Genomic DNA, 461,373 nt, shown 5'->3' on the forward strand with positions numbered 1-461,373 from the left:
ACACAGAGTGACACTGCCATGCTGGAGCTGCGACCCAACTGTGAATGCTGCGACCGCGACCTGCCCAACGGTGACCCGGCTGCGCGTATCTGCACCTTCGAATGCACCTTTTGCGCCGACTGCGCCCAGGGCCCGCTGGGCGGCGCCTGCCCCAATTGTGGAGGCGACCTGGTGCTGCGGCCGACGCGCCCTGCGGCCAAGCTCGAGCGCTTTCCGGCGGGCACCGAGCGTACGCTCAAGCAGCACGGCGCTTGCAACCCGGTGCCGGCCGTCTAACTCGAGACTGCAGCCGCCCACAGCATTGCCGCCAAACCCTTCATCCACGCCTCGCGCTCCTGGTCGGCCATCGGTGCGCTGGAGGCCCGCTTGCCTACCGCACTCATGGTGGTCGCTATCAACCCCGCCCGCGCGCTGCGCTCACAGGCGTCGGCGGCAGGTGCCACTTCAGCGATGAAGGCGGCCAGCGCCTGCTCCGCGCCGTCGCGGGCGGCCTTGGCTTCGGGTGCATGGCGGTAGAGGGGCGCGGCATCGTCCAGTGCGCCACGCATCTGCGCCTCTTCACATTCGGACTGCACGAAGGCTCGCACCATCGCCTCGACCCGTTGCCTGGGTGCCATGCGCCTGTCTTCGAGGATTGCGCAGAGCATGTCGCAGGTCTGGCGCCACTCATCGCTTTGCAGCCTGAACAGGATCGCCGCCTTGTTGGGGAAATACTGATACACCGACCCGACGCTAACGCCCGCCCTCTCAGCCACCCGCGCCACGGTGAAACGGGTGGCGCCTTCGCTGGCCAGAACCTGAATAGCGGCCTGCAGAACAGCCTTGACCAGCTCGGCCGAGCGGGCTTGCTGAGGCTGTTTGCGCGAGGCGATAGGCGGGGCAGGGAGGTCTGGCATGGCGGCGGCACCGGGGGCTGGGGAATGCGAATAGAAAATGCGATGGATTGTTCATATTCTTGAACGCGATGAAACGTTCGCATTCTAGGCAGCGCTTCGCATCCCGATCAATCGCCACGAGGCCGTGCCCATGAACACCCTGACTGCTCTGAACCCGCTGTTGACCCGCCTGTTCGCTGAGAGCGAACACTGGATGCGCAGCAATGCCGCCTGGCTCGACCTGCCCCCGGACGAGCTCAACCGCCGCATGCAGAGCAAGACCGACTACCTGAGTTTCTACCATCAGCTCAAGGACGCCGCGCTGGCCGTCTCTCCGGAAACCGGGCGCCTGCTTTACCTGCTGGCCCGTGGTGCCCAGGCTCACTGCATCGTCGAATTCGGCACCTCCTTCGGCATCTCGGCCCTGCACCTGGCCGCCGCGCTGCGAGACAACGGCGGCGGCCGGTTGATCACCTGCGAGTTCGAACCCTCCAAAGTGCAACGCGCCCGCCAGCACCTGGACGAGGCCGGGCTTGCGGACCTGGTGGACATCCGAGAAGGCGATGCTCTGTTGACCTTGCAAGCCGACCAGCCGGCCAGCGTCGACCTGCTGCTGCTCGACGGCGCCAAGGGCCTGTACCTGGAAGTGTTTGGCACCCTGGAGGACCGCCTGCGCCCTGGGGCTTTCATCGTCGCCGACAACGCCGAATACAGCCCCGATTACCTGGCGTATGTAAGGGACCCGGCCAATGGCTACGTGTCGGTGCCGTTTGCCGAAGATGTCGAATTGTCGGTGCGGGTGTTCTGATTCCATCGAAGTGCAAGCGTGTGCGCGGGGCTTGCACTGCCTGGTCGCGCGGCGAGCCGCCCTCCCACCGTGGGAGGCCGGCGCGCATATCACCCGTGGGAGGCCGGCTCGCCGGGCGACGTGTAATGGACGCCGTGTAACGGACGCCGTGTAACGGGCGACGCTCTACCCCTACCGCCGCGTCGACGCCTTCGGAATCGTCTTGAGCAGATCCTCCGGCGAAATGAACCCCACCACCTGCTTGACCGCATCGCTGCCCGGCGTCGGCAGGCCGAGGATGTGCGGTTTCATCTTGCCCATCACGTGCATCTCGCAGGGTTTGCAGTCGAACTTGAGCGTCAGCACCTCATCGCCATGCACCAGCTGCATCGGCGCCACCTTGGTGCGCACACCGGTCACGCCCTTGGCCTGCTTGGGGCAGAGGTTGAAGGAGAAGCGCAGGCAGTGTTTGGTGATCATCACCGGCACTTCGCCGGTTTCCTCGTGGGCTTCGAAAGCGGCGTCGATCAGCTTTACACCGTGGCGATGATAGAAGCTGCGCGCCTTGTCGTTGTAGACGTTGGCCAGGAACGACAGATGCGCCTCGGGGTAAACCGGCGGCGGGCTGGTTTCAGCCTTGCGCGCGCCACGCGGGTGGGCGTTCACGCGGGCTTCGGTGAGGGCGTCGATCGCTTCGCGGCGCAGGGCCTTGAGCTGCGAATTGGGCACGAACCAGGCCTGTTCGGCGGCCAGCTCCACGCAGGTTGCGCTGGTACTCGGTGGTGCCCAGTTGGCCGAGCACATCGCGCAACTGCTCCATGGCCTGCTCGGGTTTGTTGGCAAGGCCCAGCGGGCCTTCCAGCGCTACGGTGACGCTCACGCCTTCTTCGCTGGTGGCGGTGAGGGTCAGGCCGCTTTCCAGCAGCACCGCATGCCAGGCCAGGCCGATGCGGCGCTCGGCGCTGGTTTTCTGCAAGGCCTGTTGCCAGTTGTGATCGAGGTTGCGGCTCAGTGGGTGCTGCGGGCGCAGGCGGTGCAGGCCGGCCGGCATCTCGTTGGGCTCGACGCGATAGCGGTAGCGCTTCTCGCCATCCTGCTCGAACTCGCCGCGCGGCTCGGCGATGTTGGCGCGAAAACCCAGCACTTCACGCTTGACCAGCACATTCAGGCCATCCCCGTTGGACAACGGCTCGTGGGTGACCACCAGCAGGTCGTGCTTGTTGACCTTTTCCACCACGCCTACCGGCAGGCCGGTGAAGGTGGGCGAATCGAACGCGCCGATGTCGATCTTGCGCTCGCTGACGAAGTAGTCGGTGCTGCCGCGGTGGAAGGTCTTGTCCGGGTCCGGCACGAAGAAGTGCGCAGTACGGCCACTGGAGGCGCGGGCGAGCTCCGGGCGGCCTTCGAGGATCGCGTCCAGCTGCTGGCGGTAGTAGGCCGTGATGTTCTTCACGTAGCCCGTGTCCTTGTAGCGGCCCTCGATCTTGAACGAGCGCACGCCGGCATCGACCAGGTCGCTCAGGTTGGCGCTCTGGTTGTTGTCCTTCATCGACAGCAGGTGCTTTTCATAGGCCACGACCCGGCCCTGGTCATCCTTGAGGGTGTAGGGCAGGCGGCAGGCCTGTGAGCAGTCGCCACGGTTGGCGCTGCGGCCGGTTTGCGCGTGGGAGATGTTGCACTGGCCGGAGAACGCCACGCACAGCGCGCCATGGATGAAGAACTCGATGGCAGCGTCGGTTTCATCGGCGATGGCACGGATTTCCTGCAGGTTCAGCTCGCGGGCGAGCACCAGTTGCGAGAAACCGGCCTGGTCGAGGAATTTGGCCCGGCTCAGCGTGCGGATGTCGGTCTGGGTACTGGCGTGCAGCTCGATCGGCGGGATGTCCAGCTCCATGACGCCCAGGTCCTGGATGATCAGCGCGTCAACGCCTGCATCGTACAACTGGTGGATGAGGGCGCGGGCTGGTTCCAGCTCGTTGTCGTGCAGGATGGTGTTGATGGTGGTGAACACCCGCGCGTGGTAGCGGCGGGCGAACTCGACCAGGCCTGCGATATCGCTCACCTCGTTGCAGGCATTGTGGCGCGCGCCGAAGCTGGGGCCGCCGATGTACACGGCGTCGGCGCCATGCAGGATCGCTTCGCGGGCGATGGCCACGTCGCGGGCAGGGCTGAGCAGTTCGAGGTGGTGCTTGGGCAAGGGCATGGGCGTTTTATGTTCTGGCTGAGTCACGGTTGGCGCGCATTCTAGCGGCGAATCGCGCACAGAGCACGGCCGGGCTGATCAGGGACAGGTTTGATCGTCTGTTTTGCAATAAGCTTGCGCATTCACCCACTCCCGCCCAGAGCCTTCGACATGCGTTGCCTGATCCCCGCACTGCTGCTGTGCCTAGCGACCACCGCCCAGGCCGACCCCTTGCTGGCCAAGGCAGCCGAGCTTGAAACCCGCCTGCACGCCCGCATCGGCCTTGCCATCGACGACACCGGCAGCCAGCGCCAGTGGCGTTATCACGCCGATGAGCGCTTCGCCCTGGTCAGCACCTTCAAGCTGTTCGCCTGCGCCACGCTGCTGGCCCAGGCCGGTGAGGGCCGTGTCGATCCCGAGCGGCAAGTCACGGTGCGCGCGCAGGACCTGCTGGCCTATGCGCCGGAGATGGCGAGCAAGGTCAACCAGCCCATCAGCCTGAACGCACTCTGCGCCGCCACCCTGCGTAGCAGCGACAACACCGCCGCCAACCTGCTGCTGGCGCAGCTCGGTGGCCCGCCGGCAGTCACGGCCATGCTCCGCGCCCTGGGCGATTCGGTCACGCGCCTGGATCGCATCGAGCCGGACCTCAACAGCGCCACCCCCGGCGACCTTCGTCGATACCACCACCCCCGCCGCAAGCCTTGCCAGCCTGCGGGCAGTCACCCTGGGCAACGGCTTGCCGCCTGCTGCTCGCGACCAACTGATCGCCTGGCTGCGCGACAGCCGTGTGGCCGGCTCACTGCTGCGCGCCGGGTTGCCCAAGGACTGGGTCGTGGCCGACCGCACCGGGGCAGGGGGCCACGGTGCGCGCGGGATTCTGGCGGTAGCGTGGCCGCCGGGGCAGGCGCCCTGGGTGGTGTCGATCTACATTGCCGATACCGAGGCGACGCTGGCGGCGCGGGATGCGGCGATTGCGGAGTTGGGGAGGGTGATAGCGGAGCTCGTTGCCAAACCGCAGGCCGCCAGCAAGCCGGCTTCATAGGCGCTATTGTCGACAATCTGTTGACGGGTTCGGCGCTTGAAGCTAGCTTTGCTGGCATAAACTCGAAAGATTGTCGACACATGAGCGATCTGGCCCTAAGCCCTACCACCGACAGCGAAACTCTCGCCGAGCAACTGTTCCGCCGCCTGCAAGCCGCCATCGTGCGCGGCGATATCGCCCCCGGCAGCAAGATTTCCGAACCCGAGCTGGCGCGCGCCTGGAGCGTAAGCCGTGGCCCGCTGCGCGAGGCCATCCACCGCCTGGAAGGCCAGCGCCTGGTGCTGCGGGTGCCGCATGTGGGCGCGCGGGTAGTGTCGCTGAGCCATACCGAGCTGATCGAGCTGTACCAGATTCGCGAATCCCTTGAAGGCATGGCCTGCCGGCTGGCTGCCGAGCGCATGAGCACGACGCAGATCGACGAGCTGCGCCAGTTGCTCGATACCCACGAGCGCGACGCTGCCTTCCAGGCGGGCATCGGTTATTACCAGCAGGAAGGCGACCACGACTTTCATTACCGGATCATCCAGGGCAGCGGTAACCAGACGCTGGTGCACCTGCTGTGCGATGAGCTCTACCAGCGTGTGCGTATGTACCGCATCCAGTTTTCCGCCACCCCGAACCGGCCTCGCCAGGCCTTCGCCGAGCACCACCGCATCCTCGACGCGCTCGCCGAACGCGATGGCGAGCTGGCCGAGTTGCTGATGCGCCGGCACATCGCCGCCTCGCGGCGCAACATCGAACGCCAGTTGCCCGGTGCCCACCCCGAACCAGGAGACTTTCAATGAGCCAGGCCCAGCGCCCCGGCGAGCGCTTTCGCGCCGCCGTCGCCACCGAACACCCGCTGCAGATCGTCGGCACCATCAACGCCAACCATGCGCTGCTGGCACAACGTGCCGGGTTCAAGGCCATCTACCTCTCCGGCGGCGGCGTCGCCGCCGGCTCGCTGGGCCTGCCGGACCTGGGCATCAGCAACCTCGACGATGTGCTCACCGACGTGCGCCGCATCACCGATGTCTGCGACCTGCCATTGCTGGTGGATGTCGATACCGGCTTCGGCGCCTCGGCCTTCAACGTGGCGCGCACCGTGCGCGCGATGAGCAAGTTCGGCGCAGCGGCGATTCATATCGAGGATCAGGTTGGCGCCAAGCGCTGCGGGCACCGGCCCGGCAAGGAGATCGTCACCCAGCAGGAGATGGTCGACCGTATCAAGGCTGCCGCCGATGCGCGCCTGGACGATAGCTTCGTGATCATGGCGCGCACCGACGCGCTGGCGGTGGAGGGCCTCGAATCGGCACTGGACCGCGCAGCTGCCTGCATCGAAGCCGGCGCCGACATGATTTTCCCGAAGCCATCACTGAGCTTGGCATGTACCGCCAGTTCGCCGAGCGGGCAGGGGTGCCGATCCTGGCCAACATCACCGAATTCGGCGCCACGCCCCTGTTCACCACTGATGAGCTGGCCAAAGCCCAGGTGGCCATGGTGCTGTATCCGCTCTCGGCGTTTCGGGCGATGAACAAGGCTGCAGAGAACGTCTACACCGCCATCCGCCGCGACGGCACGCAGCAGCAGGTGGTCGACACGATGCAAACCCGCATGGAGCTTTACGAGGCCATCGGTTACCACGTCTTCGAGCAGAAGCTGGACGCGCTGTTCGCGCGTGACAAAGGCTGAAGGCGGTTCCCCTTACAAATCCAAGAACGGGAGAAGTCTCATGGCAGATGCCAAAACATTGAGCGGCGCGGGCCTGCGTGGCCAGGTCGCCGGGCAGACGGCGCTTTCCACCGTGGGCCTGGCCGGCGCCGGGCTGACCTACCGCGGCTACGATGTGCGCGCACTCGCTGCTGAAGCGGTGTTCGAAGAAGTCGCGTACCTACTGCTGTACGGCGAATTGCCCAGCGCCGCGCAGCTGGCCGAATACCGAAGCAAGCTCAAAACGCTGCGCAGCCTCCCGCAGCCACTGAAGGAGGTGCTCGAACGCATCCCGGCCAATGCCCACCCGATGGACGTGATGCGCACCGGCGCCTCGTTTCTCGGTGTGCTGGAGCCCGAAGGCAGCTTCGACCGCCAGCAGGATGTCACCGACCGGCTGCTGGCGCTGTTCCCGGCATCCTCTGTTACTGGTACCGCTTCGCCCACCACGGCGTGCGCATCGAGACCAAGAGCGACGAGCCAGGCGTGGCCGGGCACTTCCTGCATCTGCTGCACGGCAAGGCGCCGAGCGAGCTGCACCGCAAGGTGATGGACGTGTCGCTGATCCTTTACGCCGAGCACGAGTTCAACGCCTCGACCTTCACCGCCCGGGTATGTGCCTCGACCTTGTCTGATTTGTATTCCTGCATCACCGGTGCCATCGGCTCGCTGCGTGGGCCGCTGCACGGTGGCGCCAACGAGGCGGCGATGGCGATGATCGAGCGTTTCGCCACGGCCGAAGAGGCCACCCGCGGCACGCTGGGGATGCTCGAGCGCAAGGAGAAGATCATGGGCTTCGGCCACGCCATCTACCGCGATTCGGACCCGCGCAACGAAGTGATCAAGGGCTGGGCGAAAACGCTCTCGGACGATGTGGGCGACACCCGGCTCTACGCAGTGTCGCAAGCCATCGACGCGGTGATGTGGGAGCAGAAGAAGCTGTTCCCCAACGCGGACTTTTACCACGCCTCGGCTTACCACTTCATGGGCATCCCGACCGAGCTGTTCACGCCGATCTTTGTGTGCTCACGGCTCACCGGCTGGGCGGCGCACGTGTTCGAGCAGCGGGCGAACAACCGGATCATCCGGCCCAGCGCCGAGTACGTAGGGGTGGCCGAACGGGCGTTTGTGCCGATCGAGCAGCGTTGACTGTTGCGTCGCCCGTTGCACGTTGCACGTCGCCCGGCAAGCCGGCCTCCCACCGGGTTCGACTCAGGTCACCTCCGTGGGAGGCCGGCTTGCCGGGCGACGTGCGACGCTAAAACGAACACCATGAGCCTCAGCCGATGAACACCGACCACCGCAAACCCCTGCCAGGCACCCACCTGGACTACTTCGATGCCCGCAGCGCGGTCGAGGCCATCGCGCCCGGCGCGTGGGCCGGCCTGCCCTATACCTCGCGCGTGCTGGCCGAAAACCTCACCCGCCGCTGCGAGCCCGAACACCTCGACGCCTCGCTGTCGCAACTGATCGAGCGCAAGCGCGACCTCGATTTCCCGTGGTACCCGGCGCGGGTGGTGTGCCACGACATCCTCGGCCAGACCGCCCTGGTCGACCTCGCCGGCCTGCGCGACGCCATCGCCGAGCGTGGCGGCGACCCGACCAAGGTCAACCCGGTGGTGCCGGTGCAACTGATCGTCGACCATTCGCTGGCGGTGGAGTGCGGCGGCTACGACCCGGATGCCTTCGCCAAGAACCGCGCCATCGAAGATCGCCGCAATGAAGACCGTTTCCACTTCATCGACTGGACCAAGCTTGCCTTCGAGAACGTCGAAGTGATCCCGCCGGGCAACGGCATCATGCACCAGATCAACCTGGAGAAAATGTCGCCGGTGGTGCAGGTGCAGCAGGGAGTGGCGTTCCCCGACACGCTGGTAGGCACCGACAGCCATACCCCCCACGTCGACGCCCTGGGCGTGATCGCCATCGGCGTCGGCGGCCTGGAAGCGGAGAACGTAATGCTTGGCCGCGCGTCGTGGATGCGCCTGCCGGACATCGTCGGTGTTGCCTTGAGCGGCCGCCGCCAGCCGGGCATTACCGCCACCGATATCGTGCTCGCCCTCACCGAATTCCTGCGCCAGCAGAAGGTGGTGGGCGCGTACCTGGAGTTCTACGGCGAAGGCGCGCGCAGCCTCACCCTGGGCGACCGCGCGACCATTTCCAACATGGCCCCCGAATACGGCGCCACCGCCGCCATGTTCGCCATCGACGAGCAGACCCTGGCCTATCTGCGCCTCACCGGCCGCGAGGAACAGCAGGTGCAATTGGTGGAAACCTACGCGCGCCAGGCGGGCCTGTGGGCCGACGGCCTCGCCCAGGTGCAGTACGAGCGGGTGCTGGCCTTCGACCTGTCGAGTGTGGAACGCAACATGGCCGGGCCCTCCAACCCCCATGCCCGGCTCGCCACCCGCGAGCTGGCCGCCCGTGGCATCGCTGCGCCCTGGGAACAGGTGCCGGGGCAATTGCCCGACGGTGCCGTGATCATCGCCGCCATCACCAGCTGCACCAACACCAGCAACCCGCGCAACGTCATTGCCGCCGGCCTGCTGGCACGCAATGCCAACCGCCTAGGGCTGGCGCGCAAACCCTGGGTCAAGAGCTCACTGGCACCGGGGTCCAAAACCGTGGCGCTTTATCTGGACGAAGCCGGCCTGACGGCGGAACTGGAACAGCTCGGCTTCGGCGTAGTGGCCTTTGCCTGCACCACCTGCAACGGCATGTCGGGGGCGCTGGAGCCTGCCATCGAGCGCGAGATCATCGAGCGCGACCTCTACGCCACGGCGGTGCTCTCCGGCAACCGCAACTTCGACGGGCGCATTCATCCGTATGCGCGCCAGGCGTTTCTGGCTTCCCCACCGTTGGTGGTGGCCTACGCCATCGCTGGCACCATCCGTTTCGACATCGAGAACGATGTGCTGGGCGTGGTCGATGGCCGCGAGATTCGCCTGCGCGACCTGTGGCCCAGCGACGAGGAAATCGACGCAGTGGTGCAGGCGGCAGTGCGCCCGAACAGTTTCGGCAGGTCTACATTCCGATGTTCGCGGTGGACGAGCACCGCGGCCCAGCGGTGGCGCCCCTGTACCAATGGCGCCCGCAGAGCACCTACATCCGCCGCCCGCCCTATTGGGAAGGGGCGTTGGCCGGCGAGCGCACACTGACCGGCATGCGCCCGCTGGCAGTGTTGCCCGACAACATCACCACCGATCACCTGTCGCCGTCCAACGCCATTCTGGCCAGCAGCGCTGCGGGCGAATACCTGACGAAAATGGGCCTGCCCGAGGAAGACTTCAACTCCTACGCCACCCACCGCGGCGACCACCTCACCGCCCAGCGCGCCACCTTCGCCAACCCCAAGCTGGTCAACGAAATGGCGGTGGTCGATGGCAAGGTCAAGCAGGGTTCGCTGGCGCGGGTCGAGCCTGAGGGCCAGGTGATGCGCATGTGGGAAGCGATCGAAACCTACATGCAGCGCCAGCAGCCACTGATCATCATCGCCGGCGCCGACTACGGCCAAGGCTCGTCTCGCGACTGGGCGGCCAAGGGCGTACGGCTGGCCGGCGTGCAGGCCATCGCCGCCGAGGGCTTCGAACGCATCCACCGCACCAACCTGATCGGCATGGGCGTGCTGCCGCTGGAGTTCCAGCCAGGCACCGACCGCCATACGCTGGGCATCGATGGCACCGAGCTGTACGACGTGATCGGCCAGCGCACGCCGCGCGCCACGCTGACGCTAGTGATCCACCGGCGCAGCGGCGAGCGGCTCGACGTGCCGGTCACCTGCCGGCTCGACACCGCCGAGGAGGTGTCGATCTACGAAGCGGGCGGGGTCCTGCAGCGCTTCGCCCAGGACTTTCTCGAAGCCACCCCGGCCTGAGCCACAGGACTATCGCCATGGCATTCGCAGCACAGATCAGGATCCCCGCCACCTACATGCGTGGCGGTACCAGCAAGGGCGTGTTCTTCGTCAACGAGCAACTGCCGGCAGCCGCGCAAGTGCCGGGCCCGGCCCGGGACGCGCTACTGCTTCGGGTGATCGGCAGCCCCGACCCCTACGGCAAGCACACCGACGGCATGGGCGGGGCTACCTCCAGCACCAGCAAGGTGGTGATCATCAGCCCCAGCCGACGCGAAGGGCACGACGTCGACTACCTGTTCGGCCAGGTCTCCATCGACAGCGCTTTCGTCGACTGGTCGGGCAACTGCGGCAACCTGTCCGCTGCGGTCGGGCCGTTCGCCATCGCGCAGGGGCTGCTGAACAACGTGCCCGCTGACGGTTCGGCCACGGTGCGCATCTGGCAAGCCAATATCGGCAAGACCATCCTCGCGCAGGTGCCGATGCACGCCGGGCAGGTTCAGGAAACCGGGGATTTCGAGCTCGACGGCGTAACCTTCCCCGCAGCCGAGGTGCCGCTTACCTTCGTCGACCCGGCCGCCGAAGAGGAGGGCGGTGCGGGCGCGATGTTCCCCACCGGCCAGCTCATCGACGACCTCGACGTGCCGGGCCTGGGCACGCTGCGCGCCACGCTGATCAACGCGGGTATCCCGACCATCTTCGTCCAGGCCCAGGCATTGGGTTACCAGGGCACCGAGTTGCAAGGGGCGATCAACGACAACCCTGACGCGCTGGCGATGTTCGAGCGCATCCGCGCCCACGGTGCGCTGCGCATGGGCCTGATCGAGCGCCTGGAAGACGCCGCCAGGCGCCAGCACACGCCCAAGGTGGCGTTCGTCGCGCCGCCTGCGGCCTACACCGCCAGCAGCGGCAAAGCCGTGCAGGTTGAGTCGATCGACCTGCTGGTGCGGGCGATGTCCATGGGCAAGCTGCACCACGCGATGATGGGCACCGCAGCGGTCGCCATCGGCACGGCGGCGGCGATCCCCGGCACATTGGTGAACCTGGCGGCCGGCGGCGGCGAGCGTTCCAGCGTGTGTTTCGGCCACCCTTCGGGCACCTTGCGCGTGGGCGCGCGGGCGCGTTGCGAAGGGGGCAATGGCAGGTGCTGGAAGCCAGCATGAGCCGCAGCGCACGGGTGCTGATGGAGGGTTGGGTCAGGGTGCCACCAGTATTCGACTAAGGTCGTCTGTCGCTTCGCCGTACTGCGCCTAAAGTGGAGCAAGGTCCAATCAAACCGTGCTGCGGAGACAAAAACAATGAACGACAGCATCTACCTGGCCATCCAGGATAACCCTCGCTTCAAGGAACTGGTGGCCAAGCGCGAGCGCTTTGCCTGGGTTCTGTCGCTGGTCATGCTCGGGCTGTATTCAGCCTTCATCCTGTTGATCGCCTATGGGCCGCAAGTGCTGGGCGCCAAGCTCAGCCCTGGCTCGTCGATCACCTGGGGGATTCCGTTGGGCGTGGGGCTGATCATCTCGGCCTTCGTGCTCACCGCCATCTACGTGCGCCGCGCCAATGGCGAGTTCGACGCCCTGAACCAGGCCATCCTCAAGGAGGTGCAAGCATGATGCGCCGCCTTCTCGCCGCCACCGCGCTGGTGGCCGCTTCACCCCTGGCGATGGCCGCCGATGCGTTGACCGGCAACGTGCAGAAGCAGCCTCTGAACGTTGCGGCCATCGGGATGTTCGTGGCCTTCGTGCTGTTTACCCTGGGCATCACCTACTGGGCTTCCAAACGCAACCGCTCGGCCTCGGACTACTACGCCGCCGGTGGGCGCATCACGGGCTTTCAGAACGGCCTGGCGATCGCCGGCGACTACATGTCGGCGGCCTCGTTCCTGGGCATCTCCGCGCTGGTGTACGCCTCCGGCTATGACGGCCTGATCTACTCGATCGGCTTCCTGGTGGGCTGGCCGATCATCCTGTTCCTGATCGCCGAACGCCTGCGCAACCTGGGCAAATACACCTTCGCGGATGTGGCCTCCTATCGGCTCAAACAGAAGGAAATCCGCACGCTGTCGGCCTGCGGCTCGCTGGTGGTGGTGGCCTTCTACCTGATCGCGCAGATGGTCGGCGCCGGCAAGCTGATCCAGCTACTGTTCGGCCTGGACTACACCGTCGCGGTGGTACTGGTGGGCATCCTGATGTGCCTGTACGTGCTGTTCGGGGGCATGCTCGCCACCACCTGGGTGCAGATCATCAAGGCGGTGTTGCTGCTCTCGGGCGCCTCGTTCATGGCGCTGATGGTGATGAAATCGGTGAATTTCGATTTCAACCAGCTGTTCGCCGAAGCGATCAAGGTTCACCCCAAAGGTGAGGCGATCATGAGCCCGGGCGGGCTGGTGAAAGACCCGATCTCGGCCTTCTCCCTGGGCCTGGCGCTGATGTTCGGCACCGCTGGCCTGCCGCACATCCTGATGCGCTTCTTCACCGTGAGCGACGCCAAGGAAGCGCGCAAGAGCGTGCTCTACGCAACCGGCTTCATCGGCTACTTCGACATCCTGACCTTCATCATCGGCTTTGGCGCAATCCTGCTGGTCAGCACCAATCCGGCGTTCAAGGACGCAGCAGGCGCTCTGCTCGGTGGCAACAATATGGCGGCCATTCACCTGGCCAACGCGGTCGGCGGCAGCGTGTTCCTTGGCTTCATCTCGGCGGTGGCGTTCGCCACCATCCTGGCGGTGGTTGCAGGCCTGACCCTGGCCGGCGCCTCGGCGGTGTCCCATGACCTGTATGCCAGCGTGATCAAGAAGGGCAAGGCCAACGAGAAGGACGAGATCCGCGTTTCGAAGATGACCACTGTGGCTCTGGGCGTCGTTGCCATCGTGCTCGGCATCCTGTTCGAGAAACAGAACATCGCCTTCATGGTGGGCCTGGCGTTCTCCATCGCGGCCAGCTGCAACTTCCCGGTGCTGCTGCTCTCGATGTACTGGAAGCGCCTGACCACTCGCGGTGCGATGATCGGCGGCTGGCTGGGCCTGATCACGGCGGTGGTGCTGATGATCCTGGGCCCGACCATCTGGGTACAGATCATGGGCCACGAGAAGCCGATCTACCCGTACGAGTACCCTGCACTGTTCTCGATGCTGGCGGCGTTCGTGGGCATCTGGTTCTTCTCGATCACCGACAAATCTGCAGCGGCCGATGAAGAGCGTGCGCGCTTCGCGGCTCAGTTCGTGCGCTCGCAGACGGGCCTGGGTGCCAGCGGGGCGGTGTCGCACTGACAATCTCTGGGCAATAAAAACGCCGGGCAATTGCCCGGCGTTTTTCGTTGTTTCGGGCTTAGATCCTGCCCAGCAACAGCAACACCAGCAGTACGACGAGAATCACGCCGACGATACCGGACGGGCCATAACCCCAGCTGCGGGAGTGCGGGAACACCGGCAGGCCGCCGACCAGCATGAGAATCAAGATGATGACCAGGATTGTGACCATGGTTGCTTTCCTTGTAGGGCTGTATTTTTGGCACGTTATGCAACCGCGCCTATCAACTCCGACTCAAGGCGCGCTGAAAAAGTTTGAAAAACTTATTAGTGCGCATGCTGTTTTTTCAGCGCGCTGTTTATGCTTGGCGTTTTTTACAGAGAAGGCGTGCCCGGATGTTGAATTACTTGTGGTTTCTACTTGCGGCGGTATTCGAAATCGCCGGATGTTACGGCTTCTACATGTGGCTGCGGCTGGGCAAGAGTGCGCTGTGGGCGGCACTGGGCATGCTCAGCCTCGCCTGCTTTGCTTTGTTGCTGACGCGCGTAGAGGCGGCTTATGCGGGGCGTGCCTATGCGGCGTATGGCGGCATCTACATCGCCACGTCGATCGCCTGGCTGGCGCTGATCGAGCGGGCCAGGCCGTTGGCGACCGACTGGTTCGGCGCAGCTTTGTGCATCGTGGGTGCAGGCGTTGTGCTCTGGGGGCCGCGTTTGAATGGCAGCTGAGGCAGGGTTACCACTTTTGTGTAGGAAAATTCCGCTTTATTGCACGTCGGTTGAATCAGCGTTCTGATTTGCCTGACCCTTGGCCTCCGCGCTGTGCGGCAATCAAGGGGGAGCGCAGAATGTTGATACTGACACGGGAAATCGGAGAGCAGCTGGTGATTGGAGACGGGGAGGTCACCGTCACTGTCATGGAGATCACCGGCAATCAGATACGGCTCGGCATCGTGGCGCCCAGGGATGTGGCGGTGAACCGGCAGGAAATTCACGACCGGATGAAAGCGTCGGGCGAGCCTGCCAGGCCCGCCCGGCGGTTGCGCTGATCAGGCGTTTTCCAGCGCCTTGGCAATGGCCTCGTTGAAGGCCGGGATGTCATCGGGGGTGCGCGAGGTGATCAGCGTCCAGCCATTGGCACCACATTCCTTCACCTCTTGATCGACCCAGCCGGCCGCGCCTGCGTTTTTCAGGTCGGTACTGACGCTTGGGTAGGAGGTCAGGGTTTTGCCCTTGACCACACCGGCATCGATCAGCAGCCATGGCCCGTGGCAGATGGCGGCGACGGTTTTGCCGGCGTCGGCGAATTCCTTGACCAGCCGCTGGGCGTCCTTGTCCTGGCGCAAGGTATCGGCGTTTACCGTGCCGCCCGGAATCACCAGCAGGTGGAAGTCGCTGGCTTTGGCGTCGGCAAGTTTCTGGTTGGAACGCACGGTGGTGTCTTTCTCGGTATCGCCCACGAAGGTCTGTGTGGTGCCGCCTTCGACCGAAGCATGCACCACCTCGGCGCCCAGCCCCTGCAATGCCTGCACCGGCTTGACCAGTTCGTCGCGCTCGATACCGGTGTTGGCGGTAATGACCAGCACACGTTTGCCCTGCAATTGGTTGCTCATCTCGGCTTTGCTCCATCAGATTGGGTTAGCTGTGGAGGGGCCGTGGCTGGTTAGGGTTCAATCGGTGTGCTGATCCGTTTCTCCAACGGTTGCGCCTTAACTCAGCCGCTGTACCAGTGCAAAGCCTGCGATGGTCATCACCACCGAGCCGACCACGTGCACCAGCGCCGTGGCCAGAGCCCAGCCGTAGCGGCCTTGCTGCAGCATGGCTACCACCTCGGCGGAAAAGGTGGAGAAGGTGGTGAGGCCGCCGCAGAAGCCAGTGGTGATGAGTAGGCGCCAGGCCGGGTCGAGGTTGGGGTAGCGGGTAAAGAACGCCATGGCCCCGCCGATGATGAAACCGCCGATGAGGTTGACGAACAACGTACCCATCGGCAGGTAGGGGAACAACCCGTTGAAACGCAGCCCCATGACCCAGCGCAGTACACAACCGGCCGAGCCGCCGATGATGACGGCCAATAACGAGCTGTACATGGTGCAGGCACTCCGAAATCAAACAGCCATGCTACCGCCGGCGCCGGGCAGCCTTCAATCGAAGCTTCGCGCCGGGTGCCGGAACCGTTGGCACCGGTCATACTCCAACACTGCGCCCGGGGAGATCGCCATGCTTGTGCTGTTCAATACATTGATCGTGCTGTTGACTGTTGCCGCCATGGAGGCCGTTGCGGTGCTTGCGCACAAGTACCTGATGCACGGCCCGGGCTGGGGTTGGCACCGCTCGCACCACGAGCCGCGCAACGGCTGGTTCGAAAAGAACGACCTGTACGCCGTGGTGTTCGCGGGCCTGGCCATCGTGCTGATCGCCTGGGGCACTTCCGGCGCCTGGCCGCTGCAATGGATCGGTGCGGGAATGACCGCTTACGGCGCACTCTATTTCATCGCCCACGACGGGCTGGTACACCAGCGCTGGCCGTTTCGCCATGTGCCTCGCAGCGGTTATCTCAAGCGCCTCTACCAGGCCCATCGCCTGCACCATGCGGTGAAAGGGCGGGAGAATTGCGTGTCCTTCGGCTTTCTCTACGCGCCACCGTTGGCAAACCTGCGCGCCCAGTTGCGGGCGCTGCATGGCGGGCCGCTCAACGCGGACGTTGCCAAAGCCCGGCAGGGCGAGGCGCCGCCGGCCGCGCCAGGCGAGCGCTGAGCGCCTGGCCAAGGCCTTGGGCCAACAACCCCAGCTTTTCAAGCTTCGACGTGCCCTGGCGATGGTCCCAGGCCTTCGGCCCGGCGCGTTGCACCTTCACCCCGATTTCCCGGTATACCCCTCGCGCGGTGGCGATGGCCCAGGCTGAACGCCAAGGCAGCGCCGGCAAGCCCGCCTGGGCGGATTCGTAATAGGGCTCGGCCGTGTCGACCAGGCGCTCGGCGAGCCGCGCCAGGGCCAGGCGGTTGGCTGGGTCGGTGATGTGCTCGGGGTCGATGCCCGCTTCGCGCAGCCACTGCGCCGGCAGGTAGCAGCGGCCCAGTGCTGCGTCCTCGACGATGTCCCGTGCGATGTTGGTCAGCTGAAAGGCCAGCCCCAGGTCGCAGGCCCGATCCAGCACGGCTTCGTCCTGCACCCCCATCACCCGCGCCATCATCAGCCCGACCACGCCCGCGACGTGATAGCAGTACTGCAAGGTGTCATCGAGCTGCTCGTAGTGATGCTCTTCCACGTCCATGGCGAAGCCGTCCAGGTGCGCCAGCGCCTGTTCCAGCGGAATGTGCCGGGCCAGCGCCACGGCCTGGAAGGCTGCGAAGGCCGGGTCTTGCATGGGCGCGCCAGCCAGGGCCTGGCGAGTCTGCTCGCGCAGCTGCGCCAGGCGCAGCTGCGGGCTGTCGCTGGCCGATGACGGCGCGGCGAACCCCAATACCTGGCCGTCGACCACGTCGTCGCAGTGGCGGCACCAGGTGTAGAGCATCACGGCGTCGCGGCGGGTGGCAGGGTCGAACAGCCGCGCGGCGGTGGCGAAGCTCCTGGAGCCGGCAGCGATGGTCTGTTCGGCATGCTCGAGCAGCGGGCGGGAGGCGGCCTGGCTCATCGGGCAAGGTCCTCCAGCATGAGCCCGGCGGTGGCCTTGGCCGAGCCGATCACCCCTGGCACACCCGCACCAGGGTGAGTGCCGGCGCCTACCAGGTACAGGTTGCCGATCTGGCTGTCGCGGTTGTGCGGGCGGAACCACGCGCTTTGGGTGAGGATCGGCTCCAGCGAGAACGCCGAGCCCAGGTGTGCGCCGAGCTCGTCGCGAAAATCCGCGGGCGTGAACATCCGGTGCGTCACCAGTTGCTCGCGCAGGCCCGGCATGTAGCGCTGCTCCAGGTAGTCGAAGATGCGCTCGCGCAGGCGCGGGCCTTCCACCGACCAGTCCACCGGCGCCTGGCCCAGGTGGGGCACAGGCGCCAGCACGTAGTGGGTGCCACAGCCGGGCGGGGCCAGCGACGGGTCGGTCACGCACGGCGCATGCAGGTAGAGCGAAAAGTCGTCGGTCAGCGCATGGCCGTTGAAGATGTCGTCGATCAACTCGCGGTAGCGCGGGCCGAAGCACGCGGTGTGGTGCGCCAGTTGGGGCTGGACTTTGTTCAAACCGAAGTGCAGCACGAACAGCGAATTGCTCGAGCGCTTGCTCTTGAGCGACTTGGCCCGTGCCTGGCCTTGCGGGGAATGGCCCAGCAGTTTCTCGTAGGTGTGCACCACATCGGCATTGGAGGCCACCGCCGGGGTGTCGAAACGGCGGCCATCGGCCAGTTGCACGGCGCCGATCCGGTTGCCGTCAAGCTCAAGGCGTTCGACCTTTGCGTTCAACTCCAGCTGGCCGCCCAGGTCCTGGAACAGCTTTACCAAGGCCTGTACCAGCGCCCCGGTGCCGCCCTTGGCAAACCACACGCCCCACTGCCGCTCCAGCGCGTGGATCAACGTGTAGATCGACGAGGTGGCGAACGGGTTGCCGCCCACCAGCAGCGAGTGGAAGGAAAACGCCTGGCGCAGGTGGTCGCTCTCGACGAACCGCGCCACCGTGCCATACACCGTGCGCCAGGCCTTGAGCCGCGCCAGTTGCGGGCCGGCGCGCAGCATGTCGCGAAAGCTCAGGAACGGCACGCTGCCAAGCTTGAGGTAGCCCTCTTCGAACACCGCCTGGGAATAGGCCAGAAAGCGCCGATAACCTTCGACATCAGCCGGGTTGAAGGCATGGATCTGCCGCTCGAGTGCCTCCTGGTCGTTGTCGTAGTCCAGCACCCGGCCGTCTTCCCAGCACAGGCGGTAGAACGGCTTGACCGGCAGCAGCTCCAGGTAATCGGCCATGCGTTTGCCGGCCAGAGTGAACAGCGCCTCGATGGCGGTAGGGTCAGTGATCACCGTGGGCCCGGCGTCGAAGGTGAAACCCTCGTCGTGGTACACGTAGGCGCGCCCGCCCGGTTTGTCGCGCGCTTCCAGCAACAGCACAGGCACGCCGGAGGCCTGCAGGCGGATGGCCAGGGCCAGGCCGCCCAGGCCGGCGCCGATGACGACGGTTCGATTCATGGCAACTCTCGGGAAGGGAAATCAGGAAAAGCCATTGCGCGCAGCGCAGCGCCTACCGGTACCGGTGGCTTGCCGCTGAGCAGGCGGGCCTTGTCGGCCAGGGTGATGCGGCCGGCATAGAAACGCTCGATCAGGCCATCGCCCAGGCCATAGAAGCGTTGCATCACGCGCCAGCGGTCACTGGGGTTACCGGCCATGAACAACATGCGGTTAAGCAGGCGGAAGAACCGCTGCTGCCGCCATTGCACTCGCGCACTCTCGCGCAGGCTGTTGAACAGGTGCGCGTGGTCAAGGCAGGGCGCAGCGGCGATCAGCTCGGCCGTGCGCACGGCGCAAGGCAGTGAATAACCGGTGGTGGGGTGAAACAGCCCGGCGCGCAGGCCGCTGCAGGGCATGCCCTTGGCCTGGCCCCAGAAGGCTTCGAAGTCGCCGTCCAGGATGATCGGCAGGCTGCCGCTTTCTTCGCGCAGCAGTTCGCCGCCGCTCCAACCCTGTTCGGCCGCGTATTGGCCGATGGCCTGGCGCAAGTGGGCCGGGTCCAAGTGTTGATGGTCGATGTAATGGGTGTCTTCGATGAGCAGCCGGTCCGGGCTCAGCGGCAGGGTGTAGACGAAGCGGTAGCCATCGCCCTGCGCCACGGTGGCGTCCATCAGCACCGGCTGGAGCAGGCCGTGTGGTTCGGGCAGCTTCAGTTCCTGGCCGATGAAGGCCTGGTAGCCCAGTTGCAGGTGTGGGCTGGGCTGGGCACCGCGGCCATCGATGACGGCCTGGGCGTGCAAGGTTTGCCCATCGGGCAACTGCACGGTGTCGGGGGTGATGCGCGACACCGCCGTGCCGGTGAGTACCCGTTCACCCATGGCGCGAGCCAGGTGCACGGCGAAGCTTGCCGAGGTGATGGTGCAGTATTCGCCGGGCAGTTGCCGGGTGAAGGCGGGGAAGCGCACCTGGTAGCCGGGCCAGCGATGGTCGATCAGCGGTGCCAGCCAGCGCAGCTGCTGCGCGTTCAGGTCGCTGGCATGGAACGACCAGGTGTGATTGCCGCCGCAGTGGCGGTCGCGGTCGATCAGCAGCACCGCCAGCTCCGGCCGGGTGTGGCGCAGGTGCCAGGCAATAAGCCCATTGGCCAGGCCCGCACCGACCAGAATCAGATCCCAGTCGCGCCTCATGCTGCCAGCACCGGGCGTTTGGCCTCGATGGCCTGCTCGATGATCTGCACCGCGCGCGGGGTGCCGCCGGCCTCCAGCAATGCAGGGGCCAGCGCGCGCTGGCGCTGGGCATAGGCGGGGGCGTCGAGCAATGCTCGCAAATGCTCAGCGAACACCACACTGCGGCTGTGCCGGGAAGCGCGGCGGCCGACACCCGCCCAGGCCACCCGCGCCGCGACGCCGGGTTGGTCGAACGCGATCGGCACCGCGAGGATCGGCGTGGCGGCGACGATGGCGTCCATCACCGTGTTCAGCCCGCCGTGGGTGATGACCGCCTGAGCCTGGGCAAGCACCTGCGGCTGATCGGCAAAGTCGGTGACCCAGGTCGCGCCCTGGCGTTGCAGCGCTTCGGATTGCGCAGCATCCAGGCCGCCGCAGTGAGCCACCAGCAATTGGGCATCGAGCTGCCTGCACGCCCGCGCCAGGGTGCGGAACAACCCATAGCGCTGGCCCTGCAAGGTGCCCAACGAGGCGAACACGAACGGCCGCGCCGGGTCGATGGGCCAGGCCGCGCTGCTCGGCCGCGCCAGCGCAGGCGGGCGCAGCGGGCCAACCGCGTGGAACCAGGCGGGCAGGGCAGTGCGCGGGAAATCCAGTGCTGGCAGCGTCTGGCTGATCTGCGCCAGGGGCGACAGGCATTGGTGCAGGCTGTCACGCGGCGGCAAACCGAAGGCCAGGGCGTGCCGGGCGATCACTCGGCCGTGGCTGCGCATCAGCCAGTCGTAGACGCGCTCGCTGGTGGCGTACATGTGCCGGGCCCGTTCGCTTTGCTCATAGGCAAAGGGCATCACCGCAAGCGGCAGGCCAGGCTCACGGTTCACCGGCAAAGCGCAGGCCACCGACACGAACGGCAGTCCCAGTGCCTCGGCTACAAGGCCGCCGGCCGCCTCCATCTGGTCGCAGATCAGCGCGTCCGCCTGAAGGCCGTTCAAGGCATCGGGCAGCTCGCGGCAGAGCATGTCGGTGGTGCGGGCAAGGTCCGCGATCACCCGGCGGATCGCCAGCCCCGAGGGGTTGGCAGCGTGGCGCACGGTGCGCGCCAGGCTGCCGGCCGGGTGGGTCGCGATACCGACCGGGCAGAAACCGACGCGTGTGTCGTTGAGCAGGCTGGCCGCCTCGAACTGATGCACGAAGGTCACCCGGTGGCCACGGTCGATCAACCCACCGGCCAAGGCTTGCAGGGCGCGGAAGTGGCTGAACAGCGGCGGGGCGATGACCACGAAATGGCTCATGCCGGTTGCTCGGTGCAATGAATGGCCGCGCGCTTGAGTGCTGCAAGATCAGCGCTGCCGGTGCAGAAGCAGGCCACCTTCAGTTGCGCGATCACGTCCTCGAAATGCTCCACCACCGCATCGCTCGATTGCGTGGCGCTGGCCAGCACTGCCGCGGCCTGGCCGACCAGGTCGGCGCCCAGGCGCAAAGCCTTGGCCACGTCCAGGCCATCACGGATGCCGCCAGAGGCTATCAACGGCATACCAGGCAAGGCCTGGCGTACCTGTACCAATGCGTCGGCAGTGGGGATGCCCCAGCCGGCGAAGGCCTCAGCCAGGGCGCGAGCCCGGCGCTGGGTGGCGCGCGCGCCTTCGACCGCAGCCCAGGAGGTGCCACCGGCGCCGGCTACATCGATCATCTGCACGCCCACGGCTGCCAGGCGTTGGGCTACGGGCGCGCTGATTCCGGCGCCGACTTCCTTGATTACCACCGGCACCGACAGCGCCTTGACCAGTTGCTCGATGCCGTTGAGTACCCCGCGCCAGTCGCGGTCACCGCCATTTTGTACAGCTTCCTGCAAGGGGTTCAGGTGCACGATCAACGCATCGGCAGCGATCATGTCCACTGCCCGCCGCGCGTAATCCACGCCCTGTGCGCCACGCACTTGCGCACCTCCCAGGTTGGCCAGCAGCGGGATGCCTGGTGCCAGTTGGCGCAGCTCGCGGGTCAGCCCCCAGTCCATGTCGGCCTCCAGCGCGACGCGCTGCGAGCCCACGCCCATCGCCAGCCCCAGGTGCTCGGCGGCTTCGGCCAGGTGGCGGTTTATATCGCGGGCGCGGCTGGCGCCTCCGGTCATCGAACTGATCAGCAGTGGCGCCCGCAGGCGATAACCCAGCCATGGGGTGCTCAGGTCGATGGCATCCAGGTCCAGCTCCGGCAGTGCGCAATGCTCGAAGCGCCAGCGGGTGAAACCGTTGCCGAGCGGTGCGTTGGCGCGGGTCGGGTCCAGCACGATATCCAGGTGATCATTCTTGCGGTGAACCAGGTCGACATCCTTCATCGAGGCTCCGGGGAGTATTCCGTGCTTGGCGGTGGTCAGTTGTACAAGATAAGGCTTTAATTAAAGCTTCGTACAATACGCATGAGGCTATGGCAACCGCGCGAGGCCGGTGTTCCGCCGCTTTGCGTGTTTTTCACGCGTGCATTGACCGCCATCACCGAGCAAGGACCCATCGATGACTGCAATAGGCCAGGCCAGCGAGCTGCTGGCAATACGCGAGGCGGTGCAGATGCGCCTGGACCAACTGCTTCCGGTGGTCAGCGAGCGTGACCTGGTCACCGCCGCCAGCCGCGAAAGCGCGCTGGCACCGGGCGAACGCATTCGCCCAGTGTTGCTGATGCTGATCGCCCGCGACCTGGGCTGTGAAAAGCCTGCCGTGCTGGACCTGGCCTGCGCGGTGGAGATGGTGCACGCCGCCTCGCTGGTTCTGGATGATCTGCCGTGCATGGACGACGCGAGCCTGCGCCGTGGCCGCCCGACCCTGCACCGGCAATTCGGCGAAGATGTTGCCATTCTGGCTGCCATCGGGCTGCTCAGCCGCGCCTTTGGCGTGATCGCGGCGGCGCCGGGTTTGAGTGACAGCGCGCGGGTCGAGGCGGTGGCACAACTGTCGGCGACGGTGGGTTTGCAGGGCCTGGTGCAGGGCCAGTTCCAGGACTTGCGCGGCGGCGCTGCCGCGCGCGGCGAGGACGCCATCGCGCGCACCGACGAACTGAAAACCGGCGTGTTGTTCAGTGCGACCTTGCAACTGGCAGCCATTGCCGCAGAGGCCTGCGCCGCCACACGCGAATCGCTGGCAGGGTTCGCCAGGGAACTGGGCCAGGCCTTTCAGCTGCTCGATGACCTGGCCGACGGCAGCAGCGAGCGCAGCAGCGAGCATGGCAAGGACGCTCATCAGGACGTGGGCAAATCCACGCTGGTGGCGCTGCTTGGCGTAGAAGGGGTACGCCAGCGCCTGCAAGCGCACCTTCGCAGCGCCGACGATCACCTGGCCTGTGCCTGCGGCCAGGGCGTGGCCACGCGGCGCTTCATGCGCGCGTGGTTCGATCAGCAGATGGGCGTGGCGAGCTGATCACATCCGGCTCCGATGAGGCCACTTTCAACCCGATGCGGGTATGCAGTGCCCTGCGCCCTTGCGGGGTCAGGGCCAATGCCCGGCTGTCCAGGTCTTGTACCAACCATCCTTGCCTGAGCGCGGTGTGAAGCAGCGCTGCCCCCAACGCACCGGCCAGGTGCGGGCGGCGCATGCTCCAGTCAAGGCAGGGGCAGGCGAAACGTCGCCGCTGGGCCTTTGCCTGGGCGACGTCGATACCAAGCTGGGCGAAGGCTGCTTCGCCGCACAGTGCCAGCTGATACTCACCGTCCTGCTCGGCCGGCACCCCCAGCCAGCCCGCCTCGACGAAATGATCGTGCAATTGCACCGCAAGCGTGCCGGCCATGTGGTCGTAACAGGTGCGGGCAAAGCGTAGCCGTGCAGGGGTATTGGGCACGAACGGAACCTGGGTGCCCTGGCTGATGACCATCAACGCTTCGAGTGCCTGCGCCACCTGCACATCCACCAGGCTGAAATACCGATGCCTGCCCTGCGTATGGCATCGGATCAGGCGGCCTTCCTGCAATCGGCCCAGGTGCGCGCTGGCCGTGGAGGCGCTCACCTCGGCAATGGCCGCAAGCTCGGTGCTGGTTCGCGCCCGCCCATCCATCAATGAGCAGAGCATCCGGGTGCGGGCCGGCTCGGCGATGGCGCCGGCAACCCGTGAGATCGCAGTTTCCTGGCTGAGCGCATCCATAGTTCGTTCCAGAGCGAATCGTGTGTGTGGAGGATGTTGGATAGTAGCTGCTCTCGACCGCCAGGGCTTTGCCGATGACGCCTATTCAAGCTGCCACTCACACTGATCCGTACCCTTGTTATGAGCGCCTGAGGCGCCACGCCGGCCTGAGTTTCGACGCCGAGCTCGGGCTACGGATCGCCAGCGATGCCCAATCGGTGCAGGCGATTCTCGAACATCCCGATTGCCTTGTGCGCCCCTTGGATGAACCAGTGCCTGGGTATCTGGGGCAGGGCGCTGCGGGTGACATCTTCAGCCGGCTGATGCGCATGAACGAGGGGGCGGCGCATCTGGGGCCGAAAAGAGTCATGGCGCTGGCGTTGGCGGCTCTGCCGGCTCACGCGATTGCAGAGGCGGTAGAGGAGGCGGCCAGGCAGTTGGATGGCCCCGCCGGGCACCTGGACGCATGGATGTTCACCTTGCCGCTGTGCACCGTCGCGGCCCTGATCGGTTTTGCTGGCGACCAGCGGCAGGCAGTTGCCCAGCGTGTGCGCGAGTACGTGACCTGCCTGTCGCCGTTGAGCGATGAGGTTGCCTTGCGCCGGGCAGACCAGGCCGCCGATCAGCTGCGCCAAGCGTTCGACGCAGTGCTGAGCCAGGATGATCCGCGCAATGGCTTTCTTGGCCAGGTTCGCGCTGGTTGCGAGGCTGCTGGCTGGCACGACCGCGACGCACTGATCGCCAACCTCATCGGGCTGATGTCGCAGGCCTGTGACGCCACGGCTGGCTTGATCGGCAACGCGCTCATAGCGTTGCGTTGCAGCCCTGAGATGATCGGCTCACTGCGCGGCACGCCCGGCCTGCTCGGCGAATGGGTTGCCGAGGTCGCCCGCCATGACTCACCGGTGCAGAACACCCGCCGGTTCCTGGCCAGGCCCTGCAAGGTGCTGGGCTACGCACTCGAAGCGGGCGACACAGTCCTGGTGCTGCTGGGCTCGGCCAACCGCGATGCGCGCGCGAACGCCGCCCCGGACAGCTTTGTACTCGAACGGCCTCACCGGCGCACGTTCAGCTTTGGCGGCGGCAGGCACGAATGCCCCGGCCAGCGTTTGGCTCTGGGTATCGCCACCTACGCCGTCGAGCGCTGGCTGCAACAACCTGCCCCCTCCGCTGCTGCGTTGCGTTGGCATTACCAGCCGTCGCTCAATGGGCGCATCCCCAGGTTCTGCGTTGATGAGGAGGCTCAGCGATGATCGCGGTGATTTTTCAGGCCTGGCCGGCCGCAGGGCAATACGACCGCTACCTTGACCTTGCCGCCGAGCTCAAACCCTTGCTGGCGGGCATCGAAGGGGTTCATCTCCATCGAGCGGTTCCAGAGCCTTGCCGACCCTGCCAAGGTGCTGTCGTTGTCATTCTGGCGGGATGAGCAGGCCATCGCCCAGTGGCGCACCCTTGAGGCGCACCGCGCGGCTCAGTCGGCGGGGCGCGAGCGCGTACTGGGCGACTACCGCCTGCGCATTGCCCACGTCATTCGCGACTATGGCTTTGCCGACCGCGAGCAGGCCCCCGTCGACAGCCAGCAAGCGCACGGGTGAGCAGCCTGGTGATAGAGGAACTTTGCGGCCGCTTCGGCGGTCGCAAGGCCCGCTCACTCCAACGCTCAGGGAGACCCCATGCGCTTTACCGCTTTCCATCGCCTGGCTGCACTGGCCGGCGCCTTCTCCGCACTGGCTGGCTGCAGCGACAAGCCATCCGACAGCGACATCCAGGCCGCCCTGGCCGGCCAGCTCGACGGCCAGGCCTGCCTCACGGCGCCGATGTTCAGGAATTTCCCCGTGACCCTCAGCGACAGCTTCTCCGGCCCCGGCCCTGCCAGCGGCAACGCGCCTGCGTTCGACGCGCTGGTGTCGGCAGGCCTGCTGACCAAAAACGGCGCCAGCTATGACCTGACCGATGCCGGGCGTGCTGCGCATCAGGTCGGCAGCCAGGGCTTCTGCTACGCAGACGGTTTCGAGATCGCCGAGGTGAAGGACGTCTCCGAGGCCAAGGGCCAGCAGGGGCCTGCGGTGGACCAGGCCTGGGACGTGACCCTCGACATCCGCCAGAAGCCGGTCGCCGACTGGGCCAAGAGCCCGGCGGTCAAGCAGCTCAGCCGCGACCCCGACGTCTTCACGCAGAAGGTGCACACCTACCACGTGACCGTCGCGACCGTGAAAGGCGAAAAGGGCCTGCGCCTGATCGACCCGCGCTTCTCACTGAACCATGGCGTGAGCGTGAGTCAGGGGTTCTGATCGGCGCCCAGGTATTCGATGCGCAGGTGCCCGGTGGCGGCCGAGGTTTCGACATGCGCCTGCACGCCGTAGACCTGGCGCAGGCGCGCCGGGGTCAACACCTCGGCGGCGCTGCCCTGGGCAACCAGTTGCCCCTGATGCAGCAGCGCCAGCCGATCGCAAAAGCGTGCTGCCAGGTTAAGGTCGTGAAGCGCGACGACGCAGGTCAACGGTAGCTGGCGCACCAGCGTCAGCAGCTCGAGCTGGTGCTGGATGTCCAGGTGGTTGGTGGGCTCGTCCAGCAGCAATTCGCCGGGCTGCTGCGCCAGGGCGCGGGCGATCTGCACCCGCTGGCGCTCGCCACCGGACAGGCTGTGCCAGGCCTGCTGGCGCCGGCCGGCCATGCCCACCCGCTCCAGCGCCGCCGCCACGGCTTGGTCGTCCTCGGCCGACCAGCCAGCCAGCAACGCCCGGTGCGGCGTACGGCCCAGGCGCGACCACATCCTCCACGCGAATGTCGGCCTCGGTGCTGGCGTGTTGCTCGACCAGTGCGATGCGCCTTGCCAGCGGGCGGCGGCGCCACTGGCCGAGGCAGCGTTCGTCCAGCCACACCTGCCCGGCATCCGGCTTCGCCAGGCCTGCCAGAAGGCGCAGCAGGGAAGATTTGCCCGAGCCGTTGGGGCCGATCAGGCCCAGCACACCGCCCACCGGCACCTGCAGGCTGACGCCGGCCAGCAAGGCATGGCCGCCCAAGCGCCAGTGCAGCGCTTCGGCGCGCAAGCTCATCGCGTGCGCCCTTCGCGTTGCAGCAGCCAGGCAAATGCCGGTGCGCCCACCAACGCCGTGACCACACCGATGGGCAACACCTGTTGCGGGATCAGCACCCGCGAAACGATGTCGGCCAGCACCACGAAGTGCGCGCCGATCAACGCCGCTGCCGGTACCAGCCGTGCATGCCCTGGCCCCACCAGCAACCGTGCGGCATGGGGAATCACCAGCCCGACGAAGCCCACCGCGCCGACGATGCTCACCAGCGCGGCGGTGATCAGTGCGGTGCAGGCCAGCAGCACCAGGCGCACGGCGGGTACCGGCACGCCGAGGCTGGCGGCGGCGGTTTCGCCAAAGGTAAAGGCGTCGAGCGCGCGCGCGGCCAGCAGGCTGACCACCAGGCCCACGGCCACCACGGCAAGCGCCAGCCCGGCATCGCCCCAGCGCACCCCGCTGAGGCTGCCGAGCAGCCAGAACATCACGCTGCGCGCCTGTTCGGCGTTGGCCGAGGTCGAAACGATGTAAGCGGTCAGTGCGTTGAACAGCTGCGCCCCGGCAACGCCGGAGAGATCATGCGTGTCGGCCCGCTGCCTTGCCGTGCGGCCAGGGCCAGCACCAGCACAAAGGCCAGGGTCGCGCCGAGAAACGCCCCCAGCGGCAGCCCCAGGGCGCCGCCGCCAAAGCCCAGCAACATCACCATCACCGCACCGGTGGAGGCGCCGGCGCTGATGCCCAGCACGTAAGGCTCGGCCAGTGCGTTGCGCAGCAGGGCCTGCAACAGCGTGCCGCACAGTGCAAGGCCTGCGCCGCAGCAGGCGGCGACCACCGCGCGGCTGGCGCGGTAATCCCAGACGATGCCCTGCTGGATGGGCGTGACCGGGTAATGGCCCAGCCCCAGGCCGTTGAGCACAGCCTGAGCGGTGGTCAGCAGCGGTACCGGCAATTCGCCGATGGACGCCGCCAGCAGCATGCTCAGCGGCAGCGCCGCCAGGCCCAGCAGCAGCGTGGCGATGCCGGGTGCCCTCATGGGGTGCCAAGGCCCTGGGCGACGGCTTCGAGCGCGTCGGTGACCCGCAGCGAAGGGTTCAGCGACTGCGCATCGACCACGATCACATGCCCGTTGCGCACAGCCTTGAGCTGCGAGGCGACCGGGTCGCTGTGCAGGAAGGCGAGTTTTTCTCGATGTCGTCGGCCGGGTAGCGGCGGCGGTCCATGCGGGTGATGACCAGATAATCCGGGTCCTGCTTGGCCAGCTGCTCCCAGCTGACGTTGGGCCATTCATCGGCGCTGTCGATCACATTGCGCAGGCCCAGGGTACGGGCGATGTAGCCTGGCACGCCACTGTTGCCGGCTACCCACGCGTCGCCTTCCAGGCGCGCGCTGGAAAACCAGAACGCTACCGAGGCCTTGTGGGTGTTGGCCTGGGCGCGGGCGACAGCCTTCGCCAGGCGCTGGTGCTGGGCCTCGAGCACGGCCTGGCCCCGGGCCGGCACATTGAAGATGCGCGCCAGTTCAGTGACTTCACGGTCGATCAGGGCCATGTCGAACGGCACCAGGCGGGCACCGTCGCCGTTGGAAGTGCTGGTCACCGCCTTGCCGTCGCAATCGCTGGGGGACACATAAGCCGGGATGCCCAGGCCCTGGAACTGCTCGAAGGTCGCGACATCGCCGCCCTGGCCGATGTTGTAGGTGTATTGGGCGGTGACCAGCTCCGGTGCCTTGCCCACCACCGATTCGAAGCTGGGGGCGTTGTCGGCCAGCCGCGGAATGCCCTTGGCTGCGGTTTCAAGCGACGGCGGCAACGGCCCGAACCACAGCGCGGTGCCGACCACCTTGGGAGCAAGCCCCAGGCTCAGGAGCACTTCGGTGCTGGCCTGGCCGATGCTCACCACCCGGGCGGGCGCAGCATTGAAGGTGAGGTTGTGGCCGCAGTTGCTCAGTGTGACCGGATAGGGCTGGGCAGCGAGCGCCGGGCCGCAGAGGGCCAGGGTGCAGGCCAGGGCCGGCAGGAAGGTACGCATGGTCGTTAGCTCCGCTGGGGGTTTACGCGCCCCGTTGCTCGAAAAAGTGATGGGCCTGTGCGGGGTCTGGCTTTCGGCAAGGCCGAATACAGTGGCGCGACCGCGCCGGATTCGAACCGGCTTCCCGAGGCAGGCGCCGGGAGGTTAGGGCACTGCCGCTTGCCACGCAAGCTTGCAATTGGCGCCGCCAGCGGCCAGTGTTGGGGCTTTTGCACACCCGCAACGGATTCTCCATGACTGCCCAACCTGCCATCGCTTCGCTCGCCGCCGGCCCGGGCGAGCGCTTTTCCACGCGCGTCGCCTTCTTCATCGCCGGCCTTTGCATGTCGGCCTGGGCGCCGCTGGTGCCACTGGCCAAGGCCCGCGCCCAGCTCGATGACGGCACGTTGGGGCTGATGCTGCTGGGCCTGGGCGCAGGGTCCATCCTCACCATGCCCTTGGCCGGCCACCTGTGCAGCCTGCGCGGCTGCCGCTTCGCCATTGTGCTCGGCACGTTGCTGGTGTGCCTGACGCTGCCGGCACTGGCCACGTTCAGCCAGCCCTGGTTGCTGGCGGTGGCCATCGTGGCGTTCGGCGCAGCCATGGGGCTGCTCGACTGCGCCATGAACGTGCAGGCGGTGATCGTCGACAAGGCAAGCGACAGGCCGTTGATGTCGGGCTTTCACGGGCTGTTCAGCGTCGGCGGCATCGCCGGTGCGGCCGGCATGACCGCCTTGCTCAGCCTGGGCCTTGCTGCGCTGCCGGCCGTGCTGTGCCTGGTGGGCCTGACGTTGCTGCTGCTCTGGCGATCAGCGCCACACCTGCTGCCCTACGGCAGCGAGCGGGAAGGCCCGCCCTTTGCAGTGCCGCGGGGCGTGGTGCTGTTCCTTGGGCTTTTGTGCTTCATTGTCTTTCTGACCGAAGGCGCGATGCTGGACTGGAGCGGGTTGTTCCTGATCGGCGAACGCGGCATGGAGCCGTCCTGGGCGGGGTTGGGTTATGCGGCGTTCGCCGCGACCATGACCCTCGGCCGCCTGACTGGCGATGCCATCGTTGCGCGCCTGGGCGGGGTGCGTGTGGTGGTGCTGGGCGGGTTGCTGGCAGCTGCAGGCCTTGCGCTCTCGTTGCTGCTGCCGGGCTGGCCGGCGGCGCTGGCAGGTTATGCGCTGGTGGGGGCGGGCTGCGCCAATATCGTGCCGGTGCTGTTCACTGCCGTGGGGCGGCAGACCAGCATGCCGCAGCGCACCGCAGTTCCGGCACTGATTTCCCTGGGTTACGCCGGCATCCTGTTGGGGCCTGCCCTGATCGGTTTTGCCGCGCATCTGGTGGGGCTTGCGTGGGCGCTGGCGGTACTAGTGCTTTTGATGGGGCTGGTGGCTGCCAGCGGCCGCTTTCTCAAGGGCTAGTGCTGCGGTAGGTTTTTTATCGCCCCGGGGGAAACAGAACGGTCATGTAGTGGTCCATGCATCACCGCTACCTCCCCATGGAGCTTGACCATGCACCTCGAAGGATCCTGCCATTGCCGCGCTGTGCGCTTTTGCCTCGAAAGCCCGCACCCCTATCCTTACCAGCGCTGCTATTGCTCGATCTGCCGCAAGACCCAAGGGGCAGGGGGCTATGCCATCAACCTGAGCGGAGATGCCAAGAGCCTCAAGGTCCATGGCACCCGGCATGTGCGCATCTATCACGCGCGCATGGAGGACGGCAGCAAGAGCAGCGCCGAGCGCCATTTCTGTGGTGTGTGCGGCAGCGGCCTATGGCTCTTCAGCCCTGAGTGGCCCGAGTTGATCCACCCATTCGCCAGTGCCATCGACACCGAGCTGCCGGTGCCGCCGGAGCATACGCACCTGCTGCTGGGCTCCAGGGCGGCCTGGGTCGAAGTGCAGGGCAACCCGCAAGATCAGCACTTCGACGGCTACCCCGAAGAATCCATCGCGCAATGGCACCAGCGGCTGGCGCTGGAGGCCTGACGCTCAGAGCCGCTTGAGCCGCTGCCCGGCAGGCACCGGCTTGCCGAACAGGTAGCCCTGGAAGTGCGAGCAACCTTCCTCCCGCAGCCGCTCGTACTGCTCGCGGGTTTCTACGCCCTCGGCGGTAATCTGGATCTCGAGGCTGCGGCTCATGCCGGTGATCGCACGGATGATCGCCATCGACTGGCGGCTTTGCTCCACGTCCTGCACGAACGATTTGTCGATCTTGATCTTGTCGAACGGGAACGAGCGCAGGTAGCTCAGCGATGAGTAACCGGTCCCGAAGTCGTCCAGCGCGATGCGCACACCCAGGGCCTTGAGTGCCTTGAGCGTTTCGATGTTGCGGTCGCTGTTATCCAGCAACACCGATTCGGTGACCTCAAGCTCAAGTCGGCCAGGCGCCAGGCCCGACTCGGCCAGCGCCGAGGCCACCACTGCCTTGAGCCGGTCGCTCTTGAATTGCACCGGTGAGAGATTTACCGCAACGCTCTGCTCGGTTCCCCAACTGGCGGCCTCGCGGCAGGCTTGATGCAGGGCGAGGGCGCCCACCTCATGGATCAGGCCGGTTTCTTCCGCCACGGGGATGAACGCCTGGGGCATCACCAGGCCCCGCTGGGGGTGCTGCCAGCGGATCAACGCTTCATAGCCGGTCACATCGCTGTAAAGGGTGTCGATGATGGGCTGGTAGTACAGCTCCAACTGTTGCCCGGTGACGGCTTCGCGCAGGTCCATCTCGGTGGAGCGCCGGCGGCGGGCGGTTTCGTCCATCTCCAGGCGGAAGTATTCGAAACGGTTTCGCCCGTTGCGCTTGGCCTCGTACAGGGCCATGTCGGCGCAGCGCAGCAGTTGTTCACCGCTGTCGTGATCACCGGGCGCCAGGGCAATGCCGATCGACAGGCCGACGCTGACGGTGTGGCCGTCGATCAGAAACGGTGCGCGCACCGCATCGATCAGCCGCTGCGCACTGACGCCAGCGCCGTCCACCGACGCAAGCCCCGGCAACACCACTGCAAATTCGTCGCCGCCCAGGCGCGCCAGCAGGTCGTGCTCGCGCAGCTCCTGGCGCAGGCGGCTGGCCAGCGCGCGCAGCAGTGCGTCGCCGACCGGGTGGCCGAGGGCATCGTTGATGACCTTGAAGTTGTCCATGTCCAGGCACAGCACAGCCGTCACCGGCCTGCGTGGCGCAGGCGCGGCCAGGACGGCATCGAGTTGCTCGCGAAACAGCACGCGGTTGGGCAGGCCAGTGAGGGTGTCGTGGTGCGCCATGTGATGGATCTGCGCGCTGGCGGCGCGCTCGTCGGTGAGGTCGTCGTTGATCAGCAGCACATAGCGGCTGCGTGGGTCGGCGCCGGGGATGATCTGCCCGGTGGTGCGCAGGCTACGCGGCCCGTGCGCGGTGGGCAGTACCTGTTCGTCGCGAAACGGCCCGCTGCTGCGCATCGCTTCGTCGACCACCCGGTCCAGGTAAGCAGCCAGGGGGCGGGCAGGTGCTGGTGCAATTTCTGGCCCTGCCACTGTTGGCGGGTGACGCCGAACAGGTGCTCTGCCCGGCGATTGACCAGCAGCACCGAGCGGCTGACGGCGTCCTGAACGATCACGCTGGAGGGGATGTTGGCGATGATCACCTCAAGGAACGAGGAGAGTTTTGCCAGCTCATCCTTTGTCGCTCCACCAGCTCCTGCGCCCTTCGCCGCTCGGTGATGTCGCGGGTGATCTTGGCAAAGCCCAGCAGCGTGCCGTCATCGTCGTACAGCGCATCGATGACCGCCATCGACCAGAATGCCGAACCATCCTTTCGATAGCGCCAGCCTTCAGCCTGAAAGTGGCCCGCGCTTCGCGCGATCTGCAGCCCTTGATCGGGTAGGCCCGCCGCGCGATCAGCGGCGCTGTAGAACACCGAAAAGTGCTGGCCGACGATCTCCTCTGCGGTATAGCCCTTGGCGCGCTGGGCACCGGCGTTCCAGTTGGCAACGATGCCATCGGGGGTGAGCAGGTAAATGGCGTAGTCCACTACGCCTTGCACCAGAATCTTGTACATCAGGTCGGTGGGCTGTGAAGTCATCGGGCCTCTCGAACTGGGGATTTCACTATCCGCCACAAGTTAATGTCATAGAGCCAGTATCTCTTAAAAAACCGCCGTTTAGAAACCTCCCCTGCCAAAGTCGAGGAGGGCAGGCACAGATTTCCGATGGAGGGCGCGCGATGCCGATGCGCGATGGATTAGGCTGTGACGCGGACCCCGCCCACCGGTTGGAGGCTAGTACATGCTCGAAGCGCGCACCCACAGCACCCTCAATGCACTGGCTCATTACCTGGCGCGCGGGCGCTACATGGTGTTGACCGGCGCCGGCATCAGCACCGCCTCGGGCATCCCGGATTACCGGGACAGCGACGGCGTGCGCCGTGGCAACGCACCGATGATGCATCAGGAATTCGTAGGCTCGGCTCAGGCGCGCAAGCGTTACTGGGCGCGCGCCATGTTCGGCTGGCAAGGGGTAGGGCAGGCCCGGCCGAATGCGGCGCACCTGGCATTGGCGCAACTGCAGGCCAGTGGTTGGCTGGGTGAGCTCGTCACGCAGAACGTCGATGGCCTGCACCAGGCCGCCGGCAGCGAAGCGGTGATCGAGCTGCACGGCAATCTGCACCGGGTACGTTGCCTGAGCTGCGGGCAGGTCCATTCGCGGCTGGCGGTGCAGGCCGAGCTCGAAGCGCTCAATCCGGGCCTGCAGGACGTGCACGCGGTGCTCGCGCCCGACGGCGATGCGCATCTGGCCAACCACTTTCTGGAGCGCTTCCAGATGCCGCTGTGCGCAGCCTGCGGCAGCGATACCCTCAAGCCTGACGTGGTGTTTTTCGGCGATGGCGTGGCAGAGGCCACCGCGCGGGCGGCCTGGGCGGCGGTGGAGCAGGCGGACGGTTTGCTGGTAGTGGGCTCCTCGCTGATGGCCTACTCCAGCTATCGCCTGTGCCAGGAAATGTCCCGCCAGGGCAAGCCACTGCTGGCCATCAATCTTGGCCGCACGCGCGCGGACCAGCTCTGGGCGGTCAAGGCTGCCGAGGCCTGTGAAGAGGCCTTGCCATGGTTGGCACAGCAACTGGCTGGGTGAATTTCATCTTTCACCTGCCAGACGTCAGTTCCCAAGTGGGCCACTGAATCTGCTACATTTTGTGTCAACAACCCGTCAAGCGCTCGGAAAATCCTGCCTACGGTTTGCAAGTTGCTGATCTACAACGGTTTTTCGTTTTAACGACGTTTGGCCTGGTAGGCCCAATGGATGGGTGATCGAATGAAACTCTCACGACGCGCGTTAATGGCGGGCGCGGTGGTGGCCGGTGCACTGGCGCCGGTTGCCTACAAGGGCGCTTTCGCCGCCAAGAAATGGTGGGCCGAGGGCGGCACGCCCAATGAAGCCAGCCAGCAGATTGCGGACGTGCCGATGCAACGGCTCGGCAACCTGCTGCGCGGCGTCTGGACGGTCGAGCTGGTGACGCCTACCGGACTGAACAGCCCGTTGCAAGGCGCGACCTTGCTGCTGGACGTAGGCGAGCGCGGCCGTGGCCTGCGCGGCTATGTGGACGATTACGCCAAGCTGGTGGACAGCCAGGCCACCCCTCATTACCAGGTGTTGGGCGATCTGGTGGGCGCCAGTGAAGGCGAGGTGCGTTGGCGCCTGCTCGACCTGAGCCGCCCACGCCGGATGGCCACCTATGAATTCGTTGCAAAGCTGAGCGATGACTGGGCGCGTTTTGGCGTCGACAAACAGGACACTCTGACCGGCACCTTGCGCCGGCTGGATCTGGCCGACTCCTCGGAGCCGCTCGAGCTGCCGTTCACGGCGCGCAAGCAGGACTTCGTCGAAGCGCGCGATCGCACGCCGCTGGACCCGGCCCTGGCAGCCTGGGTCATCGCCCCGCAGCACCGCGTTGCGCATCAGCTCTGGCACACCGTGCGCGACAAGTGGCACCTGCTCGGTGAAGACCGCCGCGTGGCGCTGCGCACCCTGGGCTGGCAGCCCGGCCCCAAGGAAAGCGAGCGTGGCGCACGCGGCAAGTACAAGGACCAGAACGGTTCGGGCATCGATTTTCTCTACATGCACCGGCACATGCTCGGCATAGCCCGCACCAAGAACGCGCCGCCGCCGTGGCAACACTTTCCGCTGCCGGTGCCGATGGCCGAGACCGACCGTGTAGGGTTCATCCGCTACTTCGAAAACGCCCACGGCAGCAGCGCGCCGCCCACCTGGCTGGCGCCGGAAGACGAGGCCTACAGCATCGGTGTCGCGCGGATCAAAAGCCGCGATACTTTCTTCGGCAACTTCCAGGTGTGGGAGTCGCGTTTCGCGACCCACAGTACCTGGCCAGCATGACCCTGGGCCAGTTCGGCTCGGAAATCGAAATGACCTTGCACGATTGGCTGCACATCTGCTGGGCGGGCGTGCCGCGTGATCCGGCCAACGGCATGCCGCAGCCTTGGGCGCGGCCGCCGTCGGATTTCTCCGAGCGCTGGTTCGTGCAGGCCAACGATTTTCTCGGCGATCCGTTCTCTTCCCACGTGAACCCGGTGTTCTGGGGCTTCCACGGCTGGATCGACGAGCGCATCGACGACTGGTACGACGCCCACCAGATGGCCCACCCCGGTGAGGTGCAACGCGCCGAGCTCAATGGCGTGCACTGGTTCGCCAAGGGCAAGTGGGTGGAGATCGACGATCCCTGGCTGGGGCCGGTGAGCCACGACTGCGCCGAAGGGCCGGGCATGTGGATCGACAAGTCGGTGGAAAAAGACCTGGACGTGATGAAGCTGGCGCTGCGGGTGACAGTGCTGGAGCGCGGCGAGCTGGGCGACAACCTCAACCAGGCCAAACTGCGGCCCTGGTATGCGCGTAATCTGCCGGGCATGCAGCAAGCCTGACCCGCCCAGCGCGCCAGCTTGCCCTCGGCTGGCGCAGCGCGTAGCCTTGCGCGTTCGAGGTGCCTGCAACGCGTTGCAGGCCAACAGGGAACGCGGTGCGATGCCGCGGCTGCCCCCGCAACTGTAAGTGGCCCATGGGGCCGGCAAGGCCACTGGGCGGCGTACTGCGCGGCCCGGGAAGGCGCCGGCATCGGCGCAAGCCAGGCCGCGAGCCAGGAGACCTGCCTCGCAAGCAATTCTTATTTCAACCGGGCGGGGTGATCCGGTGGCGAATGCCTGCGTTGGGGTCTGCCCCGGCGTACGCCATGGCGCCGCGCCCGCCGCAGCCATAGGGCACCTGCATGAAGACGCTGGCCAAAACCCCTGTCACCATCGTTACCGGCTTTCTCGGCTCGGGCAAAACCACCTTGTTGCGGCACCTGCTCGACAACGCCCAGGGGCGGCGCATCGCGGTGATCGTCAATGAATTCGGCGAGCTGGGCATCGACGGCGACCTGCTCAAGCAGTGCAGCATCGGTTGCACCGAGGAAGAGGCCAATGGCCGGGTGTACGAGCTGGCCAACGGCTGCCTGTGCTGCACCGTGCAGGAAGAGTTCTTCCCGGTGATGCGCGAGCTGGTGCAGCGTCGCGGCGATCTGGACCACATCCTGATCGAAACCAGCGGCCTGGCCCTGCCCAAGCCACTGGTGCAGGCCTTCCAGTGGCCGGAGATCCGCAGCGCCTGCACCGTGGACGCCGTGGTCACCGTGGTCGACACCCCGGCGGTGGCCGCCGGCACCTTCGCCGCCTACCCCGAGCAGGTCGACGCCCAGCGCAAGCTCGACCCCAACCTTGACCATGAATCCCCGCTGCACGAACTGTTCGAAGACCAGTTGGCCAGCGCCGACCTGGTGGTGCTGAACAAGGCCGACCTGATCAGTGCGGAGGGCCTGAAGGCTGTGCGCGCGCAGGTCAGCGAAGAGCTGCCGGCCGCGGTGAAGGTGATCGAGGCGAGCAGCGGCCAGCTGCCGCTGGAGGTGCTGCTGGGGCTGGGCAGCGAATCAGAAGCCCACATCGACGCCCGCCCCAGCCATCACGACAGCCACCACGGTGACGGCGAAGACGACCACGATCATGACGCTTTCGATTCCATCTCGCTCGACCTGCCTGAAGCCGACGAAGAGAAGCTGCTGGCTGCACTCACCTCGCTGGTGATGCGCCACGGCATCTTGCGGGTCAAGGGCTTCGCCGCTGTGCCGGGCAAGCCGCTGCGCCTGCTGGTGCAGGGCGTGGGTTGCCGCTTCGACAAGCACTTCGATCGCCCGTGGAAGGCGGGCGAGGCGCGCATTACCCGCATGGTGCTGATCGGCCAGGAACTGGACGCCGCAGCGCTCCAGGCCGAGCTGCTGGCCGCGCTGCAAGGCTGACCCATGCACCTGTTGCGCACCCAGCCAGGTGGCTTCGTGCCGGACGACAGCATTGCCGACTTGGGCCAGACCCCGGCGGAGCTGGTGATCCTGTGCAGCGGCGATTCGCACCTCGCGCTGCTGGCCGAGGCCGCGCGCCAGTTGCCGGAGGATTACCCCAGCCTGCGCTTGGCCAACCCCATGCAGGTACAGAACCACGCCTCGGTCGACCTCTATGTCGACCAGGTGCTGCGCCATGCACGGGTGATCCTGCTGTCGCTGCACGGTGGGGTCGGCTACTGGCGCTACGGCGTGGAACAGCTTCGTGCGCTGTCGGGTGTGCAGTTGCTGATGGTGCCCGGCGATGACCGGCCCGACCCGCAGTTGGCCGAGCTGTGCACGGTGCCGGCCGCAGAGGCCGAGCAGGCCTGGCACTACCTGCGTCAGGGCGGGTTGGGCAACGCCCGGGCGCTGTATGGTTTCCTGGCCGATCGCTACCTGGGCCGGCCCATGCCCTGGGTGCCGCCGCAGGCGCTGCCGCGTTGCGCGATCTACCATCCGCATATCGCCAGCCCCGCACTCGCCGACTGGCAGCGTGAGTGGCAGGCCGGCGCTCCGGTGGCGCCGATCCTGTTCTACCGCTCGCACCTGCAGGCAGCCAATACCGGCTTTCTCGACACTTTCTGCCAGGTCCTGGCCGAGCAGGGCCTGAACCCCCTACCAATCGCGGTGGCCAGCCTCAAGGAGCCGGCGTGCCTGGCCCAGGCCGAGGCCTGGATGGACGAGGCTGGCGCTGCCGTGGTGCTCAACACCACAGGCTTTGCCCTGTCCAATCCCGAATCGCCCAACCTGCGCCCGCTGCGCCGCGACATCCCGGTGATCCAGGCGATCTGCGCGCAGGACAACCAGCCCGGCTCGGAGGCCAATACCCAGGGCCTGGGCCCGCGCGACCTGGCCATGCACATTGCCCTGCCGGAGCTGGACGGCCGTATCATCGCCCGGCCGATCAGCTTCAAGAGCCTGGCCTGGCGCAGCGAGCGCAGCCAGAGCGATGTGGTGTGCTACCAGGCCCACCCCGAGCGCATGGCCTTCGTCGGCCAGCTGGCGCGGCGCTGGGCATTGCTGGCGACGCGGCCCAACAGCGAAAAGCGTGTAGCGCTGATCCTGGCCAACTACCCCACCCGCGATGGCCGCATCGGCAACGGCGTCGGCCTGGATACGCCGGCGGCCGCGCTGAATATCCTGCGTGCGCTGGGCGAGCAGGGGTATGGCGTAAGTGAGTTGCCGGAGTCCGGCACCGCGCTGATCCACGCGCTGCTGGGTGGCGTCACCAACGACCTTGAGCAGCTCGACCTGCGCCCCTGCGCCCAGAGCCTGGCGCTTGAGGACTACCGCGCGGCCTTCGAGGCCTTGCCGGCGAGCCTGCAAGCAGCGGTCAACGAGCGCTGGGGCCATCCGGCCAGCGACCCGATGTTCCGCCAGGGCCGCATGATGGTGGCCGGCCTGCGCTATGGGCAGGTATTCGTCGGCATCCAGCCGGCGCGTGGCTATCGACTCGACCCCAGCGCGATCTACCACGACCCCGACCTGGTGCCGCCCCACGGCTACCTGGCGTTCTACTTCTGGCTGCGCCACGCCTGGCTGGCCGATGCGCTGGTGCACGTGGGCAAGCACGGCAACCTTGAGTGGTTGCCGGGCAAAGGCGTGGGGCTTTCGGCCGAGTGCTGGCCGGACGCGCTGCTCGGCCCCTTGCCCAACGTTTACCCGTTCATCGTCAACGACCCTGGCGAAGGCGCGCAGGCCAAGCGCCGAACCCAGGCGGTGATCATCGACCATTTGATGCCACCGCTGACGCGCGCCGAAACCTACGGCCCGCTGCGCGACCTGGAGCGGCTGGCCGACGAATACTACGAAGCCCAGTTGCTCGACCCGCGCCGTGCGCTGGCCTTGCAGAAGGACATCCTCTCGCTGGTGCGTGAAACCGCGTTGGACCGCGAGCTGCAACTGGACACCGCGCAGGCCGCTGACACCTGGCTGCCGGCGCTGGACACCTACCTGTGCGACCTCAAGGAGTCGCAGATCCGCGACGGCCTGCACGTGTTCGGCGAAGCGCCGGCCGGGCGTTTGCGCAGTGACACCCTGGCCGCTCTGCTGCGGGTGCCGCGCGCCGACGGCAAGGGCGCCAACGCCAGCCTGCCGCGCGCGCTGGCCCAGGCCTTGGGGCTGGGTTTCGACCCCCTCGATTGCCTGTTCGGCGAGCCCTGGACGGGCCCGCGCCCGGCATTGCTTGCGCAGGCCAGCAGTGAACCCTGGCGCACCCAGGGCGATACCCGCGAGCGCCTGGAAGCGCTGGCGCTGGCGTTGGTCGACGGCGCACCGCTGCCCGCCGATGACGCCTTCGCACCGGTACGTGCGGTGCTCGATGGGTTGCGTCAGCAGGTTGCGCCTTGCCTGGACCGCTGCGGCGATGCCGAGATGGGCGGGCTGCTGGCGGCGCTGGCCGGGCGCTTCGTACCCGCCGGGCCCAGTGGCGCGCCCAGCCGGGGCCGGCTCGACGTACTGCCCACCGGGCGCAATTTCTATTCGGTGGATGTGCGTAACCTGCCGACCGTGACCGCCTGGCGGATCGGCTTCGCCTCGGCCAACCTGGTGCTGGAGCGCCACCTGCAAGACCACGGCGACTACCTGCGCCAGCTGGGCCTATCGGTGTGGGGCACTGCCACCATGCGCACCGGTGGCGACGACATCGCCCAGGCGCTGGCCCTGATGGGGGTGCGCCCGGTGTGGGCGACCGGCAGCCAGCGGGTCGACGATTTCGAGATCCTGCCCCTGAGCCTGCTCGACCGCCCGCGCGTGGACGTGACATTGCGCGTCTCGGGGTTCTTCCGTGATGCCTTCGGCAACCTGATTCGCCTGTTCGATGCCGCCGTGCAAGCGGTGGCGGCGCTGGACGAGCCCGACGACATGAACCCGCTGGCCGCGCGGGTGCGCCAGGAGCAGGCACGCCTGCAGGTTGAAGGCCAGGCGCCGGAGCAGGCCTTGCGCCGCGCCAGCTGGCGGGTGTTCGGTGCCAAACCCGGTGCGTATGGCGCCGGTGTGCAGAACGCCATCGACGGCCAGCAGTGGGCCAGCCGTGCAGACCTTGCCGAGGTGTATCTGAACCACGGCGGCTACGCCTACGCCACCGGCGAAGACGGCACCGAGGCGCGTGACGCCTTCGCCGAGCGCCTGGGCCAGGTGCAGGCGGTGCTGCATAACCAGGACAACCGCGAGCATGACCTGCTCGATTCCAACGATTACTACCAGTTCCAGGGCGGCATGCTCGCGGCGGTGAGGCATTTGAGCGGCCGCGAGGCTGCCAGCTATCACGGCGACCACAGCGTGGCCGATGTGCCGCGCATTCGCACCCTCAAGGAAGAGCTGGGCCGAGTGGTGCGCGGCCGCGCCGCCAATCCCAAGTGGATCGAAGGTGCCAAGCGCCATGGCTACAAGGGGGCGTTCGAGCTGGCGGCCACGGTCGACAATCTGTTCGCCTTCGATGCCACCAGCGAGCTGGTGGACGATCATCAGTACGAGCAGCTGGCAGAGGCGTACCTGCTCGACCCCGACACGCGCGGTTTTTTGCAGGCAAACAACCCGGCAGCCCTGCGCGACATCACCGAGCGCCTGCTCGAAGCCCAGCAACGCGGCCTCTGGCAATCCCCGGGCAGCTATCGGGCGGCGCTCGAAGACCTGCTCATCGACAGCGAAGAAGACTCATGATCCAGCATTACCCCTTGGCCGCAGTGGTCGGTGCCGACGACCTGAAACTGGCGCTGTGCCTGGCTGCGATCGACCCGCGCCTGGGCGGCGTGCTGATCGAAGGGCCGCGCGGCATGGCCAAGAGCACGCTGGCGCGCGGCCTGGCCGACCTGCTCGATGGCGGCGCGTTCGTCACCTTGCCACTGGGCGCCACCGAGGAGCGGCTGGTGGGCAGCCTCGATCTGGAAGCGGTGCTGGGCGAAGGCCAGGTGCGCTTTCGCCTGGCGTGCTGGCTGCGGCGGACGGCGGGGTGCTTTACGTCGACGAGGTCAACCTGCTGGCCGACCACCTGGTGGACTTGTTGCTGGACGTCGCCGCCAGTGGGGTCAACCGCGTGGAGCGCGACAACGTCTCGCATGAGCATCCGGCGCGTTTTGTGCTGATCGGCACGATGAACCCGGAGGAGGGCGAGCTGCGCCCGCAACTGCTGGACCGTTTTGGCCTGAGCGTCGAGCTGGGCTCAGCGCCGGCACCGGCCGAGCGCGGCGAGATCGTGCGCCGGCGCCTGGCCTTCGACGAGCAGCCGCAGGCGTTCATCGCGCAGTGGGCGGGCGAGCAGCAGGCCCTGCGCGAGCGTTGCGCCCAGGCGCGGCGAGTGTTGCCTGGCATTGCGCTGGACGACGCGTCGCTCTCGCAGATCAACGAGCGTTGCCACGCAGCGGGTGTCGACGGCCTGCGTGCCGACCTGGTCTGGCTGCGCGCGGCACGTGCCCATGCGGCGTGGCGGGGTGAGGCGGCGATCGACCAGTTGGCCATCGATGCCACCGCCGAATTTGCCTTGCGCCACCGGCGCAAATTCCCGCCTGAATCCCCAGCGCAGGCCCCGCGTGAGCAGGGTAGCGAAGCGGGCCAGGGCGGTGCGGGCGATTGGGGCGAGCTGCCGCCTGCCCCTCAAGCCAACGGCCCGCGCCGCAGCCTGCCGGGCTGGCCAGAAAAGCCCTGAGCCCCCGCCCGCGTGGCCAGGCTGGTGCACGTGGCGGGGGCGGGCGCATCGATTCGGGTGGCAACGCTTGCCGGCGGGCGCCCGCGCAGCCGCGCTCAATTGCAGTGGCGCCAGCGGCTGTCGGCACCCCCGGCGTTATGGCTGGTCATCGTCGACAGCTCGGCCTCCACTCGCCGGCACGGTGCCTTGAGCGCGGGCAAGGGCTTGCTGGAGGCGGTGTTCGACCAGGCCTATCGCCAACGTGCCCACCTGGCATTGATCACCGCCGCTGGCCGCGCGCCGCAGTGGGCCAGGCAAGGGCTCAAGGCCAGCGCTGCGTTGCAGCCGTGGTTGACACAGTTGGGCGCGGGCGGCGGCACGCCCTTGGTCGAGGCGCTCGACAGTGCTCGCCAGTGGCTGGCCCGGCGGCGCAAGCAACACCCATTGGAGCGCCAGCATTGCTTGATACTTACCGACGGCCGCCTGCGCTATGGGCGGGTTGCCCCCTTGGGGTGTGATACAGCATTGGTGAATCTCGAGCGCGGGCCATTGCGCATGAATCTGGCAGCGGGGCTGGCTCACCAGCTCGATGCTATCTGCCTACCTATTGACGACCTTTAAAAAGGTTTGGCGCACTTGGGGTGGGTAAGTCTTTACACCTGCTGCACAACGTGCCCGAAACTCGGAACAGCCTGGCGCATGGTTTCGTTGTAGCGCCGGGTTAACAATACAGCCGACATATCCAAATAGCCTGGAATCCTTGTGGCAAACTCCAACGCTGCGTTGACAGGAGCCTGAACAAGCCGGATCACGGCAGGGCTCACGATAAGCGTTCCAGCGATATTGGAAGTTGACTGCGCCACTGCTCTGGCAACTGCAGATTGCGCAATTCCAGGTATCAGCGCCGAAGCTATTCGTACGCCTCGGGCCCCCACAGCTACCCCCACCCCTATCTGAGGCAGCAGCAGGACTCTTGGGACGTAGGACCGCTGCATCGCCCAAACGCGATCGGCTGCTCGCTCCAGCAGCCGTATCATGCGACCGAGCATGGATATCAGGCTCGCACCCGAAGGATCCAGATTGTTGACCGGTTCGCTCTTGCCGTAGGCGTAAGCATTGAGTCCACCAGCACCAAAGGGCGAAAAGTGGTCTGGTCTTGAAAATTTCATAAGGCCGGATAAATACCTGCGGTATCCATGCCCGAGCAGGTAAGCAGCGGTCGACGCCTCGGCTAACTCACCGGCAAATCCCACCATCGATTTAGCATTGCGCGGGTAGTGCGCACCAAAAGGGGTATAAGCCATCCTGGAATGTAAAACGGTCGAGGCTATATCGGTTCGGATGCAAACGTTCATGGAAATCACGATACAAGCGTTATTGGCCGCAATCCTAGCGCCGTCGCTGATCTATGACAGCTATCAAAGTTACTAGGGCGGCCTCAGGCTTTCGTATGCTCCAGCGCCCGGCTCCACCGTTCATGCCCGCACTCATCACAGGTGTAGTGCTGCAGTGCCCGCATCTGCCGCACTGCGCCACACCATTCACAGGCATAAGTGCCGGCCTCACGCGTTTGGGTCACGATGTCGCGGTGTTCGGCGGGCAGGATCGACAGCCCGGGGCGAACCTGCTCGGGTTCGTAGAAGTACAGGCTTACATCGCCATTCACCTCCAGAAACGCCAGCCGGATCTGGCCCAGGTGTTCGGCGCCATGCAGGCGCAGCTCCATCAGGAACTCATCGTGGCTGACGTTGCCCGCCGCCAGGGAGCCGGCATCGAAGTGGCCGTCGCGCACGATCAGGATCGGTTTGCCTTGTAGCCACTGGCCGAACCGGCTGCTGCGCTCGGTGGCCCATGTAGTGAGGCGGTAGAGCAGGGTCATGGTTACGAACACCGTCACCACCGGCAGGATGGGCACGTCTTCGTAGAAGGTCACATCGCCCGCAGCCGAACCCAGGGTGAGGATCACCACCAGCTCGAACAGCGATAGTTGCCGAACGCCACGGCGCCCCGCGATCTTCAGAAACGAAAAGACCACCCCATAAGCCAGCGCAGTGCGCGCGGCAACTTCCCAGAGGAAGTTGAGGGTAGTCTTTTCCAGCAATAGCCGATGCCAATCGAACGCACTCATGAACCACCGTTAGTTCAATGATCAGGACGCTCTTATTGGCAGCGCAGTGCTGCTGTTAGTTCAGCGTGGCATGTGCCAGGGTTGCAGCGTATAACCGCCATGCGACAATTCGGCGCGCACTTCTTCAAGCAGGCTGGCCAACTCGCGGCGGCTGGTGTAGGTGCTGTTGGGAATGCGCGCATGGCCGATGCGGGTGCTGGTGCGGTCAACGACCGACAGGCTCAGCTCGCCGTTGGCATCGGGCGCCCAGGCGACGCACTGGAAGGGTTGGAAGGCGTGGTTGGCAATCAGCAATGCTTCGTTGACACGGAGCGTAGCGTTCATGGATGTTCAGCTCTCTGTTGGCCGCCAATACTGCGGCCGTGGCGTATTTGGTGTTCAACCCGGCGGGTCGTTGAAAGTGTTGATGCCGGGAGCACCCGCTCAAGTCACAACCTTTGTAAAAAATAGTTATTTTCAACATCAGGCTGCTTGCCCCGTATGACGGTTGAATGACCGAAAGATTCAATTGCGCAGATGAGCGGCAACTTTCAGGCATTCAATAATTTGCCTACGAGCTCGATGGCTGCGGCTTCGCGCTTGGCCCAATCGCCCGCCAGTTCGGCAAAGCATTGCCGGTGGGCGGCGAGCCAGCCACGGCTGTCGCGATAGAACGCCTGGCGTTGCGCCAGTAGCGGCTGGCAACGCTGGCCGTCATCGATCCACGGCACGCCTTCGGGGGCCAGCAGCAGCGTCAGGTCGTAATGGCGCGCCAGCAGCGCAGGCTCGAGCCACGCCGGGCAATCGCCGAACAGGGCCAGGCTCCAGAGGCGGTTGCTCAGCAGGTGGGTGTCGAGGATGAGCAGCCGTGGCTGCCGGGCGCGAGCTGCGTCTTCGTGGGCCAGCTGGCCCTCGGCGATGGGGGTGATGTCGGCCAGGGTCGTTTCGCGGCCCAGCTGCTGGTAGTACTGGCGAACGTACTCATCCACCCGCAGCCCGCCGAAGTGTGCGTGCAGATGCTCGGCGAGGCGGCTTTTGCCGGCCGACTCCGGCCCGGCGAGCACCACGACCTTCACTTGGCCAGTGCCGGGTCGGCGCGCCACTGGCGCCAGCCCAGGGCGGCCAGGACAACGAAGCCTGCGTAGAGAAGGGCGGTCAGGTTCAGGTCCTTGACCAGGTAAAGGCCCACGTACACCACATCGATCGCCAGCCACAGTGGCCAGCATTGCAGGTACTTGCGCGCCATCCAGGCCTGGGCCACCAGGCTGAAGGCAGCGAGGGCGGCGTCCAGCCAGGGTTGCTCGGCGTCAGTGAAATGCGCCATCACCGAGCCCAGCGCCAGCGCACCGAGGGCGCCGCAGGCGAGCCCGATCAGTTGACCGCGCCCGCCCAGGTTGCTGACCTGCCGGCCATCGTGGCGCTGCCCGCCACGGGTCCACTGCCACCAGCCATAAAGCTGCAGCACCGCGAATACCCCTTGCAGCAAGGCATCGGAGTAAAGACGCACCCCGAAGAACAGCCAGCCATAAAGCACCACGCCCACAAGGCCGATGGGCCAGCACCAGGGCGTGCGGATTACGGTGAGCCACACCGACAGGGCGCTGATCGCTACGGCAAGCCATTCAAGTGCGGACATCGGATCGCATTCCGAGGGCAGAAAAGGGAGGCAATTGTAATCGCAGGCGTGCTATATCCGCAGCCCTGCCGCGCTAATGGCACTCTGATACAAGATTTTCGCCGCAGTGATTGCTCCACCGATTAAGCTCGCGCGTCGAATGCTTGAGCGATTCGTTGAATTATGCTCACGAAGCTGTTGAAAAGTTTCACGTTTTTTTCAGGCAGCCATCTTTAGATTGTGCGCCATTCAAGGCTTGCGCCCGCGTGGGCCGACCAGGGGGAAAGATGGACGTTTGGACCGCAGCACAATCGATCATCCTCGGCATTGTCGAGGGGCTTACAGAATTTCTGCCGATCTCCAGCACTGGCCACCAGATCGTGGTGGCCGACCTGCTGGGCTTTGGCGGTGAACGCTTCAAGGCGTTCAACATCATCATCCAGCTCGGTGCAATCCTGGCCGTGGTCTGGGAGTTTCGCCGCAAGATCTTCGACGTGGTCGGCGGGCTTGCCACCGAGCCCAAGGCGCGGCGCTTCACCGTCAACCTGATGCTGGCGTTCTTTCCGGCGGTGGTGCTGGGGGTGGCGTTTTCCGACCAGATTCAGGAATACCTGTTCAACCCCATCACCGTGGCGCTGGCGCTGGTGATCGGCGGGGTGATCATGCTCTGGGCCGAGCAGCGCGAGCACGTGGTGAGGGTGGAGCATGTGGATGCGATGCGTTGGTCGGACGCCTTGAAAATCGGCTGCTGCCAGTGCCTGGCGATGATTCCGGGCACATCGCGCTCCGGCTCTACCATCATCGGCGGCCTGCTGTTCGGCCTCTCGCGCCAGGCCGCCACCGAGTTCTCGTTCTTCCTGGCGATGCCGACCATGGTCGGTGCGGCGTTCTACTCGGGCTTCAAGTACCGCCACCTGTTCCAGGCTTCGGATGTGCCGGTGTTCGCCCTGGGTTTCGTGGTGTCGTTCATCTTCGCGATGATCGCCGTGCGCGCGCTGCTGCGCTTCATCGCCAACCACAGCTACGCCGTGTTCGCCTGGTACCGCATCGCCTTCGGCTTGCTGATCCTGGCGACCTGGGCGTTTGGCTGGGTCGACTGGAGCAGCGCTCAGGCCTGAGTGCGGCGCTCAAGCTCGGCCCACAGGCGGGGGTCGTCGAAGGTTTCGATGGCAAGGTCCGCGCCTGCGGCCAGCAAGCTTCCCGGGCTCTGGCTGGTGGCCAGGGCCACGGTGTACAGCCCGGCACCCTTGGCGGCGGTGAGGCCCGGGATCGAATCCTCGAACGCCATGCCCTGGGCCGGCGTTGCGCCCAGCTTCAGCAGGCCGGTCTGGTAGGGCAGCGGGTCGGGCTTGGCGCGCGGCAACTCCTCGGCCACCACCACATGCGCAAAGCGCCCGGCCAGGTTCAGGGCCGCCAGCATATGATCGGCGTTGGCCCGCGGGGCATTGGTAACCACCGCCCGGCCGATGCCATGCTCGTCACTCCACGCCAGCAGGCGCAGCAGCCCGGGGATCGGCTCCAGCCTGGCTGACAGCTTGCGAAAGCGCGCTTCCTTGCGGTCGGCGAAGGCGCGGTGTTCTTCGACGTTGCGCTCGGGGAACAGCAAGGCGCACAGCTGCGGGTTGGCCCGGCCACTGCACTTTTCCATGAACTCTTCCTCGCCGAACGGCCGGTTGTCTTCTTCCATCAGCAACTGCTGGATGGCCACCAGGTGGAGGCGGTCAGTGTCGGTCAGGGTGCCATCGAGGTCGAACAGCAACGCGTCGAGCATGGTCAGCGGTCCATAGGCGCAAGAAGGGGGCGCCGAGAGTAGCAGCCGGGGCGCGCCGGCTCAAACCGCCCATCGGTCAGAGCGGTCTTGCCCACTTCGAGAGCTGTATGTATAAACAGCGGCGTGAACCGGATGCCCAATGTGAACCCGCTCGACGACCCTCTGATTACCCTGGTGAATTTCCGCACCGCGTTGGCCTGGCTGGCCGAGCGCTACGCCGACCTGCTCGACGCCGACGAGCAGGCGTTCATCGGCCGTTTTCATACGCTGCCGCAGCCTTCGCAGGCATTGCTGGTGCGCCTGGTGATGCGCAAGGGCGAGCACTTTCGCCACAGCCGCCTGGCCTACCCGGAGATCGGCTGCCCGGCCAGCGCCGCAGCGCCATTGCTGGCGTTGGGCTGGCTATGCAGCCAGCAGCCGCTGAACGCCAGTGAACTGTGCGCGCAGTTGACCAAACCTGAGCTTGCCCAGCGCTTTCAGCACGAAGGGCTCAAGGCGGCCTGGCGCAAGCCCGAACAACTGGCGTGGTTGCTGGAGCGCTACCCCCAGGCGCAGCCCTTCGCCCATTGGTGCGCCGCGCTGGGCCCGCTCTACACCCTGCGGGTCAGGCTGTTGTGCGAACGGCTGCGGCTGATGTTCTTCGGCAACCTGCATCAGGACTGGTCGCAGTTCGTGCTGGTCGATCTGGGCCTGCACCGCTTCGAAACCGTGGAGCTGGCGGCGGAATCCCGCGCGCTCGGTTGCCGCAGCGACATCGACGTGGCACTGGTACTGCACGGCCTGCGTGACCGGCTCGAGGCAGGCGAAGCGCTGGAAGCGCTCGAGGCGTCGCTGGCCGAGGTGAGCACCGCCAACCCCTGGCTCGAGGGCCGGCGCCAGAAGCTGCTGTTCCTGATGGGCCAGGCGGCAGAGCGGCAAGGGCTGGGCGAACTGGCCGAGCGGCTTTATCGCCCGTGCACCTGGCCGCAGGCGCGCTGGCGGCTGCTGCGGGTGCTGGAAGTGGCGGGGCGCTTCGCAGAGGCTTTCGCGCTCTGGGAGCAGGCCCAGGCCGCCCCCCGCAACGCCGCCGAAGCCCAGGCCCTGCCGCGCATGTTGCCGCGTTTGCTGCGCGGCCTCGGCGCCCGGCCCTGCGCCGGGCTGCACCGGCCAAACCCGAATTGCTGCACCTGGCGTTGCCGCGCGCCGCCAGCGTCGAACGGGCCGTGGGCCAGGCGCTGGAGACGGCCGATGCCCCCGTGCTGTACCTGGAAAACGCCCTGTTCAATTCACTGTTCGGCCTGTTCGTGCTGGCCGGCGATCTTCGCGCCGTTGCCCGGCGCGTTCTTTCATCGTTTCCAGCACGGGCCGGCCGACCTGCACCAGCCGGATTTTTACACGCGCCGCCAGGCACTGTTCGACAGCTGCCTGGCCGAGCTTGACGACGGCCGTTACCGGGCCACGATCCTGGCGCGGTTCGAGGAAAAGCACGGCCTTTCGACGCCATTCGTGTTCTGGGGCGCACTCAATCCTGAGCTGCTGAAGCTGGCGCTGGCCTGCATTCCGGCGCAGCACCTGCGCCGCTGCTTCGAGCGGCTGCTCGAAGACATCGCCGCCAACCGCACCGGCATGCCCGACCTGATCCAGTTCTGGCCGGCGGAGCGGCGCTATCGCATGGTCGAGGCGAAGGGGCCGGGTGATCGCCTGCAGGACAACCAGCTGCGCTGGGTAGCGTTCTGTGCCGAGCAGGGGCTGCCGCTGCAGGTGTGCCACGTCACCTGGCAGGCCGAGGCCGTGGCGTGAGCTACCGCGTGGCGGTGCGCGCCTTGTGCGAGTTCGGCGCCCGCGCGGGCGATCTGGACCTGCGTTTCACGCCGGCACCGAGCGCGCTCGAAGGCATCGCCGGGCACCAGCAGGTTGCAGCGGGCCGGGGCCTGATTACCAGAGCGAAGTGCCACTGGAGGGGCAGCATGGCGAGTTGCTGGTGCGTGGCCGTGCCGACGGCTTCGATGGCGCACGCAATTGCCTGGAAGAGGTCAAGACCTACCGCGGTGACCTTGCCCGCCAGGCGCTGAACCTGCGCGCGCTGCACTGGGCGCAGGCGCAGGTCTACGGCTGGCTGATGTGCCAGCTCCGAGGCTTGAGCGAGCTGACCGTGGCGCTGGTGTACCTGGACGTGGACAGCGGCAAGCAGACGCGCTTCGAAGAGCACCACCAGGCCGTGGCCTTGCAGCGGATTTTCGAACAGTTGTGCCAGCGCTATGTCCACTGGGCACAGCAGGAACAGGCCCGGCGCGAGGCGCGGGATCAGGGCTGGGCCAGTTGGTGTTCCCGCTGGCCAGCTGGCGGCCAGGCCAGCGCGAGTTGGCCGAGACCGTGTTCAAGGCCACCAGCACCGGCCGCTGCCTGCTGGCGCAGGCCCCCACCGGGATCGGCAAAACCCTGGGCACCTTGTTCCCCGTGCTCAAGGCCATGGCGCCGCAGCAACTGGATGTGTCGCTGTTCCTCACCGCCGAGACGCCCGGGCGGCGCCTGGCGCTCGACGCCATGGCGCGGCTGCGCACGCCTGAGGTGCCGTTGCGGGTGCTCGAGCTGGTGGCGCGCGACAAAGCCTGTGAACACCCCGGCACCGCCTGCCATGGCGAGGCCTGCCCGCTGGCCCGGGGTTTTACGACAGGTTGCCTGCCGCCCGTGCAGAGGCAGGGCAGGCAGGCTGGCTCGACCGCCAGGCTCTGCGCGAGATCGCCTTGCGCCATCAGGTGTGCCCCTATTACCTGGTCCAGGAAATGGCACGCTGGGTCGACGTACTGGTGGGCGATTACAACTACTGGTTCGACGTCAGCGCCTGGTTGCACGGGCTGGCGCTGCAACAAGGCTGGCGCGCCACGCTGCTGGTGGACGAGGCGCACAACCTGGTCGACCGCGCGCGCAGCATGTACAGCGCCGAGCTCGACCAACAGCGCCTGGTGCCGCTGCGCAAGGCGCCCTTGCCTGGGCTGGCCGGCCCGCTGCAGCGCCTGTGGCGCGCCTGGAATGCGCTCAATGCCGAGCAAACTGCGGCGTATCAGGCCGCAGCGTCGCCGCCGGCGGCCTGGCTGGCAGCGCTGCAAGGTTGCGTCGGCGCGCTCAACACCTGCCTGAACGAAAACCCCCAGGGTTTGCAGGGGCCATGGCTCGAGTTCTATTTCGATGCGTTGCATGTGCAACGGATCGCCGAGCGCTTCGGCGAGGGGCATATCTTCGACAGCCACCAGTACGACCTCGGCCGCCAGCGCCGCTCGCGGCTGTGCCTGCGCAATCTGGTGCCAGCCCAGGCACTGGCGCCGCGCATGCAGGCGGCGCACAGCGTGGTGCTGTTCTCCGCCACCCTGAGCCCGGCGCGCTACTTTCTCGATCTGCTGGGCCTGCCCGCCGATTGTGCCTGGCTGGATGTGCCATCGCCGTTCGCCGCGCGCCAGTTGCAGGTGCGTCTGGCCGGGCATGTGTCGACCCGCTATCAGCACCGCGAAAGCTCGCTGGCCGCGCTGGCGCAGGTGCTTGCCGGGCAATACCGCCGCCAGCCGGGTAATTATCTTGCGTTCTTCAGCAGCTATCAGTACCTGGAACAGGCGCTTGGCGCATTGCGCGCAGAGGCGCCGGGTGTGCCGGTGTGGGCCCAGGCGCCGCGAATGGGCGAAGCCGAGCGCGAAGCCTTCATCGCACGTTTCGTCGAAGGCGGCCGGGGTATCGGTTTCGCGGTGCTGGGTGGGGCGTTCGGCGAAGGCATCGACCTGCCCGGAGGGCGCCTGATCGGTGCTTTCATCGCCACCCTGGGCCTGGCGCAGCTGAACCCGGTCAACGAGCAACTGCGCCAGCGCCTGCAGCAGCGCTACGGCGCCGGCTACGACTACGCCTATCTCTACCCCGGGCTGCACAAGGTGGTGCAAGCCGCCGGCCGGGTGATTCGTGATGAGGGCGACCAGGGTGTGGTGGTGCTGATCGACGACCGCTTCGCGCAGCCGCAGGTGCAAGCGTTGTTGCCGCGCTGGTGGCCGCTGGCCGAACCCTGCCCGCCAGCGCTGCCGGGCGACTATGGGCAAACCTTGCCGCTGCTGGGCTGAACCACGGGCATCGCCAGCAGGTCGAAGGGCCATTACACTGCGCTCCTTTTCACAGCCACACCGCCTCCCGAGGTTTGCATGACGCACAATCCCCTGGCCGGCCAACCGGCCCCGGCCGAGCTGCTGGTCGATATCCCCCGCCTTGTCAGCGCCTATTACAGCGGCAAGCCCGACCCGGCCAACCCCGCCCACCGCGTGGCGTTCGGTACCTCCGGCCACCGTGGCAGCTCGTTCGACAACAGCTTCAATGAAGCCCAGGTGCTTGCGATCAGCCAGGCCATCTGCCTGTACCGCCAGGCTCAAGGCATCGACGGCCCGCTGTTTTTGGGCATCGACACCCATGCGCTGTCCACGCCTGCCGGCATCACGGCCCTCGAGGTGTTCGCCGCCAACGGCGTGCAGGTGATGCTCGCCGAGCACGACGAATACACCCCGACGCCTGCGCTGTCGCACGCGATCCTCTGCTACAACCGCGGCCGCCAGGCGCACCTGGCCGATGGCGTGGTGATTACCCCGTCGCACAACCCGCCTCAGAGCGGCGGCTTCAAATACAACCCCACCAATGGCGGCCCGGCCGACAGCGATGTCACCAAGTGGATCGAGAACAAGGCCAATGCACTGCTCGAGGATGGCCTCAAGGCGGTCAAGCGCATGCCGTGGGAGCGCGCGCTCAAGGCAGGCACCACGCATCGCCATGATTACCTGAACCATTACGTCGGCGACCTGGCCAACGTCGTCGATATCGATGCGATCCGCAGCGCCGGGCTGCGCCTGGGCGTCGACCCGCTGGGCGGTGCCGGTGTGCGCTATTGGGCAGCCATCGCCGAGCACTACAAGCTCGACCTGGAAGTGGTCAACCGCAACGTCGACCCGACCTTCCGCTTCATGACCCTGGACTGGGACGGGCAGATCCGCATGGACCCGTCTTCGCGGGACGCCATGCAAGGCCTGCTGGCCCTCAAGGACCGTTTCGACGTCGCCTTCGCCTGCGACCCGGACCACGACCGCCACGGCATCGTCACCTCCGCCGGCGGCCTGCTGGCGCCGAACAACTACCTGGCGGTGATGGTCGACTACCTCTACGCCAACCGCCCGCAATGGCGTGCCGACGCCGCCGTGGGCAAGACCGTCGTCAGCAGCGGCCTGATCGACCGTGTGACCGCGCGCCTGGGCCGCAAACTGTTCGAAGTACCGGTGGGCTTCAAGTATTTCGCCCAGGGCCTGTACGACGGCAGCCTGGGTTTTGGCGGCGAAGAAGCGCCGGCGCCTCGTTCCTGCGTCGCGACGGCAGCGTCTGGTGCACCGACAAGGACGGGCTGATTCCATCGTTGCTGGCTGCCGAAATGACTGCCGTCACCGGCAAGAACCCCTATGAGCGCTACCGTGACCTGGCCGCCGAGCTAGGTGAGCCGTTCGCTACCCGCGTAGACGCCAAGGCCGATGCGAAGCAGAAGGCGGCGCTGAGCAAGCTCTCGCCAGAGCAGGTCAGCTCGAAAGAGCTGGCAGGTGAGCCGATCAAGGCCATCCTGAGCCGTGCACCGGGCAACGACCAGGCCATCGGCGGCTTGAAGGTGGTCACCGAGAACGGGTGGTTCGCTGCCCGCCCGTCCGGCACCGAGGACATCTACAAGATCTACGCCGAAAGCTTCAAGGGCGAAGAGCACCTTCAGCGCCTTGTGCAGGAAGCCCAGGCACTGGTCAACAGCGCCATCGCTTGAGGCCCGTTGATGCGCCGCGTATTGCGCGGCGCATCAATGGCTTGCTGGACCTTCCCGCCAAATCACGCGAAGATGCCTGCCCATCGCCCAGTGGCCGCCCAAGGCAGGAGTCAGTGTGCCAAGCCGTTCCAAGGAGCCTGCGCGCCAGCCGTGGCTCAAGCGCCTCAAAGCCTACGTGCGTGAGCTGCGCGAGCTGACAGCCGTCTATGATGGCGCCTCAGAGCCAACCCCAGCCAAACCTGCGGCCAAGCCCAAGGCAACAACGCCCAAGCCTGCTTCGCCCAAGCCTGCCAAGGCCACGCCGCGCGCGGCGCCGGCCGAAAAGCCCGAGGGCTCGCTGCCCATCGATGCCGCAGTGCGCAAACGCATGAAGGCCGATGTGCAGCGCTTGCTGCCCGAGCAACGCCAGCCGAATGCCGCGCAGTGGAAGATGATCTTCAGCGACGCACCGGCCACTTGTGTGGTGGCCGGCGCAGGTGCGGGCAAGTCGGCGTCGCTGGTGCTGCGTGTGGTGTTGTTGGTGGAATATCTCGGGGTGCCGCTGGAGCAGATCAGCGTGGTGACGTTCACCCGCGAGTCGCGCAAGGATTTCGTCGCTCGCCTGATCGAAGCTTTCGCGTTGTGGGGCCGCACACTCAGTGAGCGCCAGGCCCGCGACCGGGTGCGCACCTTCCACTCTCGTGCGCTGGGCTGGGCACAGGCACAACCTGCGCTGGCCGGGCTCAAGGCCTTCGAGGCACTGGGCCAGGGTGGCGCGAGTGACCCGGACCAGCCGCCGTTCGCCCTGGCGCTCAACACGCAGCAGCGCGACCTGCTCGGCGAGGCCTACAGCGCCTTGCTCAGCGAAAATGCCCAATTTGCGCACGCCATCGAAACCCTGCGCCGGCAAGCCGTACAGCTCGAACGCCTGGGCCGCGACCATCCCGACGTGCGCGCCCGCGCTACGGTGATGGGGTTGGCGGCACAGCGCGATGCGGCGCTCGCCGAACAGGTCAGGGTGCTATGGCAGGCTGCCGGCGCCTGGCCGTTGCCTGGAGTAGAGCCCGGCCCGGCCACGCTCGAGCTGCGCGGCCATGCATTCCACGTGCATGGTTGGCATCCCGGTGCGCAAGCGTGGGTGATGCTCGGCGTCGACGCCCGCGAGAGCCGCGACCTGCGCCGCGCCCAAGGTGAGCTGCCATTGGCGGCGGAGGTGGCGGTCAAACGCACGCTGTTCCAGGCCTTCTGCGACCAGCCGGTGATCTGGCTGGACAGCTACGCCCAAGGCAAGGCCTTGGCCGAACGCCTGGCCGGCCATGCAGGCCGCGGCCCGGGCATCGAATACCGCCTTGCCGGTGAGTGGCGTGCTCAGCCGCTGCTGGAGCTGTTTTACCAGGTGGCCAGCTTCATCGAGAGCCTGGGCCTGGAAGTGGCCGATGCCGTCGCCCGTACGGGGCTTGCCGAGGAGGGCGCCGATGCTGCGTTTTTCCAGGCGCTGAGGCACTTCTGGCCGGCCTGCACCGCGCGCTGGCGCCAGGCTTCGCCGCCGGTGATGCCCTACAACCACATCTTCAGCCACTTCATTACCCAAGGGTTCAGCGGTATCGAGGACGAGGCGATCAACGTGTTCCGGCACTTGCTGGTCGACGAGTTCCAGGACGTCTCGGCGTTACTGGTGGCCTGGCTCAAGGCCGTGCTGGGCGAGCGCGAGCGGCGCGGGCTGGGCGGTGGTTCGTTGCTGTGCGTCGGTGACGATTGGCAGTCGATCTATGGCTGGCGCGGCAGCAGCCCGGGCTTCTTTCTGGATTTCGAGCGTGTGTTCCCTGCATCGGCGCATCTGCGGGTGATGCTGCGAGACAACTACCGTTGCCAGCAGGGCGTGATCGACGCTGCCGAATGGTTGGTCAAGGCCACCCCCAGCCTCAAGGGCAAAAAGGCTCGCGCCGTGGGCGAGCGCCCGGTCGCTCCGGTGCAGGTGTTGGCGCGTGATGATCAGGCGCTGCTGGCCAAGGTTCAGGTGCACTTGCAGGCGCAGGAGTCGGTGTTGGTGCTGTACCGCCGCTCTGCGGACAGGCCAGAGCTTGAGAAGCTGCTCAAAGAGCCGTTGGCGCAGTGCAAGGCCAGTGGCAATCCGGGGCAACTTCGTTTCATGACCTATCACGCTGCCAAGGGCCTGGAGGCCGATGCCGTGTGCCTGCTGGGGATTGCAGCTATCAGGGCGGGGGGCAATGGCGCAACGCCGTTTACCGGCTGGCTGGGCTGGGCCCGGCTGAGGCCGAGCAACCTTACGACGCAGCACAGGCGGATGAAGCCTACCGGCTGGCCTACGTGGCAATCACCCGAGCGCGGCAGCATTGTTACTGGTTCATCGAGCCGGCGGGGCAAGCGGTGCTCGCCAAGGCATCTTCACGTGTGGCCGGCAGCAAGGGGCTGTTTCAGGATTCGCGAGGGCAGGGCTAGCGTCAACCGCAGGCGCCAAGGCGCGCGGGTGGCACGAACGCCTCGAGTTCGGCTTCTATGGCCTCGATGATGCGCTCCACGTCGCTTGCGTTCATCACGGTGGCACAAGGGATGCCGGCGATGGCCAGCAGGGTGCGGCCGGTTTCGCGATCGAACAGCCTCGCCACCAGGCTGCCGGGGGCATCCATTGTGGCTTCCAGCCCGATGGGGTGGAAATGCCAGCGCATGACCTGGCAGGCATTGGGGAAGGTCATCTTGTTCATCGGGCCACCTCGCGGGGAAAGCCTGCGTCTGGCTTTAAAAGGTAGCAGGTGGCGGAGCCGAAAACGTGTTATTTCGTTCAGCCCACCCTGTTCAGGGAGGGCCATTGATGCAGGTCAAGGCGTGCCGAGGTAAGGCTTGACGGCTTACAGGGCGCGGGTCACGCGGATGTCAGCGATATTGGCCCGTTCTTCATCGCCATGCAGGGCTACCAGCGCGGCTTCGGCCTCGCTCAGGCTGCCGCTTTGCAAAAAGGCGAAATCCCAGCGGCGCTGGCCGTTCAGGGTGTAGTGGATGACGTACTTGGTCATGGGGCAGCCCTGTCAGGTATAGGAGGAATGCGAGCGGCGCACGATCTTGATGGTGTGCTTGAACGCGGTGTTCTTCAGCGGGCGATCTTTCAGGCGAGGGCCGGAGGTGTCGAGCGTGATGTTCCAGAAACCGCTGCTGGGCACGGTGATGCGTGCGGGGAACTTGTCGAAGGCGCCGCCGTGATAGGTGTGGCGGCCACCGTTGCGAAAGGCGCGGTAATTGGCGTCGTTCATCAGGCGAATGTTGCAGCGTTGTGAGCACTCGATCACGACCAGGTCGTCTTCGTTGAGGTGCTCGCGCTGGTGTACGAATTTCATGAGGGCTCCGGAAAGGCGGGAGTGTTGCCAAGGCGCGCACTGTATCACAGCGTGCTTGCCGCTGCGCTGCCCAGGCACCCTGTGAACAAATGGCCAGCTACCCGGTCCAAGCCTCTTTGACCGATATAGGGGCATGGTATCGATGAAGGCTGTATGGCTCGCCCTGGCGGCGTTGATGTTAGGTGGTTGTGCCAGTGTTTCGGACCTCGAGCAAACCCACGAAACGATGGACGTGATCTCTGGCAAATCCCCCAAGGACTACTCGGCATGCCTGGCGCAGCGCCTTTCTAGCAGCCGTTCGCCCTTGACCATCGAACCGCACAAGAGCGGCTTTCGTGTGATCGTGCCGCAGAAATTCGGCTCGGGGCCGGCGGCGGTGGTGCTGGTCGAGGAGCGCTCAGGTGGCAGCTCGATCAAGGTCCACGAACGGTTGTCGAATCTGCCAGTGCGGTTTCATGACGTACGCAACGCTGCTACAGCGTGCATCTCCGGCTGAGTATTTTCATCGCGGAACTAAATGCTTGCAGGGTTTTTCTATTGTCGCAGTGCGCGCGCCAGGCGTGCCCCATTGTAACGTTCATCGGGCCTGATTAGACTGCGCCGAATACGTAGGCCCGCCCTTGAATTAAGGACACTTCATGATCAAGAAATGCTTGTTCCCGGCAGCCGGTTACGGCACCCGCTTTTTGCCAGCGACCAAGGCGATGCCCAAGGAAATGCTGCCGGTGGTCAACAAGCCGTTGATCCAGTACGGCGTTGAAGAAGCGCTGGAAGCTGGCCTTACCGGCATCGCCATCGTCACTGGCCGCGGCAAGCGCGCGCTGGAAGACCACTTCGACATCAGCTACGAGCTGGAAACCCAGATCCGCAACACCGACAAGGAAAAGTACCTGGTCGGTATTCGCAAGCTGATCGACCAGTGCACGTTCTCGTACACCCGCCAGGTCGAAATGAAAGGCCTGGGCCACGCGATCCTCAGCGGCCGCCCATTGATCGGCGACGAGCCCTTCGCAGTGGTGCTGGCGGACGACCTGTGCGTGAACCCTGAAGGCGACAGCGTGCTGCAGCAGATGGTGAAGCTGTACAACCAGTTCCGCTGCTCCATCGTAGCCATTCAGGAAGTCGACCCGCAGGAAACCAACAAGTACGGCGTGATCGCCGGCGAGATGATCCGTGACGACATCTACCGTGTGAACACCATGGTCGAAAAGCCCAAGCCTGAAGACGCGCCTTCGAACCTGGCGATCATCGGCCGCTATATCCTGACCCCGGATATCTTCAAGCTGATCGAGGAAACCGAGCCAGGCAAGGGCGGCGAGATTCAGATCACCGACGCACTGATGAAGCAAGCCAAAGACGGCTGCGTGCTGGCGTACAAGTTCAAGGGTGAGCGTTTCGACTGCGGTAGCGCAGAAGGTTACATCGACGCTACCAACTATTGCTTCGAGAACTTCTACAAGAAGGGCCAGCTCTGATTCTTGCGTGAAGTTATAAAGGCGCCGCTATCCTGACCGATAGCGGCGTTTTCATTTGAGGAATATGCATGGCATACGATGTCGATTTGTTCGTGATAGGCGCAGGGTCCGGCGGCGTGCGCGCCGCACGATTTGCAGCAGGCTTTGGCGCGCGAGTGGCGATCGCCGAGAGCCGCTACCTGGGTGGCACCTGTGTGAATGTGGGTTGCGTGCCCAAGAAGCTGCTGGTCTATGGTGCTCATTACGGTGAGGACCTGGCCCATGCCCAGGCCTATGGCTGGTCGGTCGAGCAGCCAGCGTTCGACTGGCCAACCCTGATCGCCAACAAGAACCGCGAGATTCAGCGCCTCAATGGGATCTACGAAAAGCTGCTGACCAGCGCGGGCGTTACCCAGCATAACGGCCACGCCCGGCTGCTCGATGCGCACACGGTCGAAGTGGCGGGCCGGCGGATCAGTGCCGAGCGCATCCTGATCGCCACCGGCGGCTGGCCGCATATCCCGGACATTCCCGGGCGCGAGCATGCGATCTCCTCGAATGAGGCGTTTTACCTCGAGCAGTTGCCCAAGCGCGTGGTTGTGGTAGGCGGGGGTTACATCGCCGTGGAGTTTGCTGGGATTTTCAATGGCATGGGCGCAGAAACCACCCTGATGTACCGGGGTGGACTGTTCCTGCGGGGCTTCGATGGCACGGTGCGCGAGCACCTGCGCGACCAGTTGAAGCACAAGGGCATGGACTTGCGGTTCGACACAGACCTTGAGCGCATCGACAAGCAGGCCGATGGCACTCTGTTGCTGACCTGCAAGGGTGGGCAAACGATGGTCGCCGACTGCGTGCTCTACGCCACTGGCCGCAAGCCTTGCCTGGATCGGCTGGGGTTGGAGAACACTCAGGTAAGCCTCGACGACCGGGGTTACATCGAGGTCGATGACCAGTATCAGACCACCGAGCCGTCGATACTGGCGCTGGGCGACGTGATCGGGCGGGTGCAGCTCACGCCGGTGGCGACTGCCGAAGGCATGGCCATCGCGCGGCGGCTGTTCAAGCCGGCGGACTATCGGCCAGTGGATTACCAGCACATCCCCACCGCGGTGTTCAGCCAACCGCCCATCGGTACCGTGGGCCTGACCGAAGAGCAGGCCCGCGAACAGGGTCATGCATTGAAAATCTTCGAAACCACCTTCCGGCCCATGAAGCTGACGCTGACCGACGACCCGGAGCGCATCCTCATGAAGCTGGTGGTCGATGCGCAAACCGACCGAGTGCTGGGCTGCCACATGGTCGGCCCGGAAGCCGGCGAGATCGTTCAGGGGTTGGCGGTGGCGATCAAGGCGGGTGCGACCAAGCAGGTGTTCGACGACACCATCGGCGTTCACCCCACCTCGGCCGAAGAGTTCGTGACGCTGCGCAGCCAGACGCGTAGTTGATCGCCTAGGGGCGGTGGCAGAGCTCGGCGTCGGCCTGCAGGCCGAGCTTTTCCATCGCGCGGCGACGCTGGCGTTGCACGCTGCGTTCGCTGCGCTGCATTTGTTCGGCAATCTTGCGTGCGCTGAGCCCGGTGCGCGAAGCGTCAAGCACCTGCTGTTCGCGCTCGGTCAATGCCGTTGTGGCTTCGCAGGCCCAGGCACTTCTGTGGGTATAGCGCTTGCCCATGATGTGCTGTACGTCGCTGCACAGGTAGCTGCGGCCGGCCGCGACCTGGCTTGCAGCGCGTGCAAGTTCGATGGCTTCGGCACGCTTGCTCACCACGCCCCGCACGCCCAGGCCAAGGATGCTGCCCAGTGCGCAGGGTTCGCGCAGCGCTGTGAGCACCACCAGCGGCAATGATGGCCAGCCCTCGCGTACCCTGGCGATCAGCTCCAGGCCATCGGCCTGCCGCCCCCGGGCATGAAGAAATCAGTGACCACCAGGTCAAATGGCCGTTGCTGCAGCGCCAGCAGGAGGGCGTCGGTGCCATCGACGCAGGCCGCCACGTGCAGACGGCCCCTGGCGGCGTTATTGAGGATCATCGAGGCCCCAGCCAGCGAGGCGGGGTGGTCGTCGGCCAGCAGGATCTGGATCGTCATAGTTTTGGCTCCGGGTCACCGACAGCAGATTGGTCGGCATCTTGATGGGGACCAGCCCGAGACTGGCGGCAATCACCGCGATGTAGGTCGTGGAGTTGAGCCCGAACTTGCGGTGCAGGTTGTGTGTGTGGAAGTTGACCGTCGAGACCGAGCAATGCATCAGCATCGCTATATCTGCAGCGGTCTTGCCGTGGCAGCACCAGCCCAGCACTTGCTGTTCCTTGGGTGTCAGCGTGGCGAACACGGTCATTGCATCCTGGTTGTCGTCGGGTATGGCGCGGCCCATGGTCTTCCCTTCGCATTGGTTGAGCGTGTGCCATGGTTATAACGGCTGGTGCAGGCAGCGGAACCTGTCAAACCTGACAGGCCGCAGAGCTTATCCTGTTGCCCGATATGACGGGGTGGGAGTGGGCTACGAGAAATGTAAGAAAAATCAACTTCCTGCCGGAGAGGGAGCCAGGATTGGCACCGCTGGAGAGGATGAAAATGTTGATGCGCAGGGGGGCTGAGCACTAATAGTCAAAAACAATGGGTTGGATATGCATTGGCAATGAGCGCATGAGAAGATCAATAGCTAGCATACTTTCCATCGAATCACAGATCGTACTGCAAACCCTAAAGGAGCCAACCGATGCCTCTGATCAACAGCCAAGTCAAACCGTTCAAAGCGACCGCCTACCACAACGGCAAGTTCGTCGATGTAAGCGACGCTGACCTCAAGGGCAAATGGTCGGTAGTGTTCTTCTACCCTGCCGACTTCACCTTCGTGTGCCCAACCGAACTGGGTGACCTGGCCGACCGTTACGAAGAGTTCCAGGCGCTGGGCGTCGAGATCTACGGCGTCTCCACCGACACCCACTTCACCCACAAAGCCTGGCACGACACCTCCGACACCATCGCCAAGATTCAGTACCCACTGATTGGCGACCCGACCCAGGTGATCTCGCGCAACTTCGACGTGCTGATCGAAGAAGCTGGCCTGGCGGACCGTGGCACTTTCGTGATCAACCCAGAAGGCCAGATCAAGATCGTCGAAATCAACGACGGTGGCGTAGGCCGTGACGCTTCCGAGCTGCTGCGCAAGGTCAAGGCTGCCCAGTACGTCGCTGCTCACCCAGGCGAAGTGTGCCCTGCCAAGTGGAAAGAAGGCGAAGCCACTCTGGCGCCATCGCTGGACCTGGTCGGCAAGATCTGACCATGACACCACGGGCGAAGGCCAACGACCTGCTTTAGCTGTACCTCGCCCATCTGGACGCCCGGGCGCTTGCGCCTGGGCGTTTTTGTTTCCGCATTCCTGAAAGGCCCATCGCCATGCTCGACGCTACGCTTAAAACCCAGTTGAAGACTTACCTTGAGCGAGTCACCCAGCCGATCGAGATCGTCGCCAGCCTCGACGACGGCGCCAAGTCTCGGGAACTGCTCGGGTTGCTGCAGGACATCCAGGCACTCTCATCGCTGATCACCCTGCGCGATGACGGCCAGGATCCACGCAAGCCTTCTTTTTCGATCAATCGCCCCGGCGGTGATATCAGCCTGCGCTTTGCCGGCATCCCCATGGGCCACGAATTCACTTCGCTGGTGCTGGCGCTGCTGCAAGTCGGCGGCCACCCCTCCAAGGCTGGTCAGGATGTGCTTGAGCAGATCGCGGCGCTGGACGGCGATTACCTGTTCGAAACCTATTTCTCGCTGTCGTGCCAGAACTGCCCGGATGTGGTGCAGGCCCTGAACCTGATGGCGGTGATCAACCCGCGTGTTCGCCACGTGGCCATCGACGGCGCGCTGTTCCAGGCCGAAGTCGACCAGCGCCAGGTCATGGCGGTGCCCAGTGTTTACCTTAATGGTGAGCCGTTCGGCCAGGGCCGCATGGGCCTTGAGGAAATCATCGCCAAACTCGACACCGGCGCGGCCGACCGTGAAGCGAAGAAGCTCAACGCCAAGGCGCCGTTCGATGTGCTGGTGATCGGCGGTGGCCCAGCCGGCGCGGCAGCGGCCGTGTATGCCGCGCGTAAAGGTATCCGTACCGGCGTGGCTGCCGAGCGTTTCGGTGGCCAGGTGCTCGATACCCTCGCCATCGAGAACTTCATTTCGGTTAAAGAAACCGAAGGGCCAAAACTGGCCATGGCCTTGGAAGAGCACGTTAAGCAATACGATGTCGACATCATGAACCTGCAACGTGCCGAGCAGCTGATTCCCGGCCGCGACGGTGCCTTGCATGAAATCCGCTTCGCCGGCGGCGCATCGCTGAAGGCCAAAGCGCTGATCATCGCGACCGGCGCCCGGTGGCGCGAAATGAACGTGCCGGGCGAGCAACAGTACCGTAACCGTGGTGTTGCCTATTGCCCGCACTGCGATGGCCCGCTGTTCAAGGGCAAGCGCGTGGCGGTGGTGGGTGGCGGCAACTCCGGTGTCGAGGCCGCGATCGACCTGGCCGGAATCGTCAGCCATGTGACCTTGCTCGAATTCGACAGCAAGTTGCGCGCGGATGCAGTGTTGCAGCGCAAACTGAACAGCCTGCCGAACGTAACGGCTGACCACCGAAGCCCTGACCACCGAAGTGACTGGCGACGGCCAGAAGGTCAACGGCCTCACCTACAAGGATCGCCAGACTGGTGAAAGCCGCCATGTGGAATTGGAAGGGATTTTCGTGCAGATCGGCCTGCTGCCCAACAGTGATTGGCTCAAAGGCGCCATCGAGCTGTCGCAGCGCGGCGAGATCATGGTCGATGCGCGCGGAGAAACCGACCTGCCAGGCATCTTCGCCGCCGGTGATGTAACCACTGCGCCGTACAAGCAGATCATCATTGCCATGGGCGAAGGCGCCAAAGCATCGCTGGCCGCATTCGACCACCTGATCAGAGCTTGAAGCCTGTAGGAGAGCGGCTGTGCCGCGCGACGCGATGAGCTACAGGATCGTCGCGTCGCGCGGCAAGCCGCTCTCCTACAAAAAACCCCGCCAGCGGCGGGGTTTCTTTTTTACGCTTCGACCACAGGGATCTTCGCGTTGGCCGCTGCTTCACGGAAGCTGGCCATCTGATCGAACGACAGGTAGCGGTACACATCGGCCGCCATGGCGTCGATGTTCTTCGCGTAGGTCATGTACTCCTCGACCGTCGGCAGCTTGCCGAGGATCGATGCGACCGCCGCCAGTTCCGCAGAGGCCAGGTACACGTTGGCACCATCGCCCAGGCGGTTGGGGAAGTTGCGGGTGGAGGTGGAGACCACGGTGGAGTTGGATGCAACGCGCGCCTGGTTACCCATGCACAGCGAGCAGCCCGGCATTTCCATGCGCGCACCGGCCTTGCCGTAGATGCCGTAGTAGCCTTCCTCGGTCAGCTGATGCTGGTCCATCTTGGTCGGCGGCGACAGCCACAGGCGCGTCGGGATCGAGCCCTTGACCTTGTCCAGCAACTTGCCGGCCGCGCGGAAGTGGCCGATGTTGGTCATGCACGAACCGATGAACACCTCATCGATCTTCTCGCCCTGTACGCTCGACAGCAGGCGCGCGTCATCCGGATCGTTCGGCGCGCAGAGCACCGGCTCGGTCACGGTAGCCAGGTCGATCTCGATGATTTCGGCGTATTCGGCGTCGGCATCGGCGCTCATCAGCTGCGGGTTGGCGATCCACTCTTCCATGGCCTTGGCGCGGCGCTCCAGGGTGCGGGCGTCGCCGTAGCCTTCACTGATCATCCAGCGCAGCAGGGTGATGTTCGACTGCAGGTATTCGGCGATCGGCTTCTCCGGCAGCTTGATGGTGCAGCCGGCGGCAGAACGCTCGGCCGAAGCATCGGACAGCTCGAATGCTTGCTCGACGGTCAGCTCGTCCAGGCCTTCGATCTCGAGGATGCGGCCGGAGAAGATGTTCTTCTTGCCTTTCTTCTCGACGGTCAGCAGGCCCTTCTGGATGGCGAAATAGGGGATTGCGTGGACCAGGTCACGCAGGGTGATGCCCGGTTGCAGCTTGCCCTTGAAGCGCACCAGCACCGACTCGGGCATGTCCAGCGGCATGACGCCGGTGGCTGCGGCGAAGGCTACCAGGCCGGAACCGGCCGGGAAGGAAATGCCGATCGGGAAGCGGGTGTGCGAGTCGCCGCCGGTGCCGACGGTGTCAGGCAGCAGCATGCGGTTCAGCCAGCTGTGGATGATGCCGTCGCCCGGGCGCAGGGAGACGCCGCCACGGGTGCGGATGAAATCCGGCAGGGTGTGGTGGGTCTTGACGTCGATGGGCTTGGGGTAGGCAGCGGTGTGGCAGAACGACTGCATCACCAGGTCCGCGGAGAAGCCCAGGCAGGCGAGGTCTTTGAGCTCGTCGCGGGTCATCGGGCCGGTGGTGTCCTGGGAACCGACGGTGGTCATCTTCGGCTCGCAGTAGGTGCCGGGGCGCACGCCCTCGACGCCGCAGGCCTTGCCGACCATCTTCTGCGCCAGGGTGTAGCCCTTGCCGGTGTCGACAGGCTGCTCCGGGGTCTTGAACAGGTCCGAAGCACCCAGGCCCAGCTCGGCGCGGGCTTTTTCAGTCAGGCCGCGGCCCACGATCAGCGGGATACGGCCACCGGCGCGGACTTCGTCCAGCAACACGGCGGTTTTCAGTTCGAAGGTAGTGATGACCTCGTCAGTGCCGTGCTTGCACACCTTGCCGGCGTGCGGGTACACGTCGATGACATCACCCATGTTGATGTTCGACACGTCGAACTCGATCGGCAGGGCACCGGCGTCTTCCATGGTGTTGTAGAAAATCGGGGCGATCTTGCTGCCGAAGCAGAAACCACCGGCGCGCTTGTTCGGCACGTACGGGATGTCGTCGCCGAAGAACCACAGCACCGAGTTGGTAGCCGACTTGCGCGAGGAACCGGTGCCGACCACGTCGCCCACGTAGGCGACCGGGAAACCCTTCTCACGCAGCGCTTCGTACTGCTTCAGCGGGCCGATGGCGCCTTGTTGCTCGGGCTCGATGCCGTCGCGGGCCATTTTCAGCATGGCCAGGGCGTGCAGCGGGATGTCCGGACGCGACCAGGCGTCGGGCGCAGGGGAGAGGTCGTCGGTGTTGGTCTCGCCAGTGACCTTGAAGACGGTCAGGCTGTACTTGCTCGGCGATCGGCGCGCGCTTGGTGAACCACTCGCCGGCAGCCCAGGATTCGAGCACAGCTTTGGCGGCGGCGTTGCCTGCCTTGGCTTTTTCGGCCACATCGTGGAAAGCGTCGAACATCAGCAAGGTGTGCTTGAGCTGTTCGGCAGCGACGTTGGCGAGCTCGGCGTTGTCGAGCAGTTCGACCAGGGTGGCGATGTTGTAGCCGCCCTGCATGGTACCCAGCAGTTCGGTCGCGCGCTTGGCGTCGATCAACGGGGATTTTGCTTCACCCTTGGCCAGTGCGGAGAGAAAGCCTGCCTTGACGTAGGCGGCTTCATCGACCCCTGGTGGGACGCGGTTGGTAATCAGGTCAACGAGGAAGGCTTCTTCGCCGGCGGGCGGGTTTTTCAGCAGCTCGACCAGGCCTGCGGTTTGTTCGGCGTTCAACGGCTGGGGAACGATCCCCTGCTCGGCCCGCTCTTCGACGTGTTTGCGGTAGGCTTCAAGCACAGTAATACCCTCATCAGTGGTCCCGGCACGGGACGCTCATCCAGTGAAATACCGCTCCCGTGCGCGCCACGGCTTCATGAGCCGCTCGGCCAGGGTTTCGGCACTCCATACAGAAGCTGCTTTCAAAGTTTTACGCCGCGCAACGGTAGAGCTTGATGAGGGCTGGCACGGGGCAGAACCCGGTGCCACACCGTTGCGAGGATCGACTGTGCTCGTGACGCTTTGAAAACAGCTTCCAACGGATCTAGTCGCTCAAGGATGCGGCGCGATGCCGCATGCCCGGGGCGGTAGGATTCTACGGCAATTTTGCGCTGAAAGTAAGTTTAGCCCTACAAGCCCGAGGGTGAAACTCATTAGACATAGGGCTAACATGCGCCTCTGTCCGGTTTTCTGAAGTGTTTTCGCAATGCCCAACCAGTCGATCAAGACGCCCTGCGTCGGCCTCTGCTCTACCGTCTACGGGGACGCAGTGTGCCGAGGCTGCAAGCGTTTTCACCATGAAGTGGTGAACTGGAACGGCTATGACGAGGCGCAGAAGCGTGCCGTGTGGCTGCGCCTGGAGCGGCTGCTGGTACAGGTGATGCAGGCCAAGCTCGAGGTGTTCGACGCAGGCCTGCTGCGCCAGCAACTGACCCAGCGGCAGGTCCGCTTCGTGGCCAGCCAGTCGGAATACACCTGGGCCTACCAGTTGATCGCCCGGGGCGCGCGGATGATCAACAAGGTCGAGCTTTACGGGTTCGTGTTGCTGCCGGAGTTTCGCGACTGGTCGCTGCCGGATTTGCGCGAGGCGATCGACCGGGAGTTCTTTCTGCTGTCGGAGGCGCATTACGAGCGCTACATCGCCCCGGCGTTCCTGCGCGAGGCGATGGAGTAGGCCGGCTCAGCTGCGGCTGAGCTGGCCAGCGCCCTGCAGGATCACCTTCAGCGCCTCTTCCAGTTCGTCGAGGTCTGCAGCGTCGCTTGCGTGAGTGATCTGCAGGCGCAGGTCACCGCCGAACAGGTCGGCGTCCTCGGCTTGCACTTCGATTTCCAGCGACGTTGCACTCAAGCTGACGGACAGCCCCTGTACGCCCACCGGCTCGTCTTCGTCGAAAGCGATGTCGACTTCATCCTCGCCGGGATAGCGCGACATCAGGAACATGCGCCCATCGGTGGCCTGGCAGGCCAGCAGCGCCAGGTTGTCTTCTTCTTCGTCGCACGGGTTGCCCATCAGCAGGGCGGCGGTGATCTGCATGGGGCAGGCTCCGGTTGGGCTGTGAAGGCGCCATTGTCGCAGAGCGATGCCAAGGCGTCATGTGCTCAGCGGTTGACCACCCGTGCCGGCAGCGCCCATGCCAGCAGGCAACTGGCCAGGAGGCTCGCGGCGAACAGCCACAGCGCAATCTGCGGGCTGTGAAAGCGCTGCATTACCGCACCCATGAGGGTGTTGCCTACAAGCCCGGCGATGTTGGCCAGCGAGCAGGCCAGCGCAAAGCCGGTGGCCGAGGCAGCGCCCCTGAGAAAGGTGGCCGGCAGGCTGAAAAACGCCGGGAGCGCGCCGAGAATCGCCGCCGTGGCCAAGGAGAACAGCGCCACGGTGGCCGCCAGGTTGCCGATGAAAAAGGTGCTGGCGAACAGGCTGGCGGCACCTGCGATAAACGGCCCGATGATGTGCCAGCGGCGCTCGCGCAAATGATCGGAAGTGGCGCCCAGCACCAGCATGCCGACTACCCCGGCCATGCTCGGAATCGCCACTCAGCCAGCCGATGCGTGCAGGGTCGGCGACGCCTGCGTCACGGATGAAGGTCGGCAGCCAGAAACCCATGGCATAAGCGCTAAGCAGGATCGAAAAGTCGATGCCGCCCAGCATCCACACCTTGCGGTCGAAAAAGCCATCGCTGAAACGGCTGCCGCCCGGGTTGGCGGCCTCGTCCCCGGCCAGAGCCTCGGCCAGTTGCGCTTTTTCATCGACCGAAAGCCAGGGCGCCTGGCCGATGGTGTCGGGTAGCAGCTTCAGGCACAGCACACCCAGCAGCACCGAGGGAACCGCCTCGAGCAGAAACAGCCACTGCCAACCGGCCAGCCCGGCCTGGCCGTCGAAATGCCCCATGATCCAGCCCGAGAGCGGCGCGCCGATCAGGTTGGACAGCGGCAGCCCGAGCATGAACAGCGCGATGATCCGCCCACGTCGCCAGGAGGGAAACCATTGGGTCAGGTAATAAAGCACACCGGGCAGAAACCCGGCTTCGGCCACCCCCAGCAGAAAGCGCAGCAGATAGAAGCTTTCGGCACTGCGCACCAACAGGGTAAGGCCTGACAACACACCCCAACTGATCATGATGCGGGCGATCCAGCGCCGCGCACCGACCTTGGCCAGGACCAGGTTGCTGGGCACCTCGAACAGGATGTAGCCGACAAAGAACAACCCCGCCCCCAGCCCATAGGCGGCCTCGCTCAGTTGCAACTGGCCGAGCATCTGCAACTTGGCGAAGCCGACGTTGATACGGTCCAGATAGGCGGCCAGGTAGCACAGGCACAGGAAGGGAATCAGGCGCCAGGTGACCTTGCGGTACAGCGCATCTAGAGGGGCTGGCATGGGCAACTCCGGGGTGGTGAACGGTGAGTATTCACGGCCCCGGCGCTACCCGGCAAGTGTCAGCGCTTGCGCAGTACGTACACTCGCCACATGGCGTAGAGCGGGATGAAGTCAAGAGACCTCTGGACGATGAAGCCTGCGTCCTTGAATTCCTGCTCGACGACCTCGCGCGGCAGCACGAAGCGGTTCTGGTAGTCATTGGTTTTGCCTTGTGCCACACGGCGGGCATCCTGGCGGCGGCGCCTGGCGGCCTTGAGATTGCCATCAACCCACAGCGAGACGATCACCGAATCGCGGCTGACCCGGTGGAACTCCTTGAGCAGCGCTGCGCGGTGTTCGCTCTCGCCGATGTGGTGCAGCAGGCGCATGCAGAACACGCTGTCCACTGACTGGTCGGGCAAGTCGATAGCGAACGCGCTGGTTTGCAGCGTGCGCACCTTGCGCACAACCTCAGGCGGCTGGCAGGCGCGGGCGGTGGCGATCATGTCGGCGGAGTTGTCGGCACCGATGATCCGGCGCCCCGGGCGCTCGGCGAGCATCGGCCAGAAACGCCCAGCGCCACAGGGCAGGTCGAGCACCAGGTCGGGCTCTCCGGCAAGCGCCAAGGCCTTGCGCGCCATCTGCACATCACGCTGATGGGAGAGGCGGCGAGCCAGGCCATCCTGATGCTTGTGAAAATATTCACGCGCGTGCTCTGGGCCGTATTTATTGGAAAAAGGAAGCTCGATGGGGCTGTTCATGCACGTTAGTCCTTCTGCAACGGTGCGCATAGGTTGACGGCGCACCGGTGCCGAGGCAGTCAACGGTATGTGAACAGAAGGTAAAAGCGCTTTCCCCTTCTAGATCAAGCATTTCAGGATGTTTCAGCTTGCGTAGCGTTTAGCCCCTGCCACACATACCACTGCAAGCAAGGTCACCCCCAGCATGCCGCTGCTGACCGGCTCGTGCAGCAACAGCGCTGCCAAAGCCAGCCCCATGAACGGTTGCAGCAGTTGCAGCTGGCCCACCGCTGCGATACCGCCCTGGGCCAGCCCGCGGTACCAGAACACAAAGCCGATCAGCATGCTGAACAACGAGACATAACCCAACCCCGCCCAGGCCTGCGGGCTGATCGTGGTGAAGCTTGCGGGTTGGGTAAGCAGCGCGACCGGAAGCATCAACGGCAACGCCAGCAGCAGCGCCCAACTGATGACCTGCCAGCCGCCCAGTTGCCGTGCCAGCCGCCCACCTTCGGCGTAGCCCAGCCCGCACAGCATCACGGCTGCAACCATCAGGGCGTCGCCCTGCAGTGAGGTTCCGCTGCCATTGGCGGCCGAATAGCCGGCCACACAGGCCGCGCCTGCCAGCGAAAACAGCCAGAAGCCCAGGCGCGGCCGCTCGCCGCCCCGCAGCACCGCGAAGGTGGCCGTACACAGCGGCAACAGGCCCACGAAAACGATCGAGTGCGCAGAGGTGACATGCTGCAGGGCCAAGGCGGTCAACAAAGGGAAGCCCACCACTACGCCCAAGGCTGTGACTGCCAGCGGCAGCAGTACTTGACGCGCCGGCCATGGCTGGCGTGCCAGCCATAGCAGCAGACCGGCCAGCACAGCCGCAAGGGTGGCCCGTGCGCCGGTCAGGAAGGTTGCTGGCAGGTCCGCTACCGCCAGCCGTGTGGCGGGGAGGGAGCCTGCGAAAATAGCCACGCCTATGAAACCGTTTATCCAGCCCCGGGTTGTGATGTGCATGCCGCGCTCCTTTTCAATAGCGGCAGTAGAACAGTCGGGACGCTGGGCAAACCAGTGACAGTCCAATACAGTTGGCAGTAACTGTTAGGGTGTAAAAGCCAGTACGCAAGAGGGCGTAGAGTGAAGAGGGCGGCACACGAATCAATGCGGTGATGGATCATGTCAATCAAGGAATCGCCGCACGCATCTGGCCTGCCGGGGCGCGGCTGCCTTCGGTACGTGGCCAGGCGCGTAGCTTGAAGGTGTCGGTTTCCACGGTGGTCGAGGCCTATGAAAGGCTGTGCGCCGAAGGCGTGCTGCTCTCGCGGCCTGGTTCGGGGTTTTATGTAGCCGGGCCAGCCGCGCCGTTGACGTTGACCCAGGTAGCTCCGCAGCTGGACCGGGCGATCGACCCCTTGTGGGTGTCGCGCCAGGCCCTTGAAACCGATGCCTCCCTGTCGAAGCCCGGCTGCGGCTGGCTGCCGCCGGCCTGGCTCTACGAGCAAGGCGTGCGCCGGGCGCTGCGTGCGCTGGCCCGCAGCGACACGCTGGAGCTGGCCCGAGTATGCAACGCCCCTGGGCCATCCCGGCTTGCGCCAGTTCCTCTCCCGCCGCCTGGCCAGCGCTGCCATCGAGGCGCCGCCTGAACGAATCATGCTGGCCGAATCCGGCACCCAGGCCATCGATCTGGTGTGCCGTTTTCTGCTGCAGCCAGGTGACACGGTACTGGTGGACGACCCGCGCCATTTCAACTTCCACGCGCTGCTCAAGGCCCATCGTGTCCGGTGGTCGGCGTGCCCTATACGCCAGCCGGCCCGGACCTGGAGGCATTCGCTGTGGCGCTGCATGAACACGCGCCCAGGCTCTATATCACCAACTCGGGCGTGCACAACCCAACTGGGGCGGCGCTCTCGCCGGTGGTTGCCCATCGGTTGCTCAAGCTTGCGGAAGCGCACGGCCTGGTGATCGTCGAAGACGACATCTTCGCGGACTTCGAAGTAAGCCCCGCGCCCAGGCTGGCGGCGTTCGATGGCCTGGCGCGGGTGATCCATATCGGCAGCTTCTCCAAGACGGTCTCAGCCTCGGTGCGCTGTGGCTACGTAGCGGCGCGGGGTGACTGGATAGATGCGCTGGTGGATCTGAAGATCGCCACCAACTTCGGCGGCGGCCGGCTGGCCGCTGAATTGATCCTGAGGGTGTTGACCGACAGCGGTTATCGCCGGCACATGGACAGCGTGCGGCTTTACCTGGCGGATCAGCGAATGCGTGTGGCGGAGCGTCTCGGAGCGTTGGGCATTGCGCCCTGGATCGTGCCGCAGGCGGGGATATTCCTGTGGTGCAGGTTGCCGGAGGGTGTAGACGCAGCCGAGTTGGCGCAGGCCTGCCTGAAAGAGGGCGTGGTATTGGCGCCGGGGAATGTCTTCAGCCAGTCACAGAGCCAGCAGGGGTTCATGCGGTTCAATGTGGCGCAGATGGAAGATGAGAGAGTGTTCCAGGCCCTGCGCAAAGCGCTGCAGGCACTGTAGCGTCGCCCGTTGCACGGCGCCCGGCGAGCCGGCCTCCCACTGTTCTGGCTCTTGGAAGAAGTCACGATTGATCTGCGCCCCTTTTGTTGGACACCATTCTGCTAGGCCATTGCCACCTGAGTCCTGTACGCCACAGGGCTCAGACCGCCCAGTTTCATCTTGATGCGATCGTGGTTGTAGTAATGAATGTACTCATCGATCGCAGCCGCCAGTTCTGCCGTACTGGTGAAACGCTGTCGATAATACATCTCCGATTTCAACGTGCCGAAGAAACTTTCCATCGCCGCGTTATCCAGGCAGTTGCCCCGGCGTGACATGCTCTGCGTCAGCCCGCGTTCCGCCAGTCGATGGCGATAACGGTAGTACTGGTACTGCCATCCCTGATCCGAGTGCATCAACGGGCAAATGCCTTCGGGTAACTTCGCCAGGGCCTTGTCCAGCATCCGCCCGACCAGCGCGTAATGCGGCGAAGTATCGACCTGGTAAGCCACGATCTCTCCATTGAACAAGTCCAGTACCGGCGAAAGGTAAAGCCGCTCGCCGTTGACCTTGAACTCGGTGACGTCCGTGACCCATTTGCAGTTGGGTCGATCCGTGTCGAACTGCCTTTCCAGAATGTTCTCTGCAATGCGCCCAGGCTCCCCTCGGAAAGACTTGTAGCGCTTGGGGCGAACTGTGCACTTCAGGCCCAGCTCGGCCATCAATCTGCGTACTCGCTTGCCGTTGACGACATGCCCCTCATTGCCCAGCGCAGCCTCTATCCGCCGATAACCGTATCGACCTTTATGCTGCGTCTGAATGCTCTGGATCAGTGCTTTCAGCGGGGCGTGCTTGTCCGGGGCAGCCATTGCCTTGAGCTGGTAATAGTAAGTGCTGCGCGACAAGCCAATCAGGCTGAGCAGGTTATCCAGCGGAAACTGTGAGCGCAGCTCGCTGACTATCCGGGCTTTTTCTGCTCGAGTTCTCGTAGCCTCGCTTTCTCCTCGCGAAGCTCCTTGAGCTTTTTTAGGTAGGCGTTCTCCATGCGAAGGAATTCGACTTCTGCCAGCAAATTCTTGTAGGCGCGCTGTTCTTTGGTCAGTGGCGTGGCGACTTTCGACTTGGTGGGTTTCTTTGGCATGGCGGGAGGCTTTCCTATCTTTCGTGTAGCCAAGGCTGGAAGTCCGCCACTGTAATACTGCTGCTCCCAGCTGCCTATCTGAGTGGAACAGACCAGGTTGAAAACCGCAGCGGTGCGGCGCAGTGACAGTTTCTCCCGCCACATGTGCTGGAGCACGGAAAGTTTGAACTGGGGGGTGTGATCCTTGCCACGTGGTTTGAGGCTGGCTTCGCCGTGCAGGCGATAAGCTTCGACCCAACGGCGAAGCAGTGAAGGGTCCATGCCGAATTGCTCGGCGATGAAGCGAAAGCCGAAGCCGCGCTCGAGGAAGGCCTGGATAGCGGATAGCTTGAACTGATTGGTGTACTTCTGCATGTGGAGCTCCCCTGGAGTTGGTTGGTGTGTCCAACTTCAGGGCGCAGATCAGATTGTGGGAGGGCGGCTTGCCGCGCGACGGGCGCCGTGCAACGGGTGAGTCAGGCTACAGGCGTAGGCTGAATGATCTCGACCCAGTAACCGTCCGGGTCCTTGATGAAGGCAATGCTCTTCATGCGGCCATCGGCAAGGCGTTTCTGGAAGTCCACACCCAGCGTTTCGAAACGCTCACAGGCGGCATGGATATCAGGCACAGACACACAGATATGACCGAAACCGCGCGGGTCGCTATTGCCGTCGTGATAAGCGAAGGCGGCATCTTTCTCGGTGCCGTGGTTATGAGTGAGTTCCAGAATGCCGGGAATCGACTTCATCCATTCGGTGCGTTGCGCGTCATCGGCGGGAATCTGCGCGCGGTCGACCAGTGCCAGAAAATACAGGCTGAATTCGGCTTCCGGGAAGTCACGCTTTTCGACCAGGCTGAAACCCAGTACGCGAGTATAGAAATCCAATGACCGGGTAATGTCCTTGACCCTGAGCATCGTGTGGTTAAATACAAAATGTTGCGTGGCGGAATCCGGAATAGCGGTCACGCCCGGCAGGCTGTTCAGTTCATGAAGGCTCATGTGAACTCCAGTCGGAATAACAAGAAGGGAAGAAAAGAGAAGCCCGCCGAAGCGGGCATATGGGGCGCTGGTCCATCAGCAGGTTTCATCCTGCGCCCCTGGCCGTGAAAATACCGTGAAAGTTCGCGAGCGTTGCACGAAGTCACGCTGCACGGCTGTGCCGGCTTCAGCCGCGCACCCAGCTTTCGACGGTGTCGCTGCCATGTTCGGCTTTCCAGGCCTTCAGGCCGCGGTGGTTGCCGCCTTTGGTTTCGATCAGCTCGCCGGTGTGAGGGTTCTCGTAGACCTTGACCACGCGCGGGCGGCGAGCCGCTTTTTGCGGCGCAGCAGGGGTGGCACGGCCAGCGTTCAGGCGCGAGGGTTCGAGAATGGCGATCACATCGCGCAGGCTCTTGCCATATTGGGCCATCAGTTGCTTGAGTTTGTCTTCGAACTCGATTTCTTTTTCAGGCCTGCGTCGTTCTTCAGGCTTTCAAGGCGAGCAAGTTCTTCCTGAAGGGCTTTTTCGGCGGCGCGAAATTCGGCGAGTCTGGACATGTGCGGGGGCTCCGGCATAAGTGAATGTGCCGGTAGAATAGGTGTTTTTTTTGCGCGGGACAATATAGAAAGTTGCCCGAGAGCAACTTTCAGGTTCACACCTTGCTGTGCAAGTTGATCAAAGTTCGTTGCGCCGTGGAAGATCGGGGCCTGTGCGCGTGCAGGTCAATGCCGCAGCACTCACGGCAAAGTGCAGCAGCGCCTGAAGTTGCGCCGGTTGCAGTTGCGCCAGCCCTTCGGGAGTATCGAGTTGATGTTCGGCCAGCCAGGTCAGCAGTGCGGCCTGGAAGGTATCGCCGGCGCCCACTGTATCGGCCACCTTGATCGAGCGCGCCGGTTCGCTGGCATGCCCATGCTGGCGGCTGAACACTTCGGCGCCTTCACCGCCCCGGGTCACGAATACCAGCTCGCAACGCTGGTTCAACCAGCGCTGGGCAATGGTTTCGTGCGTTTGGCCGGGGTAAAGCAGGCCCAGGTCCTCATCGCTGACCTTTATCAGGTGCGCGTGCGCCGCCATGGCTTCCACACGTCGCCGCCAGCGTTCGATGTCCGGCGCCGGGTTCAGCCGCACGTTAGGGTCCAGGCTGATCAGGCGGCGCTCGCTTTCCCGGGCTGCCAGGGCCGCCAGGGTGCTGGCGATCGGCTCGACCACCAGTGAGTAGGAGCCGAAATGCAGCCCGCGCACCTCATCGGCTAGCGCCGGCAGGTGAGTGCTTTCCAGCAGCCGATCAGCACAGCCTTCGCCGCGGAAGCTGTACTGCGGGCTGCCATCGGCGTTGAGCGCGACCATCGCCAGAGTGGTAGGCGCATCGAAGCGTTGCAGGTAACGGTCGCTGACCCCTTCCTCGGCCAGCAACCGGGCCAGCCGCTGGCCGAGGAAGTCATTGGAAACCCCGCCCAGCAGGGCCGAACGTGCGCCCAACCGTGCCAGCCCGATGGCTACGTTGAAAGGCGAGCCCCCAGCCACGGCGGTATAGCCGACCTTCGCCGTGCTGCCGGTGTCGGCATCGCAGAACAGATCGAACAGGGCTTCTCCACACACGACAAACATGCTTGCTCCTTGAAATTACAGCGCCAGCACCTGCTGGCGATAAGCGTCATACACCGGTGCATACGCGGCCACCGCCGCAGGCTGTGGCCGGTGCTCGCTGGCGCCGGCCAGCTGCACGCAGCGCTGGCACAGCTCAGCCAGCCGCGCCTGGCCGCCGCCTTCGGCGCACCAGGCTGCCTGGATCGCGGCGCCCAGCGCAGCGGCCTCCGGCTCCTCGGTACACATCACCGGGGTGGCCATGATATCGGCAACCATCTGCCGCCACAGCGAGTTCTTCGAACCGCCGCCGATCAGGCGGATGCTGTGGCTGGGCAGGCCGCTGGCGCGCAGCAGGTCGAGGCCGTAACGCAGGCCGAACGTAGTGCCTTCGACCGCTGCTCGGCAGAGGTTGGCCGCGTTGAAATTGTTGCTGGTCAGCCCGTGCAGGCTGGCCGTGGCATCGGGCAGGGCGGGCACCCGCTCGCCGTTGAAGAAGGGCAGCATCAGTACCCCTTCGGCGCCGATCGGAGAAGTGCGCAGGTGCTGGTCGAAGGCGTGCTGGTTCAGCTGCAGGAGGTCGCGTACCAGGCCCGTGGTGTTGGTGAGGTTCATGGTGCAGATCAGCGGCAGCCAGCCGCCGCTCGATGAGCAGAACGCCGCCACGGCGCCTTCCTCACTCACAAGCGGGGCGGCAGAGTAGGCATAGACGGTGCCGGAAGAGCCCAGGCTCATGGTGATGTGCCCGGGCTGGATATTGCCGGTGCCGATGGCGCCCATCATGTTGTCACCGCCCCCGCTAGCCACCAGTGCCGCAGGGTTCAAGCCCAGCTCGCGGGCCACTTCCGGGCGCAGGCGGCCGACGGCTTCATCGGCCTGCAACAGGCGCGGCAGGGCGCTTTCCAGCTGGCCATCGGGGCTGATATGGCGCAACAACGCCAGGTCCCAGGTGCGGGTGCGGATGTTGAAATAGCCGGTGCCGGAGGCATCGCCGTATTCGGCGCAATGCTCGCCGGTGAGCCAGAAGTTGAGGTAATCGTGCGGCAACAGGATGTGCCGAGCGCGGGCAAAGGCTTCGGGCGCGTGCTCGCGGCTCCAGAGCAGCTTGGAGACGGTGTAGCCCGGCGCGATCACCAGGCCCAAACGCTCCAGCGAACCCTGGGGGCCGCCGAGCCATTCCAGCAGGCGCGTGTTCTGCGAAGTGCTTTCGGTGTCACACCAGAGTTTGGCCGGGCGCAACACCTGGCCGTCGGCATCGAGCATCACCAGCCCGTGCTGCTGGCCGGAAACACTCAAAGCCTGCACACGCTGGCCATCGACGCCTGCAGCTGCCAGTGCCTGGGCAACCGCCTCGGTGAGCGCCCGGCGCCACTGCGCCGGGTCTTGCTCGCGGCGCCCGTGGGGGCCGCTGATCATCTCGTGGGCGGCGCTGCCCACGCCCAGCACGCGGCCGCCTGCTGCATCGAGCAGCAGGGCCTTGGTGCCTTGGGTACCGCAGTCGATCCCCAGATACATGCTGGCGGCTCCTGGTCAGTCCTTGCCCAGCAGGGCGTTGAGTGTCCCGTCAACGCCCAGAGTGCGCAGGTTGTGCAATTGCCGCTCGAAGGCGGCGACGAACGCCGGGGAGTTGGGCAGCGTTTGCCCGAATATTTCTTCGGCGCCCAGCAGGCGCGCCGTCAAGCTTGCGTCCTCTGACACCAGGCTGCGGCAAAAGTCCGCACGCGGGTCGACGATGCGGTAATCGCCCAGGCCCTTGAGGTAGAGCGCCCAGGCGGCGACCACCAGTGCGCCACGGTCGAGATCGCCGCCGCTTTGCACCAGTTGATTGAGCGTCGGCACCGTGAACTTGGGAAACTTCGACGAACCGTCGGAGCACACTCGTTCCAGCTGGTCGGCGATGGCCTGGTTGGAGAACCGCTCGATCAGCTTGGCCTTGTAGGCGCTGAGGTCGATGCCTGGTACTGGCGCCAGCTGCGGGGTGACGTCGCGGTCCATGTAGGTGGCGATGTACTCGACGAACAGCGGGTCGTTCATGGTTTCGTGGACGAAGCGATAGCCCTTGAGTGTGCCCAGGTAGGTCAGCGCCAGGTGGCTGCCGTTGAGCAGCTTGATCTTCATTTCTTCGTAGGGGGTTACGTCAGCGGTGAACTGCACGCCGACGTCTTCCCAGGCCGGGCGGCCGGCGCAGAAGTTGTCTTCCAGAACCCATTGCACGAAGGGCTCGCACACCACCGGCCAGGTGTCGTCCACGCCGTGTTCTTCCAGCAATTGCTGGCGGTGGGCGGTGCTGGTCATCGGCGTGATGCGGTCGACCATGGCGTTGGGGAAGCTCACCTGCTGCTCGATCCACTCGGCCAGGCCCTGGCCGTAGGCGTCGCCTGCCAGCCGGGCGAACGCCAGCAACGCCTTGCGCGCCACCTGGCCGTTGTGCGGCAGGTTATCGCAACTCATCACCGTGAACGGCCCACGCCCGGCTTCGCGCCGGCGTTGCAGCGCCGCGCAGAGAAAACCGAAGACGGTGGTGGGCGCGCCGGGGTTGGCCAGGTCGTGTTGCACTGGCGGCAGGTTCGCCATGAACTGGCCGGTGCTGTCGTCGATGCAGTAGCCGCCTTCGGTGATGGTCAGCGAAACGATGCGGATGTTCGGCTCGGCCATTTTTTCGATCAGCGCCTGCGGGCTGTCGTGGGCCAGCAGCATGTCGGTCATCGCGCCGATCACCCGCACTTCAGTGTCGGGGCTGTCGCCCAGTTCATAGAGGGTGAACAGGTAATCCTGTGCGGCCAGGTCGTCGCGGGCCTTGCGGTCTTCGGCACGCACGCCGGCGCCGCAGATGCCCCAGTCCAGCGCCTTGCCCTGGTTCATCAGGGCATCGGTGTAGAACGCCTGGTGGGCGCGGTGGAAACCGCCCACGCCGAAATGCAGGATGCCGTCGCCGATCTTGTCGATCTGATACGCCGGCAGTTTCACCTCCGGGGCCAGGTCATCGAGGTTGGCGAAGCTCAGTTTCACAGGGTGTGCGCTCATGGGAACTCCAGTGCTGTGTTCAGTCAGGCGGCGGCGCGCAGTGCGAGGGGCACGGCGGCGCCGTTGGCGTCGAACAGGTGGCAATGCTCAGGGGCCAGGTGCAGCGTCAGGCGCCCGCCGTAGGGTTGTCCAGGTCGCCGCGCAGGCGCAGGGTCAGTGGCTCACCGGTGTCGGTGCGCACGTGGCAGAAGGTGTCGCTGCCCAGGCGTTCACTCACGTCTGCGGTCACTGCAAGGCCGGGCTGGCCGGCGGCTGCCAGTTCCAGGTGCTCAGGGCGGATGCCCAGGGTCACGGCATCGCCGGGTTGCAGGCTGCCGTTGACACGCGGCAGGGTAAGGGCCAGCCCCGCATCGAGTTCGACCTCGCAACCGGCGGCGCCCAGGCGGCTCACGCGGCCTTTGAGAAAGCCCATTTTCGGCGTGCCGAGAAAGCCCGCCACGAACAGGTTCGCCGGGTGGTGATAGAGCTCCAGCGGCGAGCCGACCTGCTCGATGCGCCCGCCATTGAGCACCACCACCTTGTCGGCCAGGGTCATGGCTTCGACCTGGTCATGGGTCACGTAGATCATGGTGGCCTGCAGCTCCTGGTGCAGGCGCGCCAATTCCAGGCGCATCTGCACACGCAGGGCGGCATCCAGGTTCGACAGCGGCTCGTCGAACAGGAAAATCTTCGGTTGGCGCACGATCGCCCGGCCGATCGCCACGCGCTGGCGCTGGCCGCCGGAGAGCTGTTTGGGCTTGCGTTCGAGCAGGTGCGTCAGCTCAAGGATGCGCGCGGCATCGTCGACCTTGCGCTTGACCTCGGCCTTGGGTACACCGGCCAGGTCCAGGGCGAAGCTCATGTTCTTGCGCACGGTCATGTGCGGGTACAACGCGTAGGTCTGGAACACCATGGCCAGGTCGCGCTTGGCCGGTGGCGTCTGGGTGATGTCGCGGCCATCGAGCTCGATGTGGCCGCTGCTCACCTCCTCAAGGCCTGCGATCAACCGCAGCAGGGTAGATTTGCCGCAGCCGGAGGGGCCGACGAACACGACGAATTCGCGGTCGCGCACTTCCAGGTCCACGCCCTTGATGATCTGCAGCTCTTCGAAGCCTTTTTTCAGGTCTTTCAGTTTCAACGTTGCCATGGCAGCGTTCCTCGCAAAGGGTAGGGATCACTTCACCGCGCCGAACGACAGCCCGCGCACCAACTGCTTCTGGCTGATCCAGCCGAAGATCAGGATCGGCGCGCAGGCCAGGGTCGAAACGGCCGAGAGCTTGGCCCAGAACAGGCCTTCGGGGCTTGAGTAGGAGGCGATCAACGCGGTAAGCGGCGCCGCTTGCGAGCTGGTCAGGTTCAGCGACCAGAACGCCTCGTTCCAGCACAGGATCAGCGACAGCAGCACTGTGGACGCCAGGCCGCCCTTGCTGATCGGCAACAGCACGCGGACCATCTCCTGCAGCAGGGTGGCGCCGTCCAGGCGTGCGGCTTCGAGGATGTCGCGGGGGATGTCCTTGAAGTAGGTGTACACCATCCACACCACGATCGGCAGGTTCACCAGGGTGTAGATGATGATCAGCCCCAGCTTGCTGTCCAGCAGCCCCGCACCCTTGGCCAGCAGGTAGATGGGCATCAGCACGCCCACCGGCGGCAGCATCTTGGTCGAGAGCATCCACAGCAGGGTCTGCTTGGTACGCTTGGTCTCGTAGAAGGCCATCGAATAAGCCGCCGGCACTGCGATCAGCAAGCTCAACAAGGTTGCGCTGAAGGAAATGGCCACCGAGTTCCAGGCGAAGTGCAGGTAGTCGCTGCGTTCCTGGATATGGGTGTAGTTCTCCAGTGTCGGGTGGAAGAAGAACAGCGGCGGCGTGGCGAAGGCGTCGATCTCGGTCTTGAAGCTGGTCATCACCATCCACAGGATGGGGAAGAAGATCAGCAGCGCGATCAACCACGACAGGCCACCCAGGCCGATGGCCTGAAGGCGGCGGGAAGTTTTCAAGGTCATCATGGCAGCGCCCTCAGCCCTGGTCGGTCAGGTTTTTGCCGATCATGCGAACCAGCACGATGGCAGCGATATTGGCGATCACCACGGCGATCAGGCCACCGGCCGAGGCCATGCCCACGTCGAACTGCACCAGTGCCTGGTTGTAGATCAGGTAGGCCAGGTTGGTGGAGGCAAAGCCCGGGCCGCCATTGGTGGTGGTGAAGATCTCGGCGAACACCGACAGCAGGAAGATCGTCTCGATCATCACTACCACAGCGATCGGGCGGGCCAGGTGCGGCAGAGTCAGGTGCCAGAAGATCGCCAGCGGGCCGGCACCATCCAGGCGTGCGGCTTCCTTCTGCTCCAGGTCCTGGGACTGCATGGCGGTCATCAGCAGCAGGATGGCGAACGGCAGCCACTGCCAGGCCACGATCAGGATGATCGAGAGCAACGGGTAGGTGGCGAGCCAGTCGACCGGCTGAGCCCCGAACAGCCGCCACACCGCCGCCAGGATGCCGGACACCGGGTGGAAGATCAGGTTCTTGAACACCAGCGCGCCCACCGTGGGCATGATGAAGAACGGCGAGATCAGCATGACCCGCACAATCCCGCGCCCGAAGAACTCACTGGCCTCCAGCAAGGCGGCGATCAGCACCCCGCCGATCACGCTGATCAGCAGCACGCTGACCACCAGCAGCACGGTGTTCCAGGCGCCCGGCAGGAAGCCCGAGTCGGTCAGGAAGAAGCTGAAGTTTTCAAGGCCGACGAAGTCGTTTTCACCGGGGTAGAGCAGGTTGAAGCGGATCAGCGAGAAGTACAGCGTCATCCCGAGCGGGACGATCATCCAGAGCAGCAGCAAGGCCACCGACGGGCTGACCAGGAACCAGCCCGGATTGCTCGTGCGGCGCCGTGCGGCGCCGGCAGCGTGAGCTGCTGGCACCTTGGCGATGGGGGTAGTCATGGCATGCGTACCTGTGCGTGGCCGAGGGGGAGGCCACCCCGCAGCGGGGCGGCCAGGCCGGGGAGCGGTCGGTTACTTGGGGTAGCCGGCGCGTTTCATCTCACGCTCGGTACTGGACTGCGCGGCGGCCAGCGCCTGGTCGGGGCTCATCTGGCCGGTCAGCGCACCCGAGAAGATCTTGCCCACGGCTGTGCCGATGGCCTGGAACTCGGGAATGGTGACCAGCTGGATACCCACGTAAGGTTTGCTGTCGGTGGCGGCCGGGTTTGCGACCTTGAGCGATTCCAGCGTGACCTTGGCGAACGGTGCGGCCTTCATGTAGGCCTCGCTGTAGGTCGAGGCACGGGTGCCTGGCGGAACGTTGGCGATGCCGTCCTTGTCTGCGACCAGCTTGGCGTAGGCCTCGGAGGTGGCCCAGGCGGAAAAGGTCTTGGCGGCGTCCTGTTTCTTCGAGCTGGTGGGGATCGCCAGCGCCCAGGAGTACAGCCATGAGGTGCCGTTCTCGGTGCTCTGGTGCGGCGCGAAGGTGAACCCTACGCTGTCGGCCACTTTGCTCTGGGCTTTGTCGGTCACGAACGAGCCTGCCACCGACGCGTCGACCCAGATGGCGCACTTGCCGCTGTTGAACAGCGCCAGGTTTTCGTTGAAGCCATTGCTGGAGGCACCGGGCGGGCCGGATTTCTTCATGTTGTCGACGTAGAACGTGAGCGCCTTTTTCCACGAATCGGTGGCGAACTGCGGCTTCCAGCTCTTATCGAACCAGCTGCCGCCGTAGCCATTGGCAAGGGTGGTGATCAGCGCCATGTTCTCGCCCCAACCCGGCTTGCCGCGCAGGCACAGCCCGTACTGGTCCTTGCTCTTGTCGGTGAGTTTTTCGGCGAATTCGCCGATCTGGTCCCAGGTGGGTTTTTCCGGCATCGAAAGCCCGGCCTCTTTGAACAGATCGGTGCGGTAGTAGGTGATGGAGCTTTCGGCGTAGAAGGGCAGTGCATAGAGCTTGCCGCCCACCGACAACCCTTCGCGAACCGAGGGGAAGACGTCGTCGAGGTTGTAGTCCTTGGGCAGGTCGGTCATCGGCACCAGCCAGTTCTTCTGGCCCCAGAGGGAAGCTTCGTACATGCCGATGGTCAGCACATCGAACTGGCCGCCCTGGGTGGCGATGTCGGTGGTCAGGCGCTGGCGCAGGACGTTTTCTTCCAGTACCACCCAGTTCAGTTTGATATCAGGGTGCTGATCCTCGAAAGCCTTCGACAGCTTCTGCATGCGGATCATGTCGGAGTTGTTGACCGTGGCGATGGTCAGTGTGGTGTCCGCCTGGGCGTGCCCAGCAAGGCCAAGGCAGGCTGCAGCCAGCCATGCGTGTGCTCGAATGCGCATCGTGCTCTCCCGTTTATTGTTGTTCGCGCCCGCCGGGTGCATGGCGGGCGCCTGTATTCCATTACAGCCCTGCTTGGCCATTCGAACAACGCCGGTGCGTCACCCGGGCTGATACTTTCTTGCACACCGTGCCTGGTGTCAGTTGACCCCCGGCTGCACCTCTACCACGGTGCCATCGCTGCGATTGACCCGCACCAGCTTGCCGGCCATTTCGACCCATTGCGTACCAATGGCCGGTGCATTGAGGCCGCGCTGTTTCCAGTTGCGCACCTCACGGCTGGGGCGCGTGTAGTCGTCAGGCGCCCTCGCGCCGACCTGTGCCGGCTCGATGGCCAGGCCGCCGGGCATCACTTCAGGGCCGTCGGCTGGGGTGGGCTGGGCGGCCTGAACAGGCATGCCTGCGGCGGCCATGCAACCGCTCAATATCAGGGTGAGCATGAGGTGTCTGCTGTTCATCGAGGGCTCCACAAGGGTCGGCAATCAGGGATCGGGTTCAGCGCGCCACGCTGTCCAGGCCGGTGGCTTTGACGGTGGCCTGAGCGGTGGGCGCGGCCAGGTACTCTAGCAGCGCGGCCGCTTGCTGGGGATGCTCGGCCGCAGTAGGGATGCCGGCGGCGAAGCGGGTGACCGACTGCAGCGATTCCGGAATGGGCCCTGCAAAACGTGCGCCCTTGACCGGCAACAGCTCACTGACCTGCTGCAACCCCAGCGCAACCTCGCCCTTGGCCACCTCGCCGGCCACCGGTACGCGCGGGATCATGCGGGCTCGGCCCTGCATTTGTTCGCTGATGCCGAGTTTCTTGAACAGCTGGTCCTGGATGTACACGCCGCTGGCGCTGTCGGAATACCCGACCGAAGGCGCAGCGAGCAGGGCTGCCTTGAAGGCGGCTTCAGTAGAGATATCGGGCACCGGCGTGCCTTCACGCACCGCTACGCCAATGCGCGAGTCGGCGAGCTCGACACGGGAACCGGCGCGCACTTTGCCTTGCTTGATCAGGTCGTCCAGCGCATAGCCCACCATGATCACCACGTCCGCAGGCTCGCCGCGCGCCAGCCGATTGGGGATGGCCTGAGGCGCCTTGCCCATCGAGGGGCCAAGTTCGGTGTGCAGGGTATTGCCGCTGGCCTGTGCCCACTTGGGGCCGAGCTGTTCGTACGCAGCGGTGAAGCCGCCGGAGGTCATGACATTGACTTCGGCGGCCTGGCAGAGGGGAACGAGTGAAAGCAGCAGTGCGGGGAAAAGGCGGTAGCAGCGCATCGGGGTTTTCCTTGTTGTTATCGGAAAACCCCAAGGCTAGCTCATTTGCCGTCCTGGCTGGATTTGTGGATCAGGTACATGGTGTAGGCGAACGAGCCGAGTGTGCCGGCGATGATGATTGCCATGATGAGACCGTCCAATGTGCACCTCCAGAAAAGGCATGAGTTTGGAATGGGGCCATCATGCGCCGGTGCACGGATGAGTAACAGCGGCAGATGTTCATCAAAAAAGCGTATCAGTTGAGCGCAGCCGTCACTCGCCGGGCAGCTCGTTGGGGCGCAGGTCGAATACCAGTACCTCGGCCTGTTCGCCTTCGCTCAGCGCCAGCGCTGTTTCACCCCGTACCCGCAGGCCGTCACCGGCCTCCAGCCGCTGGCCGTTGACGGTGAGCGCGCCACGCGCCAGGTGTACATAGGCGTAGCGCTGCGGGCCCAGGTCCAGGCGAGCCTGTTCCCGGCCGTCGAACAGCCCTGCGTACACGCGGGCATCCTGGCGAACCTGCAAGGCCGCCGAAGCCCCATCGGCCTCAGGCGCAATGATCAGGCACAGCTGCCCGCGCTTTTGCGCCTGGCTGAAGTGCTGTTGCTGGTAGCGTGGCTTCGCCCCAGCCAACGCGGGAACGATCCAGATCTGCAGAAAGTGCACCCCGTGTTCGCTCGAGGGGTTGTACTCGCTGTGGCGCACGCCAGTGCCGGCACTCATCAATTGCACGTCGCCCGGGCGGATGACCGAACCGGTCCCCAGGCTGTCCTGATGTTCGAGCGCGCCGTCCAGCACGTAGGAGAAGATTTCCATGTCTCGATGAGGGTGCTCACCGAACCCTTGGCCCGGCGCGACCCGGTCATCGTTGATCACCAGCAGGTCCGAGAAGCCCTGCTGGTTCGGGTTGCGGTAGCTGGCGAAAGAAAAGGTGTGCCAGGACTTGAGCCAACCATGGTCGGCGCGGCCGCGGTCAGTGTTTTTACGCAATGTGAGCATGGGAGCCTCCGATCGTATGCAGGGTTGGCAGCAGTGTACTGTGGCCTGACAGGTTCATTAAGGCGGCAATTGGCGTAATACTGTCTCACCTCAATGGACAATGGCGACTTGCATGAACCCTTATGAAGACATGCGCTTGTTCACCCAAGTGCTCGATGCGGGCAGTTTCACGGCCGCTGCGCAGCAACTGGGCGCTTCCAAGCAATGGGTGAGCCGCCGGGTCATGGCGCTGGAGGCGAGGTTGGGTGTGCGATTGCTCAATCGCTCCACGCGGCGGCTGGCGGTTACCCCGCTGGGCCAGGCGTATTACGACGCTGCCCAGCGCCTGCTGGCCGACCTTGAGCAGGTGGAGCAGAGCATCGCGGGTGCTGAAGGCGCCGTACAGGGCACGTTGCGCGTCAGCGCGCCGCTGTCGTTTGCCGTCGAGCACCTCAGCCCCTTGCTGCCTGCCTTCTTACGGGCTCATCCGCAGGTCACCGTGGAGTTGGACCTGAGCGATCGTAATGTGGACTTGCTCGCCGAAGGCTATGACCTGGCCCTGCGCATCGGTGTGCTGGAAGACTCGGGGCTGATCGCGCGAGGCATCGCCGACATCGAGCGAGTCTGGTGTGCAAGCCCTGCCTACCTGGCCGAGCATGGCACGCCGCACACACCCGCTGACCTGGCTGGCCACCTGTGCTTGCCCTATGGGCGGGAGCGGGGGAGACCTGGCGTTTCGAGCGCGCCGGCCACGCGGCAAGCCACCGCGTAACCGGGCGTTTGCGTGCCAACAATGGCGAAGTGCTCAGGGAGGCGGCTGTGGCCGGGCTCGGCATCGCCCACCTGCCATTGTTCATCGTGCGCGGCGCGCTGGAGCAGGGTTCACTGGCGCGAGTGCTGGATGACTGGCGGCCAGCGCCGCTTCGGCTGTCGGCGCTGTACCCCAGGCACAGGGAGAACGCCGCTGCGGTACAGGCCCTGATTGTCTTCCTGCGCGACGCGCTGGGCGGCTCATGAGCGGGCATCAGTACTTTAGTACTGAGTCAGTGCTGTCATTTTTGACAGTTATGCAGGTATTACGATAGCGATACCATCGGCGCATCATCCTGCAAAGGTAAGCGAACGTGCGGTATCACACGCGTATCTGGTGGTGCCGAACCGCGGTTGGGCGTATCCACGTCCTTTACATGGCGCCCAAGCAGGACGCGCCACTGAACCTGAAGTTGTTCAAATTGCGCTCTGAAGGGCGCGAGACACTCGTGCACGACACCGTGGTGCATGGCTGCAAGGTCGTCGCCTGTGAAGTAGAGCCAGGCGCGCGGTATCGGCTCTATGGTTTCTCAAGCCAAACCGGGCCGCTGCAACCGATGGACGTCGAGCTGCCACAGGCGCGGCAATGGGCAACCGGTGCGCCCCTTGCTCTTGACGAGCCTTTGCCTGCCAGCACGCACGGGGTCGAACAGCCCGATGCGCAGTTGCACCTGATGCTGCGGCCAGACCGCGTGCAACGCTGCCCTCGCTTTGATCAGTTGCGAGCAGGCGAGTGCTTCACGCCGGTTTTCAACCTTGGCCACCTTCCTGCCGGCAGTGCCCATGGCAGCGGCGTGCAGCGTTTCACGGGGTTGCTGCGGCTGCAGGGCGCTCGCGGTTCAAAGCGGCTGCAGGAGCTGGCGCTGGCACTGGAGGAACGTGCCGACGTTGCCTATTGCTCACTCGACCCTACCCGGCCGCCGTGGAGCGACCTGGGACTGGCCAGCCTGGTCGGGCGCATTCGCCCTGGGGCAGTGCTGGCGATGCCCTGGCGTTACCCATTGGCAGATGCCGGCTGCGCGCCCATCGCCCACAGCCGTGTGATGTGGGATATCCAGCGTGCCTGTTTCGAAACCGACGCCACGGTGTTCTATTCCGGCAAACCCGAGGATGCGGCCTCCCCCGTTGGGGCGAGACCGGTGCAGTGGCGGTGCAGGCGGCCGGCTGCGAGACGCTGGAGGCCCTGGCTCAGCAGGTCGCCCAGGCTCAGCGACGTTTCAGCCTGCGCTACCCGGGCAGTTACCTGCCACCTGCGATGGTGCGCGACTGTTTCAATGTCGACGTCACCCAGGGGGCTGACGGCCTGGCGACCATCGAAGCGGCAGTCAGCGACGCAGGTGCCATTGGTGCATGAGCGAGCCGGCCACTGACACCGCAATCGCCGCAATCATCACCCCGTTCCAACCCAGGCTTGCGTACAACGGGCTGGCCAGTGCAGAGCCGACAGCGCCGCCCAGGAACAGGCTGGTCACGTACAGCCCGTTCAACCGCGCGCGGCTGGCAGGGTCGAGGCTGTAGATCACCCGCTGGCCCAACACCATGTTCATCTGCACGGCAAAGTCCAGCACCACGCCGGTCAACGCCAGGCCGATCACACCTGCGCCCGGCAAGGCATCGATCAGGAACGACACCCCGGCCAGCGCCAGCGCGGCGGTGGTGGCGGGGCGGGTGAGGCCTGCGTCGGCCCAGCGCCCGGCCAGTGGCGCAGAGATTGCCCCGGCGGCGCCTACTAGTGCGAACAGGGCGATTTGCGTCTGGCTCAGGCCATACACGCGTGCCAGCTCAAGCGGTGCGGCCGTCCAGAACAGGCTGAAGCAGCCAAACATCGCTGCTTGATACACCGCCCGCTCGCGCAGCGGCGCGTGGTGCCGGAACAGGTGCCAGAGCGAGGCGAGCAACTGGCCGTAGGTGGCGCGGTGTGCAGGCTTGTAGGGTGGGACGGTGAGGGCCAGCAAGGCGATGATCGCCAGCATTGCCGCCGCAGCGGCGAGGTACATGGCGCGCCAGCCGAAGTGGTCGGCTACCAGGCTCGACAGCGGCCGCGCCAGCAGAATGCCCAGCACCAGGCCGCTCATCACGCTGCCCACCACGCGCCCCCGGGTCGCCTCCGGCGCCATGTGCGCGGCCAGCGGAATGAGGATCTGCACCGCCACCGAACTGAAACCGATCAGCAGCGAGAGCGCCAGGAACGGCCCCGGTTGGCTGGCGCTCGCGGCCGCGAACAGGCTGGCGACCGCCAGCACCACCGTGGCGATCATCAGCTTGCGATTCTCCAGCAGGTCCGCCAGCGGCACCAGGAAGAACAAGCCCAGGGCGTAGCCGATCTGGCTGAGCGACACCACCAGGCTCGCACCGCGGCTGGACAGCCCCACATCCGGGGCGATCAGGTCGATGATCGGTTGGGCGTAATACAGGTTGCCGACGATTGCCCCGCAGCAAAAGGCGAACAGCAGGATGCGGGCACGGGTCATGGGCGCTGCGACGGCAGAAGTGGTCATAGGCACGCGAGGGCTCTGGAGGGGGCTTGAGGGCGTGAAGCTTTACGCCCGATGGGGCAGCTTTCAAGTGAAACGCAAAAAACCGGGCGCAGAGCTGTAGCTCCGCGCCCGGTCGGGCTGTGCTTCAAGGCGTTGGATCAGCCGTTGGCGTCATCGTTCTGGCCACCGACTTCCAGATAGCGCACCTTGTGCAGCTGGCCCTGGCTGTCCTGGTAGACCATGGTCACCGGCACGGTGCCGCGCTTGCCGGTGATGTCGGTCTTGGAGATAACCTTCTGCACATCCAGGTTCATGCCGTAGTGGTATTGCTCCACGGGCAGGTTGCTGGCCAGCGAACGGTCGGCGCCGTCCTGGGCGTAGGCGCTGGTGGCGAACAGGGTAGCGATTGCAGCAAAGGCGATTGAGCTTTTCATGTTGATCTCCTTCATCCGGAATGGGGTGCCTGGTGCGATGGGCCTATTGAACCTCGCCACCCCGGTGCCGGTGAAATCGATGCCGATGCTGTTGGCAATCACCTTTTTCGATGGCGCGGTTTAACGCGCCGTTCACGCAGCCAAGCCTGGTCAGGCATGAATGGCCTTGCCCAGCGCCCGCAACGCCGCCTCCTGCACCGCCTCGCCCAGGGTCAGGGTGGGCGTGCACGGTGCCGGCGACGTCCTCCAGCCGTGCGCCCATCTCAAGGCTCTGGGCAAAGGTGCTGGCAAGCTCCGACACCCCCGCGCCCACAGCCTGCCAGCCGACGATCAGATGGTTGTCCTCCCGCGCCACCACTCGCACGAAGCCGCTGCCGGCCTGCAAGGTGAGCGCCCGGCCGTTGGCGGCGAAAGGGAAGCTGGCCTGGCGATGGCCCGGCCCGGCCTCATCGGGGCTCAGGCCTGCCACGACGATCTCCGGGTCGGTGTAGCACACCGCCGGGATGCAACGGGGCTCGAAGCGCCGGGCATGCCCTGCGACCTGTTCGGCGACGGCTTCGCCCTGAGCCACCGCCCGGTGTGCCAGCATCGGTTCGCCAGTAAGGTCACCAATCGCCCAGACGTTACGCATGCTGGTGCGGCAGTGCTCGTCAATGGCTACCGCGCGGCCGGCCATGCGCAAGTCCAGGCGTTCCAGGCCATAGCCCGCCGTGCAAGGCACTCGCCCGGCGGCCACCAGCACCTGGTCGCAGGCAAGCGGCGGGCCTTGCTCGAACAGCAACTGGCCCTGCTCGAAGCCGGCGACGCGGGTATTGAGCCGTAGCGCAACGCCCAATGCCTCCAGTCGCTGTACCACCGGCTGCACCAACGGCGCGTCGTAACTGGGCAGCACCTGGCCCTGCGCCTCTACCAGCGTCACCTGCGCGCCGAGCTTGCGGTAGGCAATGCCCAGCTCCAGGCCGATATAGCCGGCCCCGACCACACACAGATGCCCGGGAATCGCACTGGGCGAAAGCGCCTGGCTCGAACCGATGACCGCGCCGCCCAGCGGCAACGCCGGCAGGGCCTGTGCCTGCGAGCCGGTCGCCAACAGCAGGTGCTCGCAGTGCACGCGCTGCTCGCCGACCTGAACGGTCTTGCCGTCGAGAATTTCGCCGTGGCCGTGCAGCACCTTGACCTTGTGTTTCTTCAGCAGCGCCGCCACGCCGGTGGTGAGCCGATCCACCAGTGCGTTCTTCCATTGCACGCTCTGGGTGATGTCCAGCCGTGCGTCACCGGCACGAATGCCCAGCTCGGCTGCGCTGTGCAGCAGGTGGAATTGCTCGGCCACGTGAATCAGTGCCTTGGACGGAATGCAGCCGACATTCAGGCAGGTGCCGCCCAGTGCAGTGGCTTCCACCAGCGTGGTGTCGATGCCAAGCTGGCCTGCGCGGATGGCGGCCACGTAGCCGCCAGGCCCGCCGCCCAGCACCAGCAGTTGGGTGTCGATCCTTTGCATGCGGTGCTCCTTCAGTCGGCCAGCAACAGGGCGGGTTGTTCCAGCAGCTGGCGCACGGCCTGAATGAAGCGCGCCGCGTCCATGCCGTCGACCACCCGGTGATCGAACGAGCTGGACAGGTTCATCATCCGCCGCACCACGATCTGCCCAGCGACCACCACAGGCCGCTCGACGATGCGGTTCACGCCGATGATGGCAACCTCCGGCAGGTTCAGCACCGGGGTGGAGACAATCCCTCCCAGCGCGCCGAGGCTGGTCAGCGTGATTGTCGAGCCGCTGAGCGCCTCGCGCGCTGCGCGGCCCTGGCGGGCGTTGTCGGCCAGTGTGGCGATGGCGCGGGCGTTGTCCCACAGGCTGCCGGCTTCGGCATGGCGCAGCACTGGCACCAGCAGGCCCTGATCGCCTTGCGTGGCGATACCCAGATGCACTGCACGGTAGCGCTCGATGATTTGTGCCTGATCGTCGTAGCGCGCATTGAGCTGCGGGAAGTCGCGCAGGGCGATGACCAGCGCGCGGGCCAGCAGCGGCAGCAGGGTCAGGTGGCCACGGGTGTCGCCGTGGCGCGCATTGAGCTGGGCGCGGGTGGCCTCCAGCGCGGTGACGTCGATTTCCTCGACGTAGGAAAAATGCGCAGCGTTGCGCGTGGCCTGTTGCATGCGCTCGGCGATCTTGCGCCGCAGGCCGATCACCGCAACCTGCTCGATGGCATCGGAGGGTGGCGTTTTGGGCCTGGCGCCGCTGAGGGCTGTGTCGAGGTCGGCGTGTTCGATACGCCCGGCCGGGCCGCTGCCCGCGACGCTCGCAAGCTCGATGCCGGCGTCCATCGCGCGTTGCCGCACGGCCGGGGAGGCCAGGGGGCGTTGAGCGGGCGCAGGGGAGGGTTTTGCGACAGGTGCGGGCGTGGGTTCGGCAACCGGTTCAGCGGCTTGCTGGGCAGGTTCGGCGTTCACTGCTTCGGCCGGGGCTGGCTCACTGGCATTGCCACGGCCCTCCACCTGAAGGCGAATCAGCTCGCTGCCCACTGCCATCACCGTGCCCGGTTCGGCCGCCAGGGCGATGACCGTGCCGCTGACCGGGCTTGGGATCTGCACCGTGGCCTTGTCAGTCATGACGTCGGCCAGGGCCTGGTCCTCGCTGACGCTGTCACCTACTGCCACCAGCCACTCCACCAGCTCGACCTGTGCGATGCCTTCGCCGATGTCGGGCATCTTGATTACGTGCGTTCCCATTCAGGCCTCCATCACGCGCTTGAGCGCGGCGCCAACCCGGGCAGGGCCAGGGAAATAAGCCCATTCCTGGGCGTGAGGGTAGGGGGTGTCCCAGCCTGCGACACGCTCGATGGGCGCCTCCAGGCTGTAGAAACAGTGCTCCTGCACCAGCGCCAGCAGCTCGGCACCCAGCCCACAGGTGAGGGTGGCTTCGTGCACGATCACGCAGCGGCCGGTCTTGTTCACCGATGCCACCAGCGTGTCCAGGTCCAGTGGCCAGAGGCTGCGCAGGTCGATCACCTCGGCGTCGATGCCGGTCTCGGCTGCAGCGCACAGCGCAACGTGCACGGTGGTGCCGTAGGTGATGACCGTGAGGTCATTGCCGGGGCGGGCGATGGCCGCCTTGTCGAGCGGCACCTGGTAGTACCCTGCGGCACGACCGCCTGCGGGTGTTGCGCCCAGGGCGTCACCGGGCGGTCGTGGTGGCCGTCGAACGGGCCGTTGTAGAGGCGTTTGGGCTCCAGGAAGATCACCGGGTCCTCGCACTCGATGCTGGCGATCAGCAGGCCTTTGGCGTCGTAAGGGTTGGAGGGCATCACCGTGCGCAGCCCGCACACCTGGGTGAAGATCGCCTCGGGGCTTTGACTGTGGGTCTGGCCGCCGTAGATGCCGCCACCGCAGGGCATGCGCACGGTGATCGGGCAGGTGAAGTCGCCGGCCGAGCGATGGCGCAGGCGCGCCGCCTCCGAGGCCAGCTGGTCGTAGGCGGGGTACACGTAGTCGGCGAACTGGATTTCCACCACCGGGTGCAATCCATAGGCGCCCATGCCGATGGCCGTGCCGACGATGCCGCTTTCCGAGATCGGTGCATCGAAGCAGCGCTGTTTGCCGTATTTGGCCTGCAAGCCTTCAGTGCAACGGAACACGCCGCCGAAGTAGCCCACGTCCTCGCCAAAGGCGATCACGCGCTCGTCACGGTCCATCATCACGTCCATGGCGCTGCGAATCGCCTGGACCATGGTCATTACCTGGGTGGCCTGCTCGGCCGCTTCGCCGGCCTGCGCCGGGTCGATGTCATGGGGCATGTTCATGGCTTCACACTCCCATCTGCTGGCGTTGCCGGCGCAGGTGCGCGGGCATGTCCTTGTACACATCCTCGAAAATGGTCGAGGCGCTGGCGATGTGTGCGTCGCCGAGCGTGCCGTGCTGCTCGGCGGCCTTGGTGGCGGCAATCACTTCCTGCTCCAGCTCTTTTGTCAGGCTCTGGTGGCGCTCGTCATCCCAGGCGCCGCGCACGATCAGGTGCTGCTTCAGGCGCTCGATCGGGTCGCCCAGCGGGAAGTGCGCATAGTCGTCGGCGGGGCGATAGCGCGTCGGGTCGTCGGAGGTGGAATGCGGGCCGGCGCGGTAGGTCACCCACTCGATCAACGCCGGGCCATGGTTGTTGCGCGCGCGCTCGGCTGCCCAGCGGGAGGCAGCGTACACCGCGAGGAAATCGTTGCCGTCGACCCGCAGCGAGGCGATGCCGTTGCCTACGCCACGGCCGGCGAAGGTAGTGGCCTCACCGCCTGCGATGTGCTGGAAGCTGGAGATTGCCCACTGGTTGTTCACCACATTGAGAATCACCGGTGCCCGGTAGACGTGGGCGAAGGTGAGTGCGGTGTGGAAGTCCGATTCGGCGGTGGCGCCATCGCCGATCCAGGCCGAAGCAATGCGGGTGTCGCCCTGGATGGCCGAAGCCATGGCCCAGCCAACGCCCTGCACGAACTGAGTGCCGAGGTTGCCCGAGATGCTGAAGAAGCCCTTGGCCTTGTTCGAGTACATCACCGGCAACTGGCGGCCCTTGAGCGGGTCGCATTCATTGGAGAACAGCTGGCAGATCATCTCGAACAACGGCACCTGGCGGGTGATGAGGATCCCCTGCTGGCGATAGGTGGGGAAGCACATGTCGCTATCTTCCAGCGCCAGTGTATGCGCGCAGGCCACGGCTTCCTCGCCCAGGCACTGGATGTAGAACGACATTTTCTTCTGCCGTTGGGCAGTGAGCATGCGCGCATCGAACAGGCGGGTAGTGAGCATCGCGCGCAGGCCCCGGTGCAGCACGTCGAGGGGGTGCGTGTTCAGCCCAGGGGCCTTGGGCCTGGCCCTGGTCATCGAGTACGCGAATCATGCCGACGGCGAGCTCTGCGGTGTCTTTGGGTTCGACATCCACTGGCGGCCTGGGGGCGCTGCCGGCGGGGGTGGCCCGCAGGTAGCTGAAGTCGGTCTTGCAACCAGGCCGGCCGCTAGGCTCGGGCACGTGCAGCCGCAGGGGTTGATGAGGTGTCATCGGGTGGCATCCCTGTATTGTGATTATTGGGAAAGGGTGCATCTGAACTGGAGTTTAGGCCGCCGCTGGCAGTGAAGTTGTCTTTTGTTGGGCAGATGCCATTACCGTTTGGGGCATTCATTCTGCAAAGGCGCTTGTGAATGGAAAATTTATCTTCTGCGGTTGAACGCTGCCGGGCGTTGCTGCCGAGGTCACGCCTCTGCCAGACTGTTACAGTTAATGTCATCTGGCTGCCACACTGTGAAACCCGCACGTTTTGCACTTTTTTCGCTGCTGCTCGCTCCCTGGCCTGCCTTCGCCGTGCAGATGCAGGTTGCCTGGCCGCCGGGTTGGGATGTACAGCCCATGCCGAGCCCCGCAGGCAGCGGCGTGACCCGGGAGCGAGCTGTGCGCGCCGACGCCAACGGCGACCCGGAGATGATCGTGGAGCTGACGCAAACACCCCTGGAACCTGGCCACGACGTGAACCTGGAGGCGGTGGTGCTGCAAATGCGCAAGGTCATCCAGGTCAACCTGCAGAACCAGGGTTACCAGAGCGCCTGCACACCGGTCAAAGCCGGCACCCTCGGGCGGCAGGTTTCGGCGCAGACCACCTGCGAGATCGTGCTCAACGGCGGCCACGTGATGACGCAGACGCTAGTGGCCGCCAGCGGTGAAGACACCGCCTGGTCGTTGTCCTATGCCGGCACGGTGGCCGGGTACGCTGCTCATCAGGCTGAGGTCGATGGCATTCGCAACAGCCTGGTGTTAGGCACACCGCCCTGAGCGCCGCAAGGAGGCACGCTGTGGCACGTTTCAAACATTATCGCTTCAACAGCCGCGGCCGGGATTTCGCCGTCGGTGACATCCACGGGCACTTCGAGCGCCTGAGCCTGAGCCTGGACCGGGCCGGCTTCGATCCGCGCCAGGACCGCCTGTTCAGCGTTGGCGACCTGGTCGACCGCGGCCCGCAGAGCGATCAGGCATTGGCCTGGCTCGACCAGCCGTGGTTCCATGCGGTGCAGGGCAACCACGAGGTGCTGACCCGCCAGTTCGTCGAGCAGGATCCGCAACTGAACGTGCGTGACTACCGCATCACCGGCGGCGGCTGGTTTCTCGACAGCCCCCCGGAGCGCCAGCGGTTGTTCGCCGAGCGGCTGGGCAAACTGCCGGTCGCGCTGGAAGTGGAAACTCGCCGCGGCCTGGTCGGGCTGGTGCACGCCAACTGCCCGTTCGACAGTTGGTCGACCTTGCGCGCCTACCTGCAAGGCCGCCTCCCGCCGGACCCCGCCGTGGAAGACGTGTTCCAGTGGTCACGCGACCGCCTCAAGCTCAAGAACGAAACCGGCGTGCGTGACGTGCGGGCGGTGATCGTCGGCCACACGCCGCTGCGCCGGCCACGGCGGTTGGGGAATGTCTGGCACATCGATACGGCGGGCTGGAGCGAGGGGTATTTCACCCTTGTGGAGCTGTCGACGATGCGCTTTGTGGCGGCGTAACGGTGCTGGCGGCGTGAATGGCGATGCGGTTGCGCCCGGCACGCTTGGCTTCATACAGCGCGCTGTCGGCGGCCTCCACCAGCGCCTGCGGGCGCTCGGCCTCGCTGCTCTGCCACACATAAACCCCGGCGCTCACCGTCACCACCGGCTCCTGTTCGTTGTCCTGGTGGGGAATGGCCAACGCCCGCACGGCGTCGACGATCTGCTGGGCGATCCAGCGGGTGCCGGCAAGGTCTGATTCGGGCAGCAGCACCAGCAACTCCTCGCCGCCATAGCGCACCACCAGGTCGCCTGAGCGGTTGACGCAAGCCAGCACCGCCTGGCCGACACTGCGGATGCACGCGTCACCCTCGGGATGGCCATAGCGGTCGTTGTAGCGTTTGAAGTGGTCGATATCGAGCATGATCACCCCCAACGGGCGCTGACTGCGCCGCGCACGGCCCATCTCATGAGGCAAGGCCAGCTCCAACTGGCGGCGGTTGCCAAGCCCGGTGAGGCCATCCTGCATGGCGAGCGTTTCCAGGGCTGCATGGGCATTGCGCAGTTCGGCCTCGGTCTGTGCGGTCTGGCGCAACTGGCGCAGCAGCAGGGCACCGAACAGCACCGTCACCACCAGCAAGAGGCCGACGAACCCGGCGGTGCGCCAGAGGTTGGCGTACCAGGCGGCCAGCACCGCCTGCTCGGACTGGCCGGCGATCAACACCAGCGGGTAGGCCTGCACTTTGTCGAAGCCGTACATGCGGGTGACGCCGTCGACGATCGACGGAAACATCTGCGCGCCACTGGAGCTCTCTGGTAGCAGGGTGGTGAAGATGCGGCTTTTGGCAACGCTGGTATTGACCAGTTTGGGCTCGAAAGGGCGGCGAGCGAGCAGGGTGCCATCGTCGAGGGTGAGGCTGATCACGCCCAGCGGGTCGAGATCGAAGCTTTTGTAGAAGTCGTTGAAATACCTCACCTCCAGCGTCGCCAGCGCGACACCGGCGAATTCACCGTTGGGCCCGCTGATTCGCCTGGACAACGGAATGATCAGTGCGCCGTCGCTGCGGCTGGCGATGACCTTGCCCAGTTGCGGGCCACTGCCGGTATGAGCCTGGTGATAACGAAAATAGTCGCGGTCGGCGTTATTGGCACCGGGTGGGTCTACATCGTTGGACGTCACTCTCCAGCTGCCATCCGGGCCATAGATGAACAGCCCGTGAATCTGGTCATGAGCTGCAGTGGCGGCCTGCATGAGCCGGTGCAGGCGTTCGCGCTGAGCCCCATCGGCGCCGTCTGTCTGCACCCGCTCGACCAGGTCGGTGAGCACCGTATCGGCCTGCTCGACGCTGGAGCTGGCGTGTTCGGCCAGTGAGCGAGCCAGGTTGAGGGCGTTGTTGCGAGCGTTGGCCAACGCCTGGTTACGGGCCGTCCAGCTCTGCCACATATCCAGCCCGAGCAGCGAACACACCAGAACACCGAGCAGCGCTATGGCGAGGCGGCGTGTACGGTTTTGCGTGACAGTTTGTGGGGAAGGTGTCTGCGCCATGCTGGGCCAAGCGGTCGGGGGTGACCGAAGTCTAGTGGGATCGGCAGCTGTCGCAAGTGCTGCCGCGTCTTCAGGCATATCGAACGATGGCGGTAAACCTTGAGCGCGGTTTTTGACGGCGCAGGCCTGCGCCGCTAAAGTCGCGCCTTTTGCCGCTGCGGGGCCTGCTCATGTTCTTGCTGATTCCACTGTTCGTGATTCTGGCCCTGTGCCTGGTGTGCGCTGCTGCTGCGGCCTGGTTCATGCTCGGGCGGGCGCCCAGGCCGGTCGCGACCTCTGGCCGGTTGATCGAGGGTGAGTATCAGCAGCGGCGCTACCTCAGCTATGTGCCGGCGGCCGTGCCTGAAGGTGCAGCACTGGTGCTGGTACTGCACAGCGGTGCCCGTGCCGAGCAGGCCCGGCGCGGCACCGGTTACCGCTTCGAGCAACTGGCCGATGAGCGCGGCTTCGTGGTGGCGTATCCGCAGGCATTCGAAGGTGCCTGGAATGACAGCCGCAAGCTGCTGCCGATCGCAGCGCGCCAACATGGCATCGATGATTCGGCGTTTCTGGTGGGCCTTGCGCAGGGGCTGGTGGCCGAGCATGGCCTGAATCCGCGGCGGGTGTTCGTTTTCGGCCACTCGGCTGGGGGGCAGATGGCGCTGCGCCTGGCGGTGGAGCGGCCCGAAGCGGTGAGTGGCGTGGCGATCACTGCCGCTTGCTTGCCGGCGCCCGGCAATGACGTTGCCACTCACCACCGGCGCATGGTGCCGTTGCTGATGGTCAATGGCACGGTGGACCCGCTTACCGCGTTCAATGGTGGCAGCCAGAGCCTGTTTGGCTTCGCGCCCAGGGGCGACCTGCTGAGCGCTCGTGCCACGGCCGAGCATTTCGCCGAGCTGGCGCAGGCGCCCGATCACAGCAGCGAGCCGCTGCCGATGTCGGGCAAGGGCGACAGCACCCAGGTGGTTCGACATCGCTGGTCGGTGGCAGCGGGGCCGCGGGTCGAGCTGTACGAAGTGCGGGGCGGAGGGCATGCCTTGCCACGGCCCAATGGTCGTGGGCCGCGAGGCCTGGGGTTGCAGACGAGCGCTCTGGATGTGCCGTTGGCTGCTTGTGAGTTCTTCGGGCTCAAAACGCTGTAGGGTTTCAAGAGGAGCCAGGCGTGTGGATGGCCCAGTTGCGAGCGAACCACCAAAGACTTCTGGCACACGCAGTTCTTGAGGTGGGCGGCTTGCGGCGCGACGCAGCCCTACCAGTTCCAGAGGTGGAAAGGCCCAGTCGCCCGGCGAGCCGGCCTCCCACCGAGCCACCGAAGCCTTCAGGGGCGCAGATCAAGAAGTGGGAGGGCGGCTTGCCGCGCGACGAGCCGACCTCCCACTGAGCCACCAAGCCACCGAAGCCTTCTGGCGCATGCAGTTCCAGAGGTGGGAGGGCGGCTTGCCGCGCGACGAATGCGCGGATTGCTCATCGATCAACGGCACCGGCGCATCTTCCAACCCCTCCGACCCCGGGTCTTCATTGCCCGGATCATTGAGCGGCGGCAGCTCGCCGTCCTCGTATTCAACTTCATGGCAATGCGCGGGCTGGCTCATGGCGAGCACCTCGGTGGGGGCGTGTGTGGTTAAGACAGCAACCCCGAGGCGATGGCATCAACCTGCGACCAACGGCTCGCGCCACTGAATCACGTTGCCTTCAGGGTCATATCCGTCACACGCCCGGAAATACGGGCCCTGCCACTCATCCTGCGGCGCATCCAGGCCGCCGCCGAGCGATGGCGCGAGGGTGCGCACCCTGGCCAGCGAGCTGGTGGGGAACACCAGTTTCACCGGCACGTCGTCGCGCCGCAGAGGCGGCGAGGTGATGGCCAGGTTTGCGCTGATGACTTCCGGCAACCCATGCAGCACCAATTGAAAGCTTTCCGATTCCAGCACGGTCAGGTCGGCCTGGCGAACGACCAGCGGCAGGTCGGCCAGTTGTTCGTAAAACTGGGCCAGGCGGTCGAGGTCCTTGGCGAACAGCACGGCGCCGGCTTTGATGGGGGCGGGCATGGTTCAGTGCTCCTTGGGTGAGAGGGCTGACGCTAGAGTGTGGCGATGGGCTTGTCCAGCGGTAGGGCCGGTCGTATTGTTGTCACCTTTGCTTACAAAACCCCATGCCCGAGGCTCCCAGGATGATTTCCAACGCGTTGGCTGGCGCCTTGCTGCGCCGGCGTGTCCACTATGGCTGGGCGGTGGTGCTGGCTACCTTCCTGGTGATGCTAACGGCAGCTGCGGCAATGGGCGCGCCGGGCGTTCTGATTCAGCCGCTGCAAGCCGAGTTCGGCTGGAGCACCGAGCAGATCTCGGTGGCAATGGCCGTGCGCCTGGTGCTGTTCGGCCTGCTGGGCCCTTTCGCTGCGGCCTTGATCAACCATTTCGGCCTGCGACCGGTCGTGGTCTGTGCAATGAGCCTGATCGCGGCAGGCTTTCTGGGCTCGCTGTTCATGACCGAGCTGTGGCAATTGCTATTGCTCTGGGGCGTGGTGGTGGGTGTGGGCACCGGGATGGTCGCCATGGTGCTTGGCGCCACGGTCGCCACGCGCTGGTTCGTGCACCGGCGCGGGCTGGTCATGGGCCTGCTGGCGGCCAGTTCCGCGACCGGCCAGCTGTTGTTCCTGCCGTTGATGGCGGAGCTGACCAGCCGCTTCGGCTGGCGTGCTGCGGCGGTGTTCGTCTGTGCGGTGCTGCTGGTGGCGGCGCTGGTGGCGTTGCTGCTCATGCGCGACCGGCCTTCCGACCTGGGCCTGGCGCTGTACGGTGAAACCGAGCTGGCGCCCGCGGCACCGCTGCAGAGTTTTCGCGCGCACCTGCTGTCGCCCTTGGGCGCCTTGCGCGAGGCTTCGGGCACACTGACCTTCTGGGTGCTGGCCGGCACCTTCTTCGTTTGTGGGCTGAGCACCAATGGCCTGGTGCAGACCCACTTCGTTTCGCTGTGCGGCGACTTCGGCCTGGCGGCAGTGGGGGCGGCCAGCCTGTTGGCGCTGATGGGCCTGTTCGATTTCGTCGGCACTTTGGGTTCGGGCTGGCTCTCGGACCGCTACGACAACCGCTGGCTGCTGTTCTGGTACTACGGTTTGCGCGGGTTGTCACTGATGTGCCTGCCGCTGACTGGCTTCAGCCTCTATGGGCTTTCCCTGTTTGCGGTGTTCTACGGGCTGGACTGGATCGCCACGGTGCCGCCGACCGTCAAGCTGGTGGCCGACCGCTTCGGCCGTGAGAAGGCGGGGCTGGTGTTTGGCTGGGTGTTTGCCGCCCACCAGCTCGGCGCTGCGACGGCTGCGTACGGGGCAGGGTGGTCACGCACGGTGCTGGCCAGTTACCTGCCGGCGTTCGTCTTCGCCGGAGTGATGTGCCTGGTGGCGGCCGTGAGCGTTGTGGTGATGCTGGAGCGGCGGCGTGTGCCCGCAGTGGCCGTGGCCTGAATCAGCGGGCTTTTCGCAACTCGGCACGCCAGCCACCGGCGTGCACCGAATCGGCGTGAGCTTGGGCAGCGGGTGCGGTGTGCGCGGCGGTGCCGGGCCGTCGAGGTAGTTGACCTTGTAGGTCACCTTGGTGCGGTAGCTGCTTTGCAGCACTCTCAGCGCGCGCTGGTTGATGTTGTGCGGCTTGGCGTCTTCTTCGTTGGCGCTGACCCACTGGCCCGGCACGGTCTTGCGATCGCGCAGCGCATCACCCTGCGCCGCCGGGCAGGGCACCGAGGCGAAACTGATGCGGCCCGCACCGTCGATGCATTTGAACGCATCGGCCTGAGCGAACAGGGGCAGGCACAGCAAGGCGAGCAAGCTTGAACGAAGCATGAATCGGCAGTCCATTGGCAGGTGGCCAGTATGCTGACAGGCTCATGGGCGCGGATCAACAAGCCCAATGCAACATTGGCTCGCCGTTGCGTTCAGACACTGGACACGCCGTTGAAAAGGACCTTGCCTATGACCACTCCCGACCACGTGCAATGGCTGGTGCAGCGCTCTATGCTGCAGGCCGCCAAGGATCGCGCGCGCCTGTATTCAGGCCAGGCGCGGCTATGGCAGCGGCCATTCGCCCTGGCCCGGCCGCGCGACGCGTCGGCGATCGCCTCGGTGTGGTTCACCGCCATACCCTTCCTCCATCGTTACCCGCGAAGGGGAGACCGTGCTGCAGGCGCTGGCCGACGAGGATTTGTGGCACGCGCTGTCGGACATCGGTATCCAGGGCATCCACAACGGCCCGCTGAAGCTTTCAGGTGGCTTGCAGGGCAAGCGCTATACGCCCACGATCGATGGCAACTTCGACCGCATCAGCTTCGATGTCGACCCGGCGCTGGGCGATGACGCGCAGATGGTCGCGCTCAGCCGCATGGCCGCCGCGCACAACGCCATCGTGATTGAAGACGCGATCCCTTCGCACACTGGCAAGGGCGCCGACTATCGCCTGGCGGAGCTTGCCTATGAAGATTACCCGGCCTTTATCACATGGTGGAGATCCGCGAGGACGACTGGCCGCTGCTGCCAGAGGTGCCCGAGGGCCGCGATGCGGTGAACCTGCCGCCTGCCGTGGTGGACACGCTGCGCGAGAAACACTACATCGTTGGCCAGCTGCAACGGGTGATCTTCTTCGAACCGGGTGTAAAGGAAACCGACTGGAGTGCGACGCCGGTGATTACCGGCGTGGACGGCAAGCCACGGCGCTGGGTTTACCTGCACTACTTCAAGGAAGGCCAGCCGTCACTGAACTGGCTCGACCCCAGTTTCGGCGCCCAGCAGATGATCATTGGCGACGCCTTGCACGCCATCGATGTAGTCGGTGCCCGCGTGCTTCGCCTGGACGCGAACGGCTTCCTCGGTGTCGAGCGGCGTGCCGAGGGCACGGCCTGGTCCGAAAGCCACCCGCTGTCGATCACCGGCAACCAGTTGCTGGCAGGCACCATTCGCAAGGCCGGCGGCTTCAGCTTCCAGGAGCTGAACCTGACCCTGGACGACATCGCCAGCATGTCCAACGGTGGCGCCGACCTGTCCTACGACTTCATCACCCGGCCCGCTTACCAGCACGCGCTGCTCACCGGGCGTACCGAATTCCTGCGGCTGATGCTCAAGGAAATGCACCGTTTCGAGATCGACCCGGCCTCGCTCATTCATGCGTTGCAGAACCATGACGAGCTGACGCTGGAACTGGTGCACTTCTGGACCCTGCACGCTCACGACCAATACCTGTATCAAGGCCAGACCTTCCCCGGCAGCATCCTGCGCGAGCACATCCGCGAGGAAATGTACGAACGCCTGGCCGGTGAGCACGCACCGTACAACCTCAAGTTCGTCACCAACGGCGTGGCCTGCACCACGGCCAGCATCATCACGGCTGCGCTAGGCATTCGCGAGCTGGATTCGATGACGGCCGAGCAGGTGCGCCAGGTGCAATACATTCACTTGCTGCTGGTGATGTACAACGCCATGCAGCCCGGTGTCTTTGCGCTGTCAGGCTGGGATTTGGTCGGGGCGTTGCCGTTGCCGCATGAGCAGGTCGAACATCTGATGGCCGACGGTGATACCCGCTGGATTCACCGGGGTGCCTATGACCTGGTGGATTCGGACCCCAGTGGCGAGCCGTCTCGCGGAGGTATGCCGCGCGCGCGATCGCTGTACGGCAGCCTGCCCGAGCAATTGGAGCGGCCCGATTCTTTCGCCTCTCAGCTCAAGAAAATCCTTGCCGTGCGCCGCGCCTACGACATCGCGGCGAGCAAGCAGATCATGGTGCCGGAGGTTGAACATCCAGGCTTGCTGGTGATGGTGCACGAACTACCTGCGGGCAAGGGTACCCAGATCACTGCGTTGAACTTCAGCGCCGAGCCGCTGGATGAGACGCTCCACCTGCCGGGCATTGCGCCGGGGCCAGTGGTAGACATCATCAACGAGCGGGTGGAGGGGGACCTGAGCGAGGCTGGCGACTTCACCATTCACCTGGACCCTTATGAAGGGCTGGCGCTGCGGGTGGTCTCGGCATCGCCACCGCTATGAGCACAGGGGGCCGGCAGCCCGTTCGGTGCTGCCGGCCAAAGCGCACTGCCTTAGCCCTGAGCTGCCTGCCTGAGCAGGCTGGCCGTGGCATCCCAGCCCAGGCAGGCGTCGGTGATGGAAACGCCGTAGCGCAGGTTCGCGCTCAAGGGCTGGCTGCCTTCGAACAGGTTGCTCTCCAGCATCACCCCGACCACATCGCGCTCGCCCGCCGCGCGCTGAGCCAGCACTTCTTCCAGCACCAGAGGTTGCCGTGCAGGGTCCTTGCCGCTGTTGGCGTGGCTGCAATCGACCACCATGCGCGGGCACACACCTGCCTTGCTCAATCGTTCGCGGGCCGCCATCACGCTGGAGCGGTCGTAGTTCGGGCCACGGTGGCCGCCGCGCAGCACCAGATGCCCGCCCGGATTGCCTTCGGTACGCACGATGGCGGGGTGGCCATGGGCGTCCAGCCCGAAATGGCGATGGCCATGTGCGGCGCTGCGGATCGCATCGCAGGCAATGGCGGTGGAACCATCGGTGCCGTTCTTGAAGCCCACCGGCAGGTTCAGGCCGCTGGCCATCTCGCGGTGGATCTGCGATTCGGTGGTGCGCGCGCCGATGGCGGCCCAGGCCAGCAGGTCGTCGAAGTAGCCTGCTGCCATCGGCTGCAGCAGCTCGGTGGCCACCGGCAGGCCCAGTGCCAGAATGTTCAGCATCAGTTCGCGGGACAGCGTAAGGCCTGTGAGCATATCGTCGCTGCCGTCCAGGTGCGGGTCGTAGGCCAGGCCTTTCCAGCCCACCGTAGTGCGCGGTTTTTCAATGTAGGCGCGCATCACGATCAGCAGGCGGTCGCTCAACTCGCGTGCCAGGGGTGCAAGGCGCTGAGCGTATTCGAGGGCGGCCTGGGGGCAGTGCAGGGAGCAAGGGCCCACCACCACCAGCAGGCGAGGGTCGCGGCCGGCGAGGATATCGGCGATGGCCTGGCGGTCGGCCTGCACTTGGGCGGCGAGGCGGCCCGGCAGGGGCAGTTGCTGGCGCAGCGTGAAGGGAGTGGGCAAGCGTTGGCCGACACCTGGGTGAGCGCTGGCGGTGGTCAGTGGCAGGGGATTGAGCGAAGCGTTCATTGGGAGCGTCCTTTATCGGCAGCGCGCCCGCCTGGCCTATGAGGGCAAGCGGGATCGCGGGGGTGTTCGGAGGGGTTCGCCACCGTGAACGGGCCGCTCGGAGGTGGCGCACTGGCCCAAGCGGGGGGTGGTAAATCGCCAGGTATAGGCAGCGCTGCGGTAATAGGCTTGATACATGATGTGTTCCTCGTCGTTGAGCGTTTCGAAAGGTGAAAAAACAAAACCCCCGGTCGGGAGGCCGACCGGGGGTGTTTTCAAACACTGTGGGAGGCGACCCGGAGAATGGGCGCCTTGGGGGTATCAGGCGCGCCAGCGGCTAAACCAATACCCAAAATAAAAATACGATGCCGCGGCCGCTTCACGCACGGCAGCACGCTGCGAAACGCAGGCGGCGGCGGTGGAGGCGATGAGGGCGCGGGGCATGGTAGTGTCTCGTCTGAATGTGGCCGGAGCTTAACCGAGCCCACCCGGGCATGGCAATGGCCTTGAAGACAGGAGGAAGGATGACCACACCTGCGCGCTGGCAATCGGCAAACGATGCCGAAGGCCTGCCATTCGCCCGGGCCCTGACCCGGCGCACGATGATGCCGTACTACACGCACCACGGCCTGCTGTGGCGCGACGAAGATTACGACGCCGGCTGGAGCTGGCGCGAAAACTACTTGCTGATCGGCGCCGACGGGCCACTGGGCTACATCAGCCTCACCCAGGACCCGCGCGCGCTGTACATCCGTGAATTTCACCTGGTCGATGCAGCCCGCGGGCAGGGGCAGGGCACGGCGATACTGGCCGATGCCCTCGAGCTTGCGGCCCAGCGGCGCCTCACGGCGGTGCGCCTGACCGTGTTCAAGGACAACCCTGCACAGCGCCTCTATCAGCGCCTGGGTTTCGCCGTTGTGGGCGAAGAGGGCTGCTTCTGGCGCATGGAGTGCAGTGTGCCGGCTAGGGCGCCGCTCGATTGCACTGGCACGCGCACGGAGTGGCGTGCGGGATAACGCCCTCCTTCATGCCCAGCAGTACTGCGACCTTGTGCGCCTCCCCGCGCCGGCCTTTTTCTCCCCGACAGCACCTGATAGGTGGTGGCGGGGTCTACACCGTGTTCGCGCGCGAACTCCTGTACCGATTTGCCTTGGTGGTCCAGCCATGCGCGCGCTTGTGCGGCAGTCCGTATCCCGTGCATAGTTCAAGTCCGTTTCGGTTGACATGTTAGTGTTTTAATTTGCACCTTTTTGAAGGTGCCGAACCTGGATTATACATTCAAATGGCTACAATTGGCTCGCGTCTGCGTGAAGAGCGGGAACGCCTGGCTTTGACCCAACGTGCTTTCGGCGAGATCGGCGGTGTCGAGCCCAACGCTCAGGGCAAGTATGAGAGTGGAGAGCGCCATCCAAAGGCGGACTACCTGGCCGCTGTCTCGGCGGTCGGTGTCGATGTGCTTTACGTGCTGACTGCCCGGCGCACGCCACTTCAGGCCGAGGGCCTGGCCGATGCTCAGCAGCAGTGGGTGGCAGCGCTTGGCCAGTTACCGGCAAGTGAACAGGGGCTGGTGCTGCAGCTGGCACAGGCGCTGGCGCGCAAGCCGACGGCGTGATCTTGGCTAGGTAAGCGGTGCGAACTTTGTTAAGGTAGCGCGCTGAAGCGTACTGGGGATGAGAGGGGTGCTTGCTTGATCAAGGTGCTGGTGGTCGATGACCACGATCTGGTGCGCACAGGCATCACTCGAATGCTGGCCGACATCGACGGCTTCCAGGTAGTGGGGCAGGCCGAGTCCGGCGAGCAGGCGTTGCAGCAGGCCCGCGACCTCAAGCCCGATGTAATCCTCATGGACGTCAAGATGCCCGGCATCGGCGGCCTGGAGGCCACTCGCAAGCTGCAACGCAGTTACCCCGACATCAAGGTCGTAGTGGTTACCGTATGCGAGGAAGACCCATTCCCCACCCGCCTGCTGCAGGCCGGCGCTGCGGGTTACCTCACAAAAGGGGCCGGCCTCGAGGAAATGGTCCAGGCGATTCGCCTGGCATTCGCCGGCCAACGCTACATCAGCCCGCAGATCGCCCAGCAGATGGCGCTCAAGTCATTCCAGCCGCAAACCGGCGGCTCGCCGTTCGACCTGCTCTCCGAACGCGAAATCCAGATTGCCCTGATGATCGTCGACTGCCAGAAGGTGCAGGCCATCTCCGACAAGCTCTGCCTGTCCCCCAAGACGGTGAACACCTACCGTTACCGGATCTTCGAGAAGCTTTCCATCACCAGCGACGTCGAGCTTGCGTTGCTGGCCGTTCGCCACGGCATGGTCGATACCAACGCCTGAGATGACCACCCCCTTCGACGCCAGTGCTTTCCTCGCCACCTGCAGTGGGCGCCCTGGCGTTTACCGCATGTTCGACGAAGGTGCGCGCCTGCTCTACGTCGGCAAGGCCAAGAACCTCAAGAAACGCCTGGCCAGCTATTTCCGCAAAAGCGGCCTGGCGCCTGAAACGGCTGCGCTGGTAGGGCGTATCGCCTCGGTCGAAACCACCATTACCGGCAATGAAACCGAAGCGCTGCTGCTTGAACAGAACCTGATCAAGGAGTGGCGCCCGCCGTACAACATCCTGTTGCGCGACGACAAGTCCTACCCGTACGTGTACCTCTCCGACGGCGAATACCCCAGGCTTTCGATCCATCGCGGCGCCAAGAAGGGCCGCGGGCGTTATTTCGGCCCCTATCCCAGCGCCGGGGCCATCCGCGAGAGCCTGAGCCTGTTGCAGAAAACCTTCCAGGTGCGCCAGTGCGAGGACAGCTACTTCAAGAACCGCACCCGGCCGTGCCTGCAGTACCAGATCAAACGCTGCAAAGGGCCCTGCGTACGTGCAGTGGAGCCGGAGGAGTACAGCCAGGACGTGCGCCATTCGATCATGTTCCTCGAAGGGCGCAGCCAGCAACTGACCCAGGAGCTTTCCGCCGAAATGGAAAGCGCCGCGATGGCACTGCAGTTCGAAAAAGCCGCCGAGATCCGCGACCAGATCGGCGTGCTGCGCCGCGTGCAGGACCAGCAGAGCATGGAAGGCGGCAGTGGTGACGTAGACGTGGTGGCGGCCTTCGTCAACCCCGGTGGCGCCTGCGTCCACCTGATCAGCGTGCGGGGCGGGCGGGTGCTGGGCAGCAAGAACTTCTTTCCCCAGGTCGGCATCGAGGAAGAGCTGGGCGAGGTCATGTCGGCGTTCCTGTCCCAGTATTACCTGGGCGGCGGTGAGCGCGAGCTGCCCGCCGAAGTGATCCTCAACGTGGTGCCCGAGGACATCCAGGCCCTCGGCGAAGCGCTGGCCAGCCTGCGCGGCCGGGAACTGGACTTCAGCCACCGGGTGCGCGGTACCCGCGCGCGCTGGCAGCAGATGGCCGTCACCAACGCCGAGCAGGCGCTGGGTGCACGCCTTGCCAATCGGCAGCACATGGCCGCGCGTTTCGAGGCGCTGGCCCAGGTGCTGGGGCTCGACGAGGTGCCGCAGCGGCTGGAATGCTACGACATCAGCCATTCCAGCGGTGAGGCGACTGTAGCTTCCTGCGTGGTGTTTGGCCCCGAGGGCCCGATCAAGAGCGATTACCGGCGCTACAACATCGAGGGCGTGACCGGCGGTGACGACTATGCGGCCATGCAGCAGGCCCTGACCCGGCGGTTCAGCAAGATCAAGGACGGCGAGGGCAAGCTGCCGGATGTGCTGTTGGTAGACGGCGGCAAAGGCCAGCTCAACATGGCCCGCGAGGTGATGCAGGAGCTGGCGCTGAGCGATCTGACCCTGCTGGGTGTTGCCAAAGGCGTTACCCGCAAGGCCGGCTTCGAGACGCTGTACCTTAACGATGTCGCTCATGAATTCACCCTCAAGGGCGATTCACCGGCGCTTCACCTGATTCAGCAGATCCGCGACGAGGCCCACCGTTTCGCCATCACCGGCCACCGCGCTCGGCGTGGCAAGGCCCGGCGCACTTCCACCCTTGAAGACGTCGCCGGGGTAGGCCCCAAACGCCGCCGCGAGCTGCTCAAGCACTTTGGCGGGTTGCAGGAACTGGGCCGGGCCAGCGCCGACGAGATCGCCAAGGCGCCCGGCATCAGCAAAAAGCTGGCCGAGTCGATTTACGCCAGCCTGCACAGCGAGTAGAATCCCCCTTTCAGAGCCTTAGCCAGTGGCATCGATGAATATCCCCAATCTGTTGACTGTGTTGCGCGTCGTCCTGATTCCCATCTTCATCCTGCTGTTCTACATGCCCTACGGCTGGAGTTTCGTGGCCGCAAGCACGGTGTTCGCCATCGCTGCGGCCACTGATTGGCTCGACGGTTACCTGGCGCGCAAGCTGGGGCAGAGCACACCCTTCGGTGCCTTCCTCGACCCGGTCGCCGACAAGCTGATGGTGGCTGTGGCGCTGGTGCTGCTGGTGCAGGAACACCACAACATCTGGCTCACACTGCCTGCTGCCGTCATCATCGGCCGTGAGATCGTGGTGTCGGCACTGCGCGAATGGATGGCCGAGCTGGGCGCACGTGCGCATGTGGCGGTCTCCAACCTGGGTAAATGGAAAACGGCCGCGCAGATGGGTGCACTGGTCATCCTGCTGGCCAACCCACCGACCTTTTCGTTCTTCGTGCTGGTGGGTTATGCGTTGCTGATCGTCTCGGCGGGGCTGACGTTGTGGTCGATGCTCAACTACCTCCGCGCCGCCTGGCCGCATCTTTCGAGCGGCGCAGGGGCCTGAATAAATCTTTCTTTGAATCAAAGGGTTGACGGCGCTGTTGGATTGGATAGAATGGCGCCCGCAACACAACGCGGGAATAGCTCAGTTGGTAGAGCACGACCTTGCCAAGGTCGGGGTCGCGAGTTCGAGTCTCGTTTCCCGCTCCATATTTTGATTTGCAGGTGTTCATCACTTCTGCGAGTCGTTGAAAAAGGCCCTTCGGGGCCTTTTTTCGTTACAGCGAAAACCACCCCCAGCGACTCGTTTCAATTGCAGAGTAAAGCAGCGTGGTGCAGTTGTTAGATCGTAGCGTCTCCTTGCGCCTGCAAGCTTTGTGGCAGCTGGTAGTCAGTGCATCTACTGAAGATGCCGTAGGCCGCGCCGGCGCTACCGGGGTTGACGGTAAGGCAGCGAGGCGCGTTCAGCGTTACCAGCGTTAGCCCTGAATTTCCGTTCATGAGCTCTCCATGGCATTCCCGGATCAACCATCGTCAGGCCACTGCTGACCGGGTGCGCCGTGCGTGGGGCGTGCTCCACGCCCCCGCAAGATTGCAGCACTTTCTAGATGGGTGGCAAACGCATGGGAACAGCCGACTTGTATGAATCGACCAAGTCTTGCAGTGGCGAAAAATAACGTGGTTGATACGTGTTGTAAGCGTTATTGTGCTTGGCCAGAGACAAATAGACGGAATTAAAGCTTCTGCCTGCTTCTGTAGTGATGTCCCCCAGTGTTTTGCCTGATTCAGTCACTTGCTGCACAAGCCCCTCATAACTTGACTCCATCTTTGCCAAGGCCCCTGCATTGCTCTGATGCCCCATGTGCTCGATCAGGCCGTTGGTGTGGTGGCTACCCGCTGCTTCGATGAACCCTGTGGAGGTGACGCTGTTTTCGAACGCTTTTACCGATGAGTTGGACGTCAGGGCGAATTTTTTGGCAAATGAGGCATCGCCCCCGGTTGCCCCGTGACACATGACCAGTCGCACTTGATCGAAATTGGCGGGGTCCAAGCCTTTTGCGATCAGTTGACGGTGCAATTGTTCAGGCCCCCACCACTGGGCGACGGCTGGAGAATTGCCTCCCAACCTATTGGTGACTTCCTGCATTTCGCGCTCATTGAGCCCTTTCTTCTCAAGTGCCTTCAACGCAGCGTCGGTGCGATCCTCCCAGTGTGAAACGCGCAACCCATACCGCGGGGCAGACATCTCATGAATCACTTCCTGACCGCGGGTGCTGATAGTGGCTTGCAAGCCCAGTTCGTCTAGATGTCCATAAACGTTCAAGCGCAACTGCGGTGTGCTCATCGGTGTCTCCAGCATGCGCAGAGGGGCCAATTTGGCCTCGGGGACCGAGCCTGTGGCACTGCTGAACCAATTCGCGCGCGCGTCGCTGAACATCTTATAGGCGTTGGCTTGTTCATCGAGCAGGTCGTGCACAACGTGCGCTTTTGCCCCCAGCCTGGCGTTCGCCTGCTCAAGCCGCTGCACGGCGATGGTATGCCTGGACGCACAACTGTTTATCAGCTCACGATGTATCTCCCTGAACATGCGGTGCCGTTTGGCAACGTCTTTCTCTGCCTCGGCAAGCGCCCACCATTTTTTGACGGGTTTTTGATCGCCGATCGTGTTTGCCAGGTTGAACAGGGCTGCTTTCTTTTGAGCCCCTAGCGCATTCGCCATCTCCTGATTCAACGTGGTCCTGAAATATTGGTCCTGCAGCTGCTGAACGGTTGACACCTCCCCGGTAAGGGGGTGAACCACCTGGTAGTTATCCGGGTGCAAGTGCTTGGCTGTTTCTGCGGCGTCATCCAGTACGCTTTTAACGCGGCCACCCGGTGCCAAATCCAGATCCAGTGCATCAAGCGACCCTATAAGCTCGTCATAGATCTCCTTGCGGTTTGACGGCCGCGAGGTGCCTAGCAACTGCTCTAGGTCAGGGACATCCGGGCCGTGGTCTCTCCCCAGAAATCTGCTCGCAGTGTTGGGTTGAAAATGAAACTCTTGGTAGGTCCTGAGGCCAACCAGCTCCTCATGTACACCCTTCAGCGTCGTCACTTGCTCGAAAGCCTGTGTATGCTCTGCCTTCAGTTTTCTGAGTGCTGCATGTTGTTTGGCGACCTTCTTGTGCACACGTCCGAGCGTGTCTGCCGCATCACTCATCAGCGAAGACTGTGCAATGGCCTGAGAATTTTTATGCTGCTTGGCGGCTTTACTGTATTGCTTGGCTACTGAACTGATATCAGCGATTTCATCGCTGTTCTTGGCGATCGTGTGGGCGACCCGATAGTGATCCACCGTGGCATACACACCGCCGGCATTGTATTTATTCGGGCTCAATGCAGAGAAGCCCATGTGTTTTCCGCCCCATGTTGTGATCCCCAGTGAATTTTCGACCAAGCCATCGATATGTCTTGCTTCACTGCCGATATCAAACGCATTGTCTAGCCTGCTGGCTGCGCCTGCGGCGCGCGCCTTGTCGGATACGCTGCCGATTTGCGTGATGTCATCGAAATGGCTGACATAAATTTTTGACCGGCGCGCCAGTTTGAAAACAGCGTGAAATTTCACGGCTTTTCGCATCTGGTTGGCTCGACGCGCAACCCATATCAACCCTTGCCCCAATTTCTTGAAACCGGCCACTGCTATGTCTGCGAGCCCTGTGGCCAGTGCGGCATACCCTAACTTCTTCGAAAGCCTGGGGTTGGTATGCCTGGTGGCGAGGCTGGCGATCTCCAGTATGGTACTGATGACCAGTATCGTCAGCAGGAATATCATCATTGCGCCCCCTGTCATCAACGCGGCAATCACGCCTATTACGGTGAACACGCCCAACAGCACCCACTCCCACCAGGCCGCACGTTCATGTACAGGAGGTGCCGTGTCGCGAATCATTTCATCCAGGCTCGCCAGTTGGCTTGCAGCGCCCTGACGGCTGATCATGAAGTGGCCACTGGGGTCATGCCAGTTGACGGGGTCGCCTGTACAGTAAGCGCGGTCATTCAGCCCGCCCAAACCGAACGGGCTCCAGGCATCAGGTTGCTGGAAGCACTTCTCACCGGGGTCGTAGCTGCGGTACCCGTTGCCCAGGTGGTAGCAGCCTGTGACCGGGTCAACCCGTTGTTGATTGAACCCGACCCCTTCAAGGGTGTGCAGCCGTTGGAGGCATGCTTCCCCCAAGGGGAGAAGGTCACGCTTGATCGCGCCCAGGTGCCGTCGTCTCCAAGCCGATACTGGTCTGCACCGCCGTCTTGCGGATCAGCCAGGTTAAACAGTGTTTGGCTGCGGATGTCGTCGTCTGTCGAATTGACCACTTGAATGGCGAGCCCCGCCTGCTCGTCCAGGATCCGCCGCTTGACAACGACGTTGTGCTCGTCTTGCCACGTCTCCATGCACAAGCGATCACCGCTGTAGGCCAGTAGCATGCGCTGCCGGGTACTGTTGTCCCATTGGCCAATCAGGCGATCGTCGGCGTCATATTCGTAGGTGGTGAGCAGCCCGGTTGAATCGGAGACCGAAGCCAATCTGCCGGTGGGTGTATAGCTCAGGGTCTGGCCCCGTTCGTTCAGTGACAGGTTGCCATTGGCGTTGTAGTTCAGTTGCCGAGTTTCACGCGACATTTCCTTGCCCGACGAGGCCAACAGCGTGATGGTCACGCTTTCACGGCGTGTGGCGTAGTGAGCGTGGTAGCTGTAGTCGCGAATCTCGACGGTGCCGTCTGCACGCTGGCTACGGCACTGGGTCAGGTTGGCCAACAGATCATACTGATAGGCTTGGCCAATCAGTACGTTGCCATCACTGTCGTGGGCCTGGTCACTTTCGTTGGCTGCGATCGTCCAGTTCAACAGCCACCCACGCAACGAGTCATAGGCATAGGTCTGGCGGCTGGACGGCTCAGCCTCCCCGTTGCGGTACACCGCTTTGCTCAGCAACTGGCCCGTTGAAGACCACTCGAGTTCATGACGGACGACCGCTATGCCGGCAAGTCGGTACTCCCTGGATATTTCGCGCCCTTGCAGGTCATAGTCGCGATTCATTTCAAGGTCGCAATCTGCACGGCTGCCTTTCACCATCAACCGCTTTATCTGACCTTGGGCTGTATAGTCGTACAGGTATTCCATGCCATCGCGTCGCGCACGGCGTACCAATCCGTTGCTATCGCGCCAGCACTGGCCTGTTACGGTGTTGGCATGGAGTATCTGGCTGACTTCACCCCGCAGGCTCTGTTGCGCACACTGCCGATGGCTCGAGCCACGGGCCTGTTGGCGAACGCTGTATGTGCCCAGAAGCGCTGCCGATGTAATGGTTTCTTCGTTCTGGCCCTGATACTCATCCGCTTCATGGCGCTCTTTGCTCACCGCGCGAGCAATGAGCGAGCGCTTGAAGCTGACCAGCAAGGTCCGTTTGAGCGCTTTGCCGGCGTTTGCCGGGTACTGCGCATAGAAGTAGACGCGTTCCCCATCCGCGCTGGCTTCTCTGACGATCTTCGAGCTGTCCGGGAGTACAGTGGCGTCTTCCTCATACCCATACGTCAGCGCGCCTTGCTTGGCTACTTCGCCGCGAACCCTGCTGACGACCTGCTCGCCCTCCAATCCCTCACCCTTGAGGGCCTGGCTGCCAAGCACGCGAACCTGATCGCCCTTGCGAACGGTGAGCCTGGTAGGGCTTGTTGCATACCCCTGATAGTCATACTCGACGGTCATGCCGTCAGGGCACTCTTGCTTGGCCTTGCGGCCTAGCGTGTCGTAGCCCATGCGCCAGATGCGGGTGGGCACCGCTGGCCTGCTGCCATCCGGGTTGGCAACGGTTTCAGCCAGCTCAATGACGCGGCCTAGCGCGTCTAATTTCTTATTGATATCGACGCGGCTGGCATTCGTCTCACTCTCGGCGCCAGACCACCGCTGCTGGAGCTGACTGAAACGGCCATCGGCGTGGGTGGTCATGGTTTGGCGCACGCTCGCGCTAACGTCTTTGCTCATGCTGCCCAGGGTCTGCTCGGTGACCTGGGAAGTATTGCCGGCCGCATCGGTCGAGGTGCTGGACGTTTCACCTTGCCAGAACCAGTCTTTCAGACCGGCAGGAAACTGCAGATTGGGCTGCCGGCGGCGTAGCCCGCCTGGCAGATAGTCATACAGGTTCTGTTCAGCGACGTTGCCGTAGGCGTCATAGCGAAGGTCCTGAATCAGGCAGTAGTTGTGCGCGCTGTGATCGGCACCCGCGTAGCGCTGCAGCTCATGACGGACGGGGCGCTGCAGGCCGTCGTAGAGCGTTCTTCCGCAACGGCCGTCCGGCCCGATGACGATCAGCCAGGTACCTTCACCCGTTTCCACGCGACGCACGCCCTGGTCCTCTACCTGGCTATCGGCACCTTGCGTGAATGTCGCGGCGTCATAGTCGGTGATGTAGCTCATGGCTTTGCGCTTTCTGGCGTCGTAGACATGAATCACGGCAGTGGTGGGGCGGCCAAGTTCATCCTGATTGGATTCACGCAGAATCAGGCCACTCAGAGCACTGCGTACCTGCTGCGACAACACCGGCGTGAGCTCGCGGCCACCCTCGCTCAGCGTGGTCGTTGTGCAACTGCGGTGGGTGAGGTTTTCAGGGTCATGGCTGAAAGTCTCCTTGAGCGTATGCGTAATGCGTGTGCTGTTATCCTTGTACCAGTTAGTGACGGTTTGCTGCGATCCGCCGTTTCCGGGCATTCGGACGTTTTGTTGCAGGCTGATCCGTAAACCCTCGGCGTCTGCAGCCTGGCTGACTGTCCAGGGAGACGATGTGGTATCGATAGTGATGTTTTCCAGGGTAAGGGCCGTATTGGGGGTCAGAGCGCCTTTGTCGTCCAGCGTTGCAAGGTGGTAGCCAAACAACGTTACCCGGGCGGACAGCCTCTTGCCGTCTGGGGCAAGCATGCATTGGGCCAGCCCCAGCAGTGGCGGCTGGCGTTCATCCGGAAGCCTCGGGCAAGACAGCTTCAGTACCTCCTTCAGCGCGGTGCCATCGGCCATTTTGAAGCGGCTCAGCAGGCCCTCGAGGGCTGGAGCTGCCTCGCTGCGATCACCCCCGTCAGCGCCGGCTGCAACAGGGTAGTAGCAGCTGTAGGTATCGCTTTGATCACTGTAACAACGCGATACCAAGCCCAAGGCAGTGTATTGGAACGCTGATTGTTCCTTGACGATCGAGGTTTTTTTATCGCTCATGATTGCAGCTCCTGGGTTGCCTGCTCGCTTACGTCTTCATAGGTGACTTCTGTAGCAATCGGTTGGCTCAACAGCAGCGTTCTGATTCGATCGTCAGTGACCTCGGTACGGGTCGGGTAGGTATTGGTCGTAATACGTCGAATACTCCCGGGTGTTTCTTCCACTATCGCCACGGGGACTTCCATGCCGTTTCGCACTCCCCAGATACGTTGTGTGAACGGAGCGCCAGCAGAGGCGTGCACTTCCAGTGTTTCGGTCGAGGTAAAACTGCTATCGCCAAAGCGCGGATCACGGTCGTATGCGGACCAGCGCCAACGGTGACTGATCGTTTCCTGCTCAGCGCCAGGCACGAAGGTGTGGCGCATCACACGGGGCAGGGGAGTGGGCAAGTCCTCGTCCTTGGGGCCCAGGCGCGCCCAATCCTGTTCCAGCATGTCCTCGTCCTCGGGGTCCAGGCGCGCTGAATCCTGTTCCAGCATGTCCTCGTCCTCGGGGTCCAGGCGCGCCGAATCCTCTTCCTGCATGTCCTCGTCTGGCTCGCCATACGAATATGAGCGTTCGGGTTTACGGCGTTTGACAGCTACTTTCGGCCGGGAGACCTGAGGCTCGCAACTGACAACCTCGAGAGAGCCGTCTTCCTCACGAATGGAACAGAGCACTCGATCCAGGGCTTTGTCGGTTTGGTAGCCGTAATGCACCTGCTGGACGGCGGGGGACTTGTCATCGGCCTTGCGTACCAGGGTTCTGAGCAGGCAGTCCTCTATGCTCAGGGTGACCTGATACGCTTCGGCCGTACCTGGCCAGACATGAAAAGTACTGGAGTAGCGCCCAATGTTGACGGGTTGTTCATGGTCCGCCCGTAGCAGGCAGTGCTCACCGCTATGAATACTCAGCAAGCGGACATGGCCTTTCCAGCCCTGCCATTTCAGGCCGAGGGTACCGCCCTGGGGAGAGGTGATGGTTTTCGCGGCAAGAATAAATGCCTTGCGCGACATATCGCGCAGGTTTTCTTCTACAGCCGTCCGTGAAGCCTTGAAATTTTTGCTCTGGTCATCGGTTATATCTTCCTTGTCGATCCAGTGCGTCAAGTTCGACTTGACGGTGTTCAGGCGAGACTTGACCGCGTTGCGGTACTGCTCACTGGCCTCTTGTCCATCGTGTAGATCAGGTTTGGCCAGTACCTCTACCCGTTGAGAAAGGTAAGTAATGGTTACGCTGCTCAGGCAGGTGAGGTTCTTGTCAAGGCGCCCCTCGGCAATACCCTGGCTGAGCCGGCAAAAGCCTTTATCCAGCACTTGGTCGGGTGTTTTGCAGAGTTGATAGACCTCAGCCGCGGTGAGCTGGATGGTCTGGCCGGTGCCGAGGGTGAGCAGACGCAGGCGGTTGTCGAACGATGAGAAGCGAAACGCCCAGCCGTCACCCAGTGCACCCTCATTGGCACGGCGCGCTGAATAATGGATGTTCAGCTCAAGCACTGGCCCCAAACCTTCGGTACCCTGCACGGTGGCAATGGGGTAGTGGGCGTGGAACAAGCCGGTGCGGGGGTCTACACCGTTCTCCACTACGCCGCTGACGTCGTAGACTTCGGACTGTATCGTGTTGCTATAGTCCGCGCACAGCGTGTCCTGAGGCTTGAATGCCTTGCCGCGCAGCGGCGGCAGAATGGACACCTGCCTGGGGGAATGATGAAGTGCGCTGTCAGTGGTGAAGTATGTCGATGCCAGTGGAACCGGTGTGTTCACCTGGGTAGCAGGCCATGCTGGGTAATCAGGCAGGTACAGGCCCATGCTCAGGCAGTTACCGGGTTCAACATGGCAGAACAACAGGCGCACACCGGCCTTGAACACGTCGGGTAGCAACCGTAACGTGAACACCATCGGCGATTTCTCGGTGGTCAGCACTGCGGACAGCTCCCGGCCATTGCACTGCAACGGCGCCAATGAGCGCACCTCATCATCGAAGTGGATCAGCCAGCGTGAGGGCTCATGGAGTTTCTGCCCTTTATCCAGGCTGAGGCGGTAGTGCAGGGCCTCCTGAAGTGTGCCGGCGTCCATGTTTTCGAGCGTTTCTCGAAGTAGGGCATGGGCATACAGATCTGGCAGTGCTTTCAGGCTGCTGTACAGGTTGGCCGCAGACGCCACCCTGCCTACCCACGTGATGATCTCTTCATCATGGGCAGGTACGTCGGCACTGCTCGGTAACTTGCCTATGTCCGATATCACGGACTTCGTCGCCTGGATGGCAGAGGTCAGGTAGGGCGACTTGAAGTGTTCCGTAGAATAGGTTCCTGTCCATCTGACGCACGCTGGGCTACCAGCGAGAAAGCTGCCCTGTTGCAGCAGCATATCCTCGAGCATCCAGGGATCACTGAAGCCAGGCGTCGATACGGGTGCAGGTCGAGTGGCGTTATCACTGCGCTCCAACTCTTTGATCACCAAGTGTCCGTACCCCGGGCGCATCCAGATCCTGAATGAATCAGGCTTGGTCAAGCTCCAGAGGGCGTATGCGGGGCGGTCGTTGCTGACTGTTATGAAGTCCCAGTTGTTTTTCAACACTTGGCAGTACAGTGCGTTGTATAGGCCCTGCAGCCAGCTGCGCTTGTCAGTCACACTTCCATCTGCGGCCGGGATATATACCAGACGCCGGGGTCCGATGGAGAGGGCGGTAGTGGGCGACTTGTACCATTCGTCTATACGAACGGGGGTGCGAATTTCAGCGTTGAGTGCTTCGTTGAACGCGTAGTACAACATCTTCGGGGTCGAGGGCGAAGAGGATATCGGGAGATGTATTGCTAATGCGGATTCTATAGGGGTCGTTTTCTTGAGGGAAAGTGATGGAAACGTCTTTCGCCCAGGCGTGGCTGTTTAACACGGCCATGAGTGCAGGTACCCATTTCAGGGAACTGCTGTTGGCCTCTGTACAGATGAACTTGATCGGCGACCCTGGCACAGGTTGCCCCGTGCTGGCGTAGCTGGCATGAATCAAGTATTCCTTTCCTGGCTCAAGGTCGTTTGCATAGTCATACACAACAGGCCATTGGCCGTTATGCGCCACCGGATTCTTCGGCGCAACGTCGATAACCATTTCCATGTCTGCTTGCCGTGGGAGCCACAGTTGCCATTTTTCAACGTCGCTGCTGGCAGCACCCCATCGATTTGCTTCGGGCTTGCTTGCAGCAAGAGCACAGTAGACTGGGTGGCTTGTCCAAAGGCTGTTGTACAGCCCGCGGAACCAACTCGCTTTGTCGTTTGCCTGGCCCGTGATCTCAGGGCTATACGACAGATGCCCCGTAACCATTTGCGTTCGGCGGTCTTTGAAAAGGATATCGACAGCGCTGTAGGGCGCCTGGTAGAGCGATGACAGTAGCAGCGGTTGCCCGTCATCGCTCAGCACGGCCTGCCAATCCAGTGGTTGAACGTGGGGGCCGTCGAACCAAATCCTCAGTGGCAGGTTCAGGTGTCCACCAGACGCCTGAGGTATCGCCATCATCGAGAGCGCCAGCGCCGGGTGCATCGGTTTTGCCCAACCGAAGATAATCAGCCAGCGGCGATTGCATCAACGCCCTTGCCAAGGCAGCCGGCCAGGAAGCCTGAGGGCATGCCGTTGAATCCGGGCTGAAGCTCAATGGCGAGCCGGGCATCGGTTTGCCCGTAGCGGGGTCGTGAACATGCAGCACGACTCGCTGCCCGTTTTCAAAAGGTTCACGCGCAGTGAACGAGGCATATTTCTGCCAGTGCAGCGGCTCGATGGTGACCGACACGTCGGATTCCTGAGGGATCCATATAGCGTTACTGCTCGCGCTCGGAATGACCCAGGCTGACGGCCCGAACAACCGCCCTGCCTTGAGCCAGTCACTGCGGTTGTTGAGGAAGTGGCATAGCGATTGCGGCCACTGGTGGGCTTCAAGACAGGTTTTTTGCGGGGTGAACAGGTGGTTTTCGAGCAGGCGCTGGCTAGTGGCATCTCGCACCTGTATGCACAGGCGGGTGCCCGGCAGCAAGTCGGTGTATGGCAGGGGCAGGGCACACACCAGGTTGGCCATGAACGGCGCGGTGCTGGTGATGCGCACATCGCTGCCATAGCCCCACAGCCGGTTGACGGCATTGCGCTTATCGTCATTGAGGGTGGCAAAGGTGTCACTGTCGGGTGTGTCACTGGCGATGGTGAATGCTCCAGCGTCGTCAGTACCTATCTGGAGGCGTGTTCCGCTCAGGCTGAATGAGGCATTTACTTGCTCTGCCAGCACCTTTGGCCACTGCTCGCGCTGATAGTTTTCCTGAGTGGCGCGCAGGCTGACTTTCTCGACCACCGCGCCATCCTGGATGAACTGGGCGAACACGTGGAGCGTTTCGCCGATCGCCAGTGACCGGTCTGCCAGTAGGTAGCAGGGGCTGTTCCACCTTCCGGTGGTGCTGGGGCGGGTGGTGTGGTCAAAGCCAACGACGTTGGGCAACCAGTCATTCAGCGAAGTACCCGGCACTTGAGACCAGTCGAACAGCAGCGGAGCAGGGGGCAATGCCCAGCCGGGCAGTGCGGCACCGAGGAACCCGGGCAGGTCGCCTTGACGGTCTATTGGCGTGTCGTAGATCGACAGTTGGATATCGGTAAGTTCCAAGTCGGCCTCTACCAAGGCATAAAGTTGCTCTGGTAATGTCTGGTGAACATTGGCCACGATCCTGTCGCAGTACGTGTAGCCGGGCAGCTCGATTGGGGTACCTTCGTGCAATCGTACCTTGCTGTTATCGTCACTGAGATAGAAGTTGAGCAGGGCGATTCCATTGCAACGCAGCGCTTCAACATTGCTCGGCCAGACAGCGGGCAATAGAAGTAAACGTTCCTGAGCCTCGGTCGCCTGAGCCTCGGTCTCTTCGTCTTTCTGACCCGTAACAATAAGCAAAGCAGATTGGAGGGCGTAGGCAGTAGAAACAGCCGGGGCGTCCAGCTCGAGCGTTTTGAAGCCTGCACCAGGGGCAAGTAGCAGAACCTTTTCTCCCTGATGCTCGAAGGTGAGGTATTTGCCTCCGTGTACCGTCGCGCTGATCCAGGCATCACGGTGTGGTAGTGGGTGTGTCAACGAACATAGGGTGGCGAGCGCATGATGATCCTGAGTGCCATTTTCCCCATGCACACGGAAACTGAATCGGCGTTCAACGGGGTCAGCCAATGAAAGTACACCCATCCATGCTTCTTGATGGGCTGCGAAATCGACCTTGCTGAGGTCCAGATCAAGTGCCGGTTGTGAAATGAGCTGAGAACCAACCCTGTCTTGCGAGGCGCTCCAACAAACGCGACGAACAATAAGTGCGATCCCCTGCTCGGTAAACGGAACTACATATTCATAGACTTGGGCTGGCGCTGAGTACTCTGAAAACAGATCGCTCAATGTTTGTGCGGATTCGACAATGCCCAGAAAGCGCGCAGGGGCAAGCGCGCTGGGCCAGGCGATTTCATTGTCGATCCTTTCAAACCCGCTAATAAAAACCCGCAGCGGCTTATCGACGTGCCAGAAGTCAACGGTCTTTTCAGCATCGATATCACCGTCCACTGCGGTTTCGGTTCCCAGCCGCAGATAGTCGCCCAAGGGCGATGCCTCGAGTTTCGCACGAACCCGTGAAGGCCATTTATCCTGGGTGCTGTCATCATCAAAGCTAAATGACATTGGTGAACCGGGCACGGGGGCCTCAGTGATAGCGTCGTGTACACTCAGCGAGTGCACCGTCTTGCTCGACTTGTCGTTGAGCCTGATGTTGGTGTTGCACCTATGCCAAACCATGGGAGTGCTCCTGTCCGTTGGATAAGAACATCAGTTAACGGTAGGTCAGGTAGGCTCACAACTAGTAACAATGATAGGGTAGCAAGGGGCTGAGCCTATAAGATTGGGGCTGGCTAGGGCTCGACTAACGCCCGGCAAACCTTCTAGTAAACGCAGCTGCGGAATACTCGTTTGATCAAATGGTCGCCGCACCGACGGCGCTGTTTATTAAAGGAATGAACCGATAATGTTCCGCCCGTCCGTTTCCTTGTCAACTCCGTCACTTGGCAGCCTACTTTCTGCAATATGAGCCCAGCCACTGCAGGTTGTGATTAGCCTCCCGAGCAGTTTTGACTCATGACCTATGGCCGTACAGCGGGAGCGATGGCGAACGCACCGATCGCCCCCCTCAGTTTTGTACAACCTCGCCTGCGTGTAACGGGGAAGAGGCCTGTGCGATGACGGACACTGACTTGAACGCCGTGCTGGAAAAAAAACCGCTACAGGCGCTCGTGACGGCCAAGCCTGGTGGCATGTTCAAGCACGAGTGGAGAAAGCATGGGACCTGTTCAGGCAAACGCAAGGTGTTTCCGGATAACACCGCATTTCGTTGCTACAGAGATGCGTCTGGAAAACAGTACCTGCATGAAGTGTTCTACCTGATTGATGAACACGGCAAACCGTATCTGGAGGAGCACAACCTTCACATCGGCGTTCAATGCCTTGATCAGGAAACCGCTATTGTGCGTGGGGCGAGTTGAGTTTCAGGCAGTGGCCCACCCTGAGTGGGTGAGCCAGGCCAGCATCAGGCGCGCTTGCGCTTGAACAGCTTGCCGAAAAAGCCGGCAATGGCCAGCAGCCCCAGCACGATGAATTTCTTGAACGCCAGCAGGGCAATACCGATCTTGGCGAACAGGCCCGCCTTGGCGGCAATGCCACCAGCGACCAGGGCGGCCAGGCCATAGGGCGCCAGCTTGTCGGTCTTGGAGTCGTAGTCGGCGTAGCGGTTACCGTCGGTGAAGTTGGTGAAGGCAAGAATCTTCGGCGTTTCCTGCTTGATGGTCTGCAGGTCAGCCATCGCCGCCACGGCGTTGAGCTCCAGCACGCCTTCGCGGCCCAGCACGCGAATGCTGTAGTTCAGCGTGTTCTGGCTGGCGTCGTCGGCCTTCAACTCCCGCGCCCAGTACATCTTGTGGGTAGCCTGATCGTAGCTCGGCGGCTCGGCCCAGCCCAGCAGGGTTACGCCGGCATAGCCTGCTTCGCGGCGCTGCTTGTTGTCATCCTCGTCATCGGCCTTCATCTGCTTGAGCAGGTCGGCGTAGTCGATCTTGGCGGCGTCATCGTCGGAGATGTGGCCGTCGTTCTTGTAGCTGATGATCACGCCCCAGCCGTTGTCCGCCAGTGGGCTGACGGTGGTCGGGACGATCATGCCGAGGGTCTTGATGCCCGGTGGGTTGCCCCAGGCCTCGGTCAGCAGGCGCTCGGTGTCGTCCGGCGACAGGTAGTAGAACTCTTTGTTGAGTTGCAGGCTGGCGATGCCGCCGGGCAGGGTGATGTTGCCGTGCTGTTGCTTGAGCGTGGCCAGCCACTGTTCGGCGGTCTGGCGCGGTTGTTCGCTGGCTATGGGGGCGTGCGCAGCGGCGGGTGCAGCGGCGGGCGCGGGAGTGCTGGCGGCAATGGCGGGCAGAGTGGTTGCGCAGAGCAACACTGCCGCCACCAACGGGCGCAGGTGTTTCATCATAGTCCCTTACAATTTGAATTAATTTGGCCGCGCAGGATAACTGAAAGAGCTGGCCAATCGCCAGAATCCCATGTCTGTACCCACCGCAGCATTTGCTCCGGACGCTCTGGATCAAACGAAAATCCGCCCATAGAGCAGCGCTGCCAAAGCGGCCACTCAAGATCCGGCCACATTGGCCGAGATAGCGCTTATGGCTCTCTAGCCGATGCCGCCGCAGTGCAAACCCGGCCTGGATAGGTGTGTAGCGGCCCCACCTCAGCGAATTCAATAATCCCAAAGATGCGCCGCTGTTAACGCGGCGAATGCGCGGCCGTTGCCAAGGACAAGAAGATGCGACACGCAACCTTGAACCATATCTACCGTCTGGTATGGAGCGATCTGCATCGAACGTGGGTTGCGGTCTCCGAACTTACCCGGGGCCAAGGCAAGAAAGGCACGCGCAAGCTCAATGCCGTGGTGGTGATGGCCGCCGGCATGATCGCGCCGTTCGCCCATGCCGGGCCGGCTGGGGGCAAATCACTGCGGGTAGCGGCACCGTCCATCAAGACGGCTCTGTCACTACGATCAATCAGAGCAGTCAGAACCTGTCGCTTGACTGGCAGTCGTTCAACACCGGCGCTTCGGAGACAGTCAACTTCTCCCAGCCTTCAACCTCTGCAATCGCCGTCAACCGCATTGCTGATCAAAACCCCACTCAATTCCTGGGCAAGCTCAATGCCAATGGCCAGGTCTATCTGATCAACCCCAATGGCGTGATCTTCGGCTCCGGGGCTCAAGTGAACGTTGGCGGCCTGGTGGCGTCCACGCTCGACATCAACGACAGCGCGGCGGCTGGTAATTCACGCACCTTCAGCGGTACTGGCGCAGGGAGTGTCGTCAACAAGGGCACCATCAACACCGCCAATGGCGGCTATGTCGCGTTCGTCGGCAAGCATGTCGAGAACCAGGGGACGATCACGACGCCTGGCGGCGCTGCGGCCTTGGCTGCCGGCAGTGACGTAACCCTGTCCTTCACTGGCGACAAGCTGGTGAATCTTCAGATCAACAAGAGCACCGTCGACACGCTGGCGGAAAACGGCGGGTTGGTGCAGGCCGACGGGGGTGCGGTATGGATGTCCGCCGGCGCACGCGACACAGTGCTTGCGAGTGTGGTGAACAACACCGGCATCGTGCAGGCGCGCAGCGTGCAGAACGTCAACGGTGCCATCGTGCTGGAGGCCGGCAGCGCAGGCATCACGACCAACGATGGAACGCTCGATGTCGCAGGTGCAGCCGCTGGCCAGCACGGTGGTAGCGCCAAGGTTCTGGGGGGAGCGGTAGAGCTGGCCGCCAACAGCCGAATCGAGGCATCCGGTGATACCGGCGGCGGTTCGGTGCTGGTCGGCGGCAATTTCAAAGGCCTCGGGCCTCAACAGAGAGCGGCGACTACCAGGGTGGCCGCAGGCAGCCGGATTGAAGCGAATGCGCGCAGCCGTGGAAACGGTGGCCAAGTTGCCGTCTGGTCAGACGGCACGACCCGCTTCGATGGCCAGATCAGTGCCCGTGGCGGCAGTGCGGGCGGTAATGGCGGCAGTGTCGAGACATCCGGCAAGCACCTGACGATTGGTTCGAGTTCGTCTGTCGCCACGCTGGCGCCTCATGGCCAGACCGGAGAGTGGTTGCTCGACCCGAACGACTTCACCATTTACTCCGATGGCTTCAGCACGGGTGACATGAAGGATACCGATGTGACGGCCGCTCTGCAGTCGTCCAACCTGACCATCAAAACCGGCGCGAGCACCACCTGCACGGCTGGCCTGAGCTGCACAGGCCATAGTGGTAACGGCGATATCATCCTCGCCAACGGCACGCTGGTCGGGGGCTCCAACTGGACCAGCGGGACTACGCTCACCCTGAGCGCCTACCGCAATATCGAGCTGCAAGGCACTTCCAACCTTGACGCGGCTTCGGGTACCGGCAGCATCGCCCTGCGCTCGGACAACACAGGGACCGGTACTGGGACGGTCATTCTTGATACCCAGTCCAATATATTCGGCAACACCACCGGCACGGTCAAAATCTACTACAACCCGAGCAGCTATAGCTCGCCGACCGACTATGCGGGAATGACAGATGCCAGCGGTGACCTGTTGATCAGGATGCCGGACGCCAGCCTGTTGAGTACCTACATGTACATAAACCTGGCAGCGGTCATCGGCAACAAGACCTATGACGGCAACACGACGGCTTCGATCAGCTCAGCTGCCGTACGAGGCGGTGCACCGTCTGACGTAATGATCGACACCAGCGGTGCCACTGCCGCGTTCGCGGACAAGAACGTGGGCACCGGCAAAGCGGTCACGGTTTCCGGCGTCACGTTGAGCGGTCCCGGGGCGAGCAAATACGCAATCAATGGCCTGGATAGCAGCAGCGCCACGATCAGCAAGCGCGACCTAAGCCTCTCCGGTATTTCAGCCAGTAACAAGACCTATGACGGCACTGTGAACGCCACCATGACCGGTAGCGCCGCCGTGTCCGCACTCGGCGGCGACGCCGTTGCCGTGGCCGGGAGCGGCGCAGGCAGCACCTTCGCCGACAAGAATGCCGGCACGGGCAAGGCGGTCACTGTCAGCGGCTACACGCTGGCTGGCGCTGATGCCGGCAACTACAACCTGATCGCACCCACCGGCCTTACGGCCGATATCGCCAAAGCCAATTTGAACGTCACCGGTGTCAGCGCGCTGAGCCGTACCTACGACGGCACCACTAACGCCGCGCTGGCCGGCACGGCTGCCGTAGCGGCATTCGGCGGCGATGTCGTCAACGTAACCGGAACAGGCAGCGCCACGTTCGCCGACAAGAATGCCGGCAGCGGCAAGGCTGTCACGGTGACGGGCTATGGCCTGAGCGGTGCGGACGCCGGCAACTATAACGTCGTGCAGCCGACCGGCCTTTCGGCCACCATCAACAAGGCGAGCTTGAGCGTCGCGGGGGTCTCGGTGGCCGACAAGACCTACGACGGCACCACCTCGGCAACTTTGACCGGCACTGCAGCGGTTAGTGGTATCGGCGGCGACGACGTCAGTGTGAACGGTAGCGGCTCGGCCACCTTCAACAACAAGAATGCCGGCATCAACAAAGCGGTGAATATCAGTGGCTACAGTCTCGCGGGCCTTGATGCCGGCAACTACACCCTCAATTCGTCGCCAGGCCTGAGCGCCACCATCAGCAAGCTCGACCTCGCACTCTTCGGCATTTCGGCCAGCAACAAGACCTATGACGGCACTGTGAACGCCACGATGGAGCGGTAGCGCCTCCGTGTCCGCCATCGGCTCCGATGTGGTCTCCGTCGCCGGCAGCGGCGCAGGCAGCACCTTTGCCGACAAGAATGCCGGCACGGGCAAGGCCGTCGTCGTCAGCGGTTACACGCTGACAGGCGCTGACGCCGGCAACTACAACCTGATCGCACCGACCGGCCTTATGGCTGACATCGCCAAGGCCAGCCTGAACATCACGGGTGTTACCGCAAATAACCGTACCTACGACGCCACGACCAACGCCACGCTGGCCGGCACGGCCGCCGTAGCTGCATTCGGCAGTGATGTCGTCAACGTGACCGGAGCAGGTAGCGCCACGTTCGCCGACAAGAATGCCGGCAGCGGCAAGGCCGTTACCGTCACCGGCTATACCCTGGGCGGGGCGGATGCGGGCAACTATGACGCTGTGCAGCCGACCGGCCTCACGGCGACCATCAACAAGGCGAGCCTGAGCGTTGCGGGTGTTTCGGTGGCCGACAAGGTCTACGACGGCACCACCTCGGCAACACTGGCAGGCACTGCAGCGGTGGAAGGTGTCGCCGGCGACGACGTCAGCGTGGCAGGCAGTGGCTCGGCCGTCTTCGTCGACAAGAATGCCGGCGTCAACAAAGCGGTGAATGTCAGTGGCTACGCCCTCGGAGGTCTTGATGCCGGCAACTACACCCTTACTCCATCGGCAGGCCTGAGCGCCACCATCAGCAAGCTGGATCTGCTGCTGACGGGCCTGAGCGTCAGCAACAAGGTCTACGATGGCACCACCGCAGCGACCCTTTCGGGTACGGGTTCAGTTACGGCATTGGGGAGCGATGTCGTGTCCGTCGGCGGGAGCGGGGCAGGCAGCACCTTCGTCGACAAGAATGCCGGCATGGGCAAGGCGGCGACTGTCAACGGCTACACATTGACGGGCGCTGACGCCGGCAACTACAACCTGGTCGCACCGACCGGCCTCACGGCTGACATCGCCAAGGCCGATCTGAACGTCACTGGTGTTACCGCACTGAGCCGCACCTACGACGGCACGACCAACGCTTTGTTAGCCGGCACGGCCGTGGTGGCAGCATTCGGCAGCGACGTCGTCAACGTAACGGGACCGGCCAGCGCCACTTTTGCCGACAAGAACGCCGGCAGCAGCAAGGCCGTCACCGTTATCGGCTATAGCCTGAGCGGCGCGGACGCCGGTAACTACAACACTGTGCAGCCGACTGGCCTCACGGCCACCATCAACAAGGCGAACCTGAGCGTTGTGGGCGTTTCGGTGGCCGACAAGGCCTACGACGGCACCACCTCGGCAACCCTGACTGGCACTGCTGCGGTTGCCGGTGTCGCCGGCGACGATGTCAGCCTGACCGGCAGTGGCTCGGCTGCTTTCGCCGACAGGAATGCTGGCATCAACAAGGCGGTAAATGTCAGTGGCTACAGCCTCGCGGGCCTTGATGCTGGCAACTACACCCTCACTCCGTCGTCAGGCCTGAGCGCTACCATCAGCAAGCTCGATCTGCTGCTGACGGGCCTGGGCGTCAGCAACAAGGTCTACGATGGCAGCACCGCAGCGGTGCTGACCGGGTCTGGCTCGATCACGGCGTTGGGCAGCGATGCGGTCTCCGTGAACGGTAGCGGCGTTGGCGCCTTCACCGACAAGCATGCCGGCACCGGCAAGGTGGTGACTGTCAGTGGCTACACCCTGACCGGCACTGACGCAGGCAACTACAGTCTTGTCCTGCCATCGAACCTGACGGCAAACATAACACCTGCCTCTCTTTCTCTTTCCGGCATCACTGCCAACAACAAAGTATTCGATGGTACTCAACGGGCCACTACCGATATACGCAACGCCGTGTTGGCCGGCCTGGTTGGGGGCGACGCCGTCAACCTGGTTTCGAATGGCACTTTCGTTGACGCCGCTGTAGGCAGTGGGAAGGTCGTTAACCTGAGCAACAGTTTGAGTGGCAGCGACAGCGCCAACTACACGTTGAGTGGCCAAACAACGACATTGGCCGATATCACGATTGCCCCTGCCAGTATCGCTACGCCTGTAGCGACGCTCGTTACCGCAGGCTCGCTTCGGACCACTCAGAATGCGGTAGCACAGGTCCTGTCGGCCAACTTGCCAACTCAGGCGACTGCCCAGCCTCGAGCGTTGATGCAGTCGACCACCCTGGAGGTGCGTGGCTTGCAGCAGGGCGGTGCCAACGCTAACGAGAGCAACGAAAATAACGGCAACACGGCATTCGTAAATACCTCCGTCGGCTTTGGAGCCCAGGCACCGATGCTCAGCATTCAGAACGGTGGCGTCCAACTTCCCCCTGTCGCTGTCAGCGTCTCTGAGTAGGTCTTCATGAACAATAGAAATGTATTAGCGCTGGCCTACAAGCCTCTGGTTGCCGCCTTTTTTCTGAATGGCCTTGCCGCTTCGGCTTACGCTCAAGTCACTCCGGACGCCGGTACCATCCTGCAGCAGTTGCAGCCCACGTTGCCGTCTTCATCTCCATCGTCCGCGCCTTCATTGAAGGCGCAGCCCAAGGCCAATGCGACATTGCCGGAGTCGGCCCCATTCTTTGTCAAGCAGCTCCGGATAACGGGAAATACGATATTCCCCACCGACGAACTCCACCGCCTTGTGGCCGATCAGGAAGGCCAGCCACTGACCTTGCGGCAAGTGGGTGAACTTGCCAGCCGCATCACTGCGTATTACCAGAACCACGGTTACCAACTGACGCGGGCGATTATTCCGGCGCAGACAATCAAGGACGGTGTAGTCACTCTCCAAGTGATCGAAGCTCACTATGGGAAGGTACAACTCGATAACCAGAGTGAGGTGCGCGACAGTCTCCTCCAGTCAACCATTGCGCCGCTGCACAGTGGCTCGGTGATCGATGACGATTCGCTCAACCGCAGCTTGCTGTTGCTGTCGGACATTCCAGGTGTCGGGGTCGCCGCAACGTTGAAGCCCGGTAGTGATGTTGCGACATCTGACCTGAATGTTGCGGCCCATCAGAATCCCAACGCCTTTGCCAACGTTGCGCTAGACAACTACGGCAACAAGTACACGGACCGTGGGCGACTGTCCGCCAACTTCAATGTGCTCAACCCGCTTCACCTGGGGGACGTTCTCAGCGCTACCTTGCTGACGACGGGGAGGGTATGAACTATTCACGCCTCTCATACGAGGCATTGGTGAATGGGCAGGGGACCCGTGCCGGTGCGTCCTATTCCTATCTTCGCTATCGATTGGGCCAGAACATCTCGGACCTGGACGCCAATGGCACTGCGATGGTGGGCAGTGCCTGGGTACGGCACCCGTTGATGCGCAGCCGCAACGCTAATGTCTATGTTCAGGCGCAATTCGATCGGAAACAGCTGGATGATCGTATCGATGCGACCGACCTGCGGGCCGACCGGCATCTGGATAACTGGGTGTTGGGGCTTAATGGCGATCTTCGTGACGACGTGTTGGGCGGTGCTATCAACCTGTGGGGCCTGGGCATCACCAGCGGGCGGGTTGTTTTCAACGATGTGAACACGGCTGCGCAGTCGCAAGGAGCCTTCTCCAAATTCAACCTGAACCTGTCCCGGCTACAGGGGCTCACGCCAGCCAATGCGCTCTACGTGAACGTGGCTGCGCAGTGGAGTGATGTGAACCTGGATTCGGCCGAAAAAATGACCGTCGGTGGCCCTTACAGCGTACGGGCGTATGACATTGGCGCACTCTCAGGCGACACCGGTTACTCGGGTACTGTCGAACTGCGCCACGACCTGGGCAAAGGCTCTTTGGGCTATTGGCAAGCGATAGCGTTTGTGGACAGCGCTTACGTAAAGGTCAATCGCCACCCGGCCAACAACGCCGAAAACAGTGGCAGCCTGTCCGGTGCTGGCGTCGGCCTCAATTGGCGGGGCCCGGATCAGTGGCAGGCCTCTGTCTCCGTCGCCAACCGGCTGGGCAGTGCGCCCTCTCTGGTTGCAGACCAGTCGCCTGTGAGAGGGTGGGTTACGGTCAGCAAAGGGTTCTAGGCTCTGTACGAATGCATCCGGGCTCGCCCATGCCGCGTTGAGAACCGGCTCGATTGCGAGCCCGGCCACTTCCTCGCCTGTTTTCGCCTTGCCTGGCCTTGGCTGGAAGACATTTCCTGTAGAGCCTGGAGGTCAAACGCTCGCCTTACGGCATGCAACGAGAAGTTCATCAGCCGCGCTGTCATCGAGCATTGTTTCAATGAGCTTGACCGGGATTTTTTCGAATTTCAGGCGCGCGCACTTCGATCGTAAATCCAACCTCAAAATCCGGTGAATTGGATTTTCACTGGGCGCTATAGGCGTCAGCGTGCCAAGCGTATTGTCCAATTCATAAATTTCAAAGCCTGAGCACTTGCTTTTTACCATAAACAGATCACATATGCCGTGCGCTCTGAGATATGTGTGATCAGTCGATACGCTGGCGTATTTCAAGGTGGAGCCTTCCTTCAAGCATCTCTTCATCAAATCCTTTAGTGACGGGATGATTTTTCGATAAAAGCATTTCGCTTTTTTAAAAACTTCGTTTTCGCCGAAATTACCTGCCAGCCAGGCCTTGGCCGCAACTGCACGGTGATTTCCCAATTTGCAATAAATGGCGCCTCCCGCGAATCCGATCCGTAATTCCCCTTCCGCGCCTGGGGCTGGAAATGGTTTGTCCATGAGGTCGGATGTGAAATAACGAACAATGTCGGCACGAAATGGATCCCACCCTTTGCAGTGCAGACTCAGTGCGGCTTCACGCCACGTGGCGCATGGAGCGTAGAACTCTCTACGTCGAAGAGCTATGAGTTTTCTGATGGGTATATCAACATGGCACTCAATGCTTTTTTCGTAAGGTGAGACGAATGCTTCTATGACGTCCGAATTATAGATCTCATCGTCCAGTACACCTTTCTTCAACGCTTTTTTAGCGGCGGCGCGTATTTCTTCTTTCATGCTTTTCTTTCGTTCCTGTTATCGTTGGCATGTCGCTACTCTCATCTGATCGCATTCAATCGATGCCCATCCTTGGGCATCGGAATGTGTCGAAAACGTCAATTGCTATCCAGTAAAATTGCAGGCATCACATCACTGGCTTCAGCCATTCTGCGTCTCAAGCGCTTTGACCGCTTTGGCCATCGCTTTTAGCGTAGTGTGGATGCGTGCTCGTGAAACTTTCAGTTTGAGGTCCTCCTTTTGCACATCGAACTTGAGTGCCTCGGAGAGCAGTTTTTCAAAACCGGGTATGGGTTTGAGAGGCTTTCTGAGCGTTTGAATCGTGAAGTGCCCGGACTCCGAATAGACCCGGAAGTACAAGGTGCGGCTCCGAAATGTGAGCGCCAGGCACAGAGCGGGCTCTGATTCGGAACCACTTACAGGCTGGTAGCTCAGTTTTCGCAATGGCAAGAGCCTTTTTTTGGATGGTTCTGCATCGAGCTCTAGCGATAGGTTGTAGCTGAACAGCTCGGCGTGCATCCCGCTCATGCGGCTTTTTTTGAGCAGATAGATGCAGTCGCCCTCCCAGCGTAATGCATGCCCATCGCAATATTCGAATACAGCTGGCGTATCCACCATGATCTGGCGCCAGGGCTCGAGGCCTTCGGCATTGGCAATCACTTCATCGAGTTGCTCTTCAACAGAAGAGTCAAAGTCGATCTGTTGCAACAGCAATTGCAAAAGCGCACGCGCCGCCTGCACCTGTTCTCCAGCGCCACCACGCAATAGTCGCTTCCAACTGGCCTGCTCGGTCGTGGAATTGACCAGAAACGAGTAGTTATAGCCGCTGGGTAGCAAGTAATCGCCCAATGAAAGCAGGGCCCGCTCCCAGCGAAAGTCAGGCAGGCTATTCAGGCCGCGCGCACCGAACATCGCTTCTGCTTTACTCAGATATTTCGAAAAGCTTTGTTGAAGCGCGCGATGTTCGTTTGCCTTCCACTGCACCCCTCCCGTGTCGCGCCGCTTGGCTATCGCACCACTGAACTCCAGTAGAAATTCGATCTGGCCCTTGAAGTAACCGTGTTTTTCCGCATGCTCGATCGGTTTGCGCCAGCCATCATGGGCCAGCAAGAGCTCAGCCTTGAACTGCTCTTCGCTGATTTGTTGCAGGGAAAAGCCAGCGGTCGGTTTTTCGGCGGTCGCAAAATAGCCAAGTATATTGCCGGCATGGGGCAGCAATGCACGGACTGCCAGAAGGCTACGTTGCATGTCCCCGGGGCGGTCGTAGCTGGTATTGACCGACAGATTGAAAACTATCCGCATCCACTCCAGCAAAGCCTCTGGCCCATGCGTTTCGCCTGCCGCTCGAATGAAAGTCACGTAGGCGAAAAACTGAACGAGATCGGTATAGGCTAAAGCCGCCGGGTCATCGACCAACTGCTGGAAAAGGGCCTCCTCATTGAAGTACGGGTTTTCTGGCAACAAGGGTGTGAACTGGTTTTCCTGAGCGCCCCATGTTTCCAGAAGCAGCATGAGGGTGGCGGAGAATTCGCGTTCCAGCCATCCATCCCTGTGGTACAAGGCGTAAGCTGACTTCAGTGGTTTGCCCCTGAAGGTGCTGATTTCCTCAAGGTAGCTTGGCTTTTCCGGGTCGCGGCAGATAAAAGCCACGGCGTGGAAGAAGTTCATGATTGCATCGTCGTAAAGATGGGTTTCTTTGTCGCGATAGCCCCAGAAGAAGTCTGCCCAGCGGGTATCCATACGTCGTGCAAAGTAATCGGCGACGGTGAATGTCTGATCGCCGATGGCCCTGGTTTCGTCAGCGAATTGGCTCTTGAGTTCGTGCTCGTAGCGGGCTTTGAATGTCTCGAAAGCCGTCAGTGGTTTGCCCCGAGCGTTCATCTTTATGTACAGATCGTCGGACAGCCCGAAATGGTCCAGATCAAGCAACTGAAAGGTAATCACCGGTTGCTGTACGTCCATCAGGCGAGTGTAGGCTCCCCTGACTTCGGCAAAATGCCGGTGTATACCATCGAGCATGGTCAGGCAAGACTGGATGGTCGGGTCCAGGCGCCAATATCGAAAAAACCAGGCCTGGTCGGTGATCAGGCTGCACAATGAAGACCCGTCAGCAGCATCGCGCGCAGGCCAGAAGCCTACTAATGCATCGAAGAACTCGGCGCTGCTCGGTCGTACTTTGTAAGAGAAGCGCGAGCCTTTGCTTTCGCAAAATGTCTGGCGAAATTCGTCCTGGCTGCCGTCTCGCCAGGCCAGATACCAGTGCAATAGAAACAGTGTTGTCAGCCGTTGCTGGCCATCGAGCGGCAAAAAAAGCTTCGACTCTTCGTCTTTCTCTACGCTCCCATAGATGAAGTCAAGGTTCAGAGGCAGGGCGTTGTCGTTCGGTTCCAGAGCAAATGCCTGCTTCAGCGTACCGAGGAACTCTTCACGCACATCCTCGGCTGCCTGGCGGCCTTGAGCATAGTCGCGTTGGATCATCGGGATCTGAATATGCTGATGGCGGCTCAGCAGCTGTTTCAATGTGATCTGACTGCCGGTATCGCTCATGGGTTGATCTCCTTCGGGGCACTGAAGAAGCGTACGAGGACTCGGGTGATTTCAGCCTGGTATGCTTCACGGTCTTCCTTGCTCCAGAACATCACATGATCAGCTTGTGGGCTGTAGCACTTGAGGAACACATTGCGGGTGCACAGTGGTACAAAAATTCCTGACTGATCCAGGGCCAGCAGCGCCTTGCGCTTGACGGCGAATACAGCGTTCTTGTAACTGCGGTTCGTGCCTTTATCCAGAAGGGCCAGGTTGGAAATACCCTGATCGGTGGGCGCTTCGTCATTTTCATGAAAGAGAGCCAACAGTTTTTTGTAGAGTGTTTCGAACGCCTCTCCCGAGCGGGCTTCCCTGGGTTGCTTGATGAAAGCCCTGATGCTGTTCAGCAGCCTCACCTGCGTCGCCTGATCACTGACATTCTGGGCTTCCAGGTAACCGGCACATAGCGTTAGCCAGCCCACCTGGTCATGCAGGCGAACCGGGCGGCTGGAGGCCACCGAGCGTACATGCTCGATGTCCCACTCGCCATTTTTGAAACTCTCGAACTGAAAGCGCAAGTTGGAGCGTGGGTTGTCCAGCAGGGTCGCCACGTTGAATAACAACAGCAGCGAGCGAATGCTCGACGAATCACGGTCATACTCCAGTTCTGCAAGGCGTTCGCTGATACACGCGTGCAGCGATCCCTCCGTCAGGGCGTCCAGGTCTTCGTCACCGATGGTTCGAGCGAACACGGCTTTGCGCAGCTTGCGTTCGAATGCACTTTTTGTGGTGTGCAGTGACAGTTCGCAGATGCGCGCGATATTCATACCCTGATAAATCAGGAACCCGACAACGTGATAGAGCGTGCGGTCTTCAAACCACTCCTCAAGCATCATGAACATTTGCTTGATGCGCAGCCATTCCTTCGATGCAGTGCCGGGAATCTTCAGGCGCTTGCTGTAGGCATGAAAAATACTGTGCTCATCATGGTGTGTGCCAACGCCAAAGCCATCAGATTTGGCTACCAATTCGAAAAGTAGGCCGATGCGGTTCTGAGACTGGCTCTGCTGGTTACTGAGGAAGTACCAGAAATCATCCGACTGCAAGGCTTTTTCCAACTGATCCCATTCGTGAGCGATCCTCATTTGGCGGCCAGCGGCGTCTGGATCGTTATCATCACTACGCCTGAGAAAAAGCGCGCGGATCAGCTCATCGTCTGTCAGTGCAATCTTGCCGACGTTCAAGCGAGTGAAGGCATCTACAGCATTGTCCTGAGCGTTGAGTTCAAACCAGATGACCCGGGTTTTGTTAAGCAGCGTCGACTTGATTTCGTCGACTTCATGGCCACGTGTGCTAAACCATAGTTCGATAGTACTGATGGCATTGAACAGGTAGAAATAGTCTACGTTCTTGCTTGCGTCGGCCTCACTGGGCGTGTCAAGGAACGCCGACAGGTCAGGCCGTGTTTCGTAGTCGAGGGTGAACAGCTTCTGCCGGTACTTTTCCGAAGCCCGCTCATTGAAGTGACGCAGAATCAATAGAATCGTGGTAAGCCGTTGTTGCCCGTCGACTACCTCGAACGGGCCTTTTTCCGTGGCCTTGACCACCAATGGCTGCAGGCAGTAAAACTCTTGCGGCTGTGGGTTGCGGCGCTGGCTGAACTCGCGGATGTCTTCCAGTAACTGAGTCACCTGCAGCGGCTTCCAACGGTAACCTCGCTGGTATGCAGGAATCCAGAATTGCGTAGGCTCGCCATCTTCGTTGGCGAGTAATTCATGTATTGGTTTCAAGCATAAATCGGAATGGTTCATTCGAGTCCTTTCGTGGCAGCATAACCATAATGGCGGTTTGCCGCCATTATGCATGATCCATGCTGCCGATAGAGGACAAGTCTGGATCCCGATTCGGATTTCTTTGCAGCATAAGAGTCCGTTCGCGTTTTTTTTCGTTTTTGAGAAATTTGCTTGATACCGTCTAAACAGCTGGTTTGATATGGGCGACTGATGTGGCGCTTTGGGTAACGGTCATGCTGAAATTGGCCAAGTTCATCACCCCTGAGCACCGCCCATGGCGCGACGTCGAATTACCCTGATCATGCCGTCCAGTGCAGCCGATGCTTTCGAGGCCTTCCACCATCACGCCGTGCGCCAGCAATGGGATACCTTGCTCTCCCATGCCGCCATCGAGGGCGGAGGTAGCCACCCTTATATCGGCGCGGTCAGCGTGAACGAAGGCCGTGGCTGGAAACGGCTCTTCAACATGCGCACTCGCTTCGTCAACTATCGGCCGGCACAGGTGGCGGCGGCGGTGTTGGTCGAGCCTTCGGGTTGCTTTCAGTGGTGGGCAGCGTCCATGCGCCATCGTGATCTGGAGCCTGGCGTTTCGGAGCTCACTTACACCTTCACCATGAAATTGCGCCCCAGGTGGCTGGGCGCGTGCTCGACCCGGTGGCGAACAGGTTTTTCGAGTGGGAAACGCGCAAACGATTGAGGGCGATGGCGGCGTACCTGGAGCGCCACAGCGCAGCACCTGTCGACGCTATTGGGTAATCCCCAACTCCCGCCCTAGCGCCGCCAATGTATCGATATCCTCCTGGAGCATCTGTACGTGCCGCGCCTGGGCAATGTGCCGGCTGGCATGCTGATGCACCAACGGCGCCAGCTCAGGTGTTAGGCGCTCGAGGCTGGCCAGCGCCTTGAGCAGGCGCATACCCACCTCGACCTGGGCCACTCCATCCCGGGCGATGGGCGTGAAGAAATCCGCGAACAGGTCCTCTGTTGCCAGTGGCGGCACGAACACTCGTTCGCTGATCGCAGGCCGCACATCGTCCCGGGGTTCCAGCCAGCACGCCAGGGTGCGCACACCGCGCCCGATCACATCGATGGCCGTTCCCGGATCGTCGATTGCCTGCGATAAGGCGCGCGAAGCGATTTCCGACAAGACGGCCAGGCCGAAGCGTGGGTCGTGCTCGAACGTGCGTCGCAGGTCGATGGTAAAGGCCGTGACCAGTTGCTGAGCGAGCTCGGCATTCATTTCACTGCCAGCGCCGATGCCAACGTGCATCAAGGGCTCCCCCGTGACCACGAAACTGCCGGGCAGGGCGCTGACATAGATGCGCAGATCATGCTGTTCGGCCATATGCGCCAGGGCCTGAACATCCAGATGCTGGATGTAGCCGATGTCTACCGCAGGCACCGCAGCCAAGCCGGCCGGCAGCAGCGACGGCGCTGGTTGCGCGCCCAGGCACGGCCATTGCGCGCGAGCCTTGAGGGCGGCCAGGGTAGCCGCCTCGACGCGGTCGATCGTTTCGCCCACCCGGCCAAGCTTGGAAAGGTGGTCGATCCAGCGCAGCAGCGTGTACACAATCAACGCCACCACCAGCAAGGTCACGCCGAACAGCAACACGCGCCCCTGAGTGCCGTACACGCCGGCCGTAAGCGCGATGATGCCCACCAGGCTGAACAGGAAAGAGCCGATGAAGGTCGCCAGCGCATTCTGGGTGGTGGGGTCTTCCATCACCAGCGTGGTGGCCCGTGGCGTAACCCCGCTGCTGGCCGCGCTGTAGGCGCTGACCATGGTGCTGAGGGAGAACGTGGTCACCGCAAGCATGCTCGACGCGATGATCCCGAGAATATTGTCGACCGCGTCGGCGCCCACCAGCGACGATACCGATGGCGGGATGTACTCCTTGAACAGCGCGGCCAGCAGGGCAGTCGCTGCGCCCAGCAGCGAAAACAGGGTGGCCCTGAACCAAAGCCGTTTTGCCATCTTGCCCAGCAGCCATCTCCAGCGTGCGACCATTTCAGCTCCTTGAGTTTTTTATTGCCTGGCCACCTGAACACACGGCCGGGCCTGCCCCTTCATGGACTGTTGAGTGTTGGGATCGTTGCTGTTCTCGAAGCATCAGCAAACCTGAAAAGTTTGCCAGTAGCGCGCAGGCGAGCGGCTTGTTTGACTTGGGCATCGCCACTGAGGTGGCCTTGCTCCTACAGGAAGTTGAACCATGCGCCTGTTGTCGATCGTTCTATGCCTTTTGATACTGTCCAGCCCTACACGCGTTCTGGCCCTGGATGCCAACGAAGAAGCCTGGGTGGATAACCCGGCCGTCGATTTCTGGGTGTACTCGGTCACCTGGCAGCCGACTTTCTGCCTCATGCGCCCGGACACACCCGGTTGCGATCAGGTACCGCAGCGGTTGCTGAGCCACGGCATCTGGCCCTACAGCAAGAGCACCGAAAACTTCAGCAATCGCCATCCGCAGTTCTGTACCTCCTCGCCGTCTTGCAGTAAAGAGGCCTGTGCGATGGACGACCAACAGATGAAAGACGTGCTAGCCAGTGCACCCTTGCGCGCATTGGTGACCGAAGAACCGAAGGGGATGTTCGCCCACGAGTGGAAAAAACACGGTACCTGTTCTGGCAAAACCATGGCCGACTACTTCCAGGCGTTGGTCGACTTGAGGAACAAGGTGGTTGTTATTGAGAACCCACGGGCTTTCGACGCGATGATTGGGCAAAGCACTGACTTTGCGAAGGTGCGTGAAGTGTTCCCTGCCAACACTGCGTTCCGTTGCTTCAAAGACACGGACGGCAAGCAATATCTGCATGAGGTCTTTTACATGATCGACCCTGCGGGCAGCCCCTATGAGGGGGAACAAAACCTTCAGATCGGCGTGCAGTGCGCGGATGTAAAAACCTGGATACCCCGGGGAAAAGCGCTTTGATTACAGCAAGGCGCGACCCGATGGCGGAAACAGACGATTGAGGAGCGGCTGAATTCAGCATTCGTCTCACACTGTGGCAAAAGTCATCGTTCCGACGGTCGCCCCTTGCCACGGCCGGCTCCCGAGTGCATGTTTGGCAAATTGCCATATCACTTGGGAGGCGTGATGAGCCAAACTGTATTTCCCAAGCCGTTTCAAGCGATCGGTTGCAATCAGTGCCGTTCCGCAGCAGACCTTGGTTTTGAAGTCACGATGGCGTTTCAACCCATTGTGCATGTAATGACCGGCAAGCCTTATGCCTACGAGGCCCTGGTGCGTGGTGTGAACGGGGAGGGTGCCGCACAGGTACTGGCCCAGGTGACGCCGGAGAACATCTACCGCTTTGACCAGGTATGCCGGGTGCGAGCCATCGAACAGGCTGCGCGATTGGGGTTGCAGCACCTGGATGATTGCCGGCTGAGTATCAATTTCCTGCCCAACGCTGTGTACCGCGCCAGCACTTGCATACGCGCAACACTCGAGGCGACTCGGCAGTTCAGCTTTCCGGCCGACAGGTTGATGTTCGAAGTGACCGAAGGCGAGCAGGTGGCAGACCCTGAACACCTCAAATCGATCTTCCGTGAATACAGCCGCCAAGGCTTCATCACGGCCATCGACGATTTTGGCTCCGGCTATTCGGGGTTGAACCTGTTGGCCGAGTTTCAGCCAGACGTGCTCAAGCTGGACATGGCACTGACCCGAAACCTTCACAGCGACCCGGTCAGGGCCGCCATCGTCGCAGGCATCGTTCTGGTCGCCCAGCGCCTGGATATCACGCTGATTGCCGAAGGCGTGGAGACCGTGCAGGAGCGTGACGCGCTGGCGGTGCTGGGGATCGAGTTGATGCAGGGCTATCTGTTCGCACAGCCTGCGATCAATGCCTTGCCCCTGTCCGAGTGGTTTGCCACGGCTCAGCCAGCGCCTTCCAGCGCGGGTTGAACGTTACTCGACGCGCTTTTGTCTTCAGTGCAAGCCCTGTAATCGGCAGGGCTATTCATAAAGAGAAGCGCCATGAGCCAACTGACCGTGACCCCGTTGCCGTTTCGCCCCGAGTTCGAAGTCATTCCCGATGACGAGGCCGAAACCGCCCAAGGCCTGATCGACGCCCTGCACTCGATCCTTGAAACCACCTACGAAGACTACGGCCACCCGGTGCGCAGCGTGCACGCGAAGGCCCATGGTTTCCTCCATGGAGAACTGGAGGTCATGGGTGGGCTGCCGGAGGCGCTGGCGCAGGGCGTGTTCGCGCAACCGGGGCGCTATCCGGTGGTGATGCGGGTGTCGACCAATCCGGGAGACTTGCTCGATGACCGGGTATCGACCCCTCGTGGGTTGGCGATCAAGGTCATCGGGGTGCAAGGGCCGCGCTTGCCGGGCAGCGAAGCGCACACGACCCAGGATTGGGTGATGCAGAATGCCCCGGCCTTTACCGCCGCAGACCCCAAGGCTTTTCTGAAGACCCTCAAGCTCCTTGCCAAAACCACCGACCGCGCTCCCGGCCTCAAGCGTGCGCTGTCGGCCGCGCTGCGCGGCACTGAAGCGGCGGTCGAAGCCCTGGGCGGGGAGAGCGGTACCCTCAAGAGCCTGGGCGGCCACCCGCTTACCCACCCGCTGGGCGAAACCTATTACAGCGTGGTGCCGCTGCTGCATGGCAGCTATTACGGCAAGCTCAGCGTGGCGCCCGTGTCTGCTGCCCTGGTGGCGCTGACCGGAGCCAAGGTGGACCTGGCCGATAATCCGGATGGCCTTCGTGAGGCCATTCGGCAAACGGTGCTCGAACACGGTGGTGAGTGGGAAGTGCGGGTGCAACTGGCGACCGACCTGGACAAGATGCCCATTGAAGATGCGTCTGTGGTATGGCCAGAAGACGAAAGCCCCTACGTCACGGTGGCGAGGATTACCGCACCGCCCCAGGACAGTTACAACGCCGAAGGCGAACGCCAGGTCGATCAGGACATGGCCTTCAGCCCTTGGCATGGGTTGGCCGCACACCGGCCATTGGGTGGGGTGATGCGTGTACGCAAGCCTGCGTATGAGCACTCGGCAGAGTTTCGCCGCAGCCACAGTGGGTGCCCGATTCACGAACCGCGCGGGCCGGTGGCGTTTTAGAAGCGATTCAGGCCGGTGCAGCGCACCGGCCCTCTACACCACCTGGTCGGTTTCAGGGATGATCTTCGCGTTATGCGCGGCAGGTGCCGGGGCACGGTGAAGGGTAATCGGCACCGACTTCGCTGCCGGGACCTTGCTCCCCTCGGCGTAGTGCCACAGCGGCACCAAGGGATTGCATTCGGGGTAATACGCCGCAGCGCAGCCCACCGGAATGTCATAGGCGATGATCTGCAACGGCCCTACTTCACGGAGAACGTCAGGCTCCACGGCCGTACGCAGCATCAGCCATTGGCCGGGCCTGAAGCCCAGGCGCTCGATGTCGTTGCGGTTCAGGAACACTACGCTGCGTGTGCCGCTTACGCCGCGAAAGCGGTCCTCATAGCCATATACCGTGGTGTTGAACTGATCGTTGCTGCGCATCGTCATCAACTGCAGCACATCATGCTGGGCCACGATCGAGGCGTTTTCGTCGTCATCCTCGTTGAGCGACGGCGGCGTCACGAATTGCGCCTTGCCCGATGGCGTAGCCCACTCACGCTGGGCCGCAGCCAGCGGGCGGTGGAACCCTCCGGGTTGCCACATGCGTTGCTCGAAGTCGTGGAAGATCTTCGGGTAGACCTCGGCGATGGCCTGGCGGATGCGCGAATAATCATCACGCCATCCGGCCCAATCGACGCCACTGGCGTCACCCAGCGTCGCCAGGGCCATCCCCGCGACGATTGCGGTCTCGGCCCGCAAGGTCTCGCTGCCCGGCTCACGGGTGCCGCGCCAGCCGCGCACGCAGCCGGTGCTGTCTTCGGTGGTGTAGGCCTGCTCCACCCCTTGCTGACGGTCGATCTCGATGCGGCCCAGGCACGGCAGCAACCAGGTGTGCTCTCCGGGAACCAGATGAGTGCGGTTGAGTTTGGTTGCCACTTGCACGTTCAGCTTCAGGCCAGCCCAGGCAGGCTCCATCAGGCCCGTGTCCGGAATCGCCCGCAGGAAGTTGCCACCCAGGCCGATGAAGCCTTTCACCGAGCCGTCGACGATGCCTTCACAGGCTTCCACCGTTGCCCGGCCCTTGCGCGGCGGCACCTGGATGCCGAACAGCGCTTGCAGTTTGTCGGCCGGCACTTTCGCCGGGTCTTCAGTGATGCCCACGGTACGCTGGCCCTGCACGTTGGAGTGGCCGCGCACCGGGCAGATGCCGGCGCCCGGCTTGCCGATGTTGCCGCGCAGCAGCAACAGGTTCATCAGCATCTGCACGTTATGCACGCCCTGGCGGTGCTGGGTAATGCCCATGCCATAGACCAGCATCGCCCGCTCGGCCCTGGCATAAACGTACGCCGCAGCCTCCATCGCCGCGCGAGACAGCCCGCTGCGCTGTTCCAGTGCCGCCCAAGTGTAGCCTTCGACGGCCGTGAGCAGGGCATCGAGGCCCTCGGTGTGCTGTTCGGCAAAGGCGCGGTCGATGACGCCGGCGCGGCCTTCGGCCGTCGCCTGCTGGTCCATCGCCACCAGCGCCTTGATCATGCCCGCCACCGCGGCCAGGTCGCCGCCGATTTTCACCTGGTGGTATCGAGTGCTGATGGCGGTGGAATTGGGCCCGAGCATTTCAACGGGCGATTGCGGATTGACGAACCGCTCCAGGCCCCGCTCACGCAACGGGTTGAAACTGATGATCGGGATGCCGCGCTTGCGTGCGTCCTGTAGCGGGTGGAGCATGCGCGGGCTGTTGCTGCCGACGTTCTGGCCAAAGAACAGGATGCAATCGGTGTGCTCGAAATCGGCCAGGGTCACGGTGCCCACCGGCACGCCGATGCTCTGCTGCAGCCCGACCGAGGTGCTTTCGTGGCACATGTTCGAGCTGTCGGGCAGGTTGTTGGTGCCGTAGGCACGGGCGAAGAGCTGGTACATGAACGAGGTTTCCAGCGAGGCGCGCCCGGAGGCGTAAAACACCACGCTACCTGGCTCCAGCTCTCGCAATTGCTGGCCGATACCCTCGAAGGCACTCTCCCAGCTCACCGGCTGATAGCGGTCGCTGGCGGCGTCGTAACGCAGCGGGTGAGTGAGCCGGCCATTCTGTTCGAGCTGGTAATCACTCCAGCCGCGCAGCTCGCTCAAGGTATGCGCCGCGAAGAACTCCGGGCCAGTGCGCAGGGAGGTTAGCTCCCAGGCCGTCGCTTTTGCGCCGTTTTCGCAGAACTCCAGCGCATGCGGCTCTGCAGGCTTGGCCCAGGCACAGCTGACGCAGGCAAAACCCTTGGGTTTGTTCTGTTTAAGCAGTGCCGCCGATGCGGCGCCCACTGCCTGCTCGCGCCACAGGATGCTCATCACCGAGCGCGCCGAGCCCCAGCCGCCAGAGGCATGGTTGTAGGGCCGGTAGTGCGCGGTGGTATGGATCAGTTGCATGGTGGCGGTGCTCCGAGATGGCAGTGGCAAGCAGAACGGCTAGGCGGTATCAGGGTGTGTCGTGCAGCTTGCGTTCCACCTCGTCGACCTTGCGGTTCAGCGCCTTGGCGTCTTCATCCTTGATGGCGTTGCCGGCAGGTGTGACAGCCCTGTCGAACTCTTTGGCAGGGCCTTCAGGTTTGCGCTCGGCTTTCTCGACCACATCGACCACCTTGCCTTGGGCGTCGGTGGGCGGGGCGTTGGGAACGTGGGTAGGTTCGTTACTGCGAGTCATGCTGTCGTCTCCTTGGCTTGTCATCAGTTATGACGCCTGGCTGTGCAGCAGAGTTCGGTCGGGTTGGCGGCCGTTCCCGGCCGTATGGCGTGTCCTCAGTCCTTTGCCGGAATGATCGAAATCGACCCGTTGCGCTCGATGATCGCGTAGCGGATATCGCTCATGTGAACGATGCCCTGGTTGGAACGCGCAGCTTCCAGCACGTCCTCTTCGGTAATGCGGGCCTCCTGCATGCGCTTGCGCAGCGGCTGGCCGTTTTCGACGATGATCGTCGCGCCGCCGTCCAGCACCCTGGCAAGGCCCTTGTAGCGCTGCTTGAGCCGGGAGAAGGTGATGTCGATGGTGATCAGGGTGGCGATGATGATCACCGCATTGGTGACCGAAAAGTCGTCGCCCAGCAGGGCCTGCTGGGTCGCCTCGCCGACGATCAGCAACAGGATGAAATCGAAGGTGGTGAGCTCGGCCAATGAGCGGCGGCCGGCGATCTTGAACAGGATCATCAGCACCACGTACATCGCGGCGGCCCGCAGGACTGCATCCATGAGGCGTACTCCTGAGGGATAGATGAATTTGGCGGTGGCAACGCTTTGCGCGCCCTGCAGCACGAAGGCACCCCGGAACAGCCCGACCCCGTCGCAGCGTACGGTGAGGTACAGCGTGGCCTCGCCGTTGGCGTCCGCCAGCATGGGAATCAGCAGGTCCCGGCCCTGGCTGGTGAGCGGCGCCGGTTGCGGGTTGAGCGCCTCGATCGACATGCCCTTGAGCCAGTGGCTGCTCAATGCGACATGCATCATCTCGCCCGGCTGGCCGTGCGCTTCGATCACCAGGTCATCCTGCGCGCCGTTGCGGCTGAAGCGCTGATAATGCACCGCCAGGCGCCCGTCGGCGCTGGTGGCGACCGTGTCGCTCAACGGGCCTGTGGAGAACAGCCCGGCAAGTGCCAGCGCTACGATCACCAGCAGCCCGACGTAGCCGGCTTTCTCGAACCGCCAGCGTTTGCGCTGCAGCGCGATGTCTTCGTGAATCGGGTCTTCACGGTTTCGCAGTTCATCTTCAGCCATGGCTGCTCATTACGCAGGCTCAGCCCCGGTTTGGCGAGCGTCATGAAGCTCGGACACAGCCGTTTCGGTTAGATTCCGTAGCGCCACAAGCACTGCCCGCCGGCGCTTTCATCAGCCTGAATGAATTTTCTACGCACTTGGACGCTCATCATTACTTGCGCTTCTACCAAGGCAGGGATGGCTAGCCTCGCCTTGCCTCGGTTTAGCGGCGGGGGCCGCGCAGTCGGCATACAAGGATCAGGAGGTTGCGTGGAACGACACGATATCGAGGCATTGATCGAGACAGACCTGGCAGGCGCCAACCAGGCGCTGGCCAGCGGTTGGGCATTCATGGCAGTGACCCATGCCAGCAGCCCGCAGATTCCTGGACAGATGCAGACGGTGTATGTGATGGGCAAACCGCCGCCCAGGCATCGGCGGCCAAGGGTTCGCACGCCGGCCTGGACCGCATGGCATTGGCTGCGGTGGTGGATTATCTGAAAGAGCATGACCTGCGGCTTTCGACGGCAGAGGCCAGCACGGCCGGGCAGATGGCGGCGCTGCTGGCCAGTGTTCCGGATGTGGGCGCATGCGTGGAAAGCGGGTATGTGGTGTATTCCCGTGAAGCGAAAAAGCGCTTGCTGCAGGTCAGCGAGCAGACGGTGGAGCGCTTCGGCCTCATCAGCGTCGAGGTCGCCAGGGCGATGGCGGCAGGCGCATTGCAGGAGGGGCCGGCGAACCTTGCTGTTGCCACCACCGGCGTCACTGGGCCGGAACCGGTGGATGGCGTCGCGCCAGGCACGGTCTGCATCGCCTGGGCTTTTCGTGCAGGCGATCAGATACGCGTGTTGAGTGAAACCGTGTGCCTGTCAGGCGACCGGGCGGCAGTGCAGCACACCGCCTCTTTCTATGGGCTGACGCAGATACCCAGATTGCATGAGCGGGTGCAAGCAGAGCCGCTGTCGTGACAACCAAGGCCTGCCGTGGCGGCTCCACCGTTGACCGAACCCATGTGAGCTCACCATGAAATCGCCGCCGCCAGACACGCCACTGGACGAGTACCACCGTAAGCGTGACTTCAAGGCTACCCCGGAGCCAGCCGGCAGCGGAGGCTCCGGCGCCAGCGATAGCAGCGCGCGGCAATTCGTGATTCAGAAGCACGATGCCTCCCACCTGCACTACGACTTTCGCCTGGAGCTGGACGGCACTCTCAAGAGCTGGGCAGTGCCCAAAGGCCCCTGCCTGGACCCATCGGTCAAGCGCCTGGCGGTGCAGGTCGAGGATCACCCGATCGGGTACGCGAGTTTTGAGGGGAGCATCCCGCAAGGCCACTACGGCGCGGGTGACGTTATCGTCTGGGATAAAGGTATCTGGGAGCCAGTGGGCGACCCGGCGGAGGGTTATGCCAAGGGCCGGCTGAAATTTGCGCTTCATGGAGAGAAGCTGGCCGGCCAATGGAACCTGGTGCGCACGGCCAGCAAGGGCAAGCAGCAGCAATGGTTTCTGATCAAACACCGAGACGAGGCGGCGCGGGGTTTTCCGGCGTTCGATGTGCTTGAGGCGCAGCCTGCCAGCGTGCTCAGTGACCGCACGTTGGCGATGCCCGGGAGCAAGCCGAAAAAGCCCAAAGCCAAGCGTTCGACCGCCATGCCACGCCAGCTGAAGCCGCAATTGGCCACTCTGGTCGAAGCCGCGCCCTCTGGAGAGTGGTGCTACGAACTCAAGTTCGACGGTTACCGAATGCTGGCAAGGGTGGAGGCAGGCGAGGTGAGGCTCTTCACTCGTAACGGCCACGACTGGACTGCAAAACTTCCGGCCCAAGCCCAGGCGTTGACCCAGCTGGGCCTGAACAACGCGTGGCTCGATGGCGAGATGGTGGTGCTCGACGAAAGCGGGGTACCAAGCTTCCAACGCTTGCAGAACGCCTTCGACAGCGATCAGCCGGGCGCCATTCTCTATTACCTGTTCGACCTTCCCTGGCTCAATGGCCAGGACCTGCGGCCCGCCCCGTTGGAGCAGCGCCGGCAGGCGTTGGCGGCAGTGCTGGAGCAATACGAAGGCGCTGTGCTGCGCTACTCCCAGGATTTCGACGAAGATGGCAGCGCCCTGCTGCACAGTGCCTGCGAGCTGAACATGGAAGGGTTGATCGGCAAGCGCGCCGGCAGCCCCTACGAATCGCGGCGCAGCGACAACTGGATCAAGCTCAAATGCCAGCAGCGCCAGGAATTCGTGGTGGTGGGCTACACCGAACCCAAAGGCTCGCGCACCGGCTTCGGGGCGTTGCTGCTGGGATTGCATGAAGAGGGCGGTGGCCAGCTGCGTTACGCAGGCCGTGTGGGCACAGGGTTCAGCGCGCCCACCTTGCGCTCTGTCCACGCCCGCCTCAAGCCGCTGCAGCGTGCAAGCCCGGCGTTGACCGAGCCGCCCACGGGGTTAGCCACCCAGGGCGTGCATTGGCTGGAACCGCAACTGCTCGCCGAAGTGGCCTATGCGCAGATGACCGGCGACGGCCTGGTGCGCCATGCCGTGTTCCAGGGGTTGCGCGATGACAAGCCCGCCACGGGCATTACCCAGGAACGGGCAGCACCATCGCCGGCTGCGCGTCAAAGCCGGTCGGCCGGGCAGGTGCGCATCACTCACCCAGGCCGGGTCATCGATCCGGCCAGTGGCGCGACCAAGCAGCAACTGGCTGACTACTACCTGCAAGCCGCCGACTGGCTGCTGCCACAGTTGCAGCAGCGGCCCGTCGCACTGGTGCGGGCGCCAGAGGGTATCGAAGGCGAACTGTTCTTTCAGAAAAACGCAGGGCATTTGCGTATCCCCGGCGTTGAAGGGCTGGACCAGGCATTTGCTGGCCAGCCGGTGATGCTGGTGCAAACGCCCGAGGCCCTGCTGGGCGCGGTGCAGATGAACACGCTCGAACTGCACACCTGGAATGCCGTAAGCGCCACACCCGAGCACCCGGATCGCTTCATTCTCGACCTGGACCCTGACCCGGCCTTGCCTTGGCGCTACATGGTCGAAGCCACCCAGCTCACACTGGCAGTGCTGGACGAGCTGGGGCTGGCCGCGTTCATCAAGACCAGCGGCGGCAAAGGGATGCACATCGTGGTGCCGCTCAAGCCCAAGGCCGGGTGGGACGAGGTCAAGGCCTTCAGCAAGGCCATTGCCGAGCACATCGCCCAGCAGATTCCCGAGCGCTTCAGCGCCGTGGCGGGGCCCAGAAACCGTGTCGGCAAGATCTTCATCGATTACCTGCGCAACAATCACGGCGCCACGACGGTTGCAGCCTACTCGGCACGGGCACGGCCGAATCTGCCGGTCTCGGTGCCGGTCACGCGCCAGGAACTGGAAGGGCTCAAGGCCGCCGACACCTGGCACATCGGCAACCTGCCCACGCGGCTGGCGCAGTTGAAGCAAGACCCCTGGCGAGGCTTCGAGCAAGCCCGCCAAACCATCAGCGCGGCGATGAAGCGCCGTTTGAGCAAGGAGCACCGCAATGCCTAGATCGCTCTGGAACGGCGCCATCAGCTTCGGCCTGGTACACATTCCGGTCGCGCTGATGGCCGCGACCCACACCGGCGGTGTCGATTTCGACTGGCTGGACAAACGCAGCATGGACCCGGTCGGCTACAAGCGCGTCAACAAAAAGACCGGCAAGGAGGTGGCCAAGGACGACATCGTCAAAGGCGTGGAGTACGAGAAGGGCCGCTATGTGGTGATCAGCGAAGCGGAAATTCGCGCGGCGCACCCGGAGGCCACCCAGACCATCGACCTGTTCGCCTTCATCGACCGCGAGCAGATCCCCCTGCAGAACATCGACACGCCTTACTACCTCACGCCGCAAAAGCGTGGCGAGAAAGTGTATGCACTGTTGCGCGAAACCCTGACCAGCACCGGCAAGGTCGGCCTTGCCCACGTGATCATCCGCACCCGCCAGCACCTAGCGGCGCTGATGGTGGTCGAGGATGCGCTGGTGCTGGTGTTGTTGCGCTGGCCGGCGCAGGTGCATGGCCTGGACACCCTCGAGATTCCCGAAAGCGCCGTCAAAGCCAGGCTCAGCAAGGCCGAGCGCGACATGGCGCGGCAACTGGTGGAGGGCATGAGCAGCCAATGGCAACCGGAGCAATACCACGACACCTTCGAGGAGCAGATCATGGCGCTGGTCGAAACCAAGGCGCGCAAAGGCAAGCTTGAAGACGTCGACACACCGCAAGAGGCGCCCAAGCGAAAATCGGCTGATGTGGTCGACCTGACCGAGTTGCTCAAGCGCAGCCTGGGCGGCGGCAAGCCGGCTAAAACCAAGGCCAAGGCGCCTGCCCGGCGCAAATCGCCAAAGGCCTCGTGAGCAAGCCCTGGCGGTTTGCCTAGGGAGTGATGCTCTCCAGCCCACCCTCTGCCCTGAGCAACTCGAACGCTTCGCGCAGTGCCTGCAACGTTTTCGGATCGCTGCCCTTGCTCATGGCAAACCAGGCATGCGCAGTGATCTGATCCAGCCGAAGCACCGGCACCAAAGGGTGGGCCGGGCCGTTTTTCTGGGCGAAATAGCGCGCAGCGTCCGCTTCGGCAAGCGGGATCAGGTCGACCTGGCCATTGAGCAGCTTGCGCGCGTTGTCCTCGGCTGAGGCCGACACCACCAAGCGGGTGAACCCCTGGTTGCGCAGCCAGGCTTCGCGGAAATCGTCACGCACCACACCCAGCGTGTACTGGCGCGCCTCGTCGAGGCTTTTGAGCTGGATGTCGTCACGTGCCTGAAGGCGGTAGAGCAGGGAGTGGATCTGCGCGAACTCGCCGATCCATTCGAAATGGCTTTCCCGCTCGGGCGTGCGGATCAGCGGAAAGATCAACACGTCTGGCTCGGCCTGGGCCAGGTCGTAGGCCCGTGCCCAGGGGTAGACGTCGATGGTGGCCGCCAGCCCTGCGCGCGCGAGCAACCCCCGGGCTGCCTCGGTGGCGGGGCCTTTGAGTTCGCCGTTCTGGTAATAGCTGTAGGACGTCTGCTCGGTAACCACCTGCAACGGCGCCGCCTGCACGCTCAGGCACAACCAGCTCAGTGCCACGACCAGCCAGCGCCGGCTCATGAGCCCACCCGGTCGCGGCCCGCAGCCTTGGCCCGGTAAAGCGCCTGGTCGGCGCGTTGCAGCAACTGATCGAAGCCTTCCATGGTGGCCGAGTCGAGCTGGGCGATACCGATGCTCAAGGTCACGAATTCCCCGCAGAAGACGCACCATGAGGAATCGCCAGCGATGCGATCCTCTGGCGCAAGCGTTCGGCCGCAAGGCGTGCCTGGGCCTTGTTGGTCGCCGGCAGGATCACGGCGAACTCTTCGCCGCCCAGCCGTGCGCACAGCTCACCGGTGCGGCTGAACAACGCGCCCATGGCCTCGGCGATAGCGCGCAGGCATTCATCGCCTCGGCCATGGCCGTGTTGGTCATTGAACGCCTTGAAATGGTCCACGTCGCACATCAGCACCGCCAGCGGCTGCTCACTGCGCGTGGCGCGGCGGTATTCGGTTTCCTTGATCTCATCGAAACAGCGCCGGTTGGCAAGGCCGGTGAGTGGGTCGTGGCGTGAGAGCAGCTCCAGCCGCGCGTTGGCGGCCTTCAGCTCGGCGGTGCGCTCGTCCACCAGCGTGGCCAGTTCGTCACGGCTGAGCTCCAGGGCCTGCTCGGCCTCGCGCTGGCGCTCCAGGTAGGTGCCCAGGTTGCCTTGCAGCTGATTGATGCCGTCGCACAGCAGGTCGAGTTCGTCGTTGCGGGTGCCGAGCCGATCCAGGCGCAGTGGCGTGCCGAGGTTGCGCGGCGTCAGCTCGCCCAGGTGGCGGGCTATGTGGCGCACATGCAAGGTGACGAGGCGATTGAACATCAAGGTGATGAGCCCGGCCAGGGCGATGGACTGCACCAGCTGGGTGATGACGATGAACGCCAGCTCACGCCAGAGCCTGCGCCACAGCAGGGCGGGGTCGCCTTCGAGCATCAGAGTGCCGACCTGCAGGCGCGAGCCGGGGTAGGGCATCACCTCCAGCGGTTGCTGCAACAGTGGCGCAGCGCCGAGTGTGGTGAAGCTGTCGCGCTGGCGCACCAGCACTTCATCATTGCGCCCGGGCCGGGTGATACGCAGCACCACGCGGCCAACCGGCGCGGCCTGAGCGACGCTATCGAGCTGGGTGGCCAGGCTTTCGCTGTCCAGCTCCCACACAGCCTTGGCCAGCGGGCCCTCGAACACCTGGTCGACCAGCTCCAGCTCCGTGTGCATCGCCTCGACGCCCGAATTCCAGGCAGACCAGGTTCGCAGCCCCACCGTGGCCAGGGTAAATGCCAGGCAAAAGCACAGCGTGGCCACCACCAGGCGGTGGGCCAAGGGGCGCTCGCGGTCCCTCGAAGCGTGGATCGGGTCTTCCAGATAGTGGGGTGAGGTCAAGGTTCAGAACCACTTTTTCACAATGGCGTCGTAGGTGCCGTTCTGGTGCAGGCGCTCCAGCGCCTGGCGCAATTTCTCGACCGTCTGCGCCGGCGTGCCGGGGCTGGCCGCGAGGCTGAAGGCGTCCTGGCCCAGGTCCGGAATCTCCAGCGCCGGCATCAGCACCTGCTGCGGGTCGTCGCCGGCCTGGCGCACGATGGAGTAGGCGTTGAGCTGGTCGGAGATCCACAGGTCGACGTGCCCGCGCTTGAGCTTTTCGTAATCCAGAGAGTAGCGTGCGCTGGATTGCAGGTTCTGCCCGACCACAAAGCCATTGGCCTGGAGAAACTGTTCACCCGAGTCCTGGTTCACCGTGGCCACCTGATGCGCGCGCGCCTCGGCCAGGTTGCGCAGCGTCACCGGGCGGTCGGCATGGGCGTACAGATACCACTGCACCGAAACCAGGTTGCCCACCCACTGGAACATGCGCTCGCGCTCGGGCGTGCGCGACATGGAGTAGATCAGCACGTTGTCGACGTGCTGGGCCAGGTCGTAGGCCCGGGCCCAGGGCAGCATCTCGAAGTACCCCTCAAGCCCTGCTTCCTTGAGCGTGGCCTGCACGATCTCGGTACACAGGCCCGTGACCTGGCCGTTCTCTGTCATGTTGTAAGGCGGCAGCTCCTCGGTCACCACGTGCAGCGGGCCGGCGTCGGCCACAGCCGCGCACAGGCTCAATGAGCAGGCGAGGCAGAGGCGGCGCAGCAGGCAAGGCACAGGCATGAAAGGGCGTACCGGAACGGAAGGGTGCGAAGGATGACACAGGGTGTATCGGCAGGCCAGCGAAGGGCTTGAGGTCGCGTCGAGCTGGTACTTCAGTGCCATCGGTCGGGGATTGATTGACAGGGAAATCGTACAACCGGGCGATGACCGAATATGTCGCCCCAGTGCAAGACCTTGTCGCGTCCGGCTCGTTAAGCTGGGGCGCTTTCGTGTGGCCACTGCCCGTTGTAAAAGGCCCGCGCAGGCACTCGTTTCGCGCCCGCCTGGCCAAATAAATCGCCAGCCGGCGGGAACCTATCCAGAAGCATCCATCAAAAAAACAAACCCCTGGCGGAGTAATTCATCGATGGCGTTCTTCACCGCGGCCAGCAAAGCCGACTTCCAGCATCAACTGAGAGCGGTCCTGGCGCAGCACGTCGGCGACACGGCCTTGCCACAACTGGCCCTGTTCGCCGAACAGTTCTTCGGCATCATCCCCCTCGACGAACTCACCCAGCGCCGCCTGTCGGACCTGGCCGGCTGCACGCTCTCGGCGTGGCGCCTGCTGCAGCGTTTCGACGCGGCCGATCCGCAAGTGCGGGTCTACAACCCCGATTACGAGCGCCACGGCTGGCAATCCACCCACAGCGTGGTGGAAGTGCTGCACAGCGACCTGCCGTTCCTGGTCGATTCGGTGCGCACCGAACTCAACCGCCGTGGCTACAGCATCCATACCCTGCAGACCACAGTGCTCTCCACCCGCCGCAACGATGCGGGCGAATTGCTCGAAGTGCTGCCCAAGGGAGAAGCCGGCGAAGGCATCGCGCACGAATCGCTGATGTATCTGGAAATCGACCGCTGCGCCACCGCCGCGCAGATGAGCGCGCTGGTCAGCGAACTGCTGAGCGTGCTCGGCGAAGTCCGCGCTGCGGTCGATGACTTCGAGCCGATGAAGGCCAAGGCCCACGAGCTGATGGCGCTGGTCGATGCCACGCCGTTCGCCCGCGTCTCCGAGCAGGAGCGCACCGAGGTCAAGGAGTACCTGCAATGGCTGCTCGACAACCACTTCACCTTCCTCGGCTACGAGGAGTTCGTGGTGAACGCAGGCGAGCAGGGCGGGCAGCTGGTCTATGACGAAAGCGCCTTCCTCGGCCTGACCCGCCTGCTGCGCGCAGGCCTCTCGGCCGACGACTTGCGCATCGAAGACTACGCGGTCGCCTACCTGCAGGAGCCGACCCTGCTGTCGTTCGCCAAGGCCGCCGCGCCCAGCCGCGTGCATCGCCCGGCGTACCCCGACTACGTGTCCATCCGCCAGCTCGACGAGCAGGGCAAGGTAGTGCGCGAATGCCGCTTCATGGGCCTGTACACCTCCTCGGTGTACGCCCAGAGCGTGCACGAGATCCCGTACATCCGTAGCAAGGTCGCCGAAATCGAACGCCGCTCCGGCTTCGACGCCAAGGCCCACTTGGGCAAGGAGCTGGCCCAGGCGCTGGAAGTGCTGCCACGCGACGACCTGTTCCAGACCCCGGTGGACGAGCTGTTCACTACCGTCATGGCCATCGTGCAGATCCAGGAGCGCAACAAGATCCGCGTGTTCCTGCGCAAAGACCCTTACGGCCGCTTCTGCTACTGCCTGGCGTATGTGCCGCGCGAGGTGTACTCCACCGAGGTGCGGCAGAAGATCCAGCAGGTGCTGATGGAGCGCCTCAAAGCCAGCGACTGCGAGTTCTGGACCTTCTTCTCGGAATCCGTGCTGGCGCGCGTGCAGTTGATCCTGCGGGTAGACCCGCAAGTGCGCCTGGAGATCGACCCGGCGCAACTGGAGCGCGAAGTGGTGCAGGCCTGCCGTTCCTGGCAGGACGACTACCAGGCCCTGGCCGTGGAGAACTTCGGCGAAGCGCAGGGCACCCACCTGCTGGCCGACTTCCCCAAAGGCTTCCCCGCCGGCTACCGCGAGCGCTTCGCCCCGCATTCGGCGGTCGTCGACCTGCAGCACCTGCTCTCGCTGAGCGAGCAGCGCCCGCTGGTGATGAGCTTCTACCAGCCGCTGGCACAGACCGGCCAGCATCTGCTGCATTGCAAGCTGTACCACGCCGATGCGCCATTGGCGCTCTCCGACGTGCTGCCGATCCTGGAAAACCTCGGCCTGCGCGTGCTCGGTGAATTCCCGTACCGGCTGCACCACAAGAACGGCCGCGAATACTGGATTCACGATTTCGCCTTCACCTGCGCCGACAGCCGCGAGCTCGACCTGCAACAGCTCAACGACATCCTGCAGGACGCCTTCGTGCACATCGTGCGCGGCGACGCCGAAAACGACGCCTTCAACCGCCTGGTGCTCACCGCCGGCCTGCCATGGCGCGACGTCGCGCTGCTGCGCGCCTATGCCCGCTACCTCAAGCAGATCCGCCTGGGCTTCGACCTGGGCTACATCGCCGCAGCCTTGAACAACCACACCGACATCGCCCGCGAGCTGACGCGCCTGTTCAAGACGCGCTTCTACCTGGCGCGCAAGCTTTCGGCCGATGACCTGGAAGACAAGCAACAGCGCCTGGAGCAGGCGATCCTCACAGCGCTCGACGACGTGCAGGTGCTCAACGAAGACCGGATCCTGCGCCGCTACCTCGACCTGATCAAGGCCACCCAGCGCACCAACTTCTATCAGGCCGACGCCAGCGGCCAGAACAAGAGCTACTTCAGCTTCAAGTTCAACCCGCGCGCCATCCCCGAGCTGCCCAAGCCGGTGCCCAAGTTCGAGATCTTCGTCTACTCGCCGCGCGTAGAGGGGGTGCACCTGCGCTTCGGCAACGTTGCCCGTGGCGGGCTGCGCTGGTCGGACCGCGAGGAAGACTTCCGCACCGAGGTGCTGGGCCTGGTCAAGGCGCAGCAGGTGAAGAACTCGGTGATCGTGCCGGTGGGCGCCAAGGGCGGCTTCGTACCGCGCCGCCTGCCGCTGGGCGGCAGCCGCGACGAGGTGCAGGCCGAAGCCATCGCCTGCTACCGCACCTTCATCAGCGGGCTGCTCGACATCACCGACAACCTCAAGGAAGGCGAAGTGGTGCCGCCGGCCAACGTGGTGCGCCACGACGCCGATGACCCCTACCTGGTGGTAGCGGCCGACAAGGGCACTGCGACCTTCTCCGACATCGCCAACGGCATCGCCATCGAATACGGTTTCTGGCTGGGCGATGCCTTCGCCTCCGGCGGCTCGGCCGGCTACGACCACAAAGGCATGGGCATCACCGCCCGTGGCGCCTGGGTGGGCGTGCAGCGGCACTTCCGTGAGCGCGGCATCGACGTTCAAAAAGACAGCATCAGCGTGGTCGGCGTCGGCGACATGGCCGGCGATGTGTTCGGCAACGGCCTGTTGATGTCCGAGAAGCTGCAACTGGTGGCTGCCTTCAACCACCTGCACATCTTCATCGACCCCAACCCGGAACCGGCCGCCAGCTTCGCCGAGCGCCAGCGCCTGTTCAACCTGCCGCGCTCGGCCTGGTCCGACTACGACAGCCGCCTGATCTCCGAAGGCGGCGGGATCTTCCTGCGCAGCGCCAAGAGCATCGCCATCAGCCCGGCGATGAAGGCCCGTTTCGACATCCAGGCCGATCGCCTGACGCCCACCGAGCTGCTCAATGCGCTGCTCAAGGCGCCGGTCGACCTGCTCTGGAACGGCGGCATCGGCACCTACGTGAAAGCCAGTGAAGAAAGCCACGCCGATGTCGGCGACAAGGCCAACGACGCGCTGCGTGTAAACGGCGACGAGCTGCGCTGCAAGGTAGTGGGTGAGGGCGGCAACCTGGGCATGACCCAGCTGGGCCGTGTGGAGTTCGGCCTCAATGGCGGCGCCACCAACACCGACTTCATCGACAACGCCGGCGGCGTAGACTGCTCCGACCACGAAGTGAACATCAAGATCCTGCTCAACGAGGCGGTCGCTGCAGGCGACATGACCGAGAAGCAGCGCAACCAGTTGCTCGGCAGCATGACCGACGAAGTCGCCAACCTGGTGCTGGGCAACAACTACAAGCAGACCCAGGCACTCTCCCTGGCGGTGCGCCGTGCCCACGAGGGCCTGGCCGAGTACCGCCGGTTGATGCTCGACCTCGAAGGCCGTGGCAAGCTGGACCGCGCCATCGAGTTCCTGCCCAGCGAAGAAGCGCTCACCGAGCGCCTGGCGGCCGGCCAGGGCCTGACCCGCGCCGAGCTGTGCGTGCTGATCTCCTACGCCAAGATCGACCTCAAGGAAAGCCTGCTGACCTCAGCGGTGCCTGACGACGACTACCTGGCCCGCGACATGGAAACCGCGTTCCCGCCGAGCCTGGCCACGCCTTACCGCGAAGCCATGCGCCGGCATCGCCTGAAACGCGAGATCGTCAGCACCCAGATCGCCAACGACCTGGTCAACAACATGGGCATCACCTTCGTGCAGCGGCTCAAGGAGTCGACCGGCATGACGGCCGCCGATGTGGCTGGTGCTTACGTGGTGGTGCGCGACATTTTCCACCTGCCTCACTGGTTCCGCCAGATCGAGGCGCTGGACTACCAGGTGCCTGCCGAGGTGCAGCTCAAGCTGATGGAAGAGCTGATGCGCCTGGGCCGCCGCGCCACCCGCTGGTTCCTGCGCAACCGCCGTACCGATCAGAACCCGGCACGTGACGTGGCTCACTTCGGCCCGCACCTGGCGGCACTCGGGCTCAAGCTCAACGAGCTGCTCGAAGGCCCGACCCGCGAGCTGTGGGAGAGCCGTTACACCGCGTACGTGGAGGCCGGCGTGCCGGAGCTGCTGGCGCGCATGGTAGCGGGCACCAGCCACCTGTACACGTTGCTGCCGATCATCGAAGCCTCGGACGTCACCGGCCAGGAAGCGGCGCAGGTTGCCAAGGCGTACTTTGCCATGGGCAGCGCGCTGGACCTGAACTGGTACCTCTCGCAGATCAGCGGCCTGCCGGTGAAAACCAACTGGCAGGCGCTGGCCCGCGAGGCGTTCCGTGACGACCTGGACCTGCAACAGCGCGCGATCACCATCGCCGCTTTGCAGATGCCCGACGCACCGGAGCAGACCGACGAACGCGTGGCATTGTGGCTCGACCAGCACCGCCTGCACGTGGAGCGCTGGCGCGCCATGCTCGACGACATCCGCGCCGCCAGTGGCACGGACTACGCGATGTATGCGGTCGCCAACCGGGAGCTGGCCGACCTGGCCCTGAGCCCGGCAGTGATGCCCGCCGCCTGAGGCTTGGGCTGCGCCCCCATCGAGCCGTTCGAGGTTGAGCGGCTGGTCGGGGGCTTTACTTGATCGTCGCGCGGCGAGCCGCCCTCCCACTTTTCAAAATCAGTGCAAGATCATGAAGTGGGAGGGCGGCTCGCCGCGCGACACCCCACTACCGGCTTCAAACCCGCCCAGCAACCCGCACCGCCTGTGGCCGCGGCTTGCGCTGATGCCGCCACGCCAGGGCCACACCCACCACCAGCACCACAGCCAGCACCGCTGAGCTGCCCACCGTACCGAATCCCAATCCTCCCTTCTCCAACGGCTTGGTCAGCACGTCGCCCAAGGTGGCACCGAACGGCCGGGTCAGCGCGAACGCTGCCCAGAACAGCAACACCGGGCTCAAGCGAGTGCGGTAGTGCAGGCCCACGATCACGCTCAGCAAGCCGGCGATCAACGCCGCGCCACCTGCGAACCCCAACCCCGAATCGTCAGCCAGGAAGTCCCCCAAGGCAGTGCCCAGGGTGTTGGACACCAGAATCGCCAGCCAGTAGAACAGCTGGCCCTGAAAGGTACGCACGCGGTCGACTGCCAGCGACCCTTCGGCCAGGTACCAGAGCACCAGCACAGTGCCCAGCAGGCTGATCAATACGGCTGAGCCGGTGGCATAGCCCAGCCCGAGGCTGCGGTCCATGAAGTCGGAGAGCGTGGTGCCGGCGGTGCTGGTGGCCAGGATCACCAGCCAGTACAGCGCAGGGTGATAGCGGCGGCTGGCCAATTGGCCGGTGAGGGTAACGATGAAGGTGCTCAATAGAATGATCGAGCTGGCGGCGTACCCCAGGTTGAGGGTCATCGACAGCAGGTCGCCGGCGGTTTCGCCCAGCGTGGTCGCGCAGATTTTCATGACCCAGAAGGCCAGGGTTATACGGGGCAGGTTGTTCATGGTTCAGGGCTCGAGGAGGCTGTGCCCGCGAGATATGGCGGGATAGCGCATAGCCTGCATCGGCCTGGGTGTGGGGTTCGTTGGCCCGTTGTGAAAACCTGGTCAGAGCACCATCAGCTTGTAGCCCAGCCCATGAATGGTGTGCAGCAGCGCGCCGTCGAACGGCTTGTCCAGCTCCCGGCGCAGCATGTGAATGTTGCTCTTGAGGATGTCACTGCCCGGCACATCGCGGCCCCACACTGCCTCCTCCAGATCCCGCTTGCGCACCACCGCCGGGCTTTTGCGCATCAATACCTCCAGCAGGCGCAGGCCTGTGGGCGTCAACCGCACCGGCTCGCCGGCGCGGGTCACCTCCAGTGTGTCCAGGTCGTAGCGCAGGTCGCCCACCTGCAATACCTGCGGGTTGCTGCCACGGCGGCGCGCCACGATCGCCTCCAGGCGCGCCAGCACCTCGGCCAGGGCAAAAGGCTTGACCACGTAGTCGTCGGCGCCGGCGTCGAAGCCGGTCAGCCGGTCATGCAGTTCGTCACGGGCGGTCAGCATGATGATCGCCGTGGTGGAGCGTGCGTGTTCACGCAGGCTGCGGCAGATGTGATAGCCGTCCACGCCGGGCAGCATCACATCGAGAATGATCCCGTCGAACGGCTTGGAGGCCGCCAGGTGCAGGCCCGTCAGGCCATCCAGCGCGCCTTCGACCTGATGGCCTTTGAGCTTGAAGAAATCGACGATGTTGTCGTGGATGTCGCGGTTGTCTTCGACGATCAGGATATTCATGCAAGGCCATGGCTAAGGCTGTAGACGCGCGCAGGCTAGAGCGGTCACCGTCACGCTATGGTCAACCGTTGGTCAAAATTCCGTTATGAGCGCACTGATCGTACAAGCGCCTAGCCTTGCTATATCATGGCGCCCACCTTTCCCAGCGAGCCGCGCACTTGCCCATCGACAGCCCAGGCCTAGCCCGCCGCCGCCCCCGCAGCCTGGCCCAGAGCCTGGTCGACGAGATGTCCCGGCAGATCGAACGCGGCCTGCTGCAGCCCGGCGACAAGCTTCCCAGCGAAGTGGAACTGATGGAAGTCGGCGGGGTGAGCCGCTCGGTGGTGCGTGATGCGTTGTCACGGCTGCAAGTGGCAGGGCTGGTAGAAACCCGCCGCGGGATCGGCACCTTCGTACTCAACACCCCCGGCAGCGCGGTGGCACGGCTCGAGCCTTCGTCGATCGTGACCTTGCAGGACGTTGCGGCGATTCTGGATGTGCGCATGAGCTTCGAAGTAGAAGCCGCGGGCCTTGCAGCGCTGCGGCGCACGGATGTGCAGCTGGTGAATCTCGGCGATGCCTTGCGGCGTTTCGAGGGCGCGAGCGACACCGGCGGCTCGCTGGTGTCGGATTTCCAGTTCCACCTGCGTATCGCCCAGGCCACCAACAACCGCTATTTCATCGAGATCGCCACGCATTTCGGCACCAGCATGTTCCCGCGCGCGCGGCTCAACAGCGCTGCCATCGCCCGGCTCGACCGCCAGCAGACTCACGACCGCCTGGTGCGCGAACACGAGCACGTCTACAACGCCATTGCCCGGCAGGACTACGACGCTGCCCGCGCCGCGATGCGTGTGCACCTGTCCAACAGCCGCGCGCGGGTGATGAAGTCGCACCCGGCGGCTGAGCAAAGAACTCCCCCACAGTTTTCGACTCTCAACGATTACATCCAACAAGAGCCCAGGAGCGGTGCTTGATGAGCCTTTCAGATACCTTCCCCTTGCAGGCGGAAAACCGCCGCCTTGAGGCGGAGCTGGCCAGTGCCAAGGATGCACTGGAGGTGACGCAGGCGCATTACCGCAGTTTGTTCGCGCAGATGGACTCGGGCTTCTGCCTGATCCAGATGCGCTTTGCCGAAGACGGTCGAGCCGAAGATTATCGGTTCATCGAAACCAACGCCGCCTTCGAGCGCCATACAGGCCTGGTTGACGCTACAGGCCAATGGATGCGCGAACTGGTGCCCAACCATGAGCAGCACTGGTTCGACGTCTATGGGCAGATCGCCCGCACGGGCGAGTCGCAGCGCTTTGTCGATCATGCGCACGCGCTGTGCCGCTGGTTTGAGGTCAGCGCCGCGCGCGTGGGTGGCCCCGGCCCTGCCGAGCAACTGGTGGCGGTCCTGTTCACCGACATCACCGCGAAGTTTCTCTCCGAACAGGCGCTGCGCCTGAGCGATCGCCTGGCGGAGCTGGCCGACCCTGAGGCCATGGCGTTCGAGGCGGCGGGCACGCTTGCGCAGTGGCTTGGGCTGCACCGGGCGGGCTATTGCCTGTACCAGCCGGCCGAGCAGGTGCTCAACGTCAGCCGCGACTGGCATTCAGAGGATTTGCGCAGCCTGGCAGGCCAGCACAGGCCCCGGGAATTCGGAGATTTCCTCAGTACTCTGCTGACAGGCAAAGTGGTGGTCATCGACGATGTGGCCAACGATTCGCGCATCACCGACGCCCCGCGTCTGGTCGAAGACGGCATCGGAGCCTTCATCAGCTACCCGGTGATAGAGCGCCAGCAACTGGTTGCGGTGATGTACCTGGCCACGCGCGAGCCGCGGGCCTGGATCGAGGAACAGGTAGGGTTCGTGCGCGAAGTCGCGCTGCGTACCCACGGCGCCTTGCAGCGCTGCTTCGCCGAGCAGCAGTTGAAGGCGCTCAACGCCACGTTGGAACAAGCCGTTCGGGAGCGCACTGCCGAGCTGGTGCGTTCGGAAGAGCAGCTTCGCCAATCGCAGAAGATGGAAGCGGTGGGGCAACTGACCGGTGGCATCGCGCACGACTTCAACAACCTGCTGACGGGCATCTCCGGGAGCCTTGAGATGCTCCAGGCGCGCATCGGCCAGGGCCGCCTGCAGGGTATCGAGCGCTACATGGACACCGCCCAAGGGGCCGCGCGCCGTGCCGCTGCACTCACTCACCGGCTGCTGGCCTTTGCCCGGCGGCAAACCCTCGACCCGCGGCCCACCGACCTCAATACGCTGGTGGCCGGGATGGATGAGCTGATCCGCCGCACCATGGGGCCGGCGGTAGATATCAGCCTTGGCTTGCACAAACCGCTATGGGCCGCGCGCGTCGATGTCCACCAGCTCGAAAATGCCTTGCTCAATTTGTGCATCAACGCCCAGACGCGATGCCGGAGGGTGGAAAGTTATGGATCGAAACCTGTCATGCCTCTCCGCCCGACGAGCCTGGGGCCACTGATGGCACCGACTACGTGGCCCTGTGCGTCCGAGACAGCGGCCGAGGCATGCCGCCCGAGGTCGCAAGCCGGGCATTCGAGCCGTTCTTCACTACAAAACCCCTCGGCATGGGGACTGGCCTGGGGCTGTCGATGATCTACGGCTTCATTCGCCAGTCCGGCGGGCAGGTGCGGATCGAGTCCCGTGCAGGAGAAGGCACCGCCGTCTGGCTTTACCTGCCGCGCGATGCCGGGCAGGCCCATGCCCCCGAAGTACCGGCTGCGGCGCCGATGGAGCATCGCGGCCAGGGGCAGACGGTGCTGGTGGTCGACGACGAGGCCAGCATTCGTGGCCTGGTGAGTGAAGTGCTCGACCAATCCGGCTATGTGGCGCTCGAAGCCTGCGATGGTGCCTCGGGCCTGCGCATCCTGGAATCCAACCTGCCGGTGGACCTGCTGATCACCGACGTCGGCATGCCCGGTGGCCTCAGCGGCCCGCAAATGGTTGCCCGCGCTCGGCTGGTACGGCCACAGCTCAAGGTGTTGTTCATCACCGGCTACGCCGAGCAGGCACTGACCGCCGAGGGGCCGCTGGGGGAGGGGATGTACAGCATGAGCAAGCCGTTCTCGTTGCAGGCGCTGAGCGAGCGGATTCGCCAGTTGCTCGAAAGCTGACCCCTAGGCTCTGTATGAAATGTATTCCAGCGAAGGCCAGGCAAGGCGAAAACAGGCGAGGAAGCGGAGTTTACTGGTTGTAAATGAGCATTCCGAGCCTGTTTTCAACGCAGCATGGACGAGCTGGGAATGATTTCGGTACAGAGCCTAGCCATTGGTCTAGACACCTCGCCCTTGGCAGGCCGGCATCAGCTGGCCTACACTGCCGGTGACAATAAAAACAACATCACGGGGTGCATCATGATCGACTACCGAACCGAACACCGTTGCCTGCTGAGTGAAGTCGCCTCCAAACGCCTCTGGGTTCGTTCACGGCCCGGGCGTACCGTCCAGGCCTTGATACTCGCGGGTTTCCTCACACTTGAGCAAACCGCCGACAGCGCCGGCGAGCCTCAGCGCTACCTGCAACTGACCGCAGCCGGGCACCGCTATCTCGGAGGGCTGTGGTACTGAGCCCACTTGCAACTGCCGCAAAAGCAACGGGCCTGCCTCAGCGCAGGCCCTGTATTTTTCAGCGTTGTGCCACCGCAGCACTACCGTCCGTCACCTGCCAACCGCCACCTAACGCTTTGTAGATCGCCACGATGCCGTGGTAGAGATCCTCCTCGGCGCTGGCCTGGGCATCTTCGGCGGCGAGCTGTTCACGCTGGGCATCGAGCAGCACCAGGTAATCCACGCTGCCTTCGCGATAACGGACCTGCGCAAGGTCGGCGGCCTTGCGGCTCGCCTCGCTCTGGCGAATCAACGCCAGCAAGCGTTGCTGGCGCTTTCCGTAATCACTGAAGGCATCCTCGGACTCTTCCAGCGCTTCCAGCACCTGTTGCTCATAGCTGGCCAGCGCGCCTTCGCTGTCGGCCTTGGCGCCGCGAATCCGTGCGCGCACGCTGCCCAGATCGAATGCCGCCCAGGTGATGGTCGGAGTGAGCGTCCAGGCTTGCGCAGCGCTGGAGCCGATCTGCGAGCCGCGGCCCGAAGTGAAGCCCAGAAAACCGTTCAGGCTCACCCGCGGGAACAGGTCAGCGGTCTGCACGCCCACGTTGGCGGTGGCCGCCGCCAGCCGCCGTTCGGCCGCGCGCACGTCTGGCCGGCGGCGCAACAGCTCGCCCGGGTCGCCGATCGGCAGGGCCTTGGCGATGGCCGGCAGCGCCTTGGGTGACAGGTCAACGGTCAACTGCTCGGGGCGCTGGCCGAGCAAGGTGGCGATGCGGTTACGTGCACGCACCTGTTCGGCCTGCAGCTGCGGAATGCTTGCCTCGACACCGGCCAGGCGCGCGTCGGCGCGCACCACGTCCAGCTCGTTGCCCACGCCATTGTCACGCAGGGCCAAAGTGATCTTGCGGGTGCTCTGCTGGGTATCCAGGTTCTGCGCCGCGATCTTCTCGCGCAGTTGCGCCCCGCGCAGCTGGCCATAGGCGTCGACCAGCTCGGCGATCATGCTCACCTTCAACTCCTGAAGGTCGGCCATGGCGGCGTCTTCCTGCGCATCGGCCGCCTCCAGCTCGCGGCGGATACGGCCGAACAGGTCCAGCTCCCAGGCCATGTCCAGCCCGGCGTCGTAACGCTCGATATTGGTGCGCTGGTCGGTGAAACCGGGGTTCTGCGCGCGGCCCAGGTTGCTGCTGGCGCGGCCGGTGACCACCGGCAGCTCGTCATTGGCACGGTCGTCACGGATCGCTCGCGCAGCCTTGTAGCGGGCGAAGGCCACCCGAAGGTCGCGGTTGCCGTCCAGCGCCTGGCTCACCAGCTGGTTCAACGCTGGGTCATCGAACTGCTGCCACCACTGGCTCTGAAACCGCGAAGCGTCATAGGCCGCCGCCGTGCTCGCAGCGCTCAGGTGTGCAGGCTCAGTGGCCGGGGCGTGGTAGTCCGGGCCCACCGCGCAGGCCGCCAGGGCCAGCGCGAGCAGGGAGGGTGCAAAGGGTTTGATCAGGTTCATGCATGCACCTCGGTGTTCGGTTCAGCGGCCTTGCGCGCTTGCCGGCGCTCGACCGAACGGCGGATCAGGAAGAAGAACACAGGCGTGAGCAACAGGCCGAAGAAGGTCACTCCGAGCATCCCGGAGAACACCGCCACGCCCATGGCATGGCGCATCTCGGCGCCGGCGCCCGACGACAGCACCAGCGGCACCACGCCCATGATGAAGGCGAAGCTGGTCATCAGGATCGGCCGCAGCCGCAGGCGGCAGGCTTCCAGCACCGCATCGGTCACGCTCAGGCCTTCTTCCTGTTTGTCCTTGGCGAACTCCACGATCAGGATCGCGTTCTTGCACGCCAGGCCTACCAGTACGATCAGGCCGATCTGGGTGAAGATGTTGTTATCGCTGCCCGAGAGCATCACCCCGGTGATGGCCGAGAGCAGGGTCATCGGTACGATCAGGATCACCGCCAGCGGCAGGCTCCAGCTTTCGTACTGCGCCGCCAGCACCAGGAAGGCCAGCAACACGCAGAGCGGGAACACGAACAGCGCGGTGTTGCCGGAGAGGATTTGCTGGTAGGTCAGCTCGGTCCACTCGTAGGTCATGCCGTTGGGCAGTTCCTGGGCCAGCAATTTCTGCACGGCAGCCTGGGCTTGCCCGGTGCTGTAGCCGGGGGCCGGGGCACCGTTGATTTCTGCGGTGACGAAGCCGTTGTAATGCATCACCCGGTCAGGCCCGGCGGTATCGGTCACTTTGAGCAGGGTTGCCAGCGGGATCATCTCGCCACGGTTGTTGCGTACCTTGAGCTGGCCGATCTGCTCAGGCTCCAGGCGATAACGCTGCTCAGCCTGCACATTGACCTGGTAGGTGCGGCCAAAGCGGTTGAAGTCGTTGGCGTAGAGCGAGCCCAGGTACACCTGCAAGGTGTCGAAGATGTCGCTGATCGGCACGCCGAGGGTCTTGGCCTTGTCACGGTCGATGTTGGCGTCCACCTGCGGCACGTTCACCGTGTAGCTGGTGAACAGCCCGGCCAGCTCCGGCACGCTGCGGCTTTTGGTGATGATGTTCTGGGTTTCCTTGAACAGCGCGTCGTAGCCCAGGTTGCCGCGGTCTTCGATCTGCAGGCGGAAGCCGCCGATGGTGCCCAGGCCCATGACCGGCGGCGGCGGGAAGATCGCCATGTAGGCGTCCTGGATCGCACCGAACTTGCCGTTCAGGGCACCGGCGATGGCGCCAGCGGAGAGGTTGTCGCCCTTGCGCTCGTCGAACGGCTTGAGGGTCACGAACACGATGCCGTTGTTCGGGCTGTTGGTGAAACCGTTGATCGACAGGCCCGGGAAGGCCACCGCGCTTTCCACACCCGGCTCTTTGAGCGCGATGTCGGACATGCGCTTGATCACGTCCTCGGTGCGGTCAAGGCTGGCGGCGTCGGGCAACTGGGCGAAGGCCACCAGGTATTGCTTGTCCTGGGTTGGCACAAAGCCGGTAGGGGTGTTGGCAAAACCCAGGTAGAGAGCCCGATCAGGCCGCCATACACCAGCACAGCGATGCCACTGCCGCGCAGCACCTTGCGCACCGTCGCCACATAGCCATGGCTGGCACGCTCGAACATGCGGTTGAACGGGCGGAACAGCCAGCCGCCGAACAGCTTCTCGAGCAAGCGCGAGAAACGGTCCTTGGGTGCGTCATGGCCACGCAGCAGCACGGCAGCCAGGGCCGGCGACAAGGTCAGCGAGTTGAATGCCGAGATCACCGTGGAGATCGCGATCGTCAGCGCGAACTGCTTGTAGAACTGCCCGGTGAGCCCGGAAATGAACGCCGCCGGCACGAACACTGCGCACAGCACCAGCGCCGTGGCGATGATCGGCCCGGTCACTTCCTTCATCGCCCGCTGGGTCGCCGCCACCGGCTCCAGGCCCAGCTCGATGTTGCGCTCCACGTTCTCCACCACCACGATGGCGTCGTCCACCACGATGCCGATCGCCAGCACCAGCCCGAACAGGCTCAAGGCGTTGAGGGAGAAGCCGAACAGGTGCATCACCGCAAAGGTGCCGATCAGCGACACCGGCACTGCAGCCAGCGGGATGATCGATGCACGCCAGGTCTGCAGGAACAGCACCACCACCAGCACCACGAGAATCAGCGCTTCGAACAGGGTGTGCACCACCGCCTCGATCGAGCCGCGCACGAAGATGGTCGGGTCATAGACGATGCTGTAGTCCATGCCTTCGGGGAAGGCCTTCTTCAGCTCGGCCATCTTGGCGCGCACTTGGTTGGAAATCTCGATGGCGTTGGAGCCGGGGCGCTGGAAGATCGGCAGGGCGACGGCCGGCTGGTTGTTGAGCAGCGAGCGCAGCGCGTATTGGCTTGAGCCCAGCTCCACCCGGGCGATGTCACGCAGGCGGGTGATCTGGCCGTCTTCGCCGGCGCGGATGATGATGTTTTCGAACTCTTCTTCGTTGACCAGCCGGCCCTGAGTGTTGATCGCCATCTGGAAGCTGGTGGCGTTCGGCGCGGGCGGGGCGCCCAGTTGGCCAGCGGCGACCTGGCGGTTCTGCTCACGAATGGCGTTGACCACGTCGGTCGCGGTCAGGCCACGGGAGGCGACCTTGTTCGGGTCGAGCCACACACGCAGCGAATAGTCGCCCATGCCGAACAGCTGCACGTCGCCCACACCGCTCAACTTGGCCAGCTCGTCCTTGACGTTGAGCACGGCATAGTTGGAGAGGTAGAGCATGTTGTAGCGGTTATCCGGCGAGGTCAGGTGCACCACCATGGTCAGGTCCGGTGAGGCCTTGTCCACGGTGATGCCCAGGCGCGTCACTTCCTCGGGCAGCTTGGGCTCGGTGCGGGTCACACGGTTCTGCACCTGCACCTGAGCGTTGTCCAGGTCAGTGCCCAGAGCGAAAGTGATGGTCAGCGTCAGCTTGCCATCGGCGGTCGCCTGGCTGGACATGTACAGCATGTTCTCGACCCCGGTAATCGCCTGCTCCAGCGGCGAGGCGACGGTTTCGCCGATCACCTTGGGGTTGGCACCGGGGAAGTTGGCGCGCACCACTACGGTGGGCGGCACCACTTCGGGGTATTCACTGATCGGCAGCTGGAACAGCGAGATGGCGCCGCCGATCAGGATCAGCAGCGACAGCACAGCGGCAAAGATCGGCCGCCGGATGAAGAATTGGGAAAAGCTCATGGCTGGCTTCCTTTAACCGCGCGGGGCGGCAGTGGCGAGCTTGGGCGCCGGGGCGCTCTGGCGATTGGCGGCTTCGAGTGCGGCGCGCTGCTGGGCGAGGGCGGCAAGGGTCTGGTTGCTGGCCATCGGTACATCCTCCGGGGCGACGGTGGCGCCAGGGCGCACGCGCTGCAGGCCGTTGACGACGATGCGCTCGTCCTTTTCCAGGCCCTTGCGCACGATGCGCAGGCCTTCGAGCTTGGGCCCCAGTTCCACGGCGCGGTAGGCCAGGGTGTTGTCCTTGCCCATCACCAGCACGAACTTGTTGCCAAGATCCGTGCCCACAGCCTCGTCCTTGATCAGCACCGCCTCGTAGGTGCCGCTGCCGACCAGTTTCAGCCGCGCGTAAAGGCCGGGGGTGTACTCGCCGTTGCGGTTGTCGAACACCGCGCGGCCACGGATGGTGCCGGTCTGTGGGTTGACCTGGTTGTCGACGAAGTCCATCTGGCCCAGGTGCGGGTTGCCGTCCTCGCTCGACAGGCCCAGGTAAACCGGCGTTGTCGCGCCGCGCTGGCCTTGGCGGGCGAGCTGGTTGTACTTGAGGAAGGCGCGCTCGTCGGCGTCGAAGTAGGCGTACACCTTGTCGGTGGAAACGATGCTGGTGAGGTCGCTGGTGTCGGCGCTGACCAGGTTGCCGGCAGTGATCTCGGCACGGCCCACGCGGCCGGTGATCGGCGCGGTGACTTTGGTGAAGCTCAGGTTCAGGCGGGCCAGGTCCAGTTGTGCCTGGGTCGATTGAACCTGCGCGCGGGCGGCCTGGGCCGCAGTGTTTCGTGAGTCGGCGACCTCGGCAGAAATGGCATTGGCCCCGCGCAGGCGCTCGCCGCGCTGGGCTTCGTTCTCGGCATTGGCAGCGTTGGCCTTGGCTTCCTGCACCTGGGCTTGCAGGCGGTCGACCTCAGCCTGGAACGGGCGCGGGTCGATCTGGAACAGCACATCACCCTTGCGCACCAACGCGCCTTCGGTGAAGGCCACGCGGTCGACCTGCCCGGAAACGCGGGGGCGGATGCGCACGGTTTCCGGCGCCTCCAGGCGGCCAGTGAATTCGTCCCACTCGTTGACCGGCTGTTCGATCACCTTGGCCACGCTCACCGGCGTTGCCGCCGGGGCCTGTGCAGCCTGTTCGGGGGCCTTGCCGCAAGCTGCCATGGTGACCAGCGCCAGGGCTGCCAACGGAACGCGCAGGGGTTTGAGTGACTGGTCCATGTGAAACCCGCCTTAATCTTTGGTTAATGAATTGAGGCGGATTCTGCGGCGCGGGCGGGGTATCGACGAATCGAATGGTTCGAAGATGAATATCGACAGAGGTGATGTTATAGCGGCTTAGCTAGTTGCAAAGCTTGCTAACTAATAATTCGGTATAAGCTTCAAGCCCCTGGCTGCAAGCTGCAAGTTGGGGCGTGTAGCTCAGGAGCGCTTTCATATGGGGGCGTTTTGGGGGAGATTAGCCGCACATCAAGAGGAGCAGGGATGTTCATTCGCCAACTTCAATACCTGGTGGCCTTGGCCGAGGAGCAGCACTTCGGCCGTGCGGCCCAGGCTTGCCATGTGTCCCAGCCGGCGCTCTCCGGCGCTATCCGCAGCATCGAAGAAGAACTCGGCATTGTGATCGTGCAGCGTGGCGCGCGGCGTTTTCAGGGTTTTACCGCAGACGGGGAGCGGGTGCTGACCTGGGCGCGGCGGGTGCTCGATGGCTGCAATCAGTTGCGCCAACAGGCGCGCTCGGCCGATCAGGGCCTGGAGGGCACGCTGCGCATGGGGGTGGTTCCGTCGGCCCTGGCGCTGGCGCCGCTGCTCACCCAACGCTGCCTGCAAGCCTGGCCAAGGGTTCGGCACACCCTTTATACGCAAGCATCGGAAGACATCTTGCGCGGCCTTGCCGACTACCAGCTGGACGTGGGCCTGACCTACATGGACGACCCGCGCCTGGCCGATGGCAAGTTCGAGGTGATGCCGCTGTTTCGCGAGCGTTATGTGTTGATGGCCAGCCGTCGAGTGCAGCTTGAGGCCGTGCCGCAAAGCACCTGGGCGGCAGCTGCACATTTGCCGCTGTGCCTGCTGACGCCGAACATGCAATGCCGCGCCGGCATCGACACGCAATGCCAGGCGCTGGGCATCGGCCTGGCGCCACAGGTGGAGACCGATTCGCTCACCGCGTTGGTCGCGCATGTCCGGCATTCGGCGTTCTACAGCATCGTGCCGCACAGCGTGCTGTGCTTGCAGGTGCTGGAAGAGCCGCTGTATGCCCGGGTGCTGCAACCGGTGCTGGAGCGCGACATCGGGCTGGTGGTGCGCAAGGAGCTGGCGCACGGGCCGTTGCTCGAGGCGGCACTGGGCAGTTTCGCCAGCCTCGATGTGCAGGGCTGGGCGGATCGTTACCTTGCCGGCTTGCAGCCCGGTTAGCCAAGCAGCAACCCCGCCCGCACCCGCTTGGGCAGCCGCGCTACCACCAACTGGTGCGAGCGCTCCAGCAGAGCGCGCAATTCCTGTTCGCTCACTTGGGCGGGAGCCTCCAGGCTTATCCATTTGGCTCGCGCCAGGTACGGCGCCGGGCGAAAGCCCGGGCGGTCGCAATAGCCGAGGAACAGGTCGGTATCGACCTTGAACGCCAGGTCGCCGCTCTGCGCCAGCCCGCTGACGGCAAACATCTTGTTGCCGGCCACCGAAAACACCCTCACGCCACCCCATTTGTAGTCTTCCCGGGCACCGGGCAGGCTCAGGCAATAGCTGGCAATTTCGTCTGCGTTCATAGCGGGCGGTCTCCGCATTGGTCGAAGGCATGCTGCAAGTGATCGAGCCAGGCGCGAACGGCCGGAAGCACGCCACGCCGGTGCGGATAAACCGCTTGTAGCCAGGCCGGGGGCAATGCCAGCCCGGCAGCAGGCGCACCAGCTCGCCACGGGCAAGCTCGGCTTCGCACTGCATCATCGGCAGCACGGTAAAGCCCAGCCTGGCCAGGGCGGCGTCGCGGCGCATGTCGAAGTCCTCCACCCCCAGCCGCGCCGGCATGGCCAGCTCGAAACGCTCGCCTTCGTCATTGCGCAGGCGCACGCGGCTCAGGCGGTCAGCGTCCGGGGCACCGAGAAACGGCAGGCCGGCGAGCTCTCGGGGGTGCAGCACCGGGTGCGCGGCAGCGAAGGCCGGCGAGGCGACCACCTCGGTGCGCGCCTCGCGCAAGCGGCGGGTGACCAGGTTGGGCTCCTCGTCGTCGGCTTCGCGTACGCGCAGCGCCACGTCGATGCCTTCGTTGATCAGGTCGACACGGCGGTTGACCAGCAGCAGGTCCAGTTGCACCTGCGGGTAGCGCAGCAGAAAGTCACGCACCAGCGGGAGAGAAACGGGTTGGCCAGCCCCACCGGGCTGCTGACCCGCAACGGCCCACGCGGCTCGCTGGTGACGCTGGCCACCACTTCCTCGGCCTGCTCGGCCTCCAGCAGCATCGCCTGGCAATGGCGCAGGTAGCGCTCGCCCAAGGCGGTGAGCTGCAGTTTGCGGGTGGTGCGCTGCAGCAGCCGCGCATTCAGGCGCTCTTCCAGTTCGGCGATGCGGCGCGACAGGCGGGATTTGGGAATGCCTAGCAAACGGCCCGCAGCGGCAAAGCCGCCGGCTTCCACCACCTTGGCGAAATGGAACAGGTCGCTGAGATTTCTCGGGTCACCGATGGTCACGGGGCGCTTGCCTTGGGGAGCTGGCAAAGGCGCCATTATGGGCCTGGCTTGGGCATGGGGGTAGCGTTTGCAGGCCGGGTTTTGACAGGAACAGGCAAGGTTCTGCCACGTCTGGCCATGGGGTTGCCAGGGCGCCCGGGCTAGGCTGGGCAACCCTTTTCCTTCCAAGGTTACCCAAATGAGCGAAAAAACATTCCTGATCACAGGTGTCAGCAGTGGGCTGGGCCTGGCGCTGGCACGCGCAGCACTGGAAGCCGGCCATCGAGTGATAGGCACGGTGCGCCAGCCCGCCGCGTTGCGTACGTTCGAAGCGCTGAGCCCTGGCCGCGCCCATGGGGTGATGCTGGATGTTGGCCAGGCCGACCTGGTCGCGCCAGTGCTCGATGACGCCATCAACCGGCTGGGGCCGGTCGATGTGCTGGTCAACAACGCCGGCTACGGCCATGAGGGCCTGTTCGAGGAGTCGCCGCTCGAGCACATGCGCCAGCAGTTCGAGGTCAACCTGTTCGGGGCTGCTGCGGTGATGCAGGCGCTGGTGCCGCACTTTCGCCGGCAGCGTGGCGGGCACATCCTCAACATCACCTCCATGGGTGGGACGATCACGATGCCGGGCGTGAGCTACTATTGCGCCAGCAAGTTCGCCCTGGAAGGCTTGACCGCCGCGCTGCGCCAGGAACTGGCGCCGTTCAATGTGCATGTGACGGCCGTGGCGCCCGGCTCGTTTCGCACCGACTGGGCCGGGCGCTCGATGCAGCGCAGCGCACGCTCGATCGCCGACTACGACAGCCTGTTCGACCCCATCCGCGCCGCGCGGCAAGCCAAAAGCGGCAAGCAACTGGGCGACCCGGCCAAAGCGGCGCAGGCCATCTTGCACATCATCGAAGCGCCCGAGCCGCCTGCGCAGATACTGTTGGGCAGCGACGCGCTGGACCTGGTGCGCGAGCACCTTCATCAACGCCTGGCCGAGATCGACCAATGGCAAGCACTGACACGCTCGACCGACGGATGAGCCCGCAACAGCGAATGATCGCCCTGCTCGAACGCCTGGCACCGGAGGAGGGCTATAACCTCAGCCCGCTGCCGGACGTTCGCTTCCTGCGCTCCAACCGCCCGCTGGCGCGCACGCCGGTGCTGTACGAGCCCGGCATCGTGCTGCTGTGCCAGGGCCGTAAGCGCGGCTACCTCGGGGAGCAGGTGTACGTCTACGACGCTCAGCACTATCTGGTGGTCTCGGTGCCGGTGCCTTTCATCATGCACACCGAAGCCAGCGCCGAAGCACCGATGCTGGCGGTGTACATGCGCCTGGACTTTCAACTGGCCGGTGAGCTGGTGATGGCGGTGGACGATGCCCTCGGCCCCAGCCAGGCCGAACCCCGCGGCATGTACGCTTCGCCCTTGTGCGCGCCGCTCGCCGGCTCGCTGCTGCGTTTCTCGAAGCGATGCAGGACCCGGCCGAGGCGCTGATTCTCGGGCCGGCGCTGGTTCGGGAGCTGTATTACCGGGTGCTGACCGGCGAGCAGGGCGGTTCGCTGCGCGCAGCATTGGCCCAACAGGGCCACTTCGCCAGGGTAGGCCGGGCGATCCGCTTGATTCATCACCGCTATGCGGGGCCTTTGAGTGTCGCGGAGCTGGCCGTTGAGGCACGCATGAGCCTGGCCAGTTTCCACCGGCACTTTCGCGGGGTGACCGACAGCACGCCACTGCAATACCTGAAGTCCACGCGCTTGCACCAGGCTCGGCTGCTGATGCTGCGCGCGGAGATGTCCGCCGCGCAGGCGGCATTCGAGGTCGGCTACGAAAGCGCTTCGCAGTTCAGCCGGGAGTTCAAACGCTTTTTCGGCCGCACGCCCGTGGAGGAGGTGCGCTGGATCAAGGCCACCTATGCGCTGCCCGCCCCGGACACGCCGTCGCCCTTTGTGTCCTCGCACTGAACAGCCTTGGGCTCAGTCGGCTATTCACAACGGTATTGCTCACAAGAACAGGACAATCAAACGCATTTTTGCCCACTTATCGTCTATTGGCATCTTCGATAGGATGGCCGCCACTTTTCACGATTCGCTTTTGCAAGGAGATGCCCATGAAACTGTTGCATATCGATTCGAGCATTCTGGGTGACCATTCGGCGTCCCGCAGCCTGACCCACGCGCTGGTCAGCGCCTGGCAAGCCGCCGAGCCTGGCATCACCGTGACCTACCGCGACCTGGCCCACAGCGCCCTGGGGCATTTTTCGGCTGCCAGCCTGCAAGCCGCCGGCACTCCGGCAGAGCAGCGCAGCGCCGAGCAACAGCAGGAAGCCGGCCTGAACAGTGCCGCCCTGGAAGAATTCCTCGCCGCCGACACCCTGGTGATCGGTGCGCCGATGTACAACTTCACCATCCCTACCCAGCTCAAGGCGTGGCTCGACCGCGTTGCCGTGGCCGGCGTGACCTTCCGTTACACCGAAAACGGGCCCGAAGGCCTGTGCGGGAACAAGAAAGTGGTGATCGTCGCCACCGCCGGCGGCCAGCATGCCGGCGAGGCTTCGGGCGCCGCCCATGTCGACTACCTCAAGCTGATGCTGGGTTTTCTGGGCATCACCGACATCCAGGTGATTCGCGCTGAAGGCCTTGCCATGGGCGATGAGCTTCGCGACCAGGCGCTGGCCGACGCCCAGGCGCAGATCAAGCAGCAGGTCGCTGCCGCCTGAGCCTTGCCCTGATGTGCTGACGCCTGCTGTCGAGCGGGCGTTTTTGTTTGTGCTTTTTTTCGTTCGCGGTAGTCATATGTGTTACTGGCCCGGCTTTTGCTGTCTTTTGGCCAGGCGGTTAAGCCTTTAGCAAGCGATTCGGAGCGCTCGGGCATGAACGGCAAACGGATGGCGCACTTTTGTGCATGGAGCCTGGGGCTGATACTGGCCAGCCTCGTTTCGGTGCAAGCCATGGCCGCAGCGTTCGCTGCGCAGCCCCGTGTGGCAGTGGGTTACCACCGCCTGACCTTCACTGATCCGCTCGACGGCCAGCCCATGCAGGCCTACGCGTTCTATCCCACCCGCGAACAAGGCCGGCCCGGCGTCGTCGACGGCTTCGAAGTCGACGCTCGCGAAGACGCCCGCATCTCCATTGGCCGCTACCCGCTACTGATGCTTTCCCACGGCAACAACGGCACGCCACTGGCGTTGCATGACCTGATCACTTCCATCGCTCGCCAGGGTTTCGTTGTGGTCGCGGTGGTGCACCCCGGTGACAACTATTTTGACCAGAGCCGCCTCGGCAAGCTCAGCAACCTGTATGGCAGGCCGCTGCAGATTTCTGCGGCTATCACCTCCGCCCTGAGCGAGCCGATGCTCTCGCCCTTCATCAATGACAAGGAAGTGGGCGTGATCGGCTATTCGGCCGGCGGCGAAACTGCGCTGATCCTCACCGGTGCGCAGCCGGAGCTGCAACGCCTGCGCGACTACTGCAGCAAGTACCCGCAGGACATGGACGCCTGCAAGGCCCACGGGGAGCTGGTGGCCGACCGTGACGACCTCGCGCCGCAAGCCGATTCGCGCGTCCACGCGATGCTGCTGCTGGCGCCCTTGAGCCTGATGTTCGGGAGGCACACGCTGGAAAACGTGAAGGTGCCCACGCTCATCTATGCCGGTGATAGCGACAAGCTGGTGGCCATGGACAAGAACGCAGGCGCTTTGGCGCGCAAGCTGCTCCATCCGGACTTCCGCCCGTTGCCGGGAGCGGGGCACTTCGTGTTCCTGGCGCCCTGCACGGACGAGCAGGCGGCGCGCTCGCCCGCGCTGTGCGCTGACGGTGACGGAGTCGACCGGGTGGCCATTCACCGTGACCTGGTCAGCGAGGCCGGGCACTTCTTCGGCGAGGCCTTGACCCGACCAAACCGCGCCGGCCTGCAAACCGCCGATCAGTAGTCAACGTGCGCTGCGCCCCAGCAGCGCCACCAGTCCCAACCCTGCCAGCGATAGGCCTGCAGCCAGCAGAAAGATCGGCCCGTAACCTGTAATCGACGCCATGGCGCCCATCAATGGGCCGGCGGTCGCCAGTGCCATGTCGAAAAACACCGCAAACGCACCTAGCCCTGCACCACGGCTGGCGCTCGGCACCTGGCGAATGGCAATTACCCCCAATGCCGGATAGACCAGCGACAGCCCAAAGCCGGTGAGGCTGGAGCCGGCCAGGGCCCAGGCCGGCGAGGGTGCAAGCCATAGCAACAGAAAACCCAGGGTCTCCACCGCCATGCAGGCCAGCGCCGAGGCGAAGGCACCGTAGTGGTTGATGGCATTGACGAAAATCAGCCGTGCGGCGACGAAGCTGATGCCGAACGCGGTGAGGCAGAACGCTGCGCCGTCCCAGCCGTTTTCGCGGTAAAAGAGCGTGACGAAAGTAGTGAGCGTGCCGTAGCCGATAGAGGCCAGCGTGAGCGCCAGGCCGTAGGGCGCGACCTTGGCGAACGCGGCCCAGAACGGCATGCGCTCGCCGCGCACCACCGGCATCGAGGGTTGCTTGCGCAGCACCAGCAGGCCCCCGGCGGCCATCAGCATCAGCAGCGGCCCGAGCACGTTGTAGCCCAGCGCGCCGGTCAGCACCACGCCCATGGGCGCGCCGAAGGCTATAGCGCCGTATGAAGCGATGCCGTTCCAGGAAATCACCTTGGCGGTGTTCTCGGCGCCCACCGCGCCGATGCCCCAACTGGCAGTGCCCACGCCGATCATCCCCTGGGAGCAGCCCAGCAGCAGGCGCCCGAGCAGCAGTGGCACCAGGCTGGGCACCGGCATGCTCTGCAACAGGGTCGACAGCAGCGTCAGCGCGCCGCTGGCGATGATCCCGTAAAGGCCCCAGGTGATGATCTTCTTGGTGCCCAGGGTGTCGGCCAGCCGCCCGGCCAGTGGGCGGATGAGCAGGGTGGCCAGGTACTGCGCGCCGATCACCAGGCCGGCCGTCACCGGGCTGAAACCGAGTTGGTCATGCACATAGGCGGGCAGCACCGCGATCGGCAGGCCGATGCAGAGGAAGGCGATGAGGGTGTAGAACGCAATGGAGAGGATGGTGAGGGTGACGTTCTGGGGCTGCGCGGGCATGGCGGGCTCACGGGGGCATTGGCCTCGCGCCGGCGCCAACGGGGTGGGCGGCGTGTGCCGAGGTGGTTGTCGGACAACCATACCACGGCTTGCCGCCCATCGCTCGGCTCAGCGGCCTTTCACCATGCGGTAGGCGAACGCCAGCACCAGCAGCCAGATCGGCAGCATGATCACCGAAATGTAGATGCCCGGCGTAAGCCACATCACCACCAGAATGCCGGCCAGGAACAGCAGGCACAGAGCGTTGGTGAAGGGGTAGCCCCAGCTCGGGTAATGGCAGGCGTGGCCTTCGGCAGCCTTCACGCGCTTGAACTTCCAGTGGGTGATGCTGATGATCCACCAGTTGAGCACCAGCGAAGCCACCACCAGCGCCATCAGCAACTCCAATGCCTCGTTGGGCAGCACGTAGTTGATCACCACGCACAGGCCGGTGGCCACAGAGGAGACGCCCAGCGCCGCCATCGGCACACCACGGCGGTTCACCTGTTGCAGCACTTTCGGCGCATTCCCCTGGCGCGCCAGGCCGAACAGCATGCGGCTGTTGCTGTACACGCAGCTGTTGTAGACCGACAGCGCAGCGGTGAGCACCACGGCGTTGAGCAGCGTGGCCACCACCTGGCTGTCGAGGTTGCGGAAGATCAGCACGAACGGGCTGCCGCCGGTGACCACCTTCTGCCACGGGTACAGCGCCAGCAGCACGGTCAGGGCGCCCACGTAGAAGATCAGGATGCGCCAGATCACCTGGTTGGTGGCCTTGGGGATGCTGCGCTTGGGATCATCGGCTTCGGCGGCGGTGATGCCCACCAGCTCCAGCCCGCCGAAGGAGAACATGATCACTGCCATGGCCATCGCCAGGCCGCCTACACCGTGCGGAAAGAAGCCGCCGTTGTTCCACAGGTTGGCGACCGTCGCCTCAGGGCCGCCCTGGCCGCTGGCCAGCAGCCAGGCGCCGAAGCCGATCATCGCGACGATGGCAGTGACCTTGATCAGCGAGAACCAGAACTCCATCTCGCCATACAGGCGCACGTTGGCGACGTTGATCAGGTTGATGAGCACGAAGAACACAGCCGCCGACACCCACGTCGGCACGCCGGGCCACCAGTACTGCACGTACACGCCCACGGCGGTGAGCTCGGCCATGCCGACCAGCACGTACAGCACCCAGTAGTTCCAGCCCGACATGAACCCGGCGAACGGGCCCAGGTAACGATAGGCGAAGTGGCTGAAGGTGCCGGAGACCGGCTCTTCGACCACCATCTCGCCCAGCTGGCGCATGATGAAGAAAGCGATCAGGCCGGCGATGGCGTAGCCCAGGATCACCGACGGGCCGGCCATGCCGATGGTCTGGGCGATGCCCAGGAACAGCCCGGTGCCGATCGCCCCGCCGAGGGCGATGAGTTGGATGTGGCGGTTCTTCAGGCCCCGATGCAGTTGCTCGGAGGAGGGGGTGTCACTCATGCAGCGCGATTCCTGAGGGGCAGGGCGCGAGGGCCATGCCGGGTGGGTGGGAAGGGCGCGTATGGTACAGGGGAATGGGGCGGCGCGGGGCAGCCCAGCGTAGTGATCCGTGAGATTTGGCGGAAAAGCCGCGCTCATATCGTTAAAACGCCTAAATCTTTTTTGCATTTTGGGGGGGTGTAAAGACTCTTCTCAGCTCCGTTATCAATACTCAATGTTTTTCTGGTGGAAGTGAATAGCTAAATCAATACTCTGACTACAGTGATATGTACATGTTTGTTGTTTTCTCAAAAAAAGCGTCTTTGTCGTAGTCATAGCTTTTTTGAAGATAATTTTTGTAGTTATCTGTGATTTGAGGGACGTATGGCGGCCTTGTCAATGATGTATGGCCATTGTTCAACCTGTAAGCGAAACGGCGCTCAACATTTCTTGGATGCTTCTTCAAATTAAGAACATTCATGCGTTCATTCAGTAATTCGATAGTTTTGTTGTCTTTCTTGAATAGCGGTTTTGACACGCCGGGAAGGTTTAATCTTTCGAACTTTCTGATCGGTGCGATGGGCGCCTTTCGACCTAATAAACGGCCCAATACCGCGCTGAGTCTGCCCCACTTCAGCCCGGAAAGATCCTCCCTATTTACAGGCTCGCCCGAACAATAGGCATAGCTGTTAAGCCCACCCCGTCAAACGGTGCCGTCGGATCAGGCCGATCAAATCGCATTAGGCTCGCGTTATAACCCCGCGTCCCATGCCCTAGCAGTATCAGATTGGGCTTCGGCTCGGAGAGCGTCCCATGAAATCCACAGCACGAAGGATGCTCAGCGTCGCGCCAGCCATAGGGTATATAGCTGCTGGTCAATGCACTTGAATACAGCACGCTCTTCCCGCTGTCACAGCCCAGCAGACGTACCAAGGGGCGGCTTTGATTCATGATGGGCACCTCTGAAGTCCAGTGCTGACGATATTCGCGTTTTCTCGCCTTGGATACTGTTAACCTTTTCAGGTCTGACCCCCACAGCATATGTACCTGAATAGGACACCTTCCATGTTCTACACCCCCCTCGGCCGCAGCGGCCTCAGCGTTTCCCCTCTGTGCCTGGGCACCATGATGTTCGGCGAGCAAACCTCTGAAGCCGACGCACGCCGCATCATCGACAGCGCTTTCGCCCAAGGCATCAACTTCATCGACACCGCCAACGTCTACAACGGCGGTGAGTCCGAGCGCGTCACCGGCCGTGCTATCGCCGGTAACCGCCACGACTGGGTGCTGGCGACCAAGTTCGGCAGCCCCACCGGCCAGCAGGCGGGCCTGCCGCACAAGGTCGGCGGCAGCCGCAAGCACCTGATGCATGCGGCCGAGCAGAGCCTGGAGCGTCTGGGCACCGACTACATCGACCTCTATTACCTGCACCGTGAAGACCATCAGACGCCCATCGAGGAAACGGTGTCGGCGCTGGGCGACCTGATCCGCCAGGGCAAGGTGCGCTATTGGGCGCTGTCCAACCATCGCGGCTGGAAGATCGCCGAATTCGTCAACACTGCGCGCCGGCTGGGCGTGGATGCGCCGGTAGCGATGCAGCCGCTGTACAACATCGTCAACCGCCAGGCCGAACAGGAAGTGTTCACCGCCTGCCAGCATTATGGCCTGGGCATCGTGCCCTACAGCCCGCTGGCGCGCGGCGTGCTCACCGGCAAATATCTGCCCGGTGAGCCGCCCGCAGAGGGCACCCGCGCCGGGCGCCATGACAAGCGCATCCAGGAAACCGAATGGCGCGCCGAGTCCCTGGCCATTGCCCAGCAGGTCGCGGCTCATGCGAAACAGCGCGGCGTCAGCCCGACGGCCTTCGCCATCGCCTGGGTGCTGAACAACCGCCTGGTGCCGTCCGCTATCGTCGGCCCGCGCACGCTGGAGCATTGGGAGGGTTACCTGCCGGCGCTGGAGTACCGGCTGGATGCCGAGGACGAAGCGTTCATCGACCGGCTGGTGGTGCCCGGGCATGCGTCGACGCCGGGGTTCAATGATGTGGCGCATTTCGTAAGTGGGCGGCCTCTGCGTTGAGCGGCCGCTGGCGGGGGTCAGTCGTCCCGCGTCAGCACCTCCAGCAACTCGATCTCGAAGGTCAGGTCCGCCCCCGGCGGCACCCGGCTGCCCATGCCGCGCTCGGCGTAGGCCAGCGCAGTCGGCACCTTCAGGCGACGCTTGCCGCCCACGCGCATGCCCATCAGACCTTGGTCCCACCCTTTGATCACCCGGCCGGTGCCGATCACGCACTGGAAGGGTTTGCCGCGCTCGAAGGAGGAATCGAACAGCGTGCCGTCGGCCAGCCAGCCTTGATAGTGGGCGGTGATCAACGCGCCTTTGACGGCGGCTTTGCCGTCGCCGGGGAGCAGGTCTTCGATGAGGAGTTCGGCGGTCATGAGTAGGTCCTTGAGTGAGGCGCGCATGGTAGCGCTGGGGGTAACGGCTGTGCAGCTGCTTTTGTTAGGCTCTGGCTCGCAGTGGCAAAGGTTGTCGCGTCGCTCGGCGAAGCCGATTTCCTACCCTTCACGCGGCCCATTCAGGCAATTCAAGGATCAGCTATGAAAATCGTCATCGCCCCCGACTCGTTCAAGGACAGCCTCAGTGCTGCCGATGTGGCACAGGCTATTACCGAGGGACTGGCCCAGGTGTTGCCCGAAGCGGAACTGGCCTGCGTGCCGATGGCCGACGGGGGCGAGGGCACGCTGGAAGCGGTGGTGGCAGCTGCGCAAGGGGAAGTGCGCAGGCTGACGGTACAGGGGCCGCTGGGCCAGCCGGCCGATGCGGCGTGGGGCTGGTTGTCCGGCAGCCGCACGGCGGTGATCGAGATGGCCGAGGCCAGCGGCTTGCAACTGCTGGCGCTGGATGAGCGCGATGCGTGCAGCACCTCAAGCTACGGCACTGGCCAGTTGATCGGAGCGGCGCTGGAGGCGGGCGCGCAACGGGTGGTGCTGGCGATCGGTGGCAGCGCCACCAACGATGGCGGCGCGGGCATGCTGCAGGCACTGGGGCTCAGGCTGCTGGACGCCCAAGGCGAAATGCTGCCGCCAGGCGGTGCCGCACTGGCCAATCTCGCCAGCATCGATGCCAGTGCTCTGGATCCGCGCTTGGCCGAGGTTGCGTTCGAGGTGGCGGCCGACGTCGACAACCCTTTGTGTGGTGAGCACGGCGCTTCGTACGTGTTCGGCCCGCAGAAGGGCGCCAGCCCCGAGCAGGTCGAGCTACTGGACAGCGCGTTGGCACATTTTGCCGATCAAGTGGCCGAGCTGCTGGGCAGGGACTTGCGCGATGAGCCGGGCAGCGGCGCGGCCGGCGGCATGGGGTTTGCCGCGCGTGCATTTTTGAGCGCGGGCTTTCGCCCCGGTGTCGAGGTGGTCGCTGAGCTGGCCGGGCTGGCTGAGGCGGTGCAGGGCGCAGCGCTGGTGATCACCGGGGAGGGCGTTTCGATGCGCAGACACTGCGCGGCAAGACGCCCCTGGGCGTTGCGCGCGTCGCCCGAGCAGCCGGGGTGCCTGTGGTGGTGCTGGCGGGCACGCTGGGGGAGGGTTATCAGGCGCTGTACGGCCACGGAATCGACGCGGCCTTTTCGCTGGCGGAGGGGCCGATGAGCCTGGAGCGAGCGTGTCGCGATGCTCCGCGACTGTTGCGCGAGCGGGCGGTGGATATTGCGCGCTTGTGGCGGCTGGCGTGAGCTGATGAGGTTGCCGTCGCGCGGCGAGCCGCCCTCCCACGGTTTCGGCAGCGACGCTTGCCCCGTTACCGTCGCCCGGCAAGCCGGCCTCCCACTCGTTGATCGGAGCCCGTGGGAGGCCGGCTTGCCGGGCGACGTGCATGGGCGACGAGTTTGATCATTACCGTCAGGGCTCAGGGTGTGGCTGCGCCATTACGCGCATGCCGATACTCGCTCACCGCGTCATACACCGCCTTGCGCAACCGGTTGATGCCGCCCACCGGCCGGTGCGCCTCGATGCCGTGCCAGGGGCTGAAGGCCATGTTGTCACAGGCCAGGTTCTGCTCGGGGCTGTCGAAGTCCTGCGCCGGCACGGTGATGTGCGCCACGGTCACGAAGGGTGAATCGCTCTGCTTCCACTCCACGCTTGTGTCTTCCAGCGGCATGTAACGGCTGGCGTCCTGCAATTGCACCTGCAACGCAAAGCACACCGGCACGCGGTCGGCCGAAAGCTGCTGGTACAGCGCCCCCGCAGGAAGTTGGGCAGGTCGCGGTTGGGTTTGGGCAGGGTGTACGCCGGGCAGGTGCCTGCCTCGGGGGTGACGCGGAACTTGGCGTTGCCACTGCCGAACTTGTACGGCGAGACCGAGTAGTAGGTGCCTTGAGCCGGGCTGTCGGGCGCGTCGCTCAGGGTCGAAAAGGCGATCAGCAGGTGGCGCAGCTGCCATTGCCGTGGGTCCCAGCCTGGGAAAAACGCCAGCACCTTCTTGCCGTCGGCTTGGGCGGCGATGTTCTGCTGATACTCGGCCACGTCGCTGACGAAGAAGTTGGGGTGGTTGAACATCACGAAATCCTGTTCCTGGCGCGCCTGCTGGCTGGCCAGCAGTTGCGTGCCGGGCACCTGCAGCAGCTTGAGGGCCATGCCGCGCGCGTCCTGCAGGCTGTCGAACTGCGGGTAGGCGTTGCCGTTGGACAGGCGCATCCAGCCATCCCAGGTTTTGCCCGGCTCGCTGAACACGCCCTGGCGCAGCGCCGCCGGCAGGTCGGCGGCCACCTGAACCTTGGCCTGCACGCAGCCGTGGGCCTTGGCGTGGGCGTCGCGCAGGTAGCGAGTGTTCTCCCGGTGCTGGTCGACGATGCGGATCGCCGTCTGGATGATGCTCTGGGTCATGGCCGCCTCGCCAGGCGGCACCTGCTCCTGCGCACTGACCGGGCCGGAAAACTTCCACGCGTACCAGGCGAAACTTGCCGCCCAGCCCACCAGGCCCAGCACGATCAGCCCAAGCAGCAGGTAACCCAGCCAACGCCCCAGGCGCAACCACAAACGCGCGGCCGCACCCAGCGGGCGGCCAGCGAACATCAGGCGTTGATTCATGGCAGGGTGTTCTCCAGGGGGCTGCCCATCACTTTGAGGTATTCCACCAGCGCCCAGCGCTGAGCGGGCTGCAACAGCGGGCCGATTACGCCGCGGCCGCGCGGGCCGTCGCGGAATTCATGGCCGCTGTTGTGGTTGCCGGTCTGGCGGGTGTCGTAGAGGAAGCCGCCGGGAAAGGCGCCGGCCTGGTAGCCCACGTGGCGCGGGTCGAATTCGAAATTGCCACGGTAGAAGGTGACCGCGCGCTCGTCCTGAGGCGAGAGCAACTGATAGAGATTGGGCACCGAGCCGTTGTGCAGGAACGGCGCCGTGGCCCACACCCCAGCCAGTGGCCGGGCCTTGTCGGCACGCATTTCACGCACGCCGATGGGCAGGTCGAAGCCGTTGAGCACTGCTTGCTGCTCGGGTGGGATGCCAGCATCACGGTAGGCGCGCTGCTCCACGTAAGCGGTGACCCAGGCCAGGCCCTTGGCCACCGAGACCTGCCGCAGATCGATCGGCGGCTGCGGCCCCACGAACTGCACATTGAGCTTGGCCAGCTCCTCGAGCTTCCAGCCCAGGGCGGAGAGGTCGTAGCGGCGGTCGGCGATGTTGTCGGCTGCGGTGGGGTCGGTGCCGATTACCGAGGTCGGGATCATCAGCAGGTCGGCGACCGGGCGCCCGCCTTTTTCACTGATGGCGGTCACGTGGCAACCGGCGCAATGCTGGGTGAACAGCGCACGGCCCTCGGCGGCGAGGGGTTTGTCGACGGCGCCGAGTACGTCTTCCGGCCACGCCGGTGGCGCCAGGCGTTGCAAAGTGGTCTCGATGATGTGCAGGTCGTTCACCCGCACGCTGGAGGGGTAGCGTGCATCGCCTGTCAGCGGCTGCTGATGCTCATCGAAAAAGCTCAAGGTGGCGCCGACGCCCAGCGCCTCGCCGATGTTGCGTGCCATCGGCTGCTGCGCCGAGCCGTTCCACTGCACCCAGTCGAAGGTCCAGATGCGCCACATCTGCGGATAGTCCACCGGTGCATTGCCGACGCGGTAGTTGGCAGGATCGATGGCATCGCCGAAGGCGGCATTGGCGATGCGCGCGAAGGCGTCGGCGCGGCCGGGGCCTTCCTGGGTGGGATAGAGGCCGCGATGGGTATCGTTCCATGCCGCGTGGGCAAAGCGGTCCAGCGAGGCTTTCATGTCGCGGCGAAGGGCTGCACGCTCGGCCTCACCGCTGCCCTGCGGCAATACCTCAGCCGCGAAGGCATTGAATTTCCACGGCAGGTAATAAGTCGCGGCCAGGCTCGCCACCAGCGCCTGGCCGAAACTGCCGCCGCGCAGGGTCGGCACGGTGGAGGGCAGCACGTGCTGGGCCGGGCCGCCGTCGATACGCACGGCGGTGCCGTTGTAGCGCAGCTCGCCGGTGTGGCAGGCCGAACAGGTGATGTCGAGGTAATTGACCTGGTCCGCCTCGGTATGGCGGGTGAAGCCGACCGGCAGGTGGTCCGGGTTGGCGGGGCTGGCGGCAGGGTCGAGCAGAAAGCCGAAGCGGCCCATGTTCTCGGGCGCTGCAAAACGCGCATCGGAGAATGGCTGGCGCAGGTGCACGAACCATTCGTAGCGCAAGCCCTTGACCTGGGCGCCTTGCGGGGTGAAATACCAGGTTTGCCGGTCGGCCTGGCTCCATTGGTCGAGGTAGCGCACGTCCTTGGCCGGCTGCCAGGCCGGCAGGTTGGGGTGAGCGATGTACCACAGCACCACGCCCAGGGCGAGCAGGGCTAGCAATAGCAGGCACAGCAAAGCGCGACGCAACAGGCGCATGGGCGGCAATCCTTGGCAATAAGGCGGCTGTTATGCCTCAACCGCGCCGTAGTGGCAAGTGGCTTTACCCTTACACCTTATGCGGATGTTGCGCGTGGCTGCCAGAGCACCCACGCGCAAGCCCCTGAGCGACCCTTAGCTGGTGAAATCCGAAGCGCTCAGCGCCTTGACCCCCGTCACCTGAATCTCGAATTCCGCCGTGCCGTCGGCGTTGGTGCTGCCGTAGAGCACGCCGTTTTCGAAGCGCAGCTGGTGCGTGGCGTCCGCCCCGAAAGCCTGGCTGCCGATGAAGGTGAAGTTGCCCAGGGCGGTCAGGTCGATCTGGTCGTGCTCCGCGCTCTTGAAGCCCACGATCTGGTCACGTGCGCTGCCGGTGCCCATGTCGGCGAGGCTGGTGAACGCATAGGTGTCGGCGCCACTGCCGCCGGTCAGTGTGTCGGTACCGGCGCCACCCACCAGGCGGTCATCGCCGGCCCCGCCGATCAGCACATCGTTGCCGGCGCCGCCTTCGAGCACGTTGTTGCCACTGCTGCCGGTCAGGGTGTCGCCGTACTGGCTGCCGATCAGGTTCTCCATGTTCTTGATGATGTCGGTGCCCGAGCCGCCGGTGGCCTGGGCCTTGGTGGTGGCAAGGCTCAGCGTCACGCCGGCGTGGGCCAGCGCGTAGCTGAGCGTGTCGTTGCCGGTGCGGCCGTCGATCACGTTGTCACCACTGCCGGCCACGATCAGGTTATCCAGCGTGTTGCCGGTGCCGTCGGCGGCGGTGTCGCTGTCGATCACCAGGATTTCGGTGTTGGCCGTGAGGGTGTAGGCGGCCAGGCGGCTGTAGACGGTGTCGATGCCACCGGTGGCCGAGTCGGCGTTGGTTTCGATCACCGCGTCGTCGATGTCGTCGACGTAGTAGATGTCCGAACCGTTGCCGCCGGTCATGCTGTCAGCGCCCGCGCCGCCGTCGATCACGTTGTCGTTGGCGTTACCGATGATGTAGTTGCGCAGGGCGTTACCGGTACCGTTGATGGCCGACACCCCGGTGAGCTCCAGGTGCTCGAGGTTGTCGCCCAGCACCCAGCTCACGCTGCTCTTGACCGTATCGATCTGCTTGTCGTCCGGGTTGGTTTCGAGCACCGTGTCGCCTGCGTTGTCGACGATGTAGGTGTCGTTGCCGTCCATGCCTTCCATGTGGTCGGCGCCCAGGTCGCCATCGAGGGTGTCGTTCTGAGCGGTGCCTACGAGGCTGTCGTCCTCGTCGGTGCCGTGGATGTAATGGCCCTGGTGGCTGGCGGCCTCATCGAAGATCGCCTGCACGCTGTTGTTGTCGTCCGGGTTGCCCTTGAAGCCCATGTGGCTGGCGATGTAGTCGGCCAGGCGCTGGCCAACGATCTCGTCGGATTCCTCATGCAGGTGCCAGACGTCGTCGGGGTAGGTGGTCGGGTCCACTTCATAGCGCAGCGGCAGGTCGCTGTAGTCCACCGCCAGGTGCACGTCGCTGCGCTCGTTGGCCATCTGCTGTTGCGCCGCCCGTACCGCGGCCACCCCGGCGTCGATGCTCTGGATCTTGTCTTCGGTGTAACCCCGCGCAGCGGCAGCGTCGGCCTGGTAGCGGCCAGTTTCCATCAGGTAGATGTCGAAGTTGCCCAGTTGCTGGTGCAAGTAGTCGAACACCTTGAGCGTGTCGGCCTTGTATTGCGCGGCGGCAGCGACCGGGTCGTCGGCCCGGGCGATTTCCTGTGCGCCTTGCTCACCCTGGCCCCAGACGATGCCCATGGTCACCTGGTCGACGGCAGTGAGGCTCGCCAGTTGCTCCTTGAGCAGGCCGACGGCACGCAGCAGCAACGGGCCGGGCTGGTTGGTGTCGGCGTACCACCAGGTCAGCGACTGGTCTTCCGCCGATGCCGTGGAGTAGCCGGAGACAGTGCTGCCGCCGATGGCGATGTCGATATCGTTGCCGTCGGCATCCTTGAACTGGCTGCGCACGTCGTAGCCGGTGTAGCGGGCCAGGTCCTTGACCATCTCGGTGATGCCCGACTGGTCATCATCTTCGGTCATGCGCATCAGCCGCGCGTTGGACTGACCAAGGGTCGGCAAGTAGAGGATCGGCTGCGCGTCACGCTCGGCGAACACGAAGTCGCTGGCGTCGAGCTGGCCGAGCAGGTTACCGGCCAGGGCCACTTCGAAGCGCTGGCCGCTGGGGTCGGCACTGGCGGACTTGATGTAGGTCTTGGTGCCGTCATCGTTCAGCGTCAGGTACAGCGTGTGATTCTGGCCGTCGCCCAGCCCGGTGAAGCCCAGCGCGCTGACGTCGATCTTGTCCTGGCCGTGGGTGAAGTCCTGAATCGTGTCGGTGGCGGTGATACCGCCTGGGCTGTAGTCACGGTAGCTGTCACCCAGCGCGCTGAACTTGAAGGTGTCGGCGCCCGTGCCGCCATAGAGGCTGTCGCGCCCGGCGCCGCCGTCGAGGGTGTCATCGCCCGCACGGCCCTTGAGGGTGTCGTTATCGCCCAGCCCCAGCAGCAGCTCGCCAGCGTTGGTGCCTTCGAGCGTGTCCTGGCCGGCACTGCCGACGATCGCACCGGCCGGGGTGTCGGCCACCGAAACCTGAAACACGTCACTGACCGATGCACCCGTGGCGTCGGTGGCATTGACCAGCAGGCTGTAGTTGCCGGCAGCATCGCTGCCCGGGGTGCCGCTGAAGGTGCGAGTGGCTGCGTCGAATGCCAGCCAGGTGGGGAGGCCGCTGCCGTCGGCGAGGGTGGCGCTGTAGAGGAGGCTGTCGCCGTCCGGGTCGCTGAACGCGCCTTCCGGGATCTGATAGGTGAAGGCCACTTGCTCGCGGGTGGCTGCGTCGCTGAGCGGCTGGTCGAGCACCGGCGCGTGGTTGGCCGGCACGATGGGCACGAACAGCACGTTATCGGCATTCAGGCTGCCGGTCAGGTTGCCTTGCAGGGCGATCTCGAAGCGGTTGCCGTTGGCGTCGGCCTGGCGGTCCTTGAGGTAGGTGCGATCGAGGCTGGCGTTGTAAACCACCTGCAGGGTGCCGTCCAGGCCGCTGCCGAAGCCGCTGTAACCCAGGGCGGAGAGGTCAAGGCGGTCTTCGCTGGGGTTGAAGTCGGTGATCAGGTCGGCAAGCGAGGTGGTGGCGGTGCGGTAACTGTCGGTGACGGCTTCGTAGGTAAAGGTATCGCTGCCGGCGCCGCCGGTGAGGCGGTCGGCGCCGCCCGCACCGATCAGGGTTTCGTTGGCGCCGGTGCCAGTGAGCTTGTCATTGGCCTGTGTACCGCGCAGTACCAGCGCATCGCTGGCCGGCGTTTGCGTGACAGGTGCATAGGAGGCGAACTGCTCGCCCAGGCTCAGGCCCGAGTCGTCGCTGAGCAGCGTTTTCACGAGGGGTTTCACGGTGTTACCTCCATGTTTAGGCGGGTTGCGCCAGGTTCACGATGCCTGTATGACACGGCGTCTCGGAGGTAATGCGACCGCTTGTCAAATTTCAGTCTATTTTTTGACGAGCGGTCGTAAGTGAGCAATTTGTGCTGATTATTTGACGCTTGCGTTAGATCGCCTCGCTCGTCGGCTGTTGAGAATCTTTCTCTGAACCTCGGTTTTGTCGACGCAGTCACACTTTTCGTACACACACAAAAACCGGTGTTTCAAAGGAGATGGACGATGGGCAGCTACCGTATACGGCCCTGGGGTGAAGGATGGGCGTTGTTCGAAGAGAACCGGCCCGAGCCGATGGCGGAAGCCGTTGCGTTGCATGAAGTGATGGGCGTGGCGGAGCAGGTGATCGGTGACCGGCGCATGTCGGTGCAGATCCGCTACCGCCACGGGGCACCGGATGAATTCTGCCTGCAGGCGAAGGAGCGCGAGGGGGCTTCAGCTCACTAATTGCAGGTTCCATCGCCCGCGCCTGACCAGGCGCACGCTGGCCCAGGGCGCGATGTCGAGGCGATTGAACAGTTTTACCTCGGCGCCAAGGGCATGCAGCACCGCCGCTCGCACCATCGCAGGGTGGCTCACCGCAGTAAACGCCCCCGGCCCTAGGGCATCCATCCAGGCGCCGATGCGTGCGACCGACTCGCTCACCGATTCACCGCCATGGCCGTTGAACTCAGGGTCTGCCAGCCATTGCGCCAGCGCCTGGGGTTCGGTTTCAGCAAGCTCACTCAGCGCTATGCCGTGCCAGCGCCCGCAATCGACATCCCGCAATGCTTCGCACACCTGTGGTTCACCTAGCAATACGGCGCTTTCGCGTGCCCTGCGTTCCGGGCGCACAGCAGTCGGCCGTGGCAGGCGGGCAGTGTTTCGGGAACCTCAATCACGGGCTCGTCGCTGGCGAAGCGGCCGCGCTTTTGCGCAAGTGTCAGGCCATGGCTGATCAACGTAAGGCGTGTGGTGGTCAAACATCTGCTCCTTTTGCCGGTCTGAAGCGGGCATCGCGCGTGCTATGCCGCGCAGTCTACTCCAGCCCGAGGCCGCCTTATGAAGCCGTTGCTTGCCCTGTTGATCGCGCTGCTGTCAAGCGCCACCGCTCAGGCCCAACCTGTGTTGCAAACCGACCTGCCGCTCAAGTACCAGGTGCAGACCAGCGCTGAGCCCGCGCACCAGCCGTTGGTGATCTTCCTGCACGGCTACGGCAGCAACGAAGAAGACCTGTTTACCCTGCGCCAAGGCTTGCCGGCCGATTACACCTACCTGTCAGCGCGCGCGCCCCTGGAAATGAGCGATGGCGGCTACAAGTGGTTTACCTCGGTACAAGGGGCGCCCGAATACGACGCCGCCCCCGAAGAACTGGCCAGTAGCGAGAAGCGCCTGGTGGCCTTCATCGGCCAGGCCCAGCGCAAATACGGTGCCGATGCCGCGCATACCTATCTGGTCGGTTTCAGCCAGGGCGCGATCATCAGCTATCAGGTACTGCTCAAAGACCCCAGCCTTGCGGCAGGTTTTGCGGCACTGAGCGGCAAGGTGCTGCCCGCCCTGCGCGATGGCTTGCCCAGCGCTGCCGGGCAAAAAGACCTCAAGGTATTCATCGGCCACGGTACGGCCGACTCGGTCTTGCCCTACGCCAGCGCACCTCAAGCCCAGGCCCTGTTGAAGGGCCTGGGCATCGAGGCGCAATTTCATGCCTATCCCGGCATGGACCACACGGTCAGCGAGCGTGAGCTCAACGACCTGTCGAACTGGCTGAAGGCTTCGCTGCAGAGATGACACGGGGGCGCTTGGCGCGGCGTGCGGAAGGGGAGGAGGGCGTACGTTCGGGAGGTTCGTCGCTGTCGCCAGCGACGCTCGCAGGGTCGCTGGTGCTGGGGCGCATGGCCAAAGCACTGGCGACGATCTGAAGAGGGTTGAGAATCTTGGACATGGTTCAGCCGTTGTTATGCATGTACAGGTGTGACCCCGCCAGGCGAGACAGTTCAATCCCGCCTGACAGATGGCCTTTTCACACCGACGGCTCGTAACCCAGGTTCGGCGACAGCCAACGCTCGCTGATACGCACCTCCTGCCCCTTGCGCGCCGAGTAGGCGTCGATCTGGTCCTTGTCTACCTTGCCGACCGCAAAGTACTGCGCCTGCGGATGGGCGAAGTACCAGCCGCTCACCGCAGCGGTGGGGAACATGGCGAAGTGTTCGGTCAGGCTCACCCCGCTCTGGTTGTTCTCGTCGAGCAGGGCGAACAGCGTGGCCTTCTCGGTGTGATCGGGGCAGGCCGGGTAGCCAGGCGCTGGGCGGATGCCGCGGTATTGCTCGCGGATCAGCCCTTCGTTGTCCAGGTGCTCGTCGCAGGCATAGCCCCAGTGCTGCTTGCGTACCTGCTCGTGCAGCCACTCGGCGCAGGCCTCGGCCAGGCGGTCGGCCAAGGCCTTGACCATGATCGAGTTGTAGTCGTCACCACTGTCCTGATAACCCTTGGCCAACTCCTCGGCACCGATGCCGGCGGTAGTGATGAAGCCGCCGATATAGTCGGTGAGCCCGCTGCCATGTGGCGCGACGAAGTCGGCCAGGCTCAGGTCGGGCTTGCCGTCGGGCTTGATGGTCTGCTGGCGCAGGTGGTGCAGGCGTGCCAGCGGCTCGCCCTGGGCGTCGAACAGCTGAATGTCGTCGTCATCGACCTGGTTGGCCGGCCAGAAGCCGAACACCGCGCGAGCCTTGATAAGCTTTTCGTCGATCAGCTTGCGCAGCATCGCCTGGGCATCGGCGAACAGCGCGGTGGCGGCTTCGCCCACCACTTCGTCCTGCAGAATGCGCGGGTACTTGCCGGCCAGGTCCCAGGAAATGAAGAACGGCGTCCAGTCGATGTATTCGGCCAGGGTCGCCAGGTCGATGTCTTCGAGCAGCCTGGCGCCGGTGAAGCTCGGCACGGCCGGTTGGTAGGTCGCCCAGTCGAACACCGGTTTGGCCTTGACCGCGTCGGCATAACTCAGGCGCTCGGCGCGGTTGCTGCGCGCAGCGGTGCGCTCGCGCACTTCGGCATAGTCCACGCGGGTGCGCTCGACGAAGCCGGCCTTCAGTTCCTTGGAGAGCAACTGAGTGGCCACCCCGACTGCGCGCGAGGCGTCGGTGACGTACACCACCGCATCGTTCTTGTAGCCCGGCTCGATCTTCACCGCCGTGTGCGCCTTGGAGGTGGTCGCACCGCCGATCATCAGCGGCAGGTGGAAATCCTGGCGCTGCATCTCGCGGGCCACGTGCACCATTTCGTCGAGCGAAGGGGTGATCAGCCCGGAGAGGCCGATGATGTCGCATTTCTCTTCGCGGGCGACCTGCAGGATCTTCTCTGCCGGCACCATCACGCCCAGGTCGACGATGTCGTAGCCGTTGCAGCCCAGCACCACGCCGACGATGTTCTTGCCGATGTCATGCACGTCGCCCTTGACGGTGGCCATGAGGATCTTGCCCTTGGCCTCGGGCTTGTCGCCTTTTTCTTCTTCGATGAACGGGATCAGGTGCGCCACGGCCTGTTTCATCACCCGCGCCGACTTCACCACCTGCGGCAGGAACATCTTGCCCGAGCCGAACAGGTCGCCGACCACGTTCATGCCGTTCATCAACGGGCCTTCGATCACCTCGATCGGCCGGGCGCACTGCTGGCGGCAGGCTTCGGTGTCTTCGACGATCCAGGTGGTGATGCCCTTGACCAGCGCGTGCTCCAGGCGTTTTTCCACCGGGTAGCTGCGCCACTCTTCGGTTTCGGCCTCCTTGACCGCACCGCCGCCCTTGAACTGCTCGGCGATCGCCAGCAACGCTTCGGTGGCATCGCCGTTGCGGTTGAGCACCACGTCTTCGACCTTCTCGCGCAGGGCGGCCGGGATCTGGTCGTAGATCTCCAGCTGGCCGGCGTTGACGATGCCCATGGTGAGGCCGTTCTTGATCGCGTAATACAGGAAGACCGAGTGGATCGCCTCGCGCACCGGGTTGTTGCCACGGAAGGAGAACGACACGTTCGACACCCCGCCCGAGCTCAGCGCATAGGGCAGGTTGTCGCGGATGTAGGCGCAGGCGTTGATGAAGTCGACCGCGTAGTTGTTGTGTTCGTCGATGCCGGTGGCCACGGCGAAGATGTTGGGGTCGAAGATGATGTCTTCGGCGGGAAGCCCACTTCATCGACCAGGATGTCGTAGCTGCGCTTGCAGATTTCGGCCTTGCGCGCTTCGGTGTCGGCCTGGCCCTGTTCGTCGAACGCCATCACCACCACCGCCGCGCCGTAGCGCTTGCACAGCCGCGCGTGGTGCTTGAAGGCCTCGACGCCTTCTTTCATGGAGATGGAATTGACGATGCCCTTGCCCTGGATGCATTCGAGGCCCGCCTCGATCACTTCCCACTTTGAGGAGTCGATCATGATCGGCACGCGGGAGATGTCGGGCTCGGAGGCGATCAGGTTGAGGAAGGTGACCATGGCCGCCTTCGAGTCGAGCATGCCCTCGTCCATGTTGATGTCGATGACCTGCGCGCCGGCCTCGACCTGCTGCTGGGCCACTTCCAGCGCCTCGCTGTAAAGCTCTTCGCGGATCAGCCGGGCGAACTTGGCGGAGCCGGTGATGTTGGTGCGCTCGCCGACGTTGACGAACAGCGAGCTGCGGTCGATGGTGAACGGCTCCAGGCCCGACAGCCGGCAGGCGCGGGGGATGTCCGGCACCGCCCGCGGCGGGTGCTTGGCCACCGCTTCGGCGATGGCGCGGATGTGCCCAGGGGTGGTGCCGCAGCAGCCGCCGATGATGTTGAGCAGGCCAGAGGCTGCGAACTCCTCGACCACCTCGGCCATCTGCGCCGGGGTTTCGTCGTATTCACCGAAGGCGTTGGGCAGGCCGGCATTGGGGTGGGCAGACACGAACGTGCCGGCCTTGGCCGACAGCTCGGCCAGGTACGGGCGCAGTTCCTTGGCGCCCAAGGCGCAGTTCAGCCCCACCGAAATCGGATTGGCGTGGCGGATCGAGTTCCAGAACGCCTCGGTGGTTTGCCCCGAGAGCGTGCGGCCCGAGGCGTCGGTGATGGTGCCGCTGATCATGATCGGCAGCTCGATGCCGTCGTCCTCGAACACCTGCTGCACGGCGAAGATCGCCGCCTTGGCATTGAGGGTGTCGAAGATGGTCTCGATCAGGATCAGGTCGGCGCCGCCTTCGATCAGGCCGCGGGTGGCTTCTACATAGTTCTCCACCAGCTCGTCGAACGTCACGTTGCGATAGCCGGGGTCGTTCACGTCCGGGGAGATCGAGCAGGTGCGGCTGGTCGGGCCGAGCACGCCGGCGACGAAGCGCGGCCGGTCAGGGGTTTCGAGGGTCTTGGCGTCGGCCACCTGGCGAGCGATGCGTGCCCCTTCGACGTTGATCTCGTAGACCAGCGCTTCCATGCCGTAGTCGGCCTGGGACACTTGCGTGGCGTTGAAGGTGTTGGTTTCGAGGATGTCGGCGCCGGCGTCCAGGTAGGCCTTCTCGATTTCGGCGATGATTCGCGGCTGGGTGAGCAGCAGCAGGTCGTTGTTGCCCTTGACGTCGCTCGGCCAGCCAGCGAAGCGCTCGCCCCGGTAGGCAGCCTCGTCGAGCTTGTAGCTCTGGATCATGGTGCCCATGCCGCCGTCGAGGATCAGGATGCGCTCGTTCAGAGCATTGCGGAGGGCCTGGAGGCGGGCGCTGCGGTCTGGCATGGGGAAAACTCTGTCGAAGCCGGGAAAGGCGCGAATGATAGCAAAGCTGAAGCACGCTTGAGCGCCGGCAGCCTCTGCATGAATCTGCTTCATGTTCCGACCACTCGACGGCCGGTGGCACATCGGAGTGAGCAGTTGCCGTTTTTTGCAGTCGTAACCGGTGCGGATGCACCTGCCTGGTGCATGAAATTCCCACGCGGTAGAAGGCTCGTTACCGATGTTGATCTCTATTCAGGCCTTGAGGGCGCTGGCAGCATGGATGGTCGTTTGCCATCACTTCATGCAGATTTTTTTCGATTTTCACGCCCAAGGTCCGATCGGCCACTTCTTCAGCGTACGCGGCGCGGTTGGTGTTGACATTTTCTTCGTGATCAGCGGCCTGGTCATCTACCTGTCCACCCACGACAAACCCCAGGCTCCCAAGGATTTTTTGCTCAACCGTGTGCTGCGCATTGTGCCGGCGTACTGGATCTACACGCTGGCCATGGGGCTGCTGCTGGTCAGCGCCGGTGCCTACATGCCGCACGGCCAGATCAGTTGGTCGACCTTTCTCGCCTCGTTGCTGTTCATCCCTGCCGAAAACCCTGGTGGTTACGGGCTGTACCCCACGCTCAACGTGGGTTGGACGCTGAACTACGAGATGTTCTTTTACCTGGTGTTCTCGCTGGTCTTCATGGTGCCGCGACGCTGCCGGCCTCTGTTGGTGGCGAGCGTGCTGTTCGTGGTGGTGGAGTGCGTTACGCGGTTCGGGTTGGTGAGTCGCTTCTATGCCAACAACATCGTTTACGAGTTCGTGCTGGGGATCGTCATAGGCATCGCCTGGCGCCGTGGCTGGATTCGCGCGGGGTTCTGGTGGCCGTTGGCGTTGATCGGTCTGGGCATGGTGAGCATCTACCGGCTCGAGCCGGATAACCGCTTGCTCGACTGGGGCCTGCCCAGCGCGCTGATCGTGCTTGGCTGTGTGGCGATGGAGCCCTGGTTCAAGGGCAGCCAATGGCTCAAGTCACTGGGCGACCGCTCCTATTCGGTGTATCTGCTGCACCTGCTGGTGCTCTATGCCGGCTGGTTCATTACCCAGCATGTGGAAGTGGACCCCTGACGCAGTGTTCTTCCTGTTCTGCGTGCCGGCCATCGGCCTGGCTTCGTGGTTCAGCTATGAGCTGATCGAGCGGCGTTTGTATCAACGTATGAGGGCCTGGGCCGGGCAGGGCAGGGCCTTGCGCCAATCAGTGCCGTTAACCTGACAAAATTGCTTGGTCTTTTGCCGAGCCATGCTTTGGCGTACACTGGCGGCCAGTCTGTGAGGAACCTACATGAGCGCTATAACCATTACCGACGCCGCCCATGACTACCTGGCCGATCTGCTCTCCAAGCAGAACACCCCAGGCATCGGCATTCGCGTGTTCATTACTCAGCCGGGCACCCAGTACGCTGAAACCTGCATCGCCTACTGCAAGCCCGGCGAAGAGAAGCCCGATGACGTGGCACTGGGGCTCAAAAGCTTCACCGCCTACATCGACGCCATCAGCGAGCCGTTTCTCGACGCGGCGGTTGTCGACTACGCCACCGACCGCATGGGCGGCCAGCTGACCATCAAGGCCCCCAATGCCAAGGTGCCGATGGTCAACGAAGACAGCCCGATCAACGAGCGCATCAACTATTACCTGCAAACCGAGATCAACCCGGGGCTGGCCAGCCACGGCGGCCAGGTGAACCTGGTCGAGGTGGTCGAGGACGGCATCGCCGTGCTGCAGTTCGGCGGCGGCTGTCAAGGCTGTGGCCAAGCCGATGTGACGTTGCGTGAAGGCATCGAGCGCACGCTGCTGGAGCGGATTCCGCAGCTCAAGGGCGTGCGCGATGTGACCGACCACAGCCAGAAAGAAAACGCCTACTACTGATGGCCTGAGCCCAGAGCGCGTGCCCATGCACGCGCCCTCTGTTCAAGGCCGGTACAGGTGCGCATGCCCAGCCCTGTACAGGTTCGACGCCGCGAACGGCTCATCCCCCAGCACCCTGCCAACCACGATCAGTGCACTGCGCTCGCAGCCCAGCGCTTCGGCCTGTGCCAGCAGGTTCGCCAGTGTGCCGCGGGCGACGGCCTGGTCCGGCCAGCTCGCGCGGTAAACCACCGCCGCCGGGCAATCTGGCCCGTAGTGCGGCAGCAAGGCCTGCACGATCTTCTCCAGATGCCTGACGCCCAGGTGAATCGCCAGGGTGGCGCGATGCCGCGCCAGGTCAGCCAGCGCCTCACCCTCCGGCATCGGCGAGCGGTCGCCATAGCGCGTCAGGATCACTGTCTGGGAAATACCGGGCAGCGTCAGTTCAGCCTCCAGCACCGCAGCGCAGGCAGCCGTGGCGGTTACGCCCGGGATGATCTGGAAAGGGATGCCGCGCGTGCGCAGCTCACGGATCTGCTCGCCGATGGCGCCATACAACGAAGGGTCGCCCGAGTGCACGCGTGCCACGTCCTGGCCCTTGGCGTGGGCGCTGGCCAGCACCTCTACGATTTGCTCCAGGTTCAGTGTGGCGCTGTCGATCACCTGTTCGGCCTGGTGCCCTTCAAGCACTGCGGCGGGCACCAGCGAGCCTGCGTAAAGGATCACCGGGCACTGGCGTATCAGCCGCTGGCCTTTGACGGTGATCAGGTCGGGGTCGCCGGGGCCGGCGCCGATGAAGTAGACGGTCATGGGAGTCCTTGGGCGATGGCCAGGGTCGCCTGGGCGTTGGCGATGCGCGCAACGCGCAGCCTGGCGGGTTGGCCGGTCAGGTGTTCGCAATGGGCCAGCGCTGCGCTTTCGGCGACGCCTGCGCAGCCGGTCCGTTCGAGGGTGATGGCGCTGTGGTGGGTCAGGCGAGGGTTCAAATGGGCGAGGGCAGCGCTCTCGTAAACCACCAGGGGCAAGCCCAATTCGTCGGCCAACGCCAGCAATGCAGGCTCTTGCGCCTTGAGCCGGTGGCTGGCCAGCCCGCTCGGCACAAGGCCCGCGCACTGTGCCAGGCCCTGTGCCAGCAGCTCGCGCAGGGCGGGCAGGGTGCAGTGGCGGCGGCAGCCGATACCGATAACGATCATCCAAGCCTCGCGCTGAAAAGGCGCCATCATACCGCTGCTTCTGTTCCTGCGGGTTTTCCGCCGGCCTCACCGGTATACCAGGCGCACGAACCAACGCGCGAACTGCGCCGCGCTTTAACCCGGTTAGCACCTTTCTGAGGCATCGCAGAAGAATATTGTAATGGTTCTGCACTGATGCACTTCTGGGTTCAACCAAAGTGAATAACCTTAGTCTCACCCGTGAGCCCATGTGGGCAGGTAACTTCGGTTGCGCCGCAACTGTGGTCATATTCTTATCAAGGGTGATAAATGAAAGCGCTGACAGGGTGGGCAATTGCACTTGCCGTTTCAATGGGTAGCGCCGGGCATGTGATGGCTGCCAAACAGACCAAGAGCCCCAGGATACTGGTCAACTGCACGGCGTCGGCGATGGAAGCGGGGCGAGGTATCGAGCTCTACAAGGCATGGTTCGACGCACTGGATGCCTACCATCGGCGGCAGATGCCGGCACTGTCCGATAACGAACGGCACATCTATTCGCTGGGTGAGATCGACCAGAGCCGTACCCAGCTCAAGGCATCGGGCATGAACCCCCAATCGGCGCTGCGGGAGTATTACGAGGCTAACTGTTCCAGCTACACGTTCCGCTAGATGAAAAAAGGGTTTCACTCTTCGAGCGAAACCCTTTTTCGATTCAGGCTGCGGTGTCGTGGGCAACACCCAATACAGCCACTTCTTCAGCGGCAGGCGCCGGGGCGAAGATGAAGTTCGCTGCGGTCACGTCGGTTGCATGGTTGCCCGACATCGCGAACTCGAACTGGTTGCCATTGGCATCGGCTTCGCGGGATTTGAAGTAGGTCTTGTCACCGCTGTCGTTGACCACCACCACCAGGGTGCCGTCACGGCCATTGCCCAGGCCAGTGAAGCCCAGGGCCGAGAGGTCGATGCGGTCGGTGCTGGCGTTGAAGTCGGTGATCAGGTCGCCGTGATTGCCTTCTTCCTTGCTCAGGTTGTAATTGCGGTAGCTGTCGAGCAGGTTCGAAAAGCGGAACACGTCGTGGCCACCGCCGCCGCTGAGAATGTCGGCGCCAGCACCACCGTCGATGATTTCGCTGGCGTCGGTGCCGCTCAGCCGATCATTGCCGGCGGTGCCCAGGATCAGGTGCTCGAAGCTCACGTTGCTGCTGTCGAGCTTGCCCACCAGGTTGCCGGCCAGGGCGACTTCGAAGCGCAGGCCTTCGGCGTTGGCTTCGTAGCTTTTCAGGTAGGTGCGGTCGGTGCTGGCGTTGTACTGCACCGCCAGGGTGCCGCCGTAGCCGTTGCCCAGGCCAGTAAAGCCTAGCCCTGCGACATCCAGGCTGTCCTGGGCCGGGTTGAAGTCAGTGATCAGGTCGACGTAGCTCTTGCTGGCGTCGCGGTAGCTGTCGCTGATCTGCTCGAAGCGGAAGGTGTCGTGGCCGTCGCCGCCGGTAAGCTTGTCGGCACCGGCGCCGCCGATGATCAGGTCATCACCTGCAGTGCCCACCAGTACGTCTTTGCCGTCGGTGCCGTCGATGCGGTGTACCGGCACGGTATCGCTGGCCACGCTGCCTTCGCCGTAGACCAGCGTGGTGCCTTTGCTGGTGTGCTCGATCACGTTGCCGTACAGGCTGTTGTGCTCGGTGCCGGGCTCACGGCGTTCGGCGATGCCGTAGGTCGACTGGTCGCTGCCGGTGATGGTGTTGCGCTGCACCAGGTTGTTGTCGCCGTTGTAGTAACGGCCCGACACGCCCTGGGTGTCGTTGTACGACTGGATCACCACCTCCGGCACCGCGCCGTTCTGCGCGTTGTCGTGGATCTGGTTGTTCACCACCTGGCTGCCGCTGCTGCCATACAGGCGCACGCCAGCGCTGCCGTTGTCATGGATCTCGACGCCGTCCACGGTCACGTTGGTGGACATCTTCACCAGCACGCCCTCGGCGGCGTTGCCGTACACCGAGCCGCCGCTGATCAGGATGTTGTCCACCAGCGCGCGGTCCTCGCTGCCGCGCTGTACCACGATGCCGGCGCCGCCGTTGTCGCGCGCCACGTTGCCGATCAGCTCGAAGTCATGAGTACTGGTGACGATGTTGAAGCCGTGGCGGTCGTTGCCGTAGGCCAGGTTGTTCACGAAGCGGCCGTCGATCTGGTAGTCGGCGACGAAGCCGTCCAGGCCGTTGCCATGGGACACGCTGTTGCTGATGGTCAGGTTGATGGTCTGCTCGTGGGGGTCGAAGCCGTAGCCGGAGCAGTCCTTGATCTCGACCTTGTCCAGCAGCACGTTGCTGTCGTGCCCATCGCCATCTGGGATGAAGCCGTTGAACCAGCCGTCGACCTTGCCGGTGGTGTTGGCGCGGTTGCCGTCCAGGGTCAGGTTGTTCAAACCGAAATCGTGGGTTTCCTCGCCGTAGGCCGAACGGATCAGGCCGGTGACGTTGCCGTTGTACCCGTCGGCGAGCTTGAAGGTGCTGGCGCCCATGCCCTCGCCGCTGATGGTCACGTTGCTTTTGATCATCAGGCAGCCGCTGGTGGGGTCGCCATTGCCGCTGATGATGAAGGTGCCTTCCGGGACCACAACTTCGCCGCCGCCTGCGGCGAAGGCCGCGTCGATGGCGGCCTGGATGGCTGCGGTATCGTCGGTGACGCCGTCGCCGACGGCTCCGAAATCCTTGATGTTGAACGCCATGGTCTGTCCTCGAGGTCATGGATGCCTGGCAGCGTGAACCACGCTGCGGAGCCTGTTCGACCCCCTTGAGCGCACTCGATCCCCGGTTGGCGGAGGAATAATATGTAATGGTTTTCCATTCTGGATATTTGCGGGAAGTTGCGCTTTCGAATATCCACTGTGAATCAAGCCCTACGTAAAAGCCCGTTCATGCAGTTTCACCTGGCATGAACGGGCTTCATGGGCGGGGCGTTCGAAGGGGCTAGGCTTCGAGGTGCTTGCTCCTGTGAATCAACGCCCTTGCCACCGCCGGCTGCCACCGTGCGGTGGCTTTTTTGCCGGATCAGGCGGCCTCTTCCTTGCGCAGGGACGCCATGTCGATCACGAAGCGGTACTTCACGTCACTCTTGAGCATGCGCTCGTAGGCTTCGTTGATGTACTGGATGTCGATCGGCTCGATGTCCGAAACGATCTTGTGCTTGGCGCAGAAGTCGAGCATTTCCTGGGTTTCGCGAATGCCGCCGATCAGCGAGCCGGCGAGGCTGCGGCGCTTGAGGATCAGGTTGAACACGGTGGGCGAGGGGTGCGGGTGCTCCGGCGCGCCGACCAGGGTCAGGGTGCCGTCGCGCTTGAGCAGGCTCAGGAACGGATCCAGGTCGTGCTTGGCGGCCACGGTGTTGAGGATGAAGTCGAAGCTGTTGGTATGAGCCGCCATCTGCTCGGCGTCCTTGGAAATCACCACTTCCTTGGCGCCCAGGCGCAGCCCGTCTTCGCGCTTGCTTTCGCTGGTGGTGAACAGCACCACGTGCGCGCCCATGGCGGCGGCGATCTTCACACCCATGTGGCCAAGGCCACCCAGCCCGACGATGCCGACCTTTTTGCCGGGGCCGGTTTTCCAGTGCGAGAGCGGCGAATAGGTCGTGATGCCCGCGCACAGCAGCGGTGCCACGGCGGCAAGGTCTTTTTCTGCGTGGGAGATGTGCAGCACGAAGTTCTCTTTCACCACGATGCGGGTGCTGTAGCCGCCGTAGGTGTTTTCGCCGCCGAACATGGGGCCGTTGTAGGTGCCGGTGAAGCCGTTTTCGCAGTACTGCTCTTCACCTTCAGCGCAAGAAGGGCAGTGCTGGCAGCTGTCGACCATGCAGCCGACGCCGGCCAGGTCGCCGACCTTGAAGTTTTTCACGTCGCTGCCCACCGCGCTCACGCGGCCGACGATCTCGTGGCCGGGCACGGAGGGGTAGAGCGTGTTGGCCCATTCGTTACGGGCAGTGTGCAGGTCGGAGTGGCAGACGCCGCAATGCAGGATATCGATCTGTACGTCGTTGGCGCCTGGCTCGCGGCGTTCGAGGGTGAACGGGGCGAGTTTTTCGGTCGCGCTCTGCGCGGCATAGGTATAGGTCTTGCTCATCGCGAGGGTTCTCCTGAGGTTCGGGCCGGGGGCTTGCGGGGGAGCGCCTGGCCGAGGCGTGGAACGGCGAGCGGCAGGCGCGCTCTACAGCTCAAGGCCCACCGTTCGGAGTCAACCCAGATGCAGACCGCCTATTCGCCTGAAACGTTCGATCACGACAGCCTCCTGCACATTCCCGGCCCATTGTTGGTGGAATTCGGCACCAACTGGTGTGTGCACTGCCAGGCTGCGCGGCAGTACCTGGCGCCGGTGATGGCCGAGTATCCGCAAGTGCGCCATATGCAAGTGGAAGACGGCCCTGGGCGCAGGCTTGGCCGTGCGTTCAAGGTCAAGCTGTGGCCGACGATGGTGTTCATGCGCGATGGTCAGGAGGTCGCCCGCCTTGTGCGCCCCAGCCATACCGGGCTGATCGAGGAAGCGTTCGAGCAACTCACCGGCCAGGGATGATAGGCTGCCCGCGTTTTCGCCCAGGTATCGACTGCCATGGCCCTGGCCACACCCCCGCGTTCGCCCCTGCCGCCCAGGCATTACAGCCCTTGGCCAAACACTATCGGCCTGGCCTGAGCATCGAGCCCCATCACCACGAATGGGGCCAGTTGCTGCACGCCGTCAGCGGGATGATGTGGGTCGACACACCCAGCGCCTCGCTGCTTGTACCGCCGCAACGCGCCGTGTGGCTGCCGCCTGGCCTGCCGCACGGGATCCGAGTGGTCAGCGAGCTGCAGATGCGCAACCTGTACCTGCCGCCAGCATTGGCCGCAACCGTGGGTGAGCGGTTGGCGGTGCTTGAGGTGTCGCCCTTGTTGCGTGAGCTGGTAATACGCAGAGTGGGCCTGGGCGAGGCTGAGCCGGCCCACTACGCCCAGGCGCTGGACCAATTGCTGGTGCTGGAGCTGCACGCAGCACCGCCCGGTGGCTTGCGCGTGCCGATGCCGGAGGCGGGTGATCGGCGTTTGCTCGCCGTATGCACGGCGGTGATGGCCGAGCCCTCTCAGCAGCTTACGTTCGAGCGGCACGCCGTGGGCGCAGGTGCCAGCACCCGCACCCTGGCAAGGTTGTTCCAGGCCGAGCTAGGCATGGGTTTTGTGCAGTGGCGGCGCCAGGTGCAACTGGCGCATGCGGTGGCTGAGCGGCTTCAGGGTGTGCCGGTAGGGCGGATCGCGCGCTCATTGGGCTACGAGCCGGGCAGCTTCAGCGAGATGTTCCGCAGCGCGCTGGGCGTCTCGCCCTCGGCCTTCGGCCCGCACGCTTGTCCGATTCCCTGAAGCCTCTGGCAGATACGCAAGGTACCTGTTCGTTAGCCTGCAGCCTTCTTTGACTCGCCAGGATATCGACCATGCAAGCCTTGCAGTTTCACGCCACCGGGAGCCTCGATCACTTGAACCTGGTAGACCTGCCTGTCCCGGTACCAACCGAGGGTGAGGTGCTGGTAAGGGTCGAGGCTGCTGGCCTCAACCCCAGTGACATGAAAAACGTGCTCGGGCGCTTTCCCTATACGACACTGCCGCGAATCCCCGGCCGAGATTTCGCGGGCGTGGTCGAGCAAGGCCCGGCGGCACTGTTGGGGCAGGCGGTGTGGGGCACCGGGCGCGGTCCAGGCTTTACCCGTGACGGTGCGCATGCGCGCTATCTCACCGTGCCGGCGGCTGGCGTTGCGCTCAAGCCGGAGTGTTTGAGTTTCGCCCAGGCGGCGAGCCTCGGCGTGCCTTACACGACGGCCTGGGATGCACTGGAGCGTGCGCGGGTGGTGGCCAATACCCGCCTGCTGGTGATCGGTGCCAATGGCGCGGTGGGCCAGGCGGCCCTGGCCCTGGCGCAATTGCGCGGTGCCCGTGTGCTGGCGGCCGTTCGGCGGCCGGAGCAGGCTGAGCCCCTGCGCGCCAGAGGCATCGCCACACTGCTGCTGGGCCGGGCAGAGGATTTACCCGCGCAGGTTGAGGCGGTGTACCCCGGCGGTGCCGAGGTGATTTTCGACACCACAGGCTTCTGGCTGCCGGCAGCGGTCAACGCCCTGGCCACCTTCGGCCGGGTCGCGATCATCGCAGCTCCTGTGGAGGGTGAGGTGCAATTGCCAGCGCTGTCGCTCTATCGCCGAGGCGGGGAGCTGGTGGGGGTCAATTCCTTGCTGTACGACACTGTCGCCTGCGCCGCCATGCTGCGAGCGTTCGGCGGAGCGTTCGATAACGGGACTTTGCCCACGCCCCCAGCCCCGCGGCAGGTAGCCCTGTCTGAGGGCATCAATTGCTATCGCGCGTTGCAGGCCGGGAGCAGCGAAAAGGTCGTGCTGCTACCTGATTGAATCAACCGTCCGTCGGTTGGTATCAGGAGGGTCACGAATTATCTGCCGTTACTGTTGACGAATCACATAAGCGCAGAGGCAACCCTCTATACGAATGAAATCAGGAAGCGAATCAAATGGATGGCGCAACTTTCAAAGAAGCCGACGTAATGGCCAAGCGGCGCGTGATGGTCGTTGAAGACGAGCCAATCATCCGGGAGTTCGTGTGTGAACTGCTGAGTGCCGAGGGTTATGAGATCGAAGACTACGAGTCTGCTGACGAGGCCTTTGGCTGCCTCAAGGATCACGCCGACAAGATCGACCTGCTGATCACCGACATCCGCATGCCGGGTGAGCTCGATGGTGCAGACCTGACCAATCTGGTGCTCGACCAGTGGCCGTCGATTCGGGTGATCGTGATGTCTGGCCACGAGACGCCGGAGACGGCCGGCATTGCCAGCCGCGTCGCATTCTTGCCCAAGCCATGGAGCATTGGGCAGCTGATCGACAGTGTGCAGGATGTGACGGCCTTCCAGCCCGTCGCTCACTGACCGGGCAAGGCGGGCGGCCCGTCCTGGGCCAGCCCGCCGAACGACGCTGCCGGGTCGATATAGCGCAGCGCCGATTTCACATCTTTCCAGCCGACATAGGCCATCAGGCTTTTCAGGTCCCAGCCGTTCGCGGTTGCCCAGGTAGCGAAACCGCGCCTGAGCGAATGGCTTGAGTACGCCGCCGCCGGCACCCCACCGCGTTCGAGAATGCCGCGCATCAGCGGGATCAGGCTGTTGCTGTGCAGTGGCGTTTCAGCCAGCCGGCCCCAACGATCGATCCCACGAAACACCGGCCCCTTGGCAATTCCGGCTGCCGTGATCCAGTTCAGATAGGCCTGCACCGGGCACAGGCTGTTAAGCGCCGGGGTGCGCAGCCGGCTGCCGAGGTTTTGCCGGTCGCCCTTGCTGCGAGGCAGGTACAGCTCGATGCCGACGCCGGCCTGGGCGCGAATGTGCTCGACCTGCAAACGAGCCAGTTCATCGCTGCGCAACCCGCGCCAGAAGCCCAGCAGCAGCAGCGCCTGGTCGCGCCGGGCGCGCAGCCGCCGTACCGGTTGTTCAGCTTCGGCTTCCAATGCCTGAATGACCTGCTGCAGGGTATCGATGCCCAGCGGTGTGGCCTGGCGCGGCTGTGCCGGGTGCAGGGCGCGGATGCCCTTGAACACCTGGCGCACCAGAGGCGTGCGCACAGGGTCAGCGAAGCCTTGGGTCAGGTGCCATTGCGAGAGTGCCGCCAGGCGCTGGCGCAGGGTCGCCAGGCTGTGCGTCGCAGCATGGTCGGCCAGGTACCGGGCGATGCTGTCGGCGGTGGCCGGCAGCAACCCGCCCCAGCTCACCTCGAAGTGTTCGATCGCCGCACGGTAGCTGCGCCGGGTGTTGTCGCGCGTGCCGGCGGCGAGGTAGCGGGCAACCTCGCTCACGCGCGCCCCGCATGAAAAAGCCAGCGACGTATTTGTTGAAAGTCTCCGGGCTTTTGAAGTCGGCCAGGCGCTTGAACGTATCGCTCTGGGGCTCAGGCCCGCGCGGCTGGCCAGTGAGCGATACCGAAAGCACGCGATCACCGCTGGCGCTGAGCAACAGCTCATCCATGTGCTGGCCGCCCACCACCGGCCGGCGCAGGGTGACCGCCACGCCCTTGCCGGCCATCCAGTCCACCAGCCGCACCAGCGCCTGCAAGGGCTCGCGCTCTTCGTCGCGAAAGACCGGGAACATCAATTGGCGCGACAGCACCGGCACCGTCGCGGCGTGAATCAATTCATAGAAATGGCTGCCCGGTTGCGCCGGTGAATACAGCGCCATCGCCAGCAGCGGGCCGCCGGCACGCGCACCGCCCCACAGCAGGTGATGGCCTTGCAGGTCGAAGCTTTTATCGGCACCGGTGAACACCTTGCGCCCGCGCACGTCGTTGACGCAGTCCAGCAGCAGCCCATGGCGACGATGGCGGCCGAACGCGGTGGAGCTGGCCAGCCGGTTCTTGAGCATCATCATGTGCTTCATGTCGAGCCGGGTTTCCAGGTAATGCGCCGCCGGCACCCGCTCCACCAGTGGGTAGCGCGCCGCCACCTGGCGCAACCGGCCGAATTGCTCGCTCAGGTTCGGCTTGCTGGCATAGCTGTAGACGTTCAGCCCGGCGGCTTCCAGCCAGGTCAGCAGCACTTCCAGGAGGCCGTCGCGCTCGTGGCTGGCGGGCGCTGCGTTGAAGTCGGCCAGCAGCCGCAGCGGCACGTCCGGAGCGCGCCAGGCCAGTGCCTTGGGCGCGTTGTGGTCGCTTTCGTCGCGGCCCTGATGGGCGAACGGGCACTGCGGCGCGTGCTCGGGTGTGCCGGGATTGTTGCGCAGGTACAAGGTGCCGGTATGGCCGTTGAGGCTGACATTGAGCACCGGCATCGTGTCGCTGCGGCACTCACAGCCCAGCCATTGCCCCTCGGCACGCACCTTGATCAGCCACTGGTTGGCCTGCAGCAATTCACGGCCCTGGGCCTGGCCACAGGCGAATGCCTCGAGCAAGGCCTGTTCGCCGGGTGTGAGGCTGCGCAGAACCGCGCCGTGCTGGTCGATCAAACGCATGGTTGCGCCTTGGGCAAAGGATGTGGGGCAAACGAAGCCGTTGCTGGCTGTATATACATACAGAAAGCCTCAAATGCAAATCTGCCGCTCGGTTCACGGGCCAGATCGGCCTGCCACCCTTCGTACATGCAAATACCCAGGCGGTAGCAGGTGCGTGATACTTTGTGGGTATACGTGAATATTCAATTGATATTGGACGTAAAAAAGAGGCTGAGCCATGCTTGTGGCCAGCTGAAACAAGGCCAGGCAAGGCCGCCGCCCGCTGATTCGTTCACCCAACGACAACAATAATCGAGGTAAACGCAATGACCGTGAAGATCGCCCACACCGGCGAGGTGCAGAGGTTTTTCGAAGAAGCCAGCGGCCAGGGCAACGCCCAGGGCAGCCCGCGCCTCAAAGCGGTCATGCTGCGCATCCTGCAAGACACCGCGCGGCTGATCGAGGAGCTGGAAATCACCCCGGACGAGTTCTGGAAGGCCGTGGACTATCTCAACCGCATGGGCACCCGGCAGGAGGCTGGCTTGCTGGTGGCAGGGCTTGGGCTGGAGCACTTTCTCGACCTGCTGCAGGACGAAAAGGACGCCCAGGCCGGCCTCACCGGCGGTACCCCGCGCACCATCGAAGGGCCGCTGTACGTGGCCGGCGCGCCGTTGTCGGAGGGCGAGGCGCGCATGGACGACGGCACCGACCCCGGCACGGTGATGTTCCTGCAAGGGCGCGTCACCGATGCCGATGGTCAGCCTGTGGCGGGTGCAACCGTAGATGTGTGGCACGCCAGCACACATGGCACCTATTCGTACTTCGACCCCAGCCAGGCGCCGTTCAACCTGCGCCGGCGCATCCTCACCGACGAACAGGGCCGCTACCGCGCGCGCAGCATTGTGCCCAGCGGCTATGGCTGCCCGCCCGCCGGCACCACGCAGGAAGTGCTCGATCACCTGGGCCGCCATGGCCGCCGGCCTGCGCATATCCACTTCTTCATCTCCGCGCCCGGCTACCGCCACCTCACCACCCAGATCAACTTCGCCGGCGATCAGTACCTGTGGGACGACTTCGCCTACGCCACTCGCGACGGGCTGATCGGCGAGCTCGAGTTCATCGAAGACCCCGCCCAGGCCAAGGCTCGGGGGGTGGAGGGCGAGCGTTTCGCGCAGCTTGATTTCGACTTCCAGCTGCAAAGCGCAACTGATGCCAGTGCCGAGGCGCGCAGCCTGCGCCCGCGAGCCTTGCAAAGCGCTTGAGCCAGCCACGCGGGCCCACGGCGGGCGTTGCGTGAATCGAGAACGGAGAACCCCTATGCATTCGCTTACCGTATCGGCAGCCGCCCTGCCTGGCCGCTGGCCGAAGGCCCGTCCTTCGAAGCCCTGCTCGAGGGCGTGCGCCAGCGCGCTCGGCAGGGTGAATTCGACCGCCAGCGGCATATCCCGCGTGATGTCATCGACGCCTTCAAACGCCATGGCGTGTACCGCGCCCTGGTGCCGGCTCGCTTTGGCGGCTTGCAGTGTTCACCTGCGCAGTTCTGCCAGATGATCGAGCGCATCTCCCATGCCGACGGCTCGGCCGGCTGGGTCGCCAGTTTCGGCATGAGCCCGGTATACCTGGCGGCGCTGCCGGTCGACACGCTCAAGGGGTTGTATGCCAAAAGCCCCGACACGGTGTTCGCTGCCGGCATCTTCCCGCCCCAACCGGCTGAAACCGTGCCAGGCGGGTTCAAGGTCAGCGGGCGCTGGAAGTACTCCAGTGGCTCGATGTGCGCCGACATCGTCGGTGTCGGCATCGCGCCGAAGGCCGGCGACCAGCCTGGCCTGCCGCGCATCGCGGTAATGCCCAGCCATCAGGTGCGCATCGAACAGACCTGGGACACCGTGGGCCTGCTCGGCACCGGTAGCAATGATCTGGTGGCCGAGGGCGTGTTCGTCGCCGACCACTGGACCTTCGTGCGCGGCGGCGAACCTCATCTGGACGAGCCGCTGTTTCGCTACCCGTCGCTGTCGTTGGCCACCCAGGTGCTGTCGGTAGTGGGGCTGGGTGTGGCTCGCGCCGCGCTGGACGAGTTGGCCGCCATGGCCAGCGGGCGCATTTCGGTGACCGGCGCTCCAGCCATCGCCGACCGCCCGCTGGCGCAAACCGAAGTGGCGCGCTGCGAAGCGGCCCTGCGCGCGGCACGGGCGTTCTTCTACGAGGCCATCGAGCAGGCCTGGGACCATGCCCTGGCCGGTGGCCCGGTGCCGGCGCAAGTTACCAACCTGCTGCGGTTGTCGTCGACCCACGCCACCCGAGTGGCCGCGGAGGTAGCGCGCAGCGTGCAGATGCTCTCGGGCATGAGCGGGATCTACCAGCAAAGCCCGCTGGCGCGCTGCGTGAACGATGCGCAGGTGGTGACCCAGCACGCCTTCATGGGCGATGCGACCTATCAAAACGCCGGGGCGATGTTCTTCGGCAAGCAGCCGACCCCAGGCTATCTGTGACCACCCGGAGCCAGACGATGAGCGATCGAAAAACCTTGCGCGTGCTGTTCTGCATGGGCATCAACCAGAACTTCTTCGACGCCCCGCGCGAGGAGCAACTGCAGGTGTGGGCGCCTTCAGCGCGATGTGGAACGGCATCCACGACCTGCCGGGCGTGCAGGTGCTGGGCAACATGGACGACGACCAGAGCATGGTCGGGCCCAGCGACGGCTTCCCCTGGACCACCTACCTGCTGGCCGATGTGCCCGACATCGCCACCGTACACGCCGCCTGCAACCTGTTCCGTACCACGGCGGTGGGCGAGGGGCCATACCGGCTGTGGCGCTACGCCAAGGTCGAGGCCCGTGTAGGGCGTGAGCTGATCATCCAGCGCAGTTGAGCCCAACGGCACCTGCACCCCATCACTGGCTGCGCGCCTGGCCGCGCGGCGCAAGACCGACCCGCCTTTGAAGAGGCAGGCAAGGAGTTACCGTGAGCAACCTGATACCCGCCATCGAGCTGCCGGCCGACCCCGCCGAGCTGGTGCAAAGCGACCGCGTGCACACCTCGCTCTACAACGACCCGGCGCTGTTCGATGCCGAGTTGGCAAAGATTTTCTACAGCACCTGGGTGTGGGTGGCCCACGACAGCGAAATCCCCGACACCGGCAGCTACAAGACCAGCTACATCGGCAAGCAGCCGGTGATCGCCGTGCGCGACCGCAAGAAGCAGGTGCACGTGCTGCTCAACCGTTGCCGCCACCGTGGCGCCACGGTGTGCGAGCACAAGAAGGGCAAGACCGCCAGCTTCGTGTGCCCTTATCACGGCTGGGGCTACGCCCTTGACGGCTCGCTGCGCGGTATCCCGCACCCGGAGAGCTACGGCGACTGCATCGACAAGGCCGAGCTGCCGCTGGTGAGCCTGCGCACTGAAAGCTACGCCGGGATGATCTTCGCCACCTTCAAAAACGACATCGAGCCACTGGTGGATTTTCTGGGCCCGGCGAAGAAGTGGATGGACCTTTTCATGAAGCAGGGCGCCGGCTACGGCATCAAGGTGCCGGGCGAGCATCGCTTCCGCTTCCCCGGCAACTGGAAGATCCAGCTGGAAAACACCACCGATGCCTATCACTTCCCGCTGGTGCACAAGAGCTTTCTCAGCTCGGTGGACGAGCAGACCCTGGCGCTGTTCGACTTCGTCGAAGGCCCGGGCTACGTCGAAGACCTGGGCAACGGCCACAGCGTGATGGTGATGATTCCCGACCTGATCGACCTGGAAGCGGACCTGGACAAGCCCGTCCCCGAACGCTTCGAAGCCCTGGCCGCCGAGTTGCGCGACGAAGGCCTCGAAGAACAGCAAGTGCGGCGGATCGTGCGTGCCGTGGGCGGCACCGGCTTCAACCTCAACCTGTTCCCCAACGTTGCCTGCTCGATGGCGTTTTTCCGGGTGCTGCAGCCGATCTCGGTGCATGAAACCGAAATCCACCATTCGGTGATCACCCTGGACGGCGGCCCAGCGGCGGCCAACCGTTACCGGCTGCGCCTGCACGAGCACTTCCAGGGGCCGATGGGTTTTGGCACTCCGGACGACTCCGAAGCCTGGGAGCGTGTGCAGAAGGGCGCCAAGGCCGGTGAAAGCCTCTGGATCATGCTCAACCGCGGGCTGCCGGGCGAGCGCCCGAGCGAAGACGGCCGGGTGTCCGACGTGAGTGCCGAAACCGGCATGCGCGCGGCCTACCAGCAATGGAAAAAGATGATGACGGCGTAACCGGCGGAGAACCTTATGAACTTGCACCTGCTTCAAGAAGTGACCGCCTTCCTCTGGGCCGAAGGCGACATGCTCGACCACGGCGAGTACAGCACCTGGCTAGCGCTGTGGGCCGCCAAGGGCACATACATCATCCCCATCGACCCGCGTGCGACGGATTTCGAGAACACCCTGAACTACGCCTACGATGACCACCACATGCGCGAGTTGCGCGTGCAGCGGCTCACCGGTGGCGAGTCGATCTCCACCAGCCCGCAGCCGCGTACCGTGCGCACCCTGTCGCGCATCCGCGTGCTCGCTGACGACGGCATGAACCTGAGCGTGCGCGCGGCGCAGAACCTGCGCGAGTTCCGCAAGGAAACCCTCAGGCACTACACCGCCGACCTCACCTATGAGCTGGTGCGCAGCGAAGGCAGCTTCAGGATCCAGCGCAAGGTGGTGAGCCTGATCAACAGCGACGATGCCCTGGCCGGCATCGGCTACATCCTGTGAAGGGGGCGAGCATGAACTCGATCGCGTTGGTGACCGGGGCCGGGCACGGGCTGGGCCTGCGTTTCGGCGCGCGCCTGCTGGAGGCAGGCTACCAGGTGGTGTTCAGCGACCGCGACCTGCAAGCGGCGCAAGCGGCTGTGCGCCAGCTCGACCCTGCCGGTGAACGCACCCTGGCCGTGAAGCTGGATGTCAGCAGCAAGGCAGACTTCGACAGCGCCCTGGCCCAGGTGCTGGAGCGCTTCGGCGGGCTGCAGGTGGTGGTCAACAACGCGGCGGTGACCAAAACCACGCCGCTGATGCAGATCACTCCCGAGGAATTCGATGAAGTGGTGGGGCTCAACCTGCGCAGCGTGTTCCTCGGCTGCCAGGTGCTGGGCGCGTACCTGGCCGAGCAAGGCTACGGCCGCATCATCAACCTGGCGTCGCTTGCCGGGCAGAACGGCGGCACCGCCACCGGCGCCCATTACGCGGCAAGCAAGGGCGCCATCGTGACCCTGACGAAAATCTTCGCCAAGGAATTCGCCGCGCGCGGTGTGACGGTCAACGCCATCGCCCCGGGCCCGATCGACTCGCCTGCGGTGCGCGCTGCGGTGCCGCCGCCCAGGCTTGAAAGCCTGCTGGCGAACATTCCGGTGCAGCGCCTGGGCGATGCGGATTTTCTCGGCGACCTGATCGTGCAACTGGCCCGGCCCGAAGCCTACTTCACCACCGGGGCGACCTGGGACGTGAACGGCGGGCTGTTCATGCGCTGACCCCGAAGGAGGGAATGTGCCATGCGTGAAGAACTCTTGGATGTGGTGGTGCGCAAGCGCGACCTGCAAGGCGACGGTGTCGTCGTGCTCGATCTTGCCCGCGCGGACGGCAGCGCGTTGCCGCTGTTCGATGCCGGTGCCCATGTGGACATCCACATCGCCCCTGGCCTGGTGCGCCAGTACTCGTTGTGCAGCGACCCCGCCGACGCCAGCCTGTATCGGCTGGGCGTATTGAAAGACCCGGCCTCGCGCGGCGGCTCGGTGGGCGTGCACGACACCTTGCTCGAAGGCCGGCAGTTGCAGATCAGCCTGCCGCGCAATCTGTTCCCGTTGGCCAGCGGCGCACGGCGCACGCTGCTGCTGGGGGTGGCATCGGCATTACCCCGATGATCGCCATGGCCTATGCGCTGGAGCAGCGTGGCGAAGCCTTCGAGCTGCATTACTGCGGGCGCTCGCGCAGCCGCAGTGCGTTCTTGGCAGAGCTTGAGCGCGCGCCTTTCGCCGGCAAGGTGTTCACCCATTTCGACGACGAAGGTGAGGCGCAAACACTGGACCTTGCCAAGGTGCTGGGCCAGGGCGAAGCCGGTGTTCACCTCTACACCTGCGGGCCCGGTGGCTTCATGGAATGGGTGATCGCAGGTGCTCGTGCCCAGGGCTATAGCGAAGAGCACATCCACAAGGAGTACTTCCAGGTGGAGGCGGACGCCAGCGGGCAGGGCTTCGAAGTCGTCGCCGCGCGCAGCGGCAAGGTGGTGCAGGTCGCCGAGGGCCAGACCATCCTCGATGCGCTGGCCTCGGTGGGCATCAAGATCGACATCTCCTGCGAGCAAGGGGTGTGCGGCACCTGCCTGTGCGATGTGCTCGAAGGCGAGCCCGACCACCGGGACGTTTACCTGACCGACGAAGAAAAGGCCGCCAACGACCAGATGCTGGTGTGTTGCTCGCGGGCCAAGTCGAAAAAGCTCGTGCTGGATATTTGAGGAGAACGACCGTGGTGGATGTCAGCAGCTTTCGCAATGCAATGGCCCTGCTCGGCGGCGCCGTATCGGTGATTACCACCGACGGCCCCCGTGGCCGCTTCGGCTTCACCGCCTCGGCGGTGTGCAGCGTCACCGATTCGCCGCCCACGCTTCTGGTGTGCATGAACCGCAACTCCAACTCCAACGAGCCGTTCAAGGCCAATGGGGTGCTGTGCGTGAACGTGCTGGCCGGCACCCACAGCGAACTGTCCGGGGCGTTTGCCAACAAACACCTGGCCATGCAGGAGCGCTTCGCTGCCACCGCCTGGACCACGCTGGAAAGCGGCGCGCCGGTGATGCTGGAGGCGCTGGTCAACTTCGACTGCCGCATCGCCCAGGTGCATGAGGTGGGCTCGCACAGCATTTTCTATTGCCAGATCCAGGGCATTCGCCAGGGAGGCGCGGCCGAGGGATTGGTGTATTTCAACCGCGCCTACCACCGCTTGGGCGATGCCTCGAAGGCCTGTTGAGGCCTTCGCGGGGCGGGTCAGAGGTTTTCGAGGTTGTGGAAGACCGTTTCGAGCATGCCGTTCAGGCGCTGGATCTGCGCTTCGGTGAGGCCGGTGAAGCTGCGCTGGAACAGCCCGTGAGTTACGCCCTGCATGCGCTCGATGGTCTCAAGGCCCAACGGGGTGATGCTCACCTGGGTGACCCGGGCGTCTTCGGTGCTGGTGGCGGTGCTCACCAGGCCGTCGTCCTTCATGCGGTAGACGATCTTGGTGATGGTGGAGAGCTTGGCGATGGCGTGGGTGGAGATCTCGGAGATGCTCGACTGCCCGTTCTCGTTGAGGATCCACAGCACCCGCCAGCGCGGCACGTCGAGGTCGACCTTCTTGAGCAGGCGTTCCATGTTGTGCATGTACTGCCCATGAACGCGGGCAAGCCAGTAGAAGGGGAAGTCTTCCTTGCGGAAGTCTTCGCTGGCGGGGTCGTAGCGGCTCTGGCGTTTTCTTGTAGGGCTCATGAGGTTTCGGCAGCTGGAAAAAGTGCCGTAAGCATAGGAGTTTTATAGCGCGGTGCGAAGCCCTCGTGAGCACCGTAAAGCCTATGAAACGGGCATTTGAAGGCGGGCTGAATAGATGACATGTCATTTGATAATTCAACCAAATCGGAAGGCTCTGCGATGACGATAGTGGTAGAAGCGCTCGACCTCGGCGGCCCGGGCCTTGTGGTCATGGTCAAGGACACGCTGGACGTGGCCGGGGTGCCGACCCGCGCCTCCAGTGCTGCCCTGGCCGATGCACCAGCTGCGGCGGCGAATGCCGAGGTTGTGCAACGCCTGCTGGACGCCGGCTGCCACCTGGTCGGCAAAACCGGCCTGCACGAGCTGGCCTTCGGCACCACCGGCATCAACCATCACACCGGCACCGCGCCCAACCCGCGCTACCCCGGGCGCATTCCAGGTGGCTCCTCCAGTGGCTCGGCGGCAGCCGTGGCTGCGGGGCTGGTGGACTTCAGCCTGGGCACCGACACCGGCGGCTCGGTGCGCATTCCGGCCTGCTGCTGCGGGGTGTTCGGCTTCAAGCCGACTTTCGGGCGAGTGAGCCGGCAGGGGGTGATGCCCGCGCACAGCACGCTCGATTGTGCGGGGCCGCTGGCGGCAACGCTGCCGGGGCTTGTGCAGGCCATGCGCATCATCGACCCCAGCTTCGGCAGCACCATCGCGCCATCAGAGATTCGCATCGGGCAGGTGAGGGTGGCCGCCAGTGATGCGGTGCAGGCGGTGGTCGATGCGGCGGTGCAGGCGTCAGGGGCGCCGGTTGCTCCCATAACGCTCGACCTGATGCCTGCGGCCTACAACGCGGCGATGGTGATCATCAACCGCGAGACCTACCAGGCCTGCGAGGGCCTGCTCGCCTCGGGCAAGGTCGGGGCGGATGTGGCGGCCAGGCTTGCGGCCGCAGGCCAGGTCACTGACGCGGCACTGGCTGAGGCCGAGCAGGTGCGCGAGCGCTTCAGCGCGCAGGTCGATGCGGTGCTGGGCCACTGTGAGGTGCTGGCGTTGCCGACCATGCCCGACTTTCCGCTCAGGCTCGAAGAGGCCGCCGACACCCGCGCGGTGCTGGGCATGACCGCGCTGGTGCGGCCGTTCAACCTCTCCGGGCACCCGGCGCTGACGATTCCGCTGGCCAGCCCCGCGGGGTTGCCGGTGGGCTTGCAATTGGTCGGTGCCGAAGGCGCTGACGAGGCGCTGCTGGCCATCGCTGCTCGCTTGCTGGCGGCCCTTCATGGCGCTTGATCCCAACCCTGGAGCATCCCCCATGGCCGATATCGCCCAGTTGCAACAACGCCTGCACGACCTGGAAGCCCAGCAAGCTGCACGTGCCTGCATGAACCGCTACATGGCGCTGTGCGACCAGTTGAATGCCGGCACGCCGCTGGACGAACTGGCGCAATTGTTCACCCACAACGCCGTGTGGGAAGGCAAGGGCGCCCGCTATGCCGGCAGCTTCGGCGGCTACCGCGGGCGCGAGGCCATTGCGCAGATGTTCGCCACCTACATGACCGAGCCTGCGCACTTTGCGTTGAACGTGCACTTTCTCACCAGCGAGCTGATCGAGGTGGACGGTGAACGGGTGACCGGCAGCTGGATCATGCTGCAGGCCAGCACCTTTGCCAGCGGCGCTTCGCACATGAACGCCGCGCGGTTGTCGGTGGCCTTTGCGTTCGAAGAGCAGCGCTGGCGCATCGCGCATTTCCAGACCGAGAACCTGTTCAGCCGGCCTGTCGCGGCATGGAACAGCGAGGCGCAATTGCCGGTCCCAGGCGGGGCCCGAATAGCGACCAATTCGGGATAGCCGCATGCAACGCAGCGGCCTAGCATCGAAACCCTGGATTCACCCTATAACAATAATTCGCCGCCACCGGTTCAGAGGTGCGGCTTTTCTCTCGCAAAAGCTGCCTCATACAACAGGTATAACAATATGAGCGTATCCACTTGCGGTGGCTCCCCTTGCGAGCTGCGGCGCAGCGCGGCTGGCTGGCGTTCGCCCAATCCCCCAAAGGCACGAGCCATGAACCCACGAATCACCCTCGGCACCCTGGCCGCCTCCCTGGCAATGGCCGGGTTTTCACCGGCAAGTCAGGCGATCCCTGTGTATGAAACCGCCGATACCCATGTCAGTGTCGAAGGCCTGGCGGCCTACGGCATGTTCAACAGCCGCCAGGGCTACAACGGCCTGCAGGGCGGCCGGCACTGGCGCGAGGCCTTCATCAAGTACGGCATCAAGGCCGACACCACACTGGGTGAGCAGGGCAGCGCCTACAGCGGTTTTGCCATGGTGTCATCGGGCACCTGGGGCGACGGCGATGCCGGCAACTTCACCGATGGCAGCGAGCGCACTACCAAGATCGAGGACGCCTACCTGGGCTGGCGCTCCGGCGACAGCCTGGGGTGGCTGGGCCATGACGGGCTCGACATCTCAGTGGGCCGGCAGGGGTTCAAGCTCGGGCAGGGTTTTCTGATCGTCGACGACGGCCTTAACCTGGGCAAGAACGGCGGTGCGCGCGGTTACAACCGTGGCGGCGCGTATTACCTGGGGGCACGCCATGCCTTCGACCGCACTGCCGTGGTGCGAATCGGTGGCAACGAAGGCTGGCACGGCACCGGCGCGTGGCTCAAATCCGACAATCATGCCCAGGCCAATACCGAAATGGGCGTTGCGGCGCTGGAGTACACGCGGCCAGCCGGCACGCTGGGCTTCAACTGGGTGCACGGCATCAGTGTTGACGAGCCCTGGGCCACGGAGGCGCTCAAGCGCCGCGAGGGAATGAACACCTACAGCGTGCGGGGCGATGGCAGCGCCGGTATCCCGGATGCCAACTTTGCCTTCGAGTACGCCGTGCAGAACAGCCATGGCGATCAGGAAACCGCCTGGTACCTGCAAGCCGGCTACCAGTTCAGCCAGGTGCTCTGGGCACCAAGCCTGACCGCGCGCTACACCCGCTATTCGCAGAACTGGGACATGCTCTTCACCGGCTTCAGCAGCGGCTACGGCACCTGGTTTCAGGGCGAAGTCGCGGCCAATTACGCCGGCCCGTTCAACAGCAACACCGGCGTCACTCACTTCGCGCTCAAGGCCAACCCGGTCGAGAACGTGACCCTGGGCGCGCTGTTCTTCGACTTCCGCACCCAGGGCAACCGGCAGAGTGTGAACCTCGATGCCCGCGAGCTCGACCTGTACGTGGAATGGGCAGTGTCGCCGCACCTGATCGTCACGCCGCTGCTGGGCCTGTACCGGCCAGACCACTCGGCAGCCGAGGGCGGCTCGCAGAGCGCCGGCAGCGGCACCAACGTCTACAGCCAGGTGACGGTGGCCGTACCGTTCTGACCGCCGCGCTTTGCCCTGCTGGCGCGCAGTTTGCAGGGCACGGAGCGTCATGGAGCAACCGATGAGTGCACCTCCCATGTTGGCCCAGCAAATCTGCTTCGACGATGTGGACGTGCATGCTCGCTCGCTGGTGGGGTGGCAGCAGACCTACGACCAGCTCAGTGCCGGGCACGCCCGTACCACCCTCAAACACCTTACCGCAGAGCGGTTCCAGATCTTCCACGAAACACTGGACAAACGCGTCGTACAACGCGGTGCCGCGCCCCGCAGCCGGCTGTGCCTCGGGTTGCCGTCGTGCAGCGAGGCCCCGGGTGTTTTCCAGGGCAAGCGGGTGGGCGGTGAAAGTGTCACTGTTCTGCACGGTGGCCAGGAATTTTCCGTGCAGTCCGCCGAGGGCATGGACCTGCTCGGCATCACCATGGACGTGGAGCGGCTGGAGGCTTTCGCCGGTCGTGAAGTGACCGAGGCGCAGCTGCGGCAGCTGTCGCACAGCACCCGCCTGAACGTGGCTCCGCATTTCGTCAGCGGGTTGCGCAGGCAACTGGAAACGCTGATGGACGCAGCGCTGGCCGGCGACACCCAGGCCGAAGCACCACTGGAAGCGCTGGCGCTCGAGGCCATGCTGGTGCTGCTGGACACCGCGCTGGAGCGCGGCAGCGAACGCGGCGCAAATTTCGCCGTGAGCGCCTATCTGGTCCGGCGAAGCCAGCAACTGGCGCTGGATTGCCTGGACGAGCCACTCTCGGTGATGGACATCTGCCAGCGCCTGAATGTCAGCCGCAGCACTTTGCAGCGCAGTTTCCAAAGCGTAACCGGCCTGCGCCCAGTGGAGTACCTGCGCGCCGTGCGCCTGAACGCCGCCCGCCGCCGGCTGCGCCGAACCTGCGCGGGGCAGTTCACCGTCGCCGAGGTGGCCAGTGACCTTGGTTTCAGCCACCTGGGGCATTTTTCGGGGGCGTACAAGGCGCTTTTTGGCGAGCACCCGTCGCGGACGCCGCGTTCGATGCAACGCGGCGCCCGGCAAGCCGGCCTCCCACCTCAGGCTCAGTGGCATCTGCCGAGTTAGCGGAGCCTGCCAAGTGGATGGAGACTCTCAAGTGGGAGGCCGGCTTGCCGGACGCCGTGTAACGGACGCCGTGTAACGGACGCCGTGTAACGGGCGACGCTGCGGCCAGCAAGCCGGAGGGCCTATGACTACTTGAGCACCGGCGTTTCCCACAGGTTCAGCTTCACCCCGACCCCCAATTCCAACGCCTTGCGGTACACCACCGTCCCCCAGGCCACATCCTCCACCGGCATGCCACCGACCGACATGATGATGATCTCCTCATCGTTCAATCGCCCCGGCGCATCGCCACTGACGATCTTGCCGATGTCCTCCAGCTGCTCCGGCTTGAGCTTGCCCTCGGCAAGCATGTCCATGAAGCGCACACCGATCACCGGCACATATTTGTGCGCAGGCTTGGGCAGCTCTTCGTACCAGGCGTGGTAGAGGCCGGTGTTGTCGAGCACCTTGCGCACATCGGCCCGTTCCATGCCCTCATCGATGTTGCAGCCCGCCGGCATCGCCAGGAACGCGCCGGGCTTGACCCACTCGCGCTTGACCAGCGGGTAGGTAGCAGGGTCGCCGGTTTCGCCCGAGGTACAGTAGGTGACCAGGTCCGAACCGCGCACCACCTCCTCGACGCTTTCGACCACCGATATTTCGGTGATCTGCGGGTAGGTGGCCTGCACCCAGCCGATGAAGTCTTCCAGGCCTCGGCTGCCGCGGCCTTTGAGCTTGAGGGTGTCGATGGCGGGGCAGGTGGCCATGAACGCAGCCAGGGTGGTCTTGCCCATCACGCCCGGGCCCAGCAGGCCGACCACGCTGGAACCTTCGCGCGCCAGGTGGCGTGCGCCGACGCCGGGAATCGCGCCGGTGCGATAGGCCGAGAGCAGATTGGCCGACATGTGCGCCAGCGGCGCGCCGGTGTCGACGTCGCTCAAGGTGAACATCAGGATCGAGCGTGGCAGGCCTTTCTCACGGTTGGCGATGTTGGAGCCATACCATTTCACCCCGGCGGTGCCGAAGCTGCCGCCCAGGTACGCCGGCATCGCCATCAGGCGGCGGTCGGCGGTGGGCTTGGGCATGTTGGGAAACGGCGAGTGTTCCGGGAACAGCACCATGGCGCCGTGGGAATCGTTGTTGGGGCCGGCCATGCGGTAGTCGCCCTGGTACAGCAGGCCGAACATCGCCTCCATGGTGTTCACACAGGCGAGCATGTCGGTGACACCGGCGCGGATCATGTCCTGCTCGGACAGGTAGATGAAGTCGATTCTTGTGTTCAGGGTCATGGCGGTGCTCGCAGGGTGAGGGCAAAGGGGCTTGCCTTTCGATGGTAGGCAGGCCCCACTGCAGCGGCTATCCCATATCGAGCGCCCTCACCAGCGGTGCATCAGAACGACCGGACGATCTGCCCCAGCACCTCCATCGCCTTCTCCGAACTCGGCCCCCAGGGGTGCCCGTGGTTCAGCCGCGCGCAGTGGCGGAACGCCCGCTGCGCGGAAAAGATCGGCCCCGGCGCCAGGCTGATGCCTTGCGCCAACGCCAGTTGGAACAACTTCAGCGAGTCCACCTGTTCGGGGAATTCGAACCACAGAAGTACCCGCCCTCCGGCCGCGTCACTCGCGTGCTCTCGGGGAAATGCCGCGCTGCCGCTGCCAGCATCGCCTGCTGTTGCTGCTCCAGCGCCTGGCGGAGCTTGCGCAGGTGGCGGTCGAAGCCGCCGTGTTGCAGGTAGTCGGCGATCGCAGCCTGGGTGGGCACCGAGGGCGAAATGGTGGTCATCAGCTTGAGCTGGGCGATTTTCTGGGTGTATCGGCCGCCAGCGACCCAGCCCACCCGGTAACCGGGTGCCAGGCATTTCGAGAACGAGCCGCAGTGCATGAACAGGCCCTGGGTGTCATAGCTCTTGAGCGGGCGAGGGGGCTGAAAGCCGTAATGCAGCTCGGCGTACACGTCATCCTCGATCAGCGGCACCTGGTGCTGGTGCAGCAGGTCGCTCAGGCGCTGTTTGCTGGCCTCGGAGAGGCTAGCGCCGATGGGGTTCTGGAAGCTGCTCATGAACCAGCACGCCTTGATCGGCAGGTTCGCCAGGCTGTGCTCGAGGCTGCCCAGGTCGATGCCGTCGCGCGGGTGAACCGGCATCTCCACCGCTTTGAGCTTGAGCCGCTCCAGCACCTGCAGGCAGGCATAGAAGGCCGGCGCCTCGATGGCCACCAGGTCGCCCGGCTCGGTGACCGCTTGCAGGCACAGGTTCAACGCCTCCATGGCGCCGGTGGTGATGACCAGCTCCTCCATCGGCAGCAGCACGCCGCTGACCATGTAGCGCAGGGCGATCTGGCGCTTCAGTTCCGGGTTGCCGTCGGTCTGGTCGGCGATGATGGCGTGGGGCGAGAGCTGGCGCAGGCTCTGGCCCATGGAGCGAGCCAGGCGGGCGAGGGGGAACAGGTCGGCACTGGGAAAGGCCGAACCGAACGGCACCGTGTGCGGATTGCGCAGCGAGCCGAGCACGGAGAACACCAGCTCGCTGACGTCCACCTCGGTGGCACCCGGCTGGCGCGCCTGCATGGCAGGTTCAGCCAATGGCTGGCGCACGTGCTCACGCACGTAATAACCCGAGCGCTCGCGTGCCTGGATCAGGCCGCGGTCTTCGAGCAGGTAATAGGCCTTGAACACCGTGGCCGGGCTCACGCTGTAGGCCTGGCAGGCCTGGCGCACCGAAGGAATGCGATCATTCGGGGCCAGTACCCCTTGGCGGATCAGCGCGGAGATTTCATCGGCGAGCTTTTCATAGCGCTTGAGCTTGTGCATCTGATCCGTCCTTTCGCAAAGTGCGTGCAGTATAGCGGATCATGAATTCGCCAATAATGATTGAGCAGAAAACGAACTGATCCGTTTTTTTTGGAGATATCTGGATCTGAACAGATCAAGCCTTGTGGTTCATCATGCGCCCGCCTCTGAATCATGGGCGGCCAGCTTGCCGCCGGGGAATGCAGATGTTCGGAAAACTCAGTTGGGAGGCGGTGCCATGGCACGAGCCTATCGTCATGGTCACGCTGGCCTGTGTCGCACTGCTGGGCGCAGCCCTGGTGGCGGCACTGACCTGGTACAGGAAATGGGGTTACCTGTGGCACGAGTGGCTGACCTCGGTGGACCACAAGCGCATAGGCGTGATGTACATCATCGTCGCGCTGGTGATGCTGCTGCGTGGCTTCGCCGATGCCATCATGATGCGCAGCCAGCTGGCGCTGGCCACCGAAGGTCAGCCCGGCTACCTGCCGCCTGAACACTACGACCAGATCTTCACCGCCCACGGCGTGATCATGATCATCTTCATGGCCATGCCGTTCTTCACCGGCCTGATGAACATCGTGGTGCCGCTGCAACTGGGCGCACGCGACGTCGCCTTCCCGTTCCTCAACTCGCTGAGCTTCTGGCTGCTGGTGGCCGGCGCTGTGCTGGTGAACCTGTCGCTGGGTGTAGGGGAGTTCGCCAAGACCGGCTGGATCGCCTACCCGCCGCTTTCGGAGCTGGGCTACAGCCCGGGCGTGGGGGTGGACTACTACATCTGGGCGCTGCAGATCTCCGGCATCGGCACCACCCTCACCGGGGTCAACTTTCTGGTGACGGTGCTGAAGATGCGCGCGCCGGGCATGAAGCTGATGGACATGCCGATCTTCACCTGGACCTGCACCTGGGCCAACGTGCTGATCGTCAGCTCTTTCCCGATCCTCACCGCTGCGCTGTTCATGCTCACGCTGGACCGCTACCTGGGCTTCCACCTGTTCACCAACGACCTGGGCGGCAACCCCATGATGTACGTGAACCTGTTCTGGGCCTGGGGCCACCCGGAGGTGTACATCCTGGTGCTGCCGGCATTCGGGGTGTATTCGGAGGTGGTGTCGACCTTCGCCGGCAAGGCGCTGTTCGGCCACCGCTCGATGATCTACGCCAGTGGCGCGATCACCTTCCTGGGCTTCATGGTGTGGCTGCACCACTTCTTCACCATGGGCTCGGGCGCCAACGTCAACGCCTTCTTCGGCATCGCCACCACGGTGATTTCCATCCCCACCGGGGCGAAGCTGTTCAACTGGCTCTTCACCATTTATCGCGGCCGCCTGCGTTTCACCACACCGATCTGGTGGACGCTGAGCTTCATGGTGATCTTCAGCCTCGGTGGCATGACCGGCGTGCTGCTGGCGGTGCCGGGCGCTGACTTCGTGCTGCACAACAGCCTGTTCGTGGTCGCGCACTTTCACAACGTGATCATCGGCGGGGCGGTGTTCGGCTACCTGGCCGGCATGACCTACTGGTTCCCCAAAGTCTTCGGCTTCAAGCTGGTGGAGAGCTGGGGCAAGGCTGCCATCGCGTTCTGGTCGGTGGGGTTCTTCCTGGCCTTCATGCCGCTGTATGCGCTGGGCTTCATGGGCATGACGCGGCGCCTGAACCACACCGACAACCCGCTGTGGACGCCCTGGCTGCACGTGGCCATGGCCGGCGCGGTGCTGATCGCCTTCGGCATCGCCTGCCAGTTGATCCAGCTGTATGTCAGCTACCGCCAGCGCTACGCCAACCGCGACCTCACCGGCGACCCGTGGGACGGCCGCACGCTGGAATGGGCCACGGCTTCGCCTGCACCGTTCTATAACTTCGCGGTAGTGCCCAAGGTACACGGGCTCGATGCCTGGCACGCGATCAAGCAGCAAGGCGCAACCCGGCCAACCCGCTACCGTCCGATCCACATGCCCAACAACACCGCCACCGGCCTGTTGATGGGGGTTGGCAGCGCACTGCTGGGCTTTGCGATGATCTGGCATATCTGGTGGCTGGCCCTGGCTGCACTGGCTGCGACCATCGGCGTGTTCGTTTGCCATGCTGCGCGCGACGACCAGGGCTACTACGTGCCGGTCGAAGACATCGAGCGCATCGAGCGCCAGGCCGCCGCCAAACGCCTCGGAGCATAACCGAGCGAAACGGGGTCATAGCGTTGGGCGAGGGTGCCATTGAAATCATTCGGTGGCACCATTGCCGATCCTGTTTGCCTCGGAGGCCCTCATGCTCCGTTCATTCGAACGACGGCTCGACCCCTTTCCACCTGATGAAATCCCGCCGCCACCGGTCGGGCTGCTGCGCTTTCTCTGGGCCTGCACCCGCGGTGCGCGCGGCTATGTGCTGGCGATGGCGGTGCTCAGCGCAGCGGTTTCCATCTACGAAGCCTGGCTGTTCTCGTTCCTGGGGCAGGTGGTCGACTCGCTGGCCGCCTGGCAAGCCGGCGGCGCGGGCGCCGAGCAGGAACGCCGGGTGCTCTGGACCATCGGCCTGGTGCTGATGGCAAGCATCGGCCTGGTGGCGCTGCGCACCATGGTTCAGCACCAGGTGCTGGCGATCAACCTGCCGCTGCGGCTGCGCTGGGACTTCCACCGGTTGATGCTCCGGCAGAGCCTGTCGTTCTTCTCCGACGAGTTCTCCGGGCGCGTTACCACCAAGGTGATGCAGACCGCGCTGGCGGTGCGCGACGTGCTGTTCACCCTGATCGAGATCGTGCCCGGCATCGGTGTGTACTTCATCGCCATCATCGCCCTGGCCGGGGGCTTCGACTGGCGCCTGATGCTGCCGTTCCTGGCCTGGGTGGTGTTGTTCGGCCTGGCCCTGCGCTGGTTCGTGCCGCGCCTGGGCAAGGTGGGTGAAGAGCAGGCGCACGCGCGCTCGTCGATGACCGGCCGCGTGTCGGACGCCTACACCAACATCACCACGGTCAAGCTGTTCTCCCACTCCAAGCGCGAGGCGCATTTTGCCCGGGCGGCGATGGAAGACTTCAAGAACACCGGCTTCAGGCAGATGCGCCTGGTCAGCCAGTTCGAGATCGTCAACGAGGCGCTGGTGGTCGGCGTGATCATGGGCGGCGGTGGCTATGCGTTGTGGCTGTGGCACCAGGGCGAGGTCGGTGCCGGTGCGGTGGCGGCGATCACCGCGATGGCCTTGCGCATCAACGGCATGTCGCACTGGATCATGTGGCAGATGACCTCGCTGTTCGAAAACATCGGCACGGTGCAGGACGGCATGTCGACCCTGACCCACGGGCCGAAGATCCTCGATGCGCCCGGTGCGAAAGAGCTCGACACCGCAGGCGGCGAAGTGGTGTTCGACAACGTCAGCTTCAACTATGGCGGCGAGCGGCAGGTGCTCGACGGCCTGAGCCTGGCCATTCGCCCGGGCGAGAAGATCGGCCTGGTCGGCCGCTCGGGGGCTGGCAAGTCGACGCTGATCAACTTGCTGCTGCGCTTCTACGACCTGGACAGCGGGCACATCCGCATCGATGGCCAGGACATCGCCAAGGTCACCCAGGACAGCCTGCGCGCAGCCATCGGCATGGTGACCCAGGACACCTCGCTGCTGCACCGCTCGATCCGCGACAACATCGCCTACGGCCGCCCGGATGCCACCGATGCGCAAATCCAGGCGGCTGCCGCCAATGCCCAGGCCGACGGCTTCATCCGCCAGTTGAGCGACCGCGATGGGCACACCGGCTACGACACCCTGGTGGGCGAACGGGGCATCAAGCTCTCCGGGGGCCAGCGCCAGCGCGTGGCGATCGCCCGGGTGATGCTGAAAAACGCCCCGATCCTGCTGCTGGATGAGGCCACCAGCGCGCTGGACTCCGAAGCCGAAGTGGCGATCCAGGAGAGCCTGGATGAAATGATGCAAGGCAAGACGGTGATTGCTATCGCTCACCGCCTCTCGACCATCGCGGCCATGGACCGGCTGATCGTGATGGACCAGGGCCGCATCATCGAGCAGGGCACCCACGCACAGCTGCTGGCGCTCAACGGTGCCTATGCGCAGCTGTGGCGGCACCAGAGCGGCGGCTTTCTGGGTGAGGATCAGGGGTTGGTGGACGCGGGCGGCTGATCGCCTGAGGGCGGAGCAAAGCAAGTGCGTGGGCCCTCTGGCAGGCCCGCGCACCTTGATGTTCCAATGCTCAGAGGTCTTTCTTGACCTCCTTGTCGACGTGTTTGTCGGCCTTGTGCCGCTCGGCGTCATCATGCTTGGCGCCCTTGTCGACTTCTTTGGCGTCGTGCTTGGCGCCTTTGTCGATTTCCTTGGCGTCGTGGTTCACGCCCTTTTCAAGCTCGTTTTCGGCGAAGGCCATCGGGGCGGTGGTGGCGCCGAGCAGCAGGGCAGTGGCGAGGGTCAGAAGCGTCTTGCGCATGGGTGGTTTCCTTTTTCAAATGCCAGCCTGTCATTAGACTGTTTTTTCACGCTAGCCCATCTAGAAAACTGTGCCGTGCGCCTCGTCGGCGCAATCGTGGAAAAAGACGCCCGCACAGCCGGGGGAGGCTGTACGGGCGCAGGGCTCAGCAGTACTGGTCGAGTACCTTGACCCCGGCGTGATGGCGGTTCTGCTGCCAGCTGCGGGTCAAGGTGCTCAGCACGTTGCCGATGAACTCCCGGTCGGCTGCGGCGCGCTTGCCGACGTAGCCTGCACCCCGGCGGTACACCCGAAGGCGGGTGCGCATGTGGGGGCGATGCTGCTCGAACTGCTCCTCGCAGGTGTGCGGGGTCATGGCTTCGATGTGTACGTTGCCCTCGGCGCACACCCAGAGGATGTGGCTGTCATGGCTATCCCGGCGGGCGGCGAAAAGACGGGCCAGGTCATCGACGGTCGGTTGTTGGTTCAGGTTCAGCGTCATGATTCACCTCGTATCGATCGATCTGTTATCCAAGTTCGTCCAGCGGGCTGTTCGTGTAGTGGATGCTTATGGCCGCTACAAGCAAACGCCGGGCACAGCAACGCTCAGGAGGGGAATCAGCAGGGGAGGCGATAAGGAACGCCGCCCGGCAGCTTGACAAGTTCCAGCCTGCGCGCCACGCCTGTGCGGCGCTTTGCGGGTCAGTTCATCAATCTGCCTTGTGGGCAGCACACTAACGAAGAGCCTGGCGGCTTGCCAGGCAATCAGACCGCTGTTGCCAGCGCTCCCGATCAGGGAGATGGCTGCATCATGCAAAAGGAAAGATGCCCCGTCAACACATTTTGTAGTGTTAATTCTAAAGGACTACATATTGCCTGAGTGTCCGACAATCCTGCCGCTTCAGCCTTGCCGCTGACACCTGCATGATCTGGACTGAGCATGCTCCGGCCGCACTCGGCACACTCGGCAGCGACGCAGTGGCCGACCGCTTGGAGGCACAAATGCTGTGGCCTCTTGCTATTGGTAAGTGGCTGAAACGATGATGTCGGAATATTTCAGAAACACCTGCCTGGAGCGCACATGGAGTTGTCCCCGCGAGACCTCGACCAAGTATTGAGGCAGGCCGCACTGGCGGGTCATGACCAGCAATGGGGTTTTTACCGGGTAGGCGAGCATCTGCAACTGGCGGGGCAGGGCAGCGCCCCGTTCGGCTGGCCGCCCACGCTCGACGATGGCGCGCTCGATGCCTTCTGCCGGGCCTGGAACCTGCACCGCTGGGCCACCGGCCACGGTGAAACCGAACTGGGCTGGTTGCTGGCACCGCGCGCGCTGTCCGGCTCCCTGACCCTGGCGGCACTCGCCCAGCGCCTGGGCCTGTGCCTGCAAAGCCAGGCGTTGGCGCGCGCCCAGCACACCCAGCGCGTGCTCTACAGCATCAGCCACCTGGCAACCTCCGTGCGCGACAGGGCGACGTTCATGGTGCGCCTGCACCAGGAGCTGGGCACCCTGATCGATGCGGAAAACTTTTACCTGGCGCTGTACGACAGCCGTACCCAGGCGATCAGCTATCCGTACTACGTCGACACCACTGACGATGAGGCCCTGGAAAACGACGGCCGTGAAAGCCTTAACCCCGAACGCCTGTCGATGACCGGCCTGGTGCTCACCAGCGGCCAGCCGCTGCTGGTGACTCAGCAGGACATTCATCGCGCAGGCGAGACCGGGCGGTTCTACTGCCTTGGCCATGTGCCGGAATTCTGGATGGGCGCGCCGCTGAAAAACGCCGCCGACCAGGTGTTCGGCATGATCGCCATGCAGGTGTACCAGCCCGAGCGCGTGTACAGCGCTGAGGACCGCGCGCTGTTTCTGGTGGTGGCGCGGCACGTGGCGCTGGCGCTGGACCGCATCCTGCATCGCGCACATCTGGAGGAAATGGTCGCCGAACGTACCCGCGAGCTCACCCGCCTCAATGAAACCCTGCGTCAGCAGGTCGCCGAACGCGAACGTGCCGAACACTTGCAGGCGGCGCTGTTCCAGATTGCCGAGCTGTCGAGCCAGCCAGGTGATGTGACCCAGTTGTTCCCGCAGCTTCATGCCATCGTTGGCGAGCTGCTTTACGCGCGCAATTTCTACATCGCCCAGTACGACCCTGAAACCGCCGAGGTCACCTTCCCGTACTACATCGACGAGCAAGTCACCCGCCGCCCAGCACCGCGCCGCGGCCGACGTGGGCTGACCGAATACGTGATTCGCCAGCGCCGCCCCTGCCTGATCGACTACGAAGACGCCACCGACCTGATGGACAGCGGCGAGATCCAGACCACCAACGAGCCGGTGCGCTCGCAGTCGTGGCTGGGCATTCCGCTGTTCTCCGATGCGGTGGTGCGGGGCGTGCTGGTGGTGCAGAGCTACATTTCGGATGTGCGCTACAGCCTGCGCGATCAGGAGCTGCTCACCTTCGTCTCCAGGCACATTGACACGGCCCTGGCCCGGCGCAGCGCCGCCGAAGCCATCCACCAGGCCAACCTGCGCCTGGAAGCCCGCGTGCAGGACCGCACCCGCGAACTGGACCTGGCCAATGCCCAGCTGCTGCATGAGAACATCCACGACTCGCTCACAGGCCTGCCCAACCGTGCGCACCTGCAGCAGCGGCTGGAGTGGGAATGGGAGCAGTACCGCCGCGACGGCCGGCCACTGGCGGTGATGTTTCTGGACCTGGACCGCTTCAAGCTGATCAACGACAGCCGCGGCCACCATTTTGGCGACTTGCTGCTGATGGCCGCCGCTGCCCGTTTGCGCAGTTGCCTGCGCGAAGGCGACCTGCTTGCGCGCCTGGGCGGCGACGAGTTCGCGGTGCTGGCGCCCGAGGCACCGGTGGAGGTGGCGGTGAGCATCGCCGAGCGCATTCTGGCGGCGTTCGACCTGCCGTTTCACCTGGACGGGCAGGCGGTGTTTTCGTCTTGCAGTGTGGGCGTGGTCAACGCCGATGAGCAATTCCACCGGGAACCCTCGGACCTGCTGCGCGACGCCGACGCCGCGATGTACCGGGTCAAGAATGCCGGGCGGGACAGCTTTGCGGTGTTCAACCAGGTGCTGCGCCGCGAGGTGTCAGACCAGTTGGAGCGTGAAAGCGCCTTGCGCAACGCGCTCAAACGCGACGATGAGCTGGTGCCGTTCTTCCAGCCGATCATCGACGTGGCCAGCGGCAAGCTGGTGGCGCTCGAAGCGCTGATCCGCTGGCGTCAGGCCGATGGCCGGATTCTCGCGCCGGGCGCCTTCCTGCCTGCACTGGAGGGCCTGCGCCTGATCGGCCGGCTGGATCATTACATGCTGCGCAGCGTGGCGCAGTTGCTGGCCAACCCCGCCCATGAGCACTGGCCGACCGTGCATGTCAATTGCTCGGCCTACAGCATCACCCGCCCCGAATTTGCCGGCGAGGTGCTCGAGCTGCTTGCCAGCTTCGATGTGGCGCCGCACCGCATCTGCCTGGAACTGACCGAAGGCGCGCTGGTGGCGGAGCCGGAGCGGGCACGCCAGGCCATGCTGCAACTGGCCGAGCATGGCATGTCGGTGGTGCTGGATGACTTTGGTGCGGGCTTTTCGTCCTTGAGCTATGTGCACCAGTTCCACTTCACGGGGCTCAAGATCGACAAGTCCTTCATCCTCGAACTCACCGGCAGTAACCGCAGCCGGGCGATCGTTCGGGCCATCGTGCGCATGGCCGAATCGCTGGGCCTGTCGGTGGTGGCCGAAGGGGTCGAGGACCAGGCAGCGCTGAACCTGCTGCGCGATATCGGCGCCGGGCAGGCGCAGGGGTATCACATGGCAAGGCCACTGGCGCTGGCCGACTTGCTGGCGCACCCGTTGTGGGAAGGGCTGGCCTGAGCGAGCGCGCCTGGGGTTGCCGTTGGTCAGGTCGACTGAAGGGTTGGCGAGGCTTGCAGGTCCAGTGGAGATAACGGCACTGGAAGCTGAACATGAACAACGCGATGCAAGTGGCTGATTCGGCAAGCCCCAACGGCGACCAGTTGTTCGCCGAGTTCCTGCGTTCAACCCTGGCAATGCGGGCCATCCCCGCCGAAAGCCTCGGCACGGGCGCCTGGCGCTCGGCCGTTGAACGCCAGCACAAAGCGTTTTCGAGTTGGACGCTGTATCTGCAAACCCAGGCGACCACCCACGAAGGCCTGCGAAAGCTCAGGGCCGGCGCTCGCTTGGCGGTTTGAACCTTGCAAGCACCGGTGCTGCCCAAACAGGTACTGACCCGGGAGAAACCAGCATGGCTCAAGAACAGCAAAACCCACCGAAAGACGACACCCCTGCGCACTCCACCGAGCAGGAGCGCGAGCGGCTCAAGGACTTCAACAAAGGCGGCATCCCACCAGGCTCCAGCTGAACGAGGTGATACGACTCTGGCGTGCAGCAAGCTGTAGAAATTCCTATGCCTGCCGATATACCTGCATCACCCAGCAGGAGCACGCCATGATCACCACAGGGACGCCCGTCCTGGCCGCCAGCCTCGCTTTCAAGGCTGCCAACGACAATGCCACAGCCGGCGCTCAGGCAAACGCAGGGGGCGGATCAGCCTCGTCGCCCTCGGTGAAGGTGACGCTCTCGCCACTGGCTGCGCACAAGTCCGAGACCTCCAAGGCTCAGGATGACGATATTCAGAAAAGCGACCTTCCTGATGCGGTCAAGGAAACCTTGATGCGCATCCGCGAGCTCAAGCGCGAAATTGCTGAAAAGACCGCGCAACTGCAAGCGGCCCTCAATGACACATCGCTTGAACCCGAGGCCCAGCAGGCCAAGGTTGCCGCCTTGCAGACAGCCGTTGCAGCACTCAACACTGCCTTGATGGCCAGCAACGCTGCCCTGCAAAAAGCCTACAAGCAGATGACACCCGAACAGGTGAAGGCGGCGATGCTGCTTGCACTGAAAGGCTAAAGCTGCAGGTGCGTTCTGCGGGCAATCTGTTTGCCTTGTGTATGGCGCCGTGATATTAGCTTGGCCAGAGGCTGCGCGAGACTGCGCGCCCCACCTGAACGACCGAGGCATGTATACGTGGGTATCGAGCATAATCACCTGATTTCCAGGGAAGAACGCAGCGCCATCGCGGAAATCGAGGCAACTACCGAGATCCTGAAGCTGGTTGTGCGGCTCACGGGCATGAGGTTCGCTGCCATCGCCAAGTTTTCTGACGATGACTGGGTGGCGTGCAGCGTGAATGACCAGATCAGTCTTGGCATCCGCACTGGCGAGAGTTTTCCGCTGGAGCAGTCGATGTGCAGCAACATGATCGCTGAACGCAAGACGCTCTACGTGCCTTCCATCAGCCGTGACGAGCGGTATCGGTCGAACATCGCATCCCAGCTCTACGGCTTTGACAGTTGCATCTCGGTGCCGATCTTCGTGAACTCTGACGAGCTGTTCGGTGCATTGTGCGTGCTCGATCCGAGTGCGCAGCTCGATCAGTCGCACGAGACGCTGGAAGTGCTGCAGATCTTCTGCAACCTGATCGGGCGGATCTTCAGCTGGCACAAGGACGGGCTGGCGCAGGAGGTGCCTGCCTAGGCTCTGTACGAAATGCATCCCCGCTCGCCCATGCTGCGTTGAAAACAGGCTCGGAATGCTCATTTACAACCAGTAAACTCCGCTTCCTCGCCTGTTTTCGCCTTGCCTGGCCTTCGCTGGAATACATTTCATACAGAGCCTAGCACTGATCCGCAGCCGCCCGGATGGGCATCGGGCGGCGTGCAAGTTTCATCGGTTCGAGTGTGTCGGGAACCCGCCTGCCCCTGCGGCATCTAGATGGCGCCTGGCAATGTGTTCAAACCGACCATCGCCCAAGGTGCCGTATCGGCACCCCGGAGAGACCGTGCAGTTCGTTTCCTCACCCTACCTGAAGCTGTTGCTCAAGCTGTTCTCACTGAACATTCCCACCCCTGTGCGCTACGGCCTGGCATTGGTATCGATCGGGGTTTGCACGCTGATTCGGCTACAGTTGCCGCCCTTCATGCTGCCTTACCTGTTTTTCGTTCCCTTTCTCATGCTCAACGGATTCTGGCTGGGTGTGGGGCCTGCCATTGTCTCGACGCTGGCAGCCACCGCCTGCGCCGAATACTTCTTCGTGGGCACGGCGTATTCCTTCGAATTCACTCAGCGGCAGGTCGTCAACAACCTGTCCTTCGCCTGTGTCAGCGGCATCATGGCGGTGGTGTGCGCTTTGTTCCGGCTCAACCTGGAGCGGTTGTTCCAGACCGGCGGCGACCTGGCGCGGCAAGTGGCGCATCGCACCGAAGAACGCGATTCGATCTGGTCGATCTCCCCGGACATGCTCGGGGTACTGGACGCCAGTGGCCGCTTGCTTGGAGTCAACCCGGCCTGGCAGCAAACGCTTGGCTGGACCGAGGCGCAACTGCTTGCCGGCCGCTTCGAGCACGTGATCGCGCCGGCTGAGCTGCGCCGGTGGCTGGCCGATCTGGCCCAGGGCAAGTCGATCGCTCGCTTCGAAACGCAGTCGGCTACAAGCACCGGCCAGCCTTGCTGGCTGTCATGGCACATCGTCCCCAGCCAGGCGCTGTTCTATGCCTGCGTGCGCGATGTGACCGAGGTCAAGCGCCACCAGGCTGCGCTGGATGCAGCCGAGCAGCAATTGCGGCAAAGCCAGAAGATGGAGGCGGTAGGGCAGCTCACCGGCGGCATTGCCCACGACTTCAACAACCTGCTCACCGCCATCAGCGGTAGCCAGGAGCTGATGCGCATGCGGCTCAGGCAAGGGCGAGTTCAGGACCTCGAACGCTACCTGGGGGTGGCGCAGGGCGCTGTGCAGCGCGCTGCATCGCTCACTCACCGCCTGCTGGCCTATGCGCGGCGCCAGGCGCTGCTGGCCTCGACAGTCGACGTGAACACCCTGGTGCATGATGTGGAAGAGCTGATCTCACGCACACTGGGCCCGCACATCGAGTTGAAGGTGCGGCCGGCCGAAGGGCTGTGGCATTGCCTGTGCGATGCGCACCAGTTGGACAGCGCCTTGCTCAACCTGTGCATCAACGCGCGCGACGCGATGCCCGAAGGCGGCCGCCTGACCATCAGCACCGCCAACGTCAAACTCGATGAAGCCGCCGCTCAGCAGGCTGACATGGTGCCGGGCGAGTACGTGAGCCTGGCCGTCAGTGACACCGGAACGGGCATGTCGACGGAAACGATGCAGCGCATTTTCGATCCGTTTTTCACCACCAAACCGGCCGGCGCCGGCACGGGCCTGGGCCTTTCGATGGTGTACGGGTTCGTTCGCCAGTCGGGCGGGCAGGTGCGTGCCCGCTCAGCGCCTGGCGAGGGCTCGACCCTGACCCTTTACTTGCCGCGCAGCCACGCTGCACCGCAGAGCGAAAGGAGCGCACACAGTGATGGGGCGCCGCATCTGGTCGGTAAAACCATGCTGATGGTCGATGATGAACCGGCGATCCGCATGGTCGTCGCCGAGGCGCTGGAAGCGCTGGGCGTCACGGTGCTGCAGGCCGGCGACGCGGCTAGCGCGCTCACCTTGCTTGAGTCCGACGCGCACCTGGACCTGCTTATGACCGATGTCGGGCTACCGGGCGAAATCAACGGTGCCCGGCTGGCGGACACTGCCAAGCGGCTGCGTGCGGGGCTGCCGGTGTTGTTCATCACCGGCTATGCGGAAAACGCGGCGCTTGACCAGGGGCTGCTGCAAACCGGCACCGCCGTGCTGACCAAGCCTTTCGCCATCGACGCACTGACCGCAAGCCTCAATGCCTTGATTGCGCAGCCCCCTGCCGGCGCGCCATCTGGGTCGGAGGTATAGGCGACTGCCTTGGGCGCGGCTATACCGGCGCCGAGATTGTATAGAAATGGCGGAAATAGCTGTACAAACCGCACAGTTCGTCCCTTGATCAGAACCTGCCCGCGTTTTTCATGCTCTTTGTTCTACAGGATAGAGGGCGAGCGAGATGGATCACACAGTCAAGGTATTGCTGGTGGAGGACGAGCCGGTGCTCGGGGAGCTGATGGTGGATCTGCTCCAGGAGATGAACTTGCGCGTTACGCTGGCTGCCACGGCTGATCAGGGCCGCAAGTTGTTCAGCCACTCGCCCGAGCAATGGGGGCTGGTGGTGACTGATGTGCGCACTCCCGGCCACTCCGATGGCTGCGACCTGGCGTGGGACGTCGAACAGGCCTGCCAGCGTACGCCGCTGCTGGTGTGCAGCGGGTTCATGGTCGATACCATCGACCTGCCACCTTCGGCCTGTGTGCTGTCCAAACCATGGTCATTGGAAGCGTTCGAGGCGCAGGTGCACACTATGTTGTCGCCTCGCCCGGATGATGACGAGCAGAGTTCGGAGTTCATGAGCCCCGTCATGGCCTGAGGCTCTACAAAGCGCAGGCCTTTCGGCCAGCCTGCGCACCTGCACCTCCTCTGCGCAGTGCCCCCCGTTCGCTCGATGATTGCCCTCAGGCCTCATGCAGGCCCGCTCAGCGATGGTGCGGATTCTTTCTGAACACCCACGCCGCCGGCCAGGTCGTAACTTGCGAATCCATTGCCCAAGAGCGAGCCACGACCATGAGCCAAACCGTAGGCGACTTCATCATCGACCGACTCAGCCAATGGGGTGTGACGCGCATCTACGGCTACCCGGGCGACGGCATCAACGGCGTGTTCGGCGCCATGCGCCGGGCACCGGGCAAGATCGAATTCATCCAGTGCCGGCATGAGGAAATGGCCGCCTTCATGGCCAGCGCCCACGCCAAATTCACCGGCGAACTGGGCGTGTGCATCGCCACCTCAGGCCCCGGCGCCTCACACCTGCTCACCGGGCTGTATGACGCACGCATGGACCACATGCCGGTACTGGCCATCGCCGGGCAGCAGTCCCGTACGGCCATGGGCGGGCACTACCAGCAGGAGCTCGACCTGCTGTCGATGTTCAAGGATGTCGCCGGCGCCTACGTGCAGCAGGCCAACGTGCCGTCGCAGGTTCGCCACCTGGTGGACCGCGCTGTGCGCACTGCGGTGGGCGAGCGCCGTGTCACGGCGTTGATTCTGCCCAACGATCTTCAGGAACTGCCGTACGAAGAGCCAGCCCGCGCCCACGGCACACTGCACTCAGGCGTCGGCTTCACCCGGCCGAAAGTAGTGCCCTACGAACAGGACCTGGCCCGAGCTGCCGAAGTGCTCAATGCGGGTGAGCGCGTGGCGATTCTGGTAGGGGCCGGTGCGCTGGGCGCTGGCGAGCAGGTGAGAGCGGTCGCCGAGCGCCTTGGCGCCGGCGTCGCCAAGGCGCTGCTGGGCAAGGCTGTGCTGCCCGATGCCCTGCCGTGGGTGACCGGCACCATCGGCCTGTTGGGCACCGAAGCGAGTTACCAGTTGATGGAGGAGTGCGACACGCTGCTGATGATCGGTTCGGGCTTCCCCTACGCTGAATTCCTGCCCAAGGAAGGCCAGGCCCGCGGTGTGCAGATCGACCTGAGCCCGAACATGCTGAGCCTGCGCTACCCGATGGAAGTGAACCTGGTGGGCGATTCGGCCGATACGCTCAGCGCCTTGCTGCCGCTGCTCGACGCCCGCCCGCAACGCAAGTGGCAGGAAAAGGTCGAGCGCTGGCGCGGCGACTGGGAGCGCAAGCTGGAACGCCGCGCCCTGGCCAGTGCCGAGCCGATCAATCCGCAGCGGGTAGTGCATGAGCTCTCGGCGCAGCTGCCGGATGCCTCGATCATCACCAGCGACTCCGGTTCCTGCGCCAACTGGTATGCCCGCGACCTGAAGATCCGTGAAGGCATGATGTGCTCGCTGTCCGGCGGCCTGGCCTCCATGGGCGCGGCAGTGCCCTATGCCATCGCCGCCAAGTTTGCCCACCCCGAACGGCCGGTCGTCGCGCTGGTGGGTGATGGCGCCATGCAGATGAACAACCTGGCCGAACTGATCACCGTCGCCAAGTACTGGCAGCAATGGGGCAATGGCAAGTGGATCTGCGCAGTGTTCAACAACCAGGACCTGAACCAGGTGACCTGGGAGCAACGGGTGATGGAAGGCGACCCGAAATTCTCCGCCTCGCAGGACATTCCCGACGTGCCCTACCACCTGTTCGCCATCTCCATTGGCCTGAAGGGCATCTATGTAGAGCGCGAAGAAGATGTCGCCGATGCCTGGGCCCAGGCGTTCGCCAGCGACGTGCCGGTGCTGCTGGAATTCAAGACCGACCCCAACGTGCCGCCGCTGCCGCCGCACATCACCTTGGAGCAGGCCAGGAAGTTCGGCACAGCGCTGCTCAAGGGCGACCCCAACGAAGCCGGAATCATCAAGCAGGCGGCCAAGCAGCTGTTCGGCAGCGTGCTGCCCGGGGGTGACAAGAGTCAGTAGCTGCCAGAACAGGGGGGCAGGGTTGACGCAGGGCGGAGATGGCGCAAGGCTACTGAGCCAAAGGCAGTGACCGCGATGGATCGCCAGCCTCAGCAAAGGAGCCGCCCTGTGCCCAACGTCAAACGCCTCGCGCTGTTCCTGGATGGCACCTGGAACACTGTCAACGACAACACCAACGTGTACCGTGCCAGGTCGCTGTGCAACGACTCGCCCGAGCAGCGCTGCTACTACAGCAAGGGCGTTGGCACCCAGGCGGGTGAGCGCCTGGCCGGAGGGCTGTTCGGCATCGGCATCGACCAGGAAGTGCTCAGGGCCTACGAGTGGCTGGTGGGCAACTACGAGGTGGGCGCCAGGATCTACATCTTCGGCTTCAGCCGTGGCGCCTTCACGGCGCGCAGCCTGGCCGGCTTCATTTCCATCTGCGGGCTGCTCAAGCCCGGCTCGCCGATCTCTCTGACTCAGATTTTCGATCGTTACCGGCAAGGCAACGCCGCTCACTCCATCCGCGCGCTGGCCAACATGCCCGATGAGGGCCTGAGCCAGCCAGACCTGTGGCTCAAGCGTTATTCGCGGGCCATCCCAGTGTGGTTTCAGGGCGTCTGGGATACGGTCGGTGCGCTGGGTGTGCCGCTGCCATGGCTACCGCGGGTGAGCAGCGCCGATTTCGCTTTTCTCGAAACTGACCTGCGCATCAACGAAACCCACGCCTTCCATGCCCTGGCCATCGACGAGCAACGCCGGGCGTTCGCACCGACCTTGTGGACCAAGGTCACGAACAAACAAGGCGACAACTACCCTCCGCGGACCCTTGAACGGGTCGAGCAACGCTGGTTCGTGGGCGCTCACGCCAACGTGGGCGGTGGCTACCCGAACGACCTGCTGGCGCAACCGCCCTTGCAGTGGCTGATGCGCAAGGCAGCCGAGCATGAACTGGTGTTCAACGACGAGGTGATCCTCGACGGCGACGAGGTCAAGGCCAGGGTCGAGGACTCTTACGCGAAGATGGGCGGCGGGCTGTACCGCTTGCTCACCCTTGGCCGGCGCTGGTACCGGCCGATTGGCGCGGCACCGGTGGAAACGCCCAGCCAGTCCACGGCAGCGATCAACGAAACCATCGATGCCTCGGTGTTCCGGCGCTGGCGGGAAGATGCGGGGTATCGGCCGGTCAATCTGCAGCGCTGGGCCGATCAGCGCAGGCTCGATCCCGCTACTGTGCAAGGCTGCGTATGGGCACAAGATGGCGAGCCGGTCGTTGAGGGTAGCGTGTAGAAACGGCGCAAGCGCCTATGAAATATGTGTCAGGCATAGCCGAACTGATTACACTTTTTCACATCTTTTACATTTAGCAACGATTCGCATCTGTGAATAATTGACACTTTCTTCACATTTGCAGGAATCCCCACCTTGACCCCGCGCCTCTCCGCCTCGCTGCTGCTGGCTGGTGCTTGCACCGCCGTGCCCATGGCCCATGCCGATGAACTGACCCTGCCCACCACCGAGATCCAGGGCAGCGCTGCCGCTGGTGAAGCCGCCAGCGAGGGGTACCAGGGCCGCGCGTCTTCGACCACGACCAAGCTGGGCCTGACCGACAAGCAGACGCCCCAGGCCGTCACCACGCTGACCCGCGAACAGCTCGACGACTTCAAGACCAACGACGTGCGCCAGGCGCTGCGCTCGGCGCCCTCGGTGACGGTGGAGCAGATCGAGACCGACCGTACCTACTTCACCTCGCGCGGCTTCGACATCAGCAACTTCCAGTTCGACGGCATGGGCATGCCGTTCGTGTCCGGCTCGCTGGTGGGTGGCCTGGACATGGCCGAGTACGAGCAGGTCGACATTCTCCACGGTGCCAACGGCCTGATGAGCGGGGCGGGCAATCCCTCGGCCACGGTCAACTTCGTGCGCAAACGCCCCACCGATACCTTCCAGGCCAAGGTTCAGAACGATGCAGGTTCCTGGGACAACCGCCGCCTGAGTGTCGATGTGAGCGGCCCGCTGACGCCAACCGGCAATGTGCGCGGGCGCTTCATCTATGCCCACGACAAGGGCAACTCGTGGATGGACCGCTACAGCCACGAAACCAACATCGCGGCTGGCCTGCTGGCGATCGACCTCTCCGAGGCCGACACCCTGACGCTGGGTCTTTCCCAGCACAACAGCGATGCCAACGGCAGCAGCTGGGGCAACCTGGCACTGGGTGATGCCAACGGCCCGCTGCACTACAGCGGCCGCAGCGCCAGCATCGGCCAGCCCTGGACCTACTGGAATCTGCACACCCAGCGCGCCTTCGCCGAGCTCAAGCACGATTTCGGCAATGGCTGGAATGCCACGCTCAACGTCAGCGGGGTGACCGAGTACCAGGACACCAACATGCTCTACGTGGCCGGTGTCGATACCGGTGATGCCTCGCTGTTCGCCGCTCACACCACCAGCAAGGCTCACGAGCTGCTGGGTGAAGCCAAGGTTTCCGGGCCATTCACCCTGCTGGGCCGTGAGCACGAGCTCACCGTGGGCAGCAGCTATGGCTACACCCATCAACGGGCGCGGGAATACGACGCCTCGGGCGGCAACTACTACTCCGCGCCTTATGCCGATGTACTGAGCGGCAACCTGGCCAAGCCTGCCTTCGATTTCACCAACGATGCTGACTCGGTCAATTACAACGACACCCAGAAAAGCCTGTTCGCCGGCGCCCGCTTCAGCCTGATGGACGACCTGCACTGGATCGCCGGGGCGCGCATGCTCAGCGCCGACGGCTCCGGCGACAACTACGGCGCGGCCCACGATACCCGCGTGCACGGCAAGGTCACGCCCTACACCGGCCTGGTCTACGACCTGACGCCGCAATGGAGCGTCTACGGCAGCTGGACGCGCATCTTCGACGTGCAATACAAGCTCGACGCCAACAACGCGATCCTGCCGCCGCTCGAAGGCAAGAGCATGGAAGTAGGGATCGAAGGTGCGCTGCTCGATGAGCGCCTGAACGTCACCGCTGCGCTGTTCAAGACCGAGCAGCAGAACGTGGCGCAATACGCAGGCTTCGACAATGGCCACTCGGTGTACGACGCCCTCGACTACAAGAGCCGCGGCATCGAACTGCAGGCTTCGGGCGAAGCGCTGCCGGGCTTGAACCTGCTCGGCGGCTACACCTACGTGCACATCGAAGACGAGGACGGCGCTCGCGCCCGCCGCTACGTACCTACCCACACCTTCCGTGGCATGGCCAGCTACCGGCTGCCAGGGTTGCCTCAGGCCAAGGTCGGCGCCCGTATGAGCTGGCAAAGCGCCGTGGAGAACCAGACCACGGCCTACATCCACCAGAGCGCCTATGCGCTGGTGGACCTGATGGCCGACTACGACATCGACAGCCACTGGAGCGCAGGGCTGAATTTCAACAACATCACCGACCGCAAATACCTGCTCTCGCTCTACGACAACGCCAACACCGCCAGCTATGGCGCGCCGCGCAACGTCACTGCCTCGCTGACCTGGAAGTACTGAAGCGGCAGGCTCAGGGTAAAGCGCGCGCCGCCCAGCGCCGCCTTGCCCACCCCCAGCGTACCGCCCTGGCGCTCCATGCAGCTGCGGCTGATCGCCAGGCCCAGCCCGACCCCGCCGGTGGCGCGGTCGCGGCTGCGGTCCAGGCGAAAGAACGGCTGGAATACCTGGTGGTAGTCCGCCTCCGGAATACCTTCACCGTCGTCTTCGATCACCACGATCAAATCCTCCCCGTTGGCTCGCGCCTCGACGCTCACCTGGCTGTGTGCATAGCGCAGCGCGTTGCTCAGGATGTTCTGCAAGGCACGGGCAGTGAGCTTCGGCTCCAGCGCCACCGCCGGCAGGGAGCCAGGCGTATCTACCTGCACACGGACGTTCAAGCGCTCGGCATCTTCGAAAACGGCACCACCACGCTGTCGATGAACGCCGGTACGCCCACCTCGATGCGCTCCAGCGGCTGCACTGAGGCGCGCAGCGTGTTGAAGGCCATCAGCTCATCGATCAACTGCTGCAAGGCCAGGCCATGGCTCTGCAGTGCCTCGACCTGGCGCTGCTGCGGCGGTTCGGCCTTGGCCATCAGCAACTCCAGCCCGAACCTCAGGCGCGACAGCGGGGTGCGCAGCTCATGGGAGACGGCATTGAGCAGGTCACGCTGAAGCGCGATCAGGGTTTCGGTGCGCTCGGCCATGGTGTCGAACACACGCGCCAGGTTGCCGATGTTCGAGCCTTGAGCAATACCGCTGCGGGCGCTCAGGTCGCCTTCGCCGAGCCGGGCGGCGGCCAGGCGCAGGCGTTCGAGGTCGCGCCAATGCGGCCTGAGCCACACCAGCACGCAGGCCACCAGTGACAGCCCCACCAGCAGGTTGACCAGCCAGTAGAGCAGGGCGATGCCCGCCGGGTACGGCGGATAGTCGATCACCACGGCTTGCCGATTGCCCACCACCAGCGCTGCGGCGCCGATGTCGCCGTTCTGCACCATGTGAACGCCAACCTGGCCCTGGCTCAGCTGCTCTGGCTCAAGCTCCGCCAGGGCAGGGTCGCCCTCGCTGTACAGCGCGATGCCCAGAGGCTGGAACTGCGTTTGCAACGCTTCGGTCACGGCGGGCCATTGAGCCGCGGGCGTGGCCCGGTAGCGCTGGGCGATCAGCTCCAGGGTGCCGCGCACCTGGCCGATGTCGAACTGGTGGATGCGCTCCTTGAACACCCACACCACAAAATCCGGCACCACCCAGGTGGTGAAGGCGAAGGTCAGCACGATCAGCAGCGCCAGGCGCAGGAACAGGCGGGCCACGGCTCAGAGCTCCCATTCGCCGGGCACGAGCAGATAGCCGCGGCCCCATACGGTCTTGATCTTGCGCGGCTCGCTGGCCTGGTCGGCGAATTTCTTGCGCAGCTTGGAAATGATCACGTCCACCGAACGGTCCAGCCCATTGAACGCCCGGCCGCGCAGCTCCTGAACCAGCACGTCGCGGCTGAGCACCTCGCCGGCGCGCCGCGCCAGCACGTCGAGCACGGTGAATTCTGCGGTGGTCAGCTCCACCGGCTCGCCTTGCCATAGCGCCTGGCGCGCCTTGCTGTCGATCTCGAGCCGGCCAACGCAAAGCAGGCGGGCATCAGGTGGGCTTTGCAGCGCTGCGGCACGGCGCAGCAGGCTGCGCACACGCGCCAGCAGCAGGCGTGGGTCGCAGGGTTTGGCCACATAGTCGTCGGCACCGCATTCAAGGCCGATGATCTGATCGAGGGTTTCGCCGCGCGCGGTGAGTATCAGGATCGGCAACGCAGGGTGTGCCTGGCGTACCTGGCGGCACAGGGCCAGGCCATCGAGGCCGGGCAGCATCACGTCGAGCACCGCAAGCTGCGGCTGTGCGCGGGCGATGGCGGCCAACGCCGTGTCGCCACGGCTGTAGTGTTCGACGCGGTAACCCTGTTCATTGAGGTAGTGGGCGATCAGTTCGGCCAGGGCGTGATCGTCCTCGACGAGCAGCACGGTGGGCATGGCAGGGCAGGCTCGGGCGGTTTCGGGGGCGCCAGTGTAGAGGGTTGGCGCTTGAGCGGCGAGCGGCGCTCGGCATTGAGATATCGGCCACAGGGCGGCACAATCGCGCTCCGCCAACGAAGGGCCCTGTTCTTGAACCTGCCAATGACCTTATCCGAACGCCTTGCGCGCGTCGCCGAGCTGATCCCGGCCGGCGCGCGGCTGGCCGATATCGGCTCCGACCACGCTTACCTGCCGGTGGCCTTGGCCAGCCGAGAGGCCATCGAGCATGCCATTGCGGTGGAGGTTGCCAGCGGCCCCTATGCAGCGGCCCAGCGCACGGTACGCGAGCAGGCCGTGGAGCAACGGGTCAGCGTGCGCCAGGCCAATGGCCTGTTCGGTGTACAGGCCGATGACCGGCTGACCGCCATCAGCCTGTGCGGCATGGGCGGTGAAACCATTCGCGACATCCTCCAGGCCGGCCATGCGCGGCTCAACGGCCGCGAACGGCTGGTGATGCAGCCCAACGGGGGTGAGCAGGCGCTGCGCCAGTGGCTGATGGAGCAGGGTTACCGGATCGTCGCCGAACAGGTGCTGCGCGAGCACCGTTTCGACTACGAGATCATCGTCGCCGAACCCAGCGGGCCGGTGGCCTACAGCGAGCGCGAGCTGTACTTCGGGCCGCTGCTGATGCAGGCGCGCAGCGAGGCGTTCATTCATAAATGGCAGCGCATGTTGCGCCAGCGGCATCAGACCCTGGCCAACTTTGCCCGTGCCAAACAGGCAGTGCCGGCGGCCAAGCTGGAACAGGTGAAGCTGCACATCCAATGGATCAGCGAGTTGCTGGGGTAGCCTCGGGCACTTGCCAGAACACCAGCGCGGGCAGTGCGGTGATGATCGCCACGCCCAGCCATACGGTCGCAAAACCTGCCTGCAACCCGGCACCCGCCGCAGCGGCGGCGAGCAACAGGCCGGCGACGGTGACGCCGATGCTCATGGTCAGTTGCTGGGTCATCGACATCAGGCTGTTGCCGCTGCTGGCCAGCGCGTCGGGCAGGTCCTTGAGGGTCAGGTTGTTCATGGTCGAGAAGCGCACACCGTTGACCATGCCGATCACCAGCAGCACCGCCGGGATCGCCCACGGCAGGCCCAGGCTTGCGGCCAGCGGCAGCAGCAACACCAGCCCCGCCAGCGCCAGCGTGGCGCCGACCAGCACGCGGCGATAGCCGAAGCCGTTGACCACTCGCACCACCAGGCGCTTGACGCCCATGTTGCCCAGCACCAGCGGCACCATCATCAGCCCCGCGTGCATCGGGGCGAACCCAGAGCCCCAACTGCAAATACATCGGCACCAGAAACGGCAACATCGCGCTGCCGATGCGCCCGCAGAAGCCCCCGAGCAGGCCCATCGAAAACACCTTGCTGTCGAACAGCTTCAGGCTGAACAGCGCCCCGGCGTTGCCGCGCGCGTGGGCCAGGTAAAGCATCACCGCCGCCAGGCCTGCCAGCAACAGGGCGCAGAGCACCAGCGGTGCATGCTGGCCTTCCAGGGCCAGGGTAAGAGCAGCCATGGCCACCCCCAGCAGGGCGTAACCGATGAAATCGAAGCGCCGGGGCGGCAGCGTGAGGTTCGGCAGCCAGCGCCAGGTCGCCACCGCGCCCACCAGCCCTACCGGCAGGTTGATCAGGAAGATCCAGTGCCAGCTGGCGTACTGCACCAGCACACCCCCAACGCCGGCCCCAGCAGCGGGCCGATCTGCCCAGGCAAGGTCACGAAGGCCATGGCCGCCAGGTACTGGTCCCGTGGCACCAGCTTGAGCACCGTCAGCCGGCCCACCGGCACCATCATCGCCCCGCCGATGCCTTGCACCACGCGCGCAGCCTCCAGCTGTTGCAGCGAGCCGGCAGCCGCGCAGCACAGCGAGCCGAAGCTGAACAAAAGAATGGCGCAGAGGAACACATTGCGGCCGCCGAAGCGGTCGGCCAACCAACCGCTCACCGGCAGCGTCACCGCCACGGTCAGCACGTAGGCGACGATCACGCCGTGCATGCGCAGCGGGCTTTCATTCAGGCTTACGGCCATGGAGGGCAGGGCGGTGTTGACGATGGTGGTGTCCAGCGTCTGCATGAAAAAGCCGAACGCGACGATCCACAGCTGCCAGCGCAGGCGTGGGTCGGCGTGGCCCAGCGCGCCGTTCACCGCCCGGCGCGGAGAAGTCCGCCCACTTGCGCACCAGGTAGTTGTGCTCGTCCATCACCGCATTCCACACCCCGATGTGCCCCATGCGCTGCTCGTAGGAGCCGCCCTCGCGCACCTCGCCGGCCTCGATCAGCGGCTGGCCGTCGCTGCCCATCAGTTGCTCCCGTGCGGGCAACCCGGCGTACCAGTAGTCCCACTCGGCGGCGCTGAGGTGGTCGCGGGCCCGTGGCGGGTTGGAGATGTAAAAGCCCTGGCGGGCCATCACTGCGCCGGGCCAGCCGGCCAGCCACCAGTTCAGGTAGGCGTAGGCGGCGTCCTTTTCCCGGCCCTCGACGCAGCGCGACAGAGACAGCCCGCCGAACCAGGCGCGGTAACCTTCGCGGGGGATGGCCAGGCGGTACTGGATGCCCGCGCGGTGCAGCTGCATCAGGGTCAGGGGACCACAGGCTCTGAATGTGGACGTTCGGGCCGAGCATCAACTCACCGGCTTCGCGGTCATCGCCCCAGAAGGCGGCGAAATGCCGGTGGCGCTGGCGCTCGATCAGAAACCGCGCCAGGGTATCGATCTCTTCCAGGCGCAGGTTGCCAATATTGCCGAACTGCGCAAGGCCACTGGCCTGGACTGCCAGCGCCGCATCCAGCGCACCGATCGCGGCATCGCTCTGCAAGGCCACGTGCCCGCACCAGCGCTCGTCGAGCAGCCAGGCCCAGCTCTCCGGTTTGCCGGCCAGCGCTTTGGGCAGGTGCTCGGGGCGGTAGGCGAAGCTGTCGGCGTTGTGGGTCAGCGGCAACATGCTGATCGAGCCGGTGGGCGTGCTGGTCAGAGTGCCATCGTGCTGCACGTAAAGCCGGTCGCAGGGCAGGCTGCCGCTGGCCAGCGTATCGCCGGGGTGCAGGCGGCCGCGTTTGGGCAGGTCGTTGATTTCGTCCCACAGCGCCACCCGGCGCGTGTCGATAGGCTGGATGGCGCGCGCGGGCCAGACGAAATCGACGTTGTGGAACCATTGATCGTAGAGGTCGTAGCTGTGCGGCTGCATCACCGCGATGCGCTGGGCGGTCTGCGCGTCGTGGATCTGGTAGACCAGCTCGATGCCCAGCTCCTGCTCGGCGCGCAGGCGGATCGGTTCAAGCAGGGTGACGGAGGTGCCCAGCACGCGCAGGGTGACCTTGGCCGTCATGCCGCCTGCCCCAAGGTGCCGAGGAATGCTTCGAAGGAACGGCGCAGCGCCCGGGTGTCGAGGCCGCGCACGATGAACACCAGCCGCGAGCGCGGCGCGCCGCCCGGCCAGGCGGGCAGGTGCAACGGAGGATGCAGGCTGTGCTGCACACCATGAATCACGATGGGTTGGCTGGAATCGATCACGTCAAGCAGGCCCTTGACCCTGAGAATGCGTTCGCCGTGGCATCTTAGCAGCATCGATAGCCACACCCCAAAAGCCACCCAGTCCAACGGCCGGTCGAACTCCAGGCAACACACCTCGGCGCCGCCATGGGGCTGCGCCGCGACCGGGGCGAACAGCTGCCAGCGTGCCACCTCCTGTTCGGCATTCTGGCCGCGCGCGCCTTCGCCCAGCAGCAACTGGTCGCCTTGCTGCACGTCGCTGGCAAGCGCCTGCGAGGCCCCGGGTTGAGCGCGGCCAGCCGCTGCGCCAGTGCCTCTACCGCCAAGGGCCCGGCACGGTCGGCCTTGCTGATCAGCAAACGGTCGGCAGCGGCCACCTGCACCAGCCACTCCGGGTGCAGGCGCTCCTGCAGCTCGGCCTGCTCGGCATCGACCACCGTTACCGTAAGCCCCAGGTGAAAGCGCCCGCGCAGGTGCGCGTCGCGCAGCAGAGTGGCGATGATCGGCGCAGGGTTGGCAAGGCCGGTGGTTTCCAGGATTACGCGCTTGAACGCCGGGACCTCGCCACGGGCGCGGCGCCCGTGCAGGTCGAGCAGCGCCTGCTTGAGGTCGCCCTGCACCGAGCAGCGCGCACAACCGCCCGGCAGCAGCACGGTGCCTGGCGCCACTTCCTCCACCAGCAGGTGGTCGATGCCCACATCACCGAACTCGTTGATCAGCAGCGCCGTATCCCCTAGCGCGGCGGCGCCCGGCGCGGCGGCGCCCGGCGCCTCACCAGCCAACAGCCGGCGCAGCAGGGTGGTTTTGCCGCTGCCGAGAAACCCCGTGATAACGCTCACCGGCAAACTCATCGGGCAGCCTCCAGCGCATCGAGAATGTTGCCGGCCAGCGGGTCCAGCGATTTGCCGATCACCGCCTCAGCCTGTTGCCACAGCTCTTCAAGCCCGCTGGCCAACGCCTGGCGCCCGGTCGGCCCCTGGATCAAATACGAGGCGCCTTGCACATCCGACACCTTCAAGCGAAACGGCGCCAGCACCTGGTTGATCGCCGCCAGCCGGCGCAGACGCTCGCGCCGGCGGGGCAGGGTATCGCCTAAAGGGTCGCTCCAATGGCCGTCCTCACCGATCAAGCCACACAGCCCGCACATGATTCACCTCCTGCTCACGGCATTACATCGCCCGAATTGGGCCCCAACCTTTGCCCGACGAACAGGTTGCCGCCCGGTTCGCTGGCCAGCAACACCGCCACCGGAGCGACTTCTTCGGCGCGGCCGAAGCGGCCCAGCGGCAGCTCCTTGGCCTTGGCGGTTTTCCAGGCCTGGCTGATGCCGTCGACCAGCGCCGTTTCGATAGGCCCGGGCGCGATCGCGTTGACCAGCACATTCTGGCCGCTGACCTCCAGCGCTAGCGACTTGGTGAAGCCGATCACCCCCGCCTTGGCTGCCGCGTAATGGCACAGCTCGGCGCCGCCCTTGATGCCCAGTTGCGAGGCCACGTTGATGATCCGCCCCCAGCGCTGCGCGAGCATGTGCGGCAGCGCGCGCTGGCTGGCGATGAACACGCTGGTGAGGTCGACGCGCAGCATGTCGTCCCACATCTGCTGGGTGAGGTCGACACAGGGCGCCTGGGTGAGCATGCCGGCGTTGTTGACCAGGATGTCGATGCCGCCGTAGGCCTGCACGCAGGCGTCCACCCCAGCCTGGGCACCTTCGCGGGTGCCGACGTCGCCGACCGATTCGTACACCGCTACGCCCAGCTCCCGACAGCGCTCGGCCACCTCGGCGAGGCGCGCAGCATCGCGGTCGCACAGCACCAGCCGGGCGCCGGCCGCTGCGTAGGCCAGGGCGATGGCGGCGCCGATGCCGCTGGCCGCGCCGGTGATGACCGCGCGGCGTTGTTGCAATGCTTGCATGGTCGGCTCCTATTCAGGCCAGCGGACGGTCAGGCCGCCGTCGATGATCAGGCTTTGCCCGGTGATGTAGCTGGCTTCGTCGCTGGTGAGAAAGCGCACCAGGTTGGCGACCTCGCGGGCCTTGCCCACGCGCCCCAGCGGGATGGCGCGGGCAGCTTTGGCCAGGCCCTCGGGGCCGAGGGAGTTCTTCGCGTCCAGCGATTGCCGGGGTTTCGATCAGCCCCGGGATAACCGCGTTGCAGCGAATACCGCGCCCGGCCAGCTCCACCGCCAGTGACCGGCACAGCCCGGGCACGCCGAGCCTTGGCCGCAGCGTAATGAGCGTGGTCTTGCCAGCCGTAGACGCCACCGGCAATCGAGGAGATCGCAACCAGTGCGCCGGCGCCCTCGATGTGCCGCGCGGCGGCGCGAAAGGTGCGCATCACGCCGGTGAGGTCGACGTCGAGCATCTCGTTCCAGCGCTCGTCGGTCATTTCGAGCAACGGCGCGCGGCGCAACAGCCCGGCATTCGCCACGGCGTAGTCAAGCCGGCCGAAGCGCTCGACGGCCGCGGCGGCGAGGGCGTCGAGCGAGGCGCTGTCGGTCACGTCGGCCGCCTGCATCAGGCACTGGCCGCCGGCTTGCTCCACTAGCGCCTGGGTAGCGCTCGGGTCATGCGGGTCGCCGCTGAAATAGCTGCCCACCACGCGCACACCGCGCTCGGCGTAGGCCACGGCCAGCGCCTGGCCGATGCCGCTGGCGGCACCGGTGATCAGGGCGACGGGATTGGATGAGGTCATGTGAAGGTCTCCGTCATTTGATGCTGCTGGGCTCGACGTGGCGTGCTGCCCACATCACCAGCCCGGAAAGAAAGCACGGCAGCGCGCCGAACCACAGCGCTGCGCCATGCCAGTCGCCGCCGGCCGACAGCACCCCGGTGATGCCCAGGCCCGCAAGGATCGCGCCCACCGGGCCCATGGCATGCACGATGGCGCCACCGGTGGCGCGGATGCTGGTGGGGAAGCTTTCGCCCATGAAGAACAGCATGGCCGAGTAGGGGCCGGTCAGGAAAAACAGCCCCAGGCTGTACAGCGCAACGACCGTCGCCAGCTGGCTGGGCGCCTGGATCATGGCGAAGAACGCCAGGCCCCCGAGCATCCAGCCCAGCGCCACGGTGTTGCGCCGGCCGATGCGGTCGCCCAGCCAGCCGTGGAACAGATAGCCGATGAAGCCGACCAGGTTCGACAGCACCAGAATCCACAGCGAGTTCTCGAACGACAGCCCGTGTACGCTCACGATCACTGACGTGCCCAGCACGCTGAACACCTGGATCGCCGACCAGTTCAGCAGGATCGCCAGGCTCAGTACCACGGTCGGGCGCAGCGCTGCACCACGAAAAGCCGCTGCCACACCGGCCTTGGAGTGTTCGTCGTAATCCACCCCGTGCGCCAGCGCCAGGCTGCGCGCCTGCTCGGCCTGGCCGGCCTTGCGCAGTTGCGCGATGCGCTGGTGCACCTGGAACTGCGGGCTTTCCTTGAGCTTGCGTGCCAGCACCGCGATCACGAAGGCCGGCACCGCAGCGAAGATGAAGCAGCCCTGCCAGCCGATGTGCGGCAGCAACAGTGCGGTGAGGCCTGCGGCGATCAGCGCGCCCACCGGCCAGCCGCTTTGCACCAGGCTGTAGATGAAGCCACGGCGCTTGACCAGCTTGGGGTCGTCGGAGGCGGCATAGATTTCGGTGAGGTAGGTGGCGTTGACGCCTTCCTCGGCGTAACCCAGCCCGGCCACCGAGCGCACACCGATCAGCGCGCCCTTGCCCATACCGGCGCACACAGCGGTAAGCGCCGAGCACAGCGCTGCACCACCAATGGTGAACATGATGCCGCCACGGCGGCCGATCCGGTCCACCAGCGGGCCGATGGCAAACGCCACCACGGCGCCGCCGACCGCCACCCAGGTGGCGATCTCGGCCTGTTCGGCCTGGCTCCATTGGTAATGCCCACCCATCACCGGCAGCAAGGTGCCGAACAGGATGAAGTCGTAGACAGCGAAAACCCAGGCGAAAAACGCGATCCAGGTGGCATAGACAACATCCCTGGGCGCCAGCGGCACGGGCTGGAAGTCATCCAGTGCCGGCGTTGCGGTGTGAGTGGTCATGGTCAGGCTCCGAGTGGGTTGTCAGCGTTGGCGCGGGTGGCGCGCAAGGAAGTCGTCGGCGATCTCGTCCATGGTGCTGAAGCGCACACCCTCATGGCCTTTGATGTATTCGATCAGGCGCTCGAGCATCAGCAGCACCTGCGGGCGGCCGGAAACGTCCGGGTGAATGGTGATCGGGAACACCGCGTAGTCCATCTCGCGGTACACCCAGTCGAACTGGTCGCGCCACATCTGCTCAATGTCCCTTGGGTTGACGAAGCCGTGGCTGTTGGGCGCCTTCTTGATGAACATCATCGGCGGCAGGTCGTCCAGGTACCAGTTGGCCGGGATCTCCACCAGGTCGGTTTCCTGGCCACGCACCAGTGGCTTCATCCAGGCGTCGGGGTGGGCGCTGTAGTCGATCTTGGTCCAGCTGTCCTTGACCCGCACGTAGTAGGGGCTGAAGTCGTTGTGCATCAGGCTGTGGTCGTACTTGATGCCCTTTTTGAGCAGCAGCTCGTTGGTGACATTGCTGAATTCCCACCACGGCGCCACGTAGCCGGTGGGGCGCTTGCCGGCGAGTTCTGTGATCAGCGCGATGGATTTGTCGAGCACGATCTCTTCCTGCTCGGGTGTCATGGCGATGGGGTTTTCGTGGCTGTAGCCGTGGATGCCGATTTCGTGGCCGGCGGCGGCAACGGCTTTCATCTGCTCGGGGAAGGTTTCCACCGAGTGGCCGGGGATGAACCAGGTGGTGCGCAGGCCGTAGCGTTCGAACAGTTTCAGCAGGCGCGGCGCGCCGACTTCGCCGGCGAACAGACCGCGGGAGATGTCGTCGGGCGAGTTCTTCGCCGCCGTACGAACCCAGCCAGCCGGCCACCGCGTCGACGTCGACGCCGATGGAGACGAATATTTCTTTAGCCATGCTTGAGTGCTCCTGTGCCCGGGTGTTCAACGCGCCTGGCGCGAGGCCGGGCCCTCGCGCGGCGCAGGCGTGAATTCAGGCGCTGCGCACCAGCGGCTCGATGGCCAGCGCTGCGCGCAGCAGGTGGGTGTCTTCACCGCTGGGGGCAGCCAGCAACAGGCTGGTAGGCAAGCCCTGATTGTCCGTTCCGCTGGGCAGCGCCACGCCGGGCATGTCGAGCAGGCTGCCGGGCATGGTCAGGCGCAGGGTGGCGAGATTGGTGCGTGCGAACAGCGCGTCGTCTTCGAGCAGTGGCTCCAGCAGCGGCGCTACGTGCCCGACGGTCGGGGTGACGAGCAGCGCGCCGTTGAGCTCATCACGCAGTTGTTCGCGCAGTTGTTCGGCGGCCTGGCTCAGCATCAGCTGGGTACTGGCCGGCAGCTGGCGCGCGGTTTCCAGGCGCTTGCGCACGCGCGGGTCGAGGCGCTCGGCATCCAGGCTGTCGAGCAGCGGCTGGTGCAGGGCGAAGGCTTCGGCGCTGCCGAGCCACCCGTGTTTTTCGATCAGGTCCAGGCAGGCTTGCAGGGCCGCCACAGGGCGCTGCTCGATCAGCACACCGGCGGCGCGCAGGCGCTCCAGTGCGGCCATCAGGTTGTCGCGCACGGCGGGCTCCACGCGGGTGTCGAGCAACACGGCGGTGTCTACCCGCAGGCGCAGCCCGGATAGCGGCAGGGGCAGGCTTGCGCGAGTGCCGGTGAGCAATTGGTCGAGCGCCACCACGTCGCGCACGCTGTGGGCCAGCGGGCCGAGGGTGTCGAGCGAGCGCGCCAGCGGGAAGACCCCGTCCATGGCATAGCGCTGGCGGCTGGCGCGGTAGCCGACCAGGCCGTTGAAGGCCGCCGGTACGCGGATCGAGCCTGCCGTGTCGGTGCCCATCGCGAGCGGCACGATGCCTGCGGCCACGGCAATGGCAGAGCCGCTCGATGAGCCGCCCGGCACTCGCAGTGGCTGGCCGCCCGAGGGCAGGGTGGGGGTGCCGAAATGCGGGTTCAGGCCCAGCCCGGAATAGGCCAGTTCGCTCAAGTTGGTCTTGCCCAGGTTCACCAGCCCTGCGCGGCTGAGGATATTGACCAGCGCAGCGTCATGCTGAGCCGGCGCACACTCACGGCGCACCTCGGCGCCTGCTGTGGTGGGTGTGCCGACCATGTCGAACAGGTCTTTCCAGGCGATGGGCACGCCATCGAGTGGGGACAATGGCTGCCCGGCAGCCCATCGCTCGCTGGCAGCGCGTGCTTCTCGGCGCGCACGCTCGGCGGTCGTGCTGATGAACACTGCCGAAGCACCGAGCGCCCGGGTAAGCGCCTTTTCAAGGGTGCTTGCGGGATCTGCCTGAGCTTCGGCAAATGCTTGAGCCAGCGACAGAGCATCGGACAACATGACGACCTCATAAACGTATAGATAAATAAAATGTACGTTTATGAATGAGCAGGGTTCGTGCCAAATATTCAGCATGGATCGAATTTCGGATCTGGTATGCCTATGACCCTCTCAAAAGGGCCCTGAAACGAAAATGACTGTAAACACTATAAAAATGGATATTAGAATAAATGATCCATTAATGAGCATTCCGGTAACACTTGCACCAAAGGGCAGCTACGCCACTGTTACCTTGCTCCCAGCGCCTGCGAGTACTGGCCAGCTATGAGACAATCGCCGGCCTCTGCGCCCTGGACCTCGCCCATGCCCGCTGCCACCGTTCCGGAAGACCGCTCAGCCTCGCGCTACGAAATGATCCGCAACACCCTGCGCGACGCCATCGTCGCCGGCCATGCAGCGCCTGGCCTGGTGCTGGTGGAAGCGCCGCTGGCGCAGTTGTTCGGCACCAGCCGTGTGCCGGTTCGCCAGGCCCTGCAACTGCTGCATGAGGAAGGGCTGATCCGCCGCTTCGACGGCCGTGGCTACGTGATCGATGCGGCCGGTGAGCACAGCCCACCGCAGCGCCTGCCACTCACCCGCCAACTGCTGGGGCTGGAGCCGCGCCAGGAGCTGATCGACACCCGCGCACTCGGCGAGCGCATCCACGATGAGCTGGCAAGCTGCGTCACGGCGTTCATGGTGTTCGGGCATTACCGGCTGGATGAACAGCGGGCCGCCGAAGCGCTGAACGTCAGCCGCAATGTGGTGCGCGAAGCCCTGATGCGCCTTCGCGACCGCGGCCTTGTAGAAAAAGAGCCCTACGCCCAGTGGCTGGCCGGGCCTTTGACCGCCCAGGCAGTGACCGAAGACTACGAACTGCGTGCGCTGCTCGAACCTGACGCACTGCGCCAGAGCGCCGGCCTGCTGAGCCGCGAGGTGCTGCAGGCGATGCTCGAGCGGGTGGTGACTGCCCAGGCGGCGGGCAGCGCAGTGAGCCGCGCCGCGATCGAGCACGTGGAGCACGACCTGCACGTCACCTGCCTTGCCGGGCTGCGCAACGGGCGCATGGCAGCCGTGATCCGCCAGAGCCAGATCCCGATGAACATCGGCCGAGTGCTGCACCAGGCGCTGGGCGCCAGTAACGACGAAGCGATGCTGGTGGAGCACCGGCTGGTGCTGGAGTCGCTGCTGTACGGCACGGTGGAATCGGCAGCCCTCAGCCTGCGCGAGCATCTGCTGCGGGCACGCGAGCGTACGTTGCAGCGGCTGAAGGTGATGTCGGTGCTGCCGGAGCCGGCGTTGCCGGGGTATCTGGAGCGGTTGGCCTGAGCTCAATGCCTGTCGCCCGTCGCCCGGCAAGCCGGCCTCCCACTTCAAAGTGATCTGCAGGGTTTAGAAAGTGGGAGGCCAGCTTGCTGGGCGACGGGCGAAGGGCGACGAGCCAGCCAACATCACCCCCCCGCACCATCGAGCCTGAACTCCCCCGCACCCCACTCATGCCCCAGCAACCAGCGCTTGGCCTCCAGCCCACCGGCAAAGCCGGTCAGCGTGCCATTGCTGCCCACCACACGGTGGCACGGCGCGATGATCGACAGCGGGTTGCGCCCGTTCGCGGCGCCCACCGCGCGAACGGCCTTGGGCGCGCCGATCTGCTCGGCAATCTGCTGATAACTGCGCGTCTGCCCGAAGGGGATGGTCAGCAGCGCCTCCCACACCTGCCGCTGGAACGGCGTGCCGTTGAACGCCAGCGGCAGGTCGAAGCGCTGGCGCTGATGGTTGAAATATTCCTCAAGCTGAACGCAGGCCTGGCGCAGCACCGGGTGTGCGCTGTCCTGCTCCATCGGCCCCAGGCGCACCCGGCCCTCACGCTCCTGCTCCCAAAGTACCGCGCACAGCCCTTCGGGCTGGGCGACCAGGGTCAGGATACCGACCGGCGAGGGCATGAGCAGGCAGGGCAGCGGCATGGGAACTCCGATAGGCAAGGGCAAAGCGACACACAGTAGCAGCTCGAGCCTCTTCAGTGTGGCCGCCTGCGGCGCAACGCCCAGCCCATCCAGAGGGCCGCTGCGCCCATCACACCCATTACCGCCAGCCACCCAGTCGTCGCCGCCTGATGAGTGGCGCTGCGCTGCCGAGCCACCTCGGCTGCCGTCACCGGCGGTGCGCCCAGTGCGGTCACCAGCCGGCTGACCTGCTCATCGCTCAGCTCATCGGCAAAGCCCGGCATGCTCGGGCCTTCGGCCTGGCCGGTGCCGTCGAGGATGATCCTGACCAGGTTGCCGCTTGCAACGCGTTGCGCCAGCACCGTCCCGGCCAGCGTCGGCATCGCGCCGCGGCCGCGGGCTTCGGGCTGGTGGCAACTGGCGCACCAGGCGTCGAACAGCTGCGCACCGCTCCAGTGGGCGCTGTCGGCTTCACGCGCCTCACCGCGGGTCGGCAGCAAGGCCGGGGTGGTCAGCGCCACGGGCGCCGTAGCCGGGCCGGGCACCTGCTCGAGATAAAAGGCGATGGCGTTGAGGTCAGCGTCGCTGAGGTGGCTCAGGCTCTGTTCGATCACCCGCGCCATGGGCCCGGCGGCGTTCGGCTGGCCGGCCGCGCGCCCGCTGCGCAGGTACTGGCTCAATTCATCGAGCTGCCAGTGCGCCAGCGCGTTGCCGGTGAGCGCTGGCGCTTGCCAGCCCTCGGCCTGGCCGCCCTGCAACCAGGCGTCGGCGCGTTCGGCCTGCAGGGCATTGCGTGGCGTATGGCAGGCACCGCAGTGGCCCAGGCCGCGCACCAGGTATTCGCCGCGCTCAAGCGGCGTCTCGGCCCAGGCCTGGCCGGCCAGCAGCACCAGAAGGTAGACGGCAGCGCGCATGTCAGGCGGGCCGCTGGGCAGGCAGGGGGCGGATGTGGTCGGCCGTGCGCAAGGCCAGCGCCACCGCCGTGAGGGTCGCGTTCATGGTGCCGGAGGTGGGCATCACGCCGGTGCCGCAGAAGAACAGGTTGCGGTGATCGTGCGCGCGGCCCCAGGCATCGCACACCGAGGTCGCGGGATCCTCACCCATGGCCAGGGTCCCGGTGATGTGGTGGTTGGCGGAGAACTTGCCTTCGGCGCTGTACTTGAGCTGCTGGCCACCCAGGCGCGCAGCGATGCGAGCGAAATCCTCCCGCGAGGCCTGTGCGCCCAGGCGTACGTAGTCGCTGACCTGGTAATGCACCTGCGGCGTAGGCAAGCCCAGGGCGTCGGTGCGGCTGGACAACACGATGCGGTTGGCCCGGTCCGGCAGCACCTCCAGCACATTGCGCATGGACAGCTCATGGGCAGCGCGCTGGCGCAGTTGCTCGGCGAAGCCGGCACCGAACACGCCTTTTTGCAGCAGGTCGGCGGTCACGCTGTCGACCCGCGAGATATCGCTGAAGTCCAGCCGATACGCCGAGCGCTCACCGCGCCAGGGGCCGTCGCGGAAGGTGTTGATCGCGCTCGGGCTCTGCGGCCCGCGGCCTGGCCAGAGGGCTTCATCGGCCTGGAAGGTCAGCGAGGTGCTCAGATGGTCCATCAGCTGTTGGCCCACGCGCCCGGAGCGGTTGGCCAGCTCCGACATCAACAGCAGCTTGGGGCTTTCCACGCCGTTGGCGGCAAGGATGAAAGTGTTGGCGCGCGCCTGATGCGCGCTGCCGTCGGGCGCCATGAAATGCGCCACGCTCACCTCGCCGGCGGCATTGGTTTCAAGCTTGTGCACCACTGCGTGGGTTTGCAGGCGCACGCCGGCAGCGACGGCCGCGCGCACCGCCAGCCCGCCGTGGTACTGCGCATCCACCGGGCAGATGGGTTGGCAGCTGTTGTTGCCGCAGCAGGCCGGGCGGCCGTCATAGGGGCGGCTGTTGCGTGCGGCGGTGTTGGGCATCACCTGATAATCCGGCGCCAGCCGCTCGCGGATGCGCCGCATCGCCCAGGGCTCGGCCACCGCCTGCATGGGGAACGGCTGCTGGCGCGGCGAGCCGGTGCCTTCGCTGCCGGCGACACCCATCATCGTCTCGGCTTCCTGATACCAAGGGTCAAGGTCCTCGTAGCTCAGCGGCCAGTCCACGGCGATGCCGTAGAGGCTGTTCAGGCGCAGGTCGCTTGGGATCATTCGCCAGGCTTGCGCCGCCCAGTGCCAGCTGGTGCCGCCGACGCCGCGCAGGTACTGCACCGGCCAGGGGTCCGGCCCGGCCTGCACCAGGTAACCGTTGTCCTTGGGCTGGAAGACCGGGTGCGGCGCCCACGGGTGCAGCGGGTAGGGCGCCAGCCAGTCACTCTTGCGCGGCGAGTCCCGAAAGGCCGCGACCACCTTGGCACGCTCGATCGGGCCGCCGGCTTCGAGCATCAGCACGTCAGCACCGGCCAGCGCCAGCCTGCGCGCGGCCAGGGCGCCGCAGATGCCGGAGCCGATCACTACGATGTCGGCATCAAGCTTCAATCGGCGCGCTCCAGCTGCCGTAAGCGCCATAGGCGTAACTGGGCGGCACCAGCACGTCCGCCACCACCTGCGCGTTGAGCGCTTGCTCGTAAGCCAGGCACCGCGCCTGCGCGCCCTGGCCGACCACACCCTGCCACCAGGCCTGGGCGATTTGCCGGGGCAGGGCGGCGAGGGGCGAGTTTTCGTCAGTGAGTTGCTGCTGCACCGTGGCAGGGTCGAGGTGGCGGTTCTGCACCTCCAGCCACAGCGCCTGGCAGCGCAGCGGGAAGTCTCCGGACTGCTCGCTGAGCGCTTCGAACAACGGGCGGCCCTGGGCGGGGTCGAGCCAGTTGCGGCCGGTGAGCCATGCGCTCAGGGTCATGAACGTCGCCAATGCCTGGGACTCGGCCGGGGTGGCCAGCGCAGCCGGCAATTGGCCCGCCGCGTAGGCGAGCAGCAGGCCCTTGAGCAGGGTGCGGCGCGGGGTAGGCATGCTCGCTTTCCAGGTGCGTGAAGGTTAACGGGGTATGGATTCGGTGGCGGCGGAATCGTTCCCGGCGGCGAGTGACGGCGTTTCGGACATTTGTGAGGTTTTTAATTGTTCACAACGCCGAAGTTGTAAATAACGCCTGCAATTAAGATTCCCACCCATATCGGCTTTGCGGTGCTCGCGCCAAGATTGCGCCCACTTGAACGCGCAGCACCCTCAACTTTCCAGACCAGCCCGAATACTGCGGCAGGGAGAAGTCATGTCTTCAAGAAGTTTCCAGCATGAAGTGCCGAAGGCCCGGGTCAATATCAAACTCGATGTTCACACCGGTGGTGCGCAGAAAAAAGTCGAGCTGCCGCTGAAACTGTTGATGCTCGCCGACTACAGCAACGGCCGTGAACAACGCCCCTTGGCCGAACGGGCCAAGGTTTCGATCAACCGCAACAACTTCGACAGCGTGCTGGCCGATTACGCCCCGCGTGCCCGGTTCGAAGTGGCCAATGCGTTGGCCGAAGGGCAAGGCGAATGGGCCCTGGACCTGGCGTTCAATTGCCTGAAGGACTTCGAACCCGAGCAGGTTGCCCGCCAGGTGCCGCAACTGCGTGCGTTGCTCGCCATGCGCAATCTGTTGCGCGACCTCAAATCCAACTTGCTCGACAACGCCACCTTCCGCGCAGAACTCGAACGCATCCTGCTCGACCCCCAGTTGAGCCAAGGGCTGCGGGACGAATTGGCCTGCCTTGAACACCGCGCCTGAACCGCCAACCAGAAGGCCCTGACATGAGCACCGAGAACCCGCCTGCCGCAGCCCCTGCAGACCTCACCGAAACGGGCGTCTACACCCGCCTGTTCGACAAGATCAGCCTCAGCCCCGTGTTGAGCATTCACCCGCTGGACACGTTCCAGAGCACCGAGGCACTGGCCGACACCTCCACCGAGGATCGTGTTACCGCCGCCATCAGCGTCTTCATAGAGCGAGTAGCGCAGAGCGCCCAGCCCGTGGAGCGGCTGGACCGCCAATTGCTCGACGGGCACATCGCCGCGCTGGATGAGCAGATCAGCCGGCAATTGGACCTGATCATGCACCACCCGGCTTTCCAGCAAGTAGAGGCGACCTGGCGGGGTTTGAAGTCGCTGGTCGACCAGATCGACTTTCGCCACAACGTGCGGGTGGAATTGCTCGACGCCAGCAAGCAGGCCTTGATCGACGATTTCGACGAGGCGCCAGAGATCGCCCAGAGTGGCTTGTACCTGCATACCTATGGACAGGAGTACGACACCCCGGGTGGCGAGCCCATCGCCGCAGCGATTTCCGACTACACCTTCGACCGCAGCCCGCGCGATGTTGCCTTGCTGCGCAATGTCTCTCGCGTCGCCGCCGCTGCGCACATGCCGTTCATCGGTGCAGTGGGGCCAGCCTTCTTCGGCAAGCAGAGCATGGAAGAAGTGGCCGCGATCAAGGACATCGGCAACTATTTCGACCGGGCCGAATACATCAAGTGGAAGGCATTTCGTGACAGTGAAGATGCCCGTTATATCGGTTTGACCTTGCCGCGTGTGCTGGGGCGTTTGCCGTATGGCCCGGACACCGTACCGGTACGCAGTTTCAACTATGTAGAGCAGGTCAAAGGGCCGGACCATCAGAAGTACTTGTGGGTCAATGCCTCGATGGCGTTCGCCGCCAACATGGTCAGAAGTTTCATCTACAACGGCTGGTGCGTGCAAAGAAGAGGGCCGCAGGCCGGGGGTGCTGTTACCGATTTGCCGATTCACCTGTATGACCTGGGCACGGGTTATCAGGCGAAGATTCCATCGGAGGTGATGATTCCGGAAACACGCGAGTTCGAGTTCGCGCAGTTGGGCCTGATACCGCTCTCTTACGTACAAGAACCGCGATTACGCCTGCTTCTTCTCCGCCAACTCCGCGCACAAGCCCGCGCTGTACGACACCCCCGAAGCCACCGCCAACAGCCGTATCAATGCGCGGCTGCCCTATGTATTCCTGTTGTCGCGCATTGCCCATTACCTGAAGTTGATCCAGCGCGAAAACATCGGCACCACCAAGGACCGGCGCGTGCTGGAAATGGAGCTCAACCGTTGGGTGAGCGGGCTGGTAACGGAGATGAACGACCCCAGCGACAGCTTGCAGGCCACGCACCCGCTGCGCCAGGCCAAGGTCACGGTGGAAGACATCGACGACAACCCCGGTTTCTTCCGCGTGCACCTGTTCGCGGTGCCGCATTTTCAGGTCGAGGGCATGGACGTGAACCTGTCCCTGGTTTCGCAAATGCCTCGCGCCAAAGCCTGATCCGGAGCCTTGACGATGAGAATCGACCGCCCGCTCTGGGCCGCCGGCGTACTGCTGGCGCCGCAACAGTTCCAGCAACAGGCGCGGCTGCACCACTGGGCACTGGAGCAGGTGGCGCAGCAGGGCTGTGCCTACCCTTGGGCGCCCAGCGGGTGCGCTTCGACCGTCAGAGCCTGGCAAGCGGCGTGCTCAAGGCCGAGCACTTGAGCGTGCGAATGCCTGATGGCACGGCCATCGACACCGAGCTTGCCGACCTGTTGCCACCGGCATTGGACCTGAGCGTTGTCACCGGGCGCAGTGCGGTGATCGCTCTCGCCCTGCCGCGTGAGCACGCCAATGGCTTCAATTGCCAGCTGGACGGCCAGCACTGCGAACGCCCCACGCGTTACCGCCAGGCCTGGAAAGACGTGGTGGATCTGTATGGCGATCACAGCCAGCCCATGGCCGTGCTCGAACCGCAGTTGAGCCTGCGTGTGGCAGGCGATGAAAATGCCGATTACGTCACCTGTGAAGTGGCGCGGGTGGTGAGGGACGATCAAGGCCACTGGGCCCTGGACGAGCACTGGATCCCCCATTGCTGCACATTGGTGGTCATCCCGGTGTGATGGAGCAACTGAGCCGATTGCTGGACCAGCTGGATGCCAAACGGGCCCGGCTGGCGGGCCTGCGCCATGAAAGCAATGCTCGCATGGCGGACTTCGCTGTGGCCGATGTGTCGCTGTTCTGGCTGCTCAATGCGCTCAACAGCCACCGGCCATTGTCGCGCCACGCGCTCAAGCACCCCACGCAGGCGCCAGAACAGCTATGGCGACTATTGGCAAGCCTGGCTGCCAGCCTGATGACTTTTTCGCTGGATCACGGCCCCGAGCAGATCCCCGATTACCAGCACCGGCAGCTGGGGCAAGTGCTGCCGCCATTGATGAGCACGCTCGGGGAATTGCTGGACGTTAGCCTGCCGTCGCGTGTGTTGGCCCTGGAGCTTGAGCAACTCACGGCGCAGCGCTGGCAGGCACGGTTGCAGGACCTTCGCTTGCGTGAGCCAGGCGCTGCGGACTTCTACCTGTCAGTCAGTGGCGGGTTACCCGCCGCGCAGATGCAGCAGCAATTTCCTTTGCTGTGCAAAGCCTGCGCGCCGGCCGAGCTTGACCGCCTGCTCAACGCAGCGCTGGAAGGGCTGCCGCTGATGGCATTGCAGCATGCACCTGCTGCCGTACCGCTGCGCCTGGAGAACCTCTACTTCGCGCTGGACCTGGCTCACGAGAAAGGCCTGGCCATGCTTGCCAGCGGAACCTGCGCCTTCTACGTCCCTGCCACGCTGGGGCCGGTGCAGCTTGAGCTTTACGCGGTGCTGCGGACATGACCGGCGCAACCCTCAAGGCCCATTGCATGGCCGATATCGACCTGTTGCTGCACAGCACCTGGTTGCTGGCCTGCGAATTGCGGCATGGCGCTGCGCCTGTCGACGGCGAGCAGTTGCAACGCCGTTGCCGGGAGCAGATAGAGAGTGTGCGCGAGGCGCTTTCGCTAGAGAGCGACGCCCAGGCGTGGGCCGAACAGGTCTGCCTGGTGCAGTGCGCGGTGCTGGACGAGGCGGTCATGGCCTGTACCAGCGGGACGATTCGCGAACGTTGGCAAGTGCAGCCGTTGCAGGCGCGTTACCTGGGCCATCACCAGGCCGGGGAGCTGTTGTACGAACGCATGGACCAGGCCCTGCGTGAGCCTGCCACCAATACGGTGCTGATCACGCTGTTTCACCGTGCGCTGTTGCTGGGATTCGAGGGTCGGCATGCTCAGGGCAGCGCACCCGTGAGCAACGGCTGCAGGCTCTGCAGGAACGCGCTTTGGCGCTTGAGCCTGCCTTCGACCCTCGGCCCTGCGCCTGCGCGCATTACCTGGCCGGTGCGGCGCATGCTGCGCCACCCCATGCTGCACCTGGCCTGTGCGGCGCTGCTGGTCGCCGGCGCCTGGCGGCTGGCCGACGCCAGCCTGGATGCCAGCTTGCAAAACCTGTTTCCAGGCGATGCTCCGTGACCCGCCGGCAACCTACGGCCCTCATCTGCTGGGCCGCCGCATGGGCGCTGGCGCTGGTGACCGTGGTGTCGCCAGGCCTCGCACAGCGGTGGTGGGGCTGGGCATTGATACTGGCGACGGCAGGGATGGCGTTGGCATTCGAGCACCTCGTCGGCCGTTCACGTTCGCACGGGGTGCTGCCGCCTGACGCTGATTTGCCCGGCCCGGAGCGGGTGCTGGCACTGGTTTGCGGTGAGCATTTGGAGCGACTGTTCGGCCAGGCTGGCACCGAAGGCGCGGCCTTGCGCCACGGGCAGGAAGGCAGCTATCTGGCGGTTGGCCGCAGCGAGCGATTGAGCGAGGTGGTCACAGCGCTACTCGAACGGCAACCCTGGCGCGCCCGGCAATTGCGGGTGCTCTGGGCGGGCAACCCTAGCCAGATGCTTGAAACGGGCCAGGCTGCCGCACAACTGCACACCCTGCGCCGGCAAATGGCGCGGCTGCAGAGGCAGGGCCTGGCGTTGCCTTTGCTGATCGCAAGCTACCTGCCAGCCGGTATCGACGGCCTGCCGTGGTTCATCTGGCAGCAGGGCCAGAGCACGCATGAACCTGAGTGTGCCGAGAAAAACCCAGCGAACCTGCGGGCGGCCTTGCACGCGCAGATGGCAGCCCGCTGGTGGGCCGACGAGGTGATACCGGCGCTGTATACGCAACCCAGCCGTCACCGAGCCTGCCAGCCAGCGGCCTGCGCGGTGCTCAGTGTGCCGGTGTCGAGTGCCGAACCGCAGCACTCGTTGTGGGCCGGTTGGATGGCACAGCAAGCCGGGGTGCTTGCAGCTGTCGCCGAGCAGGCCGGGCCCTCGCTCTTGCCGCTACCCGAGCCGCTGCTGGCCCTGGACCTCGGCACGCGGCCTTGGGCGGCTACAGGACGGACCTGGGGCGTGGCGATCTGGTTGGCGTGCGTTGCAACCGTGGCCGCCATTACCGGCGTGGCCTGGCACAACCATGCGCTGAGCCGCCAGGTCAGCCACAACCTGCATCAGTACCGTACGCAACCTGCGCAGGTGGCCGCGCGGCGCTTGCTCGAGACCGACGACACGCAGTTGGCGCGCTATCAACGCGACGGCGTACCGCTGAGCCTTGGCCTGGGCCTGTATCGCGGCGCCTGGCTACAGGCCCGGATCGCTCCGTGGCTTGTACCCAGCGCCCCACCTCCCGAACAGCTGCAGAGCCTGCACCTGCCCAGCCAGGCGCTGTTCTCGACCGGCAGCGCGGTGCTGAGCGATGAGGCTAGCCCGGCCTTGTTCCAGGCGCTGCTGGCCCTGCGCGAGCACCGTCGAGAGGGTGGGCTGATCGTCGTCAGTGGCCACAGCGACGACCGTGGCCAGGCGTCGGCGAATCAGCATTTGTCCAGGGCACGTGCCGCAGCGGTGCGTGACTGGTTGCAGCGCACTGGCGGCCTGCCAGCGCATTGCTTTGCCGTCCAGGGGCTTGGCGCAAGCCAGCCTTTGGCAAGCAACGAAGATGAACAAGGGCGCGCCGCCAACCGGCGCGTGGACATTCGCCTGGTGCCGGAGGCGGGGGCATGCGCCTCTGCTGATGGGGCACCCGGCATTCATGGGGCCAGGCCCTGACTCAACCTGCAAGGAGTGGAACATGGCAATTCCGGTTTATCTGTGGCTCAAGGATGACGGTGGCAGCGAAATCAAGGGCGATGTCAGCATCGTCAAGCGCGAGGGCTCTATCGAAGTGGTGGCGCTGGAGCATGAGGTGGCGATACCCACCGATGACAGCTCCGGGGCCATCGCCGGTACACGCGTTCACAAGCCGTTCGTGTTCACCAAGCAGATCGACTGTTCCTCTACCTACCTGTTCAAGGCAGTGACCACAGGGCAGACCCTGAAAGAGGCGAAGTTCGTCTTCTTCAAGATCAACAGCGCCGGCACGGAGGAGGAGTACTACAGCGTGACGCTGGAGAACGTCAAAGTTGCCAGCGTTGCCATGGCCATGCACCACGTCAAAGAGGCGAACGCGCAGAAAAAGGGCCACGAAGAAGTGGTAGAGCTGCGTTACGAGAAGGCCACGTGGTTCTTCAAGGAAGGCAACCTGCAGCACAGCGACAGCTGGAACGAGCGCGCTACCAGCTAAGCGGCTGGACCTCCAAACGTGCGCGCCATCCTGGCGCGCCTTGCTCAAACGAAGGTGTGTTGCCCCGATGTTTACCTCAGTGCAGCGCTCACGCGCTATTGGCCCCCCGAACCCTCATCAGGGAGCGGCGCATGGCTGACTCACGCTACCGCCTGGACCTGGCCGGCCTGCCCTTGGACGTACTAAGCCTGGAAGGCCATGAGCACCTGAGCCAGGTGTTCACCTATCGCGTCCGCTGTACCTGTCGCCAGCACGATATCGGCAGGCATCAGGTACTGACGCAGCCGGCCACGCTGCGGTTCCTGAGCGCATCGGCCAGGCCGTTGCGCAGCATGCCCGGCGTTATCACCGGCTTTGCGCACCTGCGCACCTCGGTAGACGAAACGCTCTACGAATTCACCCTTCAACCTCGGCTGGCACTGCTTGGGCGCGGCCAGGGCAGCCACCTGTACCGCAACCTCTCGGTGCCACAGATCGTGGAGCAGGTGCTGTGCCAACGCCACGGCTGGCCGGCACCGGCGCTTCAGGCGGGCGATCTGCTGCACGCTTACCCTCCGTTGGAACAGGTGGTTCAGTTCGAGGAAAGCGACCTGGCGTTCATCGAACGTTTGCTCGCCGAGGCCGGCATCTGGTACCGCCTGGCGATGCATGAAACCCTCGACAGCGAGGTGATGGTGCTCGGCGACCGTGCCGCACAGCATTACCTGGCCCCAGTGCCCCTGCCGGTGCGCCCGCGTAGCGGCCAGGTTGGCGCAGAGGACGCGGTATGGGATTTGCAGAGCCAGCATCAGGTCGTTGAACAGAGCGCCAGCGTGCATCACTACGCCTATCAACAGCGCATTGATGAGCAGGACTGCCCGCCATGGCTGCGCGCCGACGACACCAACAGCGATTTCGGCAACCTCAGCCCGCAGGGCACTTATGGCGATGCCTGCCATCTCGCAATGGCCTATCAAACCAAAGGCTGCGAGAACCAGGCGCGGGCGCCGTTCACCGAAAACACGGCCTATCGCGCCGCGCATCAGGGCCATGAACGCTACCTGAATCAGCGCACCCGGCTGCGGGGAACCACCAGCAGCGTGCTCATCGTGCCAGGGCGCTTGCTGGCAGCAGAATATCCGCCGTCGATGCCCGGGTTGGAACCGGCGCTGCTGGAGCGAGGCCTGCTGGTAACCGACATCCACCTTTCCGGTGCCCGCGATCAGGACCTGGCGATTCACTTCGAAGGCATGCCCCACGGCGCCATCGAATTCCGGCCGCCTTTGAAACCCAAGCCGGTCATGGCTGGCACGGTGGCAGCTTTCGTCAGCGCGCCGCAGCCCCCGGAGGCCGACCTTGATGAACAGGGCCACTACCGCGTGACATTTCGCGTTCGACCGACGTGAGCGTACAGCCGAATCGGCCAGCAAGCCCCTGCGTCTGGCCCGCCCTTACGCAGGCAAACATTACGGCCTGCACCTGCCGCTCAGGCCTGGCACCGAGGTGGCGATAGCGTTCGAGCACGGCGACCCGGACCGGCCCTACATCGCCCACGCGGTGCATGACCACTGCCTGGCCGATGTCGTCACCCGCGCCAACCAGACCCGCAACGTGTTGCGCACACCCGCCAACAACAAGCTGCGCATGGAAGACAAGCCGGGCGCGGAGCACATCAAACTGAGCACCGAACACGGTGGCAAGAGCCAGCTCAACCTGGGGCATATGGTCGGTAGCGACCCCTCGCAGGCGAGGGGCGAGGGCTTCGAGCTGCGCACCGACGCTCGCGGCGCGATACGCGCCGGGCAAGGCCTGTTCATCAGTGCTGACGCGCAAGCCAAAGCCCAGGGCGCCATGCTGGAAATGGACGCAGCGCTCGAGCAGCTCAGCGTTTCCTTGCAACTGGTCAAGGACCTGGCACACAGCGTGGCAGTGGCCGGCGCCAGCTGCGCCGACGGGCAGGCCCAGCGCGGCCTGGAAGAGGCGCTGAACATGCTTCAGGGTGCTGGCTTGATCGCCTCGGCGCCTGCCGGTGTGGCGGTGGTGACCCCCAGCCAGCTGCAACTGTCGGCCGGCGGCAATCTGATCGCCACGGCCGGCGACAGCGCCGACCTGAGTGTGGTCAAGCGCCTGGCACTCGCAGCCGGGGAACGCGTCAGCGTGTTTGCGCAAAGTGCGGGCATGCAGTTGTTCGCAGGGCAGGGCGACGTTCAGGTGCACGCCAAGAGCGCAAGCCTTGAGCTGCAGGCACAACAGAACATCGACCTCGCTGCCCATCACGGCGAGATGGTCCTGCACGCCGAGCAGGGCATCACCCTGGCGTGCCGCGGCGCCTACATCACCCTCAAGGACGGCTGCATCGAAATCGGTGCGCCGGGCAAGGTGGCCGTGCGAAACGACAACGTCGAGTGGGGTGGCAGCGCGGGCAAAAGCGTAAGCGCGGCGCCGCTGCAACAAAGCGAGACGGTGTTTCATCAGTTGCTCAAAGGGCAATTCCAGATCATCGACAGCGCGACCGGCGACCCCAAGCCAGAGGTGCCGTATTGCATCAGCGCTGGCGAGGGCGCTGTGGCTGAAGGCAGCACCGACGCCGAGGGCGCACCGCCCCGGTGTACACCGACGGGGCGCAACCGATGTCGTTGGCCCCTCAGTGACGCCCGGTTGCCCAGCCGAGCTGCAGACCTTTCACATAGCCCATCGAGCTTCATAAGGATTCGCGACGTGTCCGACAGCATCATCAGGCAAACCGACAGCTTGTCCTCCGGCGGTCAGGTCCTCGGCGGCAGCACCGGCTTGCGCTTTGGCGGGCTGCCCGTGGCCCGAGTGGGCGACGCGGTGAGTTGCCCGCTGCCAGGCCACGGCTTGAATGCAATTGCCCAAGGCGACCCAGGCTTGCTCGATCAAGGCCGCGCAGTGGCGTTGCACGGCCACACCTGCCAATGCGGTTGCACCCTGATCAGTTCCTTGCCTTGGGCAGTGCGACGCTGATGCTCGACCCGCAAGCGCATGTGCCCCCAGAGTTACCGCTACCCGATGCACCGAACGTGTTGCGGCTTGGCGCTACGACGGCCGCCACCGTGCTGGGATCGATCGGGCTGGTGACGGCATTGTGGCCAGGCGATGGCAGCCTGCCGCTTCAGACTTATTGGATGTCGGTGGCCGTGGTGACTGGAGCAGCGGGCTTGTTGCTGGCGTTACGGCTCTTGATGCATGAGCGCCAACGCGAGCGAGTACTGATGTGGAACAGTTGCCGCGAGCAATGGCTCGGCGAGCGCCTGCATGCCTGGCGACAGCCGGCAAAAGTGCTGGCATTGGCTTACACCACCGCAGCCGGTGCCCGCCGCCTTCCCGAAGCCCTGCGCGCGCAAGGGCCGCTGCTGCAGCCGGCCTATGTGGAAGCGTTGGGGCGCACGCTGGCGTTCAGTGCACTGCGAGGCTACGTCCCCAACGCCTGCTTGCAGGCCTACCGCCAGCGGCTTGCCAAAGAGCTGGCGACGGTGCTGGGGCGGCTGGCCCCGTCGATGGCTCACCTTGCCGGGCAACCGCTGGCCGTACGAGTCAGGCATGGCCGGCTCCTGCCAGACGCTGAGATAGCCGAGTTGCTCGCCCCATTGCTTGCACCGTGCACGCAAACCGTCTCGCTGCACTTCGCGCACCATGAGGATGGGTTGCTCTGGCTCGGGCCCTGGCTGGATGCGAGTGCCCCAGCGCCTTGGCTGCTGTGCATCGACTTCAACCTGTTCCTGATGCCTGCCGCTGGCCAGGCCGAGGCGGTGAGCGCGGTATTGCTGGCGCACCCGAGCGTGGCGCAGAGCGTTCCCGGGAGGGCCCTGGCAGACCTGCACAGGCCCGCCACCGGTGAGCAGCCTGCCGATTGCCTGGCCCAAGCCTGTGCCGCAAGCCGGCCGAGCGCATCGGGCCCGGCCGCCGCCTGGCTGGCTCGACTCGAGCGGGCGCCCACTGCTGCGCTGGCCCTGGCCGCCACCGGCATCGCGCCCCCACAGCAGCAAGCGCTCGATACCCAATTGGGCCACGCCGGTGCTGCCATGGCCGCACTGCTGCTGATCGCCGCTTGCGAACAGGCCAAGGCCTGCGGGCAGGCGCAGTTACTGCTGTTCACCGACCGGGCGCTGCAAGCCTGTGTGGTGCAACCCTGCCTTGAGGAGGCCTTGGCGTGAGCCTGAAAAAAGCGATTTTCTGGTTGCTGGTAATAGGCGTAAGTGGCGGCGGCATGGCCGTGCTCTGGCTCGACAACCCGCTGACCGCCGATTGGGATGACGCCCAGCGCCAGCGCTGGAGCGTGCTGTTGCTGCTGGGCTGCCTGGTGCTGGTGGTCATCGATGGCTTCAGCGTGATGGCCTTGGCGCGCTTGAGCGCGATGCGGTTTCTGGCGCGTTGCCCGCAGGCACCTGCGCCGGCAGCCACGCCTTACCTGCAACCTGTGGAGCAGGCGCTGCCTATCATAGATATCGAGCGCCTGCGCCAGCTGTTGCGGTTTCGTCATGGGCGCTGGTGGCGCGCCCAGGTGCGGTTTGTGCTGGTGGTAGGCGAACCGGCTGAGGTGCACGCCCTGGCACCGGGGCTTGCTGCCGATCACTGGCAGGAGGCGCAGGGCGTGGTGTTGCTGCACGGTGGCAGCCTGCAGTCGCCTGCGTTGAACGGCCAGCGCTGGACGCAGTGGCGTGCCTTGAGTCGTTGGCGGCCGCTGGATCAGGTCGTCTGGGCAATGTCCCCGGAGCAACGCGATCGGCCGGCTTACCTGAACAACGGCTTGCGAATGCTGGAGCAGCGCGCACAGGCGTGGGCCTGGCAAGCACCGTTGCACCTGTGGGAGGTCGAGCATGCCGAGGCATCCGAGCATGGGCGCGATGCCGGTACAGTGTTCGAACCCTCGCAGCCTCCCGAGCGCTGGGCCGCAGCGCTTCTGGCCCAGGCGCAGCCGCTTTCGAAACGCAGCCTGCTGTGTTTGAGCCGGCGGCACAGCCAGGCCGGCCACTATGCACTGGCGCTGAGCTGGCGCCTTCGGCAAGGCCTGGCGCAGCAGTGGTGCCAGGCTCTGCAGGCGCAACGGCCGCACCTGAGCGCACGTGCACTGCCGATTCGTGGCCTGTGGTTCAGCCAGCCATTGCCCCGTGATGAGGATTGCCAGCCCAACGCCTGGCAGCGCCATGACAGCTGGGCCGGTTTGCTGGCCGATCACTACCCGGCCAGGCGCTTGGGTTGGGCGTCCACACGCTGGCTACGATGGACCTGTGCAGGGCTGCTGGCCGCCATGCTTGTGGCCTTGATGGTGAGCTGGCTGAGCAACCTGGCGCTGCTGCGCCAGGCGGCACATGCTCTGGGTGCCAATACCCTTGAACACTGGTTGCCTATCACCCGAACACTGACCGCTCACGTGAGCCAGGGCAGCCCCTTGCACCAGCGTCTGGGCCTGGACCATTCCGCCGCTCTGCTCGAACACCTCAGGCCCTTTTACCTGGCTGCCAATGCCACGGAGCTGGCGGAGCCTGCCATGGCGCACCTTGTCGCAACGTTGCGCGATCTGCAGCAATGGCCCGCCGGGGAGCTTGCCCGGCAGGCCCAGGCCGAACGCGGCTACGAAGCACTCAAGGCTTATCTGATGTTGACCGACCCTCAGCGGCTTGAGCTGGGCTACCTGCAGGCTGTGGGCGCAGGCATGGGACTCGATTCCGAGGGTTGGGGATTTTATCTTCGGCAGCTGCGCATTGACCCTGCACTGGCGCCAGTGCGGGACAACGCGCTGGTCGGCCGCGCCCGCCAGCGTTTGCTGGCCGAGCTTGGCCAGCGTAACGCCGAGCAGAACCTCTACCAGGCAGCAATCGCCGAGGCCATCGGCAGCTATCCGGACCTGGGCCTTGCCCAACTCACCCCTGGCACCGATGCGGCGTTGCTTTACCACAGCGAAGAGCGGGTGCCGGGCCAGTTCACCCGCCAGGCCTGGGAAGGTAGCGCTGCGCAAAGCGCTGGAGCGCAGCGCGCGAGCCCACCGCGAGCAGATCGACTGGGTGCTGGCCGAGCAAACCGGGCCAGCCGCACCCGCACAGGACGCCGATGCACTGCGCAAGCAGCTGGAGGCGCATTACTGGCGTGATTACGCCCAAGCCTGGCAACGGTTCTTCAACGGCCTGCGCTGGCGCAAGGCTGACAGCCTCGGCACTGCTGCAGCCCAGTTGAGCCTGCTCAGCGACGCTCAGGCTTCACCCCTGCGAGCGCTGTTCAACAGCCTGGCCTGGCACGCCGAAGCCGGCCGTGAACGCGCGGCGCTGGGCGAGAGCCTGCTGGCGTCGGCGCAAGAGATGATCGGCAAACCGGTGAAGCTTGCCGGCGCGCCTCCCGGCCCTCTCGACACCTCATTCGGCACGTTGCTGGCCGTGCGTGATGGCAGCACCGGTGGGCCGCATCTCGCGGGCTGGTTCACCCAGGTCACCCAACTGCGCCTTCGCCTGCAACAGGTGGGCGGCGCGGCGGACCCTCAGGCTGTCACCCAGGCGTTAGCTCAGAGTGTATTCCAGGGCAAAGGCGTGGATATCGCCGCCTCCCAGGCCTACGGTCAACTGCTGGCGGCCAGTGTGGGCGCGCCGTGGAGCGGGGCGGGGCAGGCGTTGTTCGTGCAGCCGCTCGAGCAAGCCTGGCAGCGGCTGCTGCAACCGGCAGCGCAGGGCATCAACCGGCAATGGCGCGAGGCGATCGTGGCGCCGTGGGGTAGCGCGTTCAGCGGCCGATATCCGTTTTCCAATTCTCCAAGCGATGCCTCTCTACCGTTGCTGGGGCAGATGATTCGCGCAGACAGCGGCCGCATCGAACGTTTCGTACAGCAGGAGCTGGGCGGCGTACTGCACAAGCAGGGCGGGCGCTGGGTCGCAGATGCCGCCAACAGCCAGGGGCTGCGTTTCAATCCGGCCTTTCTGGAAGCGTTGGCAACTTTGAGCCGCGTTGCAGATGTCGCTTTCAACGAAGGCAACCAGGGCCTGAGTTTCGAACTGTCCGGCCAGCCGGCGCGTGACGTGGTTCAAAGCACTTTCACCCTGGAAGGCGCGCGGCATCACTACTTCAACCAGAAACCTCGGTGGCAGCGGTTCACCTGGCCAGGCCGCAGCGAGCACCCCGGTGCCAGCCTGACCTGGACCAGCGTGCGCAGCGGTGAGCGGCTGTATGCCGAACACCCCGGCAACTGGGGCTTGATACGGTTGCTGGAGGCTGCGCAGGCCATGCCGCTCGCACCTGACGAAGGCCTGCATCGGCTGGTGATTTCCACGCCCGATGGCCTGGATCTGGCCTGGCAGCTGCGCACCGAGCTGGGCGGCGGGCCGCTGGCGTTGCTCGCGTTGCGCGGCTTTCGCTTGCCGGAGGAGATTTTTCTCGCCCTGGAGTCGCCGACGCCGGAGAAGGCACATGAGCCTGGAGACCCTGATCGCCCAATGCCTGGGTGATGAGCCTGCAGCCGCGCTGGCGCAGCGGCATGCCGCGCGTTGGCAGGCCTGGGTTTGCCCCATCAGCCCTGATGCCCCGGCTGGGACAGACCCGGCAGGGGAGGACGATTTCCAGCAACTGCGCGATGAGGTGAACCGCCTCAGCGGCGCTGACCCCGCGCGGGTGTGCCACCTGGCCGAGCGCTTGCTGCGCCAGTGCGGCAAAGACCTGCGCGTGGCCAGTTACTACACCTGGGCGCGCACGCAACAGCACGGTGAAAGCGGCCTGGCCGATGGGCTGGAGCTGGTCGGCACGCTGATCGCCGCGTTCGGCCGCCTCGTGTTGCCGGCCCGCGCTCCCGCCCGGGTGGCGGCGCTGCAATGGCTGGCAGGTGATCGAGTGCTCGATGCGCTGTCGCGTTTCCCGGAACTGGCCAAGGAGCAAGCCCGCCGCACGGTCGCAGCGCTGGCCTGGATCGATGAGCAACTGGTCGAGTGGCCGGCTGCCGAGCGGCCATGCCTGGCGCCTTTGCACACCGCGCTCAGCCACAGGCTGGGCCAGGCCGGGGGCTTGGAGTCGGTATTGCCGCAGCGTTGCGCCACGCCCCCGACCGAGGTGCCCGCCACCCAGGCCATCGCGTCCGGCCGCGACGCTCTGGCACGTGCGCGCGAGCTGGCGGCCTGGCTGCAAGAGCAGCCCGACGGCTGGCTGGCGGCGCATCGTTTGCTCAAGCACTTGCGTTGGGACACGTTGCAACAACCGCCCCTGCAGGATCTCAACGGCCAGACACAACTGGCCGCGCCGCGTGAGCACAGCCGCGCACTGCTCGCGCGCCTGCACCAGCAACGGCAATGGCAGGCGCTGCTGGTGGAGGCGCAAAACCTGTTCGCCGAAGGGGTCAACCATTTCTGGCTCGACCTGCAGTGGTATCTGCACCAGGCCTTGCAACACAGCCCAGCGCCGTATTCGGATTGGGCTTGGGTGATCGAGCAGGACCTGGCGCTGACTGTACGCCGCCTGCCGGGAATCGAGGCATTGTGCTGGGGCGACGGCACCCCCTTTGCGCACTCGGCGTGCCGCGACTGGATCGCCGGGTTCGAGGCCGCTGCTTCCAGCGAGCTGGCGCCTGCCGCCGGTGTCGCGGGCGACCATTGGCAAGCCCTTGAGCAAGCGGCGTTGGCCTTGGCCGACGCTCAAGGCCTGGAGAGCGCGCTGAAATGGCTGGCCGAACAGACGCCTTGCGCCGCTGGCCGTGACCAGTGGCTTCGGCGAGCGCTGGAGGCCCGCATCGCCGAGCAGTGCGGCAAGCCATGGCTGGCGATCGACCTCTACACCGAACTACTGGCCCGCGCGCAAAGCCAAGGGCTGGCGCTTTGGGAACCGATGCTGCTGTTCGACGCTCAGGCCCGCCTGCTGCGGCTGCTGCGCGGCAACGCTTCGCGCATCGAGGCTGACGAAAAACCCCGCTACCAGGCGCGCCAGCAGGCTTTGCAGGCCTCGCTCAGCGCTCTGGACCCCGCACGTGCGGCGGTGCTTTACACCTGACTGGCAGATGATCATGGAAACCGACAACCCCACTTTGCGTTATTACGATGCCGAGCTGCGTTACCTGCGCGAGGCAGGCAAAGCCTTCGCGCAAGCCTTCCCCGAGCGTGCGGCCGCGCTGCATCTGGACAAACCCGGCGTTCAGGACCCTTTCGTCGAGCGCTTGCTGGAGGGGTTTGCCTTTCTCACCGGGCGCCTTCGGCAAAAGCTTGATGACGACCTGCCGGAGCTGACTGAAGGCCTGGTCAGCCTGCTTTGGCCGCACTACCTGCGCACGATCGCCTCGCTCTCGGTGGTGCAGTTCACACTCGGCGGCCGGGCGCCCCTTCAGCCGCGCAACCTGGCCAAGGGTTTCGAAGTGCTGACCCAGCCCGTCGGGCCGCAGCGCACCCGCTGTCGGTACGCCACCTGCCAGGCCCTGCGGGTACTGCCGGTGGTGGTCGAGCAACTGAGCCACCAGCGGTTGATCGACGGCCGTTCCAGCCTGCACCTGCGCTTGCGCGCCAAGGGCGTGCTCGACGGCGGCGAGTTAGCGGGGTTGCGGCTGTACATCAACGCAGACGCGGCGCTGGCCGGTGCCCTGTACGCCGCGTTGTTGCATCAGGCCACGGCTGTCGAAGCGGCGGTGGCCGATGGCGCGCAGCCGCCGATCCTGTGCAGCCTGGCGCCACTGGGATTTTCGCCCGACGAGCGCCTCTGGCCCGATCAGGGCGCAGCCTTCGGGGGTATCAGTTGCTGCTGGAGTACTTCAGCTTTCCGGAAAAATTCCGCTTCATCGAGCTGCGCGGGCTTGAGCAGGTCGCGCTGGCGGCAGGGCAGGCGGTCGACCTGCACCTGCCGCTGGCGCAGCCGTGGCCTGCGGAGTTCACGCTGAGCGCCGAGCATCTGCGCACCAACGCAGTGCCGGTGGCCAATCTGTTCCCGCTTCAGGGCGACCCCTTCATCGCCGACCCGTTGCAGCATGAGTACCTGATCCGCCCGCAGCGGCTGCAAGATGGCCATACCGAGATCTACAGCGTCGACAGCGTGACCGGCCAGGCGGGCGAAGCCTACGTGCCGTTCACCAGCTTTCGCCATCGTGGCGGGCTGCTGCGCGAGGACGCGCCAGAGCGGTACTTCCACACCCGAGCCAAGCGCGGCGCCCAAGGGCTGCATGACACCTGGCTGATTCTCGGTGGCGACGGGCTGCATCACGCCAAACCCCATGCGCTTTCGTTGTCGCTGACCGCAACCAACGGCCAGTTGCCGCGCCGCGCCTTGCAGACCACGTTGCTCGATGAGTGTGCCGAACCGCTGCCAGGCTTGAGTGTGCGCAACCTGTGCGCGCCCACCTTGCCGTGCTACCCGCCAGATCGTGACCGCTTTCAGTGGCGTGTGCTCAGCCACTTGGGCTCGAATTTTCTGCCGCTGCTGGACAACCCCGAGGTGCTGCGCGGCACGCTGGCACTCTACGACTGGCGCGCCAGTGAAATGAACCGGCGGCGTTTGCAGGCGATCGTAGGTGTTCGCCACGGCCTGATCGAGCGGTTCACCCGCGGTTACCTGCAACGCGGTGTCGACATCCAGGTCACCGTGGAGGCGGCAGGGTTTGCTGGGCACGGTGACATTCTGCTGTTCGGCGAGGTGCTCAATCGGTTTTTCGCGCTCTATGCCGACGTGCATCTGTTTACCCAACTCACGCTGGTCGTGTTGCCTGAAGGTAAAGCGTTGAAGTGGCAAGAGGCGCACAGCCAGCGGATTCCGGGATGAGCGTGCCTGCGCTTCTGGAGGCCCTGGCGCCCAGGCTGTGCGAGGCGAGCCGTGGCGCGTGTGCCAGTTGATCGAGCAGGTGAACCCCGCCGGGCCGCCGCTGGGCAGCACGCTGAGCCCGGCAGACGACCCCGTGAAGTTCCTGCCTTGGCCGGGCCTTGGCTTTCCTGCTGCCGAATGGCAAGGCGTCGAAGCCTTGCCGGGTTCGATTCCGGTGCTGCGCACCCGCCTGCTGGGGCTCTATGGCGTGGATTCGCCGCTGCCGGCCGCGTACCTGGCCGACATCACTCAGCGCGGAGAAGGGCACGAGGCACTGCAGGGGTTTCTCGACCTGTTCAACCATCGGCTGTTCACCCAGTTTTATCGGGTATGGCGTAAATGTTCTTACCCCGCAACCTTCCAGGCCGGTGGCAAAGACCCTACCTCCCAATGTTTGCTTGGCCTGGTAGGCCTGGGTATCGCAGGTACCGCCGAGCGGATCGGTACGCCGGTGTCGCGGTTTCTGGCCCTGCTCGGCACGATGCGCCTGCCTACCCGCACCGCCGAAGGGCTGAGCGCCCTGGTACGCCTGCTCGCGCCCCAGACGCGAACTGAAGTGTTCGCCCACTGGCCCCGAACGGTGTGGCTGGCGCATCCGGCAAGGCTGGGCAGCGCGGCTGTTCGCCTGGGGCAGGGGATGCCGTTGGGGCCCCATGGGCTGGATGCGAGCAGCCAGTTGCTGCTGACACTGCACGCAGAACAGGCCAATGAAGTGCTCGCCTGGTTGCCCGGCGGGCAACGCCTGGCCGACCTTTTCGTGCTGCTGCGGGTGTACCTGGGTTGGCGCTGCAACGCCAGGCTGCATCTGCACCTGCCCAGCGCCTGCCTGCCACCCCGCGGCTATGCCACGAACCGTTGCGCCTGGGGATGACGGCGCTGCTGGGCCCAGCTGATCGTGCAGCCGCTCGCCTCACCATCGACCTGGGCCGCTACCAGGGCCTGCAACCCCTTTCCATCGCCTTCGAGGACATTCAGCATGTCGCGCCATTGCCTTATTGACGCTCTCTGCACAGCCTTGCTGTGCGCAAGCCTGGCCGGGTGTGGCTGGGCACAGCGGGCAGCCGATGCCACCCGGGAGACCGCCCGCGATGCGTTCATTCGCCCAGTGACGACCTTGCACCTGGACATCACCGCCCGCGCAGCCCTCAACACCAACAGCCAGGACAGCCTTGGCCTCTCGGTGCCCACCTTGGTACGGGTTTACCAGCTCAAAGACGCCGAGCCGATGCTCAACGCCAGTTACGAACAACTGCTGGATGAGGCTGAACTCACCCTGGGCGCCGGCGTGCTCGACCAGCACGCGCTGGTGCTCAGGCCCGGGCAGAGCGTGCGCCTTGACGTGCCGCTCAATGCAGCGGCCAGGCACATAGCCGTGGTAGCGCTGGTGCAAGACCCTGGGGCCAGCGACGGCCAGTGGCGGCTTTTGCTGGAGCGCGGGGAGCTGCAGCGCGAGGCGCCGCGCGTGGTGGAGCTGGGCGGCCAGCACCTGGCCCTGCGCCGGCTGGAGCCCTGAGTCATGCCTGTGCCTACCTTGTCACTGTATGAAACCCTGACCGGGCAGTTCGCCAATGGCCTGCGCATCGATCAGGTCGATGAATCCGAACAACCGCTGCTGTCGGTGCTGGATACCTTGCAGCGTGTCTTCGCCAGCCGCCAGGGCGCAGTGGCTCATGTACCCGACTTCGGCTTGCCTGACCTTGCGCAGATGCTCGACGCGCACCCGGCTGCCCGCCAGGCCATCTGCCGCGATGTGTGTGACGCGGTGCTGGCCGCCGAACCGAGGGTGCTCCAGGCACACGCTGCGCCAGGGGTACAGAGCGTGCCGGGCCAGTTCAGCATCGAGCTGAATCTGGAACTGGTTGGCGGTGGGCGCCACGATGCTGCGCGGCGCTTACCCCGCAGAACCCCGCGGTGTTCACGGCATTGCGCGAACAGGGCGTGCTGGGCCCGGCCGGGAGGTTGCGGTGACACCATTGAGCCTGTTGACGTTGGGCGGGGACCCACGGCGCTGCCGCGAATTTGCGCGGCTACGTGAAGCGCTGGCACCGTTGGCCCACCCGGCGTGCCCGGACGTTGACTGGCCGCAGGTGCGTGCCTGTGCTCAGGCACTGCTGCAGGCGCATGGCGCTGAGCTGCACGGTTTGCGTGCGCTGGCACTGGCCCATGCCTGGTGTCGCGAGCCGCAGGCGGCCGCCCACGTGATTCGCGGCACCGCCCAACTGATGATTGAGCATTCGGCAAGCCTCTGGCCAAGTGAGAGCCACCTGCGGCAAGTGTTGATCGATCAGTGGTGCGAGCAATTGCTGGTTTGGTCACGGCAGGCCGCGCGGGAGGAGGTCTGGGTGCTGTCGCCGGCTTTGGCTGCGCTGCGCCAGGCGCTGGAAGCTACCCTTCGGGTGGTGCCGCCAGCGCTGCATACGCTGCTGGCACGCAGTGAACGCCGCTGCGTACCGATTTCCCGTCACACCTGGCAACCGCCCGCTTGCCGGGCGAATCACCACGCCGCCCAACCACCGCTCCCCGCGCACCGGGGCTGCCGGTTGGGTCCGAACATTCGCATGTCTCGGTGTGGTGTGCCTGGCTGCGGTTCTCTGGGGACGGTCAGTGCCTGAACCAGCACCGCTGCATGTAGCGGATCTTGCGTTATTCAGCGCTGGCAGCGCTGATCTGGACGCTCAAGCCCATCGTTCGCTGGCTCCGCTTCTGGAAAAGATCGCGCAACACCCTGGATGGCTCATCGAGGTACGAGGCCACAGCGATGACAGCGGTTCGCCCGCGCAAAACGACCGTCTTGCCGATGCGCGGGCCAAGGCGGTGGCCCGCTGGCTTGGCGCTCAGGGCATAGCCCCCGCGTGCGTTCAGGCCCTGAGCCTAGGTGCAAGCCAGCCGCTGTTGGCCAATGCTACAGCTGCCGGCCGCGCAGCCAACCGCCGCGTCTCCATCCATCTGCTACCGGCCACCCCGCCATGCCCGATCACCCCGCCTGCGACAACGGCCGCGCCACCTTCTCCAGCGACTGCCCCTCCGCCGCCACGCCCCATCGCGCCTGCACCGCGCCAGCAATGACCATCAGCGCCGCACCGATCAAGTAACCAATGAACACATTGGTGCGGTCATGGCTTTCGATCAGCGCGCCGAACAGGGTAGGGCCGATGATCCCGCCCAGCCCCGTGCCAAAGGCATAGAACACGGCAATGGCCAGGGCGCGAATCTCCAGCGGGAAGGTTTCCGCCACGGTCAGGTACGCGGAGCTGGCCGCTGCGGAGGCGAAGAAAAAGATGATCATCCAGGCGATGGTCTGCTGCACCACATCCAGCAGGCCTTGCTGGAACAGGTAGCCACTCACCGCCAGCAGAATGCCGGAGAGGATGTAGGTGCTGCTGATCATGATGCGCCGGCCGACCACGTCGAACAGCCGCCCCAGCAGCAGCGGGCCGCAGAAGTTGCCGAGGGCGAAGGGCAGCACGTACCAGCCGATGTGGGCCGAGGGCACGTTGTAGAAGTCGGTGAGCACCAGCGCGTAGGTGAAGAAGATCGCGTTGTAGAAAAACGCCTGGGCGGTCAGCAGCGCCATGCCCACCACCGCGCGCTGGCGGTGCGCCACAAACAGCGTGCTGAACACTTCCTTGAGTGGGGTGTGGTCGCGGGCGTGCAGGCGCAGTGGCGGCTCGGTCACCGGCGGCAGTTCGTGGCCCAGCGTGCGTACACGTTGCTCGATGCTTTCGACGATGCGTTTGGCTTCTTCCGGTTCGTTGTGGATCATCAGCCAGCGCGGGCTCTCCGGCACCCACAGGCGCATGAGCATGATGATCAGGCCCAGCGCTGCACCGATGCCGAAGCACAGCCGCCAGCCCAGGTCACCGCTGACCACGTTCGGGTCCAGCAGCACGATGGAGCCGAAGGCGCCGAGGGCTGCGCCGATCCAGAAGGTGCCGTTGATGGTCAGGTCGACCCAGCCCCGATAGCGGGCAGGCGTGAACTCCTGAATGGTCGAGTTGATGGCGGTGTATTCGCCGCCGATGCCGGCCCCGGTCAGGAAGCGAAACAGCAGGAAGCTCCAGAGATTCCAGGAGAGCGCCGTCAGTGCCGTGGCGCCGATGTACAGGAACAGGGTGATGAAGAAGAGCTTGCGCCGGCCGAGGCGGTCGGTGAGCCAGCCGAAGAACAAGGCACCGAGGACGGCGCCGGCGATGTAGGCACCGCCGGCCAGGCCGATGTCGGCGTTGTTCATCTGCAGGGCAGGGCTGGCCTTCAAGGCGCCTGAGACCGACCCCGCGAGTGTCACTTCCAGGCCGTCGAGCAGCCAGGTGATGCCCAGTGCGAACACCAGCAAGGTGTGGAAGCGGCACCACGGCAGCCGGTCGAGGCGGGCGGGGAGGTCGGTTTCGTAGATGCGTTGCTGCAAGTCTTTGCCGGGCATAGGCATGGCACGTTCCTTGTTGTGTGCGCCTATGGCTGTGAAGAGCGAATGGCCGGGTTAGTTCCTCCGATGTGCATGCCCCGCCCGGGGGCTTCAAACAACTGGCAGTTGCAGGCCTCCTTTTGCGATGTTGTCCAACTGCAGCGGCAGGGCCTCGGTCGAACTGACGCCGATCCAGTCCCGGTCGGTCGCATACAGGTACCCGTGCTCGGCGCAGCTGAGCAGCAGGTGGTACTGGTTGTCGGTGCCGTCCTGGTAATCGAAAGCCCAATCGATCTGCCATTGGGCCACAGGCCTTTCGCCGATTTTCGCCGTTACCACGCCTCCGTTCTTGATCGCCAACGCTCGAAGGTCATCGCCCATTTGCGTGTAGATTTCGTAGGCATCCGAGCCCTGGCGGGCGATGAACCAGAAGCGCTGCAACACTTCCGCCTGTTCGACTATCCGCAGGCTGCCGATGCTCATCACCTGCAAGCCGGTGCCGAAGCTGAACGGCAACGGGCTCAAGGTGGCACTGAAGCATCGGCCCGGTACGGCCGGCGACGCGGCGGGAGGCTGGGTGAGTGCCGGGGCCATGGGCGCGCTCACCTCGTCCGGTTGAGTGTCGGGCTCGCTCTGAAGCGGCACGCCGGCAGCCTGAACGTCGTCCAGGCGCAGCGTCACCGCGCTGGCCCGGTCAAACAGTCCCAGGTATTGCCCCTGGGTCGAGTTGAATGACCAGCGGTCGACCTGGTGCACGACCGATACCGCCTTGCCGTCTGCGCTGAGCAACTGGAAACCGCCTTTCACCGGGTCGAGCTTCCATAAGGGCGCGCAGCCGTCGCGGCTCGGGCTTTGGCCGACGTAATAGATACCCAGAAAATCCCGGGCTGATCGGTCGATGCGGTAGTAGCCGGGGCCTTGCCGGTTTGCCAGATGAATTTCGTAGGCAATGCCGGCCTCGTCGCGCACCGCGACGAAGACCAGGCGCAGGCCGGCGGCATGGGCGCCGGGCGCGGTGGTCAGCCAGGCATGGTTGCGCCGCCAATGGCGGGTCTGGCGGCTGTAGTCCAGGCGCTTTTTACCCAGCCGCTCCTTGCGTTCGTAGCCACAGGTGTATTCCAGGCAATCCACCCGCCCGGCCAGCGGGCCGTTGATGACAGTCAGGACCGCGGTGAAATCGTGTTCCGGCAGATAGTCTCGAGCCATTGCGTGCCACTCCTTGGTTGGAAGGGCGGCGATCTTGGCGTTGCCGGGGCAATCCGGGCACCCGGAAGCATTGCGCTTGCCGGTTACCTGGCCAGCAGGCTCTGGGAAAGCTCCAGGTGGTTGGCGGGCAGGTAGAGCTGATGGCGCACTCGCGTCATCGCGGTGTAGAGCAGGGCAATCCGTTGCGCCCGCTCAAGCGCAGTACGCGCAGGCGCGCCGCCGTACAGATCGTCGCTCACGGCCAGGTGCTCGAACTCGAAATTGCGCACATCGCGCACCAGCGCGACCCTGTAACCCTTGGCTTCGGCCAATTGCGCCGGGCTGATCACGCTGTACCAGGGCCTGAGGTGGCTGTGGTCACGCTGCGCTGCCAGCCACCCGGCGATGCGCAGGAAGCTGGGTTCCTGCGCCTTGGCGGCGTGCAACTGGTCCCAGTTGCGATAGCGGGCAAGGTCCGGGCGGTGCGAGCGGATGTCGCTGCGAAACAGCCGGGCGGCGTCCGGTACCAGGCTCAACAGTTCGTCGGCGCCGCTGGCCACCACCTGGCAGGGGATCTCGGCGCTGGCCAGCCGCTGAACCCAGTCCCACACGCCCCAGAGGTCTTTTACAAGGATCAGCGTGGGCTGCTCGGGGATGCCTTGTGCGGGGTAACCGATCACCTCGGTATGGCGCGTATGGTCGCCCTGGAACGGCATGTCCAGGCTGCCGGGGTAGGCGTCTATCAAGGGATTGACCAGGTCTTGCAGCGCGGTGCCGGCGCGCAGCGACAGGCGCATCTCCCGATGGCGAATGTGCGCCGCGTGCGGGGTGCCGAAGCCTGCAAGGTTCTGGTAACGGTCGCCCAGGGTAATCACCGCCTGCGGGCTGCGGTCGAGAATCTGCACCAGGGGCGCTGTGAGGTCGTGGCCTTCGTCGATGAGGATGTGGCTGAAATCACCGGGAATGGCCGCACCCGACAACGCCATGAACTTGATCCAGTGCATCGCCCGGATCGGCAGGGTGATGCCGGCCTGCGGCGGCTCGAACAGCGCCTGCCACATGCGCTGGGAGAGTGTGACCAGGCGCAGCCGTGCGGGCTCATCCAGCCACTGATAAGCCTTGGGGATATGCGCAAGCCCCAGTGCATCGTGGCGGGAGGCGCAGAACTTGATCACCGTACCGCGGCAGATCGCAGCGACCTGGGCCGGGCTGTAAGGCCCGATCTCCGGCAATGCCATCGACTGCGCGACCTCGGCGGTGCTGACACCATAATCGGGGCGGCTGCGGTAGGGGGCGAACGCCCAGCCCAGTTGCTCCTCGACGCACCCGGCCGCCATAGCCAGAAAGGTGCTGGCAGCGGCTGCCGGAAAACGCTGGCGGATCGGCACCAGTTTGGCTTCGGTGTCGGCCAGGAACAGGCAGCGCTGCTCGCCCAGGTGCTCGATGATCGCTCCCAGCAGGTGGGTTTTGCCGGTGCCCGCGTGGGCCTGTGCTTCCACCGACTCGCCCGGGTTGGCCTTGAGCGTCTGCAGCAGGCGCAACTGGTGGTCGCTGACCCTGAGCACGCGGCCGTCGGCCACTGGGTAGGGATGGCGCAGCGGGGTTTCGCGCTCGGCGTAAAGAGATGCGTGGTCGAAATCCCAGTTGCCGTCGGGCAGCAGATAGGCCTTGCGGTCGACCCCGGCCTGGTCCATCAGCCCTATGCCACACGCGGCAGTGAGCATCAGCCCACGGCTGAACGGGCCACGGTCGAACTGGCTGGCCAGCACGGCCTGGAGCTGTTCAGTGTGCTTTTGCAACAGCCCGGCGAACTGGCGTTCCAGCACCAGCGGCGCGGGCTTGCTCTCGCTCAGTACCGGCAAGTGTTGCAAGAACAGCACGGCTGCCACCTCCGCGCGCGACAGGCGCTCGCAAACCGGCACCTCGCCCTGGGCAAAGGTGGTGGCGAGCGCGTCGCTCAGCGGCAGGTACCAGGCAGCAGTGGGCACGGAGATGTTCTCGGAGAAAAGGTGGCAATGGTACAGAGCCTAGAAGCGAACGACCACGTAGATCCCCAACACGCCTATGCAAACGCAGGCCATGCCCAGGGCGAGGATTTCCCCCAGTGGCGCGGTGGGCCGGTTCTCGGAAATGCCGCGTACGCTGCTGTGGTAGCGCCGGCGCAAGCCGAGCCAGATGCCGCCGGCGGTGCCCAGCGCCAACCCCACCAGCACGTAGGCGAACGCCCCATGATGCGGCACCCAGCGCAGAAACAGCAGGCTTGAGCCGGCCAGCGACAGCAGTGTGCGCCGCCAGGCCAGCAAGGTGCGTTCAGGCTGAAGGCCGATATCGGAATGGCCGCGTTGCAGGGCCACAGTCAGTGCGGGCGCAGTGCGACGAACACGATCAGCACCGCCGTCACCAGCGCGCCGCCGGCCGACAGCACCGGCACCAGCAATGGCAATGGCAACGGCGCCTGGCACCGCATCGCCCGTTCCACGTTCAGCCAGCGCACGCAGGCGCTGGCGCTGAGCAGCAGCCCCAGCAGCAACAGGGCAATGGCCAGCAGCTTGCGTACGTCGGGCAGAAAAATATCGGCCGTGAAGGCTTCCACCGCGATGCCACCGGCCATCAATGCCAGCGCGGTGCGGATCCAGGCCAGGAAGGTGCGTTCGTTGGCGAGTGTGAAGCGCGGGTCGGGTTCGCTGCCGCCGGGCAGCAGTCGTTGGGCGAGTTTACTGCGCGTGTGCATGGGAGGGCCTTGGGTGGAGGTGAGGCCTTAATTACCAGAGCCATGCACAGCGATGCAAGCCGAGACGCTGAGACAAGCGGTCTCAGGCATGCGCGCAGCGTAACCGCCGCTGGACCTTTACCGCCCAGCCGCCACCCTGTGGGCTCCTGACCCCTCCAAGGAGACCTGCATGAGCACCCCGACAACAAGAATCGCCCTGGTTACCGGCGCCGGCCAAGGCATCGGCCGCGCCATCGCCCTGCGCCTGGCGCGCGATGGTTTCGACCTGGCGCTGGCCGACATCAAGCCTGAGGGCCTGGAGCAGGTGGCTGCCGAGGTGCAGGCATTGGGCCGCAAAAGCCAGGTGCAGCGCTGCGATGTAAGCGACCGCAGCCAGGTGTTCGACGCCGTTGCCCAGGCACGCGAGCACCTGGGCCGGCTGGACGTGATGATCAACAACGCCGGTATCGCCCAGGTCGCGCCGCTGCTCGATGCGCGCCCGGAGGATGTGCAACGCATTCTGGGCATCAACCTGCAAGGGGTGCTCTGGGGCATCCAGGCGGCGGCCGAAGCGTTCAAGGCGCAGCAGGGTGGCGGCAAGATCATCAACGCCTGTTCGATTGCGGGCCACGAAGGCTACCCGCTGCTGGGCATCTACTGCGCCACCAAGTTCGCCGTGCGCGCGCTGACCCAGGCCGCAGCCAAGGAACTGGCCCATGCCGGCATCACCGTCAACAGCTATTGCCCCGGCGTGGTCGGCACCGACATGTGGGTGGAGATCGACCGGCGCATGGCCGAGGTCACCGGCGCCAGGCTCGGGGAAAGCTATGATCGGTTCGTCGGCAACATCGCCCTGGGCCGCGCCGAAACCCCGGACGATGTCGCGGCGTTCGTCAGCTACCTGAGCAGCCCGGACGCCAATTACATGACCGGGCAATCGGTGATGATCGACGGCGGGCTGGTGTACCGCTGAGCCTCAGCCGGCCAGTGCCTCGGGCGGGCGCTGAGCCGGGTGCCGGGGGTGTGGCAGGCCCAGGTGATCGCGCAGGGTGGTGCCGTGCTGATAAGGCTCGGCGGGCCGCAAACCGCGGCGGCGAAGCTCCGGAAGGATGTACGTGACGAAATCGTCCAGGCCTTGCGGGTAGGTCGGCGGCAGGATGTTGAAGCCATCGGCGCCGCGGCCTTCGAACCAGCTCTGCAACTGGTCGACCACCTCGCTGGCGCTGCCGACCAGCACCCAGTGCCCACGGGCACCTGCCAGGCGCAGATACAGCTCGCGCAGGCTGAGGCCTTCGTCGGCCAGCTTGCGGATCAGTGCCTGCCGGCTCTTGGAGGCATTGGTGGCCGGCAGCTCATTGGGCAGCGGGCCGTCCAGCGGCAGGCCGGTCAGGTCTGCGCCACCGAGCAGGCCGCTGAGCAGTTCCAGCCCGACTTCCGGCAGCACCAGCGCCTGCAGCGCCTGAAACTTCGCTTCGGCCTCTTCGCGGGTGGCACCGGTGTAGATAGTCACCCCCGGAAGGATCTTGAGGTGGTCGGGGTCGCGGCCCAGGCGCTGCGCGCGACTTTTGACGTCCTGATAGAAGGCCTGGGCGTCGGCCAGGCTCTGGTGCGCCGCGAAAATGGCCTCTGCCGTGGCCGCTGCCAGGTCACGGCCGTCTTCGGAGGCGCCGGCCTGTACCAGCACCGGCTTGCCTTGCGGCGAGCGCAGCACGTTGAGCGGCCCGCGCACGGAAAAGTGCTCGCCCTGATGCGCAGCGTCGTGGCGCTTGGTGCGGTCGATGAAGATGCCGCCGGCTTTGTCCAGCACCAGTGCATCGCTCTCCCAGCTGTCCCAGAGTTTGTCGACCACCGCATGGAACTCGCGGGCGCGGCTGTAGCGCTGGGCGTGGTCGGCCTGCGCGGCACCGCCGAAGTTGGCCGCGGCGCCGGGGTCGGAGCTGGTGACCAGGTTCCAGCCCACCCGGCCGCCACTGATCTGGTCCAGCGAGGCGAACTGCCGTGCCAGGTTGAAGGGCTCCGAATAGCTGGTGCTGGCCGTGGCGACCAGGCCTATGCGTGTCGTCACGCCCGCCAGTGAGGCCAGCAGGGTCAGCGGCTCGAAGGTCAGGTGCGGTGCGATCACCCGGTCGAAGGTGGGTGAGTCGATGCCGCGGATCGAGACGCTGTCGGCCAGGAATAACGTATCGAACCCTGCCGCTTCAGCCTGGCGCGCCAGCGCCTGGTAATGCTCGATGCGGATGCCGGCATCGGCGACCGCATCCGGTGCGCGCCAGGCTGCCAGATGGTGGCCGGTGGCGCGCAGGAACAGGCCGAGTTTGAGTGAATCGGTGCGAACGCTCATGAAAGGCTCCAGATCACCAGCCCACGGCGAACTGCAAGCCGGGCTGTGGGGTGTAAGGTTGGGTGGCGTGCCCGGGAATCGCCGCCAGCAGGCGGCGGGTGTAGGGGTGCTGGGGCTGCTGCCAGAGTGCGTCGGGCGTGGCCTGCTCGACGATCCGCCCGCCGTGCATCACCAGCACCCGATCGCAGAACCAGCGCACCACCGACAGGTCATGGGAAATGAACAGGTAGCTCAGCCCGAAGGCCTCGCGCAGCTCCACCAACAGGTTGAGGATCTGCGCCTGGGTCGAAACGTCCAGCGCCGAGACCGGCTCATCGCAGATCACCAGCTTGGGTTTGAGGATCAGCGCCCGGGCAATCCCGATGCGCTGGCGCTGGCCCCCGGAGAACTGGTGCGGCAGGCGTTGCAGGCTGGCCGCTGGCAAACCCACCGCATCGAGCATGCGCAGGCGTTCGCGCAGGCGCTCGCGGGCGTCGGCCTGGCCATGCAGGCGCTGCACGCGGTCGAGCAGGGTGTCGATGCTGTGGCGGGGGTTCAGGGCTGCGGCGGGGTCCTGGAAGATCATTTGCACCTGGCGCCGCCACGGCAGCCTTTCGGCGGCCGAGAGCGTGGCGATGTTTTGGCCGGCGTATTCGATGCGGCCGCTGCTGGGCTCGAGCAGGCCCAGCAGCGCTTTGCTCAATGTCGACTTGCCGCAGCCCGACTCGCCCACCAGCCCAAGGCTTTCGCGAGGGCCAAGGGTGAGGTCGAGCGCGTTGAGCACGGGCCGCTCGCCGTAGCTCAGGTTGAGGTCGCGAACCTCCAGCAACCCACCGGTGGTAGCCGGTGCCTGAGGTGCGACGTTGTGCCGGGTGTCGCTGATCGCATACTGGTTGGGCTGGCCGCTTTGGCGGGTGACACGGATCTCCGGCAGGCGGGCCTTGAGGTAATGCTCCTGGTGGGCTGCACCCAGCGATGCTTTCAGCAAGCCCTGGGTATAAGGGTGCCTTGGGGCGTTCAACAGCGTGCGCGTGCCTGCATGTTCCAGCGAGTGGCCATCGTGCATCACCAGCACGCGGTCGGCCTGCTCGGCGACCACGCCCAGGTCATGGGTGATGAGCAGCACGCCCATGCCCAGCTCACGGCGCAGCCGGTCGAGCAGCTTGAGGATCTGCGCTTGCACGCTCACGTCCAGCGCGGTGGTGGGTTCGTCGGCAATCAACAGCCGTGGCTCGCAGGCGATTGCCATGGCGATCACCACCCGCTGGCGCTGCCCGCCGGAGAGGTGATGGGGGTACTCGTGCAGGTGCTGGCGGGGCCGCGGCAGTTGCACCAGCGCCAGCAATTCTTCAGCCCGTTGCCAGGCCTGGCGGCGGGTCAGGCGGGAGTGAGCGAGCAACACTTCGCTGACCTGCTCGCCGAGGGTGAGCACCGGGTTCAGGCTCGAAAGCGGCTCCTGAAACACCATGCCCAGCGCATTGCCCTGCAACTGCCGCCGTTCACGCGCCGGCATCGCCAGCAGGTCGCGGCCTTCGAACAGTGCCAGGCCGCTGACCTGCGCGTTGCTCGGCAGCAGGCCCATCAACGCTTGGGCCGTGGTGGACTTGCCGCAACCTGATTCCCCCACCAGTGCCAGCGTTTCCCCCGCCTCAAGCTGAAAGCCCAGGCCGTGTACCGCCGCTACACCCTGATAGGCCACGCGCAGGCCGCGCACATCGAGAAGGCTCATGGCAGGTACCTGCGCAAACGGGGGTTGAGTGCGTCGTTCAGGCCATCGCCCAGCAGGTTCAACGCCAGCACCACAAAGACAATGGCCAGGCCCGGCAACGCAGTGAGGTACCAGGCACTGGCGATCTGCTCGCGGCCGCTGCCGATCATGCCGCCCCAGCTGGCGTGGTTGGGATCGCTCATGCCCAGAAAAGCCAGGCCCGCTTCGATCAGGATGGCTGAGGCAACCAGGATCGACGTGGTCACCACCAGCGCGGCCAGGGCGTTGGGCAGGATTTCGCGCAGGATGATGGCTCGCGCGCCAAACCCCAGTGCGCGGGCGGCGAGGACGAAGTCGGCCTCGCGCAGGCTGCGAAACTCCGCACGCACCAGCCGCGCCACGGTAGGCCAGGACGACACGCCGATGGCCAACGCGATGGTGCCCAGGGTAGGCGTGCCGATCGCAACGATCACGATCACCAGCAAGAACGAAGGCACGGTCTGGAACACTTCGGTGAGCCGGTTGAGTGCATCACCCAGGCGCCCGCCGTGGTAACCGGCCACGGCGCCCACCAGCACGCCGATGGAGACGCTCAGCACGGTGGCGCTGGCGGCGATCAGCAGCGACAGGCGTGCGCCATGGGCGAGGCCGGCGGCGACGTCCCGGCCCAGGGAATCGGTGCCCAGCGGGTAGGCAGGGTCGTCGCCCGGCCACAGCAGCGGCATGCCGACCATCTCCAGCGGGTCGCCTGGGTAGAGCCAGCCAGCGATCGCGGCCAGCGCCAGTGCCGCCAGCAGCATCAGGCTGCCGACCACGGCATTGGGGTTGCGCAGCAGGGCAGCGAGCAGGGGTTCGCTGCGCCCGCCGGAGAGCGCCAGTGTTGCGTGCATTGCCGGTTCCTTTCTCAAGATCGGTAGGTTGTCGCGCGGCACAGCCGCTTGCACAGGTATCAGGGTTCAGGTGTCGCGGATTCGGGGGTCGAGCCAGGCTTGCAGCAGGTCCACCGCCACATTAGCCACCACCACCAGCACCGACGACAACAGCAGGATCCCCAGCAGCAGGTTGTAGTCACGCGCCATCACCGCATCGAGCGTGAGGCGGCCAAGGCCTGGCCAGCCGAACAGGGTCTCGGTCACGGCTGCGCCGCCCAGCAGCGCCGCGAAATGCAGCCCGGCCAGGGTGGTGACCGGCAGCAAGGCATTGCGCAATACATGCCGCACGGCCACACGCGGAGGTGAAAGGCCTTTGGCGCGTGCGGTGCGCACATAGTCCTGGCGCTGGACTTCAAGCATCGCAGCACGGGTCAGCCGCGCGTACAGGGCGATATAAAACGTCGCCAGCGCAGTGATCGGCAGCAACGCATGGGCGGCGCGGTCGGCCAGCCAGGCCACGCCGTGCAGTTCCACCCCCAAGGTGGCGACCCCGTCGCTGGGCAACCAGCCCAGCTTCACCGAAAACAGCACCACCGCCATCAGGCCGATCCAGAACCCGGGCGTGGAGTACAGCAGCAACACCGCGAGCGACAGCAGCCGATCAGGCCAGCGCCCGGCCCAGGTGGCCATGGCAGTGCCGGCGGCGATGCCCAGTGCCACGGCCAGGCCCAGGGCGCCGACCATCAACAGCAAGGTGTTGGGCAAGCGCTCCAGAATCAGCTGCAACACCGGCACGTTGTAGCGCGGCGATAACCCCAGGTCGAACTGCAGCAAATGGCTCAGGTAGGCCCACAACTGCTGTGGCAGGCTCAGGTCCAGGCCGAAGTGGCTGCGCCATTGCGCGAGAGTTTCGGCGCTGGCGCCGCCCGATTCACTGGCCAGCACGTCCACCGCGTCGCCCGGCAGGCAACGCAGCAGCACGAAGTTGAGCAGCAGGATGCCGGCCAGGGTAGGCAGCGCTTGCCACAACGTGCGCTTGAGCAACGGATGAACCGCGCGCCTAGCCACGGGCCACCGCCTGGTTGGCGAACTCGATGGCCGCCAGGCTGCCCGACAGGCCGTTGGCTTCAAGGGCAAAGCCGCTGAGCCTGGGGTTGTAGAGCGTCACCTGTTGTTGCATCACCAGCGTCAGCGACGGCACTTCGTCGATCACGATCTTCTGAAACGCCTTGAACAGCTCACCGCGTTTCTCATCGTCGGTCTCCACGGCAGCGCTTTCGAGCAGCCGGTCCACCTCGGCGTTCTGATAATGGGTGCCATTGGAGAACGGCACGCCGGGGCGGAAGTTCTTCGACCAGAACAACCGCTGCACACCCACGGTGGGGTCGAACAGGGTGCCCATGCCCACCACCGCGAACTGGAAGTCGCGGTCGGTGTAGATGCGCCGGGTGTAGGTGGGGAAGTCCTGCGCCCGCAGCTGCACGTCGATGCCGATGCGCGCCAGTGCCGACTTGATGTACACCGCTGTGCGTTGGTAGCTGTCGCCGTAGGGCAGGGGGTCGAGCACTAGGCTGAAGCGGCTGGCGCCTTTTTCGGCAAGCCCGCTTCATCGAGCAGGGCGTTGGCCTTGGCCAGGTCCAGCGGGTAGGGGTTGGCGCCGTCGTAGTGGTATTGAGGAAAGCTTTTGGGAATCGGCGACACGCTGACCTCGGCGTAGCCGTAATACACCACCTTGCGGATCACCTCGCGGTCGATGGCGTGGGCGATGGCCTGGCGCACCGGCAGTCTGGCCAGGATCGGGTCGTCCAGGTTGAATTCGAGCATTGTCGGGGTGATGGAGTAACGGTAGCCCTCGGTGGTGCTTTTGAGCTGGCCGGTTTTGGTCAGGCGCGGCAACTCGGTCAGTGGTACCGGGCTTTCGCCGCCGATGTCCAGGGTGCCGTTCTCGAACGCGGCCAGGCGTGCGGCCGAGTCGGGGATCACCTTGAGGATCAGCACATCCGCACCGGGGTGGCCAGGGTTCCAGTAGTCAGGGTTGCGCTCAAGGGCGATGTAGCTGCCCCGTTCCCAGTGCTTGAACCGCCACGGCCCGGTACCGACCGGGGCGATGTTGTGCGGGTTGCGTTGCGGGTCGCCCTCGGCGTAGAGGTGGCTGGGCAGGATCGGCGTTTCGCCGCCGGAGAACGCGCGGATCAGGTAGGGCGCGGGCTTGGCCAGGTGCAGCACGGCCGTGTGCTCGTCTGGCACTTCAACCTGTTCAAGGTTGGCGAAGGTGCTGCCGCCGCGCGGGTGGTAGCGTTTGTTCAGCTCCAGTGACAGCGCCACGTCGCGGGCAGTGAACGGCTCGCCGTCGTGCCACTTGACGCCCTGGCGCAAGGTGAAGCGGTAGGTCAGGCCGTCATCGCTGACCGACCATTCGGTGGCCAGCGCCGGAAGAGGTTGCAGGTTGGCGTCGTAGCTGAGCAGCCCTTCGGCCACCTTGGCGCCCGCCAGGATGCTGGTGCCGGCCGAGGTGTTGAAGGAGGTGAGCGAGGGCGGCTCGGGGTTGACCAGCAGGTTGATCACCCGCTGGCCGGTGGTGGCCTGGGCGGTCGCTGCCGCCAAGGCACTGGGCAGGAAGGGGATGCTGGCGCTGGCGAGTGGCAAGGCACTCAGGCCCAGGGCGAACTGGCGTCGGGTCAGGGGCATGGGGCAGGTCCTTGAAGTCAGCGGCGCAGCCCGGCCTGGTACAGCAGCGGCAGCACTTTGGCGCCGAACTGCTCCAGGTCAGGGGCAAAATCGAAAAAGCTCAGTTGCAGGCCGTCGATGCCGGCCTCTTTCAAACGCACGATGTCGCGCACGATGGTCTCGGGGCTGCCGACCAACTGGATATTGCCCCCGACATAACGCTCAGCCGGCTGATGGCCGCGCCAGGCATGCGCGTCGCTGGCTTCGCGGGCGTGCCCGGCCAGGCTGCCGGCGTCGCCGGCGGCGGTGATGGCGGCGTGTACTTCCCAGGCCTCGGCGTCACTGTCGCGGCAAATCACCAAGGGGTTGATCAGGGTGCGGATTTCGCGGCCATGGGCGCGGGCCGCCTGCTTGATGCGTTGCAGGTGGTCGGGCAGCTTTTCCAGCGCGTTGTTGATTTCGGCACTGCCGGGGCTGGTGGTGAACACGATGTCCGAATGCCGGGCGGCGAATTCGATACCCGCCGGGGAACCGGTGGCATTGACCAGCACCGGCCTGCCGAAGCGCGGCTTGACGCTCACGTAGGCCTCTTCGAGGCGGTAGTGTTCGCCGCTGAAGTCGAGGTTTTCGTTCAGGCCCCAGAGTTTCTGCACCACCTCGATGAATTCGCCCGCCTGGCGGTAGCGCTGGTCGTGTTCGATCGGCGGCTGGCCGAAGCGTTTGTGTTCGCGGTGGCGATGCCCGGTCACCAGGTTCAGGCCCCAGCGGCCCTGGCTGATGTGATCCAGTGTCGAGCCGAACTTGGCCAGGTGCAGCGGGTGCCAGGGCCCATAAAGCACGTGCAGGGTGGAAATCAGCAGGATGCGGCTGGTCACTGACGCCAGGGCCGCCTGGGTGATGAACGCGTCCAGCGACTCGTCGTGGTAGCGGATGTCACCGCCATAGCCACCCTTGCCCAGCCATTCGGCCAGGGCGAACACCAGGTCGAAACCCAACGCTTCAGCCCGCAGGGTGAGCGCTCGGTTGTAGTCGAAGGTCCAGGTGGTGCTGCGCGGCAGCGCCGAGGGCTCCAGCCACCGGCCTGCACCGGCAGGAACAGGCCCAGAAACAACGGTTGGCGAAACGCGTGGGACAGGGGGCTGTCGGGGTAATCGAGCGGGGAAGCAAAGCGCGGCAAGTTGATGCACTCCAAACTGAGGTTCGTTCTGGAAGTTCTGCCGTGGTCGGGTGGGGTGCAGAGTGGCGATTGGGTTTTATTACGTCCAAGGCCAAGTAGTCATAGCGTTATAACCAGTCAGGGTGGGGACGTTAATGTGCATTAGTTGCCGGCGCGCTGTGTGAAGTTGGGAATATGCATATGCATCGCGGGTGTTTATGCATATGCAAAAGTGCTCTAGCGTGTGAACTTGTAGTGCGAAACTTCAATGCCGTATGGTGCGTCGCCTAGTCACCCACAGGAGTTCAACCCCATGCCCTCGCACCATTATCGACAGCTGGGCCGAAACGGCATCAAAGTGCACGCGCTCACCCTCGGGACCATGATGTTCGGCGGTGAGGCAGACGCTCGCGTGGCCCAGCGCATCACCGACAAGGCATTCGAGCAGGGCGTCAATTCCATCGACACGGCCAATGCCTACAACGGCGGAGCATCCGAAGAAGTGGTGGGGCAGTTGATCGCCGCGCGGCGCCATCAATGGGTGCTGGCTACCAAGTTCGGCAACCCCGATCCCGGTGGCGCAGGGCCGAATAACCAGGGGGCGTCGCGGCACACTATCATCGAGTCCGTCAACGCCAGCCTCAAACGCCTCAATACCGATTACATCGACCTGTTCTATTTGCACCGCGAAGATCACTTCACCCGGTGGAAGAAACACTGCGCGCATTCGATGACCTGCTACGTGCCGGCAAGATTCGCAGTTACGGTTTATCCAATCATCGGGGTTGGAAGCTGGCCGAGTTCAGCCGCACGGCCGACCTGCTGGGTATCGAGCGCCCGGCTGCAGCGCAGCCGCTGTACAACCTGGTCAATCGCCAGATCGAAGTGGAGCAGTTGCCTGCCGCCGAGCACTACGGCATTGGCGTGATTTCCTACAGCCCGTTGGCCCGCGGCGTACTGACTGGCAAGTACACACCCGGCCAGGCGCCGGCCGAGGGGACGCGGGCAGGGCGTAATGACCGGCGCATTCAGCAGACCGAATGGCGGCCCGAGTCCCTGGCGCTTGCCCAGCGGGTGAGCGACCACGCCGAAGCACGTGGCATAACGCCTGGCCAGTTCGCCCTGGCCTGGGTGTTGAACAACCGGCTGATCAGCTCAGCCATCGCCGGCCCGCGTACCGAGGCGCAGTGGGACGATTACCTGCCGGCGCTGGAGTACCGGGTGACCGCCGAAGACGAAGCCTTCGTCGATGACCTTGTGCCCACCGGGCACGCTTCCACCCCGGCTACAACGACCCCAGCCACCCGTTCGTGGGGCGCAAGCCTTACGCCTGACGCGCCAGCCGAGCCAGCAACGGCGCCAGCGCTTCGCGCCGCTCGTGCCACTGGCCACGGGTGATGCCCAGCAGCACCACATCCAGGCGCTGCCCGTCACGTTCGATCTGGGCGTGGCGGGTGCCCTCGATGGTAAAGCCGAATTTCTGATGCAGGGCGATCACCGGCGTGTTGAACGCCAGCACTTCGCAATTGAGCTTTTCAAGCCCGGCCTCGCCGAAGGCGTAGTCGAGCATCCGCGCTTCCACCTGGCTTCCCAGGCCTTTGCCTTGCAGCGTGGTGTCCAGGTAAAAGGCCCAGTCGGCGGTCTTGTGCTGCAGGTTGATGGCCGAGAGCGAGACCACGCCGATCACCGAGCTCTCCAGCAGCAGAGCGAACACCCGAACCCGCGCATTGCCCACCAGCGAGCCGAGCCACAGGCTGTGTTCCTGCTCGCTGATTTCATGGCAGGTGTACATGTTCTGCCGCACGGCGGGCTGGTTGCGCAGCTCACGCACACGCGCTTGTTGGGAGGGGAGCGTTCGAGCAGGGGCGCCACTGCATAAGGGGATGGGCCATCACACGAGAAAGTGGCCGACAGTGTAGCGGCTTATACCGCCAGCGAGGTCACGAACTGGACCACCAGCAGGGTCCACATGACCGCGACGGACACGACGAAAACGCTGAACAGTTCGGTAGGTTCCACGTCGGCCACTCCCATGACGAATCATGAAATGACAGTAACAAACCGAATGGCGCAGTGACACTATTGAACGGTTGCACCTATCAGTTTTGGGGGGTGATGCCGATGGAACCTTTCGGCAGCAATGCGCACAACTGGGCCTGGCCTATCGGGTCTCCGGCCTCGGCCGCGCGGGCCAGCCACATCACGGCGCGGCACGGTTGCAACCGGGCGTAGTGCATCGCAAGCAATTGCATCGCTGCACCGTGGCCCTGGGCTGCAGCGGCTTCCCACAGCGCCCGTGCCGCAGGCGTGCGGCCGGCGAGCAGCAGCCACTGGCCGACCTCGACCTGGGCCTGAGCCTGGCCCTGATCGGCAGCCAGCAGCAACGCCGCCTCCAGCGGTTCGTCCGACAGCGCAAGCCATGGCCACAGGCTTTGCAGCGAAAGCCGAGTACGGCCGCGCGCGTCTGTGCCTGGCAACCGCCGCGCCTGGCCGCGCGCCAGCCGGCGCCACCAGGTGCGCTGGCTATGGCCGCTGAGCAGCTCGGCCAATTCCAGGCTGATGCCTGCTTCCATGGAAATGCCTCCCGGGTCGAAGGCCGCGACTGTGCCAAGGCGGCGTTCCAGGCGCGAGCGGCAAAGTGCTTCAAGCCAATACGGCACGCTGTGTAGCGTGCCAGCGGCTGAATTGGCAGGGCTTTGGCCGTGACAGGCAGGGCCTGGCTGGCCGCGGGTTGCGGGATTCGGACGCGGCCGTGCCTCTCGGGGGCCTTGGCCCAGCTTTTGCTGAGTCGATTGGCAGCCATCCGGCACCTGTCCAAGGAGAGGACTTCCATGCAAAACATTGAACGCGGTTTCACCCTGATCGAGCTGATGGTGGTAGTGGCCATCATCGGCGTGCTCTCGGCCATTGCACTGCCTGCCTACGGCAACTACCAGGCACGCGCCAAGTTGGCCGCGGGCCTTGCCGAAGTCTCGGCATTGAAGGTGGTCGCCGAGGAGGCCCTGCTGATCGGCACACCCGTCTCGAGCCTCGCCGACCTTCCCAATGCCAACCCTGGCTCCCGGCACTGTGACCTGGACGCCACCTTCGATGCCGACGGCAATGGCCAACTGGTTTGCACCGTCGTGCAGGCACCCGCTGCGTTGCGCTCGGCCAGCGTGACGCTGGCGCGGGGCTCGGATGGTTTTTGGTCATGCAATGTCAGCGGTTTGAGCGATCCCGCACTGGCGCCTAACGCGTGCCCGGCCGCCTGAGGCTCAAACCGGTACACCACCCAGGATGGTCGCCCGATGCATCACCCGCCGCTGCGGCCGGTAGTCGTCCACCGCGTAATGCTGAGTGACCTGGTTGTCCCACAACGCCAGGTCATCGGCCTGCCACTGCCAGCGCACGCAGAATTGCGGTTGTGTGCTGTGCTGGTAGAGCAACCGCAGAATGGCATCGCTTTCGTGGGGCTCAAGCTCGTTGATCGCCAACGTGAAACCTTCGCTGACGAACAGCGCCTTGCGCCCAGTCACCGGATGAGTGCGCACCACAGGGTGTGTGACGGGCGGGTGCTTGCGCCGGGTAGCCTCCCAGCTGGCCAGGGCCTCGGGCGTGTTGCCGAAGCGTGCCAGCGGGAAAGATTTGCTGAAGTCGTGAGTAGCGGTGAGGCCGTCGATGGCGCGCTTGAGGGGTTCGCTCAGTGCTTCCCAGGCGGCAGTGCCGCTGGCCCAGAGCGTGTCACCGCCATAGGCCGGCACCTGGCGGGCGAGCAAGGCGGAACCCTTGGCCGGCGTCGGCAAAAAGGTCAGGTCGGTATGCCACAGCGCGTTGTCGCGCAGGTCATTGAGCTCGGTGTCGAGCACCAGGATCTGCGGCACTTCGTCCACCTTGGGGTAGATGGGGTGTACGTGCAGTTCGCCGAAGCCATGGGCGAAGCGGGCATGTTCGATCGGTGTGAGGGGTTGCTGCCTGAAGAACAGCACCTGGTGCTGATACAGCGCGCGCTCCAGTTTCGCCTGGGTGGCATCGCTCAATGCATGGCGCAGGTCCAGGCCTTCCACGACCGCGCCCAGGGTGGGGGTAAGGGGCGAAGGGTAGAACTCATGGTTCGGTACTCACGCAGGTTGTATCAGTGGGAATGGCCGTGCCAGGGCACAAGCCGGCGTTGCAAGGCGCGCAGGCTCAGCTCCAGGGCAAAGGCGATCACGGCGATCAGCAGGATGCCGAGGATCACCACGTCAGTGACGAGAAACTGGGCGGCCGACTGCACCATGAAGCCCAAGCCTTCAGTGGCCGCGATCAGCTCTGCCGCCACCAGCGTCGACCAGCCCACGCCCAGGCCGATGCGCACACCGGTAAGGATGTCGGGCAGGGCGCTGGGCAGTACCACATGGCGCAGCACCTGCCAGCGGCTGGCCCCCAGGCACTGAGCGGCGCGCACCCGAGCCGGGTCGACCGTGCGCACGCCATTGGCGGTGGCGATGGCGATCGGCGCAAAAATCGCCAGGTAAATCAGCAACACCTTCGACAACTCGCCGATGCCGCACCAGATCACGATCAGCGGCAGGTACGCCAGCGGTGGCACCGGCCGGTAGAACTCGATCAGCGGGTCGAGAATGCCGCGGGCGATGCGGTTGCGGCCCATGGCCAGCCCCAGCGGAATGGCCGTGAGCACGGCAGCGAACAAGGCAAGGCCGATGCGGCCAAGGCTCGCGCCCAGATGGTGCCAAAGGTTCACATCCATGTAGCCTTCAGCCAGCAGCTCGCGAGCCTTGCCCAAAACGGCGCCCGGGCTCGGCAGGAACAGCGGTTCGATCAGCCCGGCACGGGTAGACGCCCACCAGGCCAACAGCAACACCAGCACGGTGGCAAAGCTGATGCCACGGGTGCCGGCAGAGTGCTTGCGCGCTGAGGGGGCGGGCGGTGCGTCGGCGGTGGCCGGCAGGTCCAGGGTGCGGCTCATGGGGTGGCCTCTAGGTGGGCGTGGCCGGCGAACACCTGCGCGAGCACGTGTTCACGGGTTTCGATGAAGGCCGGGTCGGATTTGATCGCCCGTGCCGGCTCGCCAGCGGCATAGCGCCGGCCGAAATCCAGCTGCAACCGTTCGACGATCCGCCCCGGATGCGGTGCCAAGAGCACCAGGTCGGTGGCAAGGAAAACGGCCTCTTCGATGTCATGGGTTATCAGGAACACCGGCTTGGCGGTGCGCTGCCACACGCTGAGCAAGAGCTCCTGCATCTGTTCACGGGTGAAGGCATCCAGTGCGCCGAAGGGTTCGTCCATCAGCAGGATGCGCGGGTCGGCCGCCAGCGCCCGAGCCAGGCCCACGCGCTGGCGCTGGCCACCGGAAAGCTCCCAGACCTTGCGTTGCTCGAAGCCGGCCAGGTTCACCAAAACCAGTAACTCGCGAGCACGCCGCTCTCGCTCGACGCGCGGCACACCGGCCAGTTCCAGGCCGAACGCCACATTGGCCAGCACGTTCTGCCAGGGCAGCAACACATCGTCCTGAAACACCACGCCGCGGTCCGCGCCGGGGCCGAGGATCGGCTCGCCGTCGAGGGTGAGGCGGCCCTGGGTCGGCGGTACGAAGCCTGCGATCAGGTTCAGCAGGCTGGTTTTGCCGCTGCCCGAGGGGCCGAGTGCAACCAGCAACTGCTCGGCGCCCAAGCGCAGGGAAATATCCTGCAGCACGGGCTGCGAGGCGCCGGGGTAGTGCGCGCTGACGCGCTTGAGCTCGAGCGTGGCCATGGCGGTGCCTTATTTGATGTATTGCGCGCTGACGTAGGGGCTGTAGTCACTGAGCACGGCCGGGATCTTCTTCTGCTCCTTGAGGAAGGCCGCGGTGGCAGCGATGTCCTTGACCGTGCCGCCGCCCAGCAAGGCAGGGCTCACCTGGGCCTTGGCATCGGGGTAAGCCGAGCCTGCCAGCAGCGCCGGTACGTCGCTTGCGTTGGCGCCGGTCAGGCGGGCGATCTTCTTCACCGGGTCCGACTCCGGCGTCCATTCACCTTTGTGCGCGGCATAGTCGGAGTAGGCCTTGAGGGTGACGCCGGCGAATTGCGCGATCACCTCCGGGTGCTTCTCGGCGTAATCCTTGCGCGCTACCCACACCTCGAACGTCGGGGCGCCCCAGCGGCCGACTTCGGCAGCGTCGGTGAGCACCTTGCCGGTTTTCTCGATCTCGCCCAGCGCAGGCGACCAGACGAACGCGCCGTCGATGTCGCCGCGCTTCCAGGCGGCCGCGATTTCGGAGGGGTTGAGGTTCACCACTTTGACGTCCTGCGAGGTCAGGCCCCAGTGCTTGAGCGCGCCGAGCAGGCTGTAGTGGGAGGTGGAAACGAACGGCGTGGCCAGGGTTTTGCCTTTCAGGTCTTCCGGTTTGGCGATGCCGCTGCCATTGCGCACCACCAGCGCCTCGGCCGAGTTGATCTGCGCCGAGACGATGAAAGTCACCAAGGGCACCTTGCTCGACGCCGCTGCCGCAAAGGGGCTGGAACCCAGGTTGCCGATCTGCACATCGCCGGAGGCGAGTGCCGCGACCACTTCGGGGCCGGCATTGAAGCGGCGCCAACTGATCTTTTCACCGGTTGCTTTTTCATAATCGCCATTGGCCTGGGCCACCTTGCTGGGGTCGACGCCGGTCTGGTAACCGATGGTCAGTTCGCCGGCATGGGCCCCCGACCAAGTAGAGCCTGCGAGCACGAGAACGGTGAACAACTGGCGAGAGGACGGCAGTGCGGGCATGGTGCGTGGCCTTGAACAGGAAGTAGGTGAACGCGAATGTATGGGTATAAGAATCTTCAATCCAATATCTGATAGTTATAACCATATGGCTTTGCGCCACTCTTCATCCTGAACCTAACGCTATATCGAAAAGATATTTTGAAATAAAAATTGGCTCGGATAGATTCCGTCTAAAACCTGTTATGACAAGTTGAATCGACATGACCGATCCTATGCATTTCAACCCCGTCCCGTTGTTCGCCCAGCTGAAGACCCAACTGCGCGAACGCATCCTCGACGGCACTTACGCCCCCTCCAGCCGCCTGCCCTCCGAGCATCAGCTCTGCGCACTGCACGGGGTCAGCCGCATTACCGTGCGCCAGGCGCTGGGTGACCTGCAAAAGGAAGGGCTGATCTTCAAGGTGCCCGGCAAGGGTACTTTCGTGTCGCGGCCCAAGGCGTTCCAGAACGTCAGCACCCTGCAAGGCCTGGGCGAGGCGGTGCAGGCGCTGGGCCACGAGGTGATCAACCAGGTGCGCAGCCTCAGGCTGATCGACGCTCAAGGCGCGGTGGCCGAACGCCTCAAGCTCAAGCCGGGCGCTGCGGTGCTGCAAGTCAAGCGTGTACGCCTGATCGACCGCGTGCCGGTATCTCTGGAAATCACCTACCTGCCGGCCTCGCTGGCCGAGCTGATGGGCCGCGCAGACCTGGCCAGCCGCGACATCTTCCTGATCCTCGAAAACGATGCCGGCATCGCCCTGGGCCATGCAGACCTGGCAGTGGATGCGATCCTGGCCGACCCGGAGCTTGCCAGTGCCCTCGGTGCCGAGGAGGGTTCGCCGGTGATGCGTATCGAGCGCCTCACCCACGATGCCGAGGGCCAACCGCTGGACTACGAGCACCTGTACTACCGTGGCGATGCCTTCCAGTACCGCCTGCGCATCGACCGCCACAAAGGGCCTGCCCAATGAGCGATTACCCAACGCTGGAACGCGAATACGACATCGTGGTGATAGGCGGCGGCACCGCCGGGCCCATGGCCGCGATCAAGGCCAAGGAGCAGCACCGCGAGCTCAAGGTGCTGCTGCTGGACAAAGCCAACGTCAAGCGCAGTGGCGCCATCAGCATGGGCATGGACGGGCTGAACAACGCCGTGATTCCAGGCCATGCCACTCCCGAGCAGTACACCCGGGAAATCACCGTCGCCAACGACGGCATCGTCGACCAGCAGGCGGTGCTTGCCTACGCCACCCACAGTTTTGAAACCATCGAGCAGCTCGACCGCTGGGGCGTGAAGTTCGAGAAGGACGAGACCGGCGACTACGCGGTCAAGAAGGTCCACCACATGGGCGCCTACGTGTTGCCGATGCCCGAAGGCCATGACATCAAGAAAGTGCTCTACCGCCAGCTCAAACGGGCGCGGGTCGAGATTACCAACCGCGTTATCGCCACCCGTTTGCTGCTCGACGAACAGGGCGCAGTGAGTGGCGTGATGGGTTTCGACTGCCGCACGGCGGCTTTTCATCTGATCAAGGCCGAAGCGGTGATCCTTCGCTGTGGCGCCGCCGGGCGCCTGGGCCTGCCCAGTTCCGGCTACCTGATGGGCACCTACGAAAACCCCACCAACGCAGGCGACGGCTACGCCATGGCCTACCACGCCGGCGCCCGGCTGGCCAATCTCGAGTGCTTTCAGATCAACCCGCTGATCAAGGACTACAACGGCCCGGCCTGCGCCTACGTCACCGGCCCCCTGGGGGGCTACACCGCCAACAACAAGGGCGAGCGCTTCATCGAGTGCGACGACTGGAGCGGGCAGATGATGTGGGAGTTTCACCAGGAGCTGGAAAGCGGCAACGGCCCGGTGTTTCTCAAGCTCGAGCCACCTGGCCGAGGAAACCATCCAGACCATCGAGACCATCCTGCACAGCAATGAACGCCCCAGCCGCGGCCAGTTCCACGCAGGCCGCGGCACCGATTACCGCCAGCACATGGTCGAGATGCACATCTCCGAAATCGGCTTTTGCAGCGGCCACAGCGCCTCGGGAGTGTGGGTCAACGCCCGCGCCGAAACCTCCGTTGCAGGGTTGTACAGCGCCGGGGACATGGCCGCGGTGCCGCACAACTACATGCTCGGCGCCTTCACCTATGGCGCGTTCGCCGGTATCAACGCCGCTGCCTATGTGCAGGGGCGCGAGCACCCAGCGGTCGATGCCCGGCAAGTGCAGGCGGAGCGTGAACGCGTTTACGCCCCACTGCAGCGTGCGCACGGCCTGGCGCCGGCGCAGGTCGAGTACAAGCTGCGGCGCATGGTCAACGATTACCTGCAGCCACCGAAGGTCACCAAAAAAATGGAGATCGGCCTGCAGCGCTTCGCTGAAATCGGCCATGACATCGACCAGCTCAAGGCCCATAACCCACACGAACTGATGCGTGCGCTGGAGGTGAGCGTGATCCGCGACTGCGCGGAAATGGCCGCGCGTGCCTCGCTGTTTCGCACCGAAAGCCGTTGGGGCCTGTATCACCACCGGGTGGACTACCCGCTGCGCGATGATCAGGCCTGGTTTTGCCACACCCACCTGTTCAAGGGCGCCGATGGCGCCATGGCCTCGGCCAAGGTGCCGGTTGAACCCTATGTGGTGCCGCTGGCCGACGACGAACTCACCGCCTATGACCGGCTGCGTGTCGCACCGGGCCAGGTGGCCTGACAACCAAGGAGCCCGACATGGCTTTCGCCCCCCAGGACATCTTCCTGCGCAGCAGCGCGCCGGTGACCGTGGACGCTGACAAATGCATCGCCGACAAAGGCTGCACCGTGTGCGTGGACGTCTGCCCGATGGACCTTCTGGCCATCGACCCCGCTACGCAAAAGGCGTACATGGCCTTCGACGAGTGCTGGTACTGCATGCCCTGCGAAAAGGACTGCCCCACAGGCGCTGTGAAAGTAGAAATCCCGTACCTGCTGCGCTGAACGCTGCACCCATAGAACAAAACACCCTGCCACCGGCCAACCACCGGACGCCTGACACCGCAACGCCCTCGTTTCCCACCGCCCGCGCTGGCGGCGGAAGCGACCTACCTGATGACTCGAGGGGATCAACCCATGCTACGCACCGCTTTGGCCGGCCTTGCCCTGGCCGCTTTCACGCTCAGCGCCCAGGCGCAGACCATCCGCATCGCCATCGGCACCCAGGACACCACCATCAACTGCGCTGCTGGCGGGTTGATGATCCGGGAGCTGGGGCTGTTGCAGAAATACCTGCCTGCACGATGGCCAGTACCAGAACGCCGAATACGACATTCAGTGGAAGAACTTCACCAGCGGCGCGCCGCTCACCAACGAGATGGTCGCCGGCAAGCTCGACTTCGGCGCCATGGCAGACTTCCCCGGCGCGCTGAACGGCGTGGCACACGAAGCGAGCGGGCGGCACAGCCTGTTCATCACCGTGCTCAGTGGCAGTGTGCTGGGCAGCGGCAATGGCATTGTGGTGCCGAAGGATTCCCCGGCCCAATCACTGGCCGACCTCAGGGGTCAGGTGATTTCCGTGCCCTTTGCGTCCACGGCCCATGGCATGCTGCTGCGCGCCGTCGCTGCCCAGGGCTGGGACCCGGAGCGCGACGTGACGATCATCGCCCAGCCACCGGAAGTGGCCGGTTCTGCCTTGCAGGCGAACAAGGTGGCCGCGCATGCCGGGTTCGTGCCCTTCGCCGAGCTGTTCGAAAGCAAGGGCTTTGCCCGCAAGATCTACGACGGCTCACAGGCCAAGGCGCCGACGTTCCATGGCGCGCTGGTGGAAGAGGACTTCGCCAGGCGTTACCCCGAGCTGGTGGTCGCTTACCTGCGCGCCACGCTTGAGGCGAATCGGTTGCTGGCCGAACAGCCAGAGAAATACAGCGAACTCATCGAGAAGGTCACCGGCGTCGACGCAGGCGTTGCCTATCTCTACCACGGCCCGCTTGGCCTGCAGACCCGCGACCTGACCTGGAAGCCTGAATACCGCCAGGCAGTGGCCACTGCCATCGATACACTCAAGCTGCTGAAAAAGGCCGATCGAGGCCTGAACACCCAGACCTTCATCGATGATCACTACCTGCGTGCCGCCTTCAAGGCCCAGGGCCTGGATTACGACAGCGCACTGGCCAACTACGCGCCCACGCCCCTGAAGGCCAACGATGCCAGCACCGGCAAGCCACTGACCGACACCCGCAGCCTGGCCCAGCTCTGGGTAAAAGGTGAGGCCACTGTACGCAACTACGCCAACCCGCAGCAGGCGCTGGCCCAGGCCAGGCAACTGCAGGCCGAGGGCAAAGCCTTGCGCGCAGCCTATGTGCAGGCCGAAGGCAGCGGCATCAAACTGCTCGCCCAGCAAGCCTGGTTCGTGCAGGGGCAGGGCGGCGCACTGCACGCGTTCCTGCTCAAGGACCAGGCCAGCGCCTGGGCACAGGCCAACGGCGGGGACGTGAAAGACTACACCGCTGTCAGCGGTGCCGCGCTGGCGGTGCGCTGAGATGGGCTGGCGCTGGGCCCTCAGGGCACTGTCGCTCGGGCTGTGCCTGGCGTTGTGGCAGGTGCTGGCGAGCCGGCATCTGGACCTTGGCCTGGTGACGTTTCGTAACGTGCCGGCACCTGCCGAAGTGCTGGCCGCAGTCGAGCAGTTGCTCGCCGGCGGCAAGGGCTTTCGGCACCTTGCCGCGAGCGTCGAGCGGGTAGCGGCCGGCTATTCGCTGGCTGCCCTGCTGGGCGTTGGCCTGGGGCTGCTGATCGGGCGCTCGCGCTGGGCTGCCGATGCGTTGCTCACGCCGCTGGAGGTGCTGCGGCCGATTCCGGCGGTGGCCTGGATACCGCTAGCGATCCTGATGTTCCCGTCCTCGGAGTTGTCGATGGTGTTCATCACCTTCACCGGCGCGCTGTTCCCGATCCTGCTCAACACCGTCCATGGCGCGGAGGCCATCGACCCACGGCTGGTCGCCTCGGCACGCGGCTTGGGGGCAGGGCGCTGGGCCTTGCTGCGCGAGGTGGTGCTGCCGGGGGCCGGGCCCAGCGTGGTCACGGGGCTGTCGATCGGCATGGGCACCTCGTGGTTCTGCCTGGTGACCGCCGAGATGATCTCCGGGCAATGGGGCATCGGCTATTACACTTGGGAGGCCTACACCTTGCAGAACTACCCCGACATCATCGTCGGCATGCTCTGGATCGGGCTGCTGGGCCTTGCCAGCAGCTTGCTGGTCAAGCGCCTGGGTGCGCTGGCCCTGCCGTGGTATCGCGCCGGAGGGCCACGCCGATGAGCGCAGGTTCCCTTCGCGGCCAAGGCGTGAGCATTCACCTGGGGCAGGGCGCGGATGCCTTCGAGGCAGTGCGTGATGTCGACCTGGCTGTCGCGCCGGGCGAGTTCGTCTGCCTGCTGGGGCCTTCGGGCTGTGGCAAGTCGACACTGCTGGGAGCGCTCGCCGGCCATTTGCGACCCAGCCACGGCAGCCTGAGCCTGGATGGCCAGGCTATCGACGGGCCAGGGCCTGAGCGCGGCATGGTGTTCCAGCATCACACGTTGCTGCCTTGGCGGCGGGTGTTGGAGAACGTTGCCTTCGGCCTGAAGATGCACGGCATGCCGCACGCCGAGCGGCTGGCGCGAGCGCAGGAAATGCTCGGCTGGGTTGGCCTGGCAGGCTTCGCCAGGCACTGGCCGCACCAGCTTTCAGGTGGCATGCAGCAGCGTGCCGAAATCGCCAGGGTGCTGGTCAACCGCCCACGGGTGCTGTTGATGGATGAACCCTTCGGCGCCCTCGATGCACTGACCCGCGCGAACATGCAGCAACTGTTGCTCAGCATGTGGGAACGCCTTGGCACCACGGTGCTGTTCGTTACCCACGACATCGACGAAGCCTTGCTGCTGGCCGACCGCGTGCTGGTGATGAGCGCCCGGCCAGGCCAGTTGATCGAAGACCTCTCATTGCCCTTTGCTCGCCCACGGAGCGCCGAGCTGTTCGGCGACCCGCGCTGGGCCGAACTCAAGCGCCATTGCCTGAGCTTCGCTGCACCCCGAACAACGGCCCTTGCCACGGCTCACCCCGCTGGGCCTGCCCCCTGAACTGCACCTGAAGAACCTGGCCTTATGACTCTGAGCACCGATAACCCCGATATTCAGCCGTTGCTGCCGCGTCTGGCCGCCAGCGATGCTGGTGTACGCCGCATCGCCTTGATGGCGCTGGCCGATCTTGGCGACCCCGACAGCCTGCCCTGGCTGGTACAGGCCGTGGCCAGCGATCCCAGCGCCAGCGTACGCGCCGAAGCCGCTGCCCTGCTTGAAGCCTGGGACGAACCTGAGGTAGTGCACGCACTGTGTGTGGCACTCACCGACGCTGAGCCTGCGGTAGCCCAGGCCGCTGCTCACAGCCTGGCGCAGCTTAAAAGCCACGAAGCCGGGCGGGTGCTGCTGCCGTGGGCCGAGCATCCGGTCGCCTTCGTGCGCGCCAGCGCCTTGCGTGCGCTGCGCGAGTTGCGCCTGCCGGAAAGCGCAGCCCCGGCGCTGCTGGCGCTGGCCGACACCGACCCGGGCATCCGCCGCGAAGCGGTGGGCATTCTCGGCTGGCTGCGCCACGCCCCGGCGCTGCAGGCCATTGCCCTGCGCCTGCGTGAGGATCCGGACCTTGAAGTGCGCCGCGCCGCCGCTGGCGCCCTGGGTTTTGCCAGCACCGACGATGTGCAGCGAGCCTTGCTTGCAGGCCTGCAAGACCCGGCCTGGGCCGTACGTGAAGAGGCCGCGACCACCCTGGGCAAGGTCGGTGACCTCGGCAGCGCCACGGCCCTGACCCAAGCCCTTGCAGATGAATATTGGCAAGTGCGATTGCGTGCGGCGCGCGCGCTGGGCCGCTTGAAGCTTCACGCCGCGCAGCCGGCTCTGATCACCTTGCTGGGCCACAGCATCAGCAACCTGCGCAAGGAGGCGGCGCTCGCTCTGGGCGAGTTGGGTGACCAGGCAGCGATGACAGCCCTGCGCGGTGCCGCCGAAGACCAGGACCCTGAGGTCCGCAAGGCCGTGCGTATCGCGCTGGCGCAATTGCAGTCATGAGCGCGCCGCTCTCAGTGATCGACCACACAGCCGCCGGGGAGCTCGAAATTCGCTGGCCCGGCGAGCCGCCCGTGCGCGTGCCCCATGCACGGTTACGCGCCGCCTGCCCCTGCAGCACCTGCCGAGCAGCTCGCTTGCGGGGCCGTATCGACAGTGCGCCTGCTCAGGTGCAACTGGTACTGATCGAGGCGCAAGGCTATGGCGTGCAGTTGGGTTTCAGTGATGGGCATGAGCGAGGAATTTATCCGTGGGTCTACCTGCGTGAACTGGCTCAACTGCTTTGAGGCTATGCTCACCGCGCAGCGCTGGCACCCGCCAGCTCGAACTCAGGCCCTCACCAACAGGAGTCAAGCATGAGCACCTTCCAGACCCGCGACGGCACCTCGATCTACTACAAGGACTGGGGCAGTGGCCGCCCCGCGCTGTTCAGCCACGGCTGGCCACTGGACGCCGACATGTGGGACGTCCAGATGCATCACCTGAGCAGCCACGGCTTTCGCAGCATCGCTTTCGACCGCCGCGGCTTCGGCCGCTCCGACCAACCCTGGACGGGCTACGACTATGACACCTTCGCCGATGACATCCACGACCTGATCGAGCACCTGGGCCTTGAAGGCATCACGTTGGTGGGCTTTTCCATGGGCGGCGGCGACGTGAGCCGTTACATCGCGCGCCACGGCAGCGCCAAAGTGCGGCAACTGGTATTGCTGGGCGCCGTGACACCTGTGCTCGGGCAGCTCCCGGATCACCCCGAGGGCGTTCCGCAAGAGGCACTGGCCGGTATCCGCGAGGGTTTGCTCAAGGACCGGGCGCAGTTCATCGCCGATTTCGCCACACCGTTCTATGGCATCAACCACGGCCAGCAGGTGTCGCAAGGCGTGCTGGCGCAGACACTCAACCTGGCGCTGATGGCCTCGCTCAAGGCCACGGTGGATTGCGTGAGCGCCTTCGGCGAAACCGACTTCCGCCCGGACATGGCGCGGATCGACGTGCCGACGCTGGTGATTCATGGCGACGACGACCAGATCGTGCCGTTCGAAAGCACCGGCAAGCGCGCCGCCGAACTGATCCGCAATGCCGAGCTCAAGGTGTACGCCGGTGCGCCGCACGGTTTCGCGGTCACCCACGCGCAGCAACTGAATGAGGACCTGCTGGCGTTCGTGAGCCGCTGACCGGCGCAAGAGGATGAAAGAGGGCCGAACGAACCTGAGTTTTTCCGACACCTTCGGCCAGGCTGCCTATACCTTCGGCTCCACCTCTCAGCGACAGGGTTGCTCTATGGACAGTCAATACCCTGGCCAGCGTCGGCAGTCGGCCTTTTCTCATCCTCATTTCAGCTACACCTTGCTGTTGGCAGCCGGCGCGCTCTGCGCCGAGGCTGCCAGCGCCGCCGGCAGTTGCAGCGGCGCCAGTACCACGCTCGATGGCGCTTTTAGCACGACGTGCTCGCTTGGGCCCGGCGAGCAGGTATCGATCAGCGCGCAGGGCAGCCTCAATGTTCAGAACGGCCCGGCCGTCAGTATTTCTCACCCGGGCGAGGGCACCAGCAGTGTGAGCAATGCCGGGTCGCTCAACGGCTCCGAAGGCATCCGCCTGCAAGGGACCCTGGCCAGCGGCCAGCTCTACAACCGCACCAGCGGCCAGATCGTCGGCGCGAGCGAAGCGCTGCTGCTCGACAACAGCCGTTACACCGGCGATGTGCGCAATGAGGGCAGCGCCCAGGGTGGCACGGTGGGCGCACGGTTGGTCGACAGCACCCTGGCGGGTTTTTTCATGAATCACGGCACCCTTCGGGGTGAAGACGCCGGTATCAGCCTCGAGCGCTCCTCAGTCGGGTACCTGATCAATAACGGCACGATCCAGGCGCACGAGATCGGCAGCACGGGCGTGTCGATCAACGCCGGGCGGATCACGCGCGAGCTGCTCAACAATGGCGAGATACGCCCTGGCGACCAAGGCGTTGGCCTGTCGCTGAGCGGCGGCACTGTCGCCGAAGGCTCGGTGGGTAACACGGGGCAGATCACCGGCCACAAGGCGGTCTACTTCAACGACGTCACTGTGCAGGGGCAGTTCTATAACACCGGCCGCATCGCCAGCACCGCCGTCGACGTCGGCGGGGACAACGGCCAGATCGCCGTGAACATGGTCAATTCGGCGGATCGCTGGGGATTTTGTCAATGGTTCGGAAGGCAGTATCGAAAACGGCTACCAGGGCGTTTCGATGCACCGGGTCACGATAGGCGGCGAATGGATCAACGCCGGCGCCATCCAGGCCGAGAATGGCGTGCGGCTCTATCGCACGCGCATCGAGGGCAATTTCGACACCTTCGGCAGCATCACAGCGTTCTACCGAGGCGTGAACCTGATCGACAGCAGCATCGGCGGGCGCTGGATCAACCGCGGCCTGGTCAGCGGGCGCGAAGCACTGCGCGTGAGTGGCGGGGAGCTCGGCGGCTTTCTCAACAGCGGCACGCTGCGGGGGGAGGCCGTGGGGTGAGCCTGGTCGACGGCGCGCAGGTTACCGGCGGCTTCAACAATGCCGGGCTGATCCAGGGCAAGCAGTACTCACTCTATGTCAGTGACGACAGCCAGCTGGCGAGCCTCAACATCGCCGGCACTGGCACCGCCCGCTTCGACGGCGCGGTGTATGCGCCACGTACCCAGGCGACGTTGTTCAGCAATGCGCAATATCAGATGAAGGGCGGTGATCAGTGGCAGGTGGCGGGCTTCACCCAGCGGGGCACGCTCGTGCTCGCCGCACCCAGCAAACGCGAAACGCCCGCCGTCATTACCGGGAATTTCCGCCAGGCCGCTGGGGCTGTGCTGCGCACCCAGGTGCTCGACCAGACCCACTACGGGCAGTTGAAGGTCAGCGGCACGGCGACGTTGCCCAGCCAGGCGCGCATCGACGTCGACGTGGTGCGGGCCGATCAGCCATTCACCGTGGCGCGGCTGCAAGGCGTGATCAGCGCCGGGAAGCTGGTGTCGGATGGCACCTTCAACGTGAGCGGCAACTCGGCGCTTTTCGACTTTGGCGCGGTGAAGAACGGCAATGCGGTGGACCTGACCCTTCAGGCCAAGAGTACCGAAGGGGTCAGCCAGGCCAGCGCGGCTGTCGCAGGTGGGCAGGGCGCGGCACGGGTGCTGGACGCAGAACTTGCCAAAGGCAGCGCCAGCCCGCTGGCGGCGTATTTCGTCGGTGCCACCAGCCAGGCGCAGGTGGCCAGCCGGGTGGCGCAAACATTACCTCAAGGCAACGACAGCCTGCGTGCCAGCCAGGCGATGCTGGGCGACATCAACCAGGCATTGCAGGAGCGTTTGACGCCCGCCGAAAGCGGCCTGCCCATGGGCGCCTGGTCGCAATCCTTCAGCCGCCTGGCCGGCCGCGACGGCGGTGCGAGCCTCGGTAGCAGTGGCACCTTGGTAGGCGTGGATACAGCAACCGGGCCGGGCACCAAAGTCGGTATGGCCTTCGCTTATGCCAATGGCGGCAGTGGCGGGTTGGGCGATGGCACGGCACGGGGCAGCCAATCCCAACTGTGGCAGTTCACCGGTTACCGTGCCGTCACGCTGGCACCCGGCATGCAGTGGCTGAGCTACGCGGGCGCCGGCCGGGCGAACCAGCAGGCCACCCGGAGCCTGGCGTTCGACACTTTCGGGGGGCAGGCCCGTGCCGAGTACGCAAGCCAGGTGGCCACACTGGGCAGCAGCCTGAGCCAGGCATTCGCCCTCAGCGACAGCACCCAACTGACGCCCTCGCTGCGCCTGGACTACAACCACATCCGCGACCAGGGCTATCGCGAGCGCGGCCCAGCCAGCCTGGGGCCTGTGCTGCTGAGTGTGCAGGCACGCCAGAGTGATCAGTTGATCGCAGGCTTCGACACCCGGCTCGACCAGCGGCTGAGCGAGAACGGCGCAGCCCTGCGCCTGAGCCTGGGCGTCGGTTACGACCTGATCAACGCCAGCAACGAACAGGTTGCGCAGTTCGCTGGTGCGCCAGACTCACCGTTCAAAGTCGCCGGCAGCCGCGCCAGCCCTTGGCTTGCGCGTGCAAGCCTTGGCCTGAGCGCGCCATTGCCGGGCGGTGTGCAACTGGGCGTGAGCTACAGCGCACAGACGCGCAGCGACTACGCCGAGCAACAGGCGCAAGTAGCGATCAGCAAGGCCTGGTAGCCAACCGGCTTGCATCTTGGGCGCCCGTTCTGGGCGCCAAACCTTCCCAGCCCATGCCAGACGACAGCAGTGATGTCTCTTTGATGTCACCGCTACTGTTTGGCGCCTATTTTCCCCGTACGTATTGCGTCCCAGCCCAATAGCGGCCTTTCCGGGGAAAAGCATGGTAGGGATTCGATAACGCTGCATTATCTAGTGCCATGAATCGAAAAATACTCTCGACTGATCGTGATTTATATTATGTAATTACAGCATATGTAGCACGGTACGTAATGAGGTTTCAAATTGGCTCGGATAGGCATCAATAAAAACGCGGTCGAAAAGGCCCGCGACACGCTGATCGAACGCGGCGAGCACCCAAGCATCGATGCAGTACGTATCGAGCTGGGAAATACAGGCTCCAAATCCACGATTCATCGCTATCTGCGGGAGCTCGAAGCCGGTGAGGCATCGCTCGCCGCTGGTCTCGGTTCCATCAGCCAGGCGCTGGGGGAGTTGGTCGCCCAGCTCGCACAGCAGCTTCACGATGAAGCGCAGGCGCGTATCGACAAGGCCGCCGAAGGATACGAGGCCCGCTGTGAATCCTTGGGTGAGCGCGTGCAGGCCGCCGAGCAGCAAGCTCAGGAACTGGCCAAGGCTTTGGCCGTCAGCCAGGCGGCGCTTGCTGCCGAGAGCGAGGCGCTGGCGACCAGCCAGGCGTCGCTGCATACCGAGCAGACTCGCAACGCCCAGCTAGGCCAGGCCAACGAGGGCTTGCAAGCACGGGTGCACGATAAACAGGCCCAGGTGGCGTCGCTGGAGGAAAAACACCGGCATGCCAGGGAAGCCCTGGAGCATTTCCGTGAAGCCGCCCAGGCACAGCGTGAACAGGAACTGCGCCGCCACGAAGGGCAGCTGCAACAGGCTCAGGCCGAAACCCGCCAGCTGCAGCAAAGCCTGGTGGTTCGCCAGGAAGAGGTAACGCGCCTGCATCGCGACAGTGAGCGGCTGGCGATGCAGGCTGAGCAGGCCCAGGCCCAGTTGGCGCTGGCGACCACCCAGTTGCAAGCTGCCGCACAGGAACAGGCAAACCTTCTCCAGCAACGCGCCCGAAGCGAGGGCGCGCGCTCGGTGTTGGCCGAGCAGCTGGCTGAACTCAAAGCCGAGCTGGCCGGGCAGGGCGGCCGCTACCGAGGCGCTATCAGCGCAAGCCGGTGAAGATCGTGAAGCATTGGCGGTAGCGCGAGCTGAGGTTGCAAGGCTTCAGCAGGCGATAGCGCAACGCGCCGAGCCTGAAATCTAGGCAAAAAAACCACCGCCCCGAGGGGAGGTGGTCAATCAGTATCACCAAAGGACTTGAAGTGGAAACGGCCCAGGCACTCGGGCGGCGGGGGGATGCCTGCGTGCCTGGGCAGGTTCGTGCTTCGTGGCGAAGGTTAACACCGCCCTCGCCGGGCACCGCATTAGCAGTGTCGATAGCGATTATCAAGGCAAACCATGAAACTATTTTTCCGCCGTATGGAGCCTTCGCCAATCGCTTTCAGAGTCGTCCTATAGGGGCACTCCGGGGTTGCTATAGAGTCCGCCACTGTTTCGCCTTTGCGCACTTGATGCAGTTACAGGCCCTGCCAATCGTGGGTTTTCAGCCATCACGGCCGTGAAAATCATCTTGCGAGAGGCAGGCCTGGCCAAGTGTTCGGCTAGGCTAGGTTCAGTGTAGGAATGAGTCCACCATGAACGCCAAAAGACCCCTCATCCGCGTGGCCCTGCTTGATGACCACGATGTGGTGCTGTTCGGTATGCAGCAACTACTGGCGAGCGACCCTGGCATCACCGTCGCCGCCAGCTTCACCCGTATCCAGGCGTTTCTGGATTACCTCAGGTCAGACCCGGAGGTCGACGTCGTGATCGTCGACTACAACCTGGTGCCGGGCGAAGACGACGGCTTGAATCTCATCCGCCGTATCGACCGATATTTCCCTCATATCAATATTCTGGTGGTGTCCAGCCTGTACATCCCGGCTACCGTATCGCTGGCCCTGCAGAACGGTGCGCGTGGTTACATGGGCAAGGCCGACGCCATCAGCCAGTTGCCCAGTGCGGTCAGAATGGTGCACCAGGGCGAGCAATGGCTGGAACCGCGCATGCGCGAAAAACTCACCCTGGCCCCGGTGGTGTGTGTACCGTTCGAGCATGATCTGCCTGGCGAGCCGGTAGGTGTGCGGTCCTCTCGGGGTGCCGACCTCACCGCCCGTGAGCAGGAGGTGATCCGCCGGCTGCTCGAAGGCAGTTCGGTCACCGACATCGCTCAAAGCTGCAATCGCTCGATCAAGACCATCAGCGCCCAAAAGCAATCGGCCTTCCGCAAGCTGGGCGTGCGTAACAACAGCGAGCTGTTCAAGTATCGCCGGCATATCTTCGACGACGGCGGCACCCCCGCGTGATCAAACCCTTCAAGGCCCTGCTGTGCGCAGTGCTGTGGTTGCCCGCAAGCCTGGCGCTGGCTTTGCCCTTGACGCCTGAAGAGCAGGCCTGGATCGCCGAGCACCCGGTCGTTCACTACAGCCTGCAACCCAATTGGCCGCTGGAATATGTCGAGCGGGGTCAGCATGTCGGGCTCAGCCGCGCCTACCTCGACCGCATCGCTGCGAGCACCGGGCTTGTCTTCAGCTATGAGCCCAGCGATCAGCTCGATCAGGCCCTGCGCCTGCTGCGCAGCGGAAAACTCGACATGGCCGTCGCACTGTCGGCCCGCCTGGTAGGGGACCGCGTGCTGCAGCAGGTCATGTTGAGCGACCCCTATTTCGTCGGTTCCACCGTGATTGTCGCGCGTGCCGATGCGCCTTTGATGTTCAGCCCGCAGAAGCTGCGCGGGCAGGTCGTGGCGATCCGCCGCAGTGGGGGCTATGCCAGTTACCTGCGCGCAGTGTGCCCAGACATCACCCTGCTCGAGTTCGATGACGCCGAACAGGCGCTGGAGGCCGTGGCCAGCGGCAGAGCCTTCGCCACGGTCGGTCTCGACCTCATCCTGCAACCGGTGATGCGCCGCGATTACGGCCGCGAACTGCGGGTGGCGGGTGTGCTGGCAGACATGCCGGTGGTGCTGAGCATGGGGATCGCCCCGGCAGACTCTCCACTGCAAGGCATCATCGACAAGGCGCTGGCAAGCCTGAGCGTCAACGACCGGGCCGAGATCGAAAGCAGCTGGGTCGACAACAGCGTTTCCTACCGGCCCACGCTGCTGGCCATCGTCAAGGATCGCTGGGTCGAGGCCACTGCGCTGGCGCTCGTATTGCTGGCCTTGCTGCTGCTGGCCCGGCGAGCGCGCCAGGCGCAGCGCTCGGCGCAGGCGAGCGAGAATGCCAAGTCGGCTTTTCTGGCAATGATGAGCCATGAAATTCGTACACCGATGAACGCCGTGCAGGCCTCCATCGAGCTGCTGCTGCGCTCACCCTTGAACGGCCAGCAGGCGAGCCTGGTGAACCTGGCCAACGACTCCTCCCTGGCGCTGCTTGAAATGCTCGATGACGTGCTCGATATCGCACGGCTCGACGCCCACGCGGTAACGCTCGCCGAGCAGCCCACCGACCTGCCTCGGCTGGCCGAGTCGGTCGCCGACATCTACCGGCTGCGGGCGCAAGGCAAAGGCCTGGCATTGAATCTGGTACTCGAAGGCTTCGACAGCGCTGCTCATTGGCGTGTCGATGCCATGCGCTTGCGCCAGGTGTTGTCCAACCTGCTTTCCAATGCGGTCAAGTTCACCGAGCGGGGCTGGGTCGAGCTGCGCTTGCAATTGCAGCATCGGGAGGGTGGGCAGGCCTGGTTGAGCGCTGCGGTGCGCGACACCGGGATCGGTATCGATCCGCAACAGCAGCAGCGCTTGTTTCAGGCCTTTACCCAGGCAAGCACCTCCACCACCCGCCAATACGGTGGCAGCGGCCTGGGGCTGTCGATCTGCAAGCAGTTGGCGGCGCTGATGGGCGGGCAGATCGAAGTGCAGAGCGAGGCGGGCGCGGGCTCGCTGTTCCGTTTGCTGATTCCGCTCAAGCCAGCAGCGCCCCTTGCCAGTGAACCTACCACGGCGCCTGCCGCGCCAGCCGCGCCTGCGCAGCGCTGCAAAGTGCTGGTGGTGGAGGATCACCCGGTCAACCGCCAGGTGCTGGGCCTGCAGCTGGACAGCCTCGGCTACCCGTGGAGCATGGCTGCCGATGGCCACCAGGCCTTGGCAATGTTCGAGCAAGGCGGGTGCTTCGGCGCGGTGCTGCTGGACTGCTATCTGCCTGAGATCGACGGCTACGAGATTGCCCAACGCCTGCGCCAGAGGGAGCAGGCCAACGGCTTGCCACGCCTGCCCATCATCGCGATTTCGGCTGCCACCGACGAACGCCATCGCGAGCGCGCCTGGGCAGCGGGCATGGATGCCATCTCTCGCCAAGCCCTTGCGGATCGAGGACCTGGCCAAGGCGTTGGCAGAGCATGCCCTCACTGCGGCCGACCCGCGCGCCGAGTTGCTGGCCTTGTTCGTGGAGTCCGGCAGCAGCGACTTGCTGGCGCTGCGCCAGGCGCTGGCTCAAGGTAACTGGGCGCAGGCTCGGCATCAGGCGCATCGTTTGACCGGGGCGGCGCTGATGGTGGGCGCCGGCGAGGTTGCGCGGCAGGCCGGTGAACTGGAGCAAGCACTGGCTCTGGACCCGCCTGGCGTGCCGACCCAGGCCCAGCTTGGCGCCCTGGAGCAAGCGCTGCAGGCTTCAGGCGCCTAGCCAGTACAGGCACAGCGACAAGCTCAGCAGCGACAGCAAGGTCGACATCAGGATCGCTCGCGACACCACGCCGGCTTCGCGCTGGAATACTCTGCGAGCATGAAAGGCCCGGTGCCGGTAGGCAGCGCGCTTAGCAGCAGCGCGGCATGAGCCCACAGTGGCGGCAAGTGCAGCACCTTGAATGCCAGGAACGCGGTCAGCGCAGGCTGAGCCACCAGCTTGATCGCCACCAGTGGCCAGGCGCCGGCCTGGCGGCCGGGTTGCTTCTGCGCCAGGAACAGGCCCAGGGAAACCAAAGCGCAAGGTGTGGTGGCTGCGGCCAGCAGGTCGAGCAGGTGCTGAACGGGCGTCGCCAGCCCAAGGCCGGTACAGGCCCAGCCAGTCCCGAGCACCGGCGCTACCACCAGCGGGTTTTTCGCCAGAGCCTTGAGCACGGTGGCCAAGGCCCTGCCCAGGTGGCGCTCCTGCTGCAAGCCCACCTCTATACACACCACGGCCACCGCGAACAGCACGCACACCACAATGAGTGTCGCGATCAGTGCAGGCTCAAGGCCAGGTTCGCCCAGCACCAGCAGGCACAGCGGGATACCGATGTAACCGGTGTTGGCGTAGGACGCGCTGAGCCCATCGATACTGGCGTCCACCAGAGGCTGGCGCTGCCACAATCGCCAAATCAGGGTGGCGATAAAGGTGAGCAAACAGCCAGCGCCGACGGCGATGACAAACCCCGGTTGCCAGATCTGCGCCCAGGTGGTCGTGGCGGTGACCTTGAACAACAGCGCCGGCAGGCACAGCCAGACCACCAGGCGGTTGATCTCCGAGGCCGCTTCAGGCCCCAGGCGGTTGCTGCGGCGGCACAGATAGCCCAGCAGGATCAGGGCGAAAATCGGCAGTACGACGGTGACGACAGCGTGCATGAGAGCTCTGGCTCGTGGGTTGGGGGAGGGTGAGCCTAAGCGTGACGAACCATGCGGTCCAACGCTTATTGCGGCCCTGATCGATACCTGTCCGAAACCAATGCGATGCAATGACGGCAGTTGCGCTATTTTCTGGCGATGGCCGAGCAGCTGCATTTACCCGCCGGTGCAGCTGGCGCTCAACGAACTATTGCTCCGAACCCTGTTATCACCTACGGCGCCAGCTGGGTTGCGGGCAACCGCCACCCGTGCTTTCTGGGGGTCCTGGCGCTTGCCGGGTTATCCGTGGACAGCCTTGTAGAGAGCTTTGATCAAGTCCGACTGGGTGATGATGCCGGCCAGCCGGCGGTCCTGGTCGATGATCGGAATATGCCGGTGCCCGGCCACCGAGAACACCGGCACCAGGTCGATGAGCAGGCGATCGCCGCTGGAGACCCGCACATTGCGCGTCATGATCTGGCCGACCTGGCTGTCGCCGCTCGGTGCTTTTGGCCGCAGCAGTGAGCGCAGGCGCCAGGCCATGCCTTCGTGCACGTCCATGTCGACCTGGCGCATGAAATCAGCGACGGTCACGATGCCCACCAGGTGCAGCTGGCTGTCGATCACCGGCAACGCCTTGACCCGGTGTTTGCGCATCAGCGCCCACGCAGCCTGCAGGGGCATGTCGGCGCGTGCGACGACCGGGTCCGGGGTCATGACGTCGGCGCAGCGAATCACCCCCATGGTGCGTTGGTAGGCGGCCGATTCTGCTTGCTCCAACAGGGCTTGCAGGTCGTCACGGGAGATATCCAGCACCTGGTTGTAGCGGGCCAGCGCCGTGTCGAGATCGCTCTGCTGCAGGCGCGCCTCGGCGCTGGGCGCCCGATCGCGATGAGGCCAGCGACGGCGCGTGAGATTGTTGTAGAGCAAGGCGCCGGCCACCATCAGCAGCGAGTCGAGCAGCACAGGGTTGAAGGCGATGCGGAAGTCACTGGCATCGGCCAGCACCATCAGCAACGCCGCCGCGCCCCCGGGGATGAAGGCAACGCAGCGCCATCATCACCGCGATCGCCAGGCCTACGGCCATTGCCGCCGCTACTGTAGCGTCCGGCACCCAGCGTGAGCAGGCGATGCCGACCAGCGCCGAGAGTGTATTGCCGCCTATCACCGACCAGGGCTGGGCGAGTGGGCTCGAGGGCAGGGCGAACACCAGCACCGCGCTGGCGCCCAGGGGCGCCACCAATACCAGCGCCAATAGCGGTGAAGTGTGCGCCGCCAGGCCCTGGCTCCACCAGGCCGCGCCCAGCGCTGCGAGCAGGATTCCGAGCGCGGCGCCGATGCTGGCACGCAGTTTTTCCCTCGGGCTGATGGCCAGCGGGGCGGGGAGCAATGCCTTGAGCCAGGCGAGGCTGTCGGGAGTCTGGGGCATGGGAAACCTTGGCAGCGAATGAGTAGGCGCGGGCATCGCCAGTGGGCTGGCTGTCTGGGGCGGGCGCATTGCCTGCAATGGTAGCTGGCTCAAGGCTATCGGATAAATCCCCGAATACGACACAGCGCGACACAGTTACGCGGTGTGCCGGCCGCAGATGCGCGCTTATGCTTGCCGCTTTCTGCCGCCCAGGAGTCAATATGCGAGCGCTTCCCCCCGTCCAGCGCGTGGTCACCGGCCACGATGAAAGCGGCAAGGCCGTGATCACCGAACACGGCCCGGCCCCCGCCCAATTCCCCATCCCAGCCGTGCCTGGCATGCACTTTCAGGAAATCTGGAACACCAGCGCCTTGCCGGTCGCCCTGGACAACGGCGCCGACCCCACCCAGCGCCCGCTGCGCCTGGCACCCACGCCCAGTGGCGGGCTCATCCGGGTGGTCGACATCCCGCCCGACAGCATCCAGAACCAGGCCAGCGACGATGCCATCGCCGCAACCCTGGCCGCAGTCGGCGCGCCGGCCAATGAAGTGGGTGGTAGCCGTCACAAGCTGATGCACCGTACCCAAACCCTCGATTACGGCATCCTGGTCCAGGGCGAGCTCTGGCTGATGCTCGATGAGCAGGAGGTTCGCCTCACCCCGGGCGATGTGGTCGTGCAGCGTGGCACACGCCACGCGTGGAGCAACCGCACCGAGGAAATGGCGCGCATCGTGTTCGTTCTGCATGACGGCTATTACGCCGAGGGCATCACCCCGCTCCAGCCTTGATGTAGTCGATGAAAGCCCGTAGCGGGGCGGGCTCCAGCCGCCGGCCGGGGTAGTACAGAAACGGCCCGGAAAACTCCAGCCACCAGGGCTCCAGCACAGGCACCAGCTCACCCCGCTCGAAGAACGGTTGCAGCCAGTCTTCGAACAGGAACACCAGGCCACTGCCCGCCACCGCCATTTCCACCAGCAGCTCGGTAGCGCCACCGATCTGCACCAGCAACGGCCCGCGCGGTTCGACATTGATCTGTTGCCCATCGCGCTCGTACTCCCACGCCGGCTGCGCACCGCTGGCAAAGCGGCCACGCAGGCAGGCGTGCTGGAGCAACTCGTCGGGGTGCTCCGGGGTGCCATGCCTTGCGAGGTAAGCCGGCGCCGCTGCAGTGGCATAGCGTTGCCGGCGCGGGCCAATGGGCACGGCGATCATGTCCTGCTCAAGCCGTTCCTCGTAGCGGATGCCTGCGTCATGGCCGCTTTGCAGAATGTCGACGAAGGTGTCCTGCGCGGTGACTTCCACGCGGATGTCGGGATAGCGAGCCAGAAAACCTGGCAGTACTGCCGGCAGCACCAGCCGCGCCGCGACCACCGGCACGTTCAACCGCAACGTGCCGGCAGGCCTGTCACGGAAGCCGTTGACCACATCCAGCGCACTTTGCACTTCCTTCAGCGCAGGCTCCAGGCGTAGGCGCAGGCTGGCGCCGGCCTCGGTCAAGGCCACACTGCGGGTGCTGCGGTTGAGCAGGCGCACGCCCAGTTGGGCCTCCAGCCGGCGCACGGCGTCGCTCAGGCGCGAGGCGCTGTCGTTGCCCTGGCGTGCGGCGTCGCGAAAGCCGCCAGCGCGGGCCACGGCGAGGAAGGCATGCAAGTCGTTGAGGTCAGTGGGCATTGTTCTGAAAACCGGACGAGGTGTGCGAACTGTACCGGATTGTCGTGCAACACGCAGGCGCCTACCGTAGTGCTCATCCCAACCCAAGGAGCTCACCGATGAGCCTGCTCGAACACTGCACTACCGCGCGCCTGGGCGATCGCCAGGTCAAGCGCCTCGGTTATGGCGCGATGCAACTGGCCGGCCCGGGCGTGTTCGGGCCGCCAAAAGACCCAGGCGCCGCACTTGCCGTGCTGCGCGAGGCGCTCGAACAGGGCGTCGATCATATAGACACCTCGGACTTCTACGGCCCGCACATCACCAACCAGCTGATTCGCAAGGCCCTGCACCCTTATCCCGAACAACTCAGGATTGTTACCAAGGTCAGCGCCAGGCGTGACGCTCAGGGCGCCTGGTTACCGGCCATGAGCCCTGCGGAACTGACAGCGGCTGTCGAGAGCAACCTGCGTAACCTGGGCCTCGAACAGCTGGAGGTCGTCAACCTGCGCAGCATGCATGGCCTGCATGCCCCGGCCGAAGGCTCGCTGGAAGAGGCGTTGACAGCATTGGCCGAGCTGCGCGAGCGCGGTTCGATTCGCCACCTGGGTGTGAGCAACGTTACCCCTACGCAGATCGCAGAGGCGCGCCGGCTGGTGCCGATCGTTTGTGTGCAGAACGCCTACAACCTGGCGAACCGGCACGACGATGCATTGATCGATGACCTGGCTCGGGAGGGGATTGCCTACGTGCCGTTCTTTCCTCTGGGCGGCTTCAGCCCGTTGCAGTCCCAGGGGCTGACCGCCATTGCCGCCGAGCTCAATGCCACGCCGATGCAGGTGGCGCTTGCCTGGTTGTTGCAGCGTTCGCCCAACATCCTGCTGATTCCCGGTACTTCGAGCGTGGCGCATCTGCGTGAAAACCTCGCCGCAGCGCAGTTGCAACTGCCGGCAGAGGTGGTCGCCCGGCTGGACCGCTGGAGTGAACTGAACGAGTGAGGCGTATTCGGTTTTTCCGAAGGGTTATATCGTTATAACCCTTTTTATCTGGCGCCCGGCGGCGCTAGTGTGGGGCGGTCATTACAGAGGAGGCCGCTCCATGTTCCCTGGCATTGCCCTGAGCGCATCGCTCGCTGCCGCTGGTTTTGCACTTTCCTGCCTGCCTGGCCTGGCGCATTTCGGTTTGAGCCCGCTCGTCTACGCACTGGTGCTGGGGATGTTGCTGAGCAACTGGCCGCGCTTCGGCGGCTGGGCTGACGCCCAGGCGGGCCTTGCGTTCTGCGCCCGCCCGGTGCTGCGCCTGGGTGTGGTGCTGTTCGGGTTGCAACTGACGCTGGGACAGGTATTCGCACTGGGCCTGCCTGCCATCGGCCTGGACCTGCTGGTGGTGTGCAGCGTGATGTTCATCGGTTATGCGGTTGGCACCCGCGTGTTGGGCCTGGCGCCGGATGTGGCATTGCTCACCTGCGCCGGCAGCGCCATTTGCGGGGCTGCCGCGGTGCTGGCTACCGAATCGACCATCCGTGCCCGGCCTGCCGCCACGGCGATGGCAGTCGCGACCGTGGTGTTGTTCGGCTCGGCAGCCATGCTGCTTTACCCCTTGCTGTATCCCCTGAGTGGGTTGAGCGAGCCACAGTTCGGGATCTATATCGGCGCGACGGTGCATGAAGTGGCGCAGGTGGTCGCGGCGGGAGATGCGGTGGGGCCGGGTGCGCTGGCCAATGCGGTGGTGGTCAAGCTGGTGCGGGTGATGTTGCTGGTGCCGTTCCTGCTGATCGTCGGCCGTTGCTGGGCTGGCCGCAGCAGCGGAGCACCAGGCACGCTCACGGTGCCCTGGTTCGCTTTCGGCTTTGTATTGATGGTTGTCTTCAACAGCTATGTAGTGCTGCCCGCCAGCCTGCACGGTGCATTGACGCAGGCGGGCCAATGGGCCTTGGCGCTGGCCATGGCGGCCTTGGGCTACCAGACGCGCCTGGGCCTGCTCAAGGCGCTCGGCTGGCGGCCGTTCGCCTTGGCGCTGATGCTGTTCGTGATGCTGGCGCTGGGTGGGTTGCTGGTAGTTCGGCTGCTGCTGGCCTGAGCCGGCTCAGCCACCGCGTGCGCCTCCGGCGGCATCGGCCACGGCGTTCCACAGATGCAGCGCGGCATAGGCACGCCACGGCCGCCAGGCTTCGCTGCGTGCACGCCACTGCGCAGGCTTGAGCAGCTCTGGATGCTGGCGCTGGATCTGCTGCAACAGCACAAGGTCCGTGCCCGGCCAGGCGTCGGCATCGCCCCAGGCGCGCATGGCCACGTATTCAACCGTCCACGGGCCAATGCCGGGCAAGGCCAGCAAAGCGGCGCGTTGAACGGGCAGGGGGGCTGCACCGCGCTCGAGCGGCAACACGCCAAGCGCGGCCTGTGCCGCCAGCCCCTGCAATGCCTGCACTCGCCGCCCGGGCATGCCGATGCGTTCGAGGTTGGCCCCCGCCAGCGCCGCAGGCTCCGGGCACACCGCTCGCAGCGCAGGGTTGGCCAACGCCGGCATCTCCCCGCCAGCACGCTCTACCAGCCGGCCCATCAGCGTGGTGGCCGCCTTGACGCTGACCTGCTGGCCGACGATTGCGCGTACCACCAGCTCGAAGGCCGACCAGGCACCGGCAACCCGCAGCCCCGGTGCGAGGCGTGTGAGAGGGCCAAGCCAAGGGTCCTGGCCCAGGTGCGCGTTGATGGGAGCGGGGTCGGCGTGCAGGTCGAACAAGGCCGCTGCCTGTGGCAGCCAATCGCCCAGGTGCGCGGCGGCCGGGCCGTAGGCACGCAACAGCAAACGTCGATGATCAAGCGGCGTGACCTGAAACTGGCCAGGCAGGCCCTGCCAGAGCAGGTTGCGCCAATAGCCATCCTCCACGCTCGCGTGCTCGACTCCTGCGGTGGCCCGGCCCTGCAGAAAGCGGATCAACCGTGGCCAGTCCAGTGGCGGTGTGAAAGGCAGCTCGCACGTTTGCTGGGCGATGCCGGCAACAGTTTTCATTCCTTCCCCTTGGGGTAATCGAGCCCACAGCCTGCCTGAAGCCTCAGCCGCTGCAAGCCGTTTCTTGCTCAGGCTGTGCCGGCCCCAGGCTTGGGACCAGCGCCAGAAGCACCAGCACGGCAAGCAACATTGCCCACCACGCGCCCTGCAACGAGGCCAACGCATCGCGCAGCATGCCAGCGGCCAGCGGTGCGCAGGCGGCGATCAGATAGCCGCCGCCTTGCACCCGTGCCAGCAGCGCATTGGCATGGGCAGGGCTGTGGGCCTGGTCGAGCGTGACGATCAGTGACAGCGGAAACAATGCGCCGATACCGATACCCAGCAACGCCATCGCCACCCAGGCCAGGGCCAGGGGCGCCAACGCAAGGGCGAGCAGGCCCAGGGCCAAGGCAAGCAAAACACCGCACAGCAGCGGGCGGCGGTCTGGCCAGCGCTGTACTGCTGCGGACACGGCAAGGCCTGCGAGCACTTCCACGAAGGTCAACGCGCCCAGCAGGTAACCGGCCTGGCCAGGCGGCCAGCCCAATTGCACGTAGTAGGGGCAGCCAGGCCAGCACCAGGGTGTAGGCGGCCGTGCCCAGGCCGAAGAACAGCAAGCGGCGATTGCTCATGCCATCGCGCCAGCTCACGCTGAACGACGCCGAGGCAGCAGGGCGGATCCCCCCGCTCAGTTGCCACCACAGCAGCAGCGTGACCAGCGCAGGTGCTGCTGCCAACGCCAGGGCCGTTTGCCACCCGAGCACCGTCGCCAGCGGCGCCGCAGTGCTGGCGGCAAGGGCGGCGCCGGCCATGATGCCGGTGCTGAACAGGCCCAGCAGGGCACTGGCGCGGGCCGGTACCAGGCGCTTGAGCAGCCCAGGCAGCAACACCTGCGCCACTGCGATCCCCAATCCGCCCAGGGCCGCACTGGCGATCAGCCCCGTCGGGGTGTTCCACACGGCGCGCGAAGCGCTGGCCAGCGCCAACGCCGCCAAGGCAGCCGAGACGGCGCGCGCTTCACCCAGGCGCCGCACGCCGAGGCCTCCAGCCAACGCCACTACGCCCATCAATGCCACCGGCAAGGTGGTCAGCAGCCCGGCCTGCAGGCCGCTGAGCTTCACCTCGGCCTGCAGTTGCCCCAGCAGCGGGCCGACGGCGGCCATGATCGGCCGCAGGTTCAACCCGATCATGACTGCCAGCAGTGCCAGCGCACGCTCAGTAGGCATCGGCGTGGCCCTCGCTCAGAAACTCCAGCACGGCCTGGTTGAACGCCTTGGCCAACGGCACGTTGAACACATGACCAGCGCCGGGCAGCACGGTGTGCCGCGCGGGCTGGATACGCTCAGCTATCCAGGAACCTTCTGCGGGTGGGCTGATGAGGTCTTCGCTGCTGCTGAGTACCAGCGTGGGCATGGCCAGGGCTGGCAGCGCCTCGCGCAGATCGTAGCTGTGCATGCCCTGGCACCAGTACGCCAGGGACTCACCGTGCGCTTGCGCAGCCTGCGCATGCCAGGCCTGATACCAACTCAGGCCAGCTTCGGAGGCAGCAAACGCGTCGCCCACCAGCAGCGGCCAGGATTGCTCGAAGCGCTGTACAGCGCCGCCCTCGGCGCAGAATTCGGCCTTCCAGGCGTGCAGCATCGTTTGCAACTGCGGTGTTTGCAGGTGGCCAAAACTGCCCGCCACCACCAGCCGCTGCACCTGCTCGGGCGCGATCAGCGCCCAACTCAGTGCGACCATCCCACCCAGCGACAACCCCACCACGCTGGCCTGTGGCACACCAATGTGGTGGAGCAAAGCGTGCAGTTGGCTCGCTTGCTCGGCCGGCGTGAAGGTTTGTGTCGCAGGGCTGCTGGCGCCATGGCCGAGCAGGTCGGGCACGATCACCCGGTAGCCCGCTGCGGTCAGTGCGGGCAGTTGGGGGGCCCAGGCTCGGCCACTGTTGGTCAGGCCGTGCAGCAGCACGACACAGCGGGCTGCTCGCGGGTTGATGTCCAGGTAGTACAGCGATGCCGCTTGATGGGTGAACCAGGCCATGACGTTTCCTCTGAAATGGATGTATTTATCTCGACGCGAAGATATATAACTTAATGTCGAGATATGTGCCAGCCCGGATCGTGGCACACTGCGCGCCGATCCTTTCAGAGGTTGCCGCTACATGAACGACCACGTGGACCTCGTCCTGGCCCAATGGGCCCAAGCCATGCCGGAGGTGGACGTCTCGTCCATGGCTGTATTCGGCCGCATGCTGCGCTTGCACAAGCACCTTGAGCGCAACCGCGCAGAAGCGCTGGCGCACTACGGCTTCAAGGAGGGTGAGTTCGATGTGCTGGCGACATTGCGCCGCGCCGGCGAACCCTACAGGCTCACGCCAACACAGTTGTATCGCTCGCTGCTGGTGACCTCAGGCGCGATGACGCACCGCCTGGCGCGGCTGGAAGCGGCCGGTTGGGTGGAACGCCTCGCCGACCCTGCCGACCGCCGCAGCCTGCAGGTGGGGCTGACCGCCGAGGGCCTGGGGTTGATCGAAGCCGCCGTGGTGACCCATACGCAGATTCAGAACGAGGTGCTGGCGCCGCTGGATGCGCAGCAACGGGAGGTGCTTGGGCAATTGCTCAAAGCCTTGTTGGCGGCTCAGCCGGGTGAGCACGCGGGGTAAATTGGGGTTGGTGCAGTGCTCGTCATACGTCGTCGCGCGGCAAGCCGCCCTCCCACTTGACTGTGCTTCTGGGGCTGAGCGGCGCCAGTGATTTCTTGAAGTGGGAGGCCGGCTTGCCGGGCGACGTGTAACGGACGAGAACCTACTGACCTTGCATCAACTGCACCCGTTGTGGCGCCCGTTGCATGATCATTTTCCCCTTGCGCACCGACCACAACGCCTTGGCTTGCGTGCGCACCGCTTCATAGTCATCGGGCGCTTCGAGGATCACGAAGCTTGCCGGCCGCCCTTCGGCGATGCCGTACGCCTCACCCAGCCCCAGGGCTCGCGCACTGTGGTCGGTCACCAGGTCCAGGCAGCGGCGCAGGTCTTCGTAGCCCATCATGTGGCAGATGTGCAGGCCGGCGTCGAGAATGCGCAGGATGTTGCCGTTGCCCAGCGGGTACCAGGGGTCTTGCAGCGAGTCCTGGCCGAAGCACACGTTGAGCCCGGCGCGGTCCAGCTCGGCCACGCGCGTCACGCCGCGGCGTTTGGGGAAGGTGTCGAAGCGGCCTTGCAGGTGAATGCTTTCGGTGGGGCAGGACACGAAGCTCAGGTTCGCCGCCTTGAGCAGGCGCATCAGCTTGGAGCAGTAGGCGTTGTCGTAGGAGCCCATGGCGGTGGTGTGGCTGGCCGTCACCTGGGCGCCCATGCCGCGTACGCGCGTTTGCTCGGCGAGCACTTCGAGAAGCGCGAGTGCGGATCGTCGGTCTCGTCGCAATGCACATCGACCTTGAGCCCGCGCCGCTCGGCCAGGTCCATCAGAAAATGGATCGAACTCACCCCTTGCTCGCGCGTGTTCTCGAAATGCGGGATGCCGCCGACCACGTCCGCGCCCATGTCCAAGGCTCGCTCCATCAGGGCGCGGCCGCCGTCGAACGACTCGATGCCTTCCTGCGGGAATGCCACGATCTGCAAGTCGATCAGCGAGCGGGCTTCATCGCGCACTTCCAGCAGTGCCCTGAGTGCGGCCAGGCTGGGGTCGGTCACATCTACGTGGGTGCGCACTTGCTGGATGCCATGCTCGGCGAGCATGCGGATGCCGGCGTGGGCGCGGGCCTTGGTGTCTTCGTGGGTGATGGTGGCTTTGCGTTGGCCCCAGCGTTCGATGCCCTCGAACAGGGTGCCGCTGTTGTTCCACTGCGGTTGCCCGGCGGTGGCGACGGCGTCCAGATGGATGTGCGGTTCTACCAATGGGGGATCAGCAGGTTGCCGGCGGCATCCAGCGCCTGGGCAGGGGCGATGACCGGCTCGGCCTGTGGTGTGATGCGCTGGATCAGGCCGTTGTGGCAAAAGACACTGTGCAGGCCGGGCGCCGTGCGCAGGCGGGCGTTGACGAATTGCATGGCGGGCTCCTGAGGTGCGATGCCCGCATTGTGCCCGCCCAGGCTTCAGCCGCGAAAGTCCTTGTACTCGCCATGCGCACGGCCGGCGCGCTTGGCCTGGTAAAGCAGAGCGTCCACCTGGTCGACGAAACCGGCAGCGAAGGCGCGCTTGCCGGGCACCGTGACGCCACCGCCCAGGCTCACGCTGAGCTGGCTGCCCACAGGCGTTGCAGCATGAGGGATCGGCTGCTGGCGCATCAGTTGCAGGCAGCGTTCGCCGATGGCACGGGCGGCTTCGAGATGGCTTTCCGGCAAGATCCAGGCGAACTCTTCACCGCCGAGCCGAGCAAGGAAGTCACGTGGCCGATTGGCCGCTCCACTCAGGATGCGTGCCACCTGGCGCAGGCACTCGTCCCCTTGCAGGTGGCCGTAATGCTCGTTGTAGGGTTTGAAGTGGTCGATGTCGATCAGCAACAGGGCCAGGGGCTGGCCGCTGCGCTGGGCATTGGCCCATTCACGCTCCAACACGTTGTCGAACATGCGCCGGTTGGCAATGCCGGTCAGGCCGTCCTGCCAGGAGAACTCCTGCAACTGCTTGTGCAGCCGCGCCAGGTGTTCCTCGGTTTCTTGCGTTCGCTGATGTCGAACATGAAGCCGATCAACGACTGCACCTCACCATCAGCCCCATGCACCACATGCACCACATCGCGCAACCAGATGTAGTTGCCATGCAGGGTCAACGCGCGGTATTCCGCTTCGTGATCGACGCCGGCGCGGGATTGGCTGATGCAGTAATTGACTGCCTGGTCGCGGTCATCGGGGTGCATGCGCTCCACCCAGTCGTTGATGCCCAGCCAACTGGCTTGCGGCCAGCCCAGCAGAGTTTCGATTCTGGGGCTCATGTGGGTGAAGGTGAGGGTCTGCCAGTCCAGCTGCCAGGAGATAGCGCCGGTGGCATCGAGCAGTGCGGAATGAACTGCCGGGTCGTTGTGCAAGGCGGCGGCAGGCATTGGGGAGCACTCCGGAGCAGACGGGCGGGCGATATCATGTTGCTACCAGGGAGGCGATGCAAGCGTTTCCTAAAGTAAATACTTTAATCTGTCACCCTCTCTGAACAGGGAGGCCCCTTCGCACGCTTGGGCAGGCGCAGAAGGGGCCACGCGATCACGGCAGCGGGTCGCCGCCGGTGACACCGAACACTTCGCCAGTGATATAGCTCGACTCCTGCGAGGCCAGCAGCACATAAAGCGGGGCACATTCGGCAGGCTGGCCTGGGCGTTTCATCGGCACCTGCTCGCCGAAATGGGGGATTTTCTCCCGCGGCTGGCCACCGCTGGGTTGCAGCACGGTCCATACCGGCCCGGGCGCCACCGCATTCACGCGGATGCCTCGCTCGATCACCTGGCCGGCCAGTGCCTTGGTGAACGCGACAATGCCGGCCTTGGTGGTGGCGTAGTCCAGCAAGGTGGCGGAGGGCTGGTACGACTGGATAGACGCGGTATTGATCACCGTCGCGCCGGCAGGCATCAGCGGGATGGCCGCCTGGCACAGCCAGAACAAACCGTAGAGGTTTGTTTTCAGCGTGGCATCGAATTGCTCGGTGGTCACCTCGCCGATATCTCGCTGCGCGGTCTGCTTGCCTGCCACGTTCACCAGAATATCCAGGCCGCCCAACGATTCATGGGCCTGGGCAACCAGTTGCTTGCAAAAGGCTTCTTCACGCAGGTCGCCTGGCAGAGCGACGGCACGCCGGCCTTCAGCTTCTATCAGTGCCTTGACCTCGCGAGCGTCGGGCTCTTCTTCGGGAAGGTAATTAAGGACGATATCCGCGCCTTCACGGGCAAAGGCGATTGCCACGGCGCGGCCGATCCCGGAGTCGCCGCCAGTGATCAACGCCTTGCGCCCTTTGAGGCGGCCGAAACCTTGATAGCTCTCTTCACCATGATCGGGTTTGGGTCGCAGTGTTCGCGCCCAGGCCGGGTGCGTCTTGCGGCTGATCTCCAAAAGGAGGCGTAGGGTACTGAGTGAGCGGGTTCTGCATGCTGTACTGATTTTTTACCTGGCTCATAGGGCCTCCAAAGGTTGTTCAAACGATTCAGTAGGTTGGAAGGGCAAGAGCAGGCAGGGTTTTAATTTTCGTGGAGCTGTACGACGAACGGATCCTGTATAACTTCGGTTAATTATCCAATCGTTCAGTAATATTCACATACCAATAAAATAAATCGATATTTCAGAGAGTTACGTCAACGCAAAATTCATTGATCTGAGACATTTGCGAGAAGAGGATTCTGGAGTTATACCAAATAAGACAACAACGAATGGCAGGGTATTCTGGCAACCGGCTAAGCCACATGCGCGTTGTATTCATTCAGGTATTAGTGCACACCGTAGGAGGTCGCCATGAGAACCCTGGGACTGTCACCGCTGGAACTTCGCAGCATTATTGAAAAAGCCTTTTTACCCTTGCAGTGCCGTTGTGAAGAGGCGGCTGATTCTTCTTTGAACGTGTGGGTGGAGCAACAGCCGGACTCCGGCCGCATGGAACTGGTGGGTAAAGGTGTAGGGACACAAGAGTTGCGCAGCAGCCGCGACATCAACGACCTGATTGCCCGGTTGCGCAAGCAGCGCAACCAGAGCAACCAGAGCAACCAGAACAACGCAACCAGCCGGCGGCATGCCGCCAGCTGAGCCACATCAGGCAGTGGTGGTGTGGTGGGACTCATCTACGCCTACAGTCGTCACCTCCGCAGCTACGGCAGCGGGGGCAATACCCGCTGCCTGCGCGGTAGGGGTGGTCTCGGCAGGGGCTGAGGCAGCGAACACGAACTGGCTCGCCGTCAGGTCCTGGCTGTGGTTGCCCGCCAGTGCCAACTCGAAGCGGTTGCCATTGGCGTCTGCATCGAGATCCTTGAGGTAGGTGCGGTCGCTGCTGGCGTTGTACACCACTTGCAAAGTGCCGTTCTTGCCGTCGCCCAGCCCTGTAAAGCCCAACTTCGACACATCGATCTTGTCCTGGCCCGCGTCGAAGTCCAGGATCAGGTCGCTTTTGCTCGTTGTGGCGTTGCGGAAGCTGTCGGTGATGGTGTCGAACCGGAAAATGTCGGCGCCCGCGCCGCCGGTGAGTTTGTCCGCACCCAGGCCGCCGACGAGGGTGTCGTTGCCGCTGGTGCCGATCAGCACGTCATTGCCGCTGGTACCGGTGATGACTTTGCCCGAAGGGCTGGCGAACACGAAGTTGCCTGCGGTCAGGTCGTTCATGTGGTTGCCATCGAGTGCCAGTTCGAAGCGGTTGCCGTTGGCGTCTTCGTCGCGGCTCTTGAGGTAGGTCTTGGTGCCGGCGCTGTTGAGCACCAGTTGTACGGTGCTGCCGTGGCCATCGCCCAGGCCGGTGATGCCCAGCGCGGAGAGGTCGATCTTGTCGGAGCTTACGTTGAAATCGGTGATGTCATCGCCTTGGTCGACCGGGTTGGCGCCGTAGTTGCGGTAGCTGTCCTGCAGCGAGTTGTAGACGAAGGTGTCGCGGCCGGCACCGCCGGTCAGGGTGTCGGCACCTGCGCCGCCGACGATGATGTCGTCACCGCCGCCGCCCACGATGGTGTCGTTGCCCGCCAGGCCATAAAAGGTTTCGGCGCCATCGCTGCCGACCAGGCTGTCGTTGCCGCTGGTGCCGGTGATCACGTGTTCGAACACGAAGTTGCTGGCAGTCAGTGTGCTCACCAGGTTGCCCTTCAGGCCGATCTCGAAGCGGTTGCCGCTGGCATCGGCATCCAGGCTCTTGACGAAGGTCTTGTCGGTGGCTGCGCTGTAGCTGATCTGCAGGGTACCGTTCTTGCCGTTGCCAAGGCCGGTGAAGCCCAGGCCTGCCAGGTCGATCTTGTCGGCGCTGGGGTTGAAGTCGGTGATGGTGTCGGAGAGGCTCGAGGTGGCCGTGCGATAGCTGTCGGTGATCGCTTCGTAGCGGAACACGTCGGCGCCTTTGCCACCGGTGAGGATGTCGGCACCGGCGCCGCCGACGATGATGTCATTGCCACTGACACCGTTGATGACGTCGTTGCCGGCGCCGCCGACGATCAGGTCGGCATCGGCGGTGCCAACCAGGTTGTCATTGCCGTCGGTGCCGTTGATCACATTCAGTGGCACGGTGTCGCTTACATAGCTGCCGTCACCGTACACCAGGGTGCTGCCTTTGCTGGTGTGGCTGATGGTGTTGGCGATCAGGGCGTTGCGGTCAGTGCCATCCTCGTTGCGCTCGGCGATCCCGTAGGTGGACTTGTCGCTGCCGGTGATGGTGTTGTCCTTGATGATGTTGTCGGAGCCGTTGTAGTAGTTGCCCGACACGCCTTTGGTGTCGTCGTAGGACTGCACGATCACCTCAGGCACTGCGCTGGTCTGCGCGTTGTGAGTGAGGGTGTTGTTCTCGACGGTCACGTTGCTGCTGCCGTACAGGCGCACGCCGGCGGTGCCGTTGTCGTGCACATTGACGCTGTCGACGGTGACATGGTTGGACATCTTCACCAGCACGCCTTCGGCGGCGTTGCCGTACACCTCACCACCGGTGATGGTGATGTTGTACGGGGAGGGAATGTCTTCGCTGCCGCGTTGCACCACGATGCCGCCACCACCGTTGCCGTAGGCAACGTTGTCTTCCAGGGTGAAGTCATGGGTGCTGGTGACGATGTTGAAGCCATGGCGGTCGTTGCCGTACGCCACGTTGTTCTTGAAGGTGCTGTCGTAGAGGTAGTCGGCCACGAAGCCGTCCAGGCCGTTGCCGTGCGACACGCAGTTCTGGATGACCATGTTCTCGGTCTGTTCGTGCGGGTCGAAGCCGTAGCCTTCGCAGTTCTTGATTTCGACGCCGTCGAGGGTAACGTTCGAATCCTTGCCTTCCTTGCCCGGCGCATAGCCGTTGAACCAGCCGTCGATCTTGCCGCTGGTGTTTTCGCGGTTGCCGTCGATGGTGATGTTCGACAGGCCGAAGTCGTGAGTTTCCTCAGCGTAGGCGGAGCGCACGATGCCGGTGATGGCCATGTTCGTGCCGTCAGCCAGTTTCAGGGTGGTCTCACCCATGCCTGCGCCAGACATGTACACGTTGCTTTTGAGCATGATGCAGCCGTCGGACGGCTCATTGTGCCCGGAGACGATGTAGGTACCTTTGGGCACGACCACCTGGCCGCCACCTGCGGCGGAGGCTGCATCGACCGCCGCCTGGATCGCCGCAGTATCGTCGGTTACGCCGTCGCCCACTGCCCCGTAGTCTTTCACATTGAAGATCATCGCTTGCTCCGTCATCCATTCGGGCCGGGCCGGCATTCACGGGCCCCAGCCCGCGCGCCGCGCGGCGTGCGTCAAAAAGTGGGCGTTTTAGCGCCTTGCTGTGGATTCACAGCCAACGCTTTGACAGAGCAAAGGGTTTTTCGTTTTCGCCGTTGGTCAGCGCAAGCATGAACAAGAGGTTTCAACGCCTGGCGAGCAGCAAGCCAGCCCCCGCTGCGCCAAGTAACGTGGCACTGGCCCGGTTGAACAACCGGCGTGCGCGGCGAGTGGCCAGCCAGCGCCTGGCGTGTACGCCTAGCCAGGCGTACAGGCCGATGGCGACCCACTCCAGCAGCAGAAACAACACGCCCAGCAGCGCAAATTGCGGCAGAACAGGCTCGCCCGGTTGCAGGAACTGGGGGAGGAAGGCGGTGAAAATCAGGATGGCCTTGGGGTTGCCTGCGGCCACCAGCAGCTCGGTGCGCATCAGGCCTGCGAGGCTTGCGGCGCCAGGGCTGCCGAGGCTCACCTGCTCCGGCACCGGCGCGCGCCATAGCTGCACGGCTAACCACAGCAGGTACAGCGCGCCTGCTGTCTTGACCAGGGTGAAGGCCCATTGCGAAGCCATCAACACCGTGGCCAATCCCACCGCTGCCAGCGCGATCATCGCGCTGAACGCCGCCAGGCGGCCAAGGCCCGCCAGGCACGCAGTGCGCCACCCGTAATGGGTGGCGTTATTCAGAGACAGCAGATTGTTCGGGCCCGGCGCGAGGTTAAGCGCAAAACACGCCGGTATGAACAACAGCAGAGTGGCAAGCGACATCCGAAGGCTCCTTTTCGGGTTGGCGCAGCACCGGGTTTATCAGACGATCACGCCTTGGCTGCGCAGGTAGTCATCATAGGTGCCGCTGAAGTCGGTAACGCCGCTCTCGGACAGCTCGATGATGCGCGTGGCCAGTGACGACACGAACTCACGGTCGTGGCTGACGAACACCAGCGTGCCCGGGTAGTGCTCCAGCGCCAGGTTGAGCGCTTCGATCGATTCCATGTCGAGGTGGTTGGTGGGCTCGTCCATCACCAGCACGTTGGGCTTCTGGCAGGCCAGCTTGCCGAACAGCATGCGGCCCTGTTCACCCCCGGAAAGCACCTTGACCGACTTCTGGATGTCGTCGGCCGAGAACAGCATGCGCCCGAGTGCTGCGCGGATGTTCTGCTCGCCCTGGGTCCATTGGCCCATCCACTCGAACAGTGTGTCGTTGGCTTCGAAGTCGTGCGCGTGGTCCTGGGCGTAATAGCCCAGCTCTGCCGCTTCGGCCCACTTCACCGAGCCCTGGTCGGGTGCCAGCTCGTTCATCAGGGTGCGCAGCAAGGTGGTCTTGCCGATGCCGTTGGGGCCGATGATCGCGACCCGCTCGCCAGCCTCGACCTGCAGGTTCAAACCGCTGAAGAGTTTTTTGCCGTCGAAGCCCTTGGCGACCTTGTCCAGCGTCAGCGCCTGGCGGTGCAGTTTCTTGGTCTGGTCGAAACGGATGTACGGGCTCACGCGGCTGGACGGCTTGACCTCGTCGAGCTGGATCTTGTCGATCTGGCGCGCACGCGAGGTGGCCTGCTTGGCTTTGGAGGCGTTGGCCGAGAAGCGGCTCACGAACTGTTGCAGTTCGGCGATCTGCGCTTTCTTCTTGGCGTTGTCGGACAGCAGGCGCTCGCGGGCCTGGGTGGCGACGGTCATGTATTCGTCGTAGTTGCCGGGGAACAGGCGCAGCTCGCCGTAATCCAGGTCGGCCATGTGGGTGCAGACGCTGTTGAGGAAGTGGCGGTCGTGGGAAATGATCACCATGGTGCTCGAACGCGTGGTGAGCACTCCTCGAGCCAGCGGATGGTGTTGATGTCCAGGTGGTTGGTCGGCTCGTCGAGCAGCAGCACTTCAGGGTCGGAGAACAACGCCTGGGCCAGCAACACCCGCAGCTTCCAGCCCGGCGCGACTTCGCTCATCGGCCCGAAATGCTGCTCCAGCGGAATGCCCAGGCCCAGCAGCAACTCGCCGGCGCGGGATTCGGCGGTGTAGCCGTCCATTTCAGCGAATTCGGATTCGAGCTCGGCGACTTTCATGCCGTCCTCTTCGCTCATCTCCGGCAGGCTGTAGATGCGGTCGCGCTCGGCCTTGACCTTCCAAAGCTGCTCATGGCCCATGATCACGGTGTCGATCACGCTGAAGTCTTCGTAGGCGAACTGATCCTGGCGCAGTTTACCCAGGCGCACGTTCGGCTCCAGCATCACCTGGCCGCCGGACGGCACCAGGTCGCCGCCCATGATCTTCATGAAGGTCGACTTGCCGCAGCCGTTGGCGCCGATCAGGCCGTAGCGGTTGCCGTTGTTGAATTTGACCGAGACGTTCTCGAACAGCGGCTTGGGGCCGAACTGCATGGTGATGTTGGCGGTGGAGATCAAGAGCTTATCCTGCGTGTGGGTTACAGCGATGATATGTGAGGCTACCGAACGCTTTGGGCCAATTCCGGGCCGATTCGATTCGCGCTGGCAGCTATTCGAGCTCAAGCCAGTTGGAGGCTGAGCTGATCCATTTGGCATAGGTTGATAGCAACATCTCTACGCTGTGCCCGAGCTGAATTGCGATGAATGCGGGATTCATACCGGCCATCAGGCACATGGTCGCGTAGGTGTGCCGAGTGTCGTACTGACGCCTTGAGCCGATGCCCAAAGCCTTCTGTGCGTCCTTGATATGGCGGATTGTAACACTTGGCTCTCTGATCCACAGCCCACCCTTGGCTGGCGGAAACACAATGGGCTGCAGGCAAACTCAGATTTCGAACTCATCTTCTTCGGATGGCCTGGCCGCAGGCCCGACGCATCTGCGGGGCGTTCGGGGCGACAGAAGAGCGCGGCCCCATTTGGGGCCGGCGTGATTCAATTGGCTTCGATGAACGGTACAGCGCTGTTCGGCAGCATGGTGGTTGGCAGTACTCCATTCCACCGCTCGGCCTTGGTTAACTCCACCAGGTTTTCATTGCTGGCCAGCGCCTTGGCCTTGGCCTGAATGGCCTCAGCTTGAGCATTCCCGCGCAGGCGGGTCGATTCGGCATCCGCCTTGGCCTGGGCCACCCTTGCGTCGGCCTCTGCTTGTGCCTGGGTTACACGGATCTGGGCCTGTACCTGCTCGGTCTGCAACATCTGCTCGCGCGTCTTGACCTCGACTTCAGCTTTCATGCGCAGGGCAATGGATCGCTCGTAATCGTCACTGAAGTCGATGTTCTCGACCTGTACGCTGTCGATGGCTACCGGCCCGATTACTGATCCACGGATCGCTTTGGTCAAATCAGCGACGAATTGGCCGCGGTTTTGCACCGACGATACCGCTGTGTACTGGCCGAAAACGTTTTCAACCTGCGTGGGGATCTGCCTGGCAATGAGCCGGTCGCTGATCCCGTCCAGGTCCTTGAAGCTTGTGTAAACCTTCGCTACCTCGCTCGGCGGGATATGCCAGCTGACCGACACCTGCAGCTTCGCCGTTTGCTGATCCTTGGAATAAGCCTGCAGGTTCGGGTATTTGGTAGCTTGGCTTTGCACGCTGATGAAACGAACGGACTCGATGAGGGGCATTTTGAAGCTCAGCCCTGGCTCCACGACCCCCACCACGGCCCCGTTGCGCAACAGAACGCCGCGCTCCGTTTCGTCCACCGTGTACCAGCTGCCGAAGGAGACGCACAGCAGAATGACTCCCAGCAAGCCAGCAGTTGAAAGGCCGACAATCTTTTTCATGGTTTTTTGATTCCTCTGATGTGTTGGTAGAAGCAGAAGCCGCCGTAGATCACGAGGGCAATGAGAATGCAGGCGCCGATCAGCATCGATAGAACTCGCATGGGGCATAACTCCGCCCGCCGGGCGCCGGTGGGCTCAATAGGTTGGGAATGGATCAGGCTGAAGCAGCATTGGCGCGGCGCTGGCGCATCAGATCAACGACGCCAGAGGCGTCAGTCGCCCTGCACGGCAGCAATTGATATCAGCAGCAATCTGGTCGGTAGAGATATCGTTGCGCCAACGCAGTCGTCGAACAGGGGAGAGGGTGTAGCCGAAGCGTGGATCTGCTCAAGCCATCCCATTACTTGCCAAGAGTCACCCTATTTGGACCTGGATGCTTGATATAATCTAGGCTTTAATAGTTTTGTAAAGGAGTTGAGCCGCAAATCGGAACACTCCTAGTATCGACGCTGCTGATGCAATTGAACTTATGAGTCTCGGGTTTCTTTCGAAAAAGTTTCGACTTGAAATTTGACGCACTCATTAGAAGTTGTCCAGTGGTCTCCGTTATAGAAAGTTAGATAGAAGCCCATGTAATACTCACCTGGCCGTATTTCTGGTGAGGGACATCAAGCGGCTCCTCGATCAGTTCCGGGGTTTGACGGGGGCTTTGTCACGGCTGAACCGCTGGTCGTACTTTTCTCGAACAGGTTCACCTTGCCGCCGGTACCGACATGCATGGGCGTGTCGAGGCTGGTGTTCTCGCTACGATCACCGCGCTTGGTCGGCACCTTGTAGGCCAGCTAGTGCTTGATCTCGATCCTGTGGCTTTCGCCGACCTGGCTGGCAAAGGCTCCGCCGTTGAGCCCTTTGAGGAGCTCGGCGGTATCGGTTGGGGTTGGGATTGGCATGGCGGGGGGGCGGCAAACAAGTGATCCAGCCGCTACTTCTGACTCAGCCTCACCCATTCATCCGCCACATCCCCCATGGTTTTCGTCGACCCGTCCCTGATCCAGGCCATGAAGGGCCGGTTGAAAGCAAAGCCGCTGCCGCATTGGGCGGTCAGGAAGCGGCGAACCGCCTGGGTGTTGCGGTAGCTGTCGTCGACGGGTGTATCGCGGGTGATGGGGCCTGAGTGCCAGTCGAACGGCATGGAGTTGCTCCGCGGGGATAGGGTTGCAGGGGCATCGCTTCAGTGCAGCTCATGGAAAACGTAATCAGCGCTCGTGCCTGCCTCTACTGCAAACGCGCGAGCTTGAAGATCACCTACCAATTCAGCTTTTCGTGCTGCGATATGCCAGGGGCGCTGAGCCCTGGCGCCGGTGCCCAGCCGCTCGAACGCAGCCAGCATGTCGCCTATCGCAGGCAGGTAGATCGCAAAACCATCGCCTTTCCATGCAGCAACGGTCATGCCCAGCGTTTCACACAGCTCAACCTTGAGCTGCGCATCGTCCCGGTCTGCCTGGCGTGATTGCAGGATCTGCTGGGTCAGTTCCCGGTCCGAGCCGAGCAGCTCGCCCTGGCCCCAGCTTTCAGGCGGGCAGTCCTTGGCCGATGGGGCCAGGGAGATGAATGGATTGATTTCTGCGGGATAGATTCGGCACACCAAAGGCCGCTCGTGGTAGATGCCGCAGCGATTGTCAGCCCCCAGGTTGGGGCACTGGGGGATGACGTTGGCGGCCAGAATGGCGATCACATCCACAAAGCCCGATCCACATTGAACCGGCGCTGATCGTAACCGGTTGTAGCCGAACTCTGCGGCCTCCGGTGGCCACGCCGTTTCATCGAACGCTTCGAGCAATACAGCGACGGAATGCCCCCGGCGCAGCCAGAGGCCAGCTTCCGCCAACGTCAGCGGCACGAAGCGGCCCCGGCAACAGGCACCACATCCTACGCAGGCAAAGCGGGCGTCGTTGGCTTGCTCGGCAGTCTCAGTCATTTCATGCTCAGGGTGAGGGCGTATTCAGAATGATAGCCACCGATTGCACGATCCGGTTTTTTAATATCGGCTCGGTCATGTGCTCCAAGTAAAACGAGGCTGTCGGCCATTGCTCGATGGCCAACAGCCTCGAGCGTCAGAAGCTCCCGCGCAGCGTCAATGCAAAGTTACGTGGCGCACCGTACCAGTTGCCGTACGAACTGGACTCCACCGTCTGGTAGTACTTCTTGTCGAAGATATTGTTGGCGTTCACAGCCGCCGTCCAGTGCTGGTCGATACGGTATTCGACCAGGCTGTTCCACACCGCGTACCCGGCCTGGATGTAGTTGTAGTCGTCGACTGCATTGCTGAGCGAGCCGTCCGCCAGGCGACGTTGCACCGAGCCACTGACGTAGTTGGCGCTCTGGACGGTGGCGCCCAGGCCGACCTTGAAACGCTCGAATGGGCCTTGCAACTGGTAGGTGGTGAAGAACTTGAACAAGTGTTTCGGCGTCTGGGTGCTGATCGGTTTGTTCTGGCTGGCAGCGCTGGCGGCGCTGGTCTGGCGGTTGATGTTGAAGGTGTAGCCTGCGCTCATCATCCAGCCGGGCAGCAGCTCCCCGCTGACTTCGGTGTCGATACCCTTGCTGACGATCTCGCCGGAAGGGCTATAGCAGCAGTTGTTCTGATTGCCACCGGGGCCTGAACCCGAGAAGTCCAGGATGGCCTCGTTCTCGCGTTTGATGTAATACAGCGCAGAGAAAACATTCAGCCGGCCATCGAGCAACTCACCCTTGGTACCGAACTCGTAAGTGCTGCCGGTGATGGCCTTGAGCGGGGCGAAGGAGCTGTCGATGAACTCGGTCTGTGGCTTGTAGATTTGCGCATAGCTGGTGTAAAGCGACCAGTCGTTGCCCAGGTCGTAAACCAGGCCGCCGTAGGGCGTGATGATCCCGCTTTCCTTGCCGCCGCGTGTGGTGTTTGCGTTGACCGACGGAACCAGAACCTGGTTGAAGCCGTTGTAGTCGGTATAGCGGGCACCGATGATCAGTTTCAGCGGATCAGTCAATTGTGCCTTGAGTGTCGTATAAACACCGGTCTTGCGCGCCACCCATGACGGGGTGTCGTAATACAGCGGCGGCGTTGCGCCTTTGGGCATGGAGGTAATGTCGGAATACGGATCGACGGCAGGCGCTGCAGCGAAGTCGCTATGGTCGGCGTAGGTGCGGCGGCTCTGGGTATAGTCGCTACCGACGATCCACTCGTGAGTGCGGCCGAAGGCGTCGAAATGGCCGTCGAAGTTGACGTCGACCAGGTCCTGGTTATTGGAGTAGTCGCGCACGAACTGCTGGAACGTACCGCCATTGGTCACGGTAGGGTCGATCGGCCCTTCCAACTGGCCGAGGTCGGCGTGGCTTTCGAACTTGCTCTTGGTGTAACTGGTGTTGAACTTCCAGTTATCGTTGATCTGGTGCTGCAACTTGATGAAGCCTTCGGTGCGCTTGAAGTTACCGGTAGACCAGGCGGCACTGGTGGAAGTGTGGCGGCTCAGGTCGAGGGGCTCGCCGGTGACATAGCGTGGCAGGCCCTCATCCCAGTAGCCGTCGATGTCTCGCCACTCGTAGGTGCCGCCCACGGTCACCAGTGTGTCCGGTGTGACATCGGCTTCGAGGGTCCCGAATACGATGTGTTTTTCGCTGTCGTAGTTGTCGTAAAACCCTTTTTTGTCTTCATACGCCATCGCAACACGCCCGCGCAGTTTGCCGTCAAAGCCCATGGGGCCGGTCACGTCGACTTCCTGGCGATAATTGTCCCAACTGCCGGCGGAGGTCTGCAAGACGACCTGGTTATGGTCAAGCGCACGCTTGCGTACCAGGTTGATGGTGCCAGCGGGGTCGCCAGTGCCGCCGTACAGGCCATCGGAGCCTCGCAGCACCTCGACATGGTCGTAGGGCAACATGTCCGGAAGGCTGTCATAGCTTTGCTGTCGAAGGCCGGCAGCACCGCCATCGGTCTGCACGTTGGTGAGCGCGAAACCTCGGGAGAAAATAGTGGTGTTGGCGTCGTTGCCGCCTGTCAGGGTAATGCCGGTGGTCTGGTCCAGCGTGTCCCGAAGGGTATGCAGCTGCTGATCCTTGAGGCGCTGCTGGGTCATGACGGTAACGGACTGCGGAATCTCACGCAGGGTTTGCTCGGACTTGCCGCCCACCTGCGCCAGGCCCGTTGCATAGGCGCCGCTGTTCTCGGTCATTTCGCCCAGTGACGCCAAACCCACCACCTCGGTTGGCGCCAGAGTGATGCCCGCTTTTGCGTCGTTGTCAGGCGCCGGCACCAATTGATAGCCCCCCTGGCTCAGGGGCTGAGCCTGCAGGCCGGTGCCTGCCAGTATCAACTTCAATGCCTGCTCGACACTGTAATGCCCGCGTACTCCATGGCTGCGCTGCGCGGCAAGGTCTGCCGTATCGAAGACGATGTTCAGGCCGGTTACCCGGCTCAGTTCAGTGATGGCTGCATCCATTGAACCTGCCGGAATGGACAAGTCATAAGCCGAACTGGTGAAACTGCCCGCAGCGTTGGCGTGGGGGAGGGTGGCAAGCCCCAGCCCCAGAAGGAGGACAGCCTGGCGAACGGCGATGCGTAGAGGGGAGTAATGGGTCACGATAAATCTCGAGCAAGAGAGGGTTCTGATCTGTATGCCGGGCGAGATTCGAAACCCCCTCACGAGCCGAGCTTTTTCGCGCCTCAGGCGCTCAGGCGCACCCAGTAGCGAGTCAATGAGTGCAGGCGCAAACCCTGAGCCTGTGCCAGAAAGGCCAGTGTCGTATCGATATTGCTCAAGTTGAAGTTGCCGGTCACGGGGCGTTGGCCGATATCCGCTGCGCAGCCCAGATAACCGGTGCGATAGCGGCTGAACTCGGCCAGCACGTCGGCCAGTGGCATGTTCCGTGCGGTCAGCAGGCCATCTACCCAAGAAGCGGCTTCTGCCGCGATACCGGGCTGGCGCTGAACGCCGTGACTGTTCAACTCCCAGATTTCCCCTGCATGGGCGATGGTGCTTTCGCCGGCGCTGGGCTGCATGCGCACCGCACCTTCGGTGACACCCAGGCGGCAGGCCTGGTCGTAGAGGCGCACATTGAAACGGGTGCCCAGGGCCTCGAACTGGCCCACAGGCGTAGCCACGCGCAATGGCCGATGAACAGGGGAGGCGGTGTCCTTGCCGCTGATCAGGTAGAGCTCCCCACGCAGCAGTTCGATAGTGCGCACCTGGCCATGGAACAGCGCCCTGACCGCACTATTGGTATTGAGCTCGAGCAGGCTCCCGTCAGCCAGCGCCCACTGGCGATGCTCGCCCACTCGAGTATCGAAGTCGGCCATCAGGCTGTGCCAGGGTTTGCTTGCCTGCGTTGCCCAGCCTGCCAGCCCCGTTGCGCCGAGCAGCGACAGCAGCTTCAGCGCCTGGCGCCTTTGCAAACGGGCCTTCGGCAGTTTTTCCAGCGTCATGCGAGTGAGGCCGGCGGGCACTGCGTCAAACCGGCCACCCAGGCTCTGCAGGCGGGCCCATGCCACGCGATGGGTTTCAGCGGCCCCCAGCCAATGCTCGAATGCCAGGCGAGTCGGCTCATCCGCCGGGTTGTAGATCACCCTTATCGACCACTCGATGGCCTGATCCACCACCTCGTTTGGCACAGGCGCCAGAGCCTCCTTCGTCACGGCGCCCCCTCGAACGCAATTCGGTAGCAATGGCGCAATGCCTTGGCAAGGTCGCGCTCTACCGTGGCCAGCGAAACGCCAAGACGTTCAGCGATGTGCGGGCAGGGCAGGCCGTCGAGTTTTGCCATCAGAAATGCCGTGCGTGCGCGCTCAGGCAATTCATCCAGCAGCCGATCGATGGCCACCAGCGCCTCGATGGCCAATGAACTGGCCTCCGGTGACGGCACATGTGCCTCAGGCAATTGGGCGAGTGTTTCCAGCCATGCCTGCTCGATGTCGCGATGGCGCCAGAGGTCGATGACAAGGCCCCGGGCAATCGTGCGCAGGTAAGGGCGCGGTTCGCAGACCGCATGCATCTGGCGGCGCTGGATCACACGCAAGAAGGTGTCATGGGCCAGGTCCGCCGCATCTTCCGCGTTTTTGAGGCGAAGACGAAGCCAGCCTTGCAACCAGCCGTGATGGTTGACGTAGATCTCTTCGATTGAGTGAGCGCCGGGCATGTCGATCCTTCCGATCAAGGCACTAATGATAATCCGTCGCATTATCACCCGTTACGGACGCAAGATACCAGAGGGCGAGCGCGAAGGGCGATATGCCCTGCACCCTCCACCGTTGAAAGGGTTGCCTTGAACGGCATGCCTGAAAAAGCCGACAGCGCTGCTTTTTTATTCAGAAAGGATTTTGACCATGTGCAGCAACTTTGCAGCGCAATCACTGTGAGCCGATCGCAATCGTTACGATTTAAAATATCGTTCAATATATGAAATATCTATTGAGGATGGAAATATAATTAAATAATTCAAAAGAGGTGTCGATACGTGTGAAACGTGCCCTCCATTCGAGAAATACATGAGCTTCCTGAACAACGCCCGCTTATCCACAAAGCTGATGATGGCTTTCGCCATGTCCGCTTTGATCACACTTGCCATCGGCGTCCTGGGAAGCCGGGGTGTCAGCCAGATGGCTGAGAGCCTGGGATTGGTGTTTTCCAACAACCTGGTGTCCGTGGCCAAGACGGCTGAGACCAAAAGCCAGGCCATCGCTCAACAGCGCCTTCTTTATTCGTTGATCACTGCGGTCGCCGAAGGATCACCCAAGGCCGCCCAGGATGACATCATTCGGGCCATGGACACCGCCCGCGCTGCCAGTGAAAAGGCGTTCGCCATTTATCGGGCGACACCTCTTGAAGATGATGAGCGTGCAGCGGGTGATCGCCTTGAAAAGTCATGGCCTGCCTATCAAGACAAGTTGCAGCAGGTGGTGAGGTTGTCGCAAAGCGGCGACCTGCAGTCGGCCCGCGCGTTGTTGTCGGGCGAGTTGGCGCGGTCTTATGACAATTTAATGAGCGAGCTCAGCATCATGGTCGAATCGAATAACCGCCAGATCGGCGAAGGTGCTGCGGACGCTGCAGTCCAGGAGCGCCAGGTCACGACCGTCCTGTACGTCGGCATCTTCATTGCGTTCATCGTCGCGTTCGCGCTGGGCCTGTTGATCAGCCGCCTGATCAGTAATCCGATCAACCAGGCGGTGATCGCGGCGAGGCGAGTGGCGCAAGGCGACCTGAGCCAGAAAGAAACCAGCGACCGCTCGGATGAAACCGGCCAGTTGATCAATGCCATCAGCGATATGCAGGACAGCTTGAAAAGCACTCTGCACCAGATCTCCGACGCCGCCGGCCAGTTGGCCTCGGCCGCTGAAGAGCTGAATTCGGTGACTGAAGATGGCAGCCGTGGCCTGCTGCGCCAGAACGACGAAATCCAGCAGGCTGCGACCGCGGTAAACGAGATGACCTCCTCGGTGGATGAGGTGGCACGCAATGCCGTGTCCACGTCGCAGGCCTCGAAGGCCGCGCGCGAGCAGGCGAACCAGGGCGTTGGCCAGGCACGCGAAGCCGTCGCGGCCGTCGACAACGCAACCGGGGAAATCCGTACCTCCTCCGACGCCGTCGAGCAGTTGGCCGGGCAGGTCAAGGATATCGCCAAGGTGCTGGATGTGATCCGCGGCATTGCCGAGCAGACCAACCTGCTGGCCCTGAACGCTGCCATCGAGGCGGCCCGTGCCGGTGAACAGGGCCGTGGCTTTGCGGTAGTGGCCGATGAGGTACGCGCATTGGCAGCGCGCACGCAGTCTTCGACCGTCGAGATCGAACAGATGATCAGCGGCGTGCAGGCGCGTGCCGATCAGGTGGTGGTTTCCATGGCCAAGAGCCAGACGCTGGTGAACGATACCCAGACGCTGGCGACGGCGACCGGCCACGCACTGGAGTCGATCGCCTCAGGCATCGCCGACATCAACGACCGCAACCTGATCATCGCCACTGCCTGTGAAGAGCAGGCGAACGTGGCCCGTGAGGTAGACAAGAACCTGGTCAATATCCAGGACCTCTCTACCCAGACCGCCGCCGGCTCCCATCAGACAACGGCGTCGGCTCAGGAACTGTCCCGCCTGGCGGCATCGTTCACCGACCTGGTCGGCCGCTTCCGCCTCTGATCTGTGAGCTGGCAGGCTTCAAGCTTCAAGCGTCGAGCCGGCACAGGCAGTTGCGCCTGTGCCGGCGTGTTGTCGCCAGACATTGTCTGGGCGCAGGCGAGGCGCTTTCGGGTCACACGGGTTGGCAGCGTTGCTGCTGCCCGTCGGCCCGCCTCGAAACAGCTGCCCCGTCGGGAACCGTTCCCATGTCGCCCGGTCCGATCAGCGATTGCCTGAGCTAATGAGATCGTCCCGTGGACAATGTATTGATCGTTGAAGATGAATTTATCGCTCGGCAGCTGCTGACTGACGTGATCTCAGGCCTGGGCCTGAACGTCACCACCGTCCAGACCGCAGACGAGGGCCGGGAGAAGTTCTCCAGCGCCCCCGAGCACTGGGCACTGGTGGTCACCGACTTCTTCACCCCCGGCCGCAGCACCGGCTCCGATCTGGTAAGGGACATCCAGCAACTGAGGCCCGAGTGCCTGTCATCATTTCCAGTGGTTATCTAGAGCAGGACGACATCCTGGCCGCCGATAACATCAAATTGCTGAACAAGCCGTGGACGATCAGCCACCTCGAGCAGATGGTGACCGAGCTCGCCGGCAAGCGCTGAAGGGGCGGGCGCTGCTGCCCCTTTTTGTTTCGATACCGGCACTGAGTCGCCCAGGGAAAGGCGCACTCCTCAAAGTTTTTCCAGGCCTTCGCGCAATCGGCGCTTGACAGCTTCCATCACAAGGGGAAATTCTCCCCATCGTGTCATTCCTGCATCCAGCCAGGAATGGCCAAGCAACCCGGCCCTAGAGCCGGGTTTTTTGTGCCCAAGAAAAGCCCTGGCCTCGGCCGGGGCTTTTGCGTTCCGGGCTCAGGAAAACCGTAACACCCAACCTGAAACTCACTTTCGAGGTAATACCCCATGGCTAATTCAAGCACTGGCATCAACAGCCTGACCAACATCCCCCTGCTGGGGATCAATCTGGGTTCCCACGCCAACGCAGGGCAGATCGTGCCGGGCGAGGCGGGCACCCATTACTTCTGGCCCACCCGCGACACCATCACCCTGTGGGTGAAGCAACGTGGCGTGCGCCTGATCCGCTTTCCGTTCGAAGTGCAAAAGGCCATCAACCTTACCAACGAAGGCTTGCCAGGGCAGGGCGCGAGCCTGGACACCACCTTCGTCAGCAAGTGGAAGGAACTGCTGGGCTGGATTCGCGCCGACTCCAACGGCGAGGCCAGGATCATTCCCGATCCGCACCACTACATGCGCCTGATGCGCTACGAGACCGCCAACGGCAAGATGACTGGCCGCCTGCTGCCGGCCAACCAGGCTGGCAACCAGGGCAACCGCTGGAAGGCCACCGAGCCGGTGTTGATCAACGACAACAACAGCATCAGCGGCGCAGCCTGGTCGGCCATTCACCTGGCCAACTTCCACCAGAAGCTGGTGCAGGCCTGCGACGACCCGATGGTGCTGGGTTGGGGGCTGGGCAACGAGCCGTATTACAACGACCAGACCAATGCCACCGACTACATCACCCAGGATGGGATGAAAACGCTGTACATCAACACGATGAACATCGTGCTCAAGTACCTGCGCAACAGCTCCAGCAAGCCGGTATTCATCTGCGGGTTGCAGTACGCCAGCGCGCGGAACTGGAAAGCCAACTCCGATGAGCTGCAGGCAAAGATTGTCGACCCGGCCAACTCGATCGTCTGGGAAGTACACGGGTATGGTGATGTGAACAACAGCTCCAGCGGCGCTTACGAAGGCGACAACACTCAGATCAAGTCCGACATCTTCACCAGCGCCGACTACGGCATCTTTTCACCCATGTTCGACTATGCGAGCAAGCATCAGATGGCGACCTATATTGGGGAAGTGGGTGTGCCAGGGACCGACGCAGGCCGTACGGCCTTGAAGAACCTGCTGGAGCGGCTCAAGGTCGAGAAGGTGCCGGCGACCCTGTGGATTACTGGGCCCGGTTCGGATACCGAGAAGATGAGCCTGGAGCGCTCCGACCAGGCTGCAACGGTCGCGATGGTGACGCCATACTTTGCCCAACGGCTGAGCCACTGGAACTATTCGGCGTCTTGAGCCTTATTGCGGCGGCTACTGGGTAGCCGCCCGCTTTTTTTGTTGTGACGCGTTGGCGCAAGCCTGCCAGCGCTTTTTTCAATATCTCCAATAGCCCGCGCTCAGTCGGCAATGAAATCCGACGCTTCCATCTTTCGCCCATTGATCAGGGGCAACACCTGAAGTGGCGCGCGTGATCCCTTCATCTTGAGCTCGTTGATGGCATGCAGAACGATAACGTGGAGCAGATCACGATTCTGGTACTGCCAGGGCTCTATGCTCCGCTTCACCGAAGCATTGGCCTCCGGGTCCCACATTTCGATGAGCAGCGTCTTGTCTCGATACTCGATCTTGTGTTTGAGCGGCGGGTCCAGCGTAGCCAATGCTGAGTTCAAGTCTTCCATTACCAAGCTCTCCTGTGAGGATGCGCGGTTGACTGGGCGCCTGGCAGATCGTTCAGCCGAAGTGGCCATCGGTGCTGAACTTGTTGAACCATTCAGTGCGTACAACGTCAATGTTCTGAGACATTACATCCGGTTGTGCGACATGAGCGAGCAGGTCAAGGTTCTGGTGGTGGAAGATGAGTCGCTGCTCAGCGAACTCATGATGGAAGTGCTGAGCGATCACAATGTTCAGGTCACGCTGGCGGTCACTGCCGACGAAGGCCGCCGTATCTTCGCGCAATGCCCGCAGCAATGGGGCCTGGTGATTACCGACGTTCTTACGCCCGGCAGCTCCACCGGCTGCGACCTGGCCTGGGACGTCCACCGTGGCCAGCCTCACATCCCGGTGCTGGTGTGTACCGGGTTCATGACCGAAATCTGCAACTTGCCGCCTGCTACCGACCTGTTGTCCAAACCCTGGTCGCTGAGCCTGTTCGAAGAGCGCATCGTGCATGCCCTTGCATTGGCTGCCAGCCGCCAGGCAATGCCTGCGAAAAAATTGCCAGCTGCGGCCCATTGCAGCTTCGCTGATCTGCCGCAGCAGCAAGCCGCCGTGCAATAAAGGCTGCAGCCCACCTGGTATGCGGGAGTCAGTGGGGGCGATGCAACTCCAGCAGCAGTTGCGGCCCGTTATTACGCACATTCCCTACATCCTTGCCCACCGGATACCAGTGGAAGGCCGCGGCACCGGTGCCTAGCCGTGTGGCGATCACTGCGGCGCGCGCCAGGCTGGTGTGCGGAGCTGCCCACTCCCGTGCCAGCTCCGGCGAAAGCACCACGGGCTGGCGGTCATGAATACCCAGCAAGCCGCCGGTTGCCGAAGCCGTGAGGATCACAAACCCTTCACCCGGCCGGCCCACGGCTGCGAAAAACATCGGCGCCCCGTCTCGCAGCCGCACAAAGTAGGGCCGCTTGAGTCTCGGATCGTCTGCGTCGGGCGCCCATTCGTACCAGCCGGTGGCCGGCACCAACAGCCGGTTCGGCCAGGCCTCTGCGAAGAACCGATTGGTAGCGACGGTTTCAACCCGCGCGTTGATCGGTGGCGGGCGCTCGCCGGTGGCCCAGTGTGGCTGCCAGCCCCAGCGCAGGCTTGAAATCAGCAGCCCGTCGCCCCGGTCATGGAACACGTTGACGGTGGCGGCAGGCGCAATGTTGAAGCGCGCGAGCGCGGCCGCCTCGACACTCGAACTGGCGGGCCGCACGCCGAGCCAGTCGACGTAATCGGCCAGGCTGCGATCTTGTACAAATCTTCCACACACGGAGGCCACCTATCGCTTTTGCGTGCTGGCTTATTGACCGCACGCGGGCTGGACGTTTTACTGTACATATACACAGTAACGCAGTTCATTCCCATGATCACCACCTTCTTTCCTGTGCAGCACGGCGCCCTGCGCCTGCCGGTCTACTCGTTCCGCGTGCCTGCGGGGTTCCCGTCGCCGGCCACCGACCACCTCGAGCAGGCCATTTCCCTGGACGAGCTGTTTCGCTTGCGTGCGCCGCACATCTATATGGTGCGCATCGAAGGCGAGAGCATGAGCGGTGCCGGCATCCATGACGGCGACCTGGTGATCGTGGATCGCGCCATCGAGCCGGCCCACGGCCAGATCGTGATCGCGGCCGTGAACGGTGAACCGCTGTGCAAGCGCCTGTACCGCCAGGCCGGGGAGGTGGCGCTATTGTCCGAAAACCGCCGTTTCCCGCCGCGCTATATCCTCGACGGCGACGAGCTGCAGATCTGGGGCGTGGTCACCTTCAGCGTGCGCGACCATGCCCCCCGCGTCTGAAACGGCCTACGCGCTGATCGACTGCAACAGCTTCTATGCCAGCTGCGAACGGGTATTTCGCCCTGATCTGTTGCGCAAGCCCATCGTGGTGCTGAGCAACAACGACGGTTGTGTGATCGCGCGTTCTGCCTGCGCCAAGGCGCACGTGAAGATGGGCCAACCGTATTTTCAGGTGCGTGACATCCTGCGCCGCCACGGCATCCTGGCGTTCTCGTCGAACTACGCGCTGTACGGCGAAATGAGCGAGCGGGTGATGAGCATCATCGAAAGCCTGGTGCCGCAGCTTGAGGTGTACAGCATCGATGAAGCCTTCGCTGACCTCAGCGGCCTGCAGGGCAGCCTCGAATTTCTGGGCCGGGCTATTCGCACCACCGTCAGGCAATACACCGGCCTGCCGGTCGGGGTCGGCATCGGTCCCACCAAAACCCTGGCCAAGCTTGCCAATTACGCTGCGAAAGTCTGGCAGCAGCAGACCGGGGGCGTGGTCGACCTGCGCTCGCAAAGCTACCGCGACTGGGTGCTGCGCCACTGCGATGTGGGCGAGGTGTGGGGGGTGGGCAGGCGGATGAAGGCGCACTTGGCGCCCTTGGGCATCAGCACCGCGTGGGACTTGGCTCAGGCCGATGCGCGGGCACTCGGCCAGCGTTTCAGCGTGGTGCTGGAAAAAACAGCCCGCGCAGTTGGCCGGCACGCCGTGCCTGGCGCTGGAGGAGGTCGAGCCGCCGCGCCACGAAATCTGCTGCAGCCGCATGTTCGGTGACCGGCTCAGCGACTTGGCACCGATTCGCGAGGCCGTGGCCAGCTACACCTTCCGGGCCGCCGAAAAACTGCGCGGCCAGCGCTCGCTGTGCAAGAAGCTGCGAGTGGGCATTCGCACCGGCATGTACAACACCGATGAGGCCCGCTATGCCACAGGTATGGTGGTAGAGCTGCCGTACCCCACCGACGACACACGCCTGCTGACCCAGGCGGCCTGCACTGCAGTCGAGCAGCTGTATCGCCCGGGCTACCGCTACAGCAAGGCCGAGGTGATGCTGCTGGAGCTGTGCCAGCGCGGCGAGTACAGCGACGATCTGTTCGCCGCCTCGCAGCCTGCCGCATCGGAGCAGGTCATGGCCGTGCTCGATGAGATCAACCAGCGCTGGGGCAGGGGCACGCTGCGCACGGGTGCCTTCCCGAGTGCCCCGGAGTGGGCGATGCGGCAGGAGTTGATGAGCCAGAGCTACACCACGCGGCTGGATCAGCTCATGAAGGTGCGTTGAGCAACTTCAGGCCGGCGCGCTCAACTGAGCGTACCAATCGGCATAGGGCGTGTTCTTTGCCAGGAAACGGTTGAAATCCGGTGCTCCGTCAGACCACCACGGTGGCCCGCGCTCACCCAACGCCACCTTGGCAGCGTCCACTTGCTGCCGTGCACCGCGCAGCGCTTGGGCATCATCCGTGCCTTTGGCCATTTTCACCGCACGCCTGGCATCCATCAGCTGGTGGACCAGGCGTTCACGTTCCTCAGTTTCAAGCGCTGGATTGGAACAGCGCCACAGCCGCCCTCTGACCACGAAATAGCGGCCATCCGGCGTGCGCGGGCAGGGCGGTTTCATGCGATACCGTTGGGGCCGTCGAGCACCTGGCGCACCTTGCGTGCCAGGTCATGGGGCATGCAGGGCTTGGAGATCACGTCGAACTCGGTACCGCCGATGTCGGTTCGCTCCAGCGAGTTTTCCGCGTAGCCGGTGGTGAGCAGCACCTTCACCCCGGGGTAGCGGCGCCGCACCTCACGGGCCAGCATCACGCCGTTCATGCCGCCGGGCATGATCAGGTCGGTGAACAGCAGGTCGTAGGTGTGGCCGGCCTCGAAGCGTTTGAGCGCTTCGCGCGCGTTGAGCACCATGTCGGCGATGTAGCCGTAGTCCTCCAGCACCATCTTGGCGAGCTCGGCCACGTCCGGCCGGTCTTCGACGATCAGGATGCGCTCGGTTCCCTGCTTTTGGTCGCTGATCCGCTGCGGCTCCTGGTGAGCAACGCTGCCACTGTCGACCGGGAAGTACAGGCGCAACGTGGTGCCCACGCCTTCTTCGGTGTAAATGCGCGCCGCGCCGCCGGACTGCTTGGCGAACCCATAGACCATCGACAGCCCCAGCCCCGAGCCTTTGCCTTCTTCCTTGGTGGTGAAGAACGGGTCCATCACACGGTCACGAATGGCCGCCGGCATGCCGATGCCATTGTCGGTAATCGCGATGCTGACGTAGTTGCCGGGCAGCAGCCCGTCGTAGTTGCCGCTGGCAAGGTCCTTCACCGAAATGTTGCGGGTTTCGATGAAAATGCGTGGGTCTTCCCGGCCTATCAATGCATCGCGGCTGTTGATGAGGATGTTCAGCAGGGCGACTTCAGCCTGGGTGGGGTCGATCCGGCAGTTGTTGAGCACCGGTTCCAGGTCATGCTCGATCGACACTTCCGGGCCGAAGGTGCGCTCGATGAGCGGGTCGATGTTGGCGATCATCTGGTTGAGGTTCAGCACCCGGCCCTGCAATTTCTGCTTGCGCGCAAAGGCGAGCAGTTGCTTGGTCAAGGTGCTGGCACGGTCGACTGCCGACTGGGCGTGCTCGACGCTGCGCCTGATGCGCTCGGCATCGACGGCGCTTTTGTTCAAGGTCGAGGTGATCAGCCCCAGGTAGCCGCCCATCACCTGCAACAGGTTGTTGAAGTCGTGGGCGATGCCGCCGGTGAGCTGACCAAGTGCTTCCATCTTCTGCGCCTGGCGCAGCGCGTCTTCGGCATCGCGGCGGCGGCTCACGTCCAGTTGCGAGGCGAAGAAGTAGATCAGGTCGCCGTTGTCGTTGAGGATGGGTGAGATGAACAGCGCGTTCCAGAAGGTCGAGCCGTCTTTCTTGTAGTTGAGGATCTCGGTGGCGATGTCCTGCTTTTTCGCGATCGCCTCGCGCACCGAGTTCACCACTTCGCGGTCGGTTTCCGGCCCCTGGAGGAACCGGCAGTTGTGGCCGACGATTTCTTCAGCGCTGTAGCCGGTCATTTCGAGAAAGGCGTGGTTGGCGAAGATGATCGGATTGTCAGGCCGGTTGGGGTCGGTCACGATCATGGGCATGCGCGTGGTTTCTACCGCCGCAAAGAAAATATCCTTGTGGGGCTGGGCAATGTTGCCACCTGCGGCATTGTCGACACGGACTTTCTCGCTCACTGAGCGCTCTCCAAGCATACGGTTTGATGCACATGGGATTCACGCGGGGCGAAATCGTTTTACCACGCCCGCGTGAAAGTGCAGTTTTAAACCAGCAAGGAGTCAAAATGCCACTTATGTTGAAGTTCAGAGTGGGGAAGTGTCGTCGCGCGGCAAGCTGCCCGCCCACCGAATGATGAACTGCGTAGCTTCAACAAAGTGGGAGGGCGGCTTGCCGCGCGACGAACAGCCCGCCTCAACTGCGCCTGAGCACCTGCCGGTACAGCCAGGCCAATGCCACCAGCAGCACCGCCCCGGCCAGGGTCGGCAGCAGCAGGAACGACCAGTTCGGCTGATAAAGAAAGATGATCACCGGGTTGCTGCCTGCCGGCGGATGCACGGTGTCGGTCGCCACCATCACCACCGCCGCCAGCGCACCGGCTAATGCCATCAAGTACCAGGCGTCGCCCAACCCGTGCAGCACCGCCAGGCCGATGAACGATGACAGCACATGCCCGCCTATCACATTGCGCGCCCGTGAAAAGGGCGCGTCGGGGAAACCGTACAACAGCACGCACGACGCCCCGAACGAACCCATCACCCAGGCCATGGCGGTGAAGTGTGCGAGCGCACCCACCACCGCCAGGGCGCTGAACACCCCTGCGCCCACCGCCAGCAAACGGCGCCCCGTAACGCGGGGCCTTGCCTGGAGGGCACTGCTCATGCCTTGGCCTTGGCCTTGAAGCGTGCCGCTTCTTCCGAGCCACCCGTGGCATTGCCGGCGCTGTAGGAATGTGCGCCCACGCCTGCCAGCGAACCGCCTTGCACGATCAGGTATTCATCGCGGATCGGCCGGTTCTCGAAATAGCACTCCAGAATCTCGCGAGTGCCATCGGCGTAGCGCGTCTGCGCCGAGAGGCTGGTGCCGGAAATGTGCGGGGTCATGCCGTGGTGCGGCATGCTGCGCCACGGGTGGTCGGCCGGGGCCGGCTGCGGAAACCACACATCGCCCGCGTAGCCCGCCAGCTGGCCGCTTTCCAGCGCTTGGGCGATGGCATCGCGGTCGCACAGCTTGCCGCGCGCGGTGTTGATCAGGTAGGCACCACGCTTGAAGTACTTGAGCGTGTCGGCGTTGATCATGTGCTCGGTTTCAGGGTGCAGCGGGCAATTCAGGGTCACCACGTCGCACACCTTGGCCAGGCTTTCGAGGCTGGTGTGGTGAGTGAGGTTGAGCTCTTTTTCCACAGCCTCGGGCAAGCGGTGGCGGTCCAGGTAATGCAGCTTCACGTCGAACGGTTTGAGCAGGCGCAGCACGCGCAGGCCGATACGCCCAGCCGCCACGGTGCCGACGTTCATGCCTTCCAGGTCATAGGAACGGGCCACGCAATCGGCGATGTTCCACCCGCCCTGGATCACCTGGTTGTAGGACGGGATGTAGTTGCGCACCTGCGACAGGATCATCATCAGCACGTGCTCGGCCACGCTGTTGCTGTTGCAGTAGGTCACCTCGGCCACGGTGATGCCGCGGTCCATGGCTGCCTGAAGGTCGGTGTGGTCCGAGCCGATGCCGGCGGTCACGATCATCTTGAGCTTCGGGGCTTTGGCGATGCGTTCGGCCGTCATGTACGCCGGCCAGAACGGCTGCGAGATCACGATCTCGGCATCGTGCAGTTCGCGGTCCAGGGCGCTGTCGGCGCCGTCCTTGCTGGAGGTCACCACCAGGGTGTGGCCCTGGCTTTCCAGGTAGGTGCGCAGGCCCAGCTCGCCGGTCACGCTGCCGAGCAGGGTGCCTGCCTGGAAGTCGCGGCCTTTGGGCGTGGGCAACGTCTGGCCGTCGGGGTAGCGTTCGAGCCGGGGCAGGTCGTCGCGGGCGTAGTGGGTGGGGTAGCCGGTGACCGGGTCGTCGTACAGAACGCACACTGACTTTCGCCATGGGAGTCGATTCCTTGTTATGGGAGAAGATCGCCGCGTGCAGGGCAGCCAGCGCGCAGCACGGCGATCATCGACAACCAGGGGTGTGCCGTTCCAATCGTTTGATCGGATGGGCTGATAAGCGAGGGTTATCAGCGCCGGCCGGGGTTGGCCGGCGCTGTGTAGCGGGGAGGAAGGGTCAGACCACCAGCGACAGCAGCATGATCAGAATGATGCCGACCACCGACAGGATGGTCTCCATCATCGACCAGGTCTTGAAGGTGTCGGCCACGCTCATGTTGAAGTACTGCTTCACCAGCCAGAAGCCAGCGTCGTTCACGTGCGACAGGATCACCGAACCCGCGCCGGTGGCCAGCACCAGCAGCTCGCGGTTCACGTCCGGCACCAGCGTTACGACCGGGGCGACGATGCCTGCGCCGGTGATGGTCGCAACCGTCGCGGAGCCTGTGGCCACACGAATCACCGCTGCCACCAGCCACGCCAGCAGGATCGGCGAGATCTGCGCCTGCACCGCTAGGTGGCCGATCACATCACCCACGCCGCTGTCGACCAGCATCTGCTTGAAGCCGCCGCCGGCACCGACGATCACCACGATGGCTGCGGTGGGCGCCAGGCTCTTGTCGAGCAGCTTGAGCACCTGGTCACGGCTGAAGCCGCGCGCGGCGCCGAAGGTGTACAGCGCCAGCAGCAAGGCGGCGAGCAGGGCAGTGATGGGGTGGCCGATCAGGTCCATCCAGGCGCGCACGACGTGGTCGGCGGGCAAGGCCACATCGGCCGCGGTCTTGAGTAGCATAAGGAACACCGGCAACAGCACGGTGCACAGGGTCACGGCGAAGCTGGGGAGGTTCTTGCCGTCGGACTCCTTGGCGATCTGGTCTACCAGCTCCTGGTTGGGCGTGTTGGGCACATAACGCGAAATCAGGTTGCCGAACAGCGGGCCGGCGATGATCGCGGTGGGCAGGCCGACCAGCAGGCCGTAGAAGATAGTCTTGCCGATGTCGGCACCGAACACGCCGATAGCCAGCAGCGGGCCCGGGTGCGGCGGTACCAGCCCATGCACCACCGACAGGCCTGCCAGCAGCGGGATGCCGATTTTCACCAGCGACAGCCCGGTACGCCGCGCAACCACGAATACCAGCGGGATCAGCAGGATGAAGCCGATCTCGAAGAACAGCGGGATGCCCACCAGAAAGGCGGAGAACATCATCGCCCAGTGCACGTTCTTCACGCCGAACCAGCGCACCAGGGTCTGGGCGATCTGGTCGGCACCGCCGGAGTCGGCCATCAGCTTGCCGAGCATGGTGCCCAGCGCCAGCACGATGCCGACAAAGCCCAACACGCCGCCGAAACCGTTCTGGTAGGCCTGCATCACCTTGGCCACCGGCATGCCGGAGGTCAGGCCGAGAAAGCCGGCCGCCAGGGTCAGGGCGACGAAGGGGTGAATGCGTGCGTGGGTGATGAGCAGGATCAGGCCGACGATGGTGACGCCGGCATCGAGCAGCAGAAAGGTATTGCGAGACAGCCCGAACATGGCCTTGGCCTCTTGTTGTGATTGTTGTGTGGCGGTTAGGCCGGTTGTTTGAGATTCACTGCGCCGCACTCGCGCAGCCAGCGGTCGACCTGCGCCGCCAGCTCCGAGACCGGTGCAGTGGCGTCCAGCGGCAGGGTGTTGGGTTCGCCGGTCGGGACTTCCAGAGCAGCGAACTGGCTGTCCACAAGGCTTGCAGGCATGTAGTGGCCGGGCCGATGCGCCACACGGTAGGCCGATTCCTCGCGGGTCAGTTCGAGGAACACGAAGCCCAGCTCGGGCACTGCGGCGCGCAAGGTTTCGCGGTAGCGACGCTTGAGCGCCGAGCAGGTCAGCACGGGGCGCTCTCCCTGGGCGATCATCGAGGCCATTTCTTCGCCCAGGCGCTTGAGCCAACCCGCGCGGTCGTCGTCGGTCAGGGGAGTGCCGGCACGCATTTTTCGATGTTTTCAGGAGGGTGAAAGCTGTCGCCTTCGATCAGGCGGCCGCCGCTGCGTTCGACGATGGCGGCGCCAATGGTGCTTTTGCCGCAGCCGGTCACGCCCATGACCACCAGCGCGTTGAGGGGAGAGTGCATCGGTACCTCCAGGCGGGGTAGCGCTGTCTCGGTGGCTTGGGAACACACCGCGCCTTGGTCGCTACCACTTCGGTTGTTATTCCAGTCGTCCAGGCCGCTCATGCATTCCGACCCCAGGTATAGGGAAAAATTCTGACGGAAGCTGGCGTGAGACAGCGCTACCTTAACCAAATTAAACCGATTGGCAAGTACAATCGCCCCCACTTGAGCCACGATCAGCCTCCTTATGCCCGTCACTGGAAACCGCACCACCGGCCGCCCCACTCTCAATGAGGTGGCAGCGCTCGCCGATGTTTCACCGATTACCGCCAGCCGTGCCTTGCGCGGGGTGGCAAGCGTGGCGCCGCCGTTGGCCGAGCGGGTACGCCAGGCGGCGCTGGAGCTGGGTTACGTCGCCAACCCTGCGGCACGCGCCCTGGCCTCGCGGCACAGTGCCTCGGTGGTGGTATTGATCCCGTCGCTCTCCAACCACCTGTTCATCGACACGCTCGAAGCGATCCACCGGGTGCTGCACCCGCGCGGGCTGGAGGTGCTGATCGGCAATTTTCACTACGACATTGGCGAAGAAGAAAACCTGATTCGCAATTACCTGGCCTACCGGCCAGCGGGCATGTTGCTGACGGGCCTGGAGCGCAGCGAAGGCTCGCTGCGCATGCTTGCGGCCAGCCAGGTGCCGTGCGTCCACATGATGGACCTTGCCGATGACCCGGCTCTGGCCTGTGTGGGGTTTTCCCAGCAGCAGGCCGGGCGAGCCGCGGCGCAACATCTGCTGAGCCAGGGCCGACGGCGCCTGGGGTATATCGCCGCGCAACTGGACAGCCGCGTGCTGCACCGCGCCGAGGGCTTTCGCCTGGCGCTGCAAGAGCAGGGGCTGTATGACCCGGGCCTGGAAGTGCTGTGCCCGCAGCGTTCATCCATCGGCCTTGGCAGCGAGCTGTTCGAAGGCCTGATTGCGCGCCACCCGGAGGTGGACGGCCTGTTCTTCTGTAACGATGACCTGGCCCACGGCGCTATCTACCAGGCGCAGCGCCAGGGCATCGCAGTGCCAGGGCAGGTGTCGATGGTGGGCTTCAACGACCTGCCGCCTTCGGCCCACACCGTGCCGCGGCTTACATCCATCCGCACCCCGCGTGCGGAAATCGGCCAGCATGCGGCGCAAAAACTGCTGGACCGGCTCGACGGCAAGGTCGATCTGCAGCCGCATCTGGACCTGGGCTTCGAACTGGTGGTGCGCGAAAGCTGACTGCAGTTGAACCCTGAGGCCCGGGTGCAGCCAGATGCAATGCGCATCCAGTTCAAGGCCATGGCAACCATGCAACGCATCATCGTCGACCCACCGCTGTCTCCCTCGACACCCGAAGAATCGCCGAGCGTGTTCGACACGCCGCGCGCGCGCCTGGAGTTCTACCGGCGCGAGATCCATTTCGAGTCCAGCCTGCTCTCCAACCGCACCAACGCCTACCTGACGGCGCAGTCGTTTCTGGTGATCGCGTTCTGTTCCAGCATGGCGAACGTCAATACTTCTTGGGGGCCGCTGTTCACCATGGTCGCGCCCTCGTTATTGGCGTTGCTGGGGATGGTCAGCTCGCTGCATGCCTGGCCGGGCATTCGCGCCTCTTACGAAATCATCGACCATTGGCAGTTCAAGCAACGGCACCTGCTGGCCAGTGAACCGGCGATGGGCCGCGCCTATGACGATTCGCCGTTGTTCAGCGACTGGGAGAACAGCCAGAAGGGCTACCGCGCCTCCTTGCAGTTCAGCCTGCGCAGCCCGGTGATCTTCATTGTGTTCTGGGTGCTGCTGGGGCTGTTCGGCCTGTGGGCTCAGTTGCATTGAGGCGGCGATGTGCGGCGGTGGGCAAGGTTTTTGCGCCCGGCTATGATCCAGCTCCATGAACAGCCCCGAGTTGCCCTTGCGTAACCCATGCCCCCCGGGCGCCTGCGTGTGCGAGCGCGAACAGCTCCAGCAGCCTGGGGCGGATACGCGCGTCCTGTTGCTTACGCGTGATGAAGAGAAGCGGCTCGTTGCTCGGCTGGAGGGTTTGCAGAGCCTGGAGGATCTGCAGCGGCTTCAGCAAAGGCTGTATGAGCAATTGGGTGTGCGCTTGGTAGTGGAACCGGGCCCCGGCGAGGTCCGCAGTGCATTGGGCGTGCGTATCGAGCTGCAACCTCAGCCGGGACTATGCCGCAAGACTTGCAAGGCGGTGCCGGCGGCGGTAAGGCGGGCGATGGTGCAGCAGCCGCCGATTCTCTGGGCGTTGCTCGACAGCCGCGATTTGCTGGCTTGAGCGGGGCAGGTCGCGCGGCAAGCCGCCCTCCCACCACTAGCGCAAAGCCTGTGCAATTAAAGAAGTGGGAGGCCGGCTTGCCGGGCGCCGTGCAGCGGGCGCCGTGCGACGGGTGCCGCTTCTTCATCCAGCCCACCTCACTTCTTCAGAAGCCCCGCCAGCCCGGCAAACGGGTTGTGCGTAGCAGTGGCCACCTTCGGCGTGCTCAGCGAGCCCTCACCAAAATACTGCTGGTCGGTGTACCGAGCATGTTCGTTGTCGTGGCAGTACAGGCACAGCAACTCCCAGTTCGAACCGTCCTGGGGGTTGTTGTCGTGGTTGTGGTCGCGGTGGTGCACGGTCAGTTCGCTCAGGCGTTTGCCGGCGAATTCCCGGGCGCAACGGCCACACACGTGCGGGTACATCTTCAGGGCTTTGTCGCGGTAGCCGCGTTCACGCTCGCGTTGGTTTTCGGCGAGGATGCGGTCGAGTTTGGAGGTATCGGTGGCCATGGTGCACCTGCGGCGATTCAAAGGCTGCAGTGTATAGCCGGTGCCCACCCGGCGCCATGGCCTGGCGCCAGGTGGCGGCTACGCTCAACCGCGTTGCGCGGCTTTCCACTCACGCAGCCAGGCGAGGCCTTCGCAGGTGTCACCCTTTGGGCGATACTCGCAGCCCACCCAGCCGGTGTAACCCAACCGGTCGATCAGTTCGAACAGGTTGGGATAGTTCAGCTCGCCCAGGTTGGGTTCGTGGCGCTCCGGTACGCTGGCGATCTGAATGTGGCCGATGCCGGCAAAATCCCGGCACAGCTTACTGCTCACATCGCCTTCGACGATCTGGCAGTGGTAGAAGTCGAATTGCACTTTCAGGTTGCTGGCCCCGACCGCCTTGACGATGGCCTGAGCCTGGTCCTGGCGGTTGAGGAGAAACCCCGGCATGTCGCGGGTATTGATCGGCTCGATCAGCACCGTTACGCCCACCTTGGCCGCTTCGGCAGCAGCGAAGGCGAGGTTGGCTTCATACACCGCCTGGTGCTGCGCGCGCAGGCTTTCGCTCGGCAGCAGGCCAGCCATCACGTGGATGCGTTCGCTGCCCAGCACCGCGGCATAGGCCAGTGCCTGCTGAATGCCTTCCCGAAACTCTGCTTCGCGGCCGGGCAGCGAGGCAATGCCGCGTTCGCCGGCGGCCCAGTCACCGGGCGGGGCGTTGAACAGCGCCTGCACCAGATTGTTTTCGGCCAGGCGCTGCTTTAGCACCTCGGCCGGGTAGTCATAGGGGAACAGGTACTCCACCGCGTCGAAACCGTCGGCCGCCGCAGCGGCGAAACGGTCGAGAAAATCATGCTGCGGGTAGAGCATGCTGAGGTTGGCGGCAAAACGTGGCATCGCTGGAGTCTCCTGAATGCGTTTTATACCAATGGCCACAGGGCCAGGGTGATCAGAAAGCCCAGGGTCCCCAGAATAGTCACCAGCACCGTCCAGGTGCGCAGCCCGTCGCCGACGTTCAGGCCTGCCAATTTGGTGAACATCCAGTAACCGGCATCATTGATGTGCGACATCGCCAGCCCGCCACCGCCCATGGCCAGGCACAGCAGGGCCATCTGGTTGGGGTTCAGGCCCAGGGTAGCGATCAACGGGCCGAGAATGCCGGCGGTGGTCACCAGCGCCACGGTGGTCGAGCCCTGCACGGCACGCAGCAGCAGGGTGAGGATGAAGCCCAGCGCGAGCACCGGCAGGCCGGTATTGCGCAGCGCTTCGGAGACCACCGCACCAATGCCGGTATCGACCAGCACTTTACCGAACACGCCACCGGCGCCAGCGATCAGGATCACCATCGCCACACCCGGCAGCGCCGAGCCGATCACATCGCTCACCTGCTGGCGGCTCCAGCCACGGCGCGCGCCCAGCAGCCAGGCGCAGAGCAGGGTGTCGATCAGCAGTGCAACCAGCGGCGCGCCCAGTACCGTCAGCACCCCGCGCAGCGCCGAGTCGGCCGGCAGCAGGGTGGTGGCGAGCGTGCCCAGCAGGATCAGCACGATCGGCAGCAGGATCAGCGCAACGATGGTGCCGGCGCCTGGAGCCGGGGCGGCCGGCAAGCGGGCGGCCAGGCTGCTCGCGCTTTCATCCAGCGCACTGCCCTGAGCGGTGTGCTCGGCGTGCTGCTTGGAGTAGTCGTCGCGGGCCCAGGCCTGGATGTCTTCGTTGCTGATGTGCGGGCCGAATACCTCGGTGCGGATGTCGTCGGTCATGGGGTAGACGCGGCGAGTCATGCGCCCGGCGATGAAGTAGCCGATCAGGCACAGCACCGCCACGATCGGCAGGCCGAACAGCAGCACGCGGCCAATATCTGCGCCCAACTGGCCGGCAGCGGCCACGGCGCCGGGGTGCGGTGGCAGGAAGGCATGCACGGCCAGCAACGCCGCACACATTGGCAGGGCGAACACCAGCAGCGGCTTGCGCGTCGCGCGGGCCACGCCATAGGCCAGCGGCATCAAGATGATCACGCCCACCTCGAAGAACACCGGGATGCCGACCATGAAGCCGGCGACCGTGAGCGCCAGAGGCGTGCGCCGGTTGCCGAAGCGTTTGATCAGTGATTTGGCCAGCGCCTCAGCGCCGCCGGAGAGCTCGATGATGCGGCCGATCATTGCGCCCAGGGCGATGATGATCGCGATGTGGCCCAGCGTTTTGCCCATGCCACCTTCGATGGTGGCCACCAGGTCGGCCGGTTTTACCCCGGCCACCAGCGCAACGACGATGCTGACCAGCATCAGCGCCACGAACGGCTGGAATTTGTAGCGCAGTACCAGCAGCAACAGCACGGCGATGCCGGCCGCCGCGATGCTCATCAACAACATGGGGGTCATGGAAGTGCTCCGTCTTTTTATTGTGCCCGGGGCGCACGCCCCGGGGTGTTGGGTGCTGTTACCAGCGCGCGCCGAAGGCCTGGGCGAGTTCCTCCAGCGCCTGGGCCGGCAGCGGCTCGGGCTTGGGGTTGCTCATCAGCCACAGGCGGGCGGTTTCTTCGAGCTCTTCCAGGGCATAGGCGGCCTTGGCCACCGAACTTTCCCAGATCACTGGGCCCAGGCGTTCGAGCATCACACCGCGTACCTGGTTGGCCAGTTGCGCCACTTGCTCGGCCACCTTCGGCGAGCCGGGTCGTTCGTAGGCGATCAGCGGAATGTGGCCGACCTTCATCACCTGATAAGGCGTGATGGGCGGGAGGATGTCTTCCGGCGCCCAGACGCCGGCCAGGGTGAGGGCTACCAGGTGGGTGGAGTGGGTGTGCACCACGCCGCCGACGCTGGGGTTGCGGTCATACACCTGGCGGTGCAGAGCGAGGGTTTTGGAGGGCTTGTCGCCCGAGACCCATTCCCCGGCCAGGTTCACCTTGGCGATCGCGGCAGGGTCCAGGCGGCCCAGGCAGGCGTCGGTGGGGGTGATCAGCCAGCCATCGTCGAGCCGCGCGCTGATGTTGCCGGCGCTGCCCACGGTGTAGCCACGGCCGAACAGCAGCCGGCCAATGTCGCAGATCTCTTCGCGTTGCTTGGCTTCAGCGCTCATTGGGCACCTCCTGCCAGCTGCGCCAGGGCTTTGGCGAAGAAGTCGCGGCCACCGAAGTTGCCGGATTTCAATGCCAGGGCCAGCGGCGTGGCGCCGGTGCTCGCGGTGGCCGGGACGCCAGGGTCAATCTGTGCACCGATTTTGAGCAGGTTGACGTTCAGCGCCTGCACCACCGCGCCGGAGGTTTCCCCGCCGGCGACCACGAAGCGGCGTGTGCCGGCATCGAACAGGCTCTTGGCGATCTCGCCCAGTGCGTTTTCCACCAGCTCGCCGGCGCGCTCCACGCCCAATTGTGCTTGCACGGCCTTGACTTCATCAGGGCTGCTGGTGGCGTAGATCAATACGGTCTGCCCGGCGTCACGAGCAAAGCTCAGCGCCTCCTGCACCACCGGCTCGCCGGCAGCGAGCGCCAGCGGGTCGATGCGCAGGGCAGGGCGGCCGTCTTCGAGCCAGGCTGCGACCTGGCCGTTGGTGGCAACCGACGCACTGCCAGCGAGCACCACTTCGCCGCCGCTCACCAGTGGCAGCTCGGCGGCGTCGATGTCGCGCAGCTTGCCGGCCTTGCGGAAGTTGCCGGGCAGGCCCAGGGCAAGGCCCGAGCCACCGGTCAGCAATGGCAAGTCGGAGCAGGCCTGGCCGAGGGTATACAGATCGGCATCGCTGACCGCATCGGCGATGGCCATGGTCACACCGCCCGCGCGCAGTTGCGCGATACGCTCGCGCACTGCCGCCTCGCCCTGGGCCACGCTGTCGTAGCGCAGCAGGCCGACGTTGTTGGGCGTTTGTGCTTGCAGCACGCGCACCAGGTTGGCGTCGATCATCGGCGTGAGTGGGTGGTTCTGCATGCCGCATTCGTTGAGCAGTTGGTCCTGCACGAACAGGTGGCCGCGGAAAATCGTGCGGCCGTTTTCCGGGAAGGCCGGGCAGGCGAGGGTGAAGTCACTGCCCAGTGCCTCGAGCAGGGCGTCGGTGACCTGGCCGATATTGCCGCGCGCGGTGGAATCGAAAGTGGAGCAGTACTTGAAGAAGATCTGCTCGCAGCCGCGTTCACGCAGCCAGGCAAGTGCCGCCAGCGATTGCTCGACCGCCTCGGCGGCCGGCAGCGTGCGCGACTTGAGCGCGATCACGATGGCGTCTGCGTCCGCGTCGAGGTCGGCCAGCGCCGTGTCCGAAGGCACGCCGATGCTCTGCACGGTGCGCATGCCGCCGCGCACCAGCATGTTGGCAAGGTCGGTGGCGCCGGTGAAGTCGTCGGCGATGCAGCCCAGCAAGGGCTTGGCAGGAAGGCTCATGGGCTTACTCGCTGTCAGGCTTGGCGGTGGGCAGGGTGATGCCGGGGAAGATCTTGATCACGGCCGAGTCGTCTTCGCGGCCAAAGCCTGCGGTGGAGGCCTGCATGAACATCTGGTGGGCCGTGGCCGAAAGCGGCAGCGGGAATTTGCTGGCGCGGGCGGTATCGAGCACCAGGCCCAGGTCCTTGACGAAGATGTCCACCGCCGAGAGCGGCGTGTAATCAGCGTTGAGGATGTGCGGCACGCGGTTCTCGAACATCCACGAGTTGCCGGCGCTGTGGGTGATGACTTCGTACAGGGCGTCGGCGTCGACCCCTTCACGCAGGCCCAGGGCCATGGCTTCGGCGCTGGCGGCGATGTGCACGCCGGCCAGCAGCTGGTTGATGATCTTGACCTTCGAACCCAGGCCATGAGCGTCGCCCAGGCGATAGACCTGCCCGGCCATGCCTGCCAGCACCGCTTCGCCCTTGGCGTAGGCTTGTGCCGGGCCGCTGGTCATCATGGTCATCTGCCCGGCCGCGGCCTTGGCTGCGCCACCGGAAATCGGCGCGTCGAGGTAGTCGATGCCTTGCTCGCCCAGGCGTTTGCCCAGCTCGATGGCGAAAGTCGGGGCTACGGTGGCGCAACCGATGACCAGGCTGCCGGGCTTGAGCGCGGCGACCACGCCGTTGTCACCGTAGAGCACGGTTTCGGTCTGTTCGGCGTTCACCACCACGGTGATGACCACGTCGCAGGCAGCCGCCAGTTGCGCAGGGCTTGCGCAACCCACACCACCTTCGTCGGAGAACGCCTGCACCACGCTTTCGCGTACGTCGCAGGCATGGACGTTGAAGCCACTGCGCAGCAGCGAACGGGCGATCCCCAGGCCCATGGCACCCAGGCCAATGACGCCGACGTTTTTGTTGCTCATCCGTATCTCCTCGGTAGAGCGCGGCAGCGGGCGGCGCTCATGCGATGTTGTGATTTGTTAACGGATAGTGAACCGATGAGCGGATAATGTGAAGTGTTTTTTGTGAATGGCCATGCAGGCTGTGAGGGCTGGCACAATCGCTGGACGGAGGCACTGAAGCGCCGAGGCAGAGCGCGTTCATCGCACGGCCTGGATTAACAAAAGTTAACATAGCGATGTGAAAGCCTTACTCCGCCAGCATCAACTCCACCCCCAGCGTGCGGATGCCTTCCGCCGCGCCCGGCGCCAGGGCGGCGTCGGTGATGATGGTGTCGAACTGATCGAGCCCGGCGATGCGGTAGGTACCGAAGGTGCCGTACTTGCTGCTGGTGGCCAGCAGCACGCAGCGTGAGGCGGCCTGCATGGCGGCCTGCTTCACTTCCACCTTCGGCGCCGAGGGGGTGGTGGTGCCGCGCTTGAGGTCCCAGCTGCTGGTGCTCATGAAGGCCACGTCGGTGGCGAGCCGGCGCAGGGTCTGCGCGGCCAGTGGGCCGACGCAGGAGCGGTTGGGATGGTCGAGCAGCCCGCCGGTATGGATCACCTGCACATCAATGGCATCGGCCAGGGCCGCGACCACACCGAAGTCGTTGGTGACTACCGTCATGCCATGCAGCGCGCTGATGTACGGCACGATCTCCAGGGTGCTGGTGCCGGCGTCCAGGTACACGGTCATGTCCGGGTGCAGGAGGTTGGCAGCGCAACGTGCCATGGCCTGCTTTTGCGGTAGCTCGACCACCGCCTTGCTCTGATGGCTCGGCTCGCTGTGCAACTGGCTGGCGATGCGCACACCGCCAGTGACCGAGTACGCCTGGCCGGTTTCCTCCAGCAAGGCAATGTCGCGGCGGATGGTCATGTGCGAGCAGTCGAACATCTCCATCAATTGGTGCACGCTCAGCACCTGTTGTTTGCGCAAGGCCCGCAGCATCTGCTCGCGACGTTGTTCGGGGATCATCGGGGAGGTGTCGTCGCGGGGCATGAGAAAGGTCCTGGTAGGCAAGCTGAGTCGCGGGCAGTTTGGGATATTTCAGTTGTTTTGCAAGCGCCCGTTCGCCAGAGCAGGGGGCATCGCATGGGGATCCATTGTTTTTTCGAAAGTTCGCTCGCGCCACGCCGATGCGCTGGCTACAGGCATTCGCCTGGCGCACGTTGAACACTCATAACAACAAAAACGGCGCAACGACTCTCCTGCTTGCTGCCCGCTCTCGCTCATTGCTACGGGATTGCCCTATGAATATCCGCAAGAAGCTTACCTGTGCTTTTGCTGCCATCGCCTGCGTGCCCGTCGTGGTCGTTGCCGCGCTGGTGGTGTTCAACCTGCGCGGCCAGGCGGCCGAGGATTTCGTCGACAGCAGCGGCAGGGAGATCCGCCAGATCGACAACGCGATGCAGCAGTTCTTTGCCGGCATCAGCCAGAACGTGGAATACCTGGCGCGCGATCCCTTCGTCACCACCACCGGTGACCTGAAAAGCTATGTGGGCGCCGACGCTGCCAACGTGCCGCTGCCGCCGAACAACGTAGCGCTGCTGGCGGTGTTCGAGCGCTTCGCCAAAAGCCACCCCAGCACTGCCTATCTGTCGGTGGGCGTGGAAGACGGCACCTATGCCAGTTGGCCGGACGACGCCAAACTCTCGAACTACGACCCGCGCAAGCGTCCCTGGTACACGGCGGCCGTCGCCGCACCCGGGCAGACCTCGCGCACTGCACCCTATTACTGGGCTCCGGACGACGCTGTGCTGATCGGCACCGTGCGCAGCTTCAACGATGCCCAGGGCAAGCTGCGCGGCGTGGTGGGGCTGGACGTGTCGATCAAGGGGCTGACCGAGCAGGTCAAGGCGATTCACCTGGGCAAGAGCGGTTACCTGATGCTCACCGAAGCCAACGGCAACGTGATCGTCGACCCCAGCGACGCTAAGCACAATTTCAAGCAGCTCAAGGACCTGGGCCCTGATTACGCGCCCCTCGCCGCAGTGGACGAAGGCGCCACCGAAGTGACCCTCAACGGCGTGACCTACATGGCCAACGTGGTCACCTCCAAGGCGCTGGGCTGGCACTTCATCGGCCTGATCCAGCGTGACGAAGTGATGGCCAAGGCCAACCACCTGACCTGGCTGATCAGCGGGATCGCTATTGCCTTGGCGGTGTTGTTCGCCCTGGTGGGCATGAGCTTCTCCGGCATGATCGTGCGGCCGATTCGCGGCGTTGCCGATGGCCTGCAATCGATCGCTCAGGGCGAAGGCGACCTGACCCGCAGCCTCACGGTGCAGGGCAAGGACGAAACCGCCACGCTGGCGGGCTGGTTCAACCAGTTCCTCGGCGCCATCCTGCAACTGGTGCGCAGCATCGGCCAGGCCTCCGGCGACCTGCAGAAAGCTGCCGGCGGCAGCCGTGACGTGGCCACTGCCATGAACGACGCCGCCGGGCGCCAGCGCGAAGCAGTGGAGCTGGTGAGCACCGCGTTCAACGAAATGGTCGCCACCTCCAACGAAGTGGCCCGCGCCTGCAGCCACGCCGCCGCCAGCGCCGACGCCGGCCAGCGCGACGTGCAAAGCGGCCAGCAACACATCGATGATGCCACCGGCAGCGTGGTGCAACTGGCCGGCAACCTGCAAAGCGCTACTCAGGCCATGCAGGTGCTCGAGCAGGACAGCCAGAACATCAACAGCATCCTCGACACCATTCGCTCGATCGCCGAACAGACCAACCTGCTGGCGCTCAATGCCGCCATCGAAGCCGCCCGCGCAGGTGACCAGGGCCGAGGTTTCGCCGTGGTGGCCGACGAGGTGAGGGCCTTGGCGCGGCGCACCGCCGACAGCACTGGTGAAATCGACACGCTGCTGGGCAACCTGGCGCGCCGCACTCAGGAAGTGACCGTGCAGATGCAGCAGAGCCTGGGCATTTCACGCCAGAGCGAATCGCGCATCCAGCAGGCGCGTGGCAGCTTCGAAAAGATCCGCGACGCAGTCGACAGCATTCGCGATCAGAACAGCCAGATCGCGACCGCCGCCGAAGAGCAGCACCAAGTGGCTGAAGACATCAACCGCCACATTGCGCAGATCCATACCGACGCGCAGGAAGTCGAAGGGTTGGCGCAGACGGCCAGCAGCGGGGCGCGGCAACTGAACGAGATTTCGGCGGAGCTCAATGGGTTGGTGGGGCGGTTCAAGTACTGAAAGTCACTCCAGGGATGCCGGCGCGAAAGCGCCGGGTGTGCCTCAGGCGGCCTGAAACCTGCGAATCAACCGCACCAGCCACAGGCACAAGCCAAACGCCACAGCCGCCATCGCGGTCATCAGATGGATCATCGCCTCACTGCCCAGGTGAGCGATCAGATAGCCGCACGCCAGCGGCGCCAAGGCCTGAGCGATCAACGCTGGCTGCGCCATACGGCCGGACACCACGGCGTAATCCGCAGGTTTGACCACCACCAGCGGCAGCGTGCTCTTGACGATGGCGCGCAGGCCATTGCCCACGCCGTACAGCACCAGCCCCAGCGCCACCAGATCTGGCGTGAAGTCCACCAGCAGCAGGCCGAGCAGCGTCATGCCACTGGAGAGCAGGGCAGTGAACAGCGGTGCCTGGCGCTTGAGCAGCAGGTCGGTGACCCGGCACAGCACCTGCGCGGGGCCGATCAAGGCGCCCAGCGCGATGGCCGAGGCCAGGCTGTGCCCGCGGGCTTGCAGCACGCTGAGCAGCACCAGGGTCAGGCAGGTCATCAAGGCAGCGGCGAGGGCGAACAGCAGGGTCATCACCCAGTGCAGCGTGGGCGGCAATGCGCGCGGGTTGCCGGTGGTGGCTTTTGTGCCTTTGGCGGCGGAGACGGGCGCGTCGAGGGCGTAGCGGTAGAGCGGATAGAGCGCGAGCAGCGCAACCCCGCCATAGACCGCGCAGGTCCAGCGCCAGCCCAGGGCATGCACCATCACCGCCAGCAGCGGCCAGATCAGCGTGGTGCAAAAGCCTGAAATCAGCGTGACGCCGACAATGATCGGCCGCGCATTCAGCCCGTGGCTGGCGCCCAGCGAGGTGAACAGCGCGTCGTAGAGCCCGCCGGCCATCGCCGCGCCGAGCAGCACCCAGGCCAGCAGGAACCACGGCAGCGACGGTGCCAGGGCCATCAGCCACAGCCCGGCGCAGAGGAAGAACCCGTGCCCCGCCAGCACCACCCGCCCACCATGGCGGGCGATCAGGCGGCCGCACAGCGGCGCAAGCAGCCCGGCGACCAGCAGCCCCAGTGAAGCGCCGCCCAGCACGCCCTGGCGTGGCCAGCCGGTGCTCGCCACGATGGGGTCGGCGAGCACGCCGAGCAGGTAGAACGAGCCGCCCCAGGAAAGGATCTGCAGCACCCCGAGCAGGGCGATCTTCAGCGCGCCCGGCGTGGCGCCGCCAGGGCTGGCGGCGCCTGTTCGCTCATCTGAAGATCACTGTGCGGTCGTGGTTGAGGAACACCCGGTGCTGCAGGTGGTAGTTCACGGCGCGGGAGAGGGCAATGGTTTCGGTGTCACGGCCGATGGCAACCAGTTGCTCAGGCAGGTAGGCGTGGTCAACGCGCTGCACCTCCTGCTCGATGATCGGGCCTTCATCCAGGTCGCTGGTGACGTAGTGCGCGGTGGCGCCGATCAGTTTCACGCCCCGCTCGAACGCCTGGTGGTAAGGCTTGGCGCCCTTGAAGCCGGGCAGGAACGAGTGGTGGATATTGATCGCGCGGCCCGAAAGCTTGCGGCACAGGTCGTCGGAGAGGATCTGCATGTAGCGCGCCAGCACGACCAGCTCTGTGCCGGTGTCTTCGATGATGGACATCAGTGCGGCTTCCTGAGCGGCCTTGTTGTCCTTGTTCACCGGCAGGTGCACGAAGCGGATGCCTTCGCGCTCGGCCATGTGCCGCAGGTCGAGGTGGTTGGACACCACCGCGGTGATCTGCATGCTCATCTCGCCTTTGCTGTGCCGGTAGAGCAGGTCGCGCAGGCAGTGGTCGAACTTGCTGACCATCAGCAGCACGCGCAAGGGTTGGCGGCTGTCGAACAGCTCCCAGCTCATCTCGAAGCGCTCGGCCACAGCTTCGAAGCCGGCCTTGATCTGCTCGATGTCGTTGGCTGCGCCGTCGTTGAAGCGGAACACGGCGCGCATGAAGAAGGTGTTATTGCTCTGGTCGTCGAATTGCGCCATTTCGCCGATGTAGCAGCCCGAGTCCGCCAGGTAGGAGGTCACCGCCGAGACGATACCGGAGGTTGCGGGGCAACTGACTTTGAGCACGAAGTTGCAGGTTGAAGCGGGCATGAAGGGTCCTTGAACGAAGCGGTAATGGCCTGGGCAGGCTGCGCCGAACGGCGGCCCCGGCCGGGCAGGCGGCAGATATTACCAGAGAGCGGCGCTCAAGCATCAATGTGCCAGCGCGAAGGGTTCGCGCCGGCACACCGTCAGCAGGTCAGAGGCGGCGGCACGCCAGCGAACCGCAGGGCGGCCCGCTCACTTGCTCGCCGGTTTCCAGGCTGAACACCGAGAAGTGCAGGGGGCAGGTGATGGTGCGCCGCTGCGCGTTGACCATACCGTGCGCCAGCCGCCCCTGCCGGTGTGGGCACAGGCTCGGCACCTCGTAGCTGGCCTGGCCGATGCGGACCACGAAGGTGGGTGCTACCGGGTTGTCATCCGGCATGGGCCACCTCCTGGCCTGGCGAGCCCGCCCGCGCATCCTGCACAGCCTGCTCGAACGCCTCATCGATTACCGCCCGCCCCAGGCAAACGCCTTGCCAGGCCTTGCGGCAGTCCAGCGCGCCGCTGTTGTCCATCGCCTTGAGCAACCGCTGGCCTTCCAGGGCATGGAACACATCGATGTGCACGTGTTCGCTGTAGTAGGCGTGGGCCTGGATGCCCAGCCTCTGGCAGAGAGCGGTGTAACAGCCGAAAGCCGTCGGCACGACGGTCTCGAAGTAGGTGATCATGCCGGCGAACCAGGACGGGTCGTCGGCACGCATCGCCAGCCAGCAGAACAGGTTGGCGAAAGCGCACCCGGCCTCATTGGTCGCCTCGATGTGGCTGGGCAGGTCGGTAGGCATGCCCAACTCGCTCAACAGTGCCTTGTAGAGCGTGGTGTGGGAGCGCTTGAGGTTGCCGCAGCCGAACTCGTCGAGCAGCATGCGCACCATCGGCATCTGCGCCTCCAGGCTCAGCCGCGGCATCAGGTGATAGAACACCTGGGCCTCGGTCAGCCCGTCCAGCGCAAAGGCCTGCACCAGAACCTTGAACTCGTCGCGCGTCATCGCCTCGGCGACATAGCGCGCGCTGGGTGGTTCGTGGGCGGTGTCCTGGGCGATCAATGCATCGAACATTCGCCGCCACTGCGAAAGCGTGGCCGGTTGTTCGGGCGTTTGTGTTCTCGCCGTCAAGGTTTCGATCCACTGCCGTTCGAACGCCAGCAACGCAGGCTCGATCGGCTGCAAGTGGTCGATCAGGGCGCGGTTGGCGCGAAACAGCAGCTTGTGCGATAGCGTCATGGGGTGAGCTCCGGCAGGGTGGCTGCGCAGGCGAGGGTGCCGCGAGCCGCCAGTTCGTGCTTGAGGTGGGCGTACCAGTCCGGCTCGGCCAATTGGTGATGGGCATCGAGCTGCGCGACCAGCGCGGCGACGTACGTTTGCCCGTGCTCGCAAGCCAGCCGGCAGAGCGCGGGCTCCACGTTCGCCAGCGAGACCACATTGCCGTCGCTGTGCAGTGGCCCTGCCAACTGGTGCTCCCAGCCGATGTAATAGGCGATACCGGCCTGGCGCAGTTGGTCCACCTCGGCCTGCGTGCGCGGCTGGCTGGGCGAATCCTTGAGGCCGATGACCCGTGGCAACCGAGCGATGCGCAGCAGGGTTTCGAGGTTTTCATTCCCCGAAAGCGCTGCCTCGTTGTAGACCATCAATGCCAGGGCGGTGCTTTCATGCACCTGCCGGTAGTGCTCGAACAGCCGCTCTTGCGGGGCGCCTGCGCCGAATGGCGAAGTCACCATGATTGCCGTAGCTCCAAGCGCTTGTGCCAGGCGCGCGCGCTCGATGACGGCCTCTGTGGTCGCCAGCTCGATACCGGCCACCACCTGATGCTCAGGCCCAGCATGGCGCAACGTGTGGCGGAGCATGTCGGCCCACTGCCGCGCACTCAGGCGCCAGCCTTCGCCTGAGGTCAGGCAGGGGATGAACCCATCCACCAGCGCGCCGCAGGCGTGGATCAACCGCTGCACGGAGCGCTCGCATACCTCGCCCTGGGCATCCAGCGGCGTCACCAGGGGCACTAACACCTTGGGCCTAGACATGCTCGAGGTCCTCCGCCTGAATGCTCAGCGCCAACGACGCCTCATATAACCGCTGCAAGCCTTCCGGGAAGTGGCCGGGCGCCAGGCCGGTATTCGGCTGCGCAAGCCAGGGCTGCAGCGCAGGGCACGCCAGAAAGTCGAGGTCATGGGTGAAGAAGGGGGCCTGGCACTCGAGCACGTGGGCGGCCAGCAAACGCTTTTCCGTTGGCAAAGCAGCCAGTGCCTCATCGCTGGCAGCGCGCAGCACGACGGCGTCCGAGTAGCCGGCCCGCTGGATGCGCATCTGCGAATGCAGCACGTCCATGAACGGGTAGTACAGGTCCTGCAACTCGCGAGGCTTTTTCCAGATGATGGCGTCGCAGATGCCGATCTGGCTGAAGCTCATCCACGCCTGGCGCAGGTAATGCCCGGTGAAGAACGCAAGCGATCGGGCGCGCAGTTCCGGCTGCTGGTGGTGCATGCCCATGAACCAGCTGGCATCGATGATGGGGGTGGCGTCAGGCATCGTAGGCCTCCAGCGCGGCGCGAATCACCTGCATGGCCGCTTCGAAGGCTTCCGGCTCGCGGGCCAGGGCCAGGCGGACGTAACCGCTGCCTTGCTCCGGAGCGCTCCAGTAGAAGAACCGCCCCGGCAGCACGTACGCCTGGTGTTGCAGCAGGTAGCCTTGCAAGCGGTCACCGCACAGGCCCTCTTTGCGGATGCGGAACCAGGCCACGCTGGTTTCCACGGCGGGCTCCACATAACTCAGCAGAGTGCCGTCCAGATACTGGCGGGCGATGCGCCGGTTGGTATCGAGCACATCGCGCACCGAGGCGAAGCCATCGGCGGCGCTGTCGTTGATGTACTCGGTCACCAGTTGCAGCACGAACGGCGAAACGTTGAGCAGCACGCTGGTGACGATGCTGTAGATCTCGGCATTGAGCTCAGGGCTGCTCATCAGCGTTGCGCATTTGGTGTCCTGCAATGGCCACGTTTTGCCGGTGTCTTCCATCACCAGGTACTCGGTGCCCATGGCGTCGAGCAGGGCGTAGGCGTCCACACGGGTGCGGCCGCTGGTCTTGAGAAACGCCGCGAAGCAGAAGTCGAGGATCAGGAGCTTGCCGGTGATCCCGGCAGTAGCGTGCCACTTCAATGAAGCTCTCGTGGCCATCGGCGAACATCGAACTGCCGGTGGGGTTGTTGGGGTCGACCAGAAACACCGCGTCCACTTCGGCAGCGTGAGCCTGAAGCAGTCGGTAAACCTGGGTAGGGTCGGCAAGGATCGCTTCGGGCAGGGGCGCCATGGGCACCTGCATGTGCGCCAGCAGGTCGTGCAGGTTGTCGAAACACGGCTCGATCAGGCCCACGCGCAGGTTATGTTTGCGCAGGTAAGTGGCGGTGATGTGCATGGCCACGGAGGCTGCGTACACCAGGTAGATCTCGTCGCTGCGCTTGAGTGCGTGATGCTGGCCATGGAAGCGATAGAACGCCTGGATGAAGGCCTGCTCGCTCTGGTATTGCGTCTGGCTCTGCGCGCGTTCCCACAGCTGCGGGAGGTTGGCCACGATGCGCGCCTGGCTGGGGCTCTGGCGTTGGTGAGTGTGCGCGTCGGCGAGGTTATGGCGGGTCTTGAGCGCGTGGATCTCATGCTGGGTGATGTCATGCGCGGCCGGCGCTTGGGAGGGTTTGGCCAGTGGGGTGGAAAGGTGCATGGTGAACGGGTTCCTTTGATGGGTTGAGCGTTTCGAACGCCCGGCCATCATTGGTTTTTCAGCCTGTGCCGGTAACTGTACCTAGGTGCAGGCGACCGCCACGCAAGCAACCCGTCAGCTAGGCAGGCTGGCTCAGGCCAGGCCCAGCCGGGTGGCCTCGAAGACCGCCTGTTTGGCCGTGTGCACGTCGAGCTTGCGCACGATATTGGCCATGTGAAATTTTACCGTGCGCTCGCTGATGTCGCAGATGCAGCTGATCTCGCTGTAGGACTTGCCCATGACTACCCAGCCGAGGATCGAGTGCTCGCGTGGCGTCAGCGGCTGTTCCAGGGGCGATGCCACAGCGCCGCAGTTCATGTGGCTGTGAAAGGCGACCAGCGCCATCTGCAATGCGCCTTTGCAGCGCTGGATCTGCCGCTCGAAGCCGGGGTCACGCTCACGATTGAACAGGCTAAGCAACCCCATGCGCTGGCGCGGGTCGTGCACCACGAAGGTGTAACCTTCGATCAGCCCGCATTCGGCCAGCAGGGATTGATAGAGCGTTGCCACGGCGCCCGGCTTGAGCGGTGGCGCTTCAGCCCAGGCGAACGGCGCCACGCTTTCTATGCCATGGGCGACCAGGGGGTCGACACGGTGCAAGCCGCGGGCGCGATATTCGCGCTGCCAGAGCATCGGAAAACTGGAGGTGAAGTGAGAGAGCCGCTCGGTGCGTTTGTCGACCGTGAAATAGGTAAGAGGGCTGGTGATGTCGAAAGGCAGGTGTTCGACCAACCCGGCCAAGTGGGGATCCTGGCCCGGCAAGGGCAGCGGCGCAGTGGTGGTCATGAGCGATCTCGGCGTTATGCCATCTGGCTTGCCGGTACCGGAAAAGGCCGCGGTCTTGGGGTGGGGCGGCTGGCAGCCATTGCGGTGCGCCATCCTTTTCTGGTTGCATGTGCAACGAGTCTGCATTATCCCTATTGCATATCGCAAGGCCAGCCAGGAGTTTCACCCATGGGCCGTCATCCGTCGGAATCTGCTATCAGCACTGCTATGGCGGCACGCGCCTGCATCCAGCATATTCAGCGAAGCGGCTGGGCTTGCGAGGCGCCTTTGCCTTGCCTGGCCGGCCTGGTGGATCAGTTGCGCAAGGCGCCCTCTACCCGGGATCATCTGTGGGTGCTCGACGACCGAGCGGACTGGGCAACGCCAGGCCACGGTGTTCGCATTGCCGAGCTCGCCCGGCAATGCCTTGACGCCCCGCGGCCGTGGTTGCATCTCACGCGAGGCATGAGCCGCAGCCGGTTGGCGGCACTGGCGGCCCCCTCGAATGCTCGCGGCATCATCCTGAACGACATCGCACGCCACAGTGACGCGCTCGCCCGCCATTTGCCCGCGTGGTCATCCACCGACCTGCACTGCACGCCGTTCGACCCGGCGTGTGGAGAGGAGGCGAAGGCGATACTGGCTGGCGCCCTGGATGAGTTGTATGTGCAGGGCGCCACCGGTGTTATCTACATGGACTTGCAGGATGGCCCTGGCGAAGGGTTGGCGTGCGACCGCTCGGACGCGTACCGGGGCATGTACCGCATTTACGACGTGATCGACCTGCCACCGGCCGTGCGCTTGCTGGGCAGCGGGCCGATGCTGCGAGAGGTGCGCGCAGCGGCCGACCGGTTGCTCGCTGACTGGGGCATCATCGCCCAGGTGTGGAGCTGCCCCAGCTACACCCGGCTCGCGCGGGATGCCGCAGCCTGCGCGGCCAGCCAGGCACCGGAGCCTTGCCACTTGCACGCCTGCCTTGGCTCAGCCGCAGCGCCGGTGGTCGCGGTGACGGCCTACGCCGAATACGTTGCAGCGCAATTGAAGCCGCACCTGGCCGCCCCTTTCATCGCCCTGGGTTCAGACAGCCTGGGGCCAGGGCAGCCCTTGAACCGAGACTGGATCGTGGTCGCTGCGTTGCAGACGCTGGTGCGCAATGGAACCTTGTACCCGGAAGTGCTTCGCCAGGCCTGGAGCTGCTATCAGTTGGCCTGACCCGCCTTGCGGCTGCGCACGGCGTTGGCGCTGGCTCGTTGCAGCGCCTGTGTGAAGAGCGCTCGCTGGTCAACGTCGAACTCGACCAGGAACAGGTCTTGTACCGCCTGTTCGTAGATGGCCCACATGCGCTTGCGCAGGGCGCGGCCGCTGTCGGTGATACGGACAATCGACCCTCGCCCGTCTTCGCTGGTTTTTTCGCGGGTGACCAGTTGTTCTTTTTCCAGGCGGTCGACCAAGCGCGTGAGGTTGTAGCGCTCGATCGCCATTGCGTCGGCCAGCGCGTGCATGCGCCGGGCGCCATCCTCACCACTTTCGATGCCCCAGAGCGCGTCGTACCAGGCGTAAGGCGGCAGCTTTTCTTCGGCCAGGCGCCGTTCGATCTCGCGGATCAGGCAGCGGTGCGCGCGAATGAAGTTGTACCAAAGGTCGGGCGTGGCGGCGACCATGAAGTCTCCAGTGTCTGGGCGGGCGCTGTGGAGGAGCGATCATAGCCCCATTCGCGCCAGATTCAATTACAACGTCAGCGCGGCTGGGGCAGGGCATTCAGGGCAACGGCACGCCTTTGGGCCAGAGCAGCCAGAGGCGGCCGGCCTGCTTCATGTTGCCTGCCAACTGGCCAGCGGCATCTCCAGTGCCCCAGAACAGGTCGGCACGCACTTCGCCGGCGATGGCGCCACCGGTGTCCTGGGCTGCCACCGGGCGCGTCACCGCGGCGCCGTCGGGGCGGGTGGTGTCCAGCCACATCAGGCTGCCCAGCGGGATGACCTTGCGGTCGATCGCCACGCTGTAGCCGGCAGTCAGCGGCACATTGAGCGACCCGCGCGGGCCTTCGGGGCTGTCTGGCCGGGCGTTGAAGAAGACATAGCTGGGGTTGCTGTCGAGCAGTTCATCGACGCGGCCCGGGTTGGCCTGGGCCCAGTCGCGGATGCGGCCCATGCTCACTTCGTCCTTGGGCACCAGGCCCTGCTCGACCAGCCAGCGGCCAACGGGCTTGTAGGGGTAGCCGTTCTGGTCGGCGTAGCCGATGCGGAGCTGCTGGCCATTTTCCAGATGAATGCGCCCCGAGCCCTGGATCTGCAGAAATTGCAGGTCCATCGGGTTGGTCAGCCAGGCCAGCACGGGAGCCTTGCTGCCCTTCGTGCGCAAGGTGGCGGCATCGTCGTAGGGGCGCAGCACCTGGCCATCGAGCCGCCCGCGCAGGCGCTTGCCCTTGAGTTCGGGGTAGACGCTGTCGAGCGCCACGGTGATCAGGTCGCTGGGTATCCCATACACCGGCACGTTGTGCTGGGCGTCTGCCTTGAGGCTTCCCGGATAGACCGGTTCGTAGTAGCCAGTGATCAGCCCTTTGGGGCCGGAGGCCGAACGCAGGCTGTAGACCTGAAGCTGGTTTTCGAGAAAGCGCCGAACCGAGGCGGCATCACCAGGCACCTTCGCCGCTTCGGTACAGACCGGGCTCCAGACCGGGTCGCGTGCCAGGCGGGTACAGGCCGAGCGCCAGGCGGTGTAACCGGCCAGCAGGTCGGTGTCGCTGCTGGCGGGCAGGTCACTCCAATTGGCTTTGGTGTAGGTGGCGACCGGTTCGGCCTCTTTGGGCGGCTCGTTCTTGTTGCAGCCGGTCAGCGCGGCGAGCGAGATGACCAGGGCTGCGGGCAGGGCGCGCCAGGGGCGGGGAGTGAGAAACGACACGGCGGGCAGGCTCCAGAGCGGGCAAAGTTCGCTAGCTTGGGCAAAGGGGCGCGCCAGGTCAAATAAGCTTGGGGGCGTGTGTTACCCGCGCCACCCATCGCGCCCCTGCGCCTTGGCGATGTACAACTGCTCGTCGGCGATCCTGAGCAACGCTTCAGCACCCAGCGGCGCGGAAGGCAGGCGCGCGGCAATGCCGGCGCTGGCGGTCACGCGGGCATGGGGGCTGCTTTGGTGAGGGATATCGAGGTTACGGACTGCGGCGAGGACTGCCTGGGCGACCTGCGCCGCCCCGCGTGCATCCGTATTGGGCAGCAGCACCGTGAATTCCTCGCCACCATACCGCACTGCCAGATCTGTGGGCCGTTGCAAGGCACCGGCGATGGCCTCCGCCACCCGCCGCAAGCACTCATCCCCGGCCGCATGGCCGTACTGGTCATTGAAGCGTTTGAAGTAGTCCACATCCAGCATCACCAAGGCCAACGGCGCCTGTTGGCGGCCAGCCCGGGCGATCTCGGCGGCCAGCTCTGCGTCCAGCCGGCGGCGGTTGCCCAGCCCTGTGAGGCTGTCGGTGAGCGCCATCTCGCGCACCCGCTGGTGCGCCAGGCGCAATTGCTGGTCGATCGCCACGCGCTGGCGGATCTGCCCCAGCACGATCAGCCCGAATCCGGACAGGCAAGCGACCATCACCGCCAGCACCAGCCCGGTCTTGACCAGGTCGCGCCACCACGGCCCCACATAGGAATCTCGCGACAGCCCCGCTTCGACCACCAGCGGATAGCTGCCGAGCGCGCGATAGCCGTAGAGCCGCGTGGTGCCGTCAACCACAGCCTTGACCTCGGCCACGCCCTCGCTGGACTGCGGCAGATAGCGCTTGAAAATCTCGCTCTGGGTAAGGCTGGTGCCGATCACATCCTGATTGAACGGCCGGCGAACCAGGATGGTGCCGTCGCGCAGCGCCAGCACCAGTGCGCCGCGGTCGTCGATGCGAAAATCGCCGTAGTAGTCGACGAAGTAACTTACCCGGATGGTGCCCAGCAACACGCCAGCGAAAGAGCCGTCGGGGTTGTTGAGCCGCCGCGACACCGGAATGATCATTTCCTGGGTCGAGCGGCTGCTCACCACAGCGCCGATGCGCACACGGCGGTCGCTGTGGGTGCGGTGGTATTCGAAATAGTCGCGGTCGGCGTTGTTGGCGCCGTCTGGCACGCCGTCCTTGTCGGTCACCACCCAGCGGCCGTTGGCGTCGTAGAGGAACAACCCGTGCAGGTGGGGGATGATCTGTGCTTGCTGCTTCATCAAGGTGTGGATGCGCGCAACGTCCAGGTGATCGAGGCCGTCGCCTTCGACCCGCTCGCGCAGTGCATCGGTGAGTACATCGACCTGGCGAATGGCGTCTTCGGCATGCTGGGCGGTAGCGCGGGCCAGGTTGATGACCGAGTCACGGGCGCCCGCATAAGCCTGCTGGTAATCGCGCCAGGCGCGCCAACCTTCTACACCAATGAAGGTGGCCAGCACCAGCAACATGAAAATCAGGGAGAGGCGAACGATACGTGTGCCACTGGTGTGCGGCACCGCGTTTGTAGCGGCGAGCAAGGCGGAGGGCCCGTTGCGTCCTGGCATGTGGGTCTCGAAACAATACGGCGGGGGCCTGCGGTTGCACGCAGGCCTGTACCGGGGCACCCGCCCCGTGGGCGGCGATTGTAACGGGCTATTGCATGATTTGACTACGGGCAGGCATTGCGGTACCCGCCCGGAGCTACTCGTTGCGTTTCACCACCAGGCGCCAGCGGATCGACAGCGGTGAGCTGTGAACATGGTGGCCGCGCGGCGGCAGTTCATGGCCACGTATCACCGTGGCCTCCTGGTTGCAATGTTCGCATCGGTAGATGCCGGAAGCCGGTGCCTTTTCACCGGGTTCGTAGGGTTCCCAGGCGTCTCCGGCCTGAAGATTCGCAGTGAAGGGTGCCATGGCGGTGTCCTCTCGCTCAGGGTGTCCTTCAAGGTATAGCGCGCAAGGGATCCCATTTCCGGGCATTTCGTCGGAAGGGTTGCCTGGGCCACTTCAGCCGAGCGAGGCGGCTTGCTGAAGATTCAGCGCTCGGGTTTCCGGCGCCAGTGCCCAGCTCACGCCCAGGCCGACGAAGGTCACCAGCGCCGCGATGTACATGGTGTGTTCGATGCCAAGGGTGTCGAGCGAGAGCGGCACCAGCCAGGTGCCGACTGCCGCGCCCACCCGCGACAGCGACGTACCGACGCCCACCGCCTGGGCGCGGATTTCGGTCGGAAAAATTTCATTGGGGTAGACCAGCTGCAGCACCTGGGCACCGCCGATGAACAGCGCGTATGCGCCGAACAGCACAAGGATTACCGGGGCGGGGGCATTGTGCAGCATGCCGAGCGCCAACAGCGCCAGGCCCGACCAGAGAAAGCTGTGGATCAGCGTGCTGCGCCGGCCGAGGCCATTGAGCAGGCGGGTGGCAAGGACACAGCCGACCACGAAGAGCAGGGTAATTGCCACCGACCCCAGCGAGGCAATGCTGCCTTCCAGGTTCAACGCTTTGAGCACCTGCGGCGCGAAGGCATAAACGGCGAATACCGGGATCACCGAGCAGGTCCAGAAAAGGGTGACGAACAACATGCGCTTGCCATAACCGCTGTGCAGCAGGCTCACCCAGGAAGCCCGCCGGGCCTGGGGCTCTTCGGGCAGGTTGGCGCAAGAGAAGCCGGCACCGTAAACCTTGGCAATGACTGCGTCCGCTTCACTGCGGCGGCCATGCTTGAGCAACCAGCGAGCAGACTCCGGCGTGCCCAGGCGGATCATCAGCAGCAGCGTGCCAATCAGCGCAGCGCTGGCCAGCACCAGCCGCCAGGCGCCTGGCCCTGCGTAGTGAAGCAACAGCTCGCCCACCAGATAGGCGAAGGCGGCGCCGGCGAACCAGGCGATGGTCAATGTCGCCAGGCGAGGGCCGCGGTGCCTGCGCGGCAGGAACTCCACCAGCAGCGCGGTGGCCACCGGGTATTCGATACCGATGGCCACCCCCAGGAGCAGGCGGCACAAGAAAATCGCTTCCCCGGAAGGTGCCCAGAGTTGAGCCAGCGAGCACAGCACGAACATCACCGGCCCGACGAAGAAGATTCGCTTACGCCCGAAGCGATCGGTCAGCCAGCCTCCGACGAATCCACCGAAGAAAATGCCGATCAGTGCAGACGCGGCGATCAGGCCTTGCCAGAAGCTGCTCAGGCTCAAGGCAGCTGTCATCTGCAGCATGGCCACGCCGATGATGCTGAGCACATAGCCGTCGACGAAGGAGCCACCGCCGCTTCTCACGGTCAGCCATTGATGAAAACCATTGAGCGGCGCGTCTTCGAGGGATGGATTGTTATTCATGTTATCTCCGGAGGGGGATCGGCTGGCCTGTGCAGCGGGCTCTGCCGTGGGCACAGCGGGGCGCGTCGGTCGCGAAAGGGCCGCGGCGGGCATGATCCGAAAGGGTGGTGGAGCTGGCCGTGCGGGAAAAGTCTGCATAGCGCCAAAGGGCCTGTCCAGAGCGCCTGCGGCAGGATGTCGCGGTAAAGCGAGGGTGGGTCGCTGACAAGCGAGGGTGGATGCCAGGGCCGCTTCAAGCGCAGGATTGACCGACAAGGTGCAGGCTGTGTAGGAAAAGGGCCTGCATTTATTCCAACCTCCGGACGGAGCTTCGCATGGCCCCTAACAATGCTCAGATTCAGGTTTACGACGCTCACGGTACTGCGCAACTGCTCGATTACCCCTCACTGGTCGACGCGATTGCGGTGGCGGCGGCCGAGCTGGAGCGTGGGGCCATTCCGAGCCCCGAGCGGATGGTCGTGCCGCTGGGGCAGGGCGGGGTGATGCTGAGCATGCCCGCTACCGCGGCGGACCTGGCCATCCACAAGCTGGTGAACGTACAGCCAGGCAATGCGGCACTGGGTTTGCCGACGATTCACGGCGCGGTGAGCCTGTGCGATGCGCGCACGGGCGAGATCAAAGCCGTGCTCGACGGCCCGGAAGTGACCGGCCGACGCACCGCTGCCGTAAGCCTGCTGGCCATCCGCACGCTGCTGCCTGCCGCGCCGCGCGAAGTACTCCTCTACGGCACCGGCGTGCAGGCTCGCCATCACGTTCAGGCCCTTGCGGCGCTGTACCCGCAAGCGAAGGTGTGGGTGCGCAGCCGTAGCCAGCAAAGCGCCGAGGCGTTCTGTCAGGCTTGCGCGCCCTGGCACTCGAACCTGGCCCCTTGCCCGCAAGTGCTGCCGCACGCCGTGGATGTGGTGATTACGTTGACCACCAGCCTTGAAACGATCTACTGACGAGCCGGCACAGGTGGGGCGATTGGTCATCGGCGTAGGGGCCTTCAAGCCGGAGATGGCCGAGCTGGGTGCGCAGGTGCTGGGTGGCAGCCAGTTAGTGGCCGATGAGCCTGCCGGGGCGCGGCACGAGGCCGGCGACCTGCTCCGTGCCGGCGTCGACTGGGGGCAGGTGAAATCCCTCGCGCAGGCACTGCGTGGGGAGCTGGATTTGGCGAAACCTGTGGCCTTCAAAAGCGTCGGCACTGGCGCCTGGGACCTTGCTGCGGGAAGGGTGGCCTGGCAGGCATCAAGCTTTGGTCAGGTGGCTAGTATTTAGCCATTAATGGCATTATGATTTGGCCGTGTATCAGGCCTGTTGCAATCGCACAGGCGCAGGCCAACGCAGGCCAACGCGCAGGGATCTCTGCTTTCAAGGAAGCCCGGGGCATCTACCCGGCAACGTTGCTACAGGCCTGGCATAACAACATGCTTTCGAGACCTTTTCCATGCCTGGCAAACCTCGCGTTTGGGCCACTGTGTGCCTTGTCGTCGCGTTGAGCAGTACCGCGTTGTATCTGGTTTTGCCTGTTCATCCTGCCAAACCCCATCGCCCGCATTTGCCGCCGCCATTACCTGCGGTGGAGCAGATGTCCGATGCTGTCATGCGGGTCGTCCCACGCGGTAAAAGCGCTCACACCGTTGCCTTGCTGATGCCCCAAGGGCAATTGCTCAGCGCTCATGATCTGCAAAAGTTCAGCCTCGACGCGTCTGCGGAGTTGGTGCAGGTGAGCGTCCCGGAAGGTACCTGCGAGCAACAGGCCAGCGCAGTGAACAAGGCGCTGCGGCAACTGCCCAATGCGCCGACACTGCTGGCAGGAACCGGAGCAGGGGTGGGCTGGCCACGCGCTGGGTCGACGCCCAGCACCACAGTGGCGCCCGTGCCGTAGCGATGGATGGACCGCAAGGCCCGTGCATGCCAGACGGTGCCCACGCCGGTAAACGCCTGCTGCTGGGCAAGGGGGCGGGCGAGCAGCCTGGCGAGCGTTTGGAGAACTACCTGCGTACCTCGGTCCTGAGCCTGCCGGGCGACGATGCCAACGAACCGATGAAAGTGGTCGAGATGCCCGCGCCGCAGGCGTCGGACACGGTCACCATTTTCTATTCCGGCGACGGCGGCTGGCGCGACATCGACAAGCAGGTGGGCGAGACCATGGCCAGCCTGGGCAATCCGGTGCTGGGTGTGGATACGCTTAAGTATCACTGGAGCTCCAAAGCCCCGAGCAGAGCGCCGAGGACCTGGCGCGGCTGATGGCCGAGTATCGGCAGAAGTGGGGGCTCGGCACTTCGTGCTGGCAGGGTACTCGTTTGGCGCCGACGTGCTGCCTGCGATCTACAATCGCTTGCCGGAGGCCGATCAGCAATCGGTGGACAGCATGATCCTCCTGGCCTTCGCACACAGTGCCAATTTCGAGATCCGCATCGAAGGCTGGCTGGGCACTGGCGAAGGCAATTACCTGACCGGCCCGGAGCTTGCGAAGGTGCCTGCGCAAAAGTGTATTGCGTGTATGGCCTCAAGGAGGCCAAAGACAGCGGCTGCCTTGGCCAGCCTGCGGTGGGCGAGGTGGTGCCGCTCGAGGGTGGGCATCATTTCGACAGTGACTACGTGGCCCTTGCCAAGCGCCTGGGTGAGGCCATCGCACATCGCCGCGGCTGTGGGCGCCAGCAGGTGATCTGACCGTGGTTTCATCCTGTGCCATGTGGCACTGGGCTATGCTGCTGGGGGACCGCGCGATAACCGCGCGCCCTAGGCTCTGTATGAAATGTATTCCAGCGAAGGCCAGGCAAGGCGAAAACAGGCGAGGAAGCGGAGTTTACTGGTTGTAAATGAGCATTCCGAGCCTGTTTTCAACGCAGCATGGGCGAGCTGGGATGCATTTCGTACAGAGCCTAATGCCCAGGAGCGGACGCTCGATGAAAATATCCAAGGCTTTGCCGTTCATGTTTGCTGCGCTGCTGGCCTCGGCCGCGCCTGCTTTTGCTGCCCTGCCCGAAGGCGCCAGTGCGCCTGACTTTTCCCTGGACGGCGCGTTGGCCGGCAAGCCAGTCCCTTTCTCTCTGGCTCAGGCGTTGAAGCAGGGCCCGGTGGTGCTGTATTTCTTCCCCGCCGCGTTCACCGCCGGCTGCACCCTTGAAGCCCACGCGTTCGCCGAAGCGACCGACCAGTTCAAGCAGATGGGCGCAACGGTCATCGGTGTGACCGCCGGCAACCTCGACCGCGTCGCCGAATTCTCCAAGCTCGAATGCCGCGACAAGTTCACCGTGGCCGCCGACCCGGGCGCCAAAGTGGCCGAGCAGTACCAGACGCTGATGAAAACACCGGACGGCAAGACCTTGTCCGACCGCACTTCCTACGTGATCGCACCCGACGGCAAGGTGCTGTTGAGCTACACCGACCGCAACCCCGAGGCCCACATTCAGAAGGCCATGGAGGCGGTCAAGCAATGGCACGCCAGCCATTCCTGATGAGGTACAGACGATGCTGAGTGCGGTAATTGCGGCCTTTCTGGGCGGGTTGATCCTCAACGCCATGCCGTGCGTGTTCCCGATCATTTCGCTCAAGGCACTGGGCCTGGTGCGCCATGCCCACCAGCAGCGCCACGCGCGGTTGGAAGGGCTAGCGTTCGCAGCCGGGGTGGTGGTGACCATGTTGGCCCTGGCCAGTGTGTTGCTGGCTATCCGCGCAGCGGGCGTGGCGGCCGGCTGGGGTTTTCAGTTGCAGTCTCCGCTGGTGATCGCCCTGCTCGCACTAGTGATGCTGGGCGCGGCACTGAAACCTGTTCGGGGTGTTTGAGACGGGCCTGGCGGCTCAGCGTTTGAGCGGGGCTGCGCCTGAACGCGCAGGGCCTTTGGGCGCTGCATTGACGGGGGCGCTGGCGATTATCGTTGCCACCCCGTGCAGTGCGCCGTTCATGGCAGGCGCACTGGGTTATGCCCTGGTACAACCGGCGCCTCAGGCATTGGCGGTGTTCCTGGCACTGGCGCTGGGTTTCGCGGCGCCGTTCACCTTGCTGGCCTGGTTGCCGGGCCTGGGGCGCGTGCTGCCACGCCCCGGGCCTTGGATGGCCACGCTCAAACAGGTATTGGCCTTCCCGACGCTGGCCGCCGCTGCCTGGCTAGCCTGGGTGTTGGCGCTGCAGGCCGGTGCCGGGCGGTCGGCACGTTGCTGGGCGCGGCCGTGGCGTTGGGCTTCGCTGCATGGTTGCATGGCCGCGCACAGCGCCGGCAACTGCAAGGCGCGCGCCACTGGCCGCTGTCGACACTCGCCGGGCTGATGGTACTGGCCTTGGCATTGCCGCTGGCCGGCCTGCCGCGCACCACGGGCACGCAAGCAACGGCCGATGTCGCCAGTAGCACCTGGACGCCGCAGGCCGTGGCGGCCGAGCGCGGCAGGGGCCATCCGATCTTCGTCAATTTCACTGCGGCGTGGTGCGTCACCTGCCAGGTCAACGAGCGGGTGGCGCTGTCGCAGGAGGCGGTCAAACAGGCCATGGCGCACACTGGCACGCGCTACATGATTGCCGATTCGACGCAGTTCAACGCTGACGTGGACGACGCTATCAACCAGTTCGGCCAAGGCGGCCTGCCGCTGTACGTGCTGTACCCGGCCAATGGCGGGGAGCCGCAGGTACTCCCGCAAGTGCTGACCGTCAATACGGTGGTGGCGGCGCTGGAGCAGGCCGCTCGGCCTTGATCCTTCAGTGCAGAATGGGCCGCGCCCGCAGCGCGGCCTGGCGCTCCAACTGATCGAGCCGGTAATCGCGCTGTTTCTCCGCCTCCAGCATCGCCTTGCGGCCGTGTTGTTTGAGCAGGTAGGCATGGATCTGCTGCACCTCCAGGGTGCGGAAGATCGGCGCCACGTCCAACCGTTCGAACCAGCCAGCGCTGCGTTGCGGGCGGGTGCCAAGCAACACTTGTGGCCCCAGCGCGCCCAGCAGGTGCCAGCCCTGGGCCTGGAACCAGTCGACGCAGGGCAGGGCGCAGGCCGCCTCTGCGTGGGGGTAGCGGGTGGTCATATCGCTGAGCAGCGCACGGCCGATACCTTGGTCGCGATGGGTCGGCAGCACGGCGAGGTAGAGCAGGGCGCAGGCCTCGGGCGCGCCTCGCGCCGGCAGGTAAAGAGCAAAGCCCAACACCTGCTCGGGGTTTGCATCGTTCACTGCCAGCAACAGCTCCACCGCCAACGCCTCGCCGCCCATCGCTTGCAGATACCGATGCACTTCGAGCCCCAGGCCGTATTGATAGAGCGGATACAACGGGTTGCTCGGCTGCAGGGCCGAGGCACTCAGCAGCGTGAGGTGGTCGATCGCCAGCTGTTGCACCTGGCTTGCGAGAGGTTCGGGGGCGGGCTGGCCCAATGGCTGAGGCTGAACATAACGGCTCGTTGAAAAGCAGGGCGCGCATCATACCGCACCTGCAGCACCGGGCGTTGCGGTGGAGCCAACCGATGGTAGGCTTGTGCGCGTTTGGTCAAGGAGCATTCAAATGAGCGACACGGTTCTGCTGTTTTCCTACGGCACCCTGCAAGACGAAGCGGTGCAACTGGCCAACTTTGGCCGGCGCCTGGCCGGGCGCCCGGATGCGTTGCTCGGCTATCGCCAGGACTGGGTCGAAATCACCGACCCGTTGGTGCTGCAACAAAGCGGCAAAACCCATCACCCGATCGTCAGCCACAGCGGCGTGGCCAGCGACCAGGTAACGGGCACGGTGTTCGAGATCACTGCGCAGGAGCTGGCGGCAGCCGACAGCTATGAAGTGGCCGACTACCAGCGGGTGGACGCACCGCTGGCGTCTGGGCTGCACGCCTGGGTCTACGTCAAGGCGCAGTGAAGTCCGGCGCCACCAGCACCTGCTGGCCTGACGGGCGCGCCTTCAGGCGTTGCAGGTACACCGAAAGTTCGCCATGCCTGCTCAGCCAGTTCGCACCCGGGATGCGGTCCAGGTAATCGAGCATCGGTGCGAGGAGGGCGTCCGCCAGGGTGAACGCTTCGCCGCACAGGAACGGCTTGCTGTTTAGCTGGCGAGCGACCGCCGCCAGGGTGAAGTCCACTTCAGCCTGTGCCTGCGCCAGTTCTTCCGGCGTGATGGCCGAGCCACCCTTGGGCCCGGCGATGCGCAGCAGGTAGCGCCGCACTACGCGAGTATCAACGGTGCTGGCGATCGCGCTGGCCCATTGATCGACCTCCAGGCGGGTTTGTGCGTCGGCCGGAGCCAGCGATGATTCCTCGAAAGCCTGGTCCAGGTAACGGCAGATCACCGCAGTTTCGAACACCACGCGCTCGCCATGCAGCAGCACCGGCACTTGCCCGAACGGTTGCAGGGCCAGGTGCTCCGGGCTGCGCAGGGCCACCGGTTTGCCGCCCTGGTGCATGCCGTAGGTAGCTTCCAGGCCTTTCTCCAGGCAATACAAACGCACGCTGCGCACCAGGGAGCTGTAACCGGGGCCAAGGATATGCAATGTCATCGCGAACTCGCTCTTGAGGATGAAGGCTGGCATGCTCTCGCACCTGACCATCTGTTCAAGAACATATTCTGGAGCGTTCCATGGCCTGGCCCGAAGATCAGAAGCTGCAAACCCGCCGCCGCATCCTCGAAAGCGCCGCCCGGCTGTTCGCGGTGCAAGGCTTCGACGCCGTCAACATCGACATGCTGATGGCCGACGCCGGGCTCACCCGCGGCGCCTTCTACCATCACTTTCGCACCAAAGCCGAGCTGCTCGACGAAGCCATTGGTCACGCCGCCCAGTGCGGCGGTGCCAGGCTCGATGCTTTGGGCGATGCAGGCCTTGGCGCGCTGGTGCAAGCGTACTTGCGCCCGGAGCATGTGAGCGGGCAAGTGCTGCGTTGCCCGTTGGCGTTCATGGCCACCGACATGGCCCACCAGGACCGCGCCGTCCGAAACAGCTACACCCGCAGCTTCAGCCAGTTTATCGAGCGTATCCGGGAAGCTTCGGCGTCAGGCAGCCGCGCACAGGCACTGCAAATGGCCGTGATGCTGATCGGCGGCGTGGCATTGGCGCGTTCGCTGGAAGATGAAGGCTTGGTGGAAGAATTGCTGGCCGCATGCAGGGCCGGGGGGCTGGCATTGATAAGCGAGGAGGGTAGCGACTGACCTTGGCCGGGAGGTTGAATTCAGGTTGCCCTGCGCACCGGGCGGTGCCGCTGGAGCAACCTGAAGCACGGTCAGTCGCGCACGTTCATGAACTCTCGGGCCCAGCTCACGTATTCGTCGGGCATCGTGTAAGTGTGGGTCAGCTCGCTGGCCGTCAGGTCCTGAGTACTGCGGGTGACATTACGCTGCGCACGCAGGCTGTCGTAAGTCGCCTTGATCGACGCGAAATAAGCACCGTGGCCCGCCACGATGATGCGCACGCCAAGCTTGGCCAGGCGCTCCTGATCGGTAAGGTTCTGGTTGCCGTAGGTCACCAGCATCAAGGGCACGCTGATGTGCTGGGAAATGGCTTCCAGATGGTCGAAATCACGCACACCCACCACGCAGATGCCATCGGCGCCGGCGTCCTGATAGGCCCTGGCACGCAGCGCAACCTCCTGGTCGGAAATCACACCGGCATTGGTACGGGCGATGATCGAAAGCGCCTTGTCGTCACGGGCCTCGAGCGCCGCACGGACCTTGCCGACGCCTTCTTCGATGCTGATCAGGTCAGTGGACTTGCGGCCGAACTGGGCCGGGAGCAACGTGTCTTCGATGGTCAGCGCCGCCACGCCGGCACGCTCCAGCTCCTGCACCGTACGCATCACGTTCAGCGCATTGCCGTAACCGTGGTCGGCGTCGGCAATGAACGGCAGCTGGGCCACACGGCCGATGCGGGTCGCTTGCTCGGTGAATTCGCTCAAGGTGATCAAGGCGAAGTCGGGCGCTGCCAGAACCTGCAGCGAAGCGACCGAGCCTCCCAGAATGCCTACTTCAAACCCGAGATCACCGGCGATGCGTGCCGACATCGGGTCGAAGACCGAGGCTGTCTGGTAGCAGGCATCTGACTGTAGAAGGTGGCGAAACGAGTTACGCAAATCGTGATGGGAGAGTCTGGACATCGTTGTTCCTCACCACGGCCATTGCAGGAGCCGCGGTCTTTGGCGTTTTTAAGGAACGCGCATTTTAGCGTGGGCTGTGGCTGACTGCCATAAGCGTAACGGAATGTTTCGTGTAATGCGCAGGCCTTATGTTGAGCGGCCTGCGGAGAATTTCGGAGCCTCCGCAGGTCGCGTAACATAGGGCCTATTATGCGAATTCCAGTCCCTCTTTCTGACCGCTCCATACGCGATGCCAAGGCGTTTATGAGCAATCCCGATGCCACTGATGCGGTAGAGGCACTGATCGTTTCCTACGGCAATCTGGTGGCTGAGATTCGTGGTTTGAGGTCCCGTGTGCGCGACCTCGATCAGGAGGCCACCGAGGTTGACCAGGTCGTTGCCCGGCTGCGTGACATTGCTGTCTCTATCGAGCAGCTTTGATATCAAAATGGCTTTCTGCAGCACACAACCAGGTGCAATTCTGATATCAGTACGCTGCCGGAATCTGATATCATTTTTGCACCTGGTTCGCCGGCTGCGGCGCTGGTTTTGATATCAAAAGGAATGCGCCATGCATCTGATCGTTCGTGATTTTCCCGATGACCTCGTAGAACTGCTCAAGGCTCGCACCGGCAGCGCTGCCGCTTCAAAAGCGGTTGTCACTGCTTGCTACGCGTCGATTAGCCAGGCTGATCAGATTGAACGCCAGCGCCTTCGAATCGCTGAACTGGAGACCGCTCTTAGGGTTTCTCGTCAGGTCGTCGAAGGTGCCCGCTCTGCTGCGGCTCTGCTGCTTGAACACACCGCCCAGGGCGATCTCCTGACCCGGGCTCGATATCAACCTGCGCATCCTGGTCGTGCTCGATCGCGCTTTTTGATATCAAAACCCCCGTGCTTTTCCGTCATGCACTCCCGCGTTCGCGCGGGCGAAGCCCCCAGTCACCACCCGCGCCCGAAGGGCGATTAGGCGCCTATTGTCCCTTCTGCCTGGCTGATTTCTTCCCGCGCCGGTACCCGGCAAAGCCGGCCGGTTTCACGGCATACAAAAAACCCCCGGCGTCTTCCTGACCACCGAGGGTTTTGTTTGCGGGCTTGTCCTGACCGTCTCTGATCCATCCGCCTCGCGTGCTGCTAAACCGCTTTTCCCTCTTTGCATGGCCTCCCGCGCAGCCTTCTCGGTCCCGTGCCGCTCAGCGCTGGAGATCGGACGGTCCCGGCAGGTGCAATGCCTCAGCCCGCTTTTTCTGTCCCATCATGATGGCTGCAGCCGTGCTTGCTCCGGTCAGTCTTGCTCGGCTATTCCCGTTTCTGCTCACGTCAGCCATGTGTAAGCAACTGGGCTCCGCCCGTTGCGTGGGGTGCCGATTGCGGTAGCAATAGGGCCTCGCGGCCCTGGGGCTTCGCCCCAGCGAGCGGCGCTATTCCCCTTCGGGAATGGCGTGCCTTTGATCTTGCCCTTCGCGTTTTTGGCTGCGCAGGGTGGGGGCGCTGTAACACCCCAATTTAGTCTGGACGTCCAGATGTGTTAGCCGCTATTGACTTGGTTTTTTGCTGTAGATAGTATGGCAGTCCATACAAGCCGAGGCGCACATGCAACCGCGCACCTATTCACAGATTCGTGCCGACCTATCCCTGATCGGTATAACTGACACTCAAGCTCTTAATAACACATGCTCATACGCTCTTTTGTGGGCGGTTGGTGAGCAGTTTGATCTTTCCAAAAGCGCTGTGAAAGTTGTCAGGGCGCGACTTAGAAAGATAGGCATAGATATAGCAAAGCCATTTGATGGCTCTATTGATTTGTCGTCTAAGTAGAATTTAAGTTTTCGGCACTTTCGCCGAGAAAAATGAAGCCTAGGGAGGTGCGAACTCCCTAGACTTCACCACTAGTGATCTGAGAAGGAGATCATCAATGGCTTCCGCCAATGCTACCAATACGCCTGTAATTTCTCGCCTGGATGCTACCTGCAATTGGACGCCTTCTGGCTCACAACGTGAAAAAATATCATCTTCCCTGCCTGGTTTTCCGACCATCGACCCTATCGATTTGCTTGGTCACACCTGCGCTTTTTCGAAAGTCACGGTATCAGGTCCGTCTCAGCCGTTCTGGGCCAGGGTCAATGCTGTGCAATTCTGCATCTGCGAGGCGGGCTTTTTTGTCTGTCAGATGACACTTCAGTCTACCGACACGGCAGCGAACACCTTTGAAGCGTCGACCTTGACGCTTGCCGCGGCCGGTACTTTCTCTTTTCTGTTCGCTCACTAAGCCACCAAAATTCTGCGATCTACCAACTGAAATTTGGGTATTGACAGGTTTTCAGACCTTTCACGCGACGTGAACTTCAAAGGGGTGGATATCGGCTACGTGGCCCGCGCCTGGCCGCTCGATACCCCCGGCAAAGCTTCATCCCACGATCTGGCCGGCATCGCGCCGAAGCTGTAGGCGTCTGAGCTTGCTCAGCCGCCTACAGCGGAGGTGCTTTCCTGCTTATCGCGTTGATTGCTTGCCCTGGTATCGCTGGCCGGCTCGGGCCTCTTGGCTCCATTGGTGAATTCGCATAATGTGTATTATGTTAAATTATATTTCTTGATGACTTAGTCGTAGGTGCCCGTTTCCAGTAACCTACCAACGCTCTATCTTCCCTTGAAACCCATCCGCGCAAAACTCCAGATTTGGCCAATAGTTTTGGTACACCCGCACCGGATTTCCCAACACCCGAGGTAACCGTTGCGAATCACGGACACTCCTACCCCTTAAACTCCCGCACCCCAGCCCATAAGGCTTCAGCCTCTCGGGGTTGCTTCCGAACGCCAGCAAACCTCAGAAATGCGGACACTTCTGCCTCTGAGCGCCTTCCGCAAACCCTTGAATCCATTGGGTCTCGTCAAAAAACGCTCGTTTGAACCGTTGCCCCGATTTTGTGCGCTATCAGGACACTCGAATAATCTGCGGGATTTCCAGAACCACCCCTGTAAGCGAGTAAAACCAACGCCTCCAAGGTTTTTTGCACCTAATGCGGACACCTTCCTGCGCACACGGCGAACCCCATAATCAGGACACTTTCCGTATTTTCAACGCTCCAGGAGCTCCTGTGGGCTGGGCACGGCCTGCGGCACGGCTGTCGTGAACCAAGCCCCGACTGCGTCTGGGTCTTGGCCCTCCGGGCTTCCATCCTCGTGCTTGCGCGCTCCACTTGCCTCATGGCTTCGATTCAGGAATACCCGGGCAGACACCATGCGACGTGTTGCGGCGACGCTTGCTCCATGGGCATCATGAAGTTAGGCTCTGTACGTAATTGGCAGAAACTCAGCCAAACCCACACCGCAGAGCAGTTGCCGTAGAGTCTCCCGCCATCCAGGGAAAGGAATCCTCTAATGGCCAGTCGGTACGATATTTCGGATGAAGCTTGGGATTTGGTAGCGGATCTTTTCACAGGTCCGCAGCGCAAAGGTCGCCCCCGTCGTGATGATCGGCAGATGCTCAATGGCATCCTGTGGGTACTCTGTTCGGGAGCACCATGGCGCGACATGCCGGAGGATTTCGGGCCCTGGTCAAGCGTCTATCAGCGCTTTCGCGATTGGCGAAACCAACGTGTCTTCAGCCAGATGCTCAAACGGCTGCAACTGAAGCTCAACGAAAAAGGCCGGATCGATCTGAAGACCTGGATGATCGATTCAACCGCCATACGTGCCTCCCGCTCGGCCTCCGGCGCGGGTAAAAAAGGGGGCCTGACGAACCCGCCGATCATGCTCTAGGCCGCAGCCGCGGAGGCTTCACCACCAAGATTCATATGCTGTGCGACGCTAACGGCATTCCTCTTCGCTTTCTGCTCTCCGGTGGCAACGCAAGCGACATCAACTACGCCCAACCCCTCCTGGACGGCGCCCATCTTCCGACTGTACGTGGCCGGCCACGCAAGCGCTGCAGATGGCTACTAGCAGACAAAGGTTATGACGCCGAGGCGCTGCGCCAATACTGCGACCGCTATCGAATGCAGCCCGTCATTCCCCTTCGGATGATGAAGCGCAAGCCGAAACCGGGCTTGCCTCGCCTGTTCGACAAGCCCAAATACGCGCAGCGGAACATCATTGAGCGGATGTTCGGCTGGCTCAAAGACAACCGCAGAATTGGTACGCGCTATGACAAGCTGGCAGAGAGCTTTGCCGCTATGGTTTCGCTGGCGTGCTCGTTGCGGTGTTTAAAACAGTTGGTTTCGTACAGAGCCTAAAGAACAATAAATAATAAAGACAGCAACCATGAACTGGCCGACCACTACCGTTTTCGCCTTCATCCCGCAGCAGATTGGCGCCTCAGACGTTCCGCAATCTAGTGAGAAACTGGACAGCCAAGTGGTATCGATTTTCCAGACAGTTGGCATTTCCTATTCGATCTTGGACAGAATGACTGCCCACGACGCCGGCTGTGCGAATGCAGCTGCAGATTTCTTCGTTACAACACTTATGAAGGACGGTTGGTCATGGAACACATCGAACCGGTTAGTGACAGAGACCGACTGGCAGCACCGGATGTATCGAGCATGGAGCGTTTTGAACGCCGAGAACCGCGGGATCGCAGCGGCGCTCGACTATGAGGTGTACCAAAACTATTGGCCAAATCTGGAGTTTTGCGCGGATGGGTTTCAAGGGAAGATAGAGCGTTGGATCGCCGGGGCTTGAAGGCGCCGCACGCTAGATCACTTGCTCAGTTACCTGCGACAAGGCGCTTTGAAGGATACGTGTCCCCTACTCTCTTGAGCGTTCAAGCCTCGGTCGAACAAGCTGATGACCGGGAGTTTGCTCGATCCAGGTGATCACCCTTTCGATCACTGCTCTAGCCTGCATAATGCTACGAAAAAACTAAGTAATAGCTTAGATATTCAAGCCGACCGCCCAAAAATCCCCAAAAACTAAGGAAAACCTTAGTTTTTGGGGGAGTGTTCCGGTCACTGGCGCTTCATACGGACAGGTGTAAACCAACTTTTTGCACTGCAAACCACGACGGTTAACAGTATTGAAAATCGGTTTACACCCTCTTAGCTACCCTTCAGAGGCGGGGAACAGCGCCCGTTGGGTGAGAAGGAGCAACCCTAGGAGGCTGGAGGCCTTCTCCTTACGATTGTCGATAGCCTCCTTGAGCAGTGCCCGTGTGTCTTCCTGCGTAAGCTTCAGCGTACCGGTGGCCAGGGCGGCGGCAAACTCCAGGGCGGCATCGCCGTAAGTCCGCTCCCACCGGGCAAATACCTTGGCGATGAACTCTTTCATTAGCTTGCTCAGTTCAGGGCTTGCTGAGTAATCAAGCTCCGAAGGTAGGCACGCCCGGAGGAATGACGCTTGTAGGACGTTGTCGTTAAACCGGAGGAAGCACTCCGGTGATAACACCACGGACTCATACCCCGTCGGTTGCAGGCGCAGCTCATGATATTCGTGCTCCCGAGCGAACTGCAGGACGGCAGCAATCGTAAAGAACACCGTGCTCTGCGGTACGTTTTCACAGTCCTTGCCCACATCGCTTGTGGCGTCGAAGAACAGAAAACCATCGGATAAGGCGAGCGCGTTGCCATCATGTTTTGGCAGGAAGCTGTGCTTGTGCTCCTCAATCAGCTCAGTGGCCTCATCAAGAGCCTGATGACGGACCTTGTCCGCGACTGCAGGCGTGAAGCCGATGTCATCGACCTGCCCGGCAGAGACGACCTTGGTCAACCGATTCCATGCGTTCTCTTTCCCATCATCTCCGATGGGTAAGCACAGCCAGTTAGAGAAGCCATACTCCCGGGGCGTGGGGTTCTTCATCAAGAAAGTCTTGAGGAGTGTCCAGGCTCTCGCGCTCTGTGGAATTCCGATCGGTGCAAGGAACCTGCGTGGCACGGTAGCGTCCATGTAGGCTCGCAGATCACGACTGATCTCCCTCAAAATACCGCCATCACGCGCAACCACTGTCGCGACCAGCACCCCGGAGACAGTTTCAAAATCGACTTGATCAAGCTCGCTGTAAGGCACGCATCGGATTGACTTGGAAGCTCCCCATTTCTCGCTGAGCATCTCATGGGCCACCTCGCCGAGTTTCTTCGACCCGTCATCGTCGGCGTAGACGATCAGGTTTGTCGCCATGGAGACCGACCAGTCGATTTCAGCGGCCAGCCATTTTCTGAAGGCAGCGTCCGCCAGCAGCAGATCAGGATTGAGCGTCAACAGCTTGCTCGACCTGTTGAATCCGTCAATTCCTCCCATACCGAAGTACTTGTGCGAATTTGTCCAGCCGCTTCGGATCATGCTTCAAGGATATCGTGATCGACTTGGGTGGCTTGGATTTAGCCGAGAAGTTCTCTCCTATGATCTCAATCAGCGTGCAGCCTTCCTCCGCCTTGACTGGCAGTGGGTAGTCAACTTCGTCCAAGGCGACCAGCACACCTCCGTATCGGCCATCCGCCGTGCGATCGATCAGTGTGGCTACGCACTCCTCTGCGAAGCCCTGCTCACCCATCTGCTTGGCCATTCCGCCAGATGTGGAGGCTGATACCACGCAGAAATACTCACCTGCCGGCGGGTAGATGGTCTTGAGTCGCTCGTACGAGTGGAAGCTCATGACTTCGGCCTTGCTGTCCAAGCGAGCGAGCGCATTTTTCACGAATGCGTAGATGCCCATGGTGTCGATGTACACCTTGCCAGCCTGACGCAGCCTGGCACCGTACTCGAGTGCAATTGCATACCCCATCACACACACCTCGGCCTCATCGCTCGCCAGTTCCCTGGTCTGGATGAACACGTTGTTTAGTGTGCCGGAGGGGTGCTTGAAGGAATGCGCGGACGGCGCTGAATGAATGACGTTGTTCTTCTCGATCAGCGTGCTCAAGCCATCCCTCAGGAGAGCACTCGGATCATGACGATAGATTAACTCCTTGCCGCCCAGCACATGAGGGTTGAAGCTCGCCCCATTCCACTCCAGGAAAACGTATTCATGGACACATACGCGCGAGTTTTTCTCGCCACGCTTCAGGAGGTTGGCCAGGCGGTCTTGCTCGTCAGCCCAACCGCTCTTGAACACGGATAACTGGTCAGACGTCCCCAGGATGTAAACGCAGTCAGGTAGATGTCGTTGGGCCTTCAGCGCTTCCTCGATATCAGTGAAAGCATGCTGAACCGAGAGCTCGGAATCGTTGTAGCAGACGACCAACGCTTCATGACTGCCACTGGAGTCGCTAACAGCAGACATCCATTGATAGAAACGCTCCATTACAAGCCCCTCAATGGAATCATGATGGTGACAACAGCCCCTGCAACAGGCGCCAAATCGGTGGTGTCCCAATCCCTGAAATCGTCATCAAGACGGTGCAAATCGTTTTCTTCGAACTGGTTGTAGATGCATAGCCGACCGGAGCGGATACGGATCAATCCGCCCACTTTGCGAAGCTCGTTCAGGATGGCAGGCAGGCCGATGCCCGCTGCGTCCAAAGTCTTGCTGGACTGGCGTGGCTGTAGACATCTGAGCAGGTAGTCTCTCTCTCCTCGAGCGACATCTCTTGTACCGGCCTACCGCTAAATCTCGGGGCAAATCCCGGGCCTGAGTCAAAGAAGCTGATGTGCAATGCGCGTAGGCTGGTCTTGTCGTTGTCGGTGGTGGATGACTCTCGCTGCCAGTAACGGCGCAAGTCCTCACTGCCGTCGAAGTCTTCAGCGAAAACCTCATCCTCAAGTCGCTTCCAGCCGACCATGACCCCCTCAACATGGGCGAGATACGCGTGGCCCAAATGGTCTGAGGTCGCGTGTTCCTGGGTGTTGGATACAAGCTCAGTACAGAGCAGGCCCAAGCTTTCGAGGAGAGAATCTGGAACACCGGTGCGCCCGCTCTGCTTGTTGACGAAGTCGATGAGTCTGCGCATTTCAGTTGTCATCTCGGACGCAGGCTTCACTTTGCCTTCAGCGCTAAAAAGCGGTCGCAGGTGCTGAACCTTCGATCCTGCTACACAGATTAGATCGACGACTCGGCCGTTGACGACGTCCTTGTATCTACCGGCGTCCATGGCCTGCATTCTTTCCACCGACTCCTGAAAGACCTCTCGGCGATTGAATGTCTGCTCACCAAGCCGGATACCCTTGGAAAGGCGCAAGGCTGCAATACCTGGCGAACAGTTAGCGAGGTTGCGCTGCAGCGCTTGAGCATCGGCCTGCGGGTTGAAATCCAGGTAGTCGCTCTGCAACTGCTGTCTAGCTAGGGTAACGATCAGTTGCAGGCGTGCGGCATCATGCATAGCACCATGACGCGCGCTGAGCATGTCTGCCGGAATGAGAAACCTCTCACCCGGGCTGTCGCAGATCTTGCGAATGGCCGCTTCGATGTCTTTGAGCGTACGCGTTTTACCGAGTTTGATAGGTTTCAAGCCTGTTTCTCCGATCAAGCGTCCGCCTTGTCCTCAGTGCCGAGAAGCAAGGTTTTGATCTTGGGTTCTGGCTTCCAGTAATTCGGGCCTTTGAGGAACTTCCCGTTCTCGTCGTAGATCGGTTTTCCGTCCGCTCCCAGTTTGCTTTCGTTGCTGTCCATGATGACGTCCAGGACGTCCTCCAATGGCAACCCGTATTTCAGGGCCTCAGACCGGCAGTAAACCATCACATCGCCCAGCAGGTCGGCAATGGCAACCTTGATATCGATCTCGGCTTCACCTTTCTCGATCTTCTCGACGATTTCATCGATCTCATGAACCTCAGCCATCAGTGTGGCCTTGAACTTCCTGAGCTTGTCCGCTGGATCGGCGAGAAGCGTGGGAGCGCTGTTGATCGGCAGCTTATACATCTGATTCATGGCATGAATGCGGTCTTTGAAAGGCTTACTCATGAATGCTTCCTTCTCGATAAGTCAAAAGTAGTGAGTCCGCTTTGCATGATGCAAGACGCAAAAATCACTGGTGAGGCCGAAGCGCCGCAATAACTGGACATGCTGGGTTTGAAAGGCGCGTGGCGGCCTGGCTGGCATTGAGGCCGCGAGGTAACGCTGGAGGGGCTGGCGTCTGGGCATCCATGTGCGATTGAAAACTCATTGTCTCTCACTACTCCATTAGCCCAGGACGCCAGTCAAAAAATCAAGGTACCAGAAGCATACTGGAGAGCTCGAACAGCGACGAGCCTTAAACAAACAGCGTGCGCTTGCGTCCAAATACATCAGAATCCAGCGGCGCCAGTTGAAAAACACCGAGCGACATTTGCGGAAACCTAGCGGTCACTCTCGCCCGTAATCAAGACAGGTCGGCCTATCGATCGCGTGGCCCATCCAGTCTCAGCGTTGGTGTATACCCTTGAGACCGCTAAGCCCTGGCCCACGATAGCATTGTGGGCAAAAGGGGCCAGGGCTTAGCGGTCTAAAAGTATACGCCAACGTGACTATGGGGCCACACGATCAGTAGGTACTCTACAGGGCGAGGTGACCGCTAAATGTGGCTAAGTGCTGACTGGCGCCGCTGATTTCTGATGTATTTTGGACGCAAGCACCACGCTTGTTTTAAGCTGACAGTATTTTAACTTCTCACTATGCTTCTGGGTATTGATTTTTTTAATTGGCGTCCTGGGCTAAATGGAGTAGTGGGGGGCGATGAGTTTTCAAATCGCACATGGATGAGCGCCAGTGGAGATCAAGGTACCAGAAGCATACTGGAGAGCTCGAACAGCGACGAGCCTTAAACAAACAGCGTGCGCTTGCGTCCAAATACATCAGAATCCAGCGGCGCCAGTTGAAAAACACCGAGCGACATTTGCGGAAACCTAGCGGTCACTCTCGCCCGTAATCAAGACAGGTCGGCCTATCGATCGCGTGGCCCATCCAGTCTCAGCGTTGGTGTATACCCTTGAGACCGCTAAGCCCTGGCCCACGATAGCATTGTGGGCAAAAGGGGCCAGCTCGAGGTCACTCAGGCGACAAACCCATGCTCTAAGCGCCTGATGAACTCAATCACCGTGTCAGCCTCCTGTCTGGTTGCGACCATGCTGGCAGGAGCTTTGCCACCAAACGCTTTAACTGGACGTGATATCCAGTGCAGGGCGGCATCAAGATCGCCACCGAACAGACACGTTGCTGCGTCGAGCACTTCCAGGTAACGATCGTGCTGATCAGGGGACAAGGTACTCATCAGAGGGCTCGCTCCGCTTTGGCGATTTACAGGTCGGGCATGTGGCTGTGTAACGTCAAACGAGATCAATGGCCTGGCAACGATCTTTTAAATTGCGGCATCAGTCGCTGAGTGATCCCTAAGGTTCAACGTCCACGCTGGGCTTGGCCATCGAGCGTAACGCCAATCAGCGCCAGCCATATGATACGTGCAAGGCACTACCTTCGATAAGGCTGGACGATAATTTTATTAATTAATTTCCAGCATTTCAAATCGCTCTTGCTAATAGCTCCACCAGCATCCAAAAACTCTCCGGGAACAAGGTATTCGCAATCTTCAAGATTAAATATCTACTCGTCGCCACCCGGTGTCTTCCCTGGCTCCGGAGCGTCATAGATCGAAAACTACAGATTATCGCCTTGAATCGAGAAATCAGGCGACTCTACACGATAGCGTCTTTGCCAGCGTATCGGTCTATCTAAACTGACTCTCCTGAAGCTCTACCGCTTCGTCTGCTCCACATACGAGGCTTACATCCACACCTGTTTTCAGACAGAATCTACGGCTATAGCCGACACGCGGTGAAGGTGACCGGAGACTGCGTACGAGGCTCTCCCAGAATCGACATTTGCTGGGTCGTGGGGAGCCCTTCAAGACCGCAGGTGGAGTCCAGGGCTCAACCGACGCATTCCCCACCTACCCTCGCTTGCGAAGGATGCGCTTCGCCGTTGGCTCATTTCTGACGATGAGTAGTTCGGAATCCAGAACTGTCCGCGAAATGAATGCGAGCGTGCGAAGCGTAGGTTGGCCATCGATTGCCCGAGCGACTTCATCTGGATTGACCGACTTGTGCCCGATGAGGCGTCGGCTTCTGCTTTTACGAAGCGCGTCGACGATCAACTGGCCAAGTTGGCGAATCCCGCCCTCATCCAGATCCCGGGTGGCTCGTTGATCCCGGGAGGTACCTAGAAGATCACTCATCATGTGCGTTTTGACTGGCGATGGGTCATCCGAACATCGGTATGCCACAGGGTGGCTATTGAACACGACGTAGTGCTCATCATCGTCAGGCAGCACACCGATATCATTGGGGCGGAACCCAAACGAGTTGTCCACGATCTGCTTCGACAGGTAATGCGTATTGAGCTCGGCGCTTAGATGGAACGCTGGGGCCACATAATAGGTTTCGCAACCCGTGCTTTCGAGCTCCAGTAGCAAATCATGCTGCGCGGAATGCCGCAAAGCATGGAGGTGCCAACGGTAGTAGGCGCCCCCCATCAGCTTGTATTCCTTGCAGTTTGTGCGCTCCAAGTGATGGCTAAGCTTGAACTGCAGAAACAGTGGCGATCCGAAAGGAATCTTGACGTCGTAGCCACCGCCCGGTTTTCCCTCCTTCTGCAGCGACGGAAACTCGGGGGCAGCCACTACATGAGCGCTAGGCGCTGTGATCAGCTCGTTGGTGAAGGCGAAGCCGTAGGAAAATTCTGACATCTCGGGTTTCATTATTGCTGCCTCCTTGCTGTTAGTCGTTCATGGCAACGCATCGGCTTTTACTGTCCGCATACCGGCGGGCGGAGGCTAAGGGGCAGGTGCTGACGGTGCAAGCTCCAGAATCGACCAGCCAGCTTTTTCAAGCGCCGCCCTTCGTTTTTGCCCTGCTGCGCCCTCCCCCAATGAACTCTGGCGCATGGCCAAGCACAGCATGTGCGACGGACGAGTCATCCCGACGTACATCAGCATCATGTCTTTCTTCGCTGTTTCCTGAGGCCTCTTGGCAGATGCTTTTTTGCCCTCAAGACATGGCATGAGTTTCTGGATGAAGTGACTGCCCCTGAAGGTCTCCAAGATTATCGTCGCTGCGTGTGTCTTGCCCTTTTCCGAGTGAATGGATGACATCCGGATATCGACGCCGGCGGAGACATCCTGGAACCGGTAGGTGTTTACAAGAGATCCCCCTGTCTCTCCGGCTTCGGTGGCAACCGGAGCAGGCTCATAGGCAAGGTACTGGCGGCCCAGGAGTTCAGCTGCAACACCCTCAGAATCATAGAGCGCGGCTGCAAGGATCATGAGTTTCGGTGCGATGACCTTGACCCAGTCCTGCTGCGTGACTTCGGACGGCACAAAAAGCATTTGCTGGAGGCACTCGCGGTACTGAGCGAAGGCTTTGGGTTTGGCCGTGAATTTTTCATGTACAGCGGCTTGGTGCCGACCTAGTATCTGAACCAGGCTACGAGGGAAAGCCAGCTCACCGAGGTTGATCAGACACGAGGCCAGCAGCTCAACGGCCGAGTTGGCCGTGGGCTCCTTCATCGCATAGCGACGTGCGATATGTGCGCCCTCGGCGAACGTGCGGGGCTTGAACGACGTCTTAGTCGTGTCAGACCGATAGGATGGCCAATAATGCTCCAAGGCTTTCGGGTACTGGTTTGGTTTGAAGTTTTCAAGCCGATGCACGGCGCCGACGGCGAACACTCCCTTCTCGCGGATATTTTCCGGAAGGTGCTTCAGCACCAGCTTTCCGAACTCGTCCAGCACTCCGGTTGCATCCTTGTCCGGAAAAACGATGATCGTATTCGGGATGGTGCTGGGTTCCCCTTCAGGCCGCAGCCCTGTCAAACCATCCGTGATCGGGACATAGGCAAACGGGTTGGCAATCGACGCAATGGCCTGATCAAAGCGGAAGCTACTGGCGATCTCCAGCTGACGCTTTGGGTCAGGGAACGGATCTGACAGTGGCGTCTTCTTCTCGAAGATTTCCTGGTTTGGGTCGCCGACGCGAATGACCCGTACATCTGGATCATCGTGAGGAAAGACGCGTTGCAGTATGCCTGCCTGGTCGGGTTGGGTGTCCTGCATCTCATCGATCAACACGCACGGGAAGCGCAGACGCAATGCGCCGCCCACGGCCGGCTCTTGGTCGAGTAAGGCGTGGCCCAGCACGAACACTTCATCGAAGCAGAAGTAACCTGCCTTGGCAGCGCCGCTCAGCGATTTCACCACACTTTTGTAGGTGGCAGTGTGTGGCGCAAAACCGATGTCATCATCCCCCAGTGGATGATCGAAATCGGCAGACCGGACTCGCAAGCTGTGGAGGCTTTTGTGCTTCATCTCAAAGGCCGTCTTTGCCCCGAAATGCTCGCTATCCGTCAGCTTTCTTCGGCGTGCCTTATGCGTGAGGTGATCGTCAATGGCCTGCAGTGCAATCCCTTTCGAGCGCAACCAGGGCGAAGCCAAGAATCGTCCGGTGAAACCATGAATAGTGTCGATATAGTGAGGGAAGCGCAGCAGCCGTTGACCTACTTCCGTACCGCCGAGGCGTTTCTCGATCTCTTCCCTGGCCGCGTTGGTGTGTGAAAGCACGCAGATACCCTGCATACGGCTCTTCCAATGGCGAGCCAGGATGGCCAATTTCGCCACGACCAGAGTCGTTTTGCCGCTCCCCGGGCAGGCCGCTACATCGATGGTATCCATGGATTTCAAGAAATCACGACGAGGCTCGTCCAGCGTTTCCAGCCCCATGAGCTTGATGACCCAATCCACATCGGCATCAGTGATGGGGGCAACCAGTTGGCTAAGCGTCATTCGGCGACCTCTTCCAGCGGATCAGCTGAGCCTGCTGGTGCTGCCGGCACCACGAGGGCGTGAGCCGGGCTGGAGGTTGTGGTCAGTGCGGCACCTCCGGTTGCGTACTCGATCGCGTGGACAACATAAGTGGGCAGCAGCCCCCGCAGAGTCGAGGCGTCCAAGGTTTTGTTTTCAAACTGCTGGTCGATCAGATCGATCAGGTGCTGGGCTGCGATCGCTTTAGAGGCCCTTTTGAACAGTTTGTAGATCGCGGAACACCTTGCATCCTCGGTGGCATAGGTGGCCTGGATCTTGTCGAAAGCTGTCTGCGCCTTCTTCAGCAGCGTGACCTTGGTCTCCTTGTTTTCGTCAATCTTTTCCTCATTGATAGCCAGATATGCGGCGTGGTGGATTTCCTTCGAAAGCCCCTTGAACGCCAGGTCGTACTCGAGCGTCCAGTGATCCGCAACGAATGTGCGCACGCATTGCCCGTCACTTTCTGCTCGCTTCTCTCGGTGATCTTTGAGTCCTTTTTCAACGTCCGGCGCAGTGGCACCGAAGTCTTTCTTCGCGCGCCAGCGTCGATCGGCTTTGTCCGGCCATACAGCCCCTTTGACTCCCTTCAGGCCCAAAATCTCGGGTGCACAATCCGGCATCACGTCCATGTCAGTAATGCAGGCGGTAGGCACGGATATCTCGCCCTTGGAGGTGTCTTTTCGCTGCAGGATTTTCGAGTACCGCCGCAAACCAACACCGCCCACGTTGATGATCGATACGCCATGCTTGGTGAGATCTTTGCCAAGTCGCCGAGCAAGTGAAGGCAGCAGAATGGCTTCGGCATCGCCTTCTACGACCAGCAAACCCTTGGCGAAGAAAAGCCCCGCTTTGGTCACGTCTAGGAAGCGGCTGAGGAAGCGATAGTCGTCGGCAGCAAGGCAGGTTTGCTCCTCTGCAAGGGAGAATGCCTGCTGCCGCTGCATCAGAACTAGGTTCTGCAACGGAATTTTCGAGCTCAGGTTGGGGCTATGCGTGGTCAATATGACTTGAACCGGCCTCAAGCCTGTAGCTGGCTGAGCCGCAGCCTCAAGAAACTCCATCAACTGGAGCTGGCGCTGAGGATGTAGGTGCGCTTCTGGCTCTTCGATGAGGAGCAACGGAAGTCCGTCGGGCTCTTTACCGAGCAGCAGTAGCTCACAGGCCATGAACAGCACGTTGTTTGAGCCCAGCCCATAAACGCCGCGGGCTTCACCTGTGGTGTGATCCAACAGCCCCAGCTCCAAACGCTCCAGGATCTGTTTGAGTTTGGCGGGATCCGTTCCCGCCTCCCCGAAACCAATGCGACTTGTCAGTGGCTGGCCAGCAAGGGAGAGTGGACGCAGGTAGGTGTCGTTGATTTCCTTCTGCGCGGAGACAATGGCGCCGTGGCTGTTCACCATGTGGCGAAGATAGTCACCCATGCCTGCAATGCTGAGGGCTTCCGCGTCAGCGAGGTCAGCTGGAAGCGCCGCAAGATCGAAGGCACTGCCGGCATCAATATTCGGGAAACTACTCAGTACTTGAGACAGGCGGGAATTTCTGCCCGGCGACATCTCTCGTTCTGCATCGCGCAGCGGTTTCAGGTACGCGGTGGCCAGTAGTTGCCGTACACCCACGTCCAAAGATGGGCCTTCTCCATTTTCACCCGAGCGAACCGAGATGTCGACCCATTTACGGATGGAGGCAGAGGCAACGATTCGGCGAGCCGACCAGTGAACGTATAGCCTCCCAACGCCACCCTTGTAGGTCACGTACTCAGCGAAAGCGCCGAGTTCCGCAGGGCTCAGTCCCTCCAGAGTACACCTGAGGGTGATGGCTTCCGCCTGGGTGCCATCGTTGACGATGTGAAAGTCCTCGATCTGTAGCCTGAGGTACTCAGCATCACGTGTCTGCAGAACGTAGCGAATCGCATCGATGACTGCGGTTTTGCCCGCATCGTTTTCACCTACGAGGGCAGTCACCCCTTCGTTGAACTGGATGTTCAACGCATGACCGCCTTGGCCGAACTGGCGGAAGTTTTCGATTTTCAAAGCCGAAAGATACACAGCGCTGCCCTCAACTGGTTCAGTGGCAGGGAGAGGGTTGCTGAGCATCAACCTGGCCGACACCATCCCTCCCTGGATGTGCTAGCTATATGCCATGAAAAATCCACTGGGGCTAGACGATTCGGCCGGTTCCTACCGGGGGGCTTGGTCATTCGGCAAACCCGTGTGGGCGTGTAGCCGTCGCAGGTATCAGTTCAGCCCAAATTGATGGCCGCGTAGCCCGCCCAAGACGCCAAGTTTCATTTACCATGCTGTCGGCCCAGGCCGGGCGCGACCAGGCCGAAAGCCCCAATATGCACGGGTGTTTTCGTTTGGCAGCAAAATCACTAACAGCCCGCGAGGCCTATCAAATCCTGCGAGACATTGCCCTAGAGGTTCGCACGATGCGCCGCATTGGCCAGCAGTCGTGGGCTGAGATCTACTGTGGCTTGATGACTGTGGAGGCCGACGGCTGGGTGCTCACGTTCTACAACGATTGCGACGCCCTCGATTACTGCGACAGCTGCTACAGCCCTGATGGCCGCAGATACATTTTCAATTCGTCGCAGTCGTACAGCACTGACCCGGTAGAGTTATTGAGCACTTGGGAGCATGCGCAGCTTGAAAAGCTGTTGAGTGCTTCGTAGCCGGCGATGAGAGAGTAACAGGGGGTTGGCTTAGTAGGCGGTCGGCTAAGGCAGCTAAGATAACAAGCTCCTCATCGCGGTGATTGCCCATGGACGATTTCGCCAGCCGTTTTTCTCAGCAGGGTTATGAACCCCACGCCGACGACCGCTCTCACCTTCTGAAGACATTGAATGAACAGCTCGGCAGCCCAGGTGATGCTCCTCGGCTTCGACGCCTCTATGACTCATTGATCGATGCTGCAGGTGATGCTGCCGATGAAGGCATTTTGCGGCATGCGACGCAGCTAGCAGACTTAGTGGTTTCGCACGTCGAGCCGGAGAACGGATGTCTCGTTTACTACTCGTGTTCCAATGCATGGGCTGAGCTGAGGAAGCTGGAGGTGCAGGATTGGGCGGACGATACCCTTGAGCACCCTGCTCTGCTCAAACAGCTTTATTTCCTGCGTGCCTCTGTACAGCACTCAGGCTTTAAAGAGCTGGCACCAATGATTCGCTCCAGAATCCACTGCAATCTAGGCAATGCGCTCAGGGCGTGTGGACGCTGGATCGAGGCGCTCGGGGAATGGCGCAACGCTTTGAACGACAATCCGATCCTGGGTATGGCGCTGGGCAACCTTGGCATTGGCTTGGCTCAATACGGCAGTGCGCTTTATGACCCTAATCACACCTATTGGCTCCTTGTGCATGCCCGACGCAAGCTGGCATCAGCCATCGAGGGGGGCGTGGGCCGTGATGGTGCGACCTATCCTGAAGCGATAGAGTTTTTCAAACGGCATCACGACAGGCTGGCTGAGTCCGTCGACGACGATGGTGACGCAGAGCTGCTGGAGCACAGCCTTGGCTCCTCGAAGGAGGAAAGGCGTTACCGGCGTTGGTGCCTTGAGGAAGAGTTGTTCCTGAACCCGATGAACGACCTGGGAGCGTTCCCCGCCGCCGCTCAAGACGAGCTGAGGTTACCCGGTCATGACGCCAAGGCCGGAATCACGTACCTTGGCTTCTACAACCAGCTGAAGCAGGAGTACGGGTTCGCCCGACATTGTCTGTACCTAGGGGATCACGCCAAACCCGGTCATGTGGCAGACCGGGGCATGTCACTCGCCTTCAATTGCGATTACGCGCTCTATGGCATGGGTCTAGAGCAGATCAAGACTGCCTATCGCAGCGCCTATTCGTTACTGGATAAGCTTGCCTACTTTATCAACGCCTACTGGAAGCTGGGCATACCCGAGAAGGCGGTAGGCTTTCGGACTGTATGGTTCAAATCGGACAAAAATGGCCGTCTACTCCAGCCGCGGGTTGTGCGTGATGAATTCATATCTACCCGGAATCTTCCGCTTCGCGCGCTGTATTGGGTATCCCAGGACATCTACTCCAAGGAGCTAAAGGATGTGGCCCGACCTGATGCTCAGGCGCTTGATGAATTGAGAAACCACCTTGAGCATAAGTACGCCAAAATCGTGGATTCTTGCCATTGGATTGGCGAGCATTCTGGGGTCTGGAGTGATCACTTAGCATTTGTGCTCGATAGGGATGACCTCTACGCGAAGAGCCTGTTGATGCTAGGCTCTGTACGAAACCAACTGTTTTAAACATCGTAAAGAGCACGCCAGCGAGACCATAGCGGCAAAGCTCTCCGCCAGCTTGTCGTAGCGCGTACCAATTCGGCGGTTGTCTTTTAGCCAGCCAAACATCCGCTCGATGATGTTCCGTTGCGCGTATTTCGGCTTGTCGAACAGGCGAGGCAAGCCCGGTTTCGGCTTGCGCTTCATCATCCGAAGGGGAATGACGGGCTGCATTCGATAGCGGTCGCAGTATTGGCGTAGCGCCTCGGCGTCATAGCCTTTGTCTGCCAGAAGCCATCTGCAGCGCTTGCGTGGCCGGCCACGAACAGTCGGGAGGTGGGCGCCGTCCAGGAGGGGTTGGGCGTAGTTGATGTCGCTGGCATTGCCGCCGGAGAGCAGAAAGCGAAGAGGAATGCCGTTAGCGTCGCACAGCATGTGAATCTTGGTCGTGAAGCCCCCGCGGCTGCGGCCTAGAGCATGGTCGGCAGGTTCGTCAGGCCCCTTTTTACCCGCGCCGGAAGCCGAGCGGGATGCGCGTATGGCGGTCGAGTCAATCATCCAGGTCTTCAGATCGATGCGGCCTTTTTCATTGAGCTTCAGTTGCAGCCGTTTGAGCATCTGGCTGAAGACACGTTGGTTTCGCCAATCGCGAAAGCGCTGATAGACGCTTGACCAGGGCCCGAAATCCTCCGGCATGTCGCGCCATGGTGCTCCCGAACAGAGTACCCACAGGATGCCATTGAGCATCTGCCGGTCATCACGACGCGGGCGGCCTTTGCGCTGCGGGCCTATGAAAAGATCCGCAATCAAATCCCAAGCTTCATCTGAAATATCGTATCGACTGGCCATCAGAGGATTCCTTTCCCTGGATGGCGGGAGACTCTACGGCAAATGGCCTGAAGCATGGGCTTGGCTGAGTTTCTGCCAATTACGTACAGAGCCTAAGGCTCTCTAGGGCGGCGCTCATCTATCTGTGCTTGGCAATGTATTTTGAGGAATCGCAGCATCAGCCTGAGGGGCCGGTTGGGGAGTTGCCAGTCGAGGACTACCCGGACGACCTCAAAACCTGAGGCTGGCGGCGATTGCTCCGTCATCAAATTTGGCTGAACCAGCCGACAGAGCGAAATTTTGAGTTCGCCGGCGGCAGGCTAGCTTCATCGATTAGGCCTGAATCGCCCCTTGTTTTGTAGACTTATCTAACGACTGCAAAGGGTTGATTCTGTTGAAAAAGTAGATCTCTCACCTGGCCTGCGGCAAAATTGGGTCATCGGCCGGCGGGAGGATTCGCAGCAGGATGGGACAATTGTCGAGTGGACAGAAGCGGCTGTTTTACTCGTTCAACATAGAAGATCACATCCCAGCAAGTCACCTCCTGCGCAACATTGATCGATGTCTCGATCTGAGCGATCTGCGCCATTACCTCGCCGATTTCTACAGCCCGATTGGGCGTCCTTCGATTGATCCTGAACTGATGATTCGCCTGCTGATCGTGGGCTACTGCTACGGCATTCGCTCCGAGCGCCGGTTGTGCGAAGAGGCTCATTTGAACCTGGCGTATCGCTGGTTTTGCCGTTTGAGCCTCGAAGACGAAGTCCCCAATCACTCTACGTTTTCCAAAAATCGGCACGGTCGTTTCCGCGATAGCTCGCTGTTTCGTTGGCTATTTAACGAGGTGCTCCGTCGCTGCATGGACGCCGGTCTGGTCAAGGGAGAAGGGTTTGCCATGGACGCCAGCGTCATCAAAGCGGATGCCAGTCGCCAGCGTGGAGTGCCCGGCGATGAAAAGGTCAACTGGAGCGACCCATCGTTAAGTACCCGCGCTGTGCGTGAGTACCTTGAAGCGCTGGATGAAGAAGCCTTGGCCGAGACTCTGCCAAAACGTCTTTCGTTGACCGATCCTCTTGCTCGCTGGACAGCAGCTCCAGGAGGACCGGCATTCTTCGCTTATTCGACGAACTACCTGATTGATGTCGAGCATGGCGTGATCATGGACGTAGAGCCGACGCCTGCTCATCGAACAGCGGAGGTCGAGAGCACCAAGACCATGGTTGAGCGGGTCGAAGAGCAGTTCGATATCAAGCCGGATCGCCTCATCGGCGATACCGCTTATGGAACCGCACCGATGTTGGCCTGGATGGTGGACGAAAAAGATATTGAGCCACATGTGCCGGTTTGGGACAAAACTGAACGCAAGAACGACAGCCTCTCTATTTTTCAATGGAATGAAGAGACGCAGAAGTATCGCTGCCCCACCGGACAGGCCCTGCGCAGTGAGTGGCGTGCCTTCAAGAACCAGCGTTCACATATCACAAAAGCCGACACCATCATCTTTCGATCACGGCAAACCGACTGCGCTAAATGCTTGATGAAAGAGCGCTGCTGCCCGAACACTTCTTTCCGAAAAATCGCCCGTAGCGCCCATGAAGCGGCGCGAGATGTTGCTCGGCGGATCGCCACGACACCTCAATACGTGTACTCTCGCCATGAGCGCAAGAAAGTCGAAATGTTGTTCGCTCACCTCAAGCGAATCCTCAGATTGGATCGCTTGCGACTACGCGGCATGAGCGGTGCGAATGATGAATTCACCTTGGCAGCAGCAGTACAGAATCTGCGGCGACTGGCGAAACTGACCTCTCAAGGGCCGCCAACCACGGGATAGATACGCCCGGAATCAGCAAAAACCCTCAAATCAACCCACTGACCAAGTTGCAACGATCAACACAGAACTGAAAAGCCACTCTACGTGGTGAACAGGTTCTTAAGCGACGGCCAACTTCGATGTCTTCCCGTCTGAAATTCCGACTTTTTCAACAGAATCGGTTGTTAGCAGCCATTCGCGACTGGCTACTATCAACCCAAGGCAGTCCCTCGTGACAGGCGATAGCCAGAGAAAACGGACGCTATCCTGCGCAGGGCGATAGCTTCCAGGCCGCGAGCTGAGGCACCGAGGGTACGGGATCACCTGAATATGCTTAGGCTGAGAACCATGAGGCGCTGAGCAACGCATCGACGGATCGTCAGATCATCGCGCTCATAGCGACTGGACGCTCACTTCCCTGCCGAAATCATTCTTTGTCTCCGACGCGTTCATAGAAAACTACAAGCTCAAAAACCTGATGGCAGTGCGGCTCTCCAAGATTGCCGAGAAGGACAAGCCGATAGCGTTCGTGTTTCTCTACGGCCAACCCGCAATACGGACGTCGAATGAACGTGACTACGCAAACTTCGATCTGAAGAATCTTGACATGATCGATGTGAACTACGACTGCCCCCTACCACCTAGATACAATAAGTAGACAGTCTCACACTGCGGCAAAGAACCGCTCTGTAACGTGCTGCAGAGCCTGGCGAACCCCGGCTCGCGAGATCTCACAGCCGCCGACGTCGACACGCCCGGTGGCTTGAGATTGGTTTGGTGGCCAGAACCCCCGCCAAGCCCACCACAAGGCCCGCATTATCTCGATCAACCAATCCCGCCCGGGTCGCATTTAAGGCGCGTACTGAGCAATCGTCCGTTCGACGTGGGCATCGGCCAGTCGATAGATATTCGACAGTTCAGCGTCAAAAGCCTGTTCTATCTCTTCCAGGGTTGGAGAGTCACCCGCTCGGTCGAACGTTCGTCTTAGGCGGGACTTCACCTTCTCGTAAACTCTACTAAGCATCTGGTCGCTCTCCAGATATCTTCTCAAGCTAGAGAGCTTGTAGGGATCAGTAAATCTGGCTGCTGCATCCTGAACCATCACGTCGTATTTCGACGTATCTACCGAAAACGCGGGGATAGTGTAGAAATGGTAGGCACACGATTTCCTGATGCGCTCATCGTGCTCATAGCTTTGTTGCTGCTGCTCTTCATGCTCACGGTCAGCCTCTTCTTCTGCTGCTTCATTAGCGCTAATCATGCTCTCAACTTGCATCTCGGCTTTCGACGCGAACGCAAGCAGATCGAGATCGTCTTCCTGGTAGGCTACCTGCTTCAGGAAAGTCGCTATCCCCAGCACCTTGTACTCCAAGAAAAAGTCATCATCCGAATAGGGGGCGAAATCCGAATGACGGTCACGTCCCCTATTCTGCTGTACTTCGAGCCGGCCCATCCACGACTGCAAATGGGCTTTGAGTGTAGCTTTCATCAATGTCCTCTTTAATTCTGAAAATCAAACCTGTCAGTGGTAGCGGCTAGCCACTCGATGCAGCGGCTCACCTCTTGATACCACAGATTGGATCCGTCCAAAGCAGCCTCCCCGCCCCCAATCTCCCCTTGACACTATCCAGCAGCAGGTCAAATACTCCCACCACATTCATATAGATGACCATACGAAAGACTGCAACCCGCCGCAGCAGCCCGTTAGCCCTTGCTCGCCCCACCCATAACTAATAAGGATAAGAACCATGACCCCCCTGGACATCCAGCTACTACTGACCGCGCTCGTAAGCGTGCTCGTACTGGTAGCCCTGATCGTCTCACGCCTGAAAATGCACCCGCTCCTAGCCCTGTTGGTCGTCTCCGTCGGCGTAGGCTTCGCCACCGGCATGGAACCAGAAGGCATCGTCTCCCACCTGATCACCGGCGCCGGCAAGACACTCGGCGCTGTCGGCGTCGTCATCGCGCTGGGCGCAATGCTTGGCAAAATCCTGGCTGACGCAGGCGTCACCGAACAAATCGCCGAGGTGATCCTGAAGCGCACCCCGGATCGCATGATCCCGTGGGCGATGATGTTGGTTGCCTTCGTAATCGGCATCCCTATGTTCTTCGAGGTCGGCCTGGTGATCATGCTCCCGCTGATATTCAGCGTTGCGCGAAAACTGGAGAGCCAGGCCCGGTTCAAAGGCTCGGCCTACGTCTATGTGGGTGTTCCGGTGATTGCGGCGCTGGCCGCCATGCACGGCATGGTGCCTCCGCACCCGGGCCCGTTGACGGCGATCGCGGCGCTCAAAACCTCGGTTGGGCCTACGATGCTCTATGGTTTTCTGGCAGCCATTCCCGCCATGATCCTCGGCGGGCCGCTGTATGGCGCCTTCATTTCGCCGCGAATGAGCACTCGCCCGGACCAGGCGCTGCTGGACCAGTTCACCCTGGCCGAAAAAGCCGACGACCAATCCCGCCCCAGCGTATGGCTGGGTGTGTTCGCCGCGTTGATGCCGGCAATCCTGATGCTGGTGCATGCCATTGCCGAGATGGTGCTGCCGAAGGGTGACTCCCTCCTGAAAGTGGCCGGCTTCCTGGGCAACCCCTTGATCGCGATGCTGCTGGGCGTGCTGTTCGCCGGCGCCGCCCTGATGCTCGGCCGGGGCGGCGATGCGGAGAAATTGCGCGATGGCCTGGGCAAAAGCCTCAAGCCAATCGCCTCCATCATCATGATCATCGCCGGTGGTGGCGCCTTCCAGGAGCTGCTGACCAGTGCCAAGGTGGGTGATGCCATTGTGCATTTGACTCAGCAGTCCGCCTTCCCTCCCCTGATCCTGGGTTGGCTGATCGCGATGTTGCTGTCGGTATCCACCGGCTCAGCAACTGTGGGTATCGTGGGTGCTGCCGGCTTGCTGGCGCCACTCGCAGGTGCTGACCCAAGCCTCAACCTGCCTTTGCTCGCGCTGTCGATCGGCTGCGGTTCGTTGTTCTTCAACTACGCAAACCATGCAGGCTTCTGGATGGTGAAGGAGTCCTTCGGGATGACCATGGGCGAAGCCACCAAAACCATATCGGTGGTTCAATCCATTGTCGCGGTGGTTGGGTTGATTGTGGTGCTGGTGCTCAATGCTGTTGTCAGCGTGAGTTAGCATTGCGTGCAATCGGGGAGCGTCTTGACCAAGGCGCCTCTGATACCGGCCCCTCGATCAAACACTTCGGTGCGACAACGAACAGGTAGCTAACGGGATTCTTGATAGAGCGCAGGAATGGCGGTGTAGTATCATCGCCGCCGAAGTTTTACTTACCTCATCAAAGGACTGTCAAAATGATCTGGGTCATTGTTGTTGCCGTTATAGCCATTGCAATTTGGTGGGCAAATGCTCAGGAAAGGGCAAAAAAAGAAGCCAGGGAAGCCTATCAGCGATCCTTGGCAAGCCTAAAAGCTGACCCGCGCAATGCGGACCTGCGTCAACAGACGCTTGCGCTGGGGCGCGCTTACTCGAATCTGATGCGCGACAAGAAAGGCCACAGTCTGTTTGATGAAGTCGCGCTGATGAACGACATCAATGCCGCATGCGCGGGTGCCGGTGAGCGAACATTGGATGCACGCGTCGCTACCCCGGCGGTGAATGACATTGAAGCACGCCTGCAAAAGCTGCTGTCTCTCAAAGAGCGTAATTTGATCGATGAGAGCGAGTACACCAGCCGGCGTAGAGAGATACTCGAATCAATTTAGTTGGCCACCACCAGCAATCAACTCGTGCACGGGCAGGGTTTTATTCTGAATCTCTGCCTTCCAAACTCGCCGCGACATTGATAATTGCATCCGCTTCGCGGATACAGGCACGACATCCTTTACTCCGATCAGGTTCCCCGACCCTGAGGGCGCATTTTGGCAATATCCATCTATTACAATGCCTGGCGAAAGGCCCCGCTCAGCTCGAACGAGTTAACCGTTATTGAGGAGATTGTTCATCGTTACGCTGTAGACGATCAAATCGAACGATTCCTCTCACTCGGCTCTGGCCTGAATTGGGAGTCATTCGATTTCTCGACAAACCTGGAGCCGAGCCGTTTTCTAAAGAGAGGGCTCGTGTTTTCTGGCGCCACCAAGCTCCCTGATAACCAGGAAGACGCATCTTGGGTAGGCGTACAGCATTGGTGTAGGTGCCTGTCGGAGATTCGTAGCGCTGTGGCAGGGTGCGAATGGAAAGTTGCGGTCGAAGACCATGAAATGCAGTGGGATGCAGTAGCCAGCTCGTATGACCCAACACGATAGCCATCTGCTCGGGTTTGGCTTTGGCAATAGGTGGGCGCCACAGTGCCGCGCGCCTGATGGCCCGGGACACAGATCGCCGGCACCTGGCCTGTCATGTCGGCTCTGGAGCACGACACCCTTGACCGCCCTGCTCCACTCAAAAGCCATGTTTTACGTGGCTACCGTGATCGAAGAGTTGCTGATTTTCAACGATAAAACGAATATATTCCGATCTTGGAATTGGAGTTTCCGGAGCTTTCATGTCTTCAATAGTCATCGTACTGGATAAAAACAACGTCTCAACGAGAGGGATATTTGAAATCCACCGCATCCTTGGCTTGTCTGCCAGTGATATCAGGGATAAGTGGTCCCGTGAGGAACCAATCTTTGAGCGGGCCTTGTTTGACGGTGACTATCAGCACAACGCCGAAACCCTCCGCGCCCTCTTGCGCGTCATCGAAGAAGAAAAACTTCCGTGTACAATCCATGAAATCCCCCATGGCGAAATTTATAGGGACAATCCCAACCTGAACACGTTTTCAATAGATATCGAAAGTTTGGAAAATGTCCTGATATCTGCCGACGAAGAAATCATGCGCCAATTGGACAGTTAAGAAAGACAGCGCAAACTCAACTCGCTCACGTCAAAGCCATCACGGCTCACTCTCCTCTTTCTCAAGCAAATAAGAAAAAAATGCCGCATAGCTATCCCATACATCGGGCTGAGCACTGAAGTCAAAAGAATTTATATTCCTTGCATCCACCGCATCACACCAGACCACGGAGGGCTTCCCTGACACATTCAAAACAATGACACTACCTGACGGTTCAGCCAGGACCACAAACCGCCGGTCGATCCCGATTGCAGCTCTGATTCGGAGTGTTTCTTCCACAATAGTTGCCGCCTCGCCTTTCGACGCGATTTCGTGATGGCTTATACCTCCAAGCAGCCCGCCACTGTAAAACATCGAAATTCTTTTGAAATCGTCAGGGAGTTTTACACTCAATGCAGATTCTATACGTTTGAATTCTGCCTCCGAACAGGGCTCGGCTCCATATTTGCTCAGGTAGTTGCCTTTCAACTCATCAATATCGACCATTATCACAATGCTTCCACATTCGCATGATCAAGCTTTCCGCGCCTCAAGGTATTCAACGCGCCTTGTGACACAACCAATCTGAGATCTTCGCCCAAGCCAAAGTCGTCCAAACCGGCGCCTCCCGTGACTTTCAACCAGAGAACTCCGGCAAAACGAGGGTCGGATGGATTTCAGAAAACGTTTGAGAGGTGGTTACTTTCAATGGGGCAAGCATGAAGCCCGACAGGCCGTTCTCGGAAATCATCTGAGCCAGCGACCGAGTAACGATAAAACAAGGAAAGCTCTCCAGGATCTCGTCACCCAGCCAGCCATCGAACCTGTATTCCAGCTCAGTAACGACTGGAGGATGAGCAGTGGCATCAATGGCGGCCCCTTCACCCAAACCGCCCGCAACTTCAGGCTCAACGTAATAAAACATCTCCGCTCCATTATCAATCCAATCAAACCTATATCCTTTGTTCAATCAGCCCCAGCATAAACTCCAGTAATTCATCAAAGGAGGCGAACTCTTCATATACGTTGTCTATGGCTTGCTTGTCCCTGACTTGATATTTTTGAGTGGCAAGCTCCAGAACATACTCATCCATATCGCTGTCGCCAAAAATCAGAAACTCCTTCATGAAATCGACTTCGCGCGATATCAGGTTGATATTCATGAAATCCAGGCTATGCCCATCACGGCCCGGAAATGGGTGGGCAACGCTGGAATAAACAAACACGCCTTCAGCGATCAAGCCATCGTAATGCCGTAAAAAGTCCAGGTAGGGGGCCGGTAAGTCCTCAGAGAGTTCCGCCTTGGCTCTTGCGGTCAGGGCCAGGATATCGTTCGGCGTGGCGCCAGCGCCGAGGTACATGCCTGCACTGTCCGAACGACATCGCAGGTCTTTGATCCTAGCTGCAATGTGAGGGTTCATCGGTACGTCCTTGCCTGGCAATTAGGGTAGGCACCTTAAGCGCAGGTGCCCTCCGAACGCAAAACTACCGAAAGCGCCACTCGCCGGGTCGCTTGCGTGGCAAGAAATTCCACTTCCACCGGCAAGAATCGCTCGATCACCCCCGCATTGCTCTTCATGTGATTGCTCAGCCGATCGGCACTCAGCCACCCGCCCCCGGCAATCGCCATCGGCAACATCAACTGATCTGCCAAGCGACTGCTCACACTCCCGGCAGACTCAGCCCACGCTCTGAAATCATCGACTGCCCTGTCCGCAACCTGCTCGGCCCGCGTACGCTCCTGCCCGATGGCGGTGAACACATCTACAACATCGCCCCGCGAGCCCGTGATCGAAACAACGTTACCCGGCCCCGCGTGATCCCCGAGGTCTGTCACCTTCTGAGCGCACCGCTCAAGCTTCAGCCGCGCGCATAGTCGGTCAAGCTCCCGATTGCCGATCGATACCGGAATCGCCGACACCAGCGCCGCGACCGCATCAACGGCCACTGGCAGGTCACCTACATCAAGCTCAAGCGGCCGCAGGCTTGAAGGGTGCACCGTTGCTTCGATCAGGCCGCCGCCAGCGGGCACAAAACCGTGTTTGATCAACTTCAGCGCCACTTGCCCACCCATCCGCCGAATCAGCGGCAGCCATGCCTGCTGAATGAAATCGAAGGTCGGCGCGCCCGGATTATGCGTTCCGCCAGCAATTCGAACGGTGCTGGGGCCCTCCGCCGCCATCAACGCCGGCAGCAGCGTCTGCAGCACCAGCAACGTGCTGCCGGCGGTGCCGATCGCGAATGCGTACTCACCTGCCTTCACCCGCCCAGGGCGGAATTCGATCTCGGCCGAGTTGAGCTCGGCGCCGAGGGTTTGCGCACCGCAGATCGCTGCGGCAGCGTTTACCGCCGTCAGGTGCTGCCGAAGCAGCCCCGGGCGGGAGCGCTGGCCACGAATGCCGACCATGCGAAAGGCCTGGCCGGTGAGCATGGAGAGGCTGAGGGCCGTGCGAAGCACCTGCCCTCCTCCGTGTGCGCCGTCGATCAGTATCAAATCCTGGTTCATCGGCCTCACCCTTTCACGCAGACGACCTGCCGCAAGGTGTGTACCACCTCGACCAGGTCCCGCTGCGCGGCCATCACGGCATCGATGTCCTTGTAGGCCATCGGGATCTCGTCGATCACGGCCTCATCCTTGCGGCACTCAACGTGTGCGGTTGCGCGCACCTGGTCCTCAACGGTGAACACCGCTTTGGCCTTGGTCCGGCTCATCACGCGGCCAGCGCCGTGGGAGCAACTGCAGAACGCCTCTTCATTGCCCAGCCCGCGGACGATGAAGCTCTTGGCCCCCATCGACCCCGGGATGATGCCCATCTGGCCTTTCTGCGCGGATACCGCGCCCTTGCGCGTCAGCAGGATGTCCTCGCCGAAGTAGGTGCCCCGCTCCACATAGTTGTGGTGGCAGTCGACGGCGATCAGTTGCGACTCGGAACGGCTTGGTGATGATCGAGCGAACCGCATCGAGCACCGCCAGCATCGTCAGCTGCGCGGTTCTGCTTGGCGAAATCCTGGGCCCATTCCACCGCCTCGATGTAGTCGTCGAAGCTGGTGGTGCCTTCACGCAGGTAGGCAAGGTCGCGATCAGGCAGGTTGGCGATGTGCTCGCGCATTTCTTCGCGCGCCTTGGCGATGAAGTACGTGCCGATCATGTTGCCGACGCCCCGCGAGCCGGTGTGCAGCATCACCCATACATGCTCGGCCTCATCCAGGCACACCTCCACGAAGTGGTTGCCGGTGCCGAGGGTGCCGAGGTGTTTATGGTTGTTGGACTTTTCCAGGCTCGGATGTTTTCGGTGATCCGCTTGAAACGGCCTTCGAGTGCGCCCCACGCATGGTCAACCAGGCTTGGGGGCGTGTCCCACGCGCCTTTGTCACGCCCGCTGCGGCCGGATGTGCGGCCATGCGGCACGGCTTTTTCGATAGCGGTTCGCAGGCCGAACAGGTTGTCAGGCAGGTCACTGGCGCGCAACGAAGTGCGAACGGCCGACATGCCACACCCCAGGTCGACACCCACCGCTGCGGGGATAACAGCGCCCTTGGTCGGTATCACGCTGCCGATGGTGGAGCCTTTGCCCAGGTGAACGTCGGGCATCACCGCCATGTGTTTGAACACGAAAGGCATCTGGGCGGTGTTGATCAGTTGCTGCCTGGCCTCAGGCTCCACCGGCACCCCGTGGGTCCACATCTTGATCGGTTTGCCGTTCTCGACTTCGAGCAATTGAAAGGTTTGAGTGCTCATGCTGCGTAACTCCTTGGGTTTCTGTTGTGAAACCGGTATAGCGAGCAGCGTGCCAAAACAGGGTGAAGAAGGGTATTCAAGTTTTATCCAATTGAAAATGAAGGAATTTATTTTCATTTTTCACTGAGTACATCGACTGCTCACCAAATCTAGCAGTGACTTATATATACTCCTGTATCGCAAACTATATTTATGGATAGCAACCATGCATGCAAAGAAAACCGTTGCCATCGGCATGCTGGGATCGAAACTCGACCGTGTCGGGCGGGGCGAACAGCGCTGGAACAAATGGCGCCCGCCCTTTCACTGTGCCAGCAGCCTGACCTGCTGATCGACCGCCTCGAGCTGATTCACGCCGATGCCAAGTGGGAAACGGACCTGGCGTTGAAGGTCAAGGCAGACCTCGCCCAGGTGTCACCCGAGACCGAGGTGCGCCTGCACCCCATGGCGATGCTCAATGCCTGGGATTTCGAAGAGGTCTATGCGTCGCTGCATGATTTTGCCGCCAGCTACCCCTTCGACCCGGACAACGAAAATTACCTGACCCACATCACCACCGGCACTCACGTTCAGCAGATCGTCTGGTTCCTGCTGGCCGAATCGCGCCATGTGCCGGCCAAGCTCATCCAGACCCAGCCCACCGGCTTAAGGGACGATGAGCCTACGCCCGCCGGCAAGTACGTGGTCACCGACCTCGACCTGCAACGCTATGACCAGATCGCAAAACGCTTTCAGACGGCGCGCCTGCAGGGGACTGAGCTGCTGAAATCAGGCATCGCCACGCGCAACGCCGCATTCAACCGCACCATTGAACAGATCGAGCGGGTGGCGGCGCGCTCCAAGGCGCCGATCCTGCTGTGCGGCCCCACCGGCGCTGGCAAATCCTTTCTCGCGCGGCGGCTGTTCGAGCTCAAGCACAGCAGGCATCAGGTGGGTGGGCGCTTGGTGGAAGTGAACTGCGCGACACTGCGCGGCGACTCGGCGATGTCGACGCTGTTCGGCCACACGCGCGGGGCCTTCACAGGCGCCCAGCAAACCCGGGAAGGCCTGCTGCGCTCGGCGCACAAAGGCATGCTGTTTCTCGATGAAATCGGCGAGCTGCCCCTGGATGAGCAGGCCATGTTGCTCAAGGCAATCGAGGAAAAACGCTTCCTGCCGCTGGGGGCAGACAAGGAAGTGGAGTCTGATTTCATTCTGATCGCGGGCACCCACCGAGACCTGCGTGCTCAGGTTGCTCAGGGCCTGTTTCGAGAAGACCTGCTGGCCAGGATCAACATCTGGACCTTCGACCTCCCCGGCCTTGCCCAGCGAACCGAAGACATCGAGCCCAATATCGACTTCGAGCTTCAGCGTTATGCCCGGGATCACGGCCACAAGGTTCGCTTCAATGCCGAAGCGCGCCAGCGCTACCTGGCGTTTGCAACCGGCAAGGCGGCGACCTGGGCCGGTAACTTCAGGGAGCTTTCAGCGTCGATTACTCGGATGGCCACGCTGGCAGACAGCGGCAGAATCGACCTGGCACTTGTGGACGTCGAGCTTGAGCGCTTGCGCCGAGACTGGATGCAAGCGCCTGGGGACGATTGGCTGGCCCGGCATCTGGCTGAATCGGGGTTGGAGATCGACCTGTTCGACAAGCTGCAGCTCGAAGCGGTGCTTGAGGTGTGCCGAACCGCTGACAGCCAGGCGGATGCCGGCCGCACGCTGTTTTCAGCATCCCGCGCGAGCAAAGCGGCACCGAATGACTCTGATCGGATCAGGAAATACCTGGCTCGGTTTCAGATTGCCTGGGCAGAGATTCCAAAGCGCTGATCGCCGATTGGCGCAGCATCACTTCCTTTGCAGCCGATTGACAACATTTGAGGCCTGAACCATAGTTTCTCAACTCGCAAACGTTTGCGGGCTCCAAATAACGACAATACCGGAGTCATCACCATGTACGGTTCACGCCCTGCCCGTCTGTTCACTGCACTCGCCTTCAGCGCCGCCAGCGCCCTGCTCCCTCTCTCCGCCAGCCATGCCGCCGAGCCTGAAAAGCCCAAGGTCGCGCTGGTGATGAAGTCCCTGGCCAACGAATTCTTCCGCACCATGGAAAACGGCGCCAAGGACTACCAGGCGGCGCACCCCAATGACTTCAGCCTGATCGCCAACGGCATCAAGGACGAGACCGACACCTCGGCGCAAATCCGCATCGTCGAGCAGATGATCGTCGAGCAGGTCAACGCGCTGGTGATCGCCCCGGCCGATTCCAAAGCGCTGGTGCCGGTGCTGAAAAAGGCCACCGATGCCGGCATCAAGGTGGTCAACATCGACAACCGCCTCGACCCGGACGTAGTACGCAGCAAGGGCCTGAACATCCCCTTCGTGGGGCCGGACAACCGCAAGGGCGCGCAGCTGGTGGGTGACTACCTGGCCAAGACGTCGCTCAAGGCCGGCGACCAGGTGGGCATCATCGAAGGCGTGTCGACCACCACCAACGCCCAGCAACGCACCGCCGGCTTCAAGGCGGCGATGGACCAGGCCGGGATGAAGATCGTCGGTGTGCAGTCGGGCAATTGGGAAATCGACAAAGGCAACGCCGTGGCAGCCGCCATGCTCAACGAATACCCGGAGCTCAAAGCCCTGCTGGCCGGCAACGACAGCATGGCCCTGGGTGCGGTGTCGGCGGTGCGCGCCGCTGGCAAGCAAGGCCAGGTCAAGGTGGTGGGCTATGACAACATCAACGCCATCAAGCCCATGCTCAAAGACGGCCGTGTGCTGGCCACCGCAGACCAGTACGCCGCCAAGCAAGCCGTGTTCGGCATCGAAGCCGCACTCAAGCTGGTCAAGGGCGAGCCGGTCGATGCCAAAGACGGCGTGATCGAGACCCCCGTTGAACTCGTGACCCAGCCATGAGCGGCGCGGTACTGACCGCCCGCGGGATCGGCAAAACCTACGCCCAGCCGGTGCTGGGCGGTGTGGACATCGACCTGTACCCGGGCGAAGTACTGGCCCTGACCGGCGAAAACGGCGCGGGCAAGAGCACCCTGTCGAAGATTTTCTGCGGCCTGGAGCAACCCACCACCGGCAGCCTTGCGCTGCTGGGTGAACCCTACGCGCCGGCCAACCGGCGCAAGGCCGAAGAATCGGGTGTGCGCATGGTGCTGCAGGAGCTCAACCTGCTGCCCACCTTGAGCGTTGCGGAAAACCTCTTCCTCGACCGCCTGCCCCATCGTGCCGGCTGGATTTCCCGCGGCCGCCTGCGCAGCCTGGCCCGCCAGGCCATGGCGCAGGTGGGGCTGGAGGCGGTGGACCCGGACACCCCCGTGGCAGCACTGGGCGTCGGCCACCAGCAGATGGTGGAAATCGCCCGCAACCTGATCGGGGATTGCCGCGTGCTGGTGCTCGATGAGCCCACCGCCATGCTTACCCACCGTGAAGTGGAGCTGCTGTTCGAGCAGATCGAGCGGCTGCGCGCGCGGGGCGTCGCCATCGTCTACATCTCCCACCGCCTCGAAGAGCTGGCCCGTGTGGCCCAGCGCGTGGCGGTGCTGCGTGACGGCAACCTGGTGGCGGTGGAACCCATTGGCCGTTACAGCAGCGACGAGCTGGTCACGCTGATGGTCGGCCGGGAAGTGGGCGATGCCATCGACCTGGGTGATCGCCCGCTGGGCGCGCCGCGGCTGGAGGTGCGCAACCTCAGCCGGCGCGGCAAGGTGGCGGACGTGTCGTTCAGCGTGCGCGCCGGGGAGATCTTCGGCATCTCCGGGTTGATCGGAGCCGGCCGCACCGAGCTGCTGCGTTTGATCTACGGCGCAGACCCGGCCGACAGCGGCCAGGTATTGCTCGGCGACCCAGCGGCGCCGGTGTCCATCGGCTCGCCGGCGGAGGCCGTCCGCCAGGGCATCGCGCTGATCACCGAAGACCGCAAGGGCGAAGGCCTGCTGCTGAGCCAGTCGATCGGCGCCAACCTTGCCTTGGGCAACATGCCCCGAGTGTCGCGCCACGGCGTGATGCACGGGGCGGCCGAAGACGCGCTGGCGCAGCGCCAGATCGCCGCCATGCGCATCCGCTGCCAGGGGCCGCACCAGCGGGTCGACGAGTTGTCGGGCGGTAACCAGCAAAAGGTGGTGATCGGCCGCTGGCTGGAGCGCGACTGCGACGTGCTGCTGTTCGATGAGCCCACCCGAGGCATCGACGTGGGTGCCAAGTTCGAGATCTACACCTTGCTGGGCGAGCTGGCACGCCAGGGCAAGGCCTTGGTGGTGGTCTCCAGCGACCTGCGCGAACTGATGCTGATCTGCGACCGTATCGGCGTGATGTCTGCCGGCCGCCTGGTCGAGACGTTCAGCCGCGACAACTGGACCCAGGACAGCCTGCTCGCCGCTGCGTTTGCCGGCTACCGCGCCCGTGACGCCTTGCTCGGCGAGGCCACCCCGCCCCTTCAGGAGCTTTCTGTATGACCACCCCGATCGTTTCCGCTGCCACCCGCAGCGGCACCCGCCAAGGCCTGGGCACTTACGTAGGCCTGGCCGGCGCGCTGCTGGCGATGGTGGTGCTGTTCGCCTCGCTGAGCAGTCATTTTCTCTCCTACGCCACCTTCACCACGCTGGCCAACCAGATCCCCGACCTGATGGTGCTGGCGGTCGGCATGACGCTGGTGCTGATCATCGGCGGCATCGACCTGTCGGTCGGCTCGGTGCTGGCATTGGCCGCCGCCGTGGTGAGCGTGGCCACCCTCGGGCTGGGTTGGGGCATTCTGCCCGCCGCGTTGCTGGGCATGGCCTGCGCTGCATTGGCAGGCACAGTCACCGGCACCATCACCGTCGCCTGGGGCATCCCTTCGTTCATCGTGTCGCTGGGCGTGCTGGAAATGGCCCGCGGCCTGGCCTACCAGCTCACCGACTCGCGCACCGCTTACATCGGCGACGCCTACGCCTGGCTCTCCACGCCTTGGGCGGCCGGGGTATCGCCTTCGTTCGCCATCGCCCTGGCGGTGATCGTGCTCGCCCACCTGCTGCTGACCCGTACCGTGTTCGGCCGCTACCTTGTGGCCATCGGCACCAACGAAGAAGCCGTACGCCTGGCCGGGATCAATCCCAAGCCGTACAAGGTGATGGTATTCGCGCTGATGGGCGCGCTGGCCGGGCTGGCGGCGCTGTTTCAGATTTCCCGCCTGGAAGCGGCGGACCCGAACGCCGGCGCCGGCATGGAGCTGCAAGTGATCGCTGCCGTGGTGATCGGCGGCACCAGCCTGATGGGCGGGCGTGGGTCGGTAATCAGCACCTTTTTCGGTGTGCTGATCATTTCGGTGCTGGCGGCCGGGTTGGCCCAGGTGGGCGCATCGGAGCCGACCAAGCGGATCATCACCGGGGCCGTGATCGTGGTCGCCGTGGTGCTCGACACCTACCGCAGCTACCGCGCCAAGCGCAAAGGGTAGGCGCAGTGGCCACCATCAAGGACGTCGCCGCCCGCGCGGGCATTTCCTACACCACGGTGTCCCACGTGGTGAACGGCACGCGGCCGGTCAGTGACGCAGTGCGTGGCAAGGTCGAGGCCGCCATCGCCGAGCTGGGCTACGTGCCCAGTGGGGTGGCGCGCTCGCTGCGGGCGCAGGCCACAGGCACCCTGGGCATGCTCTTGCCCAACGTCAGCAACCCCTATTTCGCAGAACTCGCCCGCGGGGTGGAAGACCACGCCGAGCAGAACGGCTACAGCGTGATCCTCTGCAACTCCGACGACGACATCGACAAACAGCTGCGCTACCTGCGCGTGCTGTTGGAGCGGCGCATCGACGGGCTGATCGTGGCCACGGTGGACAGCGACCCCCGCTTCGCCCAGGCGCTGGCCCGGCTCAACGTGCCGCTGGTGCTGGTCGACCGCCCCCTGGACGGCGTGCTGGCCGACCGAGTGCAGGTCGACCACGAACATGGCGGCTACCTCGCCACCCAACACCTGTTGGCGCTGGGCCACCAACGCATCGCCTGCATTGCCGGGCCCGCCACCACCGAGGCCGCTCGTTTGCGCGCTGAGGGCTACCAGCGCGCCTTGGCCGATGCGCAGGTGCCCGCACTGCCGGTGGTGGCCTGCGCGTTCACCGCACCGGCCGGGCATGCCGCCGCGCACCGCTTGTTCAATGGCCCGTTGCCGCCGTCGGCGATCTTCGCCGGCAACGACATGCTCGCCATCGGCGTGCTGCGCGCAGCGGCCGAGCACGGGCTGCAAGTGCCGGCGCAGCTGTCAGTGGTCGGTTTCGATGACATCGAAGTCAGCCGCTACCTCCACCCTGCGCTCACAACGGTCGGGCAGGCCATCGGCCAGTTGGGTGAGCGCGCCGCCGCGCGGCTATTGGCGCGTATCCGTAGCCCGGGCCTGAGCGTCGGGCACCAGTCGCTGCCACCCAAGTGGTGCAGCGGGAAACCAGCGGGCCAGCGTTTCTGAACGCTGCTGATCCCAGTGAAGCCGCAAGGCGTGTTGAAGGTGAGCAATGATGGGCGCAAGCGTTGTAGTCGTGGGCAGCTTGAACATGGACCTGGTCGTGCGAACTCCGCGCCTGCCGGTGGCCGGTGAAACCCTGGCTGCCCACAGCTTTACCACCGCCGCCGGCGGCAAGGGCGCCAACCAGGCGGTAGCGGCAGCGCGCCTGGGGCACAGGTGGCCATGGTCGGCTGCCTGGGCGACGACGCCTACGGCAACGCCCTGCGCAGCGGCCTTGTGGCCGAAGGCATCGATTGCGCCGCAGTGGCCACCGCACAAGGCGTGGCGACCGGGATCGCTTCGATCCTGGTGGATGACGAAGGCCGCAACACCATCGTGATCGTCGCCGGCAGCAATGCCGAACTCAGCCCGGCTCAACTGGCTGAGCACCCGGTTCTTCTGGCTGAGGCCAAAGTCGTCATCACTCAGTTGGAGGTGCCGATGGCGACAGTGGAGGCGACCCTGCAACGCACCCGCGAACAGGGCGCTGCACTGATCCTCAACCCCGCACCTGCCACCGGCCCGCTGCCCAGCCACTGGTATGGCCTGGTCGATTACCTGGTGCCCAACGAAACCGAAGCCAGCCTGCTCACCGGCCTGCCCGTGAACTGCCCCGCCAGCGCTCAGCGCGCCGCGGAGCACCTGCGCGGCCTGGGCGTAGCCCGGGTGCTCATCACCCTGGGTGCGCAAGGCGTGCTCTATGCAGGGCCCGACGGCTGTGAGCACTTCCCTGCCCGCCCCACACGGGCAGTGGACACCACCGCCGCCGGCGACACCTTCCTCGGTGGCTTCGCCGTGGGCCTGGCCGAAGGCTTACCGTTGGCGCAAGCAATCAGCCTCGGCCAGCGCGCCGCCGGCCTCGCGGTCACTCGCGCTGGTGCGCAACCCTCCATTCCCTACCGCCATGAGCTGCCAGAATGAAAAAGACCCCGTTGTTGAACGCGGCGTTGTCCGCTGCCATCGCCCGCCTCGGCCATGGAGATGTGCTGGTGATCGGTGACGCCGGCATGCCCGTGCCGCCTGGCACGCTCTGCATCGACCTGGCCCTCACGCCAGGCGTGCCGGACTTCGCCACCACCCTGCGCGTGGTGCTGGCCGAGATGCAGGTGGAGAGCCATGTCATTGCCGAGGAGACCTTCATCGCCGCCCCGCCGGGGCTCGCGGCGGTGGAAGCGCTGCACGCTGCAGGTGCTCTGGGTGAACGTACGCGGGTGAGCCATATCGCGCTCAAGGCCTTGTGCAAGGAGGCGCGGGTTCAGGTGCGCACTGGGGAGTGCCAGCCGTACAGCAATATTGCGTTGGTGGCGGGGGTAACGTTTTAAGGGTTGTTCACTCAGCCCTTCACCTCTGCCATTCGCCCCGGCTGCAGCGTGCCGAGGTAGTGGGCTTGGGTGAGTAACCTCTACAGGCGAGCAAGCTTGCAGAAGGCAACGATCGATTACCTTGATTGCGGTTAAAAGAACTTGCAACGCAGCGGCGACTCTCGTCCCGATGCAGGTCTATACACAAACATCTGCTGACTAATGGAAGTAGGGTTCCAACACACACTCCATCCATGCCATGAAAGCTCGGACACGCGGGGAAAGATTACGGCGATGCGCGACAACAAGCCACGCAGGGAGCGGCTCAGGTCGTAGATCATGCAGGATTTCGACCAGGTGGCCACTTTCGATGTGATGTGCAAGGGCCAGCTGACCCGCCTGAATAAGTCCAATTCCCGCCAGGCCCGCAGCATGATAGGCCTGCACGTTATTCACTTGCATAGCCCCTGGCAATGCGAGCGATGCGTAGCCGTCAACTTCCGGATATTCCCATCCTGTGGGTCGAGCCCCGAGTGTCGGCGTGTAGTGAATCATCTGGTGACCTTGGATCGAAAGATCATCTAGTGTTCGCGGTATGCCGTACTTGGCCAGATAGCCTGGGCTCGCCGCATTTATCATCCGTAACTTGCCCAGCGAGCGAGCGACAAGTGCGTCGTCAAGGAGGGGGCCAAGACGGATGACGCAATCGAACCCTTCCTGGACAAGATCTACTCGGCGATCTGTGCTGGACAGTTCCAGCTCCAACTCAGGGTTTATATCGAGCAACTGAGCAAGCGCAGGAATCACGACGGTTTTTGCCAACTCGGTCGGCATATCCACGCGCAATCTTCCCCTAAGCGGGGCCCCGTTGTTGGCGAACATGGAATGCATGTCCTGAGCTTCGGCCAGCAGGTCAAGTGCTCGTGTATAGAAGGTACGCCCGTCCTCAGTCAACTGCACACTGCGTGTTGTCCTGTGCAGGAGGGTTGCGCCCATGTCTCGCTCCAGCGCACGGATCACCGTTGACACTCGTCCTTTCTGCATCCCCAAGCTTTCAGCCGCACGCGTGAAACTCATCATTTCCGCAACGCGGGCAAAGATCAAAAGAGCCTGGAGGTTCGGCATTGTTCACCAGATTGATAACAGTGCGTTCAGGGTTCTGTGGTTTATAACGTATTTTGCACTCAGTAAAGTAGCTCTCCAGTAGCCCGTAACCAAACGCAAGCAAGGGCGATCGCCAGGGAATCCGGAAGCGGCACGTTCGTACGGCACTCGCGCCGGCTCTGATTGCCGGGAAACGGGCAGCTGTAGTTACTGGCCTGCGTAAAATTGATTAGCCCCACTGAAAGAGAGACAGACATGCCAAAAGGATACCTGATCGGGCACGTGAGCATCTCGGATGCAACGGCTTACGCCGCCTATGCAAAAGCTGCAGGCGATGCAATGCGACCTTTCAACCCGAAAGTCATTGCAGGAGGGCAACACGAAAACCTCGAAGGCGAAGCTCATGAGCGGCACGTGATAGTTGAGTTCGACTCATTCGCCGACGCTAAGCGCTTTTACGAAAGCTCGGAATATCAAGCAGCCAAGGCCCTGCGCGCGGGCGCTGCAACTGGGACATTTGTCATACTCGAAGGGGCCCCTTGACAATTGCCGGTATTCAAACCCAAGAACGTTCACCAGGCATGAATCGCCCGAAACGCGCAGTCGTTGAAGGCGAACCGCTCAATCGCATTTGAGCAGCGGCCATGTTGCCATCCAGTTTTTAGCCTTGAGGCGATCTTGGTAAATCTTTCTTTTCTCCGTGGCGAACCTGCCCGCTGGCCTGATAACCAGACCAAAAAGATCCTCAAGGCCCAAGGGTGCTGCGACCTCACATGCGGTTTGCTCTCCTATCCTGACGGCTACCGCCGTTGCGGTCTCAGCCCAGTATCGCATTGCGTCGGTCGCAGAAAGGTACGGTTGATCACCATTTCTGACATGCATTCTTGCCTGATTTTTTACAGACCACATGATCGCTGGATCCAGACGTCCTAGCATGGACTCCAACACTTCATCCTCCTCCTGGGAACATCGTCCAGCATCAAACCAAATGACATCGACGTCCGTTGATACAGGAGAGGATCTGTACCCGTGTAGATAGTCCCAAACTGCGTTTCGAACAAAGCCGGCCCCTATCCAACAGTCTGGTAAGCCAAGAGATCGAACTGCCTCAAGTATTCGCCAGCGAACAAGATCATTTGAAATGATCGCTTGAATGACTGAAATATCGCCCACTTTTCCCCCACTACCGACGCCTGGCACGTACCCAAGTGCGCAACCCCACTTAGCACTTGACACTATGACTCAACTTAATTCCAATACCCCGCCTTTCACGGACGATGCAAGGACACCACCATGGCCCAGCCCCCTTCCTCTCCACGGGGTGATCTCCTGCGCACGCTGGTGTTCCTCCCGCTCGGCCTGTGCCTGCTCTACCTGGCCGTCTACCTCGTACAAGCCCGGCTGAGCTTCACCGCCCAGGCCCAACGTGCCCCCGGTGTCGTAAGCGGCCTGAACGCAGGCGGCAGCCACCCACAAATCGACTTCACCGACGCCTCTGGCAACAAGGTCAGCTACGCCGAGGGCGGGTTGATCTTCGGTTACGCCACAGGCGATCGAGTGCAGGTGTTGTACCTCCCCAAGGCCCCAGCCGCAACGGCAATCATCGAAGACCGGGCGCGCTGTGGGGCGCAAGTTTGCTGGCCGGGCTGTTCGCGCTGGTGTTCACCTCAGGTGGCGGCTACCACCTGGCCGCATGGATTCGCCGGCGCCCCAAAGCCGGGCCCGTATAAGGACATTCAGATGCAGATCCCGATCGCCGTGAGCCTCAGTGACTGGCGCTACAAGACCGCCAGCGGAGGTGGCTTGACGCTGGTGTTCGCCGCCGCCTCGGGCGGTGCGCTCACCCTCACCGACCCTCAGGGCGTCGACCAGCAGTTTCGCTACGGCTCGCTGGGTGCCGGGGTTGGCCTTGGCGCGCGTTTGCCGCGGTTCGGTAAGGTCAACTTGCATGTACGTGGCAAGAGCGTCGGCGCAGCAGGCGCGAGCGAGGATTTCCCCGCTGTCGGCCGAGTGCTGGTGGCCGACTCGATTGCCGACCGTGGCCTGGTTCGGGAAGATTTCGAGGGCGCTTGTGTGTTCATCGAAGGCGGCGTGGGGCTGCTCGGCGGCGCCAGCGGCTCGGCGATGCTGTTCGGGCTGGATGCCAAGCTGCTGGCGATGACTGCCGGCACACTGACACCGGTGGGCAACCTGCTGCTACCTCATGACAGCGCCGCACGGCTGTTGCGTTCGGCCAAGGGCGTGATCCTGGCTGCCGGGCTGAATGTGGGGTTGCAGGCCGGTGCCGGGGCGACTATCTCCCTGGGCGGGCTCTTCTAGCGGCAGGCGCTGCGCGATCTAGCCAACCCGATCACCACCTGAGCACTCGCGGCCCAAGCGCAGCCCCCACCAGGGTCGGAATCAACATGCCGGCCACGTACCAGATCCCCCAGAACGGCACGCCCATTTCTGGGCAGTGAATGCAGTACGCAAGCGTTGCTGCGGCGCCAGAGAGCAGCCCAGCCCCGGCCCCCGCCAGACGAAGGCGGGTCGGGCACATGGCCTTGAGCGCCCAGAAGTTGGCGATGAAGCCAGGCACTGACAGCAGCGCGATATTGAACGGGCAGGTACGCCAGGTTTGCCCCAGCACCAGCGGAGTGCGGCCTTCTGCAGGCGCATCGATCAAGGCCGCCGCCCCTCCCAACAGCACCAGCAACAGGGGCAAGGCCAGCACACACCAGGTCACGCCAGGGTCGACCCCTGGCCGCGAGAGCCGGGCTGTGAACCACAGCGCCCCCAATCCCAGGGCAGTGGGGAACGCCACCTTGGCCCAGAACAACGGTGTGCGCGCCACGTCCAGAAGGTCTGGCCGGATCCCGAACAAGGCGATCGCCAGCATGGCGGCGCCTGCCACGCCAATCATCACGGCCAACGCGAGGCGGCGCGCAAGCAAATGCCGGTCTACCTTGCCGCTCTCTGCCGCCAGCAGCGCAATCAAATCATCAGTTCTCATGGTCACGCTTTCCTCGGATCAACGCCCCCAGTGCCTTAAGCCCCCGGTGAATATTCACCTTCACCGCTGAAGTGGACTGCCCGATGAGAGTGGCAGCCTCCTGCACTGAAAGGCCCTCAAGCTTCACATGAACGATGGGCAGGCGCTCCCTGTCGGGTAACTGCTGCAGCAACCGGCCCAGATCCCTGTTGGCCTCCACATGCTGTTCATCGGAGTGGGCGAACAGATCCGATTGCTCATCCAGCGGCTCGTTTCGTTCATCCCTGCGCCCTGCCCCGCGAAAGTAATCTGCCAGCTTGTAGCGTGCGATGGCATGAATCCAGGCAGTAACCGGCTGATCGGGCTGATAGGTGTGATGGGCGTTATGAACGGCCAACAGCACTTCCTGGACGAGGTCCTCTACCTCGCTGGGCCGCCGCCCCAGGCGCCTGCCGATGAACGAGCGCAAGTGGCCGCAGAGCAGTTTCAAAAAGGCCTGGTAGCTTGCGCTATCGCCCTGTTGAGCGCTCAGCAGCAGGGCCGCCAATCGTTGCTCCAGCGCCGATAAATGCTCATGACCACTAGTTCGTTGCATGTTGCGTCCTAGTTACATCGCGCCAGGGAAATTCACCGGGGGAGCTTTGGCGGGCAAGCCTACAGCGGCGCTGATCGGCGAACAAGCGCTTGGCCAGCGACCCGTCAGATGAGGCATTCGGAAAAAAATTTGCAAAGGCTGTAACCGATTCGAGAGTGGGCGCGAATTACTTCTACGTCACCTTCCAAGGTGATCTTCCAATGACCAGGAGATAACCCGATGAAATCGTTCGCTCTCACCGCCGCAGCCATCGCACTTGCCGCCATCACCACCAGCGCCATGGCAGATGACGCCACCAAGGGCCCGGCAATGGAAAAGTGCTATGGCGTTTCCCTTGCCGGCAAGAATGACTGCAAGGCCGGCGCAGGCACTTCCTGTGCAGGCACCTCGAAAATGGATTATCAAGGCAACTCCTGGAAACAGGTTCCGGCCGGCACGTGCACAACCATCATGACACCCAAAGGCAATGGCTCCCTCACACCTAAAAGCGCCTGACGCCCATGCCGTCGACCCTGCCGCTCAACTCAAGGCTAGGTGCGGGGCTGAGCCTCAAACCTGAACACTTTACCGATGCATTGGCATGCTCGGCGCAAGGGCTCTGGTTCGAGGTTCACCCTGAAAACTACATGGTCGGCGGCATACGCCGTGCATGGCTGGAGCGGGTGGCTGAACAACACCCGCTCTCACTGCACGGAGTGAGCTTGTCACTGGCAGCTGGCAGCCCGCCAGGCCTTACGCAACTTCATCGCCTGCGATCGCTCATCGACGCCGTCAAACCCGTATTGGTATCCGAGCACCTGGCATGGTCGACCTGGCGTGGCCATTACTACCCTGATCTGCTGCCCTGCCCCCGAAGTGGCGAGGCGTTGTTGCGTATCACCGACAACATCAAACGTATGCAGGATGTATTGGGGCGGCGCATAGCCGTGGAAAACCCCAGCCACTATCTGCAAATGAAAGAGCACGCGTTTGACGAGCCGGATTTCCTTTCCGAACTCTGCGAGCGAAGTGGATGCGGGCTGCTGCTGGACATTAACAACGTTTACCTAAGCAGCCACAACCTGAACCAGGATACCGAGGCCTACCTGCGAAACTTCCCGGTGGCCGCAATCATGGAAATCCACCTGGCCGGGCACAGCCTCGATGATCAAAGCAATCTGCTGATCGACTCACACGACGCCGAGGTCAGTGATCCGGTGTGGAGCTTGTACAGAAGGCTCATCGAACGTATCGGAACCCGCCCCACACTGATCGAGCGTGATGATCGCCTTCCGGCCTTTGACCAACTGATGACCGAGCGTTCACAAGCACAAGCGGTGTTGGATGCCCTTGGAGAAACGCCATGAAAAGCGACCTGGCGTCATTTCAGGATGCATTCATAGCGGCCCTGTTTCAGCGCCCGGCGATAGGCCACGAGGACGTTTTCGAGCAGCCGGGGTTCGCGGTCTACCGCAACAGCGTGAGCAAGGCCTGCATCGATGCGTTGCAGGCAAACTACCCGGCACCGAGCGGCTGGTGGGCGCTGGCTGGTTCAGCCATGCGGCCTATCAGTACATGGCACACGCGCTACCCGCTGACGGCCGTATGGTGTTGTATGGTGATGGCTTTGCCGACTTTCTGAACAGCCTGCCCGCGGCGAGCGAGCTGCCTTATCTGGCCGATGTCGCCCGGCTGGATCGCCTCTGGATCGAATCCTTTGCAGCGAACATCGAGCCCGCGCTGGACGTGGCAGCCCTCGCCGAGGTGCCTCCCGAAGCGTTGGGAGCGCTGGTGCTGCAACCCCGCCCCAGCGCTCGCTGGCAGTGGTTCGCGAGCCTACCCATTTTTACCCTCTGGTATTACAACCGCGAGGGCCGCGAGCTGCCCGACCCCATTCAATGGCAGGGGGAAGGTGCACTGCTGATCGGGGATGTGAATGGCGTTGCGGCCCATCCCATCCACGAGGCAAGCGCTCTCTTTCTGGATGCTTGCCGCCGGCAAGTGTCGCTGGACCAGGCCTGTGAATTCGTTCAGCGCACTTATCCGGATACCGATTTCAATCACCTGCTCGGTCAATTGCTTGCTGCACGAGCATTCGCCGCCATTGATCCTTCATCGAGGACAGCCTGATGAATTCCAGTACCTCACCACACGCCACCCACTCCAATGGCCTGGCTGGGCTTCTCCAGCGTCTGCTCCGCGACAATCTGCTGTTGCTGATCGCAAGGCTGGGCATTGCCTCGGTGTTTTTCCTCTCGGGCCGAACCAAGGTTGAGGGCATCCTGACCCTCACACCCGGCACCTACGAACTGTTTCGCAGTGAATACGCCCTGCCCCTGGTGCCGCCGGAGATCGCCGCACACATGGCCGCTTACGCCGAGCATCTGTTTCCGATCCTGCTGGTGCTTGGGCTGGCAACCCGGATGTCTGCGCTGGCACTGTTTGGCATGACCCTGGTGATTGAAATCTTCGTATACCCGGATGCATGGCCCACGCACCTTACGTGGGCTGGCCTGTTGTTGCTGCTGGCGGCTAAAGGCGCTGGCGTCTGGTCATTGGACAGGAAGATCGGCTGGCGCTGAGGGCCAGGCCCCAAAGCAATAAGCTGCGCCTACGCCGCCGGCATATACAACGCCAGCCGCAGTTGCGGTGCATCCGAAGGGTGCAGGCTCACATAGCTGAACGCATGCACCGTGCCGGTTCGATCACGCAGAGCTTTCTGGCCGGAACCCTCTGCCACAATGTCATGGCGAGGCCACCAGGCTGCGAAGTCCGGGGACGCGCCCTTCAGTTCCTCGATCAACACGTCGAAGACATGCCGGCCCGCATGCTGGTCGTGCATCCGCCTGAACTTCCCCACCATGCGCTGGGCCTCCACCGCCCAGGCCTCAGCAAAAACGAACCGGGCGTTTTCATCCAACAGCATGTAGCGCAGCAAGTTGCTGGGGCCATTCGCCTTGACGCCAAATTCGCCGAAGAGCACACCCGCTGCGTCGTTCCAGGCCAGCAGGTCCCATCGCTCGTTGACCAGGTAGGCTGGATGTTTCCATTGCTCGATCAGGCGAGCCACTGCTGCCGGAACATCGTCAGAGGGCACACAAGCAAGAGCGCGCGGAAGAATCAGCGCCTGAAGGTGCGCGTACTCAGCGGCGGGCAAGTGCAGCACATGCGCCAGCGCTTCCAGCGTATGTGCTGACGGCAAACCGGCACGGCCCCGCTCCAGGCGCGTGTACCAGTCCACACTGATACCGGCAAGCTCGGCGACCTCCTCACGCCGCAGCCCTGCAACGCGGCGCCGATCTCCGCGTACGATGCCTACCGCATCAGGTGACAGCTGCTCCCGGCGGGCGCGAAGCAGCAGGCCCAACTCTCTATTACGGCTCATGGCTCAATTTCAAAGGGGGGAGCGCTCAATCCTAGGTTAAGTGCCACCCTGGATACCAGATCTGAACTGCGCACAATGGCGTTTCCCTTTACAGGAGGTGCGTATGCAAGCCGCTGTCTTGAAGTCCCTGAGTCATCCCCTTGTCGTCGAGTCAGTCGCTGCGCCTGTGCGAGGCAGCGGCGAAGTGCTGGTAGACGTTGTGGCGGCACCCGTACTGGCCTATGCGAACGAAGTCTTCAACGGCGCCCGGCGCTACAGTATCGAACTGCCGCTGATACCCGGTTGCGGTGCTATCGGCCGGGTGTTGGAAACAGGCCCGGACGCAACACGGCTGCGGGTGGGTGAGTGGGTATTCTGCGACCCCACCGTCCGTTCCCGCGACGACGCACGCATGCCCGATATCGTGTTGCAAGGCTGGAGCGCACGGGGTGACGGCGGGCTGCAGCTGCACCGCTATTACCACGATGGGCCCTTTGCGCAGGTCATCAGGGTACCAACGGAAAACGCCGCACCCATTGGCGAAATCACTGCTGAAGAGGCGCCGCAGTGGTGCGCGTTGAACACACTGCTGATTCCCTACGGCGGCTGGCTGGCGGCAGGGCTGGCACCGGGTGAAACGGCGCTGGTGAGCGGCGCGACCGGGCATTTCGGCAGTGCTGCAACGCTGGTGGCGCTGGCCATGGGCGCCGCGCGGGTGGTGGCGCCTGGCCGCAATGCTGCGGTTCTGGCTGACCTGGTACAGCGCTTTGGCGACCGGGTGGTGCCGGTGATGCTCAGTGGCGATGAACAACAGGATCGGCAGGCCATGCAGGCCGCCGCTCAAGGGCCGATCGATTGCGTGATGGACATACTGCCGCCCTCCGTGTCGGCGAGAACGGTGCGTACGGCCGCGATGACGGTGAGGCCCTACGGCCGGGTGGTATTGATGGGCGGTGTCGGAATGCTCGGCGCAGATGACCTGGCGCTGCCCTACCCCTGGTTGATGCGCAACAACATAACCCTGATGGGGCAATGGATGTACCCCAGAACGGCGGTGTCAACGCTGGTTGGGTTGATCCGGGCCAAGCTGCTGCCGCTGAACCACTTCGACGTCACCGCGCACCCCTTGGCTGCGGTCAACGAGGCAGTGGCGCAGGCCGCCCGTGACGCCGGTGCTTTTCGGATGACCGTGCTGCGGCCTTGAGCAGATGAGCAGGCTCCAGGCGCCCGGCCCAAGCCGCGCCTAGCCAATCACCACGTAATCGTTACGCCAACGGACCCCTCGATGCGGCCCCTCGACCAACTGCACGTACCGCCCCTCCACCTCATCGATCGGCAGGCAATCGTCCACCTCCAGCACCGCGTCGGTGTGGGGCTTGCTCCAGTGCGCCAGAACCTGCCCCTTGGCTTTGGCCATCGCCGCTCGCTTGTCGTGGGCGACCACCAGCAGATACTGGTGGGCCTCACCAAATGCCTGGCGGTCATAACCGCCCAGGTTGATGAAATACAGCCGCGGCGACTCTGGAGGCGGGGCCAGCGGGCTCAGCTCGACGCGCCAATGCTCGACACCGTCGACGGCCATCCAGGCATCGATGTGCAGGCCTTTGGGGCTGCCGAACCATTGATCGCGGAGCTGCGGGTAGGCCTGCTCCAGGGAGCCGGCCTGCACGAACGCGATGTCGTGCACTTCGATTTTTGCCCGTGGGTGCGTACCCCCGAGCATTACGACAAAAAGCATCCCGCGCCCTCAGCTGCCCCTGCACCGGGTTTGCTCAGGCGAACTGTTGAGCCTGCTGCAAACCGCTTGAACAGCATCAGACGCTGCCCCGCATCAAACGTTGCAGAGCCGGCGCGGCTCGGGCTATGGCCTGGCTGCGCTCAATAGACCGAGTTCGGCGCGGCCGCAGTCTGCGGCCCTTTGAAGCGCCCCGCCAATCCCTTCAGCCCTTGCATCAACACCGTCGCATCCACCCCCACCCCAACAAAGGTGGCGCCCAGCCCCACAAACCGCCTGGCCAACCGCTCATCCGCAGTCAACACGCCCGCCGCCTTGTGTGCCGCTACGATCCGCCCGATCGCCTCCTCGATGGCCCTCACCACCTCCTGATGCCCAGGGTTGCCGCGATACCCCATGGCCGCCGACAAGTCCGCAGGCCCGATGAACACCCCATCGACCCCCTCCACCGCTGCGATCTCATCAAGATTCGCCAACCCCTCCAGGCTCTCGACCTGCACCAGCAGGCAGCCCTGCTCATCGGCCTGGTGCACGTAATCTTGCACGCTGTTCCAGCGAGACGCCCGCGCCAGGCCACTGCCCATTCCGCGAATGCCGGCCGGTGGGTACCTCATGGCTCGCACCAGGTCACCGGCCTGCTGCACAGTCTCGACCATCGGCACCAACAAGGTCTGGGCACCCAGATCCAGCAGTTGCTTGATCAGCGCTGCGTCGCCACACACCGGCCGCACGATGGGGTGCGAAGGGTATGCGGCGATGGCCTGCAACTGGCTGAGCGCCCTCGCAGGTCGTTGGGGGCGTGCTCGCCGTCGATCAGCAGCCAGTCGAACCCGGCATTGGCAGCAAGCTCCGCGCAGTAGGCGTCTGCCAGCCCGAGCCAGAGCCCGTACTGAACCTCACGGGCCTTGAGGCGGCGTTTGAATTCATTGACCAAGGTGGCTTTCCTTCTGTGTGTCCCAGTGCCGATGCTCGTCAGGCGAAGTGGCAGGCAACGCTGCCGAACTCGCCGTAGTCGGCAACGACGGTGTCGCCCTTGGCCACGTCGACCGGGCGGATGAATGAACCCGCCAGAATCACCTGCCCGGCTTCGAGCATGACGCCATGGGGGTGCAGCCGGTTCGCCAGCCAGGCCACGCCATTGGCCGGATGGTTGAGCACACCGGCGGCAAGGCCCGTCTCTTCCACTTCGCCGTTTTTGCTGACGATGGCGCCGATCCGGCGCACGTCAGCGGCAAAGGCGTCGGGCTTGAACGGCCGGCCGCCGAGGATGATCGCGGCATTGGCGGCGTTGTCGCTGATGGTGTCGAGCACACCGCGCAGGCGGCCGGTTTCGCTGTCACGGCGCTGGATGCGAGCGTCGAGCAACTCCAGGGCCGGGGTGATGTAGGCCGTGGCGTCCAGCACATCGAACAGCGTGCAGCCCGGGCCTGACAGCGGCTTGCCCAGCACGAACGCAAGCTCTGCCTCGATTTTCAGCTCGATGAAGCGGTCAGTCGGGATTCGGGCGCCGTCGGCGTAGAACATGCTGTCCAGCAGCACGCCATAGTCCGGCTCGTCGATGCCCACGGCGCGGCGCATGGCCTTGGAGGTGAGGCCGATCTTGTGGCCTTTGATGGCGCGCCCCGCCGCGACCTGCTGCTCGACCCAAGCGCTTTGAATGCGGTAGGCATCCACCCTGTTCATGGCCGGGAACTGCAGCGAAAACTGCCGGCATTGCCTGCGCTGCCGCTCGGCATCGGCCAGTTGCTGCGCCGCCAGGCGGGTCTGTTCGGCCGTCAGCGAGGGCTTCATCGCTCGGCCTCCACGTGGTTGCGCAGGCAGCCGACGCCGGCCACTTCGACCTCGACCACATCGCCCGGCTGCAGGAAGCGCGGTGGGTCGAAGCGAATACCGGCCCCGGTAGGCGTGCCCGTGACGATCAGGTCGCCGGCCTCCAGCGTGGTGAAGGTGGAGAGATATGCGATGAGCTGGGCGAAGTCGAACATCAACCTGGCGGTAGTGTCTTGCTGGCGCACCTCTGCGTTCACCCGGGTGACCAGTTGCAGGTTTGCGTAATCGCCGGAGAACTCGTCCGCCGTGACCACCCACGGGCCGTACGATCCTGATCGGTGGAAATTCTTGCCCTGGGTGACGTTGAATTTGGCGTGGTGCACCCAGTCGCGGATCGTGCCCTCGTTCACGCAGGTCAGCCCGCCAATGTGCTCGAGCGCCTCGGCCACTGGGATGCGGCGCCCGCCTTTGCCGATCACGATGCCGATCTCTCCTTCGTAGTCCAGCTGCTGCGACTCATGGGGTTGCAACAGCGCCTGGCCGGGCGCGGAGAACGAATCCGGCACACGCATGAAGATGCTGGGGTACCTGGGCAGGTCACTGCCGTCCTTGTACTCGGCGTTGCGCTGGGCGTAATTCACGCCGATGCAGAAGATCTTCGGGGGTGCGGGACCGGCCGCAGCAAGGCCACGGCCGACTGGGGGTAGTCGGCAGGCGTCTGTTCGAGCAGCGAGCGGGCAGCGGCGAAGGTCGCTGTGCCGGCGCCCAGCAGGCCGGCAACGCCTGCGACGGCAGGGAGCCGTGAGCCGAGCTCGATGACGCCGTCACCCACGACGGCACCCCAGGTGCTTGCACCCTGGTAGGTGTAGGTGATCAGTTTCATGAGGAAAATCCAAACAGCCGAGCGGGGTTGGTGACCAGGATGCGCTCCAGGGTCGCGGGTTCAGGTGCGAAGCGGTACAGCAACTCCAGCAGCAGGCCTTCGTTCGGCGGCTGCTTGAGCGAAATCGGATGCGGCCAGTCGCTGCCCCAGAGGCAGCGGTCGGGTGCGGCGTCGATCAGCGTCTGCGCCAGGGGAATCACGTCATCCCACGGCGGGCCGGTTCTGGAGATCTTCTCGCTGAGCGAGAGCATCACCCAGAAGTCGCCTTCCCTGAGCAGTCCCAGCACTCGATCCAGGCTTGGGTCGCTCAAGCCAAGCGCCGGGTTGGCGCGCCCCATGTGGTCCAGCACCACCGGCAGCTTCAGGTGTTCGAAGTCTTTGAGCTGGTCGACGATGCCCTCTGCCGAGGGCTGAACTTTCACATACCAGCCCAGCTCGGCAACGCGGCCCAGGGCGCGCTCCAGCTCTTTGGGCGTGAAACTGATGCCAAGCCCTGCCCGGCTGAAGCGGGCGCCGCGCACGCCGGCATCGTCCAATTGCGCAAGGTAGGCGTCGCTGCTCTCGAGCAGCACCGCAGCATTGGCGCAGCCGACGTAGCGCTTGGCGCTCGCCCCGCCATTCAGGCCCTCGAGCGCATCCAGCACAATGCTGTGATCAGCGCCGTAGGTGGTCGCCTGCACTACAACACCCCGCTCGATCCCCAGCGTTGCATGCAGCTTGCGCGCCACCTCCCAGGTGGCCGAGGGCATGCTGTACACCGCGCTGGGCTGCGCCGGGTATCGGCTCGGGTCGCCGAACACGTGGAACTGGCTGTCGCAGGCCCACCGTGGCGGCAAGGGTGCTGGTGCACGTGGGTGGGGGTCGAACGCAAGGTAGTCAGGCATGGGGGTTGCTCGTGTGGTGTGGCCTGCATCGACTGTAAGAATCGATTCCGGCGCCAACAACACAACCCTTGCGTTTCATTCCGCAGGGTGGACTTTTATCGGCACTGCCGGTTGTGGCTTGCCCGGAGCGCGCGCAACAATAGCGCCAGCCCTTGCAACGCCGACCTTGTGGAGCCCGACATGCCTGATCGATGCGCGATCTACCTGAAGCAGTTTGCCCATGCCAACCCGATCCCGGCGGCTTGCCGGCGCGGCCCGTTGCTGATGTCGGGGGTGATCAATGGCAATGATCCTGAGACCGGCGAGCTGCCACCGGACCTCGACACCCAGTGCCAGCATGTATTTGCCCACGTACGCGCCATTCTGGCGGCCGCCGGGGCAACGCCGGAGGATCTGGTCAAGATGACGGTATGGCTGCAGGATCGCGAGCAGCGCGCGCCCTTGAACGCGCAGTGGCTGATACTGTTTCCCGACCCTGACAGCCGGCCGGCCCGTCACGCCCTCCAGGCCGCCACGCCGTCGAAGTTTCTGATCCAGTGCGAATTCACAGCCTGGGTCATGGGCAGCTGACCGCCCTCAAAGCATGAAAGATTCCACACAGTGGAACAAAATCCGCAGGCCCTGCTGGTCGCCGGTACGCCGCCCAACCAGTATGAGCCTACAGTGCAAGCCGAACCGACCTTGCCCTCACCGTTGAGGTACCCATGGACCTTGAGAGCCCAGCGCCCGAAAGCACCGAACACGCAGCCACCACCCGTTCCCTGGCCCGCGCCTTCCAGATCCTGAGGGTCCTGGCGCTGGGCCAGGAGCACGGCATGCGCCTGATCGACGTGGTGCGCCATACCGGGCTGTCACGGCCCACCGTGCACCGCCTGCTGCGAGCGCTGGGCGACGAAAACGCCGTTGAGCAAGACCCGGCGACCCGCCGCTATCGGGTGGGCGCCGACATCTCGATGCTGGCCCTCGCCCGCCCCTCTCGTTCACCGCTGCGCAAGCTGGCCGAGCCGCATTTGCAATTTCTCAGCGACGCGCTGGGAGACACCGCCTTCATCACTGTGCGCCACGGCAGGGACTCGGTGTGCCTGGGCCGGCAACTGGGCAGCTTCCCGATCAAGGTCATGTCCATCGACATCGGCACCCGCCGCCCGCTGGGCGTTGGGGTGGCCGGGGTCGTGCTGCTGTGCGCGATGGCAGACGAGGAAGTCGACGACCTGCTGGGCCTGGATCGCGCGCGCCTCGATGCGTGCAACCTGACCAGAGACGAAATCAAGGCCAGGGTCAGCACCGCCCAGGCGCTGGGTTACGCATACGCAGAGCACGGTGTCACCCAGGGCACGGCAGCTCTCTCGGTGCCGGTACGCGGCGCGTCCGGAGACATCGTGGCCGCGCTGAGTGTAGCCGCCGTCGCGAGCCATTTGCCCCCGGGCAAAGTGCCGGAAGCCGCAACCATCCTGGCGGAGCAAGCCGCGCTGATTACCAAACGGCTATTGGCATTGGGCGCGTAGCGGCCCGTACATCACATTTTTCGAGCCACACCCCAGCCTGTTCCCATTCCAATAACAAGAGGAACCACCGCCATGCGTGCCAATGTCCATAGCCCGGCTGCCGAGTGCGCCACGCCCAGCCAGAGCGCGGTGCTCGACCGCGTTGCCTGGCGGATCCTGCCGTTTCTGTTCATCTGCTACGTGCTGTGCAACATCGACCGCTCCAACGTGGCCATCGCGCACCTGGAGTTCAGTGCCGAAATCGGGCTGAGCGCTGCGCAATACGGCCTGGGGGCGTCGCTGTTCTTCATCGGCTACATCCTTTTCGAGGTGCCCAGCAACCTGATGCTGGAGCGCTTCGGCGCGCGCATCACGCTCACCCGCATCATGGTGCTCTGGGGCCTGGTCACGGCGGGCTTCATGCTGGTGAGCAGCGTCGAAGGGTTTTACCTGGCGCGCATTCTGCTGGGCATCGCCGAGGCGGGCTTCCTGCCGGGGATGATCCTCTACCTGAGCTACTGGTTCCCCGCTGCCCGGCGCGGGCGCATCACCGCCGGTTCACCCTGGGCATTCCGGTGGCCGGGGTCATCGGCAGCCCGCTGTCGAGCTACCTGATGATTGCCTTCGACGGTTGGCATGGGCTGAGCGGCTGGAAGTGGATGTTCATCATCGAAGGCGGCATCACCGTGGTGCTGGGGGTGCTGGCGTGGTTCGTGCTGGCAGACAAACCCGCCAGCGCACGCTACCTGAGCGACAGCGAAAAGCAGTGCTGGCCGAGGCACTCACAGAGGCGCCTGCAGGCCCTGCCCAGGATGCGGGCTCCAGCAAAGTGCTGGCGATCCTGCGCTCGCCGGTCACCCTGGCGCTGAGTTTTGTGTATTTCGCCATCGTGATGTCGATGGTGGTGCTCAATTACTGGGCGCCCTCGCTGATCAAGGATGCCATCGGTGGCAACACTGGCAGCGTCGCGCTGTACTCGGCCGGTCTGTATGCCGTGGGTGCTCTGGGCATGATCGTGCTGGGTTGGTTGTCTGACCGCTACCGGCAACGCCGCGGGTTCGTGGCCGCGGCCCTGTTGATCGGGGCCCTTGCCTATGGCCTGATCGCCTCGCAGTTCACCGCCGGGTACGGCGCATATGCAACGCTGGTGTTCGCAGCGTTCTTCACCTACGGCGCGATGCCGGTGTTCTGGAGCATTCCCGCTTCGGTGATGAGCAAGCAGCAAGCCGCGGTGGGCATTGCGGCAATCAGCGCCCTGGCCAACGTTGCCGGCATGGTCGGGCCGGCGGTGATCGGCTGGTCGAAGAGCGCGACGGGTCACTATTCATCCGGCATCTACCTGCTGGCCGCCTGCATGGTACTGGCTGCAGCGGTGGTGCTGCTCAAGCGCCGGGCGGCGCATCCCTGACGCGCCCGCACGGCAGGATGGGCTGCTACCCCACCGCACATCCTGCCGCCCCACCCCCGATATTCCCCATTAAATTCTCCCCGCCCCCCATCTTCAGCCGCGCCGCCTTCCGCGGCCTCGGTACAGTTGAACCCAGCCCCGCGGTGCCAATTGCCGCGGCCCGCCCGAACCTTCAAGGCTGGAGTGACCACACTATGCCGCTACGCCCCCGCACACGTCTGATCTGCGCCGGTGCTGCCCTGCTGGGCAGCCTTCATGCCGTGGCCCAGGCCGAGGAGTTGACGTTCGTGTCGCAAGGGGGCGCCTATCAGGAGGCGCAGAGCAAGGCGATCCTGTTGCCGGCGGCCAAGGCGCTGAAGCTCTGACCTGCGCCAGGACAGCTCGCCCAAGGCCTACCCGATCATCAAGACCCAGGTCGAGAGCAAGAAGGTCACCTGGGACGTGGTCGACCTGCCCACCGGCGACTGCCTGCGTGGCGAAAAGGAAGGCCTGTTCGAAAAACTCGACCCGGCCCTGGTGCCCAACGCGGCGCAACTGCCACCGGAGCTGCGCGACGATTACAGCGTCGGCTACATCAGCTATTCCACGGTGCTGGCCTACCGCACCGATGCCAAGGGCCACCCGGCGCCGAAAACCTGGGCCGACTTCTGGAACACCGAGGCCTTCCCGGGCGCCCGCTCGCTGCGCAACCTGCCGCGGCCCACGCTCGAAATCGCGCTGATGGCCGACGGTGTGGCACCCGACAAGCTCTATCCGCTGGATGTGGACCGGGCCTTTCGCAAGCTGGAGCAGATCAAGCCGCACATTCAGACCTGGTGGACCTCCGGTGGCCAGTCGGCGCAACTGATCGCCGACGGCGAGGTGGACATGATCCAGGCCTGGAACGGCCGCATCACCGCGGTGCAGGCCGACGGCGCGCCGGTGGCCTTCGATTACAACCAGGGCGTGCTCGAAACCAACTCGCTGTGCGTGCTCAAGGGCACCACGCACCGCGAGGCAGCGATGAAGTTCGTCAACGAAGCGATCAGCGCCAGGCTGCAGGCCGCGCTGCCACAGATCATCGATTACGGCCCACTCAACCCGAAAGCCTTCGACACCGGCAGCATCTCCGCCGAGCGTGCGGCGCAACTGCCTTCCTCGCCGCAGAACATGGCGCGCCAGGCGCTGCTGTCGGCCCAGTGGTGGGCGTCGGACGCCGGTGAGCAGGCCGAGCGGCGCTGGCTGACCTTCGTGCAGGCCAAGTGATTCGCCCATCTGAACCGGAGGCCGCCATGCCCAACGCCTATTCCGCCAGCGCCGCGCCACAGGCCCACAACACCGCCCCGCCCGATGGGCAGGCGCGGGCCCTGGCGCGCGAGGAGCGCCGCGAACACCTGACCCTGCTGCTGTTGCTGCTGCCGGCATTGCTGGTGGTGGCGCTGCTGTTGATCGTGCCGATGTGCTGGCTGGCCGTGCAGTCGGTGCAGACCGAGCAAGGCTGGTCGCTGGCCAACTACCTGCGCATCTTTCAGGAAGCGATCTACTGGGACACCTTCGCGCTCACCTTCAAGATCAGCTTCATCGTCACCGTGCTGGCGATTCTGCTCGGCTTCCCGGTGGCCTACGCCGCCTCACGCCTGCAAGGCTTCTGGGCCAACCTGATCCTGGCCTGCGTGATCATCCCGTTCTGGACCAGCGTGCTGGTGCGCGCCTACGCCTGGCTGGTGCTGCTGCAACGGCGCGGGCTGGTCAACCAGACGCTGATGGACCTGGGCCTGATCGACCAGCCGCTGACGCTGATGCACAACGTGACCGGCACGGTGATCGGCACCCTCCACGTGATGCTGCCGTTCATGGTGCTGCCGCTGTACTCGGTGATGAAGAAGATCCCGCAAGACCTTCTGCAAGCCTCGCAAAGCCTGGGCGCGCGGCCGTTCTACACCTTCCGCCGGGTGTTCCTGCCGATGGCCGCGCCTGGGGTCATGGCCGGCTCCATCCTGGTGTTCGTGATCTGCCTGGGCTTCTTCATCACCCCCGAGCTGCTCGGTGGCGGGCGCACGGTGCTGGTGTCGATGCTGGTGCAGCGCAACGTCGAGCTCTACAACGCCTGGGGCGCGGCCAGCGCGGTGGGCCTGGTGCTGTTGCTGGTGGTGTTCCTGATTTTCTGGGCCATCAACAAGGTCATCCCGATCGAACGCATCCTGGGCGCGCTGACATGAACATCCCGACCTACCTGCGCCCCGGGCGCGTGCTGTTCATTCTGCTGGTAGCGGCGATTCTGCTGTACCTGATCGTGCCGGTGCTGATCGTGATCCCGATGTCGTTCTCCGATGCGCGCTTTTTGCAGTTCCCGCCAAAGGCCTGGTCGCTGCGCTGGTACGAAGCGTTCTTCAACAGTGCCGAATGGATGTCGGCGGCGCGCACCAGTCTGATCACCGCTGTAGCGACCACGCTGGTGAGCCTGCCGATGGGCATGGCGGCGGCCTATGCGATCAACAACTCCACCCTGCGCTTTGTGCGCACGCTGCAGATCATCCTGCTGTTGCCGATGATGGTGCCGATCATTCTGATCGCCGCCGGGGTGTTCTTCGTCTATGCCCGGGCCAGCCTGATCAGCACGCTGACCGGGCTGGTGCTGGCCCACGTGATGCTCGCCCTGCCCTACGTGATCATCGCCCTGCTGGCGGGCTTGCGTAATTTCGACATGGCCCAGGAAATGGTCGCCCGCAGCCTGGGCATGAACCGCTTTCGCGCGTTCATGGCCGTGACCCTGCCGCAGATCAAGCCCAGCGTGATCTCCGCCACACTGTTCGCCTTCATCACCTCGCTGGATGAAACCGTGGTCGCGCTGTTCATTTCCGGCGGCGACAACCAGACCCTGCCCAAGCGCATGTTCACGGCCCTGCGCGACGAGATCGACCCGACCATTGCGGCCATCAGCTCGATGCTGATCCTCGCTTCGCTGCTGCTGGTGATGCTCGCCGGCCGGCAGAAGCCGCGCTGAACCGCCCCCTTCGACTGCCAAGGCCCAGACCATGTTGAAAACCCTGTTGCGTGACCCTTCCCTGCTGGCCGAGCGCGCCTACGCCGACGGCCAGTGGATCGCTGCCGACGACGGCGCCACCCTGGAGGTGCTCAACCCGGCCGACGGCAGCCTGGTGGCACGCGTGCCGGCACTGCAAACGGCGCAGACCGAGCGAGCCATCGCTGCCGCCGAGGCGGCCTTCGCTCGCTGGCGCGAAGTGCCCGCCGCTGAACGCGCCACGCTGCTGTACGCCTGGTACGAGCTGATCATGGCCAACCAGGACGACCTGGCGCTGATCATGACCGCCGAGCAAGGCAAGCCGCTGGCCGAAGCCCGCGGCGAAGTCGCCTATGGCGCCAGCTTCGTCAAATGGTTCGCCGAAGAAGCCCGGCGCATCTATGGCGACACCATCCCGTCGCCTGCCGCCGACCGGCGCATCCTGGTGCTCAAGCAGCCTGTCGGGTGGTCGCTGCCATCACTCCGTGGAATTTCCCCATCGCTATGATCACCCGCAAGTGCGCGCCAGCCCTGGCGGCGGGCTGCACGGTGCTGGTCAAGCCGTCCGAGCTTACGCCGCTCTCGGCGCTGGCCCTGGCGGTGCTGGCCGAGCGCGTCGGCATCCCGGCCGGGGTGTTCAACGTGCTCACCGGGCTGCCGGCGGGCGTCGGCACGCCGTTGGCTGAAAGCCCCGGTGTTCGCAAGCTGTCGTTCACTGGCTCTACCAAGGTCGGGCAGTTGCTGATGAGCCAGTGCGCCGCCACGGTCAAGCGCCTGAGCCTGGAGCTGGGCGGCAACGCCCCGTTCATCGTGTTCGACGACGCCGATCTCGAGCTGGCCATCGCCGGCGTGATGCAGAGCAAGTTCCGCAACGCCGGGCAAACCTGCGTGTGCGCCAACCGCATCCTGGTGCAGCGCGGCATCTACCCGCGCTTCGCCGCGCGCCTGGCCGAAGCGGTGGCGCAGCTCAAGGTCGGCGACGGCATGGCGGAAGGCGTGACCCTCGGCCCATTGATCAACGCCGCGGCGGTGGCCAAGGTGGCCCGGCACATTGGCGATGCGGTAGCCAAGGGCGCCGAGGTGATCAGCGGCGGCCTGCCGGCCCACGATGGCCTGTACGTGCAACCCACGATCCTCGGCAACGCCAGCGCCAACATGCTGCTGGCCAGTGAAGAAACCTTTGGCCCGGTGGCGCCGCTGTTCCCCTTCGACGACGAAGCCGAGGCCATTGCCCTGGCCAACGCCACCCCGTACGGGCTGGGCGCCTACTACTTCACCCAGGACATGCGCCGCGCCTGGCGCGTGGGCGAGCGGCTGGAGTTCGGCATGGTCGGGCTCAACACCGGGGTGATCTCCATGGAAGTGGCACCGTTCGGGGGGATGAAGCAGTCGGGTACCGGCCGGGAGGGCTCCAAGTATGGGCTGGACGAGTTTCTCGAGGTCAAGGCCTGGCACATCGGTGGGCTGGGGGCCTGAGGCCCCCGTTGCCCGTTGCATGTCGCCCGGCAAGCCGGCCTCCCACATGTTGGAATTTTGCCCTGTGGGGGGCCGGCTCGTCGCCCGGCAAGCCGGCCTCCCACTGCAGGTTCCACATTTCCCCCTGTGGGAGGCCGGCTTGCCGGGCGAAGTGCAACACCTTACTTATCAATGATCGAACCCCAGGAGAATCACCATGAGCCTCACCCAAGGTTTCGAATCCGTCACCGTCGAGCGCGTCTGCAAGCACTACGGCAACCTCAAGGCGCTGAACAACGTCGACCTCAAGGTCCAGGCCGGTGAATTCATGTCGTTGCTCGGCCCCTCCGGCTCCGGCAAGACCACCCTGTTGAGCATCCTCGGCGGCTTCATCCGCGTCAGCTCCGGGCGCATCCTGTTCGGCGACCGAGATGTGACCCTGATGCCGCCGCACAAGCGCGAGATCGGCGTGGTGTTCCAGAACTACGCGTTGTTCCCGCACATGACCGTGGGCGAGAACGTCGCCTTCCCGCTGCGTGCCCGTGGCGAAAGCGCTGCGCGCAGTGCCGAGCGGGTGCGCCAGGCACTGGCCACGGTGGAGCTGAGCGGGTACGAACAGCGCTCCATCGCGGCCCTTTCCGGTGGCCAGCGCCAGCGTGTGGCCCTGGCCCGGGCGATCGTCTTCGAGCCCAAGCTGATTCTCATGGACGAGCCGCTCTCCGCGCTCGACAAACAGCTGCGCGAAACCATGCAGATCGAACTGCGCGCCCTGCACAAGCGCCTGGGCGCAACGATGATCTACGTCACCCACGACCAGCGCGAGGCGCTGACCATGAGCGACCGCATCGCGATCATGCGCGGCGGCGAGCTGGTGCAGGTCGACACCCCACGGCGCCTGCACGATCACCCGGCCGACGATTTCGTCGCCAGCTTCATCGGCGAAAGCACGCTGGTGCCGCTGCAACGCCAGGGCAGCGATGGCCTGCACCTGGGCAACGTGGCGCTGCGCACCAGCCGCCCGGTGCCGGCGGCGGGCGAGCTGTTCCTGGCGCTGCAATCGGAAAAGCTGTTGCTGGACAACCCCGCCGCCGGCCCGGAATGGAACCGCCTGCGCGGCAAGGTGGCCGACATCGTGTTCCAGGGCGAGAGCCTGCGTGTGTTCGTCGAGCTGGAGAACGGCCCCACCGTGAGCCTGCGCCAGGCCAGCCATCACGAAGGCAACGCCAGCCTGCCGCCGATCGGATCGCCGCTGCTGATGCGCCTGCATCCTGAAGACACCATCGTGGTACCGCGCGCCGGCGCCTGAACCCTGCCCGCCTTTGACCTGGAGAAAGTGATGAATCACGCACTGAGCCACACCCAACGCCTGCTCGCCCTGCGCGAACAACACGTGCCGCGCGGCATCGTCACCGCCCACCCGGTGGTAGCCGCGCGCGCCCAGGGCGCGGAGTTGTGGGATGTGGACGGCAAGCGCTACCTGGACTTCGTCGGCGGCATCGGCGTGCTCAACACCGGGCACAGCCACCCAGCGGTGGTGGAAGCGGTTCGCCGCCAGGCGGGGGACATCAGCCATGCCAGCTTCCAGGTGGTGGCCTATGAAAACTACATCGAACTGGCCGGGCGGCTGAACGCGCTGGTCGGTGCTGGCGAGCACTACAAGAGCGTGCTGTTCACCTCAGGCGCCGAGGCAGTGGAAAACGCCATCAAGATCGCCCGTGGCTACACCGACCGCCCGGCCGTGGTCTCGTTTCGCGGGGGCTTTCATGGGCGCACGCTGTTGGGTGTCACGCTCACCGGCATGAGCCAGCCGTACAAGCAGAACTTCGGCCCGTTCCCGGCGGAGATCTACCACTCGGTGTACCCCAACGCTTATCGCGGCATCAGCGCCGAACAGGCGCTGGCCGAGCTGGATGAGCTGTTCGCCACCGACGTGGCGGCAGACCGGGTGGCAGCGATCCTGGTCGAGCCGGTGCAGGGTGACGGCGGCTTTCTGCCGGCGCCGGCGGCGTTTCTCCAGGGCCTGCGCGAGCGCTGCACGCGGCATGGCATCGTGCTGATCCTCGACGAGATCCAGGCCGGTTTCGGCCGCACCGGCACGATGTTCGGCTTCCAGCACGCTGGCATCCAGCCGGACCTCGTCACCGTGGCCAAGAGCCTGGCCGGCGGCATGCCGCTTTCGGGCGTGGTCGGCCGCGCCGACATCATGGACGCCCCCTTGCCCGGTGGCCTGGGCGGCACCTACGGCGGCAACGCCGTGGCCTGCGCCGCCGCGCTGGCAGTGCTGGACCTGTTCGAAACGACTGACCTGCTGGCCCAGGGCGAGCGCCTGGCCAAGCGTTTGCACGCGGGCCTGCTGGCTTTGCAGGCGCAGCACCCGCGCATCGGCCAGGTACGCGGGCTGGGCTTCATGCAGGCGATCGAGATGGTCGCCGGCAACGGCAGCCACACAGCGGACGCTGCGCTCGCCCAGGCAGTGATCGACGCGGCGCGCGACGCCGGGCTGCTGGTGATCAAATGCGGTGTGCAGCGCAACGTGGTGCGCTTCCTCGCGCCGCTGGTGACCACCGAGGCGCAGTTGGACGAAGCCTTGGGCATGCTCGCCCAGGCGCTGGCCAAAGCCTGCTGACCGCACGCCGCCCAGCCACAGGAGCCAGGGATGAAAGTGACGCAGTACAAAGCGCTGGGGCTTTCCATCGGCACGCTGGTGGACCGCGAACGAGGCATCCTCGATGGCCTGCGCCCCCTGGCGGTGCAGGCCGGCCAGGCGCTGAGCGATGAGCACCTGCTCGGCGCCTATTACGACCTTGCCGCCACCCTGCGCGGCGATCCGTCGGTCAACAGCGCTGCGGCCTTGCACGGGCAACTCTACCAACGGCTGGCGCAGCAATTGCATCTGGTTCCCGAATGGGATGCCACTGTGGCCTTTGGTAGCTCCACGGCGGCATGGCCAGTGTTCGAAGATGCCCCCGGCGCGCTGCAGTACCTGGCCGAAGTTCTACCGGTTGGTGCTGATCGCCCCGCCGCTGGCGCTGGATGCCGATGCCTGGGCCGGCGCCTGGCGGCGCCGTTCGATGCGGTGGTGAGCCTCGGTGACGAAGCCTGGCACGCCGAGCTTGAGGTGACGTTGGAGCGCCTGGGTTTGCGCCGGTCGGAGTTGCTGCCGGTGCGTAGCCAGGCACGTGACGACCCTTGGGCACAGCGCGTGGATTTCCCGGCGCGGTGCTCAGCCGGGGCCTGGCCCAACCCTGGAACCATTCGCCCAGGCGCTCGATGGCAAGCGCTGCGAGTATGCAAGCCTGGCCGACCTTGCCCAGGCGCATCAACGCGCGCTACGCGCCTGAGGGCTGTGATCACGACCGATTTGCGAGGAACCACGATGGATGCCGCAGCAAGACTCGACCGTATCGACCTGAATATCCTGGTGCAGCTGCAAAAAGACGGGCGCATGACCAACGTCAGCCTCGCCGACGCCGTGGGCCTTTCGCCCAGCCCCTGCCTGCAACGGGTCAAGCGCCTGGAAGCAGCTGGCTACATCAGCGGCTACGAGGCGCATGTGAACCTGGCCAAGTTCGCCAACTCCGTGGACCGTGTTCACCGAGATCACCCTGAGCGACCACAAGCGCAATGATTTCGTGAAGTTCGAGTCGAGCATTCGCGGCATCGACGAGGTGCTGGAATGCCATTTGATCAGCGGCGGCTATGACTACCTGGTGCGCTTCATGTGCAGCAGCATTCAGCATTATCAGGAGCTGATGGAGTCGATCCTGGATCGCGACATCGGCATCGAGAAGTACTTCAGCTACATCGTGATCAAGTCGCCGGTGGTCAAGAGCGCGATCCCGTTGCGCAGCCTGGTGCGCACGGCCAGTTAGGGTCGGCGCGATGACCCCGTCGCGCGGCAAGCCGCCCTCCACTCCTTGATCTGCGCTGCTGAGCTTTCTGGTGGGAGGCCGGCTCGCCGGGCGACGTGTAACGGACGCCGTGTAACGGACGCCGTGTAACGGGCGACGGGGCCTTCTAACCCCAGATGCAGTACACCTTGCGCACCACACGCTCACTGGTCCAGGCATTGGCCAGCCCTGCTGGCGCGACAATCACCTCGCCCGCCTCCACCTGCACCGGGGTGCCGTGCTCGGGCGCCAGCTGCATGCCGCCTTCGAGCAGGTACATCAGCTCCGTGTAAGCGGGGCGAACTTCGCGCCGCGCGTAGGCCTCGCATTGCCAAAGGCCTACGCGCAGATCGCCCGCTTCGTATAACGGCACGCTCCAGGCCTTGGGCGCAGGCCCCAGCAGCACCTCGGCAGCAGGTGGTGCGCAGGGCTGCAAGGGCGCTGCAAGATCCAGCTGTAGTGGCGAGCGGCCTGGCTCGGCCGGTGTCATCACAGCCACGAAGCAGTACTGCAACCCCGCGCTGGCCTGCCATTTGACAGTGGCGCCGTACGGGATCACGAAGGCCTGGCCGGCCTCGAGCCTGAGCTTTTCGCCTGCGCTCTCGAGCACCAGCCCACCGGCCTCGACCACCCCCACCTCACACCAGGGCCAGGCCTGTGCGGCACCCTCGCTGTCCACAGCGCAGCGCCCTGCCGCCCAGCCTTCGACGGCCTCGGCTGAGTGCCAGTGCCTGCCCTCGCCGAGCGGGTCGCCGGGCCAGGGCGCCGCGACCACGGTGTGCGGCTCGCCACCCGATACCCGGTAATGCAGTAACTCTCATGCTCACCTCTAGCGCCCGACCGCATCGAGCAGTTGCTGCCACCCCGCCGCCAGGCGCACGCCGGGGCGCGCAACCCGTGCAGCGGGATGGGATTGAAACCTTTGCCGGCCAGCAGGCCCAGCTCCACCGGTGTGCCGGCCGTCATTGCTGCCAGTTGCTTGCCCATCCAGGTCGACATCGCCACGCCACCGCCGTTGTAGCCGACCGCGTAGTACTGGTTCTCGCCCAGTTGGCCGGCATGGGGCAGGTAGTCCAGGGTCATCGCTACCAAGCCTGACCACTGGAACGCAACCGCCGTGCCCGCCAACTGCGGGAACACCTGGGCCATGCTGCGCTGCAGGGTGCCGAAGGCACTGGCTGAGTCGTGCTGGCCGAAGGCGCCGCGCCCACCGAAGATCAACCGGTCGCCAACCACCCGAAACCAGCGCAGCATGCGCTTGGTGTCGCCGCACACCTGGCCGCCGGGCATGAGGCTGGCCAGCAGCGCCGGCGCCAGCGGCTCGGTGGCAATGATCGCACTGCGAAACGGGATCAGCCGCCGGTGCAGGCTTGCCGTCAGCGAGGTCTGGTCGCTGTAGCCGTTGGTGGCGTAGATCACCTGGCGGGCGCTCACCTGCCCGCCGGGCGTGCGCACAACGAAGCGCCCATCAGCCTCGCGGACCTCCAGCGCCGGGCTGTTCACATGAATGTTCACGCCCCGCTCGTGCAGGCGCCAGGCCAGGCCGCGGGCAAAGTTCAGCGGATGCAGGCCGCCGGCGTGGGGTGTGAGCAGGCCGCCGTGGAACAGGGCCGAGCCGGTGAGTTCGCGCACCTGCCCGGCATCGATCACCTTTACCGAAGCGCTGCCGGTTTCACGCTTCACCCAATCGGCAGTGGCCTGCAACCCGGCCAGCGCGTGCGGCGTGTGAGCGGCGGCAATATGGCCGCCCAGCCGCAGGCGCGCCTCGTCCAGCTGCAACTGATCGACCAGCTCGGCCAAGCCGTCCACCGCAGCGTGGCCGGTGTGGTACAGGTGCAGCGCGGCATCGCGCCCATGGCGTGCCATGGCGGCAGCAAACCCTATGCGAAACTTGGGCGAGACCACCGCCGTTGCGCCCACTGGCACCGAAGGCCAGGCCGTTGGCCTCCAGCAGCAACGGCTCGCGCCCGCTCTGGGCGATGTGCCAGGCGGCGCTCAGACCGGTATAGCCGGCGCCGATGATCACCACGTCGCACTGCCGCTCACCGCTCAAGGGCACGAGCGGCGGGGCTGGCTGGGCGGTCGCCGCCCACAAACTGTTCACCGCCATGGGAAGCCTCCGGGCTGGGTAAACGCTGCGTCGACCGAGCTCGGCGTCTACCGCATCGGCCAGTTGCGCCAGCGAGGTGAAGTGGTAGTGCGGCTTGGTGTGCTCGGACTCCAGCGTGCCGCCGCTGCCCTTCTGGTTGTGCCGGCGTTCGATCCAGCAGGTCTGGTAGCCCAGGCCCATGGCAACGCCGATGTCGTGGTACTGGCTTTGGGCGACGTGCAGGATCTGCTCGAAGACGATGCCCTGCGTGGCCAACACGCCACGGGTGTAGGCGAAGAATCGCGGGTCGGGTTTCTCGAAACGCACATCGTCCACCGTCACCCGCACATCGAACGGCTCATCGAGGGTGCGCGCCATGTGGTTCAAGGCCCAGATGCGCGAGTTGGTCGTCGCCACCAGCTTGAAGTGCTTGCGCAGGCGCTTGAGCGCTTCGACCGAATCGGGGAACGCCGGGAACTGCTCGACTGAAAGCGCCAGGCCACGGGCGAACTCGGCGCTGTCGGGCAGTTTCAGCTCGGCAGCCATCAGGTGGTAGCAACGCTCCAGGTCGTCTGGCCACCAGCCCGAGTCGGTGGCAGCGCGCGTCACCCGGTAGGCTTTGAGGATGTCGTCGTCACTGCAGGCGTTGGCAGCAGCGCCCCCGACCTTGCGCACATGGTTGAGGATGCCGGCTTCGAAATCGGATCAGGGTGCCGACCACGTCGAAGGTCAGGGCCTTGAATTGCTTGAATGACATAACGCGCTCCGCGATCAGGCTGAGGAATACCCCTTGGGCGAGGCCATTATCAGCTGGGCGCAGCCATCGATTATTTCGTTTCGAACGGCCCTTCGGGCATAACCTGCTGTTTTCACCCGCTCACCAGCACGGGGTTATTGCGCCGCCCCCGCCAGCACCTCGGCAATGCCCAATTCGGGGTAAAGCCGCTGCACTTCGAGCAGTTCCTGATGCAGTTGCTCGGCGATCCAGTCGCGCACTTGCGCCACCACCGGCCGAAGCGCCCGGTTGGCCGGGCTGACCAGGCAGCAGTAACGCGCAGCACAGGTAACAGGTGTGGCCGCAGGTAACAATTGCCCCTTGGCCAGGCTGTGAGCGACCACGTTCAACCAGCCCAGCGCCACCCCTTGGCCCAGCAAGGCGGCTTGCACCACCACTGCGTAATCGGTGAACACCAGGCTGTTTTCCGCTTTGCCTGGCAAGCACATGCCGGTGGCCCAGTCACGGCCCTGATTGTCCATGCAGATCAAGGTGGGCGGCTGCCCGTTCGAGCGCTGCGCATCACGGTAAGCAGGGGTGAACACCGGCACGGTCAATTCCGGCATCAGCTTGAGATCCGCGGGCTGCACGGCGTCGGGCAGCAGGTAGCGCATGCCCAGGTCCACATCCACCAGCGGCCCGCCGATGCGCCCGGCCATCAGTTGAAAGCGCAAGTCCACCTGTGGAAAGCGCTGGGTGAACAAGCCCATCCGCGGCATCAGCCAGTGGGTGGTGAAAGCGGTGGAAAGCGACAGCGTGACGGTTTCAAGGCCCGTGGCGCGGGCCGAGAGCTCATCGATCGCGCCTTCGATGGTGGCGAAGCCTTCCTGCACCCTGGCGAACAGCAATTCGCCTTCTTCGGTGAGCCGCGCGCCGGCGCGGGTGCGTTCGAACAGCGCCACGCCCAGATGCTGTTCAAGGCGCGAGAGCATACGGCTGACGGCCGGCTGGCTGACGCACAGCTCGTTCGCTGCACGGGTGAAACTGCCGCAGCGCGCCGCCGCTTCGAACACGAACAGTGAGCTGGAACTGGGGAGTTTGCGTCTTAAGGTAGGCATGACCTGAGTTTATGCCTGGCCCAACTATTAGTAAATTGCTGCCAGCGCCGGCGCACTCCTATCCTGCCAGCCATCGCCCCAGCCCAGGAATGCCCTGATGCGCAACGCCCTGAACTTCTACATCGACGGCCAGTGGGTCGCCCCCATCGGCCAGGAGCGCGCCGTGGTCCTTGACCCGGCCACTGAGGCGCCGCTTGCCGAAATCGCCCTGGCCAATGAGGCGGATGTGTCGCGCGCGGTGCTGGCGGCGCGTAATGCGTTCGACGGCTTCGCGCGAACGCCAGTGGCTGAGCGCATTGCCTTGCTGGAGCGCACGCTGGCGATCTTCCGGCGCCGCCAGCATGAGTTCGGCGACGTGATCATGCAGGAGGTCGGCGCACCGCGCGCCCTGGCGCATCAATGGCAGGCCGGGATCGGCGTTCGCCACTTGCAGGCGCTTTTGCAGGCGTTGGAAACCTTCCGCTTCAACCAGGCCCGCGGCAGCACCGAGGTGGTGCTCGAAGCGGTCGGTGTAGTGGGTTTGATCACGCCGTGGAACTGGCCGATCAACCAGCTGGTGTGCAAGGTGGCGCCGGCCTTGGCTGCCGGCTGTACGATCGTGCTCAAGCCCAGTGAGGTGGCGCCGCTCAATGCCGTGCTGTTCGCCGAGGTGCTGCACGAGGCGGGTGTGCCACCGGGGTGTTCAACCTGGTCAATGGCGACGGCCCGTGCGCAGGCGCCGCGCTCGCTGCGCACCCGGAGGTGGACATGGTGTCGATCACCGGCTCCACTCGCGCCGGCATCGAGGTGGCGCGGCTGGCGGCGCCCACGGTCAAGCGCGTGCACCAGGAGCTGGGCGGCAAGTCGGCGAACATTCTGCTGGAGGATGCGGATTTCGACAGCGCAGTGGCCGCAGGGGTCGACGCTTGCTTCAGCAACAGCGGGCAATCCTGCAACGCGCCCACGCGCATGCTGGTGCCGGCCGCCGCCCATGAGCGGGTGGTGAAGCTTGCGCGCCGCGCGGCCCTCGCCCACCGCGTCGGGCCACCCGGCCAGGCCAGCACTACGCTGGGGCCGGTGATCAACCGCCGCCAGTTCGAGCACATCCAGCGGCTGATCGAGAGCGGCATCGCCTGTGGCGCGCAGCTGGTGTGCGGCGGCCTGGGCCGGCCTGAAGGGTTGGCGCAGGGTTTCTACGTGCAGCCCACGGTATTCGCCGGCGTCACCCCTGGCATGGCGGTGGCCGAAGAGGAAATCTTCGGCCCGGTGCTGGTGATCATGCCGTACCAGGATGAGGCCGACGCCGTGCGCATCGCCAATGCCAGCCCCTTTGGCCTGGCCGGCTACGTGCAGTCGGCGTCCTTGCAGCGCGCCCGCGCCGTGGCCGCGCAATTGCGTGTGGGCAGCGTGTACATCAACCAACCCAGCTGGGACCCCATGGCCCCGTTCGGCGGCTACAAGCAGTCGGGCAATGGCCGCGAATACGCCGAGTGGGGCTGGAAGCCTTTCTCGAAACCAAGGCGATCCTCGGCTACCGCGCTTGATCGGTGCCAGCGATCATCGCCGCGATGCGCTCGGCGATCATGATCGTGGGCACGTTGAGGTTGGCGCAGGGGATGCTCGGCATCAGCGAGGCGTCGCACACTCGCAGGCCTTCGGTGCCGATCACCCGCCCGGCCGAATCGGTGACCGCTGCAGGATCGTCCGCCGCGCCCATGGCGCAGGTACAGCTGGCGTGCCAGGTGCCGCCGACGTTACGGCGCACGAACTCGGCCAACGCGGCCTCGTCGTTGAGCAAACTTTGCAGCTCTATACCCTGGGTAATCAGCCGCTTTACCAGCCAGCGCCGCAGCGGCCCGGCCGCATCCAGCAGCGCACTGAGCACGCCGCGCGCCAGGGCATCGAGCCCGCCAGGCTGCGCCACCTTCGCCACGCGCGGCGAGTAGCTGGCGGGGAATACCACAGAACGCAACGGCGCCAGCCTATCGGCCTCCAGCAGCTCGGCGCCGTGGCGCAGCGCCTGCATCAAACGCTGCAGGTCACGCGCGTCGCTGAGCATGGCGAAGTCCACCTGTGGCTCGGCTGTGGGGTCTGTCGACACCAGCCGCACGCGCCCCTGTGAACAGGACTTGTTCACCCAGAAGAACACCGTGCCCAGCCGGTAGCCCACCGAATGCCAGCCGGAGCGCGACAGGATCGCCCCGTGCATGTCACCGGGGCCGATGCCCGGCACCCCTGAGGAATAGCGCCACACCGCCTGTTCGTGATGCTCGGTGGGGAACGCCGTGCGCCCCTGGCGGCTGAGCACTGCGCTGACCGCAATCGATGGATGCTCCATCAGCCGCGCACCTACGCCCTCACGGGCCGCGACCACCTCGATGCCCAACCCCTCCAGCACGGCCCGTGGGCCGACGCCGCTGCGCATCAGGATGGCCGGGCTATGGATGGCGCCGGCACACAGGATCACTTCCCTGGCGCGAACCTGCTGCTGTTCGCCCTCAGCGTTGAACAGCACTGCACCCACCGCCCGTTTGCCTTCGAACAGCACGCGGTCGACCTGCCAGCCAGTGCGCAGCTCGAAGTTGGGCCGGCACCGCACGGCCTCGGTGAGGTAGCACACCGAAGTGGGAATGCGTTCGCCCTCCTCGCTCACACCGATCGCGCCAACGAAAACGCCGTCTTCCCAGGCGCCATTCTGATCGGTACGGGTGGGGTAACCACGTTCGCCCAGCGCAGCCATCGCCCCTCGCACAAAGGGTGACAGCCGCTCGTGCGGCGTACGCTGGATGCGCAGCGGGCCTTGTTTGCCGTGCAGCGGGCCGGCCAGGTCAGTGTCGTGCTCCAGCTTGATGAAGTACGGCAAGCAGGCTTGCCAGTTCCAGCCACGGGCCCCCAGCCGCTGCCACTCGTCGTAGTCGGCCGGGGCGCCGCGGTTGGTCATCAGCGCGTTGATCGCCGAACCGCCCCGAGCAGCCGGGCCTGCTCGTAGCGGCGCGGCGCTTGCAGGCGGGCACCGTAGGTAGCCGTGAGCCGCTGCCAGAGGTTGCGCGGGTCGAGGTAGGCGCGGCCGGGATAGCGGCTGCGGACCTCGGCGGGCATGTTCGCCGCGCTGATGTCGCGCCCGGCTTCGACCAGGCACACGCGCTTGCCAGCCTGTTCGCTCAGCCGCGCGGCGAGCACGCAACCGGCCGAGCCGCCGCCGAGGATCAGGTAATCGATCATCGACGCAGGCTCACTGCACGAACTTCAGCCAGCGGTCCTTGGCGGCAATGCCGGCAGGCGAGGCCCACCACTGTTCCGAGAGCAGCGCCTGGCGAGCGGCGTTTTCCGGCGAGCTGGGCAGCTCCCTGGCGCGTTCGGGGCTGATGCTGCCGGTGTTGAACGCCGCCGGGTTGCCCGGGCCGTAATCGATGTACTTGGGCAGGTTGGCTTGCAGGTCCGGGGCCATGGCTTCGTTGACGAAGCGCAGCGCGTCGGCCAGGTTCGGGGCGTTCTTGACGATGCACAGCTGGGTGTTCTGCAGGATGCCGTCGTTGTAGGTGAAGGCCACGTCGGTGTTTTCCTTGCGCACTGCACTCACCCGGCCATTCCACATCATCAGCATGTCCACCTCGCCATCGGCCAACAGCTGCGCCGACTGGCCGCCCGAGGTCCACCATACGTTGATGTTCGGCTTGATCTGCTCCAGGCGCTTGTAGGCGCGGTCCACGTCCAGCGGGTAGAGCTTGTCGCGCGGCACACCGTCCGAGAGCAGCGCGGCCTCCAGGGTGCCCATCGGGTCATTGCGCAACGCGCGGGTGCCGGGAAGTCCTTGACGTTCCAGAAGTCTGCCCAGCTCTGCGGGACTTTCTTCAGGCTTTTGGTGTTGTAGGCCAGCACCGAGGAATAGAACTCGTAGGGCACCGACCACTGGGTGCGGTAGCGCTCGGGGATCGACTGGGCGTTGGGCAGCTTGCTGATGTCCAGCGGCTCGATCAGCCCTTCGCGCCCGCCGCGGATGCAGTTGGAGGTGGGGGTGTCGATCACGTCCCATACGGTTTTGCCGGCTTCGGCCTGGGCCTTGACGATGGGCCAGGCATCGGGGGCGCTGTCCTGGGCGATGGTGATGCCCAGGCGTTTGGCGGCGGGGTCGAGGATGGCCTGGGTCTGGGCCTGCTGGTAGCTGCCCCCTTGGGAGACGAAGGTGATCTGCCCGGCATAGGCTGCCGGCATGGCGGTGGAAAGACACGACAACATGAGCACTGCGGCGCGGGGCAAGCGTTTCATGGCACACCATCCTGTGGGTTGTGGCAGGTTTGTCAGGGCCTTGCCGCCCGGGCTCTTTTTGAAGGCGGCCCGGTCGTGGCTGGACGTTAACCGAGCGGTGCGGGGGCCCACAACACACCAATAGTCAGGGCCGATATAACCTCAGAGCATGTAGTGCGCGTCGCCCGGCTAGCCGGCCTCCCACTCAAGGTATCCGCAGTGGGGTAATCGTGGGAGGGCGGCTTGCCGCGCGACATACAGCAGCGAACCCAACCTCAAGTCAGGGCTGCGTAGGGCAAACGCTCACCAAGGCTCGCCTTCAGGTGTGCCACGAACAGGCTGATACGCCGCGGCACATGGCGGCTGTGCGGGTACACCGCATGAATGTGCGCAGGCGGTGGCGTGTACTCGGCCATCACCGCCTGCAGGCGGCCACTTTGCAGGTGCTCGTGCACGTCCCAGCGCGAGCGCAGCAGCAGGCCGTGGCCGTCCAGCGCCAGGCTCATGGCCACCTCCCCATCGTTGCTCGCCAGGGTACCGCTCACCTTGTGCGTGTATACCTGGCCGCCGCGCTCGAAGCGCCACAGCGCGTAGTCGCTGCCGAACTGGCGCAGCACGATGCAGTTGTGCCGGGCGAGGTCTTCGGGCGCTGCGGTGCCGGGTGGCCTTGCAGGTAGGCCGGCGCGGCACAGAGCGCTCGTGGGTTGTCGAGCAGGCGCACCGCCACCAGCCGCGAGTCCGGCGGCGGGCCCATGCACACCGCGAGGTCGAAGCGGTCGTCGGCAAAGCCCAGCGGCTCGCTGGACAGCTCCAGTTGCAGCTCCAGCGCCGGGTGCTGGTGGGCAAAGCTCGACACCACGGCCGCCAGGTGGCGGCGGCCGAAGCCCAGCGTGGCGTTGATCCGCAGACGGCCATGCAGCTCGGCATGGCGCCGGTCGAGGGCATTTTCCAGCTCCTCCAGCTGGCGCAGGATCGGCCGCCCGCCCTCCAGGTACAGCGTGCCTTCGGCTGTCAGCGAGAGGCGCCGCGTGGTGCGCTGCACCAATTGCGCCCCCAGCCGCGTCTCCAACTGGCTCAGCCGCTTGCTCACTGCTGGCAACGACAACCCCAGTTGGCGGGCGACTTCGGTGAGGCTGGCATGGGCCGCCACCTGCTGGAAGAAACTCAGGTCATCGATTGCGCTCACGATTATTCACTCAAATCTAAGAATGGCTTAACTAAAAACGCCATTATTGAATCTCCAATCCCTACTTATACTCAAGCCCACCCCTCACTCAGGCAGAGCAACCCATGAACAATTACAAGATCGCAGTGATCCCCGGAGACGGTATCGGCAAGGAAGTGATGCCCGAAGGTGTGCGCGTGATCGAAGCCGCAGCGCGCAAACACGGTGTGCAATTGCAGTGGGACTGGTTCGATTTCGCCAGCGCCGACTACTGGCAGGCCCACGGCAAGATGATGCCCGACGACTGGTTCGACACCCTCAAAGGCTACGACGCGATCTTCTTCGGCGCCGTCGGCTGGCCGGAGGTGGTCCCCGACCACATATCGCTATGGGAGTCGCTGTTGCAGTTTCGCCGTGCGTTCGATCAGTACGTGAACCTGCGCCCTGCCGGTTGATGCCTGGCGTGAAGGCGCCCTTGGCCGGGCGCAAGCCAGGCGACATCGACTTCTGGGTGGTGCGCGGAAACACCGAGGGCGAGTACTCCAGCGTCGGCGGCCGCATGTTCCCCGGCACCGAGCGCGAGGTGGTGATCCAGGAAACGGTGATGACCCGCATCGGCGTGGACCGCATCCTCAAATTCGCCTACGAACTGGCCCAGAGCCGGCCGAAGAACACCTGACCTCGGCGACCAAATCCAATGGCATCGCCATCACCATGCCCTACTGGGATGAGCGCGTTGCCGCCATGCACGGCCAGTATCCCGAGGTGAAGGTCGACAAGTACCACATCGACATCCTCACCGCGAACTTCGTGCTGCACCCGGACTGGTTCGACGTGGTGGTGGCCAGCAACCTGTTCGGCGACATCCTCTCCGACCTCGGCCCGGCCTGCACCGGCACCATCGGCATCGCGCCGTCGGCCAACATCAACCCCGAGCGCACCTTTCCCAGCCTGTTCGAGCCAGTGCATGGCTCGGCGCCGGACATCGCCGGGCGCGGCATCGCCAACCCGATCGGGCAGATCTGGTGCGGGGCGATGATGCTCGACCACCTGGGCCACCCCGAAGCCGGCGCCGACGTGCTGCGCGCCATCGAATCGGTACTCGCTCAAGGCCCGCAACACGCACCGCTGACCCGGGACATCGGCGGCACCGGCACCACGCAGGCGCTGGGTGCGGCCATTGAACAGGCTGTGCAATGACACTGCTGATCCACGTCGATGGCGAGCGCGGTGAGCAATGGATGGCGCTGTTCGCCGAGCACGCACCGGGCATCCCGGTGCGCCGCTGGCCGGACATCGGCCCGCCCGGTGAGGTGCGCTGGTTACTGGCCTGGGTAACGCCTGCGGAACTGATCCAGGCCCTGCCCAATCTTGAAGTACTGTTCGCAACCTCCGCTGGCATCGACCAGTTGCCCTTGGCCGCGCTACCGGCCCGGGTCCAACTGGTGCGCATGCTCGACCCCAACATCGCCCAGGCAGTGGCTGAATACCTGTGCATGGCGGTGCTGTGCCTGCACCGCCAGTTACCGCAGTACCTGGCCCGGCAACGCCAGCGGCAATGGCTGCCGAGCCGCCGAAACCGGCCCGGCAACGGCGCATCGGCCTGATGGGCCTGGGGCAGATGGGCCAGACCGCCGCGCAGCGCTTGCGCCCGTTCGGCTTCGACCTGCTGGGCTGGGCACGCAGCCAGCGCCAGCTCGATGGTGTGCGTTGCTATGCCGGTGCCGAGCAGTTGCCCACCTTCCTCGGCCAGTGCGACATCCTCGTTTGCCTGCTGCCGCTGACCGACAGCACCTGCGGCCTGCTCGATGACGAACTGTTCGCCGCCCTGCCTCAGGGTGCCTGCCTGATCAACCTGGGCCGCGGTGGGCACCTGGACGAGCCCGCCCTGCTCAGGGCCTTGGCCAGCGGCCAGTTGCAGCACGCTGTGCTGGATGTGCTCAGCGAAGAACCGGCGCCACCGCAGCACCCGTTCTGGCAGCACGAGCAGATCTGGCTCACACCGCACATCGGTGCCATGACCGCACCCGAAGACGCCTTCGGCTTGCTGCTGGCCAATCTGCGCCGGCACGTGGCCGGTGAGCCGATGCTGGGGGTGGCGGACCGCAGCGCCGGGTATTGAGCCTGGCGCAATCGGGATGAGCGTGAGGCCGTGGCAGTTGTCCAACCTCCCATGGCAACGCCCCGGCCCATTGGCCAAAGCGGCGCAAAAGCTTCTGATCGAGGAGGAAACCCCATGAACTACGTCAAGCTGGGCTCTACTGGCCTGGACATCTCCCCGTTGTGCCTGGGCTGCATGACCTTCGGCGAGCCCGATGCCGGCACCCACCCCTGGACCCTGAACGAGGCCGACAGCCGCCCGATCATCCGGCACGCGGTGGAGCAAGGCATCAACTTCTTCGACACCGCCAACAGCTACTCCGCCGGCACCTCGGAAACCATCGTGGGCAAGCTGCTCAAGGAGTTCACCCGGCGCGAGGAGATCGTGATCGCAACCAAGGTGTTCTACCCGGCGAACATGTGGGAAGGCTCGAACAAACCCAACGAAAAAGGCCTGTCGCGTAAGGCCATCCTGGCCAACATCGATGCAAGCCTTGCCCGGCTGGGCACCGATTACGTCGACCTCTACCAGATCCACCGCTGGGACTACCACACGCCTATCGAGGAGACCATGGAGGCGCTGAACGACATCGTGAAGGCCGGCAAAGCGCGCTACATCGGGGCTTCGTCCATGTATGCCTGGCAGTTCGCCAAGGCCCAGCACGCGGCACAGCTCAACGGCTGGAGCCGGTTCGTGTCGATGCAGAACTACCTCAACCTGCTCTATCGCGAGGAAGAGCGCGAGATGATCCCGCTGTGCCGGGACCAGGGCGTCGGGCTGATGCCGTGGAGCCCGATGGCACGCGGGCGCTTGACGCGGCCCAAGGGCGAGCAGACCGAGCGCACGAAAACCGATATTTCAGGCCAGTCGTTCTACAAGGCCACAGAGGCCGAAGACGGCCGGGTGATCGATGTGGTCGAGCAGATCGCCCATGAACGAGGCCTGCCAATGGCGCAGATCGCGTTGGCCTGGGTGCTGGGCAAGCAAGGGGTGTCGGCGCCTATCGTGGGGGCCTCCAAACCGGCCCAACTGACCGATGCCATCGCAGCGCTGGAGGTCGAGCTGAGCGACGAGGAAATCAAGCGCCTGGAAGCGCCTTACGTGCCCCACGCGGTCACGGGGTTTTCCTGAGGCGAACAAAAAGGGCGCCCTTCTAGGCGCCCTCTTCGCTGCAACGCTACTTGCCTGCGCTACCCAGGCTCACGCCATAGAACCCGGTCACCCCGAACGGGTTGATGGCGAACCCTTGCACGTTCTTGCGCATCGGCTGCGATACCACCGAGTGTGCCATGGGGCTCACGGGCATCTGCTCGCGGATGATCTTCTGCGCCTGTTCGTAGAGTTTGGTGCGCTCGCTGCGGTCGGCGCTGAGCTTGGCCTTCTCGATCAGCGCGTCGTAGCCCTTGTCGCACCAGCGCGCGTAGTTGCTGCCGCCTACGGCCGCGCAACTGTAGAGCACGCCGAGCCAGTTGTCCGGGTCGCCGTTGTCGCCAGTCCAGCCGTAGGTCAGCACGTCGTGCTCGCCGGCCTTGGCGCGCTTGATGTACTCACCCCATTCGTAGCTGACAATGTTGGCTTTGATGCCCACCTTGGCCCAATCCTGCTGGATCATCTGCGCCGACAGCCGCGCGTTCGGGTTGGAGGCGCGCTGCACGGTCATCGCCCACAAGTTGACCTGCGTACCAGGCTTCACGCCGGCCGCGGCCAGCAGCTGTTTGGCTTTTTCAGGGTCGTAGGGCGCACCCTTGATTGATGTGTCGTAAGACCACTGGTTAGGCGGAATCACGTTCTGCGCCACCTGGCCGGCACCCTGGAACACCGTGTCGACCACTGCCTGCTTGTTGATGGCCATGTCCAGGGCCTGGCGCACGCGCGCATCGTTGAGCGGCGGGTGCTGGGTGTTGTAGGCCAGAAAGCCCACGTTGAAGCCGGGCTGCTCCAGCACCTTGAGGTTGGGGTCTTTCTTCATCTCGGCGATATCGACCGGCCTTGCGTAGCCGCTGACCTGGCATTCGCCGATCTTGAGCTTCTGTGCCCGCGTCGCCGCATCGGGGGTGATGGCGAACACCAGGTGGTCGAGCTTGACGTCCTCGGGCTTCCAGTACTGGCGGTTACCATCGAAACGGATCACCGCGTCCTTCTGGTAACGGCTGAACACGAACGGCCCGGTGCCCACCGGCTGCTGGTTGAGCATCTCGGGCTTGCCGGCGGCCAGCAATTGCGCGGCGTACTCGGCAGACTGGATCGAGGCGAAGCTCATCGCCAGGTCTGCGGCGAAAGCGGCATCGGGCTGCTTGAGGGTGAACACCACGGTGTGGTCGTCGGTTTTGCTCAGGCTGGCGATGTTCTGGTCCAGGCCCATGTCGGTGAAGTACGGGAACTCGGCCGGGTACGCCTTGCGAAACGGCTGCTCGGGGTTGCGCATGCGCTCGAAGGTGAACAGCACGTCATCGGCGTTGAAGTCGCGGCTGGGCTTGAAGTAAGCCGTGGTGTGGAACTTCACCCCTTCGCGCAGGTGGAAGGTGTACACCTTGCCGCCCGCGCTTGCGTCCCAACTTTGGCGAGCCCCGGCTCCAACGTGGTGCCGCCGCGCTTGAATTGCGCCAGGCGGTTGAAGACGGTTTCGGCCGAGGCATCGAATTCGGTGCCGGAGGTGTACTGCGCCGGGTCAAAGCCTGCGGGCTCGCCTCGGAGCAGTAGACCAGGGTGCTGGCGGCCTGGGCCAGCGAGGCGCTGCCGAGCAGAGCGGCGGCGAGTACAACGGCTGTGGAACGGCGCTGCATGAAGGACTCACTCCTTTGAACAATGGATGACAGGGCGCCAGATTAGCAGTTACGACTCGTTTGGCAGCAGTTGGGTTCACGCCCGCTCCCGCTTCATCTGCGTCACCAGAGTGAAGCGGTCGTCGGGGTGGATGGTTTCCGAGACCACCATCACCTCGCCTTCATCGTCGCGGTATTGCCGCAGGATTTTCAGCCCCGGCGTGCCGGCTTCGGCCTTGAGGCTTTTGGCCATGGCCGGCGACAGGAGTACGGCGCGCACCTGCTGGTCGACCACATCGATGTGCCGGCTGAAATGCTGTTCGATCAAGGAGGCGATCAACTCGCCGGGCTGCTGCCTGGCCAGCTCGATCACCTCGGCATACGCCTGCTGAGCGTATACGTCCGTCCAGCACAACGGCGCCAGCGCGTTCTGCTGGTCGACCCGCACGCTGGAAACGCAGAAGTAATGCTCGCCCGGCACCAGGCCAAGGCGCCGGGCCTCGGCGATGTCCATTACGAAATGGCGAACGTCCTGGATGTCGCGCACCTGGGTTTCGGCCAGGTGGGCCAGGTCTGCCACCGTGGCGAGCGATTGTGAATAGCCCCCGCGCGGTGACGAGGCCTCGACCCGGGTGCCGACCCGCTTGCGCCGCGACACCAGCCCCTGGGTCTGCAGCTGCGTGATCGCGGCGCGCACGGTATGGCGGCTCACATCGTAAAGCTCGCAGAGCTCGAGCTCGGTCGGCAGCAAAGTGCCGACGGGGTATCGCCCTTCGGCGATCGCTGCAATCAAATCCTTTGCCACTACTGCGTAGCGCGTATCGCCCATACCTTCCATCAGCCCTGAATGTTCACTGTGTTGACAGTGTATCAGCGCGGGCGTAAGAATTATGTACGGACATAAATGATATGTACGGCAAATAACAACATAATGGGTATCTTTCATGTCCAGCACCGTTTTCGACTCCGCCCTGTTCCGCGACATGTTCGGCACCGCCGAGATGCGCGCAGTGTTCTCCGACAAAGCTCTGATCGAGCGCTACATCGAAGTGGAGGTCGCGCTGGCCCGCGCCGAAGCGCGCTGCGGCGTGATCCCCGCCGCCGCTGCCGAGCAGATCGCGACACTGGCCACTTACGGGTCGCTGGACCTGGCCCTGATGCAGCATGAAACCGAGATCGTCGGTTATCCCATCCTGCCGCTGGTCGAGCAGCTGTCCAGAACCTGCGGTGAGGCCGGCCGCTACGTGCACTGGGGCGCGACCACGCAAGACATCATGGACACCGCCGTGGTGCTGCAAGTCCGCGCGGCGCTGGCGCTGGTGGAACGCGACATCCAGGCCGTGCGCGGCCTGCTCGCCGGGCTCGCCAGCCAGTACCGCAACACACCCATGGCCGGGCGTACCCACCTGCAGCACGCACTGCCGATCACCTTCGGCTACAAGTGCGCGGTGTGGCTGAGCATGTTCGACCGCCATGCCGAGCGCCTGGTCGAGCTACGCCCACGCGTTGAGGTCGGCCAGTTCGCCGGCGCCGCCGGCACCCTCGCCTCGCTGGGCGACAAGGGCCTGGAAGTACAAGAGGCGTTGATGGCCGAGCTTGGCCTGGGCGTGCCCCAGGCGACCTGGCACGTGGCCCGCGATGGCCTGGCCGAAACCCTGAATTTCCTCGGGCTGGTCACCGGTTCCCTGGGCAAGGTCGCGCTGGATGTGATGATGATGATGACCAGCGAGCTGGGCGAGGTGTACGAGCCCTTCGTCAAGGGCCGCGGCGCCAGCAGCACCATGCCGCAGAAGCGCAACCCGATTTCCTGCGAGCTGATGTACGCCGCCGCCAAGGGCGTGCGCCAGCAGGCCGGGCTGATGCTCGATGCGATGATCCAGGACTTCGAGCGCTCCACCGGCCCCTGGCAGGCCGAGTGGATCGCCATCCCCGAGGCCTTCGCGCTGAGCGCGGCCTCGCTGGGCCAGGCCAAATTCATGCTGGCCGGCCTTGAAGTGCGCACCGAGCGCATGCGCCAGAATCTGGACATGACCCAAGGGCTGATCGTCGCAGAAGCCGTGATGATGGGCCTGGCCCCGGCATTAGGGCGCCAGGTGGCGCACGACGTGGTGTACGCCGCCTGCCGCATGGCCAACGACCAGCGCATCAGCCTGCTCGATGCGCTGCTGGCCCAGGGTGAAGCCACCGCGCAGCTGGATGTGGCCGAGCTCGAGCGCCTGACCGACCCGGCCAATTACCTGGGCCTGGCCCCACAAATGGTCGACATCGCCCTCGCCCGCCCCGGCGCTGTGCCGCGCTGACCCCCTGTGCCTTGCCGGCTGCTGCCGGCGAGGCCGCACATCTGCCATAGCGCCTTAATAACAACAATGAGATCGCAGCCATGTCTTCAACCAGCAAGAAACCGTTCTACAAGGACCTGACCTTCCAGGTGGTCGCCGCCATGGTGCTGGGGATCGCCTTCGGCTTCGCCGCGCCCGAGCTTGCCGCTCAGTTCAAAGTGCTCGGCGACATCTTCCTCAAGCTGATCAAGACCGCCGTGGCGCCGCTGGTGTTTTTCACCGTGGTGCATGGCATTGCCTCTGCCGGGGATGTGCGGCGGGTAGGCAAGGTCGGCCTGCGCGCGTTGATCTACTTCGAAGTGGTGTCCACCTTCGCGCTTGCTATTGGCTTGCTCTGGGGCAACCTGCTGCAGATCGGATCGGGCATGCACGATGCCCACCCCAGCAGCGCCACCGCCGCTGCCTCGGCCGCCGCCGTTGCCAAAGGCCACGGCCCGACCTCGACGATGGACTTCATCTACGGCATCTTCCCCGACAACTTCGTCGGTGCCTTCGCTGGTGGCCAACTGCTGCAAGTGCTGGTGATCTCGGTGCTGTTCGGTTTCGCCCTGCTGGCGCTCAAGCCGGAACGCCGCGCCGTGATCGAAGAGGGCCTGAACCGCATCTCCGAGTGCTTCTTCGAGTTCATCAACCTGATCATGAAGTTCGCCCCGCTCGGTGCGTTCGGCTCGGTGGCCTATGCGGTGGGCAGCAACGGCACCGCTGTGCTGATGTCACTGGCCAACCTGGTGATGATGTTCTACGTCTGCGTGGCGTTTTTCATCTTCGTGGTGCTGGGCGCCGTGTGCCGCCTGAGCGGTTTCAGCCTCTGGCGGTTCCTGAAGTACATCAAGGATGAGGTATTCATCGTGCTGGGCACCGCATCGTCCGAAAGCGCCCTGCCCCGGCTGCTGCAGAAACTGGAAAAATTCGGCTGCTCCAAGCAGAGCGTTGGCCTGGTGCTGCCCACAGGCTATGCCTTCAACCTCGACGGCACCTCGATCTACATGTCGCTGTGCGTACTGTTCATCGCCAATGCCTATGGTGTGCCGCTGAGCTGGGAACAACAGCTGGGCATGATCGCCATCATGCTGGTGACCTCCAAGGGTGCGGCGGCGGTGTCCGGCGGCAGCTTCGTGGTGTTCGCCGCCACCGTCACGGCCATCGGTGTGCTGCCGGCCGAGGGCTTGGCGTTG

Annotated in this window: 363 protein-coding genes, 1 tRNA gene, 87 pseudogenes and 1 riboswitch (1 of these 452 cut by a window edge); of the genes and pseudogenes, 227 read left to right on the forward strand and 224 right to left on the reverse strand. The window is 64.0% G+C overall.

The genetic code is table 11. The features are described 5' to 3' along the window. Window positions 1-18 precede the first annotated feature (18 nt). Window positions 19-276, forward strand: a complete 258-nt coding sequence (locus tag LN139_RS07260; protein ID WP_236359337.1) for a DUF1272 domain-containing protein — start codon at window positions 19-21, stop codon at window positions 274-276. Here the strand turns inward: LN139_RS07260 and LN139_RS07265 are convergent. Beyond that, a complete protein-coding gene (locus LN139_RS07265; protein WP_236359338.1) occupies window positions 273-896 on the reverse strand; it encodes a TetR family transcriptional regulator in 624 nt (207 codons plus the stop codon). The two genes, LN139_RS07260 and LN139_RS07265, sit on opposite strands and share 4 nt — an antisense overlap. Before the next feature lie 130 nt (window positions 897-1,026). Between LN139_RS07265 and LN139_RS07270 the strand changes: the two genes are divergently transcribed. Then, entirely contained in the window at window positions 1,027-1,683 is a 657-nt protein-coding gene (locus LN139_RS07270) for an O-methyltransferase (protein WP_236359339.1), read from the forward strand. A 171-nt stretch (window positions 1,684-1,854) separates the two neighbouring features. Here the strand turns inward: LN139_RS07270 and LN139_RS07275 are convergent. Beyond that, window positions 1,855-3,865: pseudogene (locus LN139_RS07275) on the reverse strand (peptidase U32 family protein). A 267-nt stretch (window positions 3,866-4,132) separates the two neighbouring features. Between LN139_RS07275 and bla the strand changes: the two are divergent. From bla to LN139_RS07310, 8 genes and pseudogenes are all read left to right on the forward strand, one after another. Beyond that, window positions 4,133-4,889: pseudogene (gene bla, locus LN139_RS25505) on the forward strand (class A beta-lactamase). 80 nt (window positions 4,890-4,969) lie between these two features. Continuing rightward, window positions 4,970-5,674, forward strand: coding sequence for a GntR family transcriptional regulator (locus LN139_RS07280; protein ID WP_236360310.1), 705 nt, complete (start codon window positions 4,970-4,972; stop codon window positions 5,672-5,674). Beyond that, a pseudogene (gene prpB, locus LN139_RS07285) lies at window positions 5,671-6,560 on the forward strand (methylisocitrate lyase). The gene LN139_RS07280 and the pseudogene prpB overlap by 4 nt, the downstream one beginning before the upstream one ends. Window positions 6,561-6,600: 40 nt before the next feature. Beyond that, window positions 6,601-7,727: pseudogene (prpC, locus tag LN139_RS07290) on the forward strand (bifunctional 2-methylcitrate synthase/citrate synthase). A 137-nt stretch (window positions 7,728-7,864) separates the two neighbouring features. Next, window positions 7,865-10,452, forward strand: a pseudogene (acnD, locus tag LN139_RS07295) (Fe/S-dependent 2-methylisocitrate dehydratase AcnD). Between the two features lie 17 nt (window positions 10,453-10,469). Then, window positions 10,470-11,653: pseudogene (prpF, locus tag LN139_RS07300) on the forward strand (2-methylaconitate cis-trans isomerase PrpF). Window positions 11,654-11,729: 76 nt separating this feature from the next. After that, window positions 11,730-12,041: a DUF485 domain-containing protein gene (locus LN139_RS07305; protein ID WP_236359340.1), complete on the forward strand. Its 312-nt coding sequence runs from the start codon at window positions 11,730-11,732 to the stop codon at window positions 12,039-12,041. Continuing rightward, window positions 12,038-13,696, forward strand: a complete 1,659-nt coding sequence (locus LN139_RS07310) for a cation acetate symporter (protein ID WP_236359341.1) — start codon at window positions 12,038-12,040, stop codon at window positions 13,694-13,696. Before LN139_RS07305 ends, LN139_RS07310 begins: the two co-directional genes overlap by 4 nt. Before the next feature lie 58 nt (window positions 13,697-13,754). On the opposite strand, the gene LN139_RS07315 is transcribed toward LN139_RS07310, so the two are convergent. Further along, entirely contained in the window at window positions 13,755-13,907 is a 153-nt protein-coding gene (locus LN139_RS07315) for a DUF3309 family protein (protein WP_236359342.1), read from the reverse strand. A 164-nt stretch (window positions 13,908-14,071) separates the two neighbouring features. Between LN139_RS07315 and LN139_RS07320 the strand changes: the two genes are divergently transcribed. Beyond that, window positions 14,072-14,404: a YnfA family protein gene (locus tag LN139_RS07320; RefSeq protein WP_236359343.1), complete on the forward strand. Its 333-nt coding sequence runs from the start codon at window positions 14,072-14,074 to the stop codon at window positions 14,402-14,404. 119 nt (window positions 14,405-14,523) lie between these two features. Then, on the forward strand, window positions 14,524-14,724 hold the full coding sequence (csrA, locus tag LN139_RS07325; RefSeq protein ID WP_236359344.1) for a carbon storage regulator CsrA: 201 nt from the start codon (window positions 14,524-14,526) through the stop codon (window positions 14,722-14,724). On the opposite strand, the gene LN139_RS07330 is transcribed toward csrA, so the two are convergent. Both LN139_RS07330 and crcB read right to left on the reverse strand, forming a co-directional pair. Beyond that, the gene (locus LN139_RS07330) at window positions 14,725-15,288 is read right to left on the reverse strand and encodes a type 1 glutamine amidotransferase domain-containing protein (RefSeq protein ID WP_236359345.1); all 564 of its coding nucleotides are present in this window, start codon (window positions 15,286-15,288) and stop codon (window positions 14,725-14,727) included. Between the two features lie 96 nt (window positions 15,289-15,384). Further along, window positions 15,385-15,762 carry a fluoride efflux transporter CrcB gene (gene crcB / locus LN139_RS07335; protein ID WP_236359346.1) on the reverse strand — a complete coding sequence of 126 codons (378 nt, stop codon included), beginning with the start codon at window positions 15,760-15,762 and terminating at the stop codon, window positions 15,385-15,387. A gap of 130 nt (window positions 15,763-15,892) precedes the next feature. Here crcB and LN139_RS07340 point away from each other — a divergent pair, with 130 nt between their 5' ends. After that, the gene (locus LN139_RS07340; RefSeq protein ID WP_236359347.1) at window positions 15,893-16,429 is read left to right on the forward strand and encodes a sterol desaturase family protein; all 537 of its coding nucleotides are present in this window, start codon (window positions 15,893-15,895) and stop codon (window positions 16,427-16,429) included. On the opposite strand, the gene crtB is transcribed toward LN139_RS07340, so the two are convergent. Genes crtB through fni form a run of 5 tightly spaced genes read right to left on the reverse strand, consistent with a single transcriptional unit; the run spans window position 16,365 to window position 22,261 of the window. Then, window positions 16,365-17,306 (reverse strand): 15-cis-phytoene synthase CrtB, encoded by a 942-nt coding sequence (gene crtB / locus LN139_RS07345; protein ID WP_236359348.1) that lies wholly within the window; start codon window positions 17,304-17,306, stop codon window positions 16,365-16,367. The two genes, LN139_RS07340 and crtB, sit on opposite strands and share 65 nt — an antisense overlap. After that, a complete protein-coding gene (locus LN139_RS07350; RefSeq protein ID WP_236359349.1) occupies window positions 17,303-18,784 on the reverse strand; it encodes a phytoene desaturase in 1,482 nt (493 codons plus the stop codon). Before LN139_RS07350 ends, crtB begins: the two co-directional genes overlap by 4 nt. Continuing rightward, complete coding sequence (gene crtY, locus LN139_RS07355) at window positions 18,781-19,950, reverse strand: lycopene beta-cyclase CrtY (RefSeq protein WP_236359350.1); 1,170 nt, start codon at window positions 19,948-19,950, stop codon at window positions 18,781-18,783. Before crtY ends, LN139_RS07350 begins: the two co-directional genes overlap by 4 nt. Further along, on the reverse strand, window positions 19,947-21,221 hold the full coding sequence (locus LN139_RS07360; protein ID WP_236359351.1) for a glycosyltransferase: 1,275 nt from the start codon (window positions 21,219-21,221) through the stop codon (window positions 19,947-19,949). The genes crtY and LN139_RS07360 overlap by 4 nt, the downstream gene beginning before the upstream one ends. Next, complete coding sequence (gene fni / locus LN139_RS07365; protein ID WP_236359352.1) at window positions 21,218-22,261, reverse strand: type 2 isopentenyl-diphosphate Delta-isomerase; 1,044 nt, start codon at window positions 22,259-22,261, stop codon at window positions 21,218-21,220. The genes LN139_RS07360 and fni overlap by 4 nt, the downstream gene beginning before the upstream one ends. 175 nt (window positions 22,262-22,436) lie before the next feature. On the opposite strand from fni, the gene LN139_RS07370 reads away from it, so the two are divergent. Continuing rightward, on the forward strand, window positions 22,437-23,333 hold the full coding sequence (locus LN139_RS07370; RefSeq protein WP_236359353.1) for a polyprenyl synthetase family protein: 897 nt from the start codon (window positions 22,437-22,439) through the stop codon (window positions 23,331-23,333). On the opposite strand, the gene LN139_RS07375 is transcribed toward LN139_RS07370, so the two are convergent. Continuing rightward, on the reverse strand, window positions 23,290-24,051 hold the full coding sequence (locus LN139_RS07375) for an ArsR/SmtB family transcription factor (RefSeq protein WP_236359354.1): 762 nt from the start codon (window positions 24,049-24,051) through the stop codon (window positions 23,290-23,292). The two genes, LN139_RS07370 and LN139_RS07375, sit on opposite strands and share 44 nt — an antisense overlap. 74 nt (window positions 24,052-24,125) lie before the next feature. Between LN139_RS07375 and LN139_RS07380 the strand changes: the two genes are divergently transcribed. The 3 genes and pseudogenes from LN139_RS07380 to LN139_RS07390 all read left to right on the forward strand — a co-directional run bounded on the left by LN139_RS07380 (window position 24,126) and on the right by LN139_RS07390 (window position 26,321). Then, window positions 24,126-25,283: a cytochrome P450 gene (locus LN139_RS07380; protein WP_236359355.1), complete on the forward strand. Its 1,158-nt coding sequence runs from the start codon at window positions 24,126-24,128 to the stop codon at window positions 25,281-25,283. Beyond that, window positions 25,280-25,625: pseudogene (locus LN139_RS07385) on the forward strand (antibiotic biosynthesis monooxygenase family protein). The gene LN139_RS07380 and the pseudogene LN139_RS07385 overlap by 4 nt, the downstream one beginning before the upstream one ends. Before the next feature lie 78 nt (window positions 25,626-25,703). After that, complete coding sequence (locus LN139_RS07390; RefSeq protein ID WP_236359356.1) at window positions 25,704-26,321, forward strand: hypothetical protein; 618 nt, start codon at window positions 25,704-25,706, stop codon at window positions 26,319-26,321. Here the strand turns inward: LN139_RS07390 and LN139_RS07395 are convergent. The 3 genes and pseudogenes from LN139_RS07395 to LN139_RS07405 all read right to left on the reverse strand — a co-directional run bounded on the left by LN139_RS07395 (window position 26,309) and on the right by LN139_RS07405 (window position 29,089). After that, a pseudogene (locus LN139_RS07395) lies at window positions 26,309-27,086 on the reverse strand (ABC transporter ATP-binding protein). The gene LN139_RS07390 and the pseudogene LN139_RS07395 overlap by 13 nt on opposite strands. Further along, window positions 27,083-28,095, reverse strand: a pseudogene (locus LN139_RS07400) (FecCD family ABC transporter permease). The pseudogenes LN139_RS07395 and LN139_RS07400 overlap by 4 nt, the downstream one beginning before the upstream one ends. A gap of 82 nt (window positions 28,096-28,177) precedes the next feature. Then, window positions 28,178-29,089 (reverse strand): ABC transporter substrate-binding protein, encoded by a 912-nt coding sequence (locus tag LN139_RS07405; RefSeq protein ID WP_236359357.1) that lies wholly within the window; start codon window positions 29,087-29,089, stop codon window positions 28,178-28,180. A gap of 233 nt (window positions 29,090-29,322) precedes the next feature. Between LN139_RS07405 and LN139_RS07410 the strand changes: the two genes are divergently transcribed. Continuing rightward, window positions 29,323-30,474, forward strand: coding sequence for an MFS transporter (locus LN139_RS07410; protein ID WP_236359358.1), 1,152 nt, complete (start codon window positions 29,323-29,325; stop codon window positions 30,472-30,474). 90 nt (window positions 30,475-30,564) lie between these two features. Continuing rightward, window positions 30,565-31,038, forward strand: a complete 474-nt coding sequence (locus LN139_RS07415) for a GFA family protein (protein WP_236359359.1) — start codon at window positions 30,565-30,567, stop codon at window positions 31,036-31,038. Between the two features lie 3 nt (window positions 31,039-31,041). Here the strand turns inward: LN139_RS07415 and LN139_RS07420 are convergent. Next, window positions 31,042-33,100 (reverse strand): annotated as a pseudogene (locus LN139_RS07420) (putative bifunctional diguanylate cyclase/phosphodiesterase). Window positions 33,101-33,302: 202 nt separating this feature from the next. On the opposite strand from LN139_RS07420, the gene LN139_RS07425 reads away from it, so the two are divergent. The 6 genes and pseudogenes from LN139_RS07425 to LN139_RS07450 all read left to right on the forward strand — a co-directional run bounded on the left by LN139_RS07425 (window position 33,303) and on the right by LN139_RS07450 (window position 42,676). Further along, window positions 33,303-34,145, forward strand: a complete 843-nt coding sequence (locus tag LN139_RS07425) for an NAD-dependent protein deacetylase (RefSeq protein ID WP_236359360.1) — start codon at window positions 33,303-33,305, stop codon at window positions 34,143-34,145. A 180-nt stretch (window positions 34,146-34,325) separates the two neighbouring features. After that, window positions 34,326-35,947, forward strand: a pseudogene (pvdP, locus tag LN139_RS07430) (pyoverdine maturation tyrosinase PvdP). A gap of 40 nt (window positions 35,948-35,987) precedes the next feature. After that, window positions 35,988-36,190: riboswitch (cobalamin riboswitch) on the forward strand. A gap of 98 nt (window positions 36,191-36,288) precedes the next feature. Next, complete coding sequence (gene cobW, locus LN139_RS07435; RefSeq protein WP_236359361.1) at window positions 36,289-37,353, forward strand: cobalamin biosynthesis protein CobW; 1,065 nt, start codon at window positions 36,289-36,291, stop codon at window positions 37,351-37,353. Window positions 37,354-37,356: 3 nt separating this feature from the next. Then, window positions 37,357-41,094, forward strand: a complete 3,738-nt coding sequence (gene cobN / locus LN139_RS07440; protein ID WP_236359362.1) for a cobaltochelatase subunit CobN — start codon at window positions 37,357-37,359, stop codon at window positions 41,092-41,094. Then, window positions 41,091-42,076: pseudogene (locus LN139_RS07445) on the forward strand (ATP-binding protein). Before cobN ends, LN139_RS07445 begins: the two are co-directional and overlap by 4 nt. A gap of 24 nt (window positions 42,077-42,100) precedes the next feature. Then, window positions 42,101-42,676, forward strand: a complete 576-nt coding sequence (locus LN139_RS07450) for a vWA domain-containing protein (protein WP_442964417.1) — start codon at window positions 42,101-42,103, stop codon at window positions 42,674-42,676. Between the two features lie 32 nt (window positions 42,677-42,708). On the opposite strand, the gene LN139_RS07455 is transcribed toward LN139_RS07450, so the two are convergent. From LN139_RS07455 to LN139_RS07465, 3 genes are all read right to left on the reverse strand, one after another. Then, window positions 42,709-43,410 carry an RHS repeat-associated core domain-containing protein gene (locus LN139_RS07455; RefSeq protein ID WP_236359364.1) on the reverse strand — a complete coding sequence of 234 codons (702 nt, stop codon included), beginning with the start codon at window positions 43,408-43,410 and terminating at the stop codon, window positions 42,709-42,711. An 83-nt stretch (window positions 43,411-43,493) separates the two neighbouring features. Next, window positions 43,494-44,183: a DUF421 domain-containing protein gene (locus LN139_RS07460; RefSeq protein WP_236359365.1), complete on the reverse strand. Its 690-nt coding sequence runs from the start codon at window positions 44,181-44,183 to the stop codon at window positions 43,494-43,496. A 60-nt stretch (window positions 44,184-44,243) separates the two neighbouring features. Then, window positions 44,244-44,507: a hypothetical protein gene (locus LN139_RS07465; protein ID WP_236359366.1), complete on the reverse strand. Its 264-nt coding sequence runs from the start codon at window positions 44,505-44,507 to the stop codon at window positions 44,244-44,246. Here LN139_RS07465 and LN139_RS07470 point away from each other — a divergent pair. After that, window positions 44,506-44,667, forward strand: coding sequence for a hypothetical protein (locus LN139_RS07470; protein ID WP_236359367.1), 162 nt, complete (start codon window positions 44,506-44,508; stop codon window positions 44,665-44,667). The genes LN139_RS07465 and LN139_RS07470 overlap by 2 nt on opposite strands. Before the next feature lie 46 nt (window positions 44,668-44,713). Here LN139_RS07470 and LN139_RS07475 read toward each other — a convergent pair whose 3' ends face one another. Together LN139_RS07475 and pnuC are read right to left on the reverse strand one after the other, a co-directional pair. Next, the gene (locus LN139_RS07475) at window positions 44,714-45,238 is read right to left on the reverse strand and encodes an AAA family ATPase (protein WP_236359368.1); all 525 of its coding nucleotides are present in this window, start codon (window positions 45,236-45,238) and stop codon (window positions 44,714-44,716) included. Beyond that, the gene (gene pnuC / locus LN139_RS07480; RefSeq protein ID WP_236359369.1) at window positions 45,235-45,798 is read right to left on the reverse strand and encodes a nicotinamide riboside transporter PnuC; all 564 of its coding nucleotides are present in this window, start codon (window positions 45,796-45,798) and stop codon (window positions 45,235-45,237) included. The genes LN139_RS07475 and pnuC overlap by 4 nt, the downstream gene beginning before the upstream one ends. Before the next feature lie 266 nt (window positions 45,799-46,064). Between pnuC and LN139_RS07485 the strand changes: the two genes are divergently transcribed. After that, window positions 46,065-46,895 carry an undecaprenyl-diphosphate phosphatase gene (locus LN139_RS07485; RefSeq protein WP_236359370.1) on the forward strand — a complete coding sequence of 277 codons (831 nt, stop codon included), beginning with the start codon at window positions 46,065-46,067 and terminating at the stop codon, window positions 46,893-46,895. Here the strand turns inward: LN139_RS07485 and LN139_RS07490 are convergent. Next, complete coding sequence (locus tag LN139_RS07490) at window positions 46,886-47,548, reverse strand: HAD family hydrolase (RefSeq protein WP_236359371.1); 663 nt, start codon at window positions 47,546-47,548, stop codon at window positions 46,886-46,888. The two genes, LN139_RS07485 and LN139_RS07490, sit on opposite strands and share 10 nt — an antisense overlap. Window positions 47,549-47,680: 132 nt before the next feature. Between LN139_RS07490 and LN139_RS07495 the strand changes: the two are divergent. From LN139_RS07495 to LN139_RS07510, 4 genes and pseudogenes are all read left to right on the forward strand, one after another. Beyond that, a pseudogene (locus LN139_RS07495) lies at window positions 47,681-49,327 on the forward strand (VRR-NUC domain-containing protein). Beyond that, window positions 49,324-51,624 (forward strand): annotated as a pseudogene (locus LN139_RS07500) (ATP-dependent DNA helicase). Before LN139_RS07495 ends, LN139_RS07500 begins: the two co-directional pseudogenes overlap by 4 nt. 78 nt (window positions 51,625-51,702) lie before the next feature. Beyond that, window positions 51,703-53,342: pseudogene (gene pgm, locus LN139_RS07505) on the forward strand (phosphoglucomutase (alpha-D-glucose-1,6-bisphosphate-dependent)). 115 nt (window positions 53,343-53,457) lie between these two features. Beyond that, complete coding sequence (locus LN139_RS07510) at window positions 53,458-55,851, forward strand: UvrD-helicase domain-containing protein (RefSeq protein ID WP_236359372.1); 2,394 nt, start codon at window positions 53,458-53,460, stop codon at window positions 55,849-55,851. Here the strand turns inward: LN139_RS07510 and LN139_RS07515 are convergent. The 3 genes from LN139_RS07515 to LN139_RS07525 all read right to left on the reverse strand — a co-directional run bounded on the left by LN139_RS07515 (window position 55,784) and on the right by LN139_RS07525 (window position 56,671). After that, the gene (locus tag LN139_RS07515) at window positions 55,784-56,044 is read right to left on the reverse strand and encodes a DUF1652 domain-containing protein (protein ID WP_236359373.1); all 261 of its coding nucleotides are present in this window, start codon (window positions 56,042-56,044) and stop codon (window positions 55,784-55,786) included. The genes LN139_RS07510 and LN139_RS07515 overlap by 68 nt on opposite strands. 144 nt (window positions 56,045-56,188) lie before the next feature. Next, window positions 56,189-56,353 carry a hypothetical protein gene (locus LN139_RS07520; RefSeq protein ID WP_236359374.1) on the reverse strand — a complete coding sequence of 55 codons (165 nt, stop codon included), beginning with the start codon at window positions 56,351-56,353 and terminating at the stop codon, window positions 56,189-56,191. A gap of 12 nt (window positions 56,354-56,365) precedes the next feature. Then, on the reverse strand, window positions 56,366-56,671 hold the full coding sequence (locus tag LN139_RS07525) for a DUF1883 domain-containing protein (protein WP_236359375.1): 306 nt from the start codon (window positions 56,669-56,671) through the stop codon (window positions 56,366-56,368). Window positions 56,672-56,813: 142 nt separating this feature from the next. Here LN139_RS07525 and LN139_RS07530 point away from each other — a divergent pair, with 142 nt between their 5' ends. The 3 genes from LN139_RS07530 (at window position 56,814) to gorA (ending at window position 59,573) form a co-directional block, all read left to right on the forward strand. After that, complete coding sequence (locus LN139_RS07530; protein ID WP_236359376.1) at window positions 56,814-57,167, forward strand: hypothetical protein; 354 nt, start codon at window positions 56,814-56,816, stop codon at window positions 57,165-57,167. Between the two features lie 142 nt (window positions 57,168-57,309). Then, window positions 57,310-58,146 (forward strand): UTP--glucose-1-phosphate uridylyltransferase GalU, encoded by an 837-nt coding sequence (galU, locus tag LN139_RS07535; RefSeq protein WP_236359377.1) that lies wholly within the window; start codon window positions 57,310-57,312, stop codon window positions 58,144-58,146. A gap of 68 nt (window positions 58,147-58,214) precedes the next feature. Further along, window positions 58,215-59,573 carry a glutathione-disulfide reductase gene (gene gorA, locus LN139_RS07540; RefSeq protein ID WP_236359378.1) on the forward strand — a complete coding sequence of 453 codons (1,359 nt, stop codon included), beginning with the start codon at window positions 58,215-58,217 and terminating at the stop codon, window positions 59,571-59,573. Window positions 59,574-59,577: 4 nt separating this feature from the next. Here the strand turns inward: gorA and LN139_RS07545 are convergent, their stop codons facing one another. Genes LN139_RS07545 through LN139_RS07555 form a run of 3 tightly spaced genes read right to left on the reverse strand, consistent with a single transcriptional unit; the run spans window position 59,578 to window position 60,498 of the window. Beyond that, entirely contained in the window at window positions 59,578-59,961 is a 384-nt protein-coding gene (locus tag LN139_RS07545) for a LuxR C-terminal-related transcriptional regulator (RefSeq protein ID WP_236360312.1), read from the reverse strand. A 38-nt stretch (window positions 59,962-59,999) separates the two neighbouring features. Further along, entirely contained in the window at window positions 60,000-60,155 is a 156-nt protein-coding gene (locus LN139_RS07550; RefSeq protein WP_236359379.1) for a hypothetical protein, read from the reverse strand. Further along, a complete protein-coding gene (locus tag LN139_RS07555; protein WP_236359380.1) occupies window positions 60,142-60,498 on the reverse strand; it encodes a helix-turn-helix transcriptional regulator in 357 nt (118 codons plus the stop codon). Before LN139_RS07555 ends, LN139_RS07550 begins: the two co-directional genes overlap by 14 nt. 345 nt (window positions 60,499-60,843) lie before the next feature. On the opposite strand from LN139_RS07555, the gene ahpC reads away from it, so the two are divergent. Continuing rightward, window positions 60,844-61,407: an alkyl hydroperoxide reductase subunit C gene (gene ahpC, locus LN139_RS07560; protein WP_236359381.1), complete on the forward strand. Its 564-nt coding sequence runs from the start codon at window positions 60,844-60,846 to the stop codon at window positions 61,405-61,407. Window positions 61,408-61,523: 116 nt separating this feature from the next. Next, window positions 61,524-63,075 (forward strand): annotated as a pseudogene (ahpF, locus tag LN139_RS07565) (alkyl hydroperoxide reductase subunit F). 110 nt (window positions 63,076-63,185) lie between these two features. Here the strand turns inward: ahpF and acnB are convergent. Further along, a pseudogene (gene acnB, locus LN139_RS07570) lies at window positions 63,186-65,787 on the reverse strand (bifunctional aconitate hydratase 2/2-methylisocitrate dehydratase). Between the two features lie 406 nt (window positions 65,788-66,193). Between acnB and LN139_RS07575 the strand changes: the two are divergent. After that, window positions 66,194-66,661, forward strand: a complete 468-nt coding sequence (locus LN139_RS07575) for a DUF1289 domain-containing protein (RefSeq protein ID WP_236359382.1) — start codon at window positions 66,194-66,196, stop codon at window positions 66,659-66,661. A 6-nt stretch (window positions 66,662-66,667) separates the two neighbouring features. Here the strand turns inward: LN139_RS07575 and LN139_RS07580 are convergent, their stop codons facing one another. The 4 genes and pseudogenes from LN139_RS07580 to LN139_RS07595 all read right to left on the reverse strand — a co-directional run bounded on the left by LN139_RS07580 (window position 66,668) and on the right by LN139_RS07595 (window position 70,089). Beyond that, entirely contained in the window at window positions 66,668-67,021 is a 354-nt protein-coding gene (locus LN139_RS07580; protein WP_236359383.1) for a hypothetical protein, read from the reverse strand. A gap of 65 nt (window positions 67,022-67,086) precedes the next feature. Then, a pseudogene (locus tag LN139_RS07585) lies at window positions 67,087-68,362 on the reverse strand (MFS transporter). Window positions 68,363-68,421: 59 nt separating this feature from the next. Then, the gene (locus LN139_RS07590; RefSeq protein WP_236359384.1) at window positions 68,422-69,102 is read right to left on the reverse strand and encodes a class I SAM-dependent methyltransferase; all 681 of its coding nucleotides are present in this window, start codon (window positions 69,100-69,102) and stop codon (window positions 68,422-68,424) included. A gap of 123 nt (window positions 69,103-69,225) precedes the next feature. Beyond that, complete coding sequence (locus LN139_RS07595; protein WP_236359385.1) at window positions 69,226-70,089, reverse strand: DMT family transporter; 864 nt, start codon at window positions 70,087-70,089, stop codon at window positions 69,226-69,228. Between the two features lie 152 nt (window positions 70,090-70,241). Here LN139_RS07595 and LN139_RS07600 point away from each other — a divergent pair, with 152 nt between their 5' ends. Both LN139_RS07600 and LN139_RS07605 read left to right on the forward strand, forming a co-directional pair. Next, window positions 70,242-70,715: a GntR family transcriptional regulator gene (locus LN139_RS07600; protein WP_236359386.1), complete on the forward strand. Its 474-nt coding sequence runs from the start codon at window positions 70,242-70,244 to the stop codon at window positions 70,713-70,715. Beyond that, window positions 70,660-71,594 (forward strand): annotated as a pseudogene (locus LN139_RS07605) (aminotransferase-like domain-containing protein). The gene LN139_RS07600 and the pseudogene LN139_RS07605 overlap by 56 nt, the downstream one beginning before the upstream one ends. A gap of 101 nt (window positions 71,595-71,695) precedes the next feature. Here the strand turns inward: LN139_RS07605 and LN139_RS07610 are convergent. From LN139_RS07610 to LN139_RS07675, 14 genes and pseudogenes are all read right to left on the reverse strand, one after another. Further along, window positions 71,696-72,856: an IS3 family transposase gene (locus LN139_RS07610; protein ID WP_236359387.1), complete on the reverse strand. Its 1,161-nt coding sequence runs from the start codon at window positions 72,854-72,856 to the stop codon at window positions 71,696-71,698. Further along, a pseudogene (locus tag LN139_RS07615) lies at window positions 72,781-73,068 on the reverse strand (transposase); the annotation flags it as partial. The gene LN139_RS07610 and the pseudogene LN139_RS07615, both read right to left, overlap by 76 nt. 101 nt (window positions 73,069-73,169) lie before the next feature. Further along, window positions 73,170-73,694 carry a lactoylglutathione lyase gene (gene gloA, locus LN139_RS07620; protein WP_236359388.1) on the reverse strand — a complete coding sequence of 175 codons (525 nt, stop codon included), beginning with the start codon at window positions 73,692-73,694 and terminating at the stop codon, window positions 73,170-73,172. Between the two features lie 166 nt (window positions 73,695-73,860). Continuing rightward, a pseudogene (locus tag LN139_RS07625) lies at window positions 73,861-74,231 on the reverse strand (histone-like nucleoid-structuring protein, MvaT/MvaU family). A 118-nt stretch (window positions 74,232-74,349) separates the two neighbouring features. After that, window positions 74,350-75,282 carry a carbohydrate kinase family protein gene (locus LN139_RS07630; RefSeq protein ID WP_236359389.1) on the reverse strand — a complete coding sequence of 311 codons (933 nt, stop codon included), beginning with the start codon at window positions 75,280-75,282 and terminating at the stop codon, window positions 74,350-74,352. 15 nt (window positions 75,283-75,297) lie between these two features. Next, on the reverse strand, window positions 75,298-76,773 hold the full coding sequence (gene xylB / locus LN139_RS07635; RefSeq protein ID WP_236359390.1) for a xylulokinase: 1,476 nt from the start codon (window positions 76,771-76,773) through the stop codon (window positions 75,298-75,300). Between the two features lie 15 nt (window positions 76,774-76,788). Next, window positions 76,789-78,267, reverse strand: a complete 1,479-nt coding sequence (locus LN139_RS07640; protein ID WP_236360314.1) for a mannitol dehydrogenase family protein — start codon at window positions 78,265-78,267, stop codon at window positions 76,789-76,791. A 38-nt stretch (window positions 78,268-78,305) separates the two neighbouring features. After that, window positions 78,306-79,408: pseudogene (locus LN139_RS07645) on the reverse strand (ABC transporter ATP-binding protein). Window positions 79,409-79,435: 27 nt separating this feature from the next. Next, complete coding sequence (locus LN139_RS07650; protein ID WP_236359391.1) at window positions 79,436-80,269, reverse strand: carbohydrate ABC transporter permease; 834 nt, start codon at window positions 80,267-80,269, stop codon at window positions 79,436-79,438. A 10-nt stretch (window positions 80,270-80,279) separates the two neighbouring features. After that, window positions 80,280-81,206 carry a carbohydrate ABC transporter permease gene (locus LN139_RS07655; RefSeq protein WP_236359392.1) on the reverse strand — a complete coding sequence of 309 codons (927 nt, stop codon included), beginning with the start codon at window positions 81,204-81,206 and terminating at the stop codon, window positions 80,280-80,282. Window positions 81,207-81,278: 72 nt separating this feature from the next. Continuing rightward, entirely contained in the window at window positions 81,279-82,583 is a 1,305-nt protein-coding gene (locus LN139_RS07660) for an ABC transporter substrate-binding protein (protein ID WP_236359393.1), read from the reverse strand. A gap of 138 nt (window positions 82,584-82,721) precedes the next feature. Continuing rightward, window positions 82,722-83,039, reverse strand: a complete 318-nt coding sequence (locus LN139_RS07665) for an RcnB family protein (protein ID WP_236359394.1) — start codon at window positions 83,037-83,039, stop codon at window positions 82,722-82,724. A 37-nt stretch (window positions 83,040-83,076) separates the two neighbouring features. Then, window positions 83,077-83,841, reverse strand: a complete 765-nt coding sequence (locus tag LN139_RS07670; RefSeq protein WP_236359395.1) for a substrate-binding domain-containing protein — start codon at window positions 83,839-83,841, stop codon at window positions 83,077-83,079. A gap of 252 nt (window positions 83,842-84,093) precedes the next feature. Then, complete coding sequence (locus tag LN139_RS07675; protein ID WP_236359396.1) at window positions 84,094-84,819, reverse strand: pirin family protein; 726 nt, start codon at window positions 84,817-84,819, stop codon at window positions 84,094-84,096. A gap of 112 nt (window positions 84,820-84,931) precedes the next feature. Between LN139_RS07675 and LN139_RS07680 the strand changes: the two are divergent. Then, window positions 84,932-85,815, forward strand: a pseudogene (locus LN139_RS07680) (LysR family transcriptional regulator). 170 nt (window positions 85,816-85,985) lie between these two features. Continuing rightward, the gene (locus LN139_RS07685; protein ID WP_236359397.1) at window positions 85,986-86,978 is read left to right on the forward strand and encodes a hypothetical protein; all 993 of its coding nucleotides are present in this window, start codon (window positions 85,986-85,988) and stop codon (window positions 86,976-86,978) included. Here LN139_RS07685 and LN139_RS07690 read toward each other — a convergent pair. Next, window positions 86,934-88,106 carry an MFS transporter gene (locus LN139_RS07690; RefSeq protein ID WP_236359398.1) on the reverse strand — a complete coding sequence of 391 codons (1,173 nt, stop codon included), beginning with the start codon at window positions 88,104-88,106 and terminating at the stop codon, window positions 86,934-86,936. The genes LN139_RS07685 and LN139_RS07690 overlap by 45 nt on opposite strands. A gap of 137 nt (window positions 88,107-88,243) precedes the next feature. Further along, the gene (locus LN139_RS07695; protein ID WP_236359399.1) at window positions 88,244-88,519 is read right to left on the reverse strand and encodes a DUF2790 domain-containing protein; all 276 of its coding nucleotides are present in this window, start codon (window positions 88,517-88,519) and stop codon (window positions 88,244-88,246) included. Between LN139_RS07695 and LN139_RS24730 the strand changes: the two genes are divergently transcribed. Continuing rightward, entirely contained in the window at window positions 88,518-88,643 is a 126-nt protein-coding gene (locus LN139_RS24730) for a hypothetical protein (RefSeq protein ID WP_268944831.1), read from the forward strand. The genes LN139_RS07695 and LN139_RS24730 overlap by 2 nt on opposite strands. Window positions 88,644-88,669: 26 nt before the next feature. On the opposite strand, the pseudogene lpdA reads toward LN139_RS24730, so the two are convergent. The 4 genes and pseudogenes from lpdA to LN139_RS07715 form a co-directional block, all read right to left on the reverse strand. Beyond that, a pseudogene (gene lpdA / locus LN139_RS07700) lies at window positions 88,670-90,017 on the reverse strand (dihydrolipoyl dehydrogenase). 11 nt (window positions 90,018-90,028) lie between these two features. Next, entirely contained in the window at window positions 90,029-91,246 is a 1,218-nt protein-coding gene (locus LN139_RS07705; protein ID WP_236359400.1) for a dihydrolipoamide acetyltransferase family protein, read from the reverse strand. Continuing rightward, window positions 91,247-92,310: pseudogene (locus tag LN139_RS07710) on the reverse strand (alpha-ketoacid dehydrogenase subunit beta). Between the two features lie 10 nt (window positions 92,311-92,320). Further along, window positions 92,321-93,554 (reverse strand): annotated as a pseudogene (locus tag LN139_RS07715) (3-methyl-2-oxobutanoate dehydrogenase (2-methylpropanoyl-transferring) subunit alpha). Window positions 93,555-93,860: 306 nt separating this feature from the next. Here LN139_RS07715 and LN139_RS07720 point away from each other — a divergent pair. Continuing rightward, window positions 93,861-94,319, forward strand: a complete 459-nt coding sequence (locus tag LN139_RS07720) for a DUF4946 domain-containing protein (protein ID WP_442964418.1) — start codon at window positions 93,861-93,863, stop codon at window positions 94,317-94,319. Between the two features lie 20 nt (window positions 94,320-94,339). Beyond that, on the forward strand, window positions 94,340-95,032 hold the full coding sequence (locus LN139_RS07725) for a metallophosphoesterase (RefSeq protein WP_236359402.1): 693 nt from the start codon (window positions 94,340-94,342) through the stop codon (window positions 95,030-95,032). Here LN139_RS07725 and LN139_RS07730 read toward each other — a convergent pair. Then, a complete protein-coding gene (locus LN139_RS07730; protein ID WP_236359403.1) occupies window positions 94,989-96,479 on the reverse strand; it encodes a sensor domain-containing diguanylate cyclase in 1,491 nt (496 codons plus the stop codon). The two genes, LN139_RS07725 and LN139_RS07730, sit on opposite strands and share 44 nt — an antisense overlap. Before the next feature lie 248 nt (window positions 96,480-96,727). Between LN139_RS07730 and LN139_RS07735 the strand changes: the two genes are divergently transcribed. Further along, on the forward strand, window positions 96,728-97,681 hold the full coding sequence (locus tag LN139_RS07735) for an alpha/beta hydrolase family esterase (RefSeq protein ID WP_236359404.1): 954 nt from the start codon (window positions 96,728-96,730) through the stop codon (window positions 97,679-97,681). A gap of 189 nt (window positions 97,682-97,870) precedes the next feature. Here LN139_RS07735 and LN139_RS07740 read toward each other — a convergent pair whose 3' ends face one another. After that, complete coding sequence (locus LN139_RS07740) at window positions 97,871-98,131, reverse strand: hypothetical protein (RefSeq protein WP_236359405.1); 261 nt, start codon at window positions 98,129-98,131, stop codon at window positions 97,871-97,873. 57 nt (window positions 98,132-98,188) lie between these two features. After that, on the reverse strand, window positions 98,189-98,587 hold the full coding sequence (locus LN139_RS07745; protein ID WP_236359406.1) for a hypothetical protein: 399 nt from the start codon (window positions 98,585-98,587) through the stop codon (window positions 98,189-98,191). A 122-nt stretch (window positions 98,588-98,709) separates the two neighbouring features. Between LN139_RS07745 and LN139_RS07750 the strand changes: the two genes are divergently transcribed. Next, window positions 98,710-99,999, forward strand: coding sequence for an MFS transporter (locus tag LN139_RS07750; protein ID WP_236359407.1), 1,290 nt, complete (start codon window positions 98,710-98,712; stop codon window positions 99,997-99,999). Window positions 100,000-100,260: 261 nt separating this feature from the next. Here the strand turns inward: LN139_RS07750 and LN139_RS24735 are convergent. Continuing rightward, window positions 100,261-100,389: pseudogene (locus tag LN139_RS24735) on the reverse strand (DUF4124 domain-containing protein); the annotation flags it as partial. Between the two features lie 114 nt (window positions 100,390-100,503). Here LN139_RS24735 and treS point away from each other — a divergent pair. Next, window positions 100,504-102,564, forward strand: a pseudogene (gene treS, locus LN139_RS07755) (maltose alpha-D-glucosyltransferase). 50 nt (window positions 102,565-102,614) lie between these two features. On the opposite strand, the gene LN139_RS07760 reads toward treS, so the two are convergent. After that, window positions 102,615-103,667 carry a 3-deoxy-7-phosphoheptulonate synthase gene (locus LN139_RS07760; protein WP_236359408.1) on the reverse strand — a complete coding sequence of 351 codons (1,053 nt, stop codon included), beginning with the start codon at window positions 103,665-103,667 and terminating at the stop codon, window positions 102,615-102,617. Between the two features lie 503 nt (window positions 103,668-104,170). On the opposite strand from LN139_RS07760, the gene LN139_RS07765 reads away from it, so the two are divergent. Then, window positions 104,171-104,662, forward strand: coding sequence for a GNAT family N-acetyltransferase (locus LN139_RS07765; protein ID WP_236359409.1), 492 nt, complete (start codon window positions 104,171-104,173; stop codon window positions 104,660-104,662). Here LN139_RS07765 and LN139_RS07770 read toward each other — a convergent pair. Next, window positions 104,610-104,847, reverse strand: a pseudogene (locus LN139_RS07770) (DNA-binding protein). The gene LN139_RS07765 and the pseudogene LN139_RS07770 sit on opposite strands and share 53 nt — an antisense overlap. Window positions 104,848-104,928: 81 nt before the next feature. Between LN139_RS07770 and LN139_RS07775 the strand changes: the two are divergent. The 5 genes from LN139_RS07775 (at window position 104,929) to LN139_RS07795 (ending at window position 108,541) form a co-directional block, all read left to right on the forward strand. Next, window positions 104,929-105,258, forward strand: a complete 330-nt coding sequence (locus tag LN139_RS07775; protein ID WP_236359410.1) for a helix-turn-helix domain-containing protein — start codon at window positions 104,929-104,931, stop codon at window positions 105,256-105,258. A 75-nt stretch (window positions 105,259-105,333) separates the two neighbouring features. Beyond that, a complete protein-coding gene (gene gacA / locus LN139_RS07780) occupies window positions 105,334-105,978 on the forward strand; it encodes a response regulator transcription factor GacA (RefSeq protein WP_236359411.1) in 645 nt (214 codons plus the stop codon). A 1-nt stretch (window position 105,979) separates the two neighbouring features. After that, window positions 105,980-107,803 carry an excinuclease ABC subunit UvrC gene (uvrC, locus tag LN139_RS07785; RefSeq protein ID WP_236359412.1) on the forward strand — a complete coding sequence of 608 codons (1,824 nt, stop codon included), beginning with the start codon at window positions 105,980-105,982 and terminating at the stop codon, window positions 107,801-107,803. 34 nt (window positions 107,804-107,837) lie between these two features. After that, window positions 107,838-108,395, forward strand: coding sequence for a CDP-diacylglycerol--glycerol-3-phosphate 3-phosphatidyltransferase (gene pgsA, locus LN139_RS07790; protein WP_236359413.1), 558 nt, complete (start codon window positions 107,838-107,840; stop codon window positions 108,393-108,395). A gap of 70 nt (window positions 108,396-108,465) precedes the next feature. Beyond that, window positions 108,466-108,541, forward strand: a tRNA-Gly gene (locus LN139_RS07795). Between the two features lie 394 nt (window positions 108,542-108,935). Here the strand turns inward: LN139_RS07795 and LN139_RS07800 are convergent. From LN139_RS07800 to LN139_RS07820, 5 genes are all read right to left on the reverse strand, one after another. After that, window positions 108,936-111,458, reverse strand: a complete 2,523-nt coding sequence (locus tag LN139_RS07800; RefSeq protein ID WP_236360317.1) for an RHS repeat-associated core domain-containing protein — start codon at window positions 111,456-111,458, stop codon at window positions 108,936-108,938. Further along, complete coding sequence (locus LN139_RS07805) at window positions 111,371-114,373, reverse strand: hypothetical protein (RefSeq protein ID WP_236359414.1); 3,003 nt, start codon at window positions 114,371-114,373, stop codon at window positions 111,371-111,373. The genes LN139_RS07800 and LN139_RS07805 overlap by 88 nt, the downstream gene beginning before the upstream one ends. A gap of 188 nt (window positions 114,374-114,561) precedes the next feature. After that, window positions 114,562-117,315, reverse strand: a complete 2,754-nt coding sequence (locus LN139_RS07810; RefSeq protein ID WP_236359415.1) for a hypothetical protein — start codon at window positions 117,313-117,315, stop codon at window positions 114,562-114,564. Beyond that, window positions 117,278-117,958: a hypothetical protein gene (locus LN139_RS07815; RefSeq protein WP_236359416.1), complete on the reverse strand. Its 681-nt coding sequence runs from the start codon at window positions 117,956-117,958 to the stop codon at window positions 117,278-117,280. The genes LN139_RS07810 and LN139_RS07815 overlap by 38 nt, the downstream gene beginning before the upstream one ends. Beyond that, window positions 117,945-120,146, reverse strand: a complete 2,202-nt coding sequence (locus tag LN139_RS07820) for a hypothetical protein (RefSeq protein ID WP_236359417.1) — start codon at window positions 120,144-120,146, stop codon at window positions 117,945-117,947. Before LN139_RS07820 ends, LN139_RS07815 begins: the two co-directional genes overlap by 14 nt. A 521-nt stretch (window positions 120,147-120,667) precedes the next feature. Between LN139_RS07820 and LN139_RS07825 the strand changes: the two genes are divergently transcribed. After that, window positions 120,668-121,078: a ribonuclease T2 family protein gene (locus LN139_RS07825; RefSeq protein WP_236359418.1), complete on the forward strand. Its 411-nt coding sequence runs from the start codon at window positions 120,668-120,670 to the stop codon at window positions 121,076-121,078. A 44-nt stretch (window positions 121,079-121,122) separates the two neighbouring features. Here LN139_RS07825 and LN139_RS07830 read toward each other — a convergent pair whose 3' ends face one another. Then, window positions 121,123-122,055: a DUF2167 domain-containing protein gene (locus LN139_RS07830; protein WP_236359419.1), complete on the reverse strand. Its 933-nt coding sequence runs from the start codon at window positions 122,053-122,055 to the stop codon at window positions 121,123-121,125. A gap of 333 nt (window positions 122,056-122,388) precedes the next feature. Between LN139_RS07830 and LN139_RS25510 the strand changes: the two are divergent. The 5 genes and pseudogenes from LN139_RS25510 to LN139_RS24745 form a co-directional block, all read left to right on the forward strand. Next, a pseudogene (locus tag LN139_RS25510) lies at window positions 122,389-122,487 on the forward strand (ESPR domain-containing protein); the annotation flags it as partial. Further along, window positions 122,448-125,348, forward strand: coding sequence for a YDG domain-containing protein (locus LN139_RS07835; RefSeq protein ID WP_442964393.1), 2,901 nt, complete (start codon window positions 122,448-122,450; stop codon window positions 125,346-125,348). The pseudogene LN139_RS25510 and the gene LN139_RS07835, both read left to right, overlap by 40 nt. Window positions 125,349-125,355: 7 nt before the next feature. After that, window positions 125,356-127,683 carry a beta strand repeat-containing protein gene (locus tag LN139_RS07840; RefSeq protein ID WP_236359421.1) on the forward strand — a complete coding sequence of 776 codons (2,328 nt, stop codon included), beginning with the start codon at window positions 125,356-125,358 and terminating at the stop codon, window positions 127,681-127,683. A 6-nt stretch (window positions 127,684-127,689) separates the two neighbouring features. After that, the gene (locus LN139_RS24740; protein WP_268944833.1) at window positions 127,690-128,499 is read left to right on the forward strand and encodes a POTRA domain-containing protein; all 810 of its coding nucleotides are present in this window, start codon (window positions 127,690-127,692) and stop codon (window positions 128,497-128,499) included. Then, window positions 128,496-129,362, forward strand: a complete 867-nt coding sequence (locus LN139_RS24745) for a ShlB/FhaC/HecB family hemolysin secretion/activation protein (RefSeq protein ID WP_268944834.1) — start codon at window positions 128,496-128,498, stop codon at window positions 129,360-129,362. Before LN139_RS24740 ends, LN139_RS24745 begins: the two co-directional genes overlap by 4 nt. 132 nt (window positions 129,363-129,494) lie before the next feature. Here the strand turns inward: LN139_RS24745 and LN139_RS07850 are convergent, their stop codons facing one another. The 3 genes from LN139_RS07850 to LN139_RS07860 form a co-directional block, all read right to left on the reverse strand. Continuing rightward, on the reverse strand, window positions 129,495-130,298 hold the full coding sequence (locus LN139_RS07850; RefSeq protein ID WP_236359422.1) for a hypothetical protein: 804 nt from the start codon (window positions 130,296-130,298) through the stop codon (window positions 129,495-129,497). Between the two features lie 141 nt (window positions 130,299-130,439). Beyond that, window positions 130,440-132,845 carry a DUF262 domain-containing protein gene (locus LN139_RS07855; protein WP_236359423.1) on the reverse strand — a complete coding sequence of 802 codons (2,406 nt, stop codon included), beginning with the start codon at window positions 132,843-132,845 and terminating at the stop codon, window positions 130,440-130,442. After that, on the reverse strand, window positions 132,842-134,635 hold the full coding sequence (locus LN139_RS07860) for a DUF262 domain-containing protein (protein WP_236359424.1): 1,794 nt from the start codon (window positions 134,633-134,635) through the stop codon (window positions 132,842-132,844). The genes LN139_RS07855 and LN139_RS07860 overlap by 4 nt, the downstream gene beginning before the upstream one ends. A gap of 256 nt (window positions 134,636-134,891) precedes the next feature. Between LN139_RS07860 and LN139_RS07865 the strand changes: the two are divergent. After that, a pseudogene (locus LN139_RS07865) lies at window positions 134,892-135,373 on the forward strand (hypothetical protein). Here the strand turns inward: LN139_RS07865 and LN139_RS07870 are convergent. Further along, on the reverse strand, window positions 135,363-136,625 hold the full coding sequence (locus LN139_RS07870) for a DUF2254 domain-containing protein (RefSeq protein ID WP_236359425.1): 1,263 nt from the start codon (window positions 136,623-136,625) through the stop codon (window positions 135,363-135,365). The pseudogene LN139_RS07865 and the gene LN139_RS07870 overlap by 11 nt on opposite strands. A 202-nt stretch (window positions 136,626-136,827) precedes the next feature. Between LN139_RS07870 and LN139_RS07875 the strand changes: the two genes are divergently transcribed. The 3 genes from LN139_RS07875 to LN139_RS07885 all read left to right on the forward strand — a co-directional run bounded on the left by LN139_RS07875 (window position 136,828) and on the right by LN139_RS07885 (window position 139,695). Continuing rightward, window positions 136,828-137,547, forward strand: a complete 720-nt coding sequence (locus tag LN139_RS07875; RefSeq protein WP_236359426.1) for a ribonuclease T2 family protein — start codon at window positions 136,828-136,830, stop codon at window positions 137,545-137,547. 165 nt (window positions 137,548-137,712) lie between these two features. Further along, complete coding sequence (locus LN139_RS07880; protein WP_236359427.1) at window positions 137,713-138,525, forward strand: EAL domain-containing protein; 813 nt, start codon at window positions 137,713-137,715, stop codon at window positions 138,523-138,525. Between the two features lie 72 nt (window positions 138,526-138,597). After that, window positions 138,598-139,695: a catalase family protein gene (locus tag LN139_RS07885; protein ID WP_236359428.1), complete on the forward strand. Its 1,098-nt coding sequence runs from the start codon at window positions 138,598-138,600 to the stop codon at window positions 139,693-139,695. Between the two features lie 33 nt (window positions 139,696-139,728). Here the strand turns inward: LN139_RS07885 and LN139_RS07890 are convergent, their stop codons facing one another. The 3 genes from LN139_RS07890 to LN139_RS07900 all read right to left on the reverse strand — a co-directional run bounded on the left by LN139_RS07890 (window position 139,729) and on the right by LN139_RS07900 (window position 142,902). Then, entirely contained in the window at window positions 139,729-142,086 is a 2,358-nt protein-coding gene (locus LN139_RS07890) for an FdhF/YdeP family oxidoreductase (RefSeq protein WP_236359429.1), read from the reverse strand. A 49-nt stretch (window positions 142,087-142,135) separates the two neighbouring features. Next, window positions 142,136-142,360, reverse strand: coding sequence for a hypothetical protein (locus LN139_RS07895; protein ID WP_236359430.1), 225 nt, complete (start codon window positions 142,358-142,360; stop codon window positions 142,136-142,138). A 95-nt stretch (window positions 142,361-142,455) separates the two neighbouring features. Beyond that, window positions 142,456-142,902, reverse strand: a complete 447-nt coding sequence (locus tag LN139_RS07900; RefSeq protein ID WP_236360319.1) for a DUF421 domain-containing protein — start codon at window positions 142,900-142,902, stop codon at window positions 142,456-142,458. A gap of 768 nt (window positions 142,903-143,670) precedes the next feature. Here LN139_RS07900 and LN139_RS07905 point away from each other — a divergent pair. Genes LN139_RS07905 through ku form a run of 4 tightly spaced genes read left to right on the forward strand, consistent with a single transcriptional unit; the run spans window position 143,671 to window position 147,748 of the window. After that, on the forward strand, window positions 143,671-143,901 hold the full coding sequence (locus tag LN139_RS07905; RefSeq protein ID WP_236359431.1) for a hypothetical protein: 231 nt from the start codon (window positions 143,671-143,673) through the stop codon (window positions 143,899-143,901). After that, window positions 143,871-144,368, forward strand: a complete 498-nt coding sequence (locus LN139_RS07910; protein ID WP_236359432.1) for a CinA family protein — start codon at window positions 143,871-143,873, stop codon at window positions 144,366-144,368. The genes LN139_RS07905 and LN139_RS07910 overlap by 31 nt, the downstream gene beginning before the upstream one ends. A gap of 55 nt (window positions 144,369-144,423) precedes the next feature. Continuing rightward, on the forward strand, window positions 144,424-146,907 hold the full coding sequence (gene ligD / locus LN139_RS07915) for a DNA ligase D (protein ID WP_236359433.1): 2,484 nt from the start codon (window positions 144,424-144,426) through the stop codon (window positions 146,905-146,907). After that, on the forward strand, window positions 146,900-147,748 hold the full coding sequence (gene ku, locus LN139_RS07920; RefSeq protein ID WP_236359434.1) for a non-homologous end joining protein Ku: 849 nt from the start codon (window positions 146,900-146,902) through the stop codon (window positions 147,746-147,748). Before ligD ends, ku begins: the two co-directional genes overlap by 8 nt. Before the next feature lie 19 nt (window positions 147,749-147,767). On the opposite strand, the gene LN139_RS07925 is transcribed toward ku, so the two are convergent. Genes LN139_RS07925 through LN139_RS07935 form a run of 4 tightly spaced genes read right to left on the reverse strand, consistent with a single transcriptional unit; the run spans window position 147,768 to window position 150,579 of the window. After that, entirely contained in the window at window positions 147,768-148,481 is a 714-nt protein-coding gene (locus tag LN139_RS07925; protein ID WP_236359435.1) for a substrate-binding periplasmic protein, read from the reverse strand. Beyond that, the gene (locus tag LN139_RS24750) at window positions 148,478-148,606 is read right to left on the reverse strand and encodes a diguanylate cyclase domain-containing protein (protein ID WP_268944835.1); all 129 of its coding nucleotides are present in this window, start codon (window positions 148,604-148,606) and stop codon (window positions 148,478-148,480) included. The genes LN139_RS07925 and LN139_RS24750 overlap by 4 nt, the downstream gene beginning before the upstream one ends. Further along, window positions 148,603-149,820, reverse strand: a complete 1,218-nt coding sequence (locus LN139_RS24755) for a GGDEF domain-containing protein (protein ID WP_268944836.1) — start codon at window positions 149,818-149,820, stop codon at window positions 148,603-148,605. The genes LN139_RS24750 and LN139_RS24755 overlap by 4 nt, the downstream gene beginning before the upstream one ends. Before the next feature lie 3 nt (window positions 149,821-149,823). Continuing rightward, window positions 149,824-150,579, reverse strand: coding sequence for a substrate-binding periplasmic protein (locus tag LN139_RS07935; protein WP_236359436.1), 756 nt, complete (start codon window positions 150,577-150,579; stop codon window positions 149,824-149,826). A 346-nt stretch (window positions 150,580-150,925) separates the two neighbouring features. On the opposite strand from LN139_RS07935, the gene LN139_RS07940 reads away from it, so the two are divergent. After that, window positions 150,926-155,791: an NAD-glutamate dehydrogenase gene (locus LN139_RS07940; RefSeq protein WP_236359437.1), complete on the forward strand. Its 4,866-nt coding sequence runs from the start codon at window positions 150,926-150,928 to the stop codon at window positions 155,789-155,791. A gap of 157 nt (window positions 155,792-155,948) precedes the next feature. Here the strand turns inward: LN139_RS07940 and LN139_RS07945 are convergent, their stop codons facing one another. Together LN139_RS07945 and LN139_RS07950 are read right to left on the reverse strand one after the other, a co-directional pair. After that, the gene (locus tag LN139_RS07945) at window positions 155,949-156,710 is read right to left on the reverse strand and encodes a COG4705 family protein (RefSeq protein ID WP_236359438.1); all 762 of its coding nucleotides are present in this window, start codon (window positions 156,708-156,710) and stop codon (window positions 155,949-155,951) included. A gap of 102 nt (window positions 156,711-156,812) precedes the next feature. Then, window positions 156,813-157,484: a response regulator transcription factor gene (locus LN139_RS07950; protein WP_236359439.1), complete on the reverse strand. Its 672-nt coding sequence runs from the start codon at window positions 157,482-157,484 to the stop codon at window positions 156,813-156,815. Between the two features lie 158 nt (window positions 157,485-157,642). Between LN139_RS07950 and LN139_RS07955 the strand changes: the two genes are divergently transcribed. The 4 genes and pseudogenes from LN139_RS07955 (at window position 157,643) to LN139_RS07970 (ending at window position 161,039) form a co-directional block, all read left to right on the forward strand. Next, window positions 157,643-158,440 (forward strand): FadR/GntR family transcriptional regulator, encoded by a 798-nt coding sequence (locus tag LN139_RS07955; RefSeq protein WP_236359440.1) that lies wholly within the window; start codon window positions 157,643-157,645, stop codon window positions 158,438-158,440. 509 nt (window positions 158,441-158,949) lie between these two features. Further along, window positions 158,950-159,666, forward strand: a pseudogene (locus tag LN139_RS25515) (GAF domain-containing protein); the annotation flags it as partial. A 197-nt stretch (window positions 159,667-159,863) separates the two neighbouring features. After that, on the forward strand, window positions 159,864-160,586 hold the full coding sequence (locus LN139_RS07965) for a response regulator (RefSeq protein WP_236359441.1): 723 nt from the start codon (window positions 159,864-159,866) through the stop codon (window positions 160,584-160,586). A gap of 240 nt (window positions 160,587-160,826) precedes the next feature. Continuing rightward, on the forward strand, window positions 160,827-161,039 hold the full coding sequence (locus LN139_RS07970) for a hypothetical protein (RefSeq protein WP_236359442.1): 213 nt from the start codon (window positions 160,827-160,829) through the stop codon (window positions 161,037-161,039). A 58-nt stretch (window positions 161,040-161,097) separates the two neighbouring features. Here LN139_RS07970 and LN139_RS07975 read toward each other — a convergent pair whose 3' ends face one another. From LN139_RS07975 to mexE, 3 genes and pseudogenes are all read right to left on the reverse strand, one after another. Further along, window positions 161,098-162,522 carry an efflux transporter outer membrane subunit gene (locus LN139_RS07975; protein WP_236359443.1) on the reverse strand — a complete coding sequence of 475 codons (1,425 nt, stop codon included), beginning with the start codon at window positions 162,520-162,522 and terminating at the stop codon, window positions 161,098-161,100. Further along, window positions 162,519-165,694, reverse strand: a pseudogene (locus LN139_RS07980) (efflux RND transporter permease subunit). Before LN139_RS07980 ends, LN139_RS07975 begins: the two are co-directional and overlap by 4 nt. A gap of 12 nt (window positions 165,695-165,706) precedes the next feature. Continuing rightward, complete coding sequence (mexE, locus tag LN139_RS07985) at window positions 165,707-166,939, reverse strand: multidrug efflux RND transporter periplasmic adaptor subunit MexE (protein ID WP_236359444.1); 1,233 nt, start codon at window positions 166,937-166,939, stop codon at window positions 165,707-165,709. Between the two features lie 264 nt (window positions 166,940-167,203). Here mexE and LN139_RS07990 point away from each other — a divergent pair, with 264 nt between their 5' ends. Next, on the forward strand, window positions 167,204-168,136 hold the full coding sequence (locus tag LN139_RS07990) for a LysR family transcriptional regulator (protein WP_236359445.1): 933 nt from the start codon (window positions 167,204-167,206) through the stop codon (window positions 168,134-168,136). Here LN139_RS07990 and LN139_RS07995 read toward each other — a convergent pair. Together LN139_RS07995 and LN139_RS08000 are read right to left on the reverse strand one after the other, a co-directional pair. Beyond that, complete coding sequence (locus tag LN139_RS07995) at window positions 168,133-168,483, reverse strand: MmcQ/YjbR family DNA-binding protein (RefSeq protein WP_236359446.1); 351 nt, start codon at window positions 168,481-168,483, stop codon at window positions 168,133-168,135. The genes LN139_RS07990 and LN139_RS07995 overlap by 4 nt on opposite strands. After that, a pseudogene (locus LN139_RS08000) lies at window positions 168,480-169,437 on the reverse strand (LysR substrate-binding domain-containing protein). The gene LN139_RS07995 and the pseudogene LN139_RS08000 overlap by 4 nt, the downstream one beginning before the upstream one ends. A gap of 142 nt (window positions 169,438-169,579) precedes the next feature. Here LN139_RS08000 and LN139_RS08005 point away from each other — a divergent pair. From LN139_RS08005 to LN139_RS08025, 5 genes and pseudogenes are all read left to right on the forward strand, one after another. Beyond that, window positions 169,580-170,410 carry an oxidoreductase gene (locus LN139_RS08005; RefSeq protein WP_236359447.1) on the forward strand — a complete coding sequence of 277 codons (831 nt, stop codon included), beginning with the start codon at window positions 169,580-169,582 and terminating at the stop codon, window positions 170,408-170,410. Window positions 170,411-170,424: 14 nt separating this feature from the next. Further along, window positions 170,425-170,867 (forward strand): annotated as a pseudogene (locus tag LN139_RS08010) (AraC family transcriptional regulator); the annotation flags it as partial. Between the two features lie 180 nt (window positions 170,868-171,047). Then, window positions 171,048-171,332 carry a helix-turn-helix transcriptional regulator gene (locus tag LN139_RS08015; RefSeq protein ID WP_236360321.1) on the forward strand — a complete coding sequence of 95 codons (285 nt, stop codon included), beginning with the start codon at window positions 171,048-171,050 and terminating at the stop codon, window positions 171,330-171,332. A gap of 146 nt (window positions 171,333-171,478) precedes the next feature. Next, window positions 171,479-172,087, forward strand: coding sequence for an FMN-dependent NADH-azoreductase (locus LN139_RS08020; RefSeq protein WP_236359448.1), 609 nt, complete (start codon window positions 171,479-171,481; stop codon window positions 172,085-172,087). 168 nt (window positions 172,088-172,255) lie between these two features. Then, window positions 172,256-173,299: an alpha/beta hydrolase family protein gene (locus LN139_RS08025; RefSeq protein WP_236360323.1), complete on the forward strand. Its 1,044-nt coding sequence runs from the start codon at window positions 172,256-172,258 to the stop codon at window positions 173,297-173,299. Here the strand turns inward: LN139_RS08025 and LN139_RS08030 are convergent, their stop codons facing one another. Together LN139_RS08030 and LN139_RS08035 are read right to left on the reverse strand one after the other, a co-directional pair. Next, entirely contained in the window at window positions 173,300-174,466 is a 1,167-nt protein-coding gene (locus LN139_RS08030) for an MFS transporter (RefSeq protein WP_236359449.1), read from the reverse strand. 108 nt (window positions 174,467-174,574) lie between these two features. Continuing rightward, complete coding sequence (locus LN139_RS08035) at window positions 174,575-175,924, reverse strand: amino acid permease (RefSeq protein ID WP_236359450.1); 1,350 nt, start codon at window positions 175,922-175,924, stop codon at window positions 174,575-174,577. Window positions 175,925-176,968: 1,044 nt separating this feature from the next. On the opposite strand from LN139_RS08035, the gene LN139_RS08040 reads away from it, so the two are divergent. Then, entirely contained in the window at window positions 176,969-177,982 is a 1,014-nt protein-coding gene (locus LN139_RS08040) for an aldo/keto reductase (protein ID WP_236359451.1), read from the forward strand. 17 nt (window positions 177,983-177,999) lie between these two features. Here the strand turns inward: LN139_RS08040 and LN139_RS08045 are convergent, their stop codons facing one another. After that, window positions 178,000-178,341 (reverse strand): FKBP-type peptidyl-prolyl cis-trans isomerase, encoded by a 342-nt coding sequence (locus tag LN139_RS08045; RefSeq protein ID WP_236359452.1) that lies wholly within the window; start codon window positions 178,339-178,341, stop codon window positions 178,000-178,002. Window positions 178,342-178,503: 162 nt separating this feature from the next. Between LN139_RS08045 and LN139_RS08050 the strand changes: the two are divergent. After that, window positions 178,504-179,633, forward strand: a pseudogene (locus LN139_RS08050) (glycerate kinase). Between the two features lie 173 nt (window positions 179,634-179,806). Here the strand turns inward: LN139_RS08050 and LN139_RS08055 are convergent. From LN139_RS08055 to LN139_RS08065, 3 genes and pseudogenes are all read right to left on the reverse strand, one after another. Next, window positions 179,807-180,972, reverse strand: a pseudogene (locus LN139_RS08055) (catalase family protein). 11 nt (window positions 180,973-180,983) lie between these two features. Further along, window positions 180,984-182,783 carry a di-heme-cytochrome C peroxidase gene (locus tag LN139_RS08060; protein WP_236359453.1) on the reverse strand — a complete coding sequence of 600 codons (1,800 nt, stop codon included), beginning with the start codon at window positions 182,781-182,783 and terminating at the stop codon, window positions 180,984-180,986. 135 nt (window positions 182,784-182,918) lie between these two features. Then, window positions 182,919-186,089 (reverse strand): annotated as a pseudogene (locus LN139_RS08065) (M10 family metallopeptidase C-terminal domain-containing protein); the annotation flags it as partial. A gap of 354 nt (window positions 186,090-186,443) precedes the next feature. Between LN139_RS08065 and LN139_RS08070 the strand changes: the two are divergent. After that, window positions 186,444-186,665, forward strand: a complete 222-nt coding sequence (locus LN139_RS08070; RefSeq protein ID WP_236359454.1) for a hypothetical protein — start codon at window positions 186,444-186,446, stop codon at window positions 186,663-186,665. Here LN139_RS08070 and LN139_RS08075 read toward each other — a convergent pair. After that, the gene (locus tag LN139_RS08075) at window positions 186,654-187,052 is read right to left on the reverse strand and encodes a histidine phosphatase family protein (protein ID WP_268944837.1); all 399 of its coding nucleotides are present in this window, start codon (window positions 187,050-187,052) and stop codon (window positions 186,654-186,656) included. The genes LN139_RS08070 and LN139_RS08075 overlap by 12 nt on opposite strands. 207 nt (window positions 187,053-187,259) lie before the next feature. Between LN139_RS08075 and LN139_RS08080 the strand changes: the two genes are divergently transcribed. After that, complete coding sequence (locus tag LN139_RS08080; protein WP_236359456.1) at window positions 187,260-187,985, forward strand: alpha/beta hydrolase; 726 nt, start codon at window positions 187,260-187,262, stop codon at window positions 187,983-187,985. Between the two features lie 232 nt (window positions 187,986-188,217). Here the strand turns inward: LN139_RS08080 and metH are convergent. Further along, window positions 188,218-191,915: pseudogene (metH, locus tag LN139_RS08085) on the reverse strand (methionine synthase). A 217-nt stretch (window positions 191,916-192,132) separates the two neighbouring features. Between metH and LN139_RS08090 the strand changes: the two are divergent. Both LN139_RS08090 and nfuA read left to right on the forward strand, forming a co-directional pair. Further along, window positions 192,133-193,159 (forward strand): annotated as a pseudogene (locus tag LN139_RS08090) (acyltransferase family protein). Window positions 193,160-193,228: 69 nt separating this feature from the next. Then, window positions 193,229-193,813, forward strand: a complete 585-nt coding sequence (gene nfuA, locus LN139_RS08095) for a Fe-S biogenesis protein NfuA (protein WP_236359457.1) — start codon at window positions 193,229-193,231, stop codon at window positions 193,811-193,813. Between the two features lie 42 nt (window positions 193,814-193,855). On the opposite strand, the gene cobM is transcribed toward nfuA, so the two are convergent. Beyond that, the gene (gene cobM / locus LN139_RS08100; protein ID WP_236359458.1) at window positions 193,856-194,602 is read right to left on the reverse strand and encodes a precorrin-4 C(11)-methyltransferase; all 747 of its coding nucleotides are present in this window, start codon (window positions 194,600-194,602) and stop codon (window positions 193,856-193,858) included. Continuing rightward, complete coding sequence (locus tag LN139_RS08105; RefSeq protein ID WP_236359459.1) at window positions 194,599-194,985, reverse strand: cobalamin biosynthesis protein; 387 nt, start codon at window positions 194,983-194,985, stop codon at window positions 194,599-194,601. Before LN139_RS08105 ends, cobM begins: the two co-directional genes overlap by 4 nt. A gap of 288 nt (window positions 194,986-195,273) precedes the next feature. Between LN139_RS08105 and LN139_RS08110 the strand changes: the two genes are divergently transcribed. After that, the gene (locus LN139_RS08110) at window positions 195,274-195,615 is read left to right on the forward strand and encodes a hypothetical protein (protein ID WP_236359460.1); all 342 of its coding nucleotides are present in this window, start codon (window positions 195,274-195,276) and stop codon (window positions 195,613-195,615) included. 70 nt (window positions 195,616-195,685) lie between these two features. On the opposite strand, the pseudogene LN139_RS08115 reads toward LN139_RS08110, so the two are convergent. Further along, window positions 195,686-197,668 (reverse strand): annotated as a pseudogene (locus tag LN139_RS08115) (right-handed parallel beta-helix repeat-containing protein); the annotation flags it as partial. Window positions 197,669-197,990: 322 nt separating this feature from the next. Beyond that, window positions 197,991-199,055 carry an NAD(P)-dependent alcohol dehydrogenase gene (locus tag LN139_RS08120; RefSeq protein ID WP_236359461.1) on the reverse strand — a complete coding sequence of 355 codons (1,065 nt, stop codon included), beginning with the start codon at window positions 199,053-199,055 and terminating at the stop codon, window positions 197,991-197,993. A 120-nt stretch (window positions 199,056-199,175) separates the two neighbouring features. Between LN139_RS08120 and LN139_RS08125 the strand changes: the two genes are divergently transcribed. The 4 genes from LN139_RS08125 (at window position 199,176) to LN139_RS08140 (ending at window position 201,884) form a co-directional block, all read left to right on the forward strand. Continuing rightward, window positions 199,176-199,502, forward strand: a complete 327-nt coding sequence (locus LN139_RS08125) for a thioredoxin family protein (RefSeq protein WP_236359462.1) — start codon at window positions 199,176-199,178, stop codon at window positions 199,500-199,502. 89 nt (window positions 199,503-199,591) lie between these two features. After that, on the forward strand, window positions 199,592-200,320 hold the full coding sequence (locus LN139_RS08130; protein WP_329611024.1) for an AraC family transcriptional regulator: 729 nt from the start codon (window positions 199,592-199,594) through the stop codon (window positions 200,318-200,320). Between the two features lie 71 nt (window positions 200,321-200,391). Next, window positions 200,392-201,354 carry a quinone oxidoreductase family protein gene (locus LN139_RS08135; protein WP_236359463.1) on the forward strand — a complete coding sequence of 321 codons (963 nt, stop codon included), beginning with the start codon at window positions 200,392-200,394 and terminating at the stop codon, window positions 201,352-201,354. Between the two features lie 116 nt (window positions 201,355-201,470). Beyond that, window positions 201,471-201,884 carry a response regulator gene (locus tag LN139_RS08140; RefSeq protein ID WP_236359464.1) on the forward strand — a complete coding sequence of 138 codons (414 nt, stop codon included), beginning with the start codon at window positions 201,471-201,473 and terminating at the stop codon, window positions 201,882-201,884. On the opposite strand, the gene LN139_RS08145 is transcribed toward LN139_RS08140, so the two are convergent. Both LN139_RS08145 and LN139_RS08150 read right to left on the reverse strand, forming a co-directional pair. Continuing rightward, entirely contained in the window at window positions 201,878-202,705 is an 828-nt protein-coding gene (locus LN139_RS08145; RefSeq protein WP_236359465.1) for a site-specific integrase, read from the reverse strand. The two genes, LN139_RS08140 and LN139_RS08145, sit on opposite strands and share 7 nt — an antisense overlap. Before the next feature lie 106 nt (window positions 202,706-202,811). Then, window positions 202,812-203,951 (reverse strand): annotated as a pseudogene (locus LN139_RS08150) (hypothetical protein); the annotation flags it as partial. Between the two features lie 305 nt (window positions 203,952-204,256). Between LN139_RS08150 and catA the strand changes: the two are divergent. The 8 genes and pseudogenes from catA (at window position 204,257) to LN139_RS08190 (ending at window position 210,898) form a co-directional block, all read left to right on the forward strand. Further along, a complete protein-coding gene (catA, locus tag LN139_RS08155) occupies window positions 204,257-205,192 on the forward strand; it encodes a catechol 1,2-dioxygenase (RefSeq protein WP_236359466.1) in 936 nt (311 codons plus the stop codon). 72 nt (window positions 205,193-205,264) lie between these two features. Continuing rightward, window positions 205,265-206,419 (forward strand): indole-3-acetate monooxygenase, encoded by a 1,155-nt coding sequence (iacA, locus tag LN139_RS08160; RefSeq protein WP_236360325.1) that lies wholly within the window; start codon window positions 205,265-205,267, stop codon window positions 206,417-206,419. Between the two features lie 17 nt (window positions 206,420-206,436). Beyond that, window positions 206,437-206,798, forward strand: a pseudogene (locus LN139_RS08165) (IacB protein). 92 nt (window positions 206,799-206,890) lie between these two features. After that, entirely contained in the window at window positions 206,891-208,165 is a 1,275-nt protein-coding gene (locus tag LN139_RS08170) for an aromatic ring-hydroxylating oxygenase subunit alpha (RefSeq protein ID WP_236359467.1), read from the forward strand. Between the two features lie 15 nt (window positions 208,166-208,180). Next, window positions 208,181-208,657 (forward strand): aromatic-ring-hydroxylating dioxygenase subunit beta, encoded by a 477-nt coding sequence (locus tag LN139_RS08175; RefSeq protein WP_236359468.1) that lies wholly within the window; start codon window positions 208,181-208,183, stop codon window positions 208,655-208,657. Between the two features lie 11 nt (window positions 208,658-208,668). Then, window positions 208,669-209,409, forward strand: coding sequence for an SDR family NAD(P)-dependent oxidoreductase (locus LN139_RS08180; protein ID WP_236359469.1), 741 nt, complete (start codon window positions 208,669-208,671; stop codon window positions 209,407-209,409). 21 nt (window positions 209,410-209,430) lie between these two features. Continuing rightward, a pseudogene (locus LN139_RS08185) lies at window positions 209,431-210,389 on the forward strand (PDR/VanB family oxidoreductase). Between the two features lie 11 nt (window positions 210,390-210,400). Continuing rightward, window positions 210,401-210,898: a flavin reductase gene (locus LN139_RS08190; protein ID WP_236359470.1), complete on the forward strand. Its 498-nt coding sequence runs from the start codon at window positions 210,401-210,403 to the stop codon at window positions 210,896-210,898. Between the two features lie 17 nt (window positions 210,899-210,915). Here LN139_RS08190 and LN139_RS08195 read toward each other — a convergent pair whose 3' ends face one another. After that, entirely contained in the window at window positions 210,916-211,392 is a 477-nt protein-coding gene (locus LN139_RS08195) for a MarR family winged helix-turn-helix transcriptional regulator (protein WP_236359471.1), read from the reverse strand. A 159-nt stretch (window positions 211,393-211,551) separates the two neighbouring features. Here LN139_RS08195 and LN139_RS08200 point away from each other — a divergent pair, with 159 nt between their 5' ends. The 4 genes from LN139_RS08200 (at window position 211,552) to LN139_RS08215 (ending at window position 215,825) form a co-directional block, all read left to right on the forward strand. Beyond that, entirely contained in the window at window positions 211,552-212,667 is a 1,116-nt protein-coding gene (locus LN139_RS08200; RefSeq protein ID WP_236359472.1) for an amidase family protein, read from the forward strand. A gap of 22 nt (window positions 212,668-212,689) precedes the next feature. Continuing rightward, a complete protein-coding gene (locus LN139_RS08205; protein ID WP_236359473.1) occupies window positions 212,690-213,226 on the forward strand; it encodes a nuclear transport factor 2 family protein in 537 nt (178 codons plus the stop codon). A gap of 216 nt (window positions 213,227-213,442) precedes the next feature. Continuing rightward, window positions 213,443-214,759, forward strand: coding sequence for a hypothetical protein (locus tag LN139_RS08210; protein ID WP_442964394.1), 1,317 nt, complete (start codon window positions 213,443-213,445; stop codon window positions 214,757-214,759). A gap of 61 nt (window positions 214,760-214,820) precedes the next feature. Beyond that, window positions 214,821-215,825 (forward strand): helix-turn-helix domain-containing protein, encoded by a 1,005-nt coding sequence (locus LN139_RS08215; protein WP_236359474.1) that lies wholly within the window; start codon window positions 214,821-214,823, stop codon window positions 215,823-215,825. Between the two features lie 128 nt (window positions 215,826-215,953). Here the strand turns inward: LN139_RS08215 and LN139_RS08220 are convergent, their stop codons facing one another. Together LN139_RS08220 and mapR are read right to left on the reverse strand one after the other, a co-directional pair. Then, a complete protein-coding gene (locus LN139_RS08220) occupies window positions 215,954-217,093 on the reverse strand; it encodes a tyramine oxidase subunit B (RefSeq protein ID WP_236359475.1) in 1,140 nt (379 codons plus the stop codon). Between the two features lie 101 nt (window positions 217,094-217,194). After that, window positions 217,195-218,612, reverse strand: a pseudogene (gene mapR, locus LN139_RS08225) (GntR family transcriptional regulator MpaR). A gap of 185 nt (window positions 218,613-218,797) precedes the next feature. On the opposite strand from mapR, the gene cyoB reads away from it, so the two are divergent. Then, on the forward strand, window positions 218,798-220,765 hold the full coding sequence (gene cyoB, locus LN139_RS08230; protein ID WP_236359476.1) for a cytochrome o ubiquinol oxidase subunit I: 1,968 nt from the start codon (window positions 218,798-218,800) through the stop codon (window positions 220,763-220,765). A 91-nt stretch (window positions 220,766-220,856) separates the two neighbouring features. Beyond that, window positions 220,857-222,710 (forward strand): ABC transporter ATP-binding protein, encoded by a 1,854-nt coding sequence (locus tag LN139_RS08235; RefSeq protein WP_236359477.1) that lies wholly within the window; start codon window positions 220,857-220,859, stop codon window positions 222,708-222,710. Window positions 222,711-222,780: 70 nt separating this feature from the next. On the opposite strand, the gene LN139_RS08240 is transcribed toward LN139_RS08235, so the two are convergent. Then, entirely contained in the window at window positions 222,781-223,011 is a 231-nt protein-coding gene (locus LN139_RS08240; protein WP_236359478.1) for a hypothetical protein, read from the reverse strand. A 145-nt stretch (window positions 223,012-223,156) separates the two neighbouring features. Continuing rightward, window positions 223,157-223,486: a hypothetical protein gene (locus LN139_RS08245; RefSeq protein ID WP_236360330.1), complete on the reverse strand. Its 330-nt coding sequence runs from the start codon at window positions 223,484-223,486 to the stop codon at window positions 223,157-223,159. A 585-nt stretch (window positions 223,487-224,071) separates the two neighbouring features. Here LN139_RS08245 and LN139_RS08250 point away from each other — a divergent pair. From LN139_RS08250 to LN139_RS08290, 9 genes are all read left to right on the forward strand, one after another. Continuing rightward, window positions 224,072-226,876, forward strand: a complete 2,805-nt coding sequence (locus LN139_RS08250; RefSeq protein WP_236359479.1) for a sensor domain-containing phosphodiesterase — start codon at window positions 224,072-224,074, stop codon at window positions 226,874-226,876. 92 nt (window positions 226,877-226,968) lie between these two features. Further along, on the forward strand, window positions 226,969-227,214 hold the full coding sequence (locus LN139_RS08255; protein WP_236359480.1) for a hypothetical protein: 246 nt from the start codon (window positions 226,969-226,971) through the stop codon (window positions 227,212-227,214). Window positions 227,215-227,389: 175 nt separating this feature from the next. Beyond that, on the forward strand, window positions 227,390-227,932 hold the full coding sequence (locus tag LN139_RS08260) for a hypothetical protein (RefSeq protein ID WP_236359481.1): 543 nt from the start codon (window positions 227,390-227,392) through the stop codon (window positions 227,930-227,932). Between the two features lie 117 nt (window positions 227,933-228,049). Continuing rightward, window positions 228,050-228,559: a GAF domain-containing protein gene (locus LN139_RS08265; RefSeq protein ID WP_236359482.1), complete on the forward strand. Its 510-nt coding sequence runs from the start codon at window positions 228,050-228,052 to the stop codon at window positions 228,557-228,559. 304 nt (window positions 228,560-228,863) lie between these two features. Further along, the gene (locus tag LN139_RS08270; RefSeq protein ID WP_236359483.1) at window positions 228,864-230,813 is read left to right on the forward strand and encodes an ATP-binding protein; all 1,950 of its coding nucleotides are present in this window, start codon (window positions 228,864-228,866) and stop codon (window positions 230,811-230,813) included. 145 nt (window positions 230,814-230,958) lie between these two features. Next, the gene (locus LN139_RS08275) at window positions 230,959-231,375 is read left to right on the forward strand and encodes a response regulator (RefSeq protein WP_236359484.1); all 417 of its coding nucleotides are present in this window, start codon (window positions 230,959-230,961) and stop codon (window positions 231,373-231,375) included. A gap of 194 nt (window positions 231,376-231,569) precedes the next feature. Then, a complete protein-coding gene (locus LN139_RS08280; RefSeq protein ID WP_236359485.1) occupies window positions 231,570-233,366 on the forward strand; it encodes a thiamine pyrophosphate-requiring protein in 1,797 nt (598 codons plus the stop codon). 108 nt (window positions 233,367-233,474) lie between these two features. Next, entirely contained in the window at window positions 233,475-234,635 is a 1,161-nt protein-coding gene (locus LN139_RS08285) for a DUF2235 domain-containing protein (protein WP_236359486.1), read from the forward strand. 192 nt (window positions 234,636-234,827) lie between these two features. After that, window positions 234,828-236,867, forward strand: a complete 2,040-nt coding sequence (locus LN139_RS08290; protein ID WP_236360332.1) for a TonB-dependent siderophore receptor — start codon at window positions 234,828-234,830, stop codon at window positions 236,865-236,867. Here the strand turns inward: LN139_RS08290 and LN139_RS08295 are convergent. Genes LN139_RS08295 through LN139_RS08305 form a run of 3 tightly spaced genes read right to left on the reverse strand, consistent with a single transcriptional unit; the run spans window position 236,819 to window position 238,860 of the window. Further along, entirely contained in the window at window positions 236,819-237,244 is a 426-nt protein-coding gene (locus tag LN139_RS08295; RefSeq protein WP_236359487.1) for an ATP-binding protein, read from the reverse strand. The genes LN139_RS08290 and LN139_RS08295 overlap by 49 nt on opposite strands. Further along, window positions 237,241-238,155 carry a histidine kinase dimerization/phospho-acceptor domain-containing protein gene (locus LN139_RS08300; protein ID WP_236359488.1) on the reverse strand — a complete coding sequence of 305 codons (915 nt, stop codon included), beginning with the start codon at window positions 238,153-238,155 and terminating at the stop codon, window positions 237,241-237,243. Before LN139_RS08300 ends, LN139_RS08295 begins: the two co-directional genes overlap by 4 nt. 3 nt (window positions 238,156-238,158) lie before the next feature. Continuing rightward, a complete protein-coding gene (locus LN139_RS08305; RefSeq protein ID WP_236359489.1) occupies window positions 238,159-238,860 on the reverse strand; it encodes a response regulator transcription factor in 702 nt (233 codons plus the stop codon). Between the two features lie 144 nt (window positions 238,861-239,004). Between LN139_RS08305 and LN139_RS08310 the strand changes: the two genes are divergently transcribed. Beyond that, window positions 239,005-239,691 carry a tRNA (adenine(22)-N(1))-methyltransferase gene (locus tag LN139_RS08310; RefSeq protein WP_236359490.1) on the forward strand — a complete coding sequence of 229 codons (687 nt, stop codon included), beginning with the start codon at window positions 239,005-239,007 and terminating at the stop codon, window positions 239,689-239,691. Here LN139_RS08310 and mdtD read toward each other — a convergent pair. The 9 genes and pseudogenes from mdtD to LN139_RS08365 all read right to left on the reverse strand — a co-directional run bounded on the left by mdtD (window position 239,672) and on the right by LN139_RS08365 (window position 248,748). After that, window positions 239,672-241,027, reverse strand: a pseudogene (mdtD, locus tag LN139_RS25520) (multidrug transporter subunit MdtD). The gene LN139_RS08310 and the pseudogene mdtD overlap by 20 nt on opposite strands. 13 nt (window positions 241,028-241,040) lie before the next feature. Further along, window positions 241,041-242,217: pseudogene (locus LN139_RS08325) on the reverse strand (ABC transporter substrate-binding protein); the annotation flags it as partial. Then, window positions 242,214-243,232 (reverse strand): annotated as a pseudogene (locus LN139_RS08330) (CobW family GTP-binding protein). The pseudogenes LN139_RS08325 and LN139_RS08330, both read right to left, overlap by 4 nt. After that, the gene (locus LN139_RS08335) at window positions 243,229-243,528 is read right to left on the reverse strand and encodes a hypothetical protein (RefSeq protein WP_236359493.1); all 300 of its coding nucleotides are present in this window, start codon (window positions 243,526-243,528) and stop codon (window positions 243,229-243,231) included. The pseudogene LN139_RS08330 and the gene LN139_RS08335 overlap by 4 nt, the downstream one beginning before the upstream one ends. 14 nt (window positions 243,529-243,542) lie before the next feature. Continuing rightward, window positions 243,543-244,292, reverse strand: a complete 750-nt coding sequence (locus LN139_RS08340; protein ID WP_236359494.1) for an SDR family NAD(P)-dependent oxidoreductase — start codon at window positions 244,290-244,292, stop codon at window positions 243,543-243,545. A gap of 9 nt (window positions 244,293-244,301) precedes the next feature. Next, window positions 244,302-245,071: pseudogene (locus LN139_RS24760) on the reverse strand (SDR family NAD(P)-dependent oxidoreductase). Between the two features lie 13 nt (window positions 245,072-245,084). After that, a complete protein-coding gene (locus tag LN139_RS08355; RefSeq protein ID WP_236359495.1) occupies window positions 245,085-246,428 on the reverse strand; it encodes an MFS transporter in 1,344 nt (447 codons plus the stop codon). A 21-nt stretch (window positions 246,429-246,449) separates the two neighbouring features. Further along, window positions 246,450-247,332, reverse strand: a pseudogene (locus LN139_RS08360) (polysaccharide deacetylase family protein). Window positions 247,333-247,407: 75 nt separating this feature from the next. Further along, a complete protein-coding gene (locus tag LN139_RS08365; RefSeq protein WP_236359496.1) occupies window positions 247,408-248,748 on the reverse strand; it encodes an amidase in 1,341 nt (446 codons plus the stop codon). A gap of 303 nt (window positions 248,749-249,051) precedes the next feature. Here LN139_RS08365 and LN139_RS08370 point away from each other — a divergent pair, with 303 nt between their 5' ends. Then, window positions 249,052-250,056, forward strand: coding sequence for a GntR family transcriptional regulator (locus LN139_RS08370; protein WP_236359497.1), 1,005 nt, complete (start codon window positions 249,052-249,054; stop codon window positions 250,054-250,056). Window positions 250,057-250,178: 122 nt separating this feature from the next. On the opposite strand, the gene LN139_RS08375 is transcribed toward LN139_RS08370, so the two are convergent. Genes LN139_RS08375 through LN139_RS08390 form a run of 4 tightly spaced genes read right to left on the reverse strand, consistent with a single transcriptional unit; the run spans window position 250,179 to window position 253,641 of the window. Continuing rightward, complete coding sequence (locus LN139_RS08375) at window positions 250,179-250,691, reverse strand: methylated-DNA--[protein]-cysteine S-methyltransferase (RefSeq protein WP_236359498.1); 513 nt, start codon at window positions 250,689-250,691, stop codon at window positions 250,179-250,181. 53 nt (window positions 250,692-250,744) lie between these two features. Next, on the reverse strand, window positions 250,745-251,584 hold the full coding sequence (locus LN139_RS08380; RefSeq protein WP_236359499.1) for a c-type cytochrome: 840 nt from the start codon (window positions 251,582-251,584) through the stop codon (window positions 250,745-250,747). 1 nt (window position 251,585) lies between these two features. Beyond that, window positions 251,586-253,169, reverse strand: a complete 1,584-nt coding sequence (locus LN139_RS08385; protein WP_236359500.1) for a GMC oxidoreductase — start codon at window positions 253,167-253,169, stop codon at window positions 251,586-251,588. Further along, window positions 253,159-253,641, reverse strand: coding sequence for a sorbitol dehydrogenase family protein (locus tag LN139_RS08390; protein WP_236359501.1), 483 nt, complete (start codon window positions 253,639-253,641; stop codon window positions 253,159-253,161). Before LN139_RS08390 ends, LN139_RS08385 begins: the two co-directional genes overlap by 11 nt. A 256-nt stretch (window positions 253,642-253,897) precedes the next feature. Between LN139_RS08390 and tssB the strand changes: the two genes are divergently transcribed. The 20 genes and pseudogenes from tssB to LN139_RS25540 all read left to right on the forward strand — a co-directional run bounded on the left by tssB (window position 253,898) and on the right by LN139_RS25540 (window position 273,910). Continuing rightward, window positions 253,898-254,395, forward strand: a complete 498-nt coding sequence (gene tssB / locus LN139_RS08395; RefSeq protein ID WP_236359502.1) for a type VI secretion system contractile sheath small subunit — start codon at window positions 253,898-253,900, stop codon at window positions 254,393-254,395. Window positions 254,396-254,418: 23 nt separating this feature from the next. After that, window positions 254,419-255,946: pseudogene (gene tssC / locus LN139_RS08400) on the forward strand (type VI secretion system contractile sheath large subunit). Window positions 255,947-255,961: 15 nt separating this feature from the next. Beyond that, window positions 255,962-257,306, forward strand: a pseudogene (gene tssK / locus LN139_RS08405) (type VI secretion system baseplate subunit TssK). Next, window positions 257,303-257,977 (forward strand): DotU/TssL family secretion system protein, encoded by a 675-nt coding sequence (locus tag LN139_RS08410; RefSeq protein WP_236359503.1) that lies wholly within the window; start codon window positions 257,303-257,305, stop codon window positions 257,975-257,977. The pseudogene tssK and the gene LN139_RS08410 overlap by 4 nt, the downstream one beginning before the upstream one ends. Beyond that, entirely contained in the window at window positions 257,974-259,590 is a 1,617-nt protein-coding gene (locus LN139_RS08415; RefSeq protein WP_236359504.1) for an OmpA family protein, read from the forward strand. The genes LN139_RS08410 and LN139_RS08415 overlap by 4 nt, the downstream gene beginning before the upstream one ends. A 22-nt stretch (window positions 259,591-259,612) precedes the next feature. After that, window positions 259,613-260,104 carry a type VI secretion system tube protein TssD gene (gene tssD, locus LN139_RS08420; protein WP_236359505.1) on the forward strand — a complete coding sequence of 164 codons (492 nt, stop codon included), beginning with the start codon at window positions 259,613-259,615 and terminating at the stop codon, window positions 260,102-260,104. 131 nt (window positions 260,105-260,235) lie between these two features. Then, window positions 260,236-261,489 carry a type VI secretion system Vgr family protein gene (locus tag LN139_RS08425; RefSeq protein ID WP_236359506.1) on the forward strand — a complete coding sequence of 418 codons (1,254 nt, stop codon included), beginning with the start codon at window positions 260,236-260,238 and terminating at the stop codon, window positions 261,487-261,489. Window positions 261,490-261,514: 25 nt separating this feature from the next. After that, window positions 261,515-262,486 (forward strand): annotated as a pseudogene (locus tag LN139_RS25525) (DUF2345 domain-containing protein); the annotation flags it as partial. Between the two features lie 315 nt (window positions 262,487-262,801). Continuing rightward, window positions 262,802-263,068, forward strand: a complete 267-nt coding sequence (locus tag LN139_RS25530; RefSeq protein WP_268944873.1) for a PAAR domain-containing protein — start codon at window positions 262,802-262,804, stop codon at window positions 263,066-263,068. Then, complete coding sequence (locus LN139_RS08435; RefSeq protein WP_236359508.1) at window positions 263,020-264,258, forward strand: hypothetical protein; 1,239 nt, start codon at window positions 263,020-263,022, stop codon at window positions 264,256-264,258. The genes LN139_RS25530 and LN139_RS08435 overlap by 49 nt, the downstream gene beginning before the upstream one ends. Next, complete coding sequence (locus tag LN139_RS24775; protein WP_268944838.1) at window positions 264,255-266,192, forward strand: ImcF-related family protein; 1,938 nt, start codon at window positions 264,255-264,257, stop codon at window positions 266,190-266,192. Before LN139_RS08435 ends, LN139_RS24775 begins: the two co-directional genes overlap by 4 nt. Continuing rightward, on the forward strand, window positions 266,107-267,531 hold the full coding sequence (locus tag LN139_RS24780) for a type VI secretion IcmF C-terminal domain-containing protein (RefSeq protein ID WP_268944839.1): 1,425 nt from the start codon (window positions 266,107-266,109) through the stop codon (window positions 267,529-267,531). Before LN139_RS24775 ends, LN139_RS24780 begins: the two co-directional genes overlap by 86 nt. Next, window positions 267,494-269,056, forward strand: coding sequence for a type VI secretion system protein TssA (gene tssA, locus LN139_RS08450; protein WP_236359509.1), 1,563 nt, complete (start codon window positions 267,494-267,496; stop codon window positions 269,054-269,056). The genes LN139_RS24780 and tssA overlap by 38 nt, the downstream gene beginning before the upstream one ends. Before the next feature lie 13 nt (window positions 269,057-269,069). Next, window positions 269,070-270,805: pseudogene (tssF, locus tag LN139_RS08455) on the forward strand (type VI secretion system baseplate subunit TssF). A gap of 58 nt (window positions 270,806-270,863) precedes the next feature. Next, window positions 270,864-271,715 carry a type VI secretion system baseplate subunit TssG gene (tssG, locus tag LN139_RS08460; RefSeq protein ID WP_329611025.1) on the forward strand — a complete coding sequence of 284 codons (852 nt, stop codon included), beginning with the start codon at window positions 270,864-270,866 and terminating at the stop codon, window positions 271,713-271,715. Beyond that, window positions 271,712-271,843 (forward strand): hypothetical protein, encoded by a 132-nt coding sequence (locus LN139_RS25135; protein ID WP_329611026.1) that lies wholly within the window; start codon window positions 271,712-271,714, stop codon window positions 271,841-271,843. Before tssG ends, LN139_RS25135 begins: the two co-directional genes overlap by 4 nt. Next, window positions 271,821-272,357 (forward strand): type VI secretion system lipoprotein TssJ, encoded by a 537-nt coding sequence (gene tssJ / locus LN139_RS08465; RefSeq protein WP_236359510.1) that lies wholly within the window; start codon window positions 271,821-271,823, stop codon window positions 272,355-272,357. Before LN139_RS25135 ends, tssJ begins: the two co-directional genes overlap by 23 nt. Before the next feature lie 3 nt (window positions 272,358-272,360). After that, window positions 272,361-272,879: a GPW/gp25 family protein gene (locus LN139_RS25535; RefSeq protein ID WP_442964395.1), complete on the forward strand. Its 519-nt coding sequence runs from the start codon at window positions 272,361-272,363 to the stop codon at window positions 272,877-272,879. Further along, window positions 272,809-273,456: a type VI secretion system ImpA family N-terminal domain-containing protein gene (locus LN139_RS08475; protein WP_236359512.1), complete on the forward strand. Its 648-nt coding sequence runs from the start codon at window positions 272,809-272,811 to the stop codon at window positions 273,454-273,456. The genes LN139_RS25535 and LN139_RS08475 overlap by 71 nt, the downstream gene beginning before the upstream one ends. Beyond that, entirely contained in the window at window positions 273,449-273,910 is a 462-nt protein-coding gene (locus LN139_RS25540; protein ID WP_442964396.1) for an OmpA family protein, read from the forward strand. The genes LN139_RS08475 and LN139_RS25540 overlap by 8 nt, the downstream gene beginning before the upstream one ends. On the opposite strand, the gene LN139_RS08480 is transcribed toward LN139_RS25540, so the two are convergent. The 5 genes from LN139_RS08480 to LN139_RS08500 all read right to left on the reverse strand — a co-directional run bounded on the left by LN139_RS08480 (window position 273,819) and on the right by LN139_RS08500 (window position 279,162). Continuing rightward, entirely contained in the window at window positions 273,819-275,270 is a 1,452-nt protein-coding gene (locus LN139_RS08480) for an MFS transporter (RefSeq protein WP_236359513.1), read from the reverse strand. The genes LN139_RS25540 and LN139_RS08480 overlap by 92 nt on opposite strands. Window positions 275,271-275,357: 87 nt before the next feature. Next, window positions 275,358-276,452: a hypothetical protein gene (locus LN139_RS08485; RefSeq protein WP_236359514.1), complete on the reverse strand. Its 1,095-nt coding sequence runs from the start codon at window positions 276,450-276,452 to the stop codon at window positions 275,358-275,360. An 83-nt stretch (window positions 276,453-276,535) separates the two neighbouring features. Further along, window positions 276,536-278,419, reverse strand: a complete 1,884-nt coding sequence (locus tag LN139_RS08490) for a hypothetical protein (protein WP_236359515.1) — start codon at window positions 278,417-278,419, stop codon at window positions 276,536-276,538. A 39-nt stretch (window positions 278,420-278,458) separates the two neighbouring features. Further along, window positions 278,459-278,785 (reverse strand): DUF202 domain-containing protein, encoded by a 327-nt coding sequence (locus tag LN139_RS08495; protein WP_236359516.1) that lies wholly within the window; start codon window positions 278,783-278,785, stop codon window positions 278,459-278,461. Between the two features lie 2 nt (window positions 278,786-278,787). Further along, the gene (locus LN139_RS08500) at window positions 278,788-279,162 is read right to left on the reverse strand and encodes a YidH family protein (protein WP_236359517.1); all 375 of its coding nucleotides are present in this window, start codon (window positions 279,160-279,162) and stop codon (window positions 278,788-278,790) included. Window positions 279,163-279,331: 169 nt separating this feature from the next. Between LN139_RS08500 and LN139_RS08505 the strand changes: the two genes are divergently transcribed. Further along, on the forward strand, window positions 279,332-280,114 hold the full coding sequence (locus LN139_RS08505) for an acetoin reductase (protein ID WP_236359518.1): 783 nt from the start codon (window positions 279,332-279,334) through the stop codon (window positions 280,112-280,114). A 3-nt stretch (window positions 280,115-280,117) separates the two neighbouring features. Here the strand turns inward: LN139_RS08505 and LN139_RS08510 are convergent, their stop codons facing one another. The 7 genes from LN139_RS08510 to LN139_RS08540 all read right to left on the reverse strand — a co-directional run bounded on the left by LN139_RS08510 (window position 280,118) and on the right by LN139_RS08540 (window position 287,895). Then, window positions 280,118-281,482 carry an LLM class flavin-dependent oxidoreductase gene (locus LN139_RS08510; protein ID WP_236359519.1) on the reverse strand — a complete coding sequence of 455 codons (1,365 nt, stop codon included), beginning with the start codon at window positions 281,480-281,482 and terminating at the stop codon, window positions 280,118-280,120. 13 nt (window positions 281,483-281,495) lie between these two features. Next, a complete protein-coding gene (locus LN139_RS08515) occupies window positions 281,496-283,190 on the reverse strand; it encodes a dipeptide ABC transporter ATP-binding protein (protein ID WP_236359520.1) in 1,695 nt (564 codons plus the stop codon). Next, entirely contained in the window at window positions 283,187-284,059 is an 873-nt protein-coding gene (locus tag LN139_RS08520; protein ID WP_236359521.1) for an ABC transporter permease, read from the reverse strand. Before LN139_RS08520 ends, LN139_RS08515 begins: the two co-directional genes overlap by 4 nt. Before the next feature lie 66 nt (window positions 284,060-284,125). Then, window positions 284,126-285,109, reverse strand: a complete 984-nt coding sequence (locus tag LN139_RS08525) for an ABC transporter permease (RefSeq protein ID WP_236359522.1) — start codon at window positions 285,107-285,109, stop codon at window positions 284,126-284,128. Beyond that, window positions 285,102-285,608, reverse strand: a complete 507-nt coding sequence (locus LN139_RS08530) for a hypothetical protein (RefSeq protein WP_236359523.1) — start codon at window positions 285,606-285,608, stop codon at window positions 285,102-285,104. The genes LN139_RS08525 and LN139_RS08530 overlap by 8 nt, the downstream gene beginning before the upstream one ends. Beyond that, window positions 285,608-286,729 (reverse strand): ABC transporter substrate-binding protein, encoded by a 1,122-nt coding sequence (locus tag LN139_RS08535; RefSeq protein WP_236359524.1) that lies wholly within the window; start codon window positions 286,727-286,729, stop codon window positions 285,608-285,610. Before LN139_RS08535 ends, LN139_RS08530 begins: the two co-directional genes overlap by 1 nt. A gap of 17 nt (window positions 286,730-286,746) precedes the next feature. Beyond that, the gene (locus tag LN139_RS08540) at window positions 286,747-287,895 is read right to left on the reverse strand and encodes an LLM class flavin-dependent oxidoreductase (RefSeq protein WP_236359525.1); all 1,149 of its coding nucleotides are present in this window, start codon (window positions 287,893-287,895) and stop codon (window positions 286,747-286,749) included. A gap of 354 nt (window positions 287,896-288,249) precedes the next feature. Here LN139_RS08540 and LN139_RS08545 point away from each other — a divergent pair. After that, window positions 288,250-289,262: pseudogene (locus tag LN139_RS08545) on the forward strand (aldo/keto reductase). Here LN139_RS08545 and pseH read toward each other — a convergent pair. Both pseH and LN139_RS08555 read right to left on the reverse strand, forming a co-directional pair. Continuing rightward, the gene (gene pseH, locus LN139_RS08550; RefSeq protein WP_236360337.1) at window positions 289,189-289,656 is read right to left on the reverse strand and encodes a UDP-4-amino-4,6-dideoxy-N-acetyl-beta-L-altrosamine N-acetyltransferase; all 468 of its coding nucleotides are present in this window, start codon (window positions 289,654-289,656) and stop codon (window positions 289,189-289,191) included. The pseudogene LN139_RS08545 and the gene pseH sit on opposite strands and share 74 nt — an antisense overlap. A 307-nt stretch (window positions 289,657-289,963) precedes the next feature. Further along, window positions 289,964-290,437, reverse strand: a complete 474-nt coding sequence (locus tag LN139_RS08555; RefSeq protein ID WP_236359526.1) for a hypothetical protein — start codon at window positions 290,435-290,437, stop codon at window positions 289,964-289,966. 258 nt (window positions 290,438-290,695) lie between these two features. On the opposite strand from LN139_RS08555, the gene LN139_RS08560 reads away from it, so the two are divergent. Continuing rightward, window positions 290,696-291,118 (forward strand): pilin, encoded by a 423-nt coding sequence (locus tag LN139_RS08560; RefSeq protein WP_236359527.1) that lies wholly within the window; start codon window positions 290,696-290,698, stop codon window positions 291,116-291,118. A gap of 3 nt (window positions 291,119-291,121) precedes the next feature. On the opposite strand, the pseudogene tauD reads toward LN139_RS08560, so the two are convergent. From tauD to tauA, 4 genes and pseudogenes are all read right to left on the reverse strand, one after another. Then, window positions 291,122-291,940, reverse strand: a pseudogene (tauD, locus tag LN139_RS08565) (taurine dioxygenase); the annotation flags it as partial. Between the two features lie 38 nt (window positions 291,941-291,978). Further along, a complete protein-coding gene (gene tauC, locus LN139_RS08570) occupies window positions 291,979-292,812 on the reverse strand; it encodes a taurine ABC transporter permease TauC (protein ID WP_236359529.1) in 834 nt (277 codons plus the stop codon). Next, window positions 292,809-293,597 (reverse strand): taurine ABC transporter ATP-binding subunit, encoded by a 789-nt coding sequence (tauB, locus tag LN139_RS08575; protein ID WP_236359530.1) that lies wholly within the window; start codon window positions 293,595-293,597, stop codon window positions 292,809-292,811. Before tauB ends, tauC begins: the two co-directional genes overlap by 4 nt. A 9-nt stretch (window positions 293,598-293,606) precedes the next feature. Further along, window positions 293,607-294,593, reverse strand: a complete 987-nt coding sequence (gene tauA / locus LN139_RS08580) for a taurine ABC transporter substrate-binding protein (protein ID WP_236359531.1) — start codon at window positions 294,591-294,593, stop codon at window positions 293,607-293,609. Between the two features lie 200 nt (window positions 294,594-294,793). On the opposite strand from tauA, the gene LN139_RS08585 reads away from it, so the two are divergent. The 14 genes and pseudogenes from LN139_RS08585 (at window position 294,794) to LN139_RS08650 (ending at window position 310,548) form a co-directional block, all read left to right on the forward strand. Next, a complete protein-coding gene (locus tag LN139_RS08585) occupies window positions 294,794-295,543 on the forward strand; it encodes a GntR family transcriptional regulator (RefSeq protein ID WP_236359532.1) in 750 nt (249 codons plus the stop codon). Continuing rightward, a pseudogene (locus LN139_RS08590) lies at window positions 295,540-297,277 on the forward strand (fumarate reductase/succinate dehydrogenase flavoprotein subunit). Before LN139_RS08585 ends, LN139_RS08590 begins: the two are co-directional and overlap by 4 nt. 17 nt (window positions 297,278-297,294) lie before the next feature. Then, complete coding sequence (locus tag LN139_RS08595; RefSeq protein ID WP_236359533.1) at window positions 297,295-297,540, forward strand: 4Fe-4S dicluster domain-containing protein; 246 nt, start codon at window positions 297,295-297,297, stop codon at window positions 297,538-297,540. 132 nt (window positions 297,541-297,672) lie between these two features. After that, window positions 297,673-299,077: pseudogene (locus LN139_RS08600) on the forward strand (ABC transporter substrate-binding protein). A gap of 1 nt (window position 299,078) precedes the next feature. Continuing rightward, on the forward strand, window positions 299,079-299,855 hold the full coding sequence (locus tag LN139_RS08605) for an ABC transporter permease (RefSeq protein ID WP_236359534.1): 777 nt from the start codon (window positions 299,079-299,081) through the stop codon (window positions 299,853-299,855). Next, window positions 299,852-300,683, forward strand: a pseudogene (locus LN139_RS08610) (ABC transporter ATP-binding protein). Before LN139_RS08605 ends, LN139_RS08610 begins: the two are co-directional and overlap by 4 nt. Continuing rightward, a complete protein-coding gene (locus LN139_RS08615; protein WP_236359535.1) occupies window positions 300,680-301,636 on the forward strand; it encodes a HEAT repeat domain-containing protein in 957 nt (318 codons plus the stop codon). Before LN139_RS08610 ends, LN139_RS08615 begins: the two are co-directional and overlap by 4 nt. Then, entirely contained in the window at window positions 301,633-301,920 is a 288-nt protein-coding gene (locus LN139_RS08620; protein WP_236359536.1) for a DUF971 domain-containing protein, read from the forward strand. The genes LN139_RS08615 and LN139_RS08620 overlap by 4 nt, the downstream gene beginning before the upstream one ends. Window positions 301,921-301,989: 69 nt before the next feature. Next, on the forward strand, window positions 301,990-302,808 hold the full coding sequence (locus LN139_RS08625) for an alpha/beta fold hydrolase (protein WP_236359537.1): 819 nt from the start codon (window positions 301,990-301,992) through the stop codon (window positions 302,806-302,808). A gap of 13 nt (window positions 302,809-302,821) precedes the next feature. Then, the gene (locus tag LN139_RS08630; protein WP_236359538.1) at window positions 302,822-305,809 is read left to right on the forward strand and encodes an autotransporter family protein; all 2,988 of its coding nucleotides are present in this window, start codon (window positions 302,822-302,824) and stop codon (window positions 305,807-305,809) included. Window positions 305,810-306,094: 285 nt separating this feature from the next. After that, window positions 306,095-307,006 (forward strand): DNA-binding protein, encoded by a 912-nt coding sequence (locus LN139_RS08635; RefSeq protein WP_236359539.1) that lies wholly within the window; start codon window positions 306,095-306,097, stop codon window positions 307,004-307,006. A gap of 515 nt (window positions 307,007-307,521) precedes the next feature. Then, window positions 307,522-308,232, forward strand: a complete 711-nt coding sequence (locus tag LN139_RS08640; protein ID WP_236359540.1) for a response regulator transcription factor — start codon at window positions 307,522-307,524, stop codon at window positions 308,230-308,232. After that, complete coding sequence (locus LN139_RS08645) at window positions 308,229-310,367, forward strand: ATP-binding protein (protein WP_236359541.1); 2,139 nt, start codon at window positions 308,229-308,231, stop codon at window positions 310,365-310,367. The genes LN139_RS08640 and LN139_RS08645 overlap by 4 nt, the downstream gene beginning before the upstream one ends. After that, window positions 310,312-310,548 carry an Hpt domain-containing protein gene (locus LN139_RS08650; RefSeq protein ID WP_236360340.1) on the forward strand — a complete coding sequence of 79 codons (237 nt, stop codon included), beginning with the start codon at window positions 310,312-310,314 and terminating at the stop codon, window positions 310,546-310,548. Before LN139_RS08645 ends, LN139_RS08650 begins: the two co-directional genes overlap by 56 nt. Here the strand turns inward: LN139_RS08650 and LN139_RS08655 are convergent. The 3 genes and pseudogenes from LN139_RS08655 to LN139_RS08665 form a co-directional block, all read right to left on the reverse strand. Further along, a pseudogene (locus tag LN139_RS08655) lies at window positions 310,537-311,465 on the reverse strand (AEC family transporter). The gene LN139_RS08650 and the pseudogene LN139_RS08655 sit on opposite strands and share 12 nt — an antisense overlap. A gap of 279 nt (window positions 311,466-311,744) precedes the next feature. After that, complete coding sequence (locus LN139_RS08660) at window positions 311,745-312,389, reverse strand: CBS domain-containing protein (RefSeq protein ID WP_442964419.1); 645 nt, start codon at window positions 312,387-312,389, stop codon at window positions 311,745-311,747. Window positions 312,390-312,398: 9 nt separating this feature from the next. Continuing rightward, window positions 312,399-312,942: pseudogene (locus LN139_RS08665) on the reverse strand (HPP family protein); the annotation flags it as partial. 131 nt (window positions 312,943-313,073) lie between these two features. Here LN139_RS08665 and LN139_RS08670 point away from each other — a divergent pair. Further along, complete coding sequence (locus LN139_RS08670; RefSeq protein WP_236359544.1) at window positions 313,074-313,640, forward strand: cupin domain-containing protein; 567 nt, start codon at window positions 313,074-313,076, stop codon at window positions 313,638-313,640. Here the strand turns inward: LN139_RS08670 and LN139_RS08675 are convergent. Continuing rightward, on the reverse strand, window positions 313,621-314,523 hold the full coding sequence (locus LN139_RS08675; protein WP_236359545.1) for a LysR family transcriptional regulator: 903 nt from the start codon (window positions 314,521-314,523) through the stop codon (window positions 313,621-313,623). The two genes, LN139_RS08670 and LN139_RS08675, sit on opposite strands and share 20 nt — an antisense overlap. Window positions 314,524-314,621: 98 nt before the next feature. On the opposite strand from LN139_RS08675, the gene LN139_RS08680 reads away from it, so the two are divergent. Continuing rightward, on the forward strand, window positions 314,622-315,497 hold the full coding sequence (locus LN139_RS08680; protein WP_236359546.1) for an aldo/keto reductase family oxidoreductase: 876 nt from the start codon (window positions 314,622-314,624) through the stop codon (window positions 315,495-315,497). Window positions 315,498-315,597: 100 nt separating this feature from the next. After that, complete coding sequence (locus LN139_RS08685) at window positions 315,598-316,578, forward strand: YeiH family protein (protein WP_236359547.1); 981 nt, start codon at window positions 315,598-315,600, stop codon at window positions 316,576-316,578. A 6-nt stretch (window positions 316,579-316,584) separates the two neighbouring features. Here the strand turns inward: LN139_RS08685 and LN139_RS08690 are convergent, their stop codons facing one another. From LN139_RS08690 to LN139_RS08700, 4 genes and pseudogenes are all read right to left on the reverse strand, one after another. Beyond that, entirely contained in the window at window positions 316,585-317,508 is a 924-nt protein-coding gene (locus LN139_RS08690; RefSeq protein WP_236359548.1) for a DNA-3-methyladenine glycosylase family protein, read from the reverse strand. 43 nt (window positions 317,509-317,551) lie between these two features. Continuing rightward, window positions 317,552-318,040, reverse strand: a complete 489-nt coding sequence (locus LN139_RS25140; protein ID WP_329611045.1) for an MFS transporter — start codon at window positions 318,038-318,040, stop codon at window positions 317,552-317,554. Window positions 318,041-318,089: 49 nt separating this feature from the next. Then, window positions 318,090-318,713 (reverse strand): annotated as a pseudogene (locus LN139_RS25145) (MFS transporter); the annotation flags it as partial. Next, window positions 318,703-319,524: an alpha/beta fold hydrolase gene (locus LN139_RS08700; protein ID WP_236359549.1), complete on the reverse strand. Its 822-nt coding sequence runs from the start codon at window positions 319,522-319,524 to the stop codon at window positions 318,703-318,705. The pseudogene LN139_RS25145 and the gene LN139_RS08700, both read right to left, overlap by 11 nt. 121 nt (window positions 319,525-319,645) lie before the next feature. On the opposite strand from LN139_RS08700, the gene LN139_RS08705 reads away from it, so the two are divergent. Continuing rightward, entirely contained in the window at window positions 319,646-320,146 is a 501-nt protein-coding gene (locus tag LN139_RS08705) for a MarR family winged helix-turn-helix transcriptional regulator (RefSeq protein WP_236359550.1), read from the forward strand. Window positions 320,147-320,288: 142 nt separating this feature from the next. Here LN139_RS08705 and codA read toward each other — a convergent pair. The 3 pseudogenes from codA to LN139_RS08720 form a co-directional block, all read right to left on the reverse strand. Beyond that, window positions 320,289-321,531, reverse strand: a pseudogene (codA, locus tag LN139_RS08710) (cytosine deaminase). Between the two features lie 45 nt (window positions 321,532-321,576). Further along, window positions 321,577-322,520, reverse strand: a pseudogene (locus LN139_RS08715) (sensor domain-containing diguanylate cyclase). A gap of 154 nt (window positions 322,521-322,674) precedes the next feature. Next, window positions 322,675-323,578 (reverse strand): annotated as a pseudogene (locus tag LN139_RS08720) (SDR family oxidoreductase). A gap of 332 nt (window positions 323,579-323,910) precedes the next feature. Between LN139_RS08720 and LN139_RS08725 the strand changes: the two are divergent. Beyond that, window positions 323,911-324,198, forward strand: a complete 288-nt coding sequence (locus LN139_RS08725; protein ID WP_236359551.1) for a DUF1652 domain-containing protein — start codon at window positions 323,911-323,913, stop codon at window positions 324,196-324,198. A gap of 6 nt (window positions 324,199-324,204) precedes the next feature. On the opposite strand, the gene LN139_RS08730 is transcribed toward LN139_RS08725, so the two are convergent. The 11 genes and pseudogenes from LN139_RS08730 to LN139_RS08775 all read right to left on the reverse strand — a co-directional run bounded on the left by LN139_RS08730 (window position 324,205) and on the right by LN139_RS08775 (window position 336,645). Beyond that, window positions 324,205-326,784, reverse strand: coding sequence for a M10 family metallopeptidase C-terminal domain-containing protein (locus tag LN139_RS08730; RefSeq protein WP_236359552.1), 2,580 nt, complete (start codon window positions 326,782-326,784; stop codon window positions 324,205-324,207). 181 nt (window positions 326,785-326,965) lie between these two features. Next, window positions 326,966-327,586 carry a LysE family translocator gene (locus LN139_RS08735; protein WP_236359553.1) on the reverse strand — a complete coding sequence of 207 codons (621 nt, stop codon included), beginning with the start codon at window positions 327,584-327,586 and terminating at the stop codon, window positions 326,966-326,968. Window positions 327,587-327,625: 39 nt separating this feature from the next. Beyond that, window positions 327,626-329,211, reverse strand: a pseudogene (locus tag LN139_RS08740) (ABC-F family ATPase). 91 nt (window positions 329,212-329,302) lie between these two features. Next, complete coding sequence (locus LN139_RS25545) at window positions 329,303-329,572, reverse strand: integrase (RefSeq protein WP_442964420.1); 270 nt, start codon at window positions 329,570-329,572, stop codon at window positions 329,303-329,305. A 113-nt stretch (window positions 329,573-329,685) separates the two neighbouring features. Continuing rightward, complete coding sequence (locus tag LN139_RS08745; protein WP_236359554.1) at window positions 329,686-330,537, reverse strand: prohibitin family protein; 852 nt, start codon at window positions 330,535-330,537, stop codon at window positions 329,686-329,688. A 624-nt stretch (window positions 330,538-331,161) separates the two neighbouring features. After that, window positions 331,162-331,421 (reverse strand): annotated as a pseudogene (locus LN139_RS08750) (hypothetical protein). A gap of 38 nt (window positions 331,422-331,459) precedes the next feature. Next, window positions 331,460-331,669 (reverse strand): DUF6434 domain-containing protein, encoded by a 210-nt coding sequence (locus LN139_RS08755; RefSeq protein ID WP_236359555.1) that lies wholly within the window; start codon window positions 331,667-331,669, stop codon window positions 331,460-331,462. Window positions 331,670-331,708: 39 nt separating this feature from the next. After that, the gene (locus LN139_RS08760; protein ID WP_236359556.1) at window positions 331,709-332,455 is read right to left on the reverse strand and encodes a YkgJ family cysteine cluster protein; all 747 of its coding nucleotides are present in this window, start codon (window positions 332,453-332,455) and stop codon (window positions 331,709-331,711) included. Between the two features lie 136 nt (window positions 332,456-332,591). Then, a complete protein-coding gene (locus tag LN139_RS08765) occupies window positions 332,592-335,093 on the reverse strand; it encodes a TonB-dependent siderophore receptor (protein ID WP_236359557.1) in 2,502 nt (833 codons plus the stop codon). Window positions 335,094-335,176: 83 nt separating this feature from the next. Then, entirely contained in the window at window positions 335,177-336,121 is a 945-nt protein-coding gene (locus LN139_RS08770) for a FecR domain-containing protein (RefSeq protein ID WP_236359558.1), read from the reverse strand. Window positions 336,122-336,141: 20 nt separating this feature from the next. Beyond that, window positions 336,142-336,645: a sigma-70 family RNA polymerase sigma factor gene (locus LN139_RS08775; protein WP_236359559.1), complete on the reverse strand. Its 504-nt coding sequence runs from the start codon at window positions 336,643-336,645 to the stop codon at window positions 336,142-336,144. A gap of 349 nt (window positions 336,646-336,994) precedes the next feature. Here LN139_RS08775 and LN139_RS25550 point away from each other — a divergent pair. The 5 genes and pseudogenes from LN139_RS25550 to LN139_RS08790 all read left to right on the forward strand — a co-directional run. Next, window positions 336,995-337,729 (forward strand): annotated as a pseudogene (locus LN139_RS25550) (MCP four helix bundle domain-containing protein); the annotation flags it as partial. A gap of 201 nt (window positions 337,730-337,930) precedes the next feature. After that, window positions 337,931-338,635: a methyl-accepting chemotaxis protein gene (locus tag LN139_RS25555; protein WP_442964421.1), complete on the forward strand. Its 705-nt coding sequence runs from the start codon at window positions 337,931-337,933 to the stop codon at window positions 338,633-338,635. A 233-nt stretch (window positions 338,636-338,868) separates the two neighbouring features. Continuing rightward, entirely contained in the window at window positions 338,869-339,126 is a 258-nt protein-coding gene (locus tag LN139_RS08785; RefSeq protein ID WP_236359561.1) for a hypothetical protein, read from the forward strand. Next, window positions 339,096-339,230 (forward strand): hypothetical protein, encoded by a 135-nt coding sequence (locus LN139_RS24785; RefSeq protein ID WP_268944840.1) that lies wholly within the window; start codon window positions 339,096-339,098, stop codon window positions 339,228-339,230. The genes LN139_RS08785 and LN139_RS24785 overlap by 31 nt, the downstream gene beginning before the upstream one ends. Window positions 339,231-339,530: 300 nt before the next feature. Beyond that, window positions 339,531-340,709: a cellulase family glycosylhydrolase gene (locus LN139_RS08790; RefSeq protein ID WP_236359562.1), complete on the forward strand. Its 1,179-nt coding sequence runs from the start codon at window positions 339,531-339,533 to the stop codon at window positions 340,707-340,709. 101 nt (window positions 340,710-340,810) lie between these two features. Here the strand turns inward: LN139_RS08790 and LN139_RS08795 are convergent, their stop codons facing one another. Beyond that, window positions 340,811-341,092 (reverse strand): hypothetical protein, encoded by a 282-nt coding sequence (locus tag LN139_RS08795; protein ID WP_236359563.1) that lies wholly within the window; start codon window positions 341,090-341,092, stop codon window positions 340,811-340,813. A gap of 142 nt (window positions 341,093-341,234) precedes the next feature. Between LN139_RS08795 and LN139_RS08800 the strand changes: the two genes are divergently transcribed. Next, entirely contained in the window at window positions 341,235-341,693 is a 459-nt protein-coding gene (locus LN139_RS08800; protein ID WP_236359564.1) for a response regulator, read from the forward strand. A 28-nt stretch (window positions 341,694-341,721) separates the two neighbouring features. On the opposite strand, the gene LN139_RS08805 is transcribed toward LN139_RS08800, so the two are convergent. Then, a complete protein-coding gene (locus tag LN139_RS08805) occupies window positions 341,722-342,390 on the reverse strand; it encodes an SOS response-associated peptidase (protein WP_236359565.1) in 669 nt (222 codons plus the stop codon). A gap of 93 nt (window positions 342,391-342,483) precedes the next feature. Here LN139_RS08805 and LN139_RS08810 point away from each other — a divergent pair, with 93 nt between their 5' ends. Further along, window positions 342,484-342,915: a LexA family protein gene (locus tag LN139_RS08810; RefSeq protein WP_236359566.1), complete on the forward strand. Its 432-nt coding sequence runs from the start codon at window positions 342,484-342,486 to the stop codon at window positions 342,913-342,915. Next, window positions 342,899-344,177 (forward strand): annotated as a pseudogene (locus LN139_RS08815) (Y-family DNA polymerase). The gene LN139_RS08810 and the pseudogene LN139_RS08815 overlap by 17 nt, the downstream one beginning before the upstream one ends. A 6-nt stretch (window positions 344,178-344,183) precedes the next feature. On the opposite strand, the gene LN139_RS08820 reads toward LN139_RS08815, so the two are convergent. The 6 genes and pseudogenes from LN139_RS08820 to LN139_RS08845 form a co-directional block, all read right to left on the reverse strand. Then, entirely contained in the window at window positions 344,184-344,513 is a 330-nt protein-coding gene (locus LN139_RS08820; RefSeq protein ID WP_236359567.1) for a hypothetical protein, read from the reverse strand. Beyond that, window positions 344,510-346,126 carry a hybrid sensor histidine kinase/response regulator gene (locus tag LN139_RS08825; RefSeq protein WP_442964397.1) on the reverse strand — a complete coding sequence of 539 codons (1,617 nt, stop codon included), beginning with the start codon at window positions 346,124-346,126 and terminating at the stop codon, window positions 344,510-344,512. Before LN139_RS08825 ends, LN139_RS08820 begins: the two co-directional genes overlap by 4 nt. A 217-nt stretch (window positions 346,127-346,343) precedes the next feature. After that, complete coding sequence (locus LN139_RS08830) at window positions 346,344-346,811, reverse strand: HPP family protein (RefSeq protein WP_236359569.1); 468 nt, start codon at window positions 346,809-346,811, stop codon at window positions 346,344-346,346. Continuing rightward, window positions 346,808-348,007 carry an NAD-dependent formate dehydrogenase gene (locus LN139_RS08835; protein ID WP_236359570.1) on the reverse strand — a complete coding sequence of 400 codons (1,200 nt, stop codon included), beginning with the start codon at window positions 348,005-348,007 and terminating at the stop codon, window positions 346,808-346,810. Before LN139_RS08835 ends, LN139_RS08830 begins: the two co-directional genes overlap by 4 nt. A gap of 190 nt (window positions 348,008-348,197) precedes the next feature. Then, the gene (locus tag LN139_RS08840; RefSeq protein ID WP_236359571.1) at window positions 348,198-349,550 is read right to left on the reverse strand and encodes a GntP family permease; all 1,353 of its coding nucleotides are present in this window, start codon (window positions 349,548-349,550) and stop codon (window positions 348,198-348,200) included. A gap of 35 nt (window positions 349,551-349,585) precedes the next feature. Then, a pseudogene (locus LN139_RS08845) lies at window positions 349,586-350,124 on the reverse strand (gluconokinase). Between the two features lie 226 nt (window positions 350,125-350,350). Here LN139_RS08845 and LN139_RS08850 point away from each other — a divergent pair. From LN139_RS08850 to LN139_RS08860, 3 genes are all read left to right on the forward strand, one after another. After that, a complete protein-coding gene (locus LN139_RS08850) occupies window positions 350,351-351,367 on the forward strand; it encodes a LacI family DNA-binding transcriptional regulator (protein WP_236359572.1) in 1,017 nt (338 codons plus the stop codon). A gap of 69 nt (window positions 351,368-351,436) precedes the next feature. Beyond that, complete coding sequence (locus LN139_RS08855) at window positions 351,437-351,961, forward strand: RipA family octameric membrane protein (RefSeq protein ID WP_236360342.1); 525 nt, start codon at window positions 351,437-351,439, stop codon at window positions 351,959-351,961. Between the two features lie 55 nt (window positions 351,962-352,016). Then, on the forward strand, window positions 352,017-352,412 hold the full coding sequence (locus LN139_RS08860; RefSeq protein ID WP_236359573.1) for a hypothetical protein: 396 nt from the start codon (window positions 352,017-352,019) through the stop codon (window positions 352,410-352,412). Between the two features lie 137 nt (window positions 352,413-352,549). Here LN139_RS08860 and LN139_RS08865 read toward each other — a convergent pair whose 3' ends face one another. From LN139_RS08865 to LN139_RS08895, 7 genes are all read right to left on the reverse strand, one after another. After that, window positions 352,550-352,903 (reverse strand): YajD family HNH nuclease, encoded by a 354-nt coding sequence (locus tag LN139_RS08865; protein WP_236359574.1) that lies wholly within the window; start codon window positions 352,901-352,903, stop codon window positions 352,550-352,552. Window positions 352,904-352,987: 84 nt separating this feature from the next. Continuing rightward, window positions 352,988-353,779, reverse strand: a complete 792-nt coding sequence (gene otnI, locus LN139_RS08870) for a 2-oxo-tetronate isomerase (protein ID WP_236359575.1) — start codon at window positions 353,777-353,779, stop codon at window positions 352,988-352,990. A 23-nt stretch (window positions 353,780-353,802) separates the two neighbouring features. Next, a complete protein-coding gene (locus LN139_RS08875) occupies window positions 353,803-355,260 on the reverse strand; it encodes a GntT/GntP/DsdX family permease (RefSeq protein ID WP_236359576.1) in 1,458 nt (485 codons plus the stop codon). A gap of 58 nt (window positions 355,261-355,318) precedes the next feature. Beyond that, window positions 355,319-355,957, reverse strand: a complete 639-nt coding sequence (gene otnC / locus LN139_RS08880; protein ID WP_236359577.1) for a 3-oxo-tetronate 4-phosphate decarboxylase — start codon at window positions 355,955-355,957, stop codon at window positions 355,319-355,321. After that, window positions 355,954-357,249: a 3-oxo-tetronate kinase gene (gene otnK / locus LN139_RS08885; RefSeq protein WP_236359578.1), complete on the reverse strand. Its 1,296-nt coding sequence runs from the start codon at window positions 357,247-357,249 to the stop codon at window positions 355,954-355,956. Before otnK ends, otnC begins: the two co-directional genes overlap by 4 nt. Window positions 357,250-357,253: 4 nt before the next feature. Next, window positions 357,254-358,165, reverse strand: coding sequence for an L-threonate dehydrogenase (gene ltnD, locus LN139_RS08890; RefSeq protein WP_268944874.1), 912 nt, complete (start codon window positions 358,163-358,165; stop codon window positions 357,254-357,256). A 220-nt stretch (window positions 358,166-358,385) separates the two neighbouring features. Next, on the reverse strand, window positions 358,386-359,174 hold the full coding sequence (locus LN139_RS08895; RefSeq protein WP_236359580.1) for a DeoR/GlpR family DNA-binding transcription regulator: 789 nt from the start codon (window positions 359,172-359,174) through the stop codon (window positions 358,386-358,388). 251 nt (window positions 359,175-359,425) lie between these two features. Between LN139_RS08895 and LN139_RS25560 the strand changes: the two are divergent. Then, window positions 359,426-360,508 (forward strand): annotated as a pseudogene (locus LN139_RS25560) (cache domain-containing protein); the annotation flags it as partial. Between the two features lie 354 nt (window positions 360,509-360,862). Further along, window positions 360,863-361,369 (forward strand): annotated as a pseudogene (locus tag LN139_RS25565) (methyl-accepting chemotaxis protein); the annotation flags it as partial. 42 nt (window positions 361,370-361,411) lie between these two features. Here the strand turns inward: LN139_RS25565 and LN139_RS08905 are convergent. The 8 genes and pseudogenes from LN139_RS08905 to LN139_RS08940 form a co-directional block, all read right to left on the reverse strand. Beyond that, entirely contained in the window at window positions 361,412-362,539 is a 1,128-nt protein-coding gene (locus LN139_RS08905; RefSeq protein WP_236359582.1) for an MFS transporter, read from the reverse strand. Window positions 362,540-362,603: 64 nt separating this feature from the next. Further along, the gene (purU, locus tag LN139_RS08910; protein ID WP_236359583.1) at window positions 362,604-363,470 is read right to left on the reverse strand and encodes a formyltetrahydrofolate deformylase; all 867 of its coding nucleotides are present in this window, start codon (window positions 363,468-363,470) and stop codon (window positions 362,604-362,606) included. A gap of 148 nt (window positions 363,471-363,618) precedes the next feature. Then, a complete protein-coding gene (locus LN139_RS08915) occupies window positions 363,619-363,846 on the reverse strand; it encodes a Rieske (2Fe-2S) protein (protein ID WP_236359584.1) in 228 nt (75 codons plus the stop codon). Continuing rightward, window positions 363,836-364,684: an iron-containing redox enzyme family protein gene (locus LN139_RS08920; protein ID WP_236359585.1), complete on the reverse strand. Its 849-nt coding sequence runs from the start codon at window positions 364,682-364,684 to the stop codon at window positions 363,836-363,838. Before LN139_RS08920 ends, LN139_RS08915 begins: the two co-directional genes overlap by 11 nt. Then, entirely contained in the window at window positions 364,681-365,478 is a 798-nt protein-coding gene (locus LN139_RS08925) for a dihydrodipicolinate synthase family protein (RefSeq protein ID WP_236359586.1), read from the reverse strand. The genes LN139_RS08920 and LN139_RS08925 overlap by 4 nt, the downstream gene beginning before the upstream one ends. Continuing rightward, on the reverse strand, window positions 365,471-365,983 hold the full coding sequence (locus LN139_RS08930) for a DUF6190 family protein (protein ID WP_236359587.1): 513 nt from the start codon (window positions 365,981-365,983) through the stop codon (window positions 365,471-365,473). The genes LN139_RS08925 and LN139_RS08930 overlap by 8 nt, the downstream gene beginning before the upstream one ends. Beyond that, a pseudogene (locus tag LN139_RS08935) lies at window positions 365,976-367,170 on the reverse strand (pyridoxal phosphate-dependent aminotransferase). The gene LN139_RS08930 and the pseudogene LN139_RS08935 overlap by 8 nt, the downstream one beginning before the upstream one ends. A gap of 132 nt (window positions 367,171-367,302) precedes the next feature. Beyond that, window positions 367,303-367,995 (reverse strand): LuxR family transcriptional regulator, encoded by a 693-nt coding sequence (locus LN139_RS08940; RefSeq protein ID WP_236359588.1) that lies wholly within the window; start codon window positions 367,993-367,995, stop codon window positions 367,303-367,305. 168 nt (window positions 367,996-368,163) lie between these two features. On the opposite strand from LN139_RS08940, the gene LN139_RS08945 reads away from it, so the two are divergent. After that, window positions 368,164-369,186, forward strand: coding sequence for a transketolase-like TK C-terminal-containing protein (locus LN139_RS08945; RefSeq protein WP_236359589.1), 1,023 nt, complete (start codon window positions 368,164-368,166; stop codon window positions 369,184-369,186). On the opposite strand, the gene LN139_RS08950 is transcribed toward LN139_RS08945, so the two are convergent. The 5 genes from LN139_RS08950 to LN139_RS08970 all read right to left on the reverse strand — a co-directional run bounded on the left by LN139_RS08950 (window position 369,174) and on the right by LN139_RS08970 (window position 374,263). Next, complete coding sequence (locus LN139_RS08950; RefSeq protein ID WP_236359590.1) at window positions 369,174-369,635, reverse strand: MarR family winged helix-turn-helix transcriptional regulator; 462 nt, start codon at window positions 369,633-369,635, stop codon at window positions 369,174-369,176. The two genes, LN139_RS08945 and LN139_RS08950, sit on opposite strands and share 13 nt — an antisense overlap. Window positions 369,636-369,732: 97 nt before the next feature. Further along, window positions 369,733-370,875 (reverse strand): murein transglycosylase A, encoded by a 1,143-nt coding sequence (mltA, locus tag LN139_RS08955; RefSeq protein ID WP_442964398.1) that lies wholly within the window; start codon window positions 370,873-370,875, stop codon window positions 369,733-369,735. An 81-nt stretch (window positions 370,876-370,956) separates the two neighbouring features. Beyond that, window positions 370,957-372,495, reverse strand: coding sequence for a sensor domain-containing diguanylate cyclase (locus LN139_RS08960; RefSeq protein WP_236359591.1), 1,539 nt, complete (start codon window positions 372,493-372,495; stop codon window positions 370,957-370,959). Between the two features lie 136 nt (window positions 372,496-372,631). Further along, window positions 372,632-372,844, reverse strand: coding sequence for a hypothetical protein (locus LN139_RS08965; RefSeq protein ID WP_236359592.1), 213 nt, complete (start codon window positions 372,842-372,844; stop codon window positions 372,632-372,634). 93 nt (window positions 372,845-372,937) lie between these two features. Then, entirely contained in the window at window positions 372,938-374,263 is a 1,326-nt protein-coding gene (locus tag LN139_RS08970) for an MFS transporter (protein ID WP_236359593.1), read from the reverse strand. Between the two features lie 314 nt (window positions 374,264-374,577). Between LN139_RS08970 and LN139_RS08975 the strand changes: the two genes are divergently transcribed. The 8 genes and pseudogenes from LN139_RS08975 (at window position 374,578) to LN139_RS09010 (ending at window position 378,934) form a co-directional block, all read left to right on the forward strand. After that, on the forward strand, window positions 374,578-375,204 hold the full coding sequence (locus LN139_RS08975) for a delta(1)-pyrroline-2-carboxylate reductase family protein (RefSeq protein WP_236359594.1): 627 nt from the start codon (window positions 374,578-374,580) through the stop codon (window positions 375,202-375,204). Then, a complete protein-coding gene (locus LN139_RS08980) occupies window positions 375,188-375,520 on the forward strand; it encodes a hypothetical protein (protein WP_236359595.1) in 333 nt (110 codons plus the stop codon). Before LN139_RS08975 ends, LN139_RS08980 begins: the two co-directional genes overlap by 17 nt. Window positions 375,521-375,830: 310 nt before the next feature. Next, window positions 375,831-376,130, forward strand: coding sequence for a hypothetical protein (locus LN139_RS08985; RefSeq protein WP_236359596.1), 300 nt, complete (start codon window positions 375,831-375,833; stop codon window positions 376,128-376,130). A 167-nt stretch (window positions 376,131-376,297) separates the two neighbouring features. Further along, window positions 376,298-376,918: pseudogene (locus tag LN139_RS08990) on the forward strand (virulence factor family protein); the annotation flags it as partial. 236 nt (window positions 376,919-377,154) lie between these two features. Further along, window positions 377,155-377,706 carry a peroxiredoxin gene (locus tag LN139_RS08995; RefSeq protein WP_236359597.1) on the forward strand — a complete coding sequence of 184 codons (552 nt, stop codon included), beginning with the start codon at window positions 377,155-377,157 and terminating at the stop codon, window positions 377,704-377,706. Between the two features lie 13 nt (window positions 377,707-377,719). Further along, window positions 377,720-378,034: a hypothetical protein gene (locus LN139_RS09000; RefSeq protein WP_236359598.1), complete on the forward strand. Its 315-nt coding sequence runs from the start codon at window positions 377,720-377,722 to the stop codon at window positions 378,032-378,034. A gap of 22 nt (window positions 378,035-378,056) precedes the next feature. Then, the gene (locus tag LN139_RS09005) at window positions 378,057-378,515 is read left to right on the forward strand and encodes a cytochrome c biogenesis protein CcdA (protein WP_236359599.1); all 459 of its coding nucleotides are present in this window, start codon (window positions 378,057-378,059) and stop codon (window positions 378,513-378,515) included. Continuing rightward, window positions 378,419-378,934, forward strand: coding sequence for a thioredoxin family protein (locus tag LN139_RS09010; protein WP_236359600.1), 516 nt, complete (start codon window positions 378,419-378,421; stop codon window positions 378,932-378,934). Before LN139_RS09005 ends, LN139_RS09010 begins: the two co-directional genes overlap by 97 nt. 4 nt (window positions 378,935-378,938) lie before the next feature. On the opposite strand, the gene LN139_RS09015 is transcribed toward LN139_RS09010, so the two are convergent. Further along, window positions 378,939-379,562: a GNAT family N-acetyltransferase gene (locus tag LN139_RS09015; protein WP_236359601.1), complete on the reverse strand. Its 624-nt coding sequence runs from the start codon at window positions 379,560-379,562 to the stop codon at window positions 378,939-378,941. A 163-nt stretch (window positions 379,563-379,725) separates the two neighbouring features. On the opposite strand from LN139_RS09015, the gene LN139_RS09020 reads away from it, so the two are divergent. Then, complete coding sequence (locus LN139_RS09020; RefSeq protein WP_236359602.1) at window positions 379,726-380,070, forward strand: gamma-glutamylcyclotransferase family protein; 345 nt, start codon at window positions 379,726-379,728, stop codon at window positions 380,068-380,070. Here the strand turns inward: LN139_RS09020 and LN139_RS09025 are convergent. After that, window positions 380,057-380,737: a glutathione S-transferase family protein gene (locus tag LN139_RS09025; RefSeq protein WP_236359603.1), complete on the reverse strand. Its 681-nt coding sequence runs from the start codon at window positions 380,735-380,737 to the stop codon at window positions 380,057-380,059. The two genes, LN139_RS09020 and LN139_RS09025, sit on opposite strands and share 14 nt — an antisense overlap. Window positions 380,738-380,784: 47 nt before the next feature. Between LN139_RS09025 and LN139_RS09030 the strand changes: the two genes are divergently transcribed. Further along, window positions 380,785-381,351 (forward strand): TetR/AcrR family transcriptional regulator, encoded by a 567-nt coding sequence (locus LN139_RS09030; RefSeq protein ID WP_236359604.1) that lies wholly within the window; start codon window positions 380,785-380,787, stop codon window positions 381,349-381,351. A 71-nt stretch (window positions 381,352-381,422) separates the two neighbouring features. On the opposite strand, the gene LN139_RS09035 is transcribed toward LN139_RS09030, so the two are convergent. Continuing rightward, a complete protein-coding gene (locus tag LN139_RS09035; RefSeq protein ID WP_236359605.1) occupies window positions 381,423-382,292 on the reverse strand; it encodes an isocitrate lyase/PEP mutase family protein in 870 nt (289 codons plus the stop codon). 243 nt (window positions 382,293-382,535) lie between these two features. Between LN139_RS09035 and LN139_RS09040 the strand changes: the two genes are divergently transcribed. The 6 genes from LN139_RS09040 to LN139_RS09060 all read left to right on the forward strand — a co-directional run bounded on the left by LN139_RS09040 (window position 382,536) and on the right by LN139_RS09060 (window position 386,948). Beyond that, window positions 382,536-382,712, forward strand: coding sequence for a hypothetical protein (locus tag LN139_RS09040; RefSeq protein WP_236359606.1), 177 nt, complete (start codon window positions 382,536-382,538; stop codon window positions 382,710-382,712). Between the two features lie 130 nt (window positions 382,713-382,842). Beyond that, window positions 382,843-383,238: a hypothetical protein gene (locus tag LN139_RS09045; protein ID WP_236359607.1), complete on the forward strand. Its 396-nt coding sequence runs from the start codon at window positions 382,843-382,845 to the stop codon at window positions 383,236-383,238. Window positions 383,239-383,861: 623 nt separating this feature from the next. Beyond that, window positions 383,862-384,086: a phage/plasmid replication domain-containing protein gene (locus tag LN139_RS25570; protein WP_442964399.1), complete on the forward strand. Its 225-nt coding sequence runs from the start codon at window positions 383,862-383,864 to the stop codon at window positions 384,084-384,086. Between the two features lie 97 nt (window positions 384,087-384,183). Beyond that, window positions 384,184-384,537: a hypothetical protein gene (locus tag LN139_RS09050; protein ID WP_236359608.1), complete on the forward strand. Its 354-nt coding sequence runs from the start codon at window positions 384,184-384,186 to the stop codon at window positions 384,535-384,537. 1,109 nt (window positions 384,538-385,646) lie between these two features. Beyond that, window positions 385,647-386,500 (forward strand): IS5 family transposase gene (locus LN139_RS09055; RefSeq protein WP_442964345.1). Its coding sequence is split into 2 segments (ribosomal slippage): window positions 385,647-385,988 and window positions 385,991-386,500, totalling 852 coding nucleotides; the frame shifts between segments, so codons are not numbered across the junction. Between the two features lie 28 nt (window positions 386,501-386,528). Then, on the forward strand, window positions 386,529-386,948 hold the full coding sequence (locus LN139_RS09060) for a hypothetical protein (protein WP_236359609.1): 420 nt from the start codon (window positions 386,529-386,531) through the stop codon (window positions 386,946-386,948). A gap of 360 nt (window positions 386,949-387,308) precedes the next feature. On the opposite strand, the gene LN139_RS09065 is transcribed toward LN139_RS09060, so the two are convergent. The 8 genes from LN139_RS09065 to LN139_RS09100 all read right to left on the reverse strand — a co-directional run bounded on the left by LN139_RS09065 (window position 387,309) and on the right by LN139_RS09100 (window position 398,055). Then, the gene (locus tag LN139_RS09065; protein WP_236359610.1) at window positions 387,309-388,460 is read right to left on the reverse strand and encodes a hypothetical protein; all 1,152 of its coding nucleotides are present in this window, start codon (window positions 388,458-388,460) and stop codon (window positions 387,309-387,311) included. Window positions 388,461-388,485: 25 nt separating this feature from the next. Further along, a complete protein-coding gene (locus LN139_RS09070) occupies window positions 388,486-389,502 on the reverse strand; it encodes a hypothetical protein (RefSeq protein WP_236359611.1) in 1,017 nt (338 codons plus the stop codon). Window positions 389,503-389,683: 181 nt separating this feature from the next. Then, window positions 389,684-390,646, reverse strand: a complete 963-nt coding sequence (locus LN139_RS09075) for a hypothetical protein (RefSeq protein ID WP_236359612.1) — start codon at window positions 390,644-390,646, stop codon at window positions 389,684-389,686. Window positions 390,647-390,660: 14 nt separating this feature from the next. Continuing rightward, window positions 390,661-391,098, reverse strand: a complete 438-nt coding sequence (locus LN139_RS09080; RefSeq protein WP_236359613.1) for a MazG nucleotide pyrophosphohydrolase domain-containing protein — start codon at window positions 391,096-391,098, stop codon at window positions 390,661-390,663. Window positions 391,099-392,164: 1,066 nt separating this feature from the next. Continuing rightward, window positions 392,165-392,383: an antitoxin Xre/MbcA/ParS toxin-binding domain-containing protein gene (locus LN139_RS09085; protein WP_236359614.1), complete on the reverse strand. Its 219-nt coding sequence runs from the start codon at window positions 392,381-392,383 to the stop codon at window positions 392,165-392,167. Window positions 392,384-393,058: 675 nt separating this feature from the next. Beyond that, window positions 393,059-393,865, reverse strand: coding sequence for a hypothetical protein (locus LN139_RS09090; RefSeq protein ID WP_236359615.1), 807 nt, complete (start codon window positions 393,863-393,865; stop codon window positions 393,059-393,061). Window positions 393,866-393,940: 75 nt separating this feature from the next. Continuing rightward, window positions 393,941-395,944 carry a UvrD-helicase domain-containing protein gene (locus LN139_RS09095; protein WP_236359616.1) on the reverse strand — a complete coding sequence of 668 codons (2,004 nt, stop codon included), beginning with the start codon at window positions 395,942-395,944 and terminating at the stop codon, window positions 393,941-393,943. Then, entirely contained in the window at window positions 395,941-398,055 is a 2,115-nt protein-coding gene (locus LN139_RS09100) for an ATP-dependent nuclease (protein ID WP_236359617.1), read from the reverse strand. The genes LN139_RS09095 and LN139_RS09100 overlap by 4 nt, the downstream gene beginning before the upstream one ends. Window positions 398,056-398,318: 263 nt before the next feature. Between LN139_RS09100 and LN139_RS09105 the strand changes: the two genes are divergently transcribed. Both LN139_RS09105 and LN139_RS09110 read left to right on the forward strand, forming a co-directional pair. Beyond that, window positions 398,319-398,633: a DUF7693 family protein gene (locus tag LN139_RS09105; protein ID WP_236360346.1), complete on the forward strand. Its 315-nt coding sequence runs from the start codon at window positions 398,319-398,321 to the stop codon at window positions 398,631-398,633. Between the two features lie 89 nt (window positions 398,634-398,722). Next, the gene (locus LN139_RS09110) at window positions 398,723-400,222 is read left to right on the forward strand and encodes an LA2681 family HEPN domain-containing protein (RefSeq protein ID WP_236359618.1); all 1,500 of its coding nucleotides are present in this window, start codon (window positions 398,723-398,725) and stop codon (window positions 400,220-400,222) included. Here LN139_RS09110 and LN139_RS09115 read toward each other — a convergent pair. Continuing rightward, window positions 400,193-401,044 carry an IS5 family transposase gene (locus LN139_RS09115; protein ID WP_236359619.1) on the reverse strand — a complete coding sequence of 284 codons (852 nt, stop codon included), beginning with the start codon at window positions 401,042-401,044 and terminating at the stop codon, window positions 400,193-400,195. The two genes, LN139_RS09110 and LN139_RS09115, sit on opposite strands and share 30 nt — an antisense overlap. Window positions 401,045-401,489: 445 nt before the next feature. On the opposite strand from LN139_RS09115, the gene LN139_RS09120 reads away from it, so the two are divergent. Then, a complete protein-coding gene (locus LN139_RS09120) occupies window positions 401,490-402,854 on the forward strand; it encodes a transposase (protein WP_236359620.1) in 1,365 nt (454 codons plus the stop codon). 829 nt (window positions 402,855-403,683) lie between these two features. Here LN139_RS09120 and LN139_RS09125 read toward each other — a convergent pair. Then, window positions 403,684-404,322: a hypothetical protein gene (locus LN139_RS09125; protein ID WP_236359621.1), complete on the reverse strand. Its 639-nt coding sequence runs from the start codon at window positions 404,320-404,322 to the stop codon at window positions 403,684-403,686. A gap of 259 nt (window positions 404,323-404,581) precedes the next feature. Between LN139_RS09125 and LN139_RS09130 the strand changes: the two genes are divergently transcribed. The 3 genes from LN139_RS09130 to LN139_RS09140 all read left to right on the forward strand — a co-directional run bounded on the left by LN139_RS09130 (window position 404,582) and on the right by LN139_RS09140 (window position 407,690). Then, complete coding sequence (locus LN139_RS09130) at window positions 404,582-405,967, forward strand: GntP family permease (RefSeq protein WP_236359622.1); 1,386 nt, start codon at window positions 404,582-404,584, stop codon at window positions 405,965-405,967. Between the two features lie 176 nt (window positions 405,968-406,143). Beyond that, window positions 406,144-406,554 (forward strand): hypothetical protein, encoded by a 411-nt coding sequence (locus LN139_RS09135; RefSeq protein ID WP_236359623.1) that lies wholly within the window; start codon window positions 406,144-406,146, stop codon window positions 406,552-406,554. Window positions 406,555-407,336: 782 nt separating this feature from the next. Next, a complete protein-coding gene (locus tag LN139_RS09140) occupies window positions 407,337-407,690 on the forward strand; it encodes a hypothetical protein (protein ID WP_236359624.1) in 354 nt (117 codons plus the stop codon). Between the two features lie 39 nt (window positions 407,691-407,729). Here the strand turns inward: LN139_RS09140 and LN139_RS09145 are convergent, their stop codons facing one another. From LN139_RS09145 to LN139_RS09165, 5 genes and pseudogenes are all read right to left on the reverse strand, one after another. Then, on the reverse strand, window positions 407,730-408,176 hold the full coding sequence (locus LN139_RS09145; RefSeq protein WP_236359625.1) for an SMI1/KNR4 family protein: 447 nt from the start codon (window positions 408,174-408,176) through the stop codon (window positions 407,730-407,732). A gap of 130 nt (window positions 408,177-408,306) precedes the next feature. Beyond that, window positions 408,307-408,594, reverse strand: coding sequence for a hypothetical protein (locus LN139_RS09150; RefSeq protein WP_236359626.1), 288 nt, complete (start codon window positions 408,592-408,594; stop codon window positions 408,307-408,309). A gap of 28 nt (window positions 408,595-408,622) precedes the next feature. Beyond that, complete coding sequence (locus tag LN139_RS09155; protein WP_236359627.1) at window positions 408,623-409,090, reverse strand: YrhA family protein; 468 nt, start codon at window positions 409,088-409,090, stop codon at window positions 408,623-408,625. A gap of 35 nt (window positions 409,091-409,125) precedes the next feature. Next, on the reverse strand, window positions 409,126-410,175 hold the full coding sequence (gene rtcA, locus LN139_RS09160) for an RNA 3'-terminal phosphate cyclase (protein ID WP_236359628.1): 1,050 nt from the start codon (window positions 410,173-410,175) through the stop codon (window positions 409,126-409,128). Between the two features lie 5 nt (window positions 410,176-410,180). Further along, window positions 410,181-411,408: pseudogene (locus LN139_RS09165) on the reverse strand (RtcB family protein). 235 nt (window positions 411,409-411,643) lie between these two features. On the opposite strand from LN139_RS09165, the pseudogene rtcR reads away from it, so the two are divergent. The 7 genes and pseudogenes from rtcR (at window position 411,644) to rbsD (ending at window position 419,183) form a co-directional block, all read left to right on the forward strand. Beyond that, a pseudogene (gene rtcR / locus LN139_RS09170) lies at window positions 411,644-413,217 on the forward strand (RNA repair transcriptional activator RtcR). Window positions 413,218-413,340: 123 nt separating this feature from the next. Continuing rightward, window positions 413,341-414,300, forward strand: a complete 960-nt coding sequence (locus LN139_RS09175) for a sugar ABC transporter substrate-binding protein (protein ID WP_236359629.1) — start codon at window positions 413,341-413,343, stop codon at window positions 414,298-414,300. Further along, window positions 414,297-415,847 (forward strand): sugar ABC transporter ATP-binding protein, encoded by a 1,551-nt coding sequence (locus tag LN139_RS09180; RefSeq protein WP_236359630.1) that lies wholly within the window; start codon window positions 414,297-414,299, stop codon window positions 415,845-415,847. The genes LN139_RS09175 and LN139_RS09180 overlap by 4 nt, the downstream gene beginning before the upstream one ends. Next, window positions 415,844-416,824 carry an ABC transporter permease gene (locus LN139_RS09185; RefSeq protein WP_236359631.1) on the forward strand — a complete coding sequence of 327 codons (981 nt, stop codon included), beginning with the start codon at window positions 415,844-415,846 and terminating at the stop codon, window positions 416,822-416,824. Before LN139_RS09180 ends, LN139_RS09185 begins: the two co-directional genes overlap by 4 nt. 5 nt (window positions 416,825-416,829) lie before the next feature. Beyond that, window positions 416,830-417,875, forward strand: a pseudogene (locus LN139_RS09190) (LacI family DNA-binding transcriptional regulator). After that, window positions 417,875-418,782: pseudogene (rbsK, locus tag LN139_RS09195) on the forward strand (ribokinase). Before LN139_RS09190 ends, rbsK begins: the two co-directional pseudogenes overlap by 1 nt. Continuing rightward, window positions 418,779-419,183: a D-ribose pyranase gene (gene rbsD / locus LN139_RS09200; RefSeq protein ID WP_236359633.1), complete on the forward strand. Its 405-nt coding sequence runs from the start codon at window positions 418,779-418,781 to the stop codon at window positions 419,181-419,183. The pseudogene rbsK and the gene rbsD overlap by 4 nt, the downstream one beginning before the upstream one ends. A gap of 198 nt (window positions 419,184-419,381) precedes the next feature. Here the strand turns inward: rbsD and LN139_RS09205 are convergent, their stop codons facing one another. Further along, on the reverse strand, window positions 419,382-420,287 hold the full coding sequence (locus LN139_RS09205) for a LysR family transcriptional regulator (protein ID WP_236359634.1): 906 nt from the start codon (window positions 420,285-420,287) through the stop codon (window positions 419,382-419,384). Between the two features lie 234 nt (window positions 420,288-420,521). Here LN139_RS09205 and LN139_RS09210 point away from each other — a divergent pair, with 234 nt between their 5' ends. Next, complete coding sequence (locus tag LN139_RS09210; RefSeq protein ID WP_236359635.1) at window positions 420,522-420,809, forward strand: DUF1330 domain-containing protein; 288 nt, start codon at window positions 420,522-420,524, stop codon at window positions 420,807-420,809. A 78-nt stretch (window positions 420,810-420,887) separates the two neighbouring features. On the opposite strand, the gene LN139_RS09215 is transcribed toward LN139_RS09210, so the two are convergent. Beyond that, window positions 420,888-421,430, reverse strand: coding sequence for a nucleotidyltransferase family protein (locus LN139_RS09215; RefSeq protein WP_442964422.1), 543 nt, complete (start codon window positions 421,428-421,430; stop codon window positions 420,888-420,890). Between the two features lie 129 nt (window positions 421,431-421,559). Here LN139_RS09215 and LN139_RS25150 point away from each other — a divergent pair. Both LN139_RS25150 and LN139_RS25155 read left to right on the forward strand, forming a co-directional pair. Next, window positions 421,560-421,996 (forward strand): annotated as a pseudogene (locus tag LN139_RS25150) (DUF3592 domain-containing protein). Between the two features lie 10 nt (window positions 421,997-422,006). Further along, entirely contained in the window at window positions 422,007-422,585 is a 579-nt protein-coding gene (locus LN139_RS25155) for a hypothetical protein (RefSeq protein ID WP_329611027.1), read from the forward strand. 31 nt (window positions 422,586-422,616) lie between these two features. On the opposite strand, the gene LN139_RS09225 is transcribed toward LN139_RS25155, so the two are convergent. Both LN139_RS09225 and LN139_RS09230 read right to left on the reverse strand, forming a co-directional pair. After that, window positions 422,617-423,258, reverse strand: coding sequence for a DUF1109 domain-containing protein (locus LN139_RS09225; protein WP_236359638.1), 642 nt, complete (start codon window positions 423,256-423,258; stop codon window positions 422,617-422,619). Continuing rightward, window positions 423,248-423,832 (reverse strand): sigma-70 family RNA polymerase sigma factor, encoded by a 585-nt coding sequence (locus LN139_RS09230; protein WP_236359639.1) that lies wholly within the window; start codon window positions 423,830-423,832, stop codon window positions 423,248-423,250. The genes LN139_RS09225 and LN139_RS09230 overlap by 11 nt, the downstream gene beginning before the upstream one ends. Before the next feature lie 219 nt (window positions 423,833-424,051). Here LN139_RS09230 and LN139_RS09235 point away from each other — a divergent pair, with 219 nt between their 5' ends. Genes LN139_RS09235 through LN139_RS09255 form a run of 5 tightly spaced genes read left to right on the forward strand, consistent with a single transcriptional unit; the run spans window position 424,052 to window position 426,393 of the window. Next, window positions 424,052-424,327 carry a BufA1 family periplasmic bufferin-type metallophore gene (locus LN139_RS09235; protein WP_236359640.1) on the forward strand — a complete coding sequence of 92 codons (276 nt, stop codon included), beginning with the start codon at window positions 424,052-424,054 and terminating at the stop codon, window positions 424,325-424,327. A gap of 5 nt (window positions 424,328-424,332) precedes the next feature. Beyond that, entirely contained in the window at window positions 424,333-425,178 is an 846-nt protein-coding gene (bufB, locus tag LN139_RS09240) for an MNIO family bufferin maturase (protein ID WP_236359641.1), read from the forward strand. Next, a complete protein-coding gene (locus LN139_RS09245) occupies window positions 425,175-425,453 on the forward strand; it encodes an HvfC/BufC family peptide modification chaperone (protein ID WP_236359642.1) in 279 nt (92 codons plus the stop codon). Before bufB ends, LN139_RS09245 begins: the two co-directional genes overlap by 4 nt. After that, complete coding sequence (locus LN139_RS09250; RefSeq protein WP_236359643.1) at window positions 425,423-425,941, forward strand: hypothetical protein; 519 nt, start codon at window positions 425,423-425,425, stop codon at window positions 425,939-425,941. The genes LN139_RS09245 and LN139_RS09250 overlap by 31 nt, the downstream gene beginning before the upstream one ends. Beyond that, window positions 425,941-426,393 carry a DoxX family protein gene (locus LN139_RS09255; RefSeq protein ID WP_236359644.1) on the forward strand — a complete coding sequence of 151 codons (453 nt, stop codon included), beginning with the start codon at window positions 425,941-425,943 and terminating at the stop codon, window positions 426,391-426,393. The genes LN139_RS09250 and LN139_RS09255 overlap by 1 nt, the downstream gene beginning before the upstream one ends. A gap of 29 nt (window positions 426,394-426,422) precedes the next feature. Here the strand turns inward: LN139_RS09255 and LN139_RS09260 are convergent, their stop codons facing one another. After that, window positions 426,423-427,196, reverse strand: coding sequence for a helix-turn-helix transcriptional regulator (locus LN139_RS09260; protein ID WP_236359645.1), 774 nt, complete (start codon window positions 427,194-427,196; stop codon window positions 426,423-426,425). A 103-nt stretch (window positions 427,197-427,299) separates the two neighbouring features. On the opposite strand from LN139_RS09260, the gene LN139_RS09265 reads away from it, so the two are divergent. Further along, window positions 427,300-428,379, forward strand: a complete 1,080-nt coding sequence (locus LN139_RS09265) for an MDR/zinc-dependent alcohol dehydrogenase-like family protein (protein ID WP_236359646.1) — start codon at window positions 427,300-427,302, stop codon at window positions 428,377-428,379. Window positions 428,380-428,418: 39 nt separating this feature from the next. Here LN139_RS09265 and LN139_RS09270 read toward each other — a convergent pair whose 3' ends face one another. The 6 genes and pseudogenes from LN139_RS09270 to LN139_RS09295 form a co-directional block, all read right to left on the reverse strand. Then, on the reverse strand, window positions 428,419-428,913 hold the full coding sequence (locus LN139_RS09270; RefSeq protein ID WP_236359647.1) for a DUF1543 domain-containing protein: 495 nt from the start codon (window positions 428,911-428,913) through the stop codon (window positions 428,419-428,421). A gap of 140 nt (window positions 428,914-429,053) precedes the next feature. Next, window positions 429,054-429,844, reverse strand: a pseudogene (gene hpaI, locus LN139_RS09275) (4-hydroxy-2-oxoheptanedioate aldolase). A gap of 38 nt (window positions 429,845-429,882) precedes the next feature. Continuing rightward, entirely contained in the window at window positions 429,883-430,701 is an 819-nt protein-coding gene (gene hpaH / locus LN139_RS09280) for a 2-oxo-hept-4-ene-1,7-dioate hydratase (RefSeq protein WP_236359648.1), read from the reverse strand. Next, window positions 430,698-431,321: a fumarylacetoacetate hydrolase family protein gene (locus LN139_RS09285; RefSeq protein ID WP_236359649.1), complete on the reverse strand. Its 624-nt coding sequence runs from the start codon at window positions 431,319-431,321 to the stop codon at window positions 430,698-430,700. The genes hpaH and LN139_RS09285 overlap by 4 nt, the downstream gene beginning before the upstream one ends. Then, window positions 431,318-431,563, reverse strand: coding sequence for a hypothetical protein (locus LN139_RS09290; RefSeq protein ID WP_236359650.1), 246 nt, complete (start codon window positions 431,561-431,563; stop codon window positions 431,318-431,320). The genes LN139_RS09285 and LN139_RS09290 overlap by 4 nt, the downstream gene beginning before the upstream one ends. Beyond that, window positions 431,560-432,447, reverse strand: a complete 888-nt coding sequence (locus tag LN139_RS09295; protein ID WP_236359651.1) for an amidohydrolase family protein — start codon at window positions 432,445-432,447, stop codon at window positions 431,560-431,562. The genes LN139_RS09290 and LN139_RS09295 overlap by 4 nt, the downstream gene beginning before the upstream one ends. Window positions 432,448-432,627: 180 nt before the next feature. Between LN139_RS09295 and LN139_RS09300 the strand changes: the two genes are divergently transcribed. The 13 genes and pseudogenes from LN139_RS09300 to LN139_RS09360 all read left to right on the forward strand — a co-directional run bounded on the left by LN139_RS09300 (window position 432,628) and on the right by LN139_RS09360 (window position 443,667). Beyond that, a complete protein-coding gene (locus tag LN139_RS09300) occupies window positions 432,628-433,017 on the forward strand; it encodes a RidA family protein (RefSeq protein ID WP_236359652.1) in 390 nt (129 codons plus the stop codon). 134 nt (window positions 433,018-433,151) lie between these two features. Further along, window positions 433,152-433,952, forward strand: coding sequence for an IclR family transcriptional regulator (locus LN139_RS09305; RefSeq protein WP_236359653.1), 801 nt, complete (start codon window positions 433,152-433,154; stop codon window positions 433,950-433,952). Window positions 433,953-434,024: 72 nt separating this feature from the next. Then, the gene (locus LN139_RS09310) at window positions 434,025-434,546 is read left to right on the forward strand and encodes an MFS transporter (RefSeq protein WP_236359654.1); all 522 of its coding nucleotides are present in this window, start codon (window positions 434,025-434,027) and stop codon (window positions 434,544-434,546) included. Then, complete coding sequence (locus LN139_RS09315; RefSeq protein ID WP_236359655.1) at window positions 434,507-434,800, forward strand: hypothetical protein; 294 nt, start codon at window positions 434,507-434,509, stop codon at window positions 434,798-434,800. Before LN139_RS09310 ends, LN139_RS09315 begins: the two co-directional genes overlap by 40 nt. Beyond that, window positions 434,761-435,339 (forward strand): MFS transporter, encoded by a 579-nt coding sequence (locus tag LN139_RS09320; RefSeq protein ID WP_236359656.1) that lies wholly within the window; start codon window positions 434,761-434,763, stop codon window positions 435,337-435,339. The genes LN139_RS09315 and LN139_RS09320 overlap by 40 nt, the downstream gene beginning before the upstream one ends. A gap of 194 nt (window positions 435,340-435,533) precedes the next feature. Further along, on the forward strand, window positions 435,534-435,704 hold the full coding sequence (locus LN139_RS09325; RefSeq protein WP_236359657.1) for a hypothetical protein: 171 nt from the start codon (window positions 435,534-435,536) through the stop codon (window positions 435,702-435,704). 76 nt (window positions 435,705-435,780) lie between these two features. Next, window positions 435,781-436,584 carry an ABC transporter substrate-binding protein gene (locus LN139_RS09330; RefSeq protein ID WP_236359658.1) on the forward strand — a complete coding sequence of 268 codons (804 nt, stop codon included), beginning with the start codon at window positions 435,781-435,783 and terminating at the stop codon, window positions 436,582-436,584. 26 nt (window positions 436,585-436,610) lie between these two features. Further along, window positions 436,611-437,537, forward strand: coding sequence for an ABC transporter permease (locus LN139_RS09335; protein WP_236359659.1), 927 nt, complete (start codon window positions 436,611-436,613; stop codon window positions 437,535-437,537). Then, complete coding sequence (locus tag LN139_RS09340; RefSeq protein ID WP_236359660.1) at window positions 437,534-438,322, forward strand: ABC transporter permease; 789 nt, start codon at window positions 437,534-437,536, stop codon at window positions 438,320-438,322. Before LN139_RS09335 ends, LN139_RS09340 begins: the two co-directional genes overlap by 4 nt. Window positions 438,323-438,353: 31 nt before the next feature. Further along, window positions 438,354-439,816, forward strand: a pseudogene (locus tag LN139_RS09345) (NAD-dependent succinate-semialdehyde dehydrogenase). A 196-nt stretch (window positions 439,817-440,012) separates the two neighbouring features. Beyond that, window positions 440,013-441,101 carry an ABC transporter ATP-binding protein gene (locus LN139_RS09350; RefSeq protein ID WP_236359661.1) on the forward strand — a complete coding sequence of 363 codons (1,089 nt, stop codon included), beginning with the start codon at window positions 440,013-440,015 and terminating at the stop codon, window positions 441,099-441,101. A 30-nt stretch (window positions 441,102-441,131) separates the two neighbouring features. Next, complete coding sequence (gabT, locus tag LN139_RS09355; RefSeq protein ID WP_236359662.1) at window positions 441,132-442,421, forward strand: 4-aminobutyrate--2-oxoglutarate transaminase; 1,290 nt, start codon at window positions 441,132-441,134, stop codon at window positions 442,419-442,421. A gap of 750 nt (window positions 442,422-443,171) precedes the next feature. After that, window positions 443,172-443,667, forward strand: a pseudogene (locus LN139_RS09360) (Lrp/AsnC family transcriptional regulator). A gap of 145 nt (window positions 443,668-443,812) precedes the next feature. Here LN139_RS09360 and LN139_RS09365 read toward each other — a convergent pair. The 4 genes from LN139_RS09365 to LN139_RS09375 all read right to left on the reverse strand — a co-directional run bounded on the left by LN139_RS09365 (window position 443,813) and on the right by LN139_RS09375 (window position 447,607). Beyond that, a complete protein-coding gene (locus tag LN139_RS09365) occupies window positions 443,813-444,295 on the reverse strand; it encodes a cupin domain-containing protein (protein WP_236359663.1) in 483 nt (160 codons plus the stop codon). Further along, window positions 444,241-445,476: an NAD(P)/FAD-dependent oxidoreductase gene (locus LN139_RS24790; protein ID WP_442964423.1), complete on the reverse strand. Its 1,236-nt coding sequence runs from the start codon at window positions 445,474-445,476 to the stop codon at window positions 444,241-444,243. The genes LN139_RS09365 and LN139_RS24790 overlap by 55 nt, the downstream gene beginning before the upstream one ends. Beyond that, complete coding sequence (locus LN139_RS24795; RefSeq protein ID WP_268944842.1) at window positions 445,358-446,449, reverse strand: FAD-dependent oxidoreductase; 1,092 nt, start codon at window positions 446,447-446,449, stop codon at window positions 445,358-445,360. The genes LN139_RS24790 and LN139_RS24795 overlap by 119 nt, the downstream gene beginning before the upstream one ends. 216 nt (window positions 446,450-446,665) lie before the next feature. Then, window positions 446,666-447,607 (reverse strand): LysR family transcriptional regulator, encoded by a 942-nt coding sequence (locus LN139_RS09375; protein ID WP_236359664.1) that lies wholly within the window; start codon window positions 447,605-447,607, stop codon window positions 446,666-446,668. Window positions 447,608-447,704: 97 nt separating this feature from the next. Here LN139_RS09375 and LN139_RS09380 point away from each other — a divergent pair. Then, window positions 447,705-449,130: pseudogene (locus LN139_RS09380) on the forward strand (aldehyde dehydrogenase family protein). On the opposite strand, the gene LN139_RS09385 reads toward LN139_RS09380, so the two are convergent. The 4 genes and pseudogenes from LN139_RS09385 to LN139_RS25580 all read right to left on the reverse strand — a co-directional run bounded on the left by LN139_RS09385 (window position 449,118) and on the right by LN139_RS25580 (window position 453,017). After that, on the reverse strand, window positions 449,118-450,626 hold the full coding sequence (locus LN139_RS09385; RefSeq protein WP_329611046.1) for a GMC family oxidoreductase: 1,509 nt from the start codon (window positions 450,624-450,626) through the stop codon (window positions 449,118-449,120). The pseudogene LN139_RS09380 and the gene LN139_RS09385 sit on opposite strands and share 13 nt — an antisense overlap. Further along, entirely contained in the window at window positions 450,527-450,808 is a 282-nt protein-coding gene (locus LN139_RS24800; RefSeq protein ID WP_268944844.1) for an NAD(P)-binding protein, read from the reverse strand. Before LN139_RS24800 ends, LN139_RS09385 begins: the two co-directional genes overlap by 100 nt. A 10-nt stretch (window positions 450,809-450,818) precedes the next feature. After that, window positions 450,819-451,862 carry an extracellular solute-binding protein gene (locus LN139_RS25575; protein ID WP_442964400.1) on the reverse strand — a complete coding sequence of 348 codons (1,044 nt, stop codon included), beginning with the start codon at window positions 451,860-451,862 and terminating at the stop codon, window positions 450,819-450,821. A 244-nt stretch (window positions 451,863-452,106) separates the two neighbouring features. Then, window positions 452,107-453,017, reverse strand: a pseudogene (locus LN139_RS25580) (LysR family transcriptional regulator). A gap of 104 nt (window positions 453,018-453,121) precedes the next feature. On the opposite strand from LN139_RS25580, the pseudogene LN139_RS09410 reads away from it, so the two are divergent. From LN139_RS09410 to LN139_RS09420, 3 genes and pseudogenes are all read left to right on the forward strand, one after another. Then, a pseudogene (locus LN139_RS09410) lies at window positions 453,122-454,196 on the forward strand (tartrate dehydrogenase). Next, window positions 454,193-455,118, forward strand: a pseudogene (locus tag LN139_RS09415) (2-hydroxyacid dehydrogenase). Before LN139_RS09410 ends, LN139_RS09415 begins: the two co-directional pseudogenes overlap by 4 nt. A gap of 114 nt (window positions 455,119-455,232) precedes the next feature. After that, window positions 455,233-456,228 carry an aldo/keto reductase gene (locus tag LN139_RS09420; protein ID WP_236359666.1) on the forward strand — a complete coding sequence of 332 codons (996 nt, stop codon included), beginning with the start codon at window positions 455,233-455,235 and terminating at the stop codon, window positions 456,226-456,228. Between the two features lie 46 nt (window positions 456,229-456,274). Here LN139_RS09420 and LN139_RS09425 read toward each other — a convergent pair. Both LN139_RS09425 and LN139_RS09430 read right to left on the reverse strand, forming a co-directional pair. Further along, a pseudogene (locus LN139_RS09425) lies at window positions 456,275-457,880 on the reverse strand (ABC transporter substrate-binding protein). 76 nt (window positions 457,881-457,956) lie between these two features. Continuing rightward, the gene (locus tag LN139_RS09430) at window positions 457,957-458,688 is read right to left on the reverse strand and encodes a GntR family transcriptional regulator (RefSeq protein WP_236359667.1); all 732 of its coding nucleotides are present in this window, start codon (window positions 458,686-458,688) and stop codon (window positions 457,957-457,959) included. A 115-nt stretch (window positions 458,689-458,803) separates the two neighbouring features. On the opposite strand from LN139_RS09430, the gene LN139_RS09435 reads away from it, so the two are divergent. Continuing rightward, a complete protein-coding gene (locus tag LN139_RS09435) occupies window positions 458,804-460,159 on the forward strand; it encodes a class-II fumarase/aspartase family protein (protein WP_236359668.1) in 1,356 nt (451 codons plus the stop codon). 80 nt (window positions 460,160-460,239) lie between these two features. Next, window positions 460,240-461,373: the 5' portion of a C4-dicarboxylate transporter DctA gene (gene dctA, locus LN139_RS09440; RefSeq protein ID WP_236359669.1), read on the forward strand. It continues 168 nt past the right edge of the window; 1,134 of the gene's 1,302 nt are visible here — the first part of the coding sequence; its start codon is at window positions 460,240-460,242; its stop codon lies beyond the right edge, outside the window.

Source organism: Pseudomonas sp. KNUC1026 (genome assembly GCF_021650705.1).
In the GTDB taxonomy this organism is placed as follows: domain Bacteria; phylum Pseudomonadota; class Gammaproteobacteria; order Pseudomonadales; family Pseudomonadaceae; genus Aquipseudomonas.

Bases quoted from the DNA above. Each gene is read 5' to 3' on its own strand.
- LN139_RS07260 (WP_236359337.1), top strand. From the start codon at position 19: ATGCTGGAGCTGCGACCCAACTGTGAATGCTGCGACCGCGACCTGCCC.
- LN139_RS07265 (WP_236359338.1), bottom strand. From the start codon at position 896: ATGCCAGACCTCCCTGCCCCGCCTATCGCCTCGCGCAAACAGCCTCAG.
- LN139_RS07270 (WP_236359339.1), top strand. From the start codon at position 1,027: ATGAACACCCTGACTGCTCTGAACCCGCTGTTGACCCGCCTGTTCGCT.
- LN139_RS07280 (WP_236360310.1), top strand. From the start codon at position 4,970: ATGAGCGATCTGGCCCTAAGCCCTACCACCGACAGCGAAACTCTCGCC.
- LN139_RS07305 (WP_236359340.1), top strand. From the start codon at position 11,730: ATGAACGACAGCATCTACCTGGCCATCCAGGATAACCCTCGCTTCAAG.
- LN139_RS07310 (WP_236359341.1), top strand. From the start codon at position 12,038: ATGATGCGCCGCCTTCTCGCCGCCACCGCGCTGGTGGCCGCTTCACCC.
- LN139_RS07315 (WP_236359342.1), bottom strand. From the start codon at position 13,907: ATGGTCACAATCCTGGTCATCATCTTGATTCTCATGCTGGTCGGCGGC.
- LN139_RS07320 (WP_236359343.1), top strand. From the start codon at position 14,072: ATGTTGAATTACTTGTGGTTTCTACTTGCGGCGGTATTCGAAATCGCC.
- csrA (WP_236359344.1), top strand. From the start codon at position 14,524: ATGTTGATACTGACACGGGAAATCGGAGAGCAGCTGGTGATTGGAGAC.
- LN139_RS07330 (WP_236359345.1), bottom strand. From the start codon at position 15,288: ATGAGCAACCAATTGCAGGGCAAACGTGTGCTGGTCATTACCGCCAAC.
- crcB (WP_236359346.1), bottom strand. From the start codon at position 15,762: ATGTACAGCTCGTTATTGGCCGTCATCATCGGCGGCTCGGCCGGTTGT.
- LN139_RS07340 (WP_236359347.1), top strand. From the start codon at position 15,893: ATGCTTGTGCTGTTCAATACATTGATCGTGCTGTTGACTGTTGCCGCC.
- crtB (WP_236359348.1), bottom strand. From the start codon at position 17,306: ATGAGCCAGGCCGCCTCCCGCCCGCTGCTCGAGCATGCCGAACAGACC.
- LN139_RS07350 (WP_236359349.1), bottom strand. From the start codon at position 18,784: ATGAATCGAACCGTCGTCATCGGCGCCGGCCTGGGCGGCCTGGCCCTG.
- crtY (WP_236359350.1), bottom strand. From the start codon at position 19,950: ATGAGGCGCGACTGGGATCTGATTCTGGTCGGTGCGGGCCTGGCCAAT.
- LN139_RS07360 (WP_236359351.1), bottom strand. From the start codon at position 21,221: ATGAGCCATTTCGTGGTCATCGCCCCGCCGCTGTTCAGCCACTTCCGC.
- fni (WP_236359352.1), bottom strand. From the start codon at position 22,261: ATGAAGGATGTCGACCTGGTTCACCGCAAGAATGATCACCTGGATATC.
- LN139_RS07370 (WP_236359353.1), top strand. From the start codon at position 22,437: ATGACTGCAATAGGCCAGGCCAGCGAGCTGCTGGCAATACGCGAGGCG.
- LN139_RS07375 (WP_236359354.1), bottom strand. From the start codon at position 24,051: ATGGATGCGCTCAGCCAGGAAACTGCGATCTCACGGGTTGCCGGCGCC.
- LN139_RS07380 (WP_236359355.1), top strand. From the start codon at position 24,126: ATGACGCCTATTCAAGCTGCCACTCACACTGATCCGTACCCTTGTTAT.
- LN139_RS07390 (WP_236359356.1), top strand. From the start codon at position 25,704: ATGCGCTTTACCGCTTTCCATCGCCTGGCTGCACTGGCCGGCGCCTTC.
- LN139_RS07405 (WP_236359357.1), bottom strand. From the start codon at position 29,089: ATGCGTACCTTCCTGCCGGCCCTGGCCTGCACCCTGGCCCTCTGCGGC.
- LN139_RS07410 (WP_236359358.1), top strand. From the start codon at position 29,323: ATGACTGCCCAACCTGCCATCGCTTCGCTCGCCGCCGGCCCGGGCGAG.
- LN139_RS07415 (WP_236359359.1), top strand. From the start codon at position 30,565: ATGCACCTCGAAGGATCCTGCCATTGCCGCGCTGTGCGCTTTTGCCTC.
- LN139_RS07425 (WP_236359360.1), top strand. From the start codon at position 33,303: ATGCTCGAAGCGCGCACCCACAGCACCCTCAATGCACTGGCTCATTAC.
- cobW (WP_236359361.1), top strand. From the start codon at position 36,289: ATGAAGACGCTGGCCAAAACCCCTGTCACCATCGTTACCGGCTTTCTC.
- cobN (WP_236359362.1), top strand. From the start codon at position 37,357: ATGCACCTGTTGCGCACCCAGCCAGGTGGCTTCGTGCCGGACGACAGC.
- LN139_RS07455 (WP_236359364.1), bottom strand. From the start codon at position 43,410: ATGAACGTTTGCATCCGAACCGATATAGCCTCGACCGTTTTACATTCC.
- LN139_RS07460 (WP_236359365.1), bottom strand. From the start codon at position 44,183: ATGAGTGCGTTCGATTGGCATCGGCTATTGCTGGAAAAGACTACCCTC.
- LN139_RS07470 (WP_236359367.1), top strand. From the start codon at position 44,506: ATGGATGTTCAGCTCTCTGTTGGCCGCCAATACTGCGGCCGTGGCGTA.
- LN139_RS07465 (WP_236359366.1), bottom strand. From the start codon at position 44,507: ATGAACGCTACGCTCCGTGTCAACGAAGCATTGCTGATTGCCAACCAC.
- pnuC (WP_236359369.1), bottom strand. From the start codon at position 45,798: ATGTCCGCACTTGAATGGCTTGCCGTAGCGATCAGCGCCCTGTCGGTG.
- LN139_RS07485 (WP_236359370.1), top strand. From the start codon at position 46,065: ATGGACGTTTGGACCGCAGCACAATCGATCATCCTCGGCATTGTCGAG.
- LN139_RS07490 (WP_236359371.1), bottom strand. From the start codon at position 47,548: ATGCTCGACGCGTTGCTGTTCGACCTCGATGGCACCCTGACCGACACT.
- LN139_RS07515 (WP_236359373.1), bottom strand. From the start codon at position 56,044: ATGAACAAGATGACCTTCCCCAATGCCTGCCAGGTCATGCGCTGGCAT.
- LN139_RS07520 (WP_236359374.1), bottom strand. From the start codon at position 56,353: ATGACCAAGTACGTCATCCACTACACCCTGAACGGCCAGCGCCGCTGG.
- LN139_RS07525 (WP_236359375.1), bottom strand. From the start codon at position 56,671: ATGAAATTCGTACACCAGCGCGAGCACCTCAACGAAGACGACCTGGTC.
- LN139_RS07530 (WP_236359376.1), top strand. From the start codon at position 56,814: ATGAAGGCTGTATGGCTCGCCCTGGCGGCGTTGATGTTAGGTGGTTGT.
- galU (WP_236359377.1), top strand. From the start codon at position 57,310: ATGATCAAGAAATGCTTGTTCCCGGCAGCCGGTTACGGCACCCGCTTT.
- gorA (WP_236359378.1), top strand. From the start codon at position 58,215: ATGGCATACGATGTCGATTTGTTCGTGATAGGCGCAGGGTCCGGCGGC.
- LN139_RS07550 (WP_236359379.1), bottom strand. From the start codon at position 60,155: ATGATCCTCAATAACGCCGCCAGGGGCCGTCTGCACGTGGCGGCCTGC.
- LN139_RS07555 (WP_236359380.1), bottom strand. From the start codon at position 60,498: ATGGGCCGCGCCATACCCGACGACAACCAGGATGCAATGACCGTGTTC.
- ahpC (WP_236359381.1), top strand. From the start codon at position 60,844: ATGCCTCTGATCAACAGCCAAGTCAAACCGTTCAAAGCGACCGCCTAC.
- LN139_RS07575 (WP_236359382.1), top strand. From the start codon at position 66,194: ATGCCCAACCAGTCGATCAAGACGCCCTGCGTCGGCCTCTGCTCTACC.
- LN139_RS07580 (WP_236359383.1), bottom strand. From the start codon at position 67,021: ATGCAGATCACCGCCGCCCTGCTGATGGGCAACCCGTGCGACGAAGAA.
- LN139_RS07590 (WP_236359384.1), bottom strand. From the start codon at position 69,102: ATGAACAGCCCCATCGAGCTTCCTTTTTCCAATAAATACGGCCCAGAG.
- LN139_RS07595 (WP_236359385.1), bottom strand. From the start codon at position 70,089: ATGCACATCACAACCCGGGGCTGGATAAACGGTTTCATAGGCGTGGCT.
- LN139_RS07600 (WP_236359386.1), top strand. From the start codon at position 70,242: ATGGATCATGTCAATCAAGGAATCGCCGCACGCATCTGGCCTGCCGGG.
- gloA (WP_236359388.1), bottom strand. From the start codon at position 73,694: ATGAGCCTTCATGAACTGAACAGCCTGCCGGGCGTGACCGCTATTCCG.
- LN139_RS07630 (WP_236359389.1), bottom strand. From the start codon at position 75,282: ATGTTTGTCGTGTGTGGAGAAGCCCTGTTCGATCTGTTCTGCGATGCC.
- xylB (WP_236359390.1), bottom strand. From the start codon at position 76,773: ATGTATCTGGGGATCGACTGCGGTACCCAAGGCACCAAGGCCCTGCTG.
- LN139_RS07650 (WP_236359391.1), bottom strand. From the start codon at position 80,269: ATGATGACCTTGAAAACTTCCCGCCGCCTTCAGGCCATCGGCCTGGGT.
- LN139_RS07655 (WP_236359392.1), bottom strand. From the start codon at position 81,206: ATGACTACCCCCATCGCCAAGGTGCCAGCAGCTCACGCTGCCGGCGCC.
- LN139_RS07660 (WP_236359393.1), bottom strand. From the start codon at position 82,583: ATGCGCATTCGAGCACACGCATGGCTGGCTGCAGCCTGCCTTGGCCTT.
- LN139_RS07665 (WP_236359394.1), bottom strand. From the start codon at position 83,039: ATGAACAGCAGACACCTCATGCTCACCCTGATATTGAGCGGTTGCATG.
- LN139_RS07670 (WP_236359395.1), bottom strand. From the start codon at position 83,841: ATGCGCTGCTACCGCCTTTTCCCCGCACTGCTGCTTTCACTCGTTCCC.
- LN139_RS07675 (WP_236359396.1), bottom strand. From the start codon at position 84,819: ATGCTCACATTGCGTAAAAACACTGACCGCGGCCGCGCCGACCATGGT.
- LN139_RS07685 (WP_236359397.1), top strand. From the start codon at position 85,986: ATGGCGCCCAAGCAGGACGCGCCACTGAACCTGAAGTTGTTCAAATTG.
- LN139_RS07690 (WP_236359398.1), bottom strand. From the start codon at position 88,106: ATGACCACTTCTGCCGTCGCAGCGCCCATGACCCGTGCCCGCATCCTG.
- LN139_RS24730 (WP_268944831.1), top strand. From the start codon at position 88,518: ATGTTGATCTCCTTCATCCGGAATGGGGTGCCTGGTGCGATGGGCCTA.
- LN139_RS07695 (WP_236359399.1), bottom strand. From the start codon at position 88,519: ATGAAAAGCTCAATCGCCTTTGCTGCAATCGCTACCCTGTTCGCCACC.
- LN139_RS07705 (WP_236359400.1), bottom strand. From the start codon at position 91,246: ATGGGAACGCACGTAATCAAGATGCCCGACATCGGCGAAGGCATCGCA.
- LN139_RS07720 (WP_442964418.1), top strand. From the start codon at position 93,861: ATGCAGGTTGCCTGGCCGCCGGGTTGGGATGTACAGCCCATGCCGAGC.
- LN139_RS07735 (WP_236359404.1), top strand. From the start codon at position 96,728: ATGTTCTTGCTGATTCCACTGTTCGTGATTCTGGCCCTGTGCCTGGTG.
- LN139_RS07740 (WP_236359405.1), bottom strand. From the start codon at position 98,131: ATGAGCCAGCCCGCGCATTGCCATGAAGTTGAATACGAGGACGGCGAG.
- LN139_RS07745 (WP_236359406.1), bottom strand. From the start codon at position 98,587: ATGCCCGCCCCCATCAAAGCCGGCGCCGTGCTGTTCGCCAAGGACCTC.
- LN139_RS07750 (WP_236359407.1), top strand. From the start codon at position 98,710: ATGATTTCCAACGCGTTGGCTGGCGCCTTGCTGCGCCGGCGTGTCCAC.
- LN139_RS07760 (WP_236359408.1), bottom strand. From the start codon at position 103,667: ATGAACGCTTCGCTCAATCCCCTGCCACTGACCACCGCCAGCGCTCAC.
- LN139_RS07765 (WP_236359409.1), top strand. From the start codon at position 104,171: ATGACCACACCTGCGCGCTGGCAATCGGCAAACGATGCCGAAGGCCTG.
- LN139_RS07775 (WP_236359410.1), top strand. From the start codon at position 104,929: ATGGCTACAATTGGCTCGCGTCTGCGTGAAGAGCGGGAACGCCTGGCT.
- uvrC (WP_236359412.1), top strand. From the start codon at position 105,980: ATGACCACCCCCTTCGACGCCAGTGCTTTCCTCGCCACCTGCAGTGGG.
- pgsA (WP_236359413.1), top strand. From the start codon at position 107,838: ATGAATATCCCCAATCTGTTGACTGTGTTGCGCGTCGTCCTGATTCCC.
- LN139_RS07805 (WP_236359414.1), bottom strand. From the start codon at position 114,373: ATGGCCGATGGCACCGCGCTGAAGGAGGTACTGAAGCTGTCTTGCCCG.
- LN139_RS07810 (WP_236359415.1), bottom strand. From the start codon at position 117,315: ATGTTGTACTACGCGTTCAACGAAGCACTCAACGCTGAAATTCGCACC.
- LN139_RS07830 (WP_236359419.1), bottom strand. From the start codon at position 122,055: ATGAAACACCTGCGCCCGTTGGTGGCGGCAGTGTTGCTCTGCGCAACC.
- LN139_RS24740 (WP_268944833.1), top strand. From the start codon at position 127,690: ATGAACAATAGAAATGTATTAGCGCTGGCCTACAAGCCTCTGGTTGCC.
- LN139_RS24745 (WP_268944834.1), top strand. From the start codon at position 128,496: ATGAACTATTCACGCCTCTCATACGAGGCATTGGTGAATGGGCAGGGG.
- LN139_RS07850 (WP_236359422.1), bottom strand. From the start codon at position 130,298: ATGAAAGAAGAAATACGCGCCGCCGCTAAAAAAGCGTTGAAGAAAGGT.
- LN139_RS07855 (WP_236359423.1), bottom strand. From the start codon at position 132,845: ATGAGCGATACCGGCAGTCAGATCACATTGAAACAGCTGCTGAGCCGC.
- LN139_RS07860 (WP_236359424.1), bottom strand. From the start codon at position 134,635: ATGAACCATTCCGATTTATGCTTGAAACCAATACATGAATTACTCGCC.
- LN139_RS07870 (WP_236359425.1), bottom strand. From the start codon at position 136,625: ATGGTCGCACGCTGGAGATGGCTGCTGGGCAAGATGGCAAAACGGCTT.
- LN139_RS07875 (WP_236359426.1), top strand. From the start codon at position 136,828: ATGCGCCTGTTGTCGATCGTTCTATGCCTTTTGATACTGTCCAGCCCT.
- LN139_RS07880 (WP_236359427.1), top strand. From the start codon at position 137,713: ATGAGCCAAACTGTATTTCCCAAGCCGTTTCAAGCGATCGGTTGCAAT.
- LN139_RS07885 (WP_236359428.1), top strand. From the start codon at position 138,598: ATGAGCCAACTGACCGTGACCCCGTTGCCGTTTCGCCCCGAGTTCGAA.
- LN139_RS07890 (WP_236359429.1), bottom strand. From the start codon at position 142,086: ATGCAACTGATCCATACCACCGCGCACTACCGGCCCTACAACCATGCC.
- LN139_RS07895 (WP_236359430.1), bottom strand. From the start codon at position 142,360: ATGACTCGCAGTAACGAACCTACCCACGTTCCCAACGCCCCGCCCACC.
- LN139_RS07900 (WP_236360319.1), bottom strand. From the start codon at position 142,902: ATGGATGCAGTCCTGCGGGCCGCCGCGATGTACGTGGTGCTGATGATC.
- LN139_RS07910 (WP_236359432.1), top strand. From the start codon at position 143,871: ATGGCATTGGCTGCGGTGGTGGATTATCTGAAAGAGCATGACCTGCGG.
- ligD (WP_236359433.1), top strand. From the start codon at position 144,424: ATGAAATCGCCGCCGCCAGACACGCCACTGGACGAGTACCACCGTAAG.
- ku (WP_236359434.1), top strand. From the start codon at position 146,900: ATGCCTAGATCGCTCTGGAACGGCGCCATCAGCTTCGGCCTGGTACAC.
- LN139_RS07925 (WP_236359435.1), bottom strand. From the start codon at position 148,481: ATGAGCCGGCGCTGGCTGGTCGTGGCACTGAGCTGGTTGTGCCTGAGC.
- LN139_RS07935 (WP_236359436.1), bottom strand. From the start codon at position 150,579: ATGCCTGTGCCTTGCCTGCTGCGCCGCCTCTGCCTCGCCTGCTCATTG.
- LN139_RS07940 (WP_236359437.1), top strand. From the start codon at position 150,926: ATGGCGTTCTTCACCGCGGCCAGCAAAGCCGACTTCCAGCATCAACTG.
- LN139_RS07945 (WP_236359438.1), bottom strand. From the start codon at position 156,710: ATGAACAACCTGCCCCGTATAACCCTGGCCTTCTGGGTCATGAAAATC.
- LN139_RS07950 (WP_236359439.1), bottom strand. From the start codon at position 157,484: ATGAATATCCTGATCGTCGAAGACAACCGCGACATCCACGACAACATC.
- LN139_RS07965 (WP_236359441.1), top strand. From the start codon at position 159,864: ATGCCGGAGGGTGGAAAGTTATGGATCGAAACCTGTCATGCCTCTCCG.
- LN139_RS07970 (WP_236359442.1), top strand. From the start codon at position 160,827: ATGATCGACTACCGAACCGAACACCGTTGCCTGCTGAGTGAAGTCGCC.
- LN139_RS07975 (WP_236359443.1), bottom strand. From the start codon at position 162,522: ATGAACCTGATCAAACCCTTTGCACCCTCCCTGCTCGCGCTGGCCCTG.
- mexE (WP_236359444.1), bottom strand. From the start codon at position 166,939: ATGGACCAGTCACTCAAACCCCTGCGCGTTCCGTTGGCAGCCCTGGCG.
- LN139_RS07990 (WP_236359445.1), top strand. From the start codon at position 167,204: ATGTTCATTCGCCAACTTCAATACCTGGTGGCCTTGGCCGAGGAGCAG.
- LN139_RS07995 (WP_236359446.1), bottom strand. From the start codon at position 168,483: ATGAACGCAGACGAAATTGCCAGCTATTGCCTGAGCCTGCCCGGTGCC.
- LN139_RS08005 (WP_236359447.1), top strand. From the start codon at position 169,580: ATGAGCGAAAAAACATTCCTGATCACAGGTGTCAGCAGTGGGCTGGGC.
- LN139_RS08015 (WP_236360321.1), top strand. From the start codon at position 171,048: ATGAGCCTGGCCAGTTTCCACCGGCACTTTCGCGGGGTGACCGACAGC.
- LN139_RS08020 (WP_236359448.1), top strand. From the start codon at position 171,479: ATGAAACTGTTGCATATCGATTCGAGCATTCTGGGTGACCATTCGGCG.
- LN139_RS08025 (WP_236360323.1), top strand. From the start codon at position 172,256: ATGGCGCACTTTTGTGCATGGAGCCTGGGGCTGATACTGGCCAGCCTC.
- LN139_RS08030 (WP_236359449.1), bottom strand. From the start codon at position 174,466: ATGCCCGCGCAGCCCCAGAACGTCACCCTCACCATCCTCTCCATTGCG.
- LN139_RS08035 (WP_236359450.1), bottom strand. From the start codon at position 175,924: ATGAGTGACACCCCCTCCTCCGAGCAACTGCATCGGGGCCTGAAGAAC.
- LN139_RS08040 (WP_236359451.1), top strand. From the start codon at position 176,969: ATGTTCTACACCCCCCTCGGCCGCAGCGGCCTCAGCGTTTCCCCTCTG.
- LN139_RS08045 (WP_236359452.1), bottom strand. From the start codon at position 178,341: ATGACCGCCGAACTCCTCATCGAAGACCTGCTCCCCGGCGACGGCAAA.
- LN139_RS08060 (WP_236359453.1), bottom strand. From the start codon at position 182,783: ATGCGCCTGTTGCGTCGCGCTTTGCTGTGCCTGCTATTGCTAGCCCTG.
- LN139_RS08070 (WP_236359454.1), top strand. From the start codon at position 186,444: ATGGGCAGCTACCGTATACGGCCCTGGGGTGAAGGATGGGCGTTGTTC.
- LN139_RS08080 (WP_236359456.1), top strand. From the start codon at position 187,260: ATGAAGCCGTTGCTTGCCCTGTTGATCGCGCTGCTGTCAAGCGCCACC.
- nfuA (WP_236359457.1), top strand. From the start codon at position 193,229: ATGAGCGCTATAACCATTACCGACGCCGCCCATGACTACCTGGCCGAT.
- cobM (WP_236359458.1), bottom strand. From the start codon at position 194,602: ATGACCGTCTACTTCATCGGCGCCGGCCCCGGCGACCCCGACCTGATC.
- LN139_RS08105 (WP_236359459.1), bottom strand. From the start codon at position 194,985: ATGATCGTTATCGGTATCGGCTGCCGCCGCCACTGCACCCTGCCCGCC.
- LN139_RS08110 (WP_236359460.1), top strand. From the start codon at position 195,274: ATGAAAGCGCTGACAGGGTGGGCAATTGCACTTGCCGTTTCAATGGGT.
- LN139_RS08120 (WP_236359461.1), bottom strand. From the start codon at position 199,055: ATGAGCAAGACCTATACCTATGCCGCGCAGAGCGCGACCGAAAAACTC.
- LN139_RS08125 (WP_236359462.1), top strand. From the start codon at position 199,176: ATGCAGACCGCCTATTCGCCTGAAACGTTCGATCACGACAGCCTCCTG.
- LN139_RS08135 (WP_236359463.1), top strand. From the start codon at position 200,392: ATGCAAGCCTTGCAGTTTCACGCCACCGGGAGCCTCGATCACTTGAAC.
- LN139_RS08140 (WP_236359464.1), top strand. From the start codon at position 201,471: ATGGATGGCGCAACTTTCAAAGAAGCCGACGTAATGGCCAAGCGGCGC.
- catA (WP_236359466.1), top strand. From the start codon at position 204,257: ATGACCGTGAAGATCGCCCACACCGGCGAGGTGCAGAGGTTTTTCGAA.
- LN139_RS08175 (WP_236359468.1), top strand. From the start codon at position 208,181: ATGAACTTGCACCTGCTTCAAGAAGTGACCGCCTTCCTCTGGGCCGAA.
- LN139_RS08180 (WP_236359469.1), top strand. From the start codon at position 208,669: ATGAACTCGATCGCGTTGGTGACCGGGGCCGGGCACGGGCTGGGCCTG.
- LN139_RS08195 (WP_236359471.1), bottom strand. From the start codon at position 211,392: ATGAGCCCTACAAGAAAACGCCAGAGCCGCTACGACCCCGCCAGCGAA.
- LN139_RS08200 (WP_236359472.1), top strand. From the start codon at position 211,552: ATGACGATAGTGGTAGAAGCGCTCGACCTCGGCGGCCCGGGCCTTGTG.
- LN139_RS08205 (WP_236359473.1), top strand. From the start codon at position 212,690: ATGGCCGATATCGCCCAGTTGCAACAACGCCTGCACGACCTGGAAGCC.
- LN139_RS08210 (WP_442964394.1), top strand. From the start codon at position 213,443: ATGAACCCACGAATCACCCTCGGCACCCTGGCCGCCTCCCTGGCAATG.
- LN139_RS08215 (WP_236359474.1), top strand. From the start codon at position 214,821: ATGAGTGCACCTCCCATGTTGGCCCAGCAAATCTGCTTCGACGATGTG.
- LN139_RS08220 (WP_236359475.1), bottom strand. From the start codon at position 217,093: ATGACCCTGAACACAAGAATCGACTTCATCTACCTGTCCGAGCAGGAC.
- cyoB (WP_236359476.1), top strand. From the start codon at position 218,798: ATGTTCGGAAAACTCAGTTGGGAGGCGGTGCCATGGCACGAGCCTATC.
- LN139_RS08235 (WP_236359477.1), top strand. From the start codon at position 220,857: ATGCTCCGTTCATTCGAACGACGGCTCGACCCCTTTCCACCTGATGAA.
- LN139_RS08240 (WP_236359478.1), bottom strand. From the start codon at position 223,011: ATGCGCAAGACGCTTCTGACCCTCGCCACTGCCCTGCTGCTCGGCGCC.
- LN139_RS08250 (WP_236359479.1), top strand. From the start codon at position 224,072: ATGGAGTTGTCCCCGCGAGACCTCGACCAAGTATTGAGGCAGGCCGCA.
- LN139_RS08255 (WP_236359480.1), top strand. From the start codon at position 226,969: ATGAACAACGCGATGCAAGTGGCTGATTCGGCAAGCCCCAACGGCGAC.
- LN139_RS08275 (WP_236359484.1), top strand. From the start codon at position 230,959: ATGGATCACACAGTCAAGGTATTGCTGGTGGAGGACGAGCCGGTGCTC.
- LN139_RS08280 (WP_236359485.1), top strand. From the start codon at position 231,570: ATGAGCCAAACCGTAGGCGACTTCATCATCGACCGACTCAGCCAATGG.
- LN139_RS08290 (WP_236360332.1), top strand. From the start codon at position 234,828: ATGGCCCATGCCGATGAACTGACCCTGCCCACCACCGAGATCCAGGGC.
- LN139_RS08305 (WP_236359489.1), bottom strand. From the start codon at position 238,860: ATGCCCACCGTGCTGCTCGTCGAGGACGATCACGCCCTGGCCGAACTG.
- LN139_RS08310 (WP_236359490.1), top strand. From the start codon at position 239,005: ATGACCTTATCCGAACGCCTTGCGCGCGTCGCCGAGCTGATCCCGGCC.
- LN139_RS08335 (WP_236359493.1), bottom strand. From the start codon at position 243,528: ATGTGCGGGCTGTGTGGCTTGATCGGTGAGGACGGCCATTGGAGCGAC.
- LN139_RS08340 (WP_236359494.1), bottom strand. From the start codon at position 244,292: ATGCAAGCATTGCAACAACGCCGCGCGGTCATCACCGGCGCGGCCAGC.
- LN139_RS08355 (WP_236359495.1), bottom strand. From the start codon at position 246,428: ATGACCACTCACACCGCAACGCCGGCACTGGATGACTTCCAGCCCGTG.
- LN139_RS08365 (WP_236359496.1), bottom strand. From the start codon at position 248,748: ATGTTGTCCGATGCTCTGTCGCTGGCTCAAGCATTTGCCGAAGCTCAG.
- LN139_RS08370 (WP_236359497.1), top strand. From the start codon at position 249,052: ATGCCCGCTGCCACCGTTCCGGAAGACCGCTCAGCCTCGCGCTACGAA.
- LN139_RS08375 (WP_236359498.1), bottom strand. From the start codon at position 250,691: ATGCCGCTGCCCTGCCTGCTCATGCCCTCGCCGGTCGGTATCCTGACC.
- LN139_RS08380 (WP_236359499.1), bottom strand. From the start codon at position 251,584: ATGCGCGCTGCCGTCTACCTTCTGGTGCTGCTGGCCGGCCAGGCCTGG.
- LN139_RS08390 (WP_236359501.1), bottom strand. From the start codon at position 253,641: ATGCCTACCCCGCGCCGCACCCTGCTCAAGGGCCTGCTGCTCGCCTAC.
- tssB (WP_236359502.1), top strand. From the start codon at position 253,898: ATGTCTTCAAGAAGTTTCCAGCATGAAGTGCCGAAGGCCCGGGTCAAT.
- LN139_RS08410 (WP_236359503.1), top strand. From the start codon at position 257,303: ATGACCGGCGCAACCCTCAAGGCCCATTGCATGGCCGATATCGACCTG.
- tssD (WP_236359505.1), top strand. From the start codon at position 259,613: ATGGCAATTCCGGTTTATCTGTGGCTCAAGGATGACGGTGGCAGCGAA.
- LN139_RS08425 (WP_236359506.1), top strand. From the start codon at position 260,236: ATGGCTGACTCACGCTACCGCCTGGACCTGGCCGGCCTGCCCTTGGAC.
- LN139_RS08435 (WP_236359508.1), top strand. From the start codon at position 263,020: ATGCGGTTGCACCCTGATCAGTTCCTTGCCTTGGGCAGTGCGACGCTG.
- tssA (WP_236359509.1), top strand. From the start codon at position 267,494: ATGAGCCTGGAGACCCTGATCGCCCAATGCCTGGGTGATGAGCCTGCA.
- LN139_RS25135 (WP_329611026.1), top strand. From the start codon at position 271,712: ATGACGGCGCTGCTGGGCCCAGCTGATCGTGCAGCCGCTCGCCTCACC.
- tssJ (WP_236359510.1), top strand. From the start codon at position 271,821: ATGTCGCGCCATTGCCTTATTGACGCTCTCTGCACAGCCTTGCTGTGC.
- LN139_RS25535 (WP_442964395.1), top strand. From the start codon at position 272,361: ATGCCTGTGCCTACCTTGTCACTGTATGAAACCCTGACCGGGCAGTTC.
- LN139_RS08480 (WP_236359513.1), bottom strand. From the start codon at position 275,270: ATGCCTATGCCCGGCAAAGACTTGCAGCAACGCATCTACGAAACCGAC.
- LN139_RS08485 (WP_236359514.1), bottom strand. From the start codon at position 276,452: ATGGCTCGAGACTATCTGCCGGAACACGATTTCACCGCGGTCCTGACT.
- LN139_RS08500 (WP_236359517.1), bottom strand. From the start codon at position 279,162: ATGCACACGCGCAGTAAACTCGCCCAACGACTGCTGCCCGGCGGCAGC.
- LN139_RS08505 (WP_236359518.1), top strand. From the start codon at position 279,332: ATGAGCACCCCGACAACAAGAATCGCCCTGGTTACCGGCGCCGGCCAA.
- LN139_RS08510 (WP_236359519.1), bottom strand. From the start codon at position 281,482: ATGAGCGTTCGCACCGATTCACTCAAACTCGGCCTGTTCCTGCGCGCC.
- LN139_RS08515 (WP_236359520.1), bottom strand. From the start codon at position 283,190: ATGAGCCTTCTCGATGTGCGCGGCCTGCGCGTGGCCTATCAGGGTGTA.
- LN139_RS08520 (WP_236359521.1), bottom strand. From the start codon at position 284,059: ATGCACGCAACACTGGCGCTCTCCGGCGGGCGCAGCGAACCCCTGCTC.
- LN139_RS08535 (WP_236359524.1), bottom strand. From the start codon at position 286,729: ATGCCCCTGACCCGACGCCAGTTCGCCCTGGGCCTGAGTGCCTTGCCA.
- pseH (WP_236360337.1), bottom strand. From the start codon at position 289,656: ATGTACACCTGCCATGAAATCAGCGAGCAGGAACACAGCCTGTGGCTC.
- LN139_RS08555 (WP_236359526.1), bottom strand. From the start codon at position 290,437: ATGGAAGCAGGCATCAGCCTGGAATTGGCCGAGCTGCTCAGCGGCCAT.
- LN139_RS08560 (WP_236359527.1), top strand. From the start codon at position 290,696: ATGCAAAACATTGAACGCGGTTTCACCCTGATCGAGCTGATGGTGGTA.
- tauC (WP_236359529.1), bottom strand. From the start codon at position 292,812: ATGAGCCGCACCCTGGACCTGCCGGCCACCGCCGACGCACCGCCCGCC.
- tauB (WP_236359530.1), bottom strand. From the start codon at position 293,597: ATGGCCACGCTCGAGCTCAAGCGCGTCAGCGCGCACTACCCCGGCGCC.
- tauA (WP_236359531.1), bottom strand. From the start codon at position 294,593: ATGCCCGCACTGCCGTCCTCTCGCCAGTTGTTCACCGTTCTCGTGCTC.
- LN139_RS08585 (WP_236359532.1), top strand. From the start codon at position 294,794: ATGACCGATCCTATGCATTTCAACCCCGTCCCGTTGTTCGCCCAGCTG.
- LN139_RS08595 (WP_236359533.1), top strand. From the start codon at position 297,295: ATGGCTTTCGCCCCCCAGGACATCTTCCTGCGCAGCAGCGCGCCGGTG.
- LN139_RS08605 (WP_236359534.1), top strand. From the start codon at position 299,079: ATGGGCTGGCGCTGGGCCCTCAGGGCACTGTCGCTCGGGCTGTGCCTG.
- LN139_RS08615 (WP_236359535.1), top strand. From the start codon at position 300,680: ATGACTCTGAGCACCGATAACCCCGATATTCAGCCGTTGCTGCCGCGT.
- LN139_RS08620 (WP_236359536.1), top strand. From the start codon at position 301,633: ATGAGCGCGCCGCTCTCAGTGATCGACCACACAGCCGCCGGGGAGCTC.
- LN139_RS08625 (WP_236359537.1), top strand. From the start codon at position 301,990: ATGAGCACCTTCCAGACCCGCGACGGCACCTCGATCTACTACAAGGAC.
- LN139_RS08630 (WP_236359538.1), top strand. From the start codon at position 302,822: ATGAAAGAGGGCCGAACGAACCTGAGTTTTTCCGACACCTTCGGCCAG.
- LN139_RS08640 (WP_236359540.1), top strand. From the start codon at position 307,522: ATGAACGCCAAAAGACCCCTCATCCGCGTGGCCCTGCTTGATGACCAC.
- LN139_RS08660 (WP_442964419.1), bottom strand. From the start codon at position 312,389: ATGGTGGCCGGCGCCTTGCTCTACAACAATCTCACGCGCCGTCGCTGG.
- LN139_RS08670 (WP_236359544.1), top strand. From the start codon at position 313,074: ATGCGAGCGCTTCCCCCCGTCCAGCGCGTGGTCACCGGCCACGATGAA.
- LN139_RS08675 (WP_236359545.1), bottom strand. From the start codon at position 314,523: ATGCCCACTGACCTCAACGACTTGCATGCCTTCCTCGCCGTGGCCCGC.
- LN139_RS08680 (WP_236359546.1), top strand. From the start codon at position 314,622: ATGAGCCTGCTCGAACACTGCACTACCGCGCGCCTGGGCGATCGCCAG.
- LN139_RS08685 (WP_236359547.1), top strand. From the start codon at position 315,598: ATGTTCCCTGGCATTGCCCTGAGCGCATCGCTCGCTGCCGCTGGTTTT.
- LN139_RS08690 (WP_236359548.1), bottom strand. From the start codon at position 317,508: ATGAAAACTGTTGCCGGCATCGCCCAGCAAACGTGCGAGCTGCCTTTC.
- LN139_RS08700 (WP_236359549.1), bottom strand. From the start codon at position 319,524: ATGGCCTGGTTCACCCATCAAGCGGCATCGCTGTACTACCTGGACATC.
- LN139_RS08705 (WP_236359550.1), top strand. From the start codon at position 319,646: ATGAACGACCACGTGGACCTCGTCCTGGCCCAATGGGCCCAAGCCATG.
- LN139_RS08725 (WP_236359551.1), top strand. From the start codon at position 323,911: ATGAGAACCCTGGGACTGTCACCGCTGGAACTTCGCAGCATTATTGAA.
- LN139_RS08730 (WP_236359552.1), bottom strand. From the start codon at position 326,784: ATGATCTTCAATGTGAAAGACTACGGGGCAGTGGGCGACGGCGTAACC.
- LN139_RS08735 (WP_236359553.1), bottom strand. From the start codon at position 327,586: ATGTCGCTTGCCACTCTGCTGTTGTTCATACCGGCGTGTTTTGCGCTT.
- LN139_RS08745 (WP_236359554.1), bottom strand. From the start codon at position 330,537: ATGAAAAAGATTGTCGGCCTTTCAACTGCTGGCTTGCTGGGAGTCATT.
- LN139_RS08755 (WP_236359555.1), bottom strand. From the start codon at position 331,669: ATGCCGTTCGACTGGCACTCAGGCCCCATCACCCGCGATACACCCGTC.
- LN139_RS08760 (WP_236359556.1), bottom strand. From the start codon at position 332,455: ATGACTGAGACTGCCGAGCAAGCCAACGACGCCCGCTTTGCCTGCGTA.
- LN139_RS08775 (WP_236359559.1), bottom strand. From the start codon at position 336,645: ATGCCCGGCGCTCACTCAATCGAAGAGATCTACGTCAACCATCACGGC.
- LN139_RS25555 (WP_442964421.1), top strand. From the start codon at position 337,931: ATGACCTCCTCGGTGGATGAGGTGGCACGCAATGCCGTGTCCACGTCG.
- LN139_RS08790 (WP_236359562.1), top strand. From the start codon at position 339,531: ATGGCTAATTCAAGCACTGGCATCAACAGCCTGACCAACATCCCCCTG.
- LN139_RS08795 (WP_236359563.1), bottom strand. From the start codon at position 341,092: ATGGAAGACTTGAACTCAGCATTGGCTACGCTGGACCCGCCGCTCAAA.
- LN139_RS08800 (WP_236359564.1), top strand. From the start codon at position 341,235: ATGAGCGAGCAGGTCAAGGTTCTGGTGGTGGAAGATGAGTCGCTGCTC.
- LN139_RS08810 (WP_236359566.1), top strand. From the start codon at position 342,484: ATGATCACCACCTTCTTTCCTGTGCAGCACGGCGCCCTGCGCCTGCCG.
- LN139_RS08820 (WP_236359567.1), bottom strand. From the start codon at position 344,513: ATGAAACCGCCCTGCCCGCGCACGCCGGATGGCCGCTATTTCGTGGTC.
- LN139_RS08825 (WP_442964397.1), bottom strand. From the start codon at position 346,126: ATGCTTGGAGAGCGCTCAGTGAGCGAGAAAGTCCGTGTCGACAATGCC.
- LN139_RS08830 (WP_236359569.1), bottom strand. From the start codon at position 346,811: ATGAGCAGTGCCCTCCAGGCAAGGCCCCGCGTTACGGGGCGCCGTTTG.
- LN139_RS08840 (WP_236359571.1), bottom strand. From the start codon at position 349,550: ATGTTCGGGCTGTCTCGCAATACCTTTCTGCTGCTCGATGCCGGCGTC.
- LN139_RS08850 (WP_236359572.1), top strand. From the start codon at position 350,351: ATGCCCGTCACTGGAAACCGCACCACCGGCCGCCCCACTCTCAATGAG.
- LN139_RS08855 (WP_236360342.1), top strand. From the start codon at position 351,437: ATGCAACGCATCATCGTCGACCCACCGCTGTCTCCCTCGACACCCGAA.
- LN139_RS08860 (WP_236359573.1), top strand. From the start codon at position 352,017: ATGAACAGCCCCGAGTTGCCCTTGCGTAACCCATGCCCCCCGGGCGCC.
- LN139_RS08865 (WP_236359574.1), bottom strand. From the start codon at position 352,903: ATGGCCACCGATACCTCCAAACTCGACCGCATCCTCGCCGAAAACCAA.
- otnI (WP_236359575.1), bottom strand. From the start codon at position 353,779: ATGCCACGTTTTGCCGCCAACCTCAGCATGCTCTACCCGCAGCATGAT.
- LN139_RS08875 (WP_236359576.1), bottom strand. From the start codon at position 355,260: ATGACCCCCATGTTGTTGATGAGCATCGCGGCGGCCGGCATCGCCGTG.
- otnC (WP_236359577.1), bottom strand. From the start codon at position 355,957: ATGAGCGCTGAAGCCAAGCAACGCGAAGAGATCTGCGACATTGGCCGG.
- otnK (WP_236359578.1), bottom strand. From the start codon at position 357,249: ATGAGCCTTCCTGCCAAGCCCTTGCTGGGCTGCATCGCCGACGACTTC.
- LN139_RS08895 (WP_236359580.1), bottom strand. From the start codon at position 359,174: ATGCCCCGCGACGACACCTCCCCGATGATCCCCGAACAACGTCGCGAG.
- purU (WP_236359583.1), bottom strand. From the start codon at position 363,470: ATGCCCGCTTCAACCTGCAACTTCGTGCTCAAAGTCAGTTGCCCCGCA.
- LN139_RS08915 (WP_236359584.1), bottom strand. From the start codon at position 363,846: ATGCCGGATGACAACCCGGTAGCACCCACCTTCGTGGTCCGCATCGGC.
- LN139_RS08920 (WP_236359585.1), bottom strand. From the start codon at position 364,684: ATGACGCTATCGCACAAGCTGCTGTTTCGCGCCAACCGCGCCCTGATC.
- LN139_RS08925 (WP_236359586.1), bottom strand. From the start codon at position 365,478: ATGTCTAGGCCCAAGGTGTTAGTGCCCCTGGTGACGCCGCTGGATGCC.
- LN139_RS08930 (WP_236359587.1), bottom strand. From the start codon at position 365,983: ATGCCTGACGCCACCCCCATCATCGATGCCAGCTGGTTCATGGGCATG.
- LN139_RS08940 (WP_236359588.1), bottom strand. From the start codon at position 367,995: ATGACCACCACTGCGCCGCTGCCCTTGCCGGGCCAGGATCCCCACTTG.
- LN139_RS08945 (WP_236359589.1), top strand. From the start codon at position 368,164: ATGGGCCGTCATCCGTCGGAATCTGCTATCAGCACTGCTATGGCGGCA.
- LN139_RS08950 (WP_236359590.1), bottom strand. From the start codon at position 369,635: ATGGTCGCCGCCACGCCCGACCTTTGGTACAACTTCATTCGCGCGCAC.
- LN139_RS08960 (WP_236359591.1), bottom strand. From the start codon at position 372,495: ATGCCAGGACGCAACGGGCCCTCCGCCTTGCTCGCCGCTACAAACGCG.
- LN139_RS08965 (WP_236359592.1), bottom strand. From the start codon at position 372,844: ATGGCACCCTTCACTGCGAATCTTCAGGCCGGAGACGCCTGGGAACCC.
- LN139_RS08970 (WP_236359593.1), bottom strand. From the start codon at position 374,263: ATGAATAACAATCCATCCCTCGAAGACGCGCCGCTCAATGGTTTTCAT.
- LN139_RS08975 (WP_236359594.1), top strand. From the start codon at position 374,578: ATGGCCCCTAACAATGCTCAGATTCAGGTTTACGACGCTCACGGTACT.
- LN139_RS08985 (WP_236359596.1), top strand. From the start codon at position 375,831: ATGTCCGATGCTGTCATGCGGGTCGTCCCACGCGGTAAAAGCGCTCAC.
- LN139_RS08995 (WP_236359597.1), top strand. From the start codon at position 377,155: ATGAAAATATCCAAGGCTTTGCCGTTCATGTTTGCTGCGCTGCTGGCC.
- LN139_RS09000 (WP_236359598.1), top strand. From the start codon at position 377,720: ATGCTGAGTGCGGTAATTGCGGCCTTTCTGGGCGGGTTGATCCTCAAC.
- LN139_RS09020 (WP_236359602.1), top strand. From the start codon at position 379,726: ATGAGCGACACGGTTCTGCTGTTTTCCTACGGCACCCTGCAAGACGAA.
- LN139_RS09025 (WP_236359603.1), bottom strand. From the start codon at position 380,737: ATGCCAGCCTTCATCCTCAAGAGCGAGTTCGCGATGACATTGCATATC.
- LN139_RS09030 (WP_236359604.1), top strand. From the start codon at position 380,785: ATGGCCTGGCCCGAAGATCAGAAGCTGCAAACCCGCCGCCGCATCCTC.
- LN139_RS09035 (WP_236359605.1), bottom strand. From the start codon at position 382,292: ATGTCCAGACTCTCCCATCACGATTTGCGTAACTCGTTTCGCCACCTT.
- LN139_RS09040 (WP_236359606.1), top strand. From the start codon at position 382,536: ATGAGCAATCCCGATGCCACTGATGCGGTAGAGGCACTGATCGTTTCC.
- LN139_RS09045 (WP_236359607.1), top strand. From the start codon at position 382,843: ATGCATCTGATCGTTCGTGATTTTCCCGATGACCTCGTAGAACTGCTC.
- LN139_RS25570 (WP_442964399.1), top strand. From the start codon at position 383,862: ATGCAACCGCGCACCTATTCACAGATTCGTGCCGACCTATCCCTGATC.
- LN139_RS09050 (WP_236359608.1), top strand. From the start codon at position 384,184: ATGGCTTCCGCCAATGCTACCAATACGCCTGTAATTTCTCGCCTGGAT.
- LN139_RS09060 (WP_236359609.1), top strand. From the start codon at position 386,529: ATGAACTGGCCGACCACTACCGTTTTCGCCTTCATCCCGCAGCAGATT.
- LN139_RS09070 (WP_236359611.1), bottom strand. From the start codon at position 389,502: ATGGAGCGTTTCTATCAATGGATGTCTGCTGTTAGCGACTCCAGTGGC.
- LN139_RS09080 (WP_236359613.1), bottom strand. From the start codon at position 391,098: ATGAGTAAGCCTTTCAAAGACCGCATTCATGCCATGAATCAGATGTAT.
- LN139_RS09085 (WP_236359614.1), bottom strand. From the start codon at position 392,383: ATGAGTACCTTGTCCCCTGATCAGCACGATCGTTACCTGGAAGTGCTC.
- LN139_RS09090 (WP_236359615.1), bottom strand. From the start codon at position 393,865: ATGAAACCCGAGATGTCAGAATTTTCCTACGGCTTCGCCTTCACCAAC.
- LN139_RS09095 (WP_236359616.1), bottom strand. From the start codon at position 395,944: ATGACGCTTAGCCAACTGGTTGCCCCCATCACTGATGCCGATGTGGAT.
- LN139_RS09100 (WP_236359617.1), bottom strand. From the start codon at position 398,055: ATGCTCAGCAACCCTCTCCCTGCCACTGAACCAGTTGAGGGCAGCGCT.
- LN139_RS09110 (WP_236359618.1), top strand. From the start codon at position 398,723: ATGGACGATTTCGCCAGCCGTTTTTCTCAGCAGGGTTATGAACCCCAC.
- LN139_RS09115 (WP_236359619.1), bottom strand. From the start codon at position 401,044: ATGGCCAGTCGATACGATATTTCAGATGAAGCTTGGGATTTGATTGCG.
- LN139_RS09120 (WP_236359620.1), top strand. From the start codon at position 401,490: ATGGGACAATTGTCGAGTGGACAGAAGCGGCTGTTTTACTCGTTCAAC.
- LN139_RS09125 (WP_236359621.1), bottom strand. From the start codon at position 404,322: ATGAAAGCTACACTCAAAGCCCATTTGCAGTCGTGGATGGGCCGGCTC.
- LN139_RS09130 (WP_236359622.1), top strand. From the start codon at position 404,582: ATGACCCCCCTGGACATCCAGCTACTACTGACCGCGCTCGTAAGCGTG.
- LN139_RS09135 (WP_236359623.1), top strand. From the start codon at position 406,144: ATGATCTGGGTCATTGTTGTTGCCGTTATAGCCATTGCAATTTGGTGG.
- LN139_RS09140 (WP_236359624.1), top strand. From the start codon at position 407,337: ATGTCTTCAATAGTCATCGTACTGGATAAAAACAACGTCTCAACGAGA.
- LN139_RS09145 (WP_236359625.1), bottom strand. From the start codon at position 408,176: ATGGTCGATATTGATGAGTTGAAAGGCAACTACCTGAGCAAATATGGA.
- LN139_RS09150 (WP_236359626.1), bottom strand. From the start codon at position 408,594: ATGTTTTATTACGTTGAGCCTGAAGTTGCGGGCGGTTTGGGTGAAGGG.
- LN139_RS09155 (WP_236359627.1), bottom strand. From the start codon at position 409,090: ATGAACCCTCACATTGCAGCTAGGATCAAAGACCTGCGATGTCGTTCG.
- rtcA (WP_236359628.1), bottom strand. From the start codon at position 410,175: ATGAACCAGGATTTGATACTGATCGACGGCGCACACGGAGGAGGGCAG.
- LN139_RS09175 (WP_236359629.1), top strand. From the start codon at position 413,341: ATGTACGGTTCACGCCCTGCCCGTCTGTTCACTGCACTCGCCTTCAGC.
- LN139_RS09180 (WP_236359630.1), top strand. From the start codon at position 414,297: ATGAGCGGCGCGGTACTGACCGCCCGCGGGATCGGCAAAACCTACGCC.
- LN139_RS09185 (WP_236359631.1), top strand. From the start codon at position 415,844: ATGACCACCCCGATCGTTTCCGCTGCCACCCGCAGCGGCACCCGCCAA.
- rbsD (WP_236359633.1), top strand. From the start codon at position 418,779: ATGAAAAAGACCCCGTTGTTGAACGCGGCGTTGTCCGCTGCCATCGCC.
- LN139_RS09205 (WP_236359634.1), bottom strand. From the start codon at position 420,287: ATGCCGAACCTCCAGGCTCTTTTGATCTTTGCCCGCGTTGCGGAAATG.
- LN139_RS09210 (WP_236359635.1), top strand. From the start codon at position 420,522: ATGCCAAAAGGATACCTGATCGGGCACGTGAGCATCTCGGATGCAACG.
- LN139_RS25155 (WP_329611027.1), top strand. From the start codon at position 422,007: ATGCAGATCCCGATCGCCGTGAGCCTCAGTGACTGGCGCTACAAGACC.
- LN139_RS09225 (WP_236359638.1), bottom strand. From the start codon at position 423,258: ATGAGAACTGATGATTTGATTGCGCTGCTGGCGGCAGAGAGCGGCAAG.
- LN139_RS09230 (WP_236359639.1), bottom strand. From the start codon at position 423,832: ATGCAACGAACTAGTGGTCATGAGCATTTATCGGCGCTGGAGCAACGA.
- LN139_RS09235 (WP_236359640.1), top strand. From the start codon at position 424,052: ATGAAATCGTTCGCTCTCACCGCCGCAGCCATCGCACTTGCCGCCATC.
- bufB (WP_236359641.1), top strand. From the start codon at position 424,333: ATGCCGTCGACCCTGCCGCTCAACTCAAGGCTAGGTGCGGGGCTGAGC.
- LN139_RS09245 (WP_236359642.1), top strand. From the start codon at position 425,175: ATGAAAAGCGACCTGGCGTCATTTCAGGATGCATTCATAGCGGCCCTG.
- LN139_RS09255 (WP_236359644.1), top strand. From the start codon at position 425,941: ATGAATTCCAGTACCTCACCACACGCCACCCACTCCAATGGCCTGGCT.
- LN139_RS09260 (WP_236359645.1), bottom strand. From the start codon at position 427,196: ATGAGCCGTAATAGAGAGTTGGGCCTGCTGCTTCGCGCCCGCCGGGAG.
- LN139_RS09265 (WP_236359646.1), top strand. From the start codon at position 427,300: ATGCAAGCCGCTGTCTTGAAGTCCCTGAGTCATCCCCTTGTCGTCGAG.
- LN139_RS09270 (WP_236359647.1), bottom strand. From the start codon at position 428,913: ATGCTTTTTGTCGTAATGCTCGGGGGTACGCACCCACGGGCAAAAATC.
- hpaH (WP_236359648.1), bottom strand. From the start codon at position 430,701: ATGAAGCCCTCGCTGACGGCCGAACAGACCCGCCTGGCGGCGCAGCAA.
- LN139_RS09290 (WP_236359650.1), bottom strand. From the start codon at position 431,563: ATGAAACTGATCACCTACACCTACCAGGGTGCAAGCACCTGGGGTGCC.
- LN139_RS09295 (WP_236359651.1), bottom strand. From the start codon at position 432,447: ATGCCTGACTACCTTGCGTTCGACCCCCACCCACGTGCACCAGCACCC.
- LN139_RS09300 (WP_236359652.1), top strand. From the start codon at position 432,628: ATGCCTGATCGATGCGCGATCTACCTGAAGCAGTTTGCCCATGCCAAC.
- LN139_RS09305 (WP_236359653.1), top strand. From the start codon at position 433,152: ATGGACCTTGAGAGCCCAGCGCCCGAAAGCACCGAACACGCAGCCACC.
- LN139_RS09310 (WP_236359654.1), top strand. From the start codon at position 434,025: ATGCGTGCCAATGTCCATAGCCCGGCTGCCGAGTGCGCCACGCCCAGC.
- LN139_RS09325 (WP_236359657.1), top strand. From the start codon at position 435,534: ATGCCGCTACGCCCCCGCACACGTCTGATCTGCGCCGGTGCTGCCCTG.
- LN139_RS09335 (WP_236359659.1), top strand. From the start codon at position 436,611: ATGCCCAACGCCTATTCCGCCAGCGCCGCGCCACAGGCCCACAACACC.
- LN139_RS09340 (WP_236359660.1), top strand. From the start codon at position 437,534: ATGAACATCCCGACCTACCTGCGCCCCGGGCGCGTGCTGTTCATTCTG.
- LN139_RS09350 (WP_236359661.1), top strand. From the start codon at position 440,013: ATGAGCCTCACCCAAGGTTTCGAATCCGTCACCGTCGAGCGCGTCTGC.
- gabT (WP_236359662.1), top strand. From the start codon at position 441,132: ATGAATCACGCACTGAGCCACACCCAACGCCTGCTCGCCCTGCGCGAA.
- LN139_RS09375 (WP_236359664.1), bottom strand. From the start codon at position 447,607: ATGCCTACCTTAAGACGCAAACTCCCCAGTTCCAGCTCACTGTTCGTG.
- LN139_RS24800 (WP_268944844.1), bottom strand. From the start codon at position 450,808: ATGATCGATTACCTGATCCTCGGCGGCGGCTCGGCCGGTTGCGTGCTC.
- LN139_RS25575 (WP_442964400.1), bottom strand. From the start codon at position 451,862: ATGGTGTGCCATGAAACGCTTGCCCCGCGCCGCAGTGCTCATGTTGTC.
- LN139_RS09420 (WP_236359666.1), top strand. From the start codon at position 455,233: ATGAACTACGTCAAGCTGGGCTCTACTGGCCTGGACATCTCCCCGTTG.
- LN139_RS09430 (WP_236359667.1), bottom strand. From the start codon at position 458,688: ATGGGCGATACGCGCTACGCAGTAGTGGCAAAGGATTTGATTGCAGCG.
- LN139_RS09435 (WP_236359668.1), top strand. From the start codon at position 458,804: ATGTCCAGCACCGTTTTCGACTCCGCCCTGTTCCGCGACATGTTCGGC.